392 protein-coding genes, 1 other RNA gene and 4 pseudogenes (1 of these 397 only partly in view) are annotated in these 461,373 nt (G+C 59.7%); 232 read left to right on the top strand and 165 right to left on the bottom strand.

All coding sequences use genetic code 11. From position 1 onward, the window contains the following. The 5 genes from ACA064_RS23185 to ACA064_RS23165 all read right to left on the bottom strand — a co-directional run. Positions 1–311 carry the 5' portion of a DUF6124 family protein gene (locus ACA064_RS23185; protein WP_497670214.1) on the bottom strand. The gene continues 46 nt to the left of window position 1, outside the view, so the window shows 311 of its 357 coding nt (coding positions 1–311); the start codon lies at positions 309–311; the stop codon falls past the left edge of the window. Between the two features lie 464 nt (positions 312–775). Continuing rightward, on the bottom strand, positions 776–2,716 hold the full coding sequence (gene lapD, locus ACA064_RS23180) for a cyclic di-GMP receptor LapD (protein ID WP_497670213.1): 1,941 nt from the start codon (positions 2,714–2,716) through the stop codon (positions 776–778). 25 nt (positions 2,717–2,741) lie between these two features. Then, complete coding sequence (gene lapG, locus ACA064_RS23175) at positions 2,742–3,449, bottom strand: cysteine protease LapG (protein ID WP_497670212.1); 708 nt, start codon at positions 3,447–3,449, stop codon at positions 2,742–2,744. Positions 3,450–3,558: 109 nt separating this feature from the next. Next, the gene (locus tag ACA064_RS23170; protein WP_497670211.1) at positions 3,559–3,957 is read right to left on the bottom strand and encodes a YbaN family protein; all 399 of its coding nucleotides are present in this window, start codon (positions 3,955–3,957) and stop codon (positions 3,559–3,561) included. A gap of 10 nt (positions 3,958–3,967) precedes the next feature. Then, a complete protein-coding gene (locus tag ACA064_RS23165; RefSeq protein WP_497670210.1) occupies positions 3,968–4,555 on the bottom strand; it encodes a UPF0149 family protein in 588 nt (195 codons plus the stop codon). Between the two features lie 276 nt (positions 4,556–4,831). Here ACA064_RS23165 and recQ point away from each other — a divergent pair, with 276 nt between their 5' ends. The 3 genes from recQ to ACA064_RS23150 all read left to right on the top strand — a co-directional run bounded on the left by recQ (position 4,832) and on the right by ACA064_RS23150 (position 9,547). Continuing rightward, positions 4,832–6,958: a DNA helicase RecQ gene (gene recQ, locus ACA064_RS23160; protein WP_497670209.1), complete on the top strand. Its 2,127-nt coding sequence runs from the start codon at positions 4,832–4,834 to the stop codon at positions 6,956–6,958. 118 nt (positions 6,959–7,076) lie between these two features. Next, the gene (locus tag ACA064_RS23155; protein WP_497670208.1) at positions 7,077–7,511 is read left to right on the top strand and encodes a MarR family transcriptional regulator; all 435 of its coding nucleotides are present in this window, start codon (positions 7,077–7,079) and stop codon (positions 7,509–7,511) included. 188 nt (positions 7,512–7,699) lie between these two features. Then, the gene (locus tag ACA064_RS23150; RefSeq protein WP_497670207.1) at positions 7,700–9,547 is read left to right on the top strand and encodes a motility hub landmark protein FimV; all 1,848 of its coding nucleotides are present in this window, start codon (positions 7,700–7,702) and stop codon (positions 9,545–9,547) included. Between the two features lie 9 nt (positions 9,548–9,556). Here ACA064_RS23150 and ACA064_RS23145 read toward each other — a convergent pair whose 3' ends face one another. Next, entirely contained in the window at positions 9,557–11,746 is a 2,190-nt protein-coding gene (locus tag ACA064_RS23145) for a patatin-like phospholipase family protein (RefSeq protein WP_497670206.1), read from the bottom strand. Positions 11,747–11,816: 70 nt separating this feature from the next. Between ACA064_RS23145 and ACA064_RS23140 the strand changes: the two genes are divergently transcribed. Next, a complete protein-coding gene (locus tag ACA064_RS23140; protein WP_497670205.1) occupies positions 11,817–12,104 on the top strand; it encodes an Rdx family protein in 288 nt (95 codons plus the stop codon). A gap of 11 nt (positions 12,105–12,115) precedes the next feature. Here ACA064_RS23140 and ACA064_RS23135 read toward each other — a convergent pair whose 3' ends face one another. Beyond that, positions 12,116–13,003 carry a DMT family transporter gene (locus ACA064_RS23135; protein ID WP_497670204.1) on the bottom strand — a complete coding sequence of 296 codons (888 nt, stop codon included), beginning with the start codon at positions 13,001–13,003 and terminating at the stop codon, positions 12,116–12,118. Positions 13,004–13,093: 90 nt separating this feature from the next. Next, positions 13,094–13,843 (bottom strand): helix-turn-helix transcriptional regulator, encoded by a 750-nt coding sequence (locus ACA064_RS23130; protein WP_497670203.1) that lies wholly within the window; start codon positions 13,841–13,843, stop codon positions 13,094–13,096. 133 nt (positions 13,844–13,976) lie between these two features. Here ACA064_RS23130 and ACA064_RS23125 point away from each other — a divergent pair, with 133 nt between their 5' ends. Further along, a complete protein-coding gene (locus ACA064_RS23125) occupies positions 13,977–14,798 on the top strand; it encodes a UDP-2,3-diacylglucosamine diphosphatase (protein ID WP_497670202.1) in 822 nt (273 codons plus the stop codon). A 74-nt stretch (positions 14,799–14,872) separates the two neighbouring features. Here the strand turns inward: ACA064_RS23125 and ACA064_RS23120 are convergent, their stop codons facing one another. Then, on the bottom strand, positions 14,873–15,463 hold the full coding sequence (locus ACA064_RS23120) for an HD domain-containing protein (protein ID WP_497670201.1): 591 nt from the start codon (positions 15,461–15,463) through the stop codon (positions 14,873–14,875). Between the two features lie 75 nt (positions 15,464–15,538). After that, positions 15,539–15,850: an Mpo1-like protein gene (locus ACA064_RS23115; RefSeq protein WP_497670200.1), complete on the bottom strand. Its 312-nt coding sequence runs from the start codon at positions 15,848–15,850 to the stop codon at positions 15,539–15,541. Between the two features lie 160 nt (positions 15,851–16,010). On the opposite strand from ACA064_RS23115, the gene ACA064_RS23110 reads away from it, so the two are divergent. Beyond that, positions 16,011–17,072 carry an AraC family transcriptional regulator gene (locus tag ACA064_RS23110; protein ID WP_497670199.1) on the top strand — a complete coding sequence of 354 codons (1,062 nt, stop codon included), beginning with the start codon at positions 16,011–16,013 and terminating at the stop codon, positions 17,070–17,072. Here ACA064_RS23110 and ACA064_RS23105 read toward each other — a convergent pair. Continuing rightward, positions 17,029–18,483, bottom strand: coding sequence for a TrkH family potassium uptake protein (locus ACA064_RS23105; protein WP_497670198.1), 1,455 nt, complete (start codon positions 18,481–18,483; stop codon positions 17,029–17,031). The genes ACA064_RS23110 and ACA064_RS23105 overlap by 44 nt on opposite strands. A 121-nt stretch (positions 18,484–18,604) precedes the next feature. On the opposite strand from ACA064_RS23105, the gene ACA064_RS23100 reads away from it, so the two are divergent. Then, the gene (locus tag ACA064_RS23100) at positions 18,605–19,171 is read left to right on the top strand and encodes a nitroreductase family protein (RefSeq protein ID WP_497670197.1); all 567 of its coding nucleotides are present in this window, start codon (positions 18,605–18,607) and stop codon (positions 19,169–19,171) included. Between the two features lie 122 nt (positions 19,172–19,293). Here ACA064_RS23100 and ACA064_RS23095 read toward each other — a convergent pair whose 3' ends face one another. The 6 genes from ACA064_RS23095 to ACA064_RS23070 form a co-directional block, all read right to left on the bottom strand. After that, positions 19,294–20,634, bottom strand: coding sequence for a sensor histidine kinase (locus tag ACA064_RS23095; protein WP_497670196.1), 1,341 nt, complete (start codon positions 20,632–20,634; stop codon positions 19,294–19,296). Between the two features lie 66 nt (positions 20,635–20,700). After that, the gene (locus ACA064_RS23090; RefSeq protein ID WP_150644815.1) at positions 20,701–21,141 is read right to left on the bottom strand and encodes a Spy/CpxP family protein refolding chaperone; all 441 of its coding nucleotides are present in this window, start codon (positions 21,139–21,141) and stop codon (positions 20,701–20,703) included. A gap of 308 nt (positions 21,142–21,449) precedes the next feature. Continuing rightward, positions 21,450–22,127, bottom strand: coding sequence for a response regulator transcription factor (locus tag ACA064_RS23085; protein WP_497670195.1), 678 nt, complete (start codon positions 22,125–22,127; stop codon positions 21,450–21,452). A 7-nt stretch (positions 22,128–22,134) separates the two neighbouring features. Beyond that, the gene (locus ACA064_RS23080; RefSeq protein WP_497670194.1) at positions 22,135–22,545 is read right to left on the bottom strand and encodes an SH3 domain-containing protein; all 411 of its coding nucleotides are present in this window, start codon (positions 22,543–22,545) and stop codon (positions 22,135–22,137) included. A 110-nt stretch (positions 22,546–22,655) separates the two neighbouring features. Further along, entirely contained in the window at positions 22,656–22,955 is a 300-nt protein-coding gene (locus ACA064_RS23075) for a YciI family protein (protein WP_497670193.1), read from the bottom strand. Between the two features lies 1 nt (position 22,956). Next, the gene (locus ACA064_RS23070) at positions 22,957–23,553 is read right to left on the bottom strand and encodes a septation protein A (protein ID WP_497670192.1); all 597 of its coding nucleotides are present in this window, start codon (positions 23,551–23,553) and stop codon (positions 22,957–22,959) included. Between the two features lie 87 nt (positions 23,554–23,640). Here ACA064_RS23070 and ACA064_RS23065 point away from each other — a divergent pair, with 87 nt between their 5' ends. The 7 genes from ACA064_RS23065 (at position 23,641) to arfB (ending at position 31,368) form a co-directional block, all read left to right on the top strand. After that, positions 23,641–24,504, top strand: coding sequence for a PHP domain-containing protein (locus ACA064_RS23065; RefSeq protein ID WP_497670191.1), 864 nt, complete (start codon positions 23,641–23,643; stop codon positions 24,502–24,504). 13 nt (positions 24,505–24,517) lie between these two features. Then, positions 24,518–25,147, top strand: coding sequence for an L-threonylcarbamoyladenylate synthase (locus tag ACA064_RS23060; RefSeq protein ID WP_150804363.1), 630 nt, complete (start codon positions 24,518–24,520; stop codon positions 25,145–25,147). After that, complete coding sequence (locus tag ACA064_RS23055) at positions 25,148–25,975, top strand: segregation and condensation protein A (RefSeq protein ID WP_497670190.1); 828 nt, start codon at positions 25,148–25,150, stop codon at positions 25,973–25,975. A 12-nt stretch (positions 25,976–25,987) separates the two neighbouring features. Further along, positions 25,988–26,965, top strand: a complete 978-nt coding sequence (scpB, locus tag ACA064_RS23050; RefSeq protein WP_497670189.1) for an SMC-Scp complex subunit ScpB — start codon at positions 25,988–25,990, stop codon at positions 26,963–26,965. Between the two features lie 189 nt (positions 26,966–27,154). Beyond that, positions 27,155–28,423 (top strand): 23S rRNA pseudouridine(2605) synthase RluB, encoded by a 1,269-nt coding sequence (gene rluB / locus ACA064_RS23045; RefSeq protein WP_497670188.1) that lies wholly within the window; start codon positions 27,155–27,157, stop codon positions 28,421–28,423. 963 nt (positions 28,424–29,386) lie between these two features. Then, positions 29,387–30,805, top strand: coding sequence for an amino acid permease (locus tag ACA064_RS23040; RefSeq protein WP_497670187.1), 1,419 nt, complete (start codon positions 29,387–29,389; stop codon positions 30,803–30,805). Positions 30,806–30,954: 149 nt separating this feature from the next. Next, positions 30,955–31,368: an alternative ribosome rescue aminoacyl-tRNA hydrolase ArfB gene (gene arfB / locus ACA064_RS23035; RefSeq protein ID WP_497670186.1), complete on the top strand. Its 414-nt coding sequence runs from the start codon at positions 30,955–30,957 to the stop codon at positions 31,366–31,368. Here arfB and ACA064_RS23030 read toward each other — a convergent pair. From ACA064_RS23030 to phhA, 5 genes are all read right to left on the bottom strand, one after another. Further along, the gene (locus ACA064_RS23030; protein WP_497670185.1) at positions 31,365–32,579 is read right to left on the bottom strand and encodes an MFS transporter; all 1,215 of its coding nucleotides are present in this window, start codon (positions 32,577–32,579) and stop codon (positions 31,365–31,367) included. The two genes, arfB and ACA064_RS23030, sit on opposite strands and share 4 nt — an antisense overlap. 136 nt (positions 32,580–32,715) lie before the next feature. Beyond that, positions 32,716–32,898: a hypothetical protein gene (locus ACA064_RS23025; protein WP_150804357.1), complete on the bottom strand. Its 183-nt coding sequence runs from the start codon at positions 32,896–32,898 to the stop codon at positions 32,716–32,718. A 467-nt stretch (positions 32,899–33,365) separates the two neighbouring features. Beyond that, complete coding sequence (locus ACA064_RS23020; protein WP_497670184.1) at positions 33,366–34,562, bottom strand: amino acid aminotransferase; 1,197 nt, start codon at positions 34,560–34,562, stop codon at positions 33,366–33,368. Beyond that, the gene (locus tag ACA064_RS23015; protein WP_008030478.1) at positions 34,562–34,918 is read right to left on the bottom strand and encodes a 4a-hydroxytetrahydrobiopterin dehydratase; all 357 of its coding nucleotides are present in this window, start codon (positions 34,916–34,918) and stop codon (positions 34,562–34,564) included. Before ACA064_RS23015 ends, ACA064_RS23020 begins: the two co-directional genes overlap by 1 nt. Positions 34,919–35,023: 105 nt before the next feature. Continuing rightward, the gene (gene phhA / locus ACA064_RS23010) at positions 35,024–35,809 is read right to left on the bottom strand and encodes a phenylalanine 4-monooxygenase (protein ID WP_150645484.1); all 786 of its coding nucleotides are present in this window, start codon (positions 35,807–35,809) and stop codon (positions 35,024–35,026) included. Positions 35,810–36,203: 394 nt separating this feature from the next. Between phhA and ACA064_RS23005 the strand changes: the two genes are divergently transcribed. The 35 genes from ACA064_RS23005 (at position 36,204) to flhB (ending at position 72,337) form a co-directional block, all read left to right on the top strand. After that, positions 36,204–37,763 (top strand): sigma-54-dependent transcriptional regulator, encoded by a 1,560-nt coding sequence (locus ACA064_RS23005; RefSeq protein WP_489356882.1) that lies wholly within the window; start codon positions 36,204–36,206, stop codon positions 37,761–37,763. Positions 37,764–38,118: 355 nt separating this feature from the next. Next, entirely contained in the window at positions 38,119–38,859 is a 741-nt protein-coding gene (locus ACA064_RS23000; RefSeq protein ID WP_497670183.1) for a flagellar basal body rod protein FlgF, read from the top strand. A gap of 45 nt (positions 38,860–38,904) precedes the next feature. Further along, positions 38,905–39,690: a flagellar basal-body rod protein FlgG gene (flgG, locus tag ACA064_RS22995; RefSeq protein WP_497670182.1), complete on the top strand. Its 786-nt coding sequence runs from the start codon at positions 38,905–38,907 to the stop codon at positions 39,688–39,690. Positions 39,691–39,741: 51 nt separating this feature from the next. After that, entirely contained in the window at positions 39,742–40,437 is a 696-nt protein-coding gene (gene flgH, locus ACA064_RS22990; protein ID WP_497670181.1) for a flagellar basal body L-ring protein FlgH, read from the top strand. Positions 40,438–40,464: 27 nt separating this feature from the next. Next, the gene (locus ACA064_RS22985; protein ID WP_497674314.1) at positions 40,465–41,553 is read left to right on the top strand and encodes a flagellar basal body P-ring protein FlgI; all 1,089 of its coding nucleotides are present in this window, start codon (positions 40,465–40,467) and stop codon (positions 41,551–41,553) included. A gap of 10 nt (positions 41,554–41,563) precedes the next feature. Then, positions 41,564–42,841: a flagellar assembly peptidoglycan hydrolase FlgJ gene (gene flgJ, locus ACA064_RS22980; protein ID WP_497670180.1), complete on the top strand. Its 1,278-nt coding sequence runs from the start codon at positions 41,564–41,566 to the stop codon at positions 42,839–42,841. Between the two features lie 10 nt (positions 42,842–42,851). Then, positions 42,852–44,903 (top strand): flagellar hook-associated protein FlgK, encoded by a 2,052-nt coding sequence (gene flgK / locus ACA064_RS22975; protein ID WP_497670179.1) that lies wholly within the window; start codon positions 42,852–42,854, stop codon positions 44,901–44,903. Between the two features lie 14 nt (positions 44,904–44,917). After that, positions 44,918–46,498, top strand: coding sequence for a flagellar hook-associated protein 3 (locus tag ACA064_RS22970; RefSeq protein WP_497670178.1), 1,581 nt, complete (start codon positions 44,918–44,920; stop codon positions 46,496–46,498). Positions 46,499–46,859: 361 nt separating this feature from the next. Continuing rightward, positions 46,860–47,786 carry a ketoacyl-ACP synthase III gene (locus tag ACA064_RS22965; protein WP_497670177.1) on the top strand — a complete coding sequence of 309 codons (927 nt, stop codon included), beginning with the start codon at positions 46,860–46,862 and terminating at the stop codon, positions 47,784–47,786. A gap of 431 nt (positions 47,787–48,217) precedes the next feature. Further along, entirely contained in the window at positions 48,218–49,933 is a 1,716-nt protein-coding gene (locus tag ACA064_RS22960) for a flagellin N-terminal helical domain-containing protein (RefSeq protein ID WP_497670176.1), read from the top strand. 73 nt (positions 49,934–50,006) lie between these two features. Beyond that, positions 50,007–50,351, top strand: coding sequence for a flagellar protein FlaG (locus ACA064_RS22955; RefSeq protein WP_497670175.1), 345 nt, complete (start codon positions 50,007–50,009; stop codon positions 50,349–50,351). 82 nt (positions 50,352–50,433) lie between these two features. Further along, positions 50,434–51,798, top strand: a complete 1,365-nt coding sequence (fliD, locus tag ACA064_RS22950; protein ID WP_497670174.1) for a flagellar filament capping protein FliD — start codon at positions 50,434–50,436, stop codon at positions 51,796–51,798. A gap of 141 nt (positions 51,799–51,939) precedes the next feature. Beyond that, the gene (gene fliS / locus ACA064_RS22945; RefSeq protein WP_497670173.1) at positions 51,940–52,329 is read left to right on the top strand and encodes a flagellar export chaperone FliS; all 390 of its coding nucleotides are present in this window, start codon (positions 51,940–51,942) and stop codon (positions 52,327–52,329) included. 24 nt (positions 52,330–52,353) lie between these two features. Next, positions 52,354–52,650, top strand: a complete 297-nt coding sequence (fliT, locus tag ACA064_RS22940; protein ID WP_497670172.1) for a flagellar protein FliT — start codon at positions 52,354–52,356, stop codon at positions 52,648–52,650. Positions 52,651–52,822: 172 nt separating this feature from the next. Beyond that, positions 52,823–54,301: a sigma-54 dependent transcriptional regulator gene (locus ACA064_RS22935; RefSeq protein ID WP_497670171.1), complete on the top strand. Its 1,479-nt coding sequence runs from the start codon at positions 52,823–52,825 to the stop codon at positions 54,299–54,301. 110 nt (positions 54,302–54,411) lie between these two features. Further along, positions 54,412–55,635: a sensor histidine kinase gene (locus tag ACA064_RS22930; RefSeq protein WP_497670170.1), complete on the top strand. Its 1,224-nt coding sequence runs from the start codon at positions 54,412–54,414 to the stop codon at positions 55,633–55,635. A gap of 5 nt (positions 55,636–55,640) precedes the next feature. Continuing rightward, the gene (locus ACA064_RS22925) at positions 55,641–57,044 is read left to right on the top strand and encodes a sigma-54-dependent transcriptional regulator (protein WP_497670169.1); all 1,404 of its coding nucleotides are present in this window, start codon (positions 55,641–55,643) and stop codon (positions 57,042–57,044) included. A gap of 130 nt (positions 57,045–57,174) precedes the next feature. After that, positions 57,175–57,504 carry a flagellar hook-basal body complex protein FliE gene (fliE, locus tag ACA064_RS22920; protein WP_497670168.1) on the top strand — a complete coding sequence of 110 codons (330 nt, stop codon included), beginning with the start codon at positions 57,175–57,177 and terminating at the stop codon, positions 57,502–57,504. 15 nt (positions 57,505–57,519) lie between these two features. Continuing rightward, positions 57,520–59,301 carry a flagellar basal-body MS-ring/collar protein FliF gene (fliF, locus tag ACA064_RS22915; RefSeq protein ID WP_497670167.1) on the top strand — a complete coding sequence of 594 codons (1,782 nt, stop codon included), beginning with the start codon at positions 57,520–57,522 and terminating at the stop codon, positions 59,299–59,301. Further along, complete coding sequence (fliG, locus tag ACA064_RS22910; RefSeq protein WP_497670166.1) at positions 59,294–60,313, top strand: flagellar motor switch protein FliG; 1,020 nt, start codon at positions 59,294–59,296, stop codon at positions 60,311–60,313. The genes fliF and fliG overlap by 8 nt, the downstream gene beginning before the upstream one ends. Further along, on the top strand, positions 60,314–61,087 hold the full coding sequence (gene fliH, locus ACA064_RS22905; RefSeq protein ID WP_497670165.1) for a flagellar assembly protein FliH: 774 nt from the start codon (positions 60,314–60,316) through the stop codon (positions 61,085–61,087). After that, positions 61,077–62,435, top strand: coding sequence for a flagellar protein export ATPase FliI (fliI, locus tag ACA064_RS22900; protein WP_497670164.1), 1,359 nt, complete (start codon positions 61,077–61,079; stop codon positions 62,433–62,435). Before fliH ends, fliI begins: the two co-directional genes overlap by 11 nt. Before the next feature lie 6 nt (positions 62,436–62,441). Continuing rightward, the gene (fliJ, locus tag ACA064_RS22895; protein WP_497670163.1) at positions 62,442–62,891 is read left to right on the top strand and encodes a flagellar export protein FliJ; all 450 of its coding nucleotides are present in this window, start codon (positions 62,442–62,444) and stop codon (positions 62,889–62,891) included. 86 nt (positions 62,892–62,977) lie between these two features. Beyond that, positions 62,978–63,283, top strand: coding sequence for an STAS domain-containing protein (locus tag ACA064_RS22890; RefSeq protein WP_497670162.1), 306 nt, complete (start codon positions 62,978–62,980; stop codon positions 63,281–63,283). A 5-nt stretch (positions 63,284–63,288) separates the two neighbouring features. Continuing rightward, a complete protein-coding gene (locus tag ACA064_RS22885) occupies positions 63,289–64,995 on the top strand; it encodes a SpoIIE family protein phosphatase (protein ID WP_497670161.1) in 1,707 nt (568 codons plus the stop codon). A gap of 30 nt (positions 64,996–65,025) precedes the next feature. Continuing rightward, positions 65,026–65,370 (top strand): Hpt domain-containing protein, encoded by a 345-nt coding sequence (locus ACA064_RS22880; RefSeq protein ID WP_497670160.1) that lies wholly within the window; start codon positions 65,026–65,028, stop codon positions 65,368–65,370. A 115-nt stretch (positions 65,371–65,485) separates the two neighbouring features. Next, the gene (locus ACA064_RS22875) at positions 65,486–66,712 is read left to right on the top strand and encodes a flagellar hook-length control protein FliK (protein ID WP_497670159.1); all 1,227 of its coding nucleotides are present in this window, start codon (positions 65,486–65,488) and stop codon (positions 66,710–66,712) included. Between the two features lie 231 nt (positions 66,713–66,943). Beyond that, positions 66,944–67,441, top strand: coding sequence for a flagellar basal body-associated protein FliL (gene fliL, locus ACA064_RS22870; protein WP_497670158.1), 498 nt, complete (start codon positions 66,944–66,946; stop codon positions 67,439–67,441). Between the two features lie 9 nt (positions 67,442–67,450). Beyond that, entirely contained in the window at positions 67,451–68,419 is a 969-nt protein-coding gene (fliM, locus tag ACA064_RS22865; RefSeq protein ID WP_489356853.1) for a flagellar motor switch protein FliM, read from the top strand. A 57-nt stretch (positions 68,420–68,476) separates the two neighbouring features. Continuing rightward, complete coding sequence (gene fliN / locus ACA064_RS22860; RefSeq protein ID WP_497670157.1) at positions 68,477–68,935, top strand: flagellar motor switch protein FliN; 459 nt, start codon at positions 68,477–68,479, stop codon at positions 68,933–68,935. Beyond that, positions 68,936–69,367, top strand: a complete 432-nt coding sequence (gene fliO / locus ACA064_RS22855; RefSeq protein ID WP_497670156.1) for a flagellar biosynthetic protein FliO — start codon at positions 68,936–68,938, stop codon at positions 69,365–69,367. Beyond that, complete coding sequence (gene fliP, locus ACA064_RS22850) at positions 69,368–70,117, top strand: flagellar type III secretion system pore protein FliP (protein ID WP_497670155.1); 750 nt, start codon at positions 69,368–69,370, stop codon at positions 70,115–70,117. A gap of 24 nt (positions 70,118–70,141) precedes the next feature. Beyond that, positions 70,142–70,411 (top strand): flagellar biosynthesis protein FliQ, encoded by a 270-nt coding sequence (gene fliQ, locus ACA064_RS22845; protein WP_047226258.1) that lies wholly within the window; start codon positions 70,142–70,144, stop codon positions 70,409–70,411. 3 nt (positions 70,412–70,414) lie between these two features. Further along, a complete protein-coding gene (gene fliR / locus ACA064_RS22840) occupies positions 70,415–71,197 on the top strand; it encodes a flagellar biosynthetic protein FliR (RefSeq protein ID WP_497670154.1) in 783 nt (260 codons plus the stop codon). A 3-nt stretch (positions 71,198–71,200) separates the two neighbouring features. Then, complete coding sequence (flhB, locus tag ACA064_RS22835; RefSeq protein ID WP_497670153.1) at positions 71,201–72,337, top strand: flagellar biosynthesis protein FlhB; 1,137 nt, start codon at positions 71,201–71,203, stop codon at positions 72,335–72,337. A gap of 124 nt (positions 72,338–72,461) precedes the next feature. Here the strand turns inward: flhB and ACA064_RS22830 are convergent, their stop codons facing one another. From ACA064_RS22830 to ACA064_RS22820, 3 genes are all read right to left on the bottom strand, one after another. After that, on the bottom strand, positions 72,462–72,869 hold the full coding sequence (locus tag ACA064_RS22830) for a DUF6124 family protein (protein ID WP_497670152.1): 408 nt from the start codon (positions 72,867–72,869) through the stop codon (positions 72,462–72,464). Between the two features lie 437 nt (positions 72,870–73,306). Further along, entirely contained in the window at positions 73,307–73,747 is a 441-nt protein-coding gene (locus tag ACA064_RS22825) for a type II toxin-antitoxin system VapC family toxin (protein WP_497670151.1), read from the bottom strand. Beyond that, on the bottom strand, positions 73,689–73,934 hold the full coding sequence (locus ACA064_RS22820; protein WP_497670150.1) for a type II toxin-antitoxin system Phd/YefM family antitoxin: 246 nt from the start codon (positions 73,932–73,934) through the stop codon (positions 73,689–73,691). The genes ACA064_RS22825 and ACA064_RS22820 overlap by 59 nt, the downstream gene beginning before the upstream one ends. Before the next feature lie 752 nt (positions 73,935–74,686). Between ACA064_RS22820 and flhA the strand changes: the two genes are divergently transcribed. From flhA to ACA064_RS22740, 16 genes are all read left to right on the top strand, one after another. After that, on the top strand, positions 74,687–76,816 hold the full coding sequence (gene flhA / locus ACA064_RS22815; RefSeq protein ID WP_497670149.1) for a flagellar biosynthesis protein FlhA: 2,130 nt from the start codon (positions 74,687–74,689) through the stop codon (positions 76,814–76,816). Positions 76,817–76,827: 11 nt separating this feature from the next. Continuing rightward, entirely contained in the window at positions 76,828–78,144 is a 1,317-nt protein-coding gene (gene flhF / locus ACA064_RS22810) for a flagellar biosynthesis GTPase FlhF (protein ID WP_497670148.1), read from the top strand. 118 nt (positions 78,145–78,262) lie between these two features. Further along, on the top strand, positions 78,263–79,093 hold the full coding sequence (gene fleN, locus ACA064_RS22805; RefSeq protein ID WP_497670147.1) for a flagellar synthesis regulator FleN: 831 nt from the start codon (positions 78,263–78,265) through the stop codon (positions 79,091–79,093). Continuing rightward, on the top strand, positions 79,090–79,830 hold the full coding sequence (fliA, locus tag ACA064_RS22800) for an RNA polymerase sigma factor FliA (RefSeq protein ID WP_497670146.1): 741 nt from the start codon (positions 79,090–79,092) through the stop codon (positions 79,828–79,830). Before fleN ends, fliA begins: the two co-directional genes overlap by 4 nt. 170 nt (positions 79,831–80,000) lie before the next feature. After that, on the top strand, positions 80,001–80,372 hold the full coding sequence (locus tag ACA064_RS22795; protein ID WP_024012118.1) for a chemotaxis response regulator CheY: 372 nt from the start codon (positions 80,001–80,003) through the stop codon (positions 80,370–80,372). 22 nt (positions 80,373–80,394) lie between these two features. Then, positions 80,395–81,183, top strand: a complete 789-nt coding sequence (locus ACA064_RS22790) for a protein phosphatase CheZ (protein WP_497670145.1) — start codon at positions 80,395–80,397, stop codon at positions 81,181–81,183. Between the two features lie 27 nt (positions 81,184–81,210). After that, entirely contained in the window at positions 81,211–83,412 is a 2,202-nt protein-coding gene (locus ACA064_RS22785; protein WP_497670144.1) for a chemotaxis protein CheA, read from the top strand. A 49-nt stretch (positions 83,413–83,461) separates the two neighbouring features. Continuing rightward, positions 83,462–84,586, top strand: coding sequence for a protein-glutamate methylesterase/protein-glutamine glutaminase (locus tag ACA064_RS22780; RefSeq protein WP_497670143.1), 1,125 nt, complete (start codon positions 83,462–83,464; stop codon positions 84,584–84,586). Further along, the gene (locus ACA064_RS22775; protein WP_497670142.1) at positions 84,586–85,326 is read left to right on the top strand and encodes a flagellar motor protein; all 741 of its coding nucleotides are present in this window, start codon (positions 84,586–84,588) and stop codon (positions 85,324–85,326) included. The genes ACA064_RS22780 and ACA064_RS22775 overlap by 1 nt, the downstream gene beginning before the upstream one ends. 14 nt (positions 85,327–85,340) lie before the next feature. Then, a complete protein-coding gene (gene motD, locus ACA064_RS22770) occupies positions 85,341–86,228 on the top strand; it encodes a flagellar motor protein MotD (protein ID WP_497670141.1) in 888 nt (295 codons plus the stop codon). 50 nt (positions 86,229–86,278) lie between these two features. Next, a complete protein-coding gene (locus ACA064_RS22765; protein ID WP_497670140.1) occupies positions 86,279–87,067 on the top strand; it encodes a ParA family protein in 789 nt (262 codons plus the stop codon). 237 nt (positions 87,068–87,304) lie between these two features. Then, on the top strand, positions 87,305–88,171 hold the full coding sequence (locus ACA064_RS22760; protein ID WP_497670139.1) for a CheW domain-containing protein: 867 nt from the start codon (positions 87,305–87,307) through the stop codon (positions 88,169–88,171). A gap of 78 nt (positions 88,172–88,249) precedes the next feature. Further along, positions 88,250–88,732, top strand: coding sequence for a chemotaxis protein CheW (locus ACA064_RS22755; RefSeq protein ID WP_150804304.1), 483 nt, complete (start codon positions 88,250–88,252; stop codon positions 88,730–88,732). Continuing rightward, positions 88,733–89,137, top strand: coding sequence for a DUF2802 domain-containing protein (locus tag ACA064_RS22750; protein WP_497670138.1), 405 nt, complete (start codon positions 88,733–88,735; stop codon positions 89,135–89,137). A gap of 313 nt (positions 89,138–89,450) precedes the next feature. Then, positions 89,451–89,711: a hypothetical protein gene (locus ACA064_RS22745; RefSeq protein ID WP_497670137.1), complete on the top strand. Its 261-nt coding sequence runs from the start codon at positions 89,451–89,453 to the stop codon at positions 89,709–89,711. A gap of 568 nt (positions 89,712–90,279) precedes the next feature. Beyond that, positions 90,280–90,663, top strand: a complete 384-nt coding sequence (locus ACA064_RS22740) for a hypothetical protein (RefSeq protein WP_497670136.1) — start codon at positions 90,280–90,282, stop codon at positions 90,661–90,663. Positions 90,664–90,820: 157 nt separating this feature from the next. Here the strand turns inward: ACA064_RS22740 and ACA064_RS22735 are convergent, their stop codons facing one another. Both ACA064_RS22735 and fliK read right to left on the bottom strand, forming a co-directional pair. Then, positions 90,821–91,150, bottom strand: coding sequence for an EscU/YscU/HrcU family type III secretion system export apparatus switch protein (locus ACA064_RS22735; RefSeq protein WP_497670135.1), 330 nt, complete (start codon positions 91,148–91,150; stop codon positions 90,821–90,823). Beyond that, positions 91,147–92,718 (bottom strand): flagellar hook-length control protein FliK, encoded by a 1,572-nt coding sequence (gene fliK, locus ACA064_RS22730; RefSeq protein ID WP_497670134.1) that lies wholly within the window; start codon positions 92,716–92,718, stop codon positions 91,147–91,149. The genes ACA064_RS22735 and fliK overlap by 4 nt, the downstream gene beginning before the upstream one ends. A 194-nt stretch (positions 92,719–92,912) precedes the next feature. Between fliK and ccmA the strand changes: the two genes are divergently transcribed. The 10 genes from ccmA to ACA064_RS22680 all read left to right on the top strand — a co-directional run bounded on the left by ccmA (position 92,913) and on the right by ACA064_RS22680 (position 100,316). Continuing rightward, positions 92,913–93,560: a cytochrome c biogenesis heme-transporting ATPase CcmA gene (gene ccmA / locus ACA064_RS22725; RefSeq protein ID WP_497670133.1), complete on the top strand. Its 648-nt coding sequence runs from the start codon at positions 92,913–92,915 to the stop codon at positions 93,558–93,560. After that, complete coding sequence (gene ccmB / locus ACA064_RS22720) at positions 93,557–94,225, top strand: heme exporter protein CcmB (protein WP_150643504.1); 669 nt, start codon at positions 93,557–93,559, stop codon at positions 94,223–94,225. The genes ccmA and ccmB overlap by 4 nt, the downstream gene beginning before the upstream one ends. 95 nt (positions 94,226–94,320) lie before the next feature. After that, the gene (locus tag ACA064_RS22715) at positions 94,321–95,076 is read left to right on the top strand and encodes a heme ABC transporter permease (RefSeq protein ID WP_497670132.1); all 756 of its coding nucleotides are present in this window, start codon (positions 94,321–94,323) and stop codon (positions 95,074–95,076) included. Beyond that, positions 95,073–95,249 (top strand): heme exporter protein CcmD, encoded by a 177-nt coding sequence (ccmD, locus tag ACA064_RS22710; RefSeq protein WP_497670131.1) that lies wholly within the window; start codon positions 95,073–95,075, stop codon positions 95,247–95,249. Before ACA064_RS22715 ends, ccmD begins: the two co-directional genes overlap by 4 nt. Further along, on the top strand, positions 95,246–95,701 hold the full coding sequence (ccmE, locus tag ACA064_RS22705; RefSeq protein WP_497670130.1) for a cytochrome c maturation protein CcmE: 456 nt from the start codon (positions 95,246–95,248) through the stop codon (positions 95,699–95,701). Before ccmD ends, ccmE begins: the two co-directional genes overlap by 4 nt. 3 nt (positions 95,702–95,704) lie before the next feature. After that, entirely contained in the window at positions 95,705–97,693 is a 1,989-nt protein-coding gene (locus ACA064_RS22700; RefSeq protein ID WP_497670129.1) for a heme lyase CcmF/NrfE family subunit, read from the top strand. Next, on the top strand, positions 97,690–98,226 hold the full coding sequence (locus ACA064_RS22695; protein ID WP_497670128.1) for a DsbE family thiol:disulfide interchange protein: 537 nt from the start codon (positions 97,690–97,692) through the stop codon (positions 98,224–98,226). The genes ACA064_RS22700 and ACA064_RS22695 overlap by 4 nt, the downstream gene beginning before the upstream one ends. Continuing rightward, positions 98,223–98,693 (top strand): cytochrome c-type biogenesis protein, encoded by a 471-nt coding sequence (locus ACA064_RS22690; RefSeq protein WP_497670127.1) that lies wholly within the window; start codon positions 98,223–98,225, stop codon positions 98,691–98,693. The genes ACA064_RS22695 and ACA064_RS22690 overlap by 4 nt, the downstream gene beginning before the upstream one ends. After that, positions 98,690–99,898 (top strand): c-type cytochrome biogenesis protein CcmI, encoded by a 1,209-nt coding sequence (gene ccmI, locus ACA064_RS22685; RefSeq protein WP_497670126.1) that lies wholly within the window; start codon positions 98,690–98,692, stop codon positions 99,896–99,898. Before ACA064_RS22690 ends, ccmI begins: the two co-directional genes overlap by 4 nt. 13 nt (positions 99,899–99,911) lie before the next feature. Continuing rightward, positions 99,912–100,316: a hypothetical protein gene (locus tag ACA064_RS22680; protein WP_150643512.1), complete on the top strand. Its 405-nt coding sequence runs from the start codon at positions 99,912–99,914 to the stop codon at positions 100,314–100,316. Positions 100,317–100,375: 59 nt separating this feature from the next. Here ACA064_RS22680 and ACA064_RS22675 read toward each other — a convergent pair. Both ACA064_RS22675 and ACA064_RS22670 read right to left on the bottom strand, forming a co-directional pair. Beyond that, positions 100,376–100,661: pseudogene (locus ACA064_RS22675) on the bottom strand (VapC50 family PIN domain-containing toxin). Further along, a complete protein-coding gene (locus tag ACA064_RS22670) occupies positions 100,658–101,125 on the bottom strand; it encodes a helix-turn-helix domain-containing protein (RefSeq protein ID WP_497670125.1) in 468 nt (155 codons plus the stop codon). The pseudogene ACA064_RS22675 and the gene ACA064_RS22670 overlap by 4 nt, the downstream one beginning before the upstream one ends. A gap of 187 nt (positions 101,126–101,312) precedes the next feature. On the opposite strand from ACA064_RS22670, the gene ACA064_RS22665 reads away from it, so the two are divergent. From ACA064_RS22665 to ACA064_RS22655, 3 genes and pseudogenes are all read left to right on the top strand, one after another. After that, the gene (locus ACA064_RS22665; protein ID WP_489356822.1) at positions 101,313–101,495 is read left to right on the top strand and encodes a type II toxin-antitoxin system HicA family toxin; all 183 of its coding nucleotides are present in this window, start codon (positions 101,313–101,315) and stop codon (positions 101,493–101,495) included. A 29-nt stretch (positions 101,496–101,524) separates the two neighbouring features. Beyond that, entirely contained in the window at positions 101,525–101,929 is a 405-nt protein-coding gene (locus tag ACA064_RS22660; RefSeq protein ID WP_497670124.1) for a type II toxin-antitoxin system HicB family antitoxin, read from the top strand. Positions 101,930–102,062: 133 nt separating this feature from the next. Beyond that, positions 102,063–102,463: pseudogene (locus tag ACA064_RS22655) on the top strand (RidA family protein). 167 nt (positions 102,464–102,630) lie between these two features. Here the strand turns inward: ACA064_RS22655 and ACA064_RS22650 are convergent. From ACA064_RS22650 to gcl, 8 genes are all read right to left on the bottom strand, one after another. Next, complete coding sequence (locus ACA064_RS22650; RefSeq protein WP_497670123.1) at positions 102,631–103,629, bottom strand: sulfate ABC transporter substrate-binding protein; 999 nt, start codon at positions 103,627–103,629, stop codon at positions 102,631–102,633. A 91-nt stretch (positions 103,630–103,720) separates the two neighbouring features. Continuing rightward, a complete protein-coding gene (locus ACA064_RS22645) occupies positions 103,721–104,545 on the bottom strand; it encodes an ion transporter (protein WP_497670122.1) in 825 nt (274 codons plus the stop codon). Between the two features lie 21 nt (positions 104,546–104,566). Continuing rightward, positions 104,567–105,487 carry an urea transporter gene (locus ACA064_RS22640; RefSeq protein WP_497670121.1) on the bottom strand — a complete coding sequence of 307 codons (921 nt, stop codon included), beginning with the start codon at positions 105,485–105,487 and terminating at the stop codon, positions 104,567–104,569. A gap of 188 nt (positions 105,488–105,675) precedes the next feature. After that, positions 105,676–107,091 (bottom strand): pyruvate kinase, encoded by a 1,416-nt coding sequence (pyk, locus tag ACA064_RS22635; protein WP_497670120.1) that lies wholly within the window; start codon positions 107,089–107,091, stop codon positions 105,676–105,678. Continuing rightward, on the bottom strand, positions 107,081–108,361 hold the full coding sequence (locus ACA064_RS22630; RefSeq protein ID WP_497670119.1) for a glycerate kinase type-2 family protein: 1,281 nt from the start codon (positions 108,359–108,361) through the stop codon (positions 107,081–107,083). The genes pyk and ACA064_RS22630 overlap by 11 nt, the downstream gene beginning before the upstream one ends. 230 nt (positions 108,362–108,591) lie before the next feature. Beyond that, a complete protein-coding gene (locus tag ACA064_RS22625) occupies positions 108,592–109,482 on the bottom strand; it encodes a 2-hydroxy-3-oxopropionate reductase (protein ID WP_150643520.1) in 891 nt (296 codons plus the stop codon). Positions 109,483–109,612: 130 nt separating this feature from the next. Beyond that, positions 109,613–110,395, bottom strand: coding sequence for a hydroxypyruvate isomerase (gene hyi / locus ACA064_RS22620; RefSeq protein ID WP_497670118.1), 783 nt, complete (start codon positions 110,393–110,395; stop codon positions 109,613–109,615). Between the two features lie 92 nt (positions 110,396–110,487). Then, positions 110,488–112,263 (bottom strand): glyoxylate carboligase, encoded by a 1,776-nt coding sequence (gcl, locus tag ACA064_RS22615; protein WP_497670117.1) that lies wholly within the window; start codon positions 112,261–112,263, stop codon positions 110,488–110,490. 266 nt (positions 112,264–112,529) lie between these two features. On the opposite strand from gcl, the gene ACA064_RS22610 reads away from it, so the two are divergent. Beyond that, positions 112,530–112,970, top strand: a complete 441-nt coding sequence (locus ACA064_RS22610) for a GlcG/HbpS family heme-binding protein (RefSeq protein ID WP_497670116.1) — start codon at positions 112,530–112,532, stop codon at positions 112,968–112,970. A 100-nt stretch (positions 112,971–113,070) separates the two neighbouring features. Here ACA064_RS22610 and ACA064_RS22605 read toward each other — a convergent pair whose 3' ends face one another. After that, a complete protein-coding gene (locus ACA064_RS22605) occupies positions 113,071–113,676 on the bottom strand; it encodes a TetR/AcrR family transcriptional regulator (protein ID WP_497670115.1) in 606 nt (201 codons plus the stop codon). A gap of 134 nt (positions 113,677–113,810) precedes the next feature. Between ACA064_RS22605 and ACA064_RS22600 the strand changes: the two genes are divergently transcribed. After that, entirely contained in the window at positions 113,811–114,725 is a 915-nt protein-coding gene (locus ACA064_RS22600) for a DUF808 domain-containing protein (RefSeq protein WP_497670114.1), read from the top strand. A gap of 78 nt (positions 114,726–114,803) precedes the next feature. Here ACA064_RS22600 and ACA064_RS22595 read toward each other — a convergent pair whose 3' ends face one another. Further along, positions 114,804–115,592, bottom strand: a complete 789-nt coding sequence (locus tag ACA064_RS22595; RefSeq protein WP_497670113.1) for an MlaA family lipoprotein — start codon at positions 115,590–115,592, stop codon at positions 114,804–114,806. Further along, positions 115,585–116,883, bottom strand: coding sequence for a serine/threonine protein kinase (locus tag ACA064_RS22590; RefSeq protein ID WP_497670112.1), 1,299 nt, complete (start codon positions 116,881–116,883; stop codon positions 115,585–115,587). The genes ACA064_RS22595 and ACA064_RS22590 overlap by 8 nt, the downstream gene beginning before the upstream one ends. A 232-nt stretch (positions 116,884–117,115) precedes the next feature. On the opposite strand from ACA064_RS22590, the gene ACA064_RS22585 reads away from it, so the two are divergent. Continuing rightward, the gene (locus tag ACA064_RS22585; RefSeq protein WP_497670111.1) at positions 117,116–117,484 is read left to right on the top strand and encodes a hypothetical protein; all 369 of its coding nucleotides are present in this window, start codon (positions 117,116–117,118) and stop codon (positions 117,482–117,484) included. 120 nt (positions 117,485–117,604) lie between these two features. Here ACA064_RS22585 and ACA064_RS22580 read toward each other — a convergent pair whose 3' ends face one another. Beyond that, complete coding sequence (locus ACA064_RS22580; RefSeq protein ID WP_497670110.1) at positions 117,605–119,200, bottom strand: glycoside hydrolase family 17 protein; 1,596 nt, start codon at positions 119,198–119,200, stop codon at positions 117,605–117,607. Between the two features lie 288 nt (positions 119,201–119,488). On the opposite strand from ACA064_RS22580, the gene ACA064_RS22575 reads away from it, so the two are divergent. The 3 genes from ACA064_RS22575 to ACA064_RS22565 all read left to right on the top strand — a co-directional run bounded on the left by ACA064_RS22575 (position 119,489) and on the right by ACA064_RS22565 (position 122,502). Beyond that, a complete protein-coding gene (locus ACA064_RS22575) occupies positions 119,489–120,343 on the top strand; it encodes a glycine betaine ABC transporter substrate-binding protein (RefSeq protein ID WP_497670109.1) in 855 nt (284 codons plus the stop codon). A gap of 192 nt (positions 120,344–120,535) precedes the next feature. Continuing rightward, complete coding sequence (locus ACA064_RS22570) at positions 120,536–120,847, top strand: DUF485 domain-containing protein (protein ID WP_150804270.1); 312 nt, start codon at positions 120,536–120,538, stop codon at positions 120,845–120,847. Then, positions 120,844–122,502 carry a cation acetate symporter gene (locus ACA064_RS22565; RefSeq protein WP_497670108.1) on the top strand — a complete coding sequence of 553 codons (1,659 nt, stop codon included), beginning with the start codon at positions 120,844–120,846 and terminating at the stop codon, positions 122,500–122,502. Before ACA064_RS22570 ends, ACA064_RS22565 begins: the two co-directional genes overlap by 4 nt. Positions 122,503–123,005: 503 nt before the next feature. Here the strand turns inward: ACA064_RS22565 and gltA are convergent. After that, positions 123,006–124,295: a citrate synthase gene (gene gltA, locus ACA064_RS22560; RefSeq protein WP_497670107.1), complete on the bottom strand. Its 1,290-nt coding sequence runs from the start codon at positions 124,293–124,295 to the stop codon at positions 123,006–123,008. A 350-nt stretch (positions 124,296–124,645) separates the two neighbouring features. Between gltA and sdhC the strand changes: the two genes are divergently transcribed. From sdhC to ACA064_RS22500, 12 genes are all read left to right on the top strand, one after another. After that, positions 124,646–125,032, top strand: coding sequence for a succinate dehydrogenase, cytochrome b556 subunit (gene sdhC / locus ACA064_RS22555; RefSeq protein ID WP_497670106.1), 387 nt, complete (start codon positions 124,646–124,648; stop codon positions 125,030–125,032). Continuing rightward, positions 125,026–125,394 (top strand): succinate dehydrogenase, hydrophobic membrane anchor protein, encoded by a 369-nt coding sequence (gene sdhD / locus ACA064_RS22550; protein WP_052967227.1) that lies wholly within the window; start codon positions 125,026–125,028, stop codon positions 125,392–125,394. Before sdhC ends, sdhD begins: the two co-directional genes overlap by 7 nt. A 3-nt stretch (positions 125,395–125,397) precedes the next feature. Beyond that, positions 125,398–127,173 (top strand): succinate dehydrogenase flavoprotein subunit, encoded by a 1,776-nt coding sequence (gene sdhA / locus ACA064_RS22545; protein ID WP_497670105.1) that lies wholly within the window; start codon positions 125,398–125,400, stop codon positions 127,171–127,173. A gap of 11 nt (positions 127,174–127,184) precedes the next feature. After that, positions 127,185–127,889 (top strand): succinate dehydrogenase iron-sulfur subunit, encoded by a 705-nt coding sequence (locus tag ACA064_RS22540; protein ID WP_497670104.1) that lies wholly within the window; start codon positions 127,185–127,187, stop codon positions 127,887–127,889. A 262-nt stretch (positions 127,890–128,151) separates the two neighbouring features. After that, positions 128,152–130,983, top strand: a complete 2,832-nt coding sequence (locus tag ACA064_RS22535; RefSeq protein ID WP_497670103.1) for a 2-oxoglutarate dehydrogenase E1 component — start codon at positions 128,152–128,154, stop codon at positions 130,981–130,983. Between the two features lie 42 nt (positions 130,984–131,025). Further along, on the top strand, positions 131,026–132,246 hold the full coding sequence (gene odhB / locus ACA064_RS22530; RefSeq protein ID WP_497670102.1) for a 2-oxoglutarate dehydrogenase complex dihydrolipoyllysine-residue succinyltransferase: 1,221 nt from the start codon (positions 131,026–131,028) through the stop codon (positions 132,244–132,246). A 105-nt stretch (positions 132,247–132,351) separates the two neighbouring features. Next, positions 132,352–133,788: a dihydrolipoyl dehydrogenase gene (gene lpdA / locus ACA064_RS22525; protein WP_497670101.1), complete on the top strand. Its 1,437-nt coding sequence runs from the start codon at positions 132,352–132,354 to the stop codon at positions 133,786–133,788. Between the two features lie 195 nt (positions 133,789–133,983). Further along, positions 133,984–135,150, top strand: a complete 1,167-nt coding sequence (gene sucC / locus ACA064_RS22520; RefSeq protein ID WP_008148602.1) for an ADP-forming succinate--CoA ligase subunit beta — start codon at positions 133,984–133,986, stop codon at positions 135,148–135,150. Continuing rightward, positions 135,150–136,031 carry a succinate--CoA ligase subunit alpha gene (gene sucD / locus ACA064_RS22515; RefSeq protein WP_497670100.1) on the top strand — a complete coding sequence of 294 codons (882 nt, stop codon included), beginning with the start codon at positions 135,150–135,152 and terminating at the stop codon, positions 136,029–136,031. Before sucC ends, sucD begins: the two co-directional genes overlap by 1 nt. 400 nt (positions 136,032–136,431) lie before the next feature. Beyond that, entirely contained in the window at positions 136,432–137,745 is a 1,314-nt protein-coding gene (gene brnQ / locus ACA064_RS22510) for a branched-chain amino acid transport system II carrier protein (protein ID WP_497670099.1), read from the top strand. Positions 137,746–138,017: 272 nt separating this feature from the next. Then, a complete protein-coding gene (locus tag ACA064_RS22505) occupies positions 138,018–138,758 on the top strand; it encodes a DUF599 domain-containing protein (RefSeq protein WP_497670098.1) in 741 nt (246 codons plus the stop codon). Further along, positions 138,755–139,156: an MAPEG family protein gene (locus ACA064_RS22500; protein ID WP_497670097.1), complete on the top strand. Its 402-nt coding sequence runs from the start codon at positions 138,755–138,757 to the stop codon at positions 139,154–139,156. The genes ACA064_RS22505 and ACA064_RS22500 overlap by 4 nt, the downstream gene beginning before the upstream one ends. A gap of 63 nt (positions 139,157–139,219) precedes the next feature. On the opposite strand, the gene ACA064_RS22495 is transcribed toward ACA064_RS22500, so the two are convergent. Further along, positions 139,220–139,468, bottom strand: a complete 249-nt coding sequence (locus ACA064_RS22495) for a hypothetical protein (RefSeq protein WP_497670096.1) — start codon at positions 139,466–139,468, stop codon at positions 139,220–139,222. Between the two features lie 159 nt (positions 139,469–139,627). Between ACA064_RS22495 and ACA064_RS22490 the strand changes: the two genes are divergently transcribed. From ACA064_RS22490 to ACA064_RS22475, 4 genes are all read left to right on the top strand, one after another. Beyond that, a complete protein-coding gene (locus tag ACA064_RS22490) occupies positions 139,628–140,104 on the top strand; it encodes a PaaI family thioesterase (protein WP_497670095.1) in 477 nt (158 codons plus the stop codon). Then, entirely contained in the window at positions 140,101–140,553 is a 453-nt protein-coding gene (locus tag ACA064_RS22485; RefSeq protein ID WP_497670094.1) for a PaaI family thioesterase, read from the top strand. The genes ACA064_RS22490 and ACA064_RS22485 overlap by 4 nt, the downstream gene beginning before the upstream one ends. A gap of 89 nt (positions 140,554–140,642) precedes the next feature. Beyond that, positions 140,643–142,547 (top strand): molecular chaperone HtpG, encoded by a 1,905-nt coding sequence (gene htpG, locus ACA064_RS22480; RefSeq protein ID WP_497670093.1) that lies wholly within the window; start codon positions 140,643–140,645, stop codon positions 142,545–142,547. Positions 142,548–142,683: 136 nt separating this feature from the next. Further along, on the top strand, positions 142,684–143,412 hold the full coding sequence (locus tag ACA064_RS22475) for a dienelactone hydrolase family protein (protein ID WP_497670092.1): 729 nt from the start codon (positions 142,684–142,686) through the stop codon (positions 143,410–143,412). 131 nt (positions 143,413–143,543) lie between these two features. Here the strand turns inward: ACA064_RS22475 and ACA064_RS22470 are convergent, their stop codons facing one another. Then, complete coding sequence (locus ACA064_RS22470) at positions 143,544–144,431, bottom strand: pirin family protein (RefSeq protein ID WP_497670091.1); 888 nt, start codon at positions 144,429–144,431, stop codon at positions 143,544–143,546. A 62-nt stretch (positions 144,432–144,493) separates the two neighbouring features. Further along, positions 144,494–144,910 (bottom strand): OsmC family protein, encoded by a 417-nt coding sequence (locus ACA064_RS22465; protein WP_497670090.1) that lies wholly within the window; start codon positions 144,908–144,910, stop codon positions 144,494–144,496. Positions 144,911–145,080: 170 nt separating this feature from the next. Here ACA064_RS22465 and ACA064_RS22460 point away from each other — a divergent pair, with 170 nt between their 5' ends. After that, positions 145,081–146,091, top strand: a complete 1,011-nt coding sequence (locus ACA064_RS22460) for an amidohydrolase family protein (protein ID WP_497670089.1) — start codon at positions 145,081–145,083, stop codon at positions 146,089–146,091. A gap of 100 nt (positions 146,092–146,191) precedes the next feature. Then, complete coding sequence (locus ACA064_RS22455) at positions 146,192–146,656, top strand: DUF3859 domain-containing protein (protein ID WP_497670088.1); 465 nt, start codon at positions 146,192–146,194, stop codon at positions 146,654–146,656. A gap of 22 nt (positions 146,657–146,678) precedes the next feature. Here ACA064_RS22455 and ACA064_RS22450 read toward each other — a convergent pair whose 3' ends face one another. The 7 genes from ACA064_RS22450 to ACA064_RS22420 form a co-directional block, all read right to left on the bottom strand. Further along, entirely contained in the window at positions 146,679–149,657 is a 2,979-nt protein-coding gene (locus ACA064_RS22450; RefSeq protein WP_497670087.1) for an EAL domain-containing protein, read from the bottom strand. Beyond that, positions 149,645–150,646 (bottom strand): substrate-binding domain-containing protein, encoded by a 1,002-nt coding sequence (locus ACA064_RS22445; RefSeq protein ID WP_497670086.1) that lies wholly within the window; start codon positions 150,644–150,646, stop codon positions 149,645–149,647. The genes ACA064_RS22450 and ACA064_RS22445 overlap by 13 nt, the downstream gene beginning before the upstream one ends. 444 nt (positions 150,647–151,090) lie before the next feature. Then, positions 151,091–152,311, bottom strand: a complete 1,221-nt coding sequence (fabB, locus tag ACA064_RS22440) for a beta-ketoacyl-ACP synthase I (protein ID WP_497670085.1) — start codon at positions 152,309–152,311, stop codon at positions 151,091–151,093. A gap of 11 nt (positions 152,312–152,322) precedes the next feature. Then, positions 152,323–152,838 carry a 3-hydroxyacyl-[acyl-carrier-protein] dehydratase FabA gene (fabA, locus tag ACA064_RS22435; protein WP_497670084.1) on the bottom strand — a complete coding sequence of 172 codons (516 nt, stop codon included), beginning with the start codon at positions 152,836–152,838 and terminating at the stop codon, positions 152,323–152,325. Between the two features lie 248 nt (positions 152,839–153,086). Continuing rightward, positions 153,087–154,988, bottom strand: coding sequence for an ATP-binding protein (locus ACA064_RS22430; RefSeq protein ID WP_497670083.1), 1,902 nt, complete (start codon positions 154,986–154,988; stop codon positions 153,087–153,089). Continuing rightward, positions 154,985–155,917, bottom strand: a complete 933-nt coding sequence (locus ACA064_RS22425; protein ID WP_497670082.1) for an ABC transporter substrate-binding protein — start codon at positions 155,915–155,917, stop codon at positions 154,985–154,987. Before ACA064_RS22425 ends, ACA064_RS22430 begins: the two co-directional genes overlap by 4 nt. A gap of 1 nt (position 155,918) precedes the next feature. Then, complete coding sequence (locus ACA064_RS22420; RefSeq protein WP_497670081.1) at positions 155,919–158,042, bottom strand: TonB-dependent receptor plug domain-containing protein; 2,124 nt, start codon at positions 158,040–158,042, stop codon at positions 155,919–155,921. Between the two features lie 195 nt (positions 158,043–158,237). On the opposite strand from ACA064_RS22420, the gene ACA064_RS22415 reads away from it, so the two are divergent. The 11 genes from ACA064_RS22415 (at position 158,238) to pyrF (ending at position 167,903) form a co-directional block, all read left to right on the top strand. After that, on the top strand, positions 158,238–159,263 hold the full coding sequence (locus ACA064_RS22415; protein WP_497670080.1) for an NAD(P)H-dependent glycerol-3-phosphate dehydrogenase: 1,026 nt from the start codon (positions 158,238–158,240) through the stop codon (positions 159,261–159,263). A gap of 18 nt (positions 159,264–159,281) precedes the next feature. Beyond that, entirely contained in the window at positions 159,282–159,644 is a 363-nt protein-coding gene (locus ACA064_RS22410) for a DUF4389 domain-containing protein (RefSeq protein ID WP_497670079.1), read from the top strand. Further along, positions 159,641–160,090 (top strand): phosphohistidine phosphatase SixA, encoded by a 450-nt coding sequence (gene sixA, locus ACA064_RS22405; protein ID WP_497670078.1) that lies wholly within the window; start codon positions 159,641–159,643, stop codon positions 160,088–160,090. The genes ACA064_RS22410 and sixA overlap by 4 nt, the downstream gene beginning before the upstream one ends. 267 nt (positions 160,091–160,357) lie before the next feature. Then, the gene (locus ACA064_RS22400) at positions 160,358–162,025 is read left to right on the top strand and encodes an AMP-binding protein (RefSeq protein WP_497670077.1); all 1,668 of its coding nucleotides are present in this window, start codon (positions 160,358–160,360) and stop codon (positions 162,023–162,025) included. A 29-nt stretch (positions 162,026–162,054) separates the two neighbouring features. Then, entirely contained in the window at positions 162,055–162,501 is a 447-nt protein-coding gene (locus ACA064_RS22395; RefSeq protein WP_497670076.1) for a hotdog fold thioesterase, read from the top strand. 301 nt (positions 162,502–162,802) lie between these two features. Beyond that, positions 162,803–163,609 (top strand): alpha/beta fold hydrolase, encoded by an 807-nt coding sequence (locus ACA064_RS22390; RefSeq protein WP_497670075.1) that lies wholly within the window; start codon positions 162,803–162,805, stop codon positions 163,607–163,609. Beyond that, positions 163,606–164,460: an alpha/beta hydrolase gene (locus tag ACA064_RS22385; protein ID WP_497670074.1), complete on the top strand. Its 855-nt coding sequence runs from the start codon at positions 163,606–163,608 to the stop codon at positions 164,458–164,460. The genes ACA064_RS22390 and ACA064_RS22385 overlap by 4 nt, the downstream gene beginning before the upstream one ends. 50 nt (positions 164,461–164,510) lie before the next feature. Continuing rightward, a complete protein-coding gene (locus ACA064_RS22380; RefSeq protein ID WP_497670073.1) occupies positions 164,511–165,170 on the top strand; it encodes a glutathione S-transferase family protein in 660 nt (219 codons plus the stop codon). A gap of 8 nt (positions 165,171–165,178) precedes the next feature. Next, entirely contained in the window at positions 165,179–165,985 is an 807-nt protein-coding gene (locus ACA064_RS22375) for a DUF4892 domain-containing protein (RefSeq protein WP_497670072.1), read from the top strand. Positions 165,986–166,048: 63 nt separating this feature from the next. Then, positions 166,049–167,101: an AI-2E family transporter gene (locus tag ACA064_RS22370; RefSeq protein ID WP_497670071.1), complete on the top strand. Its 1,053-nt coding sequence runs from the start codon at positions 166,049–166,051 to the stop codon at positions 167,099–167,101. Between the two features lie 103 nt (positions 167,102–167,204). Then, positions 167,205–167,903: an orotidine-5'-phosphate decarboxylase gene (pyrF, locus tag ACA064_RS22365; protein WP_497670070.1), complete on the top strand. Its 699-nt coding sequence runs from the start codon at positions 167,205–167,207 to the stop codon at positions 167,901–167,903. Between the two features lie 131 nt (positions 167,904–168,034). Here the strand turns inward: pyrF and ACA064_RS22360 are convergent, their stop codons facing one another. Further along, complete coding sequence (locus tag ACA064_RS22360) at positions 168,035–169,042, bottom strand: NADP-dependent oxidoreductase (RefSeq protein ID WP_497670069.1); 1,008 nt, start codon at positions 169,040–169,042, stop codon at positions 168,035–168,037. 258 nt (positions 169,043–169,300) lie between these two features. Here ACA064_RS22360 and ACA064_RS22355 point away from each other — a divergent pair, with 258 nt between their 5' ends. Next, positions 169,301–170,062 (top strand): SDR family oxidoreductase, encoded by a 762-nt coding sequence (locus ACA064_RS22355; protein WP_497670068.1) that lies wholly within the window; start codon positions 169,301–169,303, stop codon positions 170,060–170,062. 250 nt (positions 170,063–170,312) lie between these two features. Here ACA064_RS22355 and ACA064_RS22350 read toward each other — a convergent pair whose 3' ends face one another. Together ACA064_RS22350 and ACA064_RS22345 are read right to left on the bottom strand one after the other, a co-directional pair. Then, complete coding sequence (locus ACA064_RS22350; protein WP_497670067.1) at positions 170,313–171,389, bottom strand: 3-deoxy-7-phosphoheptulonate synthase; 1,077 nt, start codon at positions 171,387–171,389, stop codon at positions 170,313–170,315. Between the two features lie 130 nt (positions 171,390–171,519). Next, positions 171,520–171,963, bottom strand: a complete 444-nt coding sequence (locus ACA064_RS22345; RefSeq protein ID WP_497670066.1) for a PilZ domain-containing protein — start codon at positions 171,961–171,963, stop codon at positions 171,520–171,522. Between ACA064_RS22345 and ACA064_RS22340 the strand changes: the two genes are divergently transcribed. The 5 genes from ACA064_RS22340 (at position 171,962) to cysB (ending at position 175,918) form a co-directional block, all read left to right on the top strand. Beyond that, positions 171,962–172,348, top strand: coding sequence for a thioredoxin family protein (locus tag ACA064_RS22340; protein ID WP_497670065.1), 387 nt, complete (start codon positions 171,962–171,964; stop codon positions 172,346–172,348). The two genes, ACA064_RS22345 and ACA064_RS22340, sit on opposite strands and share 2 nt — an antisense overlap. Beyond that, a complete protein-coding gene (locus ACA064_RS22335; RefSeq protein ID WP_497674313.1) occupies positions 172,348–173,307 on the top strand; it encodes a putative 2-dehydropantoate 2-reductase in 960 nt (319 codons plus the stop codon). The genes ACA064_RS22340 and ACA064_RS22335 overlap by 1 nt, the downstream gene beginning before the upstream one ends. 23 nt (positions 173,308–173,330) lie before the next feature. Next, positions 173,331–174,236, top strand: a complete 906-nt coding sequence (locus ACA064_RS22330; protein WP_497670064.1) for a 5'-nucleotidase — start codon at positions 173,331–173,333, stop codon at positions 174,234–174,236. 96 nt (positions 174,237–174,332) lie between these two features. Then, the gene (locus tag ACA064_RS22325) at positions 174,333–174,833 is read left to right on the top strand and encodes a universal stress protein (protein WP_497670063.1); all 501 of its coding nucleotides are present in this window, start codon (positions 174,333–174,335) and stop codon (positions 174,831–174,833) included. A 110-nt stretch (positions 174,834–174,943) separates the two neighbouring features. Then, the gene (gene cysB, locus ACA064_RS22320; protein WP_497670062.1) at positions 174,944–175,918 is read left to right on the top strand and encodes an HTH-type transcriptional regulator CysB; all 975 of its coding nucleotides are present in this window, start codon (positions 174,944–174,946) and stop codon (positions 175,916–175,918) included. A 3-nt stretch (positions 175,919–175,921) separates the two neighbouring features. Here the strand turns inward: cysB and ACA064_RS22315 are convergent, their stop codons facing one another. Both ACA064_RS22315 and ACA064_RS22310 read right to left on the bottom strand, forming a co-directional pair. After that, positions 175,922–176,404: a GreA/GreB family elongation factor gene (locus ACA064_RS22315; RefSeq protein ID WP_497670061.1), complete on the bottom strand. Its 483-nt coding sequence runs from the start codon at positions 176,402–176,404 to the stop codon at positions 175,922–175,924. A gap of 2 nt (positions 176,405–176,406) precedes the next feature. After that, positions 176,407–176,793, bottom strand: a complete 387-nt coding sequence (locus ACA064_RS22310; RefSeq protein ID WP_497670060.1) for a hypothetical protein — start codon at positions 176,791–176,793, stop codon at positions 176,407–176,409. Positions 176,794–176,919: 126 nt separating this feature from the next. On the opposite strand from ACA064_RS22310, the gene earP reads away from it, so the two are divergent. After that, on the top strand, positions 176,920–178,053 hold the full coding sequence (earP, locus tag ACA064_RS22305; protein ID WP_497670059.1) for an elongation factor P maturation arginine rhamnosyltransferase EarP: 1,134 nt from the start codon (positions 176,920–176,922) through the stop codon (positions 178,051–178,053). Between the two features lie 48 nt (positions 178,054–178,101). Beyond that, on the top strand, positions 178,102–178,674 hold the full coding sequence (locus ACA064_RS22300) for an elongation factor P (protein WP_150644131.1): 573 nt from the start codon (positions 178,102–178,104) through the stop codon (positions 178,672–178,674). A gap of 190 nt (positions 178,675–178,864) precedes the next feature. Here ACA064_RS22300 and ACA064_RS22295 read toward each other — a convergent pair whose 3' ends face one another. The 5 genes from ACA064_RS22295 to ACA064_RS22275 all read right to left on the bottom strand — a co-directional run bounded on the left by ACA064_RS22295 (position 178,865) and on the right by ACA064_RS22275 (position 184,016). Further along, entirely contained in the window at positions 178,865–180,043 is a 1,179-nt protein-coding gene (locus tag ACA064_RS22295; protein ID WP_497670058.1) for a cystathionine gamma-synthase, read from the bottom strand. Continuing rightward, positions 180,040–181,416 (bottom strand): pyridoxal-phosphate dependent enzyme, encoded by a 1,377-nt coding sequence (locus tag ACA064_RS22290; protein WP_497670057.1) that lies wholly within the window; start codon positions 181,414–181,416, stop codon positions 180,040–180,042. Before ACA064_RS22290 ends, ACA064_RS22295 begins: the two co-directional genes overlap by 4 nt. A gap of 316 nt (positions 181,417–181,732) precedes the next feature. Further along, the gene (locus tag ACA064_RS22285) at positions 181,733–182,152 is read right to left on the bottom strand and encodes an organic hydroperoxide resistance protein (RefSeq protein ID WP_150644130.1); all 420 of its coding nucleotides are present in this window, start codon (positions 182,150–182,152) and stop codon (positions 181,733–181,735) included. A gap of 375 nt (positions 182,153–182,527) precedes the next feature. Next, positions 182,528–182,989, bottom strand: a complete 462-nt coding sequence (locus tag ACA064_RS22280; protein WP_497670056.1) for a MarR family winged helix-turn-helix transcriptional regulator — start codon at positions 182,987–182,989, stop codon at positions 182,528–182,530. A gap of 70 nt (positions 182,990–183,059) precedes the next feature. Beyond that, a complete protein-coding gene (locus tag ACA064_RS22275) occupies positions 183,060–184,016 on the bottom strand; it encodes a LysR family transcriptional regulator (protein WP_497670055.1) in 957 nt (318 codons plus the stop codon). Between the two features lie 107 nt (positions 184,017–184,123). Here ACA064_RS22275 and ACA064_RS22270 point away from each other — a divergent pair, with 107 nt between their 5' ends. Then, positions 184,124–184,873: a sulfite exporter TauE/SafE family protein gene (locus ACA064_RS22270; protein WP_497670054.1), complete on the top strand. Its 750-nt coding sequence runs from the start codon at positions 184,124–184,126 to the stop codon at positions 184,871–184,873. Here ACA064_RS22270 and ACA064_RS22265 read toward each other — a convergent pair. Continuing rightward, positions 184,863–185,741 carry a LysR family transcriptional regulator gene (locus ACA064_RS22265; RefSeq protein WP_497670053.1) on the bottom strand — a complete coding sequence of 293 codons (879 nt, stop codon included), beginning with the start codon at positions 185,739–185,741 and terminating at the stop codon, positions 184,863–184,865. The two genes, ACA064_RS22270 and ACA064_RS22265, sit on opposite strands and share 11 nt — an antisense overlap. A gap of 70 nt (positions 185,742–185,811) precedes the next feature. Between ACA064_RS22265 and ACA064_RS22260 the strand changes: the two genes are divergently transcribed. The 3 genes from ACA064_RS22260 (at position 185,812) to ACA064_RS22250 (ending at position 187,736) form a co-directional block, all read left to right on the top strand. Then, positions 185,812–186,039, top strand: coding sequence for a DUF1127 domain-containing protein (locus ACA064_RS22260; protein ID WP_497674312.1), 228 nt, complete (start codon positions 185,812–185,814; stop codon positions 186,037–186,039). Continuing rightward, positions 185,981–186,439, top strand: a complete 459-nt coding sequence (locus ACA064_RS22255) for a DUF1127 domain-containing protein (protein ID WP_497670052.1) — start codon at positions 185,981–185,983, stop codon at positions 186,437–186,439. Before ACA064_RS22260 ends, ACA064_RS22255 begins: the two co-directional genes overlap by 59 nt. A 67-nt stretch (positions 186,440–186,506) precedes the next feature. Further along, positions 186,507–187,736 carry a winged helix-turn-helix domain-containing protein gene (locus ACA064_RS22250; protein ID WP_497670051.1) on the top strand — a complete coding sequence of 410 codons (1,230 nt, stop codon included), beginning with the start codon at positions 186,507–186,509 and terminating at the stop codon, positions 187,734–187,736. Between the two features lie 144 nt (positions 187,737–187,880). Here ACA064_RS22250 and ACA064_RS22245 read toward each other — a convergent pair whose 3' ends face one another. Continuing rightward, on the bottom strand, positions 187,881–189,227 hold the full coding sequence (locus ACA064_RS22245) for a class II 3-deoxy-7-phosphoheptulonate synthase (RefSeq protein WP_497670050.1): 1,347 nt from the start codon (positions 189,225–189,227) through the stop codon (positions 187,881–187,883). Positions 189,228–189,388: 161 nt separating this feature from the next. On the opposite strand from ACA064_RS22245, the gene ACA064_RS22240 reads away from it, so the two are divergent. Further along, positions 189,389–190,144 (top strand): spermidine synthase, encoded by a 756-nt coding sequence (locus tag ACA064_RS22240; protein ID WP_497670049.1) that lies wholly within the window; start codon positions 189,389–189,391, stop codon positions 190,142–190,144. Positions 190,145–190,329: 185 nt separating this feature from the next. Here ACA064_RS22240 and ACA064_RS22235 read toward each other — a convergent pair whose 3' ends face one another. After that, a complete protein-coding gene (locus ACA064_RS22235; protein ID WP_497670048.1) occupies positions 190,330–191,121 on the bottom strand; it encodes a crotonase/enoyl-CoA hydratase family protein in 792 nt (263 codons plus the stop codon). A 418-nt stretch (positions 191,122–191,539) separates the two neighbouring features. Here ACA064_RS22235 and ACA064_RS22230 point away from each other — a divergent pair, with 418 nt between their 5' ends. Then, the gene (locus tag ACA064_RS22230) at positions 191,540–193,213 is read left to right on the top strand and encodes a DEAD/DEAH box helicase (RefSeq protein ID WP_497670047.1); all 1,674 of its coding nucleotides are present in this window, start codon (positions 191,540–191,542) and stop codon (positions 193,211–193,213) included. Between the two features lie 177 nt (positions 193,214–193,390). Here ACA064_RS22230 and ACA064_RS22225 read toward each other — a convergent pair whose 3' ends face one another. Continuing rightward, a complete protein-coding gene (locus ACA064_RS22225; protein ID WP_497670046.1) occupies positions 193,391–194,158 on the bottom strand; it encodes a DODA-type extradiol aromatic ring-opening family dioxygenase in 768 nt (255 codons plus the stop codon). A gap of 103 nt (positions 194,159–194,261) precedes the next feature. Here ACA064_RS22225 and ACA064_RS22220 point away from each other — a divergent pair, with 103 nt between their 5' ends. Continuing rightward, positions 194,262–194,918 (top strand): thiopurine S-methyltransferase, encoded by a 657-nt coding sequence (locus ACA064_RS22220; RefSeq protein ID WP_497670045.1) that lies wholly within the window; start codon positions 194,262–194,264, stop codon positions 194,916–194,918. Between the two features lie 62 nt (positions 194,919–194,980). On the opposite strand, the gene htpX is transcribed toward ACA064_RS22220, so the two are convergent. Both htpX and ACA064_RS22210 read right to left on the bottom strand, forming a co-directional pair. Continuing rightward, positions 194,981–195,868: a protease HtpX gene (gene htpX, locus ACA064_RS22215; RefSeq protein WP_497670044.1), complete on the bottom strand. Its 888-nt coding sequence runs from the start codon at positions 195,866–195,868 to the stop codon at positions 194,981–194,983. A 315-nt stretch (positions 195,869–196,183) separates the two neighbouring features. Then, positions 196,184–197,395: a pyridoxal phosphate-dependent aminotransferase gene (locus ACA064_RS22210; RefSeq protein WP_489356737.1), complete on the bottom strand. Its 1,212-nt coding sequence runs from the start codon at positions 197,393–197,395 to the stop codon at positions 196,184–196,186. A gap of 223 nt (positions 197,396–197,618) precedes the next feature. Between ACA064_RS22210 and msrB the strand changes: the two genes are divergently transcribed. The 3 genes from msrB to ACA064_RS22195 all read left to right on the top strand — a co-directional run bounded on the left by msrB (position 197,619) and on the right by ACA064_RS22195 (position 199,804). After that, positions 197,619–198,014, top strand: a complete 396-nt coding sequence (msrB, locus tag ACA064_RS22205; protein WP_497670043.1) for a peptide-methionine (R)-S-oxide reductase MsrB — start codon at positions 197,619–197,621, stop codon at positions 198,012–198,014. Between the two features lie 843 nt (positions 198,015–198,857). After that, positions 198,858–199,343, top strand: a complete 486-nt coding sequence (locus tag ACA064_RS22200) for a glutathione peroxidase (RefSeq protein ID WP_150644928.1) — start codon at positions 198,858–198,860, stop codon at positions 199,341–199,343. Then, positions 199,340–199,804, top strand: a complete 465-nt coding sequence (locus ACA064_RS22195; protein ID WP_497670042.1) for a MarR family winged helix-turn-helix transcriptional regulator — start codon at positions 199,340–199,342, stop codon at positions 199,802–199,804. Before ACA064_RS22200 ends, ACA064_RS22195 begins: the two co-directional genes overlap by 4 nt. On the opposite strand, the gene ACA064_RS22190 is transcribed toward ACA064_RS22195, so the two are convergent. After that, a complete protein-coding gene (locus ACA064_RS22190; RefSeq protein ID WP_497670041.1) occupies positions 199,788–202,151 on the bottom strand; it encodes a hybrid sensor histidine kinase/response regulator in 2,364 nt (787 codons plus the stop codon). The genes ACA064_RS22195 and ACA064_RS22190 overlap by 17 nt on opposite strands. 116 nt (positions 202,152–202,267) lie before the next feature. On the opposite strand from ACA064_RS22190, the gene ACA064_RS22185 reads away from it, so the two are divergent. Continuing rightward, on the top strand, positions 202,268–203,158 hold the full coding sequence (locus ACA064_RS22185) for an ATP-binding protein (RefSeq protein ID WP_497670040.1): 891 nt from the start codon (positions 202,268–202,270) through the stop codon (positions 203,156–203,158). After that, on the top strand, positions 203,155–203,637 hold the full coding sequence (locus tag ACA064_RS22180; RefSeq protein WP_497670039.1) for a GAF domain-containing protein: 483 nt from the start codon (positions 203,155–203,157) through the stop codon (positions 203,635–203,637). Before ACA064_RS22185 ends, ACA064_RS22180 begins: the two co-directional genes overlap by 4 nt. Here the strand turns inward: ACA064_RS22180 and ACA064_RS22175 are convergent, their stop codons facing one another. From ACA064_RS22175 to ACA064_RS22145, 7 genes are all read right to left on the bottom strand, one after another. Continuing rightward, positions 203,638–206,568 carry an HD domain-containing phosphohydrolase gene (locus ACA064_RS22175; protein WP_497670038.1) on the bottom strand — a complete coding sequence of 977 codons (2,931 nt, stop codon included), beginning with the start codon at positions 206,566–206,568 and terminating at the stop codon, positions 203,638–203,640. 173 nt (positions 206,569–206,741) lie between these two features. Then, positions 206,742–210,407 (bottom strand): transporter substrate-binding domain-containing protein, encoded by a 3,666-nt coding sequence (locus tag ACA064_RS22170; RefSeq protein ID WP_497670037.1) that lies wholly within the window; start codon positions 210,405–210,407, stop codon positions 206,742–206,744. A gap of 8 nt (positions 210,408–210,415) precedes the next feature. Further along, positions 210,416–211,042: a response regulator transcription factor gene (locus ACA064_RS22165; RefSeq protein WP_150805491.1), complete on the bottom strand. Its 627-nt coding sequence runs from the start codon at positions 211,040–211,042 to the stop codon at positions 210,416–210,418. A gap of 447 nt (positions 211,043–211,489) precedes the next feature. Continuing rightward, the gene (locus ACA064_RS22160) at positions 211,490–212,821 is read right to left on the bottom strand and encodes a deoxyguanosinetriphosphate triphosphohydrolase (RefSeq protein WP_497670036.1); all 1,332 of its coding nucleotides are present in this window, start codon (positions 212,819–212,821) and stop codon (positions 211,490–211,492) included. Between the two features lie 218 nt (positions 212,822–213,039). Next, the gene (locus ACA064_RS22155) at positions 213,040–213,381 is read right to left on the bottom strand and encodes a hypothetical protein (protein ID WP_497670035.1); all 342 of its coding nucleotides are present in this window, start codon (positions 213,379–213,381) and stop codon (positions 213,040–213,042) included. Next, positions 213,378–213,767 carry a phage holin family protein gene (locus ACA064_RS22150; RefSeq protein WP_497670034.1) on the bottom strand — a complete coding sequence of 130 codons (390 nt, stop codon included), beginning with the start codon at positions 213,765–213,767 and terminating at the stop codon, positions 213,378–213,380. Before ACA064_RS22150 ends, ACA064_RS22155 begins: the two co-directional genes overlap by 4 nt. Before the next feature lies 1 nt (position 213,768). Next, positions 213,769–214,083: an ElaB/YgaM/YqjD family protein gene (locus tag ACA064_RS22145; protein WP_497670033.1), complete on the bottom strand. Its 315-nt coding sequence runs from the start codon at positions 214,081–214,083 to the stop codon at positions 213,769–213,771. Positions 214,084–214,406: 323 nt separating this feature from the next. Here ACA064_RS22145 and ACA064_RS22140 point away from each other — a divergent pair, with 323 nt between their 5' ends. Further along, positions 214,407–215,615 carry an ammonium transporter gene (locus ACA064_RS22140; protein WP_497670032.1) on the top strand — a complete coding sequence of 403 codons (1,209 nt, stop codon included), beginning with the start codon at positions 214,407–214,409 and terminating at the stop codon, positions 215,613–215,615. Positions 215,616–215,768: 153 nt separating this feature from the next. On the opposite strand, the gene ACA064_RS22135 is transcribed toward ACA064_RS22140, so the two are convergent. Then, positions 215,769–217,727 carry a monovalent cation:proton antiporter-2 (CPA2) family protein gene (locus ACA064_RS22135; protein ID WP_497670031.1) on the bottom strand — a complete coding sequence of 653 codons (1,959 nt, stop codon included), beginning with the start codon at positions 217,725–217,727 and terminating at the stop codon, positions 215,769–215,771. 219 nt (positions 217,728–217,946) lie between these two features. On the opposite strand from ACA064_RS22135, the gene ACA064_RS22130 reads away from it, so the two are divergent. The 5 genes from ACA064_RS22130 to ACA064_RS22110 all read left to right on the top strand — a co-directional run bounded on the left by ACA064_RS22130 (position 217,947) and on the right by ACA064_RS22110 (position 222,439). After that, positions 217,947–218,183, top strand: coding sequence for a glutaredoxin family protein (locus ACA064_RS22130; protein ID WP_497670030.1), 237 nt, complete (start codon positions 217,947–217,949; stop codon positions 218,181–218,183). 159 nt (positions 218,184–218,342) lie between these two features. Beyond that, positions 218,343–218,660, top strand: a complete 318-nt coding sequence (locus ACA064_RS22125) for a transcriptional regulator (protein WP_497674311.1) — start codon at positions 218,343–218,345, stop codon at positions 218,658–218,660. 91 nt (positions 218,661–218,751) lie between these two features. After that, the gene (locus tag ACA064_RS22120) at positions 218,752–219,642 is read left to right on the top strand and encodes a pseudouridine synthase (protein WP_497670029.1); all 891 of its coding nucleotides are present in this window, start codon (positions 218,752–218,754) and stop codon (positions 219,640–219,642) included. A 500-nt stretch (positions 219,643–220,142) separates the two neighbouring features. Further along, a complete protein-coding gene (locus ACA064_RS22115) occupies positions 220,143–221,342 on the top strand; it encodes a hypothetical protein (protein WP_497670028.1) in 1,200 nt (399 codons plus the stop codon). Positions 221,343–221,464: 122 nt separating this feature from the next. After that, the gene (locus ACA064_RS22110) at positions 221,465–222,439 is read left to right on the top strand and encodes an MATE family efflux transporter (protein ID WP_497670027.1); all 975 of its coding nucleotides are present in this window, start codon (positions 221,465–221,467) and stop codon (positions 222,437–222,439) included. A 133-nt stretch (positions 222,440–222,572) separates the two neighbouring features. Here ACA064_RS22110 and ACA064_RS22105 read toward each other — a convergent pair whose 3' ends face one another. After that, complete coding sequence (locus ACA064_RS22105) at positions 222,573–223,550, bottom strand: IS5 family transposase (protein ID WP_497669155.1); 978 nt, start codon at positions 223,548–223,550, stop codon at positions 222,573–222,575. Positions 223,551–223,578: 28 nt separating this feature from the next. Between ACA064_RS22105 and ACA064_RS22100 the strand changes: the two genes are divergently transcribed. The 6 genes from ACA064_RS22100 to ACA064_RS22075 all read left to right on the top strand — a co-directional run bounded on the left by ACA064_RS22100 (position 223,579) and on the right by ACA064_RS22075 (position 228,801). Continuing rightward, positions 223,579–223,980: a hypothetical protein gene (locus tag ACA064_RS22100; RefSeq protein ID WP_497670026.1), complete on the top strand. Its 402-nt coding sequence runs from the start codon at positions 223,579–223,581 to the stop codon at positions 223,978–223,980. 230 nt (positions 223,981–224,210) lie between these two features. Then, on the top strand, positions 224,211–225,260 hold the full coding sequence (locus tag ACA064_RS22095) for a hypothetical protein (RefSeq protein ID WP_497670025.1): 1,050 nt from the start codon (positions 224,211–224,213) through the stop codon (positions 225,258–225,260). Between the two features lie 5 nt (positions 225,261–225,265). Continuing rightward, positions 225,266–226,108 (top strand): inositol monophosphatase family protein, encoded by an 843-nt coding sequence (locus tag ACA064_RS22090; RefSeq protein WP_497670024.1) that lies wholly within the window; start codon positions 225,266–225,268, stop codon positions 226,106–226,108. Between the two features lie 18 nt (positions 226,109–226,126). After that, a complete protein-coding gene (locus tag ACA064_RS22085) occupies positions 226,127–227,263 on the top strand; it encodes a radical SAM protein (protein ID WP_497670023.1) in 1,137 nt (378 codons plus the stop codon). Beyond that, complete coding sequence (locus tag ACA064_RS22080; RefSeq protein ID WP_497670022.1) at positions 227,260–227,817, top strand: dTMP kinase; 558 nt, start codon at positions 227,260–227,262, stop codon at positions 227,815–227,817. The genes ACA064_RS22085 and ACA064_RS22080 overlap by 4 nt, the downstream gene beginning before the upstream one ends. Positions 227,818–227,823: 6 nt before the next feature. Next, the gene (locus ACA064_RS22075) at positions 227,824–228,801 is read left to right on the top strand and encodes an IS5 family transposase (RefSeq protein ID WP_497669155.1); all 978 of its coding nucleotides are present in this window, start codon (positions 227,824–227,826) and stop codon (positions 228,799–228,801) included. A 454-nt stretch (positions 228,802–229,255) separates the two neighbouring features. Here the strand turns inward: ACA064_RS22075 and ACA064_RS22070 are convergent, their stop codons facing one another. Both ACA064_RS22070 and mobA read right to left on the bottom strand, forming a co-directional pair. Beyond that, complete coding sequence (locus ACA064_RS22070; protein WP_497670021.1) at positions 229,256–229,477, bottom strand: YgdI/YgdR family lipoprotein; 222 nt, start codon at positions 229,475–229,477, stop codon at positions 229,256–229,258. 76 nt (positions 229,478–229,553) lie between these two features. Beyond that, positions 229,554–230,156 carry a molybdenum cofactor guanylyltransferase MobA gene (gene mobA / locus ACA064_RS22065; RefSeq protein WP_497670020.1) on the bottom strand — a complete coding sequence of 201 codons (603 nt, stop codon included), beginning with the start codon at positions 230,154–230,156 and terminating at the stop codon, positions 229,554–229,556. 79 nt (positions 230,157–230,235) lie between these two features. On the opposite strand from mobA, the gene moaB reads away from it, so the two are divergent. Both moaB and ACA064_RS22055 read left to right on the top strand, forming a co-directional pair. Then, on the top strand, positions 230,236–230,775 hold the full coding sequence (moaB, locus tag ACA064_RS22060) for a molybdenum cofactor biosynthesis protein B (protein ID WP_497670019.1): 540 nt from the start codon (positions 230,236–230,238) through the stop codon (positions 230,773–230,775). 22 nt (positions 230,776–230,797) lie between these two features. Beyond that, the gene (locus tag ACA064_RS22055) at positions 230,798–231,985 is read left to right on the top strand and encodes a molybdopterin molybdotransferase MoeA (RefSeq protein WP_497674310.1); all 1,188 of its coding nucleotides are present in this window, start codon (positions 230,798–230,800) and stop codon (positions 231,983–231,985) included. Positions 231,986–232,119: 134 nt separating this feature from the next. Here the strand turns inward: ACA064_RS22055 and ACA064_RS22050 are convergent, their stop codons facing one another. Then, entirely contained in the window at positions 232,120–232,344 is a 225-nt protein-coding gene (locus tag ACA064_RS22050; protein ID WP_497670018.1) for a hypothetical protein, read from the bottom strand. Positions 232,345–232,614: 270 nt separating this feature from the next. Here ACA064_RS22050 and yegS point away from each other — a divergent pair, with 270 nt between their 5' ends. From yegS to ACA064_RS22035, 3 genes are all read left to right on the top strand, one after another. After that, positions 232,615–233,532 (top strand): lipid kinase YegS, encoded by a 918-nt coding sequence (yegS, locus tag ACA064_RS22045; protein ID WP_497670017.1) that lies wholly within the window; start codon positions 232,615–232,617, stop codon positions 233,530–233,532. A 72-nt stretch (positions 233,533–233,604) separates the two neighbouring features. Further along, positions 233,605–234,540 carry a chemotaxis protein CheV gene (locus ACA064_RS22040; RefSeq protein WP_497670016.1) on the top strand — a complete coding sequence of 312 codons (936 nt, stop codon included), beginning with the start codon at positions 233,605–233,607 and terminating at the stop codon, positions 234,538–234,540. A 300-nt stretch (positions 234,541–234,840) separates the two neighbouring features. Beyond that, entirely contained in the window at positions 234,841–235,647 is an 807-nt protein-coding gene (locus ACA064_RS22035) for an MOSC domain-containing protein (RefSeq protein ID WP_497670015.1), read from the top strand. A gap of 86 nt (positions 235,648–235,733) precedes the next feature. Here the strand turns inward: ACA064_RS22035 and ppnP are convergent, their stop codons facing one another. The 8 genes from ppnP to ACA064_RS21995 form a co-directional block, all read right to left on the bottom strand. Next, positions 235,734–236,018, bottom strand: a complete 285-nt coding sequence (ppnP, locus tag ACA064_RS22030; RefSeq protein ID WP_085725017.1) for a pyrimidine/purine nucleoside phosphorylase — start codon at positions 236,016–236,018, stop codon at positions 235,734–235,736. A gap of 241 nt (positions 236,019–236,259) precedes the next feature. Further along, positions 236,260–236,808 (bottom strand): 3'-5' exonuclease, encoded by a 549-nt coding sequence (locus ACA064_RS22025; protein WP_497670014.1) that lies wholly within the window; start codon positions 236,806–236,808, stop codon positions 236,260–236,262. 52 nt (positions 236,809–236,860) lie between these two features. Beyond that, a complete protein-coding gene (locus ACA064_RS22020; protein ID WP_497670013.1) occupies positions 236,861–238,822 on the bottom strand; it encodes an acetyl/propionyl/methylcrotonyl-CoA carboxylase subunit alpha in 1,962 nt (653 codons plus the stop codon). 140 nt (positions 238,823–238,962) lie between these two features. Then, on the bottom strand, positions 238,963–239,760 hold the full coding sequence (locus ACA064_RS22015; protein ID WP_497670012.1) for an enoyl-CoA hydratase/isomerase family protein: 798 nt from the start codon (positions 239,758–239,760) through the stop codon (positions 238,963–238,965). Further along, the gene (atuD, locus tag ACA064_RS22010; RefSeq protein ID WP_497670011.1) at positions 239,757–240,914 is read right to left on the bottom strand and encodes a citronellyl-CoA dehydrogenase; all 1,158 of its coding nucleotides are present in this window, start codon (positions 240,912–240,914) and stop codon (positions 239,757–239,759) included. Before atuD ends, ACA064_RS22015 begins: the two co-directional genes overlap by 4 nt. A gap of 28 nt (positions 240,915–240,942) precedes the next feature. Continuing rightward, on the bottom strand, positions 240,943–242,559 hold the full coding sequence (atuC, locus tag ACA064_RS22005) for a geranyl-CoA carboxylase subunit beta (RefSeq protein ID WP_497670010.1): 1,617 nt from the start codon (positions 242,557–242,559) through the stop codon (positions 240,943–240,945). 3 nt (positions 242,560–242,562) lie between these two features. After that, complete coding sequence (locus ACA064_RS22000; RefSeq protein WP_497670009.1) at positions 242,563–243,432, bottom strand: SDR family oxidoreductase; 870 nt, start codon at positions 243,430–243,432, stop codon at positions 242,563–242,565. A 12-nt stretch (positions 243,433–243,444) separates the two neighbouring features. Then, entirely contained in the window at positions 243,445–245,235 is a 1,791-nt protein-coding gene (locus tag ACA064_RS21995; RefSeq protein ID WP_497670008.1) for an acyclic terpene utilization AtuA family protein, read from the bottom strand. Between the two features lie 183 nt (positions 245,236–245,418). Here ACA064_RS21995 and ACA064_RS21990 point away from each other — a divergent pair, with 183 nt between their 5' ends. The 3 genes from ACA064_RS21990 to ACA064_RS21980 all read left to right on the top strand — a co-directional run bounded on the left by ACA064_RS21990 (position 245,419) and on the right by ACA064_RS21980 (position 248,056). Further along, positions 245,419–246,051 carry a TetR/AcrR family transcriptional regulator gene (locus tag ACA064_RS21990; protein WP_497670007.1) on the top strand — a complete coding sequence of 211 codons (633 nt, stop codon included), beginning with the start codon at positions 245,419–245,421 and terminating at the stop codon, positions 246,049–246,051. A gap of 95 nt (positions 246,052–246,146) precedes the next feature. Then, entirely contained in the window at positions 246,147–246,941 is a 795-nt protein-coding gene (locus tag ACA064_RS21985) for a substrate-binding periplasmic protein (protein WP_497670006.1), read from the top strand. A 101-nt stretch (positions 246,942–247,042) separates the two neighbouring features. Further along, positions 247,043–248,056, top strand: a complete 1,014-nt coding sequence (locus ACA064_RS21980; RefSeq protein ID WP_497670005.1) for a GNAT family N-acetyltransferase — start codon at positions 247,043–247,045, stop codon at positions 248,054–248,056. A gap of 159 nt (positions 248,057–248,215) precedes the next feature. Here the strand turns inward: ACA064_RS21980 and ACA064_RS21975 are convergent, their stop codons facing one another. Further along, complete coding sequence (locus tag ACA064_RS21975) at positions 248,216–248,764, bottom strand: RNA polymerase factor sigma-70 (RefSeq protein WP_497670004.1); 549 nt, start codon at positions 248,762–248,764, stop codon at positions 248,216–248,218. A gap of 373 nt (positions 248,765–249,137) precedes the next feature. On the opposite strand from ACA064_RS21975, the gene ACA064_RS21970 reads away from it, so the two are divergent. After that, positions 249,138–262,139, top strand: a complete 13,002-nt coding sequence (locus tag ACA064_RS21970) for a non-ribosomal peptide synthetase (RefSeq protein WP_497670003.1) — start codon at positions 249,138–249,140, stop codon at positions 262,137–262,139. A 122-nt stretch (positions 262,140–262,261) separates the two neighbouring features. On the opposite strand, the gene dsbG is transcribed toward ACA064_RS21970, so the two are convergent. Genes dsbG through dsbD form a run of 3 tightly spaced genes read right to left on the bottom strand, consistent with a single transcriptional unit; the run spans position 262,262 to position 265,607 of the window. Then, positions 262,262–263,029 carry a thiol:disulfide interchange protein DsbG gene (gene dsbG, locus ACA064_RS21965; protein ID WP_497670002.1) on the bottom strand — a complete coding sequence of 256 codons (768 nt, stop codon included), beginning with the start codon at positions 263,027–263,029 and terminating at the stop codon, positions 262,262–262,264. After that, complete coding sequence (locus tag ACA064_RS21960) at positions 263,005–263,871, bottom strand: prolipoprotein diacylglyceryl transferase family protein (protein ID WP_497670001.1); 867 nt, start codon at positions 263,869–263,871, stop codon at positions 263,005–263,007. Before ACA064_RS21960 ends, dsbG begins: the two co-directional genes overlap by 25 nt. Further along, positions 263,871–265,607, bottom strand: coding sequence for a protein-disulfide reductase DsbD (gene dsbD, locus ACA064_RS21955; protein WP_497670000.1), 1,737 nt, complete (start codon positions 265,605–265,607; stop codon positions 263,871–263,873). The genes ACA064_RS21960 and dsbD overlap by 1 nt, the downstream gene beginning before the upstream one ends. Before the next feature lie 175 nt (positions 265,608–265,782). On the opposite strand from dsbD, the gene ACA064_RS21950 reads away from it, so the two are divergent. From ACA064_RS21950 to ACA064_RS21930, 5 genes are all read left to right on the top strand, one after another. Then, positions 265,783–266,457 (top strand): response regulator, encoded by a 675-nt coding sequence (locus ACA064_RS21950; RefSeq protein ID WP_489356687.1) that lies wholly within the window; start codon positions 265,783–265,785, stop codon positions 266,455–266,457. Between the two features lie 2 nt (positions 266,458–266,459). After that, positions 266,460–267,785 (top strand): ATP-binding protein, encoded by a 1,326-nt coding sequence (locus ACA064_RS21945; protein WP_497669999.1) that lies wholly within the window; start codon positions 266,460–266,462, stop codon positions 267,783–267,785. 347 nt (positions 267,786–268,132) lie between these two features. Further along, complete coding sequence (locus ACA064_RS21940) at positions 268,133–268,618, top strand: GNAT family N-acetyltransferase (RefSeq protein WP_497669998.1); 486 nt, start codon at positions 268,133–268,135, stop codon at positions 268,616–268,618. 128 nt (positions 268,619–268,746) lie between these two features. Then, positions 268,747–270,159, top strand: a complete 1,413-nt coding sequence (locus tag ACA064_RS21935; RefSeq protein WP_497669997.1) for an aspartate aminotransferase family protein — start codon at positions 268,747–268,749, stop codon at positions 270,157–270,159. Positions 270,160–270,240: 81 nt separating this feature from the next. After that, positions 270,241–270,468, top strand: coding sequence for an MbtH family protein (locus ACA064_RS21930; protein ID WP_150642775.1), 228 nt, complete (start codon positions 270,241–270,243; stop codon positions 270,466–270,468). Between the two features lie 210 nt (positions 270,469–270,678). Here the strand turns inward: ACA064_RS21930 and ACA064_RS21925 are convergent, their stop codons facing one another. The 11 genes from ACA064_RS21925 to ACA064_RS21875 all read right to left on the bottom strand — a co-directional run bounded on the left by ACA064_RS21925 (position 270,679) and on the right by ACA064_RS21875 (position 278,568). After that, positions 270,679–271,032: a DUF6124 family protein gene (locus tag ACA064_RS21925; RefSeq protein WP_497669996.1), complete on the bottom strand. Its 354-nt coding sequence runs from the start codon at positions 271,030–271,032 to the stop codon at positions 270,679–270,681. 435 nt (positions 271,033–271,467) lie between these two features. Beyond that, positions 271,468–272,439, bottom strand: a complete 972-nt coding sequence (locus ACA064_RS21920; protein ID WP_497669995.1) for a metal ABC transporter solute-binding protein, Zn/Mn family — start codon at positions 272,437–272,439, stop codon at positions 271,468–271,470. Continuing rightward, positions 272,440–273,339 carry a metal ABC transporter permease gene (locus ACA064_RS21915; protein WP_497669994.1) on the bottom strand — a complete coding sequence of 300 codons (900 nt, stop codon included), beginning with the start codon at positions 273,337–273,339 and terminating at the stop codon, positions 272,440–272,442. Further along, complete coding sequence (locus ACA064_RS21910) at positions 273,339–274,103, bottom strand: metal ABC transporter ATP-binding protein (RefSeq protein WP_497669993.1); 765 nt, start codon at positions 274,101–274,103, stop codon at positions 273,339–273,341. The genes ACA064_RS21915 and ACA064_RS21910 overlap by 1 nt, the downstream gene beginning before the upstream one ends. Beyond that, positions 274,100–275,029 carry a metal ABC transporter substrate-binding protein gene (locus ACA064_RS21905; RefSeq protein ID WP_497669992.1) on the bottom strand — a complete coding sequence of 310 codons (930 nt, stop codon included), beginning with the start codon at positions 275,027–275,029 and terminating at the stop codon, positions 274,100–274,102. The genes ACA064_RS21910 and ACA064_RS21905 overlap by 4 nt, the downstream gene beginning before the upstream one ends. Positions 275,030–275,064: 35 nt before the next feature. Beyond that, positions 275,065–275,640 carry a DUF6162 family protein gene (locus ACA064_RS21900; protein WP_497669991.1) on the bottom strand — a complete coding sequence of 192 codons (576 nt, stop codon included), beginning with the start codon at positions 275,638–275,640 and terminating at the stop codon, positions 275,065–275,067. Continuing rightward, a complete protein-coding gene (locus tag ACA064_RS21895; RefSeq protein ID WP_497669990.1) occupies positions 275,637–275,984 on the bottom strand; it encodes a hypothetical protein in 348 nt (115 codons plus the stop codon). Before ACA064_RS21895 ends, ACA064_RS21900 begins: the two co-directional genes overlap by 4 nt. Further along, the gene (locus ACA064_RS21890) at positions 275,981–276,523 is read right to left on the bottom strand and encodes a PA2404 family protein (protein ID WP_497669989.1); all 543 of its coding nucleotides are present in this window, start codon (positions 276,521–276,523) and stop codon (positions 275,981–275,983) included. The genes ACA064_RS21895 and ACA064_RS21890 overlap by 4 nt, the downstream gene beginning before the upstream one ends. Further along, positions 276,520–277,731 carry a PepSY-associated TM helix domain-containing protein gene (locus ACA064_RS21885; RefSeq protein ID WP_497669988.1) on the bottom strand — a complete coding sequence of 404 codons (1,212 nt, stop codon included), beginning with the start codon at positions 277,729–277,731 and terminating at the stop codon, positions 276,520–276,522. Before ACA064_RS21885 ends, ACA064_RS21890 begins: the two co-directional genes overlap by 4 nt. Positions 277,732–278,009: 278 nt before the next feature. After that, a complete protein-coding gene (locus ACA064_RS21880; protein ID WP_497669987.1) occupies positions 278,010–278,333 on the bottom strand; it encodes a helix-turn-helix domain-containing protein in 324 nt (107 codons plus the stop codon). Continuing rightward, positions 278,314–278,568, bottom strand: coding sequence for a type II toxin-antitoxin system RelE family toxin (locus ACA064_RS21875; protein ID WP_497669986.1), 255 nt, complete (start codon positions 278,566–278,568; stop codon positions 278,314–278,316). Before ACA064_RS21875 ends, ACA064_RS21880 begins: the two co-directional genes overlap by 20 nt. Positions 278,569–278,806: 238 nt before the next feature. Here ACA064_RS21875 and ACA064_RS21870 point away from each other — a divergent pair, with 238 nt between their 5' ends. Continuing rightward, on the top strand, positions 278,807–279,502 hold the full coding sequence (locus ACA064_RS21870; protein ID WP_497669985.1) for an HAD-IA family hydrolase: 696 nt from the start codon (positions 278,807–278,809) through the stop codon (positions 279,500–279,502). A 74-nt stretch (positions 279,503–279,576) separates the two neighbouring features. Here the strand turns inward: ACA064_RS21870 and ACA064_RS21865 are convergent, their stop codons facing one another. Further along, positions 279,577–280,323 (bottom strand): 3-oxoacyl-ACP reductase family protein, encoded by a 747-nt coding sequence (locus tag ACA064_RS21865; protein ID WP_497669984.1) that lies wholly within the window; start codon positions 280,321–280,323, stop codon positions 279,577–279,579. Positions 280,324–280,448: 125 nt separating this feature from the next. Between ACA064_RS21865 and ACA064_RS21860 the strand changes: the two genes are divergently transcribed. Next, positions 280,449–281,372 carry a LysR family transcriptional regulator gene (locus ACA064_RS21860; protein WP_497669983.1) on the top strand — a complete coding sequence of 308 codons (924 nt, stop codon included), beginning with the start codon at positions 280,449–280,451 and terminating at the stop codon, positions 281,370–281,372. 95 nt (positions 281,373–281,467) lie between these two features. Here ACA064_RS21860 and ACA064_RS21855 read toward each other — a convergent pair whose 3' ends face one another. Further along, positions 281,468–282,202: a phosphoadenylyl-sulfate reductase gene (locus ACA064_RS21855; protein ID WP_497669982.1), complete on the bottom strand. Its 735-nt coding sequence runs from the start codon at positions 282,200–282,202 to the stop codon at positions 281,468–281,470. Positions 282,203–282,374: 172 nt separating this feature from the next. On the opposite strand from ACA064_RS21855, the gene thrH reads away from it, so the two are divergent. Then, on the top strand, positions 282,375–282,992 hold the full coding sequence (gene thrH, locus ACA064_RS21850) for a bifunctional phosphoserine phosphatase/homoserine phosphotransferase ThrH (protein WP_497669981.1): 618 nt from the start codon (positions 282,375–282,377) through the stop codon (positions 282,990–282,992). 163 nt (positions 282,993–283,155) lie between these two features. Here thrH and pabB read toward each other — a convergent pair whose 3' ends face one another. From pabB to rloA, 4 genes are all read right to left on the bottom strand, one after another. Then, positions 283,156–284,499 (bottom strand): aminodeoxychorismate synthase component I, encoded by a 1,344-nt coding sequence (gene pabB / locus ACA064_RS21845; RefSeq protein WP_497674309.1) that lies wholly within the window; start codon positions 284,497–284,499, stop codon positions 283,156–283,158. A gap of 246 nt (positions 284,500–284,745) precedes the next feature. After that, positions 284,746–285,732 carry an alpha-L-glutamate ligase-like protein gene (locus ACA064_RS21840; RefSeq protein WP_497669980.1) on the bottom strand — a complete coding sequence of 329 codons (987 nt, stop codon included), beginning with the start codon at positions 285,730–285,732 and terminating at the stop codon, positions 284,746–284,748. Beyond that, complete coding sequence (rloB, locus tag ACA064_RS21835) at positions 285,732–287,264, bottom strand: osmotic stress tolerance membrane protein RloB (protein ID WP_150642794.1); 1,533 nt, start codon at positions 287,262–287,264, stop codon at positions 285,732–285,734. The genes ACA064_RS21840 and rloB overlap by 1 nt, the downstream gene beginning before the upstream one ends. Before the next feature lie 5 nt (positions 287,265–287,269). After that, on the bottom strand, positions 287,270–287,806 hold the full coding sequence (gene rloA, locus ACA064_RS21830) for a retropepsin-like aspartic peptidase RloA (protein ID WP_150642795.1): 537 nt from the start codon (positions 287,804–287,806) through the stop codon (positions 287,270–287,272). Positions 287,807–288,091: 285 nt separating this feature from the next. Here rloA and ACA064_RS21825 point away from each other — a divergent pair, with 285 nt between their 5' ends. The 6 genes from ACA064_RS21825 (at position 288,092) to prpD (ending at position 296,699) form a co-directional block, all read left to right on the top strand. After that, positions 288,092–288,811 (top strand): GntR family transcriptional regulator, encoded by a 720-nt coding sequence (locus tag ACA064_RS21825; protein WP_497674308.1) that lies wholly within the window; start codon positions 288,092–288,094, stop codon positions 288,809–288,811. Further along, entirely contained in the window at positions 288,808–289,698 is an 891-nt protein-coding gene (gene prpB, locus ACA064_RS21820) for a methylisocitrate lyase (RefSeq protein ID WP_497669979.1), read from the top strand. The genes ACA064_RS21825 and prpB overlap by 4 nt, the downstream gene beginning before the upstream one ends. A 176-nt stretch (positions 289,699–289,874) precedes the next feature. Then, entirely contained in the window at positions 289,875–291,002 is a 1,128-nt protein-coding gene (prpC, locus tag ACA064_RS21815; RefSeq protein ID WP_497669978.1) for a bifunctional 2-methylcitrate synthase/citrate synthase, read from the top strand. 207 nt (positions 291,003–291,209) lie between these two features. Further along, entirely contained in the window at positions 291,210–293,804 is a 2,595-nt protein-coding gene (gene acnD / locus ACA064_RS21810) for a Fe/S-dependent 2-methylisocitrate dehydratase AcnD (protein ID WP_497669977.1), read from the top strand. Positions 293,805–293,863: 59 nt separating this feature from the next. Further along, the gene (prpF, locus tag ACA064_RS21805) at positions 293,864–295,054 is read left to right on the top strand and encodes a 2-methylaconitate cis-trans isomerase PrpF (protein WP_497669976.1); all 1,191 of its coding nucleotides are present in this window, start codon (positions 293,864–293,866) and stop codon (positions 295,052–295,054) included. Between the two features lie 160 nt (positions 295,055–295,214). After that, positions 295,215–296,699 carry a 2-methylcitrate dehydratase gene (gene prpD, locus ACA064_RS21800; RefSeq protein WP_497669975.1) on the top strand — a complete coding sequence of 495 codons (1,485 nt, stop codon included), beginning with the start codon at positions 295,215–295,217 and terminating at the stop codon, positions 296,697–296,699. Between the two features lie 253 nt (positions 296,700–296,952). Here prpD and ACA064_RS21795 read toward each other — a convergent pair whose 3' ends face one another. From ACA064_RS21795 to ACA064_RS21775, 5 genes and pseudogenes are all read right to left on the bottom strand, one after another. Continuing rightward, positions 296,953–297,681: an alanyl-tRNA editing protein gene (locus ACA064_RS21795; protein WP_497669974.1), complete on the bottom strand. Its 729-nt coding sequence runs from the start codon at positions 297,679–297,681 to the stop codon at positions 296,953–296,955. Between the two features lie 2 nt (positions 297,682–297,683). After that, positions 297,684–298,676: a serine O-acetyltransferase gene (locus tag ACA064_RS21790; protein WP_497669973.1), complete on the bottom strand. Its 993-nt coding sequence runs from the start codon at positions 298,674–298,676 to the stop codon at positions 297,684–297,686. 20 nt (positions 298,677–298,696) lie between these two features. Beyond that, positions 298,697–299,611: a PLP-dependent cysteine synthase family protein gene (locus ACA064_RS21785; RefSeq protein ID WP_497674307.1), complete on the bottom strand. Its 915-nt coding sequence runs from the start codon at positions 299,609–299,611 to the stop codon at positions 298,697–298,699. A gap of 25 nt (positions 299,612–299,636) precedes the next feature. Next, positions 299,637–301,518, bottom strand: a pseudogene (moeB, locus tag ACA064_RS21780) (molybdopterin-synthase adenylyltransferase MoeB). Positions 301,519–301,542: 24 nt separating this feature from the next. Then, positions 301,543–302,481 carry a DMT family transporter gene (locus tag ACA064_RS21775; RefSeq protein WP_497674306.1) on the bottom strand — a complete coding sequence of 313 codons (939 nt, stop codon included), beginning with the start codon at positions 302,479–302,481 and terminating at the stop codon, positions 301,543–301,545. Between the two features lie 99 nt (positions 302,482–302,580). On the opposite strand from ACA064_RS21775, the gene ACA064_RS21770 reads away from it, so the two are divergent. Further along, positions 302,581–304,005 (top strand): aminotransferase-like domain-containing protein, encoded by a 1,425-nt coding sequence (locus ACA064_RS21770; RefSeq protein ID WP_497669972.1) that lies wholly within the window; start codon positions 302,581–302,583, stop codon positions 304,003–304,005. Between the two features lie 148 nt (positions 304,006–304,153). Here the strand turns inward: ACA064_RS21770 and ppsR are convergent, their stop codons facing one another. Continuing rightward, positions 304,154–304,972, bottom strand: coding sequence for a posphoenolpyruvate synthetase regulatory kinase/phosphorylase PpsR (gene ppsR / locus ACA064_RS21765; protein WP_497669971.1), 819 nt, complete (start codon positions 304,970–304,972; stop codon positions 304,154–304,156). A gap of 175 nt (positions 304,973–305,147) precedes the next feature. Here ppsR and ppsA point away from each other — a divergent pair, with 175 nt between their 5' ends. The 9 genes from ppsA (at position 305,148) to ACA064_RS21720 (ending at position 313,588) form a co-directional block, all read left to right on the top strand. Further along, on the top strand, positions 305,148–307,523 hold the full coding sequence (gene ppsA / locus ACA064_RS21760; protein WP_497669970.1) for a phosphoenolpyruvate synthase: 2,376 nt from the start codon (positions 305,148–305,150) through the stop codon (positions 307,521–307,523). Between the two features lie 100 nt (positions 307,524–307,623). Continuing rightward, the gene (locus tag ACA064_RS21755) at positions 307,624–308,613 is read left to right on the top strand and encodes an alpha/beta fold hydrolase (protein WP_497669969.1); all 990 of its coding nucleotides are present in this window, start codon (positions 307,624–307,626) and stop codon (positions 308,611–308,613) included. 100 nt (positions 308,614–308,713) lie between these two features. Next, entirely contained in the window at positions 308,714–309,013 is a 300-nt protein-coding gene (locus ACA064_RS21750) for a Rieske (2Fe-2S) protein (protein ID WP_497669968.1), read from the top strand. A gap of 101 nt (positions 309,014–309,114) precedes the next feature. Further along, positions 309,115–309,606, top strand: a complete 492-nt coding sequence (rraA, locus tag ACA064_RS21745; protein WP_150642808.1) for a ribonuclease E activity regulator RraA — start codon at positions 309,115–309,117, stop codon at positions 309,604–309,606. A 26-nt stretch (positions 309,607–309,632) separates the two neighbouring features. After that, positions 309,633–310,628 carry a divalent cation transporter CmaX gene (gene cmaX, locus ACA064_RS21740; protein ID WP_497669967.1) on the top strand — a complete coding sequence of 332 codons (996 nt, stop codon included), beginning with the start codon at positions 309,633–309,635 and terminating at the stop codon, positions 310,626–310,628. A gap of 63 nt (positions 310,629–310,691) precedes the next feature. Further along, on the top strand, positions 310,692–310,937 hold the full coding sequence (locus tag ACA064_RS21735) for a CrfX protein (protein ID WP_497669966.1): 246 nt from the start codon (positions 310,692–310,694) through the stop codon (positions 310,935–310,937). Positions 310,938–310,939: 2 nt separating this feature from the next. Beyond that, positions 310,940–311,764: a mechanosensitive ion channel family protein gene (locus ACA064_RS21730; protein WP_497669965.1), complete on the top strand. Its 825-nt coding sequence runs from the start codon at positions 310,940–310,942 to the stop codon at positions 311,762–311,764. Positions 311,765–311,855: 91 nt separating this feature from the next. Beyond that, the gene (sigX, locus tag ACA064_RS21725; RefSeq protein WP_497669964.1) at positions 311,856–312,446 is read left to right on the top strand and encodes an RNA polymerase sigma factor SigX; all 591 of its coding nucleotides are present in this window, start codon (positions 311,856–311,858) and stop codon (positions 312,444–312,446) included. 107 nt (positions 312,447–312,553) lie between these two features. Next, positions 312,554–313,588 carry an OmpA family protein gene (locus ACA064_RS21720; RefSeq protein WP_497669963.1) on the top strand — a complete coding sequence of 345 codons (1,035 nt, stop codon included), beginning with the start codon at positions 312,554–312,556 and terminating at the stop codon, positions 313,586–313,588. A gap of 551 nt (positions 313,589–314,139) precedes the next feature. Here ACA064_RS21720 and cobA read toward each other — a convergent pair. From cobA to ACA064_RS21680, 8 genes are all read right to left on the bottom strand, one after another. Further along, complete coding sequence (gene cobA, locus ACA064_RS21715; protein ID WP_497669962.1) at positions 314,140–314,901, bottom strand: uroporphyrinogen-III C-methyltransferase; 762 nt, start codon at positions 314,899–314,901, stop codon at positions 314,140–314,142. A gap of 10 nt (positions 314,902–314,911) precedes the next feature. After that, complete coding sequence (locus ACA064_RS21710; RefSeq protein ID WP_497669961.1) at positions 314,912–317,629, bottom strand: nitrate reductase; 2,718 nt, start codon at positions 317,627–317,629, stop codon at positions 314,912–314,914. Then, positions 317,629–317,946, bottom strand: coding sequence for a nitrite reductase small subunit NirD (nirD, locus tag ACA064_RS21705; protein WP_150642816.1), 318 nt, complete (start codon positions 317,944–317,946; stop codon positions 317,629–317,631). The genes ACA064_RS21710 and nirD overlap by 1 nt, the downstream gene beginning before the upstream one ends. After that, entirely contained in the window at positions 317,943–320,396 is a 2,454-nt protein-coding gene (gene nirB / locus ACA064_RS21700) for a nitrite reductase large subunit NirB (RefSeq protein ID WP_497669960.1), read from the bottom strand. The genes nirD and nirB overlap by 4 nt, the downstream gene beginning before the upstream one ends. A 431-nt stretch (positions 320,397–320,827) precedes the next feature. Then, positions 320,828–322,498, bottom strand: coding sequence for a bifunctional protein-serine/threonine kinase/phosphatase (locus tag ACA064_RS21695; protein ID WP_497669959.1), 1,671 nt, complete (start codon positions 322,496–322,498; stop codon positions 320,828–320,830). 7 nt (positions 322,499–322,505) lie between these two features. Beyond that, on the bottom strand, positions 322,506–323,717 hold the full coding sequence (locus ACA064_RS21690) for a nitrate/nitrite transporter (protein WP_497669958.1): 1,212 nt from the start codon (positions 323,715–323,717) through the stop codon (positions 322,506–322,508). Positions 323,718–324,081: 364 nt separating this feature from the next. Then, positions 324,082–324,657 (bottom strand): ANTAR domain-containing response regulator, encoded by a 576-nt coding sequence (locus ACA064_RS21685; RefSeq protein WP_150642820.1) that lies wholly within the window; start codon positions 324,655–324,657, stop codon positions 324,082–324,084. A 15-nt stretch (positions 324,658–324,672) separates the two neighbouring features. Continuing rightward, a complete protein-coding gene (locus ACA064_RS21680) occupies positions 324,673–325,884 on the bottom strand; it encodes a CmpA/NrtA family ABC transporter substrate-binding protein (RefSeq protein WP_497669957.1) in 1,212 nt (403 codons plus the stop codon). A gap of 234 nt (positions 325,885–326,118) precedes the next feature. On the opposite strand from ACA064_RS21680, the gene ACA064_RS21675 reads away from it, so the two are divergent. Next, positions 326,119–327,138 (top strand): quinone-dependent dihydroorotate dehydrogenase, encoded by a 1,020-nt coding sequence (locus tag ACA064_RS21675; RefSeq protein ID WP_497669956.1) that lies wholly within the window; start codon positions 326,119–326,121, stop codon positions 327,136–327,138. Positions 327,139–327,395: 257 nt separating this feature from the next. Here ACA064_RS21675 and rmf read toward each other — a convergent pair whose 3' ends face one another. Then, positions 327,396–327,611: a ribosome modulation factor gene (rmf, locus tag ACA064_RS21670; protein ID WP_003223300.1), complete on the bottom strand. Its 216-nt coding sequence runs from the start codon at positions 327,609–327,611 to the stop codon at positions 327,396–327,398. A gap of 545 nt (positions 327,612–328,156) precedes the next feature. On the opposite strand from rmf, the gene rlmKL reads away from it, so the two are divergent. Continuing rightward, positions 328,157–330,427 carry a bifunctional 23S rRNA (guanine(2069)-N(7))-methyltransferase RlmK/23S rRNA (guanine(2445)-N(2))-methyltransferase RlmL gene (gene rlmKL, locus ACA064_RS21665; protein ID WP_497669955.1) on the top strand — a complete coding sequence of 757 codons (2,271 nt, stop codon included), beginning with the start codon at positions 328,157–328,159 and terminating at the stop codon, positions 330,425–330,427. Positions 330,428–330,564: 137 nt separating this feature from the next. Next, entirely contained in the window at positions 330,565–332,964 is a 2,400-nt protein-coding gene (locus ACA064_RS21660; RefSeq protein WP_497669954.1) for a sensor domain-containing diguanylate cyclase, read from the top strand. 242 nt (positions 332,965–333,206) lie between these two features. On the opposite strand, the gene dacB is transcribed toward ACA064_RS21660, so the two are convergent. Further along, positions 333,207–334,667 carry a D-alanyl-D-alanine carboxypeptidase/D-alanyl-D-alanine endopeptidase gene (gene dacB, locus ACA064_RS21655; protein WP_497669953.1) on the bottom strand — a complete coding sequence of 487 codons (1,461 nt, stop codon included), beginning with the start codon at positions 334,665–334,667 and terminating at the stop codon, positions 333,207–333,209. 232 nt (positions 334,668–334,899) lie between these two features. On the opposite strand from dacB, the gene ACA064_RS21650 reads away from it, so the two are divergent. After that, positions 334,900–335,244 (top strand): YggL family protein, encoded by a 345-nt coding sequence (locus tag ACA064_RS21650; RefSeq protein ID WP_150642826.1) that lies wholly within the window; start codon positions 334,900–334,902, stop codon positions 335,242–335,244. Positions 335,245–335,401: 157 nt separating this feature from the next. Here the strand turns inward: ACA064_RS21650 and ACA064_RS21645 are convergent, their stop codons facing one another. Beyond that, complete coding sequence (locus ACA064_RS21645; RefSeq protein ID WP_497669952.1) at positions 335,402–336,592, bottom strand: benzoate/H(+) symporter BenE family transporter; 1,191 nt, start codon at positions 336,590–336,592, stop codon at positions 335,402–335,404. A gap of 348 nt (positions 336,593–336,940) precedes the next feature. Between ACA064_RS21645 and ACA064_RS21640 the strand changes: the two genes are divergently transcribed. Beyond that, positions 336,941–337,705, top strand: coding sequence for a GntR family transcriptional regulator (locus tag ACA064_RS21640; protein WP_497669951.1), 765 nt, complete (start codon positions 336,941–336,943; stop codon positions 337,703–337,705). A gap of 251 nt (positions 337,706–337,956) precedes the next feature. Here ACA064_RS21640 and guaD read toward each other — a convergent pair whose 3' ends face one another. The 4 genes from guaD to xdhA form a co-directional block, all read right to left on the bottom strand. Then, entirely contained in the window at positions 337,957–339,261 is a 1,305-nt protein-coding gene (gene guaD, locus ACA064_RS21635; protein WP_497669950.1) for a guanine deaminase, read from the bottom strand. Between the two features lie 9 nt (positions 339,262–339,270). Next, positions 339,271–340,113 (bottom strand): xanthine dehydrogenase accessory protein XdhC, encoded by an 843-nt coding sequence (gene xdhC / locus ACA064_RS21630; RefSeq protein ID WP_497669949.1) that lies wholly within the window; start codon positions 340,111–340,113, stop codon positions 339,271–339,273. A gap of 139 nt (positions 340,114–340,252) precedes the next feature. Next, on the bottom strand, positions 340,253–342,652 hold the full coding sequence (gene xdhB / locus ACA064_RS21625) for a xanthine dehydrogenase molybdopterin binding subunit (protein ID WP_497669948.1): 2,400 nt from the start codon (positions 342,650–342,652) through the stop codon (positions 340,253–340,255). After that, positions 342,645–344,099 (bottom strand): xanthine dehydrogenase small subunit, encoded by a 1,455-nt coding sequence (gene xdhA, locus ACA064_RS21620; RefSeq protein ID WP_497669947.1) that lies wholly within the window; start codon positions 344,097–344,099, stop codon positions 342,645–342,647. Before xdhA ends, xdhB begins: the two co-directional genes overlap by 8 nt. 303 nt (positions 344,100–344,402) lie before the next feature. On the opposite strand from xdhA, the gene ACA064_RS21615 reads away from it, so the two are divergent. From ACA064_RS21615 to ffs, 6 genes are all read left to right on the top strand, one after another. After that, positions 344,403–345,062 (top strand): GntR family transcriptional regulator, encoded by a 660-nt coding sequence (locus ACA064_RS21615; RefSeq protein WP_497669946.1) that lies wholly within the window; start codon positions 344,403–344,405, stop codon positions 345,060–345,062. A gap of 2 nt (positions 345,063–345,064) precedes the next feature. Next, entirely contained in the window at positions 345,065–348,553 is a 3,489-nt protein-coding gene (smc, locus tag ACA064_RS21610; RefSeq protein ID WP_497669945.1) for a chromosome segregation protein SMC, read from the top strand. A 257-nt stretch (positions 348,554–348,810) separates the two neighbouring features. Further along, positions 348,811–349,662 carry a cell division protein ZipA gene (gene zipA, locus ACA064_RS21605; protein ID WP_497669944.1) on the top strand — a complete coding sequence of 284 codons (852 nt, stop codon included), beginning with the start codon at positions 348,811–348,813 and terminating at the stop codon, positions 349,660–349,662. Positions 349,663–349,757: 95 nt separating this feature from the next. Further along, entirely contained in the window at positions 349,758–352,115 is a 2,358-nt protein-coding gene (ligA, locus tag ACA064_RS21600) for an NAD-dependent DNA ligase LigA (protein WP_497669943.1), read from the top strand. Between the two features lie 275 nt (positions 352,116–352,390). After that, positions 352,391–353,557, top strand: coding sequence for a zinc-binding metallopeptidase family protein (locus ACA064_RS21595; protein WP_497669942.1), 1,167 nt, complete (start codon positions 352,391–352,393; stop codon positions 353,555–353,557). 134 nt (positions 353,558–353,691) lie between these two features. Next, positions 353,692–353,788: signal recognition particle sRNA small type (gene ffs / locus ACA064_RS21590), an RNA gene on the top strand. Positions 353,789–353,953: 165 nt separating this feature from the next. Here ffs and ACA064_RS21585 read toward each other — a convergent pair. Further along, the gene (locus tag ACA064_RS21585; protein ID WP_497669941.1) at positions 353,954–354,727 is read right to left on the bottom strand and encodes a substrate-binding periplasmic protein; all 774 of its coding nucleotides are present in this window, start codon (positions 354,725–354,727) and stop codon (positions 353,954–353,956) included. Positions 354,728–354,872: 145 nt separating this feature from the next. Between ACA064_RS21585 and dnaX the strand changes: the two genes are divergently transcribed. Both dnaX and ACA064_RS21575 read left to right on the top strand, forming a co-directional pair. Beyond that, positions 354,873–356,939 carry a DNA polymerase III subunit gamma/tau gene (dnaX, locus tag ACA064_RS21580; RefSeq protein ID WP_497669940.1) on the top strand — a complete coding sequence of 689 codons (2,067 nt, stop codon included), beginning with the start codon at positions 354,873–354,875 and terminating at the stop codon, positions 356,937–356,939. 67 nt (positions 356,940–357,006) lie between these two features. Beyond that, the gene (locus tag ACA064_RS21575; RefSeq protein ID WP_150645014.1) at positions 357,007–357,345 is read left to right on the top strand and encodes a YbaB/EbfC family nucleoid-associated protein; all 339 of its coding nucleotides are present in this window, start codon (positions 357,007–357,009) and stop codon (positions 357,343–357,345) included. Positions 357,346–357,652: 307 nt separating this feature from the next. Here the strand turns inward: ACA064_RS21575 and ACA064_RS21570 are convergent, their stop codons facing one another. Both ACA064_RS21570 and gspG read right to left on the bottom strand, forming a co-directional pair. After that, positions 357,653–358,840, bottom strand: coding sequence for a type II secretion system F family protein (locus ACA064_RS21570; protein WP_497669939.1), 1,188 nt, complete (start codon positions 358,838–358,840; stop codon positions 357,653–357,655). Between the two features lie 14 nt (positions 358,841–358,854). Further along, positions 358,855–359,289 (bottom strand): type II secretion system major pseudopilin GspG, encoded by a 435-nt coding sequence (gene gspG, locus ACA064_RS21565; RefSeq protein WP_497669938.1) that lies wholly within the window; start codon positions 359,287–359,289, stop codon positions 358,855–358,857. A 183-nt stretch (positions 359,290–359,472) separates the two neighbouring features. On the opposite strand from gspG, the gene ACA064_RS21560 reads away from it, so the two are divergent. The 24 genes from ACA064_RS21560 to ACA064_RS21445 all read left to right on the top strand — a co-directional run bounded on the left by ACA064_RS21560 (position 359,473) and on the right by ACA064_RS21445 (position 388,483). Then, positions 359,473–360,084: a lytic transglycosylase domain-containing protein gene (locus ACA064_RS21560; protein ID WP_497669937.1), complete on the top strand. Its 612-nt coding sequence runs from the start codon at positions 359,473–359,475 to the stop codon at positions 360,082–360,084. A gap of 169 nt (positions 360,085–360,253) precedes the next feature. After that, entirely contained in the window at positions 360,254–366,064 is a 5,811-nt protein-coding gene (gene mnxG, locus ACA064_RS21555; RefSeq protein ID WP_497669936.1) for a manganese-oxidizing multicopper oxidase MnxG, read from the top strand. Positions 366,065–366,115: 51 nt separating this feature from the next. After that, on the top strand, positions 366,116–368,065 hold the full coding sequence (locus ACA064_RS21550) for a YncE family protein (RefSeq protein WP_497669935.1): 1,950 nt from the start codon (positions 366,116–366,118) through the stop codon (positions 368,063–368,065). Positions 368,066–368,086: 21 nt separating this feature from the next. Then, positions 368,087–368,749 carry an SCO family protein gene (locus ACA064_RS21545; protein WP_497674305.1) on the top strand — a complete coding sequence of 221 codons (663 nt, stop codon included), beginning with the start codon at positions 368,087–368,089 and terminating at the stop codon, positions 368,747–368,749. Continuing rightward, complete coding sequence (locus ACA064_RS21540; RefSeq protein WP_497669934.1) at positions 368,736–369,359, top strand: SCO family protein; 624 nt, start codon at positions 368,736–368,738, stop codon at positions 369,357–369,359. The genes ACA064_RS21545 and ACA064_RS21540 overlap by 14 nt, the downstream gene beginning before the upstream one ends. 15 nt (positions 369,360–369,374) lie before the next feature. Then, positions 369,375–370,946: a cytochrome c/ABC transporter substrate-binding protein gene (locus tag ACA064_RS21535; RefSeq protein ID WP_497669933.1), complete on the top strand. Its 1,572-nt coding sequence runs from the start codon at positions 369,375–369,377 to the stop codon at positions 370,944–370,946. A 15-nt stretch (positions 370,947–370,961) separates the two neighbouring features. Then, entirely contained in the window at positions 370,962–371,918 is a 957-nt protein-coding gene (locus ACA064_RS21530; RefSeq protein WP_497669932.1) for a peptidylprolyl isomerase, read from the top strand. 247 nt (positions 371,919–372,165) lie between these two features. Continuing rightward, complete coding sequence (locus ACA064_RS21525) at positions 372,166–372,699, top strand: response regulator (protein ID WP_497674304.1); 534 nt, start codon at positions 372,166–372,168, stop codon at positions 372,697–372,699. 83 nt (positions 372,700–372,782) lie between these two features. Continuing rightward, a complete protein-coding gene (locus ACA064_RS21520) occupies positions 372,783–374,495 on the top strand; it encodes a GspE/PulE family protein (protein WP_497669931.1) in 1,713 nt (570 codons plus the stop codon). Beyond that, positions 374,476–375,279 carry a hypothetical protein gene (locus ACA064_RS21515; protein ID WP_497669930.1) on the top strand — a complete coding sequence of 268 codons (804 nt, stop codon included), beginning with the start codon at positions 374,476–374,478 and terminating at the stop codon, positions 375,277–375,279. Before ACA064_RS21520 ends, ACA064_RS21515 begins: the two co-directional genes overlap by 20 nt. 1 nt (position 375,280) lies before the next feature. Then, positions 375,281–375,826 (top strand): PilN domain-containing protein, encoded by a 546-nt coding sequence (locus tag ACA064_RS21510; protein ID WP_497669929.1) that lies wholly within the window; start codon positions 375,281–375,283, stop codon positions 375,824–375,826. Continuing rightward, complete coding sequence (locus ACA064_RS21505) at positions 375,813–376,364, top strand: GspMb/PilO family protein (RefSeq protein ID WP_497669928.1); 552 nt, start codon at positions 375,813–375,815, stop codon at positions 376,362–376,364. The genes ACA064_RS21510 and ACA064_RS21505 overlap by 14 nt, the downstream gene beginning before the upstream one ends. Further along, the gene (locus tag ACA064_RS21500; RefSeq protein WP_497669927.1) at positions 376,361–376,879 is read left to right on the top strand and encodes a hypothetical protein; all 519 of its coding nucleotides are present in this window, start codon (positions 376,361–376,363) and stop codon (positions 376,877–376,879) included. Before ACA064_RS21505 ends, ACA064_RS21500 begins: the two co-directional genes overlap by 4 nt. Next, entirely contained in the window at positions 376,876–378,720 is a 1,845-nt protein-coding gene (locus ACA064_RS21495) for a type II secretion system protein GspD (protein ID WP_497669926.1), read from the top strand. Before ACA064_RS21500 ends, ACA064_RS21495 begins: the two co-directional genes overlap by 4 nt. Positions 378,721–378,723: 3 nt before the next feature. Then, positions 378,724–379,191 carry a type II secretion system protein gene (locus ACA064_RS21490; protein ID WP_497669925.1) on the top strand — a complete coding sequence of 156 codons (468 nt, stop codon included), beginning with the start codon at positions 378,724–378,726 and terminating at the stop codon, positions 379,189–379,191. A 4-nt stretch (positions 379,192–379,195) separates the two neighbouring features. Then, entirely contained in the window at positions 379,196–379,570 is a 375-nt protein-coding gene (locus ACA064_RS21485) for a type II secretion system protein (RefSeq protein ID WP_497669924.1), read from the top strand. Further along, positions 379,545–380,078 (top strand): type II secretion system protein, encoded by a 534-nt coding sequence (locus tag ACA064_RS21480; protein ID WP_497669923.1) that lies wholly within the window; start codon positions 379,545–379,547, stop codon positions 380,076–380,078. Before ACA064_RS21485 ends, ACA064_RS21480 begins: the two co-directional genes overlap by 26 nt. A gap of 9 nt (positions 380,079–380,087) precedes the next feature. Next, on the top strand, positions 380,088–380,492 hold the full coding sequence (csgE, locus tag ACA064_RS21475; RefSeq protein ID WP_497669922.1) for a curli production assembly/transport protein CsgE: 405 nt from the start codon (positions 380,088–380,090) through the stop codon (positions 380,490–380,492). Continuing rightward, complete coding sequence (locus tag ACA064_RS21470) at positions 380,489–380,905, top strand: curli assembly protein CsgF (RefSeq protein ID WP_497669921.1); 417 nt, start codon at positions 380,489–380,491, stop codon at positions 380,903–380,905. The genes csgE and ACA064_RS21470 overlap by 4 nt, the downstream gene beginning before the upstream one ends. 31 nt (positions 380,906–380,936) lie before the next feature. Next, complete coding sequence (locus ACA064_RS21465) at positions 380,937–381,791, top strand: CsgG/HfaB family protein (protein ID WP_497669920.1); 855 nt, start codon at positions 380,937–380,939, stop codon at positions 381,789–381,791. Between the two features lie 470 nt (positions 381,792–382,261). Continuing rightward, on the top strand, positions 382,262–384,634 hold the full coding sequence (locus ACA064_RS21460) for a type VI secretion system Vgr family protein (protein WP_497669919.1): 2,373 nt from the start codon (positions 382,262–382,264) through the stop codon (positions 384,632–384,634). A gap of 25 nt (positions 384,635–384,659) precedes the next feature. Further along, positions 384,660–387,311 carry a DUF8812 domain-containing protein gene (locus tag ACA064_RS21455; RefSeq protein ID WP_497669918.1) on the top strand — a complete coding sequence of 884 codons (2,652 nt, stop codon included), beginning with the start codon at positions 384,660–384,662 and terminating at the stop codon, positions 387,309–387,311. Then, positions 387,308–387,793 (top strand): hypothetical protein, encoded by a 486-nt coding sequence (locus tag ACA064_RS21450; protein WP_497669917.1) that lies wholly within the window; start codon positions 387,308–387,310, stop codon positions 387,791–387,793. The genes ACA064_RS21455 and ACA064_RS21450 overlap by 4 nt, the downstream gene beginning before the upstream one ends. A 120-nt stretch (positions 387,794–387,913) precedes the next feature. Next, complete coding sequence (locus tag ACA064_RS21445) at positions 387,914–388,483, top strand: lysozyme inhibitor LprI family protein (protein WP_497669916.1); 570 nt, start codon at positions 387,914–387,916, stop codon at positions 388,481–388,483. 57 nt (positions 388,484–388,540) lie between these two features. Here ACA064_RS21445 and ACA064_RS21440 read toward each other — a convergent pair whose 3' ends face one another. The 4 genes from ACA064_RS21440 to ACA064_RS21425 are packed head-to-tail and all read right to left on the bottom strand — an operon-like array spanning position 388,541 to position 394,171. Further along, the gene (locus ACA064_RS21440) at positions 388,541–389,983 is read right to left on the bottom strand and encodes a curlin (RefSeq protein ID WP_497669915.1); all 1,443 of its coding nucleotides are present in this window, start codon (positions 389,981–389,983) and stop codon (positions 388,541–388,543) included. 29 nt (positions 389,984–390,012) lie between these two features. Beyond that, positions 390,013–390,498 (bottom strand): curlin, encoded by a 486-nt coding sequence (locus ACA064_RS21435; protein WP_497669914.1) that lies wholly within the window; start codon positions 390,496–390,498, stop codon positions 390,013–390,015. Positions 390,499–390,557: 59 nt separating this feature from the next. Further along, the gene (locus tag ACA064_RS21430) at positions 390,558–392,789 is read right to left on the bottom strand and encodes a cadherin-like domain-containing protein (RefSeq protein ID WP_497669913.1); all 2,232 of its coding nucleotides are present in this window, start codon (positions 392,787–392,789) and stop codon (positions 390,558–390,560) included. 35 nt (positions 392,790–392,824) lie between these two features. Beyond that, complete coding sequence (locus ACA064_RS21425) at positions 392,825–394,171, bottom strand: hypothetical protein (protein ID WP_497669912.1); 1,347 nt, start codon at positions 394,169–394,171, stop codon at positions 392,825–392,827. 250 nt (positions 394,172–394,421) lie between these two features. Here ACA064_RS21425 and ACA064_RS21420 point away from each other — a divergent pair, with 250 nt between their 5' ends. Further along, the gene (locus tag ACA064_RS21420) at positions 394,422–395,882 is read left to right on the top strand and encodes a sensor histidine kinase (protein ID WP_497674303.1); all 1,461 of its coding nucleotides are present in this window, start codon (positions 394,422–394,424) and stop codon (positions 395,880–395,882) included. A gap of 97 nt (positions 395,883–395,979) precedes the next feature. On the opposite strand, the gene ACA064_RS21415 is transcribed toward ACA064_RS21420, so the two are convergent. Genes ACA064_RS21415 through ACA064_RS21405 form a run of 3 tightly spaced genes read right to left on the bottom strand, consistent with a single transcriptional unit; the run spans position 395,980 to position 400,393 of the window. Continuing rightward, on the bottom strand, positions 395,980–397,308 hold the full coding sequence (locus tag ACA064_RS21415; protein ID WP_497669911.1) for a TolC family outer membrane protein: 1,329 nt from the start codon (positions 397,306–397,308) through the stop codon (positions 395,980–395,982). Position 397,309: 1 nt separating this feature from the next. Beyond that, entirely contained in the window at positions 397,310–398,650 is a 1,341-nt protein-coding gene (locus tag ACA064_RS21410) for an HlyD family type I secretion periplasmic adaptor subunit (RefSeq protein ID WP_497669910.1), read from the bottom strand. A gap of 6 nt (positions 398,651–398,656) precedes the next feature. Further along, positions 398,657–400,393, bottom strand: a complete 1,737-nt coding sequence (locus ACA064_RS21405; RefSeq protein ID WP_497669909.1) for a type I secretion system permease/ATPase — start codon at positions 400,391–400,393, stop codon at positions 398,657–398,659. Between the two features lie 756 nt (positions 400,394–401,149). On the opposite strand from ACA064_RS21405, the gene ACA064_RS21400 reads away from it, so the two are divergent. Further along, complete coding sequence (locus tag ACA064_RS21400; RefSeq protein ID WP_497669908.1) at positions 401,150–412,189, top strand: peroxidase family protein; 11,040 nt, start codon at positions 401,150–401,152, stop codon at positions 412,187–412,189. Positions 412,190–412,580: 391 nt separating this feature from the next. Here ACA064_RS21400 and ACA064_RS21395 read toward each other — a convergent pair. Further along, positions 412,581–413,405, bottom strand: a pseudogene (locus ACA064_RS21395) (multiheme c-type cytochrome); the annotation flags it as partial. A gap of 488 nt (positions 413,406–413,893) precedes the next feature. On the opposite strand from ACA064_RS21395, the gene ACA064_RS21390 reads away from it, so the two are divergent. The 5 genes from ACA064_RS21390 to recR all read left to right on the top strand — a co-directional run bounded on the left by ACA064_RS21390 (position 413,894) and on the right by recR (position 421,384). Then, a complete protein-coding gene (locus ACA064_RS21390) occupies positions 413,894–416,635 on the top strand; it encodes a multicopper oxidase domain-containing protein (protein WP_497674302.1) in 2,742 nt (913 codons plus the stop codon). Between the two features lie 19 nt (positions 416,636–416,654). Further along, positions 416,655–417,698, top strand: coding sequence for an SCO family protein (locus tag ACA064_RS21385; protein WP_497669907.1), 1,044 nt, complete (start codon positions 416,655–416,657; stop codon positions 417,696–417,698). Between the two features lie 102 nt (positions 417,699–417,800). Beyond that, a complete protein-coding gene (locus tag ACA064_RS21380; RefSeq protein WP_497669906.1) occupies positions 417,801–419,252 on the top strand; it encodes a sensor histidine kinase in 1,452 nt (483 codons plus the stop codon). Next, positions 419,227–420,690: a sigma-54-dependent transcriptional regulator gene (locus tag ACA064_RS21375; protein WP_497669905.1), complete on the top strand. Its 1,464-nt coding sequence runs from the start codon at positions 419,227–419,229 to the stop codon at positions 420,688–420,690. Before ACA064_RS21380 ends, ACA064_RS21375 begins: the two co-directional genes overlap by 26 nt. Positions 420,691–420,781: 91 nt before the next feature. Next, positions 420,782–421,384: a recombination mediator RecR gene (gene recR, locus ACA064_RS21370; RefSeq protein ID WP_497669904.1), complete on the top strand. Its 603-nt coding sequence runs from the start codon at positions 420,782–420,784 to the stop codon at positions 421,382–421,384. A gap of 274 nt (positions 421,385–421,658) precedes the next feature. On the opposite strand, the gene fnr is transcribed toward recR, so the two are convergent. Continuing rightward, on the bottom strand, positions 421,659–422,393 hold the full coding sequence (gene fnr, locus ACA064_RS21365; RefSeq protein WP_497669903.1) for a fumarate/nitrate reduction transcriptional regulator Fnr: 735 nt from the start codon (positions 422,391–422,393) through the stop codon (positions 421,659–421,661). 154 nt (positions 422,394–422,547) lie between these two features. On the opposite strand from fnr, the gene ACA064_RS21360 reads away from it, so the two are divergent. Next, positions 422,548–423,027, top strand: a complete 480-nt coding sequence (locus ACA064_RS21360; RefSeq protein ID WP_497669902.1) for a hypothetical protein — start codon at positions 422,548–422,550, stop codon at positions 423,025–423,027. A 125-nt stretch (positions 423,028–423,152) separates the two neighbouring features. On the opposite strand, the gene hemN is transcribed toward ACA064_RS21360, so the two are convergent. From hemN to ccoN (ACA064_RS21290), 14 genes are all read right to left on the bottom strand, one after another. Beyond that, entirely contained in the window at positions 423,153–424,535 is a 1,383-nt protein-coding gene (gene hemN / locus ACA064_RS21355; RefSeq protein ID WP_497669901.1) for an oxygen-independent coproporphyrinogen III oxidase, read from the bottom strand. A 249-nt stretch (positions 424,536–424,784) separates the two neighbouring features. After that, a complete protein-coding gene (locus ACA064_RS21350; RefSeq protein ID WP_497669900.1) occupies positions 424,785–425,468 on the bottom strand; it encodes a sulfite exporter TauE/SafE family protein in 684 nt (227 codons plus the stop codon). After that, the gene (gene ccoS / locus ACA064_RS21345) at positions 425,461–425,694 is read right to left on the bottom strand and encodes a cbb3-type cytochrome oxidase assembly protein CcoS (protein ID WP_497669899.1); all 234 of its coding nucleotides are present in this window, start codon (positions 425,692–425,694) and stop codon (positions 425,461–425,463) included. Before ccoS ends, ACA064_RS21350 begins: the two co-directional genes overlap by 8 nt. A 22-nt stretch (positions 425,695–425,716) precedes the next feature. After that, positions 425,717–428,167: a heavy metal translocating P-type ATPase gene (locus tag ACA064_RS21340; protein ID WP_497669898.1), complete on the bottom strand. Its 2,451-nt coding sequence runs from the start codon at positions 428,165–428,167 to the stop codon at positions 425,717–425,719. A gap of 194 nt (positions 428,168–428,361) precedes the next feature. Further along, positions 428,362–428,901: a FixH family protein gene (locus ACA064_RS21335; RefSeq protein WP_497669897.1), complete on the bottom strand. Its 540-nt coding sequence runs from the start codon at positions 428,899–428,901 to the stop codon at positions 428,362–428,364. A gap of 11 nt (positions 428,902–428,912) precedes the next feature. Then, the gene (ccoG, locus tag ACA064_RS21330; RefSeq protein ID WP_497674301.1) at positions 428,913–430,328 is read right to left on the bottom strand and encodes a cytochrome c oxidase accessory protein CcoG; all 1,416 of its coding nucleotides are present in this window, start codon (positions 430,326–430,328) and stop codon (positions 428,913–428,915) included. A gap of 286 nt (positions 430,329–430,614) precedes the next feature. After that, the gene (ccoP, locus tag ACA064_RS21325) at positions 430,615–431,592 is read right to left on the bottom strand and encodes a cytochrome-c oxidase, cbb3-type subunit III (protein WP_497669896.1); all 978 of its coding nucleotides are present in this window, start codon (positions 431,590–431,592) and stop codon (positions 430,615–430,617) included. Further along, positions 431,589–431,774, bottom strand: a complete 186-nt coding sequence (locus ACA064_RS21320) for a CcoQ/FixQ family Cbb3-type cytochrome c oxidase assembly chaperone (protein ID WP_003175465.1) — start codon at positions 431,772–431,774, stop codon at positions 431,589–431,591. Before ACA064_RS21320 ends, ccoP (ACA064_RS21325) begins: the two co-directional genes overlap by 4 nt. A gap of 5 nt (positions 431,775–431,779) precedes the next feature. Then, positions 431,780–432,388, bottom strand: a complete 609-nt coding sequence (ccoO, locus tag ACA064_RS21315; RefSeq protein WP_497669895.1) for a cytochrome-c oxidase, cbb3-type subunit II — start codon at positions 432,386–432,388, stop codon at positions 431,780–431,782. Continuing rightward, complete coding sequence (gene ccoN / locus ACA064_RS21310) at positions 432,388–433,830, bottom strand: cytochrome-c oxidase, cbb3-type subunit I (protein WP_497669894.1); 1,443 nt, start codon at positions 433,828–433,830, stop codon at positions 432,388–432,390. Before ccoN (ACA064_RS21310) ends, ccoO (ACA064_RS21315) begins: the two co-directional genes overlap by 1 nt. A gap of 481 nt (positions 433,831–434,311) precedes the next feature. Next, positions 434,312–435,265, bottom strand: a complete 954-nt coding sequence (ccoP, locus tag ACA064_RS21305; protein WP_497669893.1) for a cytochrome-c oxidase, cbb3-type subunit III — start codon at positions 435,263–435,265, stop codon at positions 434,312–434,314. After that, positions 435,262–435,471, bottom strand: a complete 210-nt coding sequence (locus tag ACA064_RS21300) for a cbb3-type cytochrome oxidase subunit 3 (RefSeq protein WP_497669892.1) — start codon at positions 435,469–435,471, stop codon at positions 435,262–435,264. Before ACA064_RS21300 ends, ccoP (ACA064_RS21305) begins: the two co-directional genes overlap by 4 nt. Positions 435,472–435,474: 3 nt before the next feature. Then, positions 435,475–436,083, bottom strand: coding sequence for a cytochrome-c oxidase, cbb3-type subunit II (ccoO, locus tag ACA064_RS21295; protein WP_497669891.1), 609 nt, complete (start codon positions 436,081–436,083; stop codon positions 435,475–435,477). Positions 436,084–436,093: 10 nt separating this feature from the next. Continuing rightward, positions 436,094–437,518, bottom strand: coding sequence for a cytochrome-c oxidase, cbb3-type subunit I (gene ccoN / locus ACA064_RS21290; protein ID WP_497669890.1), 1,425 nt, complete (start codon positions 437,516–437,518; stop codon positions 436,094–436,096). A 100-nt stretch (positions 437,519–437,618) separates the two neighbouring features. Between ccoN (ACA064_RS21290) and ACA064_RS21285 the strand changes: the two genes are divergently transcribed. After that, positions 437,619–438,308, top strand: coding sequence for an alpha/beta family hydrolase (locus ACA064_RS21285; protein ID WP_497669889.1), 690 nt, complete (start codon positions 437,619–437,621; stop codon positions 438,306–438,308). 43 nt (positions 438,309–438,351) lie between these two features. On the opposite strand, the gene ACA064_RS21280 is transcribed toward ACA064_RS21285, so the two are convergent. The 4 genes from ACA064_RS21280 to acnA all read right to left on the bottom strand — a co-directional run bounded on the left by ACA064_RS21280 (position 438,352) and on the right by acnA (position 444,845). Continuing rightward, positions 438,352–439,257 (bottom strand): S1 family peptidase, encoded by a 906-nt coding sequence (locus tag ACA064_RS21280; RefSeq protein WP_497669888.1) that lies wholly within the window; start codon positions 439,255–439,257, stop codon positions 438,352–438,354. Positions 439,258–439,469: 212 nt separating this feature from the next. Continuing rightward, entirely contained in the window at positions 439,470–441,035 is a 1,566-nt protein-coding gene (locus ACA064_RS21275) for a methyl-accepting chemotaxis protein (RefSeq protein WP_497669887.1), read from the bottom strand. 115 nt (positions 441,036–441,150) lie between these two features. After that, positions 441,151–441,942 carry a CPBP family glutamic-type intramembrane protease gene (locus tag ACA064_RS21270; protein WP_497669886.1) on the bottom strand — a complete coding sequence of 264 codons (792 nt, stop codon included), beginning with the start codon at positions 441,940–441,942 and terminating at the stop codon, positions 441,151–441,153. A 161-nt stretch (positions 441,943–442,103) separates the two neighbouring features. Then, positions 442,104–444,845, bottom strand: a complete 2,742-nt coding sequence (gene acnA / locus ACA064_RS21265) for an aconitate hydratase AcnA (RefSeq protein WP_497669885.1) — start codon at positions 444,843–444,845, stop codon at positions 442,104–442,106. Between the two features lie 330 nt (positions 444,846–445,175). On the opposite strand from acnA, the gene rlmM reads away from it, so the two are divergent. Both rlmM and tusA read left to right on the top strand, forming a co-directional pair. Next, on the top strand, positions 445,176–446,249 hold the full coding sequence (gene rlmM / locus ACA064_RS21260) for a 23S rRNA (cytidine(2498)-2'-O)-methyltransferase RlmM (RefSeq protein ID WP_497669884.1): 1,074 nt from the start codon (positions 445,176–445,178) through the stop codon (positions 446,247–446,249). A 234-nt stretch (positions 446,250–446,483) separates the two neighbouring features. After that, positions 446,484–446,735: a sulfurtransferase TusA gene (gene tusA / locus ACA064_RS21255; protein ID WP_497669883.1), complete on the top strand. Its 252-nt coding sequence runs from the start codon at positions 446,484–446,486 to the stop codon at positions 446,733–446,735. On the opposite strand, the gene ACA064_RS21250 is transcribed toward tusA, so the two are convergent. After that, positions 446,732–448,141, bottom strand: coding sequence for an MATE family efflux transporter (locus ACA064_RS21250; RefSeq protein ID WP_497669882.1), 1,410 nt, complete (start codon positions 448,139–448,141; stop codon positions 446,732–446,734). The genes tusA and ACA064_RS21250 overlap by 4 nt on opposite strands. Positions 448,142–448,331: 190 nt before the next feature. Between ACA064_RS21250 and pdxB the strand changes: the two genes are divergently transcribed. Then, positions 448,332–449,480, top strand: a complete 1,149-nt coding sequence (gene pdxB, locus ACA064_RS21245) for a 4-phosphoerythronate dehydrogenase PdxB (protein ID WP_497669881.1) — start codon at positions 448,332–448,334, stop codon at positions 449,478–449,480. 180 nt (positions 449,481–449,660) lie between these two features. Here the strand turns inward: pdxB and ACA064_RS21240 are convergent, their stop codons facing one another. Further along, the gene (locus ACA064_RS21240) at positions 449,661–449,840 is read right to left on the bottom strand and encodes a PA1571 family protein (protein WP_497669880.1); all 180 of its coding nucleotides are present in this window, start codon (positions 449,838–449,840) and stop codon (positions 449,661–449,663) included. Positions 449,841–450,108: 268 nt separating this feature from the next. Here ACA064_RS21240 and ACA064_RS21235 point away from each other — a divergent pair, with 268 nt between their 5' ends. Continuing rightward, entirely contained in the window at positions 450,109–451,884 is a 1,776-nt protein-coding gene (locus ACA064_RS21235) for an ABC transporter transmembrane domain-containing protein (protein WP_497669879.1), read from the top strand. A 147-nt stretch (positions 451,885–452,031) separates the two neighbouring features. Here ACA064_RS21235 and ACA064_RS21230 read toward each other — a convergent pair whose 3' ends face one another. Further along, entirely contained in the window at positions 452,032–453,951 is a 1,920-nt protein-coding gene (locus ACA064_RS21230) for a transglycosylase SLT domain-containing protein (protein WP_497669878.1), read from the bottom strand. A gap of 212 nt (positions 453,952–454,163) precedes the next feature. Here ACA064_RS21230 and ACA064_RS21225 point away from each other — a divergent pair, with 212 nt between their 5' ends. Further along, positions 454,164–456,077, top strand: a complete 1,914-nt coding sequence (locus ACA064_RS21225; protein ID WP_497669877.1) for an ATP-binding cassette domain-containing protein — start codon at positions 454,164–454,166, stop codon at positions 456,075–456,077. Between the two features lie 188 nt (positions 456,078–456,265). On the opposite strand, the gene ACA064_RS21220 is transcribed toward ACA064_RS21225, so the two are convergent. Continuing rightward, positions 456,266–456,703, bottom strand: coding sequence for a universal stress protein (locus ACA064_RS21220; protein WP_497669876.1), 438 nt, complete (start codon positions 456,701–456,703; stop codon positions 456,266–456,268). A gap of 103 nt (positions 456,704–456,806) precedes the next feature. On the opposite strand from ACA064_RS21220, the gene ACA064_RS21215 reads away from it, so the two are divergent. From ACA064_RS21215 to fadA, 3 genes are all read left to right on the top strand, one after another. Then, positions 456,807–457,244, top strand: coding sequence for a hypothetical protein (locus tag ACA064_RS21215; protein WP_497669875.1), 438 nt, complete (start codon positions 456,807–456,809; stop codon positions 457,242–457,244). A 769-nt stretch (positions 457,245–458,013) separates the two neighbouring features. Further along, entirely contained in the window at positions 458,014–460,161 is a 2,148-nt protein-coding gene (gene fadB, locus ACA064_RS21210) for a fatty acid oxidation complex subunit alpha FadB (RefSeq protein WP_497669874.1), read from the top strand. 29 nt (positions 460,162–460,190) lie between these two features. Further along, entirely contained in the window at positions 460,191–461,366 is a 1,176-nt protein-coding gene (gene fadA, locus ACA064_RS21205; protein WP_497669873.1) for an acetyl-CoA C-acyltransferase FadA, read from the top strand. Positions 461,367–461,373: the final 7 nt, after the last annotated feature.

Here is a 461,373-nt window from a genome sequence, read left to right as displayed (position 1 = left end):
CCCAGTTCGATCATCTGCTGAATGCCCAGCGCAAAATGCCGCCGCGAACCTTCCAGTTCGAATGCCAGGTCACTGGCCATGGCATTGGCCGAGGCCAGGGTTTCGCTGAGATTGGCCAGCAAGCGTTCGGTGTCGATACCGTCGATCACGGTGAAGATATTGGCGGATTGCGGATCGAGCTTTGGTTTGTCGGACGATGGCAGGTGGTAATCGAGAGCGCGCTCGGCGGCTTTGTGGAGTTTGCCGGGATCGAGGGGGTCGTAGGGGGAGGTGCTTTCGGTTTCAGGGGGATCCGGGGTGACTTTGATCATGGTGAAGCTCCAAACGTATGAGTAGGAACTACCAACATCACTTGCAGATGATGGGTGGCAGCTGTGCGCGGGTCTGCAAGACCGGGACGTTTGGCACCCGGCAGACCCGAAGGTCTCCCACGCACAGCCACCATAAAACGATGGACACTAAAAAAGCGCCATGCTCATGGAGGCGCTTGTGCGCCAAACGTACTCTCGGCGGGCTTGCAGTCCCGATCGCTGATTTTGCAGCGATCCATAAAGGTTATCCGGGCACCTATCTCGACGCAACCCCGAAATCTCGTCAGAAAAGTCCCATGTTCTCGGCGCCAGCGCTGCGGGTGACTGTGAGGGCCTCATCGCGAGCAAGCCCGCTCCCACATTTGGCCTTTGTCGCTCACAAGATTTGTGTGTGCAGGAGATCCTATGTGGGAGCGGGCTTGCTCGCGATGAACGATGACGCGGTTCAACAGCCAGCCCCCGATCTACATCGGTTCCGGCGGTCCGATCAATCTGCCCATCACCCCAAACAATCCCAGCTCCGTGATCACTTTCAGCTCCCCCTGGGTCTCGACCATCTCGGCAATCAGCGGCAGGTCGATGCTGTTGGTGGCGCGAAAGATTGCTTCGATAAACAGGCGTTTGTCGCTCTGCTGGTCAATGTCGCGAATGTAGCTGCTGTCGATTTTCAGGTAGGCGAGCCCCAGCAGGGTGAGGTTGCCGATCTGGCTGAAGCTGCCGCCAAAATGTTGCAGGCCGATCCGGTAGCCGCTGGCTTGAATGCTCTGGCTCAGTTGCTGCATTTCGGACGGCGGTGGTAGATCGCGCTCGTCGATTTCCAGGGTCAGCAAGGGGGCGAGGTCGGGGAGGGCATGGAGCATGCTCAGGATTTGATGCAGGTGCGACGTCTGGCGCAGGGTGCTGCCGGAAAGACTCAGCGCCAGCGGCCAGGGATGTTCGACAAGGTAGTCGAGGGTGTGTTCGAGCATCGCCAGGTCGAAGCGCGCCGACCAGCCCAAGCGCTCGATCCATGGCAGGAAATGTCCGGCGGCAATGGCTTTGCCCTCGGGGTCGAGCAGGCGTGCCAGTACCTTGTGGTGCAACACCTGGCTGGTATCGGCGCACTGCACCACCGGCTGGAAATACAGCTGCATTTTACCGTGGCTGAGGGCGTCATCGATCCAGTTGCGCCAATCGTGCTGAGTCTGGCTCGGCGCGCCATTGAAGTGTGCCAGATGGGCCCAGGGCCGTTCCGGATGGCGCTGGGCCTGAGTCAGCGCTTGATCGAGGCGCAGCAGCACAGTGCCTGCGAGTTCGCCCGGCTGGTAGGCGACTATTCCCAGGTGCGCGACCGGCATGCAGTCACTGGCGCCGGTCAGGCGCAGATTTTCCAGGGTTGCGCTGATTTCGGCGGCCAAGCGTGCGGCGTCTTTGCTGTCCAGGCCGGGGGTCAGCAGGCTGAATTCGCCGCCGCGGTTGCGCGCGGCCAGCCAATGACGGCGATCCAGTTGCTGGGTCAAGCGCTTGAGTAACTCGCCGATCGCCCGGATCAGGGCATCGGTACGCTGGCCACCCAGGCGCTGATTGAGACCGGCCAGGTCATTGACTCGCAGCATCAACAGGTGACCGGCGCTGCTCTGTTCGGTGACCAATAACTGCTCGGCCAGCTGTTCATCCAGCAGGCGCCGATTGGCCAGCCCGGTGAGACTGTCCTGGTAGGAATCGGCCCGCAGTTTTTCACTGCGGGCGGCTTCTTCGGCAAACAGCCCCTTGAGTTTTTCGACCATCTGATTCATGGCCAGTACCACACGTTTGAGCTCCGGCGTGCGGGGCAGTTGCGGCAGGCTGAGGAACTCGCGCTTGCTGATGGCTTCGGCCTGATTAACCATGCTATCGAGCGGGCGCAACTGCCGGCGCAGCAGCCAGCCACCGAACACTGCACTGAGCAACCCGCACAGCAGCAACCAGACCAGGCTGCCGAGGGCGCTGTCCCAGAGTCTGGCCAGGGCGAACTGCGGATTGCTCAGCACTTCGACCCGCGCGGCTTGCTCCCAGCCACGCATGATCAGCGCGTCGCCACCCTGCGGGCGCAAGTCCACCAGCTGCACGAACCAGTCCGGTATATTTTCGGCAACGGTAGGCAGACTGCGCTCCACCAGGGGCTGTTCATCGGTGATGTCCACCACCCGGATGCTGGCGAAGTAACCGCTATCGAAGATCGAGCTGACCATCAGCTCAATCATCGCCGGATCATCGACTTGTGAGGTCAATGAGAGCCCCAGTGCGGTGGCGGCATCCTGGGCGTGGGAGCGCAACTGGCCGAGCATCTGCTCGCGCGAGCTCTCCAGGCCAACAAAAAAACTGCCGCTGAACGCCACCAGCAGGAACACGCAGATGGCGAGAAACAACTGTTTGAGTAGCGACATGCAGTGCTCCTTGTCGTTCGCGGCGTCAGCCTTCACCCATGTTGAAGCCTTCGGCCTGCATCTTTTTCAGCACGTCCTGCCAGCGCGAGAGTTTTTTCGAGTCGCTGCTGCGTTTACCGCCATTTGCCCCAGGCAAGTACAGGCCTTCGGCATTGAAGGCGTACACCGCCAGCAGGTCTTTGCGTTGTGACGCGGGGCGGATTTCGTCGATCAGATTGTCCAGCACCAATGGCTCGGCAGTGGGGCTGGCGTAGTAGGTCAGCACCATGTGCGCCTGGTTGCGGGTCAGTGCCTTGACGTAAGTGATGCGCAGTTTTTCGCTGAGAACCCCGAGGTGACGCAGGCTGAAGTATTTCGCCAACGCGTAGTCTTCGCAGTCACCGGCACCCTTGATCAGTGATTCGACGGGCGTTGCCCAGTAGTCGATCTGATGCCAGACAAGGGGGTCGTCCTGGAAGCTCAGTTGTTGATTGAAAAAACGGTTAACGGCGCCAAGCTGCTCGTGCTCCGGTTGTTCTGCTTCGCTTTGCAGCATCTGGTTCCAGGCCTCGACCCGCCCCTTGGCCGGGCCGAGGGCGCCATAGCGTTGCTCGGCGGTTTGCAGGATCAGCGAAAAATTCCAGTTCGCCCGGACATTGTCCAGGCCGACCAGCAGAAACCCCGATACCAGCAGCCATCCGCCGAGCCGAAGTCGGAGCGTTGACCATCCTGGACTACGCGGACTGCCGGACATGTCTGGCTGCTCATGTGCAGATGTCTGAAGTCTAGGCGCTGTTTTCTGAAAGGGCTGACAGATTGTTGGTGGGCGGGGAGGTTGGTGGGTGACCAGGAGCGCTGGAGATTCAAGACCGGTGAAGTGTCTTCTGCCGCAAAATGTAAATCGTCACCAGCACCGCACTGGTCAGCATGAAGCCGCGAGCCCAGGGCAGGGGCACTAGCAGGCAGGACAAGCCGATGCTCAGCCACATCACGCCGATGGCATAGACTTTGCCCTTGAGCGGGATGCCGTTGCCGTCGAGGTAGTCACGCACCCACGGGCCGAGCCGTGGATGCTCGATCAGCCATCGATAGAAGCGCGGCGAACTGCGGGCAAAGCAGGCGGCCGCCAGTAGCAGGAAAGGGGTGGTGGGCAATACCGGCAGGAAGATTCCGATCACCCCCAGAGCGACGCTCAGCCAGCCGATGGCCAGCAGAACGTAACGCACTACCAGGGGGCGATTGCCTATGGGGTTTTGCGCCATAGGCACAGCCTCAGTGGTGACGAGGCTTGAGAATCGCCGGTTTTTCGTCCGGTGCGTTGCACAGCAGGTACAACGCAGTCAGGGCTTCAGGGATCTGCACGATCATGTCGTCCATCAGGTTGGCATCGCTGGCGATGTCGGAAAATTCCGGCTGCTCATCGAACAGACCGGAACCGACCATGATCGGCAGGAGCATTTCGCTGACTTCGTCTTCGGCGGTTTCGAACCAGGCCGCTTCACGCAGGAACACGCCTTCCATGAAACCGATGCACCAGCCGCGCAGGTCGGAGTCGTCCGGATCTTCGCCGAGTTCCAGTTCGCACGGCAGCTCGAATTCCTCATCGGACGCCAGTTGCCGGGCGATGTGGGCCTTGAGCAGCACCAGGGTGGCTTCGATCGTTTCACGTTCGGCGTCGTCGGCGTAATGCGGCTCTTCGGCGAACAGGGCGTCGATCCACTCACGCTCGGGAACGTCCTCGGAACAGATCGAGAGCGCAGTCAGATAGCCGTGGGCGGCCACGTAGTCCAGCGCCTCGTCATGCAGCTCGTCGGCGTCGAGGAAGACTTGCAGGCGGGTTAGTTGCTCAGCGAAGGACATTAAAGGGCTACCTTGGGAATATTCGATGCTGAATTCTAGGCCTTCTTGAGCGCTCAGGCCAGCCGCCGGGCAGATTTGCCTGCATTCAAAACCGGTGGGCTATTCGTCAGTGGCGCCCTTTGCCGGGAAGGCCTCGGGTATACTGCCGCGTTTTGTAATGCCCTGCAGGGTGTGGCGAGGGATCAGGAAAAGTCCGCTTACGACTTTTTCCGTGAAGACCGTGACGTTTTCATCCAGCCTGCACAAAGGGATATACGGCGATATTGGGAGTTTTTCATGCTCGAGCAGGCTCAACGCGTTCTCAAGGACATCTTCGGCTACGACAGTTTTCGTGGCCGCCAGGGTGCGATCATTGAGCGCGTGGCCAGTGGTGGCGACGCCCTGGTGCTGATGCCTACCGGCGGCGGCAAGTCCTTGTGTTTCCAGGTCCCGGCGCTGCTGCGCGAAGGCTTGGCGGTGGTGGTGTCGCCGTTGATCGCATTGATGGACGACCAGGTCGCGACCCTGGAAGAGCTGGGCGTTGCCGCGGCCGCCCTGAACTCCACGCTGAACGCCGAGCAGCAGCGCGACCTGGCGACGCGAATCAAGCGTGGCGAAGTGAAAATGCTCTATCTGGCCCCCGAGCGTCTGGTCCAGCCGCGGATGCTGGCGTTCCTGCAGAGCCTGGAAATCGCCCTGTTCGCCATCGACGAAGCGCATTGCGTCTCGCAATGGGGCCATGACTTCCGTCCGGAATACCTGCAACTGGGGCAGTTGGCGGAGTTGTTCCCCAATGTGCCGCGCATCGCCCTGACCGCTACCGCCGACATGCGAACCCGCGAAGAAATCGTCAATCGCCTGCATTTGCAGGACGCCGAGCGTTTCCTCTCGAGTTTCGACCGCCCGAACATTTTCTACCGCATCGTGCCCAAGGAGCAGCCGCGCAAGCAGTTGCTGGCGTTCCTCTCGGAGCGGCGCAGCGATGCCGGTATCGTCTATTGCCTGTCGCGCAAGAAAGTTGATGAAGTGGCCGCCTTCCTGTGTGAGCAGGGCTATCCCGCGCTGGCGTACCACGCCGGGTTGCCCAACGAAACACGGGCCTTCAACCAGAAACGCTTCCTCAATGAGGAAGGCCTGATCATGGTCGCCACCATCGCTTTCGGCATGGGTATCGACAAACCCAACGTACGGTTTGTCGCGCATCTGGACTTGCCCAAGTCCCTCGAGGCCTATTACCAGGAAACCGGTCGCTCCGGCCGTGACGGTCTGCCCGCGGACGCCTGGATGGCCTACGGCCTGCAAGACGTGCTGATGCTCAAGCAGATGCTGCAAAAGTCCGAGGGCGATGAACGCCACAAGCGTCTGGAGCAGCACAAACTCGACGCCATGCTGGCGCTCTGTGAAGAAACCCGCTGCCGACGCCAGACCCTGTTGGCGTATTTCGACGAAGACATGCCGCAACCCTGCGGTCACTGCGACAACTGCGTCGACGGCGTGCAAACCTGGGACGCCACAGAGCCTGCTCGCCAGGCGCTCTCGGCGATCTTTCGCACCGGCCAGCGTTATGGCGTCGGGCATCTGGTGGATGTGTTACTGGGCAAAGACAACGAAAAAGTGCGCAGCATCGGCCATCAACATCTTTCGGTGTTTGGTGTCGGCAAGGCGCGGGCCGAGGGCGAATGGCGCTCACTGTTCCGCCAGCTGGTCGCCCGGGGCCTGGCGGATATCGACCTGGAAGGCTATGGCGGCCTGCGCTTGAGCGACAGTTGCCGGCCGTTGCTCAAAGGCGAAGTCACCCTGGAGCTGCGTCGCGACCTGAAACCGCAAACCACCGCGAAAAGCAACACCAGTCAGGCCAGCCAGCTGGTACGTGGCGAAGAGCGCGAGCAATGGGAAGCCTTGCGTGCCCTGCGCCGCAAACTGGCCCAGGAGCATGGCGTGCCGCCTTATGTGATCTTTCCCGATTCGACCTTGCTGGAAATGCTCCGCAGCCAGCCCAGCTCCTTGCCGGAAATGGCCAAGGTCAGCGGCGTCGGTGCGCGCAAACTGGAGCGTTACGGCGAGGCGTTCCTCGAAGTACTCGGCGGCCAGGCCGAGACCCCGAAAGTGGTCGCCGATATTCGCCACGAACTGATTACCCTGGCCCGCGCCGGCATGACGCCGATGCAGATCGCTGGCCAGCTGCAGTGTTCGGAGAAAAACGTCTACACCTTGCTCGCCGAGGCCATTGCCAAGCAGCAGTTGTCACTGGAGCAGGCGCTGGATTTGCCGGAAGATACGCTCGGTGAAATCCAGGACGCATTCCTCGACGCAGAGGGCGAACTGCCCTCTGTGGCAGAAATCGTCCCGCTGTTTTTTGGTCGGGTTCCCGAGGGCGTCCTCTACTGTGTGCGCGCCGCCTTGCAGGCGGAGTTCGAGAGTTGAGGGATCGATCGGGTGATGTAACGATTCAGTACATAGCAAGCCTTGCCTGGCATCGAGGGTCATGCTTAGCTGACTAATAATTAGTTTTTCTCTATTTCAGTCTAATCATGAGTGTTTTATGCCGTTAACCGATCAACACCGTTTTGGCATGCAGTTGGCACAGATGTCTCGAGGCTGGCGTGCTGAACTGGATCGCCGTCTGGCCGGGCTTGGCTTGTCCCAGGCTCGTTGGCTGGTGCTGCTGCATCTGGCACGTTTTGACGAAGCGCCGACCCAACGTGAACTGGCCCAAAGCGTGGGTGTCGAAGGACCCACCCTGGCGCGGTTGCTCGACAGTCTGGAGACCCAGGGCCTGGTGCAACGTCAAGCGGTTGTAGAAGATCGTCGGGCGAAAAAGATCGTCCTTTGCGCGCCGGCCCGGCCATTGATCGAACAGATCGAAACCATCGCCAACGCGTTGCGTCATGAGTTGTTCCAAGGTGTCGACGAAGAAGACTTGCGCATCTGCATGCGGGTACATGGGCACATTCTGACCAACCTGGAAAAATCCTGAGGCATGATCCACCTGCAGATTTTTCAGCTTCAGCGATTGGCGGACGATAAGAACTACCAGATCCACAGTGTGCTCGTGCAGGACGCGTGAGCGCTTTCCAGTTGGTTTCGGTTACCCAAGGGATGCCCATGCTCCGAAGTTTGCAGTCTGTGTTGCGCTGTTGCGGCAGATACAGCGCCTCCGAAAAAATGCTCCGGCTGTTGACCCTGCGTTCGCTGTTGCTGGCTGCTGGCGCCTTGGGTTACTCGGCACTGGTCCCGGCGCTGGGGTTGGGCGAGATCACGCTGCACTCGGCCTTGACCCAACCGCTGGATGCCGAGATCGCCCTGCTGGAACCGGGCGAACTGAGCGAGGGCGAAATGTCCGTGAGCCTGGCGACGGCCGAGGAGTTCCGTCGCGCCGGAGTCGAGCGGGTGTTCTTTCTCAATGACTTGCGATTCACCCCGATCCTGCAAGGCAACCGCAGCGTGATTCGGGTGGTCTCGAACAAGCCGGTGACTGAGCCTTTCCTGAATTTCCTGGTGCAAGTCAACCAACCCGGTGGGCGTTCGCTGCGCGAATACACGATATTGATCGACCCACCGGGTTCACCGGGAATCGAACCCAGGAGCAAATCCAGCAGCAACCTTGTGCCAGTGTCGTCCACCAATTCTCAGTCATCCGCGTCGACTCCCCGCAAAGCAGCAACGGCGGCGCCGGCAAAGCCCGACGGCGCTCAAGCAGCTGCCTTGGCAGCGGCGCAGCAACTGCAGGCACTCACCTCCGAGCAGTTGGCCAGCAGCGTGCTGGAGAACCAGCACCTGCAAGCGACCGTCGCTGAGCAGCAGGCCAGGCTTGCGGCCCAGGATGAGGAAATCGTTGCTGGAAAAAAAGCGATTGTCGACCTGCAAACCCGATTGGCGGAAGTCCAGGCACCACCTGCCAGTGCTGCGGCACCTGTCGTACCAGCGCCAGTAAGCTCGCCACCTGTTGCCGAGGCCGATGAGGCCGAGGGATCGAACTTTTGGCTGATGGCGGGTCTGGTGCTGCTGTTGTTGCTATTGATCGTCGCCTTCTGGTTGCGCCGTCAGCGCTCTCACACTCAAGCGCCGGCCGAGCCGCTGCCCATGCCGCCGGTGGCCCCTGAGCCGGTTGTCAGTCGAGTGGAGCCCTTGGTAACGCACGTGGCTGGTCATGAAGCCGGTCAGCGGGTTGCAGCTCAGGAGCACGTGGCACCGCCCAGGAAAACCACCCAAGCGCCCGATGTCCTTGAAGGGGTCAGGCTCTACCTTGCCTATGGTCGCCTTGACGAAGCCGCGGGGATCTTGCGCGAGGCGCTGCTCAAAGAGCCGGAACGACTCGACCTGGGCCTGCGATTGCTGGAGGTTCTCGGGCAGCAAGGCGCGGTTGCAGAGTATGCCGAGCAGGAAAGCCGATTGCGCGAGTCAGGAGTCAGCGAAGAGGCCCTGCAAGACATTCGTCAGCGCTTTGCGAAAAAACTCCCGGCCACCTCCTCGGTGCTCGCGCCGCAGGTTTTGCCTGCCTTGATGGCTGCAGAGTCGGTCAGTCCCGCACTGGATGAGTTCCAGCTGAATCTGGATGACCTGTCGATAGAATCGGACTGGGAACTGATCAGCCCGTTCGACGCCACGCCGCCGGTACGCCACACCGCAATCACTGATGCGGCACCCGACTTCGACCCACTCTTTACCTCGAATTTGAATGAGCTGCCTGAAGTATTCGAGATGTCCGATGAGCCGTATCTGAGTGACTTCAGCGAGCCTGAGCCAGCTTCCACGTCGGAAACGGATGCGTTGGACGAAGCCTTTCTCGATAGTTTCGCCAGTACCCCGCTAGCGCTGGAGATCGAACCGTTGTCGGTGGATTTCGATGCGCTGGAACTTGAACAGGAGGGTGCTGGTAAATTGCAGCAGGCACAGGGTTGTATCGACGATGGTGACCTGGACAGCGCCAGTCGTTTGCTCAATGAGTTGCTTGAAGAAGGCAACGAACCCCAGCGCCGGACCGCGCGTAATTTGTTGGCGAGAATGGGGTAGCCCTTGGGTCTAGAACGTCTGCCCCAGATTCAGGTAAAGCGCCTGCTGATCGTCATCGTTCAACCCATAGCTGAAGCTCAACGGCCCCAGCGGCGTATCGAACCCGAGGAAGATGCTCGCGGCGTTGATGTAACCACTGTCGAACTCGTTGTCGTTGTTCCAGGCCCGGCCGCGTTCCAGTGAGCCGCCGATATACAGCGGGAAATCCAGCGGCAGGTAGGAGCGCGGGGTCAGGCGCCGGTAGTAGACGGCGCGGGCCAGGCTGATGTTCTGCCCGGAAATCGCATCCTGGCGGAAACCCGAGAGCTGCCGTGCGCCACCCAGCAGGAAGCTTGAAGTCACCACATCGGCTTCATCCAGCGTGCGCCCCAGACGCCCACCGAGGATGAACGTGTCCGGTGCGCTGCTCAGGGCCTTGTCCAGTTTGAACTCCCATTGCCGGTAGCGTTTGTCGGAGCCCAGTTGCGGTTCGAACTGACGCAGTGTCAGGCCGATGTCTTCGCCTTCGTGGGGGAAGTAGACATTGTCCAGGGTGTCGAACGAGTACTTGAGTTCATAGAAACCCTCGTTGAAGTCCTCGCTAGGCAGGTCCTGGTCGCCGATACGCACGTCAGCCTTGCCCCAGGCCTCGCCGACGCCGAAGCGAATCTCGCCGTTGTTGCCGATCTGGCGCCCGACGTTGAGGCCAAAGCCATAACGCTCGAGGCGATACTGAGCGATAGGATCGTTGTCCAGGATGGTTTCGACGTTTTGCGATTCGATCGCGGCATAGGGGGCGATGAAGTAGCGCGAACCGACGTCCAGTGGTTGATAGAACTCGCTGTACAGTTCCTGTTGATCGCCGATCTGCGCCCGGGTCAGCCATTCGGCGCCAAGGCGGTTGATGCCATTGACCCGATAGCTGGCGCCGAGATTGAAGGCGCTGTCACCACGCAGGTCGTCGGACAGATTTATCCCCAGGCGCAGGTAATCGGTCCCGCTACGTTTGCCATGGGCATTGATCACCAGGGTATGGTCCTGGCCCTTGTGCACCACCCGGTATTGCACCTGATCGAAGTAGTCCAGGCCATACAGGGTGCCCATGTCGGTCCGCAGGCGACCCAGGTCCAGCGGCTCACCGATGTGTTGGCGGATGTAGTAGCGGATCACCTCGTCAGCGACTTTCGAGTCGTTTTCGACCTTGATTGCGGTAATGATCGGGGTGCGCTGGCCGGGAGTCCGGGCTGCGGCCAGCTGTGCATCGACCGGTTCGGCCGGGCGCAGGCGGGACAGTCGCGCATCGAGAATGCGTGTGGCGCGGTAACCGGCGTCGATCATTTCCCGGGTGCGGCCAAAGTCGGCGACGCCGAAGCTGGCCAGCGACGGCTGGATCAGCACGTCGTCCGGATGCAAGGTGGCCAGTTGTTCTTCGGAGTTGCGACGGGTCATCAGGGTGATCGACTGGTTCAGTACATCGACCACGGTGGTCAGCTGATTGCGGCCGCTCAACGGGGTGCCGATGTCGACCACGATGGCGATGTCGACCCCCATTTCCCGAGCCACATCCAGCGGGATGTTGTCGGTCATGCCGCCGTCTACCAACAATCGTCCATTGAGCTCCACGGGGGCGAACACCGCCGGAATCGACATGCTCGCGCGAATCACCTGAGGCAGGTGGCCCTTGCGGAACACCACTTTCTCGCCGCTGGCGATGTCGGTGGCGACGGCCCGGAAGGGGATTGGCAGTTTGTCGAAGTCGCGGGTGTCGCTGGTGTGTGCCAGCATGCTTTCCAGTAGCAGGGCGAGGTTCTGCCCCTGAATTACCCCCAGTGGCAAGCCGAGACTGCCGTCGTCGCGAAAGCTCAACTTCTGTTTCACCAGAAAGTCGCGGTCATCCTGTTTGCGGCGGAACGGCACGTCCTTGCGGGGCGGGGCATCGGACAGCGCTTGCTGCCAGTCGATGCTAAGCGCCAGTTTCTCCAGCTCATCGATCTTGTAGCCCGAGGCGTAGAGCCCGCCAATCACCGCGCCCATGCTGGTGCCGGCGATGGCGTCGATTTTTACCCCTTGTTCTTCCAAAGCCTTGAGCACGCCGATATGCGCCAGCCCGCGAGCCGCGCCACCGGACAGCACCAGGCCAATTTTCGGCCGGGGCGTTTCAGCCGCTTGTACAAGCAACGGGCAAAGGCACAGCAACAGGCAGGACAACAGGCGGCGCATCTTCAGTCTCGGGCCGGCGATAATGGCGGCTATTATAGCGACGCCATCAAGCTCGGGAGTTCAACGCATCATGACTGGTAACAAAGCGGAAGTCGTCATTACCTACTGCACGCAATGCCAATGGCTGTTGCGCGCCGCCTGGCTGGCCCAGGAGCTGCTCAGTACCTTTGGCGACGATCTGGGTAAAGTCTCCCTGGTGCCTGGAACGGGCGGGGTTTTTCACATCGCCTGCGACGGCGTGCAAATCTGGGAGCGCAAGGCCGACGGTGGTTTTCCCGAGGCCAAGGTACTCAAGCAACGGGTTCGCGATCAGATCGACCCACAGCGCGACCTTGGGCATAACGACCGCAGTCAGTGAGCCCTGCGCCCTCAGTGGGCTGAAGCAGTCTGCGGGTTTTTTTTGCGGGTAGCGCCCAGGCTGCTGGAGACCACGATGGCGACGATGATCAAAGCGCCGCCGAACAACATGCGCAGGGTCGGATTTTCACCGAACAGCAGCCAGGCGACGCTAATCCCATAGACCGGTTCCAGGGCAAACACTACCGCTGCGGTGCGCGCCTTAATCACGGCCAGGCTGGCGACGAACAGGCTGTGGGCCAGACCGGTACAGAACACCCCGAGCAAACTTATCCACAGCCAGTCCATGGCGTGGACTTCGCTCAACTGCGGTGCGGCTACCGGCAGCAGGCACGCGGCGACCACCAGGTTCTGGCATAGCGCGGCCTGGACTGGCGGAATCCGTCCGGAGCTGGCGCGGTTGGTCAGCGACAGCAGGGCAAACAGCAAGCCCGAACCTACGGCCCAGAGCAAACCACTGGTGGCTTCGCTGGCGAGGTCGAAGTCCGGAGTAACCAGCACCAGGCCGACACTCACCAGCACCACCAGCAGGATTTCATTGGCGCGGATTCGTTCGCGGAAAATCAGCCCTTCGAGGATCACGGTAAACGCCGGGAAGCTGGCAAAGCCCAGGGTCGCGATCGCCACGCCGGCCACTTTCACCGCAATGAAGAAGCTCACCCAGTGCCCGGCCAGTAACAGGCCGCTGAGCAGCAGACGGCGCCAGTCAGTGGCCTGCAGTTGCTGCCAGCGAGTGCGGCTGGCAAAACGTGCGAAGAATGCCAGCGCGACGACCGCGAATGCGGCACGGCCAAAGACGATGACGGCCGGCGAGGCGGCGGCGAGTTTGCCGAACACACCGGTCAGGCCGAACATCAGTGCGCCGATATGCAGGGCGCCAAGGGCGGTACGCGGAGTCATTGCAATCCTTAATATCGCGATAGAGAGGGGCGGATACATTGAACCGCGTTGCTCTCACGTCTGTCTGTCGCGATCCTCGCGTCTTTTGTCTCAAGCCTCGCGCCGCAATTTGCCCGGCGAGGCGCCGAACTCGCGCAGCACCGCCGCGGCGAATGCGCTCTGGGAGCTGTAGCCGACTCGATTGGCGACTTCGCCGATCGGCAGCGCGGATTCGCGCAACAGTCTCACGGCGATATGCAGGCGCCGACTGCGGATGTAGTCCATCGGCGTCTGACCGCACTCGGCGATAAAGCGCGCGTGCAGGCGAGCGCTGGAGAGACCGGCGACCCGGGCCAGGTCGGCGACTTGCAGCGGGTAGGCGGCGTATTGATCGATATGCGCGTTCAACGCGGCATAGGGCAAGCGTCGACCGCCGACGCTGCTCGGCGCAGCATCATTGAGGCTGGCCAGTAACAGCACGGCACCCTGCTGAGCGATCAGCGGGTCATTCACCGGGCTGCCGGCCAGCCAGCTGACCAGCTGGCTTTGCCCCGCATTCAATGGCTGTCGACCGGGGTTGTCGAGCAGGCGGCGACTGGCATCGGCGTGCTCGCCCAAAGATTGCGTGACCCAGTGGTCGCCGGGCACATCCAGCACCAGGCAGCGGCTGCCGTTCGGGCTGCCACAGGCGTGGTGGGCGTCTGCGGGGACTACCACGAAACTCTGTTGCACCACCTGGCTGCCGCGGCCATCGACCTCGAAGTCGAGCTGGCCCGACAGACCGAACACCAGCTGCGCGTGTTCATGGCTGTGGACGATCAAGTCGTGGGTGTATTGGCGTAGCGTGAGGATCGGTCTCATCGCAGTCTCCTTGGCAGACCGGCATTCTACACCGGCACCGCACCGGCTTAGCTGTCATCAGGCTGCCGCATTAGTGTCATGGGCTATTAATCGTGGTAGCGCAAGCTCGCTGAAAATACCGGAGAGGTTGCCCATGACCAGCGCTGAGCTCACCCGACCCAGCCGTAAGCAACGCGTGCGCACACTGTGGATTTCCGATGTGCATCTCGGGACCCGGGATTGCCAGGCGGAGCATTTGGCACGGTTTCTCAAGGGTTATCATGCGGACCGGGTCTATCTGGTCGGCGACATCATCGACGGCTGGAAGCTGCGCAGCGGCATGTACTGGCCCCAGGCGCACACCAACGTGATCCGGCGTTTGCTGACCATGAGCAAGCGCGGCACGGAGGTGATCTACGTCACCGGTAATCACGATGAATTCCTGCGGCGTTATTCGAAGCTGATTCTGGGCAATATCCAGTTGGTCGACGAGGCCATCCATGTCACTGCCGATGGCCGGCATCTGCTGGTGATCCACGGTGACCAGTTCGACGTGATCACTCGCTATCACCGCTGGCTGGCGTTTCTCGGCGACTCGGCCTACGAGTTCACCCTGACCCTCAACCGCTGGCTCAATCACTGGCGTGCACGGTATGGCTATGGTTATTGGTCGTTGTCAGCCTACCTCAAGCACAAGGTCAAAACCGCGGTCAGCTTTATCAGCGACTTTGAAGAGGCCATCGCCCACGAATGCACCAAACGAGGCCTGCACGGGGTGGTCTGCGGGCATATTCACCATGCCGAAATCCGCAAGGTCGGTGAGGTGGATTACCTCAATTGCGGGGATTGGGTGGAGTCATGCACTGCCTTGATCGAACATTGGGATGGCTCGATCGAGTTGTATCGATTGGCCGATGCCCAGGCGCGGGAGGCACAATTGAAGGCTGAGTTGGTGAAGGTTGCGGAGCCGGTGTGAGGCCGAAAAGTTCGCAGCCTTCGGCAGCTCCTACAGGTGCGATCTTTTGGCGGTTTCCCTGCCTCACACAATCCTCAGGCCGGCGAATGCTGTTCCATCGCCGCCAGGTAGATCGAGTTCTTCGGCTGGGCAAACAGGCGCTCCATCATTGGTTCGAAGAAGCTCAGGGGCAGGGTGTCGTAGCTCGGATCAAAGGCGGCAGCGTCGTACCTGGCGCAGAATTCGATGGTCTGCAGATATTGCGGATGCTCGCTGAATTGCTCGCGCAGGTGCCGGTCCATTCCCAGGTAGTGGAAGAAGTAATATCCCTGGAAAATCCCGTGCTTTTCCACCATCCAGAGGTTTTCGGCGCTGACGAAAGGCTTGAGGATCGCCGCAGCGATGTCCGGGTGATTGTAGGAGCCGAGGGTGTCGCCGATATCATGAAGCAGGGCGCAGACCACATATTCTTCGTCACGCCCATCGCGCCAGGCGCGGCTGGCGGTTTGCAGCGAGTGGGTCAGACGATCCACCGGGAAGCCGCCGAAATCCCCCTCGAGCAATTTGAGATGGGTCACGATTCGCGCCGGTAGTTGCCTGGCATAGGCACTGAAGTCCGCAGCGATGATCGCCCAGTCTTCCTGCGTGCCATCCTGCATATGGGTGAAGCGCGCACTGGCATTCATCAGCGATCCTCTTGTTTTTTTTAACGGGACGTTCTGCAGTGTAAACCCTGGATCCAATCCAGTACGCACTATCTCCTAGAACGGCACTTTGCCGAGAATCATGTCGCGGTACATGACGAAGTCGCCGAACAGGCTGTAAAGCGGATGCTGGAATGTGGCGGGGCGATTTTTCTCAAAGAAGAAATGCCCGACCCAGGCGAAGCTGTAACCGGCGAGGGGCAGTGCCCACAACAGCAGCCAGGCCCCTTGGGCAATGGCCATGGCGAGAATCAGAATGACCAGGCTGGTGCCGATGAAGTGCAACCGGCGACAGGTGCTGTTGCTGTGCTCACTTAAATAGTAAGGGTAGAACTCAGAGAAGCTGTTGAAACGCTTGATGTTATCCACGACTGCGGTCTCTGTGGTTATTGTTCTGATAGCCGAATGTTCTGCGGGGAACTTATTTAAGTCTAGAGTGATCAGTGGTTACAGCCAGTGACAATAGGCGCCACTTTAGTATCCTTCGAAAATCGGCCGTGGGATGCGGCTCATCATTTAAGAAGACGCCATGAGCGAAAGAACGACTTCTGCAAGCTGGGCGATGGGGATTGTCAAAGCACTGGAAATGGACGGCCTGGATTGCCGGACAATGTTCAAGCAGCTGGGGCTCGACTATGGCGCTCTGGATGATCCGGATGCCCGTTTTCCTCAAGACTCGATGACACGGCTTTGGCAACTTGCCGTGGAACGGTCGGGTAACCCGGCCATCGGCTTGAACATGGGCAAGGTGGTACGCCCGGCGTCCTTTCACGTCGCCGGTTATGCCTTGATGTCCAGTCGGACCCTGGCTGAAGGGTTTGAGCGGTTGGTGCGTTATCAGCGGATCATCGCCGAAAGCGCTGACTTGAGCTTTCGTCTTCTGCCTGAAGGTTATGCGCTGATTCTGACGGTGCATGGCGACCATCTGCCGCCGACCCGGCAAAGTGCCGAAGCCTCGCTGGCCTGCGCCTTGACGTTATGCGGATGGTTGACCGGGCGCACCCTGCAACCGCGCAAGGTGTTGGTCCAGGGCGCACAACCGCTCAATCTTGAACCCTACATACAAGCCTTTCACGCGCCTTTGGTGTTCAATGCGCCGTACGACGCGCTGATTTTCGAGCGTGCGGACATGGAGGCGCCGTTACCGACCGCCAATGAGGCGATGGCGCTGTTGCATGACCGGTTTGCCGGGGAATATCTGGCGCGGTTCTCGGAAAGTCGCGTAACCCACCAGGCGCGTCAGGTGTTGTGTCGCTTGTTGCCCCAGGGCGAGCCCAAGCGTGACACCGTCGCGCAGACCCTGCATATGTCCCAACGCACCCTGCAACGACGTTTGCAGGAAGAAGGCACCAGCTTCCAGACGCTGCTTGACGACACCCGCCGCGAGCTGGCCGAGCAGTACCTTGCGCAGCCTGCCATGACCCTGCTGGAAATCGCCTATCTGCTGGGTTTCGCCGACCCGAGCAACTTCTTCCGGGCCTTCCGGCGCTGGTTCGATGCCACGCCCGGCGAGTACCGGGCGCGGCTGCTGGGGGCGCCGACCGTGCTCAATGCCGCCAGAACGCCGGAATGCACAGAACGAACACCGTAATGATTTCCAGGCGACCGAGCAGCATGCCCAACGACAGAATCCACTTGGCGGCATCCGGCAGGGTGGCGAAGTTGCCGGCCGGGCCGATGGTCTCGCCCAACCCCGGGCCGACCCCGGAAACCGTGGCGGCGGCGCCGGTCAGAGCGGTCATCCAGTCGACACCGAGCAGTGACAGCAACAGTGCGATCACGCAGATGGTGATGGCGAAGAAGAACGAGAAGGTCAGGATCGAGCGGACGATTTCCTCGTCGAGCCGGTGTCCGTTGTATTTCTGCTTGATCACCGCTCGCGGATGGATCAGCTGATTAAGGTTGGCCTTGAGCAGGATGTAGGCGACCTGAAAGCGGAAGATCTTGATCCCGCCAGCGGTCGAGCCCGAACAGCCGCCGACAAAGCCCAGGTAGAAGAACAACATGAGTGAGAAATTGCCCCACAGGCTGTAGTCGCCCAGCGCAAAGCCAGTGGTGGTGACCACCGAGGTCACGTTCAGCGCCACGTGACGCAAGGCTTCCAGCCAATGCAGTTGGGTGGTCCACCAGTACCAGGTGCCGAGCACCAGCCAGGTCACCAGCAACATACCGAGCAGACCCTGAACCTGTTGATCCTTGATCAGTGCCCGACGGTTGCCGCGCAACATGGCGACATAGAGGGTGAACGGCAGGGCGCCGAGAATCATGATGACGATCGCGACCCAATGCACCGCTGGCTCGGGCCACTTGGCCAGAGACAGGTCGGAGGTCGAGAAACCACCGGTGGAAATCGCCGACATTGCGTGGTTGATCGCATCGAACAGGCTCATCCCCGCCCACCAGAACGCCAGGCTACCGACGATGGTGATGCCGACGTAGGCACCCACGATCAGGCGGGCCACCATGTGCGAGCGCGGCATTACTTTCTCGGAGCGGTCCGAGGATTCGGTCTGGAACAGGCGCATGCCGCCGATTCTCAGCAGCGGCAGAATCGCTACCGCCATGCCGATAAAGCCGATCCCGCCGAGCCAGTGCAGCAAGGAGCGCCACATCAGGATCCCCGGAGACATCTTGTCCAGACCGCTGAGCACCGTGGCCCCGGTGGCGGTGATGCCGGACATGCTTTCGAAAAACGAGTCGGTGTAGCTGATCTTCTGGGTCAGTAGAAACGGCAGCGCGGCAAACACGCAGACCACCACCCAGCTGCTCACCGTGAGCAGGTACATGTCCCGCGGACGCAGGTGAATGTGCTCGGGACGCCCGGGGATCACCAGTGCCAGGCCGGCGATAAAGGTGATCATGCTGGCCCAGAGGAACGACGGCAGATCGCCGGTGCGTTCGAAAATCACCAGGGTCGCCATGGGCACGACCATGCTGATGGCCAGGGTGATCAGGAAGATGCCGATAATGAAACCAATGATCCGTAAGGTCGGCAACGCCATGAAGTCCGCTCGGGCTGATAAGGGAAGGGCGCCATTCTACCTGCGACGCAGGGCATGTAAACCGGCACCTTTCGGGCTGTTCCCGCTAGAATAGCCGGACATTTTTTTCAGGAGGTGACCGATGCAGGCTCTCGACGCTTTGCTCAACCGTGTTTCCGTGCCACGTTTGCTCGACCCGGCGCCCACTGCGGCGCAACGGGAGGTGCTGTTTGCGGCGGCTTTGCGTGCTCCGGATCACAATCAGCTTCGGCCCTATCGCTTTCTGACAGTAGAAGGTGCGGCCCGCGAGCAAATGGGTGAGTTGCTGGCCGAAGCGGCGCAGCTGCAAGGCGGCGAAGTACCCCAGGCTGCGCTGGACAAAGCCCGTGCCATGCCGATGCGCGCGCCACTGGTAGTGGTGGTCATCGCGCGCTTGCAGGATCACCCCAAGGTGCCGAAGTCCGAGCAATTGCTGTCTGCCGGTTGTGCAGCCCACGGCATCTTGCTGGCCGCTTATGCCCAGGGCATCGGCGCGGTGTGGCGTACCGGCGAGCTGTCCTATACCGCGCACGTGGCCAAAGGCCTGGGGTTGGCCGAGGACGAACAGGTGATTGCGTTCCTGTACCTGGGCACGCCGCTGAATGAACCGCGCACGGCGCCGAAGGTCGATGTCGCCGAGTTTGTCAGTGGTTGGTCGGGCAAGGCCTGAAGATCAAAAGATCGCAGCCTGCGGCAGCTCCTACACCGACCGCGGACACCCGAAATTTCCGGATGTACGCCGGATCTGTAGGAGCTGCCGCAGGCTGCGATCTTTTTGGCGCACCAAATAGCTTAAGGCTGAACCACAGCCCCAGGCTCCAGCGGCAACTCCAGGCTGGCAATAAATCCGCCTTCCGGATGGTTGGCCAGTATCAGGCTGCCGCCGTGCCGCTCCGCCGCTCGGCGGGCGATGGCCAGCCCCAAGCCATGGCCCGGGGCGGTCTGTCCGGGGGCGCGGTAGAAGGGTTCGCCCAATTGGCTCAGATGCTCAGCGTCAACCCCCGGGCCATGATCGCGCACGCTGATGACAATCCTTTCCCCCTGCCGCAATGCCAGCATTTCAATCGGCTGCCCCGCCGGGTTGAAGCGCTGAGCATTGCGCAGCAGATTATCAAGGGCCCGTTCGATCATGGTCGGCCAGCCCTTGAGGCTCAGCTGTGATTCGGTTTCGAGCCTGACGTTTTGCTCGGCCGAGTTGAGCAGGGCATCTTTTTGCAGGTTGTTCAGCAGCCCGTTGAGATCGATCTCTTCAGCGCTGGCGTTGTCGGCGTCGACCCGAGCCAGCACCAGAATTTCACTGATCAAGGCTTCCAGCCGATCACACTCGCGGGTCAGTCGTGGCCAGAGCTTTTCCCGCTCTTCGGGACCGGCACGCTCAGCCAGGGCCAGGGCGATACGCAGTCGGGCCAAAGGTGAGCGCAGTTCGTGGGACACATCGCGCAGCAATTGCCGCTGGCTGCCGATCAGGCTTTGCAGGCGTGCGCCCATGCGGTTGAAATCGTTGGCCAGGACCCCGAACTCGTCGCGACGGTTGGCCAGTTGCGCCAGGCTGTTTTGCTGATAGGTGGTCTGCCCCAGGTCGTGCACCGCGCCGCGCAAACGGCTGAGCGGTCGAGTGATGGAAAAGGTGACCAACAAACTGAACAGGGTCAATACCACCAGCGCGATCCCCAGGGCACTGAGGGGCCAGAGCAGGCTTTCGCGGTGCCAGGCATCCAGTTCCGGATGGGCAATGCGGTAGATCAACAGATAGGTTTCGCCGGTTTTCGGGCTGGTGTATTCGACTGTCAGACGCCGCCAGGGCAGGCGTCGGTCATCATTGTTGCGCCGCGCTTCGAAGGCCGCGGCGCGCTGCGGAAAGGTGCCACGTACCAGTGGGTCACCGCTTTCGTTGAGCACCTGAACGTCGATGTGATACTGGCGTTTGCGCTGCTCGAGAATGTCCTGGGCAGCGTCTTCGCCCTGGGCCTCGAAGGTCTGCGTCCACTCTTCGGCCAGGGTATTGAGGCCCGGATGACGGCTGAGGATCCAGGCGTCCTGATTGAGCATGTGCCCGAGCAGAATCGACAGCCCGGCAACCAGGGCAATGGCCAACCAGAAACTGGCAAGGATGCGCCAGAACAATGAACGCACGGGAAGTCCTCAAACAAAGAAGCCCAACGGCGGGGGACCATTGGGCTGGGGGTGAACGCTAACGCATTATTGCGCTTTTTTAGGTTGTTGCGCTTTCCAGGCTTTGAACTCGGCCCATTCGGCGCGCCGCTCAGCGTGTTTTTTCTGGATGGCGTCGAATTCCTTCTGTTGTTCAGGCTTGAGCAGGCCGCGAATTTCGCTTTCGGTTTTCTGGTGCTTGGCCGCCAACTCATCTTTCAGGGCTTTCTGCTCGGCCGCCGGGAGTTTTTCCAGGTAGGTGTCGATCAACTGGTGACGCGCACGCATTTGCTCGCCCATCAACTTGCCGATCTGCTGGCGCTGTTCGCGGCTCAGGTCCAGTTCGCTGTAAGGGCCTTTACCGTGCTGGCCGTGCTGACCGTGACGCGGGCCGTCCATCGGACCCATCGGGCCTGAGCCTTCTGGCATGGCCATGGCAACGGTCGGCAGGGCAGCAGCGAACATCAGAGCGATAAGAGTCTTGCGCATGGTGTATCTCCTTTGTCTCGGTTCCCGGTGAGTCCGGATGTGTGCAGATTACCGAGATCAAGGTCAGCGGCGGTCAGCGAAGCGTAAAGCTTGGGTAAAGAGGTGGGCGGATGTACACAGATTCATTGTGGGAGCTGGCTTGCCTGCGAAGGGGGCCTGACAGCCGGCCTGTCTCTTGCGGATGTACACAATCCCACTGTAGGAGCTGCCGAAGGCTGCGATCTTTTGATCCTGGCTTTTGGTCGGTGTACACCGGCCGGCCTGGATATACGCGTTCCCCCGTAGCAGCGGGGCTTCATGTGGCGCTTTCAGAGGCTGTAATAATAACCGCGGCTACGCAGGGCAACGATGCGTGGACGTCCGTCGGGGTGGGGGCCGATTTTTTTGCGCAGGTTGCTGACGTGCATGTCCAGGCTGCGGTCGTACAGGGTCAGCTTGCGGCCGAGGGCGATCTGCGCCAGTTCCTGCTTGTCCAGCGGCTCGCCCGGTTGCTTGAGCAACGCTTCGAGCAGGCGGCTTTCGGAGATGGTCAGGGTGTACTCCTGCTCATCGATACTGACTACGCCGCGGGCCGGGCTGAAGCACAGGTCGCCCAGTTCGAGCTGGCTGGACACTGCCGTCGGATGGCTGCGGCGCAATACGGCTCGCAGGCGGGCGGTCAATTCCCGTGGGTCACAGGGTTTGGCCAGGTAATCGTCGGCGCCCAGCTCCAGGCCGAGGATACGATCCAGCGGCTCGCCGCGGGCCGAGAGCATCAGCACCGGCAGGTCCGGGTGATCGTTGCGCAGTTGCTTGAGCAGTTCCAGGCCACTGCCGTCGGGCAGCATCACGTCCAGCACCACGGCGGCCGGCGCGGTTTCGGCCAGGGCGCGGCGAGCGCTCTGGCCATCGTGGCAGGCACGCACCTGAAAGCCTTCCTGGCTCAACCAACTGGCCAGCAGTTCACACAACTCCTGGTCATCATCTATCAGTAACAGGTCGCTCATGACTCACTCAATTTAGCCATTGCCGACGTCGTCTACGTCCGCCACTGGCGAAGATACCGCAGAGCACGGCCAATAGCGCTACCCCGGCACCGGTGACGAACCACTGCTGCTGTTCGGTCAGCAGTCGCGGTACGGGGCTGGCCAGCACTTCCTTGAGTTTCAGCTTGAGGCGCTGATTCTCTTGGCGCAGCGCGGTCAGCCGGGCACTTTCGCGTTCGCTATCGGCACTTTGCAATTGTTTGTTCAGCTCATCACGCAGCCGTTCGCTTTCTTTCAAGCGCTGCTGCAACTCGGCGATCTGGCTGTCAGCGCTCAAGGACAGAGGCGTTGAACTACCCGAGTCAGAACGTTCTTCGGCATGGGCCGTAACCCCGAGCGATAACATGACCAACAGCAGACACAGCGGACCTTGGCGCATCGGAACTCCTGATTCCAATCGAGTGTTGGGCAGGTTGTCGGCCGTTAAACGATAATAATGAGCGCTTGAGCGCGCGATGAACCGACAAGGTTCACCGCGCAGGGGACATTTTACGGCAGGACTTGCTTGAACGGTTTGACCGATACGTTGGCGTAGACGCCCGCAGCGATGTACGGATCGGCATCGGCCCAGGCTTGCGCAGCGCTCAGCGAGTCGAACTCGGCGACGATCAGGCTGCCGGTAAAACCCGCGGCACCGGGGTCATTGCTGTCGACGGCAGGGTGCGGACCGGCCAGTACCACGCGACCTTCAGCCTTGAGCTGTTGCAGTCGCTCCAGGTGCGCCGGGCGTGCCGCCAGACGGTTTTCCAGGGAATCGGCGACGTCTGTAGCAATGATTGCGTAAAGCATGTCAGTCCTCGGTTTTTGGCGTAGTGGTTTCGGTGTCGTGGATATGGCGCGACAGGTAGATGCCCTGAGCGATCAGGAACAGCACGGTCATGCCCAGGCTGCCGAAGACTTTGAAGTCGACCCAGTAGCTCTGGAAGGTAAAGGCCACGAACAGGTTGGCGCCGCCACAGAACAGGAAGAAGCCGATCCAGGCGATGTTCAGGCGGGTCCAGACCGGCTCCGGCAAGGTCAGGGCGTGGCCCATGATGCGCTTGATCAGCAGGCGGTCACCGATGAAGTGGCTGCCGGCAAAGGCCAGGGCGAATAGCCAGTTGACCACCGGGGCCTTCCATTTGAGGAAGGTTTCGCTGTGGAAGGCCAGGGTCAGGCTGCCGAAGACCAGGCAGGCGATCAGGGTCAGCCATTGGCTTTTTTCCAGCTTGCGCTGGGAAAAGAACAGCGCGCCGTAGACCACCAGGGAACTTATGATCAGCATCGCCGTGGCGCTATAAATACCGCCTACAGTTAGCTGGTGGCCGGCGATGTCGACGACCTGTGGGTCGATTTTGAAGACGATGAAAAACAGCAGCAGCGGGATGAAGTCGATGAATTGTTTCACAGTGGCAGCCAGAAGCAGGATGTGGCGGCATAATAACAAACATCCTTGGTTGCGAAAGCGCCAGCTGATTTGAGGTTACAGAGTCCTGTGAATGTTGATTTGCACTGCCATAGCACGGCCTCCGATGGCGCCCTCGCGCCTGCGGTACTGGTTGCGCGTGCGTTCGAGAGAGGCGTGCGAGTCCTGGCCTTGACCGATCATGACACCCTCGAAGGCCTGGAAGAGGCCCGTAGCGCGGCGGTTTCGCTGGGCATGCAACTGATCAACGGTGTCGAATTGTCCTGCACCTGGGGCGGGGCGACCATTCATGTGTTGGGCTATGGTTTCGACGTCAACGCCCCGGCACTGGTCGAGGCCATCGACAAGTTGCACCACGGCCGCTGGCTGCGGTCCGAAGAAATAAGTCGCAAGCTGGAGCTCAAGGGCATGCCCGGAGCACTGGAAGGTGCCCGGGCGATTCAGCAAGAGTTGGGCGACAGCGCAAACGCCCCGGCCCGTCCGCACTTTGCCGATTACCTGGTGCGTGCCGGTTTTGTAAAGGACCGCGCCGAAGCGTTCCGCAAATGGCTGGGCGCCGGCAAGCTGGGGGACGTCAAGCAGCACTGGCCGACCCTCGAAGAAACCGTCCAGACCCTGCGCGCGGCGGGTGCCTGGGTCAGTCTGGCGCACCCCTGGCACTATGATTTCACTCGCAGTAAACGTCGCCGCCTGATTGCCGACTATATTCAAGCAGGTGGCCATGCGATCGAGGTCGTCAACGGTCATCAACCCGCCGAGCAAGTGGGTAGCTTGGCTATTCTTGCTCGAGAGTTCGGTCTGCTGGTCAGCGCCGGCAGTGATTTTCATGGACCTGGAGGCTGGTCCGAGATAGGCGAATACCGCCCGATCCCGGAAGATCTGCCGCCGCTTTGGTGTCGGTTCAAACATGACCCAGTTATTGCCGCCGTCTGAACAGGTAGAGAATGTGAGTCAATTTTTCCAGATTCATCCGGAAAACCCGCAAGCGCGCCTGATAAAACAGGCTGTCGAGATCATCAGGTCCGGTGGGGTGGTGATCTATCCAACCGACTCTTCCTATGCCATTGGCTGCCAGATCGGTGACAAGAACGCCATCGAGCGTGTCCGTCGCTTGCGGCAACTGGACGACAAGCACAACTTCGCGCTGATTTGCAGCGACCTGTCGCAGCTGGGGCTGTTCGCCAAGATCGATACGGGTACCTTCCGCTTGCTCAAGGCTCACCTGCCTGGGCCCTACACTTTCATTCTCAATGCCACCCGCGAAGTTCCGCGGCTGTTGCTGCATCCCAAGAAACGCACGATCGGCCTGCGGGTGCCGAGCCACCCGATAGCCCTGGCGTTGCTTGAAGAACTGGGCGAGCCGCTGATGAGCGTGACGCTGATCATGCCCGGCGAGACCGAGCCGATGAGCGATCCTTATGAAATGCGCCAGTTGCTGGAGCATCAGGTCGACCTGATCATCGACGGCGGCTTCGGCGGTATCAAAGCTTCCACGGTGATCAATCTGGCCGACGGCGAACCGGAAGTGATCCGCGTCGGCTGTGGCGACCCGACACCGTTTACGGTCGAAGCCTGAATGTCCGTTGTCGAAACCGTCGAAACCGTCGAGAGCCAGGCCGGGGCGCAGCAGGAACTGCCGTTTGCCATGGTCTATGGCCAGGCGGTCATGGAAATGCCGCTGGACCTGTATATCCCGCCGGATGCACTGGAGGTTTTTCTCGAGGCCTTCGAAGGTCCGCTCGACTTGCTGCTGTACCTGATCCGCAAACAGAACATCAATATCCTCGACATCCCGGTGGCGGAAATCACCCGCCAGTACATGGGCTATGTCGAGTTGATGCAGTCGGTGCGCCTGGAGCTGGCCGCTGAGTACCTGGTGATGGCAGCGATGCTCGCCGAAATCAAATCGCGGATGCTGCTGCCGCGCGCCGCCGAGATCGAAGCCGAAGAAGACGACCCGCGAGCCGAACTGATCCGCCGCCTGCAGCAGTACGAACGGTTCAAGGCCGCCGCCGAAGGTATCGACGGCCTGAGTCGGGTAGGGCGCGACGTGGTGGTGCCCAAGCTCGATGCGCCAGAAGCCCGAGCGCGTAAGCTGTTGCCAGACGTGAGCCTGGAAGAGTTGCTGATGTCCATGGCCGCGGTCCTGCACCGTGGCGATATGTTCGAAAGCCATCAGGTCAGTCGCGAGGCGTTGTCCACCCGCGAGCGTATGAGCGATGTGCTGGAACGTCTCAAGGGCGGCGGCTTCGTGCCCTTTGTCGAGTTGTTTACCGCTGAAGAAGGGCGCCTGGGTGTAGTCGTGACCTTTATGGCGATCCTCGAGCTGGTCAAGGAATCCTTGGTCGAGCTGGTGCAGAATGAGCCCTTTGCGGTTATCCATGTGCGGGCGCGAGCCGAATAACGAGCTGAAACAATGAATCTGACTGAACCCCGCGAGCTGGCGCCATTGCTTGAAGCCTTTCTGTTGGCCTCGGGAAAACCGCAATCGATGGAGCGCCTGTTCGAACTCTTCGAAGAGGGCGAACGGCCAGAACCGCAGGTCTTCAAGAAAGCCCTGGCGATTCTGGCCAAATCCTGTGACGGCCGGGCCTTTGAGCTCAAGGAGGTCGCCTCCGGTTATCGCCTGCAAATTCGCGAAAAGTTTTCGCCCTGGGTGGGTCGCTTATGGGAAGAGCGGCCGCAGCGTTATTCCCGGGCCATGCTCGAAACCATGGCCTTGATCGCCTATCGTCAGCCGATCACCCGGGGTGAGATCGAGGACGTACGTGGGGTGGCGGTCAACACTCATATCGTCAAGACCTTGCTCGAGCGCGAGTGGATCCGCATCGTCGGTTACCGCGACGTGCCGGGTAAGCCGGCAATGTTCGCCACCACTAAAGCCTTTCTCGACCACTTCAACCTGAAAAACCTCGACGACCTGCCACCGCTGGCCGAGCTGCGTGAGCTGGAACCGGATCCGGTTCTCGACTTCGACGACGCGCCAGTGCCGCAAACCCTGCAAGACCTGGCCGACGCCAGCGCCGAGCCGGAAGAGCCGAAGGACGAAACCAGTTTCCATACCTTGCTGTTGGAGCTGGATTCGATGGAAGAGGGTCTCAAAACCGATTTCGACGATTTGCATCGGGATGGGGCGCAGAGCGAGACCGAGTCTGAAGTTCCAGCCGAAATAGAGCCCATGATCGAGGCCGAGCCTCAGGTCGAGGCTGAAGCTGAATCCGAAATCGAGCAAGAGCTGGAAGACGACCTCATCGGCGTCGCCGAAGCCCGGGAAAAACTCCTGGCCGCCGTCGCGGCGCTGGACCAGCACATGCCGCATCTGAGCGACGAAGAAGCCGAAGCCCAGGCGCTGGCCGAAGCGATCGAGAACGAAAGAAGAATGTCGGAGGATTGAAAAGGCCGCTAAAAGATCGCACCACCGGTCGGCGGAAAAGTAAATAACCTTGCCTCGATCAGCTAGTCTCTGATGCGCGAATGCCCTCATGAGCGTATGATTCGCGACCCTTCGGCGATCCCTTCGCCAAGTACCCAGCTTTCAACTCTTCAGGCCAGGCCTGAACAGACCACACCGGGAGGTGCCCAGATGAGTGTTAAAGACCAGAAAGACAGCCAGGAAATCGGCCCAGCAGGCGAAAAACTGCAGAAAGTCCTTGCCCGTATCGGCGTCGGCTCGCGCCGCGACGTAGAAGCCTGGATCAGCCATGGCCGCATCAAGGTCAATGGCAAAGATGCCACCCTTGGCCTGCGCGTCGATCTGCACGACGCCATCACCATTGATGGCAAGGTGATCAAGCGCGAAGAAGCCGCCGAGTCGGTACGCCGCGTGATCATGTACAACAAGCCCGACGGCGAAATCTGCACCCGTGACGACCCTGAAGGCCGTCCGACCGTGTTCGATAAAATGCCGCGTCCGAAAGAAGGCCGCTGGATCAACATCGGCCGCCTGGACATCAATACCACTGGTTTGCTGATGTTCACCACCGACGGTGAACTGGCCAACCGTCTGATGCACCCTTCCTACGAGATGGACCGTGAATACGCGGTACGTGTACGTGGCGAAGTCGATGACGAGATGATCGAACGTCTGAAAGCCGGCGTAGTCCTCGAAGACGGCCCGGCCAAGTTCACCGACATCAAGCAAGCACCGGGCGGCGAAGGCTTCAACCACTGGTACCACTGCGTGGTGATGGAAGGCCGTAACCGTGAAGTGCGTCGTTTGTGGGAATCCCAGGGTCTGGTGGTCAGCCGTCTGAAGCGCGTGCGTTTCGGTCCGGTGTTCCTCAACTCTGACCTGCCGATGGGTCGCTGGCGCGAAATGAGCCAGTACGAAGTCGACATTCTCAGCGCCGAAGTCGGTTTGACGCCAGTTGCCATGCCGCAGCTGAACGCCAAGAGCAAAGACAAGCTTGAGCGTATGCAGCGCAAATCGTCGCGTCCGGTGGGCAAGACCGAGCGCGTACGGACCTTGCGTCCAGCCGCTGGCGCACCTGCCGCCGGCCCGCGTCCAGTCCGTGAGCCGCATATCGAAGGTGAGCGCCCGGCGCGCAAGCCTGCGGAATCGCGTCAGGATGGTGTACGTGGTCCACGCACTCCGCGTCCGGCTACCGGTCGCGGTGCTCCAACCGGTGGTCGTAGCGATCGTGGCGCGCCAGCAGGCGGTCGCAGCGATTCCAGTCGCGGTACGCCAGTGGCAGAGCGCCCGTCCGATACCAAGCGCCCAGCCAAGCCGGCGCCGAAGTCCAAGCGTCCGGGCATCGTCCTGGTCAACAAGGATGCACCATCGGGCAAACGCCGTGGCGCACCGGCCGGTTCGGGTCAGCGTCCAGGCTTTGGCCGTCGCAAGCCGGAGTGAAGCAGCGGTAAGCTTCAAGCGATAAGTAGAAACGCCAACCCTAGGGTTGGCGTTTTTTTTCATCTTCAGAACAGCGGTGCTCCTGCCTCCGTCATCGTCGGAACGCCGCCCGGAGCAAGCTCGTTCCCACATTGGATCTTCGGTGTGTTCGAAATTTTGCGATCAACACAGGTTTACTGTGGGAGCGAGCTTGCTCGCGATGGCGACAGTGGCAACAACACCATCCCTGCGCCGATCTGCAGTGGAAATTTCGTGTTCCGCATCGTAACGAAATGTTTACGAATGTCGCGCTTTTCACCCATGAAATCGATTGAACTCCTGCGCCGTAAGGAAAACCTTCCGAATCCCTACGCAAATCACTGGCCACAAGGCTCTACCCCGGTTGTTTCCCGACGCTGGTGAGGGTGTTATGCGCGTCATGCCTGTCGTGCAGGTCATAACAAGAAGGAGGCGCAATGTACGCCATGATCCATTCCCACCGACTCTCCCCAAGCGATGATTCCCCCATCGTCGCCACTGACGGCCCACAACGGTTCGTCCATTTTATTGCCGCCGTTCGCGACCCGCGAGACGGCCCCGTGCCATCCCGGCAACCGACGCGCTGATCAGGCGGTGTCTGGCAGCAGCGGGTTACGGGTGTACAATGCGCGGCGTTTTAACTGTGACTCAACTGCGTATCCGCGCAATTTGCGCCTGTCGGCTGTCGTGACTCGTTTGCTCCCAGCACTCCGTTCGATTGCCCAAGGCCAATAAACTCAAGGCTATCCGCCTTGTTCACTCCGCCGCGTCACAAGCGTGTCGGGTTCGATTTCGTCACAGATAAAAACAAACAGGTGACGCATGACGGTTAAAAAAACGCTGAACTCCTGGTGCCTGCGCTGGGGTTTGATCCCCGCTGCTTAATTTCGTACCCAAGCAGCAACGTCCAACGAACATCATCAAACCTTGCGTGAGACCCTTTTCATGAGTGGACAAAACTCGCATTCCGGTACGCTTCAACGCGGCCTGAAGAATCGCCATATTCAACTGATCGCCCTCGGTGGCGCGATCGGTACCGGGTTGTTTCTCGGTTCCGCCGGCGTGCTGAAATCGGCCGGACCGTCGATGATCCTCGGCTACGCGATCTGCGGCTTCATTGCCTTCATGATCATGCGCCAACTCGGCGAAATGATCGTGGAAGAGCCGGTGGCTGGCTCGTTCAGCCACTTCGCACACAAATATTGGGGCGGTTTTGCCGGTTTCCTGTCGGGCTGGAACTGCTGGATTCTGTACATCCTGGTGGGCATGTCGGAGCTGACCGCGGTCGGCAAATACATCCACTACTGGGCACCGGACATCCCGACCTGGGTATCGGCAGCCGGGTTCTTTGTACTGATCAACCTGATCAACCTGGCCAACGTAAAAGTCTTTGGCGAGGCCGAGTTCTGGTTCGCGATCATCAAGGTCGTGGCCATCGTCGGTATGATCGCCCTGGGCAGCTACCTGCTGGTCAGCGGCAACGGCGGGCCACAGGCTTCGGTGACCAACCTGTGGGAGCACGGTGGTTTCTTCCCCAATGGCGTCAGCGGTCTGGTGATGGCCATGGCGGTCATCATGTTTTCCTTCGGTGGCCTGGAAATGCTCGGTTTCACCGCAGCTGAGGCTGACCAGCCGAAGACCGTGATCCCGAAAGCCATCAACCAGGTGATCTACCGGATCCTGATTTTCTACATCGGTGCTCTGGTGGTGCTGTTGTCCCTGACTCCATGGGACAGTTTGCTGGCCAGTCTGAACGCTTCCGGCGATGCCTACAGCGGCAGTCCGTTCGTACAAGTGTTCTCGATGCTCGGTAGCAACACCGCGGCGCACATCCTCAACTTCGTGGTCTTGACCGCGGCGCTGTCGGTGTACAACAGCGGCACCTATTGCAACAGCCGCATGCTGCTCGGCATGGCCGAGCAGGGCGATGCACCGAAGGCGCTGGCGAAGATCGACAAGCGTGGCGTGCCGGTGCGTTCGATTCTGGCGTCGGCCGCGGTGACTCTCGTCGCCGTGCTGCTCAACTACTGGATCCCGCAACATGCGCTGGAGCTGCTGATGTCGCTGGTGGTTGCGACCCTGGTGATCAACTGGGCGATGATCAGCTTCTCGCACTTCAAGTTCCGCCAGTACATGAACCGTACTAAACAGACGCCGTTGTTCAAGTCCCTGTGGTACCCGTACGGCAACTACGTCTGCCTGGCGTTCGTGGTGTTCATCCTCGGCGTCATGCTGCTGATCCCGGGCATCCAGATCTCGGTCTACGCGATCCCGGTGTGGGTGGCGTTCATGTGGGTCTGCTACGGCATCAAGAACAAGCGCAGTGCGCAACAGGCGCTGATGGCTGGTTCTGCGGTGAAATAACGCATCATGCAGAAACAAAAAGCCCGGCCTGTGCCGGGTTTTTTGTGTGCAACACAAAACCTGTGGGAGCCGGCTTGATCGCGAAAGGGCCCGTCCAGTCAGCACATCATTCGCGGTATCCTGAACGCCCTGACTCCGGACCCTTTTCCATGCTGGTGATTTCCAACAATGTGCATCTGCCCGATGCCGAGATCGAATTGACCGCCATTCGCGCCCAGGGTGCCGGTGGCCAGAACGTCAACAAGGTCTCGAGTGCCATGCACCTGCGCTTCGACATTCCGGCGTCATCCCTGCCGCCGTTCTACAAGGAACGGCTGCTGGCGCTGCGCGACAGTCGCATCACCAGCGACGGGGTGTTGATCATCAAGGCCCAGCAGTACCGGACTCAGGAGCAGAACCGCGCCGACGCACTGGAGCGTCTGGTGGAGTTGATCCTCAGCGCCACCAAGGTCGAAAAGAAGCGTCGCCCGACCAAGCCGACCCTGGGTTCGAAGACCCGACGGCTGGAATCCAAGACCAAACGCGGCTCGATCAAGGCCGGGCGCGGCAAGGTCGACTTCTAGCCCGCTTCGCGTTGTTCCCGGTGCTTTTCATACAGGTGCCGCGGCGCTTGCCGGTACAAATAGAAGCTGAGCAGCAGACCGGCCAGGGCGGCCAGCGCAGCAAACAGAAAGATCGAAGCAAAGCCGAAACCGGCGGCGATCGCCCCGGCCAGCGGCCCGGTGATCCCCAGGGACAAATCGATAAACAGTGAATAGGCGCCGACCGCCGCACCACGGCTGGAGGCCGGTACCAGGTTCACCGCCTCCACTCCCAGCGCCGGGAACACCAGCGAGAAACCGAAGCCGCTTAACGCCGCACCGGCCAGCGCCCAGTTCGCGTCAGGGGCCAGCCACAGCAGCAACAGCCCCAGGGTTTCCACCGACAGGCAGGCAATCGCCACCCGAAACCCGCCGAGGCGGTTGATCAGGTTGCCGAACAACAGCCGCGCGCCAATGAAGCTGGCACCGAACAGACTCAGGCATAACACCGCGTTGGACCAATGCTGAGTGGCGTAATACAAGGTGATGAAGGTGGCGATGGTGCCGAATCCGATCGAGCCCAGCGCCAGACCGCAACCGTGGGGCAGCACGCGACCCAGCACATGCATGAACGGCAGGCGTTCACCGACGACAATCGGTGCAGCTGTTTTAGGCCAAGCCAGCAACAGGCCAAGCGCCGCCAGCAGCAGAATGCTCACGCCCATGCTCCACAGTCCCAATTGATTGACCAGCAGCACGCCCAGTGGTGCGCCGATGGCCAATGCGCCGTAACTGGCGATACCGTTCCAGGAGATGACCTTGGCGGTGTTCGCCGCGCCGACCCGGCCGATGCCCCAGCCAATCGAGCCGGCGCCCACCAGGCTTTCCGCGCTACCGAGCACCAGGCGGCCGATCAACAAGCTGATCAGGCTCAACGTCGGCAGGCTTTGGGTCCAGGCTGAAATCAGCATGAACACACCGCTCAAGCCGCAACCGGCGAGGCCGTACATGACCGCCAGTTTGCTGCCCTTGTTGTCGATGATGCGCCCGGCGTAAGGACGGCTGAGCAGGGTGGCGAGGTATTGCACGCTGATCACCAGGCCGGCAATCACCGCGCCAAAGCCCAGATCGCTGTGCACGTAACCCGGCAGCACGGCCAGGGGAATACCGATGTTCAGGTAACCGATGAAGGTGAAAAGTACGATGGAAACGACTTGCAGCGTGACCGCCATGGGGCGCTGGGTATCTGGCATGGGGAGAGGTCCACTGGCGCAGCAGGATAGATAGGCTGCTTATGATACCGGTGGTTGTGACGATGCAGGGCGGGGAAATGAAAAACTATCGCGCCGACCCGAAGTTGCGGCGGCGAATTGATTCAGGGAAGAGCGATCAGGATTTGCCGGGAGCCAGCAATTGCGTGGTGACCAGAGCAGCCAGGGCATTTTCCTGATTGCCGAAACGGGCCAGCAGGGCGGCTTGTTTCTCCGGGCTTAGGCGATTCCAGACCTCGATCATCTTTTCAGCGGTGCCGATCAGCACGCTGGCTTGGGTTTCGCTGAAGTTGTCGGTCATGGTTCGGTTCTCGGAAGGACTGGCGTTCAGGCTGTGTGGAAAGCGCATCATTTAGCGCTTTCCACACGGTCTGGGTAGCTCACTCAGTCTTCGCTATCAGCCTTGAGGCGATCAACTGATTCATTCGGCTCGGGCTGTTGAGCACCGGCTTGTTGTGGGGTTGTCTGCTCAGTCTCGTGCAGGCTTGGGAAGGGGAGATTAGGTATCTCATGCATCGTCGTCGCTCCTCGCAAGGTCTGTTTTTATATCGCTGGTAAATCCGCGATGTTAAAAAAGCTTGTAGAGGATACAGCACTGGAAATGGCAAAAAGACTTTTAAATCCGATTGTTGCGACGGGCGGGGTTGTATAGACAAGCGTGTGCCGCCAACAGATCGCAGCCTACGGCAGCTCCTACGCCAACCCAGTACACCTGTGGATTATCAGGTGTACGCAAAACTTGTAGGAGCTGCCGCAGGCTGCGATCTTTTAAGGGCGACACACCTCGGCAATCGCCTCGGCCAGCAAATCCAGGCGTGTCGCGTCGATGCCGGCGACGTTCGCCCGGCCGCTGCTGACCATGTACACGCTGTGGTTTTCCCGCAGGCGCTGCACCTGGGTCGGTGTCAGGCCGGTGTAGGAAAACATTCCACGTTGCACCCCGATGTGCGCAAAGCGCTCGCCAAGACCGTGGGGCCCAAGGGCTTCCACCAGGCCTGAACGCAGTTGCGCGATGCGCAGGCGCATGGCTTCGACTTCATCGGCCCAGAGGCTTTTCAGCTCTGGATCGCCAAGGATGGTCGCGACCACCGCGGCGCCGTGATCCGGCGGAGTCGACCACAGGTTACGGGCAACAAACGCCAGCTGACTGCGGATATCCAGCAGCTTCTCGGCATTCGCCGCGCAGACGATCAGTGCGCCGGTGCGATCGCAATATAAGCCGAAGTTCTTCGAGCAGGAGCTGGTGATCAGCAGCTCGGGCAGTGCTTCTGCGAACAGTCGCACCGCCCAGGCATCCTGCTCCACCCCGTCGCCGAAGCCCTGGTAGGCGAAGTCGATCAACGGCAGCAGTTCGCGGCTGCGGACGATCTCCAGCACCTGGCGCCAGTCATCATGGGAAAGGTCAAACCCGGTAGGGTTATGGCAGCAGGCGTGCAGCAACACCACGTCGCCCTTGGGCACCTGGTTCAAGGTCGCCAGCATCCCTTCGACGTCGAGGCGGTTATCGCTGCCGACATAGGGGTAGTGGCTGACCTTGAGGCCGGCCGCGGCGTAAATGGTTTCGTGAATCGGCCAAGTCGGGTTGCTCAGCCAGATCCCGCGGCCGGGCAGGCAGCGGGCGATGAAGTCGGCGCTCAAGCGCAATGCACCAGTGCCGCCCGGGGTCTGGGTGGCGCCGGCCCGTTGCTCGGCAATCAGCTCCGAGTCCGCACCCAGCACCAGATCATTGATGACTTTGCCGAAGGCCACGTCGCCGTGGCCACCGATGTAAGTCTTGGTGGTTTGCTGATCGACCAGCCGTTGTTCGGCCAGTTTCACCGCCTGAAGAATCGGCGTCAGGCCCTGGGCGTCCTTATAGACGCCAACGCCGAGGTCGAATTTGCGCGGATTCGAATCCAGCGCATAGGCCTCCATCAGGCCGAGAATCGGGTCGCCGGGCACTCGGCCGATGGCATCGAAATGCATTATTTGCGGCCCTCGGCGTCCTTGGCCACTTCGTCAGTGCGTGCGGCCATGATGAAATCGTTGCGGTGCAGGCCTTTGATCGAGTGGCTCCACCAGGTCACGGTGACTTTGCCCCACTCGGTGAGCAGGCCTGGGTGGTGACCTTCGGCCTCGGAGATTTCACCGACGGCGTTGGTGAACGCCAGGGCGTGCTTGAAGTTCTTGAACAGGAAAACTTTTTCCAGCTGCATCACGCTGTCGCGAACTTCGATGTTCCAGTCAGGGATCTGCTTGATCAGTACCGGCAGTTCTTCGTCGCTGACTTGTGGAGCATCGGCGCGGCAGGCTTCGCAATGGGCTTGGTTCAATGTGGACATTTTGGGTTCCTGAAATCGAGTGTTTGGAAAAACGGTCGTCAGTAAGGCCACGCTAAAGCAAAGCGTTGGCCCGTAACAGACTCACCTGATGCCAAAAGGCGCGGGTCACGCCGCTTTTGGCGGAAACTTGGGAGCGCGCAACCCCAGCTGCATACCTTGCTTGACCATGCCCATGATGTCTTCGTGGGCCAGATCGAACAGGCGCTTGAGGTTCGGCAGGACAAAGTACAGCGGTTGCAGGATGTCGATGCGGTACGGCGTGCGCATGCATTCCAGCGGATCGAACGCCTGATGTTCCGGCTCATCCGACAGGCTGTACACGGTTTCCTTGGGCGAGGACAGGATGCCGCCGCCGTAGATGCGCTGGCCTTCGGGAGTGTCGACCAGGCCGAACTCGATGGTCATCCAGTACAGCCGCGCCAGGTAGACCCGCTCCTCTTTGGAGGCTTGCAGGCCCAGCTTGCCGTAGGTATGGGTGAATTCGGCGAACCAGGGGTTGGTCAGCAGCGGACAGTGGCCGAAGATCTCGTGGAAAATGTCCGGCTCTTGCAGGTAATCCAGCTCTTCGCGGGTACGAATAAAGGTCGCCACCGGAAACTGCTTGTTGGCCAGCAATTCGAAAAAGGTCTGGAAGGGGATCAGCGCCGGCACGCGGGCGACTTGCCAGCCGGTAGTGGCAGCCAGCACCTCGTTGATTTCGCCAAGTTGCGGAATGCGGTCGTGAGGCAGGCCGAGTTTTTCGATGCCGTCCAGGTATTCCTGGCACGCACGACCCTCGAGCACTTTCAGTTGGCGAGTGATCAGCGTGTTCCACACCGCATGTTCTTCTGCGGGGTAGTCGATAAAACCTTGCGCATCGGGCTCGCGAGCCACGTAGTGCGTCTGCTTCATGCTGCTCTCCTGCTAGGGGATAACGTTCTTGTTTTATGTCCAGCTATGTCCATATAGATAACCCAAGGTAGAGTCAGTTGCAGTACCTGCGCAGGGGAAGGAGTAGGACTTTTCTCTGCTTTTCGTAAAGTATTCGTTACGGAATGACTCCGATGCCGCACTCATTGCGATTTGTCGGTGTGAAAAGGCTTGCAGCTGTCACATAATCTTGACGACTAACTGAGCCCGGCTGCAAAAAAAACGCCGGTCTTGGCCTTGTAGGAGCGAGCTTGCTCGCGATGGGGGTTAACGATAACGCGTGTTTTCTGAATAAACGCGTCGCCCTTGAGACCATCGCGAGCAAGCTCGCTCCTACAGGGGGTGCTCGGTCTCCCTATAACTCTTGGACCTTCATATGCGTATCAAAGTCCACTGCCAGAACCGCATCGGTATCCTGCGCGACATTCTCAATCTGCTGGTGGAGTACGGGATCAACGTTGCCCGCGGAGAAGTCGGCGGCGAGCATGGCAATGCGATTTACCTGCATTGCCCGAACCTGATCAACATTCAGTTCCAGGCGCTGCGCCCGAAGTTCGAGGCTATTAACGGTGTGTTCGGCGTCAAGCGCGTCGGGCTGATGCCCAGCGAGCGTCGGCATATGGAACTTAACGCGTTGCTCGGTGCGCTGGAGTTTCCGGTGTTGTCCATCGACATGGGTGGCTCGATCGTTGCGGCCAACCGTGCCGCCGCCCAGTTGCTCGGTGTGCGGGTCGATGAGGTGCCGGGGATTCCGCTGTCGCGTTATGCCGAAGACTTCGATTTACCGGAACTGGTGCGCGCCAACAAATCGCGGATCAATGGTTTGCGGGTCAAGGTCAAGGGCGACGTGTTTCTGGCGGATATCGCGCCGCTGCAATCGGAGCATGACGACAGCGAAGCCATGGCCGGTGCGGTGCTGACGCTGCATCGGGCGGATCGGGTCGGCGAGCGTATTTACAATGTGCGTAAGCAGGAGCTACGCGGCTTCGACAGCATCTTCCAGAGCTCCAAGGTCATGGCCGCGGTGGTTCGCGAAGCGCGGCGCATGGCGCCGCTGGATGCGCCGCTGCTGATCGAAGGCGAGACCGGTACCGGCAAGGAGTTGCTGGCGCGCGCCTGCCACCTGGCCAGCCCGCGCGGGCAGTCGCCATTGATGGCGCTCAACTGTGCCGGGTTGCCCGAGTCGATGGCCGAGACCGAGTTGTTCGGTTATGGCCCCGGTGCTTTCGAAGGCGCGCGGGCCGAAGGCAAGCTGGGTCTGCTGGAGCTGACGGCCGGTGGCACGCTGTTCCTCGATGGGGTGGGGGAAATGAGCCCGCGCTTGCAGGTCAAGTTGCTGCGCTTCCTGCAGGATGGTTGTTTCCGCCGGGTCGGCAGTGATGAAGAGGTCTATCTGGATGTGCGGGTGATCTGCGCGACCCAGGTCGATCTATCGGAGCTGTGTGCTCGCGGCGAATTCCGTCAGGACCTTTACCATCGGCTCAATGTGTTGTCGTTGCATATCCCGCCGCTGCGCGAATGCCTCGATGGTTTGACGCCGTTGGTGGAGCACTTCCTCGATCAGGCCAGCCGACAGATCGGTTGCCCCTTGCCGAAACTGGCGCCGGCGGCGATGGATCGGCTCCGTCATTACCATTGGCCAGGCAACGTTCGGCAGTTGGAGAACGTGTTGTTTCAGGCGGTTTCGTTGTGTGAGGGCGGGACGGTCAAGGCCGAGCATATTCGCTTGCCGGATTATGGCGTGCGCCAACCCCTTGGCGATTTTTCCCTCGAGGGCGGGTTGGACGAGATTGTCGGGCGCTTCGAGAAGGCCGTGCTGGAACGCCTGTATTCCGAGCACCCGAGCAGTCGGCAACTGGGCAAGCGGCTCGGGGTTTCTCATACCACCATTGCCAATAAGTTGCGGGAGTATGAGGTGGGGAAGGGGGACCTTTAAAGATCAAAAGATCGCAGCCTGCGGCAGCTCCTACGCCGACCGGGTAAACCCGCGAAATTGCGGGGGTACACAAATCCTGTAGGAGCTGCCGCAGGCTGCGATCTTTTCGGCTGCAGCGGAATGATCGGCAATAGAAGAAAGATCAAAAGATCGCAGCCTGCGGCAGCTCCTACCCGCCAACCGGCATATCCCCGCCGGTTTTTCGTCTCCCTTACAGTCCCCAAATCCCCTCTGATTCCCTCAAGTCCTTTGTTTGCCTGCCCTCCAGCCGCCAGAAAATAGTTGGTGCAGTTATTGCTTGGGGCTCATCAGTACAGCGGTGGGCGGCAAACGTCCGGCAGATAGAGGAAAGACTGTGGACAAGTACCTTTACGTGGCAATGACCGGCGCCAGCCAGAATGCACTGGCGCAAAAGGCCCATGCGAACAACCTGGCAAACATTTCCACCAACGGTTTTCAGCGGGACTTGGAGCAGGCGCGGTCGATACCGGTGTTTGGTGACAGCTTTCCGGCGCGGGCGTTTGCCCTGTCCGAGCGTCCGGCCACCGATTTCACTGCAGGCGCGCTAGTGGAAACCGGGCGCGACCTCGATGTGGCGGTGAGTGGCAACGGCTGGATTGCCGTGCAAACCCCCGACGGTAGTGAAGGTTATGTGCGCACCGGCAGCCTGAATGTCGATGCCCTGGGCGTGCTGCGGGCCGGCAACGGTATGCCGGTCATGGGCAACGGCGGGCCGATTGCCGTGCCGCCTGAACAGAAAATCGAAGTCGGTCAGGACGGCACCATCAGCATCCGCGCGATGGGCGAAGGCCCGCGGGTGATGGCGCAAGTCGACCGCATCAAGCTGGTCAACCCTGACCTGAAGAACATGACCAAGGGCCTGGACGGTTCGATCCACACCAAGGACGGCCAGCCGGCAGATGCCGATGCCAACGTGCAACTGGTGTCCGGATTCCTCGAGTCGAGCAACGTCAATGCCGTCGAGGAGATGACCTCGGTGCTGGCGCTGGCCAAGCAGTTCGAGCTGCACATCAAGATGATGAACACCGCCAAAGAAGACGACCAGGCCATGGCTCGGGTCTTGCAGATCAGCTAATTATCAGAACGTAGCGCCGTAAAACAGGCGCGCGAGGAGAATCGAATGCTTCCGGCTCTATGGGTTGCCAAAACAGGTCTGTCCGCCCAGGACACCAACCTGACGACTATTTCCAACAACCTGGCGAACGTCTCGACCACGGGTTTCAAACGTGACCGTGCCGAGTTCCAGGATCTGCTGTACCAGATCAAACGCCAGCCTGGCGCCCAGTCGACCCAGGACAGCGAGTTGCCATCGGGCCTGCAAGTAGGTACCGGTGTGCGCATCGTCGGCACCCAGAAGAACTTCACCGCCGGTAGCCTGCAAACCACCGAGCAGCCGCTGGACATGGCCATCAATGGTCGCGGTTTCTTCCAGGTCCTGCAGCCGGACGGCACCACTTCCTATACCCGCGACGGCACCTTCCACCTGGATTCCAATGGCCAGATCGTCACGGCCAACGGCTTCGCGCTGGAGCCGGCGATTGTCGTTCCGAACGATGCACAGACCTTCACGGTCGGTCAGGACGGCACGGTTTCGATCACCATCGCCGGTAACCCGGCCTCCCAAGTGATCGGCAACCTGCAGACCGCCGACTTCATCAACCCGGCCGGCCTGCAAGCGGCCGGCGGCAATATGTTCCTGGAAACCGCCGCCAGCGGCGCGCCGCAAGTCGGCACTCCGGGGCTGAACGGTTTGGGCCTGACGCTGCAAAACACCCTGGAAACCTCCAACGTCAGCACTGTTGAAGAGATGGTCAACATGATCACCACTCAGCGCGCTTACGAGATGAACTCCAAGGTGATCTCCACCGCCGACCAGATGCTCTCGTTCGTAACGCAGAATCTGTAATCAAGTCTATGGGGCGGCCTGAGGTCGTCTGCAACACCGTGAGGTAGGGTCATGAGTCGGTTTGTTTCTGTTCTGGTACTGAGTGGGATCGCTGTGCTCGCGGGGTGTGTCTCCCCGCCGCCGAAGCCAAATGACCCTTATTACGCGCCCGTGTTGCCACGTACGCCGTTGCCGGCTGCGGCGAACAACGGTTCGATCTATCAGGCTGGCTTCGAGCAGAACCTGTACGGCGACCGCAAGGCATTCCGGGTCGGTGACATCATCACCATTACCCTGAACGAGAGGACTCAAGCCAGCAAAAACGCCAACTCGCAAATAGGCAAGAACAGCAAGGCCGATATCGGTCTGAGCTCATTTTTTGGCGGCGGCCTGAGCACCAACAACCCGGTGGGCGGCGGTGACCTGAGCCTGGATGTGGGTTACAGCGGTGACCGGGCGACCAAGGGCGACAGCAAGGCCGACCAGGGCAACAGCCTGACCGGTTCGATCACCGTGACCGTTGCGGATGTCTTGCCCAACGGCATCATCGCCGTGCGCGGCGAGAAGTGGATGACCCTCAATACCGGTGATGAGCTGGTACGGATTGCCGGGCTGGTGCGCTCCGACGATATTTCCACGGACAACACCGTGCCCTCGACCCGGGTCGCCGACGCGCGCATTACCTATTCGGGTACCGGTTCGTTTGCCGATGCGAGTCAGCCAGGCTGGTTCGACCGTTTCTTCCTCAGCCCGCTGTTCCCTTTCTAGGTGACTACCTTGAACTTCAAGCACCTGATGGCGGCCATGCTCTTGCTGTCCACGGCCTTCAGCGCTCACGCCGAACGGTTGAAGGACATCGCCAGTATTTCCGGCGTACGCTCCAACCAATTGATCGGCTACGGCCTGGTCGTCGGGCTTAACGGCACGGGCGACCAGACCACGCAGACCCCGTTTACCCTGCAGACCTTCAACAACATGCTCTCGCAGTTCGGCATCAAGGTGCCGCCCGGCTCGGGCAACGTCCAGTTGAAGAACGTCGCGGCAGTCTCGATCAGCGCCGATTTGCCGGCGTTCGCCAAGCCGGGGCAGACGGTGGATATCACCGTGGCCTCCATCGGCAACTCCAAGAGCCTGCGTGGCGGCACCTTGCTGATGACGCCGCTCAAGGGCATCGACGGCAACGTCTACGCCATCGCCCAGGGCAACCTGGTGGTCGGCGGTTTCGACGCGGAAGGTCGAGACGGTTCGAAGATCACCGTCAACGTTCCTTCGGCCGGGCGGATCCCCGGTGGTGCCTCCGTCGAGCGTGCGGTGCCAAGTGGTTTCAACCAGGGCAACAGCCTGACCCTCAACCTCAATCGTTCGGACTTCACCACGGCCAAGCGCATCGTCGACAAGATCAATGACCTGCTCGGGCCAGGCGTGGCCCAGGCCATCGATGGCGGTTCGATTCGAGTAACGGCGCCGCTCGATCCGAGCCAGCGCGTCGACTACCTGTCGATCCTCGAAAACCTCGAAGTCGATCCGGGCCAGGCGGTGGCCAAGGTCATTATCAACTCGCGCACCGGCACCATCGTGATCGGCCAGAACGTCAAGGTTTCACCGGCCGCCGTCACCCACGGCAGCCTTACGGTGACCATTACCGAAGACCCGATCGTCAGCCAGCCGGGGCCACTGTCCAATGGCCAGACCGCCGTTGTGCCGCGCTCGCGGGTCAGTGCCGAGCAAGAAGCCAAGCCGATGTTCAGGTTCGGCCCTGGCACCACCCTGGACGAAATCGTTCGCGCGGTGAATCAGGTCGGCGCGGCGCCGGGTGACTTGATGGCGATTCTCGAAGCCTTGAAGCAAGCCGGTGCCTTGCAAGCCGATCTGATCGTGATCTGAGGTGGCGGCCATGGATATCCAGAAAGGCGGGCGGGTGAGCAGCGGCGATTCGGGTTCCTACTCCGACCTCAACCGGCTTAACCAACTCAAGGTCGGTGACAAGGACAGCGATGGCAACATGCGCAAGGTGGCGCAGGAGTTCGAGTCGCTGTTCCTCAACGAAATGCTCAAGTCCATGCGTTCGGCCACCGATGCGCTGGGCCAGGACAATCCGCTCAACACCCCGGCGGCCAAGCAGTACCAGGAAATGTACGACCAGCAGCTGGCGGTTTCCATGTCCCGCGAGGGCGGCGGCATAGGCCTGGCGGATGTACTGCTGCGGCAGATGTCGAAAACCAAACCAGTCAGAGCGGACTCGACCTTGTCGAGCGCTGCTCAAGACGCGGCCAAGACGCCGGTCCCGACTCCAATCGCTGCCGGGACCACCGGCACAAACGGCCCCTTGAGTCGTCTCAACGGTCAACGTCCGTTGTGGGCATCGCGCTCGGCCAGCGAGCCACAACCGGCTGCCGGGGGCGCGACCCATGACGTCAGGACCTTGCTCAATCAGCGCCGCCTGGCATTACCGCCCAAACTCGCCGACCGTTTGTTGACGGGGATCGTGCCATCGGCGACCACCGCTGCCGTTGCCACTAATCACAGCGCGTTGCCAGCCCGCACCACGGCCGCTGCCGATGCGGTGATCAAGGGCGACTGGCAGTCCGCCCAAAGCTTTGCCGCACCGCACGGCCGGATGCAGATCTACGGTCGGGCCATGGCCCAGCCGCCCCTGGCGCCAGCGAAAAAAGCCTTCAGTTCGGCAGATGAATTCGTCGCCACTATGTTGCCCATGGCGCAGCAAGCGGCTGACCGGATCGGCGTCGATCCCCGCTACCTGGTGGCCCAGGCCGCACTGGAAACCGGCTGGGGAAAATCGGTCATGCGTCAGCAAGACGGTAGCAGCAGCCATAACCTGTTCGGCATCAAGGCCAGCGAAAGCTGGAAGGGCGCCCAGGCCCGGGCGATCACCAGCGAGTTCAGAAATGGCGCGATGGTCAAGGAGACGGCCGAGTTCCGTTCCTACGATTCTTACCAGGACAGCTTCCATGACCTGGTGACCTTGCTGCAAAGCAACAATCGTTATCAAGAAGTCCTGAAGTCGGCCGATAACCCGGAACAGTTTGTGCGCGAGTTGCAGAAGGCCGGTTATGCCACCGACCCGGACTACGCCAGCAAGATTTCACAGATAGCCAAACAAATGAAGAGCTACCAGAACTACGCTGCGGCGAGCTCCTCCACGACTTTATAAGGTCTGAACCATGAGTTTGATCAATATCGGGATGTCGGGGCTCAACGCGAGCCAGGCGGGGTTGGCGACTGTCGGTAATAACATTGCCAACGCCAACACCGCCGGTTACTCACGCCAGCAAAACGTTCAGACCAGCGCAGCCTCGCAACAGTACGGCAATGTTTTTATCGGCAGCGGCACAACCCTGGCGGATGTGCGCCGGATCTACAACTCCTACCTTGATAGCCAGTTGCAGACCACCACTGCGTTGAGCGGTGATGCCAAGGCTTACCTGGACCAGATCGGCACCGTCGACAAATTGCTGTCGGATAAAACCACCGGTATCACCACGGCCCTGAGCAGTTTTTTTGCGGCGCTGCAAACCTCGGCAGCCACACCGGATAACGTCTCTTCCCGGCAATTGCTGCTGACCAGCGCCGAGACCCTGAGCAACAGGTTCAACTCGATCTCCTCGCAGTTGAATCAGCAAAATGAAGGCATCAACAGCCAGCTCGGCACCTTGACCAGTCAGGTCAACCAGTTGACCACGTCCATTGCGGCACTGAACCTGCAGATCTCCCAGTCGAGCACCGGCGGCAGTGGCCCGGCCAACCTGCTGGATGCCCGTAACGAAGCGGTGCGTTCGTTGAACGAGTTGGTCGGGGTCAAGGTTCACGAGCGCGATGGCAGCTACGATATTTCCCTGGGCACCGGTCAGTCCCTGGTGCTGGGCAGCACGGCCAACACCTTGACCGCCAAGCCGTCCAATGGCGACAAGAACCAGTACAACATCTCCATCAGCTACGGCCAGACCAGCACCGACGTAACCTCGGTCATCACCGGCGGCAAGATCGGCGGTCTGGTTCGCTATCGCGATGACGTACTGGCGCCCGCCATGAACGACCTGGGGCGCACCGCGCTGGTGGTTTCCGGGGCGATCAACACTCAGTTGGGCCAGGGCCTGGACGCTAACGGTGAGTTCGGCGCGTCGCTGTTCAACAACATCAACAGTGCCACTGCCATCAGCCAACGCAGCCAGGGCGCGTCGACCAACAGCCCCGGCTCCGGCAACCTGAATGTCACCATCAAGGACACTAGCAAGCTGTCGATCTACGACTACAAGGTGACCTTCAGCAACCCGCCGAACCTTTACAGCGTCACCCGTTCCGACGGTACGGCCATGGGTTCCTTCGACCTCAACTCAGCAACCCCGCCGGTGATCGACGGTTTCACCCTGGCCCTGGACGGTACCGGGCCGGTTATCGCCGGTGACAGCTTCAAGGTATCGCCGACCCGCTCCGGCGCGGTGGACATGGGCACCCAGCTGACCGACGCCAACAAGCTCGGTTTCGCCGGACCGCTGGTGGCCAGCAGCACGGGCAACGACGGCACCGGGATCATGGATGCGCCATCGCTGACGGTGCCGATGGATATTTATGGCGGTGCCGCGCTGGCGCAGATGCAGAGCGGTATCGAGCACGGCATGCCGGTCAAGATCTCCTTTGGCAAGCCGGACCCGCTGACCGGCACCCAGGCTTACACGGTGACCGACTCCAAGGGCAACCCCATGGGCGGCGGCAGCATCATCCCGGGTCAGAAAAACGAACTGACGATTAATGTGCGGATGCGCGATGCCACCGGCGCGCCGGTCCTCGATGGCTCAGGCCAGCCGAAAACTTTCGCTTTCAATACCGCAGTCAGCGGCGCGCCCGCCGAGGGCGACAGCTTCGACGTCAAGTTCAATGCCCAGGGCAAGTCAGACAACCGCAACGCCAACGCCATGCTGGAATTGCAGAACAAGCCAACGGTCGGCATGACGGGCGGCAACTCCGGGTTCAGCATCACCAGCTCCTACAGTCGCCTGGTGGAGCAGGTAGGTGGCCAGGCGGCCAAGGCGCGGGTCGATGACTCGGCCAACAACGCCATCCTCACCGGCGCCAAGGCCGCGCGAAACTCGGTGTCCGGGGTCAACCTGGAAGACGAAGCCTCGGATTTGCTCAAGTTCCAGCAGTACTACACCGCGTCGTCGCAGATCATCAAGGCCGCGCAAGAAACGTTCAGCACGCTGATCAACAGTCTTTAAGGGAGTCGTCGACGATGCGCATTTCTACAGCCCAGTATTTTGAGTTCACGGCGAACAAGTACTCCGAGAACTTCAGCAGCGTGGTCAAGACCCAGGAGCAGGTCACGTCGGGCGTGCGCTTGCAGTCGGCGGCGGATGATCCGGTGGGCGCGGCCAAGTTGCTGCTGCTGCAACAACAGCAAAACATGTTGTCCCAGTACAGCGGCAACATGAGCACCCTGAAGAACACCCTGAGCAACGAAGAAAGTGTGCTGGAAAGCGTCAATACCGCACTGCAACGCGGTCGCGAGCTGGCCCTGAAGGCTGGCGGTGCGGGCGGTGGCGGTATCAGCGATGCCGACCGCAAGTCGATTGCGGTCGAGATCGGTGAGCTGGAAGCCCAGGTCATGAGCCTGCTCAACAGCAAGGACTCTTCTGGTCAGTACATGTTTGGCGGCTCCATGACCTCGACGCCACCCTATGTGCGCAACAACGACGGCACCTACACCTACCAGGGCGATGAAACGGCCCTGAGCCTGCACGTTTCCGACACCTTGAAGATTGCCACCAATGACACGGGCAAGACCATTCTGGAAAACTCGGTCAACTCCGCCCGGACCCAGACCGCCTTGCAGGTGACGGCGCCTGCTGTCGATGACGGCAAGGTAGTGGTGTCGGCGGGTCTGATGACGTCGAACGCGGCCTATACCAAGAGCTTTGCCACTGGCGAACCCTACAAGATCGAGTTCATCAGTAGCACTCAGTACAAAGTGACAGACAAAGACAATCTGGACGTGACCTCGGAAATCCCCGGCAACGGTGTGTTCGATGCCAAGAAGGAAGGGGCGTCGAGCGTCGAGCTGCGCGGGGTCAAGTTCGAAATCAGCCTGAACCTCAAGGACACGGACATCCCGGATACAACGGTCGGGGGTCGCATCTTCGTCCTGGAGAGCAAGCCTGACAGCTTCAATCCGTCGCGCACCCCGGGCAACACCTCCATGGCTCAGCTCACCGGTGCCAGCGTTGCCAGCAAGACCGATTACGCCAGCACCTTTCCCAAGGGTGGCGTGGTCCTCAAGTTCACCACTGCACCGGCCTACGAGGTCTACGCTCAGCCGTACAGCACCGACAGCAAGTCGATTGCCAGTGGCACCATGACCGGCACTTCGATCACCGCAGCGGGCGTGAAGTTTGATATCACCGGCGTGCCTGAGGATGGCGATCAGTTTGTGATTGGCGCCAACAGCCATCGCAGCCAGAGCGCGCTGGATACCCTGAGCCAGTTGCGCAAGGCCCTGGAAACGCCATCCGATGGCGATATCCTGGCCGAAGCCCGGCTCAAGGACGCGACTGATGCCGCGATCACCAACCTGTCCAACGCCAGTTCGCAATTGGATAACGTGCGTGGCGCCATTGGTGCGCGGCTCAACTCCATCGATATCCAGAGCTCGGAGAACACCAGCCAGAGCCTGGCGAACAAGAGTACCCAGTCGGCTATCGCGGACACTGACATCTCCACCGCAGCCATTGACCTGGCGTTCCAGCAGGCGATGCTGCAAGCCTCGCAACTGGCCTTTGTGAAAATCTCCCAATTGAGCCTGTTCAACAAGCTCTGATTCGCTTGCTCGAACGCCGGCCCGCCCTGTAACCAGGGTGGGCCGGTTCTGTTTTGGCTTATTACTTGCCTTGTTTTTTCGTTGATTTGGCACGTGTGAAGAGGGCTGTCAGCTGCCGGCAGGTTCCAGCTGTTAGACGGTTTTGCACAAAGCAGGCAAAATTGAGTGACCTATGAGTCATAAAGCGCATCTTCACTGTATCGTGTGAAAAGGATGGGCGGGTGCCGGGCCTGTGCAAGGTCGATTTTCAGGGTGTTGGCATCCACTTGCGGCGCTCGTTTGCGCCGCTACCCCCTTTGTTGTCAGCGCCTCTCGATCGTGCGAGCGGTGATCTCCAGTTTTTCAGTATTGGGAAGCCACAATGATTGGCATAAAAAGCATCGCCAGTTACGTGCCAGCGAGCGGGCTTGATAACTACGCCCAGGGCGCGAAGTTCGATAAAGACGAAGAATTCATCCTCGGCAAAATCGGCTCGGCATTCCTGCCGCGCAAGGATGCTGCCCAGGAAACCTCCGACCTGTGCGTCGAAGCGGTCAATACGCTGTTTGCCAACAACCCGCAGCTCAATCGCGAATCCATCGATGTGCTGATCGTCGTCACCCAGAACGGCGACGAAGAAGGCTTGCCCCATACCTCGGCGATCGTCCAGGACAAGCTTGGCCTGTCGACCCGCGTCGCGGCCTTCGATATCTCCCTGGGTTGCTCCGGCTACGTCTACGGCATCTATGCACTCAAGGGCTTCATGGAAGCCGCCGGCCTGAAGAATGGCCTGCTGGTGACCGCCGACCCCTACTCGAAAATCGTCGACCCGGAAGATCGCAACACCACCATGTTGTTCGGCGACGCGGCCACTGCGACCTGGATGGGCGAAGACGCTCCCTGGCAGCTGGGCAAGGCCAAGTTCGGCACCGACGGTTCCGGCGCGCCGTACCTGAAAGTCAGCGACGGGGTGTTCTACATGAACGGCCGTCAGGTGTTCAACTTCGCCCTGCTGAAAGTCCCGGCCCACTTGCACGAATTGCTCAATGAGTCGGACCTCAAGCCCGAAGACATCGACGCCTACTGCATCCACCAGGGCAGTGCGGCAATCGTCGACGCCGTGGCGCGGCGCTTCGAAGGCGAGCCGGAGAAGTTCATCAAGGACATGGTCGAGACCGGCAACACGGTCTCCTCGAGTATTCCGCTGCTGCTGGAAAGGCACGTGCTCGACTCTGTATGGTCCCGTGTGGCCATCAGTGGTTTTGGTGTGGGCCTGTCCTGGGGCTCGGCGATTCTCTATCGCCCTTGATGCCTTACCGAGCAACAACAAAAACGCCCAAGGTCGAAAGACCTTGGGCGTTTTGCGTTCCTGGTGGCTTGCCGGATCGGATGTACACATCCCCCCGTAGGAGCTGCCGCAGGCTGCGATCTTTTGATCTTGCTCCTGGGCACTCTTCAGAACCGCCAAAAGATCGCAGGCTTCGCCAGCTCCTACGCCCGCCGCGTACACCCGCGAGATCATGAGTGCCCGCAATCCCCTGTAGGAGCTGCTGCAGGCTGCGATCTTTCAAAGTCGTAACGCCTTGGATTCCAAGGGGTGGCACGGTGCTAGCAAAAAAATTCAAAAAACCCCTCAAGCAACCTGCATTCACGACGATAACTATTACGAAGGTTCTCTAGGCCACACCCGGCGGTTGCCAGGGCCGGAAGCCGCAGCACCCATCCAACGAGGAATTCGTCATGGCTTTATCAGTTAATACCAACATCACCTCCCTGGGCGTTCAGAAAAACCTGAACAAGGCTTCCGAAGCCCTGAGCACCTCGATGAACCGCCTGTCCTCCGGCCTGAAAATCAACAGCGCCAAAGACGACGCTGCCGGCATGCAAATCGCCAACCGTCTGGGCAACCAGATTAAAGGCTTGAACGTTGCAATTGCCAACGCCAACAACGGTGTTTCGATCGCGCAAACCGCTGAAGGCGCGATGCAAGAATCCACCAACCTGCTGCAACGTCTGCGTGAGCTGGCCCTGCAAGCATCGAACGGTGATAAAAGCGACGCTGACCGTACTTCCCTGCAGCAAGAATTCACCGCTAAAGTCGGCGAGCTGACCCGTATCTCCAACACCACTACCTTCGGTGGTCGTGCCCTGCTGGACGGTTCGTTCAGCAACGTAGGCTTCCAGATCGGCGCCAACGCCAACGAAACCATCTCGTTCGGCATGACCGACATCAGCGCTACCGGCTTGAAAGGCAACTACAGCGAAGCAAGCGTCGACAGTACTGCGCTGACTGGCCTGGCTGCTACTGCAACTGGTTCGGTATTGGGTGACAAGGCTGTCAAAACAGGTGCTGCGGCCTTGGCTACTGTTGCTACCGATGCTTTCACTATCAACGGTACAGAGATCGCACTCGGTGTTGCTCTTGCTGGTGCTCCTGCTGGTACTGCTGCAGTGACAGCCATCAACGCGCAAACGGCCACTACAGGTGTTACCGCCAGCACCGATGCTGCCGGTATCGTGACCCTGACGTCGAAGAACGATATCGTTCTTGGCGCCTCCGCTGTTGGTGGCGCTACTGATGGTCTGGCCAAACTCGGTTTGGGGGCTCCTGGTACGACTGCAGCTGCAGCTACGACTAGCGCAAGTGTCATGGGTACTGCTGGTGCCATCTCTGTCAATGGCACAGCTGTGGCCTGGGCTTCCACTGCCACCCTGGCCACCGTACTGACTTCTATCCAAGGGGCCGCCGGCGCTGGCGCTACAGCAACCTTCACTGACGGTCGTGTCAAGGTTACCTCGGGTGCCGGTGAAGACATCAAGCTGTCCAACACGTCCAGCGGTTCGCTGTCGCAGTTGGGCCTGTCGGCAGGCACTTCTGAAGCCAAGTTGACTGCAGATACATCCATTGATGTCAATGGTGTTGAAGTCAAGTTCAAGAAGGGTGATACCTCCGACGCGATCGTTGCTTCGATCAACAGCGCCAGCACCGGTGTAAACGCCAGCAAAAACGCTGACGGCACCCTGAACCTGTTTGCTGACAAAGACATTACCGTCAAGGACGGCAGCGCAGGTACTGGCTTGGCCGCATTGGGTCTGACTACTGTATCCACTGCCGGCACCAAGGTCGCCGTGACCATGGAAACCACTGTTTCTGACTTGAGCATCCTCTCTGCTGCTAGCTCTCAGCAGGCTGTTCAGGCTCTGGACGACGCCATGCAGCAGATCGACAGCCAGCGTTCGCAGCTGGGTGCCGTACAAAACCGTTTCGCCAACACCGTGGCCAACCTGCAGAGCATTTCGCAGAACTCCACTGCCGCTAAAGGCCGTGTAGAAGACGCCGACTTCGCTTCTGAAGCCGCCGAGCTGACCAAGCAACAAACCCTGCAACAGGCTTCCACCGCGATCCTGTCCCAGGCTAACCAACTGCCATCCGCTGTTCTGAAGCTGCTTCAGTAATCTCGGTAGCGGTTAAATAACGGAAGGGCGCGTATACGTGCCCTTTCGTTTTTTTCAGTTTTGAGGTGATGACATGGACATGAGCATCAGTCTGAACGCGGCTTACCCTGCTGGCGCAACCCAGGCCAGTGGCACCTCTGCTACTCAGGCACCGCCTGTTGTAGAGACTGATTCGACATCTGTCGAGGAGCCGCAGCGCGAAGCACTGGAAAAGGCAGTGACCGATATTCGTGAGTTTGTGCAGGCTACCCAACGTAACCTGGACTTTTCCATCGATGACTCCACCGGCAGGGTGGTAGTCAAGGTGATCGCCACCGACAGTGGTGAAGTGATTCGACAGATTCCATCGGAGACCGCGCTGAAGCTGGCGCAGAATCTGAGCGATGCCAGCAGCCTGTTGTTTCAGACCAGGGCTTGAGCTGGCACGAAATATGTTTCTGACTGCTGCTTAGGTGTTTGTGAGCCAATAAAGCGGCAGCCACAGGACAAGGAGAATAGAAATGGCTAGCTCAACGATTTCCGGCCCAGGTTCGGGCTTTGACACGCAAGCCATCGTCAAGGCGTTGGTCGGTGCTGAAAAGGCGCCCAAGCAAGCCCAGATCACCGATCAGCAAAAAGACACGACGATTCAGTTGTCTGCCGTTGGCACGGTGAAGAGTGCGCTGGAAACTTACCGGGCGGCGATCGCCAAGTTGAACAATGTGTCCGCGTTCAACGGACTGGCCGCTACCTCGTCCGAAGAAAAAAACGTCAAGGTCACCTTGGGTGATGCTGCATCCAGTGGCAAGTACGTGGTGGTGGTGCAGGATCTGGCGACCTCTTCGAAAGTCACCAGCAAGATGATTGAGGGCGGCGCTTCGGGTGTGGCCAATGCCAGTGACGAAGCCCAGACGCTGACCATTACCCAGTCGGGCAAGAGTTACGATGTACTGGTTCCGGGTGGCGCAACCCTGCAAGAGGTGCGCGAGTCGATCAATACCCAGCTTTCAGCCCAAGGTATCAGTGCCAACGTCTTGAGCGACTCCAACGGCGCACGCCTGGTGATCGGCTCCAGCAACAGTGGTGTAGGCACCGATATCACCCTCAGTGGTAACTCGGAACTGGCTCAGGGCTATGACCAGGGCCTGGCGGCTCAGAACGCCAAATACACCATCGACGGCATAGCGATGGAGTCCACCAGCAACAAGGTGACTTCCGCCATCAGTGGCGTGACCCTGGATCTGGTCGCCAAGGACAAGGACAAGCCGATCACCATCATCGTGGAAAGCAATACCGCCACGCTGAAGACCTCGGTCCAGTCGTTCGTCACCGCCTACAACGCGCTGATGACCAGCATCAACACCCAGACCAAGGTGAACGCCACCGGCGATGCCGCGACCACTACGGCGGGTGCCTTGACCGGTGATGCGTCGATGCGTCAACTGGTTGCCAGTCTGCGCAGCGAGCTGGTTAACAGCTCGGGTACGAGCGCCATGAGCGGCCTGTCGCAGATGGGCATTACCACTGACCAGAAAACCGGCTTGTTGACTCTGGAAGACAAGGAGTGGGACAAGGCGGTGGTCAAGGGCGCTGGTGATATTGCCAAGCTGTTTACTGGTGAGAGCGGTTTGGTCACGCGCATGAACAAGGCGACGAACGCCTATGTGGGTACAACAGGGCTATTGGCCTCGCGTGTGACAGACCTCAACACCAAGTTGACGGACCTGACCACCCAGCAGAAGGATCTCGATCGTCGCATTGAGAGCCTGCAGACCTCCCTGACGGCCAAGTACACGGCGATGGATACCTTGATTGCCAAGCTCAACGCCAGCAGCTCCAGCATCATGACCACTCTTAACTCGCTGAATAATCCGAAGTCAGACTGATCAAAAGGGCGGTAAAGCGCCCGGCGAAGACATGCACGGGTGGTCTGGGTTTTTTGGTTCTGGATTAAAGTTTTATTTGGCGCAGTCGACAAACTGGTTAGAGAAAACCCTTTCGCCTGTGGCCTGTAACGAGGTAGCAACATGAACCCTATGAGAGCCCTTCGCCAATATCAGAAGGTCAATTCCCACGCTCAGGTCTCCGAGGCCAGCCCTCATCGCCTGATCCAGATGCTGCTCGAGGGCGGCCTCGATCGCTTGGCCCAGGCCAAGGGTGCAATGGCTCGTGGCGATATCGCGCAGAAATGCGTGTTACTGACCAAGGCGATCGACATCATCACCGGGCTGCGTCAGGGCCTGGACGAAGAGAAGGCTGAAGATCCGGCCGCGATCCAGCAGTTGGACAGCTTGTACGAATACATGAGCACGCGCCTGTTGCAAGCCAACGTGAGCAACGATCCGGAAATCATCGACGAAGTCGCCCGTCTGTTGATCACCGTCAAAAGTGGTTGGGATGCGATTGCAGCACAATAGGCCCGCGCGCCTGAGGATGACATCATGAGCCATGCACTGCAGCGTATTGAAGAAACCCGTGAGGCGTTGGTCTACGCCCTGGCCGAACGCAATTGGGAGGCGATCGGCGAGCTGGATATGACTTGCCGGGCGTGTGTCGATGATGTGCTCAGCGAGGGGCCGATCGATGAGGCGGCGGTGCGGGATAATCTTGAAAGTCTGCTGGTGGTCTATCGCCAGCTACTGGAAGTGACCACGGGCGAACGCCAGAGCATAGTCGACGAGATGTCTCAGATCCAGCAAGCTAAGAGCGCGGCAAAGGTTTACCATCTGTTCGGCTGATCTGGCTCAGTTAATCCGAATATAGTGCGCCATAAATTTGACTGTGCACGTTTTTTTGACTTAACTAGTGCTGTTTCAAGATTTCAGGCGTCTATTTAGTAGGAAAATGCCTGCAGACGTCTAGCTGCCCCGTATTTCCGGGCATTGAGTTGACTAGGGAAGTTGCTATTGCATGTGGCGTGAAACCAAAATTCTGCTAATTGATGACGATAGCGTCCGTCGCCGCGACCTTGCGGTGATTTTAAATTTTCTTGGCGAAGAAAATTTACCCTGCGCAAGCCATGATTGGCAGCAGGCTGTCGGCTCCTTGTCATCCAGTCGTGAAGTGATTTGCGTCCTGATCGGGACTGTAAATACTCCTGGCGCTGTTTTGGGCTTGCTTAAGACACTCGCAACCTGGGATGAGTTCCTTCCGGTTTTGTTAATGGGCGATATTTCTCTCACTGACTTGCCAGAAGACCAGCGTCGCCGGGTGCTTTCGACCCTGGAAATGCCGCCCAGCTACAGCAAACTGCTCGATTCCCTGCATCGCGCCCAGGTCTATCGTGAGATGTACGATCAGGCGCGTGAGCGCGGTCGGCATCGCGAACCCAATCTGTTTCGCAGCCTCGTCGGCACCAGCCGGGCGATCCAGCATGTGCGGCAGATGATGCAGCAAGTGGCCGATACCGATGCCAGTGTGCTGATCCTCGGCGAGTCCGGCACTGGCAAGGAAGTGGTCGCGCGCAACCTGCATTACCACTCCAAGCGGCGTGACGGGCCATTTGTACCGGTCAATTGCGGCGCGATTCCGGCCGAGCTGCTGGAAAGCGAATTGTTCGGCCACGAGAAGGGCGCATTCACCGGGGCGATCACCAGTCGGGCCGGGCGTTTCGAGCTGGCCAACGGCGGTACGCTGTTCCTTGACGAGATCGGCGACATGCCGTTGCCGATGCAGGTCAAGCTGTTGCGCGTGTTGCAGGAACGCACCTTCGAACGAGTCGGCAGCAACAAGACCCAGAGTGTCGATGTGCGGATCATTGCCGCGACCCACAAGAACCTCGAGAGCATGATCGAGGTCGGCACTTTCCGCGAAGACCTGTATTACCGCCTGAACGTCTTCCCGATCGAAATGGCTCCGCTGCGCGAGCGCGTCGAAGACATTCCGTTGCTGATGAACGAACTGATCTCGCGCATGGAACACGAGAAGCGCGGTTCGATCCGCTTCAACTCGGCGGCGATCATGTCGCTGTGCCGTCACGGCTGGCCGGGCAACGTCCGCGAACTGGCCAACCTGGTGGAACGCATGGCGATCATGCACCCGTACGGGGTGATCGGCGTGGTCGAGCTGCCGAAGAAATTCCGTTACGTGGACGATGAAGACGAGCAACTGGCAGTCGACAATCTGCGCAGCGACCTGGAAGAACGAGTGGCCATCAACGGCCACACCCCAGACTTCGCCGCCGGCGCGATGCTGCCGCCGGAAGGCCTGGACTTGAAGGACTACCTCGGTGGTCTGGAACAGGGCTTGATCCAGCAGGCATTGGATGATGCCAATGGCATCGTGGCTCGGGCTGCCGAGCGCCTGCGGATTCGTCGCACCACCCTGGTGGAAAAGATGCGCAAGTACGGCATGAGCCGGCGTGAGGGTGATGAACAGGCGGATGATTGACGCCTGTTTTTCAAGGGGTTGAAAAGCAAGTAGTTTTTTTTAGGCACGGGTATTGCTATAGCTCTCGCAACGTTGCGTTTAACTGACGCTCAGCCAAGCGAGTAAGCCTGATGCCCCAAGCCGCCCAGCTGTCTCCTGCCCCTCAAGCTTCGGGGCAATCGTCGTCCGTAGAGCAGGCAAGTCGGCAAGGGCTTGAGCAGGCGTTTGCGCTGTTCAGCCAGATGTCGAGCCAGCTGACCGACTCCTACAGCATGCTCGAAGCGCGCGTCACCGAGCTCAAGGGTGAACTGGAGGTGGTCAGTGCCCAGCGCATGCAAGAGCTGGCCGAGAAAGAGCGCCTGGCCAACCGTCTGCAAAACCTCCTAGATCTATTGCCAGGTGGCGTCATCGTCATCGATGGGCAAGGCATGGTTCGTGAAGCCAATCCGGCCGCGTCTGAATTGCTGGGTCTGCCGCTGGAGGGGGAGCTCTGGCGCCAGGTTATCGCCCGCAGCTTCGCCCCCCGTGAAGACGACGGACATGAAGTTTCCCTGAAAGATGGTCGGCGCCTGTCGATTGCCACCCGTTCGCTGGATGCCGAACCCGGGCAGTTGGTGCTGCTCAACGACCTGACTGAAACCCGGCATCTGCAAGACCAACTGGCCCGTCACGAACGCCTGTCGTCCCTGGGGCGGATGGTCGCTTCTCTGGCGCATCAGATCCGCACGCCGTTGTCGGCGGCGCTGATCTACGCCAGTCATTTGACTGAGCAGGAGCTGCCGGTCGCCACCCAGCAACGCTTTGCCGGACGCTTGAAAGAGCGCTTGCACGAGTTGGAGCACCAGGTGCGCGACATGCTGGTGTTTGCCCGTGGCGAATTGCCGTTGACCGATCGCATTACCCCCAGGGCCTTGATGCAGTCGCTGCAGTCTGCGGCGCAGATACATGTGCAGGGCCTGCCGCTGCGCTGGCAGTGCGACGTGCATGCCGGCGAGTTGCTGTGCAATCGCGACACGCTGGTCGGCGCCGTGCTCAACCTGATTGAAAACGCGATCCAGGCCAGTGCCGGCGCGGTCCGTTTGAAGGTGCATCTGTATGCCCGGGAAAACACCTTGCGTCTGTGCGTCAGCGACAGCGGCAGTGGTATCGATGGGACGGTGTTGGCGAAATTGGGCGAGCCGTTTTTCACCACCAAAACCACCGGAACCGGCCTTGGGCTGACCGTGGTCAAGGCGGTGGCACAGGCTCATCAGGGAGAATTGCTGTTGCGCTCGCGGCCGGGCCGCGGCACTTGTGCGCTGGTGGTCTTGCCGCTTTTTTCGGTTGAGCAGCCCGGCGCTCGGGGAATGGAGTGAAGGTCATGGCGGTCAAGGTTTTGCTGGTCGAAGACGATCGAGCCCTGCGCGAGGCGCTGGCCGATACGCTGCTGCTGGCCGGGCATGAATACATCGCCGTCGGCTCGGCCAAGGAGGCGCTGGAGGCAGTTGCTGCGCAAGCGTTCAATCTGGTGGTCAGCGATGTAAACATGCCGGGGATGGACGGGCATCAGTTGCTTGGTTTGCTGCGCGCGCGTCAACCGCAATTGCCAGTGCTGCTGATGACCGCCCATGGAGCGGTGGAGCGGGCGGTGGACGCCATGCGCCAGGGCGCGGTCGACTATCTGGTCAAGCCGTTCGAGCCCAAGGCTTTGCTCGACCTGGTGGCGCGGCATGCCTTGGGCTCCTTGGGCGTTGCCCGGGACGAAGGGCCGGTGGCCTTCGAGCCGGCCAGCGCGCAGTTGCTCGAACTGGCGGCGCGGGTCGCGCGAAGTGATTCCACGGTGTTGATCTCCGGCGAATCAGGCACCGGCAAGGAAGTGTTGGCGCGTTATATCCATCAGCATTCCCATCGCGCCAGCCGGCCCTTTATCGCAATCAACTGTGCGGCGATTCCCGACAACATGCTCGAGGCGACCTTGTTCGGCCACGAGAAGGGTTCGTTCACCGGCGCCATTGCCGCCCAGGCCGGCAAGTTCGAGCAGGCCGATGGCGGGACCATTTTGCTCGACGAAATTTCCGAAATGCCCTTGGGCCTGCAAGCCAAGCTGCTGCGGGTATTGCAGGAGCGTGAGGTGGAACGCGTCGGTGGGCGTAAACCCATCACCCTGGATATCCGCGTGGTGGCGACCACCAACCGTGACTTGGCTGGCGAAGTGGCGGCGGGGCGCTTTCGTGAAGACCTTTTTTATCGGCTATCGGTGTTTCCGCTGGCCTGGCGTCCGTTGCGCGAGCGTACCGCCGATATCCTGCCGCTGGCCGAGCGGCTGCTGGCCAAGCACGTCAATAAAATGAAGCACGCCGCGGCGCGCCTGTCGGCCGAGGCTCAGGCCTGCCTGATCGGCTATCCGTGGCCGGGAAACGTGCGTGAACTGGATAACGCGATCCAGCGTGCGCTGATCCTGCAGCAGGGTGGCTTGATTCAGCCGGAAGATTTTTGCCTGAGCGGTCCTGTGGCCTGCGCCCCTCTGCCGTCGTTGGTGCTACCTGGCCAGCCTCAGGTGCGTGCTGCACCGGCCGACATCGAGCCGGGGGAGTCAGTGGGTGCGTTGGGTGACGATCTGCGGCGGCGCGAGTTCCAGATGATCATCGATACCTTGCGCTCCGAGCGCGGTCGCCGCAAAGAGGCGGCCGAACGCCTGGGCATCAGCCCGCGGACCTTGCGCTACAAGCTGGCGCAAATGCGCGACGCCGGAATGGACGTCGAGGCTTATCTGTTCGCCACCTGATCCATCTGTAAGCAACAGCCAGTATTGGCTTTTGTTCAGCTCGGGGAGGGAGCTGGCACCCTTGTTGCTAATACCTCTCTACCCGCTGCCTGAGCGTCAAAAAATTGCGGGTTGTCAGAGAGAGCAGACCATGAGCCAAGGTATTGAATTTAATCGGTTGATGTTGGACATGCGCTCCATGCAAATGGACGCCATGGCTCAAGCGAAGTCGACTGTCGCCGTGCCGCAAATGGCCGGCAGCAGCTTCTCCGACATGCTCGGCCAGGCCGTCAACAAGGTCAGCGAGACTCAACAAGCCTCGAGCCAACTGGCCAGCGCTTTCGAGATCGGTAAAAGCGGCGTCGACCTCACCGACGTGATGATTTCCTCGCAGAAGGCCAGTGTTTCCTTCCAGGCCTTGACCCAGGTCCGTAACAAGCTGGTTCAGGCTTACCAAGACATCATGCAGATGCCGGTTTAAGGACGAGATTGAGTCATGGCAGAAACAATCTCCGATAACATTCCGGCGAAGGCCAGCCCGGCGGACGGCAAACCGCCGCTGTTCGGCTTGTCCTTTCTGGAAAATCTCTCCGAGATGACCATGTTGCGTCAGGTCGGCCTCATGGTCGGTCTGGCCGCGAGCGTGGCGATTGGTTTTGCCGTGGTGTTGTGGTCCCAGCAGCCTGATTACCGGCCGTTGTATGGCAGCCTTGCCGGTATGGACGCCAAGCAGGTCATGGACACCCTGGCCGCTGCCGACATTGCCTACACCGTCGAACCCAACTCCGGTGCCTTGCTGGTCAAGGCCGATGACCTGTCGCGGGCGCGGCTGAAACTGGCCGGTGCCGGCGTGACTCCGAGCGACGGCAATATCGGCTTTGAGATCCTCGACAAGGACCAGGGCTTGGGGACCAGCCAGTTCATGGAGGCGACTCGCTACCGTCGTGGTCTTGAAGGTGAATTGGCGCGGACCATCTCCAGCCTGAACAACGTCAAGGGTGCGCGGGTGCATCTGGCGATTCCGAAGAGTTCGGTGTTCGTGCGCGACGAGCGCAAGCCCAGCGCTTCGGTGCTGGTGGAATTGTATTCCGGCCGCTCGCTTGAGCCGGGCCAGGTGTTGGCGATCATCAATCTGGTGGCCACCAGCGTTCCCGAGCTGAGCAAATCGCAGATCACCGTGGTCGACCAGAAGGGCAGCCTGCTCTCCGACCAGGCGGAAAACTCCGAACTGACCATGGCCGGCAAGCAATTCGATTACAGCCGGCGCATGGAAAGCATGCTCACCCAGCGTGTGCACAATATTCTGCAACCGGTACTGGGCAACGACCGCTATAAAGCCGAAGTCTCGGCTGACGTGGACTTCAGTGCCGTCGAGTCGACTTCCGAACAGTTCAACCCGGACCAGCCAGCGTTGCGCAGCGAGCAGTCGGTCAACGAACAACGCACCACCAGCAATGGCCCGCAAGGCGTCCCGGGGGCTTTGAGCAATCAGCCGCCATCGTCGGCTTCCGCGCCACAAACCACCGGCGGCGCCAGCGCTTCGGCCGGTATGGTGCAACCCGGCCAGCCGCTGCTTGATGCCAACGGTCAACAGATCATGGACCCGGCCACCGGTCAGCCGATGCTGGCACCGTACCCGGCGGACAAGCGTCAACAATCGACCAAGAACTTCGAGCTGGATCGTTCCATCAGCCACACCAAGCAGCAGCAGGGACGGTTGAATCGCCTGTCGGTGTCGGTGGTGGTCGATGATCAGTTCAAGCTCAACGGGGCCAATGGCGAAGTCACCCGTGCGCCGTGGAGCGCCGACGAATTGTCGCGCTTCACTCGACTGGTGCAGGACGCCGTGGGTTTCGACGCCAGCCGTGGCGACAGCGTCAGCGTGATCAACATGCCGTTCTCGACCGAGCGCGGTGAGGTGATTGCCGAAGTTCCGTTCTACTCTCAGCCCTGGTTCTGGGACATCGTCAAACAGCTGCTCGGGGTATTGTTCATCCTGGTGCTGGTGTTCGGTGTGTTGCGTCCGGTGCTCAACAACATCACCGGCAAAGGCAAGCAGCTGACCGGTATTGGCAGCGACGTCGAGCTGGGCGGCATGGGTGGTCTGGATGGCGAACTGGCCAATGATCGAGTCAGCCTCGGTGGCCCGCAAAGTATCCTGCTGCCGAGCCCGAGCGAAGGTTATGACGCACAGTTGAATGCAATCAAAAGTCTGGTGGCAGAAGACCCGGGCCGCGTGGCTCAGGTCGTGAAAGAGTGGATTAACGCAGATGAATGATAATCGAGTCGCCGCCGCCAAACTTTCCCGGGTCGACAAGGCCGCGATTCTGCTGCTGTCCCTGGGCTCGACCGATGCCGCGCAGGTCTTGCGACACATGGGGCCCAAAGAGGTCCAGCGGGTCGGCGTGGCCATGGCGCAGATGCGCAATGTGCACCGCGAGCAGGTCGAACAGGTGATGAGCGAGTTCGTCGAAATCGTCGGCGACCAGACCAGCCTCGGCGTCGGTTCCGATGACTATGTGCGCAAGATGCTCACCCAGGCCCTGGGCGAAGACAAGGCCAATGGCCTGATCGACCGGATCCTGCTGGGTGGCAATACCAGTGGCCTGGACAGCCTGAAATGGATGGAGCCGCGGGCAGTGGCGGACGTGATCCGCTTCGAGCACCCGCAAATCCAGGCCATCGTCGTCGCTTACCTGGACCCGGACCAGGCCGGCGAAGTGCTCGGTCATTTTGACCACAAGGTTCGGCTCGACATCGTGTTGCGGGTATCTTCGCTGAACACTGTGCAGCCTGCGGCCCTGAAAGAACTCAACCAGATTCTCGAGAAGCAGTTCTCCGGCAATTCCAACGCTTCGCGGACCACCCTGGGTGGTATCAAGCGCGCAGCCGACATCATGAACTTCCTCGACAGCTCGATCGAAGGCCAGCTGATGGACGCGATTCGCGACGTCGACGAAGACCTGTCCGGTCAGATCGAAGACCTCATGTTCGTCTTCAACAACCTTGCCGATGTCGACGATCGCGGTATTCAGGCGCTGCTGCGCGAAGTCTCCTCGGACGTCCTGGTGCTGGCCCTCAAGGGGTCGGACGAAGGTGTCAAAGAGAAGATCTTCAAGAACATGTCCAAGCGTGCCTCCGAATTGTTGCGCGACGACCTCGAGGCCAAGGGCCCGGTACGGGTCAGCGATGTGGAAACCGCGCAGAAAGAAATCCTCACCATTGCCCGCCGTATGGCCGAAGCCGGAGAAATCGTTCTCGGTGGTAAGGGCGGCGAGGAAATGATTTAAGTGGCGCCTTCCAACAAAGATGAGTCTCCCAGCGACCTGATTCGCGCCCGCGACGTCGGTGGTTTCGACCTCTGGTCGCTGCCCAGTTTCGACCCGCATCAACCGGAGCCTGAGCCCGAGCCGATCGTTGAAGAAGCGCCGGCCGAGATGGAAGAAGTGCCGCTGGAAGAAGTCCAGCCACTGACCCTTGAAGAACTCGAAAGCATCCGCCAGGAGGCTTATAACGAGGGCTTCGCGACCGGTGAGAAAGAGGGTTTTCACAGCACCCAACTCAAGGTTCGCCACGAAGCCGAAGTCGCCTTGAGTGCCCGGCTGGCCAGTCTTGAACGGCTGATGGGCAACCTGTTCGAGCCGATTGCCGACCAGGACTCGCAAATCGAGAAGGCCATGGTCGGGTTGGTCGAGCACATCACCCGGCAAGTCATTCAGCGGGAACTGGCAATCGACTCGACGCAGCTCGAACGGGTGATGCGCGAAGCGTTGAAGCTGTTGCCGCTGGATGCGGAGAATGTCCGGCTGTTTATCAATCCCCAGGACTTCGATCAGGTCAAAGCCCTGCGCGAGCGGCATGAAGAAAAATGGCGAATCGTCGAAGACGCCACGTTGCATCCCGGGGGCCTGCGGGTTGAAACCGCCCACAGCCGCATCGATGCATCGATCGAAACGCGTATCAGCCAGGTCATGGCCCAGCTCTTCGACCAGTTGCACGAGCAGGCTTTGCATCCGGCCGCCCCGGACCTGAGCGTCGAGCTGGACACCCCCGATGCGCCTTGAGCGAACCAGCTTCGCCAAGCGCCTGGGCAGCTACGCCGAGGCCACCGGGTTGCTCGGCCAGCCGATCCTTGAAGGACGCTTGTTGCGCATGGTCGGCTTGACCCTTGAAGCCGAAGGCCTGCGCGCCGCCATGGGCAGCCGCTGCGTGGTGATCAACGATGACAGTTATAACCCGGTGCAGGTCGAGGCCGAAGTCATGGGCTTCTCCGGCAACAAAATCTTTCTGATGCCGGTTGGCAGCGTCGCCGGCATCGCGCCGGGGGCGCGGGTGGTTCCGCTGGCCGATACCGGTCGTTTGCCGATGGGCATGAGCATGCTCGGACGGGTGCTCGATGGCGCCGGACGGGCGCTCGATGGTAAAGGCGGGATGAAGGCTGAAGACTGGGTGCCGATGGACGGCCCGACCATCAATCCGCTCAAGCGTAACCCGATCAGTCAGCCGCTTGACGTGGGCATTCGCTGCATCAACGGATTATTGACGGTCGGTCGCGGCCAGCGCCTGGGGCTGTTCGCCGGTACCGGCGTCGGCAAGAGTGTGCTGCTGGGCATGATGACCCGCTTCACCGAGGCCGACATCATTGTCGTCGGGCTGATCGGCGAGCGGGGGCGGGAGGTTAAAGAGTTCATCGAACATAGCCTCGGTGAAGAGGGACTCAAGCGCTCGGTGGTGGTCGCTTCGCCAGCGGACGATGCACCGCTGATGCGCTTGCGCGCCGCGATGTATTGCACGCGGATTGCCGAATATTTTCGCGACAAGGGCAAGAATGTCCTGTTGCTGATGGACTCCCTGACTCGCTTCGCCCAGGCCCAGCGGGAAATCGCCCTGGCCATCGGCGAACCGCCAGCGACCAAGGGCTATCCGCCTTCGGTGTTCGCCAAATTGCCGAAACTGGTGGAGCGCGCAGGTAACGCCGAGGCGGGCGGTGGTTCGATCACGGCTTTCTATACCGTGCTCTCGGAAGGCGACGACCAGCAGGACCCGATCGCCGACTCCGCGCGGGGTGTGCTTGACGGCCACATCGTGCTGTCACGGCGCCTGGCGGAAGAAGGGCACTATCCGGCCATCGATATCGAGGCCTCCATCAGTCGGGTCATGCCATCGGTGGTCAGCGCCGAGCACATGCAGCGCGCGCAACACTTCAAACAGCTCTGGTCGCGCTACCAGCAAAGTCGTGACCTGATCAGCGTCGGCGCCTATGTGCCTGGCGGCGATCGGGAAACCGATATGGCCATTGCCTTGCAGCCCGCGATGGTCACCTACCTGCGCCAGGGCTTGAACGACAACATCAGCAAGGGCGAGAGCGAAGCCCATCTCGCCTCGGTGTTCGCCCCCGCGGTCGGCGGTTAACGCGCCATGGCCAAGAGTCGTGCGGCGCGCCTGGCGCCAGTGGTCGACATGGCCGAAAGCGCCGAGCGCAATGCCGCCCAGCGTCTGGGACACTTTCAAGGCCAGGTCCGCCTGGCCGAAAGCAAGCTGGGAGACCTGGAACGCTTTCGCGGCGAATACCAGCAGCAATGGATCGAGCGCGGCAGCCAGGGCGTGTCCGGGCAATGGCTGATGAATTACCAGCACTTCCTCAACCAGCTGGAAACCGCGGTCGGCCAGCAGCGGCAAAGCCTGGTCTGGCACCAGAACAACCTGAACAAGGCCCGGGATACCTGGCAACAGGCTTATGCGCGGGTCGAGGGCTTGCGCAAGCTGGTTCAGCGCTACATTGATGAGGCGCGACAGCTCGAAGACAAGCGCGAGCAGAAGCTGCTGGATGAGTTGTCGCAGCGCTTGCCGCGCCAGGATCCGTATTGATCCTGTATTTCGGACTTTGCCAGTTGCCCCCGGGCCTGTAGGGTGCTAAACCATGTACAGATTGCCAATGACAAGGAAGCATTATCATGTCGGTTGAATCAGAAGTGTCACCGGACGGGCAAAAACTCACGATCTTGATCAAGGGTCGCTTTGATTTTGGCAAGCATCAGGAGTTTCGCGACTCCTACGAGAAACTCAATAAAACGCCAAGTGCGATTGTGGTGGATTTGAAAGACGCCACCTATCTCGACAGCTCGGCGCTGGGCATGCTGTTATTGCTGCGTGATCATGCCGGCGGAGAAAACTCCGACGTGCGAGTGATCAACGGTAGTTCGGACGTGCGCAAGATCCTCGCCATCTCCAATTTTGACAAACTCTTCGACATCAGTTGATCAGCATGCAATCAGGCTTCGAATCGCTGACGGTGCTGATCGCCGAAGACAGTGCGGCCGATCGTATGCTGCTGTCGACTATCGTCCGGCGCCAGGGCCATGCCGTGCTGACCGCCAGCAACGGTGCCGAAGCGCTGGCGCTGTTCGAGCAACAGCGCCCGCAACTGGTGTTGATGGACGCCATGATGCCGGTGATGGACGGTTTCGAGGCGGCGCGCCAGATCAAGCAATTGGCGGGCGAAACCCTGGTACCGATCATCTTCCTGACCTCCCTGACCGAAAGCGAAGCCCTGGCGCGCTGCCTGGAAGCCGGCGGCGATGATTTTTTGGCAAAGCCCTATAACCAGGTGATTCTGGCGGCCAAGATCAAGGCCATGGACCGTTTGCGCCGGTTGCAGGCCACGGTACTCGAGCAGCGCGACCTGATTGCCCGTCACCATAATTACCTGCTCAACGAACAGCGGGTGGCCAAGGCGGTATTCGACAAGGTGGCGCATTCCGGCTGCCTGAAGGCGCCGAACATTCGCTACCTGCAATCGCCTTATGCCCTGTTCAACGGCGACTTGCTGCTCGCTGCGTTTACCCCGGCGGGCGATATGCACGTGTTGTTGGGCGATTTCACCGGCCATGGCTTGCCGGCCGCGGTCGGTGCCATGCCGTTGGCGGAGGTCTTCTATGGCATGACTGCCAAGGGCTATGGCCTGTCGGAAACCCTGCGCGAGATGAATGCCAAGCTCAAGCGCATCCTGCCGGTGGATATGTTTTGCTGTGCGACCATGTTGTGCCTGAGTTTTCAGCGCCGCGCAGTGGAGGTCTGGAATGGCGGGATGCCGGACGGCTACCTGCATTGCTTCGCGACGGGCGAATGCACGCCGCTGCTGTCGCGGCATTTACCCTTGGGTATCCTGGGCGCGCAGGCCTTCGATGACCGGACTGAAGTCTTCCCCATGGCGCTCGGGGACCGGGTCTTCCTGCTGTCGGACGGAGTGATCGATACCTGCGACGCCAACGAACAGTTGTTTGGCGTCGAGCGCCTGGAGCAGGTGTTTGCCGCCAATCGACAGCCGGATCGACTGTTCGAGGAAATCGAGCAGGCGCTGAGGGATTTTCGCGGGGAGGCCCACGACGATGTGAGCATGGTCGAGGTGAGCCAGTTGGAGGCCGCGCAGCTGACCCCTCCGGTGATGGTCTATTCCGACAGTGGCCAGTCCTGCCCGCTGGATTGGTCGGTGAGTTTCGAATTTCGCGCGGCCACCCTCAAGCGTTTCAATCCTTTGCCTTATTTGTTGCAGTTGTTGCTTGAAGTGCATGGCCTGCGAGCGCAAAGCGGTGCGCTCTACAGTGTGATGGCCGAGCTCTATTCCAATGCCCTGGAGCATGGAGTGCTGGGGTTGGATTCCAGCATCAAAAGCGATGCCCGAGGTTTTGCACACTACTACCAGCAGCGCAATGCCCGTCTGGACGAACTGCAGGAGGGTTATGTGCGCGTGCATTTGCAGGTCGTGCCAAGGGGCGAGGGTGGATCTCTGGTGGTTCGGGTCGAGGACAGTGGCGAGGGCTTTGATGTGCAGCGAGTCATGGCCGGACCCCTCGATGTCGACCGGTTGTCGGGGCGTGGCCTGAACTTGATTCGGCAGTTGAGCCATAGCGCGAGCTGGTCTGACGATGGTCGAAGTGCCCGCGTAGAGTTTTCCTGGGAGGCTCTGGCATAATCCGCGAATTCTTGATCAGGGAGCGAACAAGTGGCTGAGATTCATCTGGACCACGAAGTGTTGAGCGCATTGCGGGAAGTCATGGAGGACGAATATCCGCTGCTGTTGGATACCTTTCTTGCGGATTCGGAAGAGCGGTTGCTGCAGTTGCACAAAGCCGATGATGCAGACCAATTGATCCTCGCCGCCCATAGCTTTAAAGGCAGTAGCAGCAATATGGGTGCTGTCCGTCTCGCCGAGTTGTGCCATCAACTTGAGCAGCGAGCCAAACAACCGTCGCTGGGTGGTATCCAAAAGCTGGTGGCAGAAATAGATGGAGAGTTCGCTATCGTCCGGCCTCTGTTCAAGGAGGAGCGTCAGCGCTTTCATTGTTGAAAAACGCCGCCCGGCGGTTTTCGGCACCATCCACTGAACCTGGCCCGACCTTTGCTCTGTCTTTGCTAAAGAGCCTGCAACTGTGTCAACGATCCCACTGCAGCGGAGACCGTCTATGCCCCTTTCCCCGAACATGCTTCTTCAGGCCGCGCCCACGGCCAAGCCCCAGGCTGCGTCCGCCAATAACCAGGCAACCGCTGCCGGGCCTGGGGATAAGTCTTCAGATTTTTCCCGGGTCTTTGCCAAAGAGGCTCAGGACAAGCCTGCCGCCACCGGGGAGGGAGCTACTCGACCGGCACGCGACAAGCAGGATGCGGTCACCGATAAGGCTGCCGCCCCGCAGCCGGCAGTTGCCGATAGCGGCAATTCCTTGCCTGGCGATCAGGCGGTCGAAGCGGATGAAAAGGTTGCCACCGATACCGCGTCGGCGGACAGTGTTGCTGTCGATTCGGCCTTGGTCCCGGCATCGACGCAAGCCGATACTGCGGTTGAGGCGGCGCTGGCTGCCGCAACTGCCTTGGCGGTTCAGGCCGATGCCGATTTCGATCCTGAAGCCGATCCCCTCGATGCGTTACCGGCGTTGCGTCTGGCCCTGGAGCAGGGCGGGCATGTCTCGGCTTCCAGTCAGGCGCAAGGCAAGACTCCAGCGCCGGCGGCGGAGCTGACCCCGGCGCAGAATTTCGCCAATGCGATGGCGGGCATGCTGGAGCAGGCGGATAGCGGCAGTACCGAACAGGGTACGGACAAGGCTTTTAGTGGCTTGATCGATGAGGGTCTCAAAGACCTGAACAATGCCTCCAGCGATACCCGGGTCGATGACTTCGCCAACCGTCTGGCGGCATTGACCCAGGCTGCCACGCCAAAGACTGCCAATGCGCTGCCGGTGAATCAACCGTTGGCCATGCATCAAAGTGGCTGGACCGAAGAAGTGGTCAACCGGGTCATGTACCTGTCCAGTGCCAACCTCAAGTCAGCCGATATTCAGCTGCAGCCGGCCGAGCTGGGCCGTCTGGATATTCGGGTGAACATGTCCGCCGATCAGCAGACCCAGGTGACCTTCATGAGTGGTCATGCGGTGGTGCGTGAAGCACTGGAAGGGCAACTGCACCGTTTGCGCGACATGTTCACCCAGCAGGGAATGGGTCAGGTCGACGTCAACGTGTCCGATCAATCCCGGGGCTGGCAAGGTCAGGAGCAGGCCCAACAGGGGCAGGGTGGGCGTACCAGCGCCAGCGGTGGTCGTCTGGATTCGGCGGATGAAGAATTGCCGAGGAGCGTGGCCGAAGTGGCTGCTGCTACCACCACAGTGCTGGGGTCCAGTGCGGTGGATTATTACGCCTGAGTGAATCTGCGGTGCCTGTGAAAAGATCGCAGCCTGCGGCAGCTCCTACATGGGACCGCGTACACCCTGGATATCCAGGCATGCGCTAATCCGTAGGAGCTGCCGCAGGCTGCGATCTTTTGCTCTATCCATACCCCCCAAGATCCTTTCTCCTACAGACAACTCTGGCATAACACTTGCTCTTGCCTTGCCGTGGGACTGTGAAAACCCGAATAGTGACGGATTATTGGCATGGCGAAGAGCGAAGCAGTAAAAGACCCCGCCGGGAAAGGCAAACTCAAGCTCATTCTGCTGATTGTTCTGGCTTTGCTGCTGGTTGTCGGAGTGTCCATCGGCGCAACCTGGTACGTCATGCACAGCGCCAAGAGCAAGCCTGAAGCCACTACCGATGTCGTCAGCCTCATCAAGCCCGCGGCCATCTATGAGTCGATGGCCCCGGCCTTCGTGGCCAACTACAACCACAACGGTCGTCAGCGCTACATGCAGGTGAGCATCACTATGCTGGCGCGTAATCAGGCCGATCTGGATGCGCTGAAAATCCACATGCCGGTGATCCGCAACAACCTGGTCATGCTCTTTTCCGGGCAAAGCTTCGAGACCCTGGCGACCCCGGTCGGTCAGGAGATGCTACGCCAGAAGGCGACTGCCAGCGTGCAGGAAGTGGCGCAGAAAGAAGTGGGCAAAGTGGTGGTCGAGCAGTTGCTCTTTACTAACTTCGTACTGCAGTAGGAACACGACATGGCCGTGCAGGACCTGCTGTCCCAGGATGAGATCGATGCGCTGTTGCATGGTGTCGACGACGGTCTGGTACAGACCGATAACGCTGCCGAACCCGGCAGTGTCAAAAGCTATGACCTGACCAGCCAGGATCGCATCGTCCGCGGACGCATGCCGACCCTGGAAATGATCAACGAACGTTTTGCCCGCTACACCCGCATCAGCATGTTCAACATGCTGCGCCGTTCCGCGGACGTTGCCGTCGGTGGCGTGCAGGTGATGAAGTTCGGCGAATACGTGCACTCGCTGTATGTGCCGACCAGTCTCAACCTGGTCAAGATCAAGCCGTTGCGCGGCACCGCATTGTTCATCCTCGACGCCAAGCTGGTGTTCAAACTGGTGGACAACTTCTTCGGCGGCGACGGCCGTCACGCGAAGATCGAAGGTCGTGAATTCACCCCCACCGAATTGCGCGTGGTGCGCATGGTGCTGGAGCAGGCCTTTATCGATTTGAAGGAAGCCTGGCAGGCGATCATGGAAGTGAACTTCGAGTACATCAACTCGGAGGTCAACCCGGCCATGGCCAACATCGTCGGGCCGAGCGAAGCCGTCGTAGTCTCGACCTTCCACATCGAACTCGATGGCGGTGGCGGCGATCTGCACGTGACCATGCCGTACTCGATGATCGAGCCGGTGCGGGAAATGCTCGATGCCGGCTTCCAGTCGGATCTCGATGATCAGGATGAACGTTGGGTCAACGCCTTGCGCCAGGATGTGCTGGACGTCGATGTGCCGCTCAGCGCGACGGTCGCGCGTCGTCAGTTGCGTCTGCGGGACATCCTGCACATGCAGCCCGGTGATGTGATCCCGGTGGAGCTGCCGGATGAATTGATCATGCGCGCCAACGGCGTACCGGCCTTCAAGGTCAAGCTGGGCTCCCACAAGGGCAACCTGGCGCTGCAAGTGATTGAGCCGATCGTGCGCCGTTAAGCGGCTCGCACACCCTTAGCTTTTTTTGAATGCTTTTTTGCCCGCCGAGGACCACTGATGGCTAATGACGATGTAATTTCCGCGGAAGATCAGGCCTTGGCTGATGAATGGGCTGCTGCGCTGGGAGAGTCCGGTGACACCAACCAGGACGATATCGATGCCTTGCTGGCAGCCGATGCCCGTCCGTCTTCCAACCGTTTCCCGATGGAAGAATTCGGCAGCGTGCCGAAGAACAATGAACAGGTGACCCTCGACGGTCCGAACCTGGATGTGATTCTGGATATCCCGGTATCGATTTCCATGGAAGTCGGCAGTACCGAAATCAACATCCGTAACCTGTTGCAGTTGAACCAGGGCTCGGTGATCGAACTTGATCGTCTGGCCGGCGAACCGTTGGACGTACTGGTCAACGGCACGCTGATCGCCCATGGCGAAGTGGTAGTGGTCAACGAGAAGTTCGGCATTCGCCTGACCGACGTGATCAGCCCTAGCGAACGCATCAAGAAGCTGCGCTGAGTGAAAAAGCTACTGGGTGTAGTGCTGGCGTTGCCGTTCAACGCATGGGCTGCCGAACCGCTGGCGACTGCTGCTGCGCCGGTGGCCAGTAGCGGCGTGGGCGGGCAATTGACGCAGTTGGTGCTGGGGCTGTTGCTGGTGCTGGGCCTGATTTTCTTCCTGGCCTGGCTGTTGCGTCGGGTTCAACAGGCCGGACCTGGCGGCAAGGGTCAAGTCATCGAACTGATCGGCTCGCGCGCGCTTGGGCCGCGGGATCGGCTGGTGTTGGTGCAGGTCGGTAATGAGCAGATTCTGCTCGGCCTGACCCCGGGCACTATCACCGCATTGCATGTGCTCAAGGAGCCGGTGCAGGTGCCAACCACCGAGCAGGCGACTCCCGAGTTTGCCCAGCGCTTGATGGAGCTGTTGGGTAAAGATAAGGATAAGAAGTAAATGCCGCTGCGCATTCTGTTGACCCTGGTTCTGATGCTGGCTGCGCCATTGGCATTTGCTGCCGATCCGCTGTCGATTCCGGCCATCACCCTGGGCACTAACGCCGACGGCGCTCAGGAATATTCGGTCAGCCTGCAAATTCTGCTGATCATGACCGCGCTGAGCTTCATTCCGGCGTTCGTCATGCTCATGACCAGTTTCACCCGGATCATCATCGTCTTCTCGATCCTGCGTCAGGCCCTGGGCCTGCAACAGACTCCGTCGAACCAGATCCTCACCGGGATGGCGCTGTTCCTGACTATGTTCATCATGGCGCCGGTCTTCGACCGGGTGAACCAGGATGCCTTGCAGCCCTATCTGGCTGAAAAGCTCACGGCTCAGGACGCAGTGGCCAAGGCGCAAGTACCGCTCAAGGATTTCATGCTGGCACAGACCCGCAGCAGCGACCTGGAGCTGTTCGTGCGCCTGTCCAAGCGCACGGATATCGCCAGCCCCGATCAGGCGCCGCTGACCATTCTGGTCCCGGCGTTCGTCACCTCGGAGCTGAAAACCGCGTTCCAGATCGGCTTCATGATCTTCATCCCGTTCCTGATTATCGACCTGGTGGTGGCCAGTGTGCTGATGGCCATGGGCATGATGATGCTCTCGCCGCTGATCATTTCCCTGCCGTTCAAGATCATGCTGTTCGTCCTGGTGGATGGCTGGGCGTTGATCATCGGGACCCTGGCCGGCAGTTTTGGTGGCGTTTGAAACCTTTTTCGCGGGTAGCGCGTTATGACTCCTGAAGTCGCAGTAGACCTGTTCCGTGAAGCGCTCTGGCTGACCACCATGATGGTCGCGGTGCTGGTCATTCCGAGTTTGCTGGTGGGGCTGCTGGTGGCGATGTTCCAGGCCGCCACCCAGATCAACGAACAGACCCTGAGCTTTCTGCCGCGGCTGTTGGTGATGCTGGTGACCCTGATCGTTGCCGGGCCCTGGCTGGTACAAACTTTTATGGAATACATCCTGCAGTTGTACGGCAGTATTCCGCAGCTGATTGGCTGACCCGTGTCTCTGCTGGCGCTTACCGACACGCAGATCAGCACCTGGGTGGCGAGCTTCGTGCTGCCGCTGTTTCGGGTCGGCTCCTTGTTGATGGTCATGCCGATCTTCGGTACGACCCTGGTGTCCACGCGTATCCGCTTGTACTTCGCGCTGGCGATCACCATGGTGATTGTTCCGGTGCTGCCACCGATGCCCGAGGTGCACGCGCTGGACCTGAGTGCGCTGCTGCTGGTTGCCGAGCAGATCATCATCGGTGCCTTGCTCGGATTCTCCTTGCAGTTGTTCTTTCAGGCATTCGTGGTGGCCGGGCAGATCGTCGCGATCCAGATGGGCATGGGCTTTGCCTCGATGGTCGACCCTACCAACGGCGTGTCGGTGGCGGTGATCGGGCAGTTTCTGACCATGCTGGTGACCCTGCTGTTTCTGGCCATGAACGGGCATCTGGTGGTCTTCGAGGTGCTGACCGAAAGCTTCACCACGCTGCCGGTGGGTGGCGGGTTGCTGGTCAATCACTTCTGGGAAATCGCCGGCAAGCTGGGCTGGGTGCTGGGGGCGGCGCTGATGCTGGTGTTGCCGGCGATCACCGCGCTGCTGGTGGTCAACATCGCCTTTGGCGTGATGACCCGGGCGGCGCCGCAATTGAATATTTTCTCCATCGGCTTTCCGCTGACCCTGGTCCTGGGGCTGGTCATTTTCTGGGTCGGTCTGGCGGACATTCTCAATCAGTATCAACCGCTGGCCAGCGAGGCCTTGCAGTTTTTACGCGAACTGGCACGGGCGCGCTGAGTCATGGCAGAAAGCGAAAGCGGTCAGGACAAAACAGAAGACCCCACGGAGAAGCGCAAGAAGGACTCCCGGGAAAAGGGCGAGGTCGCGCGCTCCAAGGAGCTTAATACCCTGGCGATCATGCTGGTCGGGGCCAGCGCCTTGCTGATCTACGGCGGCGCGCTGGCGCAGGAGATGCTGGAGCTGATGCGGCTGAATTTCACCTTGCCCCGTGAGGTGATCGTCGACACGGGCTCCATGGGCCGTTACCTGCTGCACTCGGGACAGATCGCCATACTGGCGCTGCAGCCGGTGTTGATCTCCTTGCTGCTGGCGGCGCTGATCGGGCCGATCGCCCTGGGTGGCTGGTTGTTCGCCGCCAATACGATGGCCCCCAAGTTCAGCCGGATGAACCCGGCGGCAGGCCTCAAGCGTATGTTCTCGACCAAGGCCCTGGTCGAGTTGCTCAAGGCCCTGGCCAAGTTTTTCATCGTCCTGTTCGTGGCCTTGGCGGTGTTGTCGGCGGATATCGACGACTTGATGCGCATCGCCCATGAACCGCTGGACCAGGCGATCATTCACAGTGTCCAGCTGGTCGGCTGGAGTACCCTGTGGATGGCCTGCGGCCTGCTGCTGATCGCCGCGGTGGATGTGCCGGTGCAGCTCTGGGAAAGCCACAAGAAGCTGCTGATGACCAAGCAGGAAATCCGCGACGAGCACAAGGATTCGGAAGGTCGGCCGGAGGTCAAGCAACGGATTCGCCAGTTGCAACACGAAATGTCGCAACGGCGGATGATGGCGTCGGTGCCCGAGGCCGACGTGATCATCACCAACCCGACTCACTATGCGGTAGCGCTCAAGTACGACCCGGAGAAGGGCAGTGCCCCGGTGCTGCTGGCCAAGGGCAGCGACTTCACCGCCTTGAAGATCCGTGAAATCGCCGTGGCCAACGATATCCTCCTACTAGAATCGCCAGCCCTGGCGCGGTCGATCTACTACTCCACCGAACTGGAACAGGAAATCCCGGCGGGGCTGTACCTGGCGGTGGCGCAGGTGCTGGCGTATGTCTATCAGATTCGCCAGCATCGGGCGGGTAAGGGGAAGCGACCGGATCCGTTGAAGGATTTGCCGATTCCAGAGGATTTGCGGCGTGATTCCTGATAGTTGCGCTAGCAGTGCCAGCCTCATCGCGAGCAAGCTCGCTCCCACATTTGATCTGTGTTGGTTCAAGATTGTGTGATCGGCACAAATCCTGTGTGGGAGCGAGCTTGCTCGCGAATGGTCTTCAGGTCGACGCTGAGTTGACTGGCTTGACCCGATTTTCCACCGGCTTCAGCGGATTTTCGTTATCCAGCGTCTTTTCGATCAACAGCAACCCCAGTTCGAGCATTTGATGGATGGCCAGGGCCAGGTTGCGGTCTTTGCCTTCGAGGTCGTCGGACAGGTCCAGGGTCAGGGTGGTGGCTGAACAGAAGGTTTCGTAGGCATAGGCCAGCAAGGCTTGGGTGTTGATGTCGGGGGCGACGGTGAAGATCTGGGGGCGATCGTTGCTGGAGCGCGGTTTGGCTGAGGAGGGCGGATTGAGGTAGTGGTCGAGGGCGCGGTGGGCGGCCTGGTGGAGTTTTTTGGAGTCGAGGGATTGGTAGGGGGAAACGTTTTCAGTTTCAGGGGGATCGGGGGTGACTTTGGTCATGGTGAAGCTCCTTTCGTTGGGGAGCCGCCACCGTCTGCCGCCAAGCAGATTTGGGTGGCGGATTGCACAAGGTTGGCGGACCGGAACGAAAGGAACCCGGCACCCCCGAAGGGGTCCTTGCGCAACCCGCCATGACACAAGAATGCGGGCGAAAAAAAACGCCTGCAATCGTGTTGGGGGCGCTGTTGCGCCTTTCGAATGTCGGGCCGCCAAGCCCGTCCGCTGATTTTGCAGCGACTGGCGAAGGTTATCCGCCGGCTTGTGGCAAAGCAAGCTTCAAAACCTGTCGGAAAACTCTTGATTGGGTCAGCTAACGGAATCTAAGGTCTGGTGATTAACTGTGGCGAGGGAGCTTGCTCCTTGGTAGTTGCGGTGAAAGTTGCGGCCTCATCGCGGGCAAGCCCGGCTCCCACATTTGATCTGTGTCGGATAGAAGTTCAATGCCCGAGCTCGGTCAAGTGTGGGAGTGGGCTTGCTCCCGCTGGGTCGCGTAGTCTCAACAAGGTAATGCCTTCCACTGTGGCTTGTGCGATCAGAATCCGGTCGAAAGGGTCTTTATGAATCGATGGCAAACTATCGATGGCGACCGCGTGTTCGCTGGCGATAGGTAGCTCGCTGTATCCGTTATCCAATAATCCACGACGCAGTACGCGTGCATTCACCTGAAAGTCAGAACGCCCCAAGCCATGCTTGATAGCTATTTCCCATAGGCTGGCGGCGCTGAAAAATAATTCATTTTCAGGCGCTCCAATCAGTGTACGGGCCGCGGGGGATAAGCGATCAGGATCACCCGCAGCAAGTGCGTGTCCAACAGTAGCTTCATGCTTCACCGACAAACATTTGTTCGATTTCAGCGCTGCCCATTTGATCGAAGTCATCCAGCACGCTGATCTGTCCCGTCATGAATCCCAGTCGTTTCACCTGGCTGGATTCCGGGGTGGTCAGTGACATGACCTTGACCAACGGTTTGCCGGCTTTGGCAATGATAAAAGGCTCCCCTTTTGCGGCCTGCTCGATCAGGCGTGACAAGTGTGTTTTGGCTTCGTGGATATTGACAGTGTGCATGATTGAATCCTTGTCGGACTAAGTCTGGTTGGTTTGGTCCGACTCAAGAAAAACAGCAAGCCATGGATCTCCGGCTGACGCGTTCTACCTGAAGCACTGCGATTGCAGGTTTTGGGGCCGCTGCGCGACCCAGTGGGATCAAGCTCCCTCGCCACAGGGATGGTGTTTGCCCCTTGGTAGTTGCGGCCTCAATCGCGGGCAAGCCCGGCTTCAAACGAATGGGTGGCAGCTGTACGCGGGTTGACCGACCGGGAATCAAGGGACCCGGCACACCCGAAGGTGTCCCACGCACAGCTGCCGCGACACGATACCTCAGGTACAAAAAAAGCGCCTGAAATAGGTCTTGGGCGCTGATGCGCCTTGATTTATGCGGACGGTCAAATCCGATCGCTGAATTGGCAGCGACTCTTGAAGGCTAACCACGGGATTTCCTACCGACAACCTTAAAAGCCTGTCGGAAAATTCCTGGTCGTGCCCCCTCTTGATGGTTGGTAGCAGTGCTGGCCTCATCGCGAGCAAGTTCGCTCCCACAGGGGATCTATGCCAGATCGCAATAGCGCGACCGACACAACACCTGTGGGAGCGGGCTTGCTCGCGATAGCGTCCTCCCAGGCACCGCAAATCCTTGATCCTTATACATCTTCATCGCTCCACTATTTTCCGCCTGGGCAAAAGTTGGAAGGCTTCTTGCAGTAGCCGCTTTGCGCCTGCTTTCGGCGTCAAAAGTTTGCTTCAAGGGACGGGGAATACCGGTGGATCGCTCTCAGTTAGTCAACAGTGCTCGCAGCAACCTGGCGGACCTCAGTCGAGGCAATCTGGGCGTGCCGCTGTTGCTGTTGGTCATGCTGGCGATGATGATGTTGCCGATCCCGCCGTTCCTGCTCGATGTGTTTTTCACTTTCAACATTGCCTTGTCGATCGTCGTGCTGCTGGTCTGCGTCTACGCCTTGCGGCCGCTGGATTTTGCGGTGTTCCCGACCATTCTGCTGGTCGCCACCTTGATGCGCCTGGCCCTGAACGTGGCCTCGACCCGGGTGGTGATGCTCCACGGCCAGGACGGCCATGCCGCCGCCGGCAAGGTGATCCAGGCCTTCGGTGAGGTGGTGATCGGCGGTAACTACGTGGTCGGTATCGTGGTCTTCGCGATTCTGATGATCATCAACTTCGTGGTAGTGACCAAGGGTGCCGGGCGGATCTCCGAGGTGAGCGCGCGTTTCACCCTTGATGCGATGCCCGGCAAACAGATGGCCATCGACGCTGATTTGAACGCTGGCCTGATCGATCAGGGCCAGGCCAAGGCGCGCCGGATGGAAGTGGCCCAGGAAGCCGAGTTCTACGGTTCCATGGACGGTGCCAGCAAATTCGTTCGCGGTGATGCCATCGCCGGTCTGTTGATTCTGTTCATCAACCTGATCGGTGGCATGGCGGTGGGTATCTTCCAGCACGGCATGAGCTTTGGCGATGCGGGCAAGGTCTACGCGCTGTTGACCATTGGTGACGGTTTGGTGGCGCAATTGCCATCACTGTTGCTGTCGACCGCCGCGGCGATCATGGTGACCCGTGCTTCCGGTTCCGAAGACATGGGCAAACAGATCAATCGGCAGATGTTTGCCTCGCCCAAGGCCCTGGCTGTGGCCGCCGGCATGATGGCGGTGATGGGCCTGGTGCCGGGCATGCCGCACTTTTCCTTTCTCAGCATGGCCGCCCTGGCTGGCGGCGGTGCTTATCTGTTCTGGAAGAAGCAGAGCGTGGTCAAGGTCCAGGCGCTGCAAGAGGTCCAGCGCCAGCAGGAGCTGCTGCCATCGCCAGCCCGCGCCCAGGAAACCAAAGAGCTGGGCTGGGATGACGTGACGCCGATCGACATGATCGGCCTGGAGGTCGGCTACCGGCTGATTCCGCTGGTGGACCGCAATCAGGGTGGTCAGTTGCTGGCGCGGATCAAGGGCGTGCGCAAGAAGCTCTCCCAGGATCTCGGGTTCCTCATGCCCACCGTGCATATTCGAGACAACCTCGATCTGGCGCCCAGCGCCTACCGCCTGACCCTGATGGGGGTGACCCTGGCCGAGGCCGAGATCTACCCGGATCGCGAACTGGCGATCAACCCGGGGCAGGTCTTCGGCACGCTCAATGGCATTACCGCCAAAGATCCGGCCTTCGGCCTGGAGGCGGTGTGGATCGAGGTCAGCCAGCGCGCCCAGGCGCAATCGCTGGGGTACACGGTGGTCGATGCCAGCACCGTGGTCGCCACCCACCTCAACCAGATTCTCTACAAGCACTCCAGTGAGCTGATCGGCCACGAAGAAGTCCAGCAACTCATGCAGTTGCTGGCCAAAGGTTCGCCTAAGCTTGCGGAAGAGTTGGTGCCGGGCATTCTGTCGCTGTCGCAACTGCTCAAGGTGCTGCAGGCGCTGTTGGCCGAGCAGGTGCCGGTGCGCGATATCCGCAGCATCGCCGAGGCCATCGCGAACAACGCCAACAAGAGTCAAGATACTGCCGCGTTGGTTGCCGCGGTGCGCGTCGGATTGTCCCGTGCCATCGTCCAAAGCATTGTAGGGCTTGAGTCCGAGCTGCCTGTGATCACCCTTGAGCCAAGGTTGGAACAGATATTGCTCAATAGTTTGCAGAAGGCAGGACAAGGCCAGGAAGAGGGCGTTCTGCTGGAGCCAAGCATGGCCGAGAAGTTGCAACGCTCGTTGATCGATGCGGCGCAGCGTCAGGAAATGCAAGGTCAACCGGTGATATTGCTGGTAGCCGGTCCGGTCCGCGCGATGCTTTCGCGGTTCGGACGTCTGGCAGTCCCGGGTTTGCATGTGTTGGCGTATCAGGAAATTCCTGACAACAAGCAAGTGACCATCGTTGCGACAGTAGGGCCCAACGGCTGAGGTAGTGGGTTATGCAAGTTAAGCGTTTTTTCGCCGCCGATATGCGTCAGGCCATGAAACTGGTTCGCGATGAGCTGGGCGCCGATGCCACGATTATCGGTAACCGCCGGATCGCCGGCGGGGTCGAGCTGACGGCTGCCCTGGATTACAAACTGTCCGCGCTGGCTCCGCGCGTGCCAAATATCGAACTCGAAGACGAACTGCGCAAAACCCAGTCGCGGATCGTCACCGCCCAGGCGGAACTGAGCCTGCGCGGGGATGGCGATTCAACGAACAATCGTCAGTTGTACGCCGGTTTGCCGCTGACCGCCGCTGAACCCCTGATCGAGCCGACCTTCGTCGAACCACCGCGCCCTGCGCCGCCATCGGCTGCGCCTTCAGTGGATCAGCGGGCGTTCGACTCGATGCGCTTCGAACTCAATGGCCTGCGTGAACTGCTGGAAGTGCAGTTGGGCTCGCTGGCCTGGAACCAGTTGCAAGGCAGTCGGCCCCAGCAAGCCAACCTTTGGCGCCGTCTGCAACGCATCGGTTTGTCCGGTCCGCTGTCGCGGGATTTGCTGGCACTGATTACTGAAATTGAAGAACCTCGTCAGGCCTGGCGCATGCTGTTGGCGCACCTGGCGCGGATGATTGCCACACCCGAAATCGAGCCGCTGGAAGAGGGCGGGGTGATTGCCATGGTCGGCCCCGCCGGCATGGGCAAGACCACCACCCTGGCCAAGCTGGCGGCGCGTTATGTGCTCAAGTACGGCGCGCAGAACATCGCGCTGGTGAGCATGGACAGCTACCGGATTGGTGCCCAGGAACAACTCAAGACCCTGGGCCGCATCCTCAATGTGCCGGTGACCCACCTCGACCCGGGCCAGTCCCTGGCCCAGGCCCTCGATCCGCTGCTGCGCAAGCGTGTGGTGTTGATCGATACCGCCGGCCTTCAAGCCAGCGACCCGGCGTTGCGCATGCAGCTGGAAAGCCTGGCCGGGCGCGGGATCAAGTCAAAAAATTATCTGGTCCTGGCAACCACTAGCCAGAAACAGGTTCTAACCGCTGCTTACCACAGTTACAAACGCTGCGGGCTGGCTGGCTGCATCCTGACTAAACTGGATGAAACAGCGAGTCTGGGCGAAGTGTTGAGCCTGGCGATCAGTCACCAGTTACCCGTTGCCTATCTGACCGATGGGCCGCGGATACCGGATGATCTGCATTTGCCGCGTCGCCATCAATTGGTCAGTCGCGCAGTGAGTGTGCAGATGCAGGAAGAACCCAGCGAAGAAGCCATGGCTGATATGTTCGCTGACCTCTACCACAGTCCGACCAAGCGGGTCGGCTGAGGTAATCATGAATAGATTGCAGTGTACCTACATCGATGGTCTGCCATGCATTGTTCCAATGGGAACGCGCAGCCAGTTATGTGGCCTCCGTCTAAGTAAGACAAGGTAAAGAACGAACATGGGCAGCATGCATCCCGTACAGGTGATCGCGGTGACCGGCGGCAAAGGTGGCGTCGGGAAAACTAACGTGTCAGTGAACTTGTCCCTGGCTCTAGCAGAGCTCGGCCGGCGCGTCATGCTGCTGGATGCCGATCTGGGGCTGGCGAACGTCGACGTTCTGTTGGGACTGACACCCAAACGCACTCTGGCCGATGTGGTCGAGGGGCGCTGTGAACTGCGCGATGTGCTGCTGCAGGGGCCGGGCGGAATCCGCATCGTTCCTGCGGCGTCCGGCACGCAGAGCATGGTGCACCTGAGTCCGGCGCAGCATGCCGGGCTGATCCAGGCCTTCAGCGATATCGGCGACAACCTCGACGTGCTGGTGATCGACACCGCCGCCGGGATTGGCGAGTCGGTGGTCAGTTTCGTCCGGGCAGCCCAGGAAGTATTGCTGGTGGTCTGCGACGAACCGACTTCAATCACCGACGCCTACGCGCTGATCAAACTGCTCAATCGCGATTACGGCATGAACCGTTTCCGGGTTCTCGCCAACATGGCGCAGAGCCCGCAGGAAGGGCGCAACCTGTTCGCCAAGTTGACCAAGGTCACTGATCGCTTCCTCGACGTCGCCTTACAATACGTCGGTGCGGTGCCCTACGACGAATGCGTGCGCAAGGCGGTGCAAAAGCAGCGTGCAGTCTACGAAGCGTTCCCGCGTTCCAAATGCTCGCTGGCATTCAAGGCCATCGCGCAGAAAGTCGATACCTGGCCGTTGCCAGCCAATCCGCGCGGGCACCTGGAGTTTTTCGTCGAGCGCCTGGTGCATCAAACAGCGGGTCCCGTCATATGACATCCAGCGGCTACAACCTTTACAAAGCCTCGGCACGTGACAGTCAGCACGAGCTGATCGAGCGTCATGCGCCGCTGGTCAAGCGGATTGCCTACCACTTGCTGGCGCGTCTGCCGGCCAGTGTGCAAGTCGAGGATCTGATCCAGGCCGGGATGATCGGCCTGCTCGAGGTCTCGACCAAATACGACGCCAGCAAGGGTGCGAGTTTCGAGACCTATGCCGGTATCCGTATTCGTGGGGCGATGCTCGATGAGGTGCGTAAAGGTGACTGGGCGCCGCGTTCGGTACACCGCAATACCCGGATGGTCAGTGACGCCATTCGCTCAATTGAAGCTAAAACCGGTCGCGACGCTAAAGATCATGAGGTTGCGGCCGAACTCCAATTGAGTCTCGACGATTATTACGGGATTTTGAACGATACCTTGGGCAGCCGACTGTTCAGTTTCGACGATCTGTTGCAGGACGGCGAACATGAAGGGCTGCATGAGGATGGCGCGAGTGCTCATCTCGAGCCGTCGCGTGATCTGGAAGATGAGCGTTTCCAGGCTGCGTTGGCGGACGCGATTGCCAATTTGCCGGAGCGTGAGCGACTGGTCTTGGCGCTGTACTACGACGAAGAGCTGAACCTCAAGGAAATCGGTGAGGTCCTGGGGGTCAGCGAATCGCGGGTCAGCCAGTTACACAGCCAGTGCGCGGCCCGCTTGCGGGGGCGTTTGGGGGAGTGGCGAGCGCGCTGACAGGCAGTGTGGGGACACTGCGAACGAGGCTGGTACGGCGTTGTTGCTGAACCGGTCACGGCCCGTTGTGCTTCATACAACCGTTGAGTGTTACGCCGAATTGATAGCGATGGCGCGTACAGGTGCTGGGCGCGTTTTAAGACTGCTTGGAGGTCGAATTGGACAAGAACATGAAAATCCTCATCGTTGATGACTTCTCAACAATGCGGCGGATCATTAAAAACCTGTTGCGTGACCTTGGGTTCACCAACACGGTCGAGGCGGATGACGGTACTACCGCGATTCCGGTCCTCAACAGTGGGAGCATCGACTTTCTGGTAACCGACTGGAACATGCCCGGCATGACCGGTATCGACCTGCTGCGTCACGTGCGTGCCGATGAAAAGCTCAAGCACCTGCCGGTGCTGATGGTCACGGCCGAAGCCAAGCGCGAGCAAATTATCGAGGCCGCTCAGGCCGGAGTGAATGGCTACGTGGTCAAACCCTTCACGGCCCAGGCGTTGAAAGACAAGATTGAAAAGATCTTCGAACGCATCGGTTGATGGAATTCGCCATGGGGGAGCTATGGAGCATTACGAAACTTCACAGGGCGATTTTGAATTAACCCTGAAAAAACATGCCCGCGAGCTGGTCGACAGCCTTGAAAAAGGCCAATTCGGCGATGCTGTGCAATTGATCCATGAGCTCAACCAGACCCGTGATCGCGGCCTGTACCAGGAAGTCGGCAAGCTCACTCGCGAACTGCATAGTGCGATCGTCAATTTTCAGATTGACCCGAACATGCCGCAAGCCAAGGAAGTTTCACAGATCACGGATGCCACTGAGCGCCTGTCCTATGTGGTCAGGCTGACCGAAGCTGCGGCCAATCGCACCATGGATCTGGTCGAGGACAGCACGCCGCTGGTCAACGGCCTGACCAATGACGCCCAGGCGTTGAGTGCCGACTGGGGACGTTTCATGCGCCGCGAAATCGGTGCCGAAGAGTTCCGTGAGCTGGCCCGGCGGGTCGACGGTTTTCTGACGCGCAGCGAGCAACAGAATCGTATCGTCTCGGCCAATCTCAACGACATCCTGCTGGCGCAGGATTACCAGGACCTTACCGGTCAGGTGATCAAGCGCGTGACTCAGTTGGTCACGGAAGTTGAAAGCAATCTGCTCAAATTGGTGCTGATGGCCAGTCAGGTCGACCGTTTTGCCGGCATTGAACATGACCGTGAAGCGATCCTCGCGGAAAAAGATCCAGAAAAACATCTGTCTCAGGGTGAAGGTCCGCAGATTCATGCCGATAAACGTGAAGACGTTGTGTCCGGTCAGGACGATGTAGACGATTTGCTTTCCAGCCTTGGATTTTAGGCCGACCTATCAGGAGCACCCATACACATGAGCTTCGGCGCCGATGAAGAGATCCTTCAGGATTTTCTGGTTGAGGCCGGCGAGATTCTTGAGCAACTGTCCGAACAACTGGTCGAGCTGGAAAGCCGACCCGATGATGCGGATTTGCTCAATGCAATCTTTCGCGGTTTTCACACTGTAAAAGGGGGCGCCGGCTTCCTCCAGCTGCATGAGCTGGTGGAGTGCTGTCACATCGCCGAGAACGTCTTCGACATCCTGCGCAAGGGTGAACGACGGGTCGACTCGGAATTGATGGACGTGGTTCTGGAAGCGCTGGATGCGGTGAACGGTATGTTCACCGAAGTCCGCGAGCGCACCACGGTCACCGCCGCAACGCCAGAGTTGTTGGCGGCCCTGGCGCGCCTGGCTGAGCCCGCCGCTGCAGTGGCGGTAGAAGTGAGTGCCGAACCGGTCGCCGAGAGCGATTCGGGGGACGTCACTGACAATGAATTCGAATTGTTGCTCGACTCGCTCAATGCGGTGAAGGCCCAAGCCGAAGCACCTGCAGCAGCACCGGTAGCGGCGGGCAGCGATGAAATCAGCGATGCCGAGTTCGAGTCGTTGCTCGATCAGTTGCACGGCAAAGGCCAGTTCGCGGTCGACGCACTCGCCACACCGGTCGAGCCTGCAGCCCCTGTGGCCGTAGCGGCCAGCAACGAAATTACCGACGACGAATTCGAAGCACTGCTCGACCAGTTGCACGGCAAGGGCACCTTCGCGGTCGAAGCCCTGGAATCGGCTATCGCTGCGGTACCGGCTCCGGCCGCGCCCAGCGCGGTAGCGGCGGGCAGTGATCTGATTTCCGATCACGAGTTCGAATCGCTGCTCGATGAATTGCACGGCAAAGGCAAGTTCACTGAAATGGGCGCCAGCGCTGCAGTGGCCGCACCGGTGGTCAAAGCAGTGGTCAAGCCTGTCGCCAAGGCAGCTGAACCCAAGGTTCAAGCACCGAAGCCTGCCGCAGCGGCTGCACCTGCCCGTGCCCCGACTTCGCCGCCAGCGGAAAAGCCGGCCAGCGAAGCCGAGACCACTGTGCGGGTCGATACCGCGCGGCTGGACGAGATCATGAACATGGTCGGTGAACTGGTGCTGGTGCGTAACCGCCTGGTGCGCCTGGGTCTCAACAGTGGCGACGAAGCCATGTCCAAAGCCGTGTCGAACCTCGACGTGGTGACGGCCGATCTGCAGACCGCGGTGATGAAGACCCGCATGCAGCCGATCAAGAAAGTCTTCGGGCGCTTCCCGCGACTGGTCCGCGACCTGGCACGGCAGCTGAAGAAAGAGATCAACCTGGAACTGGTCGGCGAAGAAACCGACCTCGACAAGAACCTGGTCGAAGCCCTGGCCGACCCGCTGGTCCACTTGGTGCGCAACGCGGTCGACCATGGTTGCGAATCGCCGGAAGAGCGCGAAGCTGCGGGCAAGTCCCGCGGCGGCAAAGTGATTCTGGCGGCGGAGCAGGAAGGCGACCACATCCTGCTGTCGATCTCCGATGACGGCAAGGGCATGGACCCTCACGTCCTGCGCGCCATCGCGGTGAAACGTGGGGTGATGGACAAGGATGCCGCGGATCGTCTGAGCGACACCGAATGCTACAACCTGATCTTTGCGCCAGGCTTCTCGACCAAGACCGAGATTTCCGACGTGTCCGGTCGTGGCGTGGGCATGGACGTGGTGAAAACCAAGATTTCCCAGCTCAACGGTTCGATCAACATCTACTCGACCAAGGGCCAGGGCTCGAAGATCGTCATCAAGGTGCCGTTGACCCTGGCGATCATGCCGACGCTGATGGTCATGCTCGGCAACCAGGCCTTCGCCTTCCCGCTGGTCAACGTCAACGAGATCTTCCACCTCGACCTGTCGCGCACCAACGTGGTCGACGGTCAGGAAGTGGTGATCGTGCGCGACAAGGCGCTGCCACTGTTTTACCTCAAGCGCTGGCTGGTCGCTTCCGCCGCTCATGAAGAGCAGCGTGAAGGCCATGTGGTGATCCTTTCGGTGGGCACCCAGCGGATCGGCTTTGTCGTCGATCAACTGGTTGGCCAGGAAGAAGTGGTCATCAAGCCATTGGGCAAAATGCTCCAGGGAACCCCGGGCATGTCCGGCGCCACCATTACCGGTGACGGCCGCATCGCCTTGATTCTCGATGTCCCGAGCATGCTCAAGCGTTACGCCGCGCGGCGTATTTGATTCTGGTGGAGCAGGGCAGTCTTGCCCCGCCCTGCCTAACGGAGTGTTTATGGTAGTCAAGGTCCTGGTGGTGGATGATTCGGGTTTTTTCCGCCGCCGCGTCTCGGAAATTCTTTCAGCGGATCCGAATATCCAGGTCGTCGGTACGGCGACCAATGGTAGAGAGGCGATCGATCAGGCCCTGGCCCTCAAGCCGGACGTGATCACCATGGACTATGAGATGCCGCTGATGGATGGCATCACGGCAGTGCGGCACATCATGCAGCGCTGCCCGACCCCGGTATTGATGTTCTCCTCGCTGACCCATGAAGGCGCCCGGGTCACCCTCGATGCGCTGGATGCCGGTGCGGTGGACTTCCTGCCGAAGAATTTCGAAGACATCTCGCGCAACCCCGAGAAGGTCAAGCAACTGCTGTGCGAGAAGGTTCACAGCATCTCCCACAGCAACCGGCGTTTCAGTGCCTACAGCAGCGCTCCGGCGGCGCAACCGTTCGCGGCACCGTCACCCGCGGTCAGCAGTCTGGGCAGCAGTGTGCCGACACGTCCGGCTCCCGCGCCGATTCCGGCTCGCACGCCAGTGGCCAGCCCAAGCTCACCGGCACCGAAACGCAAAGCCTACAGGCTGGTGGCGATTGGTACGTCTACCGGTGGCCCGGTCGCGTTGCAGCGGGTGCTGACTCAATTGCCGGCAAACTTTCCAGCGCCGATCGTGCTGGTCCAGCACATGCCGGCGGCCTTCACCAAGGCCTTCGCCGAGCGTTTGGACAAGCTGTGCCGGATCAGCGTCAAGGAAGCCGAGGACGGCGACATTCTGCGTCCGGGCCTGGCCTTGCTGGCGCCGGGTGGCAAACAGATGATGATCGACGGCCGTGGCGCGGTGAAAATCCTTCCGGGCGACGAACGTCTGAACTACAAGCCGTGCGTGGACATCACCTTCGGTTCGGCGGCCAAGTCCTACGGTGACAAAGTTCTGGCGGTGGTACTCACCGGTATGGGCGCCGACGGCCGCGAAGGCGCACGCCTGCTCAAGCAGGGTGGCAGCGCGATCTGGGCCCAGGACGAAGCCAGCTGCGTGATCTACGGGATGCCGATGGCGATCGTCAAGGCTGACCTGGCGGACGCGGTGTACAGCCTGGACGAGATCGGCAAGCATCTGGTCGAGGCGTGTCTCTGATGGATGTTTTAAGCCTCATCGGGATCATCCTGGCGTTTGTCGCGATCATAGGCGGCAACTACCTGGAAGGCGGTCATCTCGGGGCGCTGGCCAACGGTCCGGCGGCCTTGATCGTGATCGGCGGGACGGTCGGCGCGGCGTTGTTGCAGGCACCGATGAGCGCCTTCAAGCGTTCGATGCAGATCCTGGTATGGATCATTTTTCCACCGAGGATCGACCTGGCCGGCGGCGTCGATCGGGTGGTCGGCTGGAGCCTGACGGCGCGCAAGGAAGGTTTGCTCGGGCTGGAAGGGGTGGCCGATGCCGAACCCGACAATTACTCGCGAAAAGGCCTGCAATTGCTGGTGGACGGTGCCGAGCCGGAAGCGATTCGCAGTATCCTCGAGGTGGACTTCTACACCCAGGAAAGCCGCGACATCGAAGCTGCCAAAGTCTTTGAAAGCATGGGCGGTTATGCGCCGACCATCGGCATCATCGGTGCGGTGATGGGCCTGATCCATGTCATGGGCAACCTGGCCGACCCTTCGCAATTGGGCAGCGGGATTGCCGTGGCCTTCGTCGCAACCATCTACGGGGTCGCCAGTGCCAACCTGGTGCTGTTGCCGATTGCCAGCAAACTCAAGTCGATAGCCATGCGCCAGTCGCGGTATCGCGAAATGTTACTTGAAGGAATCCTGTCGATTGCCGAAGGTGAGAATCCTCGTTCCATTGAGTTGAAGCTTCAGGGTTTCATGGACTGATGGGGTAATGGACTATGGCTCGTCGTCGCCACACTGAAGAACACGTCAACCACGAACGCTGGCTGGTGTCCTATGCCGACTTCATCACCTTGCTGTTCGCTTTCTTTGTCGTCATGTATTCGATTTCGTCGGTCAACGAAGGCAAGTACAAGGTGATTTCCGAGGCGTTGATTGGCGTGTTCACCGATTCGGATCGCGCCCTCAAGCCGATTCCGATTGGCGACGAACGAGCGAAGACGGTCACCCCGGCGCAACCCCTGGTCAAGGACAGCGAGCAAGTCGATGCCGGCATCGCCGGGGCGAGCAATGACCCGCTGAAGTCGATCGCCGATGACATCAGCGCGGCGTTCGGCGACCTGCTCAGCTCCAGGCAGATGACCATCCGCGGCAATGAGCTGTGGATAGAGATCGAACTCAATTCCAGCCTGCTGTTCGGCAGCGGCGACGCGATGCCCAGCGATATCGCGTTCAATATCATCGATAAGGTCGCGGTGATTCTCAAACCCTTCGATAACCCGATTCACGTCGAAGGTTTTACCGACAATCAGCCGATCCGCACCGCGCAATACCCGACCAACTGGGAGCTGTCTTCGGCGCGCTCGGCGAGCATCGTGCGCATGCTGGCGATGCAGGGGGTGAATCCCGGCCGCCTGGCTTCGGTGGGATACGGCGAGTTTCAACCGGTGGCCAACAATGCCACCGCCGATGGCCGTGCGCGCAATCGGCGGGTGGTGCTGGTGGTCTCGCGCAATCTCGATGTGCGTCGCAGCCTGACCGCTACCGGGGCGGCGAATGCCAAGCCGGATGCGGCCTTGAAGCGTGCTGGCACACAAACTGCACCCACGTCTGTAAAGTCGCCGGGGCCTGAGAGTGCCGTCAATTCTCTGTCGCCGGCTCTATAACGTAGCGCTATTTCTCGGTTGAACTTGTTCGACCGGGAGGAACAATCCGAATGAGAGTCTGGGCAGTCGCCAATCAAAAGGGTGGTGTTGGTAAAACCACCAGTTCCATCGCTCTAGCCGGTTTGCTGGCCGAGGCGGGCAAGCGCGTGGTCGTGGTCGATCTCGACCCCCACGGCTCCATGACCAGCTACTTCGGCTATGACCCTGACAGCCTCGAACACAGCGGCTACGACCTGTTTCTGCACAAGGGCAGTGTGCCGGCCGGGTTGCCCGGTCAATTGCTGCTCAAGACCAGTGACGAACGCATTTCCCTGTTGCCGTCGAGCACCGCGCTGGCCACCCTCGAGCGTCAGTCGCCGGGCCAGAGTGGCCTGGGCCTGGTGATCGCCAGGAGCCTGGCGCAGTTGTGGCAGGATTTCGATTACGCGCTGATCGACAGCCCGCCGTTGCTCGGCTTGCTGATGGTCAATGCCTTGGCGGCCAGCCAGCAGTTGGTGATTCCGGTACAGACCGAGCACCTGGCGGTCAAAGGTCTGGAACGCATGGTCAACACCCTGGCGATGATCAATCGCTCGCGCAAGCAGGTGTTGCCTTTCAGCATCGTACCGACCCTGTTCGACCGCCGGACCCAGGCTTCCCTGGGCACCTTACGGGTGCTGCGCGACATGTATCCCGACGACATCTGGCAAGGCTACATTCCGGTCGATACCCGTTTGCGCGATGCCAGCCGGGCCGGCCTGACACCTTCGCAGTTCGACGGCAAAAGCCGTGGGGTGTTGGCTTATCGGTCGTTGCTCAAACACCTGCTGGCGCAACAACTCGTTGCGCAGGTGGCTTGAAATGAGGCTTCTTTCTACGGGACCGAGGTCGGACGCAGCTTTTGCAGGAGCTGGCGTAGCCTGCGATCTTTTGGCGGTACCGGGAGTGCCGCACATCAAGATCAACAGATCGCAGCCTTCGGCAGCTCCTACGGGATTTGTGTACACCCCCGACATCCGGGGTGTGGAGGATCGGCGTAGGAGCTGGCGCAGCCTGCGATCTTTTCCGGCGCACCGAATGATCTGCTGGAGAAAACAATGAACCGGCCGGTAAAAATCACTTCTCGGCCGCAACTGGCGCTGCAGTCTTATCTGGACGCGCTGCTGCAGGACGCGACCGAAGAGCTTGAACTGACACCTGAAGCGTTGCCCGAGCGGGTGGCGGCGCAAGACACGCTGGATGAGTTTCAGGCCGCCGTGCTCGAAGAGCAGGCCCGCGATGCGCAGCAACCCGCGGTGGTCGCGGCGCCAGTGCTAGCGCCAGTGGTACGAGCCCCGGTTGCCTTGGTCGAAGCACCTGCAGCGGTTTTGCCGCCCGTGTTGACTGTCGCACCGCAGGTGCAAGCCCTGGTCGCGCCAGTGGCCGAAGTTCATCTGCCACCGAGCAACACGCCGCCGCCAGTCGATAGCGACGGTCGCCCGTCCTGGGCTGGCGAACCGTTCGAATGCCTGCTGTTCGATGTGGCGGGCCTGACGCTGGCAGTGCCGCTGGTTTGCCTGGGTTCAATCTATTCCCTCGCCGGCCACGAACTGACGCCGCTGTTCGGTCAGCCGGAGTGGTTCCTCGGGATTCTGCCGAGCCAGGCCGGCAACCTGAAAGTACTGGATACCGCGCGCTGGGTCATGCCGGATCGCTACCGCGATGATTTCCGTCAGGGCTTGCAATACGTGATCTCGGTTCAGGGCTATGAATGGGGGCTGGCGGTGCATCAGGTCAGCCGTTCCCTGCGCCTGAATCCGAACGAAATCAAATGGCGCAGCCATCGTGGTCAGCGTCCATGGCTGGCCGGCACGGTGATCGAGCACATGTGCGCGCTGCTGGATGTCGCCGAACTGGCCGAATTGATTGCCAGCGGTGGGGCCAGGCATCTGCCCGGCAGCAAGCCGACGAACAAGCCTGCATAACCAACAACAGGCTGCACCTTGAGTGCGGCCAGACAGAACACACACCGTTTCCAACGGTTTTTTTGAGGGGTCAGGGGTATGAATAAGTCGTCGTCTCTACAGAGTTCCGAAGATCCGATCCTGCAATGGGTGACCTTCAAGCTGGACAATGAAACCTACGGCATCAACGTGATGCGCGTTCAGGAAGTCCTGCGCTACACCGAAATCGCGCCAGTCCCGGGTGCACCAGCCTACGTGCTGGGCATCATCAACCTGCGCGGCAACGTGGTCACCGTGATCGACACCCGTCAGCGCTTCGGACTGATGAACGCTGAAATCAGCGACAACACCCGTATCGTGATCATCGAAGCCGACAAGCAAGTGGTCGGGATCATGGTCGACAGCGTGGCGGAAGTGGTTTATCTGCGTCAGTCGGAAATCGAAACCGCGCCCAACGTCGGTAACGAAGAATCGGCCAAGTTCATCCAGGGTGTGTGCAACAAGAACGGCGAACTGCTGATCCTGGTCGAGCTGGACAAGATGATGAGCGAAGAAGAATGGTCGGACCTGGAGCAAATCTGATTGATTCTTGAGGTGGCTGTGATTGTTCTGGGCATCCTCTGGGTAACGACCCTGGGGCTGTTCCTGGCCTACGCCAAGCGCCAGCGGCAGGCCGCTCTGGTCCAGGTCCAGGCCCAAACCCAGGCCGATGCACTGCGCGATCAGCGCATCAAGGACCTGGCCAAGCGCGTCGACGATTACCAGAACGGTAATGTGCGGATGGGCGATGCCCTGCATGAACTGCGGGCGGTGGTCGAGCCATTGCCGGACAAACTGGCCCGGCTGGAACAGCGTGATCCGACCAGCCTCTCATTCGCCCAGGCCGCGCGCTTGGTGGGCATGGGTGCCAGCGTCGACGAACTGACCCAGTCCTGCGGCCTGACCCAGGCCGAAGCCGAGTTGATGACCAAGGTGCACAAAAACTGAAGACGAGCTGCTGGCGATGAACAATTGCAGCCAAGGAGCTTGTTGTGGCGAGGGGGCTTGCCCCCGCTGGGCTGCGAAGCAGCCCTGAAACCTGCGACTGCGTTCTTTTAGATAGAATCCCGTCACTTGTAACGTCTACCTCGTCGATCATCAAGTTAATGGCTCGACAGTAATTGATATTTTAAATGTTACACATTGGATAGTGTTCATATAGTCAAGGTTCTCCATAATCCGCTTGAGTATTGACTATCTGTCAGTGCGCGAGATTTCAATATGTTTCGAATAATTGATTAGCGATCGAAGGAGAACGTACATGGAACAAGAGCCAGTCCGTCATACAGGGGTCATTGAGTCATTTGATTTAGAAGATCCAGGTTGGCCGGTGGTAACTCCGAAAGCAAAAGGTACGGTCAGGTCTACACCTGATGGTAAACTTTACGATTTGCTGGGTAGGGACTTTATGGGGGCGTCCCTGCCTCTCGTCGGGATACGTATTTCTTTTATTCTTTATATATGGAATGGCAAAGTCACAGCTGGTGATATTCGACGAGAAGACAATAATCAGTCCGCTTAAATAATATATTGATTGAAGTTAGCGTCGTCGTGTTGGCCGTTCCCACAGATTCCGCTGTGTTACTGATGCACCGCGTTACCCTGTGGGAGCGGGCTTGCCCGCGAAGATTGCCTAAAAGCCAACATCCCTCTCGACTAGTAGTCCTCTCCCTGCGCCGTCACATATCGCTCCATCATCAGCGCTTGCGGGTGATGGCCTCCGGGAGCGTGCCTTTCAGGTTCCAGACCAAGACGATGATCTCGACGAGGGTCTGGTACGACACCTGGAAAGTTATTCGTTCATATCTGTCGCGCAAGCATTTATGTGGCGACTATTCCTACATGTTTTTCGGAAGTAATCTGTCTGCTGGATACCTTGATTTCTGATCCCGCTTCGCTATTATTCTGATGCCTCTATATCGGCGACTGCCTCTAAAAGGCCAATAAAAAACCAAGTCGTGAAGGGGCTTGTATGCTGGATGTGCTATGTAGTACACCGCTTTGGGTTTATGCGGTTTTTTTTCGTAATAACTTACTACGGAGTTCTGGCCTGTTTCGAAAATCATGAAACCAAAAGGTCCTTGCTGTTAGTGTCGCTGATTTTCGTAATGGTATCGCTGTTTTCCTTGAATCTATCTCAGGGCTTGTTTATGCCTCTGGCGTCTTATGGGACGGGTTTGGTGACGGGGTGGTTCGCAGCTTTCGATTTTTACTCATGTCGTGATGTCGGACGAGAGGGTGACAATCTAGTCATTGGTGGATCGCCCAAGGTATTGATTGTCTACTGGCTTTTTTTCGCATGGCGATACTATAGCGGCTATCACGCCGCAATTAATCCAGAAGTAGTCAATGAAGTCTCGGCCATTGTCTGTTCCTCCCTTGCCTCGGGTTTTATTAATGGCTTGATTGTCGGTCGGTCTTTCATGCTGTTGCGTCTATTGAGGGTCGACAAGATGTCAGCCCAGAAAGTGTAGGAGCGAGCTTGCTCGCGATGGACTCGAGGGCGGCGCGTTCATTCAGACAACACGCGTTATCGTTGACGACCATCGCGAGCAAGCGGAACGCCGCCCGGCTGCTCCTACAGGGGCACAGCACCCGCGAAGACGACCTTAAAGTCAACATCCCTCTCGACTAGTAGTCATCTCCCTGCGCCGTTACATCCCGCTCCATCATCGGTGCTTGCGGGTCATGGCCTTCGGGGAACTTGCTTTTGAGGTTCCAGGCAAACGCAATAATCTCGGCGATGGTCCGGTACAACTCTTCCGGGATGCTGTCGCCCAGTTCCATTCTTGCCAGCAATTTCACCAGCTCGGCATTTTCGTAGATCGGCACTTCGCAGTCGCGGGCAATCTTCAGAATGGCTTCGGCCAGTTCGTCGTCGCCCTTGGCGGTGAGGGTCGGTGCGTGCTGGCCGTCGTATTTGAGGGCGATGGCCTGGCGGGGTGGGGTGGGGTTTTTCATGCGGTTTCGTCGACCCAGCGTTGTTCGAGGCGGGTTTGTGCGCCTTGGGGAGGTGTGCCGAGGTGGCAGTCCAGATCGCCGACGTTCAGGCCTGAGGCGACCAGGCGTTCACGCAGCCCGCTCAAGTGGCTCTCGATCAGGCTGGCGGTGTACGGCCGCTCGGCCCATAGCTGACCGGACAATCGGCCCTGAACCAGCTGTGCCTGAATCTGCAGCGGCCCGAGCGGTTCCATGGCGAACGCCAGCTCGACTCGCCACAACAGTTGCTTGGGTTCGCGCTCCGGGTGTTTTTCGCTCGGTTCTTTCTCGGGTGTTTCCTCGCGCTGAAACTTGAGTTGCAACGGCACTATGTCCTGCAGGTTGCGCATGGGGATTTCCAGCTGCCAGGTGCTTTGCAGATTGCCATCGGCGGTGAGGCCGGTCTGTTCCAGACTCGACAGCTGATGGCTTTGCAGGCGGGAAACCGCCGCGGCAGCCAGGCGCAGCAAGTGTTCCAGATCACCTTCGCCGTCCTGACTTTGCAGCAAGCGCGAAGGTAGCGGGAAGCCGCCGGGGTGTGGTTTGGCGCTGACTTGGCCGAGGGTGCCGAGGGCGCTGCGGACAAAGCTCGGCAACGCCTGGGCCAAGGTGTTGGCGGCAATGATTGCGTTGAAGTTGGTGTTGGCCGGCAAACCGGGGGCCATTTGCCCGATCAGTCGCAGCAGGTTGCCCTTCATGTCCGGGGTCAGCGCCGGGTTTTGCCCGGCGAGCAACTTCGCTTCAAGAAACAGACCACTGTTGGCCAGCGCCTGGGCCAGGCCCTTGGGCGTGCTCAACTGTTGGGCGTCGGGCAATCCGCTCAGCAACTTGTCGATGGCCGCGCGCAGATCGGTTGATGTAGTGCCGGCTGAGGTCTGATTCTGCAAGGCGTTGAGCAAGCCCTCCAGCGAACCCTGGCGGCTCTGTTGACTGATCAGTTGTTGCGCCACTGCCAGTTGGTCCTGACGACCGCTCAGGGGCACGAAGCTCAACGCCTGTGATCCTTGGACCATGGTGCTGAGCAGGCTGCCGACGCGCAGCGGTTGCGGGCTGTCGATGCTCAAGGTGCTGCCGCTCAGGGCGGTATTGAGCAGGCTCACCAGCGAGCGATAAACCGAGGGTTGGCCAGGGGGTTGTGGCAGCAACTGAGTGGTCAGCACCTTGCCCTGGAGCAAACTGCCGACCGGCAGTTGCGAGGTATCCAGGCGGGTGAGGGTGGCGACGCTGGAGGCGATGGCCTGCTGCACGCTGATTGCCAGTTTGCCGGCCGACGGCTGGCTCACCGCCAGGTTCGTGCCTTCGAGCAGGGGCTGGTTGCTGGTGGCCTGGATGGTAGTCTGGCGGCCGCTGTCGAGCGTCAGCTTGAGCAGCAACTGGAACGTCTGATCCGCCTGTTTCAGCGACAACACTTCGGCCTTGGCGGTCTGCCCGGCGGCGATCAGGCCTTCCAGCGGTTGCAGCAGTTTGAGCAACTCGCCACTCACCGCGGCCGGGCGCGTGGCGCCGGGAGTGGGCGGTGGCAGCGGGAGTATGTTCATTTCGCCTGTCATCGGGTCACAACCTGTCGAAATTGCCCTCTTTGGATCAGGACATGACATGTATAATGCCGCCCCGTTATCAAGGGCGCGCTGAAAACATCACAAATGTTGACGCAGCTCTCCAGAGCAGGCCGCCAATTCAATTATTCTGCATCACTTTAACGGCCGCTCCACCGCCGACTTGAACCCTAAAGGCCCGCGATCTCTTGACCAGCCCACTTCTAGAAGCCGTAGCGCTCGCCTGTGAGCGAGACTGGCGGATGCTCTTCGAAAACCTCGAATTGCGTCTGGCGGGCGGTGATATGTTGCAGATCAGCGGCCCCAACGGCAGCGGCAAGACCAGTCTGCTGCGCCTGCTGGCCGGCCTGATGCAGCCGACTGCTGGCCAGGTCTTGTTCAACGGCCAACCCTTGAAAGCGCAAAGTACTGACCAGGCGCATAACCTGCTGTGGATCGGTCACGCCGCCGGGATCAAGGATTTGCTGACGCCGGAAGAAAACCTCAGCTGGCTCTGCGCCCTGCATCAGCCGGCCAGCCATGAAGCTATCTGGAAAGCGCTGGGTTCGGTAGGTCTGCGCGGTTTCGAGGATGTGCCCTGTCACACCTTGTCCGCCGGTCAGCGGCGCCGCGTGGCGCTGGCCCGGCTCTATCTGGACAGCCCACGGCTGTGGATCCTCGACGAACCTTTCACCGCCCTCGACAAACAAGGCGTGGCGCAGCTCGAAGAGCACCTCGCCGTTCACTGTGAGCAGGGTGGTATGGTGGTGTTGACCACTCACCACACCTTGACTCGCATGCCTGGGAGTTATCGCGACATCGATTTGGGCTTATACCTTGAGGGCCGGGCCGAATGAGTGTTTTCGGACTACTGGTTGCCCGCGAGGCGCGGTTGTTGTTTCGGCGTCCGGCCGAGCTGGCGAATCCGCTGGTTTTCTTCGCAATTGTCGTCGCATTGTTTCCATTGGCGGTCGGTCCTGAGACTCAATTGTTGCAAACCTTGTCTCCGGGGCTGGTGTGGGTAGCGGCCTTATTGTCCGTCCTGCTCTCGCTGGACGGGCTTTTCCGCAGTGATTTCGAGGACGGATCACTGGAGCAGTGGGTCCTTTCGTCGCACCCCCTGCCTCTTCTGGTTTTGGCCAAGGTACTGGCACACTGGGCGTTTTCCGGCCTGGCACTGGTTTTGCTCGCACCCTTGCTGGCCTTGATGCTCGGTTTACCGGCCGCTTGTCTGCCGGTGTTGCTGGTGTCATTGCTGCTCGGTACACCGATACTGAGTTTGCTCGGTGCGGTGGGCGCGGCGCTGACGGTGGGATTGAAACGTGGTGGCTTGTTGCTGGCACTGTTGATTCTGCCCTTGTACATCCCGGTACTGATTCTCGGCAGTGGCGCCTTGCAGGCGGCATTGCAGGGCATGCCGGCAACGGGTTACCTGCTCTGGCTTGGCAGCCTGACCGCCCTGGCGGTAACCCTGACACCTTTTGCAATAGCTGCTGGCCTGAAGATCAGCGTCGGCGAATAATAATGAGGTCTGGTCATTTTTTGATCACTTTTTGTTGAAAAAAGGCAGACCCTGGCTTTTCGTGCTGACGAAAAGCAACCGTGATGGAAACAGCAATGAACTGGACTTGGTTTCATAAGCTCGGCTCGCCCAAGTGGTTTTATGGTATCAGCGGCAGAATGCTGCCCTGGCTGAGTGTGGCCGCAGTGCTGCTGATCGGCATCGGGGCGGTCTGGGGCCTGGCTTTCGCGCCGCCGGATTACCAGCAAGGCGACAGCTTTCGGATCATCTACATCCACGTCCCGGCCGCCATGCTGGCGCAGTCCTGCTACGTGATGCTGGCGGTGTGCGGCATCGTCGGGCTGGTGTGGAAGATGAAACTGGCCGACGTCGCCCTGCAATGCGCCGCGCCTATCGGTGCCTGGATGACCGTGGTGGCGCTGGTCACCGGGGCCATCTGGGGCAAACCGACCTGGGGCTCGTGGTGGGTCTGGGATGCACGACTAACGTCCATGCTGATTCTGCTGTTTCTGTACTTCGGTCTCATTGCGCTGGGCAACGCCATCAGTAATCGTGACAGCGCGGCCAAGGCCTGCGCGGTGCTGGCAATTGTCGGGGTGATCAACATCCCGATCATCAAATACTCTGTAGAGTGGTGGAATACACTGCATCAAGGTGTGACTTTCAGTCTCACCGAGAAACCGGCGATGCCCGCCGAGATGTGGTTGCCGCTGCTGCTGACAGTGTTGGGTTTCTACTGTTTCTTCGGCGTGGTGCTGTTGCTGCGCATGCGCCTCGAAGTGCTCAAACGTGAAGCCCGCAGCAGTTGGGTCAAGGCTCAGGTGCTGAATACTCTGGAGGCTGCACGATGAGTTTTGCCTCCCTCGGCGATTTTCTCGCCATGGGCCATCACGGCCTATATGTCTGGTCAGCCTATGGCATCTGTTTTGCAGTGCTGGCCCTCAACGTCGCGGCGCCGATCCTGGCCCGCAAGCGTTATCTGCAACAAGAGGCGCGTCGTCTGCGCCGGGAGAACGGCAAGTGAATCCGCTGCGTAAAAAGCGTCTAATGATCATTCTCGCGCTTCTAGTCGGAGTCGGCGCTGCTGTTGGCCTGGCCTTGAGCGCTCTGCAGCAGAACATCAATCTGTTCTACACCCCGACCCAGATCGCCAATGGCGAAGCACCGAAAGACACGCGTATCCGTGCCGGCGGCATGGTCGAGAAGGGTTCGCTGCAACGCTCCGGGGATTCCCTGGACGTGCGATTCATTGTCACCGACTTCAGCAAATCCGTCACCATCACCTACCGCGGCATCCTCCCGGACCTGTTCCGTGAAGGGCAGGGCATCGTCGCCCTCGGCAAAATCAACGCTGATGGCGTGGTGGTAGCCGACGAAGTGCTGGCCAAACACGATGAAAAGTACATGCCACCGGAAGTGACCAAGGCCCTGAAAGACAGCGGTCAATCGGCACCGACACCAGTGAAAGAGGGTTAACCGATGACTGCTGGAATCTTTATTCCCGAGCTGGGCCATCTGGCGATGATTCTGGCGCTGTGTTTTGCGCTGGTACAGGCCGTGGTGCCGTTGCTCGGTGCCTGGCGCGGTGACCGGATGTGGATGGGCCTGGCCCAGCCTGCCGCCTGGGGCCAGTTTGCTTTCCTGACCTTCGCCTTCGGCTGTCTGACCTATGCCTTCATGGCCGACGATTTTTCCGTCGCCTATGTCGCCAGCAACTCCAACAGTGCCTTGCCCTGGTACTACAAATTCAGTGCCGTATGGGGTGCCCACGAAGGTTCCTTGCTGCTCTGGGCGTTGATCCTCGGCGGCTGGACCTTTGCGGTGTCAATATTCTCCCGGCAGTTGCCGCAAGTGATGCTGGCGCGGGTGCTGGCGGTGATGGGCATGATCAGCACCGGCTTCCTGCTGTTCCTGATCCTCACCTCCAACCCGTTCGCGCGGATTCTGCCGCAAATACCTACCGATGGTCGCGACCTCAACCCGTTGCTGCAAGACATCGGCCTGATCGTCCATCCGCCAATGCTCTACATGGGTTATGTCGGCTTCTCCGTGGCCTTCGCCTTCGCCATCGCGGCGTTGCTTGGCGGGCGTCTGGATGCCGCCTGGGCGCGCTGGTCGCGGCCATGGACCATCGTTGCCTGGGCGTTCCTCGGCATCGGCATCACCCTCGGCTCCTGGTGGGCCTACTATGAACTCGGCTGGGGCGGCTGGTGGTTCTGGGACCCGGTGGAAAACGCCTCCTTCATGCCTTGGCTGGTCGGTACGGCGCTGATTCACTCGCTGGCCGTTACCGAAAAACGTGGTGTGTTCAAAAGCTGGACGGTGTTGCTGGCCATCGCCGCGTTCTCCTTGAGCCTGCTGGGAACCTTCCTGGTGCGTTCCGGCGTACTGACTTCGGTGCATGCCTTCGCCTCCGATCCGGAACGCGGGGTATTCATCCTGATCTTCCTGCTGTTCGTGGTCGGCGGTTCGTTGACGCTGTTTGCCCTGCGCGCGCCGGTGGTCAAGAGCCATGTCGGGTTCAACCTGTGGTCGCGGGAAACCCTGCTGCTGGGCAACAACCTGGTATTGGTGGTCGCCGCGTCGATGATTCTGCTCGGCACTCTGTACCCACTGATCCTCGACGCCATGACCGGCGCCAAGCTGTCGGTTGGCCCGCCGTACTTCAATGCACTGTTCATCCCGCTGATGGCGTTGCTGATGGTGGTGATGGCGGTTGGCATGCTGGTGCGCTGGAAAGACACACCGGTCAAATGGTTGCTGAGCATGCTGACTCCGGTCTTGCTCGGCAGCGCGGCGCTGGCCGTGGTGGCCGGCATCGCTTATGGCGATTTCAATTGGGCGGTGCTGGCGACCTTCATGCTCGCCGCCTGGGTATTGCTTGCCGGTGTGCGCGACATCTTCGACAAGACCCGCCACAAAGGCCTGATCAAAGGCCTGCCGACCCTGACCCGCAGCTATTGGGGCATGCAAGTGGCGCACCTGGGGATCGCCGTCTGCGCCCTGGGCGTGGTGCTTTCCAGCCAGAACAGCGCCGAGCGTGACCTGCGCCTGGCACCGGGAGAATCCATGGACCTGGGCGGTTACCAATTTATCTTTGAAGGCGCCAAGCACTACGAAGGGCCGAACTTCACCTCGGACAAAGGCACCGTGCGGGTCATCCACGACGGCAAGGAAATCAGCGTGCTGCACCCGGAAAAACGCCTCTACACCGTGCAGAACTCGGTGATGACCGAAGCCGGGATCGACGCCGGTTTCACTCGTGACCTGTATGTCGCCCTCGGCGAACCCCTGGGCGAAGGCGCCTGGGCAGTGCGGGTGCACGTCAAGCCGTTCGTGCGCTGGATCTGGTTCGGTGGCCTGCTCACCGGTCTCGGTGGATTGCTGGCGGCCCTGGATCGACGTTATCGGGTCAAGGTGAAAAGCCGAGTGCAGGAAGCACTGGGCCTGTCTGGAGCCACCGCATGAAGCGTTGGATAATGTTGTTGCCGCTGGCGGTGTTTCTGCTGGTGGCGGTGTTTCTCTACCGCGGGCTGTTCCTGAACCCGGCCGAGCTGCCGTCGGCAATGATCGGTAAGCCGTTCCCGGCTTTTTCGCTGCCGACCGTGCAGGGTGACAAGCAGTTGACCCAGGCGGATCTGCTCGGCAAACCGGCACTGGTCAACGTTTGGGCCACCTGGTGCATTTCCTGCCGGGTCGAACATCCGGTGCTGAATAAACTGGCCGAGCAGGGCGTGGCGATCTACGGCGTCAACTACAAGGACGTCAATGTCGATGCGCTGAAGTGGCTCAAGGAATTCCACAATCCGTACCTGCTGGATATCCGTGACGAGGAGGGCTCCCTGGGCCTGAACCTGGGCGTTTACGGCGCCCCGGAAACCTTCTTCATCGATGCCAAGGGCATCATTCGAGACAAATTCGTCGGAGTGATCGACGAAGCGGTCTGGCGCGAAAAACTGGCAGGCAAGTATCAGGCACTCGTCGATGAGGCCAAGCCATGAAGCGCTGGATAGCCGCGGCCATTCTCGGCCTGAGTATCGCCGGTATGGCCCACGCGGCGATCGATACCTACGAGTTCGCCAATGACACCGACCGTGAGCGTTTTCGCGAGCTGACCAAAGAGTTGCGTTGCCCCAAGTGTCAGAACCAGGACATCGCTGATTCCAACGCGCCGATTGCCGCCGACTTGCGCAAAGAGATTTTCCGCATGCTCGGCGAGGGCAAGGACAATCAGCAGATCATCGACTTCATGGTCGAGCGCTATGGCGACTTCGTGCGTTACAAGCCGGCCCTGACCTCGAAAACCGCGGTGCTCTGGTTCGGCCCGGCCGGGCTGCTGCTGGGTGGGATCGTGATCATTGCCGTGATCATCCGCCGTCGTCGCGTACAGCGCACCGACACCCCGGACACGCTTTCCACCGAGGAGCGCAAGCGCCTCGATCAACTGTTGGATAAAGACCAAGAATGATTGATTTCTGGCTCGCTGCAGGTCTGCTGCTACTGGTAGCCCTGAGTTTTCTGCTGATCCCGGTTTTACGCGGCCGCCGTGCCCAGCGTGAAGAGGATCGTACCGCGCTGAACGTAGCGCTTTACCAGGAACGCGTGGCTGAGTTGCAAACTCAGCAAGAAGAAGGTGTTCTCACTTCAGCGCAAATGGACGCCGGCCGCGCCGAAGCAGCCCGTGAACTGCTGGCCGATACCGAAGGCACCGAGACCCCGCGGGTTTCCCGTCTGGGCAAGCCGGCACCGTTGCTGGCGGCCATTCTGGTGCCGGTGCTGGGCCTTGGCCTGTACCTGCATTTTGGCGCCAGCGACAAGGTCGAGCTGACCCGCGAATTCGCCCAGGCCCCGCAATCGATGGAAGAGATGACCCGTCGTCTGGAGCGTGCCGTCGCTGCGCAGCCGGATTCGGCTGAAGGCCTGTACTTCCTTGGTCGCACCTACATGGCCCAGGATCGCCCGGCGGATGCGGCGAAAATCTTCGAGCGCACGGTGGCAGTGGCCGGTCGTCAGCCGGAACTGCTCGGCCAGTGGGCTCAGGCGCAATACTTTGCCGACAACAAAAAATGGTCGGACAAGGTTCAGGCCTTGACCGATGAAGCGCTGAAGGTCGACCCGAAAGAAGTCACCAGCCTCGGCCTGCTGGGCATCGCCGCTTTCGAAGGCGAGCGCTACCAGGAAGCGATCGAGTACTGGAATCGCCTGCTGGCGCAACTGCCGCCGGAGGACAGCTCCCGCGCCGCGCTGCAAGGCGGAATCACTCGGGCCAGCGAGAAACTGCAGGAGAGCGGCGGCAAAGTTGCTGATGCTCCAGCGGCGGTGGCGAAAACCGCAGCGCTGCTCAAGGTCCGTGTCGATCTGGCGGCGGACGTCAAAGCCAAGGTCCAGCCGGGCGATAGCGTATTCATCTTCGCCCGCGCCACCTCCGGCCCGCCCGCGCCATTGGCCGCCAAGCGGCTGACTGTTGCGGATCTGCCGGCGACCGTCGAATTGGGCGATGCCGACGCGATGATGCCGCAGTTGAAACTGTCTAACTTCCCTGAAGTCCAACTGGTTGCGCGCATCTCCCGCGCCGGTAAACCGACTGCCGGCGAATGGATCGGACGCAGCCAGCCCCTGGCCAGCAGCACCACCGCGCCGCAGCAACTGACCATCGACAGCCCGGACAAATAATAGAGAACCGCTTATGACCGCCATTGCTCGAATCACCCTGCTCAGTCTGGTCCTGGGTCTAAGCGCATGCGCGGTCCAACGGCCGACACCTGCGCCCATGCCGCCGATCCCACCGTCAGGGCCGAGCACTCAGCCGGTGCCACCCAAAGCGCCGAGCAAGCCGACCGCACCGGCCAAACCGGCCAAGCCGCTGCCACGCACCTCAGCCAGCTTCGCCCCACCACCGGGCGGCAATAGCCACTGGGATGCCAAGCTGGGCGTCTACGTCCTCGACGACCAGACCGACACCTTCTACCGCCAGCGTACCTACTACCGCTGGAACAACGGCTGGAGCCGCTCCGTCAGCCCGAACGGGCCTTGGGAAGAGACGGATATCCATGGCGTGCCGTCGGGATTGGGGCGTCAGTTCAGTCAGTAAAGAAAAACGGCAGCCTCAGGGTTGCCGTTTTTGCATTGGGTGGAGATCGAGTCCGTGTGCTAGAGAATGGCTCGGTATTGGTTTAGCGCTTTGACCGACTGGACAAGGCCCTGTCGCATTAGAAGCTCGAGATAGGGGTCGACATCCATCGGCGGCATCTTCAGTTGCTGGCGCTGCCGTTGGGCTGCTGCCACGACGGCTGCGGGGTCAAGATCGAACAAATTATCGACGAACTCGTCTCGCGCGGAACCGGCCGGAAAGTGCGAGCCACATCAGGAAGTCACGCAATGGGGCAGGGTAAAGAACACAGGCGTCGTACACAGCAGTAAAGGGAGAATGCCTCACTCGTATCCCATCCTTAACGCTTGTGCCTGTTCCGCCAGCAGATTCATTGCCTGCTCACTGGCGCTGTCGCGCTTGCTTTTGTAATCCATCAACTCGGCAAATCTTACGCGACGATGTTTACCGGTCTTGTGAAAGGGCAGCTCGCCAGACTCCAACAGCTTGACCAGGTGCGGACGAGAAACATTGAGCAGGTCGGCCGCTTCTTGCGTGGTCAGCTCAGCGTGGACAGGCACAACCTTGACCGCATTGCCCGCCGCCAGCTCCGCCAGGATATCCACCAGTAATCGAAGGGCCGAAGTGGGTAGCTCGACAGTGTGAGCTTCGTTCTGCTCATCAAATATCTGGATATGCTGAGTTTCAAAGTGGGTAGCAAGAAACGCGGCCAAGGCCCGCTGCCCCTCAATGGCGGCTTGTACTTCACGCTCCATCGGCAGGTGAATGGGTGGGTGGATAACTTTGGACATGGTGAATTCCAGTCATTTTGAATAGGCGATGCTAAAATTCTATTCGAAACAAACGAAAATCGCAATAAACGAAATGTGTCCTGTTAAATACTCTCTAAAACACCACAAAGTCGCGTTTCGATTTTTTGTGCTTGAATAAAGGTAACTCCAGAGTTATTTTTATTGGGCCGGAGCAAGGAGGCTGGTGGTGCAGAGCAGGCTATTGATCAAGGAGCTGGAAGCTGCGGGTTGGATACTCGATCGAGTCACCGGCAGTCATCACATCTTCGTCCACCCTTACAGTCCGCACACGCTACCCGTACCTCATCCGAAGAAAGACTTGCCGATCGGGACGGTCAAAAGCATCAGGAAACGAGCCGGGCTTGTTTAGCACGACGTTAGTTTCGCAGGAGAACCTCAATGCAATATCCAATCTGTATCGAATGGGGCGACGACAACACCGCCATCGGTATTCAGATCCCCGATATACCGGGTGCCGTGACCGCAGGCGATACATTCGAAGAGGCCTACAACGCGGCCGTCGAGATTGCCCATATCATGCTGCAAGAGATTGCCGCCGACGGGCAGGCGATTCCCATGCCGACTTCGGCTGCGGCACACCGTGATAATCCCGAGTTCGCCGACATGGGCTGGGGAATGCTGGAACTGGATATCGCTCCCTATCTCGGCAAAACCGAGAAGGTCAACGTGACGCTGCCAGGTTTTGTCATTCAGCGCATCGATCGTTACGTGCGTGAGCACAACGTCAAGAGCCGTTCTTCGTTTCTAGCGGATGCGGCTATGGAGAAGCTGGTTCGGCATTAGGTGCAATGTTCAGGTTGCGCTTTATGTCTGTGCTCTACGGTGTATTTCCGGATTTTTCAGGGGCCCGATTTCGGCTGGGACTGCCAGCTGCATTCGGATAGGGTATTTGGTCAGTCCATTGCCAGGAGGCAACATGCAGAAGACTGCAATCAATCCACCCTCGGTTTTCAACTCGTTGCAGTACGGGTTCAGTCAAGCGATAGAGGTGCGTGGCGGTCGCCGACTGCTCCTTTCCGGTCAGGTTGGCGTCGATGCCAATGAACGCACGGTTGGGCCTGGCCTGTTCGAGCAGAGCTGCACGGCCATCGATAACATTGAAAAGCTATTGGCTGAGCGGGGAGGGGATTAAGCCATGTGATCATGTTGCGAATCTACATCGCCGAATCGGCTCGCGACGAGCAGGACTCTATCGCAAAGGTGCTGCGCGAGCGTTTCCCGGACAATCCTCCGCCATCCTCCTGGATTATCGTCAGTGGATTGTCGCTACCGGAATGGTTGATCGAAATTGAAGCCGAAGCGGTGCTTGCTGAATGATGGCCGGTTGAGGCGACTGATCAGAATTTGCGTCGGCTGGTCCGGCCCCATCGCGAGCAAGCCCGCTCCCACAGGTATTGAGTTGTACCTGTGGGAGCGGCGGTGCGGCGATCCGACTTGCTCGCGAAAGCGGTTGAACAGTCGCTAAAGATCTCAACCCTCAGCGCTTATTGCCCGCTGTAGATCTGATCAAAAACCCCTCCATCATTGAAGTGGGTCTTTTGCACGGTGCGCCAGTCGCCGAAGGTTTTCTCTACCGAGAGGAAGTCGACTTTCGGGAAACGGTCGGTGTACTTGGCCAGCACTGCCGGGTCCCGTGGACGCAGGTAGTTGGCGGCGGCGATTTCCTGGCCTTCCGGGGACCAGAGGTATTTCAGGTATTGCTCGGCCACGGCACGGGTGCCTTTCTTGTCGACGACTTTGTCGACCACGCTGACTGGCGGCTCGGCTTCGGCGGAGACGCTTGGGTAGATCACTTCGAACTGCTCGCGACCGAATTCACGGGCGATCATTTCGGCTTCGTTTTCGAAGGTCACCAGTACGTCACCGATCTGGTTGGTCATGAAGGTGGTGGTGGCTGCGCGGCCGCCAGTGTCGAGGACCGGGGCTTGCTTGAACAGCTTGCCGACGAATTCCTTGGCCTTGTTCTCGTCACCGCCGTTCTTCAGCACGTAGCCCCAGGCCGAGAGGTAGGTGTAGCGGCCGTTACCGGAGGTTTTCGGGTTTGGCACTATGACTTGCACGCCGTCCTTGAGCAGGTCCGGCCAGTCTTTCAAGGCTTTCGGATTGCCTTTGCGGACGATGAACACGGTGGCCGAGGTGAACGGTGCGCTGTTGTTCGGCAGACGGGTGACCCAGTTCTCGGGAACCAGCTTGCCGTTGTCGGCGAGGGCGTTGATGTCGGTGGCCATGTTCATGGTGATGACGTCAGCCGGCAGGCCGTCGATCACCGAGCGGGCTTGTTTGCTGGAGCCGCCGAAGGACATCTGCAGGGTGATGTTTTCGTTGTGTTCGGCTTGCCAGTGTTTCTGGAAGGCAGCGTTGTAGTCCTTGTAGAAATCTCGCATTACATCGTAGGAAACGTTCAGCAGGGTTGGTGCGGCCTGAGCCACGCTGCCCAGTGCCAGACCGGCGGCCAGAAGTGAGGCGCTAAAGAGTTTTTTCACTGCGCAATCCTTGTTCTATTCAATGTGAGGCCATTTGCCAGCGACTATAGCTGGGGCCGCATAGCTCTTTAAAGATTAAAAAGCACTTTGCTTATTCTATTTTCTTGAACAGCACATTGCCGCAACGGGAGCAGAACGCTGCGCCATGTTCGTGATGGTTTTTCTTGCACACCGGGCAGTCGTGCTGAAGCTGTTCACCGCGCATGGCGTTGGCTAATTCGGCGGTGAAGATCCCGGTTGGCACGGCGATGATCGAGTAACCGGTGATCATCACCAGTGACGAGATGACCTGGCCCAGCGGAGTCCTGGGCACGATATCGCCGAAACCGACGGTGGTCAGGGTGACGATCGCCCAATAGATCCCAATGGGAATGCTGGTGAAGCCGTGTTCCGGGCCTTCGACCACGTACATCAGCGTGCCGAACACCGTGACCAGGGTCGACACGCTGAGCAGAAACACGATGATTTTCTGTTTGCTGCCGCGCAGGGCCGACATCAAATAGTTGGCTTGCTTGAGGTACGGACTGAGCTTGAGCACGCGGAAAATCCGCAGCATCCGGATGATGCGGATGATCAGCAGGAATTGGGCATCGGCGTAATACAGCGCAAGGATCCCCGGGACGATCGCCAGCAGGTCTACCAGCCCGTAGAAACTGAAGGCGTAGCGCATCGGCTTGGGCGAGCAGTACAGACGCAGGCCGTATTCGATGATGAAGATGACAGTGAAGCCCCATTCGATGTAGGCCAGCAGATCTGCATAGTTCTGGTGAACGCTGTCGATGCTGTCGAGAATCACGATCACCAGGCTGGAGAGGATGATCAACAGCAAGATGCTGTCGAAGCGCCGTCCAGCCACTGTGTCGCTCTGGAAAATCATGACGTAAAGCCGTTCACGCCAATTGTTGCTGCTGTCCATGGATAACGCCTGAACCGATGATCAGCGAAGCCTAGGGTGATTCTCCTCGATTGCGCAAGGCGCACTGTCCATTGCCGCCTGACGCAACACGCGAATGCCGGCGTGGACCAGCCAGCAAGCAATGATAAAAGGCGCGGTGAGAGGCGCAAGACCCAAGGCACTGAAACCGGGTGTCAGCAGTATGGCCAGGGCGATGCCGAGCAACGGCAACCAGGGTTGGCGACGTTGCTGGCTGAAGGCAAGGGCGGCCAGTGCCGGGTTGTAGCCGTTCAAGCCGAGTAAAGCGGTTGAGGTTTCGTTGAGCAGTAATGCACATGCCAGACCGACGCCGGACCCCAGTAATGCCCAGGCAGCAGCGCGACGGTTGGCAATCAGCAGCCCGCCGGCGATCAGCATACCGGCCAATGGATGATCGAGTAGCATGATCTGGCCCAACCCTTTGAACATGGCACTCAGCAGGTTGAGGCAATTCAGTTCGGGCAGCTGGATGGAGGGTAGCGGGTGGGGCGCGGCGAGACTGAGCAGCAACCAGCTCAAGCCCACGAACGGTGCGGTGTAGGCGGGCAGGCAATGCTGGACGCGGGTGCGTTTGAGCCACTGCTGGGTGAGGATCGCGCCGAGACCGCCGCAGGCAATGATCAGTGGCGGCAGCATCGCGGACCAGGCGAACTGCTGGCTTAGCAACAGGCCCAGCAGGACGCCGTTGTAACTGTAGAGCCCGGCCTGGCGCTCGTCCTTGGCATAACCGCGCCGTTGCGCGGTGAGCAAACCGGCGACGCCGCCCAGCAGGGCACCGCCGAGCAGCGTCGGGGCGGTCAGCAGAATCGCCAACAGACACAGCAAACCGCAGAGCGGATGGCGCTGCAGGAAAATCTGGCTAAAGCCGTTGAGCAGGGCGGTGGCCCAGTCGGGGCAGTGGGTGTTGAAGTGGTTGGCAGGCATGGGTGGGGTCTAAGTACAGAGGCAGAACTCAGGTTGTGAATAAACCTGTGGCGAGGGAGCTTGCTCCCGCTCGGCTGCGCAGCAGTCGTAATCCGGAACTCCCAATTCGGCAGGTTAAACTCGGGATCCGTCTTGGGGCCGCTTCGCGACCCAGCGGGAGCAAGCTCCCTCGCCACAAGGGCTGTTCGCTAGATCAACGTCTCAATGCGCAACGAGTTAGTCGACCCTGGCTGACCAAAAGGCACACCCGCAGTGATCAATAGCGTATCGCCACGCTTGGCCATGCCTTGGGCCTGGGCGATTTCCAGGGCGGTGGAGCAGACCTCGTCAACCTGACGCAACCGATCATTGACCACCGAATGCACGCCCCAGGCCACCGTCAACCGGCGGGCGGTCTGCAGGTTCGGGGTGAGGTTGAGGATCGGCACTGTCGGCCGTTCCCGCGCGGCGCGCAAACTCGAGCTGCCGGACTCGCTGTAGTTCACCAGCACCGCCACCGGCAGGATGCTGCTGATACGGCGGATTGCACAGCTGATGGCATCGGACACCGTGGCTTCGGCCTGTGGTCGGCTGACGTCCAGTTGCGCCTGATAATCCGGGCCGCCTTCGACCTGACGGATGATCTTGCTCATCATCTGCACGGCTTCCAGCGGGTAATCGCCGGAGGCGGTTTCCGCCGAGAGCATCACCGCATCGGCCCCTTCGGCCACGGCATTGGCGACATCAGTGACTTCAGCGCGGGTGGGTGCCGGGGAGAAGCGCATCGACTCGAGCATCTGCGTCGCGACTACCACCGGTTTGCCGAGCTGGCGGCAGATAGTGATGATGTTTTTCTGGATCTGCGGCACGCTCTCGGCCGGAACTTCCACGCCCAGATCACCCCGGGCGACCATGATTGCATCGCTCAGCTCGGCGATTTCGCGCAGTTGTTCGACCGCTGACGGCTTCTCGATTTTCGCCATCAAAAAGGCTTTGTCGCCGATCAGCTCACGGGCTTCGCGGATGTCTTGCGGGCGCTGCACGAAGGACAACGCGACCCAGTCGACGCCCAGTTCCAGACCGAAGCTCAGGTCGCGGCGATCCTTGGCCGTCAACGGACTCAGATCCAGCACCGCCTGAGGCACGTTGACACCTTTGCGGTCGGACAACTCACCGCCGTTGAGCACTGTGGTGTCGATGGCGTCGGCGTGTTTGGCGGTGACCCGCAGGCGCAGCTTGCCGTCGTCCAGCAGCAGGTCCATGCCCGGTTCGAGCGCAGCGATGATTTCCGGGTGGGGCAGGTTGACCCGGCGTTGGTCGCCGGGTGTCGGGTCCAGATCCAGACGCAGCGCCTGACCGCGCACCAGCTGAACCTTGCCCGCGGCAAATTTGCCGACCCGCAGTTTCGGGCCTTGCAGGTCCATCAGAATCCCCAGGGGATAGTTCAGCTGCTGTTCGACTTCCCGAATCCACTGGTAACGCTGAGCGTGGTCGGCGTGATCACCATGGCTGAAGTTGAGGCGAAAGATGTTCACCCCGGCTTTGACCAATTCACGGATAGCGTCGATCCCGTCGGTGGCCGGGCCGAGGGTGGCGAGGATTTTGACCTTCTTGTCAGGCGTCATATTCAAGGCTCTCGAGAATCAGGATGGCACGGAAGTCGTTGACGTTGGTGCGGGTCGGCTCGGTGACGATCAACGCGTCCAGCGCGGCGAAGTAGCCATAGCCATTGTTGTTATCCAGCTCGTCACTGGCACTCAGGCCCATGGCCGCGGCGCGGGCGTAGCTGTCGGGGGTCATGATGGCGCCGGCGTTGTCTTCGGAACCGTCGATACCGTCGGTGTCGCCGGCCAGTGCATACACCCCGGGCAGACCCTTGAGGCTGTCGGTGAGACTCAGCAGGAACTCAGCGTTGCGCCCGCCACGGCCGTTGCCGCGCACGGTGACGGTGGTTTCGCCGCCGGATAGAATCACGCAAGGCGCAGCCAGCGGCTGGCCATGCAGGACCACCTGACGGGCAATGCCTGCATGGACCTTGGCCACTTCACGGGACTCGCCTTCCAGGTCGCCGAGAATCAATGGGCTGAACCCGGCCTGACGCGCTTTCACCGCTGCCGCTTCCAGGGATTGCTGCGGCCGCGCGATCAGCTGGAAATGACTGCGGGCCAGGCTCGGATCGCCGGGTTTGACCGTCTCCGATTCCGCGCTTTGCAGCCAGTTGCGCACCGTTGCTGGAACGTCGATGGCGTAGCGTTGCAGAATCGCCAGAGCCTGGGCCGAGGTGCTTGGGTCGGCCACGGTGGGACCGGAAGCGATCACGGTCGCCAGGTCCCCCGGTACATCGGAAATGGCATAGGTGTAGACAGTCGCCGGCCAACAGGCCTTGGCCAGGCGTCCGCCCTTGATCGCCGAGAGGTGTTTGCGTACGCAGTTCATCTCGCCGATGGTGGCGCCGGATTTGAGCAGGGCTTTGTTGATCGATTGTTTGTCGGCGAGGGTGATGCCGGCCGCCGGCAGCGCGAGCAATGCCGAACCGCCACCGGAGAGCAGGAAGATCACCCGGTCGTCTTCACCCAGGTCGCTGACCAGTTCCAGTACTCTTTTTGCCACGGCCAGACCGGCGGCGTCAGGCACCGGATGGGCTGCTTCGACCACTTCGATTTTTTCGCAGGGGGCGCCGTGACCGTAACGGGTCACCACCAGCCCGGACACCTCGCCCTGCCAGCAACGCTCGACTACTTGCGCCATGGCTGCGGCCGCTTTGCCGGCGCCAATCACGATCACCCGACCGCTGCGATCGCTGGGCAAATGGGCTTCAAGAACTTGCTGCGGGTGGGCGGCGTCAATGGCTGTGGCGAACAGCTCACGGAGCAATTGTTGCGGATCGACCGACATGGCGGGCTCCCGGGTTTTCTTGTTATTGGGGTGTGGCTAAATCTTCTGTGTGTGGCTCGATCCAGTGTGGCGAGGGGGCTTGCCCCCGTTCGATTGCGAAGCAATCGTAAAACCGGTCACTGCATTTCTAATGCAAGATTGCGGTGACTGGCTTCAGGGGCGCTTCGCACCCCAACGGGGGCAAGCCCCCTCGCCACAACAGGCTCGCTCCCACAGGTTTGGTGCAGGCCTTATTTATCGCGAATCGAGAAGTTCGCCATGTGTTCCAGGCCTTTGATCAGCGCCGAGTGGTCCCAGTTGCTGCCACCGATGGCCGCGCAGGTGCTGAACACTTGCTGGGTACCGGCGGTGTTGGGCAGGTTGATGCCCAGCTCGCGAGCGCCGGCCAGGGCCAGGTTGAGGTCCTTCTGGTGCAGGCTGATGCGGAAGCCCGGATCGAAGGTGCCTTTGATCATGCGCTCGCCGTGAACTTCGAGGATCTTCGACGAAGCGAAACCACCCATCAGTGCTTCACGGACCTTGGCCGGATCGGCACCGTTTTTCGAGGCAAAAAGCAGGGCTTCAGCGACGGCCTGGATGTTCAGCGCGACGATGATCTGGTTCGCTACCTTGGCGGTTTGACCGTCGCCGTTGCCGCCGACCAGGGTGATGTTCTTGCCCATGCTCTGGAACAGCGGCAGGGCGCGCTCGAAGGCGCTGCTGTCGCCGCCGATCATGATGCTCAGGGTTGCGGCCTTGGCGCCGACTTCACCGCCGGACACCGGGGCGTCGAGGTATTGCGCGCCTTTTTCGTTGATTTTCGCCGCGAAGGTTTTGGTTGCGGTCGGCGAGATCGAGCTCATATCGATCACGATTTTGCCTTTGCCAACACCGGCCGCCACGCCGTCGGCGCGGAACAGCACGTCTTCGACCTGCGGGGTATCCGGAACCATGACGATGATGAACTCGGCTTCCTGGGCGACTTCTTTCGGGCTCGCCAGAGCGACCGCGCCACCGGCGATCAGATCGGCAGGAGCGGCATCGTGGTGCGCCGACAGGAACAGGCTGTGACCGGCTTTCTGCAGGTTCAACGCCATTGGGTGGCCCATGATGCCGGTGCCGATAAATCCGATTTTAGCCATGAGAAAATCCTCTTGTTTTTATGTGGCTCATGTAGGAGCTGCCGAAGGCTGCGATCTTTTGATCTTGAGCTTTTTAAAGTCAAAAGATCGCAGCCTGCGGCAGCTCCTACAGTGATGAGTGTGTTTTCGATCAGATTGCGTTATGGGTCTTCAACCAACCCAGACCCGTTTCTGTGGTGGTCAGCGGCTTGTATTCACAGCCGACCCAGCCCTGGTAACCGATGCGGTCCAGATGCTCGAACAGGAAGCGATAGTTGATCTCGCCAGTGCCCGGCTCGTTGCGCCCCGGGTTGTCGGCGAGCTGGATGTGATTGATCTGGTCCAGATGGTCGGCCATGGTCCGGGCCAGGTCGCCCTCCATGATTTGCATGTGGTAGATGTCGTATTGCAGGAACAGGTTGCTGCTGCCCACCTGCTCGCGAATCGACAGGGCTTGCGCTGTGTTGTTCAGATAGAAACCGGGGATGTCGCGGGTGTTGATCGCTTCCATCACCAGCTTGATGCCCACCGCTTGCAGCTTGTCGGCCGCGTACTTGAGGTTGGCGACAAAGGTCTTTTCCACGGTGGCATCGTCGACGCCGTGGGGGCGGATGCCGGCCAGGCAGTTGACCTGGGTATTGCCCAGTACTTTCGCATAAGCGATCGCCAGATCGACCCCTGCGCGGAACTCTTCGACCCGATCCGGCAGGCAGGCGATACCGCGCTCGCCCTTGGCCCAGTCACCGGCCGGCAGGTTGAACAGCACTTGGGTCAGGCCGTGGGCATCGAGCTGGGCCTTGATCTCGGCGGAGTTGAAGTCGTAGGGGAACAGGTATTCGACACCACTGAAGCCGGCCTTGGCGGCGGCTTCGAAGCGGGCAAGAAAATCCTGTTCGGTAAACAGCATGGACAGGTTGGCGGCAAAACGCGGCATGGTGGTCTCCTGTTAGTGTTTTGTTGGATCGTTCCCACGCTTTGTGTTTGATCACGGTTCGCCTCGACGTGGGAGCGATCTTTCACATTAGGTCAATCGAGCAACGAAATCGCGGTCGGCGCATCGCTGCCGACCAGAGCCAGGTCCTCGAATTCGTTGACGGCGTTGATCTCGGTGCCCATGGAAATGTTGGTCACACGCTCCAGAATAATCTCGACTATCACCGGAACCTTGAATTCTTCCATCATCTCCTGAGCCTTGCGCAGCGTCGGCTGGATCTGTGCCGGTTCGAACACGCGCAGGGCCTTGCAACCCAGGCCTTCGGCCACTGCGACGTGGTCGACGCCATAACCGTTGAGCTCTGGAGCGTTGAGGTTATCGAAGGACAACTGCACGCAGTAGTCCATCTCGAAACCGCGCTGCGCCTGACGGATCAACCCCAGGTAGGAGTTGTTCACCACCACGTGGATGTACGGCAGTTTGAACTGCGCACCCACCGCCAGCTCTTCGATCATGAACTGGAAGTCATAGTCGCCGGACAGGGCCACGACCTTGCGGCTCGGATCTGCCTTGACCACGCCCAGCGCTGCCGGAATGGTCCAGCCCAGAGGGCCGGCCTGACCGCAGTTGATCCAGTGGCGCGGCTTGTAGACGTGCAAGAACTGCGCGCCGGCAATCTGCGACAGACCGATGGTGCTGACGTAGCAAGTGTCTTTGCCGAACACCTGGTTCATCTCTTCGTAGACCCGTTGCGGCTTGACCGGCACGTTGTCGAAGTGGGTCTTGCGGTGCAGGCTGGCTTTTCGCTGCTGGCAATCTTGCAGCCAGGCGCTGCGGTCCTTCAATTTGCCGGCGGCTTTCCATTCGCGAGCGACTTCGATGAATACCTTCAGTGCGCTTCCTGCATCGGAAACGATGCCCAGGTCCGGGGTGAATACACGACCGATCTGGGTCGGTTCGATGTCGACGTGAATGAACCGACGGCCTTCGGTGTAAACGTCCACGGAACCCGTGTGACGGTTGGCCCAGCGGTTACCGACACCCAGTACCACGTCGGACTTGAGCATGGTCGCGTTGCCATAGCGGTGCGAGGTTTGCAGACCGACCATACCGACCATCAGCGGATGATCATCAGGGATGGTGCCCCAGCCCATCAGGGTCGGGATCACCGGAATCCCGGTCAGTTCGGCGAATTCCACCAACAGCTCGCTGGCATCGGCATTGATGATGCCGCCACCGGCCACCAGCAGTGGCCGTTCAGCCTGGTCGAGCATGGCCAGGGCCTTCTCGATTTGCACGCGGTTAGCGGTTGGCTTGGCCAGCGGCAGTGGCTCGTAAGCGTCGATGTCGAATTCGATTTCGGCCATCTGCACGTCGAACGGCAGGTCGATCAGCACCGGGCCGGGGCGGCCGGAGCGCATTTCGAAAAAGGCTTTCTGGAAAGCGTAAGGCACCTGGCCCGGTTCCAGAACGGTGGTCGCCCACTTGGTCACTGGCTTGACGATGCTGGTGATGTCGACTGCCTGGAAGTCTTCCTTGTGCATACGGGCCCGGGGTGCCTGGCCAGTGATGCAGAGGATCGGGATCGAGTCGGCCGAGGCGCTGTAGAGCCCGGTGACCATGTCGGTACCGGCAGGCCCGGACGTACCGATGCATACGCCGATATTGCCGGCTTTAGTGCGGGTGTAACCCTCGGCCATGTGCGAGGCGCCTTCAACGTGGCGAGCGAGGACGTGATCAATGCCGCCGACCTTTTGCAGGGCGGAGTACAACGGGTTGATGGCTGCACCCGGGATGCCAAAGGCGGTATCAACCCCTTCACGGCGCATCACCAGAACGGCGGCTTCGATTGCTCTCATTTTGCTCATGGTTTTGTGCCTCTTACGTTTTGTAATTGTATACAAGTGGCTTTGCGCAGAGTGTATTCACGGCGGACGGCGCAGGTCAATCCATTTTCTCAAGCGGCTGTTTCATTTCGTCAGAAGCCGGAAGTGCTGTGGCTTTTCGTCGCATGAGCAGCTTTTCGATAATTATTGTATACAAAAAAATAACTCATTGTGTTCTATTTGTTGTATCGGATTTCGCCCTGCCGAGGTCCACAGGCTTTTTCCATAACAAAGTAAGGACGGCACCCATGAGCGCTTTAACCTTGAAAGTCGCAGTCAGCCTGACCGGTCGAGCCATAGACGCAGGGCGCAAAATCGCCGCGGCCCCGCTGACTATCGCGGTACTCGATGCCGGCGGGCATTTGCTGAGCTTGCAGCGGGAAGACGGCGCGAGTCTGCTGCGGCCGCAGATCGCCATCGGCAAAGCCTGGGGCGCGATTGCCCTGGGCAAGGGATCGCGACTATTGGCACTGGACGCGCAACAGCGGCCGGCGTTTATCGCCGCGCTCAACAGCCTGGGCCAGGGCAGCGTGGTGCCGGCGCCGGGCGGGGTGTTGATTCGCGATCAGGAAGGCGTGGTGATCGGCGCCATCGGCATCAGCGGCGACACCTCCGACATCGACGAACAATGCGCGATCAGCGCCATCGAGGCGCAGGGGTTGCGGGCGGATGCGGGGGTGACGGCTTAATCAAGATCAAAAGATCGCAGGCTTCGCCAGCTCCTACGCCAAACGCGTTCCTCTGTAGGAGCTGCCGCAGGCTGCGATCTTTCAGGAGCGACCCAACTTATCAGTCCAGCTCACACCCCTTGAGCACCAACCGGATAATGGTCTGCGCCGCCGCTTCATAATCTGCCTCATCGAGCTTGGCCTTGCCGGTGACGACCGAGATCTGCCAGTCGAAATCGGCATAGGTCTGGGTGGCGGCCCAGATGCTGAACATCAGGTGATTGGGGTTGAGCGGGGCGATCAGGCCGCGGTCGATCCAGGTCTGGATGCAGTCGATGTTGTGTCTGGCCTGGGCGTTGAGTTGTTCGACCTGGTCGGGGCTCAGGTGCGGTGCGCCATGCATGATTTCGCTGGCGAATACCTTGGACGCAAACGGCAGGTCGCGAGAAATGCGGATTTTTGAGCGAATATAGCCACTCAGCACTTCGCTGGGCACGCCCTCGGCATTGAACGGGGTCGAGGCCTGAAGAATCGGTTCGATGATGCTTTCCAGCACCTCGCGGTAGAGATTTTCCTTGGACTTGAAGTAGTAGTAGACGTTGGGCTTGGGCAACCCCGCCTTGGCCGCGATGTCGCTGGTTTTGGTCGCGGCGAAGCCCTTGTCGGCGAACTCCTCGCTGGCTGCACGCAGGATCAGTTCTTTGTTGCGCTCGCGGATGGTGCTCATAAACCAGGTGATTCCTTGCCTGTTCTGGCGGTTGCGCATGGTAGCACCGGCTTTGCGCGAGGCTCAAGAATGCCCCACGGTGCCTTGGGTCGCGTTATGCTCGGCAAAATTTATTAGCAAAGGAAGCCTGATCCATGGCCGGAAGCAGTTTGCTGCTGTTGATCGATGATATTGCCGCGGTGCTCGACGACGTCTCCTTGATGACCAAGATGGCTGCGAAGAAGACCGCCGGGGTGCTCGGCGACGATCTGGCGCTCAATGCCCAGCAGGTCTCGGGCGTGCGTGCCGAACGTGAAATACCGGTGGTCTGGGCGGTTGCCAAAGGCTCGTTTCTCAACAAGTTGATCCTGGTTCCTGCCGCGTTGGCCATCAGTGCCTTCGCGCCATGGCTGGTGACCCCACTGTTAATGATCGGGGGCGCCTACCTGTGTTTCGAAGGTTTCGAGAAACTCGCGCACAAGTTCCTCCATAGCAAGGCCGAAGACCAGGCTGAGCACGCAGAGTTGATCGAAGCGGTGGCCAATCCCGCAGTCGATCTGGTGGCCTTCGAGAAAGACAAGATCAAGGGCGCGGTGCGGACTGACTTCATACTGTCGGCGGAAATCATCGCCATTACCCTCGGCACCGTGGCCGATGCGCCGCTGATGCAGCAGGTCATCGTGCTGTCGGGCATTGCCATCGTCATGACCGTCGGTGTCTATGGCCTGGTGGCCGGTATCGTCAAGCTCGACGACCTCGGGTTATGGCTGACCCAAAAACCAGGGCAGATGGCAAAAAGCATCGGCGGCGTCATTTTGCGCGCGGCGCCGTACATGATGAAAGGTCTCTCGGTGATCGGCACCGCGGCGATGTTCATGGTCGGCGGCGGGATTCTCACCCATGGCGTGCCGGCGGCTCATCACTGGATCGAAAGTGTGAGTCAGAGCACTGGTGGCTTTTCGCTGATCGTACCGACCCTGCTCAATGCAGTGGCCGGGATTATCGCGGGCGCGGTGGTTTTGGTGGGGGTGATGGCAGTCAGCAAGGTCTGGCGGATGGCGAAGGCCTGAAACGGCGTTCTACAAGGCGCCAAACAAAAAGGCCATTCGATCTGATCGAATGGCCTTTTTCGTTACCCGCGTTTCGCGTTATTCGGCAATCTGCAACTTACGCGCCTCGGTGTAGACGTAACGGACCTTTTCGTACTCGAACGGTGTATTCAACTGACCGTAACGGAAGCTGGTCTGGTAGCGCTTGTCGATGCCACGCAGTAGCAGGAGTTCCGGATGGTTGCCGCTGACTTCGGCGACGTTGAGGAAGTTGATCTGCGCTTCCGCCGCGAAGTCGAACACCAGACCGCCGGTATCGCGCAGGTTCGATGGGCCGAGGATCGGCAGGATGACGTAGGCACCCCCCGGTACGCCATAGAAGCCCAGGGTCTGGCCGAAGTCTTCGTTCTGGCGCGGCAAACCCATTTTGCTGGCCGGGTCCCACAGGCCGGCGATGCCGACGGTGGTGTTGAGCAACAACCGACCGGTGGTTGCCATCGAGCGCTTGCCCTTGAGCTGAAACAGGCTGTTGAGCAGGTTGGGCACGTCGCCAAGGTTGTTGAAGAAGTTACTCACGCCGGTGCGCAGGAAGCTCGGGGTGATGTATTGGTAGCCGTTGACCACTGGCAGGAACACCCATTGATCGAAGCGATAGTTGAAGTGGTAGACCCGGCGGTTCCACGACTCCAGCGGGTCATAGACATTCAGCGCGTTCAACGTCGAGCGTTCGAATTCGCGCTGGTCCAGGCCGGGGTTGAACTTGAGTCTGGTCAGCGGCAGGGTGAAGCCGTCCTGTTCGACCACGCTGGGTGTGTTGGCCTTGCTGTTGTCGGCATTGACATAGCCTGCGCAGAGCAGCGCAGCGATAAGCAGGAGAGGTTTAACCACGGAAGAACTCCAGCATAGCGTCGCTGTTGACGCGATAGTTGAGGTTGCCGCAATGGCCGCCGAGAGGGTAGACGGTCAGACGATCGCCGAAGGTTTTACGCAGAAAGCCGAGGTCGCCCGGGCCAAGGATCACGTCGTCGGCGTTGTGCATCACGGCGATTTTCGGGCTGTCGTGCAGGTAGTCCTTGAGCGCGTAGAGGCTGACCTGGTCGATCAGTTGCAGCACGCTGCCGCCATCGGTGCGGGCGCGCCACATCGGGATCACCTGCTCGGTGAGGTAACAATCGAAGTCGCATTGCAGGGCGCGCTTGAGGAACGGCGTAAGGCTGGTACCCTCGGTGATCGGGTACTTGGGCGGGGTGATCAGGCCGCGGCGGTTGATCAGGTCCGAGGTGAAGGCAATGTCGGCTGCCGAGAAACGGAACGAGGTACCGATCAGCATGGCCATCTGTTCGTTGCTCAGATGCTGTTTGGACTGTTGAAAGTCGTAGACCAGCGCGTCATTGAGATCGATATAACCTTTTTGCTGGAAGTAACGGGTCAGCTTGTTCAGCACCAACTCATAAAACGTAGTGCTGTTGTTGATGCCCTTGACCTCGGTCTGGACCAGCTTGTCGAGGTTGGTGATCGAGGTGTAGAGGTTGACCGGTGGGTTGAGCAGCAAGACTTTCTTGAAGTTGAAGCTGCGCCGGGTTTCATCCAGTTTGCTGACAAACGCCGCGTCCAGGGCGCCCAGGCTGTAACCGGTGAGGTAGAACTCCGAGATCGGCAGTTTCGGGTGTTGCGCACGCACAGCCTGCATGACCCGGTACAGGTCTTCGGCGTCTTCCTTGGTCACGCCGGGTGTGGCAAAGCGCGAAGCAGCAGTCATGAAGTCGAAGCTGGTGGGCGACGACAGCTGCACCACGTGATAGCCGGCTTTGTAGTAAAGCTTTTTCAGGTATTCGTTGATGCTGCTGTGATAGGGCGCACCCGTGCCGGCAATCAGGAAAATCAGCGGTGCCGCATGGTCCTGTTTGGCCATGCGGTAGGTGAGCTTTTTCACCGCCCAGAAGTTGTCGGGCAAAGTGAATTCACGCTCCGGGCGCAATCTCAGGCTGTAATCCGCCTGGTCGATATCCTCATCTGCCGGCAGCTCTGGTCGCAGTTCCGGTGGCGTGGTGGCAATCGTTGCCTCGAACGGATTGGTCAGCGGATAGCCATAACTCGCAGCGTCGATATCCACTGCCAGTGCGGACGCACTCAGAATAAGGCCGCCAAAAAAGGCAGCGAAGCGCAAGGGTCGGAGCATGACTGAATCCCTTAGAGGAAGGTGCCGGGTAGAGTTAGCAGGCTATGACCACCACAATGGTACTGAAGTGCCATTTTTCGGACAAAGTGTCAGTTCAGGGGCGTAAATCGGGGTAATAGTAGCCGGACGATACACTTTCCGGTGATTTCGTGAACAGTTATCTGGTTATCTCGCTTGCTTACCCCTGTCGGGCGATTAAGCTGGGCGCCATTTTCGTTTACCGGAGTGCTTCATGTCCCGCCGCCTGCCCGTGATCCTGTTACTTATTGTTTTGCCGTTATGGCTGGCCGCCAGCTATGGCCTGCGTTACGGCTTTATGGAGGATGGGCAGTGGGTCGGCATTTGTGTCGACGAGGCAAGTCGCTGGGAATGCCAGGTGCGCTCGAACCTGGGGCTGATGATTCATTTCCAGATCCTGGGCTGGGCGGCCTTGGCGGCAGCGGTGCTCGGGTTTGTACTGCCGGGGCGTGGGGGCTGGTGGATGGCGGTGCTGGCACTGCTGTTCGGGTTTCCGGCGCTGGCCTTGTACAACACCAGCATGGCGGTGTTTGCGGTGGTGATGGGTGGGTTGCGGTTGGTCAGGGCGAGTCGCGGCGCCTGATCGATCGAATCGCGAGCAGGCTCTCCCACACTAGACCGTGTCCAGACACAAATCATGTGTACGACGCAGTTCCAGTGTGGGAGTGAGCCTGCTCGCGATAGCGCCGACAGGCGCTCTGGGTCAGGCCTTGCGAACCCGCAAGCTGCGCCACAGTGCGGCAACCATCAACCCGCTCACCAATGCCCAGCCCCAAGCCTGCTGGTTTTCCAGGCCTTCGCGATACAGCTGCGGGGCGATGGCGGCGCCGATGATAAAGGCCAGCAGGGCGATCTCTGCGCGCGGCGCCCTGACCGGGCGGCACAGGTAGACCAGTGCCGGCAGCAACAAGGCGGCGCTCGGGAAACTGCGGTAGCGCGGATCGAATACCAAGGCGAGCATCATCACCGCGCCAGCGAAGCCAGCGGCCGCCAGCAGCCAGCCGGCGCGCTGTTCCAGCCAGTTGAAGGCACGCTCACGCCAGGCGGTTTTGCTGCTCAGAGCCAGCGCAGCGTGTGCCAGTACCAACAGATTCAAGCCCACCAGTAATCCCGCCCAGATCCATTCGCCGGCAAAACGGCTGATGACCCGCGCCAGTTCACCCCAGGTGCCAATGGAGCAGGCCGCCACTGCACCGAGCAGCGGCAGGATCAGCGCAGCCCGAGTGCCGCCCACGCGACCACCAAGGATCAGTGTGCCGAGGAAGATCAAGCCACCGATACCCAGCCATAGTGGCCAGAAGGGCAGGTTCGATACCGGCCCTGCCAGTACGCCCTTGTCGTGACGGTCGGCGTCGAACAGCCCCCAGTAACCGCCGACCGCACCTTCACTGGCGCGCTTCCACGGTTGGTCGAAGGCTTCAATCAGGTTGTAGTGCCAGCCATTGTGTTCAGCCAGGGCGACAAAGCCGCGAATGAACTTGGCCTCGTTGACCCGACTTGGCAGGGCGGTTTCGCGCTGGCGGCCTTCGCTTGGCCAGCCGGTTTCGCCAATCATCACGTCTTTGGGGGCGAAGCGATTACCGAACACCTTGCGGACTTCAGCGACGTGGTTGAGGGCGGCGTCGATATTGGAGGGATCATCTTCCCAATACGGCAGCAAATGGATGGTCAGGAAGTCCACGGTTGGAGCGATTTCCGGATGCTTGAGCCAGAATTCCCAGACATCGGCGTAGGTCACTGGCTGTTTGACGTGGCTTTTCACCCGGACAATCAGCTTGGCCAGCTGGGGCCCGGTGATTTCCTTGCGCAACAGGACTTCGTTACCGACGATCACCGAGGTCACGACATCGGCGTTGGCATTGGCAGAAGCGATCAGCAAGTCGACTTCCTTGGCGGTGTCCACCGGGTTGCTGTTGATCCAGGCACCGATCATCAATTTCAGGCCGTGCTTGCGCGCCAGGGCGGGGAGGGCTTCAAGGCCGGTCATGGAATAGGTGCGGATGCATTCGAAGCGGGTTGCCAGCAGCGCAAGGTCGGCGTCCATGCGCTCGGGGCGCAGCTTGAACGGCTGGTCGAATGGCGATTGGTCTTTATCGAACGGGGTGTAGGAGGCGCATTGCAGCTTGTGGGTGGCGCTGGCCGCATCCGGCAGCAGCACCGGTTGGCCGAGGCCGTACCAGAAACCGCAAAGGGCAAACAGGCCAAGCAGACAGGCGAACAGGTAAGGTAAAAAAGCGAAGCGTGCAGTCGCGGGCATGGTCTGGCCGTATGGGGGCAAAGCCGCGCATCTTACCTGCATTTGACGCCCGCTTGGGCGGCTGCATGGTTTTGACATGCAAAGTTCGGGCGGGATCCGTTGTCGTATTTCTACTTGCCGTCGTTAATGGCGTTCTGATGTCGTTTCTCGTTGCCTTGAGGTCGCTGCCAGAGCAGGTCGCCGAGCACGGCAGGTTGATGATCGGTGCGTCAGTACTCCACTGATGTTCGGACGAGTTTGCGGTGAGGCGTGATGGGGGCGCTGTGCACTATAAAAATACGTTAGCGCGATTCGGCATCCGTCGAGCGCAGCACTTTCGGGGAAGTAACGATGAAGATACGACGCCTTTTAGGTGCAGGTGCCGCTCTGGTGCTTGCGATTGGCTCCACATTCGCCAATGCCGAGAGCAAAACCCTGACCATCGGTTACGTGGACGGTTGGTCCGACAGCGTCGCGACCACCCATGTGGCGGCTGAAGTGATCAAACAGAAGCTGGGTCATGACGTGAAGCTGCAAGCGGTCGCAACGGGGATCATGTGGCAGGGTGTAGCCACTGGCAAACTCGATGCCATGCTGTCTGCCTGGCTGCCCGTGACCCACGGCGAATACTGGAGCAAAAACAAGGATCAGGTCGTCGATTACGGTCCGAACTTCAAGGATGCGAAAATCGGTTTGATCGTGCCGGAGTACGTCAAAGCCAAGTCTATTGCCGATCTTAAAACCGACGACAGCTTCAAGGGTCGTATCGTCGGCATCGACGCAGGTTCAGGCGTGATGCTCAAAACCGAACAGGCGATCAAGGATTATGGCCTGGACAACTACACCCTCAAGGCCAGTTCCGGCGCCGGCATGATTGCCGAGCTGACCCGTGCCGATAAAAAACAGGAATCCATTGCCGTCACCGGTTGGGTGCCGCACTGGATGTTCGCCAAATGGAAACTGCGCTTCCTGGACGATCCGAAAGGCGTTTATGGCGCGGCTGAAACCGTCAACAACATCGGTAGCAAAGGCTTGGAAGCCAAAGCGCCGGATGTGGCGAAGTTCCTGAAGAACTTCCAGTGGGCATCGAAAGACGAAATTGGCGAAGTTATGTTGGCAATTCAGGACGGTGCCAAGCCTGAAGTGGCTGCCAAGGACTGGGTCGCCAAGCATCCGGAACGGGTTGCCGAGTGGACCGCCAAATAATCTCTCGAAACGTCTAAACCGCTATTATCAAGACCGCCTGGCGTTCGCGCCAGGCGGTCTTTTGCGTTGTTGGGGGCGACAATGCGTCACAGCAGTCATGTCGTTCTAATACTAAGGTCGTCTGGAACCGAATCTGTAGCCGCATAGAGTGGAATACGTTGCAATTCAATCTGTGCTGCGAGGACAAAAACAATGAACGACAGCATTTACCTCTCGATTCAAAACAGCCCGCGTTTCAAGGAGCTGGTCAGTAAAAGAGAGCGTTTCGCCTGGATTCTCTCGGCGATCATGCTTGGGCTTTACGCTGGCTTTATCCTTTTGATTGCTTATGGACCACATATACTGGGGGCGAAAATCAGCCCTGAGTCATCGATTACCTGGGGTATACCCATTGGTGTCGGGCTGATTCTTTCAGCCTTTGTCCTGACTGCGATCTACGTTCGACGCGCCAATGGCGAATTCGACGACCTGAACAATGCGATTCTCAAGGAGGCTCAGCAATGATCCGGCGTCTAATTGCGGCACTCGGTATAGCGGCCTTCGCCCCGGCAGTCTGGGCGGCGGAAGCCCTGACCGGCGAGGTGCAAAAACAACCACTCAACGTTTCGGCGATCCTGATGTTCGTCGCCTTTGTCGGCTTGACCCTGTGCATCACGTACTGGGCTTCCAAGCGTAACAATTCGGCGGCCGACTACTATGCGGCGGGCGGCAAGATCACCGGTTTCCAGAACGGTCTGGCAATTGCCGGTGACTACATGTCGGCGGCGTCCTTCCTGGGTATTTCCGCCTTGGTGTACACCTCCGGTTATGACGGCCTGATCTACTCGATCGGCTTCCTGGTGGGCTGGCCGATCATTCTGTTCCTGATCGCCGAGCGCCTGCGTAACCTGGGTAAATACACCTTTGCCGACGTAGCGTCCTACCGTCTCGGGCAAACCCAGATTCGCACCCTGTCGGCCAGCGGTTCGCTGGTGGTAGTGGCGTTCTACCTGATCGCGCAAATGGTTGGTGCCGGCAAGCTGATCCAGCTGCTGTTCGGTCTGGACTACCATATTGCGGTAATCCTGGTCGGTATCCTGATGTGCATGTACGTGCTGTTCGGCGGCATGCTGGCAACCACCTGGGTGCAAATCATCAAGGCTGTGCTGCTGCTCTCGGGCGCTACCTTCATGGCTGTCATGGTGATGAAGTACGTTAACTTCGACTTCAATGCGCTGTTTGCCGAAGCGACCAAGGTTCACCCTAAAGGTGAAGCAATCATGAGCCCCGGCGGCCTGGTGAAGGATCCGGTCTCGGCATTCTCCCTCGGCCTGGCGCTGATGTTCGGTACTGCCGGTCTGCCGCACATTCTGATGCGCTTCTTCACCGTAAGTGACGCTAAAGAAGCTCGTAAAAGCGTGCTGTATGCCACTGGCTTCATCGGCTACTTCTACATCCTGACCTTCATCATCGGCTTTGGCGCGATCCTGCTGGTCAGCACCAACCCGGCCTTCAAAGATGCGGCTGGCGCGCTGTTGGGCGGCAACAACATGGCGGCGGTGCACCTGGCTAACGCGGTGGGTGGCAGTATCTTCCTGGGCTTCATCTCGGCAGTAGCGTTCGCGACCATTCTGGCTGTTGTGGCTGGTTTGACTCTGGCCGGTGCTACGGCGGTGTCTCATGACCTTTACGCCAGCGTGATCAAGAAGGGCAAGGCCAACGACAAGGACGAGATCCGTGTCTCGAAAATCACCACCGTCGCTCTGGGCGTGCTGGCGATCGGTCTGGGCATTGCGTTCGAAAGCCAGAACATCGCGTTCATGGTGGGCCTGGCGTTCTCCATCGCGGCGAGCTGTAACTTCCCGGTGCTGCTGCTTTCCATGTACTGGAAAAAGCTGACCACCCGCGGCGCGATGATCGGCGGCTGGTTGGGTCTGATAAGCGCAGTTGGTTTGATGGTGCTTGGGCCAACCATTTGGGTGCAGATCCTGCATCACGAGAAGGCGATCTTCCCGTATGAGTACCCGGCGCTGTTCTCGATGGCTATTGCCTTTTTCGGGATCTGGTTCTTCTCCATCACTGACAAGTCGGCCGCGGCAGACAAGGAACGGGCGCTGTTCTACCCGCAATTCGTTCGCTCGCAGACTGGTCTGGGCGCGAGTGGGGCGGTGTCGCACTAAGAGCAGCCACAAACTGCAAGTTACAAGCTGCAAGTCAAAGGCTAGAAGCTGAGTTAGGCTGAAACGAAATACCCCTGTCGAGAGGCAGGGGTATTTTTTTGTGTGCGCCAGGCATGGCGCGTTGCGCGTAAGACGGTGCAAATCGTTAAATCCCAATACTTGCACGGGACGCTACGACATAGATCCGACAGGCATAAGCAGGATGCTCGCGCGAATTACTCCGGCAGACCATCAGGAGGTGGGAGCTGGAAGCTCCAAGGGCCGGTCCAGGCGCTTAGGTACATCAATGCAACCAAGCTCGCCGATACTGTTTGTCAGTAGGCAGGAACCGCGGTATACGGAGCCGTACGTACGGTGGTGTGAGAGGACGGCGGGGGTAATCCCGCCTCCTACTCGATCTGCTGCAAACTGAAGGCTTGCAGCTTGCAGCTTGCAGCTACACCGATCCAAAAAAAAGGCCTCTATATATAGAGGCCCTTTTTTTTGGATCGGTGTAGCGCTGCTTACTTGCGATCTTCCAGGTCGGGAATGTCACGCGACTCGTAGCCGGTGTACAACTGGCGCGGGCGGCCGATTTTGTATGGGCTGGAGAGCATTTCTTTCCAGTGGGAGATCCAGCCGACGGTCCGCGCCAGGGCGAAGATTACGGTGAACATGCTGGTTGGAATGCCGATCGCCTTGAGGATGATCCCCGAGTAGAAGTCGACGTTCGGGTACAGCGAGCGCTCAATGAAGTACGGGTCGGTCAGCGCGATTTCTTCCAGGCGCATGGCCAGGTCGAGTTGCGGATCGTTTTTGATGCCCAGCTCTTTGAGTACTTCGTCGCAGGTCTGCTTCATCACGGTGGCGCGTGGATCGCGGTTTTTGTAAACCCGGTGACCGAAGCCCATCAACTTGAACGGATCGTTCTTGTCCTTGGCCTTGGCGATGTACTTGTCGATGTTCGACAAATCGCCGATTTCGTCGAGCATGCTCAACACCGCTTCGTTGGCGCCGCCGTGAGCCGGGCCCCAGAGTGCAGCGATGCCGGCCGCGATACAGGCAAACGGGTTGGCACCCGAAGAGCCCGCCAGGCGTACGGTGGAGGTCGATGCGTTCTGCTCGTGGTCGGCATGGAGGATGAAGATCTTGTCCATGGCCTTGGCGAGTACCGGGCTGATCGGTTTGATCTCGCACGGGGTGTTAAACATCATGTGCAGGAAGTTTTCCGCGTACGTCAGGTCGTTGCGCGGGTACATCATGGGCTGGCCCATGGAGTACTTGTAAACCATTGCGGCCAGGGTCGGCATCTTGGCAACCAGGCGGATCGCGGAGATTTCGCGATGCTGCGGGTTTTTGATGTCCAGGGAGTCGTGGTAGAAGGCCGAGAGGGCACCCACTACGCCGCACATGATGGCCATCGGGTGGGCGTCGCGACGAAAGCCGTTGAAGAAGCTCTTCAGCTGCTCGTGGACCATGGTGTGGTTTTTCACGGTGCTGACGAAATGGGCCTTTTGCTCTGCCGTCGGCAGTTCGCCGTTGAGCAGCAGGTAGCAGGTTTCCAGGTAGTCCGACTTCTCGGCCAGCTGTTCGATCGGGTAACCGCGGTGCAGCAGGATGCCGTTGTCGCCATCGATATAGGTGATCTTCGACTCGCACGAGGCGGTCGACATGAAACCAGGGTCAAAGGTGAAACGGCCCGTGGCCGTCAGGCCCCGAACGTCGATAACATCGGGACCAACGGTGCCGGTTAAAATGGGCAGCTCGACGGGGGCTGCGCCCTCGATGATCAACTGCGCTTTTTTGTCAGCCATGTGGCCTCCTATTTATGCTTGAAATCATCAGACAGACCCCCCACGCAGGGCCCGCACCACTATAGTGAGATAAATTTGAATGTCAATTTGCCTAAAGTCTTGCCCCAGAAGGCTTTAACCAGAGTTTTTCCTCGAAATTCCCTGCCATTTACGCCTTTTATTCATCTAACGCAATCAGCTATTAGGGGGAGGCGATTGCGTTGTCATTAGCGACCTAACTGTCTATACTCGGCCTCCGACCGCCAGGGGCTTTTGGGCCCGTTTTGATGGGGGTCGCACTCCCTGGGTGGTGGTTACCTGACCAGTGCACTCCCCAACAACTTTGCCCTGATTGTTAGGGGCTCTTCAGTGTGAAAAAAGCCGTGAATAGCCAACGACCTGTAAACCTAGACCTAAGGACCATCAAACTCCCCATCACCGGCGTTACGTCATTTCTTCACCGTGTTTCCGGCATCATCCTCTTCCTGGGCCTTGGCATCATGCTTTATGCATTGGGCAAATCCCTGGGTTCGGAGGAAGGTTTCGTCGAGGTGAAAGAATGCTTGACCAGTCCGCTGGCCAAGTTCGTGGCATGGGGCCTGCTATCCGCCTTGCTGTATCACCTGGTGGCCGGTGTACGCCATTTGTTGATGGACATGGGCATCGGCGAGACGCTGGAAGGCGGCACGCTGGGCTCGAAAATCGTTATCGCCATTTCCGTGGTGATGATCGTTCTGGCGGGAGTTTGGATATGGTAACCAGCGTTACGAATCTGTCGCGTTCCGGCCTCTATGACTGGATGGCACAACGTGTGTCTGCGGTCGTTCTCGCGGCTTATTTCATCTTCCTGATCGGATACCTCGTTGCGAACCCTGGCATTGGCTACACCCAATGGCACGAACTGTTCGCAAGCAACTGGATGCGTATCTTCAGCCTGCTGGCCCTGGTTGCCCTTGGCGCTCACGCCTGGGTCGGCATGTGGACCATCGCGACCGACTACCTGACGCCGATGGCGCTGGGCAAGTCCGCGACGGCAGTACGATTCCTCTTCCAGGCAGTATGCGGCGTTGCGATGTTCGCTTACTTCGTCTGGGGTGTGCAGATTCTTTGGGGTATCTGATTCATGGCTAACACAGTTAATACACTCGCATTCGACGCCATCATCATTGGCGGCGGCGGTGCTGGCATGCGCGCTGCGCTGCAACTCGCCCAGGGCGGTCACAAGACTGCCGTGGTCACCAAGGTGTTCCCGACCCGTTCCCACACCGTTTCGGCCCAGGGTGGCATCACTTGCGCGATCGCCTCCGCCGATCCAAACGATGACTGGCGCTGGCACATGTACGATACCGTCAAGGGTTCCGACTATATCGGTGACCAGGACGCTATCGAATACATGTGCTCCGTAGGCCCGGAAGCGGTCTTCGAGCTGGAACACATGGGTCTGCCGTTCTCCCGTACCGAACAGGGCCGCATCTACCAGCGTCCGTTCGGCGGTCAGTCCAAGGACTTCGGTAAAGGTGGCCAGGCCGCCCGTACCTGCGCTGCAGCCGACCGTACCGGTCACGCGCTGTTGCACACTCTGTATCAGGCCAACCTCAAGGCTGGCACCGTATTCCTCAATGAGTACTACGGCGTCGATCTGGTGAAGAACGAAGATGGTGCCTTTGTCGGCATGATCGTGATCTGCATCGAAACCGGTGAAACCTCGTACATCCGCGCCAACGCTACTGTATTGGCGACCGGCGGTGCAGGCCGTATCTACTCGTCCACCACCAATGCCCTGATCAACACCGGTGATGGCGTCGGCATGGCTCTGCGTGCTGGCGTGCCGGTACAAGACATCGAAATGTGGCAGTTCCACCCGACCGGCATCGCCGGCGCCGGTGTATTGGTTACCGAAGGCTGCCGCGGTGAAGGCGGTTACCTGATCAACAAGCACGGCGAGCGTTTCATGGAGCGTTATGCTCCGAACGCCAAAGACCTTGCCGGTCGTGACGTGGTAGCCCGCTCCATGGTTAAAGAGATCATTGCCGGTAACGGCTGTGGTCCGGATGGCGACCACGTTCTGCTGAAACTCGATCACCTCGGTGAAGAAGTGCTGCACAGCCGTCTGCCAGGCATCTGCGAGCTGTCCAAGACCTTCGCGCACGTCGATCCAGTGACCGCGCCGGTTCCAGTGGTTCCTACCTGCCACTATATGATGGGTGGCGTTCCCACCAACATTCATGGCCAGGCGATCACTCAGGACGCCGACGGTGTTGATCAGATCATCCCTGGTCTGTTCGCTGTAGGTGAAGTGGCTTGCGTATCGGTTCACGGTGCCAACCGTCTGGGCGGTAACTCGCTGCTCGACCTGGTAGTGTTCGGTCGTGCCGCCGGCCTGTTCCTGGAACAGACCCTGAAGGAAGGCGTTGATTACACTCGCGCTCGCCAGTCCGACATCGACGCTGCCCTGGCACGTCTCGATGGCCTGAACTCGCGTACCGAAGGCGAAGACGTAGCGACCCTGCGTAAAGAGCTGCAAAGCTGCATGCAGAACTACTTCGGTGTATTCCGTACTGGCGAATACATGCAGAAGGGTATTGCTCAGCTGGCGGATCTGCGTGGCCGTATCGCCAACGTCAAGATCAACGACAAGAGCCAGGCGTTCAACACCGCTCGTATCGAAGCCCTGGAACTGCAAAACCTGCTGGAAGTGGCTGAAGCAACCGCCATTGCCGCAGAGATCCGTAAAGAGTCCCGCGGCGCTCACGCCCGTGAAGACTTCGAAGATCGCGATGACGTCAACTGGTTGTGCCACACCCTGTACTTCCCTGGTGAGAAACGCGTTGCCAAGCGTGCAGTGAACTTCTCGCCAAAAACAGTCCCGACCTTTGAACCAATGATTCGGACTTATTAAGGGTGGCCGCCATGTTGAAAGTCAGTGTTTATCGCTACAACCCTGATCGGGACGCTACGCCGTTCATGCAGGAATTTTCGGTCGATACCGGTGGTAAAGACCTGATGGTGCTGGATGTGCTGGCCCTGATCAAAGAGCAGGACGAAGGTTTCTCCTATCGTCGCTCTTGCCGTGAAGGTGTCTGCGGCTCCGACGGCATGAACATCAACGGCAAAAACGCTCTGGCGTGCGTCACGCCGCTGTCGGCTGTCGTAAAAGGTAACAAGCTGATCGTTCGACCTCTGCCAGGTTTGCCGGTTATCCGTGACCTGGTCGTCGATATGAGCATCTTCTACAAGCAGTACGAAAAAGTTAAGCCATACCTGCAGAACGACACGCCGGCTCCGGCCATCGAGCGTCTGCAGTCCCCTGAAGAGCGTGAAAAGATTGATGGTCTGTACGAGTGCATCCTGTGCGCTTGCTGCTCGACCTCTTGCCCGTCCTTCTGGTGGAACCCGGACAAGTTCCTGGGTCCAGCTGCGCTGCTGCAAGCTTATCGCTTCCTGGCAGACAGCCGTGACACCCAGACTTCCGAGCGTCTGGCTTCGCTGGATGACCCGTTCAGCGTATTCCGCTGCCGCGGGATCATGAACTGCGTCAACGTTTGTCCGAAAGGCCTGAACCCGACCAAGGCCATCGGTCACATCCGTAACATGCTGCTGCAAAGCGGCGTGTGATTCAGCAGCTGTACCCGTAGCACCGCTGTACCCGTAGACGCTGCGGCGCAGGCTTCAACCGGCGCCGTAGTTTTAACCTGAGCAGCAGCTCAAGAAGCTGCGGCTCTTATTTTGAAGAAATGAGACAAGCAGGGGCATCCGGGCTGGTACCCGGACTATCAGCGTGATCCTAAGTGGCTTGTTTTGGTCGCTGCATTCGGACTTCTGCAAGTTTGCTCGGTGTCGACGCCGGTGGTGTTCCCCTAACCGAGGGTGACCAAGCATGCAAGAAAGCGTGATGCAGCGCATGTGGAACAGCGCCTACCTATCCGGTAGTAATGCTGCCTATGTGGAAGAGCTCTATGAGCTCTACCTGCACGACCCTAACGCTGTGCCAGAAGAGTGGCGCACCTACTTTCAGAAGCTTCCGACTGACGGCAGCTCTGCCATCGATGTTTCGCACTCGACAATTCGCGATCATTTCGTCTTGCTGGCAAAGAACCAGCGCCGCGCCCAACCGGTTTCCGCCGGCAGCGTGAGCAGTGAGCACGAGAAGAAGCAAGTTGAAGTGCTGCGACTGATCCAGGCCTACCGTATGCGTGGCCACCAGGCAGCCCAGCTTGACCCGCTGGGGCTGTGGCAGCGTCCTGCACCTGCAGACCTGTCGATCAATCATTACGGCTTGACCAATGCCGATCTTGATACGACCTTCCGTGCCGGCGACCTATACATCGGCAAAGAGGAAGCGAGCCTACGCGAAATTCACGAAGCGTTGCAGCAGACATATTGCCGCACCATCGGTTCTGAATTTACCCATATCGTCGATTCCGAGCAGCGCCAGTGGTTCCAGCAGCGTCTGGAAAGCGTGCGTGGCCGTCCGAGCTACTCCGCGGACATCAAGAGCCACCTGCTCGAGCGTGTGACTGCCGCCGAAGGCCTGGAAAAATACCTGGGTACCAAATACCCGGGCACCAAGCGTTTCGGTCTGGAAGGCGGTGAAAGCCTGATCCCGTTGCTGGATGAACTGATTCAGCGTTCGGGCTCCTACGGCACCAAGGAAATCGTTATCGGCATGGCCCACCGTGGTCGTCTGAACGTATTGGTCAACACCTTCGGCAAGAACCCGCGCGATCTGTTCGACGAATTCGAAGGCAAGAAAAAGGTCGAGCTGGGTTCCGGTGACGTCAAATACCACCAGGGCTTCTCCTCCAACGTCATGACTGCCGGCGGTGAAGTTCACCTGGCCATGGCCTTCAACCCTTCCCACCTGGAAATCGTTTCACCAGTGGTCGAGGGTTCGGTACGTGCCCGTCAGGATCGTCGTAACGACCCTACCGGTGAAAAGGTTCTGCCGATTTCCATCCACGGCGACGCTGCTTTCGCAGGTCAGGGCGTGGTCATGGAAACCTTCCAGATGTCGCAGACTCGCGGCTTCAAGACTGGCGGCACGATCCATCTGGTGATCAACAACCAGGTTGGTTTCACCATCAGCAATCCGGAAGACTCGCGTTCCACCGAGTACTGCACCGACGTTGCGAAAATGATCCAGGCGCCGATCCTCCATGTGAATGGTGATGATCCGGAAGCCGTATTGTTCGTGACCCAGCTCGCCATCGATTACCGCATGCAGTACAAGCGCGACATCGTGATCGACCTGGTGTGCTACCGCCGTCGCGGCCACAACGAGGCCGATGAACCTAGCGGTACTCAGCCGTTGATGTATCAGCAGATCGGCAAGCAGCGCACTACCCGTGAGTTGTACGCCGAGCGCCTGATCCAGTCCGGTGTGTCCGATGCCGCGCGTGTTCAGGCCAAGATCGACGAATATCGCAACGCGCTGGACAACGGTCTGCATGTTGTAAAAAGCCTGGTCAAAGAGCCGAACAAAGAGTTGTTCGTGGACTGGCGTCCGTATCTGGGCCACGCCTGGACCGCGCGTCATGACACTCGCTTCGATCTGAAAACCTTGCAGGAACTGTCCGCCAAGCTGCTGGAAATTCCGGAAGGCTTCGTGGTTCAGCGTCAGGTTTCGAAAATCTACGAAGACCGTCAGAAGATGCAAGCCGGCGGCCTGCCGATCAACTGGGGTTACGCCGAAACCATGGCGTACGCGACCCTGGCGTTCGAAGGTCACCCGATTCGTCTCACTGGCCAGGACATAGGCCGCGGCACTTTCTCGCACCGTCATGCGGCGTTGCACAACCAGAAAGATGGCAGCACCTACATTCCATTGCAGCACCTGTACAAAGGTCAGCCTCGTTTCGACCTGTACGACTCGCTGCTGTCCGAAGAAGCGGTTCTGGCGTTCGAGTACGGTTACTCGACCACCGAGCCAAACGCCCTGGTTATCTGGGAAGCGCAGTTCGGCGACTTCGCCAACGGTGCCCAGGTGGTCGTTGACCAGTTCATCACCAGCGGCGAGCACAAGTGGGGCCGTCTCTGCGGTCTGACCATGTTGCTGCCACATGGTTATGAAGGGCAGGGGCCGGAGCACTCCTCGGCTCGTCTGGAACGTTACCTGCAGCTGTGCGCCGAGCACAACATTCAGGTCTGCGTGCCGACTACGCCGGCTCAGATCTACCACTTGCTGCGCCGTCAGGTGATTCGTCCGCTGCGCAAGCCCCTGGTAGTCCTGACTCCGAAGTCGCTGTTGCGTCACAAAATGGCCATCTCGACCCTGGAAGATCTGGCCGAAGGTTCGTTCCAGACCGTAATCCCGGAAATCGATGTTCAGGACCCGAAAAAGGTCGAGCGCATTGTTCTGTGTAGCGGCAAGGTCTACTACGACCTGCTGGAAAAACGCCGTGCCGAAGGTCGTGACGACATCGCTATCGTGCGTATCGAGCAGCTGTATCCGTTCCCTGAGGACGACCTGATGGAGACGCTCGCCCCTTACACCAACCTCGAACACGTGGTCTGGTGCCAGGAAGAGCCGATGAACCAGGGCGCCTGGTACAGCAGCCAGCATCACATGCGTCGCAGCCTGACCAACCACAAGAAAGGCCTGTTCCTGGAATACGCTGGTCGTGAGGCGTCCGCCGCACCTGCTTGCGGTTACGCTTCGATGCACGCCGAGCAGCAGGAAAAACTGCTGCAAGATGCTTTCACTGTTTAACGCCTTCGCGCACCTGAAACCGAATTTAAGGACCCACAGATAATGGCTATCGAGATCAAAGCCCCCACTTTCCCGGAATCGGTTGCCGATGGCACCGTTGCCACCTGGCACAAACAACCGGGCGACGCCGTCAAGCGTGACGAACTGATCGTCGACATTGAAACCGACAAAGTCGTACTGGAAGTTCTGGCCACCGCTGACGGCGTGCTGGGCGCTATCGTCAAGGGCGAAGGCGAAACCGTTCTGTCCGACGAAGTTCTGGGCTCCATCCAGGCGGGCGGTGCTGCTGCCGCTCCGGCTGCCGCTGCTCCTGCCGCCGCTGCCCAGGCTGCTGCTCCAGCCGCTGCTGGCGAAGACGATCCGGTTGCTGCACCGGCTGCTCGCAAGCTGGCTGAAGAAAACGCCATCAACATCGCTTCCGTTGCTGGTACTGGCAAAGGCGGTCGTGTGACCAAGGAAGACGTAGTCGCAGCCGTTGCTGCCAAGAAAGCCGCTCCGGCTGCCGCGCCTGCCAAGGCTGCAGCTCCTGCTGCCTCTGCTCCAGTGTTCGCTGCTGGCGACCGTGTAGAAAAACGCGTGCCGATGACCCGCCTGCGGGCCAAGGTTGCCGAGCGTCTGGTTGAAGCTCAATCGAACATGGCGATGCTGACCACGTTCAACGAAGTCGACATGACCGAAGTCATGGCCCTGCGTTCGAAGTACAAGGACCTGTTCGAGAAGTCCCACAACGGCGTGCGCCTGGGCTTCATGTCGTTCTTCGTGAAGGCTGCCACCGAAGCGCTTAAGCGCTACCCGGCTGTCAACGCCTCGATCGACGGTGCCGACATCGTTTACCACGGTTACGCCGATGTCGGTGTTGCGGTGTCCAGCGATCGCGGTCTGGTTGTACCGGTCCTGCGTAACGCCGAACTGATGAGCCTGGCTGAAATCGAAGGCGGCATCGCCACCTTTGGCAAGAAAGCCCGTGACGGCAAGCTGTCCATGGACGAAATGACCGGTGGTACCTTCACTATCACCAACGGTGGTACTTTCGGTTCGATGATGTCGACTCCGATCGTCAACCCGCCGCAAGCGGCTATCCTGGGCATGCACAACATCCTGCAGCGTCCTATGGCGATCAACGGTCAGGTTGTCATCCGTCCGATGATGTACCTGGCTCTGTCCTACGATCACCGTTTGATCGATGGCAAAGAAGCTGTGACGTTCCTGGTTACCATCAAAAACCTGCTGGAAGATCCGGCTCGTCTGCTGCTGGATATCTGATTAAGCAGCTGCAAGCTACAAGCTGCAAGCGACAAGCCTTGTACGGTTTCGCTTCGGCTTGCAGCTTGTGGCTTGAAGCTTGCCGCTAAAAGAGGATCTTTTTACATGACCCAGAAATTCGACCTGGTAGTGATTGGCGCGGGCCCTGGCGGCTATGTAGCTGCTATTAAAGCCGCGCAACTTGGCCTCAAGACTGCCTGCATCGAGAAATATACCGACAAGGAAGGCAAACTGGCCCTTGGCGGTACGTGCCTGAACGTCGGTTGCATCCCTTCCAAGGCGCTGCTCGACAGCTCCTGGAAATTCCACGAAGCGCAAGATGGCTTCGCGATCCACGGTATCAACCACGCTGGCGTGACCATGGACGTAGCCGCCATGGTCGGCCGCAAGGCCAATATCGTCAAAGGCCTGACCTCCGGGGTTGCCACCCTGTTCAAGGCTAACGGTGTGACTTCCCTGCAAGGCCACGGCAAACTGCTGGCCGGCAAGAAAGTCGAACTGACCAAGCCTGATGGCACTGTCGAAGTCATCGAAGCCGACAACGTGATTCTCGCTTCCGGCTCGCGTCCGATCGATATTCCACCGGCTCCGGTTGACCAGAATGTGATCGTTGATTCGACGGGCGCTCTGGAATTCCAGAGCGTACCTAAGCGTCTGGGCGTCATCGGCGCTGGCGTGATCGGTCTGGAACTGGGTTCGGTATGGTCCCGTCTGGGCGCTCAGGTGACTGTCCTGGAAGCACTGGATACGTTCCTGATGGCTGCCGACGCCGCCGTTTCCAAGGAAGCCTTGAAAACCCTGACCAAACAAGGTCTGGACATCAAGCTCGGCGCTCGCGTAACCGGTTCCAAAGTCAACGGCGAAGAAGTCGTAGTGACTTACACCGATGCCAACGGCGAACAGACCATTACTTTCGACAAGCTGATCGTAGCCGTTGGTCGCCGTCCAGTGACCACTGATCTGTTGGCTTCCGACAGCGGCGTGAACATCGATGAGCGCGGTTTCGTGTTCGTTGACGATTATTGCGCCACCAGCGTTCCGGGCGTTTTTGCGATCGGCGACGTGGTTCGCGGCATGATGCTGGCCCACAAGGCTTCCGAGGAAGGCATCATGGTCGTTGAGCGGATCAAGGGCCACAAAGCCCAGATCAACTATGACCTGATCCCTTCGGTTATTTATACTCACCCGGAAATCGCGTGGGTCGGGAAAACCGAGCAGACCTTGAAAGCTGAAGGCGTTGAAGTTAACGTCGGCACTTTCCCGTTCGCAGCCAGTGGCCGTGCCATGGCAGCCAACGATACCGGCGGTTTCGTAAAAGTTATCGCTGATGCCAAGACTGACCGCGTATTGGGCGTCCACGTGATTGGCCCGAGCGCTGCAGAGCTTGTGCAACAAGGCGCAATCGGCATGGAATTCGGCACCAGTGCCGAAGACCTGGGCATGATGGTCTTCTCCCATCCGACCCTGTCCGAAGCCTTGCACGAAGCAGCTTTGGCAGTGAATGGCGGCGCCATTCACATCGCCAACCGCAAGAAGCGTTAAGACAATAAGAAACCACGGCGCTATGCCCGTCGTGAGTCTTGTGTGCAAGGCTCACCGCGGAACTTGAGCCGGACGCAGTCTTGCGTAGCTGCACCGGGTACCCGGAAAGGTTACGCAAGCAGCAGTCACAGGTGGTGCGGCACTTGAACGAGTGCAGCACCGAATGCGCAGTACCTAACGAAGACGGTAATAAGCATGAATCTTCATGAGTATCAGGGTAAGCAGCTGTTCGCTGAATACGGCCTGCCAGTATCCCAGGGTTTCGCAGTAGACACCCCGGAAGCAGCAGCAGAAGCGTGCGACAAAATCGGCGGGACCGAGTGGGTTGTCAAAGCCCAGGTGCACGCTGGTGGTCGCGGTAAAGCGGGCGGCGTAAAGCTGGTTCGCAGCAAAGAAGACGCCAAGGCATTCGCTCAACAGTGGTTGGGCAAGCGTCTGGTGACTTACCAGACTGACGCCAATGGTCAGCCAGTCACCAAGATCCTGGTTGAATCGTGCACTGATATCGCTAAAGAGCTGTACCTGGGCGCTGTCGTTGACCGTTCGAGCCGTCGCATCGTGTTCATGGCTTCCACCGAAGGTGGCGTGGACATCGAGAAAATCGCTCACGACACTCCTGAGAAAATCCTCAAGGCCACTATCGATCCACTGGTTGGCGCTCAGCCATTCCAGGGTCGCGAGCTGGCTTTCCAGTTGGGTCTGGAAGGTAAGCAAGTTGCTCAGTTCGCCAAGATCTTCGTAGGTCTGGCCAAACTGTTCAAGGATCACGACCTGGCTCTGCTGGAAGTGAACCCGCTGGTGATCAAGGCTGACGGCGATCTGCATTGCCTCGATGCCAAGATCAACATCGACGCCAACGCCATGTACCGTCAGCCTAAGCTGAAGACTTTCCACGATCCGTCGCAAGACGATCCGCGCGAAGCGCACGCTGCCAAGTTCGAACTGAACTACGTGGCACTGGAAGGCAACATCGGTTGCATGGTCAACGGTGCTGGCCTGGCCATGGGTACCATGGACATCGTCAACCTGCATGGCGGCAAACCAGCCAACTTCCTCGACGTGGGCGGCGGTGCTACCAAAGAACGCGTTACCGAAGCGTTCAAGATCATCCTGTCCGACACTAACGTCGCTGCAGTATTGGTCAACATCTTCGGCGGCATCGTTCGTTGCGACATGATTGCCGAAGGCATCATCGGTGCAGTGAAAGAAGTCGGCGTGAAAATCCCGGTTGTTGTTCGCCTTGAAGGCAACAACGCTGAACTGGGCGCTAAAGTACTGGCAGAAAGCGGTTTGAACATCATCGCGGCTACCAGCCTGACCGACGCTGCTCAACAAGTTGTCAAAGCTGCGGAGGGCAAGTAATGAGCGTCCTGATCAATAAAGACACCAAAGTTATCTGCCAGGGTATTACCGGTTCGCAAGGTAGTTTCCACACCCAGCAAGCTCTCGAGTACGGCACCCAGATGGTTGGCGGCGTGACTCCAGGCAAAGGCGGCACCACTCACCTGGACCTGCCTGTTTTCAACACTGTGAAAGAAGCTGTAGCAGCCACTGGCGCCACCGCCAGCGTGATCTACGTTCCAGCTCCTTTCTGCAAGGATTCCATCCTTGAAGCAGCGTTCGGCGGCATCAAGCTGATCGTTTGCATCACCGAAGGCATTCCTACCCTGGACATGCTGGATGCCAAGGTCAAGTGCGACGAACTGGGTGTGGTCCTGATCGGCCCTAACTGCCCAGGCGTGATCACTCCAGGCGAATGCAAGATCGGCATCATGCCAGGTCACATTCACTTGCCAGGCAAGGTCGGTATCGTTTCCCGTTCCGGCACCCTGACCTACGAAGCTGTGAAGCAGACTACTGACGCCGGTTTCGGTCAGTCGACTTGCGTCGGCATCGGTGGTGACCCGATCCCGGGCTCCAACTTCATCGACATCCTGAAGCTGTTCCAGGAAGACCCGAAGACCGAAGCGATCGTCATGATCGGTGAGATCGGCGGTTCGGCTGAAGAAGAAGCGGCTGCCTACATCAAGGCACACGTGACCAAGCCGGTTGTTTCCTACATCGCTGGTGTGACTGCTCCTGCGGGCAAGCGCATGGGCCATGCTGGCGCAATCATCTCTGGCGGCAAGGGCACTGCGGACGAGAAATTCGCTGCCCTGGAAGACGCAGGCGTGAAAACCGTGCGTTCGCTGGCAGACATCGGCAAGGCTCTGTCCGAGCTGACTGGCTGGGCTATGAAGTAAGCCTCGTGCTTAGCTTGTAGCTCTGCTGACAAAGGCCACCTTCGGGTGGCCTTTGTCGTTCCTGAAGATCAAAAGATCGCAGCCTTCGGCAGCTCCTACGGGATTTGTGTGCACCCGCAATGCCTCGGGTGTATTCGGTCGGCGTAGGAGCGCCGAAGGCTGCGATCTTTTGATCTTTTTAGTATGTAAACGCGACGCGGAAATGTCGTGTATCGGATAGTTCGCACCCTAACAGTGCGTTTGTCGGGCAAATTCGTTAGGCTAGCAGCCATTTTTGCGTCCGCGGCCCATAAGGCAGCTACGCGTTAAACGGGTTAGTCCCATACGGACCGACAGCATTTCCCTCACCCATAGGGAGATCCCTCTCTAAATTCCGATTCAGTAGTGTGGTATTTCCTTAATGAAAGTGTTGAAAGGCCAGGACATCCTGGCACTTGGTTTTATGACGTTTGCCTTGTTCGTCGGGGCTGGCAACATCATCTTCCCGCCTATCGTCGGTTTGCAGTCCGGGCCTCATGTCTGGATGGCGGCGCTGGGCTTTCTGATCACCGCGGTCGGTTTGCCGGTGATCACAGTGGTTGCCCTGGCCAAGGTCGGTGGTGCAATGGATGCGTTGAGCAGTCCGATCGGTAAAGTCGCCGGTGGCCTGCTGGCAGCCGCGTGCTACCTCGCCGTTGGCCCGCTGTTTGCGACGCCGCGCACCGCGACCGTATCCTTCGAAGTGGGTCTGGCGCCGCTGACCGGGGAAAGCCCGCTGGCGCTGTTCCTCTATAGTTCGGTGTACTTCCTGCTGGTGTTCTTCATCTCGCTCTATCCGGGTCGTCTGCTGGACACCGTAGGACGTTTCCTCGCACCGTTGAAGATCATCGCCCTGGCCGTTCTCGGCATCGCGGCGTTTGCCTTGCCGGCTGGCGATATCGGTGTAGCGACCCCTGAATACGCTGCGGCGCCGTTCTCCCAAGGCTTTATCAATGGTTACCTGACCATGGATACCCTGGGCGCGCTGGTGTTCGGCATTGTCATCGTCAACGCGATCCGCTCCCGTGGCGTCGAGTCGCCGGCGCTGATCACCCGTTATGCGATCATTGCCGGACTGATTGCCGGCGTGGGGCTGGCGCTGGTTTACGTCAGCCTGTTCCGTCTCGGTTCGGGCAGCCATGAAGTAGCCGCAGGCGCAGCCAATGGCGCGGCGGTATTGCATGCTTACGTCCAGCACACCTTCGGCTCCCTGGGCAGCGGTTTTCTTGCGGTGCTGATCTCCCTGGCCTGCCTGGTGACGGCGGTTGGTCTGACGTGTGCCTGCGCCGAATACTTCAGCCGGGTCTTGCCACTGTCTTACAAGACGTTGGTGATCATCCTGGCGGTGTTCTCGCTGCTAGTGTCCAACCTGGGCCTGACCAAGCTGATTGCATTCTCGATCCCGGTACTGACCGCGATCTATCCGCCGTGCATCGCCCTGGTCGCTCTGAGCTTCTGCAAGGACTTCTGGCAGGAGCAGGGGCGGATCGTCGGCCCGGTGATGCTGGTGTCGTTCATCTTCGGTCTGATCGACGCCCTCAAAGGCGCCGGTCTGGCCGACTGGATGCCGACTCAGCTGGCTCACCTGCCACTGAGCGAGCAGGGTCTGGCGTGGCTGGTGCCGTCGGTCATGACCCTGGTGGCTGCGGTGGTCTGCGATCGTCTGCTGGGCAAGCGCGAAGAAGCGCTGGCCTAAGCCGCTGCTTGGCCCGTCACAAGCGGGCCTTGAGCTGCGCTCTACAAAATAGAAATGCCCCGTATCAATCGATACGGGGCATTTTTTATGGGGGCGATGCGGTGTCTTTTTCCTTGAGCTAACGTCGAAGCATTGCAAATCCCATGTGGGAGCGAGCCTGCTCGCGATGGTGGCTTTACATTCAGCAGAGATGTTGACTGATCCACCGCTATCGCGAGCAAGCTCGCTCCCACAGGTTACCGGCCATCCGCATCTACATCCCAAGGACCTGCATGTCGTTCATCCAAGCCAATCTGATCCACATCATCGCCGCGCTCTGGTTCGTCATCTGTTGGGGTGGTTACACCCGTTATGCCACGTGGAAGGGCCGTGACACCGCGTGTCTGGCCAGCGTATTGCACCTGTACCGCGAAGACTGGATGCGCCGCATGCTATTGCGCGATAACCGCATTGCCGACGCCAGCGTGATTGGCAATCTGGAGCGCAATGCGTCGTTCTTTGCCTCGAGCACCCTGATTATCCTGGCCGGCATTCTAACCGTGCTCGGCGCTTCCGAGCGGGCGGTGTCGCTGCTGGCGGACATTCCGATGGTGCAGCAAGCCTCCCAGGGCATGTCGGAGATCAAACTGTTGTGCCTGGCGGTGGTCTTTGTCTATGCCTTCTTTACATTCAGTTGGTGCATGCGCCAGTACAACTTCGCGGCGATTCTGGTCGGCTCGGCACCGATGGTTGGCGAGCGGCATGTTTCCGAGCAGGAGCGCAAAGCTTTCGCCATGCGTGCCGCGCGAGTCATCTCGCTGGCCGCCAACCAGTTCAACTTCGGTCTGCGCTCTTATTATTTCGGCATGACCATGCTGGCCTGGTTCGTCAGTCCCTGGTTGTTCATGCTGATGAGTGCCGGGGTGGTGTTCGTGCTGTATCGCCGGGAATTTCACTCCGACGTATTGGACGTTATGGTCTATACCCCTACTGAGGCGCCATTGCCCGAGGTGGTCAAGGAGATCAACCAATGAGTATTCCGTTCTGGTGTGTGTTCATCAGCGCACTGCTGATTATCATCGCCAAGATTCCGGTCGCCAGGGAGATGCAGGCGCAGGGTGGTTATGACAACCATTTGCCGCGCAACCAACAGGCACAATTGACCGGTTTCGGTGCTCGCGCGCTGGCGGCCCATCAGAACAGTTTCGAGGCCTTCATGTTGTTCGCGGCGGGGGTGTTGATGGCGCACACTACGCAGACGGCGGGATGGTTGATCGATTTGCTGGCGATCATCTTCGTGATTGCCCGGGTGCTTTACCTGCTTTGCTATTGGGTGGACCTGGCCTGGCAGCGCAGTCTGGTATGGGGTGTCGGGTTTGTCTGCACATTGCTATTGATGCTTAGTCCAACTTTTCGCACTGTCTTGATCTGAGTAATTTGCGGACAAAGAAAAGCCCGCACCAGGCGGGCTTTACTTGGAAGCGCTAAAACCGTATTAGTTGGTTTTAGGCGCCGTGGCCGGAGCTTCTTCGGTGGCTGCTTTGTTCGATTCAGCCTGAGCTTTGGCAGCTTCGGCGTTTTCTTTCGCTGCGTCGTTCACTTTATCCTGAGCTTCGTTCATTTTTTGCTGAGCTTCCTCGGAATGTTGAGTTGCATCTTGAGCTTTGTCCTCGGATTTTTTATCGCAAGCAGCGAGACCGAGGGTCGCGGTCAACATCAAGGCAATAGCTAAAGTCTTACGCATGGGGTGTTTCTCCTTAGTGAAGATATCTTCTGGCCTTTCGAGCACAGGCTCACAGGTTAAGTTCCTTGAAATGCATAGATATATTAAGGGCGCCGATCATGGAACTTTTACCTGATTCGATAATTGCACCACTGCGATACTAAGAAGAGAGTTAACCAAATGCCGCAAAACCTTGTTTTTGAACGCGCGACGCGCTTCCTGTCGGCCCTGCGGCACTGTCAGGTGCTGGGGATCGGCGTTTCCAGCGCCTCGACGGACGGCATCACGCTGATTCTGCCTTACAGCCCGCACATAGTCGGCAATCCGCTCACCGGAGTAATACACGGAGGCGCAATTACTTCCTTGATGGACACCGCCTGTGGCATGGCGACCTTGTGCGTATTAGCGGAATTCGAGGTTTGTCCGACCCTCGACCTGCGCATTGACTACATGCATCCAGCTGAACCCCACAAGGATGTTTATGGCTTTGCCCAATGCTATCGAGTGACTACCGACGTGATATTCGCTCGTGGCTTTGCCTATCAGGACGACCCCGAGCAACCGATCGCTCATGTGGTGGGTACTTTTATGCGCATGGGCAAGGGCATTAAAGGAACAAAAGGTTTTGGTGGTGCAATCAGTGGCGGTGCGGTATGACGGACTCATTCAAGGAACAACTGCAACAGGCTCACGCGCAGGGCGATTACGCCGCACTGCTGGAGTGGATCCCCTACGCCAAACTGATTGGGGTCGAGTGCTCGCGACTGGGGGATGAGTTGCTGTTTCGTCTGCCGGCAAACAAGGACAACATTGGAAACCCTATATTGCCAGCCATCCATGGTGGGGTCATCGCCGGTTTCATGGAGCTTGCCGCGGCCCTGCATTTGCTGGTCTTTACCGGGTCCCCCGGGGTGCCGAAGATTATCGACTTTTCCCTCGACTACCTGCGTGCCGGGCAGTTTCGCGACACTTTTGCCAAATGCCAGGTCTGCCGTCAGGGCCGACGCGTGGCGAACGTGGCAATCACTGCGTGGCAGACCACTGAGGCCGAGCCTATCGCCACGGCTCGCGCACATTTCAAGATTGAAGAGACACCTGGGTCTTGAAATCCTCGTCTTAGCCCCCAACTTTGATGACATCCCGCCGCCACCCATGCAGGGTGCGGCCAATGCCATCCAATCGGAGTTTGATGACCATGAGCGTGGAAACTCAAAAGGAAACCCTGGGCTTCCAGACCGAGGTAAAGCAACTGCTGCACCTGATGATCCATTCGCTGTATTCCAACAAGGAAATTTTCCTTCGCGAATTGATCTCGAACGCCTCTGACGCAGTCGACAAATTACGTTTCGAAGCGCTGTCCAAGCCAGATTTGCTGGAAGGCGGCGCCGAGCTGAAAATCCGTGTGAGCTTCGACAAGGACGCGAAAACCGTCACCCTCGAAGACAACGGTATCGGCATGAGCCGCGAAGATGCGATCACCCACTTGGGGACCATCGCCAAGTCTGGCACCGCCGACTTCATGAAGCACCTCTCGGGCGATCAGAAAAAAGATTCGCACCTGATCGGTCAGTTCGGTGTCGGTTTCTACTCCGCGTTCATCGTTTCCGATAAAGTCGACGTGTTCAGCCGCCGTGCCGGCCTCGCTGCCAGCGAAGGTGTGCACTGGTCGTCCAAGGGTCATGGCGAGTTCGACGTCGCGACCGTGGAGAAGGCCGATCGCGGTACCCGCATCGTGCTGCACCTGAAATCCGGTGAAGACGAGTTCGCCGATGGCTGGCGTCTGCGCAATATCATCAAGAAGTACTCCGACCATATCGCGTTGCCGATCGAGCTGCCGAAAGAACAGGCTGCCAAAGAAGGCGAAGAGGCACCAGCGCTTGAATGGGAAACCGTCAACCGCGCCAGCGCCCTGTGGACTCGCCCTCGCACTGAAGTGAAAGACGAGGAATACCAGGAGTTCTACAAGCACGTCGCCCACGATTTCGAGAACCCGCTGAGCTGGAGCCACAACAAGGTCGAAGGCAAGCTGGAATACACCTCGCTGCTCTACGTACCGACCCGCGCCCCGTTCGACCTGTACCAGCGTGAAGCGCCGAAAGGCCTGAAGCTGTACGTGCAGCGCGTGTTCGTGATGGATCAGGCCGAGTCGTTCCTGCCGCTCTACCTGCGCTTCATCAAAGGTGTTGTCGATTCCAACGACCTGTCGCTGAACGTGTCGCGGGAAATCCTGCAGAAAGACCCGATCATCGACTCCATGAAGTCGGCGCTGACCAAGCGTGTGCTCGACATGCTGGAAAAACTGGCGAAGAACGAGCCTGAGCAATACAAGGGCTTCTGGAAGAACTTCGGTCAGGTCATGAAAGAAGGCCCGGCTGAAGACTTCGCCAACAAAGAGAAAATCGCCGGCCTGCTGCGCTTTGCTTCGACTCACGAAGAGGGCGGCGAGCAAGTGGTTGCCCTGGCCGACTACCTGGCTCGCGCCAAGGAAGGTCAGGACAAGATCTACTACCTGACCGGCGAAACCTACGCGCAGGTCAAGAACAGCCCGCACCTGGAAGTCTTCCGCAAGAAAGGCATCGAAGTGTTGCTGCTGACCGACCGTATCGACGAGTGGCTGATGAGCTACCTCAGCGACTTCGACGGCAAGGGCTTTGTCGACGTGGCGCGCGGTGACCTGGACCTGGGCAACCTGGACTCGGAAGAGGACAAGAAAGCCGCTGAAGAAGTCGCCAAGACCAAAGAAGGTCTGGTCGAACGCATCAAGACCGCGTTGGGCGAGGCTGTCAGCGAAGTACGGGTTTCGCACCGGCTGACCGATTCTCCGGCGATCCTGGCCATCGGCGAACAGGACCTGGGCATGCAGATGCGCCAGATCCTCGAAGCCAGCGGTCAGAAAGTCCCGGACTCGAAGCCAATCTTCGAATTCAACCCGACTCACCCGTTGATCGAGAAACTCGACAACGAGCAGGGCGAAGAACGTTTCGGCGACCTCTCGCACATCCTCTTCGACCAGGCAGCCCTGGCCGCCGGGGACAGCTTGAAAGACCCGGCTGCTTATGTCCGCCGGTTGAACAAGCTGCTGGTTGAGCTGTCGGTTTAACAAGGTTGTAAAAAAACCCGCTTCGGCGGGTTTTTTTATCTGTAGGAGCCGAGCTTGCTCGCGATGGACGTTAACGATAACGCGTATTTTCTGAGTAAACGCGTCGCTCCTACACATCCCTTAACAGGAGTCTGAAATGAGCCAAGTCATTGTTCGTTCCGTGGTCTACCAGATCGATGGCCAACCCTATGAAAGTCGTGTGGCGTTTGATGCCAGCCAGAAGGACCCGCGACCGGGCCTGTTGATGGCGCCAAACTGGATGGGTGTCGGCGCGGGGGCCGAGAAGATTGCCGAGTCGGTGGCCGGCAAAGGCTATGTGGTGTTGATTGCCGATCTTTATGGTCAGGTGCTTCGCCCACAAAATGCCGATGAAGCGGGCGCGGCGATGATGCCGTTGAAAAATGATCGGGCCTTGCTGCGCAAGCGTATGCAGGCGGCGTTCGAAGCGCTGAAACATCAGGGCGAAGCGGCAGTTGATACCTCGAAACTGGCGACCTTCGGTTTCTGCTTCGGCGGTTGCTGCTCACTGGAACTGGCCCGCACTGGCGCGCCGTTGAAGGCCGCCGTGTCGTTTCACGGTACCCTGGATACGCCGAACCCGGCGGATGCGAAGAACATCAAGGGGGCGGTGCTGGTGCTGCATGGAGCCAGCGATCCACTGGTGCCCAAAGAGCAGCTGCCGGCCTTTGAAGACGAAATGAATGCCGCCGGTGTCGACTGGCAACTGCTCAGCTATGGCGGTGCGGTGCATTCCTTCACCGATCCGCAGGCCAACATGCCGGGCAAGATGATGTACGACGCCAGGACCGCGAACCGGGCATTTTTGTCGATGCACAATTTGCTGGATGAAGTGTTCAAGGGCTGATTTTTGTTTTGCCGCACAAAGATCAAAAGATCGCAGCCTATCGGCAGCTCCTACAGAAGAATCAGCGTCAACCCGGTCCATGTAGGAGCTGCCGCAGGCTGCGATTTTTTAGGGCCGCTGGCTTTCTACATCTACAGCGGTGTCGGTGCGGCCCGACCCACAGGCAACTCGATCCGCTCGGTCTCCCCCGGCACTTTCGGCCAATCCCCGGCCGCCCAGCGTGCGCGGGCCTGGTCGATCAACGCGGGATCGCTGGCCACAAAATTCCAGTTGATCCGCCGCGGACCGTCCATGGGCGCGCCGCCAAACAGCACCGCATGACAATCGCTTTGCGCAAACAGCGTCATGACTTCTCCCGCAGGTAAAACCACCAGAGAATGTGCCTCGACGGGCTCGCCATCCAGCTGTGCGTCACCGTCAAGCACGTACAGCGCGCGTTCTTCATGTTCGTCGGGGATCAGCAGGGTGGTCGCCGTCTGCAGGTGAAGTTCGGCGTACAGGGTAGGGGAGAGCACCGGCACCGGAGACTCCAGGCAAAAGCCTGACCCGGCAATCATCCGGATCTGTACCCCGAGGTTATCGCTGACCGGCAGGCTGTCGGCCGGGTAGTGGCTGTAATGACCCAGGCCTTGTTCATGTTCTTTCGGCGAGGCCAGCCAGATTTGCAACCCATGCATGCTGAAACCGCTGGCCTTGAGCGACTCGGGAGTACGCTCGACATGGGCAATGGCACTGCCGGCCGTCATCCAGCTGACGTCACCCGGTTTTACCCGTTGGTCCGAACCGAGACTGTCCTTGTGCTGGATTTCCCCTTCGAACAGGTAGGTCAGTGTCGACAGGCCGATATGCGGATGCTGACGGATGTTCATGCCTTTGCCTGCCGGATAGCGGGTCTGCAGCATGTGGTCGAAAAACACGAAGGGCCCGACGCTGCGGCACTTGGCCGACGGCAGCGGACGCAGGATCGGTTGACCTTCGACATCCTCGGCACGCGGGCGGATCACGGTCGGTGTGTTCATGGTGCATTCCAGGCTCGGCGGGTTATAGGCAAAAGCATAACCCGCCGAGACGGCACTTTCCGCTACTGGCTGAAAGCGCCTTCGGCCAAAAGGGTCTCGATGCTGACTTCGCTGGTGGTCATCAGTTTGTGCACCGGGCAGCGATCGGCCACGCGGTGCAGTTCGTCGCGCTGGGCGTCGGTCAGCACACCCTTGAGGGTCAGCTTGACCTGCAGCGCGTATTTGCCTTTCTGTTCCTGGCTGTTGTCGTGTTTGACTTCGACAGTGACCCCGGTCAGCGGGATCTCTTTCTTCTGCGCGTAAAGCTTGAGGGTCAGGGCTTTGCAGGCCCCCAGCGCCGCGTCGAAGTAATCATGGGGTTCCGGTGCGGTGTCTTCGCCACCCAGGTCCTTGGGCAGGTCGGTAAAGAAATGGTGATCGCCGACCTGGATGCTGTGACGAAAACTTTCGCTGGATTCGGTATTGACGGTAACAGTCATGGTAAACCTCATAGGCAGTGGGAAAGATCGCGCACCTGGCAACCAGGGTGCGGCGGGAAACAGCATTCAGTTATAGAACATCTGGTGCTTCAGGCGTTCCACTTTCTTTGCCGCTGAACCCTTGCTTGCGGAGCAGGGTCTATCCTGCTCACACCCTCCGGAGATTGCGCGTGCCCCTGACCCGCTTGAGTTTCGCCTGGCTGCTGATCCTTTCGAGCACCTGTGCCGATGCCCGCGAATATACCTACAGCGACGCGCACCTGCATTACGTCGACTTCTTCCAGGAGTCCGCCGGCATGGACAAATTGCTCAAGGCCATGGCCGACAACCGCATCGAGCATGTGATGATTTCCGGGCTTCCAGTGGCCAAGAAATGGCATGAAGACGAACCCAAGCGCCCGCGTTATTACGCCGGTGACGACGCTGATGCCTATTGGTACAGCGCCACTGATGTGATTGTTGCCGCGGCGGTGAACAAGCTGACGCCCGAACAGCGTCCGCGCTTTCATCCGTTTCTCTCGGGTTTCAATCCCAACGACAAGAACTCCGCAGCGCATATCCAGCGCATGCTCGATCTCAATCCGGGTCTGTGGCAAGGCATCGGCGAAGTCTTTACCCGCCACGACGACCTGACCGCGCTGACGTCTGGCGATACTCCGCGGGCGAATAACGAAGCGATGACGCGGATCTACCACCTTGCGGCGGAAAACGATTTGCCAGTGATGCTGCATTCCAACATCACCTCCAAGCGTGAGAAAAATCCGTTGTACCTGGCAGAAGTCGAGGAGCCGCTACGCAACCATCCCCACACGCGGTTTATCTGGGCCCATGCCGGAAGCAGTGTGGAAATCCATCGGCATCAGACGCAGATGGACTTTTTACTGCCGACCCTGGCACGGATGCTCGAGGCCTATCCGAATTTGTACATCGACCTGTCCTGGAGCATGCTCAGGCCTTATCTGCTGGACGATGCGGCTCAGCCTCGACCGGAATGGCTGAAGCTGGTGGAGCGCTTCCCGGAGCGTTTCATGCTGGGTTCGGACGTGGTGGGACGTTTCAACAAGGTGGGCAAGGAACTGCACAGCTTCGATCTGTTTCTGGATGCCTTGCCGGAGGATGTGGCGCGTAAGGTCGCGCGAGATAACTTCCTGGCGATCCTGCCGCGCACGCCCCCCCTGTAGGGGGGGCAAGCACCCTCGCCACAGTTGGGAACTCGCATCTGTCATCAGGCTGTCACGCTCGCGTCATAACCTCGCGCCCATCTCAATCAAGGAGCGCGATATGCACCTCTCCCGTTTAACCGCGCTGGCGGCGCTGATGATGATCAGTGGCCTGGCCAGTGCCGAAGTTCATGTGCAAGGCCCGGTGGAATACGGGGTTTTTGAAGGCCCGAAAGCCGAGTTGCAGTCGGGTGAGCGGGTGTTGCGCCGCAACAACCAGCAGATCGAACAGACAGAAATCGTCCCGGCGAAACTGGGCACCAAATTCGGCCTGCGTTATCAGCTGTCCGGTAAAGTCGCTGAAGATCAGCCATTGACCTTGCTCTACTTCACGCCGGGCATCCGCACCCCGGACGGCTTGCGCCACGATAAATTCGAAGTGACCCAGAAACTGGTGCCCGGCGCACCCCAGGACGTGATGGCCTATGAATTCACCGAAAGCCATGAAGTGATCCCCGGCGAGTGGCGCTTCATGGTGTTCCAGGGCGACCGGTTGTTGGCGCAACAGCGTTTTACCGTGCGCTGAGTCGTCGCAGACCTCGGTGGGATCAGGTCTGCCGATGCCGCACAAGCCCCGGTTGAGACCGCCGGGGTGTGCGCAACAATTGACTGATTTGCTCTGCACTGACGGCTTTGCTGAACAGGTAGCCTTGCATCTCATCGCAGCCGTTTTCACAAAGGAAGATTTTCTGCTCTTCGGTTTCGACTCCTTCGGCAATGACCTTGAGATTCAGCTTGTGCCCCAGGGAAATCACCGCGGTGGCGATGGCTCTGTCATTCTCGTTGGCGGGGAGGTCGCGCACAAAAGACTGGTCGATCTTCAGCCGAGCGATGGGAAAACTTTTCAACGCAGCGAGGCTGGAGTAGCCGGTACCGAAGTCGTCGATCGAGAGGCGAATCCCCATCGCTTGCAGTTCCTTCATCTTGCTGACGGCTTGTTGAAGGTCTTGCATGATCAGGCTTTCGGTCAGTTCCAGCTCAAGGTACATCGGGTCCAGTCCGGATTCTTGCAAGGCATTTCTCACCCGGCCGATCAGGTCCCTTTCGATGAATTGGCGTGCTGAAATATTCACCGACATGGTAATCGGCGGTCTGCCCGCATCCTGCCAGGCCTTGTTCTGCCGACACGCGGTGTGAATCACCCAGTCGCCGATGGGCACGATCAAACCGGTCTCTTCGGCCTGCGGAATGAATTTGACCGGAGACACAATGCCAAGTGTTGGGTGCTGCCAGCGGATCAGTGCTTCCACGCCGATAATCCGACCCGACTGTAAATCCACCTGTGGCTGGTACAGCAACAGGAATTCGTTATGGTTGAGTGCATTTCGAAGCCCGTCTTGCATGGCGAGCTTGCCCTGAACTTTGTTGTTCATCTCGCTGGTATAAAACTGGTAACTGTTACGGCCCAGTTCCTTGGCCCGGTACATGGCGGCATCGGCATTGCAGAGCAAGGTGTCGGTATCGTGGCCGTCGGCAGGGTAGGTGGCCAACCCGATGCTGCAAGTGACGTGGAGGGTATGCCCGCTGAGCTGAATCGGCTGCAGGATGGCTTCCTGGATTTTGTGCACGGCCGGGGTAATGCCGTCGAGGTTGGTGGGTTGGTCGAACAGGATGATCACAAACTCGTCGCCACCCAGCCGTACCACCGTGTCGGTGCGGCGTACGCAATCGAGCATTCGCTTGGCGACGGTTTTCAGCAGTTCGTCGCCGGCGCTGTGCCCAAGGCTGTCGTTCACCAGTTTGAATTTATCCAGGTCGAGGAACACCACCGTCACCAGACGTTTGTAGCGCTGTGCGTAAAGTATCGCTTGCCTGAGACGGTCTTCGAGCAGTATGCGATTCGGCAGTCCGGTCAGCGCATCATGGTCGCCCATGAAACGGATGCGTTTTTCGGTGTGCTGGCGTTCTATTGCGATACCGGCCAGTTGCGTCGCCATTTCAATCAGTTGCGTCTCGATCGTAGTCGGGCTGCGCACCGTTTGGGAATACAAGGCAAATGTGCCCAATACCTTGCGTTCATGGGACAGGATTGGCGTTGACCAACAGGCGCGAAATCCATAAGGCGCAGCGAGTGAACGGTACTCTTCCCACAACGGGTCTTGCTCGATATCCGTGACGATGACCGGTTCTCGTCGATACACCGCGGTTCCGCAGGAACCGACTTTCGGACCGATCGCAACCCCGTCGATGAGCCGGGTATAGTCCTTCGGCAGACTGGGGGCTGCTCCATGCAGCAGGTGTGTGCCATCCTCGTCCAGCAACAGGATGGACACCATCATTCCCTCAAGCTGCGACTCAACCAGGTGAGCGAGGCTGTCGAGGACCTCTTCGAGTTCGGTGCTCCTGGCAATCAGCTCGAGAACATGACCTTGTCCGGCGCGGATCACGGCTTCTTGCTGTAACTGGCTGTTTTGTACCGCGAGCCGCTCTGTGGCGGTGCTCAATTGGGTGGTTCTTCTTTCCAGCTGGTGACGGTTTTTAAGGAACTGATTCACCGCGCGAGCCATGTTGCCAATCTCGTCCTTGCCATGTTCGGCCATCATCAATTGCGCGTCGTCGACCTGCTCCTGGCGCAATTGCCGGCTGATCTCATTCAGCCTCGCGAGTACATGGCGGCCCATGAAAACCCGGGTCACAAACCAGGCGAAGATCAGGCTGGCGCCCAACATGATCAGCACCCATTGCTGACTGCGATTGGAGGCTTCGACCAAGCGTTGCACGGCTTCGCGATAGGCTTCGGTGTAGGCGCTCGATTGTGCACGGGCCACCGCGACCAGCATCCCGGCCTGAGTTCTCAGTTCCTCATGGAAACGCTGTATGACATCGTGCTGGTTGATGATCCTCAGACGCAGGGAGAACAGATCGGGTGTATCCAGCTGCACCTCGGGTAATTTGCCTGCCGTTCGTGACAGGTTCTCGTAGCGGGTCCGCAACAGTTGTACGGCATTGCTGTCACCGGCTTGTGGCAGTTCAAAGAGTAAAACCGCCAGGCCCATGCTGACCTGGGTTCGGGTCGCGGTTAACTGGACGATGCGCTCCTGCAGGCTTTGCTCGAACCTGACTTCGGTTTGCAATTTGCTTTCTCGCAGTTGTGCCACGATGTTGGCGGTATTGCGGAATAACTGGCTCGACTGATGCACGTCGAGTATGGCTACGCCATTGTTCGCGGCCGTCAGCTGCAATACCAGCCGATCAAGAGCTTCAAGCTGTTCGACGGTCGCGGCATAGGTTAAGTGCAGGGTCTCGAAAGAGCGGGTCGTCAGTAGTTGATCGGTCTGGCGTTCGATCAGCAGTGTGTTCTGCACCATGTCCTGTCCATATTGCATACGGACCAGTCGTTCATCCGTCAGCTGGCGGGTGGCGCTGTTTGAGGTCCGTAACGCGTAGACCGCAGTCGCGCCACCGGCCAGGATCAGCAGCGCCAATGCCAGAAAAGCCAAATTGAACTGCGCCCGCAGCGATTGCGGCAGCAGCCGGCGATACAGGCTGGTGATCCGTGAAGGCACGTCCAATGTCAAGGATTCCATAGGTGACGGTAGATATCCCGGTAACCATTGTCCGGGTCGTACTGAAACTTGTTCCCGCCATCGAAGGCGATATTGTCGATATTGACCAAGTGAATCGGTGCCACGAAGCCACTCACTGGCTGCCCCGCAAACAACCGGTTCAGTTCATCCATCACTTGCCAGCCGTGCAGGTTGAGTGGCTCGGCCACGGTGACGGTTTGATAGGTATTTGCCTTTATGCGTAAAAATGCCGAAGCACTGCCATCACCGGCAGACAGCAGGCTCATGCCGTCACTGGGAATCCCGGCACCGGTCAAGGCGACAATCGAGTAGTCGAAATAGATATCGTTGATAGCCAGCGTATGGGTCCAGCGCTTGCCGAAGCGCTGAAGCAGTTCCCGGGTGATTGCAGGCATCTGCTCGCTGCTTTGCGAGATCGCGACATCGCGTACTTCCAGCAATGTGCATTCCTGACAAGCCCGGATCACGTTTTCCATGGCCTTGGCTTTCGCTGTGGCGATGCTGTATCTGGAGTCGGTCAGGATGACCACGCCGGCCTGTCCGTTTGACTGTGCCACCGCCGCCATGGCGGTGAGGCGAGCCACTTCCAGCGGGTCAGTGGTGACGTTCATCGCCACCGGCGTGCCACGAATCGGCCCGGGCTGTGCGCCAGTATGCCAGCCAACCACTGGCACACCCTGGAGGGCGAACGAAGTCAGCTCCCCATTGTTCTCGAGGGCATCGGAGCCACACAGAACCAGCCCGTCGGGTTTTGCTGCCAAGGCATCGGCAAAAGCCTTCGCGCGCCCGACCGTGGATCCGCCGCCATCGAATATCTTCAGCGTCCAGCCCATCGCCGTAGCCGCCTCGCGGGCACCCTGCGCGACTCCGACAATCCCCCCGTTACGTAAATCTTCCGCGACAAAGGCAATGTTCTTGCCACGCCGGGCAGACGGGCCGGATACCGGGCCGCTCCAGCGAAGGGCTTCGAGGGTGGCCCTGGAAACCATTTGCTGCGCCTGATTCACCGTAACCTTTTCGATGTCCGCTGGCGGATTCGATAAATTTTGAGCGTAGCCGGGCGCGGCGGTGAAAAGGCAGAAGGCTGTAATCGAAGAGATCCTGAGTATCCAGGAGGGGCGCAAACACTTGGGGTTATCACTGCATCCAATACCGGGCCCGAAGCCGACGGCGCGATCATATTCTGGCATGGCGTCCCTTTTCGTCGAGAGTGCAGCAGGGGCCGCGAGGACCGTCGTATCTGCTGTCATCACGTCTTGCAGGCTATGTGCGCGAACTTTAGTCCTGAACATTCAGGAAAAGGGGCAGGGTCCGGGGCACAAGACTAGGGACGAAGGCCAACTGGCATCGTTGACCAGATCGGGTGGTATTACAAGGGACAAACCACCAGGCAAAAAAACGGCACCCGCAGGTGCCGTTTCTTCATGGGCAGGTTACTTGCCCTGCCAGCGCTTCAGTACCAGGGTGGCATTGGTGCCACCGAAACCGAAGCTGTTGCTCATCACGTTGTTGAGCGTGACGTTCTCGCGGGTCTTGGTCAGGATCGGCATGTCAGCGACGGCCGGGTCCAGTTCGTCGATGTTGGCCGAGCCCGCCATGAAGTTGCCTTCCATCATCAGCATGCAGTAGATCGCTTCATGAACGCCGGCGGCGCCCAGGGAGTGACCGGACAGGCTCTTGGTGGAGCTGATGGCCGGGGCCTTGTCGCCGAACACTTCGCGCACACCTTCCATCTCTTTGGCGTCGCCGACCGGAGTGGAGGTGCCGTGAGTGTTGATGTAGTCGATCGGACCGTCGACGGTGGACATGGCCATCTGCATGCAGCGGATGGCGCCTTCGCCGCTTGGAGCGACCATGTCGTAGCCATCGGAGGTCGCGCCGTAGCCAACGATTTCCGCGTAGATCTTCGCGCCGCGGGCCAGAGCGTGTTCCAGCTCTTCAACCACGACCATGCCGCCACCGCCGGCGATGACGAAACCGTCACGCTTGGCGTCGTAGGCACGGGAAGCCTTTTCCGGGGTTTCGTTGTACTGGCTCGACAGCGCGCCCATGGCGTCGAACAGGAACGACTGGCTCCAGTGCTCTTCTTCGCCGCCGCCAGCAAACACGACGTCCTGCTTGCCCATCTGGATCTGTTCCATGGCGCTGCCGATGCAGTGAGCACTGGTGGCACAGGCAGAAGCGATGGAGTAGTTCAGACCCTTGATCTTGAACGGTGTGGCCAGGCAAGCGGAAACGGTGCTGCTCATGGTCCGCGTCACGCGGTATGGGCCGACGCGCTTGACGCCTTTCTCGCGCAGGATGTCCAGCGCTTCCATCTGGTTCAGCGTGGAGGCACCACCGGAACCGGCGATCAGGCCGGTGCGCGGGTTGGAGACTTGTTCCTCGGTCAGACCGGAGTCTGCGATGGCGTCTTTCATGGCCAGGTAGGCGTAAGCCGCCGCGTGGCCGACGAAGCGAAAGATCTTGCGATCTATCAGCTCTTCGAGGTTGAGGTCAATGGAGCCGGAAACCTGGCTACGCAGACCCATTTCGGCATATTCCGGGTTGAATCGGATGCCCGGGCGGCTTGCACGCAGGTTAGCGGAGACGGTCTCTTTGTCATTGCCCAGGCACGAAACGATGCCCAGACCAGTGATAACGACGCGGCGCATGCGGATAACCCTTAGAAGTTGTCAGTGGAAGTAAATACGCCGACCCGAAGGCCTTCGGCGGTATAGATTTCGCGGCCGTCGACGCTGACAGAACCATCGGCGATGGCCATGTTCAGTTTGCCGCGCATGACGCGCTTGATCTGAATGTTGTAAGTAACCTTTGCGGCAGTCGGCAAGACCTGGCCGAAGAATTTTACCTCTCCTGAACCCAATGCGCGACCACGGCCTGGCAAACCCTGCCAGCCAAGGAAGAAACCGACCAGCTGCCACATGGCATCCAGGCCCAAGCAGCCTGGCATGACCGGGTCGCCTTCGAAGTGGCATGCGAAGAACCACAGGTCTGGATTGATGTCCAGCTCGGCGACCAATTCACCTTTGCCGTACTTGCCACCCTCGGCGCTGATATGGGTGATGCGATCCACCATCAGCATGTTCGGGGCGGGCAGTTGCGCGTTACCTGGGCCGAACAGCTCACCGCGACTGCAGCGCAGCAGGTCTTCCCGAGTAAAGGCGTTTTGTTTGGTCATGCGAGCTCCTCAATAGTCCCATGCGGCAGGGTGGGGCAAATCTTCCCGACCGATCGAAGCGTTCATGCCTCGAATCGACAGCCTACTCATAGACTATTGCGTTGTAGTGAAAGTCACAGCACAAAGGGCACGAATGTACACTTGTGCACTGAAATTATTATCCAGGCCTGTTTATGGGCCTGTTCGGGTGCCTAAGACTGCCGCACTTTCGCATTTCACGCCAGTCACAGATCGTCGAAACCTCGGTTCTACTGAACCCAACGTTGCAGAATTTGCTGCAGATCAGTGCGTTTGAACGGCTTGGCCAGATAATCGTTCATCCCGGCGTCCAGGCAGGCCTCGCGATCGCCCTGCAAGGCGTTGGCGGTCAGGGCAATTATTGGCAGTTCGGCGCAGCCCGGCAGTTGGCGGATCTGGCGGGTCGCTTCATAGCCATCGATCAGCGGCAATCGACAGTCCATCAGAATCGCGTCGAATATCAGGCTCTCGGCGCTGCGAATGGCTTGCGCACCGTCGGTGGCGATGCTGACGGTATAGCCCAGGCTACGCAGCATCGCTTCGATTACTGTCTGATTGACCGGATTGTCCTCGACCAGCAGTACGTTACGATCCTCGCCATGGGCATTGGCCGACTGCGCCCGGCGTGTCAGCACTGGCAGGCTCTGCAAGTACAGCGCCAACGGTATCTCCAGAGTGAACACCGAACCGCGGCCTTCTTCACTCTGGGCGCGCAGGGTGCCGCCCATCCGCTCGGCAAGGGTGCGGGCAATCGGCAGGCCGAGCCCGGTGCCGCCATAACGCCTGGAAATCGAACTATCGGCCTGCTGGAACGCATTGAACATCAGCTCCAGGCTTTGCGCCGAAATCCCGATGCCACTGTCGCGCACGCTGCAGGTAAACCACAGCAACTCGTGATCCAGGGATTGCCACTGCGGCTCGATGGTCACGCTGCCCTGTTCGGTGAACTTCAGCGCATTGCCGATCAGGTTGACCAGAATCTGCCGGATCCGCGTCGGATCGCCCTGAACCTGCAGCGACTCCATACCGTCCGGATTCTTCAGCTCAAGACTGAGGCCACGCTGCGCCGCACTGTGCTGGAACGCCTGGGCGCAACTGGTGATCAGCTCGGCGAGGTTGAACGGGATATGTTCCAGTTCCAGCGCCGCGCGCTCGATGCGCGAGAAGTCGAGGATGTCATTGATCACTTTAAGCAGGTGCTCGGTGGATTCCGAGGCCAGTGCTGCGTATTCGATCTGCTCCTCGGTCATCTCGGTGGTTTCGAGCAGTTGCAACATCCCCAGCACACCATTCATCGGCGTGCGCAGCTCGTGGCTCATCATCGCCAGGAAGTCGGATTTGGCGTTGTTGGCTTTTTCCGCTTCTTCGCGGGTCTGGATCAGTTGGGCCATTGCCTGATGCTGTTCGCGGCTGGCTTGCTCGAGGCCATCGGCGAGGTTGTTGATATGCCGTGACAGGTCGCCGAGCTCGGCATCGTCGACAATCGGCAGGGCAGTGCCGTAGTCGCCCTGTTGAATGGCCTTGACCGCGTTGCCCATGGCACTGATCGGCCGCGACAGGCTGGCGGCCAGACGGCGGGCCAGGAGAAAGGTGAACAGCAAGGCGAACAGCGCCAGGACGCCGGCCTTGAGCAGGATTTCCTGCTGGCGCTGGCTGAAGGCGTCATTTGACATGCCGACAATCACCCGGCCCAGGTAGTCCTCCCGCGGGGCGTTGGTTTGCGTTTTGCCGCCGCCGAAAAAATCAGTGTTCAGATGGATCTGTTGCAAGCGTACGGGCGCCTGAAACACTTCAACCTGCTGCGAGCGACTGATGGTTTCCGAAGGTTGTTCGACGTACACCAGAATATTGTTGGCGCTGTCCTGTACCTCGAGGAAGCGCACATGGGGGGTCGCGAGGGTGGCCTTCAACAAGCTCTCGAGCACCTCGTTATTGCCGGAAATCACCCCGTACTCGGTGGCGGGCGCCAGTTGGTTGGCAATCAGCTGACCGGTGTGGTTCAGCTCCTGGCGCAGGTCCTGAATCCGCACGAAGGTGAAGAAACTGATAAGAAGCAAGGTCAGTAACAAGGCCGGGCCAAGGCTGATGATCTGGGTGCGGGTATTGATGTCCCAACGGCGACGGAAGGTCATGGGCGCTGCTCTCCTTCGGCCAGCCGGGTGGCGACAGACTGTTCGTCAATCGGTTCGATACCCAGTGAGCGTGCCACTTGCGGGTTGCTCGTCACTTTGAATTGTTGCGGATACAGCGCCCGCGGCCAGTTGTCGGTCGGACGGTCGAGCAAGGTGTCGAGAGTAGCCAGCCAGTCGTTTTGATCGCTGTAGGTGCTGGCCAGACTTCCCGCCTTGACGAAAGCGGCATTGGGACCGATCAGCGCCAGCTGCCGGGCATAGCTGCTGAGCAGCAGGTTTTTCGCGGTTTTCGGGTTGTACAGGTCGTTATCGTCGAGACCCAGTAGCACGTCGCTGTTTTTCAGCAGGGCCTGGAGTGGGCGGCTGTCGCCGGTGTTGTCCCAGCGCTCGGCGACAATTTTCAGTCCCAGCGGTTGCGCTTGTTGATGCAGTTCTTTCAGGAGAAATTCGCTGTGGCGGTCATAAAGCACGCCGATCCGCCGGGCTTGCGGCAGGAGGCTCTGGATCAGGCGCAATTGCCGGTCCAGCGGCGGGTCGCTCCACAGCAGACTGAGGCGGGCCGGCAGGTTGTTGCCCAGGCGTTGCCGGGCTTGCAGCCGACTGATGCGCAGCACCAGGGTTGCCGGCCCCTGGGTGTCCTGCAGGCGCCAGTCGAGGCTTGGCAGGTCGAGCAGGATCAGGCGCGTGCCCGAGGGCAGTTGGCTGGGTGCCGGCAGATTGGCCAGCGCGCTGAAGCGCACCCGATCTTCCGGCCGCTTATTGCTCAGGGCCTGAGTGAAGGACTGCACGCCGGGACTGTTTTCAACACCCGTCAGGACAATCTCGGCGGCCCGGCCCGCAAGGCTTGCGAACAGGCAGATAATCCCCAGGCACACTGAGCCGATGAGGCGGCCAAGGGTTGGCTTCATCCATGATTGGCATTGATCCATGCTAGAACTCTAACTCCGCGCTGAGGTAGAGCAAATGGCGTTCGTCGTAGGTGTTATCGACAAAGGTGGTGGGTTGATCGTCGAGCCGTTGCTGAAGTATCCCGGCCAGCTCCAGACTGGCCTTGCCCAGGGGAATGCGCTTGGCGATCCGCGTATCGACCCGTTCGAAGCGGTAGCCGTTGAGGGCGTTGTCACCATAGTAGAAGAGGGCGCTGGACCAGCCCTGGCCCCAATCGCGCAGCCAGCCTGCCGAACCGCTGTTGCGGGCGGTCTGTTGCTGATCGAGGGGATTGCTCGCCTCGGCGTCGACGTAGGCATAGGTCAGGCGCAGGCGGTCTGCGGCGCTGATGCGCCAGTCGAGCTGGGTTTCGCTGCCAGTGAAGCGTGAGGAATTCGAGTTGCTGGCGATGTACTGGTTGTTGCGCAGCGGCTCGCTGATCATTCCGGTGATTTCGTCGTAGAACACCTTCAGGTCGACGGTCAGCCCGATATCGGCAAAGAAGCCGTTGTAGCCCAGTTCCCGCGAGCGCATGTGTTCTTGCTCGAGGTTACCCGGGCCGCGGGTCCTGACGAAGTACCGGGCGCTGGATTGTCCATAGGCGCGGGGATTCAGGTTGGTGACCCGGTAGCTCCAGTTGACATTGTTTTCGAACATGTCGGGCGAACGGATGGCTTCCGAATACACGGCACGCAGGCCATGGCGCGGGGTGATCAGGTAATTGACGGCGAGCCGCGGGGTCAGCGAGCTGCCAATCAACCGGGTATCTTCGAACATGGCACCGCCCTGCAATAGCCAGTGTTCGCTGGCGCGCCACTCAAGCTGGCCGAACAGACGCCAGAGGGTGTCGTCCAGGGTGCCATTGAAATAGGTCTCGGAGTCTGCCCGGTCGTAACGATAGTTGATCCCGCTGACCAGCCGCAGGCTATCGGACAGGCTGAGGGTATCCTGCAGTTCGAGGTCATAGCGCGTTTCGCGGGCGCTCTGGTCGATATCGCCGCACAGGGTTTGATTCGCGCCGCCGTTCCATTGCTGCAGAACCTGATTGGCCAGCGCCTGTTGCGCCGGTGCCCCGGGCGGTGCTCCGGTGCCGGTGTAGTTGTCCATGTGCCGGGCGAGGCGCTCGGCGTAATTGGGGTCGAGCTGCCAGAGCCGGGTCAGTTCCGGGCTGAATGAGACTTCCGCGTCACAGGCCCGCCAGGTCTGCTGGCGATCCCAGTGTTGCGCCGATCCTTGAACATAGAGGCTGTGATCCGGGTTGATTTCCAGGTTCCAGCGCAACGAACCGGCATAGTCCTTGGCAATGACATCGGAATTGTTACCCGCTGCGCTAACTCCAGGGAAGACCGGGCGGTAGGTGTAAGGCCGCTGATTAGTGCCTTCCTTGGCATTCAATTGCCAGTCGATGCTTTGCTGATCGTCGAGCATCTGGCTGACCGACAAGCCCATGCGGTTCAAGCGGCGACTGTCGCGGTAATCCGCGCCGCTGCGATCCGAATCGAAACCGTCATCCTCCTGACCGGAAAGCGACAGGCGCAGGTCACCGGTTTCCCAGCCACTGCCCTGGCTGGCGTACCAGTCATTGATACCGCGCTGGCCACGGGTGACCTTCATCCGCGTGCCGTGGCTGTTGGCTGGCGAGCGGGTGATGATATTGACCACCGCCATCAGCGCATTGGCGCCATAGCTGACGGTATTGGGCCCGCGGAAGACTTCGATGCGTTCGATATCCTCCATGGCCACCGGAATATCGCTCCAGTCCACGGTCGCAAGGCCGGCGCGATACACCGAGCGACCATCGATCAGCACCTGCATGCGCCGCGCTTCGCTGGCATTGGTGCCGTGATAGTTCACCGCGGCCTGGTTGCCGCTGATATTGCCGACCATCATCCCCGGCACCAGGCGCAGCAGTTCACTGATATCCCGCGAACCGCTAGCCATGATCAATTCGCTGTCGATCACCGTCATACTGCCGGGTACTGCGGCCGGCGACTGTTTCAGGCGCGTGGCAGTCAGCACTTTTGGCAGTGTCTGGCTGTCGAGGAACAGATCATCGGCCAACACCGGGGTGCTGAAAAACAGCGCCATGACCAGTGATGATCGAGGGGTGGGAGGGCCAAAATACACGGCACAGCCTTGATAACAGGTAATTGGCGCGCATGTTAACCGAGCGGGGCGGGTTTTCCAGTGAACAGCTACACAATTGATAGGGTGAAACCGTCACATCCAGTCATTTGCCAGTAATTGATCGCAGGGCTGGCCGCCTGAGGACTGCTCCGTATAATGCCGATATCGCCACTGCTATGGATTAATGGATTGCATATGACTGAACAGCGCCCTATTGCGGTCCTGGGAGGCGGAAGTTTTGGTACCGCCGTGGCCAATCTGCTGGCCGAGAACGGTCTTGCTGTGCGGTTGTGGATGCGCGACCCGGAACAGGCCGAGGCCATTCGGGTCAATCGCGAGAATCCGCGCTACCTCAAAGGCATCAAGGTTCTCCCGCCGGTGGAACCGGTAACGGACCTGCTGGCGACCCTGACCGACTGCGATCTGTGCTTTGTCGCATTGCCCTCCAGCGCCTTGCGCTCGGTACTGGCCCCGCATGCCGCGCTGTTGAGCGGCAAATTGCTGGTCAGCCTGACCAAGGGCATTGAGGCGCACACCTTCAAGCTGATGAGTGAAATTCTCGAAGAAATCGCTCCGCAAGCGCGAATCGGGGTGTTGTCCGGGCCGAATCTGGCTCGAGAAATTGCCGAACATGCGCTGACCGCTACTGTGGTCGCCAGCGAAGACGAGGAGCTTTGCCAGCGCGTCCAGGAGGCGCTGCATGGCCGTACCTTCCGTGTTTACGCCAGCGCCGACCGCTTTGGCGTCGAGTTGGGCGGCGCGTTGAAAAATGTCTATGCAATCATCGCCGGCATGGCGGTAGCGCTGGGCATGGGTGAAAACACCAAGAGCATGCTGATTACTCGCGCTCTGGCGGAAATGACCCGCTTCGCGGTGAACCAGGGCGCCAATCCGATGACCTTCCTCGGTCTGGCCGGGGTCGGTGATTTGATCGTCACCTGTTCTTCGCCCAAGAGCCGCAATTACCAGGTGGGTTTTGCCCTGGGGCAGGGCTTGAGCCTGGAAGATGCGGTGACGCGGCTGGGCGAAGTCGCCGAGGGCGTCAATACGCTCAAGGTGCTCAAGGCCAAAGCCCAGGAAGTCGGGGTGTATATGCCGCTGGTCGCCGGATTGCATGCGATTCTGTTCGAAGGGCGCACGCTTGACCAAGTGATCGAGTTGTTGATGCGTGGTGAACCGAAAACCGATGTCGACTTTATCTCCACCAGTGGTTTCAACTGACAGGAAAGGAGCGAGACCATGAACGATCCGAAGGATCCATCTGCAACAACCGAAGCCGGATATGAGTCCATTTTGCTGCGCGTCCTGTGGATGCTGGTGTACGTGCTGGTCTGGCAAGTGGCGCAATTCATTCTCGGCGCCGTGGTGCTGGTGCAGCTCATTTACCGGCTGATCTACGGCGCACCGAGCGCCAGCCTGATGAACTTCGGCGACAGCCTGAGCCAGTTCCTGGCGCAGATCGGGCGCTTCGGCAGTTTCCACAGTGACCAGAAACCCTGGCCATTCGCCGATTGGCCGACCCCGCGCGCACCGGAAGGCGAAACGCCGCATGCCGTACCACCTGCACCGCACCCGGTACGGGATGAGGAGCCGAAGCTATGAAGCTCTGGGTGCTGCGTCACGGCGAAGCCGAGCCCCACGCCCGTAGCGACGCTGAGCGTAACCTGACCGAGAATGGCCGCAAGGAAGTGCTGAGCAGCACCGCGCAGCTGATCGGCCAACCGCTCAGCGCGATCTACGCCAGCCCTTACACGCGGGCGCAGCAGACCGCGCAATTGGTGCGCGAAGCCCTGGGCTTCGAGCCTGAGGTCCGCACCGTGCAGTGGCTGACTCCCGACCACGATCCGCCGGCGGTGGTGGATCAGCTCGACTTGTTGGACAACGTGCTGCTGGTCAGCCATAACCCGCTGGTCAGCAACCTGATTGCCTATCTGCAACAGGGTAACTGGCGCGAACCGCAGCGGGTGGGCACCGCCGGCCTGGTCGAGCTCGAAGGTGACTGGCCGCTGGCGGGGTTGATGACGCTCAAGAGCATCAAACATCCGTAAAGGTCATACCCGGTCCTGTGGCGAGGGGGCTTGCCCCCGCTGGGGCGCGCAGCGGCCCTAAAACCAGGCAACGGGTTCTTTCAGTTAGAACCCGATGATCGGTTTACGACTGCTTCGCAGCCGAACGGGGCGATGCGGCGTTCCGACAAGCCCCCTCGCCACAAGTTCACCACTTGCTCGCTCTGATTTGTCTGTGAAATAGTCGACCAAGCAGTTGCTTGGTTGACTACGCTTTGCGCCATACAGAACAAAAAAGGAGCGCATCGCATGTCTGCCGCTTTTCGTTTGCCGCTGGAAGTGTTTTACGAGCGTGAAGCTCGTCATGCCCGTCAACGCTTCCTGGTCCAGCCGGTGGGGGGCGGGCAGATCGAAACCCTGAGCTGGTCCGACGTCGGTCACCAGGCCCGCTGCGCAGCCCACTGGCTCCGCGCCCGGGAGCTGCCGCAAGGCAGCCACATCGCAATCATCTCGAAAAACTGCGCGCACTGGATTATCGCCGACCTGGCGATCTGGATGGCCGGGCATGTGTCTGTCCCGCTGTATCCCAACCTGACGGCCGACTCGGTTGCGCAAGTGCTCGACCATTCGGAGTCGGTATTGGTATTTGTCGGCAAACTTGATGACTGGCCAGGCATGTCGCCCGGGATCCGCGTTGACTTGCCGACCATCAGCCTGCCACTCAGCCCCGACGGCTCGTTCGATTACAGCTGGGCCGACCTGCAACGCAGTTCACCGATCCAGGACGACCCGCTGCCCGCTGCCGCGCAACTGGCAACGATCATCTACACCTCGGGCACTACCGGTTTGCCCAAGGGCGTGATGCACAGTTTCGCCAATCTCGCTTTCGCCACCACCCAGGGCACGCAATTGTTTGGCCTGGGGGAGTCGGATCGGCTGCTGTCCTACCTGCCACTGTGCCATGTGGCGGAACGGATGTTTGTCGAGATGGCATCGATCTATACCGGGCAAACGGTGTTTTTTGCCGAGAATCTGGACACTTTCCTCACCGACCTTAAGCGCGCGCGGCCGACCGCGCTGTTCGGCGTGCCGCGGATCTGGACCAGGTTCCAGATGGGCGTCTACAGCAAGATGCCCGCCAAACGCCTGGATTTCCTGCTGGGCTTGCCGATCATTGGCCGGCGGATAGGGCACAAAGTCCTCGTCGGGTTGGGGCTGGATGCCTTGCGCATCGCCTTGTCCGGCGCCGCGCCGGTGCCGCAGACCTTGCTCGAGTGGTATCAGCGGCTCGGTCTGGATGTGCTGGAGGTCTATGGCATGACCGAGAATTGCGGTTATTCCCATGTCGGTCGTGCGGGGCAGCATAAACCAGGCTGGATCGGCGCACCCTGCCCGGGAGTCGAAGTGCGGATCGACGAGGCGGGTGAAGTGCAGGTGCGTAGCCCTGCGACCATGCTCGGCTACTACAAGGACCCGCAGAAAACCGCCGAAACCCTGACCGAAGACGGCTTTCTGCGCACCGGCGACAAGGGCGAGCAGGACGCCGAAGGCAATCTGCGCCTGACCGGGCGGCTCAAGGAAATCTTCAAAACCAGCAAAGGCAAATACGTCTCCCCAGCGCCAATTGAAAATCTCCTGGCAGTGCATTCGCGGATCGAGCAGGTGTGTGTGGTCGGTGATGGCTTGAGCGCGCCGCTGGGGCTGTGCGTGCTGTCGGCGGTCGGCCTTCAGGATGCCGACAGTGCCGCCCGCAATGGTTTGCACGCCAGCCTGGAAACCTTGCTGATAGAGGTCAACGGCATGCTCGACAAACACGAACGCTTGCGTCGACTGGTGGTGGTGAAAGACAGTTGGGCCGTGGAAAACGGTTTCCTGACGCCCACCTTGAAGATCAAACGCAATGTGATCGAGGCCACCTACGGCGCACGCTTCCAGGAGTGGAGCGAGCGTTCCGGAGTGGTGCTGTGGCAGGATTGACGCGAATAAAACCAATTAAGGATGTAGCGATGAGTCTATGGCGTACCACTCCCAACATCGAGCAACTGAACGCGATCCAGAAAAACACCATTGGCGAAGTGCTGGATATCCGCTTCGAAGCCTTTGATGAAGAGTCCCTGAGCGCGAGCATGGTGATCGACCATCGCACCCATCAACCCTATGGTTTGCTGCATGGCGGCGCTTCGGTCGTGCTGGCCGAGACCGTCGGTTCCATGGCCAGCTACCTGTGCATTGATGCCAGCAAGTTCTATTGCGTAGGGCTCGAGATCAACGCCAACCATTTGCGCGGCCTGCGCAGCGGGCGGGTGACAGCAGTGGCGCGGGCGATTCACATCGGTCGCACCACCCATGTCTGGGACATCCGCCTGAGCAGCGACGAAGGCAAGGCCAGCTGCGTATCGCGGCTGACCATGGCGGTGGTACCGCTGGGAAATATGCCGCCGACACGGGGATAGCCCTGATAGAGCAAGGTAGCTTCCCTGTGGCGAGGGGGCTTGTCGGAACGCCGCATCGCCCCGTTCGGCTGCGAAGCAGTCGTAAAGCCGGTGAACGCGGCGTGCCTGATACAAACGCGGTTGCAGGTTTTAGGGCCGCTACGCGCCCCAGCGGGGGCAAGCCCCCTCGCCACAACAAGCCCCCTCACCAAAAGTTCAGGGCGATGGCCTGACTGTCATCATTCCTGGCAGTTACGGTCATTGCTGTCGGCCAGTGTCTTGCGGACAATCAAGGCCTGATTTCGCTTATGGATTCGCCGGTATGCCGCAGCAGATATTTTTCGCTCACGCCAATGGCTTCCCTTCTGCCACCTACGGCAAGTTGTTCGCCGCGCTGGCGCCGGAGTACGAGGTTGCCCATCTGCAGCAACACGCTCACGATCCGCGTTTCCCGGTGGACGACAACTGGCTGAACCTGGTGGATGAGCTGATTCATCACCTCGAGCAGCAGCCTGAGCCGGTATGGGGCGTCGGTCATTCCTTCGGCGGAGTTCTGCATCTGCACGCGGCCTTGCGTTGTCCACAACTCTATCGCGGCGTGGTGATGCTCGATTCGCCGGTGCTGACCCGCGCCGATCAGTGGGTGATCCGCGCCGCCAAGCGCTTTGGTTTTATTGATCGGCTGACCCCTGCCGGCCGCACCCTCGGGCGCCGGGAAGAGTTTGCCGATCTGGAAGCCGCGCGCCATTACTTCGCCGGGAAAACCCTGTTTCGCGGCTTCGATCCGGAATGCTTCGACGCTTATCTGCAACATGGCTTGCACAAGGTCGGCGATCGTCTGCGCTTGAGTTTCGATCCGGCGACGGAAATCAGCATTTACCGCGGCGTTCCGCATACCAGCCCCGGTCGCGCACGGCAGTTGAAAGTGCCGCTGGCGGTAGTCCGCGGGCGGCAAAGCCGGGTGGTCATGCGCCATCACGCCAGCTCGGTCGGGCGTCTGCCCCACGGCGAGTCGCTGACCATGCCGGGTGGGCACATGTTTCCCCTCGAGCGCCCACAGGACACTGCCACGCTGCTGAAGAATCTGTTCAGTCGCTGGGACAGCCGCAGCGAGCGAAATTGCGCATGAAAACTCCAGTTGAAGAAGTCCGCCTGAGCCTGCCGCATATCGAATTGGCCGCACATTTGTTTGGCCCGGAAGACGGTCTGCCGGTGATTGCCTTGCACGGCTGGCTGGACAACGCCAATAGCTTCGCGCGGCTGGCGCCCAAACTCTCGGGTTTGCGCATTGTCGCGCTGGACATGGCCGGGCATGGTCATTCCGGGCATCGACCGCAGGGGGCCAGTTATGCGCTGTGGGATTACGTCTACGACGTGCTGCAAGTCGCCGAGCAGCTCGGTTGGAAACGCTTTGCCCTGCTCGGACACTCACTGGGGGCGATCGTATCGCTGGTGCTGGCAGGCGCGCTGCCGGAGCGCGTGACCCATCTGGCGCTGATCGACGGGGTCATTCCTCCTACCGCAAAAAGCGACAATGCCGCCGAGCGAATGGGCATGGCCCTGCAAGCGCAGCTGGATCTGCAAGAGAAGCGCAAACCGGTTTACAGCACCCTGGACCGTGCCATCGAAGCCCGTATGAAAGGCTTGGTGGCGGTCAGTCGGGAAGCGGCGGAGTTGCTGGCCCAGCGCGGGCTGATGCCAGTACCGGGCGGCTATACCTGGCGCAGCGACAGCCGCCTGACCCTGGCTTCGCCGCTGCGTCTGACAGAAGAACAGGCCATGACCTTCGTCCAGCGCATCAGTTGTCCGACCCGGCTGGTGGTCGCCGCGGACGGCATGCTGGCGCAACATCCGCAATTGCTGGAGCGTCTACCCTTTAGCCGTGAACAGCTGCCTGGCGGCCATCATTTGCATCTGAATGACGAGCCCGGCGCCGCCCTTGTTGCAGACTGTTTCAATCGGTTCTTCGCCGTTCCTTGACTTGCAGCGGGCAACTGTCGAGGCTGGGCGGGTTGAAATGGGAGACAACCATGATAGATCTCTACACCGCTGCGACCCCGAATGGCCACAAGGTCTCTATCGTGCTCGAGGAACTCGGCCTGCCCTACAAAGTGCATGCCTTGAGTTTCGACAAAAAGGAACAGAAGGCAGCAGATTTTCTCAAGATCAATCCCAATGGCCGGATTCCGGCGATTGTCGATCGCGCCAATGGCGATTTTGCCGTGTTCGAGTCCGGCGCAATCCTCATTTATCTGGCCGAGCTTACCGGGAAACTCATGCCCGGGGCCCCCAAGGGTCGCTCACTGGTGATCCAGTGGTTGATGTTCCAGATGGGCGGCATCGGCCCGATGCAGGGTCAGGCCAATGTGTTTTTCCGTTATTTCCCGGAGAAGCTCCAGGGCGCCATCGACCGCTATCAACATGAAACCCGCCGTTTGTATGAAGTGCTGAACACCCGCCTGGAAGCCGTCGAGTTTCTGGCCGGCGATTACAGCATTGCCGACATCGCGACCTTTCCATGGGTCCGTAGCCATGAATGGTCCGGGGTCTCGGTAGATGGCTTGCCGGCCTTGCAGCGCTGGTTGGCTACCCTGGAAGCCCGCCCGGCAGTGCAGCGCGGCTTGTTGGTGCCGCCATATGTCGACGACGCCAGTATCGTCAAAGGCGCTCAGGCCATGCTGATCCGATGAGAGTACCCATGCGTTTAATCAGTTTGCTCGGGCTGGCCTGTTTCAGTCCGCTGTTGTTCGCTGCCGATGTTCCCGGCAGCCAGGATTTACCCATAGTGCCGCGTTTACCCGATGCGCAGATTGTCGATTACCGGCCAACCGCGGAGCTGGAACGGATCTATCCTTTAGGTTCGATCCGCAAAATCAGCGGCCAGCTGCGTTTCGACGGTCAGGTCAGCACCCGCGGGCAAGTCAGCTCCGTGACCTACCAGTTACCGCCCGAGCATTCGTCCACCGAAGCCTTCACCGCCGCCCGTGAAGCCTTGCAGAAGCAGGGTGCGCAGCTGTTGTTCTGGTGCCAGGCCCGCGATTGCGGGGAAAGCAGCCTGTGGGCCAACGAGGTCTTCGGCAATGCCAAACTCTATGGTTCCGATGAGCAGCAGGCTTACCTGCTGTTACGTCTGGCGGCACCCCAGGACAATTCGCTGGTGGCCCTGTACAGCATCACTCGCGGTAATCGCCGGGCTTACCTGCACGTCGAGCAGTTTGACGCCAGCACCGCCCTTGGCGAGTTGATGCCGACTTCCGCGACCTTGTTGCGTCAGCTCAAGGACACCGGTGAACTGGATTTCCCGAAGCTCGACGGTGAGCCGCTACCGGCCTGGCTAACGTTGCTGTCACGCGGGCTGAACCTCGATACCACGATGCGGGTCAGTGTTTCCGGGCCCCATGCCGAGACCTGGCGCCAGGCGCTGATCGGGCAGGGCGTGCGAGAGGCGCGGATGGAGACGGGAAGCGATAAAGCAACGGGTCTGCGTATCGAATTACTGCGATAGGCTCTTCTGAGCTGCGCGCCGTTCGCCTACTCTTTGTTCGTTGAACCTTTCACGAGATCTTTCATGATCAATAACGATCGCCTGTTGGTGCAGATCCTGCTCCTGGTGTTGTTCGGCGCCAGCTTCTGGGTAATGGCGCCGTTCTGGTCGGCGCTGTTCTGGGGCGCGGTACTGGCCTTTGCCAGTTGGCCGCTGATGCGCTTGCTGACCCGTTGGCTCAATGACCGCGAGTCCCTCGCCGCAGCGCTCTTGACCCTGGGCTGGATGTTGCTGGTGGCGGTTCCGCTGGTCTGGCTCGGTTTCAATCTGGCCGACCATGTGCGGGACGCCGTGGCGTTTATCAAGGACGTGCAAGTCGATGGTCTTCCTGAAGCACCGACCTGGCTAGGTGGCATTCCCTTTGTCGGCGGGCGGCTGCTCGGGATCTGGAACAGCATCGACCAACAGGGCGCGGCGATGATGCTCGCGGTCAAACCCTATCTGGGGCAGGTCGGCAACTGGTTGCTGGCGCGCAGCGCGCAGATCGGCGGCGGGATTCTCGAGCTGACCTTGAGCATCGTCTTTGTGTTTTTCTTCTATCGCGACGGGCCTCGCCTGGCGATGTTCGTCCATCGTTTGCTGGAACGGCTGATCGGCGACCGCGCCGGTTATTACATCGAACTGGTGGCGGGCACGGTCCAGCGGGTGGTCAATGGCGTGATCGGCACGGCGGCGGCGCAGGCGGTGCTGGCGCTGATCGGCTTCCTGATCGCCGGAGTGCCGGGCGCGCTGGTGCTGGGCATCGTCACCTTCCTGCTCAGCCTGATTCCCATGGGCCCGCCACTGGTGTGGATTCCCGCTACCGCCTGGCTGGCCTGGAAAGGCGAGTACGGCATGGCGGTGTTCCTTGGTGCCTGGGGCATGTTCATCATCAGTGGCGTCGACAACGTGCTCAAGCCCTACCTGATCAGCCGCGGCGGCAATCTGCCGCTGGTGATCGTCCTGCTCGGGGTGTTTGGCGGCTTGATTGCGTTTGGCTTTATCGGCCTGTTCATCGGCCCGACCCTGCTGGCCGTGGCCTATAGTCTGTTGACCGATTGGAGCACCAGCCAGGTAAAGGTCGACGACAAGCGCTGATCCGCACGTCAGACTCGAGAATGAATTACCGATCATTGGGTCCCGCATTGATGCGGGTTCCGCTACAATGCGCGCCGATTTCGACTTGCCTGAGAGCCTACTCATGTCCGCCTGCCAGACTCCTATCATCGTCGCCCTGGATTTCCCCACCCGTGACGCCGCGCTGAAGCTGGCCGATCAGCTGGACCCGAAACTGTGCCGGGTCAAAGTCGGCAAGGAACTGTTCACCAGCTGTGCCGCGGAGATCGTCGGGACCCTGCGTGACAAGGGTTTCGAAGTCTTCCTCGACTTGAAATTCCACGACATCCCGAACACCACAGCGATGGCCGTAAAGGCTGCTGCGGAAATGGGCGTATGGATGGTCAACGTCCATTGCTCCGGTGGTTTGCGCATGATGGCCGCCTGCCGTGAAGTGCTCGACCAGCGTAGCGGATCCAAGCCGCTGTTGATCGGTGTGACCGTGCTGACCAGCATGGAACGCGAGGACCTGGCGGGAATCGGTCTGGACATCGAGCCTCAGGAGCAAGTGCTGCGCCTGGCGGCATTGGCGGAAAAAGCCGGGATGGACGGTCTGGTCTGCTCGGCGCTGGAAGCTCAGGCCTTGAAAGCCGCGCATCCGTCCCTGCAATTGGTGACACCGGGGATTCGTCCGGCGGGCAGTGCCCAGGACGACCAGCGTCGTATCCTCACGCCACGTCAGGCGCTGGATGCCGGTTCCGACTATTTGGTGATCGGCCGTCCGATCAGCCAGGCGGCCGATCCGGCCAAGGCGCTGGCGGCTGTGGTAGCCGAGCTGGCGTAAAGATCAAAAGATCGCAGCCTGCAGCAGCTCCTACAGGATTTGCATACACCTGTCTTTGTGGGTGTACGCGGTCCCTGTAGGAGCTGCCGATTGGCTGCGATCTTTTTATGGACGCACCGCAGTTCCCCGTCTCAAGACACTTTCAACACCAGCTTGCCAAAGTTCTCGCCGCTGAACAGTTTCATCAGGGTTTCCGGGAACGTCTCCAGTCCCTCGATGATATCTTCCTTGCTCTTGAGCTGCCCCTTGGCCATCCAGCCGGCCATTTCCTGCCCGGCGGCGGCGAATTGAGCGGCATAGTCCATCACCACAAAGCCTTCCATGCGTGCACGGTTGACCAGCAACGACAGGTAGTTGGCCGGGCCTTTCACCGCCTCTTTGTTGTTGTACTGGCTGATTGCGCCACAGATCACTACGCGGGCCTTCATGTTCAGTCGGCTGAGTACCGCATCGAGAATATCGCCGCCGACGTTATCGAAATATACGTCGACACCTTTCGGGCATTCACGCTTGAGCCCGGCGACCACATCTTCGTTTTTGTAATCGATGGCGCCATCGAAACCCAACTCGTCGATCAGGAATTGGCACTTGTCCTTACCACCGGCGATGCCCACTACGCGGCAACCCTTGATCTTGGCGATCTGCCCGGCAATGCTGCCCACCGCACCCGCTGCGCCCGAGAGCACCACGGTGTCACCGGCCTTGGGGGCGCCGACGTCGAGCAGGGCGAAATACGCGGTCATCCCGGTCATGCCCAGCGCTGACAAATAGCGTGGCAGCGGTGCCAGTTCCGGATCGACTTTGTAGAAGCCGCGCGGCTCGCCGAGGAAATAATCCTGCACCCCCAGGGCGCCGTTGACGTAGTCGCCGACGGCAAAGCCCGGATTGTTCGAGGCCACGACCTTGCCAACTCCCAGTGCGCGCATCACTTCGCCAATGCCCACTGGCGGAATATAGGACTTGCCTTCATTCATCCAGCCACGCATGGCCGGATCCAGTGACAGGTATTCGTTCTTGACCAGGATCTGACCCGCCGCCGGTTCACCGACCGGTACTTGCTGATAGGTGAAGGTCTCGCGGGTCGCCGGGCCCACCGGGCGTTTTGCGAGGAGGAATTGGCGATTGGTCTGGGTAGTCATGACAGGCACTCAATGATGAATTGAAGCCTGATTGATAGACCCTGGAAGCCAATGTCGCAAGGTTTGCCGATGCAGCGAATAGGTTGCGATCCAATCGGGTGATAGTCACAAGTGGTCTGTGTGGCTAGCCGTACAGGCCACCAGGGCCTGTTTATCACTGCAACTCATAGCTGTTCAACCGGCCTTCTGATAGTGCTGCCGCGTCTCGGGTCGCTGTGACTAGACTGCGCTCACCCGCATTCCATCGAGGACATAACAATGAGCATGACATTTTCCGGCCAGGTCGCATTGGTCACTGGCGCAGCGGCCGGTATTGGCCGCGCAACGGCCCAGGCGTTTGCCGCCGAAGGCTTGAAAGTGGTGGTCGCGGACCTGGATCTGGCGGGCGGCGAGGGCACGGTGGAGCTGATTCGCGCGGCCGGTGGCGACGCGGTTTTCGTGCGTTGCAACGTTACCCTGGAAGCGGATGTGCAGCAGCTGATGGAGCAGGCGGTCAGCGCCTATGGCCGGGTCGACTATGCCTTCAACAATGCCGGGATCGAGATCGAAAAGGGCAAGCTGGCCGATGGCACCCTGGATGAGTTCGACGCGATCATGGGGGTCAATGTCAAGGGTGTCTGGCTGTGCATGAAGTACCAGCTGCCGCTGATGCTTGCCCAAGGTGGCGGCGCCATCGTCAATACCGCCTCGGTAGCCGGCCTGGGTGCGGCGCCGAAGATGAGCATCTACGCCGCGTCGAAACATGCAGTGATCGGTCTGACCAAATCGGCGGCCATCGAGTATGCGAAGAAGAAAATCCGCGTCAACGCCGTTTGCCCGGCAGTGATCGACACCGACATGTTCCGTCGGGCCTATGAGGCAGATCCCAGGAAAGCCGAATTCGCCGCCGCCATGCACCCGGTCGGTCGCATCGGTACCGTCGAAGAAATTGCCAGTGCCGTGCTCTATCTGTGCAGCGACGGCGCAGCCTTCACCACCGGTCACGCCCTGGCGGTGGATGGCGGGGCGACGGCTATCTGACCGTCGGGTTCAGCAGGCATGAAAAAACCGGAATCCTTTGACGGATTCCGGTTTTTTTGATCACCCAAATTGTGCGGCGAACATCACACCTTGTGGCGAGGTGTCTATTGTAGGAGCGAGCTTGCTCGCGATGGACTCAAGGTCGGCGCGTTTATTCAGACAACACGCGTTATCGTTAACGTCCATCGCGAGCTCGCTCCTACAGGGATGCAGGGCAAGCCCCCTCGCTACAGTTACCTGCCCAGATCATTTAGCCGCGATCGCGTTTTGGCAGCACATCCTTTAGCTTGGCATGCATGCTGCGCAAGGTATTTTCGGTGGCGCTCCAGTCGATGCAGGCATCGGTAATGGAGACACCGTATTGCAGGTCGGCCAGGTCTTTCGGAATCGACTGGCAGCCCCAGTTCAGATGGCTCTCGACCATCAAACCGATGATCGACTGATTGCCTTCGAGGATCTGGTTGGCGACGTTCTCCATCACCAGCGGTTGCAGTGCCGGGTCCTTGTTGGAGTTGGCGTGGCTGCAATCGACCATGATGTTCGGCTTGATCTTCGCCTTGTTCAGCGCTTGCTCGCAGAGCGCGACGCTGACCGAATCGTAGTTCGGCTTGCCATTGCCACCGCGCAGCACCACGTGACCGTAGGCGTTGCCCTTGGTGGTGACGATCGACACGCCACCTTCCTGGTTGATGCCGAGGAAGCGGTGAGGGCTGGAAACCGACTGCAGGGCGTTGATCGCCACGGTCAGGCCACCATCGGTGCCGTTCTTGAAGCCGACCGCCGAGGACAGGCCGGAAGCCATTTCACGGTGAGTCTGGGATTCGGTGGTGCGTGCGCCGATGGCCGACCAGCTGATCAGGTCCTGCAGGTACTGCGGCGAGATCGGATCGAGGGCTTCGGTTGCGGTCGGCAGGCCCATCTCGGCCAGATCCAGCAGCAGTTGACGACCGATGTGCAGACCGTCCTGAATCTTGAACGAGTCATCCAGGTACGGATCGTTGATCAAGCCTTTCCAGCCGACGGTGGTACGCGGCTTCTCGAAATAGACCCGCATCACCAGATAGAGGGTGTCGGACACTTCGGCGGCGAGCGCCTTGAGGCGTTCGGCATATTCATGCGCCGCCTTGAGGTCGTGGATCGAGCAAGGCCCGATAACGACGAACAAGCGGTGGTCGGTGCCATCAAGAATGTTGCGAATGACTTCGCGGCCCTTGGTCACGGTGCGCAGGGCAGCGTCACTCAAAGGAATCTCACGCTTGAGCTGATCGGGCGTGATCAGGGTCTCGTTGGAGGCGACGTTTAGGTCGTTGATCGGTAAATCAGCCATCGTTTACTCGTCAGGTCACGGGTGCCGGCCGCCAGCGATCCCCGCGCGGCGGAGCACAGCAGATTTAAGCGCGTCGGGGAGCCGAACCTTAGCGCGTTACACTGTGGCTCGACAATGGGCAAGCGCGGGTTTAATCCAGCACTGGCTGCATAAATGCCTGTCGGACGTTGTCATGGGAGAACTCGTCGGCATGCTGCTGGACCCACTCCAGTGCCACGGCCTCGACCCCCTCCTGCTCGGTCTGCGGCTTGTGCAGGCGACAATAACGCGCCATCTGGCAGACCTGTTCGCCCATGCGCGCGCAGAACAACGTCTGTTCGTCGACAAAAGCAATCCCGACCAAATACCCTCGCTTGCGTCGCAGACACCAGACCACATAACCCAAGTAGCAGGCATTTTCGCCCAGAGTTGGCATGCGCACTTCCAGTGCAGTCCCGTAGCGCCAGGCTCGGTGATAATTGCAAGCCATACCACCGAGGCTGATAGAGTGCAGCTGTTGCCGAGAAATACACTCTCGTTTACGTAAGGTCAACTCGACCGGAACATCATCAGGATGAGGTAGAAAACGTCTCATGAACGCGGACTCCGAGTCTCGGTTATTTGACATTGTTTCACCCAGTATAGTGGCCCAATCGCAGCTGACTGATTTCGACGCCGATCAACAGCTGTTGGCGATGAACGGCGTATCGCTGGTGATCTTCACCAGTGTCGGTTGCGCCAGTTGCCGCTGGGCCCGCCAGCAGCTGCCCGGCCTGGATCTGGCGGTCGATCGGTTGTGCTGGATCGATGCGGGGGACAACGGTGGAGTGGTCGAGCGTTATCAGGTATTTCATTTGCCGGCGCTGTTCGTGGTGCGCGACGGCGAGTTCTACGGGGCCTTACAGTCGCGGCTGACGCGCAATGAGCTCAATGCGGGCGTGGGTCAGGCGCTGAGTCGAATTCCAGAGGAGTTGCCATGATGGGTGCAGGGGGCCAGACGCCGCGAATCGGCATTGTCGGTACCGGGGCGATCGGCGGTTTTTACGGGGTGATGCTGGCGCGTGCCGGGTTTGATGTGCACTTTCTGTTGCGCAGTGAATTTGCCGCTGTTGCCGAACACGGCTTGCAACTCAACAGCGCCGTGCATGGCGAGTTGAGGTTGAATCCGGTCCAGGCCTACTCCTGCGCAGACGACATGCCGCCCTGTGACTGGTTGCTGGTGGGCGCGAAAACCACCAGTAACGCCGAGCTTGCACCGGCGATCATCAAGGCCGCCGCCGCGGGAGCCAAAGTGCTGTTGCTGCAAAATGGTCTGGACGTCGAAGACAGCCTTCGCGACTTGTTGCCCGACTCGCTGCACCTGCTGGGCGGTCTGTGTTTTATCTGCGTGCATCGCGCAGCCCCCGGGGTGATCGAACATCAGGCGCTGGGGGCGGTGAATATCGGTTACCACAGCGGCCCGGCCCTGGCCGATGAACCGGCACGCCAGGCCATCGTCGAGCAAGGCGCCGGGCTGTTTCGCCTGGCCGGTATCGACTCTCAGGCCATGGCCAATCTGCAGCAGGCGCGCTGGCAAAAACTGGTCTGGAATGTACCGTACAACGGTCTGTCAGTGCTGCTGGGCGCCAGTACCACGCCGCTGATGGCCGACGCCAGCAGTCGCAAGTTGATTCAGGCGCTGATGGCCGAAGTGGTGCAGGGTGCGCTGGCCTGCGGTCATACGATGCCGCCCGGATATGCCGAACATCTGTTCAAGATGACGGAAAAAATGCCCGATTACTGGCCGAGCATGTACCACGATTATCTGCATAAACGCAGGCTGGAATTGTCGGCGATCTATGCCAGGCCGCTGGCCGTTGCCAGGGCTGCCGGCTGTGAGCTGCCGAAAATCGAGGCGTTGTGTCAGGCGTTGAGTTTTATCGATCGGCGTAACGGCTGAGTCTGTCGGCCAGGGGGAGCGAAATGACAAAGGGTGTGGGCGACAAGCTGGTGGTGGCAATTTCCTCGCGGGCGCTGTTCGATTTAACCGAGAGCCATAAGGTTTACCTGGCCAATGGAGTCGAAGCCTATCGCCAGTATCAGATCGAGCATGAGGACGAGTTCCTCGAGCCGGGCGATGCGTTTCCACTGGTCAAAAAACTGCTCAGCCTCAATGCCAGTCTCGGTCGCGCGCGAGTCGAGGTGGTGCTGGTTTCACGCAATAGCGCCGATACCGGTTTACGGGTATTCAACTCGATCCAGCATTACGCCCTTGATATTTCCCGCGCCGCCTTTGTCGGTGGGCGTAGTCCCTATCCCTATCTGGCGGCATTTGGTTGCGATCTGTTTCTGTCGACCCACGCCGAGGATGTGCGCAGCGCGCTGGACGCCGGTTTCGCCGCGGCGACCATCCTCTCCGGCGGCGCCCGACGGGCGGCCAGTGGCGAATTGCGGATCGCTTTCGATGGTGACGCGGTGTTGTTTTCCGATGAGTCCGAGCGCGTTTATCAGGCGGGTGGGCTCGAAGCCTTCCAGGCCAGTGAGCGCGAGTCGGCTCGCGAGCCACTTCGCGGCGGGCCGTTCAAAGGCTTCCTGTCCGCACTCTATTTGCTGCAGCGGGAGTTTCCCGACGACGCCTGTCCGATCCGTACGGCATTGGTCACTGCCCGTTCGGCTCCGGCCCACGAGCGGGTGATCCGGACCTTGCGCGAATGGGACATTCGCCTGGATGAGTCGTTGTTTCTCGGCGGTCTGGCGAAGTCGGCGTTTCTTGAAGCCTTTGCCGCCGACGTGTTTTTCGACGATCAGGCCGGCCATTGCGAATTGGCCCGCGAGGTGGTCGCTACCGGTCACGTCCCTCATGGCATCAGCAATGAGCAGAAGGTTTAAGCCGACCGTTCAAGGCTTTACGCAAAATCTCCGACTCGCCAAGGCACTGCTAAGCTGAATCAAATCTCCGCCATATTTGGCATTCGAGGAGGTCATATGATTCGTTCGATGCTGTATGCCACTGACCTCGGCGTATACGCCCCCTATGTGATGCAACATGCTCTGGCACTGGCTAGAACCTTCAATGCCGACCTGTATGTGGTTCACGCTGTCGAGCCCATGGGGCTGTTTGCCGAATCGGTGCTACAGAGTTATCTCGATGAGCAGGCGTTGAGCGAATGGCACAGTCAGGGCCTGTCCACGGTAATGGCCAATATCGAGCAGCGCGTGCTCGACAGCTTTCGCGAAGAGTTGGGGGAGGGCCAGCAGGAGCTGGCGCTGATCAAGTCGGTCAGGGTATTTCAGGGCGATCCGTCAGAGGTCATTCTCGAACAGGCGCAGAAACTCTCGGTGGATTTGTTGATCGTAGGTAGTCACAGCCATGGTGCCGGAGGGGAAACGCCTTTGGGCAGGACCTCCGCCCGGGTTTTGCAGTTGGCTCAGGTGCCGGTGTACCTGGTGCCACTGGTACAGCGTCGGCGGCACGGGGATAGATGAGGCTGGAATGGTAGGCTTGATAAAAAAGTTCTAGATTTATTCTTCAAACCATTAATATAGTTATATATCGTCGCTGATGCCGTGGCGTCTACCTGCTTTGAGGGATACATATGAAGCTTCAACAATTGCGCTACATCTGGGAAGTGGCGCACCACGACCTCAACGTTTCCGCTACTGCCCAAAGCCTTTACACCTCGCAACCGGGCATCAGCAAGCAGATCCGCCTGCTCGAGGACGAGCTGGGGGTCGAGGTTTTCGCCCGCAGCGGCAAGCACCTGACGCGAGTCACCCCGGCCGGTGAGCGCATCATCACCACGGCTGGCGAGATCCTGCGCAAGGTCGAGAGCATCAAGCAGATCGCTCAGGAGTTCTCCAACGAGAAGAAAGGCACCCTGTCGATCGCCACCACTCACACCCAGGCGCGTTATGCGTTGCCGCCGGTGATCAGCAGCTTCATCAAGCAATACCCTGATGTGGCCTTGCACATGCACCAGGGCTCGCCGATGCAGATCGCCGAAATGGCCGCCGACGGCACCGTGGATTTTGCCATCGCCACCGAAGCCCTGGAGCTGTTCGGCGATTTGGTGATGATGCCGTGCTACCGCTGGAACCGCTGCGTGGTCGTGCCCCAGGGCCATCCGCTGACCAAGCTGCCGAAGCTGACCCTGGAAACTCTGGCTGAATACCCGATCGTCACCTACGTGTTCGGCTTCACCGGTCGCTCGAAACTCGACGAGGCCTTCAGCCATCGCGGCCTGACCCCGAAAGTGGTGTTCACCGCCGCCGATGCCGACGTGATCAAGACTTACGTGCGCCTCGGGCTGGGCGTGGGCATCGTTGCGAAAATGGCGGTCGATACCAAGCTCGACAGCGACCTGGTGGTGCTCGATGCCAGCGACCTGTTCGAATCCAGCGTGACCAAGATCGGTTTCCGCCGTGGCACTTTCCTGCGTGGCTTCATGTGCGACTTCATCGAGAAGTTTGCTCCGCACCTGACGCGCGAAGTCATGGCCAAGGCCATCCAGTGCCATAACAAACAGGAACTGGAAGAGCTGTTCGACGGCGTCGAGCTGCCGGTTCACTAGGATTCACTTCACCTCGGTGACAGCAAACTGTTGCCGGGTGCCCGCCACATTGATTTCGACCTCATCACCTTCGAACTTGCCCAGCAGGCTTTTACCCAGCGGCGAACGCGGGGTGATGACGGTAATCAGCTGCCCCACCAGATAGACCTTCAGCCCGGCCGCATCAGGCCCCAAAAACAGCCACTGCTGATTGCCGTTGTCGTCTGCAAGCCCGAGCAAGGTGCCGATCTGGATGCCTTGCTGCTCGTCATACGCACGCAATATCAGGTTCTGGCACAGCACCAATGCCTGCCTGATCTCTTCCACGCGCCTGGCCTGGCCTGTCGCCAGATAGGAAGCCTCCAGGCCCAGGGTGTCGTACTTGTTCTCGGCTTTGTTTTCTTCGTGGGTCGCGGTTTCGTAGGCGGTTTGCGCGGCGCGTTGGGCGATATCGAGATCGACCTTGAGCTTTTCGAGGATCAGGCTGTGGACGGTGTGTTTATTCATGGTCAATCGCAGAATTGCAGGACATTGGCCCGGCTCTTGTCGCTGGGGGCCGTCTGGTCTTGTTGCAGCCAGAACTGGCATTTGGGGTTGGACAGATTGCGCAGATTGCTGCGGGCATTGTCCAGGGTTTGTTGTTGCTCGTTCTTTTGCAGATTTTGCTGGTATTGCTCAAACATGCGGTTCGGTTCGACAAGGGGTGGTTTCGTCAGCTGCTGAACCGCCTCTGCCAGCGGCGCCAGCTGCTGGCTGAAAAGAAATCGCGACGCCAACCAGCAGGTCAATGCGATCACAATGAAGCCCAGCCACATGCCCAGGGCGATGCTGGCGCTCAGCTGTAGCAGATTGAGGCTGACGGGCATTGAGCGACGGGGGTGTGAACGAAAGGGCATGGCGGCCTCCTGGCAGGCAGTCTTTGATCGGGCAGGGAGCAATTGTCGCAGATTATTCGACTTCGCCCCCTTCTGCGCGAGACCATTTATGCGGACAATCGGCGCCTTTGCCAAACGGAGCCCGGAATGAAAGCCACCTGGGATATTTTCTGCACGGTCGTCGATAACTACGGCGACATCGGCGTGACCTGGCGCCTGGCCCGGCAACTGCTTGCCGAGCATCCCTGCACGGTGCGGTTGTGGGTCGATGATCTGCGCGCTTTTGAACGCTTGTGTCCGTCAATCGAGGTCAATGCGGCCCGGCAGTGGCAGCAGGGGGTCGAGGTTTGCCATTGGTCCGCCGAGTGGCAATCGACGGCTGCCGCCGACGTGGTGATCGCCGCCTTTGCTTGCCAACTGCCGACGGCTTACATGGAAGCCATGGCCGCCAGGGAAAAGCCCCCGCTATGGCTCAACCTCGATTACTTGAGTGCCGAGGACTGGACGATCGGCTGCCATGGCCTGCCTTCGGTCAAGCACCAGCATGTGCAGAAATACTTCTTCTTTCCGGGATTCCAGGCCGGTACTGGCGGCTTGCTGCGGGAGACCGGCTTGCTCGAACAGCGTCGACAGTTTCAGCAGAACCCTCTGGCCCAACGGGAGTTCCTGCAGGGACTTGGCGTTGCTCCGGTAGCGGGAGCGCGACTGATCTCGTTGTTCGCCTATGAAAATGCCGGGCTGGCCAGTTGGCTCGACGCCATGGCCGCGGACTCGAAACCGACCCATTTGCTGGTGCCCGAAGGGCGGATTCTCCCGGATGTGCAGCGTTGGCTCGGGGTCGACGGGTTGTCGGTGGGCGCAGTACAAGTGCGTAATGCCCTGACCGTGCAGGTACTGCCGTTCGTCCGACAGGACGATTACGACCGGCTGCTATGGTGCTGCGATTTCAATGCGGTGCGCGGCGAAGACTCTTTCGTCCGGGCGCAGTGGGCGGGGCGGCCATTGCTGTGGCATATCTATCAGCAGGAAGACGATGTCCATCTGGACAAGCTGGAAGCTTTCCTGGCGCTGTACACCGAGGGCTTGTCAGCGTCCGCCAAGTCAGCGCTCAATGGCTTGTGGCGGGCCTGGAATGCCGGGCTGGACATGGCTGAACACTGGCTGGCGGTGCAGAAAAACTGGCCTGAACTGACCGAGCACGCCGAGGCGTGGTGTCTGGAACAAGCCTCGCGGGCGGATCTTGCTGCGACACTGGTACAGTTTTACCTAAATTGGATATGATACGCGGCCTAGATTTTTGTAAATCCCATCCAAATTCGGATATTCGTAATGAAAACTGGTAAAGAACTGAAACCCGGTACGGTGATCCGTCTCGAAAACGACCCTTGGCTGGTTCAGAAAGCTGAATTCACCAAGTCCGGTCGTAACAGTGCGATCATGAAAACCAAGCTGAAAAACCTGCTGACCGGTTACAAGACCGAGATCGTTTACAGCGCCGACGACAAACTGGACGACGTAATCCTCGACCGCAAGGAAGCGACCCTGTCCTTCATCAGCGGCGACACCTACACGTTCATGGACACCACTGACTACACCATGTACGAACTGAACGCCGAAGACATCGAAGCTGTTCTGCCATTCGTCGAAGAAGGCATGACCGATGTTTGCGAAGCGATCTTCTTCGAAGAGCGTCTGGTTTCCGTTGAGCTGCCGACCACTATCGTGCGTCAGGTCGACTACACCGAAGGTTCCGCTCGCGGCGACACTTCGGGCAAGGTGATGAAGCCTGCCAAACTGAAAAACGGTACCGAGCTGAGCGTTGCAGATTTCATCGAAATCGGCGACATGATCGAGATCGATACCCGTGAAGGTGGTTCGTACAAAGGTCGCGCCAAGAATTAATTCTGGCGCAATCGACGACACCCGAAAAAGCCGACCATGAGTCGCAATGCTGGTCACTCAAGGATTATCGACTAATCCTTGATCAGCAGAAAAATCCGGAATCCGTTAAAGATTCCGGATTTTTTTTGCCTGTTGCGCAGGGTTTGTATGGGGTTACCGCCAGCAGTCTCTTGCTCGATGGCGAATTTATTTAGATCCGCGCCAGCGCCTGGGCCAGATCGGTGCGCAGGTCTTCGACATCCTCGACACCCACTGACAAACGCACCAGCGCATCGCCGATGCCAAGCTGCGCGCGGGTTTGCGCGGGGATGCTGGCGTGGGTCATGATCGCCGGGTGCTCGATCAGGCTTTCCACCCCGCCCAGGCTCTCGGCCAAGGCGAAGATCCGCACACTCTCGAGGAAGCGCTTGGCGCCGGCCAGGTCGCTGTTCAGGTCGAGGGAAATCATCCCGCCGAACCCGCGCATCTGCCGCCGCGCCAGTTCATGCTGCGGGTGCGACGGCAGGCCCGGATAATAGACGCGCGCCACCTGCGGCTGACGTTCCAGCCATTGCGCCAGCTCCAGCGCGTTGCTGCAGTGACGTTCCATGCGCAGCGCCAGGGTCTTCACTCCGCGCAGGGTGAGGAAAGCGTCGAACGGCCCGGCGATAGCACCCACCGCGTTCTGCAGGAAGCCCAGACGCTCGGCCAGATCGAAGTTCTGCCCGACCACCGCGATGCCGCCGATCACGTCGGAGTGGCCGTTCAGGTACTTGGTCGTCGAGTGCAGCACGATATCGAAGCCCAGCTCCAGCGGGCGCTGTATCCACGGGCTGGCAAAGGTGTTGTCGGCCACACAGATGATGCCTCGCTCGCGACAGATGCGCGCGACGGCGGCGAGGTCAGTGAGGCTCAGCAAGGGATTGCTCGGTGTCTCGACCCAGACCATCCGCGTGTCGTCTTGCAGCGCCGCTTCGAATACCGCCAGGTCAGTCAGGTCGACGAAGCTGAAGCGATGCCCGGCGCTGCGCCGGCGTACCTTATCGAACAGTCGGAAAGTACCGCCGTACAAGTCATTGCCCGAGACGATGTGCGCGCCAGCATCAAGCAGTTCCAGCACGTTGGAGATCGCCGCCAGCCCGGAGGCGAAGGCGAAGGCCTGGGTACCGCCCTCGAGGTCCGCCACGCAACGCTCCAACGCAAAGCGCGTCGGGTTGTGCGAACGCCCGTAGTCGAAGCCCTTGTGCACACCGGGGCTCTGTTGCAGATAGGTGGAGTTGGCGTAAATCGGCGGCATCAGCGCCCCGGTGGAAGGGTCCGGCGTCTGGCCGGCATGGATCACCCGGGTGCCGAAGGCGCGTGGCGTGGCGGTTTCATCGTGTTCACTCATGCAAGGGATCTCCGTAAGTGATTGAGCATGTCGACGCGGGTAATCAGGCCATGGAAGCCCGAACCGTCGGCGATGATCGCCACCAGCCCACGGTCGAGCACCGCCTCCAGTTCGCCCAGACTGGCGCCGGGAAGCAGGGTTTCCAGCTTGTCGGTCATCGCGCTGGCCACGCTCATGCGAAAGTGCGAAGCGTCTTCGTGTACGCCAAGCAGAATATCCGACTCGTCGATCACGCCGACCAGCCGCTGTCCGTCCACCAGCACCGGCAGTTGCGACACATCAGCCAGGCGCATGCGCTGGAAGGCGGTGAGCAGCGTGTCGTCCGGGCCCACGCTGATCACCCGGCCATCCTCGAAGCGCCGCGCGATCAGGTCGCGCAGGTCGCCATAGCGCTTGCGCGCAAGCAGGCCCTGATCGGTCATCCACTGGTCGTTGTAGACCTTGGACAGGTAGCGGGTGCCAGTGTCGCAGACGAAGCTGACCACCCGCTTCGGTTCGGTTTGCTCGCGGCAGTAGCGCAGTGCCGCGGCCAGCAATGTACCGGTCGAAGAGCCGCCGAGAATGCCTTCGGCGCGCAGCAGTTGGCGGGCATGATCGAAGCTTTCCTCGTCGCTGATCGAATAGGCATGGCGCACGCTGGAAAGGTCGGCAATAGACGGAATGAAGTCTTCGCCGATGCCCTCTACCGCCCAGGAGCCGGGCGTACCGAGGGTGCCGCTGCGGCTGTATTCGGCCATCACTGAGCCGAGCGGATCGGCCAGCACCATGACCAGGTTCGGCTGCACGCGGCGAAAGAAGCGGGTCAGCCCGGTCAGCGTGCCGGCCGATCCGACGCCGACGACGATGGCATCCACATCATGCTGAGTCTGCGCCCAGATCTCCGGAGCGGTGCTGCACTCGTGGGCCAGCGGGTTGGCCGGGTTGTTGAACTGATCGGCGAAGAAGGCGTCGGGAATCTCCTGCGCCAGCCGCGCAGCGACGTCCTGATAGTAGTCGGGATGGCCCTTGCCAACGTCGGAGCGGGTGATGTGCACCTCGGCGCCCATCGCCTTGAGGTGCAAGACCTTCTCGGTGGACATCTTGTCCGGCACCACCAACACCACCCGGTAACCCTTGGCGCGGCCGACCAGGGCCAGGCCGAGGCCGGTGTTGCCGGCGGTGGCCTCGACTATGGTGCCGCCGGGTCGCAGGCGGCCATCGCGCTCGGCGGCGTCGATCATCGCCAGGCCGATGCGATCCTTGATCGAACCGCCGGGGTTCTGCGATTCGAGCTTGAGAAACAGTGTGCATGGGCCGGTATCGAAGCGGCTGACACGCACCAGCGGCGTATTGCCGATCAGTTCGAGCACGGCGGGGCGGGAGTCGTTCGGCATGTTGTCACCTCGCTGCGGGAATTCCCACTGGATGGACAGCAACCAGCGGCCAGTCAAGCGCGCCAGTCACAAGCAATGCATCGCTTGGAACATAGGCCGGGATTGCGCCACCCGCAACCGTCCGCAGCCAATCGGTAGCGTCGCCGCCTGAACGACAAACCCCGCCGATGGGCGCAATGCTGTTCACTCAAGGAAAAAACGCCGCTTATCCCTCACCGGGAAAGCGGCGTTTTTTCTGGCTCTGACACCATGGCTGGATGCCAGATACTGCTTACAGCATTGCGAGCATGAGCCGGACTTTTTTGTGGGCGCTGATTTATACGGTCACGTGCAGACGTACTTCAACATTGCCACGAGTGGCGTTGGAGTACGGGCAAACCTGATGCGCGGCATCGACCAGAGTTTGCGCGTCAGCCTGTTCCAGGCCGGGCAGATTGACGTGCAGGTCGATGTCCAGACCGAAACCGCCAGGAATCTGGCCAATACCGACGTGGGCAGTGATCGATGCGTCATCGGGGATTTTGCGTTTGCTCTGGCTGGCGACGAATTTCAGTGCGCCGATGAAGCAGGCGGAATAACCGGCAGCGAACAACTGCTCAGGGTTGGTTGCCTCACCACCAGCGCCACCGAGTTCTTTCGGGGTGGCGAGTTTGACATCGAGAATATTATCGCTGGAAACCGCGCGGCCATCACGGCCACCGGTAGCGGTTGCGACTGCGGTATAGAGAGTTTGCATGGCAGGAGCCTCTTTCCGATGGGTTTTGTTGCGCTAAATATTTGCGCGCTAAGTAAGTGCGAAATAAATGTAGCTCGCAAATAGTTTGTACGCAATATAAATTTTCACAAAACATTTTCAGAAGGCGAAAGAGCCCAAAAGATCGGAGCTTGCGGGAGGTGTGCAACCGGGATTTCACGGGTGTATGCAGTCGGCGTAGGAGCTGGCGAAGCCTGCGATCTTTTGGCGATTTCGGGAATCGCCCACAAGCAAGATCAAAAGATCGCAGCCTGCGGCAGCTCCTACGGGGGAGGTGTATATCCGTGATTTCACGGGGGACGCGGTCAGCGTAGGAGCTGCAGGCAGGCTGCGATCCTTTGCGGTTTGATTGGCTGCCTAAAGGCTGTCTTGCAAATGCCCGCGCAATTCCAGCAAATCGCCTTGCAACTTGCGTATCTGCTCCAGGGTCTGGCCACTGGCGCCCAGGATGCATCGCGGAATATCCCGGGCCTTGTCCCGCAAGGCGCGACCTTGAGCAGTCAATTCAACGATCACCACCCGCTCATCTTCACGGCTGCGGGTGCGGCTGAGCAAGCCTTCGGCTTCGAGGCGTTTGAGCAGCGGTGTCAGTGAGCCAGGGTCCGTCAGCAGGCGGTTGCTGATCTCGCCTACAGTCAATCCGTCGCGTTCCCACAACACCATCATCGCCAGGTACTGCGGGTAGGTCAGACCCAAGGCCTGCAATAGCGGTTTGTAGACCTTGGTCATCAACAACGAAGTGGAATGCAGGGCAAAACACAGCTGATTGTCGAGCAGCAGCTGTTCGCAGTTATCCGGGGTGGAACTAACGCTTTTCATGTTGGGACCTTGATCATTACTCATCCTGAATCTAGCGGGCTAATCTTTAATGCGCCAGGTAATTTTCGCCTTACTGCCAGCCCAGATCGCTCTGCAGGGCCAGATCCCAGGGCGGGATCGGGCTGAATCGGGCCTTGAGATACTCCAGCAATAATCGGCTGCGGGAACTGGCTTGCTGCTCCAGGCGCAGGGCATAAATTCCAGTGGTTTCCGGTTTGGGCAGGCCCTTTTCGCAAAACAGCGGCAGCAATTCGCCGCGCAGCAAATACTCGCTGATCAGCCAGGTCGGCAGATGCGCGATGCCCAACCCGGCAAGCGCGCCGCAGACCAGGGCTTCAGCATTGTTGGCACTCATCCGTATGCGTTGCGGACGATATGATTGCAACTGTCCGTCGAGTTCGAAGCGCCAGGCGAAAGGCGGCGCCAACCCCTCCCAATCGAGGCCATCGTGCTCGCTGAGTTCCCTGGGATGGGTCGGTGCGCCGCGCCGCTTCAAATAGGCAGGGCTGGCGCAGGCAATCCGCACCATGCTGGCCAAAGGCGTGGCGACCAGCCGGGTATCGGCCATTTGTCCGGCCCGCAGCACCAGATCGACCTTGCCCAGGTTCGAACCCTGCATGTCGACAAAACTGTCGATCAGGTGTAACTGAACATCCAGTCCCGGGTAGACCACCAGGAAGTCGGCAATCACTGGAGCCAGGTGCAGGCGGCCGAAAGCGGCCGGGGCATCCACCCGAATCAGCCCTTCCGGGACATCGCTAAGGGACGCCGCTTCGGCCCGGGCCAGCCGCAATTCGTCGACTACCCGCCGGGCTCGCTCGGCAAAGGCCAGCCCGGCCGGGGTCGCGCGCACCGCATGGGTGCTGCGGATGAACAGTTGGCTGCCGAGGGCATTTTCCAGGCTGTCGATGCGCCGGGCGACTGCCGATGGCGTCAGTGGATGGCGCCGCGACGCGGCGGAAAAACTGCCGGTTTCCAGTACATCCAGAAACAGGCCGAGTTGATCGGTGAGGAGTTTGGGGTTCATGCCTTGAGTTCGCTTATGCGGCTTTTGCATAGCCATTGTGCGTTGCTGTGCGTTTCCACGCCAGAGCAGACTGCGTAGCATGCATAGCCAGACGGAGGGAATGGCTTGTGATCGAGTTAGTGATGTATCTGGCATTTGGTGCTGCCCTGGGGACCCTGGGCGGTTTATTCGGTATTGGCGGCGGCCTGATTGCGATTCCCGTCCTGGGCGTGTTGTTCGGTCTGGATCAACAGATTGCCCAAGGCACAGCCCTGGTGATGGTGGTGCCGAACGTAATGTTGGCTTTGTGGCGCTATCACCAGCGCAATCGGATTGAGCTGCAACATGCCTTGCCCCTCGCGCTGATGGGCTTTTGCTTCGCCTGGCTGGGCTCGATTTGGGCAGTGGGAATCGATGCGCGAGTGATGCGTATCGGATTCGTCGCGTTTCTGATCGCCTTGTCAGCCTACAACCTTGCGCGAATGTTCATGACCAACACTCCAGTATCGGCGCAGATGCGTTACCCCTGGCCCTGGCTGGGGGTGTTGGGCGCCGCGTCCGGGACCATGGGTGGGTTGTTCGGTGTCGGTGGGGCGGTAGTCGCCACGCCAGTGCTGACCAGCCTGTTCGGCACCACTCAGGTGGTCGCCCAAGGGCTGTCCCTGGCCTTGGCCCTGCCGAGCACCGGCGTCACGCTGGTGACCTACGCGGTCCATCACCAGGTGGACTGGATGATCGGTTTGCCCCTGGCGGCTGGCGGGCTGCTGAGCATCAGTTGGGGGGTGAAAATCGCCCACGCCATGCCGGAGCGGCTGCTGCGCGGGCTGTTCTGCGGCTTTCTGGTGCTCTGTGCGGTGATGCTCGCGCTTAAAGTTTGAAGCCGTCGATGATGTGTTCGGCCAGGCATTCGGTGATCGGTGAGGGGGTATTCAGGTTACGCAGCAGCATGATGCTGGCCTCAGGTAGCACCGGCAGGTCTTCGGCGGCGCCGAGGATGCGCATATCCGGAGTGATCAGGCTCTCCAGTTGCGCGGTGACCGCCAGGCCGGCGCTGACGATAGCCATGATCGCCGAGAGGCTGGAACTGTTGTAGGCGATGCGGTAGTCGCGCCCGGCAGCATCCAGAGCATTGCAGGCCCAGAGCCGGCAAAAACAATCGCTGTTGAACATCGCCAGGGGCAACGGCGTCTGCTCGTGGGCGCTGAAGCACTGTGCCTCGGCCCAGACAAAACGCTCCTTGCGCAGCAACTGGCCAATCTCGCTGCCAGGTTCGCGGGTGACGATGGACAGGTCCAGGTCCTGGCGCAGCAGCAGTTGCTTGGAGGATTCGCAATGCACTTCGATCTGGATCAGCGGATAGATTTTTGCGAAGCGCGACAGAATCCCCGGCAAGAAGCGCATGACATAGTCATCCGGCGTACCAATGCGCACGGTGCCGACCATGTGCGGTTCGCGCAGGGTATTGAACACTTCACTGTGCAATTTCAGGATGCGCCGGGCGTAGCCGAGCAGCACCTGGCCCTCGGCAGTCAACCGCACCTGGCGCCCATCACGCTGAAACAGCTGGCGTTGCAACACATCTTCTTCCAGGCGTTTCATCTGCATGCTCACCGCGGACTGGGTGCGATTGACCAGCTCGCCGGCGCGAGTAAAGCCCCCCTGGTCGGCGATTGCGACGAAGGTGCGCAGGACTTCAGTGTCGATACTCGGGTAGGCCAATTGATCAATCTCCGAGATGTGTTGCATCAGAAACATTCGTTGGATTGATCTTAGCTCCAGCGCGAAACTCTAGCCATCCCCACTGGAGGGCAACATGATGAAAGGTCAAAAAGGTTTTGTACTGGTAGACAAATTTTCATTCCATGGTTTCTCCCTGCACCATCTGCTGGAGAAATTCGCCCGCTGGCACCAGCTCAATCGTGAGCGTGCGCTGTTGGCCAGCCTGAGCGATGAAGCGCTGAAGGATATCGGGTTGAGTCGGGCGGATGTCGAGCAGGAATCCGAACGGCACTTCTGGGAAGATCCCATGGGTAAGGGTAAATAAGCTCAATAGTCCTGAAATGTTCGGTCACTACCCCAGGGTTCAGGGCGCAAGCCCGGGTCTTGGGGTTTGTGCCGATCTGGTAATAGAAGGTCATAGACATTCGCTGGACCCACTCCGACACGTGCACAAGACTGCGGCCTCATCTCTGAGGAGTAGCGTCATGGAACGACAGCAGCATGCAAGGAGTGTCGGGGTAGAAGTACTCCGATTGGCTCTCCAAACCTCAAGTAAGGTTCTATCCACCGCACAGGCTCAGCTGAGCCGCTGGCGGCAGCTGAGTAAGGATCGTGCCGAGCTGGCTCGACTGAGTGACGACAGGCTGCGTGACATTGGCCTGAGTCGAGCCGATGTACTAAAGGAGTCCAGCCGTCCGTTCTGGGACGACCCGTTGCGGCGATGATCGGGTGGCATTGGCGTTTTATACAAGGGCCGCTAAGGTGGGGTGAGTCATCACCAAGAGCCGTTGAATGCCTACTCCTCTTTGCTTTTCCCTGAAGCAGGCTCGGCGTCTGGCGCTGGCCGCCCAAGGGTTCTCCGGGCGTCAGCCGCCAGCGACGGTCAAGTCAATCCAGCTCAATCGGTTGATCGAGCGTCTGGGCATCCTGCAGATCGATTCGGTCAATGCTCTGGTGCGCTCGCACTACCTTCCGCTGTTCTCTCGTCTGGGCAACTACCCAGCCGATCTGCTGGATCAGGCGGCCTGGAGTCAGGGTCGGCGGCGGACGTTGTTCGAGTATTGGGGGCATGAGGCGTCATTGCTGCCGTTATCGATGTATCCCTTGATGCGCTGGCGAATGCAGCGGGCGACTCAAGGGGAGGGTATTTATCAACAGATGGCCTGTTTCGGTCGGGAGCAGCAGGAGACGATTCGTCGAGTGCTGGCCCTGGTTGAGGAACGCGGGGCGCTCGGCGCTGGCAGCTTGTCGACTCGTCAGGAACGGGCGGGGCCCTGGTGGGACTGGAGTGCCGAGAAGCATGCGCTGGAGTGGTTGTTTGCCGCTGGTGAGGTAACGGTCTCGGGGCGCCGGGGGTTCGAGCGTCTTTATGATTTGCCGGAGCGGGTCATTCCCGCGGCGATTCTGCAGCAACCACTACTCAGCGAGGCTGAAGCCCAGCGGAGGCTGCTGCTGCACGCGGCGAGTGCACTGGGCGTCGGTACGGACAAGGACTTGCGCGACTATTTCCGGCTATCGCCTGCCGACAGCCGCGCGCGCCTGGCCGAGTTGGTCGAGGAGGGCGAGTTGCAGAGGTGTGAGGTTCAGGATTGGCGGCAACCGGCCTATTGCCTGGCAGCGCCGAAAATTCCGCGCAAAGTCGAGGCCAGCGCCTTGCTTTCGCCATTCGATTCATTGATCTGGGAGCGCAGCCGGACCGAGCGATTGTTTGATTTCCGTTATCGGCTGGAAATCTACACACCTCAGACCAAGCGGGTCTTTGGCTACTACGTGCTGCCGTTTTTGCACAACGAACGGATTGCCGCCCGAGTCGATCTGCGGGCCGAACGGGCTCAGGGACGGTTAGCGGTGCATGCCGTGCATGAGGAAGAGCCAGGGCTGGATGAGCAGGGGATGTTGGCGTTAGCCAGGAATCTGCGACAGATGGCTGATTGGTTGGGGTTGGTGGAAATTCAGCTGAATTGCCCAAGGGCCAGTGCGGCGCGGTTGCGGGTGGCATTGATTGAACTCAGCGGTGACTGATCCGACGCTATCGCGAGCAAGCTCGCTCCCACAATGACCGCATCGTACACAAGAAATGTGTTTGGTGCAGTACCTGTGGGAGCGAGCTTGCTCCGGGCGGCGTTCCGACGATTCGGTATATCAGACGACGAAAAACCTACTGATTCAGCGCCGAACCTGCTTCAACGTCTCGGCAATCAAAAACGCCAGTTCCAGCGACTGGTCGGCATTCATTCGCGGGTCGCAATGGGTGTGATAACGGTCCGACAAACCATCCTCGGTAATCGGTCGGGCGCCGCCTATGCATTCGGTGACGTTCTGCCCGGTCATCTCGATATGGATGCCGCCGGCGTAGCTGCCTTCCGCTTCGTGCACCTGGAAGAACTGTTTCACTTCATTAAGGATCTGCGCGAAGTCGCGGGTCTTGTAGCCGCTGCTGGCCTTGATGGTGTTGCCGTGCATCGGGTCGGAACTCCACAACACTTTCTTGCCTTCGCTTTCCACCGCGCGGATCAACTGCGGCAGGTGGTCGCCGACCTTGTTCGCGCCCATGCGCGCGATCAGGTTGAGGCGGCCGGGATCGTTGTCCGGGTTGAGAATGTCGATCAGGCGAATCAGCTCCTCGGTGTTCATGCTCGGGCCGACCTTGACCCCGATCGGGTTGTTCACCCCACGCAGGAACTCGACATGGGCGCCGTCGAGCTGGCGCGTGCGGTCGCCGATCCAGAGCATGTGCGCCGAGCAGTCGTAGTAGTCGTTGGTCAGGCTGTCGCGACGCACGAAGGCTTCTTCGTAGTTCAGCAGCAGCGCTTCGTGGGCGGTGAAGAAGCTGGTTTCACGAAGTTGCGGCGAGCTGTCCATGCCGCAGGCCCGCATGAAAGCCAGGGTTTCATCGATACGATCGGCCAGGTGGCTGTACTTTTCGGCCAGGGCCGAGTTGGCGATAAAGTCCAGATTCCATTTATGCACTTGATGCAGGTCGGCAAACCCGCCCTGGGCGAAGGCCCGTAGCAGGTTCAGGGTGGCGGTGGACTGATGGTAGGACTGCAGCAACCGATCCGGGTCCGGCACCCTGCTCTTTTCGTCGAAGCCGATGCCATTGACAATGTCGCCACGGTAGGCCGGCAGGGTCACGCCGTTGATGGTTTCGTCGTTGGACGAGCGCGGCTTGGCGAATTGCCCGGCCATGCGCCCGACCTTGACCACCGGGCAGCCCGCGGCGAAAGTCATGACGATCGCCATCTGCAGCAGTACTTTAAAGGTGTCACGGATCTTTGCCGCCGAGAACTCGGCAAAGCTTTCCGCGCAATCACCGCCTTGCAGCAGAAACGCCCGGCCCTGAGTCACCTCGGCAAACTGACGGCGCAACTCCCGGGCTTCACCGGCAAACACCAGCGGCGGATAACTGGCCAGGCTTTGCTCGACCTGCAGCAAGTGCGCAGCGTCAGGGTAACGGGGTTGTTGCTGGATCGGCAGGGCGCGCCAGCTGTCAGGACTCCAGGGTTGGCTCATCACGGACTCTAGTGTTTTACGGTCGGATAGCTATGTTATCAGCAATTAGTGCGTGACCTGTTCCAGTCGCTTCGCGGACAATCGCGCCTTTCCCGCTCGGCACCGAGCGGCTGGATTTATCGCGTTGCCGAGGTTGAGCCCGGTGACGTTTAGGAGATGAGATGACTGAGGAGCGCGTCGAGCACCTGCTCGCCGAGGTGCACGATGACTTTGGCATGATTCGGGTACTGGAAGTGGCGGATTATCGCTTTCTCGAATTTGGCGATGCCATCGAGCAGAGCTGCGTGTTCACCGCCGACCCAAGCTGGCTGGAGTATGACTATACCCGGGCCATGCTGGTCGGTGCGCTGTGTCACGAAACTCCGGAAAGCGCGTTGTTTCTCGGCCTTGGCGCGGGCACGCTGACCCAGGCCTGCCTCAAGTTCCTGCCGCTGGAAGACGTCGAAGCCATCGAGTTGCGCCCCGATGTACCCCGTCTGGCCATCGAATACCTGGGTCTGGATGACGACCCGCGGCTTTATATCCGAATTGGCGATGCCCTCGAGTTGCTCGAAACGGCCGAGTCGGCGGATCTGATCTTCGTCGACCTTTATACCGACGTCGGCCCGGGTGTCGGGCATCTGGCCTGGAATTTTTTGGAGAACTGCCAGAAACGCCTGAATCCGGGTGGCTGGCTGGTGATCAATCAATGGGCCACCGACGACGGCAAACCGTTGGGTGCAGCTTTGCTGCGTGGTCTTTATCACCGGCATTACTGGGAGCTGCCGGTGAAGGAGGGTAATGTGATCCTGTTCGTCCCCGCCGATCTCGATCAAACCCTGGATATGGACGGCCTGAGCGCACGGGCCGAAGCCCTGGCGCCGCGACTGGGTTACTCGCTGCAGTCGCTGATCAAGGTGATCCGCCCGGCTACCTGAAGGTTTGTGGGGAGCTATTGTGGCGAGGGGGCTTGCCCCCGCTGGGTCGCGAAGCGGCCCTAAAATTGGCAATCGCGGTTATTCAGGCAGACCGCACCAGCCGGATTACGACCGCTGCGCGGCCGAGCGGGGGCAAGCCCCCTCGCCACAGCAAGCTCCCTCGCCACAGGGGTTTCTGGTGCTTCTCAACACCCCTTGAACACCCCAGGTCGCCGCTCCTGCATTGCCCGCAGACCCTCTTTGGCATCCTCGCTGTTCAGCAGCGTCTTGACCGCCGGCGGCAACCCTTGAATAGCGGCGGTTTCACCGTCAAGACGCGCCTGGCGCGCCGACATCAGGGTCGCCTGGACGCCCAGTGGTGCTTGTCTGGCAATACGTTCTGCCAATGCAAGTGCGCGTGGCATCAGGTCCTCACTGGCCATCACCTCCTGAACCAGACCCAGGCGCAACGCTTCATGGGCATCGAACTCATCGCCGGTCAGCAGCCAGCGCATGGCATTGCCCCAGCCAGCGATCTGATGCAGGCGTAATGTGGCGCCGCCGAAAGGGAAGAGCCCGCGCTGGACTTCCAGTTGGGCGAAGCGGGTGTTGCTGGCGCACAGGTTGATATCGGCGGCCAGCATCAATTCGATGCCGAGCGTCAGGCAGTAGCCTTGTACGGCGACAATCACCGGTTTACTGACCCTGGGCCCGGCGAATACGCCCCACGGATCGCAACCGCCGGACGGCGCCTGCCAGCCTTCAGCCAGGGCGGCCGCGACATTTGCGAGGTCGAGACCGGCGGTGAAGTGTTCGCCGTGACCGAACACTACCGCTACCCGAGCCTCGGCGTTACGTTCGAACTCGCCATAGGCCAGGCTGAGCTCATTGAGCAGGTCGAGGTCGAAGGCATTGCGCTTGGCAACGCGATCCAGGCCGATCAACAGGATATGACCGCGTTGCTCACGGCTGACGCGACTTGGGCTGGGCGGATTCATGGGGATATCCTTGGGCGGCAAAGGGGTTACGGACTGAAGCGTTCAGGCTGAAAGATGAACCGTTTAAGCGTCATGGCCAACAAGACCGGGCCTTTAAAAAATAGACGCTGGGAGGATTATCCGCAAAGCCCGTGACAGAGAGGTGTACAGGTGATTTTTCTGATAAATATTTCTCCCTTTTTTCGGTATTTCCGGTATAGTGCGCGCCGGCCTTTAACCGGGCCACGTTCAGGTATAGCAATTCCCCCGAAGCCAGCTTCGGCTGCTTGTCCGCTCTGCGGACGATCCTTGACGTTCCATTCATTCAAACGTTTTCGCAAATCCCCGCCGACAAAGCAGCCAGGGCGACTCTTGAGTCTTACACGGCATGCGCAGCTTTGGAGCATGGGTCTTTGCGGATGCACTTAGAGGCAGACCCATGACCCAGGAAACCGGCGGCTTCGCCGCTTTTGAACTTCACCCAAACATTCTTGCAGCCGTCATCGCGACTGGCTATGAAGAGCCTTCGGCTATTCAGCAGCAATCGATCCCGATCATCATGGCCGGTCACGACATGATTGGTCAGGCGCAAACCGGTACGGGTAAAACCGCTGCGTTCGCCCTGCCGATCCTGCATTGCATCGATCCTGCCAAGCGCGAGCCACAGGCTCTGATCCTGGCTCCGACCCGTGAGCTGGCGCTGCAAGTTGCAACCGCTTTCGAAACCTACGCCAAGCAAATGCCAGGCGTAACTGTTGTGGCTGTCTACGGCGGCGCGCCGATGGGCCCACAACTGAAAGCTATCCGTAATGGCGCACAGATCGTTGTCGCCACTCCGGGTCGTCTTTGCGACCACCTGCGTCGCGACGAAAAAGTCCTGGCTACCGTGAACCACCTGGTTCTCGACGAAGCGGACGAAATGCTCAAACTGGGCTTCATGGACGACCTGGAAGTTATCTTCAAGGCCATGCCGGCAACCCGTCAGACCGTATTGTTCTCGGCCACTCTGCCGCAATCGATCCGTGCCATCGCCGAGCGCCATCTGCGCGATCCGAAGCACGTGAAGATCCAGACCAAGACTCAGACCGTTACCGCGATCGAACAGGCTCACCTGTTGGTTCACGCTGACCAGAAGACCTCGGCTGTATTGAGCCTGCTGGAAGTGGAAGACTTCGACGCGCTGATCATGTTCGTGCGTACCAAGCAAGCGACCCTGGACCTGGCCAGTGCCCTTGAAGCCAAAGGCTACAAAGCCGCTGCGCTGAACGGTGACATTGCTCAGAACCAGCGTGAGCGCGTGATCGAGTCCCTCAAGGATGGCCGTCTGGACATCGTTGTGGCCACCGACGTTGCTGCTCGTGGTCTGGACGTTCCGCGTATCACTCACGTTTTCAACGTTGATATGCCGTACGACCCAGAGTCCTACGTTCACCGTATCGGCCGTACCGGCCGTGCCGGTCGCGAAGGTCGTGCATTGCTGCTGGTGACTCCACGTGAGCGCCGCATGCTGCAAGTGATCGAGCGTGTAACCGGTCAGAAGGTTGCTGAAGTTCGCCTGCCGGACGCTCAAGCCGTTCTCGATGCACGCATCAAGAAACTGACCAACAGCCTGTCGCCGCTGGTGGCTGACGCCGAATCGACTCACGGTGAGTTGCTGGATCGCCTGACCGCCGATATCGGTTGCACCCCGCGTGCCCTGGCCGCTGCTCTGCTGCGCAAGGCAACCAACGCTCAGGCGCTGACCCTGGCCGCGATCGAGAAAGAACGTCCACTGGTGCCGAACAATGCACCGCGTGGCGATCGTCCAGAGCGTACCGGTGATCGTCCAGACCGTGGTGATCGTGAGCGTCGTGCTCCGGTTCCACTGGCTGAAGGCCGTGCTCGTTGCCGTACCGCGCTGGGTGCGCGTGATGGTATCGCTGCCAAGAACCTGCTGGGCGCTATCCTCAACGAGGGTGGCCTGGCTCGTGAAGCTATCGGTCGCATCCAGGTGCGTGACAGCTTCAGCCTGGTCGAGTTGCCGGAAGATGGTCTGGAGCGTCTGCTGACCAAGCTGAAGGACACTCGTGTTGCCGGTAAGCAGCTGAAACTGCGTCGCTATCGCGAAGATTGATCCGCTCTCGGGCTGATTGATCGAACATAAAAAATCCCCGACTGGTTCGGGGATTTTTTTTGCCCTTTGTAGGAGCGAGCTTGCTCGCGATGGTCGTCAACGATGACGCGGGGCGCCTGAATCACTGCAGCGCTTTGCGGTTCATCGCGAGCAAGCTCGCTCCTACAAGGGATAGCGTCAACCAAACCGATAGATGTCCATCCCCAGCGCACCCATGGTGAAGCCTTGGTGGGCGATGCTGAATGGACCGCCGGCCCCACGGGCAAAATACAGCGGCAGCAAATGCTCGTCGCTGGGATGGCTGCGCACGGCATGGGGCGCTTGCTGGCGATAGTCATGCAGGGCGGCTTCGTCGTTGGCGGCGAGTTTGTCGATCACCCAGTCGCGAAAAGCCTTGGCCCAGGGCTCGACGCTTTCCGGGCCGGCGTGCCAGTCCAGTTCGCGCAAGTTATGGGTGATGCTGCCAGAGCCGATCAGCAGCACGCCATGCTCGCGCAGGCTGGCCAGGGCGCGGCCGACGCGGGATTGCAGGGCTGGACCCTGGCGACTTGGGAGTGAGATTTGCACCACCGGTATATCGGCCCTGGGATACATCAGCGACAAAGGCACCCAGACCCCATGATCGAATGACCGCTTGGCATCGATGCTCGCGGCCAGCCCGTCAGCCTTCAATAGATCGACCACCTCAGTGGCCAGGTGTGGCTCACCGGGTGCTGGATATTGCACGGCGAACAGTGCTGCCGGGAAGCCGCCGAAGTCATGCCAGGTTTCAGGTTGCGGATTGCCGTTGACCAGCAGTTCGTTACTTTCCCAGTGCGCGGAAACAATAACGATGGCCTTGGGTTTCGGCAGTTCGGCGGCCAGGCGGGCGAGGGCCGGACCGCTGGCACCAGGTTCCAGGGCGAGCATGGGCGAACCATGGGAGATGAACAGACTGGGAAACATGAATGAGTTCCTGAGCGTTAAGATGAGACCATCTTCAGTCAGATCATTGATCTAAATCTAATATAAGTTTTAGGGCTTTTTGATCGAATTTTCGAGGTGATTTATGCAGCCAGAGTTTTGGCACAACCGTTGGGCGCGTAATCAGATCGGCTTTCATCTGCCGGAGGTCAATCCATATCTGCTGCGGTTGTGGCCCGGGTTGGGCTTGGCGCAAGGCTCGCGGGTGCTGGTGCCGTTGTGTGGAAAAAGCCTGGACCTTGTGTGGCTCGCCAGTTGTGGGCATCAGGTGCAGGGCATCGAATTGTCAGAAAAGGCTGTGACAGACTTTTTCAGCGATCAGCAACTTGAGCCACAGATCAGCCAGCGGGGCGCTTTCACGGTCTATCAGGTGGGCTTGATAGAGCTGTGGTGCGGAGACTTCTTTGCCTTGACTGCCGAGGATGTGGCCGCGTGCGCGGCGATCTATGACCGGGCGGCGCTGATTGCCTTGCCGTCGCCGATGCGCGAGCAGTACGCCGCGCATCTGCGTCGGATCCTGCCGTCGGGTTGTGAGGGTTTGCTGATTACTCTGGACTACGACCAGATGCAGATGGCCGGGCCGCCATTTGCGGTGGTCGATGCTGAAGTCAAAAGCCTGCTTGGCGATCACTGGCAGCTTCAAGTCCTGGAAGAGCGGGATATCCTCGGCGAGAGCTGGAAGTTTCTCCAGGGTGGGGTCACCAGTCTGGATGAGCGGGTATATCGTCTGCTAAAGAACTGACTGGGAGGGCCAACGCAAAAGGGCGACTTGCGTCGCCCCTTTGGGTGTTTCAGTGAACGTTATCAGCCACGACGGCGCAGGGCGTCGATGCGCTCTTCCAGCGGCGGGTGGCTCATGAACATGCGAGCCAGGCCTTGCTTGACGCCACCATTGATGCCAAAGGCATTCAGGGTGTCCGGCATGTGTACCGGCAGGCCTTGTTCCGAACGCAGGCGCTGCAGGGCGCCGATCATGGCGCTGGTACCGGCCAGTTGAGCACCGGCTTCGTCCGCGCGGAATTCGCGTTTACGCGAGAACCACATGACGATCGAGCTGGCCAGGATACCCAGTACCAGTTCGGCGAAGATGGTCGCCACGTAGTAAGCGATGCCCTGACCTTCTTCGTTCTTGAAAATCACCTTGTCGACGAAGTTGCCGATGATACGTGCGAAGAACATCACGAAGGTGTTCACCACGCCTTGTATCAGCGCCAGGGTCACCATGTCGCCGTTGGCCACGTGGCCGATTTCATGGGCCAGCACGGCTTTCACTTCATCCGGTGAAAAGCGCTCCAGCAGACCCTGGCTGACAGCGACCAGCGCGTCGTTCTTGTTCCAGCCGGTGGCGAAGGCGTTGGCCTCATAGGCCGGGAAGATCCCGACTTCAGGCATCTTGATCCCGGCTTCGCGGGACAATTGCTCGACGGTTTGCAGCAGCCATTGTTCATGGCGAGTGCGCGGCTGGCTGATGATTTGGGTGCTGGTGCTCATCTTCGCCATCCACTTGGAGATGAACAGCGAGAACAGCGAACCTGCGAAACCAAAGACCGCACAGAAAATCAGCAGCTGATTGAGGTTGAGATCAACCCCATTGGCCGCCATGAACCCGTTGAAGCCGAAAAGGCTCAGGGTGATGCTGGCAATCAGCACGACCGCCAGGTTAGTGGCCAAAAACAGCAAGATGCGCATCATGGTTGTAGAAATCTCCTCATGCTAAATATGTAGCGTACTGCGGGGTATATAAGGTGCGGCACCAGGCTATTCAACCAAGTGACTATTTCAAACTGTGTCGTACAGCTGGATTGTAGACGTTTGCAGGGTTTTTCCGGTGTGGCTCAGGGCAGCCAGTTGACTCTTTGTTGGCGCTGCGGGGCCCGTAATTGTTGGGCGTGACGACAGATCGCGAAAACAGCACAGGCCCGGGAGAGGAATGTTTTAAGGGAAACAGAGATGTGTTGCCGGATTAATCAGAGTGCGACTCGGTAAAAGTCGCACAGCCTGATAGTGCTACTGGCGATAGGTCTTCAGGAAATTGCCGATTCGGCCAATCGCCTGATCCAGGTCATCCAGTCGTGGCAGGGTCACGACGCGGAAATGGTCAGGCCAGGGCCAGTTGAAGGCCGTGCCCTGAACCACCAGCAGTTTTTCCGAGAGCAGCAGATCGAGCACGAATTTTTCATCGTTGTGGATCGGACAGATCTTCGGGTCGATCCGCGGAAAAGCGTACAGCGCACCCATCGGCTTGACGCAGCTGACACCCGGAATGTCGTTGAGCAGTTCCCAGGTGCGGTTGCGTTGTTCCAGCAGGCGACCCGCCGGCAACACCAGGTCATTGATGCTCTGATAGCCGCCCAGGGCGGTCTGGATCGCGTGCTGGCTCGGCACATTGGCACACAGGCGCATATTGGCCAGCATGTCGATGCCCTCGATGTAACTCTGGGCGTTGTGCTTGGGACCGGAGATGGCCACCCAGCCAGAACGGAAGCCTGCCACGCGGTAGGACTTGGACAGGCCGTTGAAGGTCAGGCAGAGCAGGTCCGGGGCCAGCGAAGCGGTGCAGATGTGCACGGCGTCGTCGTAGAGAATCTTGTCGTAGATTTCGTCGGAGAACACCACCAGCTTGTGCTGGCGCGCCAGTTCCAGCATGCCCAGCAGCAACTCGCGGGAGTAGACCGCACCGGTCGGGTTGTTCGGGTTGATGATCACCATGGCCTTGGTGTTCGGCGTGATCCTGGCCTTGATATCGGCCAGGTCGGGGAACCAGTCGGCCTGTTCGTCGCACAGGTAATGCACCGGATTGCCACCGGCCAGGCTGACTGCAGCGGTCCACAGCGGATAATCGGGCGCCGGGATCAGCACTTCATCACCGTTGTTGAGCAACGCCTGCATCGACATCACGATCAGCTCGGAAACGCCGTTCCCCAGGTAGATGTCTTCAATGCCGACGCCTTCCACCTGCTTTTGCTGGTAGTACTGCATGACGGCCTTGCGGGCGCTGAACAAGCCCTTGGAGTCGCTGTAGCCTTGCGCGGTCGGCAGGTTGCGGATGACATCCTGAAGGATTTCGTCGGGTGCTTCGAAACCAAAGGGGGCCGGGTTGCCGATATTCAGCTTGAGGATGCGATGACCTTCCTCTTCCAGGCGTTTGGCGTGCTTGAGCACCGGGCCGCGAATGTCATAACAGACGTTGGCGAGCTTGTTCGATTTGCTGACCTGCATGGCGATGTGTTCCCGAAAATGAACGATCCAGGCGGTGTTTGAACTACCGTACTGGGAATCCTGCGTTCTCACACAGGCCTGTAACCGGCGTCGCAGCGTGAAAATCCGTTTGAATGCGCGTTACACGGCTGCCAGACTGGCGTTTGACGAGGCGCAATCATACGTGCCGCCTGATCCGTGGAAAAGATACAGATCAGGCTTTTTCAGTTGCCGAGGTAGGATCATGGAAAAGTTGGAAAAAACCCTTGAGGAATGGCGCGACATGCTCGACCCGGAGCAGTACAACGTTTGTCGCCTCAAAGGCACAGAACGACCGTTCTCCGGCAAGTACAACGACACTAAAACCGACGGTGTTTATCACTGCATTTGCTGCAATGAACCGCTGTTCGACTCTAAAGCCAAATTCGACTCGGGCTGCGGCTGGCCGAGTTTCTACGAGCCGATCGGCGAAAGCGCCATGGTCGAAATCCGCGATGTGAGCCACGGCATGATTCGTACGGAAGTAGTCTGCGCCAAATGCGATGCGCATCTGGGCCATGTATTCCCGGATGGCCCGGCACCGACCGGTTTGCGTTACTGCATCAACTCGGTGTGCCTGGATCTGGTGCCGAGGAGCTGAGAAACCCGCTACTGGCTAAGTTGTGACATTCCCACAATCAACAGGCGGGTGTCAGGGTAGTTGTCGCATGTCCATTTCCGCGGTAACGGCCACCTATGGTTCCGCCCTTACGGCGGGTCACTTTCGAAAAGCGCGAAAGTAACCAAAGCGCTTCTTCCCCGCCATTCGGTGCCTCGCCTAGGCTCGGCATGCCGTAACGAAGGCATTGCTCCGGGGGCCCGCCGCGATCGGCCATCCATGGCCGGGCGCGGCTAGCTCGGCATCCATGCCGAGCTGCCCCCTGCGCAATACCTGCGTTCGGCCTCTGGGAAAGGGGCAGGCAGATCAAGATCAAAAGCCGAGCCAGAGCCAGAGCCAGAGCAAAATCAAAAGATCGCAGCCTTCGGCAGCTCCAGGGGAACGCGTTTGTCTCAGGTCAGGCCGGCCGGTCGGCCGCCTCGCTTTTGCTTTTGCGGTGCACGCCCCCTCGAGAGGCCGAGCGTAGGTTCTGCGCAGTGGGCAACCCGGCATGGATGCCGGGTTAGCCGCCCCCGGCCATGGATGGCCGATGGCGGCGGGCCCACGGAGCAGGATCGGAGCGAGGGCATGCCGAGCCTAGGCGAGGCACCGAACGAAAGGGGCAGGAGCGCTTTGGTTACTTTCGCGCTCTTCGAAAGTGACCCGCTGTAAGAGCGGAACCATTAGTGGCCGTTACCGCAGGAATGGATATGTACTCGGTCAACAAAACACAGGCCGGCTGTCAGGCCGCCATCATCGAGCAAGCTCGCTCCCACACAATTACATTGCGCGCAATTCAATTGCTCGCTATGTTTACTGATCATTTCCGTTTCAGGAGCCTGCGCGATGACCGACAACCTGCTGGATATCCCTTGCACCACCATCAAGGGTGAGCAAAAGACCCTGGCCGACTTTGCCGGCAAGGCCGTGCTGGTGGTCAACACCGCGAGCAAGTGCGGTTTCACGCCGCAATACAAAGGGCTGGAAGAGCTTTGGCAGAGTTACAAAGACCGCGGTCTGGTGGTACTTGGCTTCCCGTGCAACCAGTTCGGCAAACAGGAGCCGGGAAATGAAGGGGCCATTTCCGAGTTCTGCGAGTTGAATTTTGGTGTCAGTTTCCCGCTGTTCAAGAAGATCGATGTCAACGGCAACGAGGCTCACCCGCTGTTCGTGCAGTTGAAGAAACGTGCACCAGGTGTGCTGGGCTCCCAGGGCATAAAGTGGAACTTCACCAAGTTTCTGATCGGCAAGGACGGCCAGGTGGTCAAGCGTTTTGCTCCGGCGACCAAGCCGCAGGATCTGACCAGTGAGATTGAAGCACTGCTGAAATGAAGGAGCTGTCAGCAGTCGATTCGCTCAAGCTTGACAGCCAGCTCTGCTTCAAACTGTACGCCGCTTCTCGGGCAGTCATTCGTGCCTACAAGCCGATGCTCGACCAGCTGGGGCTGACCTATCCGCAATACCTGGCCATGCTGGTGTTGTGGGAATGGCAGGATTCACCGCCTGAGCAGCCGACGGTAAAAGCCCTGGGCGAGCGCTTGATCCTTGACTCTGGAACGCTCACGCCATTGCTCAAGCGTCTTGAGCAGATGGCGCTGGTGCAGCGTCAGCGCTCGGCGCGGGATGAGCGTGAGGTGCATTTGAGCCTGTCCGCCGCCGGTGCGGCCTTGCGCGAGCAGGTTGCGCCGCTCAAGGCACGTTTGCTGTGCGACGGCGATGTCGATCCGATTCGTCTGGATGAACTGCGTAGCGGTCTGGACCAGTTGCTGGTAAAGATCAAAGCGTTACCGTAGCGGGTACCCACAGGTCCAGCAGGCTTGCCAGTTCTTCGCGGCGGAACGGTTTGGCCAGATAGTCGCTCATCCCCGCCGCGCGACAGCGTTCACGTTCTTCGGGCATGGCGTTGGCGGTCAGCGCGACGATTGGCAGATCGGGCCAGCGACCACTGCGGCGGATCTGCCGGCTGGCTTCATAGCCGTCCATGACCGGCATGTTGCAGTCCATCAGCACCAGATCGAAGCTGCGGTGTTCGAGCAGGTCCAGGGCTTCCCCGCCATGGGCTGCAACTGTGACCTCGCAGCCAAATTTGCTGAGCATGCCTTTGGCCACCAGCTGATTGACCGGGTTGTCCTCCACCAACAGGATGCGCGCCCGCCGTTGCGGTGACAGGGCGTCAGGCGCCGGGTCGTCGATGGCGCTGGTCTCGGCCTGTAAGGTACGCCGCAGGGTTTGATACAGCGCATTACGTGCCAGGGGCCGGGCCTGTTGCTGCAAAGGCGCCAGCGCGCTGACTTGCTCACTGGGCATGAAGCTGCCATAGGCAGTCACCAGCAGGACCGGCGCCTGGATGGCGGGACGTATCCCGAACAGACATTCAGGGCAGTCGGTGATCAGCAGGTCAGCGGTAAGACCGACCAGCGAATCGTCGATGCTGCGCCGTTGATAGTCCAGTCCCCAACCGGGCAACAGGCTGTGCAACAGTTCGGCCAGGCCGCTATTGGCGGCAGTGATCGCAACGACCTGCCCTCGCAATTGCGGCGCAGCGGCGACCGGAGTGTGGCAGGGCAATGGCAGCTCGGCGCAGAACTGGCTGCCGAATCCCGACTCGGAACTGATGGTCAGGCGACCCTGCATGGCTTCGCAGAGGTTGTAGGTCAGCGCCAGCCCCAGGCCGGTGCCGCCAAATTGCCGGGTAATGCCGGCACCCGCTTGGGTGAAGGGCTGGAAAATCTTGACCTGAGCGTCTTGGGCGATGCCGATGCCGGTATCGCAGATCTCGATTCTGACGCCCCCTTCGTAATGGCTCAGGCGTACATCGACGCGGCCGAAACGGGTAAATTTCAGGGCGTTGGACAACAGGTTGCTGACGATCTGGCGTACCCGTGTCGGGTCGCCCAGCACCAATGCCGGAAACTGCGGGTCAATCAGGCAGGCCAGTTCAACGCTCGGAGCGGCGTTTTGCGACAACAGATTGGCAGTGTCTTCGACCAGCACACCGAGGTCGAAGGGAATGCGTTCAAGCTCCAGTTGACCGGCGTCGAATTTCGACAGGTCAAGTATATCGTTGAGCAGTTCCACCAATACCTTGCCCGAATCATGGGCAATCGCCAATTGCTGACGTTGTTCAGCCGTCAGTGAACTGTCCAGCGAAAGGGCGATCATCCCCAGCAGACCGTTAAGCGGGGTGCGGATCTCATGGCTCATGTTGGCCAGGAATACCGAGCGTGCCTCAGCCATGTCGAGGGCCGTGCTGCGGGCGAGTTCGAGTTCTTCGTTGGATCGGATCAACCGGGTGTTGATGGCTTTGAGTTCGGTGGTGCGTGCCGAAACGACATTTTCCAGCTGTCCGAGGTAGTCGGTCAGTCGGTTCTCGGCGTTGCGCCGCTGCTGAATTTCGGTGGCCATGTTTTTGAATTGTTGGTTGGCGACTTTGACCAGTACGCCGATTTCATCGTTTTCGTGGCCATGGGGACAATCCAGCCGCGCCGGGTCGGTACTTAGCGGATCCCGGCTGCTGAGTTCGCGGATGACCCGAACCAGGGGTTTGGTCAGCATGACGTAGAACAGTGCCAACAGAATCCCGCTCAGCAGCAGGCCGCGGGTAAAACCGTTGAGCAGTGTCACTTCGGCCCGGCTCAGAAAACGGCTGCCGAAGGCGTAGGTATCCACCTCCAGATGCAGGGTGCCCAGCGACTCCTCGGGCATGTGATCGAGATAGAGCCGGTCTTCGAATTGTCGCTGGGCGCCGAACAGGAAGTCGCTGATCAGCCGATAACCGCTTTGCTGGCCGGGGCGCTTAACGTCGGCAAGGATCGCATTGTTGTTATCAATCAGTCGCGCGCCGATGATCGCCGGGGAACGCAACAGGCCCAGGGTCAGCTCCTCGGCGAGTTCGGCGTCGATGTTGTAGGCGATTCGCGAGGCCGGGTTATGGCTGATTTCCAGCAGAGAGAGTATTTCTCGATTGATGGAGGCGTCTTCGCTGGCATAATCGATGCCTATCTGCAGCAGACTGAGCAGGAATCCGAGAATGAAACCGACCAGTACGGTGAGTCTGGCCTGTTTGAAGGACAGGCGGTTGGTGAACTTGATATCCATGGGGTGCTGAACCACTTCCGTATCCCTTCGCTGGACAAGCATAGCCGATCATCGCTGATTATCGGCAGGCTCTGGTATCAGTTCTGCACCTTGAATCGGCATCGATGCTGATTTTGTATGGACAACATCATTACTGTGAACATGCCTGAGGAGAAGTCGTGGATTCTCGATTGAATGCTTTTCTCGAACGCGCCGATGCGGTCCTGGCTCGCCTGGAACCTTTATTGCCGGCACCGCGACAAACCATCGACTGGACCAGGTGCCTGGCTGCCCGCTGGCAACGTGAAGGGCGTAGCGGCTATCTGATGCCTCTGGAAGTCAGCCTGGACACGCGCCTGTCCGATCTGATCGGGGTAGATAAACAGTGCGAGCAGCTGGGGCGCAATACCCGGCAGTTCCTCGATGGCCTGCCGGCCAACCACGCCTTGCTCTGGGGCTCGCGTGGGACCGGTAAATCCTCGCTGGTCCGGGCCTTGCTGGCCGAGCATGCCGAGGCCGGTCTGCGGCTGATCGAGATCGAGCGCGATCATCTGGCGGATTTGCCGCGGGTGGTCGAGCAGTTGCAAAAGCTGCCACAGCGCTTCGTGTTGTTTTGTGATGATTTGTCGTTCGAGGCTGGCGAGGGCGACTATCGAGTCCTCAAGAGTGTGCTCGACGGCTCGCTGGAGCAGGCTCCGGACAACGTGTTGTTGTACGCGACCTCGAATCGTCGACATCTGGTTCCCGAGAAGCAAAGCGACAACGAGAACTGGAAAATGGTCGATGGTGAGCTGCATCCCAATGAAGCGGTAGAAGACAAGATTGCCCTGTCGGACCGGTTTGGCCTGTGGCTATCGTTCTATCCCTTCAGCCAGGAGCACTTTCTCAATGTGGTCGAGCATTGGATCGGCGAGCTGGCGCGCAAGGCCGACCTGCAATGGCAACGCACTGAAGAGCTGGAGATTCTCGCGGTGCGCTGGGCGACCGGACGCGGCAACCGCAACGGGCGTTGCGCCTATCAATTTGCGCGGTATTGGGTTGGGCTGAAATTGCTGGAGCAACAAGCATGATCGATTTGCAGAAAAGCGCCGAGGGTCTCGATGGCTATGCCATGTTGTGTGCGCAGCTTGAATCTTTATTGGCCGATGAGCGCGACTTCATTGCCAATGCCGCGCAGTTCTCGGCTTTTTTGTTCAACCAGCTGGATGATTTGAACTGGGCCGGGTTCTACCTCAATCGCGATGAGCAATTGGTCCTCGGTCCGTTCCAGGGCCAGATCGCCTGTGTGCGAATCCCCTTCGGTCGCGGTGTCTGCGGGGCTGCCGCGGCGACCTTGCAAACCCAACGGGTCGAGGATGTGCATGCGTTCGCCGGGCATATCGCCTGTGACAGTGCCTCGAACAGTGAGCTGGTGGTGCCGCTGGTCAAGGACGGTCGATTGATTGGCGTACTGGATCTGGACAGCCCCAGCCTGGCGCGCTTTACCGAGCAGGACCAGGCCGGCATCGAGCAGTTGGCGGCGATTTTCCTGCGTTTGACCGACTGCTGATCAGGCGCTGAGTCCGGCCTTGCCAAGCAGGCACTCAGGGTCTACCGCATCGATCTGTTCTGGCTGCAGGAATCTATTTGCGTATTGCAGATAGATTTCATCCTGGACGAACAGTCCGAACAACTCGGGATCGATATGGGCATCGCGACACATGGTGGCCATAATGCTCAGGGCTTCACTCAAGGTCTTGGCTTTCTTGTAGGGGCGGTCCGCCGCCGTCAGGGCTTCGAAGATATCGGCGATCGCCATTATTCGTGCCGCCAGGCTCATCTCCTCGCGCTTCAACTGTTTCGGATAACCGCTGCCATCCATTTTCTCGTGGTGGCCGCCGGCTATTTCCGTGACGTTGCCCAGGTGGCCGGGAAAGGGCAGGTGACTGAGCATCTTGATGGTCTGCACCATGTGGTGATTGATGATGTAACGCTCCTCAAGGGTCAGCGTGCCTCGGGTTATGCTCAGGTTGTAGAGCTCGCCGCGGTTGTACTTGTACTTCGGCACCTCGAGCTTGAATCCCCACGGGTTGTCGGATGGGATGAGCTCGGCTTCGGCGCGCTCGAACAGGTGCTCGGGTTTGTCGGCCAGTAAGGGTTCAGTGACCGGAAGGGTAGGGGCAGGCGTGCGTTCCTGGCGCTTGCGCTCTTCCCAGGAAACCCCCAGACGATCATCGAGGGTGCGGGTCCAGGTCCGTTCAGCAATCCTGCGCAGCCGTTGCAGGTCGGCTTCGGCCATGGTTTCGCTGCCGAGGTTGCTGCGGGCGATGAAGGCGAAGTCGTCGTCGAGATCCGCCAGGCAGGCGTTGCGCAGCTCGGCCATGTGCTGTTCGTCAGCGCCCAGTGCACAGGCTTGCCAGTAGTTGATCCAGGCATCGCGTTTGAGCACTTCGAAGCGGGTTCGAATTTCGTGGATGCGGTCGTGGAGTGTTTCCAGTTTGGTGGCTTTGTCGACTACGTATTCGGGCGTAGTGACTTTGCCGCAATCGTGCAGCCACGCGGCAATATGCAAGGTTTCCCATTCTTCCTCGGTGGGCTGGTAGGTGCTGAATGCCGGTAGCTGGCTGGCCGCCGCCGCTTCAGCGAGCATCAGGGTCAGGGCCGGTACCCGCTGGCAATGGCCCCCGGTGTATGGGCTTTTGGCATCGATTGCGCCAGCCAGCAACTGGATGAATGAATCGAGTAACAGCTTTTGCCTGGCTTGCAGCCTTTGGCTTTCGATGCAGACCGCCGCTGCGCCGGAAACTGCCTGGATAAACGCGATCCGGTCAGGGCGCAGCTTTTCCAGGTCTGCTTCGTTGCCGCTATCGGCCAGCAGCAGGGTGAGGATGCCGACCGTCTCGTTGTGGCGGTTGTGCAGGCGGATGCCGATCAGGTGAACGCTTGGACATTCGAGGGCCAGGAGTACGCTCTGCAAGTCCGCCGCCTGTTCGAACCCCAGGGTAGTGACGACATTCTCGTTGCTCGTCAGCTGCTGCAGCCAGTTGGTGCTTTGCCGGTCTTGCGGGTCATGGGCCCGAATAGCGAACGACTCCAGGCTCTGGGCGGTGCCGTTGATGACCAGCCCGTGGGGCTCAAGCCGAGTGCCGTCACCTTCGCGCAGATAGATCAAGCCGGCCTGGGCCTCGCCGATTTTCACGGTCTCGAACAGCACCCGGTGTAACAATGAGTCGAAGCGAGTCTCGGCGCAAAGGCTGGCGGTAATCTCGAAGAAACTCGCCAGGGTGTCTTTCATGCGCGCCATGGAGACACTCAGTTGGTCGACTTCCAGGACTGGCGAACGGCGACTGACCGGGTAATTGAAATCGAAACTGCGGATCGCATCGGCCTCCTGGACCAGTGCGCGCAGCGGCTTGACCAGGATTCGCGAAGTCAGCCAACCCAGGGGCAGGCACAGCAACAAAGTGGTCAAGGTGATCAACGCGCCTTGCCAACGCATTCGATAGGCATCGGCGAGCAGCTCCTCTTCAGGAACCAGCAGTGCCAATTGCAAACCCCGCGGTCCGCCTTCCTGCATGCTGCTGCGGGCAACCACCCATTGGCGGTTGCCCACCGTCAGGCGGTTGTTGCTGATATCGCTTTTGAGCAGCGCATCCAGGGCCGGGTTCAGTTCATTGACCTTGATCAGGCGTGCGGTCTGGCTATCGACCACCAGCCTGCTGCTATCAGGGTAGGCAACGGCATTGCCGTCGGCATCGAAGAGCGCAATCTGGGTGTCGGGGGTGACCACATGCTTGGCCAGCGTGGCAGACAACTCAGTCAGTGTCAGGTCGGCACCCATCACGGCCCTGTCGCCGCTACGGCGGGCGAGGGTGGTGCCGAAATTGCGGGTCGAAAAAAACAGGTAGGGCTCGGTAGTAATCTGATCGACCTCCCCACGGGCACTGGCAAACCAGGCGCGAGTGCGCGGATCGTAGCTTTCTTGTGGATGGTCGTAACCGTCGAGCGGGGCCAGCGACTGATCGAAAAACAATGATCGGGAGTGGACTTGCCCGGTATTGCCATCGCGCTCGATGCTCCAGACTTGCCAGGCTGCGTTGTCCGGAGCCTTGAGCTGCTCCTTCAACACGGCGTTGCGCAGTGGCCGGACCATGAAAAAGTCGCCATCGGTGTAGCCGAGGTAGAGCGACGCCAGTTCCGGATTGTCTTTGAGCGCCTGGCTGAAGGGCTTGAGCAGGGCCAGTCGGTATTCAAGGTCGGGGGCCTGGGTGTCCGGATAATCGGCCAACAGGCTGAGCAGATGGCGGATCGGCTCATAGGTGGCCTGCAGATCGAGCCGAACATCCTGTTCTATCCGGTTGAACAGTTTTTGGCTGCTGGAAAGAATGATCTGCGTGGTTTGGTGGTAATTGAAGAGGCCAAGGACCACCCCGGTGACCAGCAATAGAAAGGTGAACATCACACTGATATGGACATGCAGAGGCAGGCGGCGCTTGGGCATTGCAGGTCTCTCCATGTCGTCATACGCACTGCTCAGCGCTCAAGCATAGTTAAGGCTGGATCAATCTGCATGGCAGAGTTGCGGTTGCGATTGCGGTCGGTATGGAGATCACACAGCCTGGCCGTTGAGCGCAGGCTGTGAGGGTTTGTATCAGGTTCCCGGGTGATGGCTCTTCAAGGCCCGTGGCTCGCACCAGGGTTCATGTCTGCGGTTTGCACAGTGTGCCGCTGGATCTGTGTCTGCAGATCTCGTTCCAGTTCAAGCATGGCCTGTTCAATGGCGTTGCGGCAGGTGTCGACGTGCTCGGTACTGGCGCCTTGGGTGCAGGATCGCTCGAGGGCTTCGCAACGATCGGTCAGAGTAAAGGCGCGGACCATTCGGGCAGCCCCCTTGATCTTGTGCGCAATATCGATCAAGGCTTGGCGTTCACCCTCATGGGGCAGTGCGAGCAGTGCCTGCAGGTCCCGACGGGTGCTGCTCAGGAGTTCGGCGAGCAAGCGTAGAACCAGGCGTGGATCACCTCCGGTCAATAAGTGCAAACCATCGAGATTGAAGGCGCTGTTGGCGGGTAACGGCTTGATTTCTGCCAGGCGTTGATTCAATGCGCTCAGGCTGATCGGTTTGAACAGGCAATCGTCCATCCCGGCCTGCTTGCAGCGATGCTTTTCCTCGTGTTGCGCGTTGGCGGTGAACCCCAGAATGGTGCAGGGAGGCAGCTGTTGCTGTTGTTCACTTTGGCGGATGGCGCGGGTGAGTTCATAGCCATTCATGACCGGCATGTTGCAGTCCGCGATCACCAGGTCGAAATGCCCGTCCTTCCAGATCTGCAGGCCAACGGCGCCTTGGTGGGCAGCGGTGTATTGATGTCCGAGGAAGCCAAGTTGCTGGCACATGAGCAAGCGATTGGCCGGATGATCGTCAACCACCAGAACGTTCAATGCCGCGCTGGTGCTGGGAAGTGCTGGCTTGACCTCGTCCATGGCCACTTCGGCAGGGAGGTTGGTCATCTCCAACGAAACATGAACTTGAGTGCCAGCCCCGATCTGGCTGGTCAGACTCAAGCGGCCGCCCATCATTTCGCACAGGCTGCGGCTGATGACCAGGCCCAGACCTGCTCCAGTCCGGGCCTGATGACCCGGACTGTCGGCCTGGGCGAAGGGTTCGAACAGGCGCAGCTGGTCTTCTTCACTGATGCCGATCCCCGTGTCCTGAACCTGTAACTGCATTTGAATCTGTTGCGGCTGTTCGCCGGGTTCCAGCCGGACCCGGATCCTGACATGGCCGTGCTCGGTGAATTTGATCGCGTTGCTGACCAGATTGGTCAGGATTTGTTTGAAACGTACAGGGTCAATCAGTACATCGCTTTGCTGTCCCCTGGAATCAAATTCCAGCAGCAGGCTGAGGTTTTTCTGTCGCGCCAGGCCGTCGAATACCCGCATGACCGACTCGACGATCTCGCGCAGGTCGACTCGCTCCGGAGCAAGGCTCAGGCGGCCCGACTCGATTCGGGCGATATCGAGAATGTCGCCGATCAGCTCCAGTAGATCCTTGGCCGAGTTGTACGCCACTTCTATGGCCGGACGATCAAGGTGACCCTGATCCGCGCGCTTCAAGGTCAACTCGAGCATGCCGATCACTGCATTCATCGGCGTACGAATCTCATGGCTCATGGTTGCCAGGAAGGTGCTTTTAGCGCGGTTCGCGTCATCGGCCTGTTCTTTGGCCGATCGCAACTCATCGAACAGTTGGCGGCGTTCGCTGATGTCGATCCAGCCGCCAATGATGCCTTGTACCTCTCCCGTCGAATCGCGGTAGGGCAGAACCCAATGGTAGATTGTCAGCTTTCGTTCGCCGATATGCAGTGGGCGATCGATTATCAACGGAATGCCTTCGGCTATCACACGTTGATAATCGGCCTGGTATTGGCGGGCTTCAAACTCATTGCTCAATACACCCTGCATGACGTTTTTACCGATGACGTCTTCTCGCCTGGCGCAGAACGCTTGCAGATAACTGTCGTTGCAGCTCTGGAGACATCCATCCCGATCACGGACGTAAATCGGGTGCGGTGTTCCGTTAACCAGGGCGCGCATGAATTCAAACTGATCATTGAGCGCCCGTTCGGCGATTTTCCGCTGGTTGATCTGCCTGCGCATGTAGGCATTCCAGGCCAGGGAAATCAGCAATAGCAGACCGGCGCCGATGACGATCTGGTAGATCAGCCGCTGATAATCGCGCCAGTAGCTGTCCGGGGCCGCGCTATAACCACGCCAGCGGCTGTTGATGATGCCCAGTTCGTCCGGCGCGATACTTAACAGCGCCTTGTCGATGATCGAACTCAATTCCGTTGCACTGCGCGCGGTGGCCAGTGAGAAAGCGGCTTGCTGGGTGCCGATGGTGGCGCTGATCTGGAGTTTGTCCTGGAACACCTGCGAGGATAGGAAATAGTTGGCAATCACCAGCGAGTTCACGGCACCTTCGACCTGACCTTGGGCGAGTAGATTTGCAGCGCTGAAGGTGTCGCTGGTTTCCACCAGACTGATGAGCGGGAATTCATTGCGCAGAAAATTCACCACCGGACTGCCTTGGGTGACCGCCAGACGTTTGCCTTGAAGTTGTTCAAGGCTGCCCAGGTGTGTGGCGCCCTTTTGACTCAGCAGCACATATGAATTCTGCAGGTAAGGGCGACTGAAGGTGAGTTTTCCCTCCCGTTCATTGCTGGGCAGGATGGCGGCAATGATGTCGGCCTGGTTTTCTTCGATCTGCTTGATCATTTCATTGATGCCGCGGCTGCGTTGAACCTCGAAGTGCAAGCCGGTGCGAAGCCTGATCAGTTCAAGCAGATCCGCGGTAATGCCACGGAAGTTGTTATCGGAGTCAAAGAAAGTGAGGGGGGCGTAGGTTTCGTTGACGACGACTCGCACAGTCGGATGTTGCTTCAGCCAGCGCTCTTCGCGCGATGTCAGTTGTAACTTCTGATCAGTGAGCAGTATGTCGCTGCCGGCGCTCCAGCGTTTGGCAATACTTTCTCGTTCGCCGGTTGGAACGGCGTTGAGCGTAGTGTTGATGAGGTTGAGCAGGACCTGGTTGTCTTTGCGTACCGCAAAACTGAAGCCTTGAGCCTCATGTTTACCAAAATTGGCCATCTGGATATTTTTCAGATAACCCTTGTTGATCATGTAGTGAGTCGAGATGGTGTCGCCGAGGAAGACATCTGCCTGATCAAAGGCCACGGCGTTGATTGCGTTCTGGTACGAAGGCCAGGAGGTAATGATGGCCTTTGGGTAGAGCGCCTTGACCTCCTCCTGCGGCAGGTAGTGATACACCATGCTCAGGCGCATGTCGGCGAGCCCCTCGGTCAGCGAGCGGCTTTCTTTTTCGCGAGTCACCAGCACCGGCTGGTCCACGGCATAGGGCGTTGAAAGCAACAGGTTCGGGTTACTCGCTTCAAAGCCGTTGGCGGTACCGAGCAGGTCGACCTCACCCTTCTCGAGCGCCTCGATGGCCAACTCCCTTGAGGTGAAACGTTGCACGCTGACGTGCAGGGCCAGGGCCTTGCCGAGGATGCCGGCGTAATCGGCGGTGAGACCTTCATAGTCATGACCGCTGATGGTCAGGTCGAAGGGAGGGTAGTCCGCAGCGGAAGTGCCAAGGATCAATTCGCGCTTGTTTTGAACCCATTGCAGTTGTGTTTTGTCCAGTTGGACGTCCATGTGGCCAGTGCCTGATCGACTCAGCAGTGTGTAGTTTTCGGGCCCGGGTTGTCCCGCGCACGCGAGGGTGCTCAGGCATAAACCTGCGCTCAGTAGTATCAGATAGTCCTTTAAACCCCTGGGCATCCTGTTTCTCACACTAGCGCGTTACGTTTTGCCATCTCGATAAGTTCTACCAAGGATTTGGCCTTGAGTTTTTGCATCAGTCTTTTCTTGTAAGTGCTGACGGTCTTGTTGCTGAGAAACATACCCTTGGCGATTTCCTTGTTGGTACGGCCTTGCGCAAACAGTTGCAATACCATGAGTTCTCGATCATTCACGGATTTGAACAGGTCCAGTTCGAGAGAGGCCGGGTCACAGCCACGAACAGGATTCAATGCCTGACTCGGAAAGTAGTTGTAGCCGGATAGAACAGCCTTGATGGCACTCATCAGTTCGCTCAAGTCCTCTTGCTTGCAGACGTAACCGGAGGCGCCCGATTGCATGGAGCGAATCGCGAACAGAGTCGGCGATTGTGCCGTCAGTACCAGCGTCTTCGGGGGAGGGCTCATGGCATTGAAGCGAGAAAGAACTTCCAGGCCATCGAGCTTGGGGATACTGATGTCGAGAATGATCAGGTCCGGCATACATTCGCGGACCATTTGCATGGCATCAACCCCATTATCAGTTTCACCGACGACTTTGTAATTTTCGTGCTCTAACAACATGCGAACTGCCAGGCGGATAACGGGGTGGTCGTCGACAATAAAAACTGAGTTCATAATCAAATCCCATACGAGCGCAAATAAAGCGGGCACCTTAGCTCAGATGGAGGCGCGCACGCATGAACTGACTGACCCGTAGGTGCAATATAGGATAAGTCCTACATCAAAAAAGGCGAAGGATTACGGATGGACTAGGTTTAATGAGGGGTATGTTGAGTTTGAAACCATATGTAAGTGTGGCTGATTTTAAAGCGGGTATTTTCATTCGGTATTAGTAAGTATTCCTACTCGCAATATTGGGTGTTTCTTGATTTTGCGCTGCAGGACTGTTGTTGCTGTGTTTTCGATAGTTATTGAGTTTTCTATGGGGTTGCTTGTTTTGGCTGAATAGATGATGAGAGGGACAGGATTCATTACAAGTTTTTCATTGTTACAGACGTGTTTACAATCGCTGGTTTTTCGATCAGCCGCAGCAAGAGTCGCCACGCGGCTGACCGAAAGTTTTTACTGTGGGCTGGAGCGTCCGGTCATCTCCCGTGCCATCTCGCTGGCATAGCTGTCGGTCATGCCCGCGATGAAGTCGATCATCCGCAGGAAGGACGTGTGCAGGGGCCAGCTCGGGTCAGGTGCATTGTTTCCCAGCAGGTCGAGAATGCGCCGGTTCTTGAACGATGGGGTGCGCCCGCCGTGCTGTTCCAGGGCGGCACCACAGAAGGCGTTCAGCAGGATTTCCAGCGTGGTGTAGGCGCCGATTTCATGCAGGGTCTTGCGCTTGTCCTGGAAAATTTTCTTGCGGGCCATGTCTTTGGCATTCAGCACACAACGCTTGGCCGGGCCGTGCATATGCTCGACCAGGTCGCCGGGAAGGGTGCCGGCCAACAGCGCATCCTGTTGCTCGACGAATGCCCGCGCGGCGGCGTTGGTCAGGTGCTCGATGGCTTTGCCGCGCAAAATCGCCAGCTTGCGTCGCCGTGAGTCCTGCGGGCCGAGCTGGCGATAGGTTTCCGGCAGGTCATCACCCACAAGGCCGAGCAGCAGCGACTCGACTTCGGCGTATTCCAGCAGGTCCATCTCCAGGCCATCCTCGAGGTCGATCAAGGCGTAGCAGATGTCATCGGCCGCCTCCATCAGGTAGACCAGCGGATGACGCGCCCAGCGTTGTTCCTCAAGTTGCGGCAGGCCGAGTTTGAGAGCGATCTGCTCCAGGAGCGGCAATTCGCTCTGATAGCAGCCGAACTTGTGTTTTTTATAACCCAGGGAGTCGGCGTGGCGTGCGGTCCAGGGGTATTTCAGGTAGGTGCCGAGCGTCGCGTAAGTCAGCCGCGTGCCGCCGTCGAACTGATGATATTCGAGCTGGGTGAGCACCCGGAAACCTTGGGCGTTGCCTTCGAAGTTAAGGAAGTCATTGCGCTCGACCTCGCTCATGGCATCAAGCCAGCCGCGGCCTGCGGCTTGCTGGAACCAGTGGCGGATCGCGTCTTCGCCAGAATGACCGAACGGCGGATTGCCGATGTCGTGAGCCAGGCAGGCGGATTGCACCACCATGCCCAGGTCGCTGGGTTCGCACCAGTCGGGCAGTGCGCTGCGGATCGTTTCGCCAACGCGCATCCCCAGGGAACGCCCGACGCAGCTGACTTCCAGCGAGTGGGTCAGGCGTGTATGGATATGATCGTTGCTGGAAACCGGATGCACCTGAGTCTTGCGCCCCAGGCGGCGGAAGGCACCGGAGAAGATGATGCGGTCGTGGTCTTTATGGAAAGGACTGCGACCGAGTTCTTCCGGGCTGTGCAGCGGCTTTCCGAGTCGTTCGCGGGTAAGCAGGGTTTGCCAATCCAAGGCTGATACTCTCCGTCAAGTTGACTAACAGAACTAGCCACTCAGGCCACTAAGTCCTAGCTTCCCGGTTCGCGCGTCGCGCTGCAAGGGGAACTACAGCGATCTTCGGTCAGTTCTTGTTGGAAGGTCTGTTGCCCTACAGACAGACAGGATCGGACCCCTCGATAAGGAGGTCCGACCCAGGGTCCTGGTAAAAATGCAGCCAGATGCCGACAGGACTAGTCCTTACGGGAGGAGCCTTGCATCACCAGTTTGATCAAAGGCACCAGGCTGGCACTCAGTTTTGCCAGCCGGGAAATGCTGCTGACGCCCCCGCTCCTGGCGCCCTTGCCGCTCAGAAAACCAAGCAAGGTCACTGCGGCGACGCCCCAGAGTGGCGCGTGCTTGAAGTGCAAACCTTCCTGCAAGCCTTGGGTCATCCCGCGGACGCGCTGCAACGGTTGCAACAGGTTCTGGGACTCATGGCGGATTTCCTGACGGTGCATTTCCATGCGCAGACGGATCAACACCTTGCGCATTTCGCGCCGGGAACTGCTGGGTGGTAGCTCGGTCTGGTTCATGGCAGGAGGCGCTCCCGGTCGTTGGCCAATTCTTCAAGGGTCGTATGGAACGGCGACGACTCGTCGAAGATTGCCGCTTTCAAACGCAGAGCGCAAAACACTGCGGCAAGCGTATAGAAGATACACAGACCAATGATCCCGGACAGGCGATAGCTGTCCCAGAGCAGAATCAGCACCAGTGCCGAGAGCCCGATCAGCAGCAGCAAGGCAAACACCAGGGCCAGACCTGCGAACAACAACAGACTCACGGTCCGGGCTTTCTGCTCTTGCAACTCGATGCCGAACAGCTCGACATGGCTGTGCAACAAACCCAGGAAAGCGGCACCGAGGCGCCGCGGTGAGGAGCTTGGGCCCGTCGCGGACGAGCCGGATTCACCGATAGCCATATTACCGCCGAGTCGCCAGCAAGCCGATCAGAAAGCCTACCCCGGCGGCAATGCCCACCGATTGCCATGGGTTGGCCTGGACGTAGTCTTCAGTGGCGGTAACCGCCGCTTTACCGCGCTCACGCAGGGAGTCTTCGGTCAGTCGCAGGGTTTCGCGGGCGCGCAACAGGCTGTCGTGGATCTGCAAACGCAGTTCATCGGCTTGATCACCGGCCAGTGTCGCGGTGTGTTCCAGCAACTTTTCCGTGTCATTGACCAGGGTTTGAAAATCCGCCATCAGTACTTCTTGAGCAGTCTTTGCTGTTTTGCTGGCCATGGTTATCTCCGTAGGGGGCTTCTGAATGTTTCGAGTATGAGGCTTGCTGGAAGGTTCAGTGCAATTGACTGGTACAGCTTTTGCTTTGTAGTGGTGCGCAGGGAAGCTGTTTTGCGCCGAGACTGAGCATCAGTGCGGCGCGAGCCATGAAAACCATAACCTAAAAAACTAAAACCCGCGAAAAACCCCTAGCGGCAATTTGCCTGTTCGTACTTTCTGCGCCAAAGCGGTTCACCCCGAACTTGGTGGGTGCCAATTTGGTGCGTAAAAGGAGTCGCCGAACTGCTTTGGTGCTTTTTCCTGCATTCAGGTCTGCCAACTCCATGGAAAATTTGCAAAGCGCTGTGGACAGTCTGGTCCATAGCTCCAATACGCTGTTCATTTTGATGGGGGCGGTCATGGTTCTGGCCATGCACGCCGGTTTCGCTTTTCTTGAAGTGGGTACGGTCAGGCAAAAAAACCAGGTCAACGCGCTATCGAAGATCCTCAGCGATTTCGCCATTTCGACCCTGGCCTATTTCTTTATAGGCTACTGGATCTCCTACGGCGTGAGCTTTATGCAACCGGCGGCGGTGATCAGCGCCGATCACGGCTATGGGCTGGTGAAGTTTTTCTTCTTGCTGACCTTCGCTGCGGCCATCCCGGCGATCATCTCTGGCGGTATCGCCGAGCGTGCCCGATTTGCCCCGCAACTCTGTGCAACGGCGCTGATCGTGGCGTTCATTTACCCGTTTTTCGAAGGCATGGTGTGGAACGGCAATTTTGGTCTGCAAGTCTGGTTGCTCGCACGCTTTGGCGCGACTTTCCACGACTTCGCCGGATCGGTGGTGGTGCACGCCATGGGTGGCTGGCTGGCGCTTGCCGCCGTGTTGTTGCTCGGGCCGCGACAGGGCCGCTACCGCGAAGGACGACTGGTTGCCTTCGCGCCATCGAGCATTCCGTTTCTGGCCTTGGGTTCGTGGATCCTGATTGTCGGCTGGTTTGGCTTCAACGTCATGAGCGCTCAAACCTTGCAAGGGGTCAGTGGGCTGGTGGCGGTCAACTCGTTGATGGCGATGGTCGGCGGCACCGTGGCCGCGTTGATTGTCGGGCGCAATGACCCGGGCTTCTTGCATAACGGCCCATTGGCCGGGCTGGTGGCGATTTGCGCAGGCTCCGACCTGATGCACCCGGTTGGGGCACTGGTCACGGGCGTGATCGCCGGGGCGTTGTTCGTCTGGTGCTTCACCGCGGCCCAGGGGAAATGGAAAATCGATGATGTGCTGGGTGTCTGGCCATTGCATGGGCTTTGCGGAGTCTGGGGCGGAATTGCCTGCGGTATTTTTGGCCAGAGCGCATTGGGTGGCCTTGGAGGGGTCAGTCTGCTCAGCCAGCTGATCGGAACCGGGCTGGGGGTGGCTATCGCCTTTATCGGTGGACTCGTGGTGTATGGCGCGATCAAGTACTTCCATGGCCTGCGGTTGAGTCAGGAAGAGGAGTATTACGGCGCGGATCTATCGATACACAAGATCGGTTCGGTGAGCCAGGATTGAGGGTGTGTGGCAAACATCGCATTTGCCCTCGGTTCGCCGATCCCTCTGTAGGAGCTGCCGCAGGCTGCGATCTTTTGATCTTTGCGTCCGGCCGGTCACCGCATGGGTTCGCCGAAAAGATCGTCCGAACGCGGCCCGAGCCTTCGCCAGCTCCTACGACCCACCCAGCAACCGCGCTTCGCAGGCCTCGATGGCTGACAGGGTTCCGGACATCAGCACCTTGTCGCCTGCCTGCAAATGGGTGGCGCCATCCACCGTCAATTCGTTGCCATTGCGCTGCACGGCCTGAACGTCCACGCCCAATGGCTCCAGGGCCAGTTCGTTTAACGACAGGCCACAGGCGTGGGCATCGGCTCCGAGATTGACTGCATGCATCAGCACCTTGGGCTGGCCGCGGTTGTCCAGCAGGTTGCTCTGCGCGCCATGATAAAAGCCATGCAGCAGTCGATAGCGGTTGTGCCGGACTTCATCGACCTTGGCCTGGACCTGGAATTCGGGCAGTCCGAGCATGATCAGCGCGTGGGAGGCAAGCATCAGGCTTGACTCGAGCAACTCCGGGACCACCTCGCTGGCACCGGCGGCTTTCAATTCGGCCAGTTGGCTGTCATCGCGGGTCCGCACCAGAATGGGCACCTCGCTGTTGATTCGGCGAGCCTCCTTAAGCACGATCATGGCAATCTCGCTCTTGTCCACGGCAATCACCAGCAAGCGGGCGCGTTCGAGCCCTACAGCGGTGAGCAGTTCGCCTCGACGTGAATCGCCATAGTGCACGCAGCTTTCGCCGGCTGCGGCTTCCTGAACCCGTACCGGGTCGTCATCGAGCGCGATGAAGTGCTGTTGTTCGCGGCGCAGGAAGCGCCCGATGGACTGGCCGACCCGACCATAACCGCAGATCACCACATGCCCGTGCAGTTCGGCGTTGAGCTGGGTGATGTGCTCCAGTTGCGCCTCCTCATTGGGTTTGCGATGCAAGCGGGCGGCGATCCCGGGGGCAGCGCGCAATAGCAGTGGCGTCAGCAGCATCGAACAGAACGTCGCCGCCAGCAGCAGGCCGCTGATGTCGCCGGGCATCAGCTTGCTCTGTTGCATCTGCGCCATCAGCGCAAAGCAGAACTCGCCACCCTGAGCCAGTGCCAGGCCGCTGCGCCAGGCGGTTTCAGCGTCGCTGCCGCGCCACTTGACCAGTGCCGCCACTACGGTGCCCTTGATCAGCAACAGCGCCAGGGTCAAGCCGAGGATGAGTAATCCGTGGATGAGGAACAACTGCAGGTCGATCAACATGCCGATGCTGACGAAGAACAGTCCGAGCAAGATGTCGCGGAACGGCCGGATGTCGGCTTCGATCTGATGCCGGTAATGACTTTCCCCCAGCAGCATGCCGGCCAGAAACGCACCGAGGGCAGGCGAGAGTCCCAGCAGGTGAGTCAGCCAGGCGGTCAACAGGACGATGACCAGGGCCAGCAGCACGAACAGTTCGGCGGAGTGGGAGGCGGCAACTTCATGGAACAGGCGCGGCAGCAACCAGCGACTGGCCAACAGCAGGCCGACAAAGAGTATGACGGTCTTGCCCAGGGTGATTGGCAGCGCCCAATACCAGGTCTGATCGCTGCTGCCGGCAAACACCGGGACCAGGGTCAGCAAAAGCACCGCGACCACATCCTGGAACAGCAAGACGCCGATGGCGTTCTGACCATGGCTGCTGAATATTTCGCCGAGGCTGGTCAATTCCTTACTGACGATGGCTGTCGAGGACAACGCCAGGCCGGCACCGAGCAACATGGCCGAGAGGGTCGGTACGCCACACAGCCATAACACCCCACCCAGCAGTGCCCCTGAAACCAGTACCTGCAGGCTGCCCAGGCCGAAAACCACGGACCGCAGCGCGAGCATTCTCGACAGGGAGAATTCCAGTCCCAGGGAAAACAGCAGGAAGACCACCCCCAGCTCAGCCAGATCCGGTAGATCTTCGCTGTCATTCACCCAATCGAATGCGGTTGGCCCCACCAACAGGCCGACGCACAGGTAACCCAATACCGGAGGCAGTTGCAGGCGCCGAAATAGCGCAATCACCACCAGTGATGAGGCAAGGATGATCAACAGATTGGCAAACACAGAAGTCTCCGGTTCGGGGTCTCGCATAACAGAGCGTAGAGGCAAGAATGCCGCGAGCATCGCGCAATTGACGCTGAGGCAGAATGATATGCGTCATTCTTTGGTGGCACTGCCTGATGTCGGCTGCGGCGGCTTTGTCTGGGCAGGTAGATCCCTTGGCTCGACGAGTTTTCCCGTCCGGCCTAGAATGAATACCAATTCCTCTTCGGTCTGTTTGTCATGCCCCCTGAATGCCAGCTGTTCGGTACCCTTGGTTGCCATCTCTGTGAACTCGCCGAAGCCGAAATGATGCCTTTTGTCGAGGGCGGTTTGTTGGTGGAACTGGTCGACATTGCCGAAAACGAAGATTTCTTCAACAGATACGAGTTACGCATCCCGGTCCTGCGCCGCGTTGATACCGGTGCCGAACTGGATTGGCCTTTCAACGCCGACCAGGTCGTGGCTTTTCTGAGTTGATCGGCATCCCGTGTCGATGACAGGCTCCCCGCCTGTCGATCCTTCCGCAATCCGTTGGCGAGAGACGTAATATTCGGTTACTGTATGCATGTCCAGTTATCGAGTGTTCTGCCATGTCTCTCACCTGGCAAATCAAGAAAAACAGAGGGATCTACCATGCTGGTCAATGTTGAACAATTGAAGCGCAGCGTGAACCGGATGTCCGCTGACGTCGTCCGCGAGGCCGTGCTCGAACTGCGCCTGGACGGTCTGGTTACTGAAGGCAAGACGCCCTTCAACAAGCTGCATTTCAATACCTGTTTCGCTGAAATCGAAGCCTTGTTCCAGTGTGCCGGTTACCACCGGCAACTGGATGTCGTGGGTTACCAGGGCTTGTTATATGCACTTTATGATCCGGCGCGCTGGGAGGCGGTCGATGTACTGCGCTGGCTGAAAGAGTTTACCGACGCCGCGCGGCCCGAGATGACCCATGCCTGATGGCTACGAAGACCGGTGATGCAATCGCCCCTAGGTTCGCGTGTGCCCTTGCTGGATAATGGCAGCCTGCACCCATGCTCAGAGCTCCTGTATGTCTACGTCATCTTTTTGCGCTGCACAGAGTCAAGCCAGCACCCTGTATTTGCCCGCGGGCTCATGGCCGACGGTGCTCGATTGCCTGTGTGAACACTTCAGCGCCATCAGCCGTGAACAATGGCTGGACCGGATCGCTCGTGGGCGCGTGCTTGATGGCAAGGGTGTGGCGATTGCGTTGGGCCTGCCGTACAAGGAAGGCCTGCGGATACACTATTTTCGTGAAGTGCCTGACGAAAAGCCGATCCCGGTGCTGGAGTCGATTCTCTATGCCGACGAGCATTTGGTGGTGGCGGATAAACCGCATTTTCTGCCAGTGACCCCGGCGGGTGAGTATGTCGAACAGACTTTGCTGCGACGTTTGATTCGTCGCCTGGACAATCCGCATCTGGTGCCCTTGCATCGCATCGACCGGCATACGGCGGGTCTGGTGTTGTTCTCGGCCAATCCTGAAAGCCGTTCGGCTTATCAGTCGTTGTTTCCCACACGCAAGATCGAAAAGCGCTACGAGGCTATTGCCCGGGCTTTGCCTGAGTTGTCATTTCCACTGATTCACAAAAGCCGACTGGTCGACGGCGAACCCTTCTTCCGCATGCAGGAGGGGCCCGGTCCGAGCAACACCGAAACGGCGGTCGCAGTCAGCGAGAAAAACGGCGAGTTTTGGCGCTATGCGTTGTCTCCCGTCACCGGCAAGAAGCATCAGTTGCGGGTGCACATGAGCGCGCTGGGGGCGGGTATTTGCAATGACCCGTTCTATCCCTCGGTCCTCAAGGATGCCGAGGATGACTATGCCAACCCGCTGAAGCTGCTGGCGCAAGGCTTGCGCTTTATCGACCCGTTGAGCGGCTTGGAGCGTCAATTCGAAAGCGAAATCACCTTGCAATGGTGAATTGCTGAAACGCGTGGGTCAGTTTTTTTGCGCTGATCGGAATTTTCTTTCGAGTCAAAACGATAAAACCCGCATAAGGCGGGTTTTATCTGTCGTGCGCCAGGCATGGCGCGTTGCGCATAAGCGCAACCAGCTTGGCTGTGGTGGCCACGCTGGTGACTTGGAGGTGCAGTCCCACACCCGGCAAGGGGAAGTGTTAGCCAGAGGCAAGGATGTCGCGGGTGACTGCGAATCTGAAGGAAGCCTTAGGCAAAATGCTGGCCTGACGAACAGGAAGCGGATTAGGCGGCGCAGCGGGTAAGAAGGCCAATATAACTAGACCAAGACCCTTTCACGCCAGATGTTGAAAAAAGAACTGGATAGTTTGTAGGAAGAATATTACAAACAATCAGGAAGGTTCTTTCGTTGATCAAGGATTTGGATTTCAATGTTTGTAAGTTACTTCTGATTTTTTATAAAATATTGACGAATTGTCTCTATCGATACTAGGATTTTAGCATGTGAGTGCTGCCTCCTCTGCGTTGAGGTGGATGCATCACAATATTTTAAAGCCACTTGGGAAGTGCAATGTCGCAGGTTTTGCAAAAGCGCTTCGGGCTTTATCCTATTTAAGTAGACATCTGTGCAGGGAGTCTCGTGCAATGACCGTTCTCGTGAAAACTTCGCAGTCAAAAATTTTCGACAATGAAATTTCCATTTTAGATGGAATAATTTCTATCCCGAAAAATTACCTGCGAGATAGGGTTTTTCTTGAAAGTACGAGTATTCTGATTGTTTCAGGATCTTTGATCGAGGGTATTGGAACCATTCATTCTGATATTGATTGCATTGTCCTGTGCGACGAACGGCCTAAAGCGAATGATGTTAAGACAAGTGAGCATGCATTAGTTACTGATATTAATTATCACTTTATTACTCAGGATGAGAAGGTTCATAATACGACAGATTTTTACGGCGATACCAGTATTCATATTGATGTTGATTACATAACGTTTGCTGAGATGAAGGAGATTATTGCAAAGATTGAAAAGGCATTTGATGAAATTACTTGTGATCAGCGATTTTTATATAGTCAAGTATTATCAAATACAGAAAATAATGCCATTCATAGATCATTAATTGGATATGCATTGGAGAACGAGGGAGAATTTAATAGGTTAAAGTCAAAAATCCCGGTCGAAAAGCATATTTATGTGGCTCATCGTGAAAAGCTCCCGGTATTTTATGCATTCCAGGATGTTCAAGGCTGCTGGCAGTCGGGAAATCTCTGGATGGGGTGTGAAATTGCAAGAGATATGATGCTAAAGACGACAATGAGTTTTACCTACTTAACAGGAATAACGAACAAGCACTATAAGTGGGTTTATTCAAATATGTTTAGAGTGGATGGATTCGACGAAATTAAAAATAAATTTTTTACTTTGGCCAGGAAGGGCGCTGTCACAGAGGATGAATGCCGTTTATACATTCAAGACACACTCGAATATATGGACCTAGTGTTTTTGGCAATCGAAGGATTGCTAAAAGAATCGAGATTATACCCATCAGTGCAAAAATCACTTTCTGCACTAAATGATGAGTTTAATAGTCGGAAGCAGACAGATCATAAAATATCGACGTGTGAGTACTACTTCAGAAAAAAATACTTTGCTGCGGAAGGCACCCCATCTCTAACTAGTCTTCTTAAAGCGTGGGATTGAGGGGATGGTATGCATGAAATGAAGATTTTTTAAAATTAATATTAATCTCGGCGGTCTCTCAATTCAGCCCGCAATTAGATACTCTCGATTAAATGCGGTGGTCCATACATTGGTGAATACATATGGAAGTTGCCAGAATATCCGTTCCGCTGATATTTTCCAGACTGGGTGAGATGGTTGCATCGCTATTTTATTTCTCCTTTGTTGGACATTTTATAGTTGGCTCGCTGAGCCTTGCCTCATTAGCGTGGGCATTGGTTTCCTTTATCACGGTTGTCGGTATTGGTTTTTTTTCAATATTGCTGGTGAAAGTGGCTGGTTCGAATGATTTAAACGCTGATGATATTGAGCATGATTTAAATATATCTTTTAGGTGCGCGATTTTTTTTGGAGCGATTATTGTTGTTGGAGTATTGCTGTACGTTGTTAGTGCGACAAATTCTTTTGCGACTAACGGTGGTTTGCTAGGGCTTGAAGTGCTGCTGATATTTTCATTTTCCATTCCCGCTATGTATGTGCAGATAGTTATCTTCAATTTTTTTAATGCCATCAAGCAAGCGCAATATGAGCTTTTATATACGTGGTTTTTCAATATTGTTGTTGTTTTGATGGGCGCTCTGCTAGTTTTGATGGAGTTGAATTCAAATGTTATTTATTTCGTGTCCGCCTATGTTGCCTTGCGGTGGGTTTTTGTTGCACTAGCGTTCACATTGTTTGATCGAAAAATTCATCTGTATATTTATCGGTTTCGGTATCGGCGGAGTATTTCGAACAAGATGTATGTAAGTTATTTTTTTGGTGGGCTGCCACTGGCACTTTGTTTTGGTGGTGAAAGTTTTCTGTTTTTTACGCTCTCTTTTGTTTCAAAAAGCTTAGGCGATTCGAGCCTTTCAGCCTATCAAGCATCTTTACATTTTTTGAGTGTCGTATACATGGTTTCAATTGGAGTGGGGAATGCAACTGGGATAGTGGCTGCTCGCTATTATAGTTTAAAAGACTTCCCTTCGTTGCGTAGAACGTATGTTCAAGGAATGAGGTTTGGGTTTTTTATACTGGTACCGTTTTTGTTGGCTTGTTTTTTCTTAAGGAAGGTCTGAAGTACCCACCGATTTTTGATGCCCTCTCTGTGAGAGGTTCAAAAAACGCTGATTCGGTCGAAAATCGGACCTTTCCACTCTTTAATTCATGATTTTTCCTCTAATCGCGCTGTTTCAGGGCGATTAGCCCGCATTACAGGCGCACCTCTCCTGCATTCAACAATCGTTTTCGCACCATCCACAGGTTCGACAAGGCGAACAACGTCGTCTGCTGAGCGATGTTTTTCGCCAGACCACGAAAGCGCACTTTCGTATAGCCAAACTGGCGCTTGATCACTCGAAACGGATGCTCAACCTTGGCTCTGACTTGCGCTTTCGCATACTCAATCCCGCGTAGCACGCTACCGATCACCGTGTCTTTGCCATGCTCTTTGTACGAACTGGGCCGGGCAGAAATCGACCAAATCATCTTGCGATCCTGATGTTCTGGGCGTTTCTGCACCCCGGTGTAACCGGCATCGCCACAGACGTGAACTTCTTCTCCGTGAAGCAATTGATCCACTTGTGTCACGTCCGCCACGTTGGCGGGAGTACCGACAACGCTATGAACCAAGCCCGAATCCGCATCAACGCCAATGTGGGATTTCATTCCAAAATAGTACTGATTTCCTTTCTTGGTCTGATGCATCTCGGGGTCGCGTTTCTTGTCTTTATTCTTGGTTGAGCTGGGTGCATGAATGATCGTCGCATCCACGATCGTTCCGTGACGCAACATCAATCCACGGTCACCCAGATAACCGTTGATAACCTGCAAAATCCCACCCGCCAGCTCATGTTTCTCCAGCAAGCGGCGGAAGTTGAGAATCGTGGTTTCGTCAGGAATTCGATCCAGATGCAGCCCTGCAAACTGGCGCAGGATCGTCGTTTCATACAGCGATTCTTCCATCGCCGGATCGCTGTAGCCGAACCAGTTCTGCATCAGATGAACCCGCAACATGGCCAGCAACGGATACGCCGGACGACCACCTTCACCCTTCGGATAATGCGGTTCGATCAAGGCAATCAAACCCTTCCAGGGCACGACTTGATCCATCTCGATCAGGAAGCGCTCGCGGCGGGTCTGCTTACGTTTACCGGCATACTCGGCATCGGCGAAGGACATCTGTTTCATCGGGGCTCAACCGTTCGATTCGTGTGAGATGGGTATTTCACCAGAGATGGAAGTCTTTTTCAGAGTTTCCTTAAAGGAAGATATATCCCTGATTTATACGTCTGATGAGTTGGTAAGGCGATTGATTGAAAACAATATTTTGATCTCGGTACCTTTTTTGGTCTTTGAATATGTTTATGTTGTAACGCGAATGACATTAAGAAGTGTGGGGGATTTCTGGGTTCCGACATTGCTTACAATCTCATTGCTTAATATGCTCGGCTTGGTTCTTTCTGTGGGGTTGCTTTCGTTTTATGATTATAGTGTTCGCTCTATATTTATAGCTCTTGTACTTTGTTCGTTTTTTTTGATGCTGCTTTTGCTTTTACGTTTAGGGCGTATTTTAAAAGTACATGAACAGCGCTCACTTAGTGCAAGCTTGTGTGGTTGACCCTACAAGAAATACTCTCTTATGTTTGCTGGCGAATCGGTTGCCCGAGAAAAATACAATTGTGATGAATTTGGTTCTATAGTTTTGGCGATTACCAGGATATGTCACATGGGCTTTACAATATGTCGGGTAATCTAGGGTCGAAGAAGGCTAAAAATGGTTTTAGCTTGAGTGAGTTTAGTGTTTTCTGTTGGTTTTGATATTGCGTACTATGTCGTGAGGATTGAACTATGGATTATGCTAATCCCCCTCTATGCCCGTTAAGTCAGCGAACGAGCTTTATAACTATCATTAGCGAACATCATGGTTGGCGAACGTTGAGCGGCATTCAAACAAGTGACTATTACGCCTACCGTAACGCCATACGCGATGGATGCCATCTTCAAAGAGCTTCTTTCGACCTTCGCCACCCAGAAGAAATGGTTTGTGATTTGAGCAACCTCGAACCCATTTACAATGGCATGTACGGTGACGATATTGTAAGAGTATGGGAGTACTTGAATTCAAGCACAAGAAGAATGAAGGGTGGAGGGGTGCGTAGAATTGAAGGAGATGGGCTATCACCAGAAATAGCTATTTCAGGCCCATCTAAATCGCACCTTATCAAGCTAAAAAATTCACTTGTGAGTGAGGCATTTGCGCATCTTCGCCGTGATGTACTTCCCGCAACCACGAAAGAAACTATTCGAGGCGTAACTAAGAGTCGGTTGCTTATCAATACAAGTGCCGAGACCATGGAATTTCATAATAGGTTCTGCGCTTTTTATAGTAAGTACATATCTTATGAGCATTGGGATAGCAGTTGCGCGCTCAATACGAGATATATTTACGAGGATCACGCGGTTTGGCGTCAAATCGAAAAAATATCAAAAAATAAGCTATTTTTGCTGTCGGCCGGTTTACCACTTGCACTTGGCTATTTAGCAGCAACTGGTGACCAGAATATTTTCTTTTCAGAGATTCATCGGCAAAACGATTCTAGCCTGCTAAATAGAGATATCGAATTTCAAGAAATTTTTCCTATACCCAACTCATCTAACGATCCATGGCTGATTATAGACAAGGCCTATACCGGGGGTAGCCTTAGGCAGGCGGCAAACGTGATTAGAAAAAGGTTTGGGTATGATATTGAGGTTAAAACAGTAGCATTGTTTCCAAAGTCATTCAGTGCGTTTATGAGCGCTGATTACGCAGTTTACGCTGGCAAGCTATTTGAAGTCAGGGCATACGCTCCGCGATTAGATAGGGATTTTTGGCATAAGCAATTGATTATGGGGTAAATAATATGAGGCCATTATTTGGGTGTGGGCAAATTGCCGAATTAGAAAAATGTCTTTACGAGGCTAGAAAAGAATTGCGTCGCTATTGGGCGGGCACTTTAGCTTGTTTGCCAGGCTCTATTGAAGGGAATAAAATCTGGGATGGCTCGCAAACTCAATATGATTTAGATTGTCAGAGAATAATATATGATAGTCTTTCTAATATCGGCCTGCAAATCACGATTTTTTCTGAAGAAGAAGCTTCAGCATTAACACTTGGTGCCGATGGGGATTTTTACCTGCTTGTGGATCCTCTAGATGGTACGCACAATGCAGTCTTAGGGTTTCCAGCTTATACATCTAGCGTGGCACTTTATCATGAGGGTGCGTACGTATTTGGCTGGGTTTATGATATTTCAAGAGATCTAGTGTATACCGCCGCATTAGGTGAGGGTGCGTACCTTCAGTCGCCAATTATTGTAAAGAAACTTCGGACTCGTAAAGTCGACTGTATAGAAGATATGCGTATCGCTTTTCATCGCCCCAAAATGGATAGAGAAAAGGCCAAAATAGAAAAGCTTATATGGGCGGCTAGTAAGGTTAGAGTCTATTCATGTTCATCATTGGAAATATGTCTTATTGCTGCTGGGGTTCTTGATGCTTTTATTGATATAGATGCACCAGGGCATGAGCGTAGTTGTGACATTGCTGCAGCAGAGTTGATTCTAAGAGAAGCAGGCGGCTCGCTATTTGATGGATCAGGGAACCCTAGATTTTCCCTGTCTCCATCAGCTGCTTCTCTCTCAGACCGTGGAACGTTGATTGCATTGTCCTCCAAGGAGCTGATACGGCTTGTAGTGTTGGATTAATTTATTTGGAGATAAAGTATGTTAATCGAAACTGTAGGTTTGAAACTTGAATTGCTATGCAAGGGGGTTAGCTTTACTAGCGATTTTCTAGAGTATTATAAAGTTCAAACTGATAATATCGAAAAAAGACGGGCTTACGGAACAGGCGACAGTATTGTCCTTAATTCGAGTGTTCGTACGCCACAAGAGATAATTCTTGATAGACAGATTATAGTAGCAGCAAATTACAATCCAAACTCAAATTGTTGCATAGATTTAGAGCAAGGAACTCCAGTGCTCAAATGTGGAAATAAAACTGTGAGGGTTACATTTCCTAGGCGGCCTAGATCTTATGGAAAGTATTTGAGCAATGGTGAGCTATTTGAACAGCATATAACCGTATACGGTAATTCTACCCTCGGCATTTTTTCTCCAGGACACTGCTATTATTTTAATGATGGCCGTGAATGTAAATTCTGCTCTTTGGGGGCGGCTAGAGAAAGTTTGTCTGATCATAAGATGCGAATAAAGGGCGATGCGGCTGGCGAAGCAGTAAGTATGGCTATTAAGGAAGAGGGGCGTCGATATGAAAGGGTCTTGTTGAACGGCGGTACGATCCCGAACTATGATAAAGGGTATTCAATACATATGGATCTACTTGAGCGGGTGAAAAATATAAATTCAAGTAGCAGTTTGGACTATCATTTGATTTCTATGCCGCCTAAGGATTTTCGTCTCTTTGATCGCTTCAAAGAAATTGGTAACAATATGTCAATGAGCTTGGAGGTGTTCAATCCGAAATTGTTTTCCGAAGTTTGCCCAGGGAAAGCCCAAGATTATACTCGCGAACGATTCTTTGCCGCTTTCGAGGCCGCAGTGGAAGTTTTAGGTCGTGGCAATGTATATGCAGGATTTGTCGCCGGCATGGAACCTCTTGAGTCAATTATTGAAGGTGTCGAGTATTTTGGGAGCATGGGGGTGGTGCCTGCCGTTGCAGTATTTCACCCAGATGCCGGTTCCCAATACTCTAGCAGGCAGCGACCCTCAATAGATTTCCTAATGACGCTTGGGAAAAAAATGTCGGAGATATATCGTAAAGAAGGGTTTCATCCATTAATTGAGGGAAGCGGTAGGAACTCTTTAGATACCGAAGCATACTTGGGAGGGTTTGTATGAGCAGCTTAACTGGACAACCTTTTTTAATCGTCTTTGAAGGCACTGACGGTGCCGGAAAATCTACAGTTGCGCGGGCAACATATGACAGGGTCTCCGAGACCCATACTGAATTGAAGTTTATAGATAAGAATCGCCCGCCAGTACCATCAGGTTATTCGGAATTTCATATGGCCCGTATGCGTGAGATTCTTTGGGATTATCCAGATGACGCACCTCTAGAACAATTAGGCGATAGACATTGGTTGAACCTTATAGCAGCCTGGTTTCAAGCCACAGATTACGCTGCTGTCAGGCCTCTGATGGAGTCTGGAATTAGCTGTATCGCTGATGGCTGGTACTATAAGTATTTAGCACGCTTTTTACTTAAAGATTCCAGTTTGGCTGGCGAAGCTATATCAATATTCTCAGCTATTAGAAAACCTGATGCCGTCATTTTCCTTGATGTCGATCCAGTTCTTGCAGCGGAGAGAAAAGGGTCTTTTCGTCTTAGGGAAACTCTGAAAAAGACTTCCATCTCTGGTGAAATACCCATCTCACACGAATCGAACGGTTGAGCCCCGATGAAACAGATGTCCTTCGCCGATGCCGAGTATGCCGGTAAACGTAAGCAGACCCGCCGCGAGCGCTTCCTGATCGAGATGGATCAAGTCGTGCCCTGGAAGGGTTTGATTGCCTTGATCGAACCGCATTATCCGAAGGGTGAAGGTGGTCGTCCGGCGTATCCGTTGCTGGCCATGTTGCGGGTTCATCTGATGCAGAACTGGTTCGGCTACAGCGATCCGGCGATGGAAGAATCGCTGTATGAAACGACGATCCTGCGCCAGTTTGCAGGGCTGCATCTGGATCGAATTCCTGACGAAACCACGATTCTCAACTTCCGCCGCTTGCTGGAGAAACATGAGCTGGCGGGTGGGATTTTGCAGGTTATCAACGGTTATCTGGGTGACCGTGGATTGATGTTGCGTCACGGAACGATCGTGGATGCGACGATCATTCATGCACCCAGCTCAACCAAGAATAAAGACAAGAAACGCGACCCCGAGATGCATCAGACCAAGAAAGGAAATCAGTACTATTTTGGAATGAAATCCCACATTGGCGTTGATGCGGATTCGGGCTTGGTTCATAGCGTTGTCGGTACTCCCGCCAACGTGGCGGACGTGACACAAGTGGATCAATTGCTTCACGGAGAAGAAGTTCACGTCTGTGGCGATGCCGGTTACACCGGGGTGCAGAAACGCCCAGAACATCAGGATCGCAAGATGATTTGGTCGATTTCTGCCCGGCCCAGTTCGTACAAAGAGCATGGCAAAGACACGGTGATCGGTAGCGTGCTACGCGGGATTGAGTATGCGAAAGCGCAAGTCAGAGCCAAGGTTGAGCATCCGTTTCGAGTGATCAAGCGCCAGTTTGGCTATACGAAAGTGCGCTTTCGTGGTCTGGCGAAAAACATCGCTCAGCAGACGACGTTGTTCGCCTTGTCGAACCTGTGGATGGTGCGAAAACGATTGTTGAATGCAGGAGAGGTGCGCCTGTAATGCGGGCTAATCGCCCTGAAACAGCGCGATTAGAGGAAAAATCATGAATTAAAGAGTGGAAAGGTCCGATTTTCGACCGAATCAGCGTTTTTTGAACCTCTCACAGAGAGGGCATCAAAAATCGGTGGGTACTTCAGACCTTCCTTAGCGAGAGCGGAGCATACGATGGTGGTGATGACGACCGTCTTAAAAGCTTTATTAAGTATCAGAAGCGGGTTCGATCTAGCTACGAACAGTGTGGTTTGGCAAGCTGGGTGAAGATTGATACTACCGATCTTAGTGAGGAAGCAGTACTCGATAGAGCCGTGAGCGCCGTACACAGCATACTCAACAGGACATAGAATAATCCTCGGCGCCGTCGGTGTGCTGCAGTTCGATGTGGTCGCCAGCCGCTTGAAATAGGGCGGCAGGGGCAACCCCGCCTCCTACTCGATTCTACCTGCAGCCGTTGGGCTTACAGATCTTTAACGGTACGCACCTGATCTTTGTTGACTCGTGTTTCTTTGCCGTCCAGTTGTTCGAACTCATAAAAGCCTGATTCTTCATCGAATTTAGGCGTGTCGACAGCCTGGATTTCGCGGCCGTCATTCAGGGTGATCACCGTAGGCGACGCACAACCGGCGAGGGTGGCGAGGCCCATTGCAAGCATCAGAGCAGCGAGGGTCCGTTGAGTCATTTTATTCTCCAAAAATAATACTTTTAACTACTAGACCTTGAGACGTATACAACACGAGCAAGTTCCGTGGCTAGTGTCATTCTGACACGCCGCTGTACTGACGCAGGAGTTCAGGGGTGTTCAGGTTGGCCAGTCGCTGATCATTTTCGGGACATTGCAGGGCCACGGCCCCCAGTCTGCGCATGAGTCTGCCGGGGCTGCGTTCACCGTCCTCCCAGGCGCTTTCGAACGCGCCAGCGAGCGCCGTGGGGATGACGCATAACAGCGGTTCCCAGTGCTCCCCGTGGCGCAGCATCAGCGGTTTTTCCGGATGTTGACTGGCGGTTTCGCGCATGGAATCGAGCAGGCCGGCATCGATTTGCGGCACATCGCAGGGCAGTACCAACAGAAAGGCGTGACGCGCCACCGCCAGCCCGGCGCGAATGCCGGCCAGCGGGCCCGGGAAATCATCGATGTCGTCCTGGACCAGTTGGTCGGCAAATGGCGCGTATTTCTCCTGGTTGCGGTTGCAGGAGATGATCAGATCGTCACTCAAGCCACGGGTCTTGCGCTGCAGATGCGCAATCAACGGCTGACCCTGCCATTCCAGCAGGCCTTTGTCCTGGCCGCCCATGCGTTGGCCGCGCCCACCCGCCAGGAGCAGAATAGAGCATGGCGGCAGCTGATTGTTCGAGTTCATGGCGCGTCTCCACAGAGGCAGCGAAATGGGGCGCTGTGATATAACACCGGGCTGTTTCTCCTACAACTGGATCGAGCCTATGAAAGCCAAGGCTGATGTACCTTTCGCACCGTTGAACATCGCGGTGTTGACTGTCAGCGATACCCGCACCCTGGAAACCGATACCTCCGGCCAGCTGTTCGTCGACCGCCTGAGCGCCGCCGGGCATAACCTGACGGCGCGGGTCCTGCTTAAAGATGATCTCTACAAAATCCGTGCGCAAGTCGCGACCTGGATCGCCGAGGACCAGGTACAGGTGGTGCTGATTACCGGCGGCACCGGGTTTACCGGGCGCGACAGCACCCCGGAAGCCGTCAGCTGCCTGCTCGATAAACAGGTCGATGGTTTCGGTGAGTTGTTCCGGCAGATTTCGGTCGCGGACATCGGCACCTCGACTGTGCAGTCCCGGGCCTTGGCCGGATTGGCCAACGGCACCCTGGTGTGCTGCCTGCCCGGTTCGACCAATGCGGTTCGCACCGGGTGGGATGGGATCCTCGCCGAGCAACTGGATTCGCGGCATCGGCCCTGCAACTTTGTCCCTCATCTAAAGCAGGCTGCAGCCTGTGAATCCCGTGGGTAAGCCGGGCAAAACCGGCGCATTGATGCCGGTCGAAGACGCGTTGGCCCGCTTGCTGGCGATGGCGCAAGCTTCGCCGATTCGCGAGTGCGAGCAGCTGCCATTGGCGCAGGTCCAAGGCCGGGTTCTGGCTGAGGATTTGATTTCGACCCTGGATCTTCCGCCCTGGCCCAACAGCGCGATGGACGGCTATGCCTTGCGTCTTGCCGATTGGAACGGTGACGCGCTCGCGGTCAGCCAGCGAATATTCGCAGGTCTTGCCCCCGAACCTTTGGCGCCTGGCACCTGCGCGAGGATCTTCACCGGCGCTCCGGTGCCCGAAGGCGCCGACTGTGTCGAAATGCAGGAAAATGCCGAAGTACTGGCCGATGGGCGGGTGCGCTTCACCGAGAAGTTGCACGCGGGACAGAATATTCGTCCACAAGGCCAGGAAACCACCGTCGGTGAAGTGGTGTTGTCGGCGGGTACTCGCTTGGGGCCCATCGAGCAAGGTCTGGCCGCTTCCTTGGGCTGCGCGCAACTGACGGTGATCCGTCGGGTGCGGGTGGCGGTGCTGTCCACTGGGGACGAATTGATCGAACCGGGACAACCGCTCGGGCCGGGGCAGATCTACAACAGCAATCGAGTGGTGCTGTGCAGCTGGTTACAGCGTCTGGGCTGTGAGGTCATCGATGCCGGGATCTTGCCCGATGATTTGCCGACTACCCGAAACCGACTCGCTGAGCTGGGAGACGTTGACCTGATCCTTTCTACTGGCGGCGTCTCGGTGGGAGAAGCGGATTTTCTTGGCATCGCGTTGCGTGAGGAGGGTGAACTGGCGCTGTGGAAACTGGCGATAAAACCAGGCAAACCGCTGACGTTCGGGCATTTTCGAGGAGTGCCGGTCATTGGCTTGCCGGGCAATCCGGCGTCGACACTGGTGACCTTTGCCTTGTTGGCCCGGCCTTATCTGCTGCGCCGCCAAGGCGTGGAGAAGGTCGAGCCGTTGCGCTTTCAAGTGCCTGCAGGGTTTGCCTGGCCCAAGCCTGGCAGCCGTCGAGAGTACCTGCGAGGACGACTGGAGCAAGGGCGAGCAATCATCTATAGAAACCAGAGTTCCGGGGTGCTGCGCAGTGCGGCCTGGGCCGAAGGGCTGGTCGAAGTGCTGGAAGATCGCACGCTGGTCGAGGGCGATTGGGTGAACTTCATTCCGTTGAGTGAAGTGCTGGGGTAGGTTCTGGTATTGCTCGGTCTGGCTTTCGTAGCAGCTGCCGAGCCTGCGAGGCTGCGTTCGACCCGGGCCGCGTTCGGACGAAGCGGTCGTTTAATCAGGCAGCGGGTTCTTTCAAGTAAATCGCGTACGGGACTTCAATGAATCAGCACCTGCAGCAGCTGCCCAAAGCGGCTGTGGGAAATCCAGGTCAGCAGAGCAATCAACACCAGTATTGCTCCTGCCGACCAAGCAAGTCTGGTCTTGATGGATTTGCCGTTATGGGGCGCTTTATCGAGTTCCATGCCGCGGTGTTCCATCTGGGTCAGTGAGGGGTCGGCATGCAACTGCTTCGAGCCCTTGAAGAACTTTTTATGGTTCATGTCAATTCACTTCCTTGTGTAAGGCGTCGCAGGCCTGATAAACGCTACACCGGAACGTTCTACCATTAACTCTTTCTGGTCAATTGGTCTGATTCCCACCGGCTTGTAGGTAATTTCTCTGTAAGGCCTGCGCGCTTGCCTCAAATAGCGCTGCCCCAACGTCGGCGATTGCTTGCCGTGTTCGAAATAAAATCGATCTGTCAGGGCTTTTTTTCGACTGCAGCAGGTCAACATCCTTCAAGACCCATCCAATCAGTGGAGTGATGAACGATGAGTGAGCGCAAGGCGCTATTGATTTTGCATGGCAAGCAGGCACTCAACGAGCAGGTTCGCGAAGCCGTAGAAGCCAAGCGGGCTGAAGGCTGGCAGCTGGCCGTGCGGCTGACGTGGGAGGCGGGCGATGCGAAACGTCTGGTCGATGAGGCGCTCGCCGCGGGCTACACGCAACTGATTGCCGGTGGCGGCGATGGCACCTTGCGCGACATCGCCGAGGCAATGGCCTTGAACGCCAGCGATGCCAGTCTGGTGCTGTTGCCCTTGGGTACTGCCAACGATTTTGCTCGGGCTGCCGGCGTTTCGCTGGACCCGCATGAGGCTTTGCGAATGCTCGATGCACCTGCCCATGCAATCGATCTGGGTGAGGTCGGTGGGCAGCTATTTCTGAATATGGCAACGGGCGGCTTTGGCAGCCAGGTCACGGCCAACACTTCCGAAGACTTGAAGAAGCTTCTCGGTGGGGCGGCCTATCTGTTCACCGGGCTATCGCGCTTTAGTGAATTGCATGCCGCGTACGGTGAGTTGCACGGACCGGATTTCAATTGGCAAGGGGATCTCCTGGCGCTGGGCATCGGCAATGGTCGGCAGGCCGGCGGCGGTCAACTGTTGTGTCCGGACGCACTGGTCAATGACGGTTTGCTCGATATCAGTATTCTGCCGGCACCGCAGGAGCTGGTAGGGACCCTGAGGGACCTGTTGTCCGGCGGCCTGGGTATCGACAACATGTTTGTCCGGGCGCGTTTGCCTTGGGTTGAAATCAAGGTCTCGGAAGGCCTGGACATCAACCTGGATGGCGAGCCGATGCAGAGCGACAACCTGCGTTTTTCGGTGCGCCAGGCGGCATTGCGGGTCCATCTTGCGCCGGACTCGCCATTGCTTGGGCAGGGAGGTTCAGCTCAACCCCAGGGTTAAGGGTCAAGGTCCAACGCTATCGGCCGATAACTCTCTTTAGTGAATTCATCAGAACAAGCCCAGGAGTCATTAATGGCCGGCATTCTCGACACGGTAGATCAACGCACGCAGCTGGTGGGTGAGAATCGCCTGGAAATTCTCATGTTCCGTCTGGCCGGACGCCAGCTTTTTGCGATCAACGTCTTCAAGGTGCAGGAAGTGTTGCAGTTGCCCAAGTTGACGCTGATGCCGCAGCGCCATCCGTTTGTCTGTGGCGTGGTCAATCTGCGCGGCCAGACGCTGCCGGTGATCGACCTGTCCCAGGCGATCGGCATGCGGCCGCTGGTGCCGGGCCCCAACAGCACGATCATCGTGACCGAATACAACCGTTCGGTGCAGGCGTTCCTGGTGGGAGGAGTCGATCGCATCGTCAACATGAACTGGGAGGCGATCCTGCCACCGCCGACCAGTGCCGGTCGCCAGCACTACCTGACGGCCATCAGCAAGGTTGACGATCAGTTGGTCGAGATCATCGACGTGGAAAAAGTCCTGGCCGAGATCGTCCCGTACAACGCCAAGGTTTCCCGGGAAAAACTCGAAGATCCACTGCTGGAGCGCGCCCGTGGTCGTGAAGTGCTGCTGGTCGATGACTCCAACGTGGCCTTGTCGCAGTTGCGCGACACCCTGGGTCAGCTGGGGGTGAAGATGCACATCGCCCGCGATGGCCTGAAGGCACTGAATATGCTCAAGGCCTGGGCCGACACCGGCGTGGTCATGACCGACAAGCTGCTGATGGTCTTCACCGATGCGGAAATGCCAGAGATGGACGGCTACCGTCTGACCACCGAGATCCGCAACGATCCACGCCTGCGCGGTTTGTATGTGGTCCTGCACACTTCGTTGTCCGGCAGCTTCAACGATTCGATGGTGAAGAAGGTCGGTTGCGACAACTTTCTCTCCAAATTCCAGCCGGACAAACTGGTCGATGTGGTCCGTCAGCGCTTGATGCTGGACGAAGTGCCTGCCTGATGAGCCATAGGTATCTACACATTTTTTAAGAGCTACCGAATGTTGTGGCGAGGGGGCTTGCCTCCGCTGGGTCGCGAAGCGGCCCTAAAAACGACAATCGCGGTTTTCCAGGTAGAACGCATCCGCCGGTTTTACGACTGCTGCGCAGCCGAGCGGGGGCAAGCCCCCTCGCCACAGGTAGAGTGTTCGGCCAACGAGATGTGTAGAGACTAATGCTGATGAGCAGACTTCACCTCGGCCTTTGATTCGGCGATCAAGCTCGTATAGGGTGGCGTTTTTGGCCCAACAGGGAGCTGGCTCATGCTGCGTCTCAGCGCGCTTTATCGTTACCCACTCAAGTCCGGCAAGGGCGAACCCCTGCAACAGGTCAGCCTGGACAAACTGGGGCTGGACGGGGATCGTCGCTGGATGTTGGTGGATGAGGCCAGCGGGCGTTTCCTGACCCAGCGCGCGGTACCGCAGATGAGTCAGTTCTCGGCCCTGTGGAATGCGGCTGGCGGACTATCCCTCAGTGCCCCCGGCTTCTCGCCCATCGAGGTCCCGTTGCCCACCGCCGACGCGCAACTGCGCGGCGTGACCATCTGGCGCGATACCCTGCGGGTTCCCGATGCCGGTGATGAAGCGGGCGCCTGGGTCAGCGAGTTCATCGGCAAACCCACGCGGCTGGTGCAGATGCCGGTCGAACGTGCGCGCACCACTCAGGCAGGCTATGGCAGAGACGATGATCAGGTCGCATTTGCCGACGGCTTTCCGTTGCTGCTGATCGGTCAGGCGTCGCTGGATGACTTGTCGGATCGCGTCGGCCGTCCGCTGGAGATGTTGCGGTTTCGGCCCAATCTGGTGATCGAAGGCGGTGACGCCTATGCCGAGGACGGCTGGAAGCGCATCCGCATCGGCGATATCGAATTCCGTGTGGTCAAGCCGTGCTCACGCTGCATCCTCACCACCATCGATCCGCAGACCAGCGAACGCAACGCCGATCGCGAGCCTCTGGCCACGCTGCAGAAGTACCGCTCGCAAGAGGACGGTGCGATGTTCGGCCAAAACCTGGTCAACGACGGCAATGGTTGGCTTGAAGTCGGGATGCCGGTGACGATTCTCGAATGAGACCCGGTCTGGCCTGAATAAAAAATGCCCGTATCGCTTGATACGGGCATTTTTGTATTCGCTGCAAAAAAACGGGCTTGGGGTTATCAGCCGCGGTATTCGCACAGATAAGCGGTGTCGACCGCGACCTTCAACTGGAACTTGCTGTTGGCCGGTACGTTGAACTGGCTGCCGGCGGCGAAGGTTTCCCAGTCGCTGCTGTCCGGCAGTTTGACGGTTAGTGCGCCAGACACTACGTGCATGATTTCCCGCTGGCTGGTGCCGAATTCGTATTCGCCCGGGGCCATGACGCCGATGGTGGCCGGACCTTCGGTGGTGCCGAAGGCAATCGACTTGACGGTGCCGTCGAAGTACTCGTTGACTTTAAACATGGGCGATTCCTCGAAAAGGGCTAAAAAGGCTGGCCAGTATGCACAAGCCTAAATAGCCCGTCACCCTCTGTAGAGGCCGGTAGCAGCTGCCGAGCCTTGCGAGGCTGCGTTCGGCTGCGAAGCGGTCGTCAAATCAGGCAACGAGTTCTTTCAGGCAAACCGCGTACCCAGGATTTGCGAGGACTTCGTCCTCGAACGCAGCCTCGCAGGCTCGGCAGCTGCTACGGATATAGCCCGTATTTCAGCTTTGGAGCGGAAGACTCAGCGGTAACAGGCGTGCGGTATTGCGCGCATCCTCCAGCGCCCGGTGCTGTTGGCCGTTGAACTGCATCCCGGCCAGTTGCAGCGCGCCATTGAGCCCCAGCGGCCGTTCCAGCCGGCGGGCCTTGGCAAAGCGCTGCTTGAGGTTGATGTGGGGCACCTGACTCAGGGCACTGGTCAACTGCAGGCGCTGCCAATCCTGTTCCAGTTGCCGGCGATCGTATTCCCCCCAGCTGACCCAACCAACCAACTGCGATTGATGCTGGCCAAGCCAGCGTTCGAACTGTGGCCAGACCTCGGTCAAGGGCTGCGCGGTGTCGATATTGGCTTGAGTGATGTGCGTCAGCTCACGACAGAATGGCGTCAGCAGCGGCCGACGCAACGGCCGCACGAACCGGTGAAAGCTGTCCAGCTCCCGGCCGTCGCGGGTCACCAGGGTGGCGCCGATTTCGGTGATTTCCATCTCGGTGATCGGCCAGCCGCCGTCGTCGGTTGTAGCTTCGAGATCAATTACCAGCCAATGAGGCATTGCAGGCTTCCTGATATCCGCGTTCTGATGAGGCTTGAGCGTAGCTAGATGCTTATTCGACCTCCAGTAAAATTTGTCGGTTTTGGACCTGATCGCCCTGACTGACGCGGATACGCTTGATCACCCCGGCGATACCGGCCTTGAGCGGATGCTCCATTTTCATCGCTTCGAGCACCAGCAATAACTGGCCTTTGCTGACCTGGCTACCTTCGCTGACCAGCACCTCGACGATAGCGCCGTCCATCGGCGCTTTCAGGGTGCCGGAACTGACACTGAGCTGGCTGCTGACCAACGCCTGGGTCTGATCCCACAGCTGCAGGCTGCCGGGACGGGTGAACAGCGACAATTGCCCGGCGTCGAGCCGGTAGGCGTAGCGCCGCCGGATGCCATTGACCTCGAGGCTGACCCAGCGGCCGTCGACATCAAGCACCTTCAGTTCAAGCGTTTGCTCGGCGACCTTTATGTGCAACTGTCCACCCGGTTGAACGTTCAGTTCCAGTAACCATTGCCCTCCCTCCAGGCCGATCCGGTAGTGCAGCGGCACACTGGCGTTGTTGCGCCAACCCGCCAGCCCGGCGCCATGGAGGCTGGCCGAACGCTGATAGAACAGCGCGACGGCAATCGCCAGTTCTTCGGTGCTCGGTGTGTGGGGGTGCAGGCAGGGCGCGTCGCTAAAATACCGAGGGATGAATGCCGTGCTGAACTCACCGGCGATAAACTGCGGGTGTTCAAGCAAAGTGGCCAGCAAGCGCTGATTGCTCTGCAGACCCAGCAAGACGCTGTCCTGCACCGCGCGCAGCAACTTGCGCCGCGCTTCTTCACGGGTGGCGCCATGGGCGATGATTTTGCCCAGCAACGGGTCATAGAACGGACTCACAGTCTGGCCTTCGAGCAGGCCATGGTCGATGCGCACACCGTCTTGCATTGCCGGTTCCCAGCGCAGGATCTGACCGGTCTGCGGCAGAAAGTCCGCGGTCGGGTCCTCGGCGTACAAGCGCACTTCTATGGCATGGCCCTTGAGTTCGACCTGCTCCTGACGCAAGGGCAGCGGCCGCCCGGCGGCGACCTGCAGTTGCCAGGCGACCAGGTCCAGGCCGGTAATCAGTTCGGTCACTGGATGCTCGACCTGCAAGCGGGTGTTCATTTCCAGAAAGTAGAACTGCCCGCGCTGATCCAGCAAAAATTCCACGGTGCCGGCGCCAACATAATTCACTGCGCGGCCAGCCTTGAGTGCCGCGTCCCCCATGGCCTGGCGCAACTCGGCGGTCATCACCGGGCAAGGCGCCTCCTCGATGACTTTCTGGTGGCGGCGCTGGATCGAGCAGTCGCGCTCGCCGAGGTAGATCAGGTTGCCGTGCTGGTCGCCGAACAGCTGGAATTCCACGTGTCGCGGTTCGATCAGCGCTTGTTCGAGGATCAGTTCGTCACTGCCAAACGCGTGCAGGGCTTCGGAGCGGGCGGTGCGGATTTGCTCCAGCAGGTCGCTGGCTTGTTGCACCAGGCGCAGGCCGCGTCCGCCACCTCCGGCGCTGGCCTTGATCATCAACGGATAACCGATGCGCTCGGCTTCGCGGCTCAGGGTGGCATCGTCCTGCTCAACGCCTTGATAGCCGCCGATGCAGGGTACGCACGCGGCGAGCATGGCGACTTTGGACAGGCGTTTGCTGCCCATCAGCTCGATGGCTTCGGGGCTGGGACCGATAAAGGTAATCCCCGCGTTGCTGCAGGCCGTGGCGAACGCGGCGTTTTCCGAGAGAAAACCATAACCGGGGTGGATCGCATCAGCGCCGCTGCGCTGCGCCGCGTCGATGATCGCGGCGATGTTCAAGTAGGACTGCTGCACGGGCGCCGGGCCGATGTTCACGGCTTCGTCGGCCAGCTGCACGTGGCGGGCGTCGGCATCGGCGTCACTGAACACCGCGACCGTGCGGTAACCCAGGGCCTGGGCGGTGCGCTGGATTCGACAGGCGATTTCACCGCGGTTGGCGATCAGGATTTTGCTGAAGGCGGGCATGGGGTGATTCCTTAATGTTTGCGGTTTCACCGTCGGCCCCAAAAGATCGCAGCCTGCGGCAGCTCCTACAGTTTTTGCGTACACCTGATAATTCAAGGGTGTAAGGGGTTGGCGTAGGAGCTGCCGCAGGCTGCGATCTTTTAGGGGGCCCAACTCGGTGGTCTTTTTTGCACGAAAGCGGTGGTCCCTTCGACACCTTCCGGTCCGGTCACCGCAAAGCTGAACCAGTCGGCGGCCTGATCGAGCAATGCCCCTTGAGGCTGTTCGACACTGGCCAGCAGCAGAGCTTTGGTTGCGGCATTGGCACCCGGGGCGCAGCACAGAACATGGGCGAGCACTTCGTCGAGGCGTTCGGCCAGGGCTTGCGGATCCTGCTCGACAAAATGCACCAGCCCCAAACGCTCGGCCTCGTTGCCGTCGAACCGCGCGGCGGTCAGCGCCAATCGGCGGGCCTGGGTCAGGCCGATGCGCTTGACCACGAACGGCGCGATCTGCGCCGGTAGCAAACCAAGGCTGGTTTCCGGCATGCCGAATTGCGCTTGATGATCGGCCAGCGCGATATCGCTGACACAGGCCAGGCCAAAACCACCACCCAGCACCGCGCCTTGCAGCACGGTGATCACCACCTGCGGCGCTTGTTCGGTTTCTTCCAGCAGGGCGCCGAAGGCGCGGTTCAACTGGCGATAGGCTTCCGGCCCCTGGGCACGAGCGTTGGCCATATCTTTCAGATCACCGCCGGCCGAGAAGTGCCCGCCGGCACCGCCGATGACCAAGGCGCGGATCTGCCGGTCGTCACGCACCGCGGCCAACACCGCTCGTAACTCCGCGACCATCTGCAAACTCATGGCGTTGCGGCTTTCAGGTCGATTCAAGGTGATATGCAACACGCCGCTGTGGGGTTCCAGCAGCAGCGTTTCGCAGGCGGGTAGCGGGCTCATGGTTTTTTCCCGGGCAGGATGCCCATCAGTTTGCAGATGATGCCCAGCATGATTTCGTCGGCACCGCCGCCAATCGAGACCAGCCGCACATCGCGATAGGCCCGGGCTACCGGGTTATCCCACATGAAGCCCATGCCGCCCCAATATTGCAGACAGCTGTCGCTGACTTCCCGACCCAGGCGCCCGGCCTTGAGCTTGGCCATGGAGGCCAGACGCGTCACATCCTGGCCCTTGATGTATTGCTCGGTGGCCTGATAGACCAGCGCGCGCAGGCATTCGATTTCGGTTTGCAGCTCGGCCAGGCGGAAATGGACCACCTGGTTGTCGATCAGCGCGTTGCCGAACGTCTTGCGCTCCTTGCAGTACTCGATGGTGCTGTCGACGCAATACTCCAGGCCTTTGATCATGTTTGCCGCGCCGAACAGTCGCTCTTCCTGGAACTGCAGCATCTGCATCATGAACCCTGCGCCTTCATGGCCTATGCGGTAACGCTGGGGCACGCGCACGTTGTCGAAAAACACCTGGGCGGTTTCCGAGCTGCGCATGCCGAGCTTGTCCAGGTGCGAGCCGAGGCTGATGCCGGGGCTGTTCATCGGCACCATGATCAGCGATTTGTTGACGTGGGGTTTGTCGTCCGAGGTATTGGCCAGCAGGCAGATGAAATCGGCGCTTGGCGAGTTGGTGATCCACATCTTGCTGCCGTTGATCACATAGTCGTCGCCGTCCTTGCGGGCGCTGGTTTTCAGCCCGGCGACGTCGGAACCGGCACCGACTTCGGAGACGCCGATGCAGCCGACCTGTTCGCCGCTGATGGCCGGGCGCAGAAACTCTTCGCGCAACTCATCGGAGCCGAAGCGCGCCAACGCCGGGGTGCACATGTCGGTCTGCACGCCGATGGACATCGGAATGCCGCCGCAATGAATGGTGCCAAACTCTTCGGCAGCAACGATCGAATAGCTGTAATCCAGACCCATGCCGCCGAATTTCTCCGGCTTGGAAATCCCCAGCAGGCCGAGTTCGCCGGCCTTGCGGAAAATCTCATGGATCGGAAAGCGCCCGGCCTTTTCCCATTCATCGACATGAGGGTTGATCTCGCGATCGACAAAGTTACGCACCGTGCGACGCAGTTCTTCGTGTTCCTGGGTGAAGATCATTTTTATTGTTCTCCTTTGGGCCGGGTGGTCAAAAGCGTGCGATACCAAAGCTATTGGGTTGTAGCTGACGAACCTGGGCCTCGTGGCAAATATCCAGCAGATAGCCCAAGAGGATCCGCGTATCCCGTGGATCGATCAGGCCGTCGTCCCACAGGTTGGCGCTGCCGTACAGCGCGGTGGATTGGCTGTCGAGCTTTTGCGCGGCGACCTGTTCGAGCATGTCGAGCATCTTCGGGTCGGCGATCAAACCATCCTTGGCCTGCTTGGCTTCGGTGACGATGCGCAACACCTTGCCGGCCTGGGCACCACCCATCACTGCGGTGCGACTATTGGGCCAGGCGAAGATGAAGCGTGGGTCGAGACCGCGGCCGCACATCGCGTAATTCCCGGCGCCGTAGGAGCCACCGACGACCAGAGTCAGTTTCGGTATGCGAGCATTGGCCACCGCCTGGATCATCTTCGCGCCGTGCTTGATCACGCCTTGTTGTTCCGACTCGGTACCGACCATGAACCCTGTGGTGTTGTGAAAAAACAGTAATGGCGTCTGGCTCTGGTCGCAGAGCTGAATGAACTGCGCCGCTTTGCTTGCGCCCTTGGGGGTGATCGGACCGTTATTGCCGATAAAACCGCAAGGCCGGCCCTGGATCTGCAAGTGGCCGCAGATGGTCTGCTGATCGTACTCGCCCTTGAATTCCAGAAAGCTCGAACCATCCGCGACCCGAGCGATAATTTCCCGAACGTCATAGGGTTTTTTCGGATCATCAGGGATCAGACCCAGCAGCTCGTCGATCGGGTAGAGCGGCTCGGCACAGGTTCTGGGCGGCGGCCCTGGTAACTGCGCGTTCCACCCCAGCAGGCTGACAATCTCACGCACGATACGCAGGCCGTCGGCATCGTTCTCGGCCAGATATTCGGCGGTACCGGCGGTTTGCGCGTGCATTTCGGCACCGCCCAGGGCTTCGTCGCTGGCCACTTCGCCTGTGGCGGCCTTGAGCAGCGGGGGGCCGGCGAGAAACAGCCTGGCCTTGCCGCGTACCACCACCACATAGTCCGACAGCCCCGGTTGATAGGCCCCGCCAGCCGTCGCCGAGCCGTGGACCACGGTGATCTGCGGCAGGCCCATGGCGGACATCCGTGCCTGATTGGCAAAGCTGCGGGCGCCCTCGACGAAAATCTCCGCGGCGTAATTAAGGTTGGCGCCGCCGCTTTCCGCCAGCGTCACCACCGGTAGTTTGTTTTCCATGGCGATCTGCTGCAGGCGCAGGGATTTTTTCAGGCCGCTGGGGGAGATGGTTCCACCCTTGATTGCGCTGTTGTTGGCGACCACCAGCACGCGCACCCCGGACACGTAACCAATCCCGGCAATCAATCCGCCACCGGCCTGAGTGCCGTCCTTATCGTCGTGCAGCTTGTAGCCGGCGAGGCTGGCCAGTTCGAGAAACGGCGCGCCGGGATCGAGCAGCAGGTTCAGGCGTTCGCGGGGCAACAGCTGCCCGCGTTTGTCGAATTTCGCTTTGGCCTCGGCTGTCTTGGCCAGCAGGTTCTGCTCCAGCTGGCGAACCTGCGCGACCGCGGCCAACATCGCCTCGCGGTTCTGCGCGAACTGCGCACTGTGCGGGTCTAGCTGAGACTGAATCACCGGCATGGGTTATTCCTTATCCTTGAGCACGTCCGGCAGATAAGCACGGTGAAAACCATTGAAGGATTCACTGTTGTGCGCCTGGTGGATCGGCCACGCGCGACCGCCGAGGCTGGCCGCGCCGTCGATGCGCAAGGTACTGCCGCTGATGAAGGCCGCCGCCGGGCTGAGCAGGAACACAATTGCCGCGCTGACCTCCGACTCGGTGCCGATGCGCTTGAGCGGCACATGTTCGCGCAAGGTTGGAATCACCGCCTTGAACGCACCTTCATAGGTGTCCATGCCGCTGGACGCGATCCAGCCCGGTGCCACAGCGTTGACCCGGACCCCGGCGTAACCCCATTCGAAGGCGGCGGTCTTGGTGAAGTTATCCATGCCTGAACGCGCCGCGCCGGAGTGACCCATGCCGGGCATGCCGCCCCACATGTCGGCGAGCATGTTGACGATGGCGCCACCGTGTTTGCTCATGGATTGGTTGAAGACTTCCCTGGCCATCAGGAAGCCGCCCACCAGGTTGGTTCGCAGCACGGTTTCGAAGCCTTTCTGATTGATCGACGCCAGGGGTGACGGGTACTGACCGCCGGCATTGTTGACCAGTCCGTGAATCGAACCGTGTTTGTCGATGAGTTGGCCGATCAGCGCCGTGACCGCGTCTTCGTCGCGGATATCGCAGGTCTGGTAACTGGCTTTACCACCGTCTTCGAGAATTTCCGCCATGACGGTTTTCAGCTTGTCGGCCTTGCGCCCGATTAATATGACATGGGCGCCGAGGGCTGCCAGTTCGTGGGCGGTACAACGGCCGATGCCGCTGCCGCCGCCCGTCACAATGATGGTCTGGCCGGCGAACAGATCGGCTTTGAAAATGGAGTTATAGGCCACGACGACAGTCCTCTAGTTGACAAGGTCGGCGATGCTTTGCGGCACCGGAATCTGGATTTCCAGCAGTTGTTGGGCGAAGGCCTTGCCCTGTGGATCGATGCGCAGGCTGGCGACACCGCCGCCACCCAGGGCGTTTTCCAGGAGAAAGTTCAGGCTGTGGGTGCCCGGCAAATACCAGCGCTCGACCCGCCCATGAACCGGGTCGAGGACATGACTCATCCAGTCGACGATCACCGCCGGGGTCAAGGCTTCGGCAATCCACGGCAGGTAGTGCGGCTCACGGGCCATAACCCCGATATTGCTGTGATTGCCCTTGTCGCCGGAGCGTGCGACCGCCAGCTTGACCAGCGCCACACTGGCGTCGGCCCGGCCCTCGGCCCTGGGCGGTTCGAACGGGACGGGCAGGGCGGCGCTATCCAGCTGATCGAGTTCGGGCAAGGTGCAGGCATGCCGTTGTCCGGCCAGGTCGATTTCCAGATGGCAGGCGGATTTTTCGATCAGGAACGAAAATAGCCGGATCAGTGGGTACACCGTCGGCCGGCCACCGACTATCCCGGTCAGCCCCGGCGCCATGCCGGTCGCGGCCTGGGCGATTTCCCGGGAGAACAGCACTAGCGCTTGTTTCTCCGGATGACGCACCGCCAGTTTGATCACCACTTCGCGGCTGTCCTGGCGTCGGCCATGGGGACCGTAGGTGGCCTCGCTGCCAAGCAGTTCGATATTCACTTCGCTGTACGGTGCCCATCCGCGCAGGCTGAACATTTGCGCGGTCTTGTCGATGATCGCCTGGCTGACCCGCTGCGCCTTGGCAACGGCATCGATCCCGGCAATCAGGCAACTGGCGGTGCAGCGAAAGCCATCCGGGTAAGTAGCGCTGACTTTGTATTGGTCGGTGGGCGGCAGGCCTTTTGCGCCGTGCACCCGGACAGCGTTCTTGCCTTGTTGCTGGAGTTTGACCTGAGTGAAATCGCAGACCACGTCGGGCAGCAGATAGGCGCGCGGGTCGCCGATTTCATAGAGCAATTGTTCGCCCACCGTCAGCGCTGTGATCAGTCCGCCGGAACCTTCGGGTTTGCTCAGGATGAATTGGCTGTCGGCGCTGACTTCGACGATCGGGAAACCGATGTGCTCGTAGTCCGGCACCTCGCGCCAGTCGGTAAAGTTGCCGCCGGTGCAGTGGGCGCCACATTCGATGAGATGTCCGGCCAGCGCGGCCTGGGCCAGTTTGTCGTAGTCCTGCCAGGACCAGCCGAATTCATGCACGAGTGCGGCGCTGACCACGGCGCTGTCGACCACTCGGCCAGTGATGACGATATCCGCCCCCAGACGCAACGCCTCGACAATACCCGGAGCGCCAAGATAGGCGTTGGTCGAGACGCACAGTGGCGGCAGCGCTGCACCGCTGAACATTTCATGAATATCGCGGCCGCTCAGCTGCTGAAACTGGGGTTGCAGGTCATCGCCAAGCAGCACGGCGATCTTCAGCGCGATCCCCGCTTGATCGCAGGCCACCTGCAGGGCCGCGGCGCAGGCCTGGGGATTGACCCCGCCGGCATTGCTGATGACGCGAATGTTCTGTCGGGAAATTTCCGGGAGCAACGGGCTGAGGACTTCGACGAAATCGCTGGCGTAACCGGCCCGGGGATCTTTCATGCGTGCCCCGGCCAGCAGCGACATGGTGATTTCAGCCAGATAGTCGAACACCAGATAATCCAGGCGGCCACCTTCTACCAGCTGCCCTGCGGCGGTAGAGGTGTCGCCCCAGAACGCGCTGGCGCAACCGATGCGCACGCTCTTGCTCATGACGCAGGCCCTCTGGTGTAGAATTGAATCAAGACTACCAAGCAAGCGCTTGGTTTGTAAATGCTGAAAATATCTTCAGCCCGAGCGCTTGCTTGGTGATCCTCTCCAGCTAAAATGCCCGCGCAACCTCCCGGTTTACCGGGTGGCCGCACACTTGATTGAAGCGCATTCAGGAGATAACGCTTGGACGAGCAAAAAGCCCTGCTGGTAATGCGCGACCTGGTCGACAACGGGCAACTGACCGACCCGGACAGTGCCCGCGGCAAATTGCTGCAAATGGCCGCTCACCTGTTTCGCAACAAGGGCTACGAGCGCACCACGGTGCGTGACCTGGCTGGCGCCGTGGGCATTCAGTCCGGCAGCATTTTTCATCACTTCAAAAGCAAGGATGAAATCCTCCGTGCGGTGATGGAGGAAACCATCCTCTACAACACCGCACTGATGCGTGCAGCCCTGGCCGAGGCGAGCAGCGTGCGCGAGCGCGTGCTGGCACTGATCCGCTGTGAGCTGCAATCGATCATGGGCGGCAGCGGCGAAGCCATGGCGGTGCTGGTGTATGAGTGGCGCTCGTTGTCCGAGGAAGGCCAGGCCAGAGTGCTGGCGCTGCGCGATATCTACGAACAGATCTGGCTGCAGGTGTTGGCAGAGGCCAAGGACGCCGGTTACATCAGAGGCGATGTGTTTATCACCCGACGCTTCTTGACCGGGGCCTTATCCTGGACCACCACCTGGTTCCGCGCTGGCGGGAGCATGAGTCTCGATCAACTGGCAGATGAAGCGCTGATTCTGGTACTTGCAGATCCGCAGCGGCTGTAATACCGCCGATTATTTACTCGGCACCACGTTGTTTAAGTGGGCGAAAACGCCTAGTTTGATTGGCTTGACGGTATTTCCTGGGATGGGCCCTTTTGATGTCTTTGCCAATGCGCACGGCTTCGCGGATGTTGTGGGTTGCGCTCGGCGCGCTATGGATTCTGCCGACTTCGGCGGCTCAGCTGGTAAGGATTGGAGCAGCGCATTTCCCGCCCTATACCGTGCGCCCGGAAACCGGTGCCGACACGGGGCTCCTGCCGCAGTTGGTCGAGGTCTTGAATCAGTCGCAAAGCGAGTACCAATTCATGCTGGTGCCTACCTCGATTCCCCGGCGTTTCGGCGACTTCAAACAAGGCCGGGTGGATATGGCGATCTTCGAAAACCCCGATTGGGGCTGGAAAGAGATCCCCCATACCAGCGTCGACATGGGCCTGGAAGATGCCGAAATTTTTGTCGCGCAACGCAAACCCGATCACCAGCAGAGCTATTTCACCGACTTGAAAGGCAAGCGCCTGGCGCTGTTCAGCGGTTATCACTATGCCTTTGCCAAGTTCAATGCCGATCCCAAGTACCTCGCTGATAACTACAAGGCCACGCTGACCTATTCCCATGACAGCAATCTGCTCATGGTGCTGCGGGGCAGGGCGGATATTGCGCTGGTGACGCGTTCATATTTGAGCGACTACCTGCTGCGCAATGACAAGGTGGCGGATCAGTTGCTGGTCTCCGAGCGTGTCGATCAGGTGTATCACCATTACGCGTTGATCCGTCCGGCCGCACCGATTACCGGTGAGGCATTCGGCAAGCTGCTCAAGCGTCTGCGGGAAAACGGCGAGATGCTGAAGATTTTCGATCCCTACAAAATCGCCGTCATGCCGGTGGCGAAAAATTGAAATGATGCCCGCAAGCCGCTGATTGTATTGCCACCCCTAAATTTTCTTTCCCGGCTCACGTCACATCGTTGAACTGTCGACGATTACCGTGAGCCCGACCCATGTCCAATCTGAATGACCTGACTTCCCTGCTCCTGCCCTTGGGCCATGGCCTCAGTGCCGATCAAAGCGACAGCCGGCTGAGCCTGATGCTTGAAGGGCAGCTGCTGATCCAGCTGAATCTGGAGCGCAATCCCGATCTGCAGCTACGAGTCCAGGAACGCTATAGCCGTCCTCTCGGACAGGCGCTATGGGCAGCCTGTTATTGGCTGTTTGCCCGTGACCCCGAATGCCAGCGCCTGACCTGGCACCTTGATGAGCGGCCCGATGAGGCATTGCGCAGTGGTCTGCTGATTACGACGCCAAACACTGGCCAGTATCTGTGCGAGCGCGCCTTGTTCTGGCAACTGCCGCAACCCTGGTTGGGTGAGTCAGCCTCAGGCAGTTACCCGCAACAGATGATGATCAGTGCCGGCAAGCGCCATCCACTTCGTGCGCTGAAACCCCGAGGTGAGGTCTATCGACGTTTCGATGCGCGCCTGGGCGCCTGGGTTTCTCTGCGTACCGTGGAAATCGACAAGGATCTGGCTCGCTTCAATCGCTGGCAGAACAGCCCGCGGGTGATGAACTTCTGGCAGGAAGGCGGCAGCCTCGAGCAACACCACGAGTACCTGAGCAAGCTTGAAGCCGATCCGCACACCTTGACCCTGATTGGCTGTTTCGACGACGAGCCGTTCGCCTACTTTGAAGCCTATTGGGCCAAGGAGGATCGTATCGCGCCGTTCTATGACGCCGGGGATTATGACCGGGGCATCCATATGCTGGTCGGCGAGGAAAATCATCGCGGCCCGCACAAGGTCGCGAGCTGGTTATCGGCGCTGGTGCACTACCTGTTTCTCGACGATCCGCGCACCCAGCGGGTGGTGGCCGAGCCGCGTGCCGACAATGCACGGATGATCAGCCATATGCAGAATCAGTGTTTCCATTGCGACAAAGAGTTCGATTTCCCGCACAAGCGCGCGGCATTGATGATCCTGGGGCGGGAGCGTTTTTTTGATCGGTGTGCGTTGGCTTGAGGCGCAATCCGGTCGGGGTTACGTACACCCGATCAATCACGGTTACACACGGTCGGCGTAGGAGCTGGCGAAGCCTGCGATCTTTTGGCGGTTTCGGGAATGTCGAAGAGCAAGATAAAAAGATCGCAGCCTGCGGCAGCTCCTACGAGTTATGTCATCTCAACGTCGGGCAAAGGTATCGCCGCGATTGCCCGAGACCTTGCGGCAATGCACCAGGGCATCGCGAATCATGAAGTTCACCAGGGTCGGCGAGACGCCCAGTTCCTTGGCGATGTCCTTTTGCGGCACGCCGTGCAGGCGGTACATCTCGAAGGCATAGCGGGTGCGGCTGGGGAGTTCGGTCAGCGCGTCGGCAATGTTTTCCAGGGTGGAAAAATTGATGTGCGAAGTTTCCGGTGATGCGCCATGAATGACCACATTCAAGCCTTCCTCTTCGGTACCCGAATACTTCTGCTCCAGGGCCTGCTTGCGGTAGTGGTCGATCGCCAGGTTGCGCACGATCTGAAACAGATAGCTGAGCTGGGCCTTGAATGACGACGTGATCTGCGGTGCCGATTGCAGGCGGAAAAAAGCGTCCTGAACAACGTCCTCGGCACGGGATCGGCAGCCGGTGATACGTGCCGCGATTTTTACCAGGATCAGGCGGTTGTCGACGAATGCCTGGAGTAGCGGTGAATCGCACCTGCTTGTGGCCAATTGTTCCGTCATGGAAATCACCTTGCTGCGAAGTAGTTAGCGGGACGGCCACGGGGTGGAGCCGTCCTACACATCGAGCGACAAATTATTCTGAATGATAATGATTGTCAATTGAGAAAGAGAATTAATGCGCCTCGATTGTGCGGAGTGAGAACTGCTCCACGTTGGCAGACCGTGGCCAGTGGCACTGTCGCAGCCAGCGGACTAATTATTTCAAAGTGTCATCCGTTCTCATTGGTGAAAGGTTCCAGGTAACTGGCCCGTTAACACCGCTCTCCAGCGGCCTCGTGCGATCGACTGAGGCACTCGGTCTTCACGCATCTTTGCGCGTGTGACCTTTGAAAACCCGATTCCAATTGCAAGCCGAATTCAGGCAGGAAACCTCATGATGGACGCGTTCGAACTCCCCAGCACTCTGGTCCAGGCCCTACAACGTCGAGCGACCCTGACGCCGGATCGGCTGGCTTTGCGTTTTCTTGGCGAAACCCCGGAGCAGGTTGTGGTCCTCAGTTATCGCGACCTGGACCTTCGTGCGCGGGCCATCGCCGCGGCTTTGCAAACCCGGACCGAGTCGGGAGATCGGGCGGTGCTGTTGTTCCCCAGCGGCCCGGACTACGTCGCGGCATTTTTTGGCTGCCTGTATGCCGGAGTGATCGCGGTGCCGGCTTATCCGCCGGAGTCGACCCGCCGTCATCACCAGCAGCGGCTGATTTCGATCATCGCCGATGCCGAGCCGCGTCTGCTGCTCACCAGCGGCGAGCAGCGCGATTCGCTGCTGCAGATGAGCGAACTGCAGGCGCAAAACGCGCCGCTGCTGCTGTGTGTCGATACCCTGGACAGTGCCTTGGCCGAACGCTGGGTCGAGCCGCAGTTGCAAGCGCACGACATCGCTTTCCTGCAATACACCTCGGGCTCCACCGCGCTACCCAAGGGCGTGCAGGTCAGCCACGGCAATCTGGTGGCGAACGAGTTGTTGATCCGCCACGGTTTCGGCATCGACCTCAACCCCGATGATGTGATCGTCAGCTGGCTGCCGCTTTATCACGATATGGGGCTGATCGGCGGTTTGCTGCAGCCGATTTTCAGCGGCGTGCCCTGCGTACTGATGTCGCCGGCATACTTCCTCGGCCGGCCACTGCGCTGGCTGGAAGCGATCAGCGAATACGGCGGCACTATCAGTGGCGGGCCGGACTTCGCCTATCGCCTGTGCAGTGAGCGGGTCAGCGAATCGGCGCTGGAACGTCTGGACCTGAGCGGCTGGCGCGTAGCGTATTCCGGTTCCGAGCCGATTCGCCTGGACACCCTGGAGCGCTTCGCCGAGAAATTCGCGCCCTGCGGTTTCACCCCGAATAACTTCTTTGCTTCTTATGGTCTGGCCGAAGCCACCTTGTTCGTTGCCGGTGGTACGCGTGGCCACGGCATCCCGGCACTGCGCCTGGACGAACAGGCCTTGGCGCAAAACCGCGCCGAGCCGGGTGAGGGCAACCCGATCATGAGTTGCGGTACCAGCCAGCCCGAGCACGGGGTGCTGATCGCCGACCTGCAAAGTCGTGCCGAGCTGGACGACAACCAGATCGGTGAAGTCTGGGCCACCGGCCCGAGCATCGCGCACGGCTACTGGCGCAATCCCGAGGCCACGGCCAACACCTTCATCGAACATGCCGGGCGCACCTGGCTGCGTACCGGTGACCTGGGTTTTGTCCGCGACGGCGAACTGTTCATCACCGGGCGCCTGAAAGACATGCTGATCGTCCGTGGACACAACCTCTATCCGCAGGACATCGAGCAGACCATCGAGCGTGAAGTGGAGGTGGTGCGCAAGGGCCGGGTCGCGGCATTCGCGGTCAACGATCAAGGCCTCGAAGGCATCGGCATCGCAGCGGAAATCAGCCGCAGCGTACAGAAAATCCTGCCGCCCGCCGCCCTGATCAAAGCCATTCGCCAAGCGGTGGCCGAGGCTTATCAAGAAGCGCCGAGCGTGGTGGTACTGCTCAATCCCGGGGCCTTGCCGAAGACCTCCAGCGGCAAGCTGCAACGCTCAGCCTGCCGCAATCGCCTGGCCGACGGCAGCCTCGACAGCTATGCGCGGTTCCCTGAGCCGCAGGCAGATGTCGGCTTCCTGACCCACGAATTGACCGGCGATCTGCAAAGCCTGATCGCACGGATCTGGTGCGAACACCTGCAGGTCGAACATCTGGCCGCCGACGACCACTTCTTCCTCCTGGGCGGTAACTCGATCGTTGCTACTCAGGTGGTCGCGCGACTGCGTGAAGAGCTGGCCCTGGAGCTGAATCTGCGACTGCTGTTCGAAGCGCCGACCCTCGGTGCCTTCGCCACCCTGGTGGCGCAGCAGCAACAGGACGGCGGCCTGGCCCAGGGCGCCATCAGCCGGTTGCCGCGCAGCGAAGCCTTGCCGCAATCCCTGGCGCAAAACCGTCTGTGGATCACCTGGCAACTGGACCCGCAGAGCAGCGCCTACAACATTCCCGGCGCCTTGCGCCTTCGTGGCGAGCTGGACGAAGACGCCTTGCGCGCCAGTTTCCAGCAGCTGATCGAGCGTCACGAATCTCTGCGTACGCGCTTCTTCGCACGCGATGGCGTGGCCCTGCAACAGGTCGATGCAGCAGGCGAATTCAATCTGCAACTGATCGACATCAGCGACTTGCCAGTCGCCGAGCGCGAAGCCCGCGCGCTGCAAATCCGCGAGGACGAAGCCCGCACCCAGTTCGATCTGGAAAAGGGTCCGCTGCTGTGGGTAACCCTGGTGCGTCTGGACGATCAGAAGCACCAACTACTGGTGACGATGCACCACATTATCGCCGATGGCTGGTCGCTGAATGTCCTGATCGACGAGTTCTCGCGGCTGTATGCCGCTGCCGCTCAAGGCCTGACCGCCACGCTGACGCCATTGCCGCTGCAGTACGCCGACTACGGCAGCTGGCAGCGTCAGTGGCTGGCGCAAGGGGAGGGCCAACGCCAGCTGGAATACTGGAAAGAACAACTGGGTGACGAGCATCCGCCCCTGAGTCTGGCCACCGATCACCCGCGTTCGGCACAACAGCAGCACAGCGCCGCGCGTCACAGCCTGCGCCTTGATGCGAGCTTGAGCGATGCCATTCGCCAGACTGCCCAGGCTCAGCAAGCCACAGCGTTCATGTTGTTGCTGGCCGCCTTCCAGAGCCTGCTGTATCGCTACAGCGGCCAGCGTGACATTCGGGTCGGCGTGCCGAATGCCAACCGTCCGCGCCTGGAAACCCAGGGGCTGATCGGCTTCTTCATCAACACCCAGGTAATGCGTGCCGACGTGGATTCGCGCCTGCCGTTCGTTGAGCTGCTGGCCCGCACCCGTGAAACCGCATTGGCCGCCCAGGCCAATCAGGACCTGCCGTTCGAACAGTTGGTCGAGGCCTTCCCACAGGCGCGGGAACAGGGGCTGTTCCAGGTCATGTTCAACCACCAGCAGCGCGACCTCGCAGCCTTGCGCCGCCTGCCGGGACTGCTCGCCGAAGAGCTGCCGTGGCACAGCCGCGAGGCCAAGTTCGATCTGCAACTGCACAGTGAAGAAGATCGCAACGGCCGCCTGAGCCTGTCCTTCGACTATGCCGCCGAACTGTTCGAAGCGGCGACCATCGAGCGACTGAGCGAGCACTTTGTCAGCCTGTTGCGCGAAGTCTGCGAGTGTCCTGAACGGGCCATCGGCGATCTGCAATTGCTCAGCCCCTTTGAGCAGACGCAGCAACAACAGTGGAGCGCCGCACCTTGCGCGCCGGCAACTCAGTGGCTGCCCGAGCTGCTCAACGAGCAGGCACGGCAAACCCCGGAACGCACGGCGCTGATCTGGGACGGCGGCAGTCTCGATTTTGCCGAGTTGCACACCCAAGCCAATCGCCTGGCCCATTACCTGCGCGACAAGGGCGTCGGCCCCGACGTCTGCGTGGCGATCGCTGCCGAGCGTTCGGCGCAACTGCTGATCGGCTTGCTGGCGATCATCAAGGCCGGCGGTGCCTATGTGCCGCTCGATCCGGATTACCCCGCCGAGCGTCTGGCCTATATGCTCAGTGACAGTGGCGTCGAACTGCTGCTGACCCAGAGCCACTTGCTGGACAGCCTGCCGGATATCGACGGCGTCAGCGCCATCGCCATGGACACCCTCAAGCTCGACAGCTGGCCAAGTCATGCGCCGGGCCTGCATTTGCACGGCGATAACCTGGCCTATGTGATTTACACATCCGGCTCCACCGGCCAGCCCAAAGGCGTCGGCAATACCCACGCAGCGTTGAGCGAGCGTCTGGCATGGATGCAGGCCACCTATGCCCTGGACGCCAGCGACGTGCTAATGCAGAAGGCGCCGATCAGCTTCGACGTCTCGGTCTGGGAATGCTTCTGGCCACTGATCACGGGCTGTCGTTTGTTCATTGCCGCTGCAGGTGAACATCGCGATCCGCAGCGCATCGCGCAGCTGGTTCAGGAGTACGGCGTGACCACGCTGCACTTCGTGCCGCCACTGCTGCAACTGTTTATCGACGAACCACTGGTGGCCGGATGCACCAGCCTGCGCCGGTTGTTCTCTGGCGGCGAAGCCTTGCCGGCGGAGTTGCGTAACCGGGTACTGGAGCAGCTGCCGGCGGTGCAATTGCACAACCGCTATGGGCCGACCGAAACCGCGATCAACGTCACCCACTGGCACTGCCAAATCGCCGATGGCGAACGCTCACCGATCGGTCGACCGCTGGGCAATGTGCTCTGTCGGGTGCTCGACACTGAACTCAATCCGCTGCCGGCCGGTGTGCCCGGCGAGTTGTGCATCGCCGGTATCGGCCTGGCCCGGGGCTATTTAGGACGTCCGGGATTGACCGCCGAACGTTTTGTTATTGACCCGTTGGGCGAGGCCGGCAGCCGCTTGTATCGCACCGGAGACCGGGCGCGCTGGACCGCCGATGGCGTGCTGGAATACCTCGGGCGCCTCGATCAACAGGTCAAGCTGCGCGGCTTTCGAGTCGAACCGCAGGAAATCGAAGCCCGTCTGCTGGCCCAGGACCACGTCGCCCAGGCGGTGGTGCTGGTGCGCGAGACGGCGGCCGGTGCGCAGCTGATCGGCTACTACACCGCGACTGATTTCACTGAAGACCAAGAGACGCAAAGCGCACGCCTGAAAACCGCGCTGGCCGCCGAACTTCCGGAGTACATGGTCCCGGCGCAGTTGCTGCGTCTGGATGAAATGCCCCTGAGCCCGAGTGGCAAACTGGACCGTCGCGCCTTGCCGGAACCGCAATGGCAAGTACGCGAACACCTCGAACCGAACTCGGCCCTGGAGCAACAGATCGCTGCGATCTGGCGTGAAGTGCTGGGCCAGGCGCGGATCGGTCTGCGCGATGACTTCTTCGCCCTCGGCGGCCACTCGTTGCTGGCCACCCAAATCATCTCCCGGACCCGCCAAGCCTGTGATGTCGAGCTGCCGTTGCGGGCGCTGTTCGAGGCCAGTGAGTTGGGCGACTTTGCCGAGCAAGTGCGTCTGGTCCAAGCGTCCGGCAAGCGCAACAAGCAGCCACCGATCGACAAGGTCGACCGCAGCCAACCGGTGCCGTTGTCCTATTCCCAGCAGCGCATGTGGTTCCTCTGGCAAATGGAGCCGGACAGCCCCGCCTATAACGTCGGCGGTATGGCGCGGTTGCGCGGAGTGCTGGATGTCGGGCGTTTCGAGGCGGCGTTGCAAGCGCTGATCATGCGCCACGAAACCCTGCGCATGACCTTTCCGAGCGTCAATGGTGTGGCGCAACAGAAGATTCATCCCGAAACCGGCATGCGCATGACCTGGCAGGATTTTTCCGCTCTGGATGCCGAGACCCGTGAGCAACGCGTGCAGCATTTGGCCGACAGCGAAGCCCACCGGCCATTCGATCTGGAAACCGGCCCGCTGCTACGCGCCTGTCTGGTCAAGGCCGACGAGCACGAACATTACCTGGTGCTGACTCTGCATCACATCGTCACCGAAGGCTGGGCGATGGACATCTTCGCTCGCGAGTTGAGTGCACTCTACGAAGCCTTCCTCGACGACCGCGAGTCGCCCCTTGAACCGCTGCCGGTGCAGTATCTGGATTACAGCGTCTGGCAGCGTCAGTGGCTGGAGTCCGGTGAACGTCAGCGCCAGCTGGATTACTGGACTGCGCAACTGGGCAACGAACATCCACTGCTGGAGCTGCCGGCTGATCGGCCACGGCCGCCAGTGCAAAGTCATCAGGGTGAGCTGTACCGCTTCGACCTGAGCGATGAACTTGCCGCACGGGTACGGGCTTTTAATGCGCACCATGGCCTGACCCTGTTCATGACCATGACCGCCACCCTCGCTGTGCTGCTGTACCGCTACAGCGGCCAGACCGACCTGCGCATCGGCGCGCCGGTGGCCAACCGGATTCGTCCGGAAAGCGAAGGCTTGATCGGCGCCTTCCTCAACACCCAGGTGCTGCGTTGCCAGGTCGACGGGCAAATGTCGGTCGGCGAGTTGTTCGAGCAGGTTCGTCATACCGTGATCGAAGGCCAGTCCCATCAGGACCTGCCGTTCGATCATTTGGTCGAAGCCTTGCAGCCACCGCGCAGCGCGGCCTACAACCCGTTGTTCCAGGTAATGTGCAACGTCCAGCGCTGGGAATTCCAGCAGAGCCGTACGCTGGCGGGAATGACCGTCGAGTACCTGGCCAACGATGCCCGGGCGACCAAGTTCGACCTCAACCTGGAAGTCACCGACCTCGACCATCGCCTCGGTTGCTGCCTGACCTACAGCACCGACCTGTTCGACGAACCGCGCATTGCCCGGATGGCCGGGCACTGGCGCAACCTGCTGGAAGCCTTGCTCGCCGATCCGCAACAGCGCCTCAGTGAACTGCCGTTGCTCGACGCTAAGGAACAGCAGAGCCTGCTGGACAGCCTCGGCATCGAGGTAGGTGAACATCGCCTGGATCAGTGCATTCATCAGCTGTTCAGCGAACAGGCTGCGGCCCGTCCCGACGCCCCTGCGCTGACCTTTGCCGGGCAAACCCTGAGTTATGCCGAACTCGACAGCCGCGCCAATCGTCTGGCCTGGATGCTGCGTGAACGTGGCGTCGGTCCGCAGGTGCGGGTTGGCCTGGCCCTTGAGCGCTCGCTGGAAATGGTCATCGGCCTGCTGGCGATCCTCAAGGCTGGCGGTGCCTATGTGCCGCTGGACCCGGAATACCCTCTGGACCGCTTGCACTACATGATCGAAGACAGCGGCATTGGCTTGCTGTTGAGCGATGCGGCGATGTTCGAGGCCCTCGGTGAGTTGCCGGCAACGGTCGCCCGCTGGCGCCTGGAAGAGGACACCGCCGAGCTGGCCAGTTATCCGGACAGCGAACTGCCGTTCATCAGCCTGCCGCAACATCAGGCCTACCTGATTTACACCTCCGGCTCCACCGGCCAGCCGAAAGGCGTGGTGGTCTGCCACGGTGAAATCGCCATGCACTGCCGCGCCGTGATCGAGCGCTTCGGTATGCGTGCAGACGACTGCGAGCTGCATTTTTACTCGATCAACTTCGACGCTGCCACCGAGCGTTTGCTGGTGCCGCTGTTGAGTGGTGCTCAAGTCGTTTTGCGTGCTCAAGGCCAGTGGGACGCGGAAGAAATCTGTAGTCTGATTCGTCGTCACCGGATCAACATCCTCGGCTTCACCCCGAGCTACGGTAGCCAGTTGGCCCAATGGCTGGCGACCCAGGACGAAACCCTGCCGGTGCGTATGTGCATCACCGGTGGCGAGGCCTTGACCGGCGAACACCTGCAACGGATTCGCGCGGCATTCAAACCGAGCCTGTTTTTCAACGCCTACGGCCCGACCGAAACCGTGGTCATGCCGCTGGCCAGTCTCGCTCCCGAACAACTGGACGACGGCCTGGGCAGCGTGCCGATCGGCAGCGTGATCGGTGCTCGGGTGGCTTACATCCTCGATGCCGATCTGGCGTTGGTGCCGCAGGGCGCGACCGGCGAGTTGTACGTCGGCGGTGCTGGCCTGGCCCAGGGGTATCACCAGCGTCCGGGCATGACTGCCGAACGCTTTGTCGCCGATCCGTTCGCTGCCAATGGCGGGCGTCTGTATCGCACCGGTGACCTGGTCCTTCAGCGCGCCGATGGTCTGGTGGAGTACCTCGGGCGTATTGACCACCAAGTGAAGATTCGCGGTTTCCGCATCGAGTTGGGCGAGATCGAAACCCGCCTGCTGGAACATGACTCGGTGCGCGAAGCCGTGGTGCTGGCGCTGGATGCGCCGGGTGGCAAACAGTTGGCCGGTTATCTAGTCACGCAAGTAGCCGAGCGGGACGAAGCGCAACAAGCCGCACTGCGCGAATCCCTCAAGGCTCACCTGAAATCCAGGCTGCCGGATTACATGGTGCCGACGTACCTGATCCTGCTGGCTCGCTGGCCGCTGACCGCTAACGGCAAACTCGACCGCCGTGCGTTGCCAGCGCCGGACCCTGAGTCGAATCGTCAGCATTACGTGGCGCCAGGCAACGAGCTTGAACTGACGTTGGCCGGGATCTGGTGCGAGGTGCTGAACGTCCAGCAAGTCGGCCTCAACGACAACTTCTTCGAACTGGGCGGCGATTCGATTCTGTCGATCCAGGTGGTCAGTCGTGCGCGGCAGCAGGGTATTCACTTCAGCCCGCGGGACTTGTTCCAGCACCAAACCGTGCAGACCCTGGCCGCGGTGGCGACCCGCGCCGAGCAGGTCACTGCCGAGCAAGGTTTGCTGATTGGCGAGTCGCGTTTGACGCCGATCCAGCACTGGTTCTTCGACACTGACATCCCCCAGCGCCAACACTGGAACCAGGCGTTGTTGCTGGAGCCGTCCGTGGCACTGGAACCCCATCGCCTGGAGCAAGCGCTGTTGGCGGTGATCGAACAGCACGACGCTTTGCGCCTGGGTTTCACCGAAGCTGGCGGTCAATGGCGAGCCGAGCACCAGGCGCTGTCCGACGCCGCACTGCTCTGGCAAGTGCGCGTTCCGTCCATGGATCAATGCACCGCGCTGTTCGCCGATGCCCAGCGCAGCCTCGACCTCGAACAGGGGCCGCTGATGCGGGCGCTGCTGGTCGACGGTCCTGAAGGACAGCAACGGCTGTTCATCGCCATTCACCACTTGGTGGTGGACGGGGTTTCCTGGCGGGTGCTGCTGGACGATCTGCAAAGGGCGTATCGCCAACTGGACGCGCAACATTCGGTAAAGCTGCCGGCAAAAACCACTGCCTTCAAGGACTGGTCCGCCCGTTTGCAAGCTTACGCCGGCAGTGAATCCCTGCGCGAAGAGCTCAGCTGGTGGCAGTCGCAATTGGCCGGGCCGAGCGCCGACTTGCCGTGCGAACGTCCTCGGGGCGGTCGGCAGAATCGGCATGCTGAGACCGTCAGTGTGCGTCTCGACAGCGAGTACACCCGTCAGTTGCTGCAACAGGCGCCGAGTGCCTATCGCACCCAGGTCAACGACCTGTTGCTGAGCGCATTGGCCCGCGTCCTCTGCCGCTGGAGCGGTCACGAGTCGACGCTGATTCAACTGGAAGGTCACGGTCGCGAAACGCTGTTCGACGAGATCGACCTGACCCGCACCGTCGGCTGGTTCACCAGCGCCTACCCGCTGCGCTTGACCCCGGTGCAGGGGCAGGGCGCTTCGATCAAGGCGATCAAGGAGCAACTGCGCGCGGTACCGCATAAAGGTCTGGGTTATGGCGTGCTGCGCTACCTGGCCGATGAGACAAGCCAGCAGCTCATGGCGGCGCTGCCGGTGGCCCCGATTACCTTCAACTACCTCGGCCAGTTCGACCAGAGCTTCGGCACGGATGCGCTGTTCCGCCCGCTGGACGAGCCGGTCGGTCCGGCCCATGACCCGGATGCGCCGCTGCCCAACGAGCTGAGCGTCGACAGCCAAGTGTATGGCGGTGAGCTGGTGTTGCGCTGGACCTTCAGCCGTGAACGCCACGACCGGCAGACCATCGCTGAACTGGCGGACGCTTATCTGAATGAACTGCAGAGCCTTATCGAACACTGCCTGCAGGACGACGCCGGCGGCCTGACGCCGTCGGACTTCCCGCTGGCACGCCTGACTCAGGCGCAACTCGACTCGCTGCCGGTGCCGGCGGCCGTCATCGAAGATGTCTACCCGTTGACGCCGATGCAGGAAGGCATGTTGCTGCACACCCTGCTGGAACCGGGCACCGGTCTCTACTACATGCAGGATCGTTACCGGATCAACAGCGAACTCGACCCGCAGCGTTTCGCCCAGGCCTGGCAGGCGGTGATCGCCCGGCATGAAGCCTTGCGAGCCTCGTTCTGCTGGAACGTCGGCGAAGACATGCTGCAAATTATCCACAAGCCCGGCAGCACGCCGATCGAGTATCTGGACTGGAGTGCCGAGCCTGAAGCCGAGCAGGAACCGCGCTTGCAGGCGTTGCTCAAGGGCGAGCGTGAAAGCGGCTTCGATCTGCTCAATCAGGCGCCGTTCCACCTGCGGCTGATCCGCGTTGGGGTGGCCCGTTACTGGTTCATGATGAGCAATCACCACATCCTCATCGATGCCTGGTGCCGCTCGTTGCTGATGAACGACTTCTTCGACATTTACACTGCCCTCGGCGAAGGCCGTGAAGCGCAGCTGGCGCTGGCGCCGCGCTATCGCGACTACATCGGCTGGCTGCAACGCCAGAGCCTGGCCGAGGCACGCCAGTGGTGGCGGCAAAACCTGCAAGGTTTCGAACGCACCACGCCGATTCCCAGTGACAGACCCTTCCTGCGAGAACATGCCGGGGACAGCGGCGGCATGCTGGTCGGCGATTGCTACACCCGCCTCGATGCCCGCGACGGTGCGCAATTGCGTGAACTGGCGCAGCAACATCAACTGACGGTCAACACCTTCGCCCAGGCGGCCTGGGCCCTGGTCCTGCGGCGCTTGAGCGGCGATCGTGACGTGCTGTTCGGCGTCACCGTGGCCGGGCGACCGGTGGAAATGCCAGAGATGCAACGCACCGTCGGGTTGTTCATCAACAGCATCGCGCTGCGGGTGAAAATGCCTGAGGACCATCAGCGTTGCAGCGTTCGTCAGTGGCTCGGTGGCCTGCTGGAAAGCAACATGGAACTGCGCGAGTACGAATACCTGCCGCTGGTGACCATTCAGGAAAACAGCGAGTTGCCCAAAGGTCAGCCGCTGTTCGACAGTCTGTTCGTGTTCGAAAACGCCCCGGTGGAAGTCTCGGTGCTGGATCGCGCGCAAAGCCTTAATGCGACCTCGGACTCGGGCCGGACCCATACCAACTTCCCGCTGACAGCGGTCTGCTACCCGGGCGATGACCTCGGCTTGCACCTGTCCTACGATCAGCGTTACTTCGATGAGTCGACCATTGAGCGCATGCTCGGTGAATTCAAGCGTCTGCTGCTGGCTTTGGTCGACTGCTTCCATGGCGACATGACGGACCTGCCGCTGCTTGGCGATCAAGAGCGCGAATTCCTGATCCATGGCTGCAACCAGAGCGATCACGATTATCCGCTGGAGCAGAGTTACGTCGAACTGTTCGAAGCCCGGGTCGCTCGGCATCCGCAGCGGATTGCCGCCAGCTGTCTCGATCAGCACTACAGCTATGCCGAACTGAACCAGCGCAGTAATCGTCTCGGCCATGCTTTGGTCGCGGCCGGTGTGGGTCTGGATCAGCCGGTCGCACTGCTGGCTGAACGCAACCTGGATTTGCTGGGCATGATCATCGGCAGCTTCAAGGCCGGTGCCGGTTACTTGCCGCTGGACCCGGGGCTGCCGAGCCAACGCCTGAGCCGGATCATCGAGTTGAGCCGCACGCCGGTGCTGGTGTGCAGTGAGGTCTGCCGCGAACAGGCGTTGGCCTTGCTCGACGAGTTCGCCTGCTCCAACCGGCCACGGCTGTTGGTGTGGGAGGAGATTCAACAGGGCGCCTGTTCACTGGAAAATCCAGGCGTCTACAGCGGCCCGGATAACCTTGCCTACGTGATCTACACCTCGGGTTCCACCGGCCTGCCGAAGGGCGTGATGGTCGAGCAGCGCGGCATGCTCAACAACCAGTTGAGCAAAGTGCCGTACCTGCAACTGACCGAGGCGGATGTGATTGCCCAGACCGCCTCGCAAAGCTTCGATATCTCGGTGTGGCAGTTCCTCGCCGCGCCCTTGTTCGGTGCGCGGGTGGACATTGTGCCGAATAGCATCGCCCATGATCCGCAAGGGTTGCTCGGGCATGTTCAGGCTCAAGGCATCAGCGTGCTGGAGAGCGTACCGTCGCTGATTCAGGGCATGCTCGCCCAGGAACGCATGAGCCTCGACGGTCTGCGCTGGATGCTGCCGACCGGTGAAGCAATGCCGCCGGAACTGGCGCATCAGTGGTTGCTGCGATACCCGGACATCGGTCTGGTCAACGCCTATGGCCCGGCCGAGTGCTCGGACGATGTGGCGTTCTTCCGCGTCGACCTGGCCTCGACTCGCGGCAGTTACCTGCCGATCGGGACGCCGACCGACAACAACCGCATATATCTGCTCGACGGTGCCCTGGAACTGGTGCCGCAGGGCGCGGTGGGCGAGTTGTGCGTGGCCGGAACCGGGGTGGGGCGCGGCTATGTCAGCGACCCGTTGCGCACCGCTCAAGTGTTTGTACCCAACCCGTTTGGCGCGGCCGGCGAGCGTCTGTACCGCACCGGCGACCTGGCACGGCGGCGCAGCGACGGTGTGCTGGAGTACGTCGGGCGCATCGATCATCAAGTGAAGATTCGCGGCTACCGCATTGAACTGGGGGAAATCGAAGCGCGTCTGCACGAGCAACCGCAAGTCCGCGATGCGGCGGTCGGCGTGCAAGAGGGCGTCAACGGCAAGCATCTGGTCGGTTATTTGGTGGCGGCCGAGTCGCTGCTGAATCCGAGTGAACGCCTGGAGCGAATCAAGCAACGGCTGCGCGCCGAGCTGCCGGAATACATGGTGCCGCTGCATTGGCTGTGGCTGGAACGCATGCCACTCAACGCCAACGGCAAACTCGATCGCAAGGCCCTGCCAGTGCTGGAAATCGGCCAGTTGCAGAGCCAGGACTACCAGGCGCCACGCAATGAACTGGAGCAAACCCTGGCCAATATCTGGGCCGAGGTGCTCAAGGTCGAACGCGTCGGCATCCACGACAACTTCTTCGAACTCGGCGGCCACTCGCTGCTCGCCACGCAGATCGCCTCGCGGGTGCAAAAAACCCTGCAACGCAATGTGCCGTTGCGGGCGATGTTCGAGTGCAGCACGGTGGAAGAGTTGGCGGGGTATATCGACGGGCTGGCGGCGACCGATATGACCGAGGATAAGGTTGATCGGTTGAATGATCTGATGGCGGAGCTGGAGGGCCTTTAAAAATCAAAAGATCGCAGCCTGGCGGCAGCTCCTACACAGACCGAGTACATCCTCGATGTTGCGGATGCATACTATCTCTGTAGGAGCTGGCGAAGCCTGCGATCTTTTGATCTTGCCTTGAATTACTTCGGCCCGAGAATCTTCACCAGCTTATCCGGCGAAGGTGCCCCTTGCTGTTGTTGCAACTCGCCCTTGTCGTCCATATAGAAAATCGCCGGAGTGGCGGCCAGTTCCAGGTCTTCCATCAGTTGCATGTTGGCGGCGAGTTTGGTCTGGATGGCTTCGGGGATAGTCGTCAGCGGTTTCAGCGCGGCGCTTTGGCCGGACTTTTCGTGGTCTGCCAGGGCTTTCTGTGGGTCTTTGCTGGCCAGCAGTGCGGCGGATTTGCCCGGGCTGTCTTCGCGGATGATGCCGACCATGATGTGCCGTAGCTGGACCTTGCCGGCTTTCACCCACGGGCGGGCCTGTTGCCAGAACATGTTGCAGTACTGGCAGTTCGGGTCGCTGAACAGGTAGACGATGCGTGGTGCATCCTTGCTGCCGTCGGCGATCCAGTTGCTGCCTTCCATCTTGGCCCAGATTTCTTTGGCCATTGGTGCATAGACCAGCTTTTGCAGCGGCTCCTGGGTCAGGTCCTTGCCCTCGGCATCGTACAGATTGCCGAGCAGCACATGCTTGCCGTCCGGGGTCAGGTACAGCGCCATGCCGCGGTTCTGGTACTGCGCCGCATAACCACGCAAGCCATCAGGTGCGTCGAAGCTGCCGACGATTTTGGCGCCCTTGGCTTCGATCTTCTTGATCGCTTCGGGTAGTTCTTCAGCCTGTACCGACGGCAGGTGCAGCAGGGCGGCGCCCAGGGTCAGTGTCAGCAGGTGGCGGAGGCGGGGCATGGCAGTTTCCTTGAAGAAGTGGCCGGTGCGGCAGGATTCGGGGTGGCGAAATTTTCCAGGGCGCGGGCCAGGCTGGCTTCCGACAGCTCTCCCAGATGGCTGCCCAGCAGGCGACCGTCGCTGCTATAAAACAGCGTAGTCGGCAACGCCATGGAACCGACGGCCTGGCCCAATCGACCACTGCCATCGAACAGCACATTCGACAGGCTCAGGCCCTGGGTCTCGAGAAAGGTGCTGACGCTTTGCATGCTTTCGGCCTGGTTGACGAACAGGAAGGTCAGGTCCGGGCGTTGCTGCTGGGCATCCTCCAACACTGGCATTTCTCGCCGACAGGGCGGGCACCAGGTGGCCCACAGGTTGATCACCAACGGCCCGCCCTGGTAGTCTCTCAGTTGCACGGTTTCACCCTTGGCATTGCGCAGGGCAACCTCGGGCAGACGGGTGCCTTGTTCGTAGATAGTCAGAGAAAAACTCGCCAACAGCCAGAACGCCAGACCACTGCCGACACCCGCACCCAGCGGGCGCCGCAGCGCTGGCCGACGCCAGCACCAGATCACTGCAGCGAGCAGCAGGGCGATAATGCCCGGCCAGGCCAGGAAGCCACCGTCGCGCAGATCGATGATCTGCCACAGGTCATTGCGATAGTGGGTCCAGTAGGCGAGGACGAACCCCACGCGAGCGGCCAGCATCCCCAGCAGAAACAGGCTGAACAGGACCGATTCGGGGTTCTCGCCGCCACGCTTGGCCACCCGCCAACCGACCAGCGTAGCCAATACCAGGGCACTGATCAGCAGCAAGTGGTTGAGCGCGATGGCAAAGGTGCCGATGGTAAAGGTCAACATCAACGGGCATCCCGAGTGATAGTCCAGCGTTGCAGGAAGCCCGCGGCATCTACCTCGCCAGTGATGCGTTGGCTGCGGCGTTCTTCGCCATCCGGGCCGATCCATAGCAGGCTCGGTGGGCCGGGTACTTTATAGCGGCTGAGCAATTCGCGGCTGGCGGCGTTGTCGGCGGTGACATCGAGGCGCAGCAGGTGCACGTCTGTCAGGGCTTGCAGTACGTGAGCCTTGGCAAACACCTGCTTTTCCATGATTTTGCACGACACGCACCAGTCTGCGTAGTAGTCGAGCAGCACCCATTTTCCCTGGGCCCTGGCGCTATCCAACTCACGTTGCAATGCCACAGGGTCTTTGACGTTGGTGAAAGCCTCGTGTGCCGTCGGACCGGCGACGCTGCCAGCACCCGCTGCGCTATAGACCTGCAAGGGTCGCCACAGATCATCGCTGCCACCCGCGGCACCGATCAGCAACATGCTGCCCCATAGCCCGAACAGCAGCGAACTGGCGCCAAACACATGGGCGGAGCGACTGAAACCGGCGGTTTGCTGCCAGCCGGCATAGGCCATGACCAGCAACAGCGCGCCCCACAAGCCGATCCACAACGACTCATCGAGCACCGGGCGAAGCATCAGGATCGCAGTGCCTAGGAACAGGAAGCCGAAGATGCCCTTGAGCAGGTTCATCCAGGTGCCGGGTTTGGGCAGGAAACGATTGCCGACGGTGACCAGCAGCAACAGTGGCACACCAATGCCCATGCCCATGGCGAACAGGATCAATCCGCCATGCAAGGCATTGCCGCTCTGGGCGATGTATAGCAAGGCACCGGCCAGCGGCGCGGTCATGCACGGGCCCACCAGCAGGCCGGACAAGGCCCCGAGCACGCTGGCACCGATCAGGCTGCCGCCGCGCCGCGTGCGCCCGACGCCCTCCAGTCGATCACGCACCGCGACCGGCAGTTGCAGTTCAAAGAAACCGAACATCGGTAATGACAGCAGCACGAACACGGCGGCGAAACTGCCCAGCAGCCAGGGTTGCTGCAACAGCGCCGGCAGGTTGGCGCCGAGCAGGGCGGCGAGCACACCCATCGCGGCATATACCAGCGCCATGCTCACCACATAACTGCCGGCCAGGACAAAACCACGCCTTGGGCTGGCGCCACTGCCAACAACCAGCCCGGCCAGAATCGGCAACATCGGCAATGAGCAAGGGGTAAACGCCAGCAGCAGCCCCAGGCCGAAAAACACCAGCAGGCTCCAGCCCAGGGCGCGCTGTTGCAGGCCGCTGGCCAAGGCCTGATCCGCTGCTTCACCCGCGGTTGTCGCCGCAGCGCTACCGCCAAGATCGACCATCAGCGATTGCGGTGGATAACACAGACCGGCATCCGCGCAGCCCTGCCAGCCCACTTTGACTTGGCCACTGGCACCGGCAGGAATCCGTAGCTCGAGGCCTTGGCGATAAACCTGTTGTTCACCAAAGAACTCATCGCTATGGGCTTCACCTGCGGGCAATTTCGGTTTGTCCGCCTCGGCCAACCCGTCGAACTTCAGGCGTTGCTGGTACAGGTAATAGCCATCGGCAATTTGCCAATAGAGTTGGGTTTCACCTGACTCGAGCCGTTGCGAGGTGAACACGAAGGCTTTGCCGACCGGCAGGAATTCGGGTTTGGTTTCGAACGGATTCGGTCCCGCCTGAGCGAGGCCGGTGATAAGCATAAAAAACAAAATAAAAAGTCGACGCATGGAGTAAAGCCCTGGAGCAGTGCAGTTGATGAGCACAATGGGTGTTGGCGATTAACCGGTGATTAACCCGTTTATCGTCAGACTGTAGGACTTTTCCTAATGTTTGCCGGGGGCAGGGCATAATGCCCGCTTAATCCTGTACCGTCTTAATCAACGCTTTTCCACAGGTCTCACCATGCATGTACTTGTCTGTGAAGATGATGAGCTGATCGCCAGCGGCATTGTCGCCGGTCTCACCGCCCAGGGGCTGACCGTGGAGCATGTCGCCACGGCGGCGGCTGCACGGGCGATGCTGCGTGTGGCCGAATTCGACGTGATGGTGCTCGACCTCGGCTTGCCGGACGAGGACGGCCTGAAACTGCTGCAGCAGCTGCGTCATCAAGGGCTGGAACTACCGGTGCTGATTCTCACCGCACGCGACTCGGTGACCGACCGGGTCGACGGTCTGCAGGCCGGTGCCGATGATTACCTGCTCAAACCTTTCGACCTGCGCGAACTGGCCGCCCGTTTGCACACCCTGTTGCGCCGGGTTGCCGGGCGCAGCGTCAATCTGATCGAACATGGGCGCCTGACCTATAACCCCAGCAGCCGCGAAACCCTGCTCGGCGGCCAGCCGGTGGACCTATCGCGCCGTGAGCAGTCGTTATTGCAGGCGTTGTTGCACAACCGTGGCCGGGTGCTCTCCAGCGAGCAGTTGAAAGACAGCGTCTACGGCTTCAACGATGAGCTGGAAAGCAACGCCCTCAACGTGCATATCCACCACCTGCGGCGCAAACTCGGCAACGGTATCGTCGAAACCGTGCGCGGACTGGGCTATCGCCTGGGGCCGGCGGACGGTGGGGAGCAATAATCGTGATGAGTCTGCGTTTGCGCTTGAGCCTGACCCTGGGCGTGGCCTTTGCGCTGATCTGGGCCCTGGCTGCTGCCTGGATGCTCAGCGACCTGCGCAACCAGATGATGTTTTCCCTCGACCAGCGGCTGGTGGCCTCCGCACGCATGGTCGCCGGCTTGCTGGAGCAACTGCCGGCCCTGCCGAGCAACGGCGATGGCACCCATCTGAGTGCCGAACAGCTGAATATCCCCGGCGGCATGGCCTGTCAGGTCAGCTCCTTGCGCGGCGAAATTCTGGCCCGCAGCCACAGCCACCCGGATCAGAAACTGGAAGCGGAGAAGATGGGCTTCCATGATCAGATGATCGACGGTGCGCGCTGGCGCAGTTTCACCCTGGCCCGTGGCGATTTGCGCATTACCACCGCGGACCGGCAGGTCGAGCGTGAGGCGTTGAACCTCTCGGTGTTGCTGGCGGCATCGGTGCCGGTGGGGGTGGCCTTGCTGGGCTGCCTGTGCCTGCTCTGGCTGGGTATCGGCCAGGGCCTGGTGCCGCTCAACCGCATGCGCGATGCCTTGATGCGGCGCAGCGCCGATTCGCTCGAACCCTTGCAGATCCAGCCGCTGCCCAGTGAGCTGCAACCCTTGCTCGACACCCAGAATCAGCTGTTTCAGCGGATCGGCAAGGCCATTGAGCGCGAGCGCCGCCTGACCGGCGATGCGGCCCACGAATTGCGCAGTCCGTTGACGGCAATCAAGACTCACCTGCAAGTAGCGCGGATGACCGAGGGCGCGGCACGGGATCAATCCCTGGCCCGGGCCGAAGAGGGTGCCGACCGCTTGCACCGAACCCTGGAGCAGCTCTTGCTGCTGGCTCGGGTCGAAGGCAGCCTGTCGTTCGACGACGGCGTGCAGTGCAACGCCGAACAGGTGGCGCGGTTGGCCATTCAGGACGCGGCCAGTGGCGATCGCCAGCGGATCAAACTGCATTTACCCGAGGACGTCTCTGCAGCGCCGGTTGAAATGCCCTCGGTACTGTCGATCGCCGCCTTGCGCAACCTGCTGGACAACGCATTGCGTCACACCCCGGACGATGCTCCGGTCGAGCTGCACCTGGAAACCATCGGTAACCGGGTACGTTTCCGGGTCCGCGACCATGGCCCCGGCATTGCTGAGGATGATCTGCAGCACCTGACTCAACGCTTCTGGCGCAACGGCAAAAGCACCGGCTGTGGCTTGGGCCTGGCGATTGTTCAGGCGATTGTTCAGCGTTGTGGCTGTGCCCTGCATTTCGACAGCCGGCCCGATGGCCTGCGGGTTGAGCTGACGATGCCGTTGCAATCGCTGTAACCGCTGCGCGATGCCAGTCTGCTATGAAAGAGGCGCGCCGGACGCAAATCCTGTGGCGAGGGGGCTTGCCCCCGCTCGGCTGCGAAGCAGTCGTAAATCCGGTGCATGCGGTGTGCCTGGCGGAATGGGGTAGCAGGTTTTGGGCCCGCTTCGCGGTCCAGCGGGGGCAAGCCCCCTCGCCACAAATCTGCGCAAGCTTTAGCTGATCAAGTAAAATCAGGCAGCTGGTTCTTGCCCGGAAGGCGATCGGCGCCGCACAACAAATGTAACCTCAATCCATTCGCCATTGCCGGCCCGTGGCGGTAATGTCCATGCCGTTGGACTCAATGGATTGAGGTTATAGCGCCATGGATGCACCGATAGAAATCTGCAAGGCAGAGCCCGCTGACGCCGGGATTATCAGCCGGATACTCCAATGCTCGATCAAGGTCGGCTGCGCGCTCGATCACCGCAATAACCCGCAAATCGTCGCGGCCTGGACGCGCAACAAGACCGTCGATCATGTGCAGCCCTGGCTGGCCGACCGGCGGCGATACCTGAATATCGCGCTGCTTCACGACAAACCGGTCGGGGTTGGCATGGCCGCGGACTCTGGCCGGATTACCTTCTGTTATGTCCAGCCCGAATGGTTTCGCCGTGGCGCCGGGTTGGCCCTGATGGGCGATCTGGAAGCCTGGCTGGGCAGACAGGGATGGAGCCAGGCACTGCTCACCAGTACCCGCACTGGCCTGGATTTCTATACTCGACTGGGGTATCGGCAATCGGCTGAAAGCTTCACCGTCGCCGGGCTCACGGCAACGCCTATGCACAAGCCATTGGCGTCTCCCTCATAGAAAGCTGTCTGCAGGTATAAATCCTCACCGCGCTGGTGCGTTTCCAGAACAGGAAAACCTGCAAGCGCACCTGCACTGACAGCTGTGCGCTTCGGGTCGCTATCACCAGCGTATTGAGGGTTGGAGAGATGTCAGTCGTTACCAGTCTTGTCGAAGATCAGCCGGTCCGGGTCAGCCCGGTGCCGGCCGAGACGCTCTATCAGTTCAACGAGTCGCCGTTGCTGGCCCGCCAACGCCTGCAGGAATCGAACGCGCGCAGCTATCCACGACGCATTCCGCTGGCGCTCAAGCGAGCGCGCGGGATTTATCTCGAGGACGTCGAAGGCCGTAGTTTCATCGATTGCCTGGCCGGTGCCGGGACCCTGGCGCTTGGGCACAATCACCCAGTGGTGATTGAGGCGATCCAGCAGGTACTGGCCGACGAATTACCCCTGCACACCCTCGACCTGACCACGCCGGTAAAGGATCAGTTTGTGCAGGACCTGTTCGGATTGCTGCCCCAGGCGTTGGCCCGCGAGGCGAAAATCCAGTTTTGCGGGCCCACCGGTACCGACGCGGTGGAAGCCGCGCTGAAGCTGGTGCGCACCGCCACCGGGCGCAGCACGGTGCTGTCGTTCCAGGGCGGTTATCACGGCATGAGCCAGGGCGCGTTGAGTCTGATGGGCAGCCTGGGGCCGAAAAAGCCCTTGGGCGCACTGTTGAGTAACGGTGTGCAGTTCCTGCCATTCCCTTACGACTATCGCTGCCCGTTCGGTCTGGGCGGTGAAGAGGGGGTGAAGGTCAATCTGCATTACCTGGAAAACTTGCTGAACGACCCTGAAGCCGGTGTGCAATTGCCGGCGGCAGTCATCGTCGAAGCAGTGCAAGGCGAAGGCGGGGTGATTCCGGCCGATCTGGATTGGCTGCGCGGCTTGCGACGTATCACCGAGAAGGCCGGCGTGGCGTTGATCGTCGACGAGATCCAGAGCGGGTTTGCGCGCACCGGCAAGATGTTTGCCTTCGAACACGCGGGCATCATTCCGGACGTGGTGGTGTTGTCCAAAGCCATTGGCGGCAGCCTGCCACTGGCAGTGGTGGTGTATCGCGACTGGCTCGACACCTGGCTGCCCGGAGCCCATGCCGGTACCTTCCGCGGTAATCAAATGGCCATGGCCGCAGGTTCGGCGGTGATGCGCTATCTCAAGGAGCACAACGTTGCCGCGCATGCCAGCGCCATGGGTGAGCGTCTGAGCGAGCACCTGCGGATTCTGCAGCGTGACTTCCCGCAGCTGGGTGATATCCGCGGCCGTGGCCTGATGCTCGGCGTAGAACTGGTCGATCCGACAGGAGCACTGGATGCCCAAGGTCATCCACCAGTCTTTGCCCGGCTGGCCCCCTTGCTGCAGCACGAATGCCTCAAGCGCGGATTGATCCTCGAACTCGGCGGGCGTCACGGCTGCGTGGTGCGCTTCCTGCCACCCTTGGTAATCACCGCCGGGGAAATCGACCGGGTCGCGGAGATTTTCGGCAGGGCGCTGCCCGCGGCGATCGCCAGCCTCTAATTTTTCCCGACCTTGATACGTTCTTCTACACAACGGCTGCGCGTTAGTCGCAGCCAACCCCTACAGCGATGGAGAAAAGCAATGACTTCAGTATTTGACCGCGAGGACATCCTCTTTCAGGTAGTGGTCAACCACGAGGATCAATACTCGATCTGGCCAGACTACAAAGCCATCCCCCAAGGCTGGCGCACCGTCGGCAAGAGCGGCTTCAAAAAAGAATGCCTGGCCTACATCGAAGAGGTGTGGACCGACATGCGCCCCTTGAGCCTGCGCCAGAAGATGGAAGAGCAGGCGGCAGTGGCTCACTGAGGATTGCCTCGCGACAAAAAGCCCGCTGGACCGGAAAGGGTCAGCGGGCTTTTTGTTGCGGTGTTTGAAGATCAAAAGATCGCAGCCTGCGGCAGCTCCTACAGGGGATTTGCTTACACCTGCCATATCGCGGGTGAACACGGTCGGTGTAGGAGCTGCCGCAGGCTGCGATCTTTTGGCGGCAGACCTGATCCAACTGACAAGCCAGCCCTACAGCCTGACCGAATACTCTCGATCCAGCGCCTTGCCTACCAACATCAACCCCAACTCCATCAACTGCTGAACCGCCAGCGCCAGATTGCGGTGCTTGCCTTCCAGATCATCGGAAAGGTCGAGAGCCAAGGTGCTTGCTGAAGAGAAGGTTTCATAAGCATTGACCAGCAGTGCCTGGGTATTGATGTTCGGGGCAACGACGAAGATCTGTTGCGGATGGTCGTCGGTGGCTGGCGGCCTAAGATAGTGATCGAGGGCACGGTGCGCGGCTTCGTGAAGCTTGCTGGAATCGAGGGGGTCGTAGGGAGAAACGTCGGGTATTTCAGGGGGATTGGGGGTGACTTTGTGCATCAGTGAAGCTCCGTTTACTGGGGAGGAGCTACCACGTTCGTTTCCAAGCGAATGGGTGGCAGCTGTACGCAGGTTGGAAAACCGGGGTAAACGAGCCCGGCAGACCCGAAGGTCTCCCGCGCACAGCCGCCATTACACAGAAAAGCGGGCACAAAAAAAGCGCCTGCAATTGTGATCTGGGCGCTGTTGCGCCGTTTACTTTCCGGGTTTCCAAGCCCGTTCGCTGAATGGGCAGCGACCCGCGAAGATTATCCGCGCACCCGGCTCAAAGCAACCCCGAGAACCTGTCAGAAAAATCCTCGCCTGTCAGACCGCAATCGCGAGCAAGCCCGCTCCCACACTGGATCTGTGTCAGACCATGATGGTGTGATCGACACAAAACCTGTGGGAGCGGGCTTGCTCGCGATGAACGATGACGCGGTGAACCTGCCTTACCTACGCCCCAGTCAACACCTTGATCACCTGATCGACATTTCCTTCAAGCTCAACCACCGGATCCACCCCGTCAGTACTCAATACAACCAACCGACTACCAGCATTGCTAATCGCCGCTTTAACCTCATCCGAAGGCTGCCGATGATGCAACACCACCGCCACATCATTGTCCTTCAACGTCTCGCTCAATTGCTGGAGCGCCTCAGGTGTCCACTCGTTGTCAGCCCGTGCATCGACCTTGATCAACTCCAGATTCAACCCGCTGACCAGATAGCCAAAATGATCACTCAAACTCACCACACTCAGATTGTCGGCACTCGCCAACCGCGCCTCGCTGTCGGCGCTGAGCTTGAGCAACCGCTGTTTGAGCGCGGCGAGGTTGGTGTCGATCCTTGGTTTGGCATCGGGCGCCAGGCGTGCCAGGTCGGCGGCCATGACGTCGGCCATGCGGCCCATGTTGTTGCTGGCCATCCACGGTTGGCTGTTCAGCCCGTCGACCTGGCCCGGTTGCACGGCGATGCCCGGCAGGCCGCCGTCCACCGGGCGCGCCGCGTCGATTTCGATGATGCGGATGTTGCTGCGTCGCGCGACCGGGTAGAGCGGATCATCGGGCCACAGTGAGCGCAGGCCGATCACTGCGTCGGCTTCGACCGCCAGTTTGTGCAGGGCTGGTGCGCCGCGACCGGTGAAGTAGGCAGTCTGCCGCGAGCCTGGCAGATTGGCCGGCGCTGCACGCTCCAGGGTGATGCCTGTGTCTTGCAGCAGAATCTGGCCGAGGCCATAGGTGATCGGCAACGCGGCCAGCACCCGTAGCTGATGAGTCGAGGTGGCCGCAAACAACGCGGTATTGCCGACCCCATTATTAGCCAGCAGCCGCATCGGCTCGAAGGAGTCGGCACCGGCATAGAGCGAGGTGTTGCCCAGGCCGCAAAGGGCCAGGGCCAACGTCAGTTGACGCAAGGAACTGTGCATTTATCCGAGATTCCCTTTCAGACTGGGGACTGTGCCGCGGGCAATGGCGGACAGGGCGAAGGCGATACCGGCGACGAGGATGATCGCTGCGCCGGATGGAATCGGCAGGTCGAAGACGATTGGCGCGAGGATCCCGCACAGGGTACTGACGGTTGCGATGAGCACCGAGCACCAGAAGAAACCTTTCAACGATTGGCTCAGCAGCCGAGCCGCTGCTGCTGGAATCACCAACAGCGCACCCACCAGAATCGCGCCGATGACTTTTACCGCAGCCACGGTTATCAGCGTCACCAGGATCACGAACAGGTAATCCAGGGTTTTCACCGCGACCCCGCGCACGGCCGCCAGTTGCGGATTGAAGCTGGCGAGCATGATGCGGTTGTACAGCGGCAGGCTCAGGCCCATGACCAAGGTGCCGACGATGGCCAGTACCAGCAGGTCGTTGCCGTTGACGGTCAGCACCGAGCCGAACAGCACGTTCTCGAGGATGTGCACATTGATCTTGCCGGCCAGAATCAGCAGCAGGCTGGCACCCAGGGCCAGGGACACCGAGAGGAATACCCCGATCAAGGTGTCCGGCGCCAGGCCGGTGCGGTTGCGCAGGTAGTTGAGCAGGATGCCGAACAGCAGGCAGTACCCAAACAGGCTGCCATAGGGGCCGGTGTAGGGTTCGCCGAGCAGGATGCCGATGGCCACGCCAGTGAGGGCCGCGTGGCCCACCGCTTCAGAGAAAAACGCGAAGCGCTTGACCACCACCAGCGTCCCCAGACCGCCCAGTACCGGGCCGATCAACAGACCAGCGAGCAGCGCGTTGACCACAAAGCCATAGGCCAGCGCCTCCGGCAGATACCCGGAAGAGGCCCAACCCTGGATCATCAAACGAAAGGCTTCGTAACTCATCAGGCAGCACTCCCTGCAGTCGCTTGTCCGGTACGGGGATGGGTGGAGAACAGGGTCAGTAGTCGCTCCGGAGTCAGTGCCTGCTTTGGCGCGGCGTCGAACAGCACGCGGCGATTGAGGCCGGTGACGCGATCGGCGAGACGGCCCACCGCTTCCAGGTCGTGTTCGATCCACAGCACGGTGATTCCGGCCTGGCGCCAGTCGCCGAGCAGGCGTTCGAACACCTGAATGCCGGCTTCATCGAGAGCCGACATCGGCTCGTCAAGCACCAGCAATTGCGGCGCGGGGATCAGCCCTTGGGCCAGCAGCACCCGCTGGCGTTCGCCGCCGGACAGCGCGCCCATGCGCCGTTTGCGTTTGTCCTGCATGCCGACCCGCTCCAGGGCCTCGCCGATGGCCACCGCGTAATGCCGGCTGATGCCAAGAAAGGCCGGGCGCCGCTGGCACATGGCGGCCATGAAATCGTCGACGGTCATTGGCAGACCGCGATCGAATTCCAGCGCTTGCGGCACGTAGCCGATGGTCCCGGGTTCGCCCGGCCAGTGCAGGCTCAGGCTGCCCTGGTGGGGCATCTGCCCGAGCAGGGTCTTGATCAGTGAACTCTTACCCCCGCCATTGGGGCCGACCAAGGCGTGCACGCTACCGGGCTGGACCTGGAAACTCACCTTGTCGAGAATTGTCGTGCGCCCGAGGGTCAGGTCGACGTCGGCGAACTCGATGGTCGGGCCGACACTGTGCGCGGCCAGGGATTCGACAACGGTCATGCGCCAGCCTCCTGGATTGCCCGAACCACGGTGTTGAGGTTGCCGGTCATTTCCTTTTCGTACTTCTCGGAGCTGTAGTCGCCATAGGAGATGTGCGACAGCGGGTAGAGCTTGACCCCGGACTCACGCTGAATGGTGTCGACGTAGGTGGAGGGGAAGTCCATCTCGGAGAAGATCACCTTCACGTCCAGTTCGCGCAGTTGGTCGATGGTTTTCTTCAACTGGCTTGGGCTCGGTTCGATGCCATGGGCCGGTTCGACCACGGCGGTCACTTCCAGGCCGAACTCGCGCAACAGGTAGTCGTAGGCGGCATGCACCGTGGCCACCCGCAGGTCGGCATTCGGTGCGCTGGTCAGCTTGGCCAGGGCGTCGGCGCGCATCTGCCGCAGGCGTTTGCAATAGGCGCGGGCGTTTTGCGTGTAGGTCTTGGCATTGGCCGGGTCGAGCTTGCCGAGTTCCCGGGCAATGTTATTGACCTGGGCAATGGAAGCGCTGATCGACAGGAAGGTATGCGGGTTGACCACCTTGCCGGCGCCGCGGGCGGCGGTCCCGGTGGCGGCCAGCAGTGGCACATTGGCGTTGGCTTCGATCACCGGGATGTCCGGGTGTTCGCTGGCTTCGATCATGCGGTCGGCGAAGTCGTCATGGCCGACCCCGTTGAGCACGATCACGTCCAGGGTGCCAATGCGCTTGATGTCCTCGGCGCGGGGCTCGTAGGCGTGCGGGTTGAATCCGGCAGGAATCAGCGGCACCACCTCGGCCTTGTCGCCGACGATATTGCTCACGTAGCTGTAATAGGGATGCAGGGTGATGCCGATGCGCAGGCGCTTGGCCTGATCGGCGCTGGCCAGGCTGGCAAAAAAGCTGGCAAACAGGCCGACCAGCAGCAGGCGCAACAGCGGGCGGCGTGGAGATGAAATAGACATGGGGGAGCGGTCTTCTCTCGGGTGAATGCTTGGGTTCAGTGCCGATGCTGGCGAGTCACGCCAGCATCGAATTGCGCGACCACTTGCTGCCAGCCGGCACTGATCAACGCCTGGTCGTCCAGCTGGTCAGGGGCGGTGAGCGCCGCGTCGCGGTTGAGCCAGATGTCGGCGGTGGCACCTTCTGTGGTGCTGATGCGCATCAGGAAAGAGCCAGCCACCGCCGGAGTCTGGCTGAGACCGAGGTAGGCCCGGGACTGCAACTGGTTCCAGGCATGGCCGCCGCGACTGATCGAACTGGCGTCCTGGGCGAAGGGCGCAAAACCTTCCTCGGCGAGCCGTTCAGGGGAGGGCAGGGACTGCTGTTCCTGGCGCAGCAATTGAATCTCGTCGAGGGTCACTCGCAGATCGGCGTAGATGCCTTGCTCGGCGGCGCTCAGGTCGCGCCGTGCATCGAGCTGATGGGTTTCGACGCTGTCGACGGTCTGGGTTTCGCCGCGCCAAGCGACCACCGAACCGGCCACCGCCAGAATGATCAGGCACAACAGCAGTACATAGAGGGTTTCATGGCCGGCACCGGCCGGGCGGATGACGTGCGTGGTGGGCGTGCTCATGGGGCCTCGATATCGGCTTGGTCGATCTCGACGACGTGGCCCGGGCCCGCATCGAACAATACATAGAACTCCGCGCCGGGCTTCTTGAAGGTCAGCGTCGAGTCGGCGCCGAGCTTGCCCGGCAGCAGGATGGTTTCGTCGTAGCCGATCACGTCGAGGGTCACCCCCGGTGCGCCGCTGCCATCGGAAAAGCCGCCGGTGCAGCGAATCTGTTCGCCGTCGATTTCCTTGCATTCGCACATCGGGTTGTGGGCCAGCGCAGTGCCGCTGAAACCGCCACCGAGCATCAGCAGCAGGCTGATGCCTGCCAAGCGCAGGCGGGTAGTGCATGCAGCAACGATCATGGTTTGCCTCCTTGTTTATTCAGCCAGGCGAGGGTGGCCGGGGATGCCTTGCCAAGCGGTACCGCCGCTTGATGCATGCTGCCGTCCCAGCCTTCCATGGTGATCCAGATCTCGGCGTCGGCTTTGGTCTTTTCCGGCACCGGCAACAGCGCCCCCATGCGATAGGGCGTACCGAAGAAAATCACCCCGGCGGCGCGCAGGCTGCGGGGTTTGCCGATGCGCAGGTAAGTGGCCTTGACCTGATCAATGCAGCTTTCGCACAAGGCAGCGTTAAAACTTTTCATGTAACCAGCCGGGCCGGACAGTAGCGGTGCCTCGTTGCGTAACTCGGCAAGGCGCAGGCTCCAGGGCCCGACCTGGATTTCGCCGACTTCCCGTTCACCCAGGCCGCTGTCGCCGCGAAACAGTGCGGCATCGGCGAAGTACTTGGGCATGAAGCCCAGTGGAATCAGCAACAGCAAAATATTCAGGTGGAAGCGCCATTTGTGCCAGAGCCGGCTCAGGCGCGAAAGTTGCGCTGTGGTGGTTGCCTTGCTCACTGGTTGCCCTCCGGTGTCTGGGTATTCATGGCCGGTTGCGCCTGGGCAACGGCGGCAGGCTGGGCAGTTTTTGCACCGCGCTTGAGGGCGTTGGCCGTGGCCAGGGCGGTGCGTTTGGTCCAGATCAGCAGCCCGCTGAGGACCATCATGCTCAGGACCAGACCGAAGAAGAACCAGATCAGCTTGATCCAGATCCCGCCGAAATCACCAGTGTGCAATGGGCGCATGGATTCGGTGACGAACTCCAGGCCGGTGCGGTCCGAGAGCATCCGCGAGGCGGCGATTTCGCCGTTGTAGGGGTGGATCGAGGCGGTCTGGAACATCAGCGGATACCAGCCGCGCCCGCCAATGACCAGGTGACTGTAGGCATTGCTCGGCAGGCTGACGAAACTGGCTTCCAGCCCGGGGATTTTCTGGGTGGCGATCTGGATCGCCTGGTCCAGACCGATCATCGGTGCCGGTCCGCCCGTGGCAGAGGTCGGCACACTTTCCCGTGATATCACCGGGACGATCGGTTCGCTGGAGATGGAAATCTGGTTGTCGAAAAGGATCGCCTCAATCAGGAACCAGAGCCCGGTGATGGAAATCACCGCAATGAACCAGATCGACCAGATACCACTCAGTCGGTGGAAGTCGCCCCAGAAAATCCGCGCGCCGTGACTGATCCGCAGGGTCGGTCGGAAGAAGCCTTTCCAGAAGCGTTTATAGACCACCAGCCCGGTCACCAGTGACGCCAGCAGCGGCAGGCTGAGGAACGACACCAGGTACCAGCCCCAGCTGAAGCCATTGGTGAACGGCACCAGCCACCAACCATGCAGTGCGCGGGTGAAGGCCTTGAAATTGAATTGTGGGCTGATGCCCTGAATGACTCCGGTGTAAGGGTTGACGTAGACAGTCACCGAACGGCCATCCGGATAACTGACGTCCACGTCCAGGGCAAAATGCGACTCGTCGGGACGGCTGATGGATTCAACCAGGGTTTGCGGCTCGGCGCGCTTGATCGCCGCGACGACCTGGTCATAGCTGAGCAGCTCGGCGTCGTCCGAGGGTTTGCTGGCGCGGATGTCCGGGTTCGCCAGCCAGACTATTTCCTGACTGACCACCGCCAGGGTGCCGGTGACACACACGATCAGCACGAAGAACCAGATGGGTAATGCCAGCCAGCTATGCACGAGGAACCAGAGTTTCGAGCGGGACTTCTTCGACATGAATAAGGGTCTTGATTCGATGAGTGGAGTGACGCAAGCCTGTCGCTTGGGTCGCTTTCCAGAAAAAACCGACCGTGGCTGTTGCCTACGCGGTCTGCATCTAATTAAGACGAATGAGAATCATAAAACCGCAAGGCGATATGAAAGAAAATGTTTCAGAGAGGGGGTGAATCGGTTTTTGCGGTGTACACATCCGCCCCCGTAGGAGCTGTCGAGCGAAGCGAGGCTGCGATCTTTTGATTTTGATTTTGATTTTGATCTGATCAGTGATTTGCCATTTACAACTCCAGTTGATCCGCCTTGATCCCGAATGCCAGGGCAATTTTCTCCCGCGTAGCCCGGCGTGGCTTGTTCACGGCTTCCTGTTGCGCAAACGCCGGTTGTGAAATCCCCAGGCGTTTTGCCACTTCCTCTTGAGTGAGGTTCAAGTATTCGCGCCAGGCGCGGATCGGGGTGGCGCCATCGACAATGCGGCTGACCACTTCATGGGGGATCAGCTCGTCTTGAGCCTGAGCCTTGTATTGCGCATAGGGAATGACGACGAAGGCCGGTTTGCCATCCGGGCCGTTGATGATTTGTACGTCAGTAGGTGCGTTCGTCACGTTTTTTAACCTCTTGGATGCTGATGACCTGGATCGCGCCGTCCCAGTCGAAAAGGACTCTGTAATTGCCGACACGCAGTCGGTAGCCGTAAGCGTGATGGGACAGTGCATTAACGTTGGTCACATCAGGCATGTGCTCGAGCCCCGTCACTGCATCTCGAATGTGAACCTGCTGCTGGGTGTGCAGTCTCAGCAGTTGCTTCACGGCTTTTCTGGTCCAGTAAATTTGATTCATGGAATCTTAATAAGTCTTTTATAAGGTTAGCAAGGGGTTTTTATAAGTCAAGATGACAGAAGCCTTTAGCTTTTGTTGCGCTCATGACAAACCTTAGGTCGCCTGCCAAGACTCAGTCGGCCCAAACTGTTGCCTCATGTGGACGCTGCTGGGTATCCTGCTGAATCCTTTAATCGATCCACACACTGGCCGTACCTGAGCCGCTCCCGGGATGTATTTTGTTAACGGATCAGATGCGATGAATGCACAGTTGAACGAGTTCGGTCCGATCAAGGCCGTGATTTTCGATATGGACGGGTTGTTGCTGGACACCGAGGGGATTTACACCGAGGTCACCCAGATCATTGCCGAGCGTTATGGCCGGACCTTCGACTGGAGCGTCAAACAGAACATCATCGGCCTGGGGGCGGGGGATCTGGCGCGGTATCTTGTCCAGGCGCTGGATTTGCCGATCAGCGCCGAAGAGTTTCTGCGGGTACGCGAGCCATTGATGCGCGAGCGTTTTCCGAGTGCGTTGGCGATGCCGGGGGCGCAGCAGCTGGTGCGGCATTTAAAGGCCAATAACATCCCGATTGCGGTGGGCACCAGTTCCTCGAGCCAGTCTTTCGGGCAGAAAACCACGCTACATGGCGACTGGTTCGCGCTGTTCGACACCATAGTCACGGCGGACGATCCTGAGGTGGGCGCTGCCAAGCCGGCCCCGGATATTTTCCTGACAGCGGCTCGACGACTGGGTGTGGCGCCGCAGGATTGCCTGGTGTTCGAAGACTCGCCCTTTGGAGTCACGGCCGCCAAAGCCGCGGGGATGACGGCGATTGCCGTGCCTGATGCGGCGATGGCGGATGCCAGGTACGCCCATGCAGACCGGATTATCCGTTCGCTGAAGGCGTTCCAGCCAGGTGCCTGCGGGTTGCCGATGCTCGAGTGGGTCTGATGGGCTAAGCACTGGCACGGCAAAACGCCGGGCAACCTTGGATCAGGTTGCCCGGCGTTTTTTATCGCCGCGAATCAGGCGGCAAAACCACCGTCGATGGTCAGGCTGGCACCGGTGATATAGCCGGCTTCCGGGCCGGCCAGATAAGCGACGAAGCTGGCGATTTCTTCGACCTTGCCGTAACGACCGACTGCCATCAACGGGATCAGGCTGTCGGCGAAATCACCGTCGGCCGGGTTCATGTCGGTGTCGACCGGGCCCGGCTGCACGTTGTTGATGGTGATGCCCCGTGGACCGAGGTCGCGGGACAGGCCTTTGGTCAGGCCGACCAGCGCGGCTTTGCTCATGGCGTACGGGCCGCCACCGGCGAAGGGCATGCGCTCGGCGTTGGTGCTGCCGATGTTGATGATGCGGCCACCTTCGGTCATGTGTCTGGCGGCTTCCTGGGTCGCAATGAACACGCTGCGCACGTTGATGGCCAGCGTTTGATCGAAGTCTTCCAGCTTGAAGTCTTCCAGTGGCGCGACGGCCAGCACGCCGGCATTGTTGACCAGGATGTCCAGTCGGCCAAAAGTTTCCACGGTGCTGTTGACGGCGTTGCGGATGGCTGCGGCATCGGCGCTGTCGGCCTTGATCGCCAGGGCCTTGCCGCCGTTGGCAATGATGCTGTTCTGCAGTTCTTCAGCCTTGGCCGTCGAGCTGATATAGGTAAAGGCCACTGCGGCGCCTTGCTCGGCCAGGCGCTTGACGATGGCGGCACCGATACCGCGAGAGCCACCCTGAATCAGAGCTACTTTGCCGCTGAGGTTTTGCGTAGTCATGTCGTTCTCCAAAAAAATCAAGGCGGGCTGCCTTGTTGTTGGAGTCGAGTATCGACCTCGGATTACCGGCTGAGTAGAGGGTAATTGCTATAGTCTGTGTAAACCAAAAGTTTACAGTGGCGGCCATGGAAACCTTCAGCAGTATCGAATGCTTCGTCCGCAGTGCCGAGGTTGGCAGCTTTGCCGAAGCCGCGCGGCGCTTGAGTCTGACCCCGGCGGCGGTGGGCAAGAGTGTCGCCAAGCTCGAAGCGCGCCTGGGAGTGCGGCTGTTTCAGCGCAGCACCCGCAGCCTGACCCTGACCGAAGCCGGCCAGCTGTTTCTCGGTGAGGTCAGTACCAGCCTGCATACCATTCAAAATGCCGTGGCTAACCTGGCCAGCGCCGAAGGGCGTCCGGCGGGAACCCTGAAAGTCAGCATGGGCACGGTGTTTGGGCGTTTGTATATTGTGCCGTTGCTGGGGGAGTTCCTGCGGCGCTTTCCGGCAATCAACCCGGACTGGCATTTCGATAACCGCCAGGTCGATCTGATCGGTCAGGGTTTCGATGCGGCGATTGGCGGTGGTTTTGAATTGCCGCAAGGAGTGGTGGCGCGCAAGCTGACGCCGGCCCATCGGGTGCTGGTGGCTTCGGCCGACTATCTGGCGCAGTGCGAGGCCATTGTCGAGCCGGATGATCTGCGCCATTGCGACGGGATTCTGATTCGCTCACCGCAAACCGGCCGGGTGCGCTCCTGGCAGCTGACCAGCCGCAGCCAGCAACATAGCCCGTTGACCCTCAAGGCTCGGATGACCATGAGCGATTCGGAGGCCGCCTGCGCCAGTGCCGCCCAAGGCTTGGGCATCGCCTTGGTGAGTATGCCGTTCGCCGTGAATTACCTGAATGCCGGCACCTTGCAACGGGTGTTGCCGGACTGGTATGTCGACGACGGCAATATCTCGATCTACTACGCCGAGCATAAGTTGCTGCCAGGCAAGACCCGGGCGTTTGTCGACTTCATCATCGAGCAGTTTGCCGAGCAGGGGTTGGGGCAGCGGTTCAGCGCCCTTTGAACAGGGCTTTAGACCGAGTCGCAGCCATCGCGAGCAAGCCCGCTCCCACATCTATGATGACATTCGTGTGTACACATTTTTGAAGCTGTGGGAGGTCAGGCCTTGCTGATGATGTTTCCGGCATGCAGCCCGCATTCTTTCTGCGTGGCTTCTTCCCACCACCAGCGACCTTCGCGCTCGTGCTGGTTGGGCAGGACAGGGCGGGTGCAGGGTTCGCAGCCGATGCTGATGAAGCCGCGTTCATGCAGGCTGTTGTACGGCAGTTCGAGCATGCGGATGTAACCCCAGATCTCTTCGCTGGTCATTTGCGCCAGCGGGTTGAATTTGTAGAGGGTACGTTCCGGGGTTGAAAAGGCGCTGTCGATTTCTACCGCGGCGACCTGGCTGCGGGTGCCAGGGCTCTGGTCGCGGCGCTGGCCGGTGGCCCAGGCGCTGACGGTAGAGAGTTTGCGCCGCAGCGGCTCGATCTTGCGGATGCCGCAGCATTCGCCATGGCCGTCCTTGTAGAAGCTGAACAGGCCCTTTTCCTTGACGAAGGGTTCGAGTTTGCTTTGATCCGGCGAGACCAGTTCGATCTGGATCTGGTAGTGCTCGCGGACTTGCTCGATGAACCGGTAGGTTTCCGGGTGCAGGCGGCCGGTGTCGAGGCTGAAGACCTTGACGTTTTTATTGAGTTTCCAGGCCATGTCCACCAGCACCACGTCTTCGGCGCCGCTGAAGGAGATCCACAGGTCATCACCGAACTGGGCGAAGGCTAGTTTGAGAATGTCCTGGGCAGACTTGTTGGCATAGGTCGCGGCGAGTTCAGCGACGTCGAACGATTGGCTCATCAGGGCGGTTTCCTACAGGTCGGTGGCGCTAAGCGCTCTATATAGGCCCGATAGTAACAAAACCGACGGCGGCTGGCCTGCTCCTCTGCGTTGCGCCGGCCAGAGCTTATCGCTAGAGTTCGGCTGTCTTTTACTCGCTCAACTCAATAAACATTACAAATGGGAGTGTCCTGTGGAAATTGCCTGTCTCGACCTGGAAGGTGTGCTGGTCCCGGAAATCTGGATCGCCTTTGCCGAAAAAACCGGGATTGAATCCCTCAAGGCAACCACTCGGGATATTCCCGACTACGACGTGCTGATGAAGCAGCGCCTGCGGATTCTCGATGAGCATGGCTTGAAACTGGCGGACATCCAGGAGGTGATCGCCACCCTCAAGCCGCTGGACGGCGCCGTTGAGTTCGTCAACTGGCTCCGTGAGCGCTTTCAGGTGGTGATCCTTTCCGACACTTTCTATGAGTTTTCCCAGCCGTTGATGCGCCAGCTGGGTTTCCCGACGCTGCTTTGCCATCGGTTGATTACCGATGAAAGCGGTCGGGTGAGCGATTATCAACTGCGCCAGAAAGACCCCAAGCGCCAGTCGGTACTGGCGTTCAAGAGCCTGTACTACCGGGTGATCGCCGCCGGTGATTCCTACAACGACACCACCATGCTGGGTGAGGCCGATGCGGGGATTCTGTTCCATGCGCCGGAGAATGTGATTCGCGAATTCCCGCAGTTCCCGGCAGTGCACAGCTTTGCCGAGCTCAAGCAGGAGTTCTTGAAGGCTTCGAACCGCGATCTGAGCTTGTAACCCTGTGGCGAAGGAGCTTGTGTGGCGAGGGGGCTTGCCCCCGTTCGGCTGCGTAGCAGTCGTAAAACCGGCTGATGCGTTCTACCTGAGTAACCGCGTTGCCGGTTTTAGGGCCGCTTCGCGACCCAACGGGGGCAAGCCCCCTCGCCACAAAAGCCCAGCATCAAAGGCCTTGCAAGGTTTCCAGCAACACCTTCACCTTGGTGATGGATTCCTGATACTCGGCCTGCCAGTCCGAGTCGGCGACTATCCCGCCACCGCCCCAGCAGCAGACCTGGCGATTCTTGACCAGCAAGCTGCGGATGGCGATGGAACTGTCCATTTCCCCGCGTACATCCAGATACAGCAATGAACCGCAATACAGCCCGCGACGGGTTGGCTCCAACTCGTCGATGATCTGCATCGCGCGGATTTTCGGCGCGCCGGTGATCGAGCCGCCGGGGAAGCTGCCGGCGATCAGGTCCAGCGCATCTTTGCCCTCGGCCAACTCGCCAGTGACACTGCTGACCAGGTGATGCACGTTGGGGTAGCTTTCCAGACTGAACAACTCCGGCACTCGCACCGAGCCAATACGGCAGGTGCGGCCCAGATCGTTGCGCAGCAGGTCGACGATCATCAGGTTTTCCGCGCGATCCTTGGCGCTGGCCAACAGTTCGGCGGCGTTGGCCGCGTCCTTGACAGGGTCCTGGCCCCGTGGCCGGGTGCCTTTGATCGGCCGGGTTTCCACCTGGCCTTCGCTGACTTTGACGAAGCGCTCCGGGGACAAACTCAGCACTGCGCCGCCGTCGGGCAGACTCTGGAAACCGGAGAAGGGCGTCGGGCAAGCCGCCCGCAGCGCGCAATAGGCCGTCCACGGGTCGCCCTCGCAGGGGGCGCGAAAGCGTTGGGCAAAGTTGACCTGGTAGCAGTCACCCGCCTGAATGTACTGCTGGATGCGCAGGAAGGCTTGTTCATAGTCGCCGGCACTGAGGTCGGCGCGCATCGCTGCGGTCAATTTGAAGGCTTCGGTCGGCGCGGTCGCAGACTGGTTGAACAGCTCGATCAGACGCTGGCGTTCGCCGTCGGCCAGGCTTGGGTGAAACACCAGTTGGCTGGAGGCGAGTTGGTGGTCGCTGATCAGCGCCCAGTTGTACAGGCCCAGCTGCGCATCGGGTAATTGCAGATCGTCGCCAGCCTGGTGTGGCAGGGTTTCCAGGCGGCGGCCGAAGTCGTAGCTGAGGTAGCCGATCAAACCGCCGGCGAACGGCAGTTGATAAGGTTGCGGCAGCACTGCATTGCCGAGTCGGCGCAGGTTGTCTCGCAGCCGCTGCAGGAACCCGGTCCCGGATTCGTCCGGTAATACCGTCAGTTGTTCCAGCGGCCAGGCACTGAGCAGGTCATAACGCCCGCGTTCGGCACTCGGCCGGCCGCTGTCGAGCAGCACGGCACCGGGGGCATGACGAATCGCCGCGAAATACTCGGCAGGGTTGGCGCGATAAGGGAGCGGGTGTACGGAGCAGGTCAACATGCGGGGCAGATCAGTCATTGGTGCGCGGCTGGCGATTGTAGTCCCCTGAGGGAATTGCTCCTAGAGGGGATGTCGGGAAGAGATAGATCAGGAGCGCCCTGACGGGAAACTTGTGGTGAGGGGGCTTGCCCCCGTTGGGTTGCGCAGCAACCCCAAGTCATTCTCCGCCGGTGTATCAGATAGATCGCGTCAGCTGGTTTTACGACTGCTGCGCAGCCGAACGGGGGCAAGCCCCCTCGCCACAGGTCAGCCCTCGACCGCCGGAATGTGCCCAAACAACTCTTGAGCGAACTTCACCCGATCCTCGGCAGTTTCCTTGATGCCTTTGGCCTTCAGCCCTTCCAGACGGGCTTCCACCGCATGGGTGCGCAGGGTCAGGCCGCAGTCGTTGGCGATCTGGATATTCAGGCCGGGGCGGGCGTTGAGTTCGAGAATCAACGGGCCCTTTTCCTGGTCCAGCACCATGTCGACACCAATGTAGCCGAGCCCGCAGAGTTCATAGCAGCCGGCTGCCAGCTTCATGAAGCCGTCCCAGTAGGGCAGTTGCACGCCGTCCACTGCGTTGGTGGTGTCCGGGTGTTTGGTGATGATGTTGTTCAGCCAGGTCCCGCGCAAAGTCAGGCCGGTGGCCAGGTCGACACCGACACCAATGGCGCCCTGGTGCAGGTTGGCCTTGCCGCCGGACTGCCGGGTCGGCAGGCGCAGCATGGCCATCACCGGGTAGCCCATCAGCACGATGATGCGGATATCCGGCACGCCCTCGTAGCTGATGCTTTTGAAGATCTGGTCCGGGGTCACGCGGTATTCGATCAGCGCCCGGTCGCGGTGACCGCCCAGGGAATACAGGCCGGTGAGGATGCTGGAAATCTGGTGTTCGATTTCATCAAAGCTGATGATCTTCCCGGAAACCGTGCGATAGCGACCTTCGAAGCGATCGGCGATCACCAGGATGCCGTCACCGCCGGCGCCCTGGGCCGGCTTGATGACGAAGTCGTTGCGCCCGCCGATGATCTCGTCGAGCTTGTCGATTTCCTTCTCGGTGGAGATCACCCCGTACAACTCCGGCACGTGAATGCCGGCCTTGATCGCATGTTCCTTGGTGATGATCTTGTCATCGACGATCGGGTACAGGCTGCGCTTGTTGTACTTGAGCACATAGTCCGCGTTGCGCCGATTGATCCCCATGATGCCCCGGGCTTCCAGGGCCTTCCAGGTCTTCCAGAAACCGAACATTACGAATCAGCCTTGAGGAAGGCTTTGAAGCGCACCAGTTCGGTCAGACGGTAGCCGCGATAGCGACCCATGGCCAGCATGAACCCGACCATGATCAACAGGATCGCCGGGAAGGTGAACACGAAGTAGATCAGCTCCGGCACGCTCATGATCAAGTGCGCCAGGGTGGCGGCGAACAGCGTGCCGATCGCGACTTTCATCGCATGGCCACCACCGCGTTCTTCCCAGGTGATCGACAGGCGTTCGATGGTCATGGTCAGAATCACCATCGGGAACAGTGCGACCGACAGCCCGCGTTCCAGGCCAAGCTTGTGGCTGAACAGGCTGATGGCGGCGATCAGCACCACGACGAAGGTCAGTACCACCGACAACCTCGGCAGCATTTGCAGCTTCAGGTGTTCAAGGTAGGAACGCAGCGACAGGCCGAGCGCGGTAATGATGGTGAACAGCACGATACCGAAACCCAGTTGGGTCTCGCGAAAGGCCAGGGCGATCAGCACCGGGGTGAACGTGCCAAGGGTCTGCAGGCCGATCAGGTTGCGCAGGATCAGGATCACCAGCACGCCGATCGGGATCATCACCATGATCATGAAAGTTTGCTGGGTTTGCAGCGGCAGGCCGTAGAGCGAGTATTCGAGGAAGTTGGCGTCGGAGTTCTCGTCGGTCAGCTTGGCCAGGCGAATGGCGTTCATTTCGCTGTTGTTCATGCTGAAGGTAACGGTGGCTTTCTTGCCGCCATCGACGGTGATCAGGTTGTCATCTCCGGTCCACCACAGCAAACGGTCGGTAGGCAGACCCTGTTCGCCGGTTTCCGGGTTGAAGTACAGCCAGTCGGTACCGTTGAAGCTGCGCAGCCACAGTTCCGGGGTCTGTGGCTGGTCGGCCACCAGACGAATGGTATGCACCTTCTCCACCGGGACATGGCCGATGGACAGCAGCAGTTCGACGATTTTCGCCTTGTGCGCGGTCGACGGGTCGCCGCCCAGCAGCAGTTTGACGTTGTCATCATTGAGGTTGTTGACCCGTTTGATGGCTTCGCCGATGAAGGTTTCGACGTCTGCCGAGTGCTGGCGAATCGGTGCGAGCAAGGCCTCGATGGCAATTTTTTCCGGGCCTTCGACGGCGATGCTGTCGCGGAAGGTCGGGCCTTTGACCTTGAGTTTCTCACCGGTGTAACGCTTGGTCAGCACCAGGCGGTAGTAAAGAGTCTGGTTGCCCTTGGCGCGTCGTGCCGACCAGGTGACCTTGCGGTTACCGTCGGCGCGGTTGACGGCCACCCCATAGTTATTGGAGATGAAACTCTCGTTCAGGCTGACGTAGTCGCGGCTCAGCGGTGGCACGAACATCTGGATCTTGATCGGATCCTTTCCGGCGGCGACGAACTCGACCTTGGCGTCGATGTTCCACAAGTCGTCGGTGGCGTCTTCGGTCACCGGAATGCCGAGCACGAAGATCTGATAGGCCGTGACCGAAATTCCCAGCGCCACCAGGAGGGCGATCAGGAGTTTCAGATGGAGGGTAATAGAGCGCATTGGAATTACTCTGCGGTAAGAGCGTCGGTGGCGCAGGCGGGTTTGCCAGCAGCGTATTTAAGACTGGGGTCGACCAGCGCATCAAAGCGTTTCAGCGCTTCGGAGCCGATCAGCAGCGGGTATTGGAATGCACTTCGGTCGGTCAAGTTCACTTCAATACTGCGTAAAGCGCTGCCCATGCAGATATCCAGGGCAATTACCGGGCGGGCGGTGTAGTTCTTGCCTTCATCGGGGTCATAGTCGCCGGCGCGGCGCTTGATCTTGCTGACCCGGGCCAGCGGCCGCTCGATCGGGTGCGAATGGGCGGCGTCGATGGCCAGGTAGAAGCGCACCCAGGACTCGCCATTGCGTTTGAAGCGCTTGATGTCGCGAGCGCTGAGGGAGGCGGTCTTGGCGCCGGTGTCGAGTTTGGCCGCGACTTCCAGGTTGATCCCGGAAAGCTGCGCGTATTCATTCAAGCCGTAAACGGTCTTCTCGGCGGCGGCACTCGGCCCTGACAGGCAAAGTAGGTAAAGCAATATAAGGAAGGGCTTGAGTCTCATAAATCCTGGCGCGTTGCAGTGCGATCTTCAGTTCAAGGCGACTGGCATTGCTGCGCAAGCTCCCTCGTGTGCCTGCCTTATTAAGACGACAGGCAAATGCGGGCGGCATTCTAGCATGCTGGTTTTATGGCGCCACCGCCCGCGGGCGGCTATAAACGGAGCTATTGCGTCGTTATGGTGCCGTTGGTTATTAGACGATTGTCGACAATACCTATTTTTCCTTTGACTGAATCCGCTTAATTCGCTAGTTTTTGTCGCATTGGCTTACAAGGTGTCGACAATATGCTGGATCAACTTGATCCCCCGCTGGTAATGCAGGACGATTCGGAGACGCTCTCCGAGAACGTCTTCCGACGTATCCAGGCGGCCATCGTCAAGGGCGAAATTGCCCCGGGCAGCAAGATCTCCGAGCCGGAACTGGCGCGCACCTACGGCATCAGCCGCGGGCCGCTGCGCGAGGCGATCCACCGTCTGGAAGGGCAGCGGCTGCTGGTGCGCATCCCGCACGTCGGAGCGCGGGTGGTTTCCCTGAGCCATGCCGAGCTGGTCGAGCTCTATGAAATTCGCGAATCCCTGGAAGGCATGGCCTGTCGTCTGGCCGCCGAGCGCATGACCCTCGAAGAAATCGACGAGCTGCGCCGGGTACTCGAGACCCATGAGCGCGACGCGGCGTTTCAGGCTGGTGTCGGTTACTACCAGCAGGAAGGCGATTTCGACTTCCATTACCGAATCATTCAGGGCGCTGGCAACCGCACCCTGACCCAGATGCTCTGCGGTGAGCTGTACCAATTGGTGCGCATGTACCGCATCCAGTTTTCCGCCACGCCTAACCGACCGCGTCAGGCATTCGCCGAACACCACCGGATTCTCGACGCGATCGCTGATCGTGACGGGGAACTGGCCGAGTTGTTGATGCGCCGCCACATCGGCGCCTCCAAACGCAATATCGCGCGTCACTACCAGGACAGCGCCAATCCGACAGCCACTCCACGAGGTGAGTCATGAGTTCCAACAAGAGCACTCCAGGCCAGCGTTTCCGCGATGCGGTCGCCAGTGAACAACCGTTGCAAGTGGTCGGTGCGATCAATGCCAACCACGCCCTGCTGGCCAAGCGCGCCGGTTTCAAGGCGATCTACCTGTCGGGTGGCGGGGTGGCCGCTGGTTCCCTGGGCGTACCGGACCTGGGGATTACCGGTCTGGACGACGTGCTGACCGACGTACGGCGGATCACCGACGTCTGCGACCTGCCGCTGCTGGTGGACGTGGACACCGGTTTCGGCTCCTCGGCGTTCAACGTGGCGCGCACCGTCAAGTCGATGATTAAGTTCGGCGCGGCGGCGATTCATATCGAAGACCAGGTCGGCGCCAAGCGCTGCGGTCACCGCCCGAACAAGGAAATCGTGTCCCTGCAAGAAATGGTCGACCGCATCAAGGCCGCCGTCGATGCCCGCACCGATGACAGCTTCGTGATCATGGCGCGTACCGATGCGCTGGCGGTGGAAGGTCTGGATTCGGCGCTCGAGCGTGCCGCTGCCTGCGTCGAAGCCGGCGCCGACATGGTGTTCCCGGAAGCCATCACCGAGCTGGAAATGTACAAGCTGTTTGCCAGCCATGTGAAAGCACCGATCCTGGCCAACATCACTGAATTCGGCGCGACGCCGCTGTACACCGTCGAGCAACTGAAGGCGGTCGATGTTTCGCTGGTGCTGTACCCGCTGTCGGCATTCCGTGCCATGAACAAGGCGGCGCAAAACGTCTACACGGCGATTCGCCGCGACGGTACGCAGCAGAACGTCGTCGACACCATGCAAACCCGCATGGAGTTGTACGACGCCATTGATTACCACGTGTTCGAGCAGAAGCTTGATGCGTTGTTTGCTGCGAAGAAATAAAGATCAAAAGATCGCAGCCTCGCGTTGCTCGGCAGCTCCTACAGGAATGTTGCCGGGCTCGGTAACTGCGTAGGAGCTGTCGAGCGAAGCGAGGCTGCGATCTTTTCGGCATCACAAAAGAAATCGATGAAACACAATTTGCCGATTCCCTAACAAATTCAAGATTGGAGAGAGCAATGGCCGAAGCAAAAGTATTGAGTGGCGCCGGGCTACGTGGCCAGGTTGCCGGGCAAACTGCACTGTCCACGGTCGGGCAATCGGGCGCCGGGCTGACCTATCGCGGCTATGACGTTCGCGAACTGGCCGCCGACGCGCGGTTTGAAGAAGTGGCTTACCTGCTGCTGTACGGCGATCTGCCGAGCAAGGCGCAGTTGGCTGCTTACATGAGCAAACTGAGCACGCTGCGTGACCTGCCGCAAGCCTTGAAGGAAGTGCTCGAACGCATTCCCGCCGACGCTCACCCGATGGACGTGATGCGCACGGGCGCTTCGTTCCTCGGCAACATCGAGCCGGAAAAAGACTTCTCCCAGCAACACGACGTCACCGACCGGATGCTGGCCGCGTTCCCGGCGATCATGTGCTACTGGTATCGCTTCAGCCACGACGGCCTGCGGATCAACTGCGTCACTGATGAAGAATCCATCGGCGGGCATTTCCTGCACTTGCTGCACGACAAAAAGCCGAGCGAGTTGCACCGCAAAGTGATGGACGTTTCGCTGATCCTCTACGCGGAGCACGAGTTCAATGCTTCGACCTTCGCCGCGCGGGTTTGCGCCTCGACCTTGTCCGATATGTTCTCCTGCGTAACGGCTGCCATCGGTACCCTGCGTGGCCCGTTGCACGGCGGTGCCAACGAAGCGGCGATGGAAATGATCCAGAAGTTCCAGACTCCCGAAGAGGCCATCAAAGGCACCCTCGGCATGCTCGAGCGCAAGGACAAGATCATGGGCTTCGGTCACGCGATCTACAAAGACAACGATCCGCGTAACGAAGTGATCAAGGGCTGGTCGAAAAAACTCGCCGACGAAGTGGGCGACAAGGTGCTGTTCCCGGTCTCCGAAGCCATCGACAAGACCATGTGGGAGCAAAAGAAACTGTTCCCCAACGCTGACTTCTACCATGCCTCGACGTACCACTTCATGGGGATCCCGACCAAGCTGTTCACGCCGATTTTCGTTTGCTCGCGCCTGACCGGCTGGGCCGCGCACGTGTTCGAACAGCGCGCCAACAACCGCATCATCCGCCCGAGCGCCGAGTACACAGGCGTCGAACAGCGCAAGTTCGTGCCAATCGAACAACGCTGACCGGTGGGGCTCAAAGGCGCTGATATTTCTATGTGGTAACCGGATCCTGTGGGAGCGGGCTTGCTCGCGAAGACGGACTGACATTCAACATTGATGTCGACTGACACACCGCTTTCGCGAGCAAGCCCGCTCCCACATTTAAAAGCATTCCAACCACAGACCAGCGCCGGCCCTGCCTTTTGAAATTACCGTGACCGAGTCCTGACGATGAATACTGAATTCCGCAAACCGCTGCCCGGCAGCCATCTGGATTACTTCGACGTCCGTGCGGCTGTCGAGGCCATCCAGCCCGGCGCCTATGACACCTTGCCGTACACCTCCCGCGTGCTGGCGGAAAACCTGGTGCGCCGCTGCGACCCGGCCACGCTCACCGAATCCTTGAAGCAATTCATCGAACGCAAACGCGACCTCGACTTCCCGTGGTTCCCGGCTCGCGTGGTGTGCCACGACATTCTCGGCCAGACCGCGCTGGTCGACCTCGCCGGCCTGCGTGATGCGATCGCCCTGCAAGGTGGTGATCCCGCGCAAGTGAACCCGGTGGTGCCGACCCAGCTGATCGTCGACCACTCCCTGGCCGTTGAATCTGGCGGCTCCGATCCCGAGGCGTTCGAAAAGAACCGCGCCATCGAAGACCGTCGCAACGAAGACCGCTTCCACTTTATTAACTGGACCAAAAAAGCCTTCAAGAACGTCGACGTGATCCCGCCGGGCAATGGGATCATGCACCAGATCAACCTGGAGAAAATGTCTCCGGTGATCCAGGTGCGTGATGGCGTGGCCTTCCCTGATACCTGCGTCGGTACCGACAGCCACACCCCACACGTCGATGCCCTGGGCGTGATTGCTATCGGTGTCGGTGGTCTGGAAGCTGAAAGCGTCATGCTCGGCCGCGCCTCCTGGATGCGTCTGCCGGAAAGCGTCGGCGTCGAACTCACCGGCAAGCTGCAGCCGGGCATCACCGCCACCGACATGGTACTGGCGCTGACCCAGTTCCTGCGCCAGCAAAAGGTGGTTGGCGCCTGGCTGGAGTTCTTCGGTGAAGGTGCCTCGGCCCTGACCCTGGGCGATCGCGCGACCATCTCCAACATGGCCCCGGAATACGGTGCCACCGCGGCGATGTTCTATATCGACCAGCAGACCATCGACTACCTCAAGCTCACCGGCCGTGAAGACGAGCAGGTGAAACTGGTCGAGAGCTACGCAAAACTGACCGGTCTCTGGGCCGACAGCCTGAAGGGCGCCCAATACGAACGTGGGTTGACCTTTGACCTGTCCTCGGTAGTGCGCAACATGGCTGGCCCGAGCAATCCCCACGCCCGAGTCGCCACTTCGGACCTCGCGGCCCAAGGCATTTCCGGCCAGTGGGACGACGTGCCCGGGCAAATGCCGGATGGTGCGGTGATCATTGCCGCCATCACCAGTTGCACCAACACCAGCAACCCGCGCAACGTCATCGCCGCCGGCCTGCTGGCGCGCAATGCCAACAAACTGGGGCTGACCCGCAAACCCTGGGTCAAGTCGTCCCTGGCGCCCGGTTCGAAAACTGTTGCCTTGTACCTGGACGAAGCCGGCCTGACTAGCGAACTGGAGCAATTGGGCTTTGGTATCGTCGCGTTTGCCTGCACCACCTGCAACGGCATGTCCGGCGCACTGGATCCGGTGATCCAGCAGGAAATCATCGACCGCGACCTGTATGCCACGGCCGTGTTATCCGGCAACCGCAACTTCGACGGGCGGATTCATCCGTACGCCAAGAATGCGTTCCTCGCGTCGCCGCCATTGGTGGTCGCGTACGCCATTGCCGGGACCATCCGTTTCGACATCGAGAAGGATGTGCTGGGCCTGGATGCCAACGGCAAGGAAATCCGCCTGAAAGACATCTGGCCAAGCGACGAAGAGATCGACGCGGTGGTCAAGGCCTCGGTGAAGCCGGAGCAGTTCCGCCAGGTTTATATCCCGATGTTCGCCATCGAGGAAGATACCGGTCCCAAGGTCGAGCCGCTGTACGACTGGCGCGAGATGAGCACCTATATCCGTCGTCCGCCGTACTGGGAAGGCGCGCTGGCCGGTGCTCGTCCGCTCAAGGGCATGCGCCCTCTGGCCGTGCTGCCGGACAACATCACCACCGACCACCTGTCGCCGTCGAACGCCATCATGCTCGACAGCGCAGCCGGTGAGTACCTGTTCAAGATGGGCCTGCCAGAGGTGGACTTCAACTCCTACGCCACCCACCGCGGTGACCATTTGACCGCGCAACGCGCAACCTTCGCCAACCCGAAACTGTTCAACGAAATGGTTCAGGAAAACGGCAAGGTCAAGCAGGGTTCCCTGGCTCGCGTCGAGCCGGAAGGCCAGGTCATGCGCATGTGGGAAGCCATCGAAACCTACATGGAGCGCAAGCAGCCACTGATCATCATCGCCGGTGCCGACTACGGTCAGGGTTCTTCCCGGGATTGGGCAGCCAAAGGTGTGCGCCTGGCCGGTGTCGAAGCCATCGCGGCCGAAGGCTTCGAACGCATCCACCGCACCAACCTGGTGGGCATGGGCGTGCTGCCGCTGGAGTTCAAGCCGGGCACTGATCGCCATACCCTGGGCATCGACGGCAGTGAAACCTTCGACGTGATCGGCGAACGTATCCCGCGCAGCACCCTGACCCTGGTGATCACCCGCAAGAACGGCGAGCGTCTCGAAGTGCCGGTCACCTGCCGTCTCGACACCGCCGAAGAAGTCTCGATCTACGAGGCTGGCGGTGTGCTGCAGCGTTTCGCCCAGGACTTCCTCGAATCGGCTGTTGCCGTCTAACCCGACGTGCAGCGGCGGGCCGCCAAGGTCTCGCCGCTGCCAATAAGGAAACCCGTTCCATGGCTTACGCACCACAAATCAGGATTCCCGCCACCTACATGCGCGGCGGCACCAGCAAAGGCGTGTTCTTCAGCCTGCAAGACCTTCCCGAATCCGCACAGGTCCCGGGCGCGGCCCGCGATGCACTGTTGCTTCGAGTGATCGGCAGTCCCGACCCTTATGACAAACAGATCGACGGCTTGGGCGCGGCGACCTCGAGCACCAGCAAGACGGTGATCCTGGCGAAAAGCACCAAGGCTGACCATGACGTCGATTACCTGTTCGGTCAGGTCTCCATCGACAAGCCTTTCGTCGACTGGAGCGGCAACTGCGGCAACCTGTCGGCTGCGGTCGGCGCATTCGCCATCAGCAGCGGCCTGGTGGACGCCAGTCGCCTGCCGCGCGACGGCGTGGCCATCGTGCGCATCTGGCAAGCCAACATCGGCAAGACCATTATCGCCCACGTGCCCATCACTGATGGCGCGGTGCAGGAAACAGGTGATTTCGAACTTGATGGCGTGACCTTTCCGGCTGCCGAAGTCCAGCTCGAATTCATGGACCCGGCCGCCGAAGAAGAGGGTGGGGGCGGTTCGATGTTCCCTACGGGCAATCTGGTGGATGATCTGGAGGTGCCAGGCGTCGGTACGCTCAAGGTGACCATGATCAATGCCGGGATCCCGACCATCTTCGTCAATGCCGAGGACATCGGTTATACCGGTACCGAACTGCAAGGTCAGATCAACGGCGACCCGAAGGCGCTGGCGATGTTCGAGACCATCCGCGCCCACGGCGCACTGCGTATGGGCCTGATCGAGCACCTCGATGAAGCTGCCAAGCGCCAGCACACACCCAAGGTCGCCTTTGTCGGCAAGCCTGCCGATTACCTCGCCTCCAGCGGCAAGCCGGTGGCCGCGGGTGACGTAGATCTGCTGGTGCGCGCACTGTCCATGGGCAAGCTGCACCACGCCATGATGGGCACCGCAGCCGTAGCCATCGGCACCGCCGCGGCGATTCCGGGGACCCTGGTCAACCTTGCCGCGGGCGGCACTGCGCGCAATGCGGTGCGCTTCGGTCATCCCTCGGGCACCCTGCGCGTAGGCGCCGAGGCCACCCAGGTCAACGGAGAATGGACCGTGAAAAAAGCCATCATGAGCCGCAGTGCGCGGGTATTGATGGAAGGCTGGGTGCGTGTGCCTGGTGATGCTTTCTGAGAAACCCCATCCCCGTAGGAGCTGCGTAGGAGCTGTCGAGTGAAACGAGGCTGCGATCTTTTGATCTACATACATTGCCCCCAAGCAAGATCAAAAGATCGCAGCCTTCGGCAGCTCCTACAGGGGGTAACGTTTTCACCCTTAGCGGAGTAAATGGAACATGAGCGCCAACGTCGACCTGAACATCCGCCCCGACTACGACACCGTCCTGCAGGACATCGCCGACTACGTCCTGACCTTCAAGATCGAGTCCACCGAGGCGCTGGACACCGCCCGCAACTGCCTGATGGACACCCTCGGCTGCGGTCTGCTGGCCCTGCGTTTCCCGGAGTGCACCAAACACCTGGGCCCTCTCGTCGAAGGCACCATCGTCCCTTTTGGCGCCCGCGTCCCCGGTACCAGTTTTCGGCTTGATCCAGTCAAGGCCGCCTGGGACATCGGTTGCATTGTCCGTTGGCTCGACTACAACGACACCTGGCTGGCGGCCGAGTGGGGCCATCCGTCCGATAACCTCGGTGGGATCCTCGCAGTAGCCGATCACCTGTCGCAAAAACGCGTGGCCAATGGCGACGCGCCCTTGACCGTGCGCACGGTGCTGGAAGCGATGATCATGGCCCACGAGATCCAGGGTGTGATCGCTCTGGAAAACTCCTTCAACCGGGTCGGCCTGGACCATGTGATCCTGGTCAAAGTCGCATCGACCGCAGTCACCGCGAAACTGATGGGCGCCAACCGCGAACAGCTGCTGTCCGCGCTGTCCCATGCATTCGCCGATGGTCAGGCGCTGCGCACCTACCGTCACGCGCCGAACGCCGGTTCGCGCAAGTCCTGGGCGGCGGGCGATGCATCCAGTCGTGGTGTGCGTCTGGCAGATATCGCCATGCGCGGTGAAATGGGCATCCCTGGGGTACTGACGGCAAAGCAGTGGGGCTTTTACGACGTGCTGTTCAGTCATACCAACAAGGATCTGGCGCTCAAGCCTGAAGACCGGCGCGTCTTCAGCTTCTCGCAGAAATACGGCAGCTACGTCATGGAGAACGTGCTGTTCAAGATCAGCTTCCCGGCCGAGTTCCACGCGCAAACCGCCTGCGAAGCGGCGGTGACCCTGCACCCGCAGGTCAAGGATCGTCTGCACCAGATCGAGAAGATCGTCATCACCACCCATGAGTCGGCGATCCGCATCATCTCCAAGGTTGGTAAATTGGCCAACGCCGCTGACCGCGACCACTGCATCCAGTACATGACTGCCGTGCCGTTGGCCTTCGGTAACCTGGTGGCCGAGCACTACGAAGACGACTTCCACGCGGCTCATCCGATCATCGACGAGTTGCGCGAGAAGATGGTGATCGTCGAAGACCCGCGTTTCACCCGCGAATACCTGGAAGCCGACAAGCGCTCCATTGCCAACGCCATTCAAGTGTTCTTCAACGATGGCTCAAGCACCGAACAAGTCGTGGTTGAATACCCGATCGGCCACCGTCGTCGTCGCACCGACGGCATTCCATTGCTGGAAGACAAGTTCAAGGCCAACCTGGCGACCCGGTTCACTGGCCAGCGTTCGGCTGAAATCTTTGCCCTGTGCAAGGATCAGGCTGCGCTTGAAGCGACTCCGGTTAACCGCTTTGTGGATTTGTTCGTGATCTGAGGGGCGTTTGCACCGTGTGTCACCGTGATGGATCTGTTGCACGCAACCCCCGTAGGAGCTGCCGCAGGCTGCGATCTTTTGATCTTGCTTAGGTGCAATGCATAAAGATCAAAAGATCGCAGCCTCGTTTCACTCGACAGCTCCTACACAGCTCCTACACAGCTCCTACGCCGACCGTGTGTCACCGTGATTGATTGGTTGTACGCAACCCCCGCAGGAGCTGCCGCAGGCTGCGATCTTTTGATCTTGCGGTTTATTCGAAACGCAAAATCACTCGCCGGTTGTGCTTGCTCTTTTTCTCGATTTTTTCGCAGAAGACCCGGCCAATTTCTTCGGTATTGATGACGTGTGTACCCCCGCAAGGCTGTATATCGATGCCGTCTATTTCGATGACCCGCACCGCGCCTTGCACGACTGGTGGTGCGACGGCTTGAGTGCGGGTTATCTGCAGCAGTGTGGCGTACTCGGACGCCGGCATGGACAGCTGTTTCACCTCCAGGGCTTGAGCCACGAGGGCGTTCAGTTGCTCGGTGATGCGTTCTTTTTCGAGTGACATTTGCGGCAGGTCGAAATCCAGCCGACCTTTATCATGGCTGATGCTGCACCCGGTGACCGGCGCATCGATGATCGAGCACAGCAGGTGCAGACACGTATGCATTCTCATGTGCTGGTAACGTCGTTCCCAGTCCAGGCTTGCGTCGATCTTCAGGCCGGGCCGCAGTTGCGGGGGATAAGCCTCCAGCTGATGCCAGATGATCGAACGCAAGAGCGGGTCGCGCACCGTGCCGGTCACCTTGAGGCTGGTGCCGTCGGGCAAGGTGATAAGGCCGGTGTCCCCGGGTTGGCCGCCACCCGTTGGATAAAATAGCGTGTGCTCCAGGGCGATACCCTGATCGCTGACAGCCACGATCCTCGCGTCGAAAGCGTTCTGGTAGGGCGCGTTATCGTAAAGCGCCAGGGTTTCCATCGTGTGTACCGACATGTTCAACCTCCGACAGATTGAGGACGAGTTTGCATCAGGCGCCGGACCATCGCGCTCAAGCCCGGTGGTGCGATCAAGGTAATGTCCTGGTTGGGCCCGCAGGCATGCAGGTGCAGTGGCAGTCGCGGTGGGTAGCCACCATCTTCGGTGTGATGAATCCGAAACTGTAAGTGGGTGCGCTCTTTGACGGTGACTTCCAGCGCAAGACTGCTCAACGGATGAAAGTCTGCATCCAGCAGTGTGACGTGCTGGCTATTGCCGACTTCACCGACCAGGTGCAAGCGCTCGTTGAGCGCAAAGGCGCCGAGGAAACCGCCATGATCGGACTCTGAAGTTTTCTGCAGTTGGACCTGGTTGACGATCTTCACTTTCGTGTCGGCCGGTACGTCATGGGTTATGACACACGCCGGGGAGATGAAGACGTTGTCGCCAATCGTCACGCAGCCAAGAATTCGGGCTCCCGCGCCGATTTCTACATTGTTGCCCAGGCGTGGGTGGCGCTTGCCATTGGGATTATTGGCAATCCCGCGCGCGCCGAGGGTCACGCCGCACAGGATGTAGCAGTCGCTGCCGATTTCGCAGGTCTCACCAATCACCGTGCCGTAGCCATGATCGAGGACAAACCGGCGGCCGATCCGGGCCGCCGGGTGGATCTCGGCGCCCGAAAGGAGCTTGCCCTGGTTGCTGAGTTTTTGCGCGATAGAGGAGAAGCAGCGGTCCGCTTCACCGGCAAGCTTCAACACCTGATGAGCCAGGCGATAGTAGAGAACGGCCTTGAAGGACGCGTAGGACTCCAGGATCAGGCTGCCGCGACCTTGCGATGCCGGGTCGCGGGAGGCGAAGGCCATCAGGTCCTCGGCGAGCAACTCGACCACATCGGGAAGCAATGTGTGCAAGTGGCCGTCCAGCTGCAGCAAGTCAGCCGGTTCCAGGGTGTTGACGAGGTGCGTTAGCAACTCATCGTGCAGCTGTTGCATATCAATGAAGCCCCCCATGGAGGCACCCCGCATTTTGATTATTCGAATAAGGGCAGGTAGGCATCCGCGCTGTCGTAGACCATGGTCAGGACAGTGGAGTGATCGGGCATGTCCTTGGCCAGGGCGGCAATGGCGACCAGGTTGGCCGCGGATGAAAGTCCCAGGCTGATGGCATCGGTGCGCATGACTCGCTGCATCATTTCCAGGCATTGATCCTTGGAAACCTTGAGCATGCCGTCCAGTACCGAGAGATTGAGGATGCTCGGCACGATGCCGATCGACAGTCCCTGAATCTGGTGGGGTGCGTGCTTGTCATTGAGCAGGTCGCATTCTTCGGGTTCGACGCCCAATACACGGATGGCAGGCCAGGTGGCCTTGAGTATTTCGCCGATGCCGGTGATATGACCGCCGGTACCGATGCCACCGACAAAATAGTCCACCCGGCGGCCGGCGAATGCCCGGACAATTTCCCGAGCGGTGCCTTGGCGGTGGGTTTCGGGATTGGCCCCGTTACGCTGCTGATTGAGCATCACGTAATGGGGATTCTCCAGCTGCAGCTCCATGGCTTTCTGGCCATGGGAGTTGTTCCCCAAGCGACTATCGGACAGCACCACTTCGGCGCCATACAGGCGCAGCAATTTCTGTTTTTCCGGGCTGTAGTTGTCCGGGATCACCAGTACCACTTTGTAGCCCAGCACGTTGCCCGCCATCACCAGACCGATGCCGGTGTTGCCACCGCTGGGCTCGATGATGGTCTGCTGTTTGCCGCGTACCAGAATGCCTTTGCGTTCGGCATCGAGGATCATGCCCAGTGCGATGCGTGCTTTGTGACTGCCTCCGGGGTTCAGGGATTCGAGTTTGACGAAGACCTCCACGCCGAGGTCGGCGGAGAGTTTTTCCAGGCGCACGATCGGCGTTTGGCCGATGGCGTCGAGTATCGAGTTATGCAACATCAGATATGAGCTCATGGCCGCCCCATCAATACAAAGGCATGTCGGGTTCGACGTCACGAACCCAGTGTTTCATGCCGCCTTCAAGGACCCGGGTATTGGCGAAACCTGCCGCGAGCAAGGTGCTTGCGGCACGTTCGGCGCGTAAGCCGGCGTAACAGATGACGTAGTGGTTATGGCCGCGATCGAGGGAGTCGAGTCGGGTTTCCAGATCTTCGAGGGGGATGTGCAGCACGCCGGGCAATTGGCAGACTTCCAGCTCGGTAGCGTCGCGAACATCCAGCAAAATGTCGGCCTCGCCCCGGCGTTCCAGCAGTTGCTTGAGCAGTCCCGGTTTTATGTAGCGCTCCTGCGCCAGGGCCGGCGATGTCGACACGGCGCTGGCACAGCTGACGGCGGTTTGTTCGGCAAGCTGGCCGGTGCGCAGGGACGAGCAGCAGGGGCAATCGGCCCGCCGTTTGAAGCGTATTTCAGAAAACTTCATCGCCAGCGCATCGAAACACATCAGGCGCCCGACCAAAGGTTCGCCGATGCCAATGATCAACTTGAGCGCTTCGGTGGCCTGGATCATTCCGACAACGCCGGGCAGGACGCCGATCACGCCGCCTGCGCTGCAATTGGGCGACAGTTCCGCAGGTGGGCTTTTGGGGAACAAGCAGCGATAGCAGGGGCCGCCGCGATAGTTGAGGACACTGATCTGCCCGTCGAAACGGTAAATCGACCCATAGACCAGCGGTTTGCCCAGTTGCACGCAAGCATCGTTGATCAGATAGCGGGTCGAGAAGTTATCGGTACCGTCGACGACCACGTCGTACTGCCCGATCAGTTCCAGTGCGTTGTCGGTGTTCAGCGCCGTGTTATGCGCGTTGATCTGGATATGTTCGTTGAGGTCTTGCAGGCGTCTTTTGGCTGACTCGACTTTTGGCAGGCCCAAGGTGCTTTTGCCATGCACGATTTGCCGTTGCAGGTTGCTGCTTTCTACCACGTCGAAGTCGAGCAGCCCCAGTGTGCCGATGCCGGCAGCGGCCAGGTACATGCACACCGGTGAGCCCAGGCCGCCGGTGCCGATGACCAGCACCCTGGCTTTTTTCAGCTTCAGCTGACCTTCGCGGCCGACGCCCGGCAGGGTGATGTGCCGCACATAGCGCTGGACTTCCTCGTTGCTCAAGCGGTCCTGATCGATGCCGCCGGACGTGGCGAGCAGGACGTCGATGGTGCCGCCAGCGGGGAAGGCATCATCGGGTTCGATCAGCTCACCGTTGGCGGCAAACAGAAAATGCTCCTTGAATTGATTGTTCTCGTATTGCAGGTGCGCGCGCAGTTGTGGGTGGTCGGTGCAGATGCTTTCGAGCACTTCGCGCAACGTCGCGCCGCCGCCTTCAAGTTGCGAATCGGGCAGTTTGGCGACGCGAGCCAGGATGTCGGGGAAAGAGACAGCGTTCATGCGCAACTCCGTTTGTAGGTCATGGGTGGTTTCAAGAAAACGCCTGGCTGCAAATAAAACTCTGGCCATTCCATTCGAACAGTCTGGAACCGGATGCCGTGCCTTTACGCACATCGATGACCAGGTAGCTGACCGGATAAAGCGGTTCGCCCATGAACAGGGCCTTGTCCTGGTCCTCGTGGCTGAAATAGGCACCGACATCGGGGTGCGAGTGATAAATGACCGTAACGGGGTTATCGCTGCGAAGGCTTTTGTTCATCATCAACGTGTCTGCCACCGAGAAGGTGTAGCCCTCGGCTGCAGTGCGCTGATAGACCTCGGGGTTGCGTCGGTGCAGCTCGTTTTGAATGTTCTCGCCGATGTAGACGCTGCCATCTTTGAACACAAACCCGCAGCACTCGTCGGGGTAAGTGCTGCTGGCGTGTCGATAGATCTGCTCAAGTGTTTTGGGGCAGAGGCCTTCCATGTTTCTCTCGCGAAGTCAGGTGGATCAGTTCTTTTTGGCCAGCAGTTTTTCCACCGGGAGCTTGGTGATCGCAAACCCCGCTAGCAGAATTGCCGAATAGGTCATCAGGTCCTTGGAAATCGTCTGGCCTTCGTACCAGGAGCCGATGACTACGGCGAACACCGGGAAAATAATGAACACGAAAGACAGGATGATCGGGCTCAGGCGCTTGAGCAGCATGAAGTAGACGATGAAGCCGCCGACCGAAGCGACCAGCCCGAGGTAGAGCAGGGCGCTCCAGGAGCGCAGCGTAATGTCACTGAAAATCGGCGTTTCGAAGTACAACCCAGCCACGAACAGCATCAGGCCGGCGATGCCGATGGGCAGGGTGTTGTAGGTGATGACGCTGATGGCGCTGCCTTTCTGCTTGGTGATCACGTAGCACAGGGCGTGCATCACGGCCGCGGCGAGGATCGCAATGACCCCGAAAAACTCGGCATGGTCCAGGTGCAATCCCTGGCTGCGGATAATCATGTACAGGCTGCCAAAGCCGATCGCGATGCCGACAACTTGGGAAAAGTAGATTTTCTCGCGCAGAAACATAGCGGAAAAAATCAGGATGAACACTGGCATGCAGCTGAACAGCAGCGCAGTGAGCCCCGAAGAAACGTGCATTTCACCGTAGTTGAGCAAGTAGTAGGGAACGCTGAAGTAGGTCAGCGTGACAAACACAAAGAACCAGCGGCTTTCCCTGGGGAACAGTACCGGTTCGCGGCGCACTTTGGCGAAGCACAAGAACAATGGAAAGGCGATCAGAAAGCGCAGCCCCGCGGAGGTCAGCGGTGGCACGCTTTCGACGGCAATCTTGATGCCCAGCCAGGTCGTTCCCCAGCTCAGGCATACGATCAGGAACATCACACTGGTGATGGCACCCGCCAGCCACTGTTTTTGAGTCTTTTCACTATTTTCGATGACGGCTGACATTGGCATGGCAACATTTCTTCCATGAGGAGGAATTGACCTCTATATTGAAAGGCTTCATCCGGTAATTGAACCTGTTAAACCACACTATTAGGGCGAATGATGGCTGTCAAAATAAATAATGACATGGTGTCAATTGTGCGAGAGGGGCTGTCGAACGGTCAGGGCGTGAAGTACAAACGCCTTGCCGGCGCCATAGAAACGGGGATCCTCGATGGCGTGATCGAGCCCGGCTGCAAGCTGCCGCCCCACAGGATGCTGGCGGACAATCTCGGCGTGACCATTGGCACCATCAGTCGCGCGTACGGTGAGTTGGAGAAGCTGGGGTTGGTGGTGGCGCGGGTGGGTGATGGCACCTTTGTTCGCAAGCGCGGGCTGGAGCGCAAACGCGATGAGGGCTTTCGCAACGTCAGCGATGAGCCTCGGCAGTATTTCGACATGAGCCGCAACACCCATATTCCCGGTCAGGAAACCGTCTTTCTGGCCCAGAGTCTTCAAGCCCTGGCCAACAACCCCAAGGTGCTGCAGGACATCAGTCTCTATACCCCGGACGCGGGTTTGCCGCGCTATCGCGCCGCTGGCGCGCGCTGGTTGAAGCAAAGTGATTTTTCCCCCAGCGCCGATCAGGTGATCTGTGTCAACGGCGGCCAGCACGGTTTGCTGTGCGCGTTGATGGCGCTGCTGCGCTCAGGGGACACGGTGGTTACCGAACAACTGACCTACCCGGGGTTGATCACTGCTGCCCGCATGTTGGGCATTCGGTTGATTGGCCTGGATATGGACGATGAAGGTTTGCTGCCCTCGGCACTCGACGAGGTGTGCCGCACGCACCGGGTTTCAGCCCTTTACTGCACGCCAACGATTCAGAACCCGACGACCGCCGTGCTTTCGGTTGCGCGCCGAGAGGCGCTGGCCAGGGTTTGTCGCGAGCATAACCTGCTGGTCCTGGAGGACGAGGCCCACGGCGTACTGGTTGAAGATCGCCTGCCGCCCCTCAGCTACTTCGCGCCGGAACGCACGATTCTCATCAGTAGCTTGAGCAAGGCCGTTTCGGCAGGCTTGCGGGTGGGTTACCTGCATGCGCCGCAGGCGTTGATGAGTCGACTGGCGGCGGCCTTGAGGTCCACCTGCTGGATGGCGACACCTTTGACACTGGAGCTGGCAACCGCCTGGATAGAAAACGGCACGGCTGCCCACCTGCTGCAGCAGCAGATACTTGAGATGAGGCGTCGCAAGGCATTGGTTGAGGATCTGCTGGTGGGGCTCGCCTACAAGACGCATTTAAACAGTCCGCACTTCTGGATCGAGGTCCCGGAGCCATGGCGGGCTTCGGAAATCGAAGCGGAGCTCAAGCAAAGCAATTACCTGGTCTCGACGGCTGAATCCTTCGCGGTGGGGCATGCGGCAGTGCCGCAGTTCATTCGGGCGAGTATCTGCAATACATCGGATGATGATCAGATGCTGCGCGAAGGGTTTGAGGCGCTTGCCGTGGCTTTGGGGCAGGGCGCAGGGCGGTTTAGTTTGTGATGTGTGGCAAGGGGGCTTGCCCGAATGCCTATTGTAGGAGCGAGCTTGCTCGCGATGGACGTTAACGATAACGCGTATTATCTGAATAAACGCGCCGCCCTAGAGTCCATCTCGAGCAAGCTCGCTCCTACAGTTTACGGCGGTGAAATTACTTGAACCGCCGCTCCACGCCTTTCTCCACCAGAATCTTCGCCGAAATCTCTTCCACCGAAAAATGCGTGGAATTGATGTGCGCGATGTTCTCGCGGCGGAACAGGTTCTCCACTTCCCGTACTTCGAACTCGCACTGGGCATAGCTCGAATAGCGGCTGTTGGGCTTGCGCTCGTTGCGAATCGCGGTGAGGCGGTCCGGGTCGATGGTCAGGCCGAACAGCTTTTGCTGGTGGGCGCGCAGGGCGGTGGGCAGCTGCAGGCGCTCCATGTCGTCTTCGGTCAGCGGGTAATTCGCCGCGCGGATGCCGAATTGCATGGCCATGTATAGACAGGTCGGAGTCTTGCCGCAGCGCGAGACACCTACCAGAATCAGATCGGCCTTGTCGTAATAGTGCGTGCGGGCGCCGTCATCGTTGTCGAGGGCGAAGTTCACCGCCTCGATGCGCTCCATATAATTGGAGTTGTGGCCAATGGAATGGGACTTGCCGACCGAATACGACGAATGCTCGCTCAATTCCTGCTCCAGGGGCGCGAGGAAGGTCGAGAAAATGTCAATCATGAAACCATTTGACGTTGCGAGGATCTCACGGATGTCCTGATTGACAATGGTGTCGAATATTATCGGCCGAAATCCGTCCTTTTCGGCGGCGTTGTTGATTTGTTGTACCATGGCCCGCGCTTTATCCACGTTATCGATATACGGGCGGATGACTTTGCTGAAGGTAATATTCTCGAATTGCGCCAACAGGCTTTGACCGAGAGTCTCGGCTGTAATGCCCGTGCCGTCGGAGATAAAGAAAGCGGATCGTTTCATTTGCGCCTTGGGCCTTAAGCTAGTGACAATTCTTGGATATGATAGGCGCGGTTTGCCGGCCTCGAATGGCCTGCATTCTCACTTATTTTCCAGGTCCAGGCCATAACGCTGGCAAATGCTCCTCTGAGCCGCCGGCGTCCTGAGCTTTTCCAACACAGTTAGTGGAGAGATCACCTTGGTAGAGTACGTAGTTTCCCTCGATAAGCTCGGCGTCCACGATGTAGAGCATGTGGGGGGCAAGAACGCATCCCTGGGCGAGATGATCAGTAACCTTGCAGGTGCCGGTGTATCGGTTCCTGGTGGCTTTGCTACAACGGCTCAGGCTTACCGTGACTTCCTTGAACTAAGCGGTCTGAACGAACAGATCCACGCCGCACTCGATGCGCTGGACATCGAAGACGTGAACGCCCTGGCGAAAACCGGCGCGCAAATCCGTCAATGGATCATGGATGCCGAATTCCCCGAAAAACTCAACGCCGAAATCCGCACCGCGTTCGCCACGCTGTCGGCCGGCAACCCTGACATGGCCGTCGCCGTGCGTTCTTCGGCTACCGCTGAAGACTTGCCCGACGCTTCCTTCGCCGGTCAGCAGGAAACCTTTCTCAATATCCGTGGTGTCGAGAACGTTATTCGCGCCGCCAAGGAAGTGTTCGCTTCGTTGTTCAACGACCGCGCCATTTCCTACCGCGTACACCAGGGTTTCGACCATAAACTGGTAGCCTTGTCTGCCGGTGTGCAGCGCATGGTGCGTTCGGAAACCGGCACTGCCGGCGTAATGTTCACCCTCGACACCGAATCGGGTTTCCGTGACGTGGTGTTCATCACCGGTGCTTACGGCCTGGGTGAAACCGTCGTACAAGGCTCGGTGAACCCGGACGAATTCTACGTTCACAAGCACACCCTGGCCGCCGGTCGTCCGGCCATTTTGCGCCGCAACCTGGGCAGCAAAGCCATCAAGATGATCTACGGCGAAGTGGCCACGGCCGGCAAGTCGGTCAAGACCATCGATGTCGACAAGGCCGATCGTGCGCGTTTCTGCCTCAGCGACGCTGAAGTCAACGAACTGGCCAAGCAAGCAATGATCATCGAGAAGCACTACAAGTGCCCGATGGACATCGAGTGGGCCAAAGACGGCGACGACGGCAAGCTGTACATCGTTCAGGCCCGTCCTGAAACCGTGAAGAGCCGCACCTCGGCCAACGTCATGGAGCGCTACCTGCTCAAGGAAACCGGCACTGTACTGGTTGAAGGTCGTGCCATCGGCCAGCGTATCGGCGCCGGCAAGGTGCGGATCATCAAGGACGTGTCCGAGATGGACAAAGTCCAGCCAGGCGACGTACTGGTCTCCGACATGACCGACCCGGACTGGGAACCGGTAATGAAGCGCGCCAGCGCCATCGTCACTAACCGTGGCGGGCGTACCTGCCACGCGGCGATCATCGCTCGCGAACTGGGGATCCCGGCCGTCGTGGGTTGCGGCAACGCCACCGAGCTGTTGAAAGACGGCCAGGGCGTTACCGTGTCCTGCGCTGAAGGCGACACCGGTTATATCTTCGAAGGCGAACTGGGCTTCGATATCAAGAAGAACTCCATCGACGCCATGCCTGATCTGCCGTTCAAGATCATGATGAACGTCGGTAACCCGGACCGTGCCTTCGACTTTGCGCAGTTGCCGAACGCTGGTGTGGGCCTGGCCCGTCTGGAATTCATCATCAACCGCATGATCGGCGTGCACCCCAAGGCGCTGCTGAACTACGCCGGGCTGCCGCAGGACATCAAGGACAGCGTCGACAAGCGCATTGCCGGCTACGATGATCCGGTCGGTTTCTACGTCGAGAAGCTGGTCGAGGGCATCAGCACCCTGGCTGCTGCGTTCACCCCGAAAAAGGTCATCGTGCGTCTGTCGGACTTCAAGTCCAACGAATACGCGAACCTGATCGGCGGCAAACTCTACGAGCCGGAAGAAGAAAACCCGATGCTGGGCTTCCGTGGCGCCTCGCGTTACATCAGCGAAGCGTTCCGCGACTGCTTCGAGCTCGAATGCCGTGCCCTGAAGCGCGTGCGCAACGAGATGGGCCTGACCAACGTCGAAATCATGGTGCCGTTCGTCCGTACCCTGGGCGAAGCCAGCCAGGTAATCGACCTGTTGGCGGAGAACGGCCTGAAGCGCGGCGAAAACGGCCTGCGCATCATCATGATGTGCGAACTGCCGTCCAACGCCATTCTGGCTGAAGAGTTCCTCGAGTTCTTCGATGGTTTCTCCATCGGTTCCAACGACCTGACCCAGTTGACCCTGGGCCTGGATCGCGACTCCGGGATCATCGCGCACCTGTTCGACGAGCGTAATCCGGCGGTCAAGAAGCTGTTGGCCAATGCCATTGCGGCGTGCAACAAGGCCGGCAAATACATCGGTATTTGCGGCCAGGGCCCTTCCGATCACCCTGACCTGGCCAAATGGCTGATGGAACAAGGTATCGAAAGTGTTTCGTTGAACCCCGATTCCGTACTGGAAACCTGGTTCTTCCTGGCAGAAGCTCAGGTTCCGGTCTGATAGGTGAATGAAGTGTCGGTCAGCCCTGGCTGACCGACACTTTTAGATTCAAGTAGGGCGGGCTCCATCTGGATGCCGCCCTTTTTTGTGCAAGAGCATTATGCAAAGCAGCAGCAACCTATTTCCTGTGGCCTTGATCAGCGCCGAACGTCGTGGCGATCTGAGCGAGGACGTCTATCGCTTGAAACCGGGCAACAGCCCGGATGGCACCGTGGAACTGGCCGTCACCCGCTTGGGCATGGCCGATGGGCCGCAAGTGCGCGGTGTTCCGGTCATCCTGCTTCACGGCAGTTTTTCCAACCGGCGCTTCTGGTATTCACCCAAAGGCCTGGGGCTGGGTGCCTATCTGGCGCGGGCCGGCTTTGATGTGTGGATTCCCGAGATGCGCGGCCACGGCTTGTCCCGACGCAATCAGAACTATCCCAAGAACCGCGTCGCCGACTATGCCCGCTACGATCTGCCGGCGATTGGCGCGTTCGTTTGCGAGCAAAGTGGCCAGATTCCCCATTGGCTCGGGCATTCGCTGGGTGGCATCACCCTGGCGGCGGCCTTGGGTGGCCAGTACCTGGGCGAACCCGCAGTGGCGTCCGCGGCATTTTTCGGCACCCAGGTCAGCCGCACCTACTGGCCGTTGAAAATTCCACCGGTAGAGTGGAGCGGGCGCTTTATTTTGAAGCGTTTTTCCCAGATATCCGGTTCCCGGTTAAAACGCGGCCCCGAGGACGAGCCGATTGGCCTGGCCCTGGAAGGCATGCGCTGGTACGGGCTGTTCGGCCGTTTCGGCGATGCCGAAAAAGACTGGTGGGCGGGGCTGGCCGAGGTTCAGGTGCCGGTGCTGGCGGTCAGTGCCACAGGTGATCATCAGGATCCGACGTGGGCCTGTCGCAAACTCTTCGATCAGTTTGACGGTGAACAAAAACAGTTCGTTTGCCTGGGGCGTGAACAAGGCTTTAGTGACAATTTTGGCCATGTCGAGATGCTGGTCAGCAAAAGTGCACAAGCAGAGGTCTGGCCACTGGTGGCGCGCTGGTTGAAAGATCAGCAAGGGCCATTGCTGACCCAGGAGTCGAATCTGGCTGCAGCAGTCTGAACCGAGCGCTCTAACAAGGGCGTTTCGCTCTGCTCGACTAACGGCTAAGATATGACGCATTGAACTGTTTTGGTCACTTTCGGTTACCGGGTCAGCCTGTATGTTCGTGCCGCTTGAGCGTCTGATCAATCTGGTAGAAGGCTACCGCCAGACCTTCGAGGTCGAAGGGCGGAGCCTGCTCTTGCTAGTGCTGGATAATCAGCCATTGTTGCTCGAAGACAGCTGTCCCCATCGAGGCGCGCCGTTATCTGCGGGCACGGTGGTGGACAATGTGTTGCGTTGCACCCGGCACGGCATGGAGTTCGAATTGCCCAGCGGGCGGGCCTTGCAGCCGTCCTGCCCGGGCTTGAATATGCTGAAACTGGTCTATGATGGTGACCGCATAGGTGTTGACATCTAGGCTCAAACCTTGAATATCCGACGCCGGAATTCGTTTGTTAGCGTAACCGCTGCGATTTTCGACTCTTTCTATCGTGTGCTTTCCCTTACAGGAGTTTCTCGATGAAACATTACCTTACTCCCGACCTGTGTGACGCCTACCCGGAACTGGTGCAGGTGGTCGAACCGATGTTCAGCAATTTTGGCGGTCGTGATTCCTTCGGCGGCGAAATCGTGACCATCAAGTGCTTCGAAGACAACTCGCTGGTCAAGGAGCAGGTCGATCTCAAAGGGAACGGCAAGGTGCTGGTAGTCGATGGTGGTGGTTCGCTGCGCCGGGCACTGCTCGGTGACATGCTTGCCGAGAAGGCCGCGAAGAACGGTTGGGAAGGGCTGGTGATCTACGGTTGCATCCGGGATGTCGACGTCATCGCGCAAACCGATCTGGGCGTCCAGGCCCTGGCCAGTCACCCGATGAAGACGGACAAACGCGGTATTGGTGATCTCAACGTTGCAGTGACCTTTGCTGGCGTGACCTTTCGTCCAGGCGAATACATTTATGCGGACAATAACGGCGTGATCATCTCGCCAAGCCCGCTGAAGATGCCTGAATAAAACGTTCGACCAAGCAAGGGGTAAGGATGTTCGAGGAAGAAAACGCGCAGTGGGGGCTGGTTCACGCCCTGGTGCTGGATGGTAAAGGCGGTGCGCGTTCGATTGCCCGGACTGAACTGGATGACCTGCAACTGCAGCCATACGAGAGCCTTTGGCTGCATTGGGATCGCAGTCACCCGCAAACCCAGACCTGGCTGCGTAAATACAGCGGTCTGAGCGAATTCAGTTGCGACCTGCTGCTTGAAGAAAATACCCGGCCACGGCTGTTGCCGTTGCCGGACAGCGAACTGCTGCTGTTTTTGCGCGGGATTAACCTCAATCCGGGCGCCGAACCGGAAGACATGGTCTCGGTACGGATCTTCGGTTCCGCCCAGCGTGTGATTTCCCTGCGTTTGCGACCATTGCGGGCCACCGATGAACTATTGGTGTGCCTGGATGAAGGCAAAGGGCCGAAAACCGCCTCTGAAATCATCCTTTATATGGCTCAGTACCTGACCCACAAGGTTCAGGATATTGTCAGCAGCCTCTCGGAAATCGTCGATGAGGAAGAAGAAAAGCTGGATGCCGACGAACGGTATACTCCGGAACATGGCGCCATTTTGCAGATCCGCCGAAGAGCCGCCGCACTGAAACGTTTCCTTGCTCCGCAGCGGGATATTTTCGGTCAGCTGACCCGGATCAAATTGCCGTGGTTCGTCGAAGACGATGGCGACTATTGGAACGAATTGAACAACAGCCTGACGCGCTACCTGGAAGAGCTGGAATTGACCAGAGAACGCGTGGGGCTTGTGCTGGAGGCCGAGGACCGGCGTTTGAGCGTGCGCATGAATCGCACGATGTACCGTTTCGGAATCATCACCTGTATCTTTCTGCCGATGAGTTTTCTGGCCGGTTTGCTGGGAATAAATGTCGGCGGAATACCCTTCTCCGAGAGCCCGTATGGCTTCCTCGTGGCCTGTCTGATGATGCTCTCGGTGGGTCTGGGACAGTGGTGGTTGTTCCGTCGTTTGCGCTGGGTCTGATGGATTGCCATGTGACCCGAAGAATTTTCACCGCGTCTTTCACAGACATCTCGAGAGGTGCGTATGCACGATCCGTTCGAACAGTCTTTGCGTGACATGCTCCAGGCGTCACCGTCCACCCGTGACGATGATGCCTGCCTGGGCCGCGTGCTGAAAACCGCCAACCGTCAGGTGGGTGCGGGTGATCTGTTCAGCTTGCTGGGGCGCTGGTTGCCGGCGCTGATGATCGCCCTCAATAACGGCTCGGCCCATGTCTCACCGGTTTCCCGGCGTAAATCTACTGCCCGCACTGCTGATAAGGCTGATTGAATATGGAACTTGATCTCTGGACTCAGAGCCTCGTCACTGCGATGACTGCATTGTGGACCAAGGTAGCGAATTTCATCCCCAACCTGTTTGGCGCACTGGTGGTGTTGCTGTTGGGGTTCGTCGTGGCCAAGCTGCTCGACACCTTGCTCTCCAAATTACTGGCAAAACTGGGACTAGATCGGCTGATGGGCGGTACCGGTTTGACCAAGCTTTTGTCCCGAGCGGGCCTGCAGGTGCCGATCTCGACCTTGATCGGCAAGATCGTGTATTGGTTCGTTTTGCTGATTTTTTTGGTTTCTGCTGCAGAATCACTTGGCTTGGAAAGAGTTTCGGCTACGCTCGATATGTTGGCGCTGTATTTGCCGAAGGTCTTTGGCGCCGCGCTGGTGTTGCTGGTAGGGGTTTTGTTGGCGCAGTTGGCCAACGGGCTGGTACGCGGCGCAGCAGAGGGCGTAGGTCTGGATTACGCGGCAGGCCTTGGACGTATCGCCCAGGGCTTGGTGATCATCATCAGTATTTCGGTCGCAATCAGTCAGTTGGAGGTCAAAACTGACCTGCTCAACCATGTGATTGTCATCGTTTTGATAACCGTTGGTCTGGCAGTTGCCTTGGCCATGGGGTTGGGAAGCCGGGAAATCGCCGGGCAGATTCTTGCGGGAATTTATGTGCGTGAGTTGTATCAGGTGGGGCAACAAGTGCGTGTTGGCGAGGTCGAAGGGCAGATCGAAGAGATCGGCACGGTTAAAACCACACTGCTGACCGATGAGGGTGAGCTAGTCTCTCTCTCCAATCGGATGATGCTGGAACAGCATGTGAGTAGCCGCTAACCCGGCAAACCCTGCTAATGTATGCCGCCGCAAAAGGCCCGCTAATCCGGGCCGCGGTGGACATTGACCTGACTGTCGGCACTGACTCGTTTTGAATAAAGCCCAATCGCTATCCATGCGCTACGACCCCCGCGAGCTCTCTGATGAGGAGTTGGTCGCGCGCTCGCACACCGAGCTGTTTCACGTAACACGCGCCTATGAAGAGTTGATGCGGCGCTACCAGAGAACCTTATTTAACGTTTGTGCGCGGTATTTAGGGAACGATCGTGACGCAGATGATGTCTGTCAGGAAGTGATGTTGAAGGTGCTGTATGGTTTGAAGAACTTCGAGGGCAAATCGAAGTTCAAGACATGGCTATACAGCATCACGTACAACGAATGCATCACGCAGTATCGGAAGGAACGGCGTAAGCGTCGCTTGATGGACGCGTTGAGTCTCGACCCCCTCGAGGAAGCATCTGATGAGAAGATGCCGAAACCCGAGGATAAGGGTGGACTTGATCGCTGGTTGGTGTATGTGAACCCGATTGACCGGGAAATTCTGGTGCTACGATTTGTCGCAGAGCTGGAATTTCAGGAGATCGCAGACATCATGCACATGGGTTTGAGTGCTACAAAAATGCGTTACAAACGCGCTCTAGATAAATTGCGTGAGAAATTTGCAGGCATTGCTGAAACTTAGTTCAGCGCAAATATCTCTTACGTGTAGGCAAGTTCTGATAGACTTGCCGCCGAGTTGTCCCCCGGTTTGCGGGACTGCTTCACAATCACCAGATGGGGATTTAACGGATGAAACTGAAAAACACCTTGGGCTTTGCCATTGGTTCTTTTATTGCCGCTACTTCGTTCGGCGCGCTGGCACAAGGCCAAGGCGCAGTTGAAATCGAAGGCTTCGCCAAGAAAGAACAGTACGACAGCGCCCGTGATTTCAAAAACAACGGCAACCTGTTCGGCGGTTCGGTTGGTTACTTCCTGACTGACGACGTTGAACTGCGTCTGGCCTACGACGAAGTGCACAACGTACGTTCCGAAGACGGTCGTAACATCAAGGGCTCTGATACCGCTCTGGATGCTCTGTACCACTTCAACAACCCTGGCGACATGATCCGTCCTTACGTCTCCGCCGGTTTCTCCGATCAGAGCATCGGTCAGAACGGCCGTAGCGGTCGTAACGGTTCCACCTTCGCCAACGTTGGCGGCGGTGCCAAACTGTACTTCACCGAGAACTTCTACGCCCGTGCCGGCGTTGAAGCTCAGTACAACATCGACCAGGGCGACACCGAGTGGGCTCCAAGCGTCGGTATCGGCGTGAACTTCGGTGGCGGCTCCAAGCCTGCTGCAGCTCCAGCTCCAGCTCCAGCTGAAGTGTGTGCAGACAGCGATAACGATGGCGTGTGCGACAACGTCGACAAGTGCCCGGACACCCCAGCCAACGTAACTGTTGATGCTGATGGCTGCCCAGCAGTTGCTGAAGTTGTTCGTGTTGAGCTGGACGTGAAATTCGACTTCGACAAGTCGGTAGTCAAGCCTGCCAGCTACGGCGACATCAAAAACCTCGCTGACTTCATGAAGCAGTACCCATCCACCAGCACTACTGTTGAAGGTCACACTGACTCCGTCGGTCCTGACGCTTACAACCAGAAACTGTCCGAGCGTCGTGCAAACGCCGTTAAGCAAGTTCTGACCAACCAGTACGGTGTTGAATCGACCCGCGTTCAGTCCGTTGGTTACGGCGAATCCCGCCCAGTTGCCGATAACGCAACTGATTCGGGCCGCGCTGTAAACCGTCGCGTAGAAGCGCAGGTTGAAGCTGCCGCTAAGTAATTAGCTCGCTGCTCTGAAAAGCCCGGCTTAGGCCGGGCTTTTCTTTGTCTGCGATTTGATGGCTGGTCCGCACATTCCCCTGTGTAAAGGCTAGTTCCCTGGGTGCGAGGAGTACATAAATCCGGGGTAGGAGCTGGCGAAGCCTGCGATCTTTTCGGCGGTCGATGGAAGTGTCGCGGCTGACGCCAGGATCAAAAGATCGCAGGCTGCGGCAGCTCCTACGGTAGACGGGGTGTCCATAAATCCGGCGTAGGAGCTGGCGAAGCCTGCGATCTTTTCGGCGGTCGATGGAAGTGCCGCGGCTGACGCCAGGATCAAAAGATCGCAGCCTGCGGCAGCTCCTACGGTAGACGGGGTGTCCATAAATCCGGCGTAGGAGCTGGCGAAGCCTGCGATCTTTTCAGCGGTCGATGGAAGTGTCGCGGCTGACGCCAGGATCAAAAGATCGCAGCCTGCGGCAGCTCCTACGGTAGACGGGGTGTCCGCAAATCCCGTGTAGGAGCTGGCGAAGCCTGCGATCTTTTCAGCGGTCGATGAGGGTAATACGGTATCTACAGGGCCACGTCTGCGCACCACTCTGCCGCTGGCAGCGATTTTTTGACGTCTTCACAAGCCGCCACAGCGCCAATCACCAGGATAGCCGGGCTTTTCAACTGGAAGGCGAGGGCGTCTTCCTGCATGGCGGTCAGATCGCTCCGACATTCCCTTTGCTGTGGCAGCGAAGCGTTTTCAATCATCGCCACCGGCGTATCGGCCGCCAAGCCGCCGGCCAGCAGTTGCTCGCGAATTTCGCTGAGTTTGGCCACGCCCATGTAGATCACCAGCGTCGTGCCGCCCTGGGCCAGGGCCTGCCAGTTCAGGCTGCTGTCGTCTTGAGTGTGGGCGGTCACCAGGGTTACGCCACGGCTGATGCCGCGCAGTGTCAGCGGGATATTGCATTGCGTCGCTCCGGCCAGGCCGGCGGTGATGCCATTGACCATTTCGACTGCAATCCCGTGGGTCCTGAGCCACTGCGCTTCTTCACCGCCACGGCCGAAAATGCACGGGTCACCGCCTTTGAGCCGCACCACGCATTTATCTTGGCGGGCATAGCGCAACATCAGGCGATGAATGAACTCCTGTGGTGTGGAGCGACAGCCGCCGCGTTTGCCGACGGCAATGATGCGTGCCTGTGGGCAATGGGCCAGGACAGCCTCGTTGACCAGATCATCGATCAGCACCACATCGGCTTCGCCCAGGGCGCGCACCGCTTTGAGGGTCAGCAATTCGGGATCGCCAGGACCTGCGCCCACCAGCCAGACTTTTGCGCTCATGTTCTATTCCTCACGAAGTTACGGCTATCGGTTGGGCAGTAGCGGCCAACAAACGCTTGATTTCCGGTACGCAGGAGCCGCATTGAGTGCCGCAGCCCAGTTCTTGTTTCAAACCATTCAGATCCAGACCGCGCCGGATGCCGGCGCAGACCGCGTTTTGGCTGACGTTTTTGCAGTTGCATAAGGTCTTGTTGGCGGACGGGTCGCTAATCGCGCTACCCGGTGGGGTGCTCAGCGGTGCCAGCAGCCAGCGGCGCAATTGTTCGTCGGCTGTGCCCTCGAGCCACAGGCTTTGCAGCCAATGCCGGGCGAGGGTTTCACCGGCCAGGCGGATGGCGGTGATGCGTCCGCTCTCGATCCGCACTCGCTTGCCAATGGAGCGCCGTGGGTCGTCATAGGCCAGTACGGGTCCTTCGTTAAGCCCCAACTGTTGATCGATATCCCTGAGTAACTGCGGGTCAGGCGCGACGGCGCTGGCAGCGCGTATAAGCAGCGCTGGACGCTCGCGGCCAGTCAGGCTGAGGCTGACGTAGGTAAAGGCCTCACAGAGCGGTCGCAGGGCCTCGAAATGCTCCTGCACGTTGCCTTCGATCAAGGCAAACAGCTGCCAGGGCAGCTGCACCGGTTCGATGCGCACGCCACTGTGTTTGAGTTCCGGTTGTTTGGACAGCGGGTCGAATGCCGGTTGCGTGATGGTGTTGATGCCACCCTTGAGGAAGCGATCGCCCCAGTGCATTGGCAGGAAGGCCTGGCCAGGGCGGACGCTGTCATCGCTACCGACCGCGACGATCAGGTTGCCGCGGCGGCTTTTGAGACTGACCAGATCCCCGGCTTGCAGGCGATGCCGGCGCAATTCGTCGGGGTGCAGGCTCAATATCGCTTCGTTGACGTGGCCGAACAACTGCGCGGCGGTGCCAGTGCGGCTCATGCCGTGCCATTGGTCGCGCAGGCGACCGGTGATCAGGGTCAGCGGGAAGCGCGCGTCGCGCTGCTCCTTGGCGGCGCGGTAGGGGTCGGCAACAAACCGGGCCCGGCCGCTGGCGGTCGGAAAAATCCCGTCGACGTACAGCCGAGGCGTTCCCTCAAGCGCGCCGCCGGGGAAGGGCCATTGCTGCGGGCCGATCCGGTCGAGCAAGGCGTGGCTGATGCCGGACAGGTCGAGGTCACGGTCGCGGGTCAGCTCTTTGTATTCGTCAAAGACCTGCGCCGGATCGTTGAAGGCGAACAGGCTGGGTTGTCCCGGGCGCAGACGTTGTTCCAGGCGTTGAGCGAAATCCACAGTGATGGCCCAGTCCGCCCGTGCTTCGCCGGGTGCGGTAATGGCGCGGCGAACGTGGGAAATACGCCGCTCCGAATTGGTTACCGTGCCTTCCTTCTCGCCCCAGCTGGCAGCAGGCAACAGCAAATCGGCGAACGGCGCGGTTTCGGTGGTGCGGAAGGCTTCCTGCAATACCACGAACGGGCAGGCCTGCAAGGCCTCGCGCACTGCATTTTGATCCGGCAGCGATTGTGCCGGGTTGGTGCAGGCGATCCACAAGGCTTTGATCTTGCCGTTGCGCACCTGTTCGAACAGCTCGATGGCGGTCAGTCCGGGGCTTTCAGGCAGCTGCTCGACACCCCAATAGCTGGCGACTTCCGCACGGTGCTCAGGGTTGGCGGCTTCGCGGTGGCCCGGCAGCAGGTTCGACAGGCTGCCGGTTTCGCGACCGCCCATGGCATTTGGCTGACCGGTCAGAGAGAAAGGTCCGGCGCCCGGCTTGCCGATTTGCCCGGTGGCCAGGTGGAGGTTGATCAGCGCGCTGTTTTTTGCGCTGCCAGCGGTGGACTGGTTGAGCCCCATGCACCACAGCGACAGGAAACTTGGCGAGGTGCCAATCCACTCGACACATTGCTGCAGTTGCTCGGTGCTGATCCCGCATAACTGCGCGACCATCTGTGGTGTGTAATCACGGACCAGGTTTTTCAGCTCGGCCAGGCCTTCGGTGTGGGCCTTGATGAAGTCACGGTCGATCCAGTCTTCCCACAGCAGCAGATGCAAAATCCCATGGAACAGCGCGACATCGGTCCCGGGCAGAATCGCCAGATGCAGGTCCGCCAGCTCACAGGTGTCGGTGCGCCGTGGGTCGATGACGATGACTTTCATCTGCGGCCGGCGATTTTTGGCTTCTTCCAGTCGACGAAACAGCACCGGGTGGGCGTAGGCCATGTTGCTGCCGACGATCATTACGCAATCGCTCAGTTCCAGGTCTTCATAGCTGCACGGCGGGGAATCGGCACCGAGGCTGCGCTTGTAGCCGACCACCGCCGAGGACATGCACAGCCGTGAATTGCTGTCGATATTGTTGGTGCCGACCAGCGCCCGGGCGAGCTTGTTGAAGGCGTAGTAATCCTCGGTCAACAGTTGCCCGGAGATGTAAAACGCCACGCTGTCCGGGCCGTGTTCGTTGATGGTCTCGGCAAATACATTGGCCGCATGATCCAGCGCGGTATCCCAATTGGTGCGGCTGCGGGCCAGACCTTTGCCGAGCCGCAGTTCCGGGTACAGCGCCCGTGCCGTGAGGTCGCCGGTCAGGTGCAGGCTCGCACCTTTGCTGCACAATTTGCCGAAGTTGGCCGGGTGCGTCGGGTCGCCGCTGACGCCGAGGATCTGCTCGCCATCATGCTCGATCAACACACCGCAACCGACCCCGCAGTAACAGCAGGTCGAGGCGGTCGTCTGGCGGTTCATCAGACTGCGTCCCGCAATGCCAGCATCACCCGGCCATTTTCCACTCGGGCCTGATGATGGTGGGCGCAGCCGATGTCCGGGGCCTGGGCTTCGCCGGATTCGAGATCGATCTGCCAATTGTGCAGCGGGCACGCGACCCGCTTGCCGTAGATCAAACCTTGAGAGAGCGGGCCGCCCTTGTGCGGGCAACGGTCATCCAGCGCGAAAACCTCGTCATCGCTGGTGCGAAAGATCGCTATATCGCCTTTCGGGCCGCGAATGACCCGCGAGCCGAGGGCATTGATTTCTTCCAGGGCGCAGATATCCAGCCAGTTCATGCCAGCACCTCCAGCTGTTTCACCACGATGGTGTCGAACTCTTTCTTCAGCAGCGGCTGTTCCAGACGTTCCTTCCACGGGTCCTGTTCGAACGACAAGGAAAATTGCAGGCGCTCATTGAGGGCCTTGCGTCGTAGCGGATCTTCCAGCACGGCTTTCTTGATGTGCTCCATGCCGACCCGCTGCAGGTAGTGCACGGTGCGCTCGAGGTAGAAGGCTTCTTCGCGATACAGCTGCAGGAAGGCGCCGTTGTACTCGCGCACTTCTTCGGCGGTTTTCAGCTTGACGAAGAACTCCGCCACCTCGGTCTTGATCCCGCCATTGCCGCCGATGTACATCTCCCAGCCGGAGTCCACGCCGATGATGCCGACGTCCTTGATCCCGGCTTCCGAGCAGTTCCGTGGGCAGCCAGAGACTGCCAGCTTGACCTTGTGCGGCGACCACATGTTGAACAGGTCATGTTCCAGCTCGATCCCCAGTTGGGTCGAGTTCTGCGTGCCGAAGCGGCAGAACTCGCTGCCGACGCAGGTTTTCACGGTGCGGATGGATTTTCCGTAGGCGTGGCCGGACGGCATGTCGAGGTCTTTCCAGACACCCGGCAAGTCGTCCTTCTTGATCCCCAGCAAGTCGATGCGCTGGCCGCCGGTGACCTTGACCATCGGCACGTTGTACTTGTCCGCCACATCGGCGATGCGCCGCAACTCGGAAGGGTTGGTGACGCCGCCCCACATCCGCGGAACCACCGAATAGGTGCCGTCTTTCTGGATGTTGGCGTGGGCCCGTTCGTTGATCAGGCGCGACTGCGGGTCATCCTTGGCTTCGCCGGGCCAGGTGGAAATCAGGTAGTAGTTCAGCGCCGGACGGCAGGTGGCGCAGCCGTTCGGGGTGCGCCAGTTCAGGTAACCCATGGTTCCGGCGATGGTTAGCAGATGCTGTTCGCGGATCGCCTGGCGAATCTGCCCATGGTTGAGGTCGCTGCAGCCACAGATGGCTTTTTCGCTTTTCGGTTTGACGTCCGCCGCGCCGCCGACGGTATTGATCAGGATCTGCTCCACCAGGCCGGCGCAGGAACCGCAGGAGCTGGCGGCTTTGGTGTGCTTCTTGACGTCGTCGACGCTGAACAGGCCGTGTTCCTGAATCGCCTTGACGATGGTGCCTTTGCACACGCCGTTGCAGCCGCAGACTTCGGCCGTGTCGGCCATGCTCATGGCTTTGTCCTGGCCTTGGTGGCCGACGTCACCGAGGGCGTTTTCACCGAACATCAGGTGGTCACGGATTTCGCCGATGCCATGGCTCTCGCGGATCTGCCGGAAGTACCAGCCGCCGTCGGCGGTGTCGCCGTACAGGCAGGCACCGACCAGCACGTCATCCTTGATCACCAGCTTCTTGTAGACGCCGCCGATGGGGTCGGAAAGGGTGATGGTTTCAGTGCCTTCGCCACCCATGAAGTCGCCAGCGGAGAACAGGTCGATGCCGGTGACTTTCAGTTTGGTTGAAGTCACCGAGCCCTTGTAGGTAGCGAAGCCCAGTTGCGCGAGGTGGTTGGCGCAGACCTTGGCTTGTTCGAACAGCGGCGCGACCAGGCCGTAGGCGATACCGCGGTGGCTGGCGCATTCGCCGATTGCATAGATGCGCGGGTCGTAGGTTTGCAGGGTGTCATTGACCAGGATCCCGCGGTTGCAGGGAATGCCGGATTTTTCCGCGAGTTCGGTGTTTGGGCGAATGCCGGCGGCCATCACCACCAGGTCGGCGGGGATGATATCGCCGTTCTTGAATTGCACCGAGCCGACCCGACCGTTGCCAGCGTCGTGCAAGGCCTGGGTCTGTTCGCACAGGCGAAAGTTCAGGCCGCGGCTTTCCAGGGCGCTTTGCAGCAGTTGGCCGCTGGTTTTATCCAGTTGCCGCTCCAGCAGCCATTCGCCGATGTGCACCACGGTCACGTGCATGCCGCGCAGCATCAGGCCGTTTGCGGCCTCCAGGCCGAGCAGGCCGCCACCGATGACCACCGCATGCTTGTGGGTCTTGGCGGTGTCGATCATCGCCTGGGTGTCGGCGATGTCGCGGTAGCCGATCACGCCCTGCAAGGTATTGCCCGGAATCGGCAGAATGAAAGGCGTCGAGCCGGTGGCGATCAACAGGCGATCGTATTCGGCCTCGGTGCCGTCTTCGGCAATCACCCGACGCTTGACCCGGTCGATCTCCACCACTTTGCGGTTGAGCAGCAACTTGATGTTGTTTTCCAGGTACCAGCTCAGGTCGTTGAGCACGATCTCTTCGAAGGTCTGCTCACCGGCCAGTACCGGCGACAGCAGGATGCGGTTGTAGTTGGTATGGGGTTCGGCGCCGAAGACCGTGATGTCGTACAGCTCGTTACTCAGCTTGAGCAGCTCTTCCAGGGTGCGCACCCCGGCCATGCCGTTGCCGATCATCACCAGTTTGAGTTTTTTCATAAAGATCTCCGGGGAGCTCAGGCCTGCCTCATCAGGGCGGTCAGGCTGGCTCGACAAATTCTGCGCAAACAAAAAAAGGCATCCCGCTAGTGAGCTAGCGAGGACGCCTTTGTCCTGATCCCGTTCTCTCGGGAAGCGCACCCTTCATCGTTGAAGGTTGGGCTATATGTCTGTTGAGAGAGGTAATGCAGTGGTTGTGCCAAGTTTCGCGAAGAGGCGGTTTAATTGGGGTTTGAGGTTGAAAGATTTGTCCGGGAGGGATTTATTGCACCAATTCAAGGCGTGTTGCCCGCTTTTAAGGCGCAAGGCAGAGTTACCTTTGGCGTAATTCAGATCGCCAAGATCGCAGCCTGCGGCAGCTCGCCATATCAGGTGTACGCAAAAACTGTAGGAGCTGCCGCAGGCTGCGATCTTTTTGGGGCGGTGAGATTTCAGCCATGAAACACCCAATACAGCAGCACCAGATTAATCAACAACGACACCAGCGCCAAAGTTCGCCAAACCTTCAGCGGCTCTCGTTCCAGTAGCGGCCTGGGCCGCACGCTCAAACTGCGGCGCTCGCCCTGTTCCAGTAGCAGCAGCCACTCCTCGGCAGTTTCAAAGCGTTGCTCCGGATCGGCGGCAACCGAACGTTCCAGGCTTTGCGCCAGCCAGTCCGGCAGGTCCGGTCGATAGCGACTGGCACTGACGGGCAGGCCGAAACGCGGCCGTTGAAAGGCTTCGACTTCTCCATAGGGATAATGCCCGGTGAGCAGAAAATACAGCGTCACGCCCACCGCATACAGGTCCTGTTGCGCCGTTGGCGCATCACCATTGAAAGCTTCCGGGGCAATGTAGCTCGGGGTTCCCGGCAGCAAGTGCGCCTGGTCTTCCGAAAGTCCGGGGCAATACGCCAGGCCGAAATCCAGCAAACGCAATTCTCCGTCTTCACTCAACAGCAGGTTTTCCGGTTTGATATCGCGGTGCAGGATTTGCCGTCGATGCAGCATGCCCACTGCCCGCAGCAGCCGTTCGGCCAGTTCCTGCCATTGCGCCAGGGGTAGCGGGCCGCTTTGCGCGAACAACTCGGCCAGGGTCGAGCCGGGGTATTGGCGCATCACGTAGTACAGGTGCTGACGCTGACTGGCGGCATGCACTTCGGGAAAATGCCGGCCGGCGACCCGCTTCAGGAACCATTCCTCCGACAGCAGGCCTTGCCCGGCCTGAGTGTCGTCATGCAGGTGCGCGGGCAGAGTCTTCAGTAGCCAGGGTTGCTGCTGGGCATCACGAACCCGGTAGAGCAGAGACTGCTGGCTCTGTCCGAGCAACGCCTCGACCTGCCAGCCTTCGAACCACTGGCCGGGCTTCAGTGCTGGTGGCAGCGGCCATTGCTGCAAGTGGATCAACGCATCGCCAATGGTCGCCTCGCCGAGGGCGTCGACCCGTACCAGCAAGGCGCTGGCATTGTCCTGGCTGCCCGCCAGGTGTGCAGCATTGACCAGCGTCTGCGCGGCGCTGTCGAGGTTGGGCTGATCGCGCAGGATCGCGCTGATCGCCGTGTCGCCGAGTACCGCCCAGATGCCGTCGCTGAGCATGACGAAGCTCTCGCCCAAACGCAGTTCACTGTCGAGGAAGTCCAGCACCAGGTGCTGATCAAGACCCAATGCGCGCTTGAGCACATGCTGCATGCCCGGTTGCTCCCAGACATGATCTTCGGTGATGCGCTGCAACTCTCCAGCGTACCAGCGATAGACCCGGCAATCGCCGACATGGGCCAGGGTGAAGCGCTGCCCTCGCAGCACCAAGGCGCTGACGGTGGTCAGCAAGGGCAGCCCGCCACCGTTGGCCTGCAGCCAGCGATTCTGTGCCAGTAACAACCGGTCCAGGGCCTGCGCCACCCCCCAGGTTTCCGGGGTGGCGTAGTAGTCCAGTGCCAATGCCTGCAAGGTCGAACGAGCGGCGAGGCCACCGTCGGCGCACTGGCTGACGCCGTCAGCGATGGCGAACAGATAACCTTTGCTGGCGGCCAGCGCCGGGGTTGGCGTGACCAGGCGCAGGGCGTCCTGGTTTTCCTCCCGCGGGCCGATGGCGCTGGCTTGGGCGAAGCTCAGTTGCAGGCTCATTGATTACTCAGACCCGAGCAGCGGTCACCGCCGCCGAACCCCAGGTGGTTCTCCAGCGACGCTTGACGCCGTGCAGGCCGAACCAGGCTAGTACGCCGAGGCTGGCGAACAGCCAGAGGGCCAGCTGATAGCTGCCGGTGCTTTGTTTGATTGCACCCATGCCGGCCGCCAGAGCGAAGCCGCCGATGCCGCCAGCCATGCCGATCAGGCCGGTCATCACGCCGATCTCCCGACGGAAACGCTGCGGTACCAATTGGAAGACCGCGCCATTACCGGCACCCAGACCCAGCATAGTGCAGACGAACAGGGCGAGGGCGGCGTAGGAGCTCGGCAGGTTGAAGCCCACCGCGGTAATGCAGATCGCCGCGACGGTGTACATGCCGAGCAAGGTGCGAATGCCGCCAAAGCGATCGGCCAGGGCGCCACCCAACGGACGCATCAGGCTGCCACCGAAGACGCAGGCAGCAGTGTAATAGCCGGCGGTCACCGGGCTCAGGCCGTATTGGTCGTTGAAGTAGCCGGGCAGGGCGCTGGCCAGGCCGATAAAGCCGCCGAAGGTTACGCTGTAGAAGAACATGAACCACCAGCTGTCGCGGTCGCCCAACGCCTTGAAGTAGTCAGTCATGGATTTGGGTTTTGGCCGCTCCGGAGCGTTTTTCGCCAGCCAGGCAAAGACGATCAGGGTCAGGATCAGCGGGATCAGCGCGAACCCGAACACATTGCTCCAGCCAAATGCGGCGGCGAGCACCGGGGCGATCAACGCCGCCAGTACCGTGCCGGAGTTGCCCGCACCGGCAATGCCCATGGCCTTGCCTTGATGCTGCGGCGGATACCATTGCGAGGCCAGGGGCAGGGCGACCGCGAACGAAGCACCAGCCACGCCGAGAAACAGACCGAGGACCAAGGCCTGTTCATAGCTGTGAATGCCCAGTTTCCAGGCACCGAACAGCGCGCAGATAACGATCACCTGGCCGATCAGACCGGCGATTTTGGGTGACAGGCGATCAGCCAGCAAGCCCATCAAAAAGCGCAGAATGGCACCGGCCAGAATCGGCGTGGCCACTACCATGCCACGTTGCTGGGTGGTCAGTTGCAGGTCGGTGGCGATCTGCACCGCCAAAGGGCCGAGCAGGTACCAAACCATGAAGCTCAGGTCGAAGTAGAGGAAGGCCGCGAACAATGTCGGGGTATGGCCGGATTTCCAGAAGCTTGAATTCATCGCGCACCTCAGCTGTAAAGAGTCTCGAAAGGAGTCATGAGCTTTCAAGTGGAGCGCCTGTGACAGCCGCACCACCGGTCCCGGGCTATGGGGCCAAAACGAAAAAACGCCGCAACCCGATGTGCTAATGCCAAAGGGTGTGCGACGTCGTTGTCGTAGGTGGGGCAACCGCCGTTGGTTACCTGTAAGGATTGATTTGCAAGAGCCGCGCCAGAGTTTGATTTTTTTGGTGTGGCCAAAAAGATCGCAGCCTGCGGCAGCTCCTACGCCGATCCGGTCCACCCACAAAATTGCGGGTGCCAGAGATCCCGTAGGAGCTGCCGCAGGCTGCGATCTTTAACGGTTTTCCAGACGCTGCAGAACTTCAGCCCAGCAATTCGCTCATGGCAATAATCTGCTCGGCCACCTGAATCAGCTTCTGCTGGCGGCTCATGGCCTGGCGGCGCATCAGGGTGTAGGCCTCTTCTTCCTTGCAGTCCTTCATCTTCATCAGCAAGCCCTTGGCCAGCTCGATGCGCTTGCGTTCGGCCAGTTGCTGGTCTCGGGCCTGGAGTTGCGCGCGCAAGGCCTGGTCGCTTTCAAAGCGAGCCATGGCCACGTCGAGGATCGGTTGCAGGCGCGCGGCGAGGATGCCTTCGACGATGTAGGCGCTGACCCCGGACTTGATGGCCTGACGCATCACGTCCGGGTCATGTTCGTCGGTAAACATGACGATCGGTCGTGGCTGGTCGCGGCTGACCAGCACCACTTGCTCCATCACATCGCGGCTCGGTGACTCGGTATCGATCAAAATCACATCCGGACGCACCGTTTCGACGCGTGCCGGCAGGTCGATGGTCAGGCCGGACTCGTCAATCACTTCAAACCCGGCTTCGGTCAGGGCCGCCTTGAGCCGGCCGACTTTTTTCGCGGTGTCGTTGATCAGCAGGATACGCAACATATTCGCAGTCTCCTGTCAGCGGCTGGCGAGAAGGGCGCAGGAGTCGGTCATGGCGTGCAATTTGAAGCCGCGGGCATAACCGACCGGATCGGAACCGTCCCAGATCTTGCCGTCGATCAATTGGCTGCTGCGCATCGTTTCGCCAGAGTGGCCGACACCCACCGCGCTCGCTGCCTCGCGGTACAGCTCGAGTTGCTGGACCTGGCGGGCGACGCCGAGGTAGTCCGGGTCGTCGCGCAACAAGCCCCAACGGCGGAATTGGGTCATGAACCACATGCCGTCGGACAGGTAGGGCAGATTGACCTCGCCGGCGCCATGGAAGCGCAGGGCGTGGGGGTCTTGCCAGCGATTGCCGAGGCCGTCGGTGTAGTCGCCGAGCAGTCGCGGCTGGATGCAGTCCAGGGGCGCATCCAGGTACTCGCGGGCGCTCAACAGTTGGGCGGTGCTTTGGCGGTTCTCGGTGCTCTGTTCGATAAAGCGACTGGCTTCGAGGATCGCCATGACCAGCGCACGGGCGGCATTAGGGTACTGCTCGACAAACGCCCGGGTGCAGCCCAGGACTTTTTCTGGATGGTCGGGCCAGATGGTTTGGGTGGTGGCGATGGTGAAGCCCAGTTCCTGGCGCACCGCGCTGGCGCTCCAGGGCTCGCCGACACAAAAGCCATCGATGCGCCCGGCCTGCAGGTGCGCAACCATCTGCGGCGGTGGCACGACTACGCTGTCGACATCCTGCAGCGGATGGATGCCCTGGCTGGCCAGCCAGTAATAGAGCCACATGGCGTGGGTGCCGGTGGGGAAGGTCTGGGCGAAGGTCAGCTTTGCGCGACTTTGGTGCACGTGTTGATCCAGCGCTTCAGGACCGGTCACGCCACGGGCTTGCAGGCCGTGGGACAGGTTGATGCTTTGGCCGTTCTGGTTCAGACCCATAAGCACCGCCATATCGGTAGCAGCGACGCCGCCGATGCCCAGGTGCACGGCGTAGATCAAGCCATAAAGACTGTGGGCCGCATCCAGTTCACCGCTGACCAGCTTGTCCCGCAGGTTGGCCCAGGAGGATTGGCGCTTCAGATTCAACGTCAGGCCATAGGGCTGGGCGAAGCCCTGGGTGGCCGCGACCACCACCGAAGCGCAATCGCTCAGGGCCATGAAGCCAAGGTTGATTGCGTTCTTTTCCGGAGCATCGCTGCCATTGACCCAGGCCAGTGGGCCTGCTGGAAATTCATTCATCAAGTGTGCACCTTCCATAAAAAAGCGTCGTACCCGGGTCTCTTGTCAGAGCAAAGCCTTGGTGACGACGCCATTGTCCTTCGACCCATCCCGCCGTTGGCATGAGTGCTGATGCAATCGGTGGTGCAAGGCATATGCCATTAACCGCAGATTTCATCGAGTGCCTCGCTTGCAGCACCGTTGCCCGGCTATAATCGCCGGCTCATTTCGCCGCCAACCGAGTCAAGCCCGCCCATGTACACCCTGGCCCGTCAGCTGTTGTTCAAACTTTCCCCGGAAACCTCCCACGATCTGTCCCTGGACCTGATCGGCGCGGGCGGGCGTTTGGGCCTCAATGGCTTGCTGTGCAAGGCGCCGGCGCGGGTGCCGGTGAACGTCATGGGCCTGGACTTTCCCAATCCGGTGGGTCTGGCGGCAGGCCTGGACAAAAACGGCGCGGCCATCGATGGTTTTGCCCAATTGGGTTTCGGCTTCGTCGAGATCGGCACCATCACCCCGCGTGCGCAACCCGGTAATCCGAAACCACGGATTTTCCGCTTGCCGGAAGCCGAAGCGATCATCAACCGCATGGGTTTCAATAACCTCGGCGTCGATCACTTGCTGGCCCGGGTCGCGGCGGCCAAATACAAAGGCATCCTGGGCATCAACATTGGCAAGAACTTCGATACGCCGGTTGAGCGCGCGGTGGATGACTACCTGATCTGCCTGGATAAAGTTTACGCCCATGCCAGCTATGTGACAGTCAATGTCAGCTCGCCCAACACCCCGGGCCTGCGCAGCCTTCAGTTCGGCGACTCGCTCAAGCAATTGCTCGAAGCCTTGCGTCAGCGCCAGGAAGACCTGGCCCAGCGCCACGGCAAGCGCGTACCGCTGGCGATCAAGATCGCTCCGGACATGACCGACGAAGAAACCGTGGAGGTGGCGCGAGCCTTGATCGAGACCGGGATGGATGCGGTGATCGCCACCAACACCACCCTGAGCCGCGTCGGCGTCGAAGGCATGGAACACGGCGACGAGGCGGGTGGCCTGTCGGGCGCGCCGGTTCGCGACAAGAGCACCCATACCGTCAAGGTACTGGCTGGCGAATTGGCCGGGCGCCTGCCGATCATTGCCGTGGGCGGTATCACCGAAGGCAGGCACGCGGCTGAGAAAATCGCCGCCGGTGCCAGCCTGGTGCAGTTGTACTCGGGGTTTATCTACAAAGGCCCGGCGCTGATTCGCCAGTCGGTGGATGCGATTGCCGCGCTGCGCTAAAGGCGAACACCCGTAGGAGCTGCCGCAGGCTGCGATCTTTTGATTTTGATTTTTGTATTCACGCACAAACCGCCGAGAAGCAGGATCAAAAGATCGCAGCCTTCGGCAGCTCCTACGGGGATCGAGTAATGGCTAAGTGAGCGGGAATAAAAAAGGGCTCCTCAAGGGAGCCCCTGGGCCGAAGCCCGCCGTCCGGATGGGACGAGCATGGTAAGTCGTTGCGTATTCAGATTTTGGTGTCGGAGTGTGTGCCCTGTTTAGCCGACGGCGTGAAGTTCGTTGAGTCTGTGGATTCCCGCAGTGCCGGTCATACCGTCCCAGTTGTCGCCGCGTCCTTCTCGCCAGCCGTTAATCCAGGCTTGGCGTACCGACGGTAGAGTAAATGGGCAAAGCTCACGGGATTTGCCACCAACGCCATATTGATATCCGCGTAAAAATGCTCTTTCCAACGGATCACGCTTAAGTCTTCTCATAGGGTGTTGCCCTCACTTGTTGACTGTGTAATGTCCCGTCGACCTCAATCGAGGTCGGGCAGAAATACTCTGCCGTTGGCGGCTCGCTGCCGGCGTCGCGAGCCAAGGTGTTGACGTCATTTCGGCGCCAACCTGTATTGAGTTCTAACCAATGCGTCACATCGAGGGAATGATCGTTTTGTCATAAGGACGTAACGATAATGATGTTAAGGCCATAAGAAAGCAGGTATATCAGCCTGCTGCACGGCCAAAGCCCACTATGAATCAGCCTCCTACTAGATGATGAGGTTAATTCTCTGGCAAGAATATCGACCGGTGGTCGTCGGTTATTAATCGACGAAGGGTCGAGATATGACATTTTGTTGCACCGGATTTTTTATCTGCCCTTGCATCCAAGCTCATCCGACCTCGGTTGGTTGAGCGGCCGGGGTGGCACGGCACACTTTCGTGCCCCGCGAGCGCTCTTCAAGAAAAGCGCTTGATTGAAAACCGAGCGGGCAATGCGTTGCCCGTTCACTTATTGCTTAAAAGGCCCTGGAATTCCCATGTCGGATCGTTACGAACTCTTCCTCACCTGTCCCAAAGGCCTTGAAGGCCTGCTTATCGAGGAAGCCATCGGGCTTGGCCTTGAGGAAGCGCGCGAGCACACCTCGGCCGTGCGCGGCATGGCCGACATGGAGACCGCCTATCGCCTGTGCCTCTGGTCGCGTCTGGCCAACCGGGTATTGCTGGTGCTCAAGCGCTTCCCGATGAAGGACGCCGAAGACCTCTACCACGGCGTGCTGGATATCGAATGGCAGGACCATATGCTCAACGACGGGACCCTGGCCGTGGAGTTCAGCGGTCATGGTTCGGGTATCGACAACACCCACTTTGGTGCCTTGAAGGTCAAGGATGCGATCGTCGACAAGCTGCGCACCCCGTCGGGCGAGCGTCCATCGATCGACAAACTCAACCCGGACCTGCGCATCCACCTGCGTCTGGACCGTGGCGAAGCCATTCTCTCGCTGGACCTCTCCGGTCACAGCCTGCACCAGCGCGGCTACCGTCTGCAGCAAGGTGCGGCACCGCTGAAGGAAAACCTCGCGGCGGCGATTCTGATCCGTGCCGGCTGGCCGCGGATTGCTGCCGATGGCGGCGCACTGGCTGACCCGATGTGCGGCGTCGGCACCTTCCTGGTGGAAGCGGCAATGATCGCCGCCGATATGGCACCGAACCTGCGCCGCGAGCAGTGGGGTTTTACCGCCTGGCTGGGCCACGTGCCGGCCTTGTGGAAAAAACTCCACGAAGAAGCCACCACACGAGCCGCCGCCGGTCTGGCCAAGCCACCGCTGTGGATCCGCGGTTACGAAGCCGACCCTCGGCTGATTCAGCCGGGCCGCAATAACATCGAACGTGCCGGCCTGAGCGACTGGATCAAGGTCTACCAGGGCGAAGTCGCGACCTTCGAGCCGCGTCCGGATCAGAACCAGAAAGGCTTGGTGATCTGCAACCCTCCTTATGGTGAACGTCTGGGTGATGAGGCGAGTTTGCTCTATCTCTACCAGAACCTCGGCGAACGTCTGCGCCAGGCCTGCCTGAACTGGGAAGCCGCGGTGTTTACCGGTGCACCGGAACTGGGCAAGCGCATGGGGATCCGTAGCCATAAGCAGTATTCGTTCTGGAACGGCGCCTTACCGTGCAAATTGCTGCTGATCAAGGTCACCCCGGACCAGTTCGTCACCGGCGAGCGTCGCACCCCGGAACAACGCCAGATCGAACGCGAACAGGCCGAGGTCGAAGTCGCAGACAACATCGAGGCGCCGGGCAAGTACGAGAAGTACAACAAGAACGGCAACCCGATCAAACCGGTACCGGTGGTGATTGAGCAACCGCGCTTGAGCGAAGGCGGGCAGATGTTCGCCAACCGTCTGCAAAAGAACCTCAAGGCGTTGGGCAAGTGGGTCAAGCGTGAAGGCATTGACTGCTACCGCGTCTACGATGCCGACATGCCGGAATATTCCATGGCCATCGACCTGTATCACGATTGGGTTCACGTCCAGGAATACGCCGCGCCGAAATCCATTGATCCGGAAAAAGCTTCGGCGCGTATGTTCGATGCCCTGGCGGCCATTCCGCAGGCTTTGAACATCGACAAGAGCCGCGTGGTGGTCAAACGTCGCGAACGTCAGAGCGGCACCAAGCAGTACGAACGCCAAGCCGCACAGGGCAAGTTCGTCGAGGTCAACGAAGGCGGCGTGAAGTTGCTGGTCAACCTCACCGACTACCTCGACACCGGGCTGTTCCTCGATCACCGGTCGATGCGCATGCGGATTCAGAAAGAGGCCGCCGGCAAGCGCTTCCTCAATCTGTATTGCTATACCGCAACCGCCAGCGTGCATGCCGCCAAGGGCGGAGCGCGCAGCACCACCAGCGTCGACTTGTCGAAAACCTATCTGGACTGGGCGCGGCGCAACCTGTCGCTCAACGGTTTCTCCGACAAGAACCGCCTGGAGCAGGGCGATGTGATGGCCTGGCTGGATACCTGCCGTGAGGAGTACGACCTGATCTTCATCGATCCGCCGACCTTCTCCAACTCCAAGCGCATGGAAGGGATTTTCGACGTGCAGCGTGATCAGGTGCAATTGATCGATCTGGCCATGGCGCGCCTGGCTCCTGGTGGAGTGTTGTATTTCTCCAACAACTTCCGCAAATTCCAGCTCGAAGAGAACCTCAGCAGCCGTTACGCGGTCGAGGAGATCACCGCTCAGACCATCGATCCGGATTTCGCCCGCAACAGCAAGATCCACCGCGCCTGGAAAATCACCGCCCGCTAAATACCGATTGGATCCATAGAGCCTTGATTTTTAAAGGCTCTTGGCTCTTTTTGCGCTGGTCAAGTTAGTGGCAAATGGCTATAACTCAGTCAAGGCCCATGTGACGCCCAAGCTCGCTGGCGTTATGAGTTCTGCTTATGTCGTTACACGCCGTCCGACCCAGGATTCTGGGTTTTATCAGTGAAGATGTTTCGGCCTGGTTTATCGCGCTACTGGTGCTATTGGCCGGTGGCGTGCTGACTGGAATGTTGGCTTGGGCGACCATAAAGGGCCACCGGCAGCAGGTGGCGCAGCGTTTTCAGCTATTGGTTGGCGAGCGCCAGAACCGGTTTTCCGAGCGTTTCGAAGATCAGGAGCAGCGCCTCGATAGCCTGCGCCGGTTCATCGTCAACTCCCAGTCGGTCTCTCGGCAAGAGTTCGATGGCTTCACCCGGCCCTTGTTGCAAAGAACCCAGGCCTATTCCTGGGCGCCCCGGGTTTCCAGGACCGAACGTGGTGCATTTGAACAACGGGCGCGAGCGCAGGGCCTGGCAGGCTTTTCGATTCGCGACCTGAGTCCGTCGGGCGGGCTGCAACCTGCCGCCGAGCGCGATGAATACGTCCCTTTGTTGTATAACCAGAAGCAGAGCGAGTGGAGCTCACCGCTGGGCCTGGACCTGTTGGTCGCGCCCGGACGGGGCGCTGCCCTGCAGCGGGCCCGGGACCGTGGTGGCATGGCAGTCTCCCAGACGCTGCAACTGATCGGGGTCGAGCCTGAATATACTCATTGTGTGCTGCTGGCCTTGCCGGTCGTCGAGCGGGTTTCGGCGACAGCTGTGCCATCGGTTCCGCTGGGGTATGTGCTGGCCGTAATCAGCATGCGTCAACTGGTGGCTGATGGTTTTCCGGCGCAAAGCCAGGACAATCTGGTGGTGCAGATTCGCGATCGCTCAGCCAATGGCCAGTCTGAGGTGCTCTACGAATCAACCAATCCAGTGGCCACGCAACCGTTGCAATACACATCGATATTGCGCCTGGGGGACCGGGTCTACGACCTGAACATGCGCACCAGTGCAGCGTTCGAGCGTGCCAACCATTCGACGATTACCAGTCTGGTGGTGATGGGTGGATTGTTGAGCGTGCTGCTCAGCGTCTTGCTCTATGTTCTGGTCAGCCAGCGCCAGCGAGCCCTGGCGCTGGTCGAGCAACGTACCCGGGAACTGCGCCTGCGTGAGCAGGAACTGCGCGAGGCTCACGGGCAACTGCGCAGTGTGTTGAATGCGGCGACTCAGGTAGCGATCATCGCGACGGACCTGCGCGGGGTGATCAGCACCTTCAATGCCGGTGCCGAGCAAATGCTCGGTTATCGAAGTGCCGAAGTGCTTGGACATGTGACGCTGGAAAGCCTGCACCTGCCCAAGGAGCTGCAAGTGCGCGCGGCGGAACTGAGTCGGCGTTATGGCAAGCCGATCCCGATGTGCCAGGCGATGCTCGTCGAGGGCGGCGAAGAGGGCGGCCATGAGGCGCGCGAATGGACGCTGGTGCGTCAGGATGGCAGCTACCTGTCAGTCAATATGCTCGCGGCGCCGGTGCTCGATGAGCAGGGGCTGTGGGTCGGGCACCTGGCGATCTGTATTGATGTCACCGAGCGTAAACGGGTGCACGAAGCACTGGCGGCCCGCGACACCCTGCTGAAAAAGCTCAGTGCCCATGTCCCGGGCGGGATTTACCAATTCATGATGGCGGCGGATGGCAAGTTCAGCGTGATCTATGCCAGTGACGGCATTCGTGAAATTTACGAGCTTGAGCCGGATCTGCTGCAAAAAAATGCCGAGGCGATCTTCGATCGAATCCATCCGCAAGACTCGTCCAGAGTCCGTGCCTCGATTCGTGCATCGTCGCAAAAGCTCAGCCCGTGGCGTGAGGAATACCGTGTGCAACTGCCGCAACGCGGATTGCGCTGGGTCCGAGGCGAGGCGACGCCAGAAGAATTGCCGGGTGGCGGGGTGCTCTGGCATGGCTATATCTCGGATATCTCCGATCTGAAGCGGGTTGAGGAGGAGCTGCGGGCGCTTTCTGTAACCGACTCCCTGACCGGGATTTTCAATCGGCGTTATTTCCAGGAACGGCTGAGGACCGAAATGGCCCGGGTCGAGCGCGGAGTCGGGGACATGGCGGTGATCATGCTCGATATCGACCATTTCAAACGCATCAATGACCAGCACGGGCATGCCGTGGGTGACCGGGTGCTGCAAGGCGTCTGTGAACGCATCGGCCAGCGCTTGCGGCGCACTGACGTGTTCTGTCGCCTGGGCGGCGAGGAGTTCATGGTGCTTTGTCCGGACACCGATGGGCAGCAGGCCCATACCTTGGCGCTCGAACTGTGGCAGGGGCTGCGCAGTTCGCCGATCGACGGCGTGGGCGTTGTTACCGCAAGCTTCGGAATTGCCAGCTGGCGGGCATCGGAAGGCGCTGACGCGTTGCTGTTGCGCGCCGATTCGGGTGTGTATGCAGCGAAGCAGGCAGGGCGGGATCGGGTTGAGGTGGAGCTGAGGTAGAGGGCTGGACACAACCCCCTGTGGCGAGGGAGCTTGCCCCAATGCCAGTCAGTCAACAGAATTCTATGGTCGGACGATCAATTGTGGCGAGGGGGCTTGCCCCCGCTGGGCTGCGAAGCAGCCCCAAAATCGGCGATCGCGTTACGTCAGGTAAAACCCGTCTGCCGGTTTACGACTGTTGCGCAGCCGAGCGGGGGCAAGCCCCCTCGCCACAAAAGCCCCTCACCACATGATCAGCTGGTTTAAAGTGCCGAAGCAGCCTCCGCCAGTTTCGGCTGGCGGTACAGGTCCAGCAGCACCTGGTCGAGCACCGAGGACGCGCCCCATGGTTTCGGATCGTTGAGGATCGCTACCACTGCCCAGGTGTTGCCATTGCTGTCGCGGCTGAAGCCGGCAATGGCGCGCACGGTGTTCAGGGTGCCAGTCTTGATATGCGCCTCACCGGCCATGGCGGTGCGTTTCAAACGTTTGCGCATGGTGCCGTCCATGCCGGCAATCGGCATCGAGCTGACGAACTCCGCCGAATACGGACTTCTCCAGGCCGCCTGCAGCATCGCGCCCATTTCCCGGGCGCTGACCCGTTCGGCGCGGGACAGCCCGGATCCATTTTCCATCACCAGATGCGGCGCAGTGATGCCTTTCTTCGCCAGCCACTGGCGGACTACCCGTTGCGCGGCTTTGGCGTCATCACCGTCGGCGGCGTTGCGAAACTCTGCGCCGAGGCTGAGGAACAGCTGCTGGGCCATGGTGTTGTTACTGTATTTGTTGATGTCGCGGATGATCTCCGCCAGATCCGGCGAGAATGCCCGGGCCAGGACCTTGGCGTCCTTGGGCACTGCGGCCAGACGATCCTGGCCCTGAATGCTGCCACCCAACTCCTGCCAGATTGCCCGTACGGCGCCGGCGGTGTAGGTCGCGTGGTCGAGCAGCGACAGGTAGGTCTGGGAACTGCAACCCTCGCCCAACTGGCCGTTGACCGTCACGCTCACGCCGCCATCGGCACGGGCCACCGGGTTGTAGCGCACATTGCCGGTGCACTGCTTGGAGTTGACAGCCTTGATCTGGTTGTCGATGTGAATGGTGGCAATCGGCGGCTCGACTGAAACCAGTACCTTGCCCGAGTCATTGCGCGCGACGAAGCGCAACGCCTTGAGGTTGACCATCAGCGAATCGGGTTTGACCAGGAACGGTTTGTTATCGTCATTGCCGTCGTCATTGAACTGCGGCAGTTGCGGTTGCACGAAGAAATTGCGGTCCAGCACCAGATCGCCGGTGACTTGCTGCACGCCATTGGCCCGCAGGTCACGCATCAGCAGCCAGAGTTTTTCCATGTTCAGCTTCGGGTCGCCACCGCCCTTGAGGTACAGGTTGCCACGCAGGATACCGCCACTGAGGACACCGTCGGTGTAGAACTCGGTCTTCCACTGATGGTTGGGCCCGAGCATTTCCAGGGCGGCGTAGGTGGTGACCAGCTTCATTGTCGAGGCCGGGTTGACCGACACGTCGGCGTTGAAAATCGTAGGGGTGCCCGGGCCGTTGAGCGGGATCATCACCAGTGACAAGGCGTCGTTCTGCAATTTGCTGGCTTTAAGGGCTTGTTGAACCTTGGGCGACAGGGCGGTGTTGATCGGAGCGGAGTGAGCAGGCAGGGCCAGGGGCAAAAGTAGACTGGCAAGCAACAATGGACGCAAAGATTTGATCATCTGTAATAAAACCCTACAGCCGAGGGGAAAAAGACGAGGGCATGTGAACGAATTCCCTCAGTGGTCATGAAAGTGTCGGCATTATGCCCCAAGGTATGGCGAGTTGTGCCGTGCCCTGTACCTTCAATCGGCTATTTTTTTACAGACGGCAGGCGCCTGGGCCTATAGAGGCGGGCAAAGGCTTGCTTAAGCTGCTAAAGTGCCGCCCGTTATTACTTATGAGGATTGTTCCATGGCGACTAACCGTTCCCAGCGTCTGCGCAAAAAACTGTGCGTCGATGAATTTCAAGAGCTGGGTTTCGAGCTGAACCTGGATTTCAAAGAAGATTTGGCTGATGAGGCTATTGACACTTTCCTCAACGAGTTCCTGGAAGAAGCAATGGAGGCCAATGGCCTCGGCTACGTTGGCGGCGATGACTACGGTCTGGTTTGCCTGATCAAACGTGGTTCGGTCAGCGAAGAGCAGCGCGCAGCTGTTGAAGCCTGGCTCAAAGGCCGTACCGAGCTGAAAAGCGTTGAAGTCAGCCCGTTGTTGGACGTCTGGTACCCGGAAAAGCCAATCAATCCGGTAGCTTGATGTCATGAATCAGCGGCCCGTTCGGGCCGCTGATTCGATGCTGCTCTGTAGTAGCCTGTCGATTTCCCTTTCCGTCTGTTCAAACCTCGGGTCTGTTTCCCGGGTTTTTGTGTGGGAGCGAGCTTGCTCGCGATTGGTTTTCAGGGTTTAGAAAACCTCAAGCCTTGCGCCAATTCAGAATCACCAGCGTCAACACCCCCGCAACAATCCCCCAGAACGCCGAACCAATCGAAAACAGCGTCAGCCCCGAAGCGGTGACCATAAAGGTGATCAGCGCGGCTTCACGCTCCTTCACTTCATGCATGGCGATGCTCAGGCCGTTGATGATCGAGCCGAACAGGGCCAGTGCGGCAATCGACAGCACCAGTTCCTTGGGCAGCGCGGCGAACAGTGCCGCCAGCGTGGCGCCGAATACCCCGGCAATCCCGTAGAAAATCCCGCACCAGACCGCTGCGGTGTAACGCTTGTTGCGATCTTCATGGGCGTGGGGCCCGGTGCAGATCGCCGCGCTGATGGCCGCGAGGTTGATGCCGTGGGAGCCGAACGGCGCCAGTAATAGTGAGGCGATGCCAGTGGTGGTGATCAGGGGCGAGGCAGGAACATTGTAGCCGTCGGCGCGCAGCACGGCGATGCCGGGCATGTTCTGCGATGTCATTGCCACCACGAACAGCGGAATGCCGATGCTGATGGTCGCCGCCAGGGAGAAGTGCGGGGTGGTCCAGACTGGCGTGGCCAATTCCAGGCTGAAGCCGCTGAAGTCCAGCAGCCCCATCATGCCGGAGAGCGCCGTGCCGATCAGCAGCGCGCCCAGTACCGCATAGCGTGGCGACAGGCGTTTGATGATCAGATAAGTGAAGAACATACCGAGCACCAACGCTGTGCGGTGTTGCGCGGCGACGAAAATCTCGCTGCCGATCTTGAACAGAATCCCGGCCAGCAATGCCGCGGCCAGCGAGGCGGGAATCCGTTTGACCAGTCGCTCGAAACTGCCGGTCAAGCCGCAAATGGTCACTAGCACCGCGCAGGTGATATAGGCGCCGATGGCTTCGCCGTAACTCACGCCGCCGAGGCTGGTGATCAACAGCGCCGCACCCGGGGTCGACCAGGCAATGGTGATGGGCGTGCGATAGCGCAGGGACAGGCCGATGCTGCACACCGCCATGCCGATCGAGATCGCCCAGATCCACGACGAGATCTGGCCGCTGGTCAGTCCTGCCGCCTGGCCGGCCTGAAACATCAGCACCAGCGAGCTGGTGTAGCCGGTCATCATCGCGATGAAACCGGCGACGATGGCCGAAGGCGACGTGTCGGCCAATGGACGTAACTGCGCTTGCGTGGCGTCGGTCATGGAGCGGTGGTCCTTGTACAAATGAAGATGTCCATGGTGAACACAAATCCCCGTAGGAGCTGCCGCAGGCTGCGATCTTTTGATCTTCCGGGATTTGCAGTGCTCCGGAAAAGATCGCAGCCTTCGGCAGCTCCTACAGTTCGGTGTTCGTCACAGATTCTGTGTGAAGCCTAAACTCAAACATAAGTGAGCGTTGCAATACAGCCGTGGCCGCAAACTGCCGTACAGTCGTGTTGGCGCAGCGGGTTGTGTACAATGTGCCATGTTTTTTCGCGATACTTGCCCGCGAACTGCCGTGTCGTACTACAGTCACGGTAATTCGCCGCAGTTTTCCCAACTCGAGTGCCCATGAACGATCAGTTGCAGCCCCTCAAGAAACAACCGCGAGCAGGCAAAGCCGGCCGCAGTGGAACTCAGGACGATATTGTCTACGCGCATATCTTCGAGGCTATCCTCGAACAACGCCTGGCGCCCGGCACCAAGCTGAGCGAAGAAGCGCTGGGGGAGATTTTCGGGGTCAGCCGCACCATCATTCGCCGCGCCCTGTCGCGTCTGGCCCATGAAGGCGTGGTACTGCTGCGCCCCAATCGTGGTGCAGTCGTGGCCAGCCCGAGCGTCAATGAGGCCCGCCAGGTGTTCCTCGCCAGGCGTCTGGTAGAGCGAGCGATTACTGAATTGGCGGTGCAGCATGCGACAGCCGAGGAGCTGACGGCGCTGAGGCAGATGGTCAACGACGAGCGCGACAGCTTCTCCCGTGGCGACCGTGGGGCGGGTATCCGGCTCTCTGGCGAATTCCACCTGAAGCTTGCCGAAGCGGCGAAGAATGCCCCGCTGATCAGCTTTCAGCGCAGCCTGGTGTCCCAGACTTCCTTGATCATCGCCCAGTACGAAAGCGGCAACCGCTCGCATTGTTCCTACGATGAACACACCCAGTTGATCGACGCCATCGAGGCGCGCGACGCGACGCTTGCGGTGAACCTGATGATGCATCACATGGATCACATCGACAGCAAGCTCAACCTCGACGAAGAAAGCGCTTCGGACGATCTGCATGCGGTGTTCTCGCATTTGTTGCAGACCAAAAAACCGGGTCGCACCACTGCCAAGCTCTGATAGAAATCCCCTGTGGGAGCGAGCTTGCTCGCGATGGTCGTGAACGATAATGAGGGGCGCCTGAATCACCGCGGCGCTCTCGGGTTTATCGCGAGCAAGCTCGCTCCCACAGATGCTCTCTATTGATTGCAAGATTTGCATTCAACACAAAACCCTGTGGGAGCGAGCCTGCTCGCGATGGCGATCTGACAGGCGATAAAAAAATCCCCCGCAACCAACAATTGCGGGGGATTTTTTATGCGCGGAAGATCTTAGCGCTGATGCACCAGATTCCCCGCCGCATAGGTCTGCAGCACCGTCCGGTCATCCCCCAGGGTCATCAACACAAACAAGGTTTCGGCAATGTTATTCGCCTGTTTCAGGCGATAGCCGAGCAGCGGCGTGGCGTTGTAGTCGAGCACCAGGAAGTCGGCGTCGGTACCCGGTTGCAGGGTGCCGATCTTGTCTTCCAGGCGCAGTGCCCGGGCGCCGCCGAGGGTGGCCAGGTACAGCGATTTGAACGGGCTCAGGCGCGCGCCTTGCATTTGCATGACTTTGTAGGCTTCGTTGAGGGTTTGCAGCAGCGAGAAGCTGGTGCCGCCACCGACGTCGGTGCCCAGGCCGACATTCAGGTTGTGCTTTTCAGCCATTGGCAGGTTGAACAGGCCACTGCCAAGAAAGAAGTTCGAAGTCGGGCAGAAGGCGATCGCCGACCCGGTTTCTGCCAGCCGCGCGCATTCGTCGTCACACAGGTGCACGCCGTGGGCGAATACCGAGCGCTCGCCGAGCAATTGGTAGTGATCGTAGACGTCCAGGTAGCCTTTGCGCTCCGGGAACAGTTCCTTGACCCATTCGACTTCCTGCAGGTTTTCACTGATATGGGTCTGCATGTACAGGTCGGGGTATTCGCTGAGCAATTGCCCCGCGAGGGTCAGCTGTTCCGGGGTGCTGGTCGGCGCGAAACGCGGGGTCACTGCGTAGTGCAGACGGCCCTTGCCGTGCCAGCGTTCGATCAACGCCTTGCTTTCGAGGTAGCTCGATTCAGCGGTGTCGGTCAGGTAGTCCGGCGCATTGCGGTCCATCATCACCTTGCCGGCGATCATCCGCAGATCCAGCTGCTCGGCGGCTTCGAAGAACGAGGTCACCGATTGCGGGTGCACGCTACCGAATACCAGCGCGGTGGTGGTGCCGTTGCGCAGCAGTTCCTTGATGAAAATGCCCGCCACCTCTTCGGCATGGGCCTTGTCGGCGAACTGGCTTTCACAGGGGAAGGTGTAGGTGTTGAGCCAATCCAGCAGTTGTTCGCCGTAGGCACCGACCATGCCGGTCTGCGGCAGGTGGATGTGGGTGTCGATAAAGCCGGGGGTGATCAGCGCATCCTGGTAATGGGTGATTTCGATATCCGCTGGCAGGCTGGCGAGCAGTTCGCTGGCGTGGCCGAGGGCGCTGATCCGGCCGTTGTCGATCACCAGCAAACCGTCTTCGAAATACTCATAGGACGCTTCGATCCCCACGACGGCAGGGTCGGCGATGCTGTGCAGGATGGCGGCACGGTAGGCTTTACGAGTCAAAGGCATGAGGGTTTCTCAGTTCGTGGCTTGGCTGCGGCGCGAGGCAGGCAGCAGTTTGGCAATGGGTTCGGCGCTGGCGCTGTGCTGGCCGAAATTCGCGTTATAGGTGGCGATGATTTCGCCGGCGATGGAGATAGCGATTTCCACCGGCAGCTTGCCTTTGACTTCGCCGATGCCCATCGGGCAGCGCATGCGTTGCAGCAGCGCGCTGTCGAAACCGCGATCGCGCAGGCGATGTTCGAACTTGACCCGTTTGGTCTTCGAGCCGATCAGGCCGAAATAGGTAAAGTCGTTGCGCTTGAGGATTGCGGCGGTCAGTTCCAGATCGAGCTGGTGATTGTGGGTCATGACGATGCAGTAGCTGCCGGCGGGCAATTCGTCGACTTCATCCACCGGTTCTTCGCTGACGATTTTGCGCACACCCTGGGGGATCTGCTCGGGGAATTCCTGTTCCCGCGAATCGATCCAGCGTACCCGGCAGGGCAGGCTGGCCAGTATCGGTACCAGCGCCCGACCGACATGGCCGGCGCCGAATACGGCGATCTGCGCCTGGACCTGGCCCATCGGTTCGAACAGCAACACGGTGACGCCGCCGCAGCACTGACCGAGGCTGGCACCGAGGGTGAAGCGCTCCAGGTGGGTGTCCTGTTTACCGCTGGCGAGCATTTCCCGGGCGAGCTGCATGGCCTTGTATTCCAGGTGCCCGCCACCGATGGTGTCGAAGCTTTGGGTGGCGCTGACGACCATCTTCGAACCGGCATTGCGCGGAGTCGAGCCGAGCTCCTCGATGATGGTCACCAATACGCAAGGTTCGCCTTGGGTTTGCAGGTCGGCGAGGGCGCTGATCCAGTTGTACATGTTTTCACCCCTACAACATTGTTGTTTGTTCGGGCCTCATCGCGAGCAAGCCCGCTCCCACATTGGATTTGTACAGGTCCATAAGTCAGCACATAACCCTGTGGGAGCGGGCTTGCTCGCGATGGCCGCGACGCGGTCCTTACAGCGAAGCCAACTCAACCTCGGCTTCCACGGCTTTCGCCGCCGTCAACTGGCGCATCTGCTCACAGCCCCACAACACCCGCTCCGGAGTGGCCGGGGCGTCGATTTTCGGTTGATGCTTGTAGTCGCCCAGACTGGCCACGGCATCCTTGATCGCACACCAGGCGGCGATGCCGAGCATGAACGGCGGCTCGCCGACGGCCTTGGAATGAAACACCGTGTCTTCCGGGTTCTTGCGGTTTTCCACCAGCTTCACCCGCAGGTCCAATGGCATGTCGGCGACTGCCGGGATCTTGTAGCTGGCCGGGCCGTTGGTCATCAGCTTGCCCTTGGCATTCCACACCAACTCTTCCATCGTCAGCCAACCCATGCCCTGGATGAAGCCGCCCTCGACCTGACCCATGTCGATCGCCGGGTTCAGCGAGGCGCCGACGTCGTGCAGGATGTCGGTACGCAGCATCTTGTATTCGCCGGTCAGGGTGTCGACTATCACTTCAGCACAGGCCGCGCCGAAGGCGTAGTAGTAGAACGGCCGACCACGAGCCTGGCTGCGGTCGTAGAAGATTTTCGGGGTCTTGTAGAAGCCGGTGCTGGACAGCGACACCTGGGCGAAATACGCCTGCTGGATCAACGCCTCGAAGGTCAGGATGTGATCGCGAACCCGCACATGACCGTTGTGGAATTCGACGTCTTCTTCGCTGACCTTGTACTGACGCGCAGCAAATTCCACCAGGCGCTGCTTGATGATCTCGGCAGCATTTTGTGCGGCCTTGCCGTTCAAGTCAGCGCCACTGGAGGCGGCGGTCGGTGAGGTGTTCGGGACCTTGTCAGTGTTGGTGGCGGTGATCTGCACCCGATCGATTTCAACCTGGAATACCTGGGCCACCACCTGCGCGACCTTGACGTTCAGGCCCTGGCCCATCTCCGTGCCGCCATGGTTCAGGTGGATACTGCCGTCGGTGTAAATGTGGATCAACGCGCCGGCCTGGTTGAGGAAGCTGGCGGTGAAGGAAATGCCGAATTTCACCGGGGTCAACGCCAGGCCTTTTTTCAGGATCGGGCTGTTGGCGTTGTAGCGACGGATCGCTTCACGCCGCTCGGCGTACTGGCTGCTTTCTTCGAGTTCGGCGGTCATTTCCTCGAGCATGTTGTGCTCGACGGTCTGGTAGTAATGGGTGACGTTGCGTTCGGTCTTGCCGTAGTAGTTGGCCTTGCGCACTGCCAGCGGATCGAGCGCCAGATGGCGGGCGATGGCGTCCATGACTTCTTCGATGGCGACCATCCCTTGCGGGCCACCGAAGCCACGATAAGCGGTGTTCGATGCGGTGTTGGTCTTGCAGCGGTGACCGTTGATGGTCGCATCGCCGAGGTAATAAGAGTTGTCGGCATGGAACATCGCACGGTCGACGATCGACGCCGAGAGGTCCGGCGAACAGCCGCAGTTGCCCGCCAGTTCCAGTTGAATGCCGTGCAGCCGGCCGGTGCTGTCGAAGCCGACGTCGTATTCGATGTAGAACGGGTGACGCTTGCCGGTCATCAGCATGTCTTCGACCCGCGGCAGGCGCATCTTGGTCGGCTGGCCGGTCAGGTGCGCAACCACCGCGCACAGGCAGGCCGGGCTCGCGGCCTGGGTTTCCTTGCCGCCGAAACCACCGCCCATGCGGCGCATGTCGACGACGATTTTGTTCATCGACACGTCCAGTACTTCCGCCACCAGCTTCTGCACTTCGGTGGGGTTCTGGGTCGAGCAGTAGACAATCATCCCGCCGTCTTCGGTCGGCATCACCGAAGAGATCTGGGTTTCCAGGTAGAAATGTTCCTGGCCGCCGATGTGCAGCGTGCCCTGGATCCGGTGCTCGGCGGTGGCCAATGCGCTGGCCGAATCACCGCGTTTATGGGTGTGGCTGTCGAGCACGAAATGCTTTTTGCGCAGGGCTTCGACCACGTCCAGTACTGGTTCCAGATCTTCGTATTCAATGACGGCGGCCATGGCTGCCTGGCGCGCGGTTTCCAAATCCCGGGCCGCGACTGCCAGCACTACCTGACCGACGAATTGCACGTCATCGATCGCCAGTAAGGGGTCGCCGGGCAACAGCGGACCGATGTCCTTCAGGCCCGGCACATCCTTGTGGGTGATGACGATGCGCACGCCTTCGAAGGCGTAGCAGGGCGCGGTGTCGATGCTGATGATTTTCGCGTGGGCACGGTCCGACAGCCGTGCGTACAGATGCAGCTGATTAGGGAATTCCAGGCGGTCGTCGATGTACACCGCTTCGCCGGATACATGCTTGTCGGCGCTGTCGTGCTTGACGCTGCGACCGACGCCGGAAGTCAGGTCCTGGGCGAACAGTTCGGCCAGTTCAGCCTGGGTTTTTTCGACGGCATGATGATTAGACATAAGCGGTCACCCGAGTCTCGATGTGCGGTGTTTGCAGTTCGATGAAGTATTTGCGCAGCAGGTTCTGCGCGCTGAGCAGGCGGTATTCCTTGCTCGCGCGGAAGTCCGAGAGCGGCGTGAAGTCTTCGGCCAGGGCGGCGCAGGCGCGCTCCACCGTTGATGAATTCCATTGCGAGCCGAGCAGGGCGGTTTCGCAACTCTTGGCGCGTTTCGGGATGGCCGCCATGCCGCCGAAGGCAACGCGGGCATCAGCGATCACACCGTTTTCGATGCGTAGATTGAACGCCGCACAGACCGCGGAAATATCGTCATCCAGGCGCTTGGAAACCTTGTAGGCGCGGAACAATTGCTCGGCGCTGGCGCGGGGCACGATGATCTTTTCGATGAACTCGCTTTCCTGGCGCGCGGTCACCCGGTAATCGATGAAATAGTCTTCCAGCGCCAGGGTGCGGCGAGTCTGACCTTTGCACAGAACGATCTGCGCGCCGAGGGCGATCAGCAGCGGCGGCGAGTCACCGATGGGCGAAGCGTTACCGATGTTGCCGCCCAGGGTGCCCTGGTTGCGGATCTGCAGGGAGGCGAAGCGTTGCAGCAATTCGCCGAAGTCCGGGTACTCGGCCTTGAGCGCTTCATAGCAATCGGACAGCGAGGTGGCGGCGCCGATTTCCAGGCGGTCGTCAAAGCGTTCGACGCGCTTCATTTCGGCAACGTTGCCTACATAGATCATCACCGGCAGGGCGCGGTGGAACTGCGTCACTTCCAGCGCCAGATCGGTGCCGCCGGCCAGCAGGCGGGCTTGCGGGTACGAATCGTAAAGGTCGGCCAGGTCAGCGACGGTCAAGGGCACCAGGCAACGTTTGTCACCGCTGTTCAGCTCGCCGGTTGCGGTTGGCGCGATTGCTTTCAGACGGGCAATGGTCTCGGCTTCGCGAGCGTCGAATTGGTCAGCCTGCTTGCCGCAGCAGGCCTGTTCGGCAGCGGCCAGAATCGGCCGATAGCCGGTGCAGCGACAGAGGTTGCCGGCCAGCGCTTCGTGGGCCTTGTGGGAGTCCGGCTGGTCACTGTTCTTTTGCAGGGCGAACAGCGACATGACGAAACCCGGCGTGCAGAAACCGCACTGCGAGCCATGGCACTCGACCATGGCTTTCTGCACGCTGTGCAGCTGGCCCTGGTGCTTGAGGTCTTCGACGCTGATCAGCTGTTTGCCGTGCAGCGACGAAACGAAGGTCAGGCACGAATTGAGGCTGCGATAGCGAATGTGCTCGCGGTCATCGCCGTCGGTCTGCAATTCGCCGACCACCACGGTGCAGGCGCCACAGTCACCGCTGGCGCAACCTTCTTTAGTGCCGGATTTGCCCAGGTGCTCACGCAAATAATTGAGCACAGTCAGGTTCGGGTCCAGGGCGTGCTCACTACGGAGTTCCTGGTTTAGTAAAAACTGGATCACGGAAGGCCTCGCAGACTCATTATTGTTGTTAACCGACTTGAGCCGAATTTAGTCATATCTGACTTTTCGGTCAATGATTTTCTGACTTAAAGGTCAGGAAATTCAATTTTGCCGATTAACGACACCTCTATTCATTATTGACCCTATGGGGATAGCTTGCTTTTTGCGTGGTTGTCGGTTGTTTGTTGCGTATTTCGTGCCAAATTCAGCCCCCTGGCCATTACAATCAGCGCCCTGCGCCATTACCCAGCAACTGGGTTACACTGCGCCGCTTGTACCGATCGAAGAGTTTGAAGGAAAACCATGACGTTCAAGGCGCCGGACAGCCTCGCCGAGCAAATAGCTCACCACCTCGCCGAACGCATCATTCGCGGGGATCTCAAGCCCGGGGAGCGCATCCAGGAACAGAAGGTCACGCTGGCTCTCAATGTCAGCCGCGGTTCGGTGCGCGAAGCCTTGCTGATCCTCGAGCGCCGTCACCTGATTGCGATCCTGCCGCGGCGCGGTGCTCACGTCACTGAGCTCAGCGCGCACAAGGTGCAGAGCCTGTGCGCGCTGATGAGCGAGCTGTACATCCTGCTGGGCAATGCCGTGGCCAATGGCTGGGCGGCCCAGACCGATATGGCGCCGTTCCTGCAAATCCAGCAGCGTCTGGTCGCCAGCTACGAGCGGCAGGACATTCAAGCCTTTGTCGAAGACAGCTTTAATGTGATGCGCGCGGCGTACCCCTTCGCGAACAACCCGTACCTGCAGGAAACCGTCGAGAACCTGCAGCCGGCCATGAGCCGTGCGTATTACCTCGCCCTGGAGCAACGCAAGGCCGAGATGAGCGAGTTCCTGGAGTTGTTCGAGCGACTGCTGGCCGCCGTGCTGGCCCGTGATTTGCCGCAAATTCGCGTGGTGCTCTCGGCCTATGCCCAGCGCAGTTGCGATCTGGTGCTGTCTGCGTTGACGGCTGCCTGAGCATGCGGCTCAAGTGCATCAAACTGGCGGGGTTCAAATCCTTCGTCGACCCGACCACGGTGAACTTCCCCAGTAATATGGCGGCGGTGGTCGGGCCCAACGGTTGCGGCAAGTCGAATATCATCGACGCCGTGCGCTGGGTGATGGGCGAGAGCTCGGCAAAGAACCTGCGTGGCGAGTCGATGACCGACGTCATCTTCAATGGCTCCACCAGCCGTAAACCGGTCAGTCAGGCCAGCATCGAACTGGTTTTCGATAACTCCGACGGCACTCTGGTCGGGGAATTCGCGGCTTATGCGGAGATCTCCATTCGTCGCAAAGTGACCCGCGACAGCCAGAACAGTTATTTCCTCAACGGCAGCAAATGCCGGCGTCGTGATATCACCGATATTTTCCTCGGCACCGGCCTTGGCCCGCGCAGCTACTCGATCATCGAACAAGGGATGATCTCCAAGCTGATCGAGGCCAAGCCCGAAGACCTGCGCAACTTCATCGAAGAAGCCGCGGGGATTTCCAAATACAAGGAGCGTCGGCGCGAGACCGAAAACCGCATCCGTCGCACCCACGAAAACCTCGCCCGCCTGACCGACTTGCGCGAAGAGCTGGAGCGCCAGCTCGAGCGTCTGCATCGCCAGGCACAGGCCGCCGAGAAGTATCAGGAATATAAAGGCGAAGAGCGTCAGCTCAAGGCCCAGCTGTCGGCGTTGCGCTGGCAGGCCTTGAACGAGCAGGTCGGCCAGCGCGAATCGATCATCGGCACTCAGGAAATCAGCTTTGAGGCCCTGGTGGCCGAGCAGCGCAACGCCGATGCCAGCATCGAGCGGCTGCGGGACGGCCATCATGACCTCTCCGAGCGCTTCAATCTGGTGCAAGGGCGCTTCTATTCGGTCGGCGGCGACATTGCCCGGGTCGAGCAGAGCATCCAGCACGGTCAGCAACGTTTGCGCCAGTTGCAGGACGACCTGCGCGAAGCCGAGCGTTCGCGGCTGGAAACCGAATCCCACCTGGGCCTCGACCGCACCTTGCTGGCGACCCTCGGCGAAGAGCTGCACACCCTTGAGCCCGAGCAGGAAATCACCAGCGCCGCCGCCGAAGAGGCCGCCGCTGCCCTGGAAGAATCGGAAACCACCATGCATGGCTGGCAGGAGCAGTGGGACACCTTCAACCTGCGCTCCGCCGAGCCACGGCGCCAGGCCGAGGTTCAGCAATCGCGGATCCAGCAGCTGGAAACCAGCATGGAACGCCTCGCCGATCGGCAACGCCGTTTGGCTGAAGAACGGGCATTGCTGGCGGCCGATCCGGAAGACGCGGCAATCCTTGAACTCGGCGAGCAACTGGCTGCCAGCGAGATGACGCTGGAGGATTTGCAGGCCAGCGAGGAGGGGCAAGTCGAGCGCCTGGAGCAGTTGCGTCAGGAGTTGCAGCACGCGACCCAGGCACAGCAACAGGCTCAAGGCGAGTTGCAGCGTCTCAACGGTCGGTTGGCCTCTTTGGAAGCCTTGCAGCAAGCGGCGCTCGATCCGGGCACCGGTACCGCGCAATGGTTGCAAGAACAGCAACTGACAGAACGGCCGCGACTGGCCCAGGGCCTGAAGGTGGACAGCGGCTGGGAGCTGGCGGTGGAAACCGTGCTGGGTGCTGACCTGCAAGCGGTGTTGGTCGACGACTTTGCCGATTTCGATCTGGCCGGCTTCCAGCAGGGCGACCTGCGCCTGTTGAGTCCGGGCAGTGACGGCATTCGCGTGCCGGGCAGCCTGCTGGACAAGGTCGAAGCCGAGATCGATCTGTCGCCCTGGCTGGGCCAGGTCAGGTCGGTGGAAACCCTTGACCAGGCCTTGGCCTTGCGTGGCCAATTGGCGGTCGGTGAAAGCCTGATCAGCCGCGATGGCTACTGGCTAGGCCGGCACTTTCTGCGGGTGCGACGCGCCAGCGAAGCGGAAAGCGGGGTGTTGGCGCGGGGCCAGGAAATCCAGCGCCTGGGCGATGAGCGCGATGAGCGTGAAGCCACCGTGGAAGCGCTGGAGACCCAACTGCAGAACCTGCGGGCACAGCAACGCCAGCAAGAAAATGGCCGTGAACATTTACGCCGCTTGCTGCAGGACGAGGCGCGTCAGCAGGGTGAGTTGAAAGCCCGGCTGTCCGCCGGCAAGGCCAAGGCCGAACAACTGACGTTGCGCCGTACGCGGCTCGATGAGGAACTGGGCGAACTGGGCGAACAGCGCGCCCTTGAACACGAACAGGTCGGCGAGGCACGCCTGCAATTGCAGGATGCGCTCGACAGCATGGCGGTCGATACCGAACAGCGCGAATTGTTGCTGGCTCAGCGTGACAGCCTGCGTGAACGCCTGGACCGGGTGCGCCAGGAAGCCCGCCAGCATAAGGACCACGCCCATCAACTGGCGGTGCGCCTGGGTTCGCTCAAGGCACAGCACGACTCCACCCGTCAGGCGCTGGAACGGCTCGAATTACAGTCCGAGCGTCTGAACGAAAAGAGCCAACAGCTCAGCCTCAATCTGGAGGAGGGTGAAGCACCCCTCGAAGAGTTGCGGCTGAAGCTCGAAGAGCTGCTCGACAAACGCATGACGGTCGACGAAGAACTCAGAACCGCGCAGATCGCCCTGGAAGATGCCGACCGCGAACTGCGCGAGGCCGAGAAACGCCGCAGCCAGGCCGAGCAGCAGTCGCAACTGATCCGTGGTCAGCTGGAACAGCAGCGCATGGAATGGCAGGCGCTGACAGTGCGGCGCAAGACCCTCGAGGACCAGTTACTCGAGGACGGCTACGACTTGCACGGTGTGCTTGCCACGTTAAATGCCGAGATCAACGAAAAAGCCGCCGAAGAAGAACTTGAACGGATTGCCGCGCGGATTCAGCGGCTGGGCGCAATCAACCTCGCGGCCATCGACGAGTACCAGCAGCAATCCGAGCGTAAACGTTATCTGGATGCCCAGAATGACGATCTGGTCGAAGCCCTCGACACCCTGGAAAACGTGATTCGCAAGATCGATAAAGAAACCCGTAATCGCTTTAAAGATACCTTTGATCAGATCAATGGGGGTTTACAGGCATTATTTCCAAAAGTTTTCGGTGGCGGCAGCGCTTATTTGGAACTGACGGGCGAAGATCTACTCGATACAGGGGTGACGATCATGGCGCGTCCGCCCGGAAAGAAGAACAGCACCATCCATTTGCTCTCTGGTGGTGAGAAAGCTCTGACCGCGCTGGCCCTGGTATTTGCGATTTTCAAGTTGAACCCGGCGCCATTCTGCATGCTCGACGAAGTTGACGCACCGCTGGATGACGCTAACGTAGGACGCTACGCCCGGTTGGTGAAAGAAATGTCACAGACGGTGCAGTTCATCTATATCACCCACAACAAGATCGCCATGGAAATGGCCGATCAGTTGATGGGGGTGACGATGCATGAGCCCGGTTGTTCACGCCTTGTGGCAGTTGATGTCGAGGAGGCGATGGCAATGGTGGATGCGTAAGTCGTTGTGTATAGGATGATTTCCTGGAGGATGCAGGAGGTTTTTCTTTCGCGACTTGCTGGCCAATCGACATATTGGCTGAAGCCATTGCGACAGACGGTGTAAAGTTGTCTTGGGTCGTGCTAGTTTAATGTCAATTTTTCGTATACGTGGGCAAAACGCCTGTCAGAACATAGAGTTGGCGCCACGTTTTAAAGGGGTTTGCAGCTTGCTCAGCCCTTTATTCTTCAGCATTTTTTATAGAGGCACGGGATTACATGGAAATCGGTCTGCGCGAGTGGCTGATAGTCATCGGCATTATAGTCATTGCCGGTATTCTTTTTGACGGCTGGCGCCGCATGCGCGGGGGCAAGGGCAAGCTGAAATTTCGGCTGGATCGCAGCCTGTCCAATTTGCCCGACGAGGACACCAGCGCCGAACTGCTGGGCCCGCCGCGGGTACTGGATACCCATAAGGAGCCGCAACTGGACGAGCATGATCTGCCGTCGGTGAGCATGCCTGCCCGCGAGGGTCGTGATTCGGGCTCCAAGCGTGGCAAACGTGGCGGCGAGCCGTCTCAGGGTGACATGAACCTCAATCTGGACCTGGATGGCGGCCCGAGTTTCAGCAGCCGTGACGATGACTTCCCGGATGAAACCCGCTCCTCAAGCGCCGCTCAGGACAGAGAGCAGCCACAAGCGGAAGAAGTCCTGGTGATCAGTGTGATCTGCCGCGATCCCGGTGGCTTCAAAGGCCCGGCGTTGTTGCAGAATATTCTGGAAAGCGGTCTGCGTTTTGGCGAGATGGACATCTTCCACCGTCACGAAAGCATGGCTGGCAATGGCGAAGTCCTGTTCTCCATGGCCAACGCAGTCAAGCCGGGCGTGTTCGATCTGGACGATATCGATCACTTCAGCACTCCGGCGGTGAGCTTCTTCCTTGGCTTGCCCGGCCCGCGTCATCCGAAACAGGCTTTCGACGTGATGGTTGCCGCTGCTCGCAAACTGTCGCAAGAGCTCAATGGCGAACTCAAGGACGATCAGCGCAGCGTACTGACCGCCCAGACTATTGAGCACTACCGTCAACGCATCGTCGAATTCGAACGCCGCGCTTTGACCCAGAAGCGCTAAGGCCGAAACAGGGGGCTTTTGGTTTGCTCCCTGGGCCGCAGTATTTACAAGATTGAGCAGCCACGGCTGCTCTTTTGCTTTATGAGAGAACACCCATGACCGCCGCCGAAAACCGCATTCTAGAGTTGCGCACTGAGCTCGATCAGCACAACTACCTCTACCACGTACTCGACCAGCCGAGCATTCCGGACGCCGAGTACGATCGGCTGTTCAATGAGCTCAAGGCGCTGGAAGCAGAACATCCCGAGCTGGTGACCAGCGACTCACCGACTCAGCGGGTCGGCAGCGCGGCACTCTCGGCCTTTACTCAAGTGCGTCATGAAATACCGATGCTCAGCCTGGGCAACGCCTTCGACGAAAGCACCATGCGCGAGTTCGATCGCCGGGTGACCGAGGGCCTCGACTTGCCGGCCGGCGACTTGTTTGGCGGTGGCGTGGCAGTGGAATACAGCTGCGAGCCGAAGCTCGATGGCCTGGCGGTCAGCCTGCTGTATCAGGATGGCATGTTGGTGCGCGGCGCCACTCGCGGTGACGGCACCACGGGCGAAGACATCAGCGTCAATGTGCGAACCGTACGCAATATCCCGCTCAAGCTGCAGGGCAGCGGCTGGCCGGCGATCCTGGAAGTGCGTGGCGAAGTCTATATGTCCAAGGCCGGTTTCGAGCGGCTGAATGCCTCGCAAATGGAAGTCGCTGGCAAGACCTTCGCCAACCCGCGCAATGCCGCTGCCGGTAGCCTGCGCCAGCTGGATTCGAAGATCACCGCCAGCCGTCCGCTGGAGTTCTGCTGCTACGGTCTGGGCCAGGTATCGGCCGACATCGCCGCTACCCATATCAACAATCTGCAGCAACTGAAAAAGTGGGGCCTGCCGGTCAGTCGCGAACTGAAATTGGCCAAGGGCATCGACGAGTGCCTGGACTACTACCGCGATATCGGTGAGCGCCGCAATGTGCTGGCCTATGAAATCGACGGGGTGGTGTTCAAGGTCAACAGCCTGGCCTCGCAGCGCGAACTCGGCTTCCGGGCCCGTGAACCGCGCTGGGCTATCGCCCATAAATTTCCGGCGATGGAAGAGCTCACCGAGCTGCTCGATGTGGAGTTCCAGGTGGGTCGCACCGGTGCGGTAACCCCGGTCGCGCGCTTGAAGCCAGTCAAGGTCGCGGGCGTCACCGTCTCCAATGCGACGTTGCACAACATGGATGAAGTGGCCCGTCTGGGGCTGATGATCGGCGACACGGTGATCATCCGTCGTGCCGGGGATGTGATCCCGCAAGTGGTGCAAGTGGTCACCGAGCGTCGCCCGGAAAACGCCCGACCGGTGCAGATTCCCGAGAGCTGCCCAGTGTGCGGCTCCCATGTCGAGCGCACGCAGCTGGTGAAGCGCAGCAAGGGCCGCGAAACCGTCAGCGAAGGCGCGGTCTATCGCTGCGTCGGCCGACTGGCCTGTGGCGCACAACTCAAGCAGGCCATCATCCATTTCGTCTCGCGGCGCGCCATGGACATCGAAGGCCTGGGCGAGAAGAGCGTCGAGCAACTGGTGGATGAAGGCCTGGTCGGCTCGCCGGCGGACCTCTACACCCTGAGCTTCGACCAGATCGTCGACCTCGAAGGCTTTGCCGAGCTCTCCAGCAAGAACCTGTTGAGTGCCATCGCCGACAGCAAAAAACCGAGCCTGGCGCGCTTTATCTACGCGTTGGGCATTCCCGATGTCGGCGAGGAGACCGCCAAGGTGCTGGCGCGCTCGCTGGCGTCGCTGGCGCGGGTTCAGCAGGCGTTGCCGGAAGTATTGACCTACTTGCCGGATGTCGGGCTGGAGGTCGCCTACGAGATCCATAGCTTCTTCCAGGATCAGCACAACGCAACCGTTATCGAGCAGTTGCTGGCCCGTGGCCTGGAGATTCAGGACCAGGGCGAGTTGGGCGCAGAGTTCGCAGCCAGCACGACCCTGGGTGGACTGATCGACAAGCTGCATATTCCTTCGGTCGGCCCGGGCGGAGCGCAGAAACTGGCCGACAAGTTCGGCTCGCTCGAAGGCGTGATCAACGCCGACTGGCTGGACATGCGCCAGGCGCTTGCCGAGAAACAGGCGAAGGCCGTGCGTGAGTTCTTCGATAATCCCGAGCACGCTCAGCGTGCGTTGGCGATCGAGAAGCAGCTGCAAGACTTTGGCATGCATTGGCACAGCGAACGGAAAGTCGTCGAAGGTCTGCCGCTGGCCGGTCAGACCTGGGTGCTGACCGGTTCGCTGGAACTGATGAGCCGCGACATCGCCAAGGACAAACTCGAAAGCCTGGGCGCCAAAGTGGCCGGTTCGGTATCGGCGAAAACCCATTGTGTAGTGGCCGGACCGGGAGCGGGATCGAAACTGCTCAAGGCCAATGAGCTGGGTTTGAAAGTGCTGGATGAAGAGGAGTTTGTGGCGTTTCTCGGCAAGCACAACCTTTCGGTGTGATGCATATTTGCGACTGGAATGCATTTGTGGCGAGGGGGCTTGCCCCCGCTGGGGCGCGCAGCGGCCCTAAAATCTGCAGCCGCGGTTTTTCAGGTAGAACGCATACACAGATTTTACGACTGCTGCGCAGCCGAACGGGGCGATGCGGCGTTCCGACAAGCCCCCTCGCCACAGGTCGGCGCTCGCCACATTGGGCTGCGCAGTTCCCTGAAAACCATGGAACCCTTGCCTCCCAACCATGATCTAGTCTTGGCAAGCCCCAGGGAGAGATCGCCATGTACCGTTTCTTCGAACAACTCAGCTCACGCATCGCTGCACCCTTCATGGGCGAGCGCGGTCGCAACAGCAAGCTCTGGGACTGTCGCTGCGGGCAGGCGTTGTTCTTTCGCAACAGCCAGTGCCTCGCCTGTTCGGCGGCATTGGGTTATCAGCCGGAGCAGAGTCGTCTGTCCTCGCTGCAGCCCGGGCCGCAGGTGGATACCTGGATGCTCGACACCGATCCCGAGGCTGGGGTATTTCGCCGCTGCGCCAACCTCGACTCCGCGGCCGCCTGCAACTGGCTGCTGCCGGCCAACGATCATGATGCGTTGTGCATAGCTTGTAGTCTGAACCACACCATCCCCGATCTGTCGATTGCCGAGAATCCCGAGCGCTGGCGCAAGGTCGAAACGGCGAAACGGCGTCTGGTCGCACAGTTGATCAGCCTGGGCTTGCAAGTGATCCCGAAAACCCTGGACGAAGAAACCGGGCTGGCCTTCGATTTCATTGGTGTCGACCTTGAAGGCAAACCGCCAACCACCGGCCATGCCAACGGCCTGATCACCCTCGATATCAAAGAGGCCGACGACGCCCATCGGGAGCAGATGCGTGTGCAGCTGCACGAACCCTACCGCACCTTGCTCGGGCATTTTCGTCATGAGGTGGGGCATTACTACTGGGACCGGCTGATCGCCAACAGCCACTGGCTGGAACCCTGCCGCAGCCTGTTCGGTGACGAACGCGCCAGTTATACCGAAGCGCTGGAACGGCACTACCAGCAGGGTGCACCGAGCGACTGGGAACAGAGCCATGTCAGTGCCTACGCCAGCATGCATCCATGGGAAGACTGGGCGGAAACCTGGGCTCACTACCTGCACATGATGGACGCGGTCGACACCGCACTGGGCTTTGGCATGAGCGCGCGGGAGATGGACTTCGACTATCAGCCATTTGCCCTCGACACACTCTACGATCCGCAGCATCCCGGCGGCGCGGCATTCCTGTCTTTCGTCAACGCCTGGATCGAACTGGCCGGCATGCTCAATGAGCTGTCACGCAGCATGGGTCAGGCAGATTTCTATCCCTTTGTCCTACCGCCGCCAGTGATCGCCAAATTACATTTCATTCACCTGGTCATCCAGCAAGAGGGTGGCCGGGCGGATGGGGTAGTGCAGGATCATTAAAAAATCAAAGATCGCAGAGCAACGCAGGTCCTTGACCCTGCTCATATTTTTTAATCCCAATAGACGGTTGTAAGTTCTCGTCAGATCGGTACAATGGCGCGGCTCGCCACTGGCGAGCGTCGTTATGGTGACCCCATCGGTCCCCCCGCAACGATCAGCCGTGAACCCGGTCAGGCCTGGAAGGGAGCAGCCGCAGCGGTGACATTGTGTGCCGGGGTGTGGCTGATGGGGTTACCACCTTAACGACCAGCCTTCGTTCAGCAAGGCTTCTCCTTTCTACGCAGAACCCGATTTTTCCTCTCTGTTTTTCCATCGATCTTTCCTGGTCGGTGTTTGATCCTGTCCGAACCCTTCTTCCTTTTGCATTCAGCGACTCGTTACGCCGCGCTTTGACGTTCACTGCTGGCGGGCGGTTGGCTCCGCTTGCAGCGGCACATCAGTGCCGGTGTAGAGCTTGATGATGGCATCGATTTCGCCGGACATCTTCATGCGCAGCAGGGTGCGCAGAATCAGTTGCACCGGCAGTTTCGGGTCGTTGCGCACATAGCAGCCGACGTTTTGCTCCTGCAGGACGGCGACGCCGCGTAGTTGATCGGCAGGTAAAAGCTTTTGATTGAACCAGTCCAGGGTCCATTGATTAGTCACCGCATAGTGGTAGCGACCGGCCAACAACTTCTGTAATACCTGCTCCTGATTGCGGGCATCGTCGCGCTGCAGTTGGCCACTGTCGAACAGCGGCTGCAGTTTTGGGTAGATGTAACCAAGCACCGTGCCGATGTTTTGTGAAGGCAGACTCGAGGGCACTACCAGTGCGGGAAGGTCTTGCCTGCTGACCAGCAGGTCGCGCTGAAACAGCCATGGAATGCTCCAGAGGTAGTCGCCTGACTGGTTGGGCAGCCAGGATTGCGCGGCATAGCAACGCACATCGATCTCGCCACGTTCCATGGCACTTTGCACCCGGCCGCGGGCCAGCACGTGGAACTCGGCAGGGCGGCCGACCTGGGTTGCCAGGCTGAGCATCATGTCATGCAAAATGCCTTGGGTCGGCTGGTCGCGTTCGATTTGCACCATGGGCATGGCCCAGCTGTCGGTCACTGCGAAACGCAGTGGGGCCTGCGCGGCAAAACCGTTTGCGCTGACCAGCAGTAAAGCGGCCCAGGCTAAATGCATAAACTCTCCCGCAAGACCACGACAAGGGTCGACAAAATGCCACCCAAAGAGCAGCTTAGCCAGATTAGAACAGCACACCGGATGCAATTTTGCCCTTGCTCCGCTAGCATTACCCGCTTCCGCTTCCCAGTTGCGACGGTTTTCGATGAGTTATCAGGTTCTTGCACGTAAATGGCGTCCGCGCTCGTTCCGCGAAATGGTCGGCCAGACCCATGTGCTCAAGGCTCTGATCAATGCCTTGGACAGCCAGCGGCTGCACCACGCCTATTTATTTACCGGCACCCGCGGGGTGGGCAAGACCACCATCGCGCGGATCATTGCCAAATGCCTGAACTGTGAAACAGGTATTACCTCGACGCCGTGCGGCACCTGCTCGGCGTGCCGGGAGATCGACGAAGGGCGCTTTGTCGACCTGATCGAAATCGACGCCGCGAGCCGGACCAAGGTCGAGGACACCCGCGAGCTGCTGGACAACGTGCAGTACGCGCCGAGCCGCGGGCGCTTCAAGGTCTACCTGATCGACGAAGTGCACATGCTGTCCACCCATTCGTTCAATGCGCTGCTCAAAACCCTTGAAGAGCCGCCGCCCCACGTCAAGTTCATCCTGGCCACCACCGACCCGCAGAAACTTCCTGCAACAATTCTATCGCGGTGCCTGCAGTTCTCCCTGAAAAACATGACTCCGGAGCGGGTGGTCGAGCATTTGACCCATGTCCTGGGGGTCGAGAACATACCGTTCGAGGACGATGCATTGTGGTTGCTGGGCCGCGCGGCCGATGGTTCGATGCGCGACGCCATGAGCCTCACCGATCAGGCGATTGCTTTCGGTGAAGGCAAGGTCATGGCCGCCGATGTCCGGGCGATGCTCGGGACCCTGGATCACGGTCAGGTCTACGACGTATTGCAGGCGTTGCTCGACGGCGATGCCCGGGCGCTGCTTGAAGCGGTGCGCCATCTGGCCGAGCAAGGGCCGGACTGGAATGGCGTGCTCTCGGAAATCCTTAATGTGCTGCACCGTGTCGCCATCGCCCAGGCCCTGCCTGAAGGCGTCGACAACGGTCATGGCGACCGCGACCGGGTGCTGGCGCTGGCCCAGGCGTTGCCGGCCGAAGACGTGCAGTTCTATTACCAGATGGGCCTGATCGGCCGCCGCGATCTGCCGCTGGCGCCAGACCCCCGTGGTGGTTTTGAAATGGTCCTGTTGCGGATGCTGGCATTCCGCCCGGCAGACAGCACGCAGGCACCCAGACAACCGCTAAAGCCAGTGGGGATCAGCCAGGCCACAGTTGATTCCGCAAACTCCGTGGCTGCCGCGCCGGTGGTCGCTGCCAGTGTCGCTGCGCCGGTCGCGGCGGTTGTTGCACCGGTCCCTGCACCAACCGCAGCGGTGGTGGTGCCGGAACCGGTCGTCGCGCCGCCGGTTGTGGAGCCTGTAGTCGTTGCCGCCGAAGTCGTGGATCTGCCGTGGAACGACCCGGTAGAAGCAATCATCGAGCAACAGCCGGCGGTCGAGCCGATGCTCGAGACCGCCGCCGAGCAGCCTGACTTGACCCCGATGCCTGGGCCGACGCCCGACAGTGCGGTGCCGGATGCCCCCGAGTGGGTGGCCGCGCCGGTGCCTGAGCCCTCCGTAGCCGAGGTCGATGCGGCCACTCCGGGCATGGACCTGGATGACGAGCCGCCACTGGATGAAGACTACATCGAGCCGGACATGGATTCGGCCTACAGCTATCTCGATGAACTGGCCAGTGAACACACCGCCGAGCCGGCCCCGGAACCCGAGCCCGCTCCTGCGTTGAAACCGGCCACCGGCCTGGCTCTGGAATGGCTGGAACTGTTTCCGAAGTTGCCGATTTCCGGCATGACCGGCAGCATTGCCGCCAACTGCACGCTGATTGCGGTGGATGGCGATCATTGGTTGCTGCACCTGGACCCGGCCCACAGCGCGCTGTTCAACGCGACTCAGCAGCGGCGCTTGAACGATGCGCTGAACCAGTATCACCAGCGCACGCTGACGGTGAACATTGAGCTGATCAAGCCCGAGCAGGAAACCCCGGCCCAGGCAGCGTCCAGGCGCCGTAACGAGCGTCAGCGCGAGGCCGAAGAGTCGATCCACGGTGATCCGTTCATCCAGCAAATGATGCAACAGTTCGGTGCGGTGATCCGTAACGATACTATTGAACCTGTCGAGGCTCTGGTCACTCAGGGCTAATAACTGAAGGTGCCTGGCCTGACGGGCCGGGCGCTATTTTTATCCAAGTACTTTTGAGGTGATTCCCATGATGAAAGGTGGCATGGCCGGCCTGATGAAGCAGGCACAGCAGATGCAGGAAAAAATGGCCAAGATGCAGGAAGAACTGGCCAACGCCGAAGTGACCGGCAAGTCCGGTGGCGACATGGTGACGGTGGTCATGACCGGCCGTCACGACGTCAAGCGCGTCAGCATCGATCCAAGCATCGTTGAAGGCCTCAACGAAGATGACAAGGAAATGCTCGAAGCCCTGTTCGCCGCCGCCGTCAACGACGCTGTGCGCAAGATCGAAGCCAACAGCCAGGACAAAATGTCTGGAATGACCGCCGGCATGCAATTGCCACCGGGCATGAAGCTGCCGTTCTAAGTCGCCTTGGCGAGTGGGATGCACAATAAAAATGCCGGGCCTTGAGCCTGGCATTTTTTTTGTGGATGAAATCTTCTGTGGCTGCTAGATCCAATCGCGGGCTTACCCGTGAAGTGGCCTGACAGCCGGCCTTTCTCTCGCGGATGTACCCAGATCAACTGTAGGAGCGAGCTTGCTCGCGATGGGCTCAAGGTCGGCGCGTTTATTCAGAAAACCCGCGTTATCGTTAACGTCCATCTCGCGAGCAAGCTCGCTCCTACAGTGGGAACACATACCATAAATACCCATCCAGAAGACTCAGCCACCGTCAATGAATACTCGACGCCAACTCAAAGATCGGGATGTACATCAAAATCACGATCACACCAATCAACAACCCGATAAAGGTCATCAACAGCGGCTCGAACAAGCGCACGAACCATTCGAGCCAGCGGCTGATTTCTTCGTCGTAGAAGTCGGCGCTGCGTTCCATCATGTAACCCAGGTTGCCCGACTGTTCACCGGCCCGCAGCAGGCGCAGCGACACCGGGGTGGTCAGTTGGTTATTTTCCAGCGCGGCAGACAGCGCGTGGCCCTCGCGGATTCTTTCGCTGGCTGCATCCAGGCGGGTCCTTGAGCCGACGTTGAGTATTCCACGGACCATGCCCATGGCGGTGATTATGGGGATACCGCCTTGCAGCAGGATGCCGAGGGATCGGTAGAAGCGCGCCAACTCATACATGACGATCCGCCGATGGATCGCCGGTATTCGTTCCAGCATTCGGTCGACGCCGCGCCGAAAGCCCGGCTGGCGCATCAACACTCCCAGCGCGACGGTGCTCGCCAGCAGGCTGACGAAGAACTCGGTCTGATGGCTGTGCAGGAACAGCCCGCAATGCATCAGCACCTGTGACAGCCAGGGCAGGTTGGAGCCCAGGCCTTCGAAGACCAGGCTGAAGCGCGGTACCACATAACCCATCAGAAACAGCACCACGCCGCCGCCGACTATCAGCAACAACACCGGATAGATCGACGCGCTGACGATCTTTTGCCGAACCTCGTCCATGCGCTGTCGGTAGACCACATAGCGGCCAAGGGCTTCGCTGACGTTGCCGGTTTTCTCGCTGGACTGCACCAGCGCCACATACAGCGGGGGGAACACTTGCGGCAATTGGCTCAGTGCCTGGGAAAAGGATTTGCCTTCGTACAGCAGCCGCACCAGTTCACTCAGGGTCTTGCGAGCCTGGGGCGCGGTTTCCTTTTCCGCCAGGCTTTCCAGCGCGTCGATAAGTGCCAGGCCAGCGTTGAGCAGGGTGGTCAATTCCTGGCTGAACAGCAGCAAGGGAAAGGTTTCATTGCGCCGCCAGGCACTCAACCGCCAGCGCTGTTCGGCTCGCAGGCTGATCAGCCGCCAGCCCTGGTCCTCGGCCATGCGGCGGGCCTCGGCGGGGCCTTGCGCATCGACCACCAGCGCGCTGACGCCGCTTTTGCCCATGACCTTGAGATAAAAACGCATAGCGGTGCCCTCGGTCATTGCCAGCTGGTGATTTCGGCGTTCTCGCCTTCGCCGCCGGGCTGGCCGTCCTTGCCCATCGACAGCAGATCGTAATCGCCATTCTCGCCGGGGAAGCGATAGATGTAGTTGCGCCCCCATGGATCCTGCGGGATTTTTTTCTGCAAATAAGGCCCGGTCCAGCGCGGCTCGTCGCTGGGGGCGATGTTCAGGGCGGCGAGCCCCTGTTCGGCGTTGGGATAATGGCCAAGCTCCAGCCGGTACAGATCCAGCGCCTTGCCCAGGCCTTCGATCTGCGCCTTGGCCACCTTGGCTTCGGAACGGCCGAGCTGGGCGAAGTATTTGGGCGCGACGATACCGGCCAGCAGGCCGAGGACCACCAGCACCACCAGCAATTCAAGCAGGGTGAAGCCACTTTGCTGGTGTCGGGTAGGGCGATGATGACTGGACATGATGACCTCCTTGAGTGGGCAGGTCTGCTTATGCAATTGCTGTGCTCGCTGCCCCCTGTTGCTCTGCAGGCCGCGTAACTGCTGGGTTGCGCGGTTCGGCACAGAGCTTGCGTACACCCTTGGAAATCCCGGTGAGTGGGGCAAATGCCCCAAAAATCGGGGCTTGTCGAGGGAGTATCGAGCATGCAAGTACTGACAATGGGATTGCTGGTCTGGCTGACCACGACCGGCGCTGTCCAGGCGGACATTTATGTGTCGCGGTCAACCGACGGTGCTTATGTGCTGTCCAACGTTCATCGACCGGGGCGCACCTATGAAAAGATCATCAGCGAGTCGACGCTGGTGGCGTCGGCGCCGTCATCGTCGGCGCCGCAGATGATCGCGCAGATGCCCTATGCCGAGATGGTCGCCGCGGCGGCTACCGCCAATGACTTGCCGCCGGCGCTGTTGCACGCGGTGATTCAGGCCGAGTCGCGCTACAACCCGGCTGCACGCTCGGTCAAGGGCGCCATGGGCCTCATGCAGCTGATGCCCCAGACCGCGAAAGAAATGGGCGTGACCGATGCCCTCGATCCGGCGGCCAATATTCAGGGTGGGGCGCGCTATCTCAAGCGGCTGATGGTGATGTTCGACAACAATATTTCGCTGGCCGTGGCCGCCTACAACGCGGGCCCCGATGCCGTGCTCAGCCGTGGCCGGATCATTCCGCCGTTCGCCGAAACCCAGCGCTATGTGCCCAGCGTGTTGCGCCAGTACCGGCGCTTGCAGGGGCTGGCCGTCGACGCGCCCTTGTAAGCAATCCCCATATATGGGGACTGCGCAAAACTGGGGATTTTTTGGGGGGGAGGATCACCCACTCAGTTTGAGTTGTTGTTTCAAGCTATTGAATTTAAAGCAAAATATATATGGCATGCCGATTGCTCCGTCCATCATCACCGATGAACGCGATGCGAGGCCCTCCGCCATGAAAGGGACCCACTCAACACCCCGGCTATTCAACCTGATCGTCCTGACTTGCTCATTGCTGGGGCTTGCGCCCCTGGCCGAGGCCGCGCTGCGTTGCGAGCGCACGCTGGTGGCCAATGTGGTGGCCTTCGATCAGCCGCTGATGTTTAACCGCCTGGGTGCGCAGAACGCCAACGGCATGATCTTCGCCCTGCGCCGGGATGTGGTCGATGATCACAACCAATCCTTGATGCAAGGCGGTGCGGCCGTTCCCGGGAAGGTCACGCTGCGGCCCGACAAGCGTCCACGGCCACTGATCCTGCGGGTCGCGGCGGGCGAATGCCTGACCATCAACCTGCACAATCTGCTGGCCTATCAGGCCAACCCGAACAAGCATTCGACGGGAATCGAGGAGGAATTCGATCCCGAGGTCGACGATCAGGTCAGCGATCGCCATGTCGGCTTCCAGGTCAACGGCTTGCAAGCGGTCAACAGCGTCAACGACATCTCCGCCTATACCGGTCGCAACGCCAATACCCTGGTGGCACCGGGTGCCAGCCGTTCCTACACCCTCTACGCCGAACGCGAAGGGGCGTTTTCCGTCGCCAGCAAAGGCGCGACCTTTGGTGGTGAAGGCGCAGCCGGTAACGTCGCCAACGGCTTGATCGCCCAGGTGGTGGTCTTGCCCAAAGCCGCGCGGGCCTATCGCAATACCGTGACCGAAGAAGAAATGCGCCTGGCCAGCGTCGGCCGCACCCCGGCCGGCCAGCCGATCGTCGATTATCAGGCGCGCTACCCACAGCGCGAGCCGTGGCTCAGCGAAGCCAAGGCCGGCCTGCCGATCCTCAGCATGGTCGATGGCAACGAGATCATCGCCAGCGACAGTGACGCGGTGGTGATGGGCCCGAACGCCGACGGCAGTTTTCCACCCTCGACCTACCCGCTGGAAAGTATCGGCAAGCGCAACCCGGCCTTGCCCAACCGGCTTGAGCCGTTCCGCGATTTTGCCTCGGTGTTCTCCGACGAAATGGCCGTGACCCAGGCGTTTCCCGGCTACTGGGCCGACCCGGTAATGGGGCATGTGCTGGAACCGACCCGTGATTCCTTTATGATCAACTATGGCTCCGGCGGGATGGGCGCCGAGGTGCTCGCCAACCGCCTGGGCGTGGGCCCGATGCATGACTGCCTGTCCTGCGCCTATGAAGAGTTTTTCCTCAGCTCCTCCGCCGTCGGCGACGTTGCGATGTTGGTGGACGTACCCGCCAACGTCGGCCTGGAACGCATTCGTCCCGGTGAAACACCGTCGGCCGATCAGATCGGGGTCAAAGCCACCATGGCACTGTTCCCGGCCGAGCCGTCGAACGTCGCCCACAGCTACATTGGCGACTTCGTCAAATTCCGCAACACCCACAATGGCCACGAGCAGCATATTTTCCACTTGCATGGTCACCAGTGGCTGTTCAACCCCAACGATGACAACTCCGACTACATCGACGCCCAGGGCATCGGCCCGGGCGCCGGTTACACCTATGAGATCGCCAACGGCGGTTCTGGCAACCGCAACCGGGTGGCTGGCGACGCCATCTATCACTGTCACTTCTATCCGCACTTTGCCCAGGGCATGTGGAGCATGTGGCGGGTCCATGATGTGTTTGAGGAAGGCACGCGCCTGGAGGTTTCCCAGCAAGGCAGCGATGGTTATCACTCCACGCCCTATGCCTTGCGCAATGGCAAACCGGCCACTGGCGCCCGGGCACTGCCCGATGGCGAAATCATTGCCGGTACGCCGATTCCGGCCATCGTGCCGTTGCCAGGCAAAGCCATGCCGCCGATGCCGGGTAAAGTCGCGGTAGTACCAAAAATGGGTCAGGTCCAAGTGGCCGCACATGACGATGATGATGATGACGACGAAGACGAGGATGATGATCATCCTTCGGGCGGTTCCGGCGAACTGCAGGCCATTGGCTCGCTGGCGCTGGTCGATCGCAGTGAAGCCAACCGCAATCCCGACGGCAGCCTGAAGAACCCCGGCTATCCGTTCTGGATCGGCGGCCTGGAAACCACCGTCGGCCAACGTCCGCCAACCCCGCCGCTGGATATGCTCAATCCGGATCTGGCACGGACCCTGCGCGACAGTGGCAACGCTCTGTGGGCCAACCTCGATCCGAATCAGTCCGGTGGCTGGGATGGCGGCTTGCCGCGGCATGCCCTGGACGGCGTGTCTGCCGGCGGTGTGGCCGAGACGGTCACCACCGCGCTGGACTTCTCGAAAAAGATTACCCGGGCCAAGCCTGTGTATATGCCGGAGGAGGGCACCGACCTCGAACAGGCGGCGATGGCCTACCACTCGATACTGGAGCACCCGAGTTTTGCTGTGCTGCCGGGCAATCAGGTGGTGTCGCGGGTGTTTCGCACCAACGGCGCCAAGCCCATGGCCGGCGCGCCGTACTTCGAACCCTGCATGGATGATCGGGCCAAGCGCCTGACCGCCAGTGCCGGCAACGGTGAGTTCTTCAGTGGCGAACGGCCTGACGGCATGTCCTTCAGCGGCTCGTCGACTTTTACTGCCGACCGGCCACGACTGTACAAGGCCGCCGACATCCAGTTCGACGCGGTCTACAACAAGGTCGGTTATCACTTCCCGCAAGCGCGGATCCTTGCCCTGTGGGAAGACGTTTGGGGCGTGATCAACAAACAGCGTCCACCGGAACCGCTGGTGATGCGCACCAATACCTTTGATTGTGTGATGTACCAGCAAACCAACCTGGTGCCGTCCTACTACGAGATGGACGACTATCAGATACGCACGCCCACCGACGTGATCGGCCAGCACATCCACTTGCCGAAATGGGACCTGACGGCGGCAGACGGTTCGGCCAACGGCTGGAACTACGAGGACGGGATTCTTTCCCCGGGCTCGGTGGTCGAGCGTATTCACGCCATCCGCGAGTTCAACGGTTGCCAGAATGGCGATCCTCGCGAGGGCACAGCAGCCTGTCCGCAAGCCAAGACTCACCCATTCTTCGGTAAGTATGGCCGAGCCGACTGGGTGGGTGCGCGCACCGCCATGCAGCGCTGGTTCGTCGATCCACTGGTGAACCTGCGCAATATCGACCGGGGCCTGGGGACCATTTTCACCCACGACCACCTCGGCCCATCGACTCACCAGCAACTGGGGCTGTATGCCACGGTACTGGCCGAGCCTGCCGGTTCCACCTGGGCCCATGCCGAAACCGGTGAGCCGCTGTACAACACCGCGGTACGCCAGGACGGCGGGCCGACTTCGTGGCAGGCAGTGATCAACACCGGCGACCTGGATGGCGACGGGCGTAACGACAGCTTCCGCGAGTTCTTCCTCGAATACAGCGACTTCCAGCACGCTTATGAAGCCGGGGTGTATGTCGGCGCGGGGCCGGACGGGGTGCCTGACAGCAACAGCTTCCCGGCTACCGCCGACAGCTTCCGCTACGCCATCAACCCGCCGGTCCGGCAAAGTGCTGACAACCTGCTGGAATCCGTCGCCGAGGTCAGGGGCGGTGAAGTTCCCCATTGTCCGACCCGGCCTTGCCCACAAGCCATTTCGGTCGATGACCCGGGCATGTTCGTCGTCAACTATCGCAACGAGCCGCTGGCGCTGCGGGTTTATGACCCGAACCGCACGGCACCCGATGGCAAGCGCGGGATGCAGGCCGACGGCCTGGCCGGGGACTTGGCCTATGCCATGCAAAGTCGAACCGATCGGGCGATCGCCGCGATGAACCTGGCGCCCCACCTGGTGACTGCGGCGACCGGCCCTACCGGCGGCACCACGCTGTTCCCGCCGCACATCAACCGTGGCGGCATGGAACCGGGCGATCCCTTTACCCCGATGCTGCGCACCTATTCCGGTGACAACGTGCGGCTGCGGGTACACGCCGGTGGCCATGAGGAGGAGCACAACGTCACCCTGCATGGATTGAAATGGCTGCAAAGCGGCTCCGGCTTCGGCAACAGCTCCAACTCCGGCTGGCGTGCTTCGCAGATGATCGGGATCTCCGAGCAGATGGGCTTCGTCGCGCCGGTGGCCATGGCCTCCAGTTCCGCCGCAACCACTGGCGACTACCTGTACTCCATGGACGCTTCGCTGGAAGGTTACTGGTCCGGCCTGTGGGGCATCATGCGCAACTACACCGCCAGCCGCAGCGACCTGTTCGCTTTGCCCAACAACCCGAAACCGCTGGCGGCGCGCAACACCGTGGCCTTCGACGGCATCTGCCCGCGCTACAGCGCCAACCCCACGGGCATCGGCACCCGGCCAACGGTACAGCGCAACTATGAAGTGGTCGCCGCGCTGGCCAATGACATTCTGCGCAACCCACTGAACCTGAACATCGGTGATTCTTCGGGACTCGGCCAGCACGTGGGTGCGTCATTGAATCCGGCCGGTGGCACCCTGGTGTTCAACTCGCGGCCGACCAGCATCCCGCAAGTCACAATAACCGACCCCGAAGACGGTGAGACCATCACCCTCGGCGGGCAAAGCGGGCCTCTGCACGACCCGACCGCGATCCTGTATGTGCGTAAGGGCGATCTCGACCCGGCCACCGGCAAGCTCAAGGCCGGCGTACCGATCGAGCCGCTGGTGTTGCGCGCGGCCGCTGGCGACTGCATCAGCATCAGCCTGGAAAACCGTTTGCCGCTGGCCATGCCGGACCTGGCCAACACCGCAGTGCTGCAGGGCATGGTCAAGCGTGATCGAAACGCCAGCAAGGGGGCGACCACCTTCAACAACAACCTGTTGCGACCTTCCGCGCACGTTGGCTTGCACGCGCAATTGCTGGCCTACGACATCACCAAGTCCGATGGGGTCAACGTTGGTATCAACCCAATTCAGACCGTTGCGCCGCGCACTGGCACCGGCGCCTACCCGACGCGTACCTATCAGTATTACGCCGGGCATCTGGAACGTGAGGGCAAGCCGATCAACCAGACCGGGCGCAGTGTCGACAATATCAACTCCACGGCCATCGAGTTCGGCGGCCTGAACTTCACCCCGGCGGACGTGATCAAGCAGCCGCAGAAAGGCCTGGGTGGTGCCATGAGCATCCTGCCGGTCGGCGCCACCTGGACCGATGATGCGAAAAGTCGTACCTCGGCCACTGTCCAGGCTCCAGGCCAGACCAGCTATCGCGACTTCGCCATGGTCTGGCACAAAGCCTTGAACATGCGCTGGGCCAACGGTCGGCCGGTGGAAGGTATCGCGGCCGAAGGCTTTGGTGTGCCCACCGATCCGCAGGACAACTCGGGCATGGCCATCAACTACAAAAGCGAGCCGCTGTGGTTCCGCTTCGGCCTGGCTCCGGACGCACCGTTCGGGCATGCCCAGGGCCATGGTTGGGCGGATGTCGACAACGCCTATATGGCCTACAGCAATGCCCTGGTCGGCGGCGATCCACAGACCCCGGTGCTCTGGGTCAAACCGGGTCAGCCATTCCGCACCCACATCATGTTGCCGACGGGTGGCAGCCGTGGTTCGACCTTCCAGCTCGACGGCCATGTCTGGGCGCTCAATCCCCTGCAGGCGGAGAAATCGGATCCCTCCGGTTATCCATTGGCTCAGCCAGGCATAGGCTCGGTGCGCTTCGGTTTCAACCCGATGGCGATGTACATCGGCGCCCACGAGAGCATCTTGCCGGCCGCGCACTTCAGCTTCATGCACCCAAGCGCCGGCGGCAGCAACGCGATCCCGGGGGATTACCTGTTCCGCGACTACGCCGCTTACGGCAACGCTTCGGGACTTTGGGGAATCCTGCGGGTGACCAATGAACCGGAGCCCGCACCGGCGCCGTGATTGCCCTATACCTAAGCAATAGCCCGGACTCAGCCATTCAAGGAGCAAGCAGTGAATAGAACGACTACACGCTGTATCGCAGTCTGCAGTGCGTTGTTGCTGGCCGGTCTGGGCGCATGGTTGCTGACCCGGCGCGATGCGCCGCTGGTCGAGGTCAGTCCCCAGGGGCAACGTCTGGTTCGCGATGGCGTGTCCATCGAGTTCCAGATGAATCCGGTCGATGGTCATGCCTCGCTCATGGAAGGCAGCTTCGCCGATGTGCGCTTCAAGGTCATCGACAGCCACTCGGGTCAGCCACTGTCGGGTATCGCGCCCGGCGCCTGGCTCGACCCGAGCCTGCTGGGGCTGAGCGATGCGGAGCCGCAAAACAGCTGCAAATCGCGGGTCGCGATGTTTCTCAAAAGCAACATCGGTGCGCGGCCGTTACTCGACCTGACCCGGTATTTCCTGCTGGTGCTGAACAAGGATGCGAGCCTGACGGTGATCGATCCGTCGGTCTCGGTGGGCGGCGTCACCAGCACCCTGAAACGGATCGACCTCAAGCAGGTGCCGATGGACTGGGTCAGGAGCGGCGACGACAAACGGGTATTCGTCTCCATGCCGGCGGCGGGCGAAATTGCGGTAATCGACGCTGAGAAATTCGAGGTGATCGGCAACGTGGCCGCCGGCGCCGAGCCGCTGCGGGTTGCCTTGCAACCGGACGAACGCCTGCTGTGGGTCGGCAATGACTCGCGTGATGCCGGCAGCAGCGGGGTGACGGTGATCGACAGCCATTCACTCAAGCCCCTGGCGCATCTGGCGACCGGCGTCGGTCACCATGAGATCGCCTTCAGCAAGGATTCGCGGCAGGCCTTCGTCAGCAACCGCGACAGCGGCACCCTGAGTGTCATCGACATCGCCACGCTAACCCTGCGCGAGCAGATCAAGACCGGCCCGCATCCGTTGTCCGTGGCCTATTCGGCGCTGTCCGAAGCGGTCTATGTGGCCGATGGCAAGGACGGCAGCATTACCGTGATCGATGCCCGCAGCCTGAAGCAACGCAAGGTCATCAAGGGCAATCAGGGCCTTGGTCCGATGCGCTTCAGCAGCGACGGGCGTTTTGGTTTTGTGCTCAATACCCTGGACAACCGCGCGCTGGTCATCGACGCCGCCAGCGACAGCCTGATCCACAGCCTGGACGTCTCCGCCGAACCCTATCAGGTGACGTTCACCGCGGGGTACGCCTATATCCGCGGGCTGTCTTCGCCCAAGGTCACGATGGTCAACCTGGGTTCGCTGGGGCAAAACCGCACCCCCATTCTCCAGGGCTTCGAGGCGGGTCCGGCCGCGCCGCGCCAGGCCGGCGACTTGCCACTGGCGCAAAGCTTGACGCCGGGGCGCGAGGACAACTCGGTATTTGTCGTCAACCCGGTGGACAACACCACCTATTTCTACGCCGAAGGCATGAACGCGCCGATGTCCGGTTACCCCAATCGCGGTCATACCGCCCGCGCCGCCATGGTCATCGACCGCAGCCTGCGCGAAGTCGAACCGGGGCTTTACAGCACGCGAGTCCAGTTGCCGGCAGCGGGGCGCTTCGACGTGGCTTTCCTGATCAACCAGCCGCAGATCATTCACTGCTTCACCACCCAGGTCGAACCCAACCCGACGCTGGACCAGAGCCTCGCCCTGCCACGGGTGGAGTTTCTGCTCGATAAATTCAGCGTGCCCCAGGGCCATCCGTATATGGCCCGCGTGCGGCTGGTGCAGCCGAAAAGCCTGGAGCCGCGCAGCGGCGTCAAGGATGTCCGGCTGCGCTATTTCCTCGCGCCGTCTTCCATGGCGCTGGAAGTCGCGGCCCTTGAGGTCGGCGACGGTATCTATGAAGCGCCACTGCTACTGGACACGCCCGGCGCCTGGTACCTGCACGTGCGCTCGGCGTCCCTGGGAGCGGACTTCGGCAGCAGCACCTACGCCAGCCTGCGGGTAGTTCCCGCGACCACCAGCCCGTCTACCCATTGAGGGAATGTCATCATGCATCCAATGACCTCACGGCTCTTGCCCAGCCTCTGCGCGCTGACCTTGACCCTCTCGACCGGTCTGGCCCAGGCCCATTCGGCCGAGGACCACAGCCAGCATGCAAGCCACGGCACACCGCTGGTAGCACCCCAAGGCACCGAGGTGAAAATCGTCGACGTGCCACTGATCGATCAGAACGGCCGGCCGGTGCACCTGCAACAGGACCTGCTGAGCGACCGCATTGTGGTCATGGGCTTTATCTACACCAGCTGTACCACGGTCTGCCCGCTGGTGTCCTCGATCATGGGCAAGGTGCACAAGCAATTGGGCGCACGGGCCGGGCGCGAGGTGCAGCTGGTGTCGATCAGCATCGATCCGCAACGCGATGATCCGCAGCGCCTGCTCGACTACTCCCGCAAATTCCAGGACGGGCCGGGCTGGAGCTGGCTGACCGGGACGCCGACGGCCATCAAGGCGACCCTCAAGGGTCTGGGCAGCGGCGATGGCGATTTGAAGAATCATGCACCGTTGATTCTGGTGGGCGACGGCAAGAGCAACCACTGGATGCGCTTTTATGGCTTCACCGATCCGGCGGTGCTGCTCAAGGAGATCGACCGCCTCAGCCCGCCACGGATGTCGACCGGACCTACCGCCATCGCCCAGGAGAATCATTATGAAATTTATTGAGCAGATCGCCCTCGGACTTTGCCTGGGGTTGCTGATCTCGGTCGCGATGGCCCATGAAGGACACAGCAGCGAGCCGTCCCCGGCAGTCGTCGCGCCGCCGGCCACCGGCACCCACGACGCATTGACCTGGTTTACCGACACGCCGCTGGTGGACCAGAACGGCCAGACGCTACGCTTCTACAGCGATGTGCTGAAGAACCGAGTGGTGCTGCTCAACGTGATTTTCACTCACTGTACCGATGCCTGCCCGCTGATCACCCGCAAACTCACCGAAGTGCGCAAAGCCATGGGTGAGCCCCTGGCCAACGAGGTCTATTTCATCTCCCTGAGCAGCGATCCCGCGCGCGATACACCTGACGTGCTCAAGGCGTTTGCGCAGAAGCAGGGGGCAGTGGACCCGCACTGGCTGTTCCTGACCGGCACCAAGGAGCAGATTGATCTGGTGATGAGCCGGCTCGGTCATCTGTTGCCCAGCCCGGAGCAACATTCGACGCAGATCATCGTCGGCGATGTGGCGAACAAGCGCTGGAGTCGGGTCCGCCCCGATGCTCCTCCCGCCGCGATCGCCCAGCGCCTGCAATTACTGACCCTGCCTGTAGCCGGGCGTTGAAAACAGGTGAATAGCATGTGGCTCAGCACCCGCCGATGTTTGTTCCTGCTGATGTGCCTTTGCCTGTCCCTGTCGGCCATGGCTGTCGAACTGACGCCCCGGGAAAGCGCCGGCAAACGGCTTTATCGCCAGGGACGCTCGGCCAGTTCGGCCGAGGTCTCGGCACGGGTCGGCGCGGCGGACATCCTGGTTCCCGGCTCGGTGGTTGCGTGCGCCAATTGCCATGGTGCCGATGGTCGCGGTCGCCCGGAAGGCGGAGTGCGACCACCCAACATCACCTGGCAACGCTTGAGTGCGCCTTACGGTCAGCGCGAGGTCAATGGCCGCAATTATCGGCCCTACGATGAGCGCGCGCTGCTCCGGGCAGTGACCGAAGGGCTCGACCCGAGTGGCAATCGGCTCGACCCGGCGATGCCCCGGTTCGTACTCTCGAGTGCCGACCAGCTCAGCCTGGCGGCCTACCTCAAACGCCTGGAAGACGACCGCGATCCGGGCCTGGACAACGATCGGCTACTGCTCGGCACGCTGTTGCCGAGCAGTGGGCCGCTGGCGCAAGCGGGTCACACCGTGGCCGCGGTGTTGCGGGACAGCATCGACCGCATCAACCAGGCCGGCGGCATCCATGGGCGACAACTGCAATTGATTATTCTTGACCCCGGCCCGGACCTGGCCAGCGCCGAGCAGGCCTTAAGCAAGCTGATCGACGAGGAGCAGGTGTTTGCCCTGGTGGCACCGCTGGCGCCGGCCCTGGCCCCACGCTTGCCCGAGCTGCTGGAGGCGGCCGGGGTGCCGCTGGTGGGCGCGCAGACCCTGCTCGAAGCGAGTAGTGCGCCCAGCCGACAGATCTTCGAACCGCTGCCGGGGCTGCGTGAGCAGTTCAACGCGCTGGCCAATTACGCGAGCGATAACCTGGCCCTGGCTTCGAGTCCGGTCCTGATCGTCTCTCCCGCCGACGGCTCGCTGGAGCTCCAGGTCCGCACTCTGCAGCAGTACCTCAAGAACCAGGGATGGCAGGACGTGCGCCGTCAGGTGTATTCGGTGGACGACCGCGCCGGCCTGATCGGTACGGCCGGCGACGTCAGCTCAGTGTTTTACCTGGGCAGTGCCGAGCACTTCAGTGAACTGGCCGGCCGCCTGCACAACGCCGGACTGAGACCTTACCTGTTCGCCTCTTCGGCCCAGGTGGCCGGGGATATCCTGCAGCTGCCGGAGGCATTTTCCAGACGATTGTTTCTGGCCTACCCCTTCATCCCCAGCGACTGGAGCGCCCCTGGGCGTTCGGCATTGACCAAGCTGCGCCGGCGCCAAGGCCTCGATGGTCAGCATGCGGTGATGCAGGTGAGTGCCTATTGCTCGGTGGCTCTGCTCGGCGAGGCGCTGAAAAGGGCTGGTCGGGATGTCAGCCGGGAGACGCTGGTCGAGGCGCTGGAAAGCCTGCATGACTTTGATACCGGCCTGACCCCGCGGGTCAGCTTCGGGCCGGGAAAACGCATGGGGCTCAACGGCGCCCATATTGTCACCGTCGACCTGGGGTCGCTGCAGTTCTATCCGGTGGCCCCTTATATCCCGCTGGAAACGACGCCCTAAGGGCAAGGTCGGATCATGAAACGCAACTACCTGCTGTGGTTGGTGTGTCTGCTGTTGGTTTCTCAGGTGTACGCGGTGAGCGAAGGCGGTACGCCGGTGGCGCGGGTCAATGGCACACCCATCACCCAGACGCGCCTGCAACACTACTTTGCCGAGTACCTGCAGGCACAGGGTCGGGCGCTCAGCAGCATCCGCAGCCCGACGCTTTATAAACGTCTGCATGATGCCGCGCTGAATGATCTGATCGATCGGGAACTGCTGTGGCAGGAAGCCCTCAAGCGCGGCGTGAGCATCAGCGACAGCCAGGTTCAGGCGCAGGTCGACGGGTTGCGCCAGGCCTTCGGCAGCGAGCGCTTTGCCCGGCGCTTGAGCGACGCCGGTTTCGATGAACAGAGCATTGTCGAGTACACCCGTCGCGAGCTGGCCGCGCAACAGGTCTACGCTGAACTGGGCCAGGTGGCCGACCCGGACGAGGCCCAGGTAAAGGCCCTGGTCGAGCAGAACCCTGAAGCCCTGACTCGCCCGGAGCAGGTCCGGGCCCGGCATATCCTGCTCAAGGTTGACGCCGGGGCTGAGCAGCAAAGTGTCGAGGCCACCCGTCAACGGCTACTCGAACTGCGCCGGCAACTGGTTGAGCAGGGCGCCGATTTCGCCACCCTGGCCCGTAGTGTCTCCCAGGACAGCAGTGCCAGTGAAGGTGGCGATCTGGGCTACTTTTCACGCTCGACCATGGTCCCCGAATTCGAAGGAGCGGCCTTTGCCCTGCCGCCGGGAGAGGTCAGCGAACCGGTGCGAACAAAATTTGGCTGGCATTTGATTCTGGTTGAGAACCATTCGCCCGTGCAGGATGTCGAACGGGAGCAGGCGCTGGCGATGGCGAGACTTTATCTCGCCAGCCAGGCTCAGGCCCAGGCGCGAAGAAATGCGCTGGCGCAATTGCGATCCATGAGCCATGTTGAACGGATTGATTAGCGCTGACGCTGGCACCCGAACGGATAGAGGAACGCTCAGGCGTGTCCCCACAGTTGGGGAATGCTTGAAGAGCAAGCCCGCAAGCTTCCCCAGCTCTGGGGGAAGCCTGTTGCAGTGGATAATTTTCTCCCGTCAAATCAAGAGCATAAATCTAGCGCCAAGCCTGGCATGAAGCGTGCGTAAGCCTTAGTAAGGCACGCACTCCCAGGTTCGGATATCGGATCTGAACAGTTTCAAGGAGTCGGCCCTGTTGAACAAAGTACTGGTAGTCGAAGACGAACAGATCCTGGCGCAGAACCTCGCAGCGTATCTCGAGGCTCAAGGCCTGGAAGTCCGAGTCGCCCATGACGGTGCCAAGGCCATAGCAATAGTCCAAGGCTTTGTACCCGATGTGGTAGTGCTCGATTTCCGTTTGCCGGATATGGACGGGTTTCAGGTGCTCGACGCTGTCCGCCAACACAGGGACTGTCATTTTGTGCTGATTACTGCGCATCCGACCAATGAGGTCTGTGAGCGCGCCGTACAGCTAGGTGTCAGTCATGTCCTGTTCAAACCGTTCCCGTTGGCGGAACTGGCCCGCGCAGTCTGTGACCTGGTCGGCATACGCCGCGAGCCTCGAGCAGGGGCAACCATATCGGAAGGATTCGTCGAACGTCGCCAGAGCAGGAGTGACAGTTTCCCCCTGCAGTTGTACGACGGTAGCTGGGTCCTGGCGGATCGCCGACGAAGGTCGTCGAGTTCGCCTCCAGCCAACGACGGGCCACTGCTAACCGGGGAATAGTGGCGCGATAAGCGTTCAAGGCCCCCGCCGATGACCTGCCGCGCCGAAAGGGCAATAGCCCCCGGGACGTTGGAGCGCAGGTCATGGAGCGTCTGTCATTGGCTGCCGAGCCGGTATCGACCGTTCGAGCAGCGTCGCGATTCACCAGTGAACAACTGGCTCAGGCCAGGACCCTGGCCGCCAGCTCTGGCGAGCGAGCCCTGGAAACCCTGCAAACCCTCAGCGAACTGGACCCGGCAGCCTTCGTCCGTTGCCTGGGTTGCACCCTGCATTACCCGGTACTCGACAGCGAAAGCCTGTTCAAGGCGACTCCGCTGTTCGATCGGGTCAGCCTGGCCCAGGCGCTCAAGCACGAATTCATTCTGCTGCAACATGGCGATCAACTGCTCGGCGTGTTCGCCGACCCCTTCGACCCGGCGCGCCTTGTCTGGATCGATGATCGCCTGCAGGGCGCGCCGCTCTATCTGGTGCATGCCGCCGATCTCAAGATGTGTCTGGCCCGTCATGAAGAGAGCTTTCACGCCGTCGATGCGCTGGATACCCAGGCCGACAGCGCCAACGATCGCGACAAGGACAACCTGCACAGCCTGTCGCTGACCAGCATCAGCGAAGACGCCAGCGCCGTGGTCAAACTGGTCAACTCGACCCTCTACGATGCGCTGAAAATACATGCCAGCGACATCCACCTGGGCATGACCGGCAGCGGCCTGGTGATCAAATACCGGGTCGATGGCGTCCTCAACAACATCAGCAAGGTTCAAGGCAGCGAGTTCGCCGACCAAGTGATTTCGCGGGTCAAGGTCATGGCTGAACTGGATATCGGCGAGAAGCGCGTGCCTCAGGACGGGCGCTTCAAGATCGGTATCAACGGCCGGCAGATCGACTTCCGGGTGTCGATCATGCCGAGCATCTTCGGTGAAGACGCGGTGCTGCGGGTCCTCGACAAGCAGGACCTGGCCGATCGCGTCAGTGGCGTGCAATTGCAGGCCCTGGGGTTTGCCGACGAGACCCTGCGCAGCCTGCGTCGGTTGGCCGCCGAACCCTATGGCATGATCCTCGTCACCGGCCCCACCGGCAGCGGCAAAACCACCACGCTCTACGCGATGATCACCGAGATCAACCACGGCGTGGACAAGATCATCACCATCGAAGACCCGGTGGAATACCAGCTGCCGGGGGTGTTGCAGATCCCAGTCAACGAAAAGAAAGGCCTGACCTTTGCCCGCGGCCTGCGCTCGATCCTGCGCCATGACCCGGACAAAATCATGGTCGGCGAAATCCGCGACCCCGATACCGCGCAGATTGCCGTGCAGTCGGCACTCACCGGGCACCTGGTGTTCACCACTATTCACGCCAACAACGTGTTCGACGTCATCGGCCGCTTCAGCCAGATGCAGGTCGACCCCTACAGCTTCGTTTCCGCGCTCAACGCAGTGCTGGCCCAGCGGTTGATCCGGCTGGTGTGTTCGGCCTGTGCAGTGGTCCGCACGCCAGACCACGAGGAGCTGTTGGCCTCCGGGCTGGACCCGCTGGCGGTGGCCGATTACCGCTTCGTCCATGGCGTCGGTTGCAGCCACTGCCGTGGTACCGGCTATCGCGGACGCACGGCGATTGCCGAGCTGCTGCACCTGGATGACGAAATCCGCCAGCTCATCGTCGAGCGCCAACCCCTGTCGAAAATCAAGGCCGTGGCCTGTAGCCGGGGTCTGCGCCTGTTGCGCAGCTCGGCGCTGGAGCTGGTGCGCGAAGGGCGCACGACATTGGAGGAGATCAATCGTGTCACTTTCGTCTCGTGATCTGTATATCGCTGTGCTCGGTGCCAATGGTGTTGGCCTGGGTCATCGGCGCGGTAACGAAAACCACTGGTTGGGCAGCGTCGGCTTGATCGGCGAGCGCTACGCGGACTGGCCATTGGCATTCGATACCCTGGAGCGCCTGATCAACGAGCATGTGCCCCGGGGCGCGGCCTTGAGTGTGGTGCTGTCGGCGCATTACCAACGTTATTGCCTGATTCCATGGAGTGCGCAGATCAGCAGCCCGCGGGAATTGCTCGCCTATGCCCAGGCCTGCTTCGATGATCTCTACGGTGTTTCAGTGCAGCGCTGGAGTATCGCGCTGTCTCCCGAGGCGGCGGGTTCGAGCCGGATCGCCGCGGCCTTGCCGGAAGAGTTGTTGCTGCGATTGCGCACGCTGGCGACTCAACGCGGCCTGCATCTGCGTTCGGTTCAACCCTACCTGATGACTGCCTTCAACCGCTTCCAGCGCCAACTGGGGCAGGGCGACTTGCTCTTTGTGGTCGCCGAGCCGCTGCGCAGTGTGGTGCTGCTCAAGCGCGCCGGACAGTGGCAGGCGGTGCTCTCGCTGGGCTGCCCTGACAGCGACGAGGCCTTGGGGGCGCTGATCGCTCGCCAATGCGAACTGCTGGACGATCCCGCCCAGCCAGCCTTGAACCTGTACCTGCACGCACCAGGACGGCAGAACGATTTGCCGGATCTGGCCGGGGTGCAGTTGTCACTCGAGGCCACGGGGCCGGTGCCCGTGCGTGATGTGTTGTTCAACATGTCTCGGGCGGTGGCTTGATATGCGCCCGCTACAGCTCGACTTCCAGCCACGCCGGCACAACAGGTTGCTCGGTGCGAGTCTGTTGGTCGTCGCAGTGCTGTTGGCACTGACCTGCGCCGCACTGTATCGGCACCTCGACGAACAGCAACAACTGCAGCAGCAACAATTGCAGCAGGCCCAGCACCAGTTGGGCGGCGATGTTCCCGGCAAGGCCGGCCTGTCGCCAGCCGAGAGCCGCGAGCAGGAACAGAATCTGGCCCAGATGCGCCAGGTCTCGCAGCAGATGCGCCGGCCCTGGGAGCGCTTGTTCGCGATGCTCGAGTCGCTGCCCCAGGACGATGTCGCCCTGCTTTCACTGACCCCCGATGCGCGCAAGGGGCAGGTCCGGATCAGTGCCGAGGCACGCAATCTGGAGGCCATGCTGGAGTTTCACCGGCTGCTGGAGAACAGCGCGGAGCTGAGCGACGTGTCGTTGCTCAACCACGAAATCCTCGCCAAATCCACCGATCACTCGGTGCAGTTCAACCTGTCGGCCACTTGGGAGATCAGCAATGGCAATCCCTAGATTGATCGTTCACGAACAGCTGCAAAGCCTTGGCTGGCCCGGGCTGGCCGGAGCGCTGCTGATGTTGCTGGTGCTGCTCTACGCCGCAGTAGGCCTGGTGCCTGGCTGGCAGGCCCTGGAAAACGTTCGCCAGCGCAGTCTGGAAGCGGACGACTATCTGGTGCGCATCGAACAGGGCAGCGTCAGTGCGCCCATGATGCCCCAGCGGCAACTGGACGAGTTTCACCGCCAGTTGCCGGCCCAGCCCGAAGCCACCGTGGCCATCGACCGGATCTATGCGCTGGCCACCGCACAGAAGATCACCCTGGCGCGCGGCGAGTACGCCCTGGGCGTCGATCCGAAGACTCACCTGGCGCGTTATCAGATTCTCCTCCCGGTACGCGGCAGCTACCCGCAACTGCGACGCTTCCTGCATGAACTGCTGGGCCAGTTGCCGGCGCTGGTGCTGGAAGATGTCGACCTGCAACGCAAGCGCATTGCCGACAGCGAACTGAGCGGACGCCTGCGCATGACCCTGTACCTGTCGAGGTCCAAATGAACAGACAACGTACCTTCGGCTGGATTGCCTTCCTGGCGCTCGCCGGTGCGCTCGCCTGGGGGCCGAAGATGTTTTTCGACCAAGGGCAGGATCCTGACGAGGCGAGCAGCACTGCCGCGTCACCGGCCAAAGCCGGCAAGGCCCGATCCGCTGCAGTTACGCAGCAGGCGGCAGCCCTTGCGGCTAAACCCCTGAACATGAGTCGCGACCTGTTTGCGGCCAAGAGCTGGAAACCTGCGCCGACCCTGGCGACGGTCACCGAACAAGCGCCTGCGGTCCTGCCAATGGCAGTTGCCCCGAGCGCTCCACCACTGCCTTTCCAGTTCATCGGTCGGATGGACGATCGCAGCGATCTGCAGCTGTTCCTGCAGAGCGGCGAAAAACTCTACGTCGTGCGCATTGGCGACGTTATCGACGATACCTATCGGATCGAGCATATCTCCGCCACGGAGCTGAGCCTGGTCTACCTGCCCTTGCATCTGTCCCAGACGCTGTCTGTAGGGAGTACACCATGAACTCGTTCCCTTGGGGCTTGCCCGTGCCTTGCCTGGTTTTCGCGGTTTGCCTGAGCCTGGCCGGATGCGGTGCCAGCTCCGCCAGAAAAGAAGGCATGTCCCTGATCGAAGAGGGTCAGTACGAAGCCGGACTGGCCCGGTTCGAAGAGGGCTTGCAGAAGTACCCGCGCGATACCGAACTGAACATTGCGATGAGCGCCGGCCATGCCCGTTCGGTCAGGGCGCTGTTGACCGAGGCCGATCAGGATCGGGCCATGCGTGACTATGCCTCGGCGCGAGTGAGCTACGGGCGAGTGCTGACCATCGAACCGAGTAACGTTCGAGCCCGCGACGCGCTGCGCCAGATCGAACAGCTGCGCAACCTCGATGAGTACCTGCGCCAGGGCCAGGCCAACCTGCGCCGAGGCGACATTTTTGGCGCCGAGCGTCAGGTTCGCGACATCCTCGCCCTCGACCCGAAAAACGAAAGCGCGCTGGAACTGCGCCGCAATATCGAACAGATCCAAAGCCGCAACGTCGTCCCTTATCCGCAACTGCGCATGCGCCTGGATCGTCCGGTCACCCTGGAGTTTCGCGACGCCAACCTGAAGGTGATCTTTGAAGTGCTGTCCCAGGTCGCGGGCCTGAACTTCATCTTCGACAAAGACCTGCGCCCGGACATGAAGGCCACGATCTTCGTTCGCGATGTGCGGATCGAAGACGCGGTGGAGCTGCTGCTGCAACAGAATCAACTGCATCAAAAGGTGGTCAACGACAACACCCTGCTGATTTACCCCGACTCGCCGCAGAAGATCAAAGATTATCAAGAGCTGGTCATGCGCACCTTCTACCTGACCAGCATCGACTCCAACACCGCGCTGAACATGGTCAAGACCATGCTCAAGACTCGCGATGTATTCGTCGATGAACGTCTCAATACCCTGACCATGCGCGATACCCCCGATGCGGTGCGCATGGCCGAAAAGCTCTTCCAGTCCCAGGATCAGTCCAACCCCGAAGTGGTGCTTGAAGTCGAGGTCATGGAAGTGTCCCGGCAACGCATTCTCGACCTCGGCCTGCAATGGCCGAACACCTTCGGCGTGATCAACAGCGACGGCACCGGGGTGAGCATTCTCAACCAACTGCGCGGCATCGATTCCGGGCGGATCTCCATTTCGCCGTCACCGCAGTTGAAGATCAATGCCCAGGACAACGACATCAATACCCTGGCCAGTCCGGTGATTCGCGTCAGCAATCGCGAGCAGGCGCGCATCCATATCGGTCAGCGAGTACCGATCATCAGCGCCACCTCGATGCCTTCGACCCAGGGGCCGGTGATTACCGAGAGCGTCACCTACCTGGACGTCGGTCTGAAACTGGAAGTGCAGCCGATCGTTCACCTGAACAACGAAGTGGCAATCAAGATCGCCCTCGAAGTCAGCAATGCGACGCCGCTGGAACCCACCCGCCAGGGCACGATTCCGGTCCAGGTCGATACTCGCAACGCCCAGACCACCCTGCGTCTGCATGACGGCGAAACCCAGGTGCTGGCCGGTCTGATGCGCAATGACCATGGCGCCACCGGTAACAAGATTCCCGGCCTGGGCGATATCCCGGGACTCGGCCGACTGTTTGGCAGCAACAAGGATTCGGTGGGCAAATCCGAACTGGTGCTGTCGATCACTCCGCGGATCGTGCGCAATCTGCCTTACCAGAGCCCTTCGGACATGGAGTTCCCGACCGGCACCGAAACCAGCATGCATATCCAGAACATGGACCGCTCCAGGGATCCGAAGGAGTTTGTCGAACCGGACCCTGACACCGAATCGCTGGCGGCTGTGCGCAACAACCCGAGGCCTTGAATCATGAACCGCAGCCAGGGTTTCACGCTGATCGAAGTGGTCGTCACGCTGGCGCTGATCGGGCTGCTCGCGAGCATCGCCGCGCCGCTGACCGAAACCGTGGTTCGGCGCGGCAAGGAGCAGGAACTGAAGAACGCGCTTTACCAGATTCGCGATGCCATCGATGTCTATAAGCGGGCGTCCGATGCCGGGTACATCGAAAAGTCCATCAGCGGTAACGGCTATCCGCCGAACCTGCAGGTACTGGTGGAGGGCGTGCGCGACGTGCGCAGTGCCAAGGGCGCCAAGTTCTATTTCCTGCGGCGCCTGCCACGCGATCCGCTGGTCACGGCCAAGCGCGACCAGGACGGTTGGGGGCTGCGTTCGTATGACAGTTCCGCGCAGAACCCGCGTGAAGGCGAAGATGTATTCGACGTCTATTCCCTGGCACGCGGCAAAGGCCTCAATGGCATTGCCTACGGAGAGTGGTGAGTCTATGCGCCGCGATAAGGGCTTCACCCTGATCGAATTGCTGGTGGTCATGGCGATCATCGCCACCCTGATGACGATTGCCGTGCCGCGCTATTTCAGCAGCCTGGAAAACTCCCGGGAAACCACGCTGCGCCAGAGTCTGGCGGTGATGCGCGAAGCGCTGGATCACTACTACGGCGACACCGGGCATTACCCCGATTCCATCGACCAGTTGGTGGAACAGCGCTACTTGCGCAGCCAGCCGCTGGACCCGATCACCGAACGCAAGGATCTCTGGGTGCCGGTGGCGCCACCGGATGGCGTTGCGGGTGGGGTCGCCGACGTCAAGAGCGGAGCTACCGGGAGGGCGCGTGATGGCAGTCTCTATGCAGAGTGGTAGTGCGCAAGACCAACAGGGTTTCACCTACCTGGGCGTGTTGTTTCTCATCGTGCTGATGGGTGCTGGTTTGGCCAGTGCCGGGCAGGTCTGGTCAAGCGCGGCACGCCGCGAGCACGAACGTCAACTGCTGTGGGTAGGCACTCAGTATGCCCAGGCGCTGCGCAGCTATTACCGTAGCTCGCCGGGCCTGGCGCAGTACCCGGTAACCCTGGAGGTGCTGCTTGAGGACGACCGTTTCCCGTCGCCCAAACGGCACCTGCGCCGACTCTATCCGGACCCGATTACCAACTCCGCCGACTGGGGCCTGATGCGCGGTTTCGACGGGCGCATCACCGGGGTTTACAGCCAGTCCGAGGAGCCGCCGCTGAAACAGGCGGACTTCCCCACCCAATGGGTCGACTTCAGCGGTATGAACCGTTACTCGGACTGGCAGTTCGTGGCTGAAAAAGCCTTCCTCGACAACGCGGCCGGCGCGGCGAAAGCCACGTCCCCTGCACTGAATCCCTGAGGAGCCGACATGTCCAGATCAATCCTGTCGTTCCTCGCCTTGACCCTGCTGCTGAGCGTCGCGCTGCAGCCGGTGCGGGCCACCGAAGAAGATGAGCTGCTTGGCTTTATCGTCGACGACAGCATCTCGCACATCGGCCACGAGTTCTTCTACGCCTTCAGTGAACGTTTGCGGGCTACCAGCCGCCTGGATTTCAACCTGGTGGTTCGCGAACGGCCATCGGCCCGCTGGGGCAGCCTGGTGACGGTCGAGTATCAACAGCGAGTGATCTATCGGCGCTTCCTGCCACCCAATACCGTTGATTTGAAGGAGGTGGCCGTGGAGGCCGCGGACCTGGTCAAGATGCAGATCATTCGGCACAAGCTGGAAACTCAATTACAGGACACCACCGACCTTGAGAGGGACGAGTTATGAATACCAAATCGCTTTCACTGGCCGGCTGCGTCTTCCTCGTCCTGGGTCTGAGTACCCAGTCGGGAGCCACGGAGCTGGTCTACACGCCAATCAACCCATCGTTTGGCGGCAACCCACTCAATGGCACCTGGCTGCTTAACAACGCCCAGGCCCAGAACGATCACGACGACCCGGACAGCAAGTCCCGTTCGGCGTTCTCCGGCACTTCGGCACTGGAACGCTTCAGCAATCAGCTGGAATCGCGGTTGCTCTCGCAGTTGCTGGACAACATCTCCAGCGGTAGCGCCGGCAGTCTTTCTACCGATTCGTTCCTTATCGATGTCATCGACGACTCCGGCGCCTTGAGCATTCAGGTCACCGACAGAGCGACCGGTGAAATCTCGGAAATACAGGTCAACGGCCTGGCTCCTTGAAGGAGTATTTGGTCACAAGGGAGATACGACCATGAAACGTTTGCTGATTCCGTTCCTGATGTTGGCAGCTCTGCAAGGTTGCAGCCTGCGCGACCCGATGTCCGCCGAACAGGACACCGCAACACCGACCCTGACGCCCCGTGCATCGACCTATTACGACCTGCTTGCAATGCCGCGCCCCAAGGGTCGGCTGATGGCGGTGGTCTATGGTTTTCGTGACCAGACCGGCCAATACAAACCAACGCCAGCCAGTTCCTTTTCCACCAGCGTGACCCAGGGCGCGGCCAGTATGTTGATGGATGCGTTGCAGGCCAGCGGCTGGTTCGTGGTGCTGGAACGCGAGGGGCTGCAGAACCTGCTGACCGAACGCAAGATCATTCGCGCCTCGCAAAAGAAGGCCAATACGCCGGTCAACATCCAGGCTGAACTGCCGCCCTTGCAAGCGGCCAACATGATGCTCGAGGGCGGCATCATTGCCTACGACACCAATGTGCGCAGCGGTGGGGAAGGGGCGCGTTACCTGGGCATCGATATTTCCCGTGAGTACCGGGTCGATCAGGTAACCGTCAACCTGCGCGCCGTAGATGTGCGCAGCGGGCAGGTGTTGTCGAATGTGATGACCAGCAAGACCATCTATTCGGTCGCACGCAGCGCCGGGGTGTTCAAGTTCATCGAGTTCAAGAAATTGCTGGAGGCCGAGGTCGGCTACACCACCAACGAACCAGCGCAGTTGTGCGTGCTGTCGGCAATCGAGGCGGCGGTGGGGCATATGCTGGCGCAGGGCATCGAACGGCGCTTGTGGCAGGTGGCGGGGGATAACAGTGGCGATCAGAGTGTGATGGACCGGTACCTGAGCCAGGCTCAGTCGCCGGTGCAACAGCCGTAATTTTGGGGCATGCACAATTTAAATGTGGGGGCGGTTTTTGTGAGAGCGGGCTTGCCCCAATGCCAGTCAGTTAACAGAAATCTATGGTCGGACAATCAACTGTGGCGAGGGAGCTTGCTCCCGCTCGGCTGCGCAGCAGTCGTAGAACCTGCACATGCGGTATGCCTGGCAGAACCGGCTTGCAGTTTTCAGGGCCGCTGCGCGCCCCAGCGGGAGCAAGCTCCCTCGCCACAGGTGTGAAGTTCACCTGAAATCCTTGGTGTACCTATCCATTTCTGCGGCAACGGCCACTTAATGGTTTCGGACTTGTTCGCAAGTGCCCCGGCTTTCAATATACGGAAACATCTTACGCGCCCATCAGAAGAACCTTATTTTCACCGCAGCCCCCATCGTGAAAGCTTGCGAGCGCTTGAACGAGGGTGGAAATAAAGCCCCCCTGTACACCCCATACAGACCAGGGAGGCCTGAACATGTCCAACCCACTGCGCACTTTCTTCGACCACAGCCGGCACACACTCTGGGTCCGCAATGTCGACGCAGCGCTCGACGTCCTGACCTTCCACGGCGAAGAATGCCTGAGCCAGCCGTTCAGCTACAGCGTGGAATTTACCTGCACCCAGCAGGACCTGGCCGCCGACCAGCTGCTCGGCAAGGACGCCCGTTTCAGCCTGCACGCCGCCCCGCAAAAGCTGCCGTTCCTCGGCCTGCCCGTGCCCAAAGTCAAGCCGCTGCGCACGCTGCACGGAGTGATCAGCGGCTTCAAGCGCCTGTCCGGCTCCGTCGACGAAGCCCGCTACGAAATTACCCTCGAGCCGCGCCTGGCGCTGCTCGGCCGCGGCCGGCAGTTTCGTCTCTACCAGCACCAGTCGGTGCCGGAGATCGTCGACCAGATCCTGCGCAGCCGCCACGACTTCCGCGGCCAGGATTTCTTCTTCGACCTGCACCGTGAATACCCCAGGCGCGAACAGGTCATGCAGTACGGCGAAAGCGACCTGGCCTTCATCACCCGGCTGCTGGCCGAGGTCGGCATCTGGTACCGCTTCACCAGCGACGAACGCCTGAACATCGACGTCGTCGAGTTCCACGACGACCAGCGCGCCTACCAGTTCGACGTCGAGCTGCCATACCGCCCGCCCGCCGGGCTGAGCAGCGGCCAGGACGGCGTGTGGCAGCTGCAGACCCACCATCAGGTGGTGGAACAGCACGTCAACATCCGTGCCTACCACTCCAACGACGCCAGCGCCTGGCTCGACGGCGACATCGACCACAGCCGCGGCGCGAAAACCACCTACGGCGAGGCCTACCACTACGCCGAGCCCTACCGCGTGCTCGGCGACCGCTACCAGCACTACGAAGACCTGCAAAGCGAAAGCGGCTTCTTCTACGCGCGCCTGCGCCACGAGCGTTACCTCAACGACCAGACCCGACTCAGCGGCACCAGCAGCAGCGCCAGCCTGGCCCCCGGCCAGGTGCTGAAAATCTCCGGCGGCGCGCCGCAGGCCTTCGCCCCCGGGGCGGTGATCACCCGGCTGAGCACCCGCGCCGCTCGCGATGCCAGCTTCGAAGCCAGCTTCGAGGCCATTCCCTACTCGGAAAGCGTGTGCTTCCGCCCGCCGTTGCCGGCCAAACCGCAAATCGCCGGCACCGTCCCGGCCCGCATCAGCAGTCCGAAGGCTCATGATCCCTACGCCGAAATCGATCTGCAAGGGCGCTACCGGGTGCAGTTCCTGTTCGACCGCGACAGCTGGAAACCCGGCCAGGAAAGCATGTGGCTACGCCTGGCGCGGCCCTACGCCGGCGACACCCACGGCCTGCACCTGCCCCTGATCGCCGGCACCGAAGTGGCGGTGGCCTTCGAACAGGGCGACCCGGACCGCCCCTACATCGCCCACGCCCTGCACGACAGCCAGCACCCCGATCCCGTCACCCTGAAAAACTACAAGCGCAACGTGCTGCGCACCCCGGCCAACAACAAATTGCGCATGGAGGACAACCGCGGCCAGGAGCACGTCAAGCTCAGCACCGAGTACGGCGGCAAGAGCCAGCTGAACCTGGGGCATGTGGTGGATAGCCAGAAGCAGAAACGTGGCGAAGGCTTCGAGTTGCGGACTGATGACTGGGGGGCGATTCGTGCCGGGAAAGGCCTGTTCATCAGTGCCGAGGGTCAGGCCAAAGCTCAAGGCCAGGTGCTCGACATGAGCGCCGCCTTGGACCGCTTGCAACAGGCGGGCGAACAACTGCTAAAACTCTCCGTCGATGCCCAGGCCAGCCAAGCCGAGCCGGCGGATGTGCAGGCGCAACTGAACCTGCTCAAGCAAGACCTGGAGCAGCTCAAATCCTCCGTACTGCTGCTCAGCGCACCCCAGGGCATCGCCCTGAGCAGCGGCCAGCACCTGCAACTGGCGGCGCAACACAACCTGATGCTCAACGCCGGCGCCGAGGCCGATATCAGTGTGGTCAAGCGCCTGTTCGTCGGCGTGGGGCAGGGGCTCAGCCTGTTCGTGCGCAAGCTGGGCATCAAGTTGATCGCCAACCAGGGGCCGGTGAGCGTTCAGGCGCAGAACGACAAGCTGGAACTGCTGGCGCGGCATGGTCTGGACATCACCAGCACCGAGGACGAAATCCACATCGTCGCCAAGAAGAAAATCACCCTCAACGCCGGCGGCAGCTACATCACCCTCGATCCGCACAGCATCGAAGCGGGCACGGCAGGCGACTACAGCATCAAGGCGGCGCATTTCGAAGCTCAAGGCCCGGCCAGAAAGGTACTGGAAATGCAACCTTTACCTCACTTGACCGAGCATGAAACCGAGTCCCTGAGGCATACGGATATCTCTGGCTAACCCCTTTGCAAGGAGCGAACACCCCATGAGCAACTTGTCCACTTGGCTTTTTGGCCGGCGCTACACTGACCGGAACTCTGTGTTTGATGTGCGCGATGCCCCGATCCTGCCGACGCCCGACACCGGCCCGGTCCGCTCATCCTTGCCCCCGGAACCAGGCACCGACGCCCTGCCACCGCTGAAGAACTGGAGCCATCCGTTCAAGGACACGCGCAATCCGCTGCAGCAGTTGACCCACTTGGCCAAGGCGACGGCGGGCTATTATCCGCTGGGGATCAATGGCCTGTGGCACGGTGGCGTGCATTTCGACAGCGGCACCGCCGACGGCCTGGATCAATCCAGCGTGCAGTGCCTGGCCGATGGCGAGGTGGTGGCCTACCGCATCGACACGCGCTCGCCGACCACGGCCTACTGGGTCCACAAGCTGTCCGTAAAGAAACCCTTCTCGCGCAATTTCGTGCTGGTCCGCCATCGCCTTCAGCCGCCGAAGATCGAGGGCAGCCCGGACACACCGCCGAGCCTGACCTTCTACAGCCTGTACCTGCACCTGCAGGACTGGGCGGTGTACCAGGAGGACCCCGCCCTGGCCCGCCCCGCGTTCTGGCCCGAGGCGGCAGTCCGTCGGGTCAAGGACACGGAGAACGACGTACGACCCGGCCAGCCAGAGCAGCGCGGCCTGAACGTGCGCAACCAGGCCGCCTGGCGGAGCACGGTGATCGACCTCCTGCCACGGGGGGCGGAGGTGACGGTCAGCGGCGAGGGTGATTACCGCAAGCTGGAGAACACCCTCGGCCCGGCCAAGCTGACCACTGCCGAGGGCTCGCTGCGCGGCTATGTTTCCATCACCCAGCTGAGACAGAGTGCCGGGGACGAATATCACGTCGCGACACGCTGGGGCTCGCTCAACGTTCGCGCCGAACCGAGCTTTCACAGCGAGGTTCTCGAGAAACTGCAGGATGGCACCCAAGTCACGGTCAGCGGTGAAGGCGAGTACCGCAAGCTGGAACGCATCGACCAGTACGTGCATTTCAAATCGCTGCAAGGCGCACTGGAACCGCTGGCGTCGGATCGGGTGGTGGTGCTCGACCGACCCATCCCGATCAAGGCCGGAGAGTTGATCGGCCACCTCGGCCGGTATCAGGACTGCCATGCTGAGTGCCCGGAAAAGAAACTGCACCTGGAGGTGTTCAGCACCGACACCATGAGAACCTTCATCGCGGCCAGTCGCGCCTGGGCAGATCGTCTCCCGGCCCAGGACAAGACCTGGCTGAAACTGGCCAAGGGCACGGCGGTGGTGGCGCATCAGGACAACTACAGCGCCACGCAGTGGCCGATCTTGAGCGCGGCCAACACCCTGAGCGACGCCGACCTGCTGGTCCCCAATAGTTTGCTCGAGGGCCTGCCGGCCGACAGAAAAATCGCGGTCCCGGCCACGGCTGACCGCAGGGCCTGCAACTGGTACCGCCTCGATCGACTGCTCCACGATGCCGACAACAACCTGCTCGATGGCTGGGTGCGCGAAGAAGTGGGTGTCACCCCCTGGGTCAGTCCCTGGTCATGGGAAGGCTACGACGTCATCTTCGACTACGACTCCCCTCGGGAAGTCCTGGCCTCGTTCCTGCGTGCCGTTGACCACTTCAGCGAAACGGAACTCGAACGCTACGGCCCCATGGCCGACGAAGGGGACAAGGGCCCGCTCAAGAGCCGGCTGTACGACATCATCGACCGCAACCGCGACGGCAAGATGACCGCTGAAGAGCTGCAAGCGGCGCTCCGCCTGCCGGCCCATGCCCAGTCGATCTCGCAGTTGATCGTGCGCTATGAAAGCGAGTGGTACTACAAACCGCAGAAGTGGGACATGCTGGACGAACTGCTCGGCCATAGCGGCTCGACCCCGCACCTGAACTGGTTGGCGGAGAAGGAGTGGGTCAAGCAACTGAGTTGGTGGAGTGAGGTGGCGGAGAAAGTTGGGCTGCCGGCGCATGGGAGGGTGTATCACTTTCATCCGTTGGGGTTGGTGGGGTGCTTCTCTGCAGTTAGTGATGACAATGATTTGAAGTGGTTAAAAGTACCTTATGGCCAACTGACCTTTGATGCTGAAGGTAACGATATAGAAGATGAGTCGCATCGTTTGTACCGATACTTCAGTCGGGTTGCGCATTGGCCTGGCGGTGTGTCTGGCGTAACAATTGGGCGAGGCTATGATCTCGGTCAACGGCCTGATCCAGGAAAAGACCTGTGTGAGGCTGGCGTTGAAGAGCCGCTATTATCTTGGCTAATTGGGGCTAAAGGACTTCAGGGAGATAAAGCGAAGACTTATCTTGCCCAGGCTCCAGCAGATATCCGAAAGCATAAAATTACTAGAAAGCAGCAGTATGATCTGTTTTTGCCTGTGTATGACTATATGAAAACAAGAGTAATTCAAATATCCAGTGTTAGAAGCAATGAAGAAAATTATGGTGTGCTCAGCTGGAATGAGATCGACAGAAGGATTCGGGATATTGTAATAGATCTGATTTACAGAGGAGACTATCACAAAGATACAAGGCCTTTTATTCAAAGACCCTTTGTAGAAAACGATCTTGGGAAGATGAAGGAAGTAATGTCCAGTCGAGATAATTGGAAAGGCGTTCCAGATGATAGGTTTCAAAAGCGAGCGGAGTATCTAAAGAAATGAAAATATCATTTTTTGTTATTTTGGCATTCTGCCTGGCCGGCCTGACCGAAGCCCAAGCCAAGGAGTTTGACTATCGGAATGTGCTAGAGGCAGGAACAGGCCGCGTGGGAGATAATCTTGTTCGATATCTGGTTTGGTCGGAGGACCACTGCATCGTTATTCAGAATATGGTTTTTGGTGGGAGCGGCAAAGTCTCAGCAGAGAAAAAAATTTGCTCATTGGAAGGAAAACGTTTTAGTAATGGTTATGCCGAAGTAGATTTTAAAAAAGGGAGCTTTGAAGATGGCAAGCTTTTCTTGGACCTTGAAGTCTATCCGTTACGTTTGGTTGATAAAGTAATCATGACTTGCGAGGTCGTGTTCAATGATGGCGTAGCAGATCACCTCTCCTGTAAAGAAAAACTCGCCGAAGAAAATTGCACCTGCAACTCTATAAAATCAGATTCTAGAACTTCCGAGGTCGCAACCGAGGGGGCCAGATAAACGCCGAGGAATGGCAGGCGGCGCTATGCCTGTCAGCCCAAACATATTTGTTTTCACAGTGGTTCATCCACTACGAAATCGAGTAGCACTACAGGTAGATTTTTTAAAAGGAAGATTAAGATGCGATTATCGGGCTGGGTAGTTTATTTTTACTGTGTGATTTGGTCATCCCTTACGCTTGCAGGTGATTTTGATCTCAATAGCATGGTTACGAGTGAGGTTTCAGATAGTGTCAAGGCTTCATATAAAAAAATAGATGCCAAGCTTAATGAGCAGTATAAAATACTGATGCGTAACCCTGAATTTTCATATAAAAAACTACTCGGAGAGGGGGAGCGTGCCTGGATTAAATACAGAGACGTTCATTGTGATGGGGTTAATGTTTCTATGTTTGCAGGTGCGCTGGCTGAATTGGCGAAGGAAAGATGCCTGGTGTCCATGACGTCATCAAGGGTAATGGAATTGGTGTACATTGAAACTGGAGTCAATAGCGATGGTTTTCATCGCCTTCTTCCAATCATGAGTAGAATGGCCTACATGAGTCGAGATGAGTTTATCGCTTTTGCTAATACAGAAAAAGCGGGGGCCGAGGAGGGTAGGTACTTTGAAAAAAATTGCGAACTGACAGCTCTTCTGCATAAAGAAGACAAGCAAATTTGCAATGCAAGAATGAGGTTTCAGGGTATGTAGAGTAGGCGACAAAAAAACCGCAACCCCCAAAGAGCCGCGGTTTTTCCCCTCGTCCCACTACTGCTGAAGCACAGTAGCCTGGTTGGCCGAGCCCATTTGCTGAACATTCGCACTCATGTTGAATCCACTCTGGCCCACGTTCGCGATGTTCGCCGAGCCGCTTTGAGTGACGTAGGCCACGTTCATGCTGTCAGCCTGTTTGATGGTCGCCAGGTTGGTGTCGCCAGTCTGCCAGGTGTAGCTCTGGTTGGTACTGCCAGACTGATCCAGCTGGATCGAGTTGCCATAGCCAGTGCTCGAGCCCGTGGCATAGTTGGTTTCGCCGCGTTGATCGGCGATGAGGATGTTGTCGCTGCCGTTCTGTTCGAAGTACAGCTCGTTGGAGCTGTCGTTCTGCATCAGGGTGGCCTGGTTGCCTTCGCCGTTCTGGTTCAGTCGGGCTACCTGGTTCATGCCATCCTGGCTGAGGTTGGCGACGTTATCCTTGCCTTGTTGGGCAATGTCGGCGCGCTGGCCGGTACCGAACTGGCCACCCACATACGGGCCTTTCCAGTTGCTGGCGTAGACCTTGTTCTCGGTACCGCTGGAGGTGACGTTGAGGACATGGTTGTCGCCGCTCTGGTAGGTGAAATGCACGTTACCCTGGCCGCTCTGGAACAGCTCGGCGATCGACTGGCTCGACTCGTACTGATCGGCGTAGATGGCGTTCATGTCGCCTGATTGCAGGATGGTCGCCAGGTTGTTGGCACCAAAGCTCTGGTCGACCACGGTTTCGTTGGTCTGGCCGTATTGGCTGACCGTGGCGACGCTGTCGAGCTGGGAGTCCTGCCAGACTTCGATCGAGTTGGCGGTCCCGCCCTGGTAGATCGACACGCTACCCGCGGTACCGTCGCGCTGGTCGCCATAGGCCCAGTTGCCCTCGCCATCCTGCTGGATGCCGATCTGTCCTTGCTGGTGGCTGAAATGCTCGGCGGCAGCGAAGTTGGCGGTTCCGGACTGGATGATCAATGCGTTGTTGGCGGTGCCCGAAAATAGCTGCTCGATATTGGCTTCGTTGCTCTCGCCCGATTGCAGGGTTATGCCCTCACTGCGGACCTGGCTGTCCTGATAAATGAAGGAGAAGTTGCCGGTACCTTCCTGGTGTTGCATGGCCTGGTTGCTTTCGCCCAGGGACTGGCTGGCATGGTTGCCGTTGAACGAACCGGCCTGTTGTTGAAGGATCTGGCTGGTGCTTTCGTACAGTTGCTCGCCGTAGTCGGCGTTGAATTCGCCGTACTGCATTTGCTGGATTTGGCCATCGGTCATCTGCTGCAGCGCGAAAGCGTCATTGCCTTCGCCCTGTTGAAGCTGAAGAGTGGTGGCGAAGCCGGCATCGATTTGCTGCACGTTACCGATGTTCGCGGTGCCGCTCTGGTTCTGCGTCGAGACGCTGTCATCTGCCATGGCCTGGGCCCCGACCATGACCAGCAGGGCGGCGGCAAGCGGGGTGAGTTTAAACATGGTGGTATCTCCTCGTCGTGGTGCCGGGCTTAGCGATATTGGTGGACCTGCACGCTCTGACCGCTTCCGGATTGAATAACACTGCTTTGCAGGCCGCTGCCGGCCTGTTCGATGCTGGCGCTGTTGTTGTTGCCGTTTTGCGCGATCTGCGCGCGGTTGCTGCTGCCGCTCTGGCTGATATAGGCCGAGTTGCCATAGCCCTGCTGGTTGATCACCGCCATCAGGTCGACGCCTTGCTGGAGGATCCAGGCTTCCTGGGCGCTGCCGGACTGCACGATCTGACCCAGCAGGGATTGACCGCTTTGGTTGATCGAAGCCTGATTGCCCTGACCGTTCTGTTGGATCAGTGCCTGCTGGCCGTTGGGTGCCGGCATGCTGAAGAGTGCAGGCGGCTCGCCCAGGTCGCTGGCGGGCGCCAGGTCGTCGTTCTCCATCAGGTCGTCGGCCGCCGATCCTGTGCCATTGAGGCCAAGGATCAGGGTCAGGCAGAGACCGAGGCGAGCCAGTATGTTCATGAGCGGTTCCTGTTTATGCCGACGCCTCACTGACCGGCCCGGTCAGTGAGGCGCGCTGCTCAGAGTGAAGTGACTGGCACGGTACGTACGGTGCCCTGGGAGGTTCTGATCGTCGCGCTTGGGGTGGCCGACGGCACGATGGTCGTCGAGTTGCTCACCGTCAGCCGCCAGCGTCCGGTAACCGGCACGGTGGTGGTGCCCAGGGTCACCAGCCCGGTGGGGGTGGTGACCTGCACGGTGATGGTGTTGCCGGCGGTCACCGACGAGGTGCCTGCGAAGTCCCAGTTGAAGCGGTTATTGGAACGCGCCTGAACCGTTGCGGTGGTGATGGCGAAGGCTTCCTGGGCCGGCTTCGGCGAGACCTGTACCGTCACGGTGGCCGGGCTGGACAGTGCGCCGAAGCTGTCCCGGACGATGTAGGTGAAGGTCGTGGTGAATGCCGCGGGCACGCTGGCCGGTGGGGTGTAGGTGACCTGCGCCCCGTCGGTGCTGACCGAACCGCGACCGGCAGCTGGCTGGGTCAGGCTGGCGATGGCCAGCGGGACGTTGCCTTCGGGGTCGCTGTCGTTGGCCAGTACGTTGATTGCCAGGGCAACACCCTGGGTCGCAGCGGTATCGTTGGTGGCCACCGGCGCCTTATTCGGCGCGACATTGACGGTGACCGTGGTCGGGGTCGATTTCAGCCCTTTGACGTCCTGCACGCGGTAGGTAAACGTCGCCACCAGCGGTGCGTTGACCACTGGCGGCGGGGTGTAGACCACCGCCGTGGTGCCGCTTGGCACTACGCTGCCCTGGCCGCTGGCCGGCTGGGTCAGATCGCTGACGCTCAACGGCGTGTTGCCGTCAGGATCGCTGTCGTTGGTCAGCAGGTTAAGGGTCAGGGGCACGCCGAAGCTGGTACTGCCGGTGTCGGCTACCCCCAGTGGCAGCTGGTTTTCGGCATCGGCCGGGGCCGCACCGACCACCTTGACCCATTCGGTATCACTGCCACCGGCAGCAGATTTGACGGTGATGCTGGCGGGCGGTTGTGCCAGGTCGCTCACTGTCAAACGCTGCAAGGTGCCGGACTTGGACAGCCGGCCAAAGCCCTGGACGACCAGATCGGGCACCGCCACTTCGTCGCTGGAGCGAGCTTCGATCAACAACTTGTGATCGCTCCAGGAATAGCGCGCGGTTTCGATTTTAACCACGTCAGTGAGCTTGCTCGAAATGGCCGTCGGCCGCGTGCTGCCGCTCGGGTTGGTGGCGGTGATGACCACCAGCGGCGGCTGGGCGCCGGTGCTGAGGTGGTGGCCGAAGAACAGCCCATTGTTGTCGCTGAGCAAAGTGATCTGGCAAGGCGAGAGCGGGGTACCAGGGACCAGTGCCAGGGTTTCCCGGAAACACAGGCTCGAAGTATTGCCTGCCTCGGCGAAGACTTCGACCCGGGTGCCGGCAGTGGTACGCCGGTAGCTGGCGCGACTGACTTCCACGGGTGTCTGCGCACGGTTGTCGAGGATTTTTCCGGACACCGTGAAGAGGTTGGTCTGGATAGTGCCGGCGGGCCCCTGGATGCGTACGAAGTTGGTTCCGTTGGGGCTTCCGGTTACCGGCTCGGCAATATTTGGATCGCCGACATAGGTCTCGGTAGCCCCCGTGTCCGGGTTGATCTCGGAGTAGGGCGCGTTGACGCTGCGCAGAAAGGGCCCGATGGCGCCGTTCAGCACGCCGGTAAAGTTGCCCGGTGCGCCGATGCCGATGTCGCGGGTGATGTTGATCGCTCGCCGGCCCGGGCTGGTGACGTTGACCGTTTCGACCCCATACGGGTGAGTGATGGTGTAGGTACCGGCGGTTGGCACCGAGATACGCATGCGGATCCGCGCAAAGCTCTGCTGATCGCCGTCCACTGGGGCTTCGGCGGCGAAGGCGGCTTCGATTGCGGCCACATAGACTTCCAATTCATATCCACTATTGCCCACTTGAGGAATCTCCGTTTCGGCGGCGAACCAGAACATCTCCGATGGCCAGTTATCCGGGAAGACCATGGGCACGGTGTCGTCGAAGACCCCCGGTTCTATGGCCAGGATGCACATGTAGCTGGGTGGCACGGTCGCCGGGACGCGGGAACTGGCGGCCCGTGATTGGCAGAGCTCCAGAGACAGGTCGGTATTGTCCCGGTACCACATCGGGTACCGACCGGTTGCCAGGGTGTAAGGGCCGGGATCGACGGCGGCCATGCCGGCGTAAACACTGCCCGATAACGTTAGAGTCAGCCCTGCGGCGCTGAGCGTACGGCGTGGCCACTTGTTCATGATGCCTCCTGCTACGGATCTGGGAGTGTCTGGGGTCACGGAACAATGACCACTTCTTCGGTATCGCTGCCGCCGTTGGCGGACGTCACCCTGACTCTGGCGGGAGGCAGCGGCGAGATCCCGGTGGTGAGGCTTTTCACCGCGCCTTCGCCACTCAGGGCGCCGATGGTCGCGCCAGTGCCGGTGCTCGCGGTGAGTACTGGCGGTGCGGTTTCATCGCTGGTCGAGGCCGTCAGGCTCAGCTGTCCGGACGCCAGGCTGTACTCGGCGCGCTGGATGATTACCAGGTCGGTGAGCGGCATGCTCAGGGTGGTGGGAGTGCTGGTGGCGATGGCCAGGTGGTTGTCGGCGGTGACCTGGAGGGTGCTCGGCAAGGCCGGGTCGACGGCTGACTGGCCGTACCAGTTGCCGGTGCCGTTGGCCTCGGTCAGTGCCAATTGCGGGGCGACGCTGCTCAGGCTGACAGTGCCTGGCGGCGGTGGTGCCTGGACGAACACGTCTTGCTGGGCGACCACTGCGCTGTCGACGGTGTGCCGCGAGTAGGTGCCGCGCTGGGTGATCATCGGCGTCGGCCGGACCACTGTCGAAAGCTTGCCGGAGATGGCGAACAGATTGGTCCGTATGTCCAGGCCGTTGGGGCCTTCGATTCGCACGTAATTGGTGTTGAACGGGCTACCGGTCACCGGTTCTTCAAGGTTCGGATCGCCGATGAATTTATCGCTGCTGCCGGTTTGCGGGTTGGTTTCGGTGTAGGGGCCATTGATGCTGCGCAGGAACGGGCCGACGTCTCCGCGCAGGGCTCCGTCGTAGGTCTGCGGAGTGCCGATGCCGATATCGCGGGTCATGTTGATCGCTTTGGTACCCGGCGTGTTGACAGTAAAGGCCTCGACGCCGTAAGGGTGCGTGATGATGTAGGTGCCGGCGGTGGGCACATCCACCCGGATGCGGATCCGCGCGAAGCTCACCTGGTCGCCCTCTATCGGATCCTCGGCACCGAACGCTGCCTCGACAGCCGAGACAAACGACAGGTCGATCCCGCGTGCGGCATCCACCAGCGATGCGTCGGCGGTGAACCAGAACGCCTCGTCCGGGAAGTTGCCGGGAAGCACTGCCGGTTGGGTGTCGTCGAAGACATCCGGGATGGCCGACAGCAAACACATGTACGAAGGCGCGTCGGGCGCGCTGGGTACCCGAGAACTGACTGCCTTGGACAGGCACAGGTCGAGTGTTCGGCCATGGGTGTCTTGATACCAGGCGGCGAACCCGCCGTTGTGTGGTAGGTAAGGGCCAGGGTCAACGGCATACAGGGCAGCCTGTGCGGTGCCGTCGATGACGCTGGCCAGAGCGATCACGGTCATGGTGTGGGCGATAAGGCGGGGCATGGCTTTTCCCTCTTGCAATGAACCTGGCCCGGAGGTTGGGTCTGTCAGGGAGGAGTCGGCAACTTCCATACCAATACCCTTATTTAGCCATCAAACCCTTGTGCCAGAGCCGTTGCGCAGGGTCGAGAGAGGGAGGTTGAATCACGCCGGGACTGGGTGGCTGCCCCCAGGGTTGGGGAAATGGGGACCGACGCAGCGCTGCTCAGTGAGCTATAACCAATGCAATTGCCCGGGAACCTGTGCCATGCAAATACAAGAGCAGAATGCTTCGCTCGACCTGGAATCGACCAAAGAACGGCCCGTTGACGCGCAAAAACGCTTCAACCTGCTGCGCTGGTTTTCCTGGGTCAGCCTGGTTGTCGTCGGCTCGGTGGTGCTGGGGTTGGGGGTGCTCTCCACGCGATTTGTAATAGAGGAGAGTGTCCATCGCGATGCGCTGCTGACTGCCCAGTTCATCCAGACCATCGCTTCGACGGAGATGCGGCACGTTGTGTTACCTGATGGGCTGAGCATGGGGGAGCTGCTCGATCCGCGTCAGGACCAGGCTCGCCCTGATATCAGTCCGGGATCACGGACCATTGCGCGCGTGGAGTTTCTAGACCATGTCGAGCATTTGCCCGACGTGTTGCTGGCCAATATTTATGCACCTGACCGGACGATCATCTGGTCGACCAATCCACGGTTGATAGGCCAGCGGATCGTCGATGACGAAGACCTTGAAGAAGCCTTTGAGCTCAAGACCCATGTTTCCGCCAGTTATCACAGCGTCGATGATTCCCGGGAGGAGCAGAAATTTCCCGTTGCCCCGGAGTTGTTTTTCATCGAGAACTACATCCCGCTGTTAGATGTCGGCGAAAACAAAGTCATGGCCATGGTCGAGGTCTACAAGGAACCCAGGGATCTGATTATCCGCATGACACGCGGGTTGATACTGGTCTGGGCGGCAACGCTGCTGGGAGGCGCGCTGATCTATTTCAGTCTGCATTGGCTGATGCGCCGCGCCGCCGATATGTTGGCTGCACAGCAAAAGCAATTGATCACCAATGAAACCTTCGTCGCCCTTGGCGAGATGTCCTCGGCCGTCGCCCATAGCCTGCGCAATCCGCTGGCGTCCATTCGTTCCAGCGCCGAGCTGGCGCAGGAGATCGAAACCGGCCCGGCGCAGAAGAACATCACCGACATCATCAGCCAGGTGGACCGCATGTCCAAATGGGTTCGCGAGCTCCTGCTGTCCTTGCGCCCGCTCAATGACGAGGCCAACGCGGTAGATCTGGTGGCCACCGTGCGTGACAGCCTTCAATCCTTCGAACAACAGATTGCCCGGGCTCGGGTTCAGGTGAATTTCGCGCCCGGGCCGGTGCCTTCGGTGCTCAGCCAGGAGGTGTTGCTCAGCCAGATTCTCAACAGCCTGATCGCCAATGCCGTGGAGGCCATGAGCACCGGCGGGGAACTGAACATCAGGATAGAGAACGACCCCAAGGGCCTGTGTCTGACCATCGTCGACTCCGGCAATGGCATGAGTGTGCAACAGCAACGCATGGCCTTCAAACCGTTCTTCACCACTAAACAGGGGGGCCTGGGGGTTGGCTTGATGCTGGTCAAACGCATCATGGAACGCTTCGGCGGTTCGGTCGCCCTGACCAGTCGCGAGCGACAGGGCACCTGCGTGAGCCTGCGATTCCAGCTGGCAGCCGCGCCCTTGAAACGCTGATCCGCTGGCATCAGCCGGGCGGCAGGGTGATCGCACCGGGCGATTGTGCGTATGGCCGAATCGCTGGACCTCAGCTATCAACGCCAACCCCGAGAAGTCAGTTGGTGACCAACAGTTCCGGGCCGAGGTAGTTGTTGATCTGGTCGATATCGTCGTCGCCCAGACTGCCCACCGAAGAGGCCAGGCGCAGGCGCGACATCAAATAGCGCAACTTGGCCTCGAACAGATCGTGGCGCGCAACGAAGAGCAGCTCTTGGGCATTGAGGACGTCCGAGTTGGTGTTGGTGCCCCCCTCTTTGAAGCCCTTGCGTGTCGAAGTCAGTGAGCGTTCGTTGGACTCTACTGCCCTCTCCAGCGCGTGAATACGTTTGGCGCCACTCTGTACGCCGCTATACTCACGGGTGGTTCCGGAGATGACTTCCTGGCGCGTGGCGTCGAGTTCGTCCAGGGCCTTATCGCTATTGGCACTGGCCTGGCGTGTCAGCGCGCTGACGCCGCCACCGTTGAACAGCGGGAAATTTACTTCCAGCCCGATTGAGCCGTAGCGGTTGCGTTGATTCAACTCGGAGATTGATTGGCTCTCGCCCGCAGTGTAGCCGGCAACGAAATCCAGTGTTGGCCAGTGGCCGGCCTTGGCGCGCTTCACTTCTTCCTCGGCGAGGTCGTGGCTATAACGGCGCGCATGGATCAGCGGGCTATCGGCCTGGGCTTTGACCAGCCAGTTTTGCAGGTTGTTCGGTAGCAGCAGTGGTGTATCGAAGCTCGGACGCAAGGTGGTCAGCGATTCGGGGGTTTCACCGATATATTCCTCAAGCTTGCGGCGCGCGTTGACCAAGTTGTCCTGCGCTTCGATCAGCTCGGCCTCGGCGAGGTCGCGGCGAGCGACCGACTCGTCGATGTCGGTGACGGTGCCGGCCCCCAGCTCCATGCGCCGTTTCGCCGAGGCGAGTTGCTCATCGAAGGCGCTCAGCTTGGACTTGGCCAGGACGATGGTTTCGCTGGCCAGGAGCACGTCGAAATAGCTTTCGGCCAGGCGCACCGCGGCGTCCTGACTCTTGGCATCGAACACCGCGACACTGTAGTCGGCACGCTGCTTACCTTGGCGGTACTCGGCCATCTTCTGTTTGTTGAACAGCGGCTGGCGTAGGCGCACGTTAGCGCCCTTGGAGTTGTAGTCGAGATCGTTGTCGATGCCGTTCTGGCGTTGGGAGCCATTGACCTTGTTGTTGTAGGCCGAGGCATTGATCTGCGGTAGCAGGCCGGCCTTGCCGATGGCGCGGTTTTCCACACCGGCCTCCTTTTCATGCACGGCGGCGCGATAGACGGGGCCTTGGTACTGCAACAGATCCCAGGCTTGTTTGAGGTCCATGGCGCTGGCCGGCAGTGACAGCCCTAGCAGGCAGAAGAACAGGCAATGACGGTCCATTTCATTGTTCCTTGAAGGAGCTGTCGACACGGTCGAGCATCGGTTTGAGTAGATAGCTCATCATGTTGCGCTCGCCGGTCTTGATGGTGACGCTGGCGGGCATACCGGGGCGAATGTGATTGCTGCCAAGCAGGCTCATGCCATCGGGCGTGACTTCCACCTGAGCCAGATAGAACGGTTCCTTGCTTTCCTCGTCGAGCAGGCGGTCGGCGGAGACGGTCTTCACGCGGCCGGGGATGTTGGGCGTCTGGGCATGGTTGAAGGCCGGGAAGGCAATGTCCACGGCCAGGCCGGGGACCATCTTGTCGATGGCCTGCACGGGAATCATCGCGTCGACCTGCAGCGGTTCGTTGTCCGGAACGATTTCCATGATCTTGAAGCCGGGCTGAATGATCCCGCCGACGGTAGCAATGCTCAGGGACTGGACCATGCCATCGATCGGCGACCGAATCACCGTGTGGGTCACTTCATAGTCCAGCGCACGCAAGCGGTCGGCCAGGGTGGTGTTTTCCTTGGCGGTGTCGGTGAGCTGCGATTCGACTTCCTTCAGGTAATCGTGCTGGCGCTGCAGGATGCGCAGCTTGATTTCGGTGGTTTGGCTACGCACGCGAGCGATGTTATTGAGGTTCTCGGCCTGGCCGGCGGAGAGGTCGGCATTGCTGCGTTCCAGCTCAAGCAGACGGTTGCGCGGCACATAGCCTTCGGCCGCCAGCACGCGGGTGCCTTGTAGTTCCTGGTTGAGGAAGTTGATCTGCGAGGCGCGGGCGCCAAAGACCTGCTGCAGTCCCTTGAGCTGCACCGCCGACGCCGTGAGGTTTTCCTGCAGGATGCTGATTTCGCCAGCGAGGCCGGCGCGCCGGGTATCCAGCAGGCGTTGTTGCAGATCCATGGCGGCCACCAGGCGGTGGTCATTCCCGAAGCGCTTGAGCAATTCGGGATCGTAGTTCACCACATCGCGGTCGTCACGTTCCGCTTCCAGGCGGTTTTCCACAGTCTTGCTGACGATGTACTGGGCGCTGACCGCACCCTGTTCGGCAACGGCACGCAGCGAGTCGAGGCGGACCACCTCCTGGCCTTTTTTCACTGCATCGCCTTCGCGAACAAGAATGGCCTCCACGGTGCCGCCGCTCAGATGCTGCACGGCTTTGCGATTGCTGGTGACTTTTACCGTGCCTGTCGCGACCACGCCGGCATCCAGCGGCGCCAGCCAGGACCACAGAAGGAAGCCGCCGAAGCCGGCGAGCACCAGCCACATGCCCCAGCGCATGGGTTTGCCGACGTCCAGATCCACCTCGTTCCTGGGATCGGCGTGAATCATCTCGGTGGTTTGGCTCATTTGCATGATCGGTTACTCCCGTGCTTTGACGGAGGCCAGCGGAGTTGACGCGCCTGCAGGCATCACACTGGCCTTGCGCAGCGCTGCGAATACTTCGTCGCGAGTGCCGAGCATCTGCACACCGCCGTCGCGCAGCATCAGCACCTTATCGACGGCGCAGAGCACATTGGGACGGTGGGAAATCAGAATGACGGTGGCGCCGCGGTTTTTGAGTTGGGCCAGCGCATCGACCAAGGCCTTTTCACCGACGTCGTCGAGGTTGGCGTTCGGCTCATCCAGCACAATCAGATTGGGTTCTCCATACAGCGCGCGGGCTAAGGCGATGCGTTGCTTCTGGCCACCGGAAAGCGGGCTGCCATCGGTGCCCAGACGGGTCTCATAACCCTGCGCTAAACGCAGGATCATCTCGTGCACTCCAGTCGTCCGGGCGGCGCGGATGACCGCGTCGCTGTCCACTTCGCCAAAGCGCGCAATGTTGTCGGCGATGGTGCCCTCGAACAGCTCCACGTCCTGTGGCAGGTAACCGAGCCAGGGGCCAAGTTCGCCCTTGTTCCAGGTGAATATGTCCGCGCCGTCCAGGCGCACCTTGCCGGCCTGTGCCGGCCAGACGCCGACCAACAGGCGGGCGAGGGTGGATTTGCCCGAGGCGGATGGACCGATAATGCCAAGGCTTTCGCCGGGGGAAAGGTTGAAGCTCACTCCGCGCAAAATCGTGTTGCTGGTGCCGGGGGCACCGGCATACACATTCTCCACTGCCACCATGCCCAGCGGCCGCTGCAGCGACATGCTCGGTGGCCGGCGCGGATACTCGTTCAGCATCTCGTTCAACCGGCCCCAAGCCGAACGGCAGCCAATCAGCTGCTTCCACGACGCGATGACTTGTTCCACCGGGGCCAGCGCGCGGCCGGTGAGGATCGAGCAAGCAATCATCATCCCGGGGGTGATCTTGCCTTCGATCGCCAGCAGCGCGCCGGCGCCGAGGATCAGCGACTGCAATGTAATACGCACGAAGCGCCCGGTGCTGCTGATCAGGGCGGCACGGTCTGAGGCCAGGGTCTGCATTTCCAGAATGCGCAAATGGCTTTGGTACCAGCGTTTGCCGATCGACGGCAGCATGCCCATGGCCTCGATGACCTCGGCGTTGCGCAGGTTGTTGTTGGCGTAGCTGGCGGAGGAGAGGGCGGCCTGATTGGCTTCGGCCAGCGGCTTTTGTGTCGCCTTCTCGGTGAGATAAGCCAGGCCCACCAGAATCAGCGAGCCGATCAGCGTGATCAGTCCGAGCAGCGGGTGGATCAGATAGGCGACCAGCAGGTAGATCGGCGTCCATGGCGCATCAAAGAAAGCGAACAGGCCATTGCCGGTGAGGAACTGACGCACCTGCGCGAGATCCTGCAGGGCCTGGGCCGGATTACCACCGGCGCGGCTCAGGTTGCGCTCGAATGCTGCGGTGAAAATGCGTCGATTGAGGTCCATGTCGAGGCAGTTGCCGACCCGGATCAGCACGCGGGTGCGGAACATTTCCAGCGTGGCCATCAGCAAGAACAGGCCTATCACTAGAATGGTCAACATCGTCAACGTCGTGACGTTGCGACTGACCAAGGCCCGATCATAGACCTGCAGCATGTACACGGCAGGCGTCAACATCATGACGTTGATGACGCCGCTGAACCCTGCCAACGAGTAAAAACTGCGGCGCAGACGAAAGAGCGCGTCGGCCAGTTCGGAGCGGGTGCTCGACTGCTTGTGCATTTTGGTCATCCCTTACCGAAAAGCCGGTTGCCCTTCCGGCGCAACAGCTAACAGTAAATGTAGTTGGCTAACAGTGGATGTAGTTCCGTAGGCAGCTAGTCGACACGCAGGCTGTAGCTCTATCGGCGAGTCTTCCGACATCTCTGCGTTGCTCCCGCATGCAGCAGAGTAGGTCGCGTTTGTCTCTCTTGCGATACAGTTTGAAATAACATTTCGCTCTATAGCAGCACTTAAAACTACCTAGATGTCTTTTAAGAATTGATCCGTCAAATACCGGTCGTCTGTTGTTGTGGCGTAATATTGACAGTGTTGGCCGGTTAAATACCGGTCGTCTGTTTTTGCGGCGTAATATTGACAGTTTTTTGTTATGGAACTTTAGTCGTGTTGGGGGATCGCCCGTCTGAAGCCTGCCATCGCTTTGGCAACGCAAGGCGCGGTGATTTTTCTGAGGGAGCAGAACATGTCGATCATTTCGTTCTTTTGCAGAGTGAAGGGGCTATTTAGGAAGTTCGCTTTTACTTCCAGTTTCCATGGCCCACCCAGGACTCGGATTCGCTCTGCCTAATCGCCCAGCGAGCAATTCATTCCGCGAATTCCAGGCGCGCATCCCGGGTGCCGGGTAACGGCTTTGCCTTTCCCGCGCCAGCTCTCGCCAAAAAACTGAACCAACAAACTGCGCAAGCCAGCACCTAACTGGGCGTGGGAGGATTTTATCGTCCCGTGCCCTCCCCCAGACAGATCGAGGACAACAACAAAATGGCCAATTTCAACAAGTCGGACCTGGAATTCATCCTCAAGCAAATCTTCATCGCAGAAGCGCATGCCGACGGCGCCAGCCTCAGTGATTTGCTACCCAACAGTCAGGTGCCATTCGGCCTGCGTACCGTCGATGGCAGTTCCAACAACCTGGTCGCCGGGCAAGGCGAGTTTGGCGCCGCGGACAATTCCTTCTTGCGCCTGCTTGATCCCTCGTATCGAGCGGCATACCAAGGGACGGGGAATGTTATCGACCCGCAGCCACGCATCATCAGTAACCTGATCGCCGACCAGACCGCCCACAACCCGGCCGCTGTCGCTGCGAACGGCGGGGCCGACCCAGTGATCAGTCCCGGGCTGGATGGCGTGTTCGGCACGGATGACGACAAGCAAGTGTTCTTCATCCCCAACGAGTCGCCGGACGCCGGTCTGACCGCCGGCTTCAACTCGTGGATGACCTTCTTCGGCCAGTTCTTCGACCACGGCCTCGACCTGCTCAGCAAGAGCAGTACCGACATCGTGTTTATTCCGTTGCAGCCGGACGATCCGTTGTTCGTGCCGGGCAGCCCGACCAACTTCATGGTGCTGTCACGGGCAGTGCGTACGGCCGGCGCGGACGGAATACTCGGCACTAGCGATGATGGCCAGCCCAATACCACTTCGCCGTTCGTAGACCAGAGCCAGACCTACAGCTCGCACCCGTCGCATCAGGTGTTCCTGCGCGAGTACGTCCTCAACGCGGCAGGTGACCCTATTGCAACGGGGCGCTTGATTACCAACCGCGATCTGGGCGCCGATGGCAAGTTCGGCACTGCCGATGATGGCGGCGCCGAAAATGGCGGCATGGCGACCTGGGCAGTGGTCAAGGCCCAGGCCCGTGACATTCTCGGCATCAACCTGACCGACGCCGATGTGCACAACGTGCCGCTGCTGGCAACCGATGCGTATGGCAACTTCATCCGGGGCTCGAGCGGTATGCCGCAGGTGGTGATGCGCATCAGTAACGGCGCTGACGGTATCGCCGGGACGGCTGATGACGTCACGCAACTGGTCGAAGGCAACCGGGATGCTCCGATCAGTCTGGCCAGCGCCGTGAGCACTGGGCATGGCTTCCTCGACGACATCGCCCACAATGCCGCGCCGGTAGTCGTCGGCGGGGTTCTGCAGGCGGATGCTGACGCCGATATCGGCAATGCGCAGCCAGTTGGCGCGGGCGGTAAAAACCTGACCTACGACAACGAACTGCTCGACGCTCACTACATTGCCGGCGATGGCCGGGCGAACGAGAACATCGGCCTGACCGCCGTGCACCATGTGTTCCACTCCGAGCACAACCGCCTGGTCCAGCAATCCAAGGACACCATCCTGGCCACCGGCGATCTGGCCTTCCTCAATGAGTGGCTGGTCGACGACGTCGCCGCGATACCGACTACACTCGCCGAAATCGCAGCATTGGTGTGGGACGGCGAACGCCTGTTCCAGGCCGCCAAGTTCGGCACCGAGATGCAGTACCAGCACCTGGTGTTCGAGGAGTTCGGGCGGACCATTCAGCCGCAGATCGACGAATTCCTTGCCCCCAACGGGTATGACACCTCGATCAACCCGGCCATCCTCGCCGAGTTCGCCCACGTGGTGTACCGTTTCGGTCACTCGATGTTGACCGAGACCGTCGATCGCTTCGACCCCGAGTTCAATCCGCTCCTCACTGACCCGAACAACCCGGACTCGCAACTCGGTCTGATCGCGGCCTTCCTCAATCCGCTGGCATTCGCCGGCAGCGGGGCTACCGCGGACGAAGCGGCAGGAGCGATCATTCGCGGTGTGACCCGCCAGCTCGGCAACGAGATCGACGAGTTCGTCACCGAAGCGTTGCGCAACAATCTGCTTGGTCTGCCCCTCGATTTGCCGGCCCTGAACCTGGCGCGTGGTCGCGACACTGGCATCCCCACGTTGAATGAGGCGCGGCGTGAGTTCTACGAATCAACCGGTGACAGCCAACTCAAGCCGTACATCAGTTGGGTTGACTGGGCGGACAACCTCAAACACCCCGAGTCGTTGGTCAACTTCATCGCGGCCTATGGCACGCATGACACCATTACGGCCGCGACTACGCTGGCAGGCAAACGCGATGCTGCCCTGGCGCTGGTATTCGGTGGTGCCGGTTCGCCGGCTGACCGCCTGGACTTCCTCAACGGCAGCGGTGCCTGGGCCAACGTAACGAAGGCCGGCAGGGATGGGGTACTGGGTACCGCAGACGACCTGACGGGTGTAACGATCACGGGCGTCGACGACATCGACTTCTGGGTCGGTGGCCTCGCCGAGCAGAAGATGCCGTTCGGCGGTATGCTCGGCTCGTCGTTCAACTTCGTGTTTGAGACCCAGATGGAGGCGTTGCAGAACGGCGACCGCTTCTACTATCTGTCGCGCGTCGCGGGGCTGAACTTCGGCACCGAGCTGGAGAACAACTCCTTTGCCAAGCTGATCATGCTCAACACCGATGTCACTCACCTGTCGAACACGGTGTTCCTGACGCCGACGTACACCTTGGAAGTGAATCAGGCTAATCAGTTCACCGGCCTTGGCGCAAACGGCGGCGCCGACCCGACGGGCGGCCTCATGATCAACGGCGTGGAAATCGTGCCGCTGGTGATCCGCGACAACCCCAACACCGTTGGCGCGGACAGTAATTATCTGCAATACACCGGTGAAGACCATGTCGTCCTGGGCGGTACCGCCGGTAATGACATCATCATCTCCGGTGACGGCGATGACACTGTTTACGGCGACGCAGGCAACGACCGCCTCGAAGGCGGCGCCGGGAACGATGCGGTACTGGGCGGCGCGGGCGATGACATCATTACCGACTCGTTCGGCGACAACCGTCTGGAAGGCAATGCCGGTAACGATGTGATCGTCGCCGGTAGCATGCTGGTTGGAGGCAACCTGATCCTGGGGGGCGATGGCCAGGACTTCATCATCACCACCGAAGACGTCAGCACCACCTTCGGCGGTCAGGGTGACGATTTCATCCTCGGTGCCAAGACCAACCTGCCAGCTATCGGCAATGAAGGAGATGACTGGATCGAGAAAGGCACCCAGGACGGCGCGCCTGGCGATAACAACTCGCCGTTGCTCAATGACGATGTGATCGGCAACGACATCTTTCTCGGTGGTGGTGGCTTCGACGAAATGATCGGCGAGGGTGGCGATGACATCTTTGTCGGCAGCGATGCCCAGGACAATATGGACGGCATGTCCGGTTTCGACTGGGTAACCCACAAAAATGACCGGGTCGGCGTGACCGTTGACCTGACTATGGCCGCGCTGGCGCAGCCACACGGCAACGCGCCAAACCAGAACAACGGGCCGTTCAATCCGGTCGGCGCGTCGCCGGCCTCGATCCTCGACCGTTTTGCCGAGGTCGAAGGCTTGTCCGGTTCGCAATTCGGCGATGTGCTCAAAGGCGACAATGTTGATGCGGTCACTATCGTCGACCACGGTGGCACTACGGGCAGTGCGCTGACCAATGTGGCGTTGATCCGCGGACTGGAGCAGTTTCTGGCCGACGCCGGTTTGCCGACCACCGGCTTTGCCACGGGCAACATCATCCTGGGTGGCAATGGCAGCGACCTGATCGAGGGCCGCGGTGGTGATGATCTGATCGATGGCGACAAATGGCTCAACGTCAGGATTGCTGTCTATGACGCCGGTGACGTCAATCATACCGGCCCCGAGATCGCCAGCTTCGACAGCATGGTCGATATGATCCCGTTCATGCTCGACCGCACCTATAACCCGGGTCAGCTCAAGGCCGTGCGGGAAATCCTGCCCGGCACCTCGACGGGCGGGGCGGCCTTAGACACTGCCATTTTCTCCGGACTTCAGTCCGAGTATGTGGTCACGCGTGACACCCGCGGCACGGCCGATGTGGCGGATGATGTCTGGACGGTGACCGATACCGAAGTGGGTCGCGACGGCACCGATACCTTGCTGCATATCGAACGCCTGCAGTTCGCCGATACCCAGCAAGTACTGGTGCCGGGGCTGAATGCACAACCGGTTGGCAGTCCGAACATCACGGATGGAAACGGCGGAGCGATAACGGTGGGCGACACGCTGACTGTCAGCGTGGCCGGGGTGCGCGATGACAACAACATCGCGGCGGGTAATCCGCTGGGTACTCTCAACAACTCCTCGGTGTCCTACTATTGGCAGTTCGAAGCCGACCCCGGCACCGGCGTGTTCGAAGACATCATCCTGCTGCCTGCGGGTGACCTGGCGTTCCAAAGTGCCGACGGCACCACGTTCAAAGTCTCGCCGGATCTTGCCGGGCTGTCACTGCGGGTCAAGGCGATCTACCAGGATGGTCATGGCACGACTGAAGTGGTGTTCTCGCAACCGACTGATGTGGTGGCTCCCGGCGCGCCGGTTGTGCCGACGGCCCCGACACCCGTCGTCAATGCCACCGAGGGTGGCGAGGGCCTTCACATGGTCCGCTCCGACCTCAACTTCATTCTTGATCAGATCAAGATTGCCGAGGCTGACGCGGCCGGTCAGGACATCCTCTCGCTGATCCCGAATATCCGCGCGCCGTTGGGCCTGCGTGCGGTCGATGGCTCGAACAACAACCTGATGAACCTCAACGGCATCAACAACACCGAGTTTGGTGCCGCCGATAACGTCTTCCCGCGCGTGACCGATCCGGTCTTCAATCCGGCGGAAGGTGCTCCTGCCGGGTTCTTCGGCCCCGGCTCGCCGGCCATCCCGGGATCGTCGTATCAGCAGAACAGCGGCTTCGTGTTTGACTCACAGCCGCGCACCATCAGTAATCTGATCGTCGACCAGACGTCGAACAACCCGGCGGCCTATGCCACGGCTTACGATCCGGGTGCGGACGGTGTGCTCAACTTCGGCGAGGTGGGTAACGACGACGTGCTCAAGGATGGCACACGGATAGTCGCCAGCCCCGGCATGGATGGTCAGTTCGGTACTGCCGACGACCATGATGTGTACCTGTTCGAGAACACTGCGCCGGACGCAGGGTTGTCCGCGCCGTTCAACGCCTGGATGACCTTCTTCGGGCAGTTCTTCGATCATGGGCTGGACCTGCTGACCAAAGGCGGTTCGGGCACCATCTTCATTCCGCTGCAACCGGATGATCCGCTGTATGTGCCAGGTGGCCACACCAACTTCATGGTGCTGACCCGCGCGACCAACCTGCCAGGGGCGGATGGCGTTCTCGGCACGGCCGACGACATCCATGAGCACACCAACACCACGTCGCCATTCGTGGACCAAAACCAGACCTACAGCTCGCACCCGTCGCACCAGGTTTTCCTGCGCGGTTATGAGCTGACCGACAACGGCCCCATCGCGACCGGCAGGCTGATCACTAACCGTGACCTGGGGGCGGATGGCAAGTTTGGGACTGCAGACGACAGCGAAATCGGTGGTATGGCGACCTGGAAAGTGGTCAAGGCGCAGGCCAACGACATCCTGGGTATCCGCCTTACCGATGCCGACGTCGATAACGCCCCGCTGTTGGCGACTGACGCCTATGGCAATTTCATCAAGGGGCCGAACGGCTTCCCGATGGTCGTGATGAAGGGGGCTGACGGTCTTGGCGGCACGGCTGATGACGTTCTTGTCGAAGGCAATCCGCTTGCCCCGGTTAACCTGGCCAATGCTGTGCGCACCGGTCACCAGTTCCTCGCCGACATTGCCCACAATGCAGCGCCGGTGTTCAGCGGTGGCGTGCTCGTGCCTGACGCGGATTCCGGTATTGGCAACGCAGTGCCGGTCAATCCGCATACCGGGGCCAACCTGGCCTACGACAACGAGTTGTTGGATGCGCACTACATCGCTGGCGACGGCCGGGTCAACGAGAACATCGGCCTGACCGCGGTGCATGCGATTTTCCACGCCGAGCACAATCGGCTGGTCGCGCAGACCAAGGACACCGTGCTCGATTCGGGTGACGTCGCCTTCCTGAACGAGTGGCTGCTCACTCCAGTGAGCGCGTTGCCCGCCAACCAGGCCGAGATCGAGGCGCTGGTGTGGAATGGCGAGCGCCTGTTCCAGGCTGCCAAGTTCGGCACCGAGATGCAGTATCAGCACCTGGTGTTCGAGGAGTTTGCCCGGGCCATCCAGCCCAACGTCGACCTGTTCTTTGCACCGACCCAGGTCTATGACGTTGACCTCGATGCCTCGATCGTCGCCGAGTTCGCCCACACCGTGTACCGGTTTGGCCACTCGATGCTGACCGAGACCGTCGATCGCTTCGACGTCGACTTCAACGTGGTCGGCGATCCGAACAGCGCTGATCCTGATCAGCAACTCGGCCTGATCGCGGCGTTCCTCAACCCGTTGGCGTACGCCGCCAGTGGCGTGACGCCCGAGGATGCGACCAGTGCGATCGTGCGTGGGATGACTCGGCAAGCCGGTAACGAAATCGACGAGTTCGTCACCGAGGCGTTGCGCAACAACCTGCTCGGCCTGCCGCTCGACCTGCCGGCGATCAACATCGCCCGTGGCCGCGACGTGGGGATTCCTTCGCTCAATGCGGTCCGCCGCGACATCTACAGCCAAACCGGTGATAGCCAACTCAAGCCTTACACCAGCTGGGTCGACCTGGTGCAGCACCTCAAGCATCCGGAGTCGTTGATCAACTTCATCGCGGCCTATGGCACCCATGACACGATCACGGCGGCGACCACGCTGGAAGGCAAACGCGCTGCAGCCATGGCGCTGGTATTCGGTGGTACGGGTGCGCCGGCCGACCGCCTGGACTTCCTCAATGGCACCGGCACTTGGGCCAACGTGACGCGGGCCGGCAAGGATGGGCTGCTGGGGACTGCAGACGATCTGAAGGGTGTGACTGTCACGGGCGTCGATGCCATCGATCTGTGGATCGGCGGCCTGGCCGAAGAGAAAACTCCGTTCGGCGGCATGTTGGGCTCGACGTTCAACTTCGTGTTCGAGAACCAGCTGGAAAAACTGCAGGACGGTGACCGCTTCTACTATCTAGAGCGTACCGCTGGCCTGTCGATGAATGCCGAACTGGAAAGCAACTCGTTCGCCAAGCTGATCATGGCCAACACCTCGGCCACGCACTTGCCGGGTCTGGTGTTCTCGGACCCTGGGTTCTATCTGGAAAGGGACCAGAGCAAGCAGTACAACGATGGCCTGGGCAACGCCGATCCGCTTGGCGAGAACGGCGAGCAGGTGGTGTTCCGCGACAACCCGCTGACCGCGGGGCCGGACGCCAACTACATCAAATACACAGGTGAAGAGCACATCGTGCTGGGCGGCACCAACAATGCAGACATCCTCGTCGCCAGTGAAGGCGATGACACGGTCTGGGGCGACGGCGGCAACGATCGCATCGAAGGTGGTGACGGCAACGACCAACTGCGCGGTGGCGCTGGCGACGACATCATCACCGACCGCGGCGGCGACGATAACATCCAGGGTGGCGACGGCAACGACGTGCTGCACGGTGGCAACGGCGTCAACCTGATCATCGGCGGGTTCGGCAATGACTTCATCGTGACCGGCGAGGACGCTTCCGAGGCCATTGGTGGCCACGGCAACGACTTCATCCTGGGTAGCAAAGCCAACGAACAGGACATGGGTAACGAAGGCGACGACTGGATCGAGAAGGGCACCTCGGACGGTGCACCTGGCGACAACTTCGACCCGCTCGGCAATGACCCTATAATCGGCCACGATGTGTACATCGGCGGTAGCGAGAACGATAAGTTCAACGGCGAGGGTGGCGACGACATCATGGTCGGCAGTCTCGGCTTCGGTGACCGCTATATCGGCGGCTCCGGCTATGACTGGGCAACCTTCAAGGGGCTCGCCCAGGGCGTGACCATCGATTTCACCGACCGTTTTTTCGATGTTCCGCCGGTACCGGGTTCGGGTGCATCGGCGCTGGTGCGTTTCGACATCATGGAAGGTCTGTCGGGTTCGTCCCACGGTGACTTCCTGCGCGGTGACAACGAAGATGCCACCTCGCTGCCCACTGCGGGTGCAACCGGCAGTGTGTTGACCAACATTGACCTGATCGACGGCCTCGCTGATCTGCTGCCCGCCGGAGCGACGTTCTTCGACGGCGGCAACATCATCCTTGGCGGTAGCGGCAGCGACCTGATCGAAGGTCGCGGGGGGGACGACATCATCGACGGTGACAAGTGGCTGAACGTACGCATCAGCGTACGGGCGAACGCTGATGGCACTGGCGCGGAAATCGCCACGTTCAACAGCATGGAGCCACTGGTGCCGTTTATGCTGAACGGTACTTACAACCCGGGCCAGTTGGTCATCGTGCGGGAGATTCTGACCGGCACCGACAGCTTCGACACCGCTCTGTTCTCCGGTACTGCGGGGGAATACGGCGTCGAGATCGATGGCGACACGGTCATTGTGACCGACTCGGTGGCGGGGCGTGATGGCGTCGATCGCCTGACGGGCATCGAGCGTCTGCAGTTCGCTGACGTGGCGCAGTCGTCCGGAGTGGGCACCGCTCAAAACAACGACCCATCGGGTCATCTGGCAATCCTCGATGCTGCCACCGGTGTGCGTGACGGTACGCCTGTCGCCGGCCAGTTGCTGCGCGTCAGCGATCGGGCGGTACACGACGCGGACAACCAAAGCGTGACCAATCCGACCGGCGCGGTGACCGGTGGGGTGGCTTACTACTGGCAGGTCGAAAACATTGCCGGCTCGGGCATCTATGACGACATCACCGTCCTCGCCGCTGGCGAGGCATCGCGGGCGACTGGCACCACCTTCCGGGTGGGGGCCGATGAGGCGGGTCTGAACATCCGCGTCCGGGCGGTGTACCAGGATGCCAAGGGCACGCTGGAGATCGTCGATTCGTCCGGGAACAGTACACCGACCGAAGGGCCGACCGTTACCGGGCTTGCAGTGCAGAACCAGGTGTTGACCGCTGACCCGTCGAGCATCATCGACCTTGATGGCCTGAGCAATCCGCAGTTCACCTACCAGTGGCAGGCGAACGACGGGCTTGGCTTCGTCAACATCGCCGGCGCTACCGGTAGCACGTTCGCGCTTGGCCAGGCTCAGGTCGACAAGGAAGTGCAAGTGGTGATGGGTTACGTGGATGCCTTCGGTGTGGCCGAAAGCGTTTCGTCCAACATCCTGGGGCCGGTGGACAACGTCAACGATGCACCGACTGCAGGGCCAACCGTAACCGGGCTTGCAGTGCAGAACCAGGTGTTGACTGCTAACCCGGCGAGCATCATCGACGTTGATGGCCTCAGCAATCCGCAGTTCACCTACCAATGGCAGGCGAACAACGGGCCTGGCTTCGTCAACATCGCCGGAGCTACCAGTAGCACGTTCGCGCTTGGCCAGGCTCAGGTCGGCCAGGCAGTGCGCGTGGTGGTCGGTTACGTGGATGACTTCGGTGCGGCCGAAAGCGCTTCGTCCAACATCCTGGGGCCGGTGGCCAACGTCAACGATGCACCGACAGGCGCGTTGCTGATCAGCGATACGACACCGGATCAAGGGCAGGTGCTGACCGCGCTGACGGGTGGGATTGCCGATCCGGATGGGCTGGGCACCTTCAGCTTCCAGTGGCAGCAAGGTGTCGGCGCGTCCTTCACTAACATCAACGGCGCGACTGCTGCGACCTTCACCCCTGGTGCGGCGCAGGTCAATCTGCAACTGCGAGTGATCGTGCGCTACACCGATGGCTTCGGCACGCTGGAGTCGGTGACCTCTGCGGCGACGGCGGCGGTTGCGGTACAGGGCGTGGTACTGCAGGGCAATGCTTTGGCGAACACCCTCACCGGCACCGCGGGTAACGATGTGCTGCTTGGCCTGGGCGGGAACGATACGCTGAATGGCCTCGCCGGTATCGACCAGTTGTTTGGCGGCACTGGCAACGACATCCTCAACGGCGGAGACAACAACGACGTCCTCAATGGCGAGGACGGCAACGACACCCTCAACGGTGGGCTCGGCGCGGATGCCATGAACGGCGGTGCCGGCAACGACACGTTTGTGGTCGACAACGTCGGTGACCTTGTCACCGAGGCGCTGGGTGGTGGTACCGATCTGGTGCAAACCAGTCTGACGAACTACCTGCTCGGTGCCAACGTCGAGAACCTGACCTATACGGGCGCCGGTAACTTCACCGGTACCGGTAACGCGCTAGCCAACACCATCACCGGCGGGGTGGGTAACGACTTCCTCAATGGCGGTGCAGGTGCTGACCGGTTGGTGGGGGGAGCCGGCAACGATACCTACGTTGTCGATGTAGCCGCAGACGTGGTGGTCGAGGTGGCGGGTGGCGGTACGGACACCGTGCAGACCTCGCTGGCCAGCTACACGCTGGGCGCTAATGTCGAAAATCTGACCTACACCGGAGCCGGCAACTTCGTCGGCATCGGCAACGGGTTGAACAACGTCATCACCGCGGGAGCGGGTAATGACACCCTCAATGGTGGCGACGGCAACGACATCCTCACCGGCAACGGCGGTAACGACACACTGAATGGCGACGCCGGTAACGACCAACTGTTCGGTGGCATTGGCACGGATACCCTGAACGGCGGCACTGGCGATGACAGCCTCGACGGCGGTGATGGCGCGGATGTCTTGAATGGTGGAGCAGGCAACGACACGCTGCTCGGTGGTGACGCTAACGACACATTGTTGGGTGGTGCCGGCAATGACTTTATCGATGGTGGTACTGGCAACAATACGGTCACTGGCGGTGCCGGCAACGACGTGATGGTTGCCAGCAGTGGCAACGATATCTTCATGTTCGCAGCGGGCTTCGGGGCCGATCAGATCATCGGCTTCGATGCCAACGCGGTGGGAGGCCAGGACCGGCTCGATATTTCCGCGTTCGGCGTCACTGCTGCGACCTTTGCCGGCAACGTCATCATCACCGATGTCGGTGCGGATACCTTGATCGGCTCCGCAGGAGCTGAGTCCATCCGCCTGGTCGGTGTGGCCGATGCAACAACCGTCACTGCCGCAGACTTCATTCTCGCCACTTGAGGTCCTGATCAGTACTGTTGCAGACGCGTGGAAAGCGGAGGGGAGGGCATGGATGCCCTCCCTTTTTTTTTAAAACCTGGCCGTTTGTTAAGCTGAAAATGGGTGACCCACCTTGGCAGGTCGGTATGTCGGACCGTAGGAAACGCTCGATCAACATTTGAGTGGGGAGTGGAAAAAGGGGAGCCCAGCCTTGAACATTTCAGCTACCTGCGCCATAAGCAGCCTGTTGGTTTCGCTCGCCGCTTCTGCTCGACACACCCGCCACCTGCAATCCAAACGTGATGAATGCTTCCCACTGACTCTTAACTGCTGAACACGCTGATAAGACTCCAGGCTGCCCCTATCGCAAAAATGAAAAGAATGAGTACCAGGGTGAGGATTCGCTGCGCAGCTAAAAGTGCGCAGTGTCTGACCCGATGGCTGGCAGGCTTGTCGACAGGGGTACGCTCTGGGTGACTATGGCCATCTGGGTGATCTCCACCTGCAACTTATCCTTGCCAAGCAGGTAGTCGGCCAGCTTCTGCGAAAATGGCCAGTAGTTCAGTTCGGCAGTCAAGGTGAGCGGTCCGACGGCGTTGGCCGGCACCAGGAAGGAGAACTCCCCAATATCGTAGCCCTTGGGCAGAATGCGGTTGTCCGAGAGAATTTGCGTGGCATTCCAGACCTCGACGTCCAACGGATTGCCGTCCTTGTCGCCTATGTGCACTTTGAAATTTCGCGTGTTGTCCTCGGTCTTGCCGTCCTTGATCGAGCCCAGCCGATAGAGCTCGCGACCACTGGCATCCAGCACCCGGAAATCGATCCACATCTCCCGTCCCTCCGGAAAGCCGGTCGGCAGCTTGTGCCCGGCGCCGACATTGGCAACTCTCACTGTTACCGAGGTGTATTGCCCGGGAATGATGGCTGCCGGCAGTTGCTGGAACTTTATTTCCCCCGCGCGCGCGAGCATGTCGCGCGCGCGTTGCGCGCCCGCTTCCTGACCGAGATGCTTGAGCATCGTAGCGTTGGCTCCGCTGAACCAATGCGAGGCGACCTGCTCGCGGTCTGGTCCCATGATCGCGGCCTTACCCGCAAAACCCGGCATATGGCAGCTCTGGCAGGTTATATCGTTAAGACTGTAGGAGCTCTCCTGCCATTCGTCATAGGTCCGCTCGACCGCCACACTGCTGAACGGGTGCGTGACGTTGTGGCAGGTGCCGCAAAAGTCCGAGCGCGTTCCATTGAGTTGGCAGGGGTACTTCATGCTGCAAGCCAATGGTTATATGTACAGTTCCTCGACTCTCCACCTTTCATGAACGGGAGAAGCTCACTCGGTAATGACTTTGCAAGGATTGTGACAAAATATGTGCAATGACCTGAAGGTCCAGCAAACATTGGTCAGAGGCTGAAATTTTGTGCTAATCGAGACGCGAACTGCTGGGGAGCGGCACCCATTAGTGGGGGAGTTCACTCCGAAATCGGGGGTTGTGTGGTTTCCCCCCGCTTATGGGGTGCCATTCCCCAGTTATGGCCCCGCTTTCAACTCGATAAAACTTTTTAACTATTTGTTTTTATTGAATTTAATCTTGTGCATCTTTTGTCACTGTTGTGGCTGGGTATTTGCTCATAGGCATTTATCCCGCACAAACACCCAGGGTGGCAAAGATGGACAGGCAAGCGCGTTCAAGTTTGATTCGAGGCACCTTGTGGCGCTTGTCGGGCATCATGTTGATGCTCACGGGCCTGGATCTTCATGCGTCTCCCATCGACGACGTCGATCCGCCACCGCGCAGCGATCCGTCCGCCTACCAGGATCCTCCACAGAATCCCGCGGCGGCGCTGAACAGCTTGCTGACCATGCCTGCGGCCAACAAAGGCTCGTTTGATTTGCCCAATGGTGTCGAAGGCGACCGGAACACCCCACTCAGCGAAAACGTGTTGCCGCCCAAGATACAGACCAGCTTCAACTACCCCACCAACGGCAAGCCCAGCCCGCTGTTCGGCGCCCTGCCATTCAGTCAGCAGTTGACGCTGTTCGAAGAGTTCGGTCCGCAGCGCCTGGATCCGACCACCCCGGCCGCCACCCTGGCCTTTCCGGCCGCGAGCAGGGGACCGGCGCCTGAACAAGACCCCTCGAGCATCGCCCGCAGTTCGCCGCCGAGCAGTGCGCTGGATGCCTTTTTGCGCCAACCGGGGTTGACCCCATTCCCCAGCCAGTATTCCAATGTGGTCGATCGCAATCCCTGGCAGGCGCAGATCGAATTCTTTCTCAATCGCCGTATCGGTTCATCGGCCGAAGGCCGGCCGCCGGGAAAAGGCTGGTCTCATCAGCGCTGGAACGAGTTCTACCCCCAGGCGGCCTACAAGACCGTGCAAGCGGGGGCGCGGGTCAATGGCGGGGTGCGTGACAGTCGGCAGATGCACGGTTATGCCCAGGGCGAATTCGGCCCCGGCGGGCTGTATCACAACACCGCTGGCGTACCGCTCACCGAAGGCACCACCCGCGGCGTCGATCCGCGCTTTCACCCCAAAATGCCGGTGCAGAATCACAAGTCCGTATGGACTTTCGACGGCACGCTGCCGCCAAAACTGCTGATGGTGCGTTACGGCCAGCCGCTGATCATGCGCCATTACAACGGCTTGCCCATCGACCCTGCGGCCAACCAGGGTTTCGGCTTGCACACCATCACCACCCATGAGCACAACGGCCATTCCCCGGCCGAGAGCGATGGCTATGCCAACGCATTTTTCTTCCCGGGGCAGTTCTACGACTATCGCTGGCCGATCCAGTTGGCCGGCCATGACAGCATCAACACCCGTGCCCAGGATCCGCGGGCGGCGTTCCCCTGTGCACCGGGCGAAACTCTCTGGGTCAACGACAGCAGCCCGGGCCTCAAGACCTGCGACAACGGCACCATCAAGATCCGTGGCGACTGGCGCGAGACCATGAGCACCCACTGGTTCCACGACCATATGCTCGATTTCACCGCGCAGAATGTCTACAAGGGCAACGCGGCGATGATGAACTATTACAGCGCCCTGGATCGCGGCAACGAAGCCGTGAATGACGGCGTCAACCTGCGCTTGCCCAGCGGTTCGGCCTTGCCCTGGGGCAATCGCGACTATGACGTGAACCTGATGATCGCCGACAAGGCCTGGGATCAGAAAGGTCAACTCTGGTTCAACCCCTTCAACACCGACGGCTTTCTCGGCGATCGGATACTGGTCAACTGGCAGTACCAGCCTTACTTGAGTGTGCGGGCGCGCAGCTATCGTTTGCGGATTCTCAACGGCTCGGTGTCGCGTTACTTCAAGCTGGCACTGGTACGGGAAATCAAGGGTAGCGGCGGAGAGTTCCAGGGGCCCAAAGGCTCCGGGCTGTCCTACGCCCGGGTGCCGTTCCACATGATCGCCAACGATGGCAACCTGATGGAACACAGCGTGCCGTTCGACGGCACCATGGACCTGGATGCCGATGGCGATAAACAGGACCACAACGCGATCCTCCCGACCGTGGGCATTGCCGAGCGTTTCGACATCATCGTCAACTTCGCGAAAAGCGGCATCCAGCCCGGTGACAAGGTGTTCCTGCTCAATCTCATGGAGCATGCCGACGGCAAACGTCCGGAGAAAGATATCTCCTTGGCCGATGTGTTGTCGCAGAAATACCTGGCGCTGATCACGCAGAGCAGCAAAGGGCCGAAATGGGACAAGGGCGACCCGGCGGTGGGCAAGATCCTGCAGTTCAACGTCAAGGCCTACACCGGCCAGGACCTGGCCATGGACCCGGCAGCCTACGAACCGGCCAAACCCGGCAAGGCCGCCGGCAAGACCATGATCGAGCTGAAAATCCACCGCGAGAATGTCGCCGATATGGCCCTGCTCAAACAGGCCCGGCACCGCACCTTCACCTTTGGTCGTTCCGATGGCACCGACCTGGCGCCCTGGACGGTCAAGACCGATGGCGGCTTCGGCTATCGCATGGACCCGCGCCGGCTCAATACCTCGACGCAACTGGCCAGCGGCCCGACCGATGCCGGCGTGAGTGGCTTCGGCACCCTGGAAGTCTGGAAAATCCAGGGTGGTGGCGATGGCTGGAGCCATCCAGTGCACGTGCACTTCGAGGAAGGGATCATTCTCAGTCGCGGTGGCAAGGTTCCGCCGGAGTGGGAGAAGTGGGCGCGCAAGGACGTCTATCGCATCGGCCCCGAAGAGGATGGCAAGGATAACGTTGAGATCGCGATCCACTTCCGCGAGTTTGCCGGCACCTACATGGAGCACTGCCACAACACCCAGCATGAGGACAATTCAATGCTGCTGCGTTGGGATATCGAACGCCCCGGACAGTTCCAGTTGATGCCCACGCCGCTGCCTTCCTGGGATGGCGTCAGGTACGTGAACTCCGCTGCGCTGCCGACCTTTCGCAGTGGTGATGGCAAGGGCCCGCAAGTCAAGGTCAGCCCATAGCTGCCAAGGAGAAGACGTCATGAAACTCAAATTTGCGCGTGGCTGGACCCAACGAGCCCTGGTGTTGCTGGCCTGTGCCCTGAGCAGCCTGGTGCTGGCCGATGAACCGTCATCGGCCACGCCCTGGGGTGCGGACTACTTCCCCAACACCGTGCTGACCGATCAGGATGGCCGAGCCTTGCGCTTTTTCGATGACCTGATCAGGGACAAGGTGGTGGTGATCAACTTTATCTTCACCGCCTGCACCGACTCCTGTCCGCTGGAAACCGCCCGCTTGCGCCAGGTTCAACAGCTGCTGGGTGAGCGGGTAGGGCGCGACGTGTTTTTCTACTCCATCAGCATCGATCCGCAGACCGATACGCCGCCGGTCCTCAAGCACTACGCGGAGAAATTCAAGGTTGCGCCGGGCTGGCTGTTCCTGACCGGCGACAAACAACAGATCACTGAGCTGCGACAAAAACTCGGGCTGTTTATCGACGGCGTCGACAACGGCCGCACCAAGGATCACAACCTCAGCCTGATCGTCGGCAACCAGGCCACCGGCCGCTGGATGAAAGCCTCACCCTTTGAAAATCCGTGGATCCTTGCCGATCAACTGGGCAACAGTCTGCAGAACTGGAAGGTTGCCAGCCAGGAAGGCAGCTACTCCGATGCGCCGCAAATTCGCCCGCCGAGCATGGGTGAGGAGCTGTTTCGCACCCGTTGCGCGTCCTGCCATACCGTGGGCGGGCTCGATGGGGAGAGCGTCGGCCTGCGTGGGATAGGTCCCGATCTGCTGGGCGTGACTCGTCAGCGCGATCCGCTCTGGCTCAGTCGCTGGATCAGGGAGCCCGACCGGATGCTGGCTGAGAAAGATCCGCTGGCGCTGGAATTGTTCGAGCGTTACAACCGCGTGTCCATGCCTAACCTGCGTCTGGATGAGGCAGCTGCCGCTTCATTGATCACGTACTTGCAGGAAGAAACCGAGCGTCAGCAGCCGATGGCGGTTCAGGCGGCCGAGGTACATGTGCATCAAATGGATCATTCCAATCACGGGTCGAAAATCCAGCCTATGATCCAGTAGAGGCAAAATACCATTACGGCGATCCTTGCCATAGGTAAGGATTTGCTGCTGCTGAGCGGGCCTCACTATAAAGCATTAAGACAAGCATCCAGGAAGTCCCTCATGCAGATGCTGACGTTCAAGAAAATACCCACCCAGGGCCAGTTCAACCTGCTGCACTGGTTCTCCCTGGCCAGCCTGTTCATCATCGCCGTCGTTGCCGTGGTGCTGGGTTATACCTCCACACGTCTGGTGGTCCGGGAGAGCGTCGAGCGTGACGGGCTGCTGATGGCGCAATTCATCCGGGCCATCGGCACAGCGGAAATGCGCCACGCCGGCTTGCCGCCAGCCCTGACCATGGGCGCTATTCTCGATATCCGCGAGGCTAACGCCCAGCCGGGTTATGACCGCGATCGCATTGTCGCGGCCAGGGGGGAGTTCCTCGACCATATCGAAAGTTTGCCGGATTTGCTGATGGCCAATATCTATGCCCGGGATCGAACGGTCATCTGGTCGACCAACCCGGCGTTGATCGGTGTCCGGATCGAGGGCGACGAAGATCTCGACCAGTCATTCACAGACAAAGTGCAGGTCTTGTCCGAGTACCACCAGGCCGATGAGGAACGAGAGGAGCAGAAGTTTCTCCGCGAACCGAAGCACCTGTTTATCGAAAACTATATCCCGATGTTCGACGCCGCCGATGACCAGGTCCTGGCCATGGTCGAGATCTACAAGGAACCTGAGGATCTGGTGTTGCGTATCCAGCGCGGTTTCATGCTGATCTGGGTGGCGACCATCCTCGGCGGTTGCCTGATCTATTTCGGATTGTTCTGGATCGTGCGGCGGGCCGCGCAGATGTTGCAGTCACAACAGAAGCAACTGATCACCAGTGAAACCTTTGTCGCGCTGGGCGAGATGTCCTCGGCCGTGGCCCACAGTCTGCGCAATCCGCTGGCGACCATTCGATCCAGCGCCGAACTGGCCCAGGAAATCGCCAGCCCGCCCACGCAGAAAAATATTTCCGACATCATCAGCCAGGTCGATCGCATGTCGCGCTGGGTTCGCGAACTGCTGGTCTCGCTGCAGCCCTTGAACACCGACAGCGAGGCCGTCGACCTCGGCCCAGCCATCGAGGAGGCCGTGCAGGCATTCGACCAGCAAATCAAGCGCGCCAATGTCCGGGTCCAACTCTCTATCGCACCGGTACCCCCGATCATCAGCCAGCACATGCACTTGATCCAGATCTTCAATAGCCTGTTCGCCAATGCCCTGGAAGCCATGGCCGGCGGCGGGGTACTGACCATCGAAGTCGAGCCAGCGGTGGATGGGCGGGTGCGGATGACCTTGACGGACACTGGCAAAGGCATGACCCGGCAACAGGAATGCATGGCGTTCAAACCGTTTTTCACCACCAAGCAGGGCGGCCTCGGGGTTGGCCTGATGCTGGTCAAACGTGTCATGGAGCGATTCAACGGCTCGGTCAGCCTGACGAGCCGGGAACAGGAAGGAACCCGGATAAGCCTGATTTTCAACGTGGCGGGAGGGGAGCATGGGACACAGCATACTGTTGGTTGAGGACGATCAGCTCCTTGCGGAAAATATTCAAACCTTTCTCGAGCGCAGGGAATTCGAGGTCACTGTCCGCCATTCGGCTGAAGAGGCTCTGGAATGCCTGCAGGCCTGTCAGCCTGATGTGGTGCTGACCGACAACTCGTTGCCCGGCATGAGTGGCCATGAATTGATCCAGCGCCTGCGCAGCAACGCGCCGGATCTGAAAGTGATCATGATGACCGGCTATGGCAATGTCGAAGACGCGGTGACGGCGATGAAAGAGGGGGCCTTTCATTACCTGACCAAACCCGTGGCCCTGGCGGAGCTCAAGCTGCTGCTGGACAAGGCGCTGGCGGCCGATCGCCTGGAACGCACATTGACGTTCTATCAGGAGCGTGAGGCGCAGAACTCCGGGGTGCAGGCGCTGATCGGCGACTCACCGGTGATGCTGGCGCTGAAAAAAACCATTGGCCAGTTGCTCGACGCGGAGCGGCGCATGGCCAATGGCGACCTGCCTCCGGTGTTGGTGGAAGGGGATACCGGCACCGGCAAAGAACTGGTGGCCCGTGCGCTGCACTTCGACGGGCCGCGCAGCAAAGGCCCGTTTATCGAGTTCAACTGCGCCTCGATTCCCGCCAATCTTCTGGAAGCCGAATTGTTCGGCCATGAAAAAGGCGCGTTCACCGACGCCAAGGACCGGCGGATCGGCCTGGTCGAAGCCGCCGATGGCGGGACCCTGTTTCTCGATGAAATCGGCGAGATGGATCTGCTGCTGCAGGCCAAGCTGCTCAAACTGCTGGAGGATCGCACCATTCGGCGGATCGGCGCGGTCAAGGAACGCAAGGTCAACCTGCGGATCATTAGCGCGACCAATTGCAACCTCGAACAGATGGTCCAGCAGGGCAAGTTTCGCCGCGATCTGTTTTTCCGTTTGCGGATCATTTCGATCAAGGTCCCGCGCCTGTGCGCCCGGGGCGAAGACGTGCTGACCCTGGCCCGGCATTTCCTCGCCCATCATGGCAAGCGCTATGGCAAACCCAATCTGTATTTCTGTCCCCAGGCAGAGGCGCTGATGCGCGGTTACAGCTGGCCTGGCAATGTCCGCGAGCTGCGCAACATGCTCGAACAGACGGTGTTGCTGGCATCCCACGAGCGGGTCGGGCCGAGCCAGTTGAACGTCTGCCTGAGCCTGGTCGACGAACCGCTGAATCTGCCCATACCGCCTCAGCATCAGTATCAGCAGCAACCACAGTCTCAGCCGCAACCCGAGTTTTACAGCCCCAGCGAGGACATGGGGTCGATGAACCTGCCGGAAGTCGAGCGCGACCTGGTCAGGAAAATGCTCGACAAGACTGACTGGAACGTCACCAAGTCGGCACGCCTGCTGGGCTTGAGTCGGGACATGCTGCGCTACCGGATTGAAAAGCTCGGACTGGCCCGGCCGGACAAGCGTCAATGGTGACGCCTGCCGGCGGGCACGCAACCGGGTATTTGACGGTTAACCTGAGCGCGGGTATAAACCGCGTCTCGTTGTTTTGTCGGACCTTTGTGCCATGAGCTTCAGCCCCCTGATTCGCCAACTGATCGACGCCCTGCGCATTTTGCCGGGTGTGGGTCAGAAAACCGCCCAGCGCATGGCGCTGCAACTGCTCGAGCGCGATCGCAGCGGCGGTTCGCGGCTGGCCCTGGCCCTGAGCCAGGCCATGGAAGGGGTCGGGCATTGTCGTTTGTGCCGCACGCTGACTGAAGATGATCTATGCCCGCAATGCGCCGACCCGCGCCGCGACGATACGATCCTGTGCGTGGTCGAAGGTCCGATGGACGTGTACGCCGTGGAGCAGACCGGTTTTCGCGGCCGCTACTTTGTGCTCAAGGGGCACCTGTCGCCGCTCGACGGTCTCGGCCCCGAAGCCATCGGTATCCCGCAACTGCTGGCGCGGATCGAAGAGCAGGGCACGTTCAGCGAGATCATCCTCGCCACCAACCCTACGGTGGAAGGCGAAGCCACGGCGCATTACATCGCGCAGTTGCTGAGCAACAAAGGCCTGATCACCTCGCGCATCGCCCATGGCGTACCGCTGGGTGGCGAGCTGGAACTGGTGGACGGCGGAACCCTGGCCCATTCGTTTGCCGGGCGTAAGCCGATCTCGCTTTAATCCTCCCCACGCGGTGGCCACCGAAAAGATCGCAGCCTGCGGCAGCTCCTACGCTGACCGCGTACACCTGCGATGTTGTGGGTGCCTGCAATCCCTGCGCTGACTGCGTACACCTGCGATGTTGTAGGCGCCTGCAATCCCCCTGTAGGAGCTGCCGCAGGCTGCGATCTTTTGATCTTGATTTTGTGGGAGCGAGCCTGCTCGCGATAGCGTCCGTACAGGCGACGCCTTTGGCAACCACCTCGGCCAGCAACTTGCCTTGCTTGCGAAACAGTCAGCCTTCCAGTGAGCCACCAGCCAGGGCGCAGAGCTGGATCGGATCGAGAATGTGTACTTCCTTGCCTTCAGCGGCGAGCAACTCGCTCTGCTGGAAGCGGGTGAACACCCGGGATACGGTTTCTACTGCCAGGCCCAGGTAGTTACCGATCTCGTTGCGCGACATGCTCAAGCGGAACTGGTTCGCCGAGAAGCCGCGAGCACGGAAACGCGCCGACAGGTTGACCAGGAAGGTCGCAATGCGTTCGTCGGCGGTTTTCTTCGAGAGCAGCAGCATCATTTGCTGGTCGTCGCGAATCTCGCGGCTCATCACGCGCATCAACTGGCGACGCAGTTGCGGCAGTTGCAGCGCCAGCTCATCGAGGCGGTCGAAGGGGATTTCACAGACCGAGGTGGTTTCCAGCGCTTGTGCCGACACCGGGTGTTTTTCGGTGTCCATGCCCGATAACCCGACCAGTTCGCTGGGCAGGTGGAAGCCCGTGATCTGCTCCTCACCGCCGTCGCTCAAGCTGAAGGTCTTCAAGGCGCCAGAGCGAACTGCAAAGACTGCATCGAACCGATCGCCCTGGCGGAACAGAAACTCGCCTTTCTTCAGGGGGCGACCACGTTTGACGATCTCGTCCAGCGCATCCATGTCTTCCAGATTCAGAGAAAGTGGGAGGCAGAGGGGGGCCAGGCTGCAATCCTTGCAATGGGCCTGGCTATGAGCGCGCAGCTTGACTGGCTCGGACATTTCTTAAATCCTTGTGGGAAAAGCACACATAAGACGTAAGGGTACCCTACAGGAGGAGGTTCAGGCCAGCGCACACGGTAATGGCTCACTGCCATAAAGCTCTTGGATTCTCGGCCGATGAACTGGTATTGGATCCATTTCAAGGAGCGTGATCATGCCGGTCATTGGCGGTATTACCAACGGCAGCAACAGCTTGCAGCCGCTGATCGAATCAACCAGGGACGGTGCCGAGCAGCAAACGAGCACTTCGCCGACCCCTGAGAAGAGCAAAACAATAGAAGGCGTCACCGTAACTATTTCCGGAGCCGCCCTGCAAAAGGCTGCCGAAGCCAGTAAAACGGCGAACAGCGACATCGAAGAAAGCGGTCTGCCGGACAATATCCAGCAGATTCTGAAGATGATTCGCCTGCTGAAACAGCAGATCGCCGAGAAATTGGCCGAAATGCAGGCGGTCATGGCGGACAAAAGCCTTACCTCTGAGCAGGCTCAGGCCAGGGTTGGTAACTTGCAAACCGCCCTCGGTGGTCTTAATGCAGGTCTGATGACAGCCAATACATCCTTGGCCAAGGCCATGAACGATTCGGGTTTGAGTGCCGAAGCCGTGATGAAGGCGGCATCGCTGGCAATGAGTTAGTCCGGGCTCGCGACCAATGCCGGTCAGTTAGAAATGCACAGCACTTCGACATACACCAGAACTTTTCGGCGAGTGCAATATCGCCAAGATCGCAGCCTGCGGCAGCTCCTACGCCGAGCCGGAGCTCAAATCACTCGCGAAAAGCGCTGGCGACTCTGCTGTTGCAGGTACGCATCAAAGACCATGCACACCGAACGCACCAACAGGCGCCCGGCAGGCAAGATCTTGAGCCTTTCATTGTCGAGTTCGATCAGGCCGTCCTCGGCCATGGCCTCCAGTTGCGGCCAGAGTTCGGCGAAGTACCCGCGAAAATCGATATTGAAAGCCAGGTCGATCACGGCGAACTCCAGGCTGAAACTGCAAATCAGTTGCGCAATCACTTCCCGGCGTACAAGGTCGTCCTGAGTGCACAGCAGGCCGCGACTGGTGGCCAGGTGCATTTCGCCCAGGGCGTTCTGGTAGTGGTTCAGATCGCTGCTGTTCTGGCAGTACAGGTTTCCGATCTGGCTGATGGCCGAGACCCCGAGGCCGATCAGATCGCAATGGCCATGGGTGGTGTAGCCCTGGAAATTGCGTTGCAGGGTCGAGTCTTCCTGGGCAATGGCCAGGTCATCATCGGACAGGGCGAAGTGGTCCATGCCGATGTAGTGATAACCCGCCCCGGTCAGTTGTTCGATGGTGCGCTGAAGCATTTCCAGCTTTTCGGCGGGCGTCGGCAAGTCGTTGCTGTTGATCCGTCGTTGCGGCATGAAGCGCTCAGGCAGGTGCGCGTAGTTGAACACCGAGAGCCGGTCCGGTTGCAGGCTGATGACTTCATCGATCGTGCGGGCGAAGGTGTCCGGCGTCTGCTTGGGCAGGCCGTAGATCAGGTCGATATTGATCGAGCGAAACTGCAGGGTGCGCGCAGCGTCGATCACCGCGCGGGTTTCTTCCAGGCTTTGCAGTCGATTGACCGCCCGCTGGACCTCCGGGTCGAGGTCCTGCAAACCGATGCTGACGCGGTTGAAGCCCAGTTCACGGAGCAGGCCCATGGTCGACCAGTCGGCCTCCCGGGGGTCAATCTCTATGCTGTAATCACCGGAGTCATCGTCCAGCAGATTGAAATTTTCGCGCAACTGGGCCATCAGCTGGCGCAGTTCGTCATGACTGAGAAAAGTCGGCGTGCCGCCGCCCAAGTGCAGTTGCTCGACCTGCTGGTTCGGGTCGAGATGGCAGGCGACCAACTGGATCTCCTGCACCAGGCGTTGCAAATAGGGCAAGGCGCGGCCACGGTCTTTGGTGATGACTTTGTTGCAGGCGCAGTAGTAACAGATGTTCGCGCAGAACGGCACATGCACATACAAGGACAACGGCCGTTGTGCCCTGCGGCTGTCGCGCAGCGCGTGGAGCAGGTCGAAAGTGCCGACCTCGCTGTTGAACTGCACAGCGGTCGGATACGAGGTATAGCGCGGCCCCGCCAGGTCGTAACGGCGGATCAGATCTGAATCCCAACGAATGGCGTCGAGCATGCGGGCATTCCCCCGGATAGGCTGGCAGTGTCTGCGAGTCTAGGGGGTAGGGGGCAGGGGCATGTTGATTTGCATCAACGGTGGTCAGGGGGCTGAGGTTGCCTTTGTGCGCTGCGCCACTGTGGGAGCGAGCTTGCTCGCGATGGTCGTTAACGATAACGCGTGTTTTCTGAATAAACGCGTCGCCCTTGTGTCCATCGCGAGCAAGCTCGCTCCTACAAGGGCAGGGCAAGCCCCTTCGCCACAGATTTAATGCCCCATCATCCAATGCTGATGCGGCCCCGGCAGGGTCCAGATGCCGAACAGGATCACCAGCAACCCGCCGGTCATGCGCACACTGCGTTTGCGCAGCAGGGCGGTGACCCGTTCGGCGGCCAGGCCGGTGGCCAGCAGCACCGGCCAGGTGCCGAGGCCGAAGGCGAGCATCAGCAGTGCGCTGTCGAGGGCATTGCCCTGGCTCGCGGACCAGAGCAGGGTGCTGTAGACCAAGCCGCACGGCAGCCAGCCCCAGAGCGCACCCAGCAACAAAGCGCGGGGCAGGCTCGATACCGGCAGCAGACGGTTGGCGAATGGCTGGATATGCCGCCACAGGCCGCGTCCGAGGCTTTCGATGCGGGTCAGGCCGCTCCACCAGCCGGCCAGGTACAGACCCATGACAATCAGCAGCACCCCGGCGAGCACCCGCATGAACATCGCCGCCGGGCTGTTCGCCACCGCCCAGCCGGCCAGGCCGATCAGCAGGCCGGCCGTGGCATAACTGAGAATCCGTCCCAGGTTGTAAGCCAGCAGCAAACGAAAGCGTCGGCTGCGCTGCTCCTTGGGGATCGCCAGGGTCAAGGCGCCCATCAGCCCACCGCACATGCCCAGGCAATGACCGCCACCGAGCAAACCCAGGATCACCGCGGAAACCAGCAGCGGAGCCAGCTCAAGCATGGGGAGGCGCCTGGTCTTTCGGTTGCGCCGGTTCGGCAGTCGATGGATGGCCACTGGCCTCGTCGACGGCAGCCTGGTGATTCGGGTCCTGGTCGTCGAACAGAATGCTGTGGGCCGGGCCGTCGAGGTCATCGTACTGACCGCTGTCGACCGCCCAGAAGAAAATGAAAATGGCGATGGCCACGATCAGCAGCGCGGCCGGGATCATCACGTAGAGAGCTGGCATCTGGACTCCATGCCCGCGCGGCTCAGGCCGGCAGCGGACGGTTTTCTGGCGTGGCACTGGCGTGCGGCGGGCTCGGCATGCGAGTCAGGCGCAACGCGTTGAGCACCACGGTCAATGAACTGATGGACATGCCGACCGCCGCCCAGATCGGCGTGATCCAGCCGAGGGCGGCGAACGGCAACATAAGGCCATTGTACAACCCGGCCCACAACAGGTTCTCGATGATTACCCGGCGGGTCCGTCGAGCCAGACTGAACGCTTGCACCAGCGCCTTGAGGCGGTTGGACAACAGCACTGCATCGGCGCTGGTTTTCGCCAGGTCGGTGGCCGAGCCCATGGCCACGCTGATGTCGGCGGCGGCCAGCACCGGCACGTCGTTGACCCCATCACCGAGCATCAACACCTTGCGCCCTTCGAGGTGCAGCTGTTGCAGCACTTGCAGCTTGTCATCGGGACGCAGGCTGCCGCGGGCCTCATCGATGCCCAGCTCGGCGGCAACGCTGGCAACCATCGGCGAGCTGTCGCCGGACAGCAGCAGCGTGCGCCAGCCGCGCGCCCTGCAGGCAGCGAGCAGGGCAGGGGCATCGGCGCGCAGGCGGTCGTCGAGCACGAACCAGGCCAGTGCACCCTGGCTGTCGCCGAGCAACAGCCATTGACCGGGCTCGTCGGGCATTGCCGGTACCGGGCAATCGCTGAGCTCACAGACAAACGCCGGGTGGCCGATACGCAGGCGCTGTTCACCGACCCGCCCTTCAAGACCGAGCCCCGGCGTGCTGAGGACTTCTTCCGCGGCCAGTGGAGCACGGCCAAACGCCCGAGCAATTGGATGTTCGGAACGGTTTTCCAGCGCGGCGGCGAGGCCCAGGCACTGGTCACTGCCCAGCGCACCCAACGGCCGGATCGAGCGTAGCGCCAGTCGACCTTCGGTGAGGGTCCCGGTTTTGTCGAAAATTACCGTGTCGATCTGATTCAGGCCTTCGAGCACATGGCCGCGAGTCAACAACAGGCCGAGTTTGTGCAGGGTGCCGGTGGCGGCGGTCAGCGCAGTCGGCGTGGCCAGGGAAAGCGCACACGGGCAGGTAGCCACCAGCATCGCCAGGACAATCCAGAACGCCCGGGATGAATCCAGCTGCCACCACAACAGGCCGATGAGCGCCGCGGCGATCAGCGACAGCAACAGGAACCATTGGGCGGCGCGGTCGGCGATTTCCGCCAGACGGGGTTTTTCGGCCTGGGCGCGATCCAGCAGGCGGACGATGGCTGACAGCCGCGTGTCCTGACCCAGGGCCAGTACTTCGACGGTCAGCGCACCTTCGACGTTCAGGGTGCCGGCGGTGACGGCGTCGCCCAGGGTTCTCGGTTGTGGCAGGTACTCGCCGGTCAGCAGCGACTCATCGATGCTCGACTGGCCGTCGAGAATCTTGCCGTCGGCCGGCAGAATTGCGCCGGGGTGTACCAGCACCCGGTCGCCCAGGCGCAATTCGCTGAGCAGAATACGTTCGCTCTGACCGTCAGCGCTCATCCGCAGGCAAGAGGCGGGCAGTAAATTAACCAGCTGCGCGGTGGCTGCGGCGGTGCGCTCCCTGGCGCGGCGCTCCAGGTAACGGCCGGCCAGCAGGAACAGGGCAAACATGCCCACCGCATCGAAATACAGTTCGCCGACCCCGGTGATCGCGGTCCAGATACCGGCGATAAACGCGCTGCCGATGGCCAGCGACACCGAAACATCCATGGTCAGGTGGCGAGTGCGCAGGTCGCGCATGGCGCCCTTGAAGAACGGCGCGCAGCTGTAGAAGACGATGGGGGTAGTGAGGAACAGCGCGACCCAGCGCAGGATGGTGTGCAGCTCGGGGCTCAGGTCGATATTGAATTCCGGCCAGGTTGCCATGGTCGCCATCATCGCCTGAAACCACAGCAGGCCGGCGACGCCCAGTTGCCGCAGGGCCAGGCGGTTTTCGCCGGCCAGCTGTTCGGCGGCGCGGTCGGCTTGATAGGGATGCGCGGCATAACCGATGTGCCGCAGTTCGCTGAGCACTTTGCTCAGCGGTAATTGGCTGTCGACCCAGCGGACGTGCAAGCGATGGTTGGACAGGTTCAGCCGGGCTTCGGCCACCGCCGGCAGGCTGCGCAGGTGTTTCTCGATCAGCCAGCCGCAGGCGGCGCAGCTGATGCCTTCCATCAGCAGGGTGGTTTCGGCGAGATCGCCTTCATGGCGGACAAAAGGTTGCTGGACATCGGCGCGGTCGTACAGCGCCAACTCGTCCACCAGTTGCACCGGCAGCGCCTCGGGATTGGCCGAGGCTTCGCTGCGATGACTGTAATAACTTTCCAGACCACCGGCGACAATCGCCTCGGCCACGGCCTGGCATCCCGGGCAGCAAAGCTCGCGGGTTTCGCCCAGAACGACGGCGGTAAACCGGCTGCCGGCAGGGACGGGCAGGGCGCAGTGGTAGCAGGGGGTTGGAGTGGTCATGGGGTGTTCACTGGTACCGCTGAAGTCGTCAGGTTGAGCCTCATCGCTGTAGGAGCTGACGAGTGAAACGAGGCTGCGATCTTTCCAGGCTCGCCGCAAAACCAAGATCAAAAGATCGCAGCCTGCGGCAGCTCCTACAGATCTTCCGCACCCTGCAGCGGCTAATCACCGAGCAGCAGGGTCTTGAGATCAGGTTATTTTTTCAAATCTTCCGCACCCTGCAGCGGTTCATCACCGAGCAGCAGATCCTTGTCGTGGCTGACCTGTTCTTCCTCGAACATGCGCCAGGTCTGGCCATCCTCGATACCGAGCAATTCAACGAAACGCCGGCCTTCGATCTTGTCGGTCAGCTGGCCGATATAGCGGCCCTGGTCACTATCACTCTGCGCCAGGGTGATCTTGCGATCCTTCTCCGGCTGGGTCGGCGAGATCAGGTTCAGCTCCAGGCTTTTCGGCTGGCTATTGCCGTTCAGACGCAACTCGACTTCGCCGGTCACTCCGTCCAGATGCATGCTGGCACGCAGTTGCAGGGTCTGGGCCAGCAATTCACGGTCCAGCGAGCGGTTGATGCCTTTACCGGCCTCGTAATAGTTGTCGTTGACCAGGTTATCCGGGTTGTTCACCGCGATGGTCACCATCGACAAGGTCAGGGTGATCGAACAGGCCAGGATGCCGATGATGATCCACGGCCAAAGATGCTTGTACCAGGGGCTAACGGCAGTTGCTGCGGGCATGGTGAATTCTCTCAACGAATTTGTGGGCCGATGAACCGGCTCTTGGCTTCAATATGGACGTCAGGGTTGTCGGCATCCTTGAGGATGAATTTCACCTCGTTGGTGCTCGACGGCAATTGTTCCGGCGCGCTCGACAACTCGACTGGCATGCTGACGATTTCGCCGGCACCGACCTTGATCTCGCGCTTGCCTTGCAGCTTGAGGTCCGGCAGGCCAGAGGCTTCCAACAGGTAGGTGTGGTCGCGCTGGTCCTTGTTCATGACTTTCAGGCTGTAGACGTTCTCGATCCGGCCTTCAGCATTCTCACGATAAAGCACACGGTCCTTGCTGACGTCGAAACCGACCAGCGAGCGCATGAAGAATGCGCCCATCAACAGGCCGATCATGGTCAGTAGCACCAGCGCATAACCGATCAGGCGTGGACGCAGTTTATTGGTTTTTTGCCCGGAAAGGTTGTGCTCGGTGGTGTAACTGATCAGTCCGCGCGGGTAGTTCATCTTGTCCATGATGCTGTCGCAGGCGTCGATACAGGCCGCGCAGCCGATGCATTCGACCTGCAAACCGTCGCGAATGTCGATACCGGTCGGGCACACCTGAACACACATGGTGCAGTCGATGCAGTCGCCCAGACCCATGGCCTTGTAGTCGGCGTCTTTCTTGCGCGGACCGCGAACTTCACCGCGACGCGGGTCGTAGGAAACGATCAGCGTGTCCTTGTCGAACATCACGCTCTGGAAGCGCGCATAGGGGCACATGTAGATGCACACTTGCTCGCGCAGCCAGCCGGCGTTGCCATAAGTGGCGAGGGTGAAGAACCCGACCCAGAAATACGACCAGCCGTCGGCCTGGCCGGTGAAGAAGTCGATGGTCAGTTCACGAATCGGCGAGAAATACCCGACAAAGGTCATGCCGGTCACAAAACCTATCAGCAGCCACATGCTGTGTTTGCTGAACTTGCGCAGGAACTTGTTGGCGTTCATCGGCGCCTTGTCGAGCTTGATGCGCTGGTTGCGGTCGCCTTCAGTGACTTTTTCGCACCACATGAAGATCCAGGTCCAGACGCTTTGCGGGCACGTATAGCCGCACCAGACGCGTCCGGCATAGACGGTGATGAAGAACAGACCGAAGGCGCTGATGATCAACAGGCCCGAGAGCAGGATGAAATCCTGAGGCCAGAAGGTCGCGCCAAAGATGAAGAATTTACGCTCCGGCAGATTCCACCAGACGGCCTGATGACCGCCCCAGTTCAGCCAGACCGTACCGAAATACAGCAGAAACAGCCCGGCACCGCCCATCATCCGCAGGTTGCGGTACAGGCCGGTGAAGGCGCGGGTGTAGATTTTTTCCCGAGAGGCGTAGAGATCGACGGTGTTATTCGAATTTTTGGCAGGCGGGGTAACGTCGTGTACCGGAATCTGATTGCTCATCATTGCATCCCACGGCAGTGGAAAAATGCCCCGGTCAGTACATGCCGACCGCGGTCAAAAAGGTATTGCAGTGGCGCAATGATACGCCTGTAGCTCTAGGTCAAGGGTGCGACCTTTAGTCGCGTTGGGAGAAAAGCAGAGATGGTGTAGCAAGTGTAACAATTCTTGATGTGAGTCAATTGACTTGTAAAGTATGGATGATCCCCATGACCGCGTCGCCATAAACAAAACGGCCCCGCCAATCTTCATTGGCGGGGCCGTTTGTTATTGCCATCAAGCGTTTGCCTTACTTGGCGTCCGCTACCTTCTCACCGTGAGACAGGCTGTAGACGTAAGCGGCCAGCAGGTGAACCTTATCGTTCCCTTGCAATTGTTCCTGAGCCGGCATCTGGCCCTGGCGACCGTGGCGGATGCTCTGCTGCAGCTGAGCGAAGCTCGAGCCGTAGATGAACCCCTCCGGGTGGGTCAGGTCAGGTGCGCCCATTGCCGGAGTGCCTTTGCCTTGCGGGCCGTGGCACGCGACGCAGTTGGCGGCGAACAGCTTCTGGCCGGCAACCGGATCGGCTTTGCTGCCTTCCGGCAGTTTGCGACCGTCGAGGTTGGTCAACACGAAAGCCGCAACGTCGGCGACGCCTTGCTCGCCGATGACTTCAGACCAGGCTGGCATGACCGCATGACGGCCACCCATGATGGTGGTCTTGATGATTTCCGGATCACCGCCCCAGCGCCAGTTGGCGTCGGTCAGGTTAGGGAAGCCATAGGCACCTTTGGCGTCGGAACCGTGGCAGACCGAGCAGTTGGAGGCGAACAGACGGCCACCCATCTTCAAGGCTTGCGGATCCTTGGCCACTTCTTCGATCGGCATGGAAGCGAATTTGGCGAAGATCGGACCGAACTTGGCGTCCGATTTAGCCATTTCCTTTTCCCACTCGTGCACGCCGGTCCAGCCGGTCTGGCCGTTGGCGAATGCAGTCTGCTTCTCGGTGTCGAGGTAGTTGTAGCCCGGCAGCAGGCCTTTCCAGTTACCCAGGCCCGGGTACAGCACCAGGTAGCCCAGGGCGAAGATGATGGTGCCGACGAACAGCATGAACCACCATACCGGCAACGGGTTGTCGTACTCCTCGATCCCGTCGAAGGAGTGGCCAACCGTTTCATCTGTCTGTTCGGCGCGCTGGCCCTTGCGGGTCGACAGCAGCAGCCAGGTCAGGGCGAAGATGGTACCCAGACTGAGGACTGTGACGTACAGACTCCAGAACGTAGTCATTCTTTGTTACTCCTAGAAGCTTGCTCGACGTGCTTGATGGCTTCGGGATCATCCGCGAAAGGCAGCAAGGTCGCGTCTTCAAACTCGGATTTGCGCTTGGGGCTGAAAACCCACAAGGCCAGACCGATAAAGGCCACCATTACGACAACGGTGCCCAGGCCACGAATCATCCCGATATCCATCTAAATCACCGTTTGCTTTTGATGATGGTGCCCAGGCCTTGCAGATAGGCCACCAGCGCGTCCATTTCGGTTTTGCCCTTCACGGCATCCTGTGCGCCGGCGATGTCTTCGTCGGTGTAAGGGACGCCGAGCGTGCGCAAGACTTCCATTTTCTTCGCGGTGTCTTTGCCGTCGAGCTTGTTTTCCACGAGGAACGGGTAAGCCGGCATTTTCGACTCAGGCACTACGTTGCGCGGGTTGTACAAGTGCGCACGCTGCCAGTCATCGGAGTAACGACCGCCGACTCGGGCCAGGTCCGGACCGGTACGCTTGGAACCCCACAGGAACGGGTGATCCCAAACGCTTTCCCCGGCAACCGAATAGTGGCCATAACGTTCGGTTTCAGCACGGAACGGACGGATCATCTGCGAGTGGCAGCCGACGCAACCGTTGGCGATGTAGATGTCGCGACCTTCCAGTTCGAGGGCTGGGCGAGGCTTCATGCCTTCGACCGGCTTGTTGGTGACGTCCTGGAAAAACAGCGGAACGATCTGGGTCAGGCCGCCGATGCTGACGGCGATGACCATGAAGAAGGCCAGCAGGCCAACATTCTTCTCGATTGTTTCATGCTTCATCAGTGAGCTCCAACTACAGCAATCTGTTCAGCAGCTTTGGCTTCAGCCGGGTTCGAGGCACGTACGGTACGCCATACGTTGTAGGCCATGAACAGCATGCCGCTGGCAAAGAACGCACCGCCCAGGGCACGAACGATGAAACCAGGGTGGCTGGCTTGCAGCGCTTCGACGAAGGAGTAGGTGAGGGTGCCGTCATCGTTGATTGCACGCCACATCAGACCCTGGGTGATGCCGTTGACCCACATCGAAGCGATGTAGAGCACGGTACCGATGGTCGCGAGCCAGAAGTGCGTGTTGATCAGGCCGATGCTGTGCATCTGCGTGCGACCGTACAGTTTCGGGATCATGTGGTAGACGGCGCCGATCGAGATCATCGCTACCCAGCCCAAGGCACCGGCGTGTACGTGGCCGATGGTCCAGTCGGTGTAGTGCGACAGCGAATTGACGGTCTTGATCGCCATCATCGGACCTTCGAAGGTCGACATGCCGTAGAACGCCAGGGAAACCACCAGGAACCGCAGGATCGGGTCGGTGCGCAGCTTATGCCAGGCGCCCGACAGGGTCATCATGCCGTTGATCATGCCGCCCCAGCTTGGCGCCAGCAGGATGATCGACATCGCCATGCCCAGGGACTGAGCCCAGTCCGGCAGTGCGGTGTAGTGCAGGTGGTGCGGGCCGGCCCAGATGTACAGGGTGATCAGCGCCCAGAAGTGCACGATCGACAGGCGATAGGAGTAGATCGGACGCTCGGCCTGCTTGGGAACGAAGTAGTACATCATCCCCAGAAAGCCGGTGGTCAGGAAGAAGCCCACGGCGTTGTGGCCATACCACCACTGGATCATCGCATCAGTCGCACCGGCGTAGGCCGAGTAGGACTTGAAGAAACTGACCGGCAAGGACGCGTGGTTGACGATGTGCAGCATCGCCGTCACGACGATGAAGGCACCGTAGAACCAGTTACCCACATAAATGTGTTTGGTCTTGCGCTTGACGATGGTGCCGAAGAACACCACACCGTAGGTCACCCAGACGATAGCCAGCAGGATAGCCAGAGGCCATTCCAGTTCCGCGTATTCCTTGCTGGTGGTGTAACCCAATGGCAAGGAGACACCTGCACCGACGATCACCGCTTGCCAACCCCAGAAGGTAAAGGCCGCCAGGCTGTCGGAAATCAGTCGCGTTTGGCAGGTTCGCTGCACGACGTAATAAGAAGTGGCAAACAATGCACAACCACCGAAGGCAAAAATCACCAGGTTGGTGTGCAACGGGCGTAAGCGTCCAAAAGTCGTCCACGGCAGGCCAAAATTCAATTCCGGCCATACAAGCTGTGAGGCGATGAAGACACCGACCCCCATGCCAAGGATCCCCCAGACCACCGTCATGATGGCGAACTGGCGGACTACCTTATAGTTATAAGCAGTCGGACTGATTGCTGTGCTCATTCTAAGGTTCCACGGTTTGGGTGTTTTATTAGGAGTAAAAAACGGTCGCAAGTATGGAGAAAGCAAGGTGCCATTGCAACGCGCCTTGACCCTGGTCAATTCTTTCCGAGGCTTATTCTGCGGCCTTTCCATGCGCCGAGTAAGGACAAAAATGACCTTGGACAATCGCCACAGAGGAGGGAAAAGACTAGGGTTAAAGGCTAGATGTAACCGGGTGTGTTGAAACCAGGGGTCAGCTGGCAGACGGTAACGTGCCCGACAGCCGTTATAAACCGGCCTTTGCGGCCTGTCCATCGAGCACAATCGTCGAACGCATCGGTTACAGTTAGCCGTGGCCGGCGCGTGCCGGTCCACCAACGGGAAAGCTTAGACCCGAATCTTGAGACTGGGAAGACGTACTTTTGGAGGGTGCGACACTTGGTCGCAAAGGGGCAGGAAACTGCCGCATCCTGAGCGGATGCGGCAGCGAAACAATTGACGGTTACTGTTTCTTGTCCAGCGCAAGCTCTCCTTCGAGGGTAGCGCCCTGAGACAGGCTGTACACGTAGGCTGCCAGCAATTGCACCTTGTCATTACCGAGTAGCTCGGTCTGTGCTGGCATATGGCCTTGACGACCATGGCGAATGGTCTGTTGCAGTTGTGCCAAGCTGGTGCCGTAGATGAAGCCGGCGGGTTGCGTCAGGTTCGGCGCGCCCATGGCTTGCACGCCTTGCCCGGCAGGACCGTGGCACGCTACGCAGGTGGTGCTGAACGCTTGCTGTCCGGCGTGCAGATCGGCACTGCTGTCGGCAGGCAGTGGCAGGCCGGCCAGTTCATGGCGCACATAAGCCGCGACATTCTTCACGCCGTTTTCACCGAGGATTTCGCCCCAGGCCGGCATGGCCGCCATGCGTCCACCCATGATGGTGGTCTTGATGGTGTCGGCGTTGCCGCCCCAGCGCCAGTTGCTGTCGACGAGATTCGGGAAGCCGAACGCGCCCTTGGCATCCGAGCCGTGGCAAACCGCGCAATTGGAGGCAAACAAACGACCGCCCATTGTCAGTGCTTGCGGGTCTTTAGCGACATCTTCCAGGGGCATGGCCGCGAATTTGGCGAAGATCGGCCCAAATTTGGCATCGGCCTTGTCCATTTCCTTTTCCCACTCATGCACACCGGTCCAGCCGTTTTCATAACCCGGCAGGACGCCTTTCCAATTGCCCAGGCCGGGGTAGAGGATCAAGTAACCCACGGCAAACACCAAGGTACCGGCGAACAGCATGAACCACCACTGCGGCAACGGGTTGTCGTACTCCTCGATGCCGTCGAAGCTGTGGCCCATGGTCTGGTCGACGCTGCCCTTGGTTTCGCCCTTGCGTGTACTGATCAGCAGCCAGGTCAGACCGACGAGGCTGCCGATGGTCAGTACGCAGATCCATGTACTCCAGAAGGTGGTCATGGCCGAATGCTCCTTGTTGCAGGTTGGGCTTCATCAGGTTGAAGGGTGGCCGTGCCCGGTTCGTCGGCAAACGGCAGCAGCCGCGCCTGGGCGAACTCGGGGTTGCGCTTGGCGTTGAACACCCAGAGCGACAGGCCGATGAAGGCGATCATCACCACTAGCGTGCCGAGGCCGCGGATCATTCCACTATCGAGTTCAAAACCCATGGCTCACCTCTTGCTCTTGATCGCAGTGCCAAGCACTTGCAGATAAGCGACCAGTGCATCCATTTCGGTCTTGCCCTTGAGCGTGTCGCTGGCGCCGACAATATCGGCGTCGGTGTACGGGACGCCCAGGGTACGCATGGCGCGCAGCTTGGTTTCGGTGTGGCTGCTGTCGACCTGGTTGTCCACCAGCCATGGATAGCCGGGCATCTTCGATTCCGGCACCACATTGCGCGGGTTGTACAAGTGCGCGCGGTGCCAGTCTTCGGAGTAGCGACCGCCGACCCGGGCCAGGTCCGGACCGGTGCGCTTGGAGCCCCACAGGAACGGGTGATCCCAGACGCTTTCCCCGGCCACCGAGTAGTGCCCATAGCGCTCGGTCTCGGCGCGGAATGGACGGATCATCTGCGAATGGCAACCGACGCAGCCCTCGCGGATATAGATGTCGCGACCTTCGAGTTGCAGCGCGGTGTAGGGCTTCATGCCTTCGACCGGCTTGTTGGTCACGTCCTGAAAGAACAGCGGGACGATCTGGGTCAGACCGCCGATGCTCACGGCCAGGACCATCAACAACAGCAGCAGGCCGACGTTTTTTTCGATTGTTTCGTGTTTCATGACGGACTCCTCAGGCGATCTGCGCCGCAGCGACGGCTTCGGCAGGCTGGGCTGCGCGCACGGTGCGCCAGGTGTTGTAGGCCATCAGCAACATGCCGCTGAAGAAGATCGCACCACCCACCAGCCGCACGATGAAGCCTGGGTGGCTGGCCACCAGGGTTTCGACGAAGGAGTAGGTCAGCGTGCCGTCTGCGTTGACTGCGCGCCACATAAGGCCCTGGGCGATGCCGTTGACCCACATCGAAGCGATGTACAGCACAGTGCCGATGGTCGCGAGCCAGAAGTGCGCGTTGATCAGACCGACGCTGTGCATGGCCGGACGGCCGAAGATTTTCGGGATCATGTGGTACAGCGCACCGATCGAGATCATCGCTACCCAGCCCAGAGCGCCGGCGTGTACATGGCCGATGGTCCAGTCGGTGTAGTGGGACAGCGCGTTGACCGTTTTGATGGCCATCATCGGCCCTTCGAAGGTCGACATGCCGTAGAACGCCAGGGACACCACCAGGAATCGCAGGATTGGGTCACTGCGCAACTTATGCCAGGCACCAGAGAGCGTCATCATGCCGTTGATCATCCCGCCCCAGCTTGGCGCCAGCAGGATCAGCGACATCACCATGCCCAGCGACTGTGCCCAGTCCGGCAGCGCGGTGTAGTGCAAGTGGTGTGGGCCAGCCCATATGTAGAGGGTGATCAGTGCCCAGAAGTGCACGATCGACAGGCGATAGGAATACACCGGACGCTCGGCCTGTTTCGGCACGAAGTAGTACATCATCCCGAGGAAGCCCGCCGTGAGGAAGAAGCCCACCGCGTTGTGGCCATACCACCACTGAACCATGGCATCAGTCGCACCGGCATACACCGAGTAGGACTTGGTCATGCTGATCGGCAACTCCATGTTGTTGACCAGGTGCAGGATCGCCACGGTGATGATGAATGCACCGAAGAACCAGTTACCGACATAGATGTGCTTGGTCTTGCGCTTCACCAGTGTGCCGAAGAACACCACGGCGTAAGCGACCCAGACGATGGTGATCAGGATATCGATCGGCCATTCCAGCTCGGCATATTCCTTGGAGCTGGTGTAACCCAGCGGCAGGCTGATGGCCGCCAACAGGATCACCAGTTGCCAGCCCCAGAAGCAGAACGCGGCGACTTTCGGCGCAAACAGCTGCGTCTGGCAGGTGCGTTGTACCGAGTAGAAGGACGCCGCGAACAGTGCGCAGCCGCCGAAGGCGAAGATCACTGCGTTGGTGTGCAGCGGGCGCAGACGCCCGAAGCTGGTCCACGGCAAATTGAAGTTGAGTTCCGGCCAGACCAATTGGGCAGCGAGAAAAACCCCGAGCCCCATACCGACGATGCCCCACACCACCGTCATAATGGCGAATTGGCGGACCACCTTGTAGTTATAGGCGGTACTGATAGAAGTGTTCATGGTTCCCCATCCACGGTTCAGCTGAAGTGAAAGCGACTGCGCACGGCAACGGCGCGTCCACTTCTTCTGGAGTTATAGGCAGACTAAATGCGAGGTAAGCATGGGCAAAGAGCACAAGGCCAGTATTGACCGGGATCAATGGCTGCGGTGTGTGACGGAACACGGCTGGCTGTGGAATGCCGCGCAACCAACGGCGGCCAAAGCCGATCCGCGCACGCTGATTCTCGCCCACGGTGCCGGTGCGCCGATGGACAGTGGTTTCATGAACGACATGGCTGCGCGCCTTGCCGGGCATGGGGTCAACGTGTTGCGCTTCGAGTTTCCCTACATGGCCCAACGACGCCTGGACGGCGGCAAACGCCCACCCAACCCGGCACCGAAACTGCTGGAATGCTGGCGCGAGGTGTATGCCGAGGTGCGGCGCCATGTCGCTGGGCGCCTGGCCATCGGCGGCAAGTCCATGGGCGGGCGCATGGCCAGCTTACTGGCGGATGAACTGGCGGCGGATGCACTGGTGTGTCTGGGGTATCCGTTTTATGCCGTCGGCAAACCGGAAAAGCCGCGCGTGGCGCATCTGGCCGAGCTCAAGACCCCGACCTTGATCGTGCAGGGCGAGCGGGATGCATTGGGTAATCGTGTGGCGGTAGAAGGCTATGAGTTGGCGCCGAGTATCGAGGTGTATTGGCTGGTGGCGGCTGATCATGATTTAAAGCCGTTGAAGGCATCGGGGTTTAGTCATGAGCGGCATTTGCAGTCAGCGGCGGAGAAAGTAGCCGGATTTCTTCTGTGACCTGTGGCGAGGGAGCTTGCTCCCGCTGGGCTGCGCAGCGGCCCTAAAACCTGTAAACCGGTAACGAATAACGGGTATTCGCCATTTTGCTCAGTTCATCATTCAATAGCGCGTGGTTCTGCTCTCCCAGGAAAAGACAGGTGTTGGAGGTTGTTGACAGTTTTTGCGCGGAAATAATCTCGGAAATAATCCTCGCCACCTTCTCATTGCTCAGATCTACATAAAATGCAGGGTCAGCAGTGATGCCGCATCCGTGACCAGCGCTCACCACACCCACCTGGAGGAATCGCCCACGCTCAATCTTCAAGAATAAAGGGCCACCGGAATCACCGATGCACGCATCCTTGCCAACTTCTCCGCCCGCACACAAAAATGCTTCCCAGGTCGAGACTCGGCAATCGATGCCATGAGAAACGTACGGAACTTCAATCTGGTGTAGGCGGTCTGGATACTTGCCGTCCGGCATCCTGCCCCATCCTGTCGTAATAAAATAACTTCCCGGTTTTCGATATTCTTTATCGTTGTCTGGCATGGAAATCGGAACTACGCCCGTCACTTCCTTATCCAGTTTTAATACCGCCATATCCATCACTGAATTCCAATACACTCGTTGTATTGCATTGCGTACGTGGCCTTGGTTTTCATTGCTGCGTACGGTGCGACCAATCCAGACCTTGGTGTCGGGTACAAACTTGACCACGCACTGTGCGGCTGTTAATACCAGGTTCGGCGCGATCAAAGTCCCTCCACACTGAGTGTTGTTGGTGTTATTCGGGTTGGTGATTATGTACGCCATGAATGGATATTCTGCATCCGCCACCTCGGACGCACCGAAGATTGGTGGACGAGGACTGCTCTCATGAAAGTAAGCGCTTTTTTGCACAAGCAACAAAGCGCTAATCCCGATAGTGCCAATCAACAAAGCCAACCCGACGATTTTTGTTTTCATGCCCATTCTCGCGGTCTGATAGAGAGGGTTTGAAAGTTGTTGTACGGGAGTGTTGTAGTCTTTTAGTTTTTGGTCAACTGTCAAAGTTGACAGTTGACTTGCTTTTTTTTAGTTGGTGAGTGTTTGTTTCGAAGAGATAAGACAAGGAATAAAAAAGCCTCGGTGTTTGGCCGAGGCTTTGTGTTCTGTGAGGTTTCTTGTCAATAGAGCTGTCAGCGGTTAAATCGCTCCACCAACGAATACTGGGTATTCGCGGTTTTGGTCAGCTCCTCACTCAACAGCGCCGAGTGTTGAGCCTGTTCCGAAGTCTGGTCCGCCAACTGCGCAATGGTGCTGATATTGCGGCTGATCTCTTCGGCCACGGCGCTTTGTTCTTCAGTGGCGGCGGCGATCTGAGTGGTCATATCGGTAATGTGGGCTACCGCTTCGCTGATTCCCACCAGCGCCTGGTCGGCCTCGAGCACTCGGGCGACACCTTCTTCGGCCTGGCGATGGCCGGCGTCCATCGTTTGCACGGCGGTGTTGGCGGTCTGTTGCAGCTTGGCGATCAGGCTGTGGATCTGCCCGGTGGACTCGCTGGTGCGTTGTGCCAGTTGCCGCACTTCATCGGCAACCACCGCAAAACCGCGACCCATTTCCCCGGCGCGGGCCGCTTCGATGGCTGCGTTCAGCGCCAGCAGGTTGGTCTGGTCGGCGATGCCTTTGATTACATCCACCACGCCGCCGATTTCATTACTGTCCTTGGCCAGTTGGGTCACGGTGGCGCCAGTTTCGCCGACCACCACCGACAGGCGCTGGATGGCCTCGCGGGTTTCACCGGCAATGTCACGACCGCGGCTGGTCAGGCGATTGGCTTCCTGGGTGGCATCGGCGGTGCGCTGCACGTGGCTGGCGACTTCCTGGGTGGTGGCTGCCATCTGGTTGACGGCGGTCGCAACCTGCTCTGTCTCCACCCGCTGGCGCTCAAGCCCGGTTGAGCTCTTGTGCGCAAGGGCATCGGATTGGCGTGCTTGCTCATTCAGGTGCTCGGCAGTGTCCTGCAGTCGGGTCAGACAGGTTTTCAGACGGGCTTCCTGGCTGAGGATGGACATCTCCAGGCGTGCCTGGTCGCCGCGGCTGTCGGTGTACATCTGGGCGATCAGCGGGTCCGAGGTGGTCTGTTCGGCAAGGCGCAGCAAACGTTTGAGGCCGCGCTGCTGCCAGCTCAACCCGAGCAGGCCCAGCGGCACCGAAAGCCCCGCCGCGAGGGCGAAGCCCCAATGGGAATTGAGCCAGATTCCAATCAGGAAGCTCAGCTGGCTGACCAGGATGAACGGCAGCCAGTCTTGCAGCACCGGCAGCCACTTATCGCTTTGCGGGATAGCCGACTTGCCCTGGTTGATGCGTTGGTAGAGCGCTTCGGCGCGGCGGATCTGTTCGGCGGTGGGTTTGACCCGTACCGATTCGTAACCGACTACCTGATTGCCTTCGAACATCGGTGTGACATAGGCGTTGACCCAATAGTGGTCACCGCTCCTGCAGCGATTCTTGACAATGCCCATCCACGGCAAGCCTTGTTTCAGAGTACCCCACATATGTGCGAACACCGCGGCCGGGACGTCAGGGTGACGTACCAGGTTATGCGGCGCCCGGACCAGTTCCTCGCGGGAATAGCCACTGATTTCAACGAACGCGTCGTTGCAGTAGGTGATCACGCCTTTTGCGTCGGTGGTGGAAATCAACCGTTGCTGAGCGGGGAAAGTGCGTTCACGTTGTGTGGTGGGCTGGTTATTACGCATGTTGTTATCAATCCGCAAGGCTTTGTCAGGTTGTCGGCGCTGGTAGGGATTTATTGAGAATATTTTTCAATAGTCAGCGTTGCGCCACATGGGCACCTGTCGATCCAAAAAACGGTTACCCGGCCAACATCGGGTAAGTGAACAATCCGAAGTGCAGCAGGTTCAAACCGAAATGCGTGGCCACCGCCGCGCCCAGTCCCCCAAAGCGATAGGCCAGGCCATAGCCGACTCCGGCAATGCTCGCCAGGAACACCCATTGCCAGCCGGCACCCAGGTGAGCCAGGCCGAACAGCAGCGCAGCGAGTAGCAGGGCGAGGTGTTCGCCATAGAGCAGCTGTCTGAAACGCTGGCTCAAGCCGCCCTGTATGTAGCCACGAAACAAGGCTTCCTCGACCAGGCTCACCAGCAGCAGGTTGTTCAGCACCCAGAGCTGGGCCTGGTCGGGCCACTTCGGCGCCCACTGGATGATCCCCAGCAGCAGCGCACCACCGAGGGCGGCCAGTGCCGTCAGGCTCAAGGCCAGGGCGCTGGTATACAGCGCCTGACCCAGGGAGCGCCGACCGACGATCCATGGACAGATCAGCAGCAGCCAGAAGCCTATCAGTGGCTTGTCAAGATTGAGGTACATCGAGAACGGTACGGCGTCATCGGTGAAGCGTTCGAGGCCAATGACCCTCGCGCTATAAAAACCCGGCAGCCAATGCAAGGCCAGGGCCAGGGCAAGAAGCACAAACACTGCGTGACCGAGATAGCGGCCATAACGGTGATGTTGTTGCAGCACAGCAAAACCGGCGAGCAGCAGCAAGGTGATGGCGATGCTCGCCTGGACATCCAGTTGTCCGTAGGTGAGTGCGAGGACGTAACCGGCAGTGAGGAATGTCAGGTACGGCCAGGGCAAAGCGAGCATGTGAAGTCCTTGTGGCTGAAATTCCCGGAGGCGTCATGCCTGGGCAATTTATACACCTGCGATCCGTGCTGAAGTTTGCGAACTTTGGAGCGTGATTATAGAGACGCCCACCACCCAAACAAAAACACCGCCCAAGAGGACGGTGTTTTATGGGTGACGCCTTATGAGGCGATCAATTGCCGCAACACGTAATGCAGGATCCCGCCGGCCTTGAAGTACTCCACTTCATTCAAGGTATCGATCCGGCACAACACTTCGATTCTTTCGCTGCTGCCATTTTCGCGGGTAATGATCAGGCTCAGGTTCATTCGCGGTTGCAGATCGATGCCGGTCAAACCCTGAATGGCCAGGGTTTCCTTGCCGGTCAGTTTCAGGCTCTTGCGATTCTGGTCGAGTTTGAACTGCAGCGGTAACACGCCCATGCCCACCAGGTTGGAGCGGTGGATCCGCTCGAAGCTCTCGGCGATCACCGCTTTGACGCCCAACAGGTTGGTGCCCTTGGCCGCCCAGTCGCGGCTCGAGCCGGTGCCATATTCCTGACCGGCGATCACCACCAGCGGCGTGCCACTGGCTTGATAACGCATCGCGGCGTCGTAGATCGGCAGTTTTTCTCCAGTGGGGATGTAGATTGTGTTGCCGCCTTCTTCGCCGCCAAGCATTTCATTGCGGATACGAATGTTGGCGAAGGTGCCGCGCATCATCACCTGGTGGTTGCCGCGACGCGAGCCATAGGAGTTGAAGTCCCGCGGTTCCACGCCTTGTTCGCGCAGGTAGCGGCCGGCCGGGCTGTCGGCCTTGATGTTGCCGGCCGGGGAGATGTGATCGGTGGTTACCGAGTCGCCGAGCAGCGCCAGAATTTTTGCGCCCTTGATGTCGGTGATCACCGGCAAGGGGCCAGTGATATCTTCGAAGAACGGTGGATGCTGGATATAAGTAGAGTCTGGCTGCCAGACGTAGGTCGCGGCTTGCGGGACTTCGATCGCTTGCCACTGTTCATCGCCGGCAAAGACTTCGGCATATTCCTTGTGGAACATTTTGGTACTGACCTGGGCCACCGCGTCGGCGACTTCCTGGCTGCTGGGCCAGATGTCGCGCAGGTACACCGGCTGGCCCGCGGAGTCGGTGCCCAATGGCTCGCTGCTGATATCGGTCCGCACGGTGCCGGCCAGGGCATAGGCCACCACCAGCGGCGGCGAAGCCAGCCAGTTGGTTTTCACCAGCGGATGCACCCGGCCTTCAAAGTTACGGTTGCCGGACAGCACCGAGGCGACGCTCAAATCCGACTGTTGAATGGCTTTTTCGATCGGCTCCGACAAGGGGCCGGAGTTGCCGATGCAGGTGGTGCAGCCATAGCCGACCAGGGCGAACCCGAGTTGATCGAGGTAACGGGTCAGGTCCGCGGCCTTGTAGTACTCGGTGACGACTTTGGAGCCAGGGGCCAGGGAAGTCTTGACCCAGGGTTTGCACTTGAGGCCTTTCTCCACGGCTTTTTTCGCCACCAGTCCGGCCGCCATCATCACGCTGGGGTTGGAGGTATTGGTGCAGGAAGTGATTGCGGCAATCACCACTGCGCCATTTTTCAAGCGGTAGGTCTGGCCTTCGTAGTGGTAATCCGCTTCGCCGACCAGATCGGCGCTGCCCACTGCGACACCACCGCCGCCTTCGCTTTCCAGGCGGCCTTCTTCTTTACTGGTGGGTTTGAATTGCAAGCCGAGGAAGTCGGTAAAGGCCTGGGCGACATTTGGCAGCGAGACCCGGTCCTGGGGACGTTTCGGCCCGGCCAGGCTAGCCTCGACGCTGCCCATGTCGAGCGCCAGGCTGTCGGTGAAGATCGGCTCCTTGCCGGGTAGACGCCACAGACCCTGCGTCTTGCTGTAGGCCTCCACCAGTTTCACGGTTTCGGCTGGGCGGCCGGACAGGCGCAGGTACTCCAGGGTTATATCGTCCACCGGGAAAAAGCCGCAGGTGGCGCCGTATTCCGGGGCCATGTTGGCGATGGTCGCGCGATCGGCCAGCGGCAGGTCGGCGAGGCCATCGCCGTAGAATTCAACGAACTTGCCGACCACGCCTTTCTTGCGCAGCATCTGGGTTACGGTCAGCACCAGGTCGGTGGCGGTGATGCCTTCCTTGAGCTTGCCGGTAAGCTTGAAACCGATCACTTCCGGAATCAGCATCGACACCGGTTGGCCGAGCATCGCCGCTTCCGCTTCGATGCCGCCGACGCCCCAGCCGAGCACGCCGAGGCCGTTGATCATGGTGGTGTGGGAGTCGGTGCCGACCAGGGTGTCGGGGAAGGCGTAGGTACGGCCGTCCTCATCCTTGGTCCAGACCGTGCGGCCGAGGTACTCGAGGTTGACCTGGTGGCAGATGCCGGTGCCCGGCGGCACCACACTGAAGTTGTCGAAGGCGTTCTGGCCCCAGCGCAGGAACGCATAACGTTCGCCGTTGCGCTGCATTTCGATGTCGACGTTTTGTTCGAAGGCGCTGGAACTGGCGAACTTATCGACCATCACCGAGTGGTCGATCACCAGGTCCACCGGCGACAGCGGGTTGATCCGCTGCGGGTCGCCACCGGCCTTGGCCATGGCCGCGCGCATGGCGGCCAGGTCAACCACCGCGGGCACGCCGGTGAAGTCTTGCATCAGCACCCGCGCCGGGCGGTACTGGATTTCCCGGTCGGAGCGGCGCTCCTTGAGCCAGGCGGCGATCGCCCTGAGGTCGGCGCCGGTGACGGTTTTTTCGTCTTCCCAGCGCAGCAGGTTTTCCAGCAGGACTTTGAGCGACATCGGCAGCTGGTCGAGGTCGCCGAGGGACTTGGCGGCCTCCGGAAGACTGAAGTAGTGATAGGTCTTGTCGTCGACTTCTAATGTCTTAAGGGTTTTCAGGCTATCAAGGGACGGCATTGAATGACTCCTTTTTAGTCCGCACGGCTACGGAGGTGACGGGACGGGCAGAACATTAAACCTAGCCCTGTTTGCTGCTTGTGGCTAATAACCGGACGCTATGGACAGGTCCAGAGTTCCGAACTCGGCTATCATGCGCCGGTTTTCGTGACAGGCTTTGCTTCAGGGTAGGAGCGAGCTTGCTCGCGATGGACGTTAACGATAACGCGTGTTTTCTGAATACACGCGCCGCCCTTGAGTCCATCGCGAGCAAGCTCGCTCCTACAGGGTTAGGGCAAGCCTAAGCGTCGCGCAGTGGCTGAATTTCTCGCCAACTGCCCAGGAGTATCAATGAACACCCTCTTTATGCATTGCCGGCCGGGCTTCGAAGGCGAAGTCTGCTCCGAGATATCCGAACACGCTGCGCGGCTGAATGTCGCCGGTTATGCCAAGGCCAAGACCAGCAGCGCCTGCGCCGAGTTCGTTTGCACCGAAGACGATGGCGCCGAGCGGCTGATGCGCGGCCAGCGTTTCGCCGAGCTGATCTTCCCGCGGCAATGGGCCCGCGGGATGTTTATCGACTTGCCGGAAACCGACCGGATCAGCGTGATCCTCGCGCAGATGGCGGCGTTTCCAACCTGCGGCAGTCTGTGGCTGGAGGTGGTGGATACCAATGACGGTAAAGAGCTGTCGAACTTCTGCAAAAAGTTCGAAGGCCCGCTGCGCAAGGCGCTGACGGTTGCCGGCAAGTTGGTGGAAGATCCCAGCAAGCCTCGGCTGTTGCTGACCTTTAAAAGCGGTCGCGAAGTGTTTCTCGGCCTGGCGGAAAGCAACAATTCGGCGATGTGGCCGATGGGCATTCCGCGCCTGAAGTTCCCCCGCGATGCGCCAAGCCGTTCGACGCTGAAGCTGGAAGAGGCCTGGCACCACTTTATCCCTCGCGATCAGTGGGACGAGCGCCTGCACAGCGACATGACCGGCGTCGACCTGGGTGCCGCCCCCGGTGGCTGGACCTGGCAGCTGGTGAATCGCGGCATGCTGGTGACCGCGATCGACAATGGCCCGATGGCTGAGAGCCTGATGGACACCGGGCTGGTCCAGCATCTGATGGCTGACGGCTTTACCTTCAAACCCAAGCAGCCAGTGGACTGGATGGTCTGCGACATCGTCGAGAAACCGGCGCGCAACGCGGCGATGCTGGAGGAATGGATCGGCGAGGGGCATTGCCGTGAAGCGGTGGTCAACCTCAAGCTGCCGATGAAACAGCGCTACGCCGAAGTGAAGCGCTTACTGGAACGCATCGCCGACGGGTTCAAGGAGCGCGGCATTCGGGTCGAGATCGGCTGCAAGCAGCTGTACCACGACCGTGAAGAAGTGACCTGTCATCTGCGCCGGCTGGATGTGAAGAAACCGAAATCCCGTTGAGGCCAGTTGCCCTAAAAGATCGCAGCCTTCGGCAGCTCCACACCGACCGCGTACACCTGCAATGTTGTGGGTGCTTGCAGTCCCCTGTAGGAGCTGCCGCAGGCTGCGATCTTGGCGGTGCAGCCTTCGCTGAATACCTTGAGGCATGTCGATGTCCTGCCGGTTTCTGCTGACTGGCGGGTGACCAAACCCCCCGTTTTGCGCGACAATGCCGGTCAGTTTCAGGAGTGAAGTATGAGTGAAATGATCGATACCCCTGTCGACGGCACCCTCGACGCCACTGGCCTCAATTGCCCGGAGCCCGTGATGATGCTGCACCAGCACATCCGTGATCTGGTGCCCGGCGGCTTGCTCAAGGTGATCGCCACCGATCCCTCGACCCGTCGCGATATCCCGAAGTTCTGTGTGTTTCTCGACCATGAACTGGTCGGGCAACAGGAAGAGGCAGGCACCTACCTCTACTGGATTCGCAAGAAGCTGGTTTAACGCGCCGAACGGCTGATGCGGATTTGCTTGCGTGCGCTGCGCGTCAGGCGAATCGACAGCATCAGCGCCGCGCAACTCAAGCCGACGATCAATCCCTGCCACAGCCCGCTCGGGCCGCTGGGCGTACCGAGCCAGTCGGTCAGGCCGAGAGCGTAGCCCACCGGTAAGCCAATCCCCCAGTAAGCGAACAGCGTCAGGATCATCGTCACCCGGGTGTCCTGATAACCGCGCAAGGCGCCGGCCGCGGTCACCTGAATCGCATCCGAGAACTGGAACAGCGCCGAGTAGATGATCAGCATCGATGCCACCTGAATCACCATCGGGTCGGCGGTGTAGATGGTTGCAATGTGCTCGCGCAGCAACAGCATCATGCTTGCCGAGATGCAGGCATAGGCCAGCGCCGTGCCCATCCCCACGCCCGCGGCAAAACGCGCTTCACGCGGCTGTTCACGGCCCAGTGCCTGACCGACTCGCACAGTCACGGCCATCCCGAGGGAGTAGGGGATCATGAACACCAGCGAGCTGAAGTTCAGGGCGATCTGGTGCCCGGCGACCACGGTGGCACCGAGGCTGCCGATCAACAGGGCAATCACCGCAAAAATGCTCGACTCGGCGAACACCGCGATGCCGATCGGCAAACCTATGCTCAGCAGGCGTTTGATCACCGTCCATTGCGGCAGATCGAAACGGCTGAACAGCTGACTCGACTGATAGGCCGGCGCCCAGCGGGTCCAGCCGGCCATGCCGAGCATCATTACCCACATCACGATTGCCGTGGCCCAGCCGCAGCCGACGCCGCCCATGGCCGGCACGCCAAAGTGGCCGTAGATGAAGATGTAGTTCAGCGGAATATTCAGCGCCAGCCCGCACAGGCCCAGGACCATGCTCGGACGGGTGCGGCCCATTCCATCGCTGAAGCAACGCAGCACATGGTACAGCGCGACGGCCGGCAAACCGCTGGCGATCCCGCGCAGGTATTCCATGCACGGGCCGATCAGTTCGGGGTCGACCTTCATCACATGCAGAATCGGCTCGGCATTGAACAGGATCAGCGTCGCCATCAAACCGACCACCAGGGCCAGCCACAATGCCTGGCGGACAATCGGGCCGATCTCGCCGTGATTTCCAGCGCCGAAGCGTTGCGCGACTTTAGGGGTGGTTGCCAGCAGTGTGCCGGTCATCAACAGGAACACCGGCACCCAGATCGAGTTGCCCAGCGCCACCGCCGCCAGATCCCGGGGCCCGACGCGACCAGCCATCACTGCATCGACGAAACCCATGGCGGTGGTCGCCAGCTGCGCGATCATGATCGGCAGGGCCAGGCTGAGCAGGTTACGCAGCTCGAGACGAACCCGGGCAGGGCGGTTCAGGGAAGTAGCGGCAGGGCTGTCAGTCACGGAGTTCACAAGCGAAGCGTCCAAAGGTATTGATGCGCAGGGCGGCGCATTCTACGCCTTGACGCAATGGTCAGGAAAATTCCTGTGTTGGGGATTTGTAAACTGCCAGCCTTGGCGCCGGTCCCTATACCTCCGGGATTGATCGGATGTACGCCGTACCATGTGCGCTTATACTGCGGCTCCGCGAAAGGAGCCTGCCATGTTGATTGTTGCCGACGAAAATATCCCGCTGCTCGATGACTTCTTTGCCGGTTTAGGTGAGATTCGCCGTCTCCCCGGCCGCGCCATCGACCGTGCCGCCATCGAGGAGGCCGAGGTGTTGCTGGTGCGCTCGGTGACCAATGTCGACCGCGAGCTGCTCGAAGGCAGCAAGGTGCGTTTTGTCGGCACCTGCACCATTGGCACCGACCACCTGGATCTCGATTACTTTGATCGGGCCGACATCAGCTGGTCGAGCGCTCCCGGGTGTAATGCCCGCGGCGTGGTTGACTACGTGCTTGGCAGTCTCTTGACCCTGGCAGAAATCGAAGGCGCCGACCTCACTCAGCGCACTTACGGCGTGGTCGGTGCCGGTGAAGTGGGCGGACGGCTGATCAAGGTGCTGCGATCCCTGGGCTGGAATGTGCTGGTCTGTGACCCGCCACTCCAGGCGGTGGAAGACGAGGGCTATGTCAGCCTGGAGCAGATCATCGAGCGGTGCGACGTTATCAGTCTGCACACCCCGCTGAGTAAAACCGGCGACCAGCCGACCTGGCACTTGTTCGATAAAGCTCGTTTGAATCAACTCAAGCCCGGCACCTGGCTGATCAACGCCAGTCGTGGTCCGGTGGTGGATAACACCGCACTGCGCGAAGTGCTGCTACAGCGCGAAGACTTGCAGGCGGTGCTGGATGTCTGGGAGGGCGAACCACAGGTCGATGTGGCGCTGGCGGATCTTTGCGTGATCGCAACTCCGCATATCGCCGGTTACAGCCTTGACGGCAAACAGCGCGGTACGGCGCAGATCTATCAGGCGTTTTGCACCTTCCAGGGGCGGCTGCCTCAGGTCAGTCTCGATGATCTGTTGCCGGCGCCGTGGCTGGCTGAGGTCAGCCTGAATGCCGACAGCGATCCGGCCTGGGCGTTGGCCATGTTGTGTCGCGCAGTCTACGACCCGCGCCGCGATGATGCGGATTTTCGTCGCAGCCTGGTAGGCAGTGTGCAAGAGCAGCGCACCGCGTTCGATGCCTTGCGCAAGCATTATCCGCAGCGGCGGGAGATCGATGGGTTGAAGGTGCGTATTGAGGGGGATTGGCCGGCATTGCGGCAGATTGTGGCGGCGCTTGGGGCTGTGGTTGCTCAAGACTGAGTTGGCGCTATCGCGAGCAAGCTCGCTCCCACAGGGGATTTGTGGTGTACACAAAATGTGTGTACGACGCGGTCAACTGTAGGAGCGAGCTTGCTCGCGATGGGGGGCGCAGCACCCCCAAAAAAAGCCCATAAAAAACCCGGCATCAAGGCCGGGTACAAGAAGAGTTGAGGCTATTTGTCAGTCTTGCTTCGCAGGCTTGACCAATCGCTGTTCCAGTTCGCGGCATGCGCTCTGGATCATATCTTCAGTGATCGGTACTTCGCGCCCTTGAGCGTCGATAATGGAGCATCCCAGAGATTGGTCTGGCTGGGTGCGGATCACTTCAATCTTGTCATCGCTACTGTGTTGCAAGGACATGGCCTGTCTCCTCATCAGGTTGTGTTCTTACTATAACGCCGCCAGGTGACCACGTTGTGACAGTTCCCTGCGTGGCAGCAAAGCGGTATCACCAGTCCATCAGATATAACTACAAACTTCCACCCGAACTTTAGACCAATAACATCTAGGTTCTAGTGTCAGAGGTCATATTTAACCTCACTCATTCTGATTTACAGAGTTTCAGCCGATGAGCGGGTGTAGGCTTGGCTGCACTTATCCCTTTTGGTGGTGCTTTTGGATGGTTTTCATGCTCTCTGCCACTCAACGCCGTGCAATCCGCCTGGCCACTCACTTTGTCGCGCCGTACCGCTGGCAGGCACTCGGCGCCTTGCTCGCGTTGATTGTCACGGCGGGTATCACCTTGTCCATGGGGCAGGGGATCCGGCTGCTGGTGGATCAGGGTTTCATGACCCAGTCTCCGCAACTGCTCAACCAATCCATCGGCCTGTTTCTGTTGCTGGTAGTTGGGCTGGCAGTGGGCACCTTTGTGCGTTTCTATCTGGTGTCGTGGATCGGCGAGCGCTGCGTCGCGGATATCCGTCGACAAGTGTTCAATCATTTGATCTACCTGCACCCGGGGTTTTACGAGAACAACCGAAGTTCGGAAATCCAGTCGCGGTTGACCACTGACACCACGCTTTTGCAATCGGTGATCGGCTCTTCGCTGTCGCTGTTTCTGCGTAATGCCCTGATGGTCATCGGCGGGATTGTGTTGCTGTTTATCACCAATCCCAAGTTGACCAGCATTGTGGTCGTTGCCTTGCCGCTGGTATTGGCGCCGATCCTGATTTTCGGGCGGCGGGTACGCAGCCTGTCGCGCCTGAGCCAGGACCGTATCGCCGATGTCGGCAGCTATGTGTCCGAAACCCTCGGCCAGATCAAGACCGTGCAGGCTTACAATCATCAGCCGCAGGATGAACAGCGCTTTGCAGTGACGGTGGAAGAGGCCTTTATCACCGCCCGCCAACGTATCGTCCAGCGCGCCTGGCTGATTACCCTGGTGATCGTGCTGGTGCTGGGGGCCGTCGGGGTAATGCTCTGGGTCGGCGGCATGGACGTGATCGCCGGGCGGATCAGCGCAGGCGAACTGGCCGCGTTCGTTTTTTACAGCCTGATCGTCGGCAGCGCCTTTGGCACCTTGAGCGAAGTGATCGGCGAACTGCAGCGCGCGGCCGGGGCCGCCGAACGGATTGCCGAGTTGTTGCGTTCGGAAAACATCATCCAGGCGCCAACCACCGGGGTAATCAAATTGCCCGAGCGGGTCGAAGGCAATCTGCTATTGGAGGATCTGCGTTTTTCCTACCCGTCGCGGCCTGAAAGCTATGCCATCGACGGCCTGAGCCTGACCATCAAGGCCGGCGAAACCCTGGCGCTGGTCGGGCCTTCCGGAGCGGGCAAGTCGACCATCTTTGACCTGTTGCTGCGTTTTTATGACCCGCAGCAGGGCCGAATACTGCTCGACGGGCAGCCCTTGACCCGGCTCGATCCACTGGACCTGCGCCGCTGCTTTGCCCTGGTCTCGCAGAGCCCGGCGCTGTTTTTCGGCAGCATTGAAGAGAATATTCGCTACGGCAATCCATCGGCGACCTTCGCTCAGGTCGAAGAGGCCGCACGGATTGCCCACGCCCACGATTTTATCCTGCAGATGCCCCAGGGCTACCAGACCCACCTTGGCGACGCAGGCCTCGGTCTCTCCGGCGGCCAGCGGCAACGCCTGGCAATCGCCCGGGCGCTGCTGGTCGATGCACCGATCCTGCTGCTGGACGAAGCCACCAGCGCCCTCGATGCCCAGAGCGAACACCTGATCCAGCAAGCGCTACCCAGCCTGATGAAAAACCGCACCACCCTAGTCATCGCCCACCGCCTGGCCACCGTGAAAAACGCCGACCGGATCGCCGTAATGGACCAGGGAAAGCTGGTGGCGATCGGCACCCATCAGCAACTGATCGCCAGCAACGCGTTATATGCACGGTTGGCGGCGTTGCAATTTAGTGATGGGCATGAGGCCTTGGAGAAAGGCTGATTAGAGCTGGACCGACCAAGTAACCGTCTAAGTAACCGACCAAGTAAAATGCCACAAAAAATGCCCGCTTCTCTCGACGCGGGCATTTTTTTACGGCTTCAGACAAACCGCTTGCAGCTTGCAGCTTGCCGCTTGCCGCTGCTCCCCTCATTGATCATCAAAATACCGCTCATGCCAGTCCACCAGTGGTTGCGGGGAGTTGAGTTTCTGGCCGTAGATGACTGAGTAGGACAATACGTTCTGCACATACTGGCGGGTTTCGTCGAAGGGGATGCTTTCGACCCAGACGTCGAAACTCAGGTGATCGGCACCGCGCAGCCATTGGCGTACGCGGCTGGGACCGGCGTTGTAGGCGGCGGAGGCGAGCACGCGATTGCCGTTGAACTGGCTGTGGACCTGGCTCAGGTAAGCAGCGCCGAGCTGGATGTTTTTATCCGGATCCAGCACCTGCTGCGGCGAGGCCAGGGGAATGCTGAATTTGCGTGCGGTTTCCCTGGCGGTGCCGGGCATCAGTTGCATCAGGCCGGTGGCACCGACACCGGAGCGGGCGTCGGCCATGAAGGCGCTTTCCTGGCGGGTGATGGCGAATACCCAGCTGGAATGCAGGCCACGGACCTTGGCTTCGCGCACCAGGGTTTCGCGGTGGGCCATCGGGAAGCGGATATCCAGGTCATCCCAGTATTTTGCCTGGCTGATGGTGCGGATCGCCGGGAAATACCACTTCAGGTCGTAGGCCAGTTTAGCCTGGGCAACCATTTCGTCCCGGTTGAAATGCCGGCTGACGTGATACCACTCGCGGCGGCCATCGACGATTTGCCCGCGGGCATGGAATTCCAGGGCGCGACGCACGCCCGGCGTGTTGCGCACCTTGTTGATCAGCTGCTGGCTAAGCACCAGAGGCGAGTTGTTCAGGTGGTAGGGCGACTGGGTGCGGTCGGCGGCCAGGAAGCCATAGAAATCCCGTTCCCGGGCCAGGCCTTTATAGAGTACCTGCGCCTCCGGATTCTGCGGTTGCGCCAGTTCCAGGCTGCGGGCTTGCCAGTACCGCCAGCGGTTGGTGGTGGCCAGGTCCTGGGGCAGTTTGCGGGTCAGTTGATAGGCGTCGTCCCAGCGCGCCAGGCGCAACAACAGGCGCAGGCGCCACTCGGAGACGGTGTTGTCACGCAGCTCCGGATCGTATTTGGTCATCACGTCCAGGGCGCGGCTGTCGAAACGCCGGGCCAGGGTCAGACCGATTTCCCGGGCGATTGCCACTTTTTCGTCACGGGAGAAGTGCATGCTGCTGGCATAACCGTCGAGCAGCGCCAAGGCCTTTTCCGGATCCTGCCGTGCCAGGCGTCGCAGGCCCAGGCCGACCACGTCGGACATGGCTTCATTGGCCGGCGTGAAGCGTGACGGCTGGTCGAGCAGTTGCGGTTTCTCTGAGACGTCGATCAGCAACCGGCCCTGGGGGGCGAGGGTGGTCAGGCTGTTGACCAGGTTGTTGGCCAGCGGATAGTTGCGGGCGTCGGCGGCCAGTTTGGCGCGTTGCCAGCGTTTTTGCTCGGTCAACTGGCCTTCGGCGGCCCACTGAGCGAACAACCCATCGCAGGCGGCGGGTTGGGTTTTGCCGGTCAGCCAGAGCTTTTCGGCGTTGGCGTAACCTGCGGTCTTGAGGTTGTGGCCGAGCTGATACTGGCCATACAGGCAGTCCAGTTCAGTGAAATTGAGCTTGGGATCATAGTATTTGACGAACGGTTGCCAGTCGCCGCGCTCGGCCAGCCAGCGCAACCAGCGCAGTTTCATCCAGTTGGCTTGCGGCAGGTCACCGTGCTCGGCGAGAAACTTTTCGATCTCGGCGTTGCTGGCGGTTTTCAGCCGGTAGGTCAGCTCGTCGTAAGCCAGGTAAGGTTCCAGCGGATAATCGCGCAGTGCCTGGCTGTAACGGAAATACGGGCCCGAATCACCCTTGGCCAGGGCGCGCTTGGCTTCATCGTAATACTGGCGTTGTTGAGATATATCTGCTGCCTGGACGGCACTGGCAGAAAGAATTAAACAGGATAAAAAGCTGAAAATGCGGCTGCGCATGATACGTCCGGGCAGAGAAAACGTGACGGGTGCCGACGGTGTCGACACTGATTAGCTGTAGCTTAGCCTTTTGCCAGCAGCCGGCGAAAGCTTTGCCAGCTTGCCGGTACAAGTTCCGGGTAAATGTTGTTCAGGGTACTTCGAAGTTGAAATTGCCGGCCTTCTGAGGCCCCAAATCAGGTAGAATGCGCCCCCGGTTTTTGGAGAAGCTCATGACCCTGCTCAAATTCAGCGATGTGTCCCTTGCATTCGGCGCTATGCCGTTGTTGGACAAGGTGTCCTGGCAGATCGCCCGTGGTGAGCGGGTGTGCATCATCGGCCGCAACGGCACTGGCAAATCCAGCATGATGAAGCTGGTCAAGGGTGACCAGAAGCCCGACGAGGGCTCCGTCTGGCGCGCGCCAGGGCTCAAGATCGGCGAATTGCCGCAAGAATTGCCACTGGCCGACGAGCGGACCGTGTTCGACGTGGTTGCCGAAGGTCTGGACGGTGTCGGTGAGTTGCTTGCGCAATATCACCACCTGAGCCAGAACATCGTCACCGACGCTGACCTGGACAAACTGATGCACGTCCAGCACGACCTCGAAGCCCGTGACGGCTGGCGCTTGCAGCAATTGGTCGACAGCACCCTGAGCCGCCTGCAATTGCCGGCCGACAAGACCCTCGCCGAATTGTCCGGCGGCTGGCGTCGTCGGGTCCTGCTGGCCCAGGCGCTGGTGTCTGAACCGGATCTGCTGCTGCTCGACGAACCGACCAACCACCTGGACATCGGTGCGATCGCCTGGCTCGAAGAGGCGCTGAAGGATTTTCAGGGTGCCGTTCTGTTTATCACGCACGACCGTTCCTTCCTGCAGAACCTGGCGACCCGGATCCTCGAACTGGACCGTGGCGGCCTGATCGACTGGAACGGCGACTACGCCAGCTTCCTGGTCCACAAGGAAGCCACCCTGGCCGCCGAAGAGACCGCCAACAACCTGTTCGACAAGCGCCTGGCCCAGGAAGAAGTGTGGATTCGTCAGGGCATCAAAGCCCGTCGCACCCGTAACGAAGGCCGCGTCCGCGCCTTGAAAGCCCTGCGTGTAGAACGTAGCGAGCGCCGTGAGCGCACCGGCAAGGCCAACATCCTGCTGGACACCGCCGACAAGTCCGGCAAGCAAGTCATGGTCCTCGAGAACGTTAGCTTCGCCCACCCGGACGGCCCGTTCCTGATCAAGGACTTCTCCATGGTCCTGCAGCGCGGCGATCGTATCGGTCTGCTCGGCGCCAACGGCACCGGCAAGACCACCTTGCTGAAACTGATGCTCAGCGGCTTGCAGCCAACCAGCGGCACGATCGAAGAGGGCACACGGATCGACGTGGCCTACTTCGACCAGTTGCGTCATCAACTGGATCTGGAAAAAACCGTGATCGACAACGTCGCCGAAGGTCGCGACTTTATCGACATCGACGGCCAGAGCCGCCACGTCCTGAGCTACCTCGGCGACTTCCTGTTCAGCCCGCAGCGTGCCCGCACGCCGGTCAAGGCGCTGTCCGGTGGCGAGCGTGCCCGTCTGTTGCTGGCCAAGCTGTTCAGTAAGCCGGCCAACCTGCTGGTACTCGATGAACCGACCAACGATCTCGACGTCGAAACCCTCGAGTTGCTGGAAGAGGTCTTGCTGACCTTCAAAGGCACTGTGCTGATGGTCAGCCATGACCGGGCATTCCTCGACAACGTGGTCACCAGCACCCTGGTCTTCGAAGGTGAAGGCAAGGTTCGTGAATATGTCGGTGGTTATCAGGACTGGATTCGTCAGGGCGGTTCGCCGCGTCTGCTGGGCGTGACCGAAAACAAGTCCGGCAAAGCCGAGTTGGCCTCCGCTGTTGTCGCGCCAGTGGCTGCCGCCACTGCACAGGACTCACCGGTGGCCAAGAAGAAGCTCAGCTACAAGCTGCAGCGCGAGCTGGAAGGCTTGCCAGGCGAGATCGAAGCCAAAGAGCAGAAGATTGCTGCGGTCGAGGTCGAAATGGCTGATTCGGGCTTCTATCAGCGTCCTGCCGCGCAAACAGCGGCGGTAATCGCTCAATTGGAGCAATTGCAGGCTGAGCTGGAGACTTTGGTCGAGCGTTGGGCTGAGCTGGATGCCTGATTGATCCGACGGCAATAAAAAAGCCCGGCCTCACTGATGTGAGCGCCGGGCTTTTTGCAGAGACACAAATCAACTGTAGGAGCAAGCTTGCTCGCGATGGACGTTAACGATAACGCGTGTTTTCTGAATAAACGCGCCGTCCTTGAGTCCATCGCGAGCAAGCTCGCTCCTACAGGGGAGGGGTGGGTTCAGCTTTTGATCAGGCGCACCGCCAGCACATCGCAAGGCGCGCCGTGCAGTACGTCGTTGGCGGTGGAACCGAGCAGCAATGCCAGGCCGTGGCGGCCGTGGCTGCCGACGACGATCAGGTCGCATTCCTGTTCCTTGGCCAGGTGATGGATCTCCTGGCGTGGCTGGCCGTAAGTCAGGTGACAGTTGGCCCTGCTGGCCTCCGGATATTTCAGAATCAAGCGATCGAGCCGTTCTTTGGCCTGGTCAAACTGCTGTTGCTGCAGTTGCGAAAGGTCCATTGGAACGTCGCCACCAAAAGCCATGGCCATGGGCTCGACGATGTGCACCAGTGAGAGTTTGGCGCCATTGCTGACGGACAGTTCACGAGCGCGCTTGATGACAGGGTCGCATTCTTCAGTGAGGTCGACTGCGACCAGGATGTGTTCGTAGGGCATGGAAGGCACTCCAGAGGATTGCGATATCGGTAAGTATGGCTGGTTTCAAGCAGATTGGATTTAGTGCGGCGAAATCCGCTCATCAAGAATCGGGAGTACACATATGACGGTCTGGATAGTGGTGTCAATCCTTGCGGTGGTTCTGAGCCCTCTGGCCTGGTTGCGCCCGTCGCGCCAGCAGAGCGGGCGGATGGCCCTGCGCATGGAGGCGCGACGCATTGGCCTGGCCATGCAGCTGGCGCCTCAGGAGTGGCCACACTGGCTGGAGCCCGAGCCGCCAAGCCCTTGCGCGCAATACCACCGGCCTCGGCGCAGCGTTAAGTCGAGGTGCTGGTGCTACTGGCAGACCGCGCCGGGTGTCTGGGTCAATCAATGGCGGGAAGTGTGTGAAGATGAAAGCTTGCTGGAGCATTTCAAGAAGTTACCGGGCAACGTGTTCAAGATCGAAGCCGACCAGCAAATGATTGCCTTGTATTGGGGTGAAAAGGGCGAATCGAGTGTTTTGCAGGATATTGCAGCGGTCCTCAAAGGGCTGGCCTGAAGCCCGGTTTCCTGTGGGAACGGGGCTCTCGCGGATGTACCCCGATCCAATGTGGGAGCTGGCTTGCCTGCGATATAGGTAGTCCGTGCCTTTCTCTAGAGGGTGTACATATCCATTCCTGCGGTAACGGCCACTAAGCAGATCATCTTTGGAATGATCAAATCGGGCCAACCCTTTGACCCGAAACTTGCGCTTGCCCGGTGAGAGTTAAGACGGTATCTACGGGGGATTGGGTTGATTTCGAGGGATTGGCGGGCAATAAAAAGCCCGACATTCAATCATCGGGCTGGAGTTGGCCAGGCAGGCCGGAAATTTGGTAAATCGCTACGGCAGTGTTGCGTGGCGCTGATCTTACCCTTGGCATTCGCTCAAGGTGTCATGTTTTTGTTGCGGTCCCCGCCAGCTTAGCTTGAGAAAGCCAGGGTCGGTGCGGGTTAGGGCGACTTTTCTAATTTTTGACTTTATGAATGCTCAACCATGCACCCGCATGTTGCTGGCCTTCCCGGCGCTGAAGTGACTGCAAAGTCGCGTTTCAACCAGCATTTTGGGCGATTGACAATTGTCTGAAATTCCGTGAAGGTGGCGTACCCAAATCAAACGGGCGTATGAATTGAGCGTTTGTATTACAGATCGCTCCTACAGAATCCCGACTATCGCGTTGGCGGGTGTGCCTGGCGGATCGGCGTAGCATCGACGGTAACGTCAATGCCGAGCCAGAAGTTAGCGTCCGACGTGTACTGTTCAGCTTCCATATCGTGGAGATCAGTTGATGATTTACGAAGGTAAAGCCATCACGGTTAAGGCTCTTGAAAGTGGCATTGTCGAATTGAAATTCGACCTCAAGGGTGAGTCCGTCAACAAGTTCAACCGTCTAACCCTGAACGAACTGCGTCAGGCCGTAGACACCATCAAGGCAGATGCTTCGGTCAAGGGAGTGATCGTCACCAGTGGCAAGGACGTATTCATCGTCGGCGCCGACATCACCGAATTTGTCGAGAGCTTCAAGCTGCCTGATGCAGAGCTTGTTGCCGGTAACCTCGAAGCCAATAAAATTTTCAGCGATTTCGAAGACCTGAATGTTCCGACCGTAGCCGCGATCAACGGCATCGCTCTGGGCGGCGGTCTGGAAATGTGCCTGGCGGCGGACTACCGCGTCATGGCCACTACCGCCAAGATCGGCCTGCCGGAAGTCAAACTAGGCATCTACCCGGGCTTCGGCGGTACTGTGCGTCTGCCACGGATCATCGGTGCCGATAACGCCATCGAGTGGATTGCCGCCGGCAAGGAAAACCGTGCCGAAGACGCACTGAAAGTCGGTGCAGTCGACGCTGTGGTCGCTCCAGAGAAGCTGCAGGAAGCTGCGCTGAACCTGGTCAAGGGCGCCATCAGCGGCGAATTCGACTACAAGGCCAAGCGTCAGCCAAAGCTGGAAAAGCTCAAGCTCAACGCCATCGAACAGATGATGTCGTTCGAAACCGCCAAAGGTTTCGTCGCCGGCCAAGCGGGGCCAAACTATCCGGCACCGGTCGAAGCAATCAAGACTATCCAGAAAGCCGCGAACTTCGGTCGTGACAAGGCGCTGGAAATCGAAGCTGCAGGTTTCGTCAAACTGGCCAAGACTTCTGCCGCGCAGAGCTTGATCGGTCTGTTCCTGAACGATCAGGAACTGAAGAGAAAGGCCAAGGCCTACGACGAAGTCGCCAAGGACGTGAAGCAGGCTGCCGTACTCGGCGCCGGCATCATGGGTGGCGGTATCGCTTATCAGTCGGCGTCCAAAGGCACACCGATCCTGATGAAGGACATCAACGAACACGGTATCGAGCAGGGTCTGGCGGAAGCCGCGAAACTGTTGGTTAGCCGCGTCGATAAAGGTCGCATGACCCCGGCGAAAATGGCCGAGGTGCTCAACGGCATTCGTCCGACCCTGTCCTACGGTGATTTCGGCCACGTCGACCTGGTGGTCGAAGCGGTCGTCGAGAACCCGAAGGTCAAACAGGCAGTTCTGGCCGAAGTCGAAAACCATGTCAAAGAGGACACCATCCTCGCTTCGAACACCTCGACCATTTCCATCACCTTGTTGGCCAAGGCCCTCAAGCGTCCGGAAAACTTCGTCGGCATGCACTTCTTCAATCCGGTGCACATGATGCCGCTGGTGGAAGTGATTCGTGGCGAGAAGTCCAGCGAACTGGCCGTTGCCACCACCGTTGCCTACGCCAAGAAAATGGGCAAGAACCCGATCGTCGTCAATGACTGCCCGGGCTTTTTGGTCAACCGCGTGCTGTTCCCGTACTTCGGCGGTTTCGCCAAGCTGGTCAGTGCCGGTGTGGACTTCGTCCGTATCGACAAGGTCATGGAAAAATTCGGCTGGCCAATGGGCCCGGCCTACCTGATGGACGTGGTCGGCATCGACACCGGTCACCACGGTCGTGACGTCATGGCTGAAGGTTTCCCGGACCGCATGAAGGACGACCGTCGTTCGGCCATCGACGTGCTCTACGAAGCCAAGCGCCTGGGTCAGAAAAACGGCAAGGGCTTCTACGCCTACGAGACCGACAAGCGCGGCAAGCAGAAGAAGGTTGCCGATCCGTCGGTACTGGAAGCGCTCAAGCCTATCGTCTTCGAACAGCGTGAAGTGACCGACGACGACATCATCAACTGGATGATGATCCCGCTGTGCCTGGAAACCGTGCGTTGCCTGGAAGACGGCATCGTCGAAACCGCCGCCGAAGCCGACATGGGTCTGGTCTACGGTATTGGTTTCCCTCCATTCCGTGGCGGTGCGCTGCGCTACATCGATTCGATCGGGGTTGCAGAATTCGTTGCCCTGGCTGACCAGTACGCTGATTTGGGCGCCCTGTACCACCCGACCGCGAAGCTGCGTGAAATGGCCAAAAACGGCCAGAGCTTCTTCGGTTAAGCGCCCACACTAGAGCGAGAGTGAACTATATGAACTTGAATCCTAGAGACGTCGTGATTGTCGACTTCGGTCGTACGCCGATGGGCCGCTCCAAGGGCGGCATGCACCGCAATACCCGCGCTGAAGATATGTCGGCGCACCTGATCAGCAAACTGCTGGAACGCAACGTCAAGGTCGATCCGTCCGAAGTCGAAGACGTGATCTGGGGCTGCGTCAACCAGACCCTGGAGCAGGGCTGGAACATCGCCCGCATGGCGTCCTTGATGACGCAGATCCCGCACACCGCTGCCGGCCAGACCGTCAGCCGCCTGTGTGGCTCGTCGATGAGCGCTTTGCACACTGCCGCGCAAGCGATCATGACCGGCAATGGTGACGTGTTCGTCGTCGGCGGCGTCGAGCATATGGGTCACGTGAGCATGATGCACGGTGTCGATCCGAACCCGCACATGTCGCTGTACGCGGCGAAAGCCTCGGGCATGATGGGGCTGACCGCGGAAATGCTCGGCAAGATGCACGGCATCACCCGTGAAGCGCAGGATGCCTTTGGCGTGCGTTCCCACCAACTTGCCCACAAAGCGACGCTGGAAGGCAAGTTCAAGGACGAAATCATCCCGATGCAGGGTTACGACGAGAACGGTTTCCTGAAATTGTTCGACTACGACGAAACCATCCGTCCGGAAACTACCCTGGAAAGTCTGGCGGCCTTGAAGCCTGCATTCAATCCAAAGGGTGGCACCGTAACGGCGGGCACTTCCTCGCAAATCACCGATGGTGCTTCGTGCATGATCGTGATGTCGGCGCAGCGTGCCCAGGACCTGGGCATCCAGCCAATGGCGGTTATCCGCTCGATGGCCGTGGCAGGTGTGGACCCGGCAATCATGGGTTATGGTCCTGTACCGGCAACACAGAAAGCACTGAAACGCGCGGGTCTGGGTATTGCTGATATCGACTTCTTCGAGCTCAACGAAGCTTTCGCCGCACAGGCCCTGCCGGTGCTGAAAGATTTGAAAGTGCTCGACAAGATGAACGAGAAGGTTAACCTGCACGGCGGCGCAATTGCTCTGGGCCATCCATTTGGTTGCTCCGGTGCGCGTATTTCCGGCACCTTGCTCAATGTAATGAAGCAAAATGGCGGGACCTTCGGTGTGTCCACCATGTGCATTGGTCTCGGCCAGGGCATTGCCACCGTCTTCGAACGCGTTTAAACGTTTC

It is taken from the genome of Pseudomonas sp. LBUM1658, from assembly GCF_059716055.1.
The sequence above is the reverse complement of the archived record's forward strand: the minus strand, read 5'-3'. Positions and strand labels throughout refer to the sequence as shown.

Bases quoted from the DNA above. Each gene is read 5' to 3' on its own strand.
- lapD (WP_497670213.1), bottom strand. From the start codon at position 2,716: ATGTCGCTACTCAAACAGTTGTTTCTCGCCATCTGCGTGTTCCTGCTG.
- lapG (WP_497670212.1), bottom strand. From the start codon at position 3,449: ATGTCCGGCAGTCCGCGTAGTCCAGGATGGTCAACGCTCCGACTTCGG.
- ACA064_RS23170 (WP_497670211.1), bottom strand. From the start codon at position 3,957: ATGGCGCAAAACCCCATAGGCAATCGCCCCCTGGTAGTGCGTTACGTT.
- ACA064_RS23165 (WP_497670210.1), bottom strand. From the start codon at position 4,555: ATGTCCTTCGCTGAGCAACTAACCCGCCTGCAAGTCTTCCTCGACGCC.
- recQ (WP_497670209.1), top strand. From the start codon at position 4,832: ATGCTCGAGCAGGCTCAACGCGTTCTCAAGGACATCTTCGGCTACGAC.
- ACA064_RS23155 (WP_497670208.1), top strand. From the start codon at position 7,077: ATGCCGTTAACCGATCAACACCGTTTTGGCATGCAGTTGGCACAGATG.
- ACA064_RS23150 (WP_497670207.1), top strand. From the start codon at position 7,700: ATGCTCCGGCTGTTGACCCTGCGTTCGCTGTTGCTGGCTGCTGGCGCC.
- ACA064_RS23145 (WP_497670206.1), bottom strand. From the start codon at position 11,746: ATGCGCCGCCTGTTGTCCTGCCTGTTGCTGTGCCTTTGCCCGTTGCTT.
- ACA064_RS23140 (WP_497670205.1), top strand. From the start codon at position 11,817: ATGACTGGTAACAAAGCGGAAGTCGTCATTACCTACTGCACGCAATGC.
- ACA064_RS23135 (WP_497670204.1), bottom strand. From the start codon at position 13,003: ATGACTCCGCGTACCGCCCTTGGCGCCCTGCATATCGGCGCACTGATG.
- ACA064_RS23130 (WP_497670203.1), bottom strand. From the start codon at position 13,843: ATGAGACCGATCCTCACGCTACGCCAATACACCCACGACTTGATCGTC.
- ACA064_RS23125 (WP_497670202.1), top strand. From the start codon at position 13,977: ATGACCAGCGCTGAGCTCACCCGACCCAGCCGTAAGCAACGCGTGCGC.
- ACA064_RS23120 (WP_497670201.1), bottom strand. From the start codon at position 15,463: ATGAATGCCAGTGCGCGCTTCACCCATATGCAGGATGGCACGCAGGAA.
- ACA064_RS23110 (WP_497670199.1), top strand. From the start codon at position 16,011: ATGAGCGAAAGAACGACTTCTGCAAGCTGGGCGATGGGGATTGTCAAA.
- ACA064_RS23105 (WP_497670198.1), bottom strand. From the start codon at position 18,483: ATGGCGTTGCCGACCTTACGGATCATTGGTTTCATTATCGGCATCTTC.
- ACA064_RS23100 (WP_497670197.1), top strand. From the start codon at position 18,605: ATGCAGGCTCTCGACGCTTTGCTCAACCGTGTTTCCGTGCCACGTTTG.
- ACA064_RS23090 (WP_150644815.1), bottom strand. From the start codon at position 21,141: ATGCGCAAGACTCTTATCGCTCTGATGTTCGCTGCTGCCCTGCCGACC.
- ACA064_RS23085 (WP_497670195.1), bottom strand. From the start codon at position 22,127: ATGAGCGACCTGTTACTGATAGATGATGACCAGGAGTTGTGTGAACTG.
- ACA064_RS23080 (WP_497670194.1), bottom strand. From the start codon at position 22,545: ATGCGCCAAGGTCCGCTGTGTCTGCTGTTGGTCATGTTATCGCTCGGG.
- ACA064_RS23075 (WP_497670193.1), bottom strand. From the start codon at position 22,955: ATGCTTTACGCAATCATTGCTACAGACGTCGCCGATTCCCTGGAAAAC.
- ACA064_RS23055 (WP_497670190.1), top strand. From the start codon at position 25,148: ATGTCCGTTGTCGAAACCGTCGAAACCGTCGAGAGCCAGGCCGGGGCG.
- scpB (WP_497670189.1), top strand. From the start codon at position 25,988: ATGAATCTGACTGAACCCCGCGAGCTGGCGCCATTGCTTGAAGCCTTT.
- rluB (WP_497670188.1), top strand. From the start codon at position 27,155: ATGAGTGTTAAAGACCAGAAAGACAGCCAGGAAATCGGCCCAGCAGGC.
- ACA064_RS23040 (WP_497670187.1), top strand. From the start codon at position 29,387: ATGAGTGGACAAAACTCGCATTCCGGTACGCTTCAACGCGGCCTGAAG.
- arfB (WP_497670186.1), top strand. From the start codon at position 30,955: ATGCTGGTGATTTCCAACAATGTGCATCTGCCCGATGCCGAGATCGAA.
- ACA064_RS23030 (WP_497670185.1), bottom strand. From the start codon at position 32,579: ATGCCAGATACCCAGCGCCCCATGGCGGTCACGCTGCAAGTCGTTTCC.
- ACA064_RS23025 (WP_150804357.1), bottom strand. From the start codon at position 32,898: ATGACCGACAACTTCAGCGAAACCCAAGCCAGCGTGCTGATCGGCACC.
- ACA064_RS23020 (WP_497670184.1), bottom strand. From the start codon at position 34,562: ATGCATTTCGATGCCATCGGCCGAGTGCCCGGCGACCCGATTCTCGGC.
- ACA064_RS23015 (WP_008030478.1), bottom strand. From the start codon at position 34,918: ATGTCCACATTGAACCAAGCCCATTGCGAAGCCTGCCGCGCCGATGCT.
- phhA (WP_150645484.1), bottom strand. From the start codon at position 35,809: ATGAAGCAGACGCACTACGTGGCTCGCGAGCCCGATGCGCAAGGTTTT.
- ACA064_RS23005 (WP_489356882.1), top strand. From the start codon at position 36,204: ATGCGTATCAAAGTCCACTGCCAGAACCGCATCGGTATCCTGCGCGAC.
- flgG (WP_497670182.1), top strand. From the start codon at position 38,905: ATGCTTCCGGCTCTATGGGTTGCCAAAACAGGTCTGTCCGCCCAGGAC.
- flgH (WP_497670181.1), top strand. From the start codon at position 39,742: ATGAGTCGGTTTGTTTCTGTTCTGGTACTGAGTGGGATCGCTGTGCTC.
- ACA064_RS22985 (WP_497674314.1), top strand. From the start codon at position 40,465: ATGGCGGCCATGCTCTTGCTGTCCACGGCCTTCAGCGCTCACGCCGAA.
- flgJ (WP_497670180.1), top strand. From the start codon at position 41,564: ATGGATATCCAGAAAGGCGGGCGGGTGAGCAGCGGCGATTCGGGTTCC.
- flgK (WP_497670179.1), top strand. From the start codon at position 42,852: ATGAGTTTGATCAATATCGGGATGTCGGGGCTCAACGCGAGCCAGGCG.
- ACA064_RS22970 (WP_497670178.1), top strand. From the start codon at position 44,918: ATGCGCATTTCTACAGCCCAGTATTTTGAGTTCACGGCGAACAAGTAC.
- ACA064_RS22965 (WP_497670177.1), top strand. From the start codon at position 46,860: ATGATTGGCATAAAAAGCATCGCCAGTTACGTGCCAGCGAGCGGGCTT.
- ACA064_RS22960 (WP_497670176.1), top strand. From the start codon at position 48,218: ATGGCTTTATCAGTTAATACCAACATCACCTCCCTGGGCGTTCAGAAA.
- ACA064_RS22955 (WP_497670175.1), top strand. From the start codon at position 50,007: ATGGACATGAGCATCAGTCTGAACGCGGCTTACCCTGCTGGCGCAACC.
- fliD (WP_497670174.1), top strand. From the start codon at position 50,434: ATGGCTAGCTCAACGATTTCCGGCCCAGGTTCGGGCTTTGACACGCAA.
- fliS (WP_497670173.1), top strand. From the start codon at position 51,940: ATGAACCCTATGAGAGCCCTTCGCCAATATCAGAAGGTCAATTCCCAC.
- fliT (WP_497670172.1), top strand. From the start codon at position 52,354: ATGAGCCATGCACTGCAGCGTATTGAAGAAACCCGTGAGGCGTTGGTC.
- ACA064_RS22935 (WP_497670171.1), top strand. From the start codon at position 52,823: ATGTGGCGTGAAACCAAAATTCTGCTAATTGATGACGATAGCGTCCGT.
- ACA064_RS22930 (WP_497670170.1), top strand. From the start codon at position 54,412: ATGCCCCAAGCCGCCCAGCTGTCTCCTGCCCCTCAAGCTTCGGGGCAA.
- ACA064_RS22925 (WP_497670169.1), top strand. From the start codon at position 55,641: ATGGCGGTCAAGGTTTTGCTGGTCGAAGACGATCGAGCCCTGCGCGAG.
- fliE (WP_497670168.1), top strand. From the start codon at position 57,175: ATGAGCCAAGGTATTGAATTTAATCGGTTGATGTTGGACATGCGCTCC.
- fliF (WP_497670167.1), top strand. From the start codon at position 57,520: ATGGCAGAAACAATCTCCGATAACATTCCGGCGAAGGCCAGCCCGGCG.
- fliG (WP_497670166.1), top strand. From the start codon at position 59,294: ATGAATGATAATCGAGTCGCCGCCGCCAAACTTTCCCGGGTCGACAAG.
- fliI (WP_497670164.1), top strand. From the start codon at position 61,077: ATGCGCCTTGAGCGAACCAGCTTCGCCAAGCGCCTGGGCAGCTACGCC.
- fliJ (WP_497670163.1), top strand. From the start codon at position 62,442: ATGGCCAAGAGTCGTGCGGCGCGCCTGGCGCCAGTGGTCGACATGGCC.
- ACA064_RS22890 (WP_497670162.1), top strand. From the start codon at position 62,978: ATGTCGGTTGAATCAGAAGTGTCACCGGACGGGCAAAAACTCACGATC.
- ACA064_RS22885 (WP_497670161.1), top strand. From the start codon at position 63,289: ATGCAATCAGGCTTCGAATCGCTGACGGTGCTGATCGCCGAAGACAGT.
- ACA064_RS22875 (WP_497670159.1), top strand. From the start codon at position 65,486: ATGCCCCTTTCCCCGAACATGCTTCTTCAGGCCGCGCCCACGGCCAAG.
- fliL (WP_497670158.1), top strand. From the start codon at position 66,944: ATGGCGAAGAGCGAAGCAGTAAAAGACCCCGCCGGGAAAGGCAAACTC.
- fliM (WP_489356853.1), top strand. From the start codon at position 67,451: ATGGCCGTGCAGGACCTGCTGTCCCAGGATGAGATCGATGCGCTGTTG.
- fliN (WP_497670157.1), top strand. From the start codon at position 68,477: ATGGCTAATGACGATGTAATTTCCGCGGAAGATCAGGCCTTGGCTGAT.
- fliP (WP_497670155.1), top strand. From the start codon at position 69,368: ATGCCGCTGCGCATTCTGTTGACCCTGGTTCTGATGCTGGCTGCGCCA.
- fliQ (WP_047226258.1), top strand. From the start codon at position 70,142: ATGACTCCTGAAGTCGCAGTAGACCTGTTCCGTGAAGCGCTCTGGCTG.
- flhB (WP_497670153.1), top strand. From the start codon at position 71,201: ATGGCAGAAAGCGAAAGCGGTCAGGACAAAACAGAAGACCCCACGGAG.
- ACA064_RS22830 (WP_497670152.1), bottom strand. From the start codon at position 72,869: ATGACCAAAGTCACCCCCGATCCCCCTGAAACTGAAAACGTTTCCCCC.
- ACA064_RS22825 (WP_497670151.1), bottom strand. From the start codon at position 73,747: ATGACTTCGATCAAATGGGCAGCGCTGAAATCGAACAAATGTTTGTCG.
- ACA064_RS22820 (WP_497670150.1), bottom strand. From the start codon at position 73,934: ATGCACACTGTCAATATCCACGAAGCCAAAACACACTTGTCACGCCTG.
- flhF (WP_497670148.1), top strand. From the start codon at position 76,828: ATGCAAGTTAAGCGTTTTTTCGCCGCCGATATGCGTCAGGCCATGAAA.
- fleN (WP_497670147.1), top strand. From the start codon at position 78,263: ATGGGCAGCATGCATCCCGTACAGGTGATCGCGGTGACCGGCGGCAAA.
- fliA (WP_497670146.1), top strand. From the start codon at position 79,090: ATGACATCCAGCGGCTACAACCTTTACAAAGCCTCGGCACGTGACAGT.
- ACA064_RS22795 (WP_024012118.1), top strand. From the start codon at position 80,001: ATGAAAATCCTCATCGTTGATGACTTCTCAACAATGCGGCGGATCATT.
- ACA064_RS22790 (WP_497670145.1), top strand. From the start codon at position 80,395: ATGGAGCATTACGAAACTTCACAGGGCGATTTTGAATTAACCCTGAAA.
- ACA064_RS22785 (WP_497670144.1), top strand. From the start codon at position 81,211: ATGAGCTTCGGCGCCGATGAAGAGATCCTTCAGGATTTTCTGGTTGAG.
- ACA064_RS22780 (WP_497670143.1), top strand. From the start codon at position 83,462: ATGGTAGTCAAGGTCCTGGTGGTGGATGATTCGGGTTTTTTCCGCCGC.
- ACA064_RS22775 (WP_497670142.1), top strand. From the start codon at position 84,586: ATGGATGTTTTAAGCCTCATCGGGATCATCCTGGCGTTTGTCGCGATC.
- motD (WP_497670141.1), top strand. From the start codon at position 85,341: ATGGCTCGTCGTCGCCACACTGAAGAACACGTCAACCACGAACGCTGG.
- ACA064_RS22765 (WP_497670140.1), top strand. From the start codon at position 86,279: ATGAGAGTCTGGGCAGTCGCCAATCAAAAGGGTGGTGTTGGTAAAACC.
- ACA064_RS22760 (WP_497670139.1), top strand. From the start codon at position 87,305: ATGAACCGGCCGGTAAAAATCACTTCTCGGCCGCAACTGGCGCTGCAG.
- ACA064_RS22755 (WP_150804304.1), top strand. From the start codon at position 88,250: ATGAATAAGTCGTCGTCTCTACAGAGTTCCGAAGATCCGATCCTGCAA.
- ACA064_RS22745 (WP_497670137.1), top strand. From the start codon at position 89,451: ATGGAACAAGAGCCAGTCCGTCATACAGGGGTCATTGAGTCATTTGAT.
- ACA064_RS22735 (WP_497670135.1), bottom strand. From the start codon at position 91,150: ATGAAAAACCCCACCCCACCCCGCCAGGCCATCGCCCTCAAATACGAC.
- fliK (WP_497670134.1), bottom strand. From the start codon at position 92,718: ATGACAGGCGAAATGAACATACTCCCGCTGCCACCGCCCACTCCCGGC.
- ccmB (WP_150643504.1), top strand. From the start codon at position 93,557: ATGAGTGTTTTCGGACTACTGGTTGCCCGCGAGGCGCGGTTGTTGTTT.
- ACA064_RS22715 (WP_497670132.1), top strand. From the start codon at position 94,321: ATGAACTGGACTTGGTTTCATAAGCTCGGCTCGCCCAAGTGGTTTTAT.
- ccmD (WP_497670131.1), top strand. From the start codon at position 95,073: ATGAGTTTTGCCTCCCTCGGCGATTTTCTCGCCATGGGCCATCACGGC.
- ACA064_RS22700 (WP_497670129.1), top strand. From the start codon at position 95,705: ATGACTGCTGGAATCTTTATTCCCGAGCTGGGCCATCTGGCGATGATT.
- ACA064_RS22695 (WP_497670128.1), top strand. From the start codon at position 97,690: ATGAAGCGTTGGATAATGTTGTTGCCGCTGGCGGTGTTTCTGCTGGTG.
- ACA064_RS22690 (WP_497670127.1), top strand. From the start codon at position 98,223: ATGAAGCGCTGGATAGCCGCGGCCATTCTCGGCCTGAGTATCGCCGGT.
- ccmI (WP_497670126.1), top strand. From the start codon at position 98,690: ATGATTGATTTCTGGCTCGCTGCAGGTCTGCTGCTACTGGTAGCCCTG.
- ACA064_RS22680 (WP_150643512.1), top strand. From the start codon at position 99,912: ATGACCGCCATTGCTCGAATCACCCTGCTCAGTCTGGTCCTGGGTCTA.
- ACA064_RS22670 (WP_497670125.1), bottom strand. From the start codon at position 101,125: ATGTCCAAAGTTATCCACCCACCCATTCACCTGCCGATGGAGCGTGAA.
- ACA064_RS22660 (WP_497670124.1), top strand. From the start codon at position 101,525: ATGCAATATCCAATCTGTATCGAATGGGGCGACGACAACACCGCCATC.
- ACA064_RS22645 (WP_497670122.1), bottom strand. From the start codon at position 104,545: ATGGACAGCAGCAACAATTGGCGTGAACGGCTTTACGTCATGATTTTC.
- ACA064_RS22640 (WP_497670121.1), bottom strand. From the start codon at position 105,487: ATGCCTGCCAACCACTTCAACACCCACTGCCCCGACTGGGCCACCGCC.
- pyk (WP_497670120.1), bottom strand. From the start codon at position 107,091: ATGACGCCTGACAAGAAGGTCAAAATCCTCGCCACCCTCGGCCCGGCC.
- ACA064_RS22630 (WP_497670119.1), bottom strand. From the start codon at position 108,361: ATGTCGGTCGATCCGCAACAATTGCTCCGTGAGCTGTTCGCCACAGCC.
- ACA064_RS22625 (WP_150643520.1), bottom strand. From the start codon at position 109,482: ATGGCTAAAATCGGATTTATCGGCACCGGCATCATGGGCCACCCAATG.
- hyi (WP_497670118.1), bottom strand. From the start codon at position 110,395: ATGCCGCGTTTTGCCGCCAACCTGTCCATGCTGTTTACCGAACAGGAT.
- gcl (WP_497670117.1), bottom strand. From the start codon at position 112,263: ATGAGCAAAATGAGAGCAATCGAAGCCGCCGTTCTGGTGATGCGCCGT.
- ACA064_RS22610 (WP_497670116.1), top strand. From the start codon at position 112,530: ATGAGCGCTTTAACCTTGAAAGTCGCAGTCAGCCTGACCGGTCGAGCC.
- ACA064_RS22605 (WP_497670115.1), bottom strand. From the start codon at position 113,676: ATGAGCACCATCCGCGAGCGCAACAAAGAACTGATCCTGCGTGCAGCC.
- ACA064_RS22600 (WP_497670114.1), top strand. From the start codon at position 113,811: ATGGCCGGAAGCAGTTTGCTGCTGTTGATCGATGATATTGCCGCGGTG.
- ACA064_RS22590 (WP_497670112.1), bottom strand. From the start codon at position 116,883: ATGCTCCGACCCTTGCGCTTCGCTGCCTTTTTTGGCGGCCTTATTCTG.
- ACA064_RS22585 (WP_497670111.1), top strand. From the start codon at position 117,116: ATGTCCCGCCGCCTGCCCGTGATCCTGTTACTTATTGTTTTGCCGTTA.
- ACA064_RS22580 (WP_497670110.1), bottom strand. From the start codon at position 119,200: ATGCAGGTAAGATGCGCGGCTTTGCCCCCATACGGCCAGACCATGCCC.
- ACA064_RS22575 (WP_497670109.1), top strand. From the start codon at position 119,489: ATGAAGATACGACGCCTTTTAGGTGCAGGTGCCGCTCTGGTGCTTGCG.
- ACA064_RS22570 (WP_150804270.1), top strand. From the start codon at position 120,536: ATGAACGACAGCATTTACCTCTCGATTCAAAACAGCCCGCGTTTCAAG.
- ACA064_RS22565 (WP_497670108.1), top strand. From the start codon at position 120,844: ATGATCCGGCGTCTAATTGCGGCACTCGGTATAGCGGCCTTCGCCCCG.
- gltA (WP_497670107.1), bottom strand. From the start codon at position 124,295: ATGGCTGACAAAAAAGCGCAGTTGATCATCGAGGGCGCAGCCCCCGTC.
- sdhD (WP_052967227.1), top strand. From the start codon at position 125,026: ATGGTAACCAGCGTTACGAATCTGTCGCGTTCCGGCCTCTATGACTGG.
- sdhA (WP_497670105.1), top strand. From the start codon at position 125,398: ATGGCTAACACAGTTAATACACTCGCATTCGACGCCATCATCATTGGC.
- ACA064_RS22540 (WP_497670104.1), top strand. From the start codon at position 127,185: ATGTTGAAAGTCAGTGTTTATCGCTACAACCCTGATCGGGACGCTACG.
- ACA064_RS22535 (WP_497670103.1), top strand. From the start codon at position 128,152: ATGCAAGAAAGCGTGATGCAGCGCATGTGGAACAGCGCCTACCTATCC.
- odhB (WP_497670102.1), top strand. From the start codon at position 131,026: ATGGCTATCGAGATCAAAGCCCCCACTTTCCCGGAATCGGTTGCCGAT.
- lpdA (WP_497670101.1), top strand. From the start codon at position 132,352: ATGACCCAGAAATTCGACCTGGTAGTGATTGGCGCGGGCCCTGGCGGC.
- sucC (WP_008148602.1), top strand. From the start codon at position 133,984: ATGAATCTTCATGAGTATCAGGGTAAGCAGCTGTTCGCTGAATACGGC.
- sucD (WP_497670100.1), top strand. From the start codon at position 135,150: ATGAGCGTCCTGATCAATAAAGACACCAAAGTTATCTGCCAGGGTATT.
- brnQ (WP_497670099.1), top strand. From the start codon at position 136,432: ATGAAAGTGTTGAAAGGCCAGGACATCCTGGCACTTGGTTTTATGACG.
- ACA064_RS22505 (WP_497670098.1), top strand. From the start codon at position 138,018: ATGTCGTTCATCCAAGCCAATCTGATCCACATCATCGCCGCGCTCTGG.
- ACA064_RS22500 (WP_497670097.1), top strand. From the start codon at position 138,755: ATGAGTATTCCGTTCTGGTGTGTGTTCATCAGCGCACTGCTGATTATC.
- ACA064_RS22495 (WP_497670096.1), bottom strand. From the start codon at position 139,468: ATGCGTAAGACTTTAGCTATTGCCTTGATGTTGACCGCGACCCTCGGT.
- ACA064_RS22490 (WP_497670095.1), top strand. From the start codon at position 139,628: ATGCCGCAAAACCTTGTTTTTGAACGCGCGACGCGCTTCCTGTCGGCC.
- ACA064_RS22485 (WP_497670094.1), top strand. From the start codon at position 140,101: ATGACGGACTCATTCAAGGAACAACTGCAACAGGCTCACGCGCAGGGC.
- htpG (WP_497670093.1), top strand. From the start codon at position 140,643: ATGAGCGTGGAAACTCAAAAGGAAACCCTGGGCTTCCAGACCGAGGTA.
- ACA064_RS22475 (WP_497670092.1), top strand. From the start codon at position 142,684: ATGAGCCAAGTCATTGTTCGTTCCGTGGTCTACCAGATCGATGGCCAA.
- ACA064_RS22470 (WP_497670091.1), bottom strand. From the start codon at position 144,431: ATGAACACACCGACCGTGATCCGCCCGCGTGCCGAGGATGTCGAAGGT.
- ACA064_RS22465 (WP_497670090.1), bottom strand. From the start codon at position 144,910: ATGACTGTTACCGTCAATACCGAATCCAGCGAAAGTTTTCGTCACAGC.
- ACA064_RS22455 (WP_497670088.1), top strand. From the start codon at position 146,192: ATGCACCTCTCCCGTTTAACCGCGCTGGCGGCGCTGATGATGATCAGT.
- ACA064_RS22450 (WP_497670087.1), bottom strand. From the start codon at position 149,657: ATGGAATCCTTGACATTGGACGTGCCTTCACGGATCACCAGCCTGTAT.
- ACA064_RS22445 (WP_497670086.1), bottom strand. From the start codon at position 150,646: ATGGTTTCCAGGGCCACCCTCGAAGCCCTTCGCTGGAGCGGCCCGGTA.
- fabB (WP_497670085.1), bottom strand. From the start codon at position 152,311: ATGCGCCGCGTCGTTATCACTGGTCTGGGCATCGTTTCGTGCCTGGGC.
- fabA (WP_497670084.1), bottom strand. From the start codon at position 152,838: ATGACCAAACAAAACGCCTTTACTCGGGAAGACCTGCTGCGCTGCAGT.
- ACA064_RS22430 (WP_497670083.1), bottom strand. From the start codon at position 154,988: ATGACCTTCCGTCGCCGTTGGGACATCAATACCCGCACCCAGATCATC.
- ACA064_RS22425 (WP_497670082.1), bottom strand. From the start codon at position 155,917: ATGGATCAATGCCAATCATGGATGAAGCCAACCCTTGGCCGCCTCATC.
- ACA064_RS22415 (WP_497670080.1), top strand. From the start codon at position 158,238: ATGACTGAACAGCGCCCTATTGCGGTCCTGGGAGGCGGAAGTTTTGGT.
- ACA064_RS22410 (WP_497670079.1), top strand. From the start codon at position 159,282: ATGAACGATCCGAAGGATCCATCTGCAACAACCGAAGCCGGATATGAG.
- sixA (WP_497670078.1), top strand. From the start codon at position 159,641: ATGAAGCTCTGGGTGCTGCGTCACGGCGAAGCCGAGCCCCACGCCCGT.
- ACA064_RS22400 (WP_497670077.1), top strand. From the start codon at position 160,358: ATGTCTGCCGCTTTTCGTTTGCCGCTGGAAGTGTTTTACGAGCGTGAA.
- ACA064_RS22395 (WP_497670076.1), top strand. From the start codon at position 162,055: ATGAGTCTATGGCGTACCACTCCCAACATCGAGCAACTGAACGCGATC.
- ACA064_RS22390 (WP_497670075.1), top strand. From the start codon at position 162,803: ATGCCGCAGCAGATATTTTTCGCTCACGCCAATGGCTTCCCTTCTGCC.
- ACA064_RS22385 (WP_497670074.1), top strand. From the start codon at position 163,606: ATGAAAACTCCAGTTGAAGAAGTCCGCCTGAGCCTGCCGCATATCGAA.
- ACA064_RS22380 (WP_497670073.1), top strand. From the start codon at position 164,511: ATGATAGATCTCTACACCGCTGCGACCCCGAATGGCCACAAGGTCTCT.
- ACA064_RS22375 (WP_497670072.1), top strand. From the start codon at position 165,179: ATGCGTTTAATCAGTTTGCTCGGGCTGGCCTGTTTCAGTCCGCTGTTG.
- ACA064_RS22370 (WP_497670071.1), top strand. From the start codon at position 166,049: ATGATCAATAACGATCGCCTGTTGGTGCAGATCCTGCTCCTGGTGTTG.
- pyrF (WP_497670070.1), top strand. From the start codon at position 167,205: ATGTCCGCCTGCCAGACTCCTATCATCGTCGCCCTGGATTTCCCCACC.
- ACA064_RS22360 (WP_497670069.1), bottom strand. From the start codon at position 169,042: ATGACTACCCAGACCAATCGCCAATTCCTCCTCGCAAAACGCCCGGTG.
- ACA064_RS22355 (WP_497670068.1), top strand. From the start codon at position 169,301: ATGAGCATGACATTTTCCGGCCAGGTCGCATTGGTCACTGGCGCAGCG.
- ACA064_RS22350 (WP_497670067.1), bottom strand. From the start codon at position 171,389: ATGGCTGATTTACCGATCAACGACCTAAACGTCGCCTCCAACGAGACC.
- ACA064_RS22340 (WP_497670065.1), top strand. From the start codon at position 171,962: ATGAACGCGGACTCCGAGTCTCGGTTATTTGACATTGTTTCACCCAGT.
- ACA064_RS22345 (WP_497670066.1), bottom strand. From the start codon at position 171,963: ATGAGACGTTTTCTACCTCATCCTGATGATGTTCCGGTCGAGTTGACC.
- ACA064_RS22335 (WP_497674313.1), top strand. From the start codon at position 172,348: ATGGGTGCAGGGGGCCAGACGCCGCGAATCGGCATTGTCGGTACCGGG.
- ACA064_RS22330 (WP_497670064.1), top strand. From the start codon at position 173,331: ATGACAAAGGGTGTGGGCGACAAGCTGGTGGTGGCAATTTCCTCGCGG.
- ACA064_RS22325 (WP_497670063.1), top strand. From the start codon at position 174,333: ATGATTCGTTCGATGCTGTATGCCACTGACCTCGGCGTATACGCCCCC.
- cysB (WP_497670062.1), top strand. From the start codon at position 174,944: ATGAAGCTTCAACAATTGCGCTACATCTGGGAAGTGGCGCACCACGAC.
- ACA064_RS22315 (WP_497670061.1), bottom strand. From the start codon at position 176,404: ATGAATAAACACACCGTCCACAGCCTGATCCTCGAAAAGCTCAAGGTC.
- ACA064_RS22310 (WP_497670060.1), bottom strand. From the start codon at position 176,793: ATGCCCTTTCGTTCACACCCCCGTCGCTCAATGCCCGTCAGCCTCAAT.
- earP (WP_497670059.1), top strand. From the start codon at position 176,920: ATGAAAGCCACCTGGGATATTTTCTGCACGGTCGTCGATAACTACGGC.
- ACA064_RS22300 (WP_150644131.1), top strand. From the start codon at position 178,102: ATGAAAACTGGTAAAGAACTGAAACCCGGTACGGTGATCCGTCTCGAA.
- ACA064_RS22295 (WP_497670058.1), bottom strand. From the start codon at position 180,043: ATGAGTGAACACGATGAAACCGCCACGCCACGCGCCTTCGGCACCCGG.
- ACA064_RS22290 (WP_497670057.1), bottom strand. From the start codon at position 181,416: ATGCCGAACGACTCCCGCCCCGCCGTGCTCGAACTGATCGGCAATACG.
- ACA064_RS22285 (WP_150644130.1), bottom strand. From the start codon at position 182,152: ATGCAAACTCTCTATACCGCAGTCGCAACCGCTACCGGTGGCCGTGAT.
- ACA064_RS22280 (WP_497670056.1), bottom strand. From the start codon at position 182,989: ATGAAAAGCGTTAGTTCCACCCCGGATAACTGCGAACAGCTGCTGCTC.
- ACA064_RS22275 (WP_497670055.1), bottom strand. From the start codon at position 184,016: ATGAACCCCAAACTCCTCACCGATCAACTCGGCCTGTTTCTGGATGTA.
- ACA064_RS22265 (WP_497670053.1), bottom strand. From the start codon at position 185,741: ATGCAACACATCTCGGAGATTGATCAATTGGCCTACCCGAGTATCGAC.
- ACA064_RS22260 (WP_497674312.1), top strand. From the start codon at position 185,812: ATGAAAGGTCAAAAAGGTTTTGTACTGGTAGACAAATTTTCATTCCAT.
- ACA064_RS22255 (WP_497670052.1), top strand. From the start codon at position 185,981: ATGTCGAGCAGGAATCCGAACGGCACTTCTGGGAAGATCCCATGGGTA.
- ACA064_RS22250 (WP_497670051.1), top strand. From the start codon at position 186,507: ATGCCTACTCCTCTTTGCTTTTCCCTGAAGCAGGCTCGGCGTCTGGCG.
- ACA064_RS22245 (WP_497670050.1), bottom strand. From the start codon at position 189,227: ATGAGCCAACCCTGGAGTCCTGACAGCTGGCGCGCCCTGCCGATCCAG.
- ACA064_RS22240 (WP_497670049.1), top strand. From the start codon at position 189,389: ATGACTGAGGAGCGCGTCGAGCACCTGCTCGCCGAGGTGCACGATGAC.
- ACA064_RS22235 (WP_497670048.1), bottom strand. From the start codon at position 191,121: ATGAATCCGCCCAGCCCAAGTCGCGTCAGCCGTGAGCAACGCGGTCAT.
- ACA064_RS22230 (WP_497670047.1), top strand. From the start codon at position 191,540: ATGACCCAGGAAACCGGCGGCTTCGCCGCTTTTGAACTTCACCCAAAC.
- ACA064_RS22225 (WP_497670046.1), bottom strand. From the start codon at position 194,158: ATGTTTCCCAGTCTGTTCATCTCCCATGGTTCGCCCATGCTCGCCCTG.
- ACA064_RS22220 (WP_497670045.1), top strand. From the start codon at position 194,262: ATGCAGCCAGAGTTTTGGCACAACCGTTGGGCGCGTAATCAGATCGGC.
- htpX (WP_497670044.1), bottom strand. From the start codon at position 195,868: ATGATGCGCATCTTGCTGTTTTTGGCCACTAACCTGGCGGTCGTGCTG.
- ACA064_RS22210 (WP_489356737.1), bottom strand. From the start codon at position 197,395: ATGCAGGTCAGCAAATCGAACAAGCTCGCCAACGTCTGTTATGACATT.
- msrB (WP_497670043.1), top strand. From the start codon at position 197,619: ATGGAAAAGTTGGAAAAAACCCTTGAGGAATGGCGCGACATGCTCGAC.
- ACA064_RS22200 (WP_150644928.1), top strand. From the start codon at position 198,858: ATGACCGACAACCTGCTGGATATCCCTTGCACCACCATCAAGGGTGAG.
- ACA064_RS22195 (WP_497670042.1), top strand. From the start codon at position 199,340: ATGAAGGAGCTGTCAGCAGTCGATTCGCTCAAGCTTGACAGCCAGCTC.
- ACA064_RS22190 (WP_497670041.1), bottom strand. From the start codon at position 202,151: ATGCTTGTCCAGCGAAGGGATACGGAAGTGGTTCAGCACCCCATGGAT.
- ACA064_RS22180 (WP_497670039.1), top strand. From the start codon at position 203,155: ATGATCGATTTGCAGAAAAGCGCCGAGGGTCTCGATGGCTATGCCATG.
- ACA064_RS22175 (WP_497670038.1), bottom strand. From the start codon at position 206,568: ATGCCCAAGCGCCGCCTGCCTCTGCATGTCCATATCAGTGTGATGTTC.
- ACA064_RS22170 (WP_497670037.1), bottom strand. From the start codon at position 210,407: ATGCCCAGGGGTTTAAAGGACTATCTGATACTACTGAGCGCAGGTTTA.
- ACA064_RS22165 (WP_150805491.1), bottom strand. From the start codon at position 211,042: ATGAACTCAGTTTTTATTGTCGACGACCACCCCGTTATCCGCCTGGCA.
- ACA064_RS22155 (WP_497670035.1), bottom strand. From the start codon at position 213,381: ATGAACCAGACCGAGCTACCACCCAGCAGTTCCCGGCGCGAAATGCGC.
- ACA064_RS22150 (WP_497670034.1), bottom strand. From the start codon at position 213,767: ATGGCTATCGGTGAATCCGGCTCGTCCGCGACGGGCCCAAGCTCCTCA.
- ACA064_RS22145 (WP_497670033.1), bottom strand. From the start codon at position 214,083: ATGGCCAGCAAAACAGCAAAGACTGCTCAAGAAGTACTGATGGCGGAT.
- ACA064_RS22140 (WP_497670032.1), top strand. From the start codon at position 214,407: ATGGAAAATTTGCAAAGCGCTGTGGACAGTCTGGTCCATAGCTCCAAT.
- ACA064_RS22130 (WP_497670030.1), top strand. From the start codon at position 217,947: ATGCCCCCTGAATGCCAGCTGTTCGGTACCCTTGGTTGCCATCTCTGT.
- ACA064_RS22120 (WP_497670029.1), top strand. From the start codon at position 218,752: ATGTCTACGTCATCTTTTTGCGCTGCACAGAGTCAAGCCAGCACCCTG.
- ACA064_RS22110 (WP_497670027.1), top strand. From the start codon at position 221,465: ATGGAAGTTGCCAGAATATCCGTTCCGCTGATATTTTCCAGACTGGGT.
- ACA064_RS22105 (WP_497669155.1), bottom strand. From the start codon at position 223,550: ATGAAACAGATGTCCTTCGCCGATGCCGAGTATGCCGGTAAACGTAAG.
- ACA064_RS22100 (WP_497670026.1), top strand. From the start codon at position 223,579: ATGGGTATTTCACCAGAGATGGAAGTCTTTTTCAGAGTTTCCTTAAAG.
- ACA064_RS22095 (WP_497670025.1), top strand. From the start codon at position 224,211: ATGGATTATGCTAATCCCCCTCTATGCCCGTTAAGTCAGCGAACGAGC.
- ACA064_RS22090 (WP_497670024.1), top strand. From the start codon at position 225,266: ATGAGGCCATTATTTGGGTGTGGGCAAATTGCCGAATTAGAAAAATGT.
- ACA064_RS22085 (WP_497670023.1), top strand. From the start codon at position 226,127: ATGTTAATCGAAACTGTAGGTTTGAAACTTGAATTGCTATGCAAGGGG.
- ACA064_RS22080 (WP_497670022.1), top strand. From the start codon at position 227,260: ATGAGCAGCTTAACTGGACAACCTTTTTTAATCGTCTTTGAAGGCACT.
- ACA064_RS22075 (WP_497669155.1), top strand. From the start codon at position 227,824: ATGAAACAGATGTCCTTCGCCGATGCCGAGTATGCCGGTAAACGTAAG.
- ACA064_RS22070 (WP_497670021.1), bottom strand. From the start codon at position 229,477: ATGACTCAACGGACCCTCGCTGCTCTGATGCTTGCAATGGGCCTCGCC.
- mobA (WP_497670020.1), bottom strand. From the start codon at position 230,156: ATGAACTCGAACAATCAGCTGCCGCCATGCTCTATTCTGCTCCTGGCG.
- moaB (WP_497670019.1), top strand. From the start codon at position 230,236: ATGAAAGCCAAGGCTGATGTACCTTTCGCACCGTTGAACATCGCGGTG.
- ACA064_RS22055 (WP_497674310.1), top strand. From the start codon at position 230,798: ATGCCGGTCGAAGACGCGTTGGCCCGCTTGCTGGCGATGGCGCAAGCT.
- ACA064_RS22050 (WP_497670018.1), bottom strand. From the start codon at position 232,344: ATGAACCATAAAAAGTTCTTCAAGGGCTCGAAGCAGTTGCATGCCGAC.
- yegS (WP_497670017.1), top strand. From the start codon at position 232,615: ATGAGTGAGCGCAAGGCGCTATTGATTTTGCATGGCAAGCAGGCACTC.
- ACA064_RS22040 (WP_497670016.1), top strand. From the start codon at position 233,605: ATGGCCGGCATTCTCGACACGGTAGATCAACGCACGCAGCTGGTGGGT.
- ACA064_RS22035 (WP_497670015.1), top strand. From the start codon at position 234,841: ATGCTGCGTCTCAGCGCGCTTTATCGTTACCCACTCAAGTCCGGCAAG.
- ppnP (WP_085725017.1), bottom strand. From the start codon at position 236,018: ATGTTTAAAGTCAACGAGTACTTCGACGGCACCGTCAAGTCGATTGCC.
- ACA064_RS22025 (WP_497670014.1), bottom strand. From the start codon at position 236,808: ATGCCTCATTGGCTGGTAATTGATCTCGAAGCTACAACCGACGACGGC.
- ACA064_RS22020 (WP_497670013.1), bottom strand. From the start codon at position 238,822: ATGCCCGCCTTCAGCAAAATCCTGATCGCCAACCGCGGTGAAATCGCC.
- ACA064_RS22015 (WP_497670012.1), bottom strand. From the start codon at position 239,760: ATGAGCCCGCTACCCGCCTGCGAAACGCTGCTGCTGGAACCCCACAGC.
- atuD (WP_497670011.1), bottom strand. From the start codon at position 240,914: ATGATCTTCACCCAGGAACACGAAGAACTGCGTCGCACGGTGCGTAAC.
- atuC (WP_497670010.1), bottom strand. From the start codon at position 242,559: ATGCCGGTGATTCAGTCTCAGCTAGACCCGCACAGTGCGCAGTTCGCG.
- ACA064_RS21995 (WP_497670008.1), bottom strand. From the start codon at position 245,235: ATGAGCAAGAGCGTGCGCATCGGTTGCGCCAGCGCGTTCTGGGGCGAC.
- ACA064_RS21985 (WP_497670006.1), top strand. From the start codon at position 246,147: ATGTCTTTGCCAATGCGCACGGCTTCGCGGATGTTGTGGGTTGCGCTC.
- ACA064_RS21980 (WP_497670005.1), top strand. From the start codon at position 247,043: ATGTCCAATCTGAATGACCTGACTTCCCTGCTCCTGCCCTTGGGCCAT.
- ACA064_RS21975 (WP_497670004.1), bottom strand. From the start codon at position 248,764: ATGACGGAACAATTGGCCACAAGCAGGTGCGATTCACCGCTACTCCAG.
- ACA064_RS21970 (WP_497670003.1), top strand. From the start codon at position 249,138: ATGATGGACGCGTTCGAACTCCCCAGCACTCTGGTCCAGGCCCTACAA.
- dsbG (WP_497670002.1), bottom strand. From the start codon at position 263,029: ATGCCCCGCCTCCGCCACCTGCTGACACTGACCCTGGGCGCCGCCCTG.
- ACA064_RS21960 (WP_497670001.1), bottom strand. From the start codon at position 263,871: ATGTTGACCTTTACCATCGGCACCTTTGCCATCGCGCTCAACCACTTG.
- dsbD (WP_497670000.1), bottom strand. From the start codon at position 265,607: ATGCGTCGACTTTTTATTTTGTTTTTTATGCTTATCACCGGCCTCGCT.
- ACA064_RS21950 (WP_489356687.1), top strand. From the start codon at position 265,783: ATGCATGTACTTGTCTGTGAAGATGATGAGCTGATCGCCAGCGGCATT.
- ACA064_RS21940 (WP_497669998.1), top strand. From the start codon at position 268,133: ATGGATGCACCGATAGAAATCTGCAAGGCAGAGCCCGCTGACGCCGGG.
- ACA064_RS21935 (WP_497669997.1), top strand. From the start codon at position 268,747: ATGTCAGTCGTTACCAGTCTTGTCGAAGATCAGCCGGTCCGGGTCAGC.
- ACA064_RS21930 (WP_150642775.1), top strand. From the start codon at position 270,241: ATGACTTCAGTATTTGACCGCGAGGACATCCTCTTTCAGGTAGTGGTC.
- ACA064_RS21925 (WP_497669996.1), bottom strand. From the start codon at position 271,032: ATGCACAAAGTCACCCCCAATCCCCCTGAAATACCCGACGTTTCTCCC.
- ACA064_RS21920 (WP_497669995.1), bottom strand. From the start codon at position 272,439: ATGCACAGTTCCTTGCGTCAACTGACGTTGGCCCTGGCCCTTTGCGGC.
- ACA064_RS21915 (WP_497669994.1), bottom strand. From the start codon at position 273,339: ATGAGTTACGAAGCCTTTCGTTTGATGATCCAGGGTTGGGCCTCTTCC.
- ACA064_RS21910 (WP_497669993.1), bottom strand. From the start codon at position 274,103: ATGACCGTTGTCGAATCCCTGGCCGCGCACAGTGTCGGCCCGACCATC.
- ACA064_RS21905 (WP_497669992.1), bottom strand. From the start codon at position 275,029: ATGTCTATTTCATCTCCACGCCGCCCGCTGTTGCGCCTGCTGCTGGTC.
- ACA064_RS21900 (WP_497669991.1), bottom strand. From the start codon at position 275,640: ATGAGCACGCCCACCACGCACGTCATCCGCCCGGCCGGTGCCGGCCAT.
- ACA064_RS21895 (WP_497669990.1), bottom strand. From the start codon at position 275,984: ATGATCGTTGCTGCATGCACTACCCGCCTGCGCTTGGCAGGCATCAGC.
- ACA064_RS21885 (WP_497669988.1), bottom strand. From the start codon at position 277,731: ATGTCGAAGAAGTCCCGCTCGAAACTCTGGTTCCTCGTGCATAGCTGG.
- ACA064_RS21875 (WP_497669986.1), bottom strand. From the start codon at position 278,568: ATGAATCAAATTTACTGGACCAGAAAAGCCGTGAAGCAACTGCTGAGA.
- ACA064_RS21870 (WP_497669985.1), top strand. From the start codon at position 278,807: ATGAATGCACAGTTGAACGAGTTCGGTCCGATCAAGGCCGTGATTTTC.
- ACA064_RS21865 (WP_497669984.1), bottom strand. From the start codon at position 280,323: ATGACTACGCAAAACCTCAGCGGCAAAGTAGCTCTGATTCAGGGTGGC.
- ACA064_RS21860 (WP_497669983.1), top strand. From the start codon at position 280,449: ATGGAAACCTTCAGCAGTATCGAATGCTTCGTCCGCAGTGCCGAGGTT.
- ACA064_RS21855 (WP_497669982.1), bottom strand. From the start codon at position 282,202: ATGAGCCAATCGTTCGACGTCGCTGAACTCGCCGCGACCTATGCCAAC.
- pabB (WP_497674309.1), bottom strand. From the start codon at position 284,499: ATGTTGACCTGCTCCGTACACCCGCTCCCTTATCGCGCCAACCCTGCC.
- ACA064_RS21840 (WP_497669980.1), bottom strand. From the start codon at position 285,732: ATGTTCGGTTTCTGGAAGACCTGGAAGGCCCTGGAAGCCCGGGGCATC.
- rloB (WP_150642794.1), bottom strand. From the start codon at position 287,264: ATGCGCTCTATTACCCTCCATCTGAAACTCCTGATCGCCCTCCTGGTG.
- rloA (WP_150642795.1), bottom strand. From the start codon at position 287,806: ATGAGACTCAAGCCCTTCCTTATATTGCTTTACCTACTTTGCCTGTCA.
- prpB (WP_497669979.1), top strand. From the start codon at position 288,808: ATGAGTTCCAACAAGAGCACTCCAGGCCAGCGTTTCCGCGATGCGGTC.
- prpC (WP_497669978.1), top strand. From the start codon at position 289,875: ATGGCCGAAGCAAAAGTATTGAGTGGCGCCGGGCTACGTGGCCAGGTT.
- acnD (WP_497669977.1), top strand. From the start codon at position 291,210: ATGAATACTGAATTCCGCAAACCGCTGCCCGGCAGCCATCTGGATTAC.
- prpF (WP_497669976.1), top strand. From the start codon at position 293,864: ATGGCTTACGCACCACAAATCAGGATTCCCGCCACCTACATGCGCGGC.
- prpD (WP_497669975.1), top strand. From the start codon at position 295,215: ATGAGCGCCAACGTCGACCTGAACATCCGCCCCGACTACGACACCGTC.
- ACA064_RS21795 (WP_497669974.1), bottom strand. From the start codon at position 297,681: ATGTCGGTACACACGATGGAAACCCTGGCGCTTTACGATAACGCGCCC.
- ACA064_RS21790 (WP_497669973.1), bottom strand. From the start codon at position 298,676: ATGGGGGGCTTCATTGATATGCAACAGCTGCACGATGAGTTGCTAACG.
- ACA064_RS21785 (WP_497674307.1), bottom strand. From the start codon at position 299,611: ATGTTGCATAACTCGATACTCGACGCCATCGGCCAAACGCCGATCGTG.
- ACA064_RS21775 (WP_497674306.1), bottom strand. From the start codon at position 302,481: ATGTCAGCCGTCATCGAAAATAGTGAAAAGACTCAAAAACAGTGGCTG.
- ACA064_RS21770 (WP_497669972.1), top strand. From the start codon at position 302,581: ATGGCTGTCAAAATAAATAATGACATGGTGTCAATTGTGCGAGAGGGG.
- ppsR (WP_497669971.1), bottom strand. From the start codon at position 304,972: ATGAAACGATCCGCTTTCTTTATCTCCGACGGCACGGGCATTACAGCC.
- ACA064_RS21755 (WP_497669969.1), top strand. From the start codon at position 307,624: ATGCAAAGCAGCAGCAACCTATTTCCTGTGGCCTTGATCAGCGCCGAA.
- ACA064_RS21750 (WP_497669968.1), top strand. From the start codon at position 308,714: ATGTTCGTGCCGCTTGAGCGTCTGATCAATCTGGTAGAAGGCTACCGC.
- rraA (WP_150642808.1), top strand. From the start codon at position 309,115: ATGAAACATTACCTTACTCCCGACCTGTGTGACGCCTACCCGGAACTG.
- cmaX (WP_497669967.1), top strand. From the start codon at position 309,633: ATGTTCGAGGAAGAAAACGCGCAGTGGGGGCTGGTTCACGCCCTGGTG.
- ACA064_RS21735 (WP_497669966.1), top strand. From the start codon at position 310,692: ATGCACGATCCGTTCGAACAGTCTTTGCGTGACATGCTCCAGGCGTCA.
- ACA064_RS21730 (WP_497669965.1), top strand. From the start codon at position 310,940: ATGGAACTTGATCTCTGGACTCAGAGCCTCGTCACTGCGATGACTGCA.
- ACA064_RS21720 (WP_497669963.1), top strand. From the start codon at position 312,554: ATGAAACTGAAAAACACCTTGGGCTTTGCCATTGGTTCTTTTATTGCC.
- cobA (WP_497669962.1), bottom strand. From the start codon at position 314,901: ATGAGCGCAAAAGTCTGGCTGGTGGGCGCAGGTCCTGGCGATCCCGAA.
- ACA064_RS21710 (WP_497669961.1), bottom strand. From the start codon at position 317,629: ATGAACCGCCAGACGACCGCCTCGACCTGCTGTTACTGCGGGGTCGGT.
- nirD (WP_150642816.1), bottom strand. From the start codon at position 317,946: ATGAACTGGCTGGATATCTGCGCCCTGGAAGAAATCAATGCCCTCGGC.
- nirB (WP_497669960.1), bottom strand. From the start codon at position 320,396: ATGAAAAAACTCAAACTGGTGATGATCGGCAACGGCATGGCCGGGGTG.
- ACA064_RS21695 (WP_497669959.1), bottom strand. From the start codon at position 322,498: ATGAGCCTGCAACTGAGCTTCGCCCAAGCCAGCGCCATCGGCCCGCGG.
- ACA064_RS21690 (WP_497669958.1), bottom strand. From the start codon at position 323,717: ATGAATTCAAGCTTCTGGAAATCCGGCCATACCCCGACATTGTTCGCG.
- ACA064_RS21685 (WP_150642820.1), bottom strand. From the start codon at position 324,657: ATGTTGCGTATCCTGCTGATCAACGACACCGCGAAAAAAGTCGGCCGG.
- ACA064_RS21680 (WP_497669957.1), bottom strand. From the start codon at position 325,884: ATGAATGAATTTCCAGCAGGCCCACTGGCCTGGGTCAATGGCAGCGAT.
- ACA064_RS21675 (WP_497669956.1), top strand. From the start codon at position 326,119: ATGTACACCCTGGCCCGTCAGCTGTTGTTCAAACTTTCCCCGGAAACC.
- rmf (WP_003223300.1), bottom strand. From the start codon at position 327,611: ATGAGAAGACTTAAGCGTGATCCGTTGGAAAGAGCATTTTTACGCGGA.
- rlmKL (WP_497669955.1), top strand. From the start codon at position 328,157: ATGTCGGATCGTTACGAACTCTTCCTCACCTGTCCCAAAGGCCTTGAA.
- ACA064_RS21660 (WP_497669954.1), top strand. From the start codon at position 330,565: ATGTCGTTACACGCCGTCCGACCCAGGATTCTGGGTTTTATCAGTGAA.
- dacB (WP_497669953.1), bottom strand. From the start codon at position 334,667: ATGATCAAATCTTTGCGTCCATTGTTGCTTGCCAGTCTACTTTTGCCC.
- ACA064_RS21650 (WP_150642826.1), top strand. From the start codon at position 334,900: ATGGCGACTAACCGTTCCCAGCGTCTGCGCAAAAAACTGTGCGTCGAT.
- ACA064_RS21645 (WP_497669952.1), bottom strand. From the start codon at position 336,592: ATGACCGACGCCACGCAAGCGCAGTTACGTCCATTGGCCGACACGTCG.
- ACA064_RS21640 (WP_497669951.1), top strand. From the start codon at position 336,941: ATGAACGATCAGTTGCAGCCCCTCAAGAAACAACCGCGAGCAGGCAAA.
- guaD (WP_497669950.1), bottom strand. From the start codon at position 339,261: ATGCCTTTGACTCGTAAAGCCTACCGTGCCGCCATCCTGCACAGCATC.
- xdhC (WP_497669949.1), bottom strand. From the start codon at position 340,113: ATGTACAACTGGATCAGCGCCCTCGCCGACCTGCAAACCCAAGGCGAA.
- xdhB (WP_497669948.1), bottom strand. From the start codon at position 342,652: ATGTCTAATCATCATGCCGTCGAAAAAACCCAGGCTGAACTGGCCGAA.
- ACA064_RS21615 (WP_497669946.1), top strand. From the start codon at position 344,403: ATGACGTTCAAGGCGCCGGACAGCCTCGCCGAGCAAATAGCTCACCAC.
- smc (WP_497669945.1), top strand. From the start codon at position 345,065: ATGCGGCTCAAGTGCATCAAACTGGCGGGGTTCAAATCCTTCGTCGAC.
- zipA (WP_497669944.1), top strand. From the start codon at position 348,811: ATGGAAATCGGTCTGCGCGAGTGGCTGATAGTCATCGGCATTATAGTC.
- ligA (WP_497669943.1), top strand. From the start codon at position 349,758: ATGACCGCCGCCGAAAACCGCATTCTAGAGTTGCGCACTGAGCTCGAT.
- ACA064_RS21595 (WP_497669942.1), top strand. From the start codon at position 352,391: ATGTACCGTTTCTTCGAACAACTCAGCTCACGCATCGCTGCACCCTTC.
- ACA064_RS21585 (WP_497669941.1), bottom strand. From the start codon at position 354,727: ATGCATTTAGCCTGGGCCGCTTTACTGCTGGTCAGCGCAAACGGTTTT.
- dnaX (WP_497669940.1), top strand. From the start codon at position 354,873: ATGAGTTATCAGGTTCTTGCACGTAAATGGCGTCCGCGCTCGTTCCGC.
- ACA064_RS21575 (WP_150645014.1), top strand. From the start codon at position 357,007: ATGATGAAAGGTGGCATGGCCGGCCTGATGAAGCAGGCACAGCAGATG.
- ACA064_RS21570 (WP_497669939.1), bottom strand. From the start codon at position 358,840: ATGCGTTTTTATCTCAAGGTCATGGGCAAAAGCGGCGTCAGCGCGCTG.
- gspG (WP_497669938.1), bottom strand. From the start codon at position 359,289: ATGTCCAGTCATCATCGCCCTACCCGACACCAGCAAAGTGGCTTCACC.
- ACA064_RS21560 (WP_497669937.1), top strand. From the start codon at position 359,473: ATGCAAGTACTGACAATGGGATTGCTGGTCTGGCTGACCACGACCGGC.
- mnxG (WP_497669936.1), top strand. From the start codon at position 360,254: ATGAAAGGGACCCACTCAACACCCCGGCTATTCAACCTGATCGTCCTG.
- ACA064_RS21545 (WP_497674305.1), top strand. From the start codon at position 368,087: ATGACCTCACGGCTCTTGCCCAGCCTCTGCGCGCTGACCTTGACCCTC.
- ACA064_RS21540 (WP_497669934.1), top strand. From the start codon at position 368,736: ATGAAATTTATTGAGCAGATCGCCCTCGGACTTTGCCTGGGGTTGCTG.
- ACA064_RS21535 (WP_497669933.1), top strand. From the start codon at position 369,375: ATGTGGCTCAGCACCCGCCGATGTTTGTTCCTGCTGATGTGCCTTTGC.
- ACA064_RS21530 (WP_497669932.1), top strand. From the start codon at position 370,962: ATGAAACGCAACTACCTGCTGTGGTTGGTGTGTCTGCTGTTGGTTTCT.
- ACA064_RS21520 (WP_497669931.1), top strand. From the start codon at position 372,783: ATGGAGCGTCTGTCATTGGCTGCCGAGCCGGTATCGACCGTTCGAGCA.
- ACA064_RS21510 (WP_497669929.1), top strand. From the start codon at position 375,281: ATGCGCCCGCTACAGCTCGACTTCCAGCCACGCCGGCACAACAGGTTG.
- ACA064_RS21505 (WP_497669928.1), top strand. From the start codon at position 375,813: ATGGCAATCCCTAGATTGATCGTTCACGAACAGCTGCAAAGCCTTGGC.
- ACA064_RS21500 (WP_497669927.1), top strand. From the start codon at position 376,361: ATGAACAGACAACGTACCTTCGGCTGGATTGCCTTCCTGGCGCTCGCC.
- ACA064_RS21495 (WP_497669926.1), top strand. From the start codon at position 376,876: ATGAACTCGTTCCCTTGGGGCTTGCCCGTGCCTTGCCTGGTTTTCGCG.
- ACA064_RS21490 (WP_497669925.1), top strand. From the start codon at position 378,724: ATGAACCGCAGCCAGGGTTTCACGCTGATCGAAGTGGTCGTCACGCTG.
- ACA064_RS21485 (WP_497669924.1), top strand. From the start codon at position 379,196: ATGCGCCGCGATAAGGGCTTCACCCTGATCGAATTGCTGGTGGTCATG.
- ACA064_RS21480 (WP_497669923.1), top strand. From the start codon at position 379,545: ATGGCAGTCTCTATGCAGAGTGGTAGTGCGCAAGACCAACAGGGTTTC.
- csgE (WP_497669922.1), top strand. From the start codon at position 380,088: ATGTCCAGATCAATCCTGTCGTTCCTCGCCTTGACCCTGCTGCTGAGC.
- ACA064_RS21470 (WP_497669921.1), top strand. From the start codon at position 380,489: ATGAATACCAAATCGCTTTCACTGGCCGGCTGCGTCTTCCTCGTCCTG.
- ACA064_RS21465 (WP_497669920.1), top strand. From the start codon at position 380,937: ATGAAACGTTTGCTGATTCCGTTCCTGATGTTGGCAGCTCTGCAAGGT.
- ACA064_RS21460 (WP_497669919.1), top strand. From the start codon at position 382,262: ATGTCCAACCCACTGCGCACTTTCTTCGACCACAGCCGGCACACACTC.
- ACA064_RS21455 (WP_497669918.1), top strand. From the start codon at position 384,660: ATGAGCAACTTGTCCACTTGGCTTTTTGGCCGGCGCTACACTGACCGG.
- ACA064_RS21450 (WP_497669917.1), top strand. From the start codon at position 387,308: ATGAAAATATCATTTTTTGTTATTTTGGCATTCTGCCTGGCCGGCCTG.
- ACA064_RS21445 (WP_497669916.1), top strand. From the start codon at position 387,914: ATGCGATTATCGGGCTGGGTAGTTTATTTTTACTGTGTGATTTGGTCA.
- ACA064_RS21440 (WP_497669915.1), bottom strand. From the start codon at position 389,983: ATGTTTAAACTCACCCCGCTTGCCGCCGCCCTGCTGGTCATGGTCGGG.
- ACA064_RS21435 (WP_497669914.1), bottom strand. From the start codon at position 390,498: ATGAACATACTGGCTCGCCTCGGTCTCTGCCTGACCCTGATCCTTGGC.
- ACA064_RS21430 (WP_497669913.1), bottom strand. From the start codon at position 392,789: ATGAACAAGTGGCCACGCCGTACGCTCAGCGCCGCAGGGCTGACTCTA.
- ACA064_RS21425 (WP_497669912.1), bottom strand. From the start codon at position 394,171: ATGCCCCGCCTTATCGCCCACACCATGACCGTGATCGCTCTGGCCAGC.
- ACA064_RS21415 (WP_497669911.1), bottom strand. From the start codon at position 397,308: ATGGACCGTCATTGCCTGTTCTTCTGCCTGCTAGGGCTGTCACTGCCG.
- ACA064_RS21410 (WP_497669910.1), bottom strand. From the start codon at position 398,650: ATGCAAATGAGCCAAACCACCGAGATGATTCACGCCGATCCCAGGAAC.
- ACA064_RS21405 (WP_497669909.1), bottom strand. From the start codon at position 400,393: ATGCACAAGCAGTCGAGCACCCGCTCCGAACTGGCCGACGCGCTCTTT.
- ACA064_RS21400 (WP_497669908.1), top strand. From the start codon at position 401,150: ATGGCCAATTTCAACAAGTCGGACCTGGAATTCATCCTCAAGCAAATC.
- ACA064_RS21390 (WP_497674302.1), top strand. From the start codon at position 413,894: ATGTTGATGCTCACGGGCCTGGATCTTCATGCGTCTCCCATCGACGAC.
- ACA064_RS21385 (WP_497669907.1), top strand. From the start codon at position 416,655: ATGAAACTCAAATTTGCGCGTGGCTGGACCCAACGAGCCCTGGTGTTG.
- ACA064_RS21380 (WP_497669906.1), top strand. From the start codon at position 417,801: ATGCAGATGCTGACGTTCAAGAAAATACCCACCCAGGGCCAGTTCAAC.
- ACA064_RS21375 (WP_497669905.1), top strand. From the start codon at position 419,227: ATGGGACACAGCATACTGTTGGTTGAGGACGATCAGCTCCTTGCGGAA.
- recR (WP_497669904.1), top strand. From the start codon at position 420,782: ATGAGCTTCAGCCCCCTGATTCGCCAACTGATCGACGCCCTGCGCATT.
- fnr (WP_497669903.1), bottom strand. From the start codon at position 422,393: ATGTCCGAGCCAGTCAAGCTGCGCGCTCATAGCCAGGCCCATTGCAAG.
- ACA064_RS21360 (WP_497669902.1), top strand. From the start codon at position 422,548: ATGCCGGTCATTGGCGGTATTACCAACGGCAGCAACAGCTTGCAGCCG.
- hemN (WP_497669901.1), bottom strand. From the start codon at position 424,535: ATGCTCGACGCCATTCGTTGGGATTCAGATCTGATCCGCCGTTACGAC.
- ACA064_RS21350 (WP_497669900.1), bottom strand. From the start codon at position 425,468: ATGCTTGAGCTGGCTCCGCTGCTGGTTTCCGCGGTGATCCTGGGTTTG.
- ccoS (WP_497669899.1), bottom strand. From the start codon at position 425,694: ATGCCAGCTCTCTACGTGATGATCCCGGCCGCGCTGCTGATCGTGGCC.
- ACA064_RS21340 (WP_497669898.1), bottom strand. From the start codon at position 428,167: ATGACCACTCCAACCCCCTGCTACCACTGCGCCCTGCCCGTCCCTGCC.
- ACA064_RS21335 (WP_497669897.1), bottom strand. From the start codon at position 428,901: ATGCCCGCAGCAACTGCCGTTAGCCCCTGGTACAAGCATCTTTGGCCG.
- ccoG (WP_497674301.1), bottom strand. From the start codon at position 430,328: ATGAGCAATCAGATTCCGGTACACGACGTTACCCCGCCTGCCAAAAAT.
- ccoP (WP_497669896.1), bottom strand. From the start codon at position 431,592: ATGACTACGTTCTGGAGTCTGTACGTCACAGTCCTCAGTCTGGGTACC.
- ACA064_RS21320 (WP_003175465.1), bottom strand. From the start codon at position 431,774: ATGGATATCGGGATGATTCGTGGCCTGGGCACCGTTGTCGTAATGGTG.
- ccoO (WP_497669895.1), bottom strand. From the start codon at position 432,388: ATGAAGCATGAAACAATCGAGAAGAATGTTGGCCTGCTGGCCTTCTTC.
- ccoN (WP_497669894.1), bottom strand. From the start codon at position 433,830: ATGAGCACAGCAATCAGTCCGACTGCTTATAACTATAAGGTAGTCCGC.
- ccoP (WP_497669893.1), bottom strand. From the start codon at position 435,265: ATGACCACCTTCTGGAGTACATGGATCTGCGTACTGACCATCGGCAGC.
- ACA064_RS21300 (WP_497669892.1), bottom strand. From the start codon at position 435,471: ATGGGTTTTGAACTCGATAGTGGAATGATCCGCGGCCTCGGCACGCTA.
- ccoO (WP_497669891.1), bottom strand. From the start codon at position 436,083: ATGAAACACGAAACAATCGAAAAAAACGTCGGCCTGCTGCTGTTGTTG.
- ccoN (WP_497669890.1), bottom strand. From the start codon at position 437,518: ATGAACACTTCTATCAGTACCGCCTATAACTACAAGGTGGTCCGCCAA.
- ACA064_RS21285 (WP_497669889.1), top strand. From the start codon at position 437,619: ATGGGCAAAGAGCACAAGGCCAGTATTGACCGGGATCAATGGCTGCGG.
- ACA064_RS21280 (WP_497669888.1), bottom strand. From the start codon at position 439,257: ATGAAAACAAAAATCGTCGGGTTGGCTTTGTTGATTGGCACTATCGGG.
- ACA064_RS21275 (WP_497669887.1), bottom strand. From the start codon at position 441,035: ATGCGTAATAACCAGCCCACCACACAACGTGAACGCACTTTCCCCGCT.
- ACA064_RS21270 (WP_497669886.1), bottom strand. From the start codon at position 441,942: ATGCTCGCTTTGCCCTGGCCGTACCTGACATTCCTCACTGCCGGTTAC.
- acnA (WP_497669885.1), bottom strand. From the start codon at position 444,845: ATGCCGTCCCTTGATAGCCTGAAAACCCTTAAGACATTAGAAGTCGAC.
- rlmM (WP_497669884.1), top strand. From the start codon at position 445,176: ATGAACACCCTCTTTATGCATTGCCGGCCGGGCTTCGAAGGCGAAGTC.
- tusA (WP_497669883.1), top strand. From the start codon at position 446,484: ATGAGTGAAATGATCGATACCCCTGTCGACGGCACCCTCGACGCCACT.
- pdxB (WP_497669881.1), top strand. From the start codon at position 448,332: ATGTTGATTGTTGCCGACGAAAATATCCCGCTGCTCGATGACTTCTTT.
- ACA064_RS21240 (WP_497669880.1), bottom strand. From the start codon at position 449,840: ATGTCCTTGCAACACAGTAGCGATGACAAGATTGAAGTGATCCGCACC.
- ACA064_RS21235 (WP_497669879.1), top strand. From the start codon at position 450,109: ATGCTCTCTGCCACTCAACGCCGTGCAATCCGCCTGGCCACTCACTTT.
- ACA064_RS21230 (WP_497669878.1), bottom strand. From the start codon at position 453,951: ATGCGCAGCCGCATTTTCAGCTTTTTATCCTGTTTAATTCTTTCTGCC.
- ACA064_RS21225 (WP_497669877.1), top strand. From the start codon at position 454,164: ATGACCCTGCTCAAATTCAGCGATGTGTCCCTTGCATTCGGCGCTATG.
- ACA064_RS21220 (WP_497669876.1), bottom strand. From the start codon at position 456,703: ATGCCCTACGAACACATCCTGGTCGCAGTCGACCTCACTGAAGAATGC.
- ACA064_RS21215 (WP_497669875.1), top strand. From the start codon at position 456,807: ATGACGGTCTGGATAGTGGTGTCAATCCTTGCGGTGGTTCTGAGCCCT.
- fadB (WP_497669874.1), top strand. From the start codon at position 458,014: ATGATTTACGAAGGTAAAGCCATCACGGTTAAGGCTCTTGAAAGTGGC.
- fadA (WP_497669873.1), top strand. From the start codon at position 460,191: ATGAACTTGAATCCTAGAGACGTCGTGATTGTCGACTTCGGTCGTACG.